Raw genomic sequence first — 458,747 nt, 5'->3', positions numbered from 1 at the left:
GCAGAGGCAGGGGCATCAGGTGCTGTTAGCGGCCAACGGTGCTGAGGCGGTCGAGCTTTTTGTCCGCGAACGTCCACATCTGGTGTTGATGGACGCCTTGATGCCGGTGATGGACGGGTTTGAGGCCACTCGCCAGATCAAGGCGCTGGCCGGGGATGCGCTGGTGCCGGTGATCTTCCTTACTTCGCTTGATCACGCGCATGCGTTGGCGCGTACGCTTGAAGCGGGGGGCGATGATGTGCTGATCAAGCCTTACAACCCGTTGGTGCTGGCGGCGAAAATCACCGTGATGGATCGCTTGCGGCGCTTGCAAGACACGGTGTTGCAACAGCGCGATCAGATCGTGCGGCACAACCTCTATCTGCTCAATGAACAGCGTGTGGCCAAAGCGGTGTTTGACCGGGTGGCGCACTCGGGCTGTTTGAGTGCGCCCAATATTCATTATTTGCAGTCACCCTATGCGCTCTTCAACGGCGACTTATTGCTGGCTGCCTACACCCCGACCGGCGATACACACCTGCTGCTTGCCGACTTTACCGGGCATGGGTTGCCCGCTGCGATTGGCGCGATGCCGCTGGCTGAAGTGTTCTACAGCATGACGGCCAAGGGCTACAGGCTGGGCGAAATACTTCGCGAAATGAATGCCAAGCTCAAGCGCATCTTGCCCACAGACATGTTTTGCTGCGCCACATTGGCCTGTGTAAGCGCGCTGCGGCGCAGTGTAGAAGTCTGGAATGGCGGTATGCCCGATGGCTATCTCCTGAGTCGGGCGGGTCATGACGCGATCCTGACTTCGCAGCATTTGCCTTTGGGGGTATTGCCTGCGCAGCGCTTCGACCATGGCACGCAGGTGTGGCCGATGCTGCCCGGTGATCAGCTGTTTTTATTGACGGATGGGGTGGTCGAGACCAGTGGTCCCGATGATCAGCTGTTTGGGGTCGAGCGCTTGCAGCGGGTGATGGCCAACAACCGCGACCCGCACCAGTTGATTGCCGAGGTTGAACAGGCGCTTCGCGATTTTCAAGGGAGCAGCCGTGATGACGTCAGCATGGTACACATCACCTCACAGTTACCGCAGAAGTTGGGTGCGCCGGCCATGCTTTATTCCGACAGTGGCCAGTGCAGTCCCCTGGACTGGTCGGCCAGCTTTGAGTTTCGTGCCCTTTCACTGCAACAGTTCAACCCGCTCCCCTATCTGCTGCAATTGTTGATGGAAGTTCATGGGTTGCGACCCCAAGGGGCGGTTATTCATGCAGTGCTGTCCGAGCTTTACAGCAATGCTCTGGAGCATGGCGTGCTGGGGCTGGACTCAAGCCTCAAACGCGACCCTCAAGGGTTTACAAAATATTACGAGCTACGCAAAGAGCGCCTGGCAGTCCTGCAAGACGGTTATGTGCGTGTGAAATTACACGTAATCCCCCTGCGCGAAGGCGGTAGGGCGGTGCTTTGCGTGGAAGACAGCGGTGCTGGCTTTGATGTCGCCAGCATACTGGCCAGACCGCTGGACAGAGACCGTTTATCGGGTCGCGGGGTCAGTTTGATCCGGCAAATGTGCCCACAGGTGCATTGGTCCGACGATGGTCGAAGCGCCACCGTAGAGTTTTCATGGGAGGCTCAGGCATAATCTGTCCATTCTTGATCAAGGAGTGAGCAAGTGTCTGACATTCATATGGACCCCAACGTGGTCAGTGCTTTACGCGACATGATGGAGGGTGGGTTTGCCGACCTGCTCGATACCTTTCTTTCCGACTCGCAAGAGCGCCTTGACCAGCTCAAGTCCGCCCATCTCGCCAGCGACCTGACATTGGTTGCGCACAGCTTCAAAGGCAGCAGCAGCAACATGGGTGCCATTCGTTTGGCGCACCTGTGTGGTCAGCTTGAAGAGCGTGCACATAAAAAGCAGTTGGCCGGAGTCGAGAAACTCGTCATCGAAATCAGCGATGAGTACCAAATGGTACGTCGACTTTACGGCGCCGAGCGACAGCGTTACGCCGCATCCGAGTCGGCCTCGAACTAATCGGGCCAAACTGGCCCGAACCTTGCTCTGAATCTCTGACCTGCACCTACGCCTGCCGTGCAGCGGAGACTCATCAATGCCATTTGCTGCCAACCCGCTTCTATCATCACCTGCCGCCTCAGCGTCCAAGGCCGCTGCCAGCAAGGCTGCGCAGCCTGTTGAAGCTGGCGACCAAAAATTTTCCAGGGTGTATGCCAAGGCGTCCGATCCAGTGTTTAACAAAGCACCGGAGCCGGTTGCCAAGGGTGTGGCGGGCGCCGACACATCATCGACCGTTGCCGATAGCGGCAAATCCTTGCCTGCCGGCAAGGCCAAGGACACTGCTGACACTGACCTGAACAACACCTCCCCGGGCGACACGGCCTCTGCGCCTGAGCCGGTTGCCGTGGTCCCGGTGGTCGACTTAACCGAGACTCAGCCCACAGTCGAGACGACTCAGGTCGATGCTCAGGCGCCACCACTGCTCAACGTGGCATTGATCGCCGCCGCCCAGGTTCAGCCTGACCCGGTAGTGGACGAAACCGCTGAGCCGCCCGCCGACCCGTTGGACAATCTGCCGGCATTGCGTCTGGCGATGGAGCAGGGCGGTCATATATCTGCCGGTAGCAAGTCACCTGCCAAATCGGGTGGCGCTGACACCCTTGCGGCGAACGCTCAAGGGCCTGTCGCGACAGCGGCCCTGTTGATCGACACGCAAGCCGATGCCTCTGAACCTGGCGAAGGTGGCGACAAAGCGTTTAAAGGTCTGGTCGATGAAGGCCTTAAAGACCTCAAAAGCGCGTCCAGTGACACGCGGGTCGATGACTTCGCCAACCGTCTTGCGGCATTGACTCAGGCGGCGGTGCCCAAAACAGCCAACGCGCTGCCGATCAACCAGCCCTTGGCCATGCATCAGAGCGGTTGGTCCGAAGAAGTGGTAAACCGGGTGATGTACCTGTCCAGTGCCAACCTCAAATCGGCGGACATCCAATTAGAGCCTGCGGAATTGGGGCGTCTGGATATTCGCGTCAACATCAGCGCCGATCAGGCGGCTCAAGTGAATTTTGTCAGCGGTCATGCGGGTGTGCGTGAGGCGCTGGACAGCCAAATGCACCGCCTGCGGGAGATGTTTGCCCAGCAGGGTATGGGGCAAGTCGATGTGAATGTTTCTGATCAATCGCGTCAATGGCAAGGTCAGGGGCAGGAGCGTCAGGCACAGAATAGCTCTGGGGGCCAAAGGCTTGAGAGCAATAGTGCTGAGGATCATGCGGGCGCTGTAGCAGAGGCTCTAGCGCCAAGTGTCGTGCTGGGTAGCAGTGCGGTGGATTACTACGCGTAAGCCCCGGCCTTATAGCCGCGGCGCAAATCTTGTAGCAGCTGTCGAGTAATGCGAGGCTGCGTTCGACGATGCAATCGTCGCAAGCGCTATGAGCACGATGTATCTGAAACAAAGTTCTTGGCCATTCTGCTAGGTCTGATTGAACTGTCTTGCGACGGCTTTGCCGCCGATCGCAGCCTCGCGGAGCTCGTCAGCTCCTACAGGGCTTTCTCACCTTCCAGATATGCTTTCACTCACACGCGCAGAGCAGTTTTGTTCAATACACGGCCCCGCTCAAGGTGATCTCCTTGACGCTCAGTCATAGAGCGGAGAGCAGGGACCATGAGTGTATTTTTATCAATGGCAGCGTTTGCATTAGCCGCGTCCATTTCCCCCGGACCGGTCAATGTCGTGGCCCTGAGTTGCGGGATGCAATATGGCCTGGGTGCCACTTTGCGTCATGTGTTGGGCGCCACGGTAGGCTTCGTCGTGCTGCTGTTGTTTACCGGTTTTGGCCTGCACGAAGTGCTGGAACGGTGGCCGGTACTGACCGAGTTGATTCGCTGGGCAGGCATGGCATTTTTGCTGTACCTGGCCTGGAAGCTGGCCGTCAGTGATGGGCGCCTCGACGTTCAGGGCTCCATCCCGCCGCCATCTTTTATGCAGGGTGCTGCCATGCAATGGCTTAACCCTAAAGCCTGGCTGGCGGCTGTAGCGGGTATGGGGGCGTTTGTCGCCAGTGGCGAAGCGACGCTGATCGGCTGGTTTGCGTTGATCTATTTTGTGGTCTGCTACCTGTCCGTCGGCTGTTGGGCCTACGCCGGTGCGTTTCTGGCTCGATTTTTACGCAGCGCGCCGCGCATTCGTCTACTCAATCGCAGCATGGCAGTCATGCTGGCCGGCTGTGCCGCGTCGTTGCTGATGATTTAAGTCTTGTATTGGCCGGGTGTAGCGGCAATGTGTTTTTTGAACACGCGCTGGAAGTGTGCCTGGTCTGAGAAACCGGCTTGCTGGGCAATGTCGGCGATCGACGCCCCGTTGCGCAGTTGCTTTTGCGCGTGTTGTATCCGCCGATTGAGCAAGTAGGCATGGGGTGTCATGTGATAGCGCAATTCAAAAGCGCGTATCAGGTAGGCCTCGGACAAGTTCGCTGCTTCACACATGTCCTGCAAGCGGAGGGTGCTCAGGTAATGCGCATCGATGTATTGCGCTACCCGTTCGACTTTGGGGCTGGTCATTTTCGAAGGCACAGAGGGGCGGCCAATTTTCTGCTGCATCAGCGTGAAAAAACCAATCGCGGCTTCATGCTTGGCCAGCACAGCGACGCTGGGGTCGACCAGTGTTGCGTAGAAGTCGACAAGGCCTTTGAAGACCTCTGCGGACAGTGTGTAAGTGGCGGCAACAGGTTCAAAAACCTGGTTTTCAATCGACTCTGAGGCGTGCTGAATGCCCGCCAGCCACTGTGCGTCTACATACAACATCACGTAAGACCAAGGCTGATCGTCGACCGGATTGCAGGCGTGCACGTCCCCCGGATTCATCACCACGACGGTTTCGGCGCAGATTTCACGGCGGGTCTTTTCGTGCAAGTACTCACAGCGCCCCGAAGTGATCGCGCCGATGGAAAAAATTGTGTGGGAGTGTCGGGCGTAGCTGACCTTGCGGCCGTCCGCAATCGAGCGTGCCTCGATGAATGGCAACTGAGGGTCGCGCCAGAACTGGGGGGTTGCGCTGGGTACGTCAAGCAGCATGGCGTTTACCTGAGCATGAGCCTGCATGAGGGTGAACCGACTTTACGATGAACCTGCCTCTGACGACAACGCAGTACCTTGTTGATTGCCTGAATCTCTCCTCGATCCTGCTTCTGGCATAACACTTGCTCTGCCTTTGCGTGCACCTGTGAAACCCTAAAAGTGACGGATTATTGGCATGGCGACGAGCGACGCAGTAAAGGATCCCGCCGATAAAGGCAAACTCAAACTGATTATCCTGATCGCGGTGGCTGTGCTGCTGGCGATGGGCGCGTCAGTGGGCGCGACCTGGTATTTCATGAAGTCCGCCGACAAGGATTCCGCAACGGTGGCCCAGGCTTCCAGCGCTAAGCTGCCTGCCATTTACGAGGCCATGTCGCCGGCGTTTGTGGTTAATTTCAATGCCAATGGCCGCCAGCGCTACATGCAAGTGAGCATGAGCCTGCAGGCCCGCGATCAGGGCGACCTCAATGCGCTTAAGGTGCATATGCCGGTCATTCGCAATAATTTGGTGATGCTCTTTTCCGGGCAGTCGTTCGATGACCTGGCCACCCCGGTCGGCCAGGAAATGCTGCGTCAGAAAGCGACGGCCAGCGTGCAGGAAGTCGCACAGAAGGAACTCGGAAAAGTAGTTATCGATCAGGTGCTCTTTACTAACTTTGTATTGCAGTAGGACCACGACATGGCCGTGCAAGACCTGCTGTCCCAGGATGAAATTGACGCGCTGTTACATGGCGTCGACGACGGTCTGGTACAGGCCGAAGTAGCTGCCGAGCCCGGCAGTGTCAAAAGTTACGACCTGACCAGTCAGGACCGGATTGTCCGGGGCCGCATGCCGACCCTGGAAATGATCAATGAACGTTTCGCCCGTTACACCCGCATCAGCATGTTCAACATGCTGCGTCGTTCGGCGGACGTGGCGGTGGGCGGGGTGCAGGTGATGAAGTTCGGCGAATATGTGCATTCGCTGTACGTACCCACCAGTCTTAACCTGGTCAAGATCAAACCGTTGCGCGGCACGGCGCTGTTCATCCTCGATGCCAAGCTGGTGTTCAAGCTGGTGGACAACTTCTTTGGCGGTGATGGCCGTCACGCCAAGATCGAAGGCCGTGAGTTTACGCCTACCGAGTTGCGCGTGGTGCGCATGGTGCTGGAGCAGGCCTTCATCGACCTGAAGGAAGCCTGGCAGGCGATCATGGAAGTCAATTTCGAGTACATCAACTCGGAAGTGAATCCTGCGATGGCCAATATCGTCGGCCCCAGCGAAGCCGTTGTGGTCTCGACCTTTCATATCGAACTCGATGGAGGCGGCGGCGATCTCCACGTCACCATGCCGTACTCGATGATTGAACCGGTGCGTGAAATGCTCGATGCCGGGTTCCAGTCCGACCTTGACGATCAGGACGAGCGCTGGAGCAAGGCCCTGCGTGAAGACGTACTGGACGTCAACGTGCCCTTGAGTGCCACCGTGGCCAGACGTCAGTTGCGTCTGCGCGATATTTTGCATATGCAACCGGGGGATGTGATCCCCGTAGAGCTGAATGACGAACTGGTGATGCGCGCCAACGGCGTGCCCTCGTTCAAGGTCAAGCTGGGCTCGCACAAAGGCAATCTTGCCTTGCAAGTGGTTGAGCCTATCGGTCGGCGCTAAGCGCCGGCTCTTTTAAAAAATGCTGTGTTAACGATTGACTGCTCGCCGAGGACACCCATGGCTAACGAACACGATACAACCGCTGCAGACCAGGCGCTGGCTGATGAATGGGCGGCAGCGCTGGAGGAAACCGGCGATGTCGGTCAGGCCGACATTGATGCGCTGCTGGCGGCCGATGCAGCCAGCAAACCGGTGTCCAATCGCCTCGCCATGGAAGAGTTCGGGAGCGTGCCGCGCAATAACGATCCGGTGACGCTGGATGGCCCCAACCTGGATGTGATTCTGGACATTCCGGTGTCTATTTCCATGGAAGTGGGCAGCACTGAGATCAACATCCGCAACCTGCTGCAACTCAATCAGGGGTCGGTGATCGAGCTGGATCGTCTGGCCGGCGAGCCGCTGGATGTGCTGGTTAACGGCACCCTGATCGCTCACGGCGAAGTGGTGGTGGTCAACGAAAAGTTTGGTATCCGTCTGACCGACGTGATCAGCCCAAGCGAACGCATCAAGAAGCTGCGCTAAGTGAAGCGACTTCTCGGCGGTTTATTGGCGCTGCCTCTCGGCGCGCTGGCAGCAGAGCCGGTGATCAGCGCAGCGGCGACGGCGGCGCCTGTGGTGAGTGCAGGCGTGGGTGGCCAGCTGATGCAGTTGGTCATGGGCTTGTTGCTGGTGCTGGGGCTGATTTTTGCCTTGGCCTGGTTGCTGCGACGGGTGCAGAACACCGGTTCACGGCAGGGGCAGGTCATAGAACTGATCAGCTCAAGGGCGCTGGGTGCGCGGGACCGCCTGGTGCTCGTACAGGTAGGCGACGAACAGATTCTGCTGGGTCTGACGCCGGGGCGCATTACGCCCTTGCATGTGCTTAAAGAGCCCGTACACGTGCCGGACGCTGCACAAAAGGCTACCCCCGAATTTGCCAAACGCTTGATGGAAGTACTGGGTCAGCAAAAGGACAAGCCGTAATGCGTTTAGTTGTCGCGCTGTTTTTAGCGTTGCTTGCACCGTTGGCGTGGGGGGCTGATCCGCTGTCCATCCCGGCCATCACGCTGGGCACCGGTGCCAACGGTCAGCAGGAATACTCGGTCAGCCTGCAAATTCTGTTGATCATGACCGCGCTGAGCTTTATTCCGGCGTTCGTCATGCTGATGACCAGCTTTACCCGGATCATCATCGTGTTCTCGATCCTGCGTCAGGCGCTGGGTTTGCAACAAACCCCCTCGAACCAGATCCTCACCGGCATGGCACTGTTCCTGACGATGTTTATCATGGCGCCCGTGTTCGACAAGGTGAATAACGACGCCCTGCAGCCCTATCTCGCTGAAAAACTGTCCGCGCAGGACGCTATTCTCAAGGCTGAAGGTCCGATCAAGGACTTTATGCTGGCGCAGACCCGTACCAGCGATCTCGACTTGTTTATGCGCCTGTCCAAGCGTACTGACATTGCCACGCCCGATGCTGCGCCCTTGACCATTCTGGTGCCGGCCTTTGTAACGTCTGAGCTGAAGACCGCGTTCCAGATCGGCTTTATGATTTTCATCCCGTTCCTGATCATCGATCTGGTGGTGGCCAGTGTGTTGATGGCCATGGGCATGATGATGCTCTCGCCGTTGATTATTTCGCTGCCGTTCAAAATCATGTTGTTTGTACTGGTCGATGGCTGGGCGCTGATTATTGGCACCCTGGCCAGCAGTTTTGGCGGGGTATAGCGCATGACGCCGGAAGTTGCGGTTGATCTGTTTCGCAGCGCGCTGTGGCTGACCACGATGATGGTCGCGGTGCTGGTTATCCCCAGTTTGCTGGTGGGGCTGCTGGTGGCAATGTTTCAGGCGGCCACCCAAATCAACGAACAAACCCTGAGCTTTCTGCCGCGCCTGTTGGTCATGCTGGTGACCTTGATCGTGGCCGGGCCGTGGCTGGTGCAAACCTTTATGGAATACATCCTGCAGTTGTACGGCAGCATCCCGCAGTTGATCGGCTAAATGTCACTGCTCGCCCTGACAGACGCGCAGATCAGTACTTGGGTCGCCAGCTTTATGCTGCCGCTGTTCCGGGTGGGTGCTTTGCTGACGACTATGCCGATCATTGGCACAACCCTGGTGCCCAAGCGCATCAAGCTGTTTCTGTCGCTGGCAATCACCCTGGCGATTATGCCCAGCTTGCCGCCGCTGCCCACCGTCAACCCGCTGGACTTGAGCGGCATGATGCTGATCGCCGAACAAATCGTGATCGGTGCCTTGCTGGGTTTCTCGCTGCAACTGTTCTTTCAGGCGTTTGTAGTGGCCGGGCAGATTGTCGCGATCCAGATGGGCATGGGCTTTGCCTCGATGGTCGACCCGGCCAACGGCGTCAACGTGGCGGTCATCGGGCAGTTTTTCACCATGCTGGTGACGTTGTTGTTTTTGTCCATGAACGGACATTTAGTGGTGTTTGAAGTGCTCACCGAAAGCTTCACTACCTTGCCGGTGGGTGGCGGGCTGCTGACCAATCACTATTGGGAAATCGCCAACAAGCTCGGTTGGGTGCTGGGCGCAGCCTTGTTGCTGGTGTTGCCGGCGATCACCGCTTTGCTGGTGGTCAATATTGCCTTTGGTGTGATGACCCGCGCAGCACCGCAACTGAACATCTTCGCCATCGGCTTTCCGCTGACGCTGGTGTTGGGCATGGTGATTCTGTGGATCAGCATGGCTGACATCCTCAACCAGTATCAGCCGCTGGCCTCCGAGGCGTTGCAGTTTCTTCGCGAACTGGCGAGGGCCAAATAGTGGCTGAAAGCGAAAGTGGTGCCGATAAAACAGAAGACCCCACGGAGAAGCGAAAAAAGGACTCCAGGGAAAAGGGTGAAATCGCGCGCTCCAAAGAGCTCAACACCTTGGCCATCATGCTGGCCGGCTCTATAGGCTTGCTGATTTTTGGCGGCGCGTTGGCCCAGGACATGATGGAGTTGATGCGTTACAACTTCAGCATCAGCCGCGAGACCCTGCTTAACACCGACTCGATGGGCGCGTTTTTGCTGCACTCCGGCAAAGTCGCCTTGCTCGCCGTGCAGCCGGTATTGATCACCTTGTTGATCGCCGCGCTGGTGGGGCCTATCGCACTGGGCGGGTGGTTGTTTGCAGCAGGCAGCATGGCGCCAAAATTCAGCCGCATGAACCCTGCCGCCGGGCTCAAGCGCATGTTCTCGGCCAAGGCGCTGGTCGAGTTGCTCAAAGCCTTGGCCAAGTTTTTTATCATCCTGATTGTCGCGTTGCTGGTCTTGAAGTCCGATATTGACGACTTGTTGCGTATTGCTCAGGAACCCCTTGAGCAGGCGGTGATTCACAGTCTGCAGGTGGTGGCCTGGAGCGCTTTGTGGATGGCTTGCGGGTTGATCCTGATCGCAGCGGTGGACGTGCCGGTGCAGTTGTGGGAAAGCCACAAGAAGCTGTTGATGACCAAGCAGGAAGTGCGCGACGAGCACAAGGATCAGGAGGGTCGTCCTGAGGTCAAGCAGCGCATTCGCCAGTTGCAAAGGGAGATGTCCCAGCGACGCATGATGTCGGCCATTCCGGACGCTGATGTGATCATCACCAACCCGACCCATTACGCGGTGGCGCTCAAATACGACCCGGAGAAGGGTGGGGCGCCGATGTTGCTGGCCAAGGGCAGTGATTTTCTGGCATTGAAAATTCGTGAGATCGGCGCCAAGCACAACATTTTGCTGCTGGAATCACCTGCATTGGCGCGGTCAATCTATTACTCCACCGAGCTCGAGCAGGAAATCCCGGCGGGGTTGTACCTGGCCGTGGCGCAGGTGCTGGCGTACGTGTACCAGATTCGCCAACACCAGGCTGGGAAGGGCAAGCGGCCTGATCCCCTTGACGATTTGCCGATTCCGCCGGATTTACGTCGCGATGAATAACCGGAGTCTCAACATGCGATTCTCGGGGTGCTGTCAGGATTGACCGATTCACTGTCATTTTTGTCAGTAGAGGCTTCGTGCAAATCTGCTTAACTTGAAACGGCAGGTGTCATATTAATTCGTGTGCAGGCAAGGAGAGGCGCGATGTCGATCGAGTTAACCCTGATTCCTGATGGTGCTGTTCGAACTTATGCGTTGAGTGATTCTTTTGCCACGGCCCATGTGGATCTGGATGGGCTATTCCCCAAGTTCCCTGCGCTGGAGGGTACTTTTGCGATTTTCTGGATAGATCAATTATCGGATCAACGCATCGTCGGGTTTAGCACCGAAGGCTCCAACTTGCTGGCAGTCATTTCTTTGCCCACAGCTCCGCAAGGGTGGGGCAGTGAGGAGTATTACTCCGCGATCATGGATCGGTGTTTCAAGGAGCGTGACAGCATCCTGCAATTTTTGCGCAAATCTCTGAGCTTTGAAGGCATCAATGGGCGTTGTGTGCGCAGTTTTATCCTGTGCAACCTGGTGCGTCAGTTGCAGTTGGACAGCGTACCGGTCTGGAAAGATCGTCCGCGAACCCGTGATGGTCGTTGTGGCGACATCTTGATTGGTGGGCATGGTAGCGAGCGTTACGAGCCTAATCGCAAGATTGACGTGGTGTTTGGTGCCAACAGCAGCGCGTGCCTGGTGATTGATTTGGGTGAATGGCGCTGGAATTGATGGCGGGTCCCATACCCTCACCCTAGCCCTCTCCCAGAGGGAGAGGGGACTAAAAGCAGATGTGCGCAATGGCAACCATCAAGCCCTTTCTCGCAGAGGCAGAGGTAGAGGGGGGCTAAAAGAGGATATCCGCAACGCCACCCATCAAGCCTTTTCTCGCAGAGGCAGAGGTAGAGGGGGGCTAAAAGCGGATATCCGCAACGCCAACAACCTAGTCCCCTCTCCCTCTGGGAGAGGGTTAGGGTGAGGGTAGCTTTTGATTCTGATGTGGCAATTGGCCAAAGTTGGAAGGCTTCTTGCAAAGGCAGGCTTTACGGCGCATTCAGCGTCAAAAGTTTGCTAAAGGTTTGTTGCAATGTCATTGGATCGCTCTCAGTTAATCAACACAGCCCGTAATGGCCTGGCCGGTTTGGGGCAAGGGCAGTTGGGCGTGCCGTTGCTGCTGTTGGTGATGCTGGCAATGATGATGTTGCCGATTCCGCCTTTTCTCCTCGATGTGTTCTTTACCTTCAACATTGCCCTCTCCATCGTTGTGCTGCTGGTCTGCGTCTACGCGCTGCGCCCGTTGGATTTCGCGGTATTCCCCACTATTTTGCTGGTCGCGACGTTGATGCGCCTGGCACTCAACGTGGCTTCCACCCGAGTGGTCATGCTCCACGGTCAGGACGGTCATGCCGCGGCCGGCAAGGTGATTCAGGCCTTTGGCGAGGTGGTGATCGGCGGCAATTATGTCGTTGGTATCGTGGTCTTCGCCATTTTGATGATCATCAACTTTGTGGTTGTGACCAAAGGTGCCGGGCGCATTTCCGAGGTGAGCGCACGCTTCACCCTCGACGCCATGCCCGGTAAGCAAATGGCCATTGATGCTGACCTCAACGCGGGCCTGATCGATCAGAATCAAGCCAAGCTGCGTCGTCAGGAAGTCGCCCAGGAGGCCGAGTTCTACGGCTCGATGGACGGCGCCAGTAAATTCGTGCGCGGTGATGCCATCGCCGGTCTGTTGATCCTGTTTATTAACCTGATCGGCGGCATCGCGGTGGGTATCTTTCAGCACGGCATGACCTTTACCGACGCCGGCAAGGTTTACGCCTTGCTGACCATCGGTGACGGTTTGGTGGCGCAGCTGCCTTCGTTGCTGCTGTCCACCGCTGCGGCGATTATGGTTACCCGTGCCTCTGGCTCCGAAGACATGGGCAAGCAGATCAACCGGCAGATGTTTGCCTCGCCCAAAGCCTTGGCGGTGTCGGCGGGCTTGATGGCGGTCATGGGTATCGTGCCGGGCATGCCGCACTTCTCCTTTCTGAGCCTGGCGGCTGTCGCCGGTGGCGTGGCGTATTTGATGTGGAAGAAGCAAAACGCAGCCAAAACTCAAGCCTTGCAGGAAGTGAAGTTGCAACAAGACCTGCTGCCGTCCCCGGCCCGTGCCCAAGAGACCAAAGAGCTGGGTTGGGATGACGTCACGCCTATCGACATGATTGGCCTTGAAGTGGGTTATCGACTTATTCCGTTGGTGGACCGCAATCAGGGTGGTCAATTGCTGGCGCGGATCAAGGGTGTGCGCAAGAAGCTTTCACAGGATCTGGGCTTTCTGATGCCTACCGTGCACATTCGCGACAACCTTGATCTGGCCCCCAGCGCCTACCGCTTGACCTTGATGGGCGTGATTCTGGCCGAGGCCGAGATTTACCCGGATCGAGAAATGGCAATCAACCCGGGGCAGGTGTTTGGCACGCTCAACGGCATCACCACCCAAGACCCGGCCTTTGGCCTCGAAGCGGTGTGGATCGAGGTCAGCCAGCGCAATCAGGCCCAGTCGCTGGGTTACACCGTGGTTGACGCCAGCACGGTCGTGGCCACCCATTTGAACCAGATTCTGTACAAGCACTCCCATGAGCTGATCGGTCATGAGGAAGTGCAGCAATTGATGCAGTTGCTGGCCAAGTCTTCGCCCAAATTGGCAGAAGAACTGGTACCGGGCGTATTGAGCCTCTCACAGCTGCTCAAAGTGTTGCAGGCGCTGCTGGCCGAGCAGGTGCCCGTGCGCGATATTCGCAGCATTGCCGAGGCCGTCGCCAACAATGCTCACAAGAGTCAAGATACTGCCGCTTTGGTGGCCGCCGTGCGTGTCGGGTTGTCCCGCGCTATCGTGCAAAGCATTGTAGGCGTTGAGTCCGAGCTGCCTGTTATCACCCTGGAACCCAGGTTGGAACAAATATTGCTCAATAGTTTGCAAAAGGCCGGACAAGGCCAGGAAGAGGGCGTTTTGCTGGAGCCGAGCATGGCTGAAAAGCTACAGCGCTCATTGATTGACGCGGCTCAGCGTCAGGAAATGCAAGGCAACCCGGTGATCTTGCTGGTGGCAGGCCCGGTACGCGCAATGCTTTCGCGGTTTGGCCGTTTGGCGGTACCTAACCTGCATGTGCTGGCGTACCAGGAAATCCCGGATAACAAGCAAGTCACGATTGTTGCGACAGTAGGCCCGAACGGCTGAGGGTTTGATTTATGCAAGTGAAGCGATTTTTCGCCGCCGATATGCGTCAGGCCATGAAGCTGATTCGTGATGAGTTGGGCGCTGATGCCGCCATTATTGGCAATCGCCGCATTGCCGGCGGCGTTGAGTTGACCGCAGCGCTGGATTACAAGCTGTCTGCCTTGGCCCCCCGCGTGCCGAACGTAGAGCTTGAAGAAGAGCTGCGCAAAACCCAGTCCAAAATAGTCTCGGCGCAGGCCGAGCTAAGCCTGCGCAGCGAAGGCGACGGTGATGTAAACCGCCAGCTGTTTGCCGGCTTGCCCTTGACGGCTGCCGAGCCGTTGATTGAGCCGACGCTCGAAGAGCCGCCGCGCCCGGCTGCGACGCCTTCGACCGGCATTGACCGTCGTGTCTTTGACAGCATGCGTTCAGAGCTCAATGGCCTGCGTGAATTACTCGAAGTGCAACTGGGCTCGCTTGCCTGGAATCAGTTGCAAGGTGCCAAGCCTGCGCAAGCAAATTTGTGGCGCCGGTTGCAACGTATTGGTTTGTCGGGGCCGTTGTCCCGTGATCTATTGGCGCAAGTTGCCGAAATTGAAGAGCCACGTCAGGCCTGGCGCATGCTGTTGGCGCATCTGGCGAGGATGATTACGACCCCGGAAATCGAGCCGCTTGAAGAAGGCGGCGTGATCGCTATGGTCGGCCCGGCTGGTATGGGTAAAACCACAACGCTGGCTAAGCTGGCGGCGCGATATGTACTCAAGTACGGCGCGCAACACATCGCATTGGTGAGCATGGATAGCTTTCGTATTGGCGCTCAGGAGCAACTCAAGACCCTGGGCCGAATTCTCAATGTTCCGGTAACTCACGTAGCGCCGGGCCAGTCGTTGGGTCAGACGCTCGAGCCCTTGGTGCGCAAGCGCGTGGTGTTGATTGACACTGCAGGCCTGCAAGCCAGTGACCCGGCGCTGCGTCTGCAACTGGAAAGCCTGGCGGGACGCGGGATCAAGGCACGTAATTACCTGGTGCTGGCCACCACCAGTCAGAAGCAGGTGTTGCAGGCCGCCTACCTCAGCTATAAACGCTGCGGGCTGGCCGGTTGCATTCTGACTAAACTCGATGAAACGGCCTGTTTGGGCGAAGTGCTGAGCCTGGCAATCAGCAACGATTTGCCGGTGGCGTATCTGACTGACGGCCCGCGTATCCCCGACGACCTGCATCTGCCGCGTCGTCATCAGTTGGTGAGTCGTGCAGTCAGTGTGCAAATGCAGGAAGATCCCAGCGAGGAGGCCATGGCCGATATGTTCGCTGATATCTATACCAGCCCCCCCGAGCGGGTCGGTTAAGCGAGTCAATATGAGTTGCAATGTACCTACACCGATGGTTTGCAAGGTGTGGTGCCTTCGGGCACACGCAGCCAGCCGTTGTAGCCGCGTCTAAGAAAGACAAGGTAAGAAAGATCATGGGCAGCATGCATCCCGTACAGGTGATCGCAGTGACCGGCGGCAAAGGTGGCGTCGGTAAAACTAACGTGTCAGTGAATTTGTCCATCGCGTTGGCCGAACTGGGTCGGCGTGTGATGTTGATGGACGCTGATCTTGGGTTGGCTAACGTTGATGTCCTGCTGGGGCTGACCCCCAAATACACCCTGGCCGATGTGGTCGAGGGCCGTTGTGAGCTGCGCGATGTCCTGCTGACAGGCCCCGGCGGTATACGTATCGTACCGGCCGCTTCTGGCACTCAGAGCATGGTCAACCTGAGTCCGGCGCAGCATGCGGGCCTGATTCAGGCGTTCAGTGACCTCAGTGACAACCTCGATGTGCTGGTGATCGATACCGCAGCCGGCATCGGTGATTCGGTCGTGAGTTTTGTTCGAGCCGCCCAAGAGGTGTTGCTGGTGGTCTGCGATGAGCCCACGTCGATCACGGATGCCTACGCGCTGATCAAGTTGCTGAACCGCGATTACGGCATGAACCGCTTCCGCGTATTGGCCAATATGGCGCAAAGCCCTCAGGAAGGCCGCAACCTGTTTGCCAAGCTGACCAAGGTCACGGACCGCTTTCTTGACGTTGCCCTGCAATACGTGGGCGCTATCCCCTATGACGAATGCGTACGCAAGGCGGTGCAAAAACAGCGCGCCGTGTATGAAGCATTTCCGCGTTCCAAATGCTCGCTGGCCTTCAAGGCCATCGCGCAAAAAGTCGACACGTGGCCGTTACCGGCCAATCCCCGAGGCCATCTCGAATTTTTTGTCGAGCGTCTTGTGCAGCAAGCAGGTGGAGGACGGCATTGATGACCGCGAGCGGCTATCGCATGTACAGCAAGGCGTCGCGCGACAATCAGTACGAACTGATCGAGCGCTACGCACCGTTGGTCAAGCGTATTGCCTATCACCTGCTGGCGCGCTTGCCCGCCAGCGTGCAGGTGGATGATTTGATCCAGGCCGGGATGATCGGTCTGCTTGAAGTGTCGACCAAGTACGACGCAACCAAAGGTGCGAGTTTTGAGACGTACGCGGGCATTCGCATTCGCGGCGCCATGCTCGATGAAGTGCGCAAGGGCGACTGGGCGCCACGCTCGGTGCACCGCAATACGCGCATGGTCAGTGACGCAATTCGCGTTATTGAAGCAAAAACCGGGTGTGACGCTAAAGATCATGAGGTTGCGGCCGAACTCCAGTTAAGCCTGGATGATTATTACGCCATTTTGAATGACACCCTGGGCAGCCGCTTGTTCAGCTTCGATGATCTGTTGCAGGACGGCGAGCACGAAGGGCTGCATGAAGATGGCGCCAGCGCGCACCTTGAACCCTCGCGGGATCTGGAAGACGAGCGCTTTCAGGTGGCGTTGGCCGAGGCCATCAGCCTGTTGCCGGAGCGCGAGCGTCTGGTGCTGGCGCTGTATTACGACGAGGAGTTGAACCTCAAGGAAATCGGCGAAGTGCTGGGGGTCAGCGAATCGCGGGTCAGCCAGTTGCACAGCCAGTGCGCCGCGCGTTTGCGCGCCCGTCTGGGCCAGTGGCGCGCACATTGAAACACTGATTCATTCGTAGCAGCTGCCGCAGGCTGCGTTCGATTGCGCAGCGATCGTCAACCCAGAGCCCGTGGTGTGGCAGATACGCCGCAGTCGCTGCATTGACGACGGCTTTGCCGCCGAACGTCGCCTGCGGCAACTGCTACGAAATTGACGGGCTTTTGATAATTACCGAATTGATTGAATGGCGCGCTCAGAGTGTGGGCGCGGCAAAGACCGCTTGGAGGCCGTATTGGACAAGAACATGAAGATCCTTATCGTTGATGACTTTTCAACGATGCGCCGGATCATTAAAAACCTGTTGCGTGACCTCGGGTTCACGAACACGGTCGAGGCGGATGACGGCAACACCGCGTTGCCGATCCTCAGGTTGGGCAGCATCGACTTTCTGGTGACCGACTGGAACATGCCGGGCATGAGCGGTATCGATTTGCTGCGTCAGGTGCGAGCCGACGAAAAGCTCAAACATTTGCCTGTCCTCATGGTGACGGCCGAGGCTAAGCGCGAGCAAATCATCGAAGCGGCCCAAGCCGGAGTTAACGGCTACGTGGTCAAGCCGTTCACGGCTCAGGCGCTCAAAGACAAGATCGAAAAAATCTTTGAACGCATCGGTTGATCGGCTGGAAGGGGGGCGCAATGGAGCATAAAGAAGCGACTCAGGGCGAGTTTGAATCGACCCTGAAAAAACATGCGCGCGAATTGGTCGAAAGCCTTGAAAAAGGGCAGTTCGGCGAGGCAGTGCAGTTGATTCATGAACTGAACCAGACCCGCGACCGCGGTCTGTACCAGGAAGTCGGCAAGCTGACCCGCGAGTTGCACAGCTCCATCGTCAACTTTCAAATAGATCCTGGCATGCCGCGTGCCGAAGAAGTGTCACAGATCACCGATGCCGCCGATCGTTTGGCTTATGTTGTAAAGCTGACGGAAGCGGCGGCCAATCGGACGATGGATTTGGTCGAAAGCAGTACACCGCTGGTCAATGCCTTGGGCACGGATGCCAAGGCGTTGAGTGCCGATTGGGGGCGCTTTATGCGTCGCGAAGTCGGTGCCGAGGAGTTTCGTGAGCTGGCGCGTCGCGTAGACAGTTTTTTGACGCGCAGTGACATTGAGAGCACCCAGGTATCAGCCAACCTCACTGATATTTTGATGGCTCAGGATTATCAGGACCTCACGGGTCAGGTGATCAAGCGGGTGACGCAATTGGTCACCGACGTTGAAAGTAATTTGCTCAAGCTGGTGTTGATGGCCAGCCAGGTTGATCGCTTTGCCGGCATCGAACACGACCGCGAGGCACTGCGTGCTGAAAATAATTCGCAAAAAAACCTGACCAAGGGTGAAGGTCCGCAGATTCATGCCGATAAACGTGAAGATGTCGTGTCCGGCCAGGATGATGTTGACGATTTATTGTCCAGTTTAGGTTTCTAGGCACCGAGTAAATGCCCCTGTACGGTTCTGTGCGGCGGCGTCCAAAGGCCCTATTTCAAGGAGCACGTACATGAGCTTCGGCGCCGATGAAGAAATCCTTCAGGATTTCCTGGTTGAAGCCGGCGAGATTCTAGAGCTGTTGTCCGAACAACTGGTTGAGCTGGAAAGCCGACCAGATGATGCGGACTTGCTCAATGCAATTTTTCGCGGTTTTCACACTGTAAAAGGGGGCGCCGGCTTTCTACAACTCAATGAGCTTGTGGAGTGCTGCCATATCGCCGAAAACGTATTCGACATCCTGCGCAAGGGTGAGCGAAGCGTAGACGCCGAGCTGATGGACGTAGTCCTTGAAGCGCTCGATGCGGTCAATGGCATGTTTGCTGAGGTTCGTGAACGCAGCCCGATCACGGCTGCCACGCCCGAACTGCTGGCGGCTTTGGCGCGTTTGGCTGAACCTGCTACAAGCCAGCCGGTGGCTGCGCTTGAACCGGCCAGGCAGGCAGAGACTGCCGGCGACATTACCGACAGCGAATTTGAGTTGCTGCTCGACTCGCTCAATGCGGTCAATGCGGTCAAGGCGGCAGCCGCCGAGCCTCAGCCGGTAAACCCGCCAGCACCCGCCAGTGATGAAATCAGCGATGCCGAGTTTGAGTCTTTGCTCGATCAGCTGCATGGCAAAGGGCAGTTCTCCCCCGATACCGTCACCAGCGTTGCGTCAGAGCCCGCAGTCGAAGCCACTGCGCCTGCCAGCAATGAAATCACTGACGACGAATTTGAAGCCTTGCTCGATCAATTGCATGGCAAAGGCTCGTTCAATACCGATGCGCTGGACGCGGTGGTAACAGCTCCCGCACAGAGTGCCGTGGAAGCACCGGCCAACCCCGATCACATCAGTGATCACGAATTTGAAGCGTTGCTGGATGAGCTGCACGGCAAGGGCCAGTTTTCAGTCCCAAGCCCTGCAGTCGATGGTGCGCAAGCGCCCGTCGCGGCCAAGCCGGTCGACGCGGCTCCGGCACGTTCAGCCCCGGCCCGCACGCCGGCTGCCCAGCCGGAAAAGGCTCATGCCAACGAGGCAGAGACCACCGTACGGGTGGACACGGCGCGGCTTGACGACATCATGAACATGGTCGGCGAGCTGGTGCTGGTGCGTAACCGTTTGGTGCGACTGGGCCTTAACAGCAGCGATGAAGAAATGGCCAAGGCCGTCTCCAACCTCGATGTGGTCACGGCAGACTTGCAGACCGCGGTCATGAAGACGCGTATGCAGCCGATCAAAAAAGTCTTCGGGCGCTTCCCGCGCCTGGTTCGCGACTTGGCTCGTCAGTTGAAAAAAGAAATCAGCCTGGAGCTGGTGGGCGAAGAAACCGATCTGGACAAAAACCTGGTCGAGGCGCTGGCCGATCCGTTGGTTCACTTGGTGCGCAACGCGGTTGACCACGGTTGCGAAACCCCCGAAGAGCGCGAAGCTGCCGGCAAAAATCGTTGTGGCCGGGTGATCCTGTCTGCCGAGCAAGAGGGTGACCATATCCTGCTGTCGATTTCTGATGACGGCAAAGGGATGGACGCCAACGTGCTCCGGGCGATTGCCGTCAAGAAGGGTTTGATGGACAAGGACGCCGCTGACCGCCTCAGCGAGTCTGATTGTTACAACCTGATTTTTGCCCCCGGGTTCTCGACCAAAACCGAGATCAGCGACGTGTCCGGGCGCGGCGTTGGCATGGACGTGGTGAAAACCAAGATCGCCCAGCTCAATGGCTCTTTGAGCATTGAATCGACCTTGGGTCGCGGCTCGAAAATCGTCATCAAGGTGCCACTGACGCTGGCCATCATGCCGACACTGATGGTGATGCTGGGCAATCAGGCATTCGCCTTCCCGCTGGTCAATGTGAACGAAATTTTCCACCTCGACCTGTCACACACCAATGTGGTCGATGGTCAGGAAGTGGTGATTGTGCGTGACAAGGCGCTGCCGCTGTTCTACCTCAAGCGCTGGCTGGTGGCGTCTGCGATTCACGAAGAGCAACGCGAAGGGCATGTGGTGATTCTCTCGGTAGGCACCCAGCGCATCGGTTTTGTGGTCGATCAACTGGTTGGCCAGGAAGAGGTGGTCATCAAGCCATTGGGCAAGATGCTTCAGGGCACGCCGGGTATGTCGGGTGCCACCATTACCGGTGATGGCCGTATTGCCTTGATCCTCGATGTGCCGAGCATGCTCAAGCACTACGCTTCGCGGCGTATTTGATTCTAGTGGTGTGGGCGGTGCGTTCGCGCCGCCTAACGGAGTGTTTATGGTAGTCAAAGTCCTGGTGGTGGATGATTCCGGTTTTTTCCGCCGCCGTGTCTCGGAAATTCTCTCGGCTGATCCCACTATTCAGGTGATCGGTACGGCCACCAATGGCAAGGAAGCCATTGATCAGGCGCTGGCCCTCAAACCCGACGTGATCACCATGGATTACGAGATGCCGTTGATGGATGGCATCACGGCCGTGCGCCACATCATGCAGCGCTGCCCGACCCCGGTGTTGATGTTCTCTTCACTGACCCACGAAGGCGCCCGCGTGACACTCGACGCGCTGGATGCCGGGGCGGTGGATTTCCTGCCGAAAAACTTTGAAGACATCTCGCGTAATCCCGAGAAGGTCAAACAAATGCTCTGCGAAAAGGTTCACAGCATTTCGCGCAGCAACCGTCGTCTGTCCAGCTACAGTGCAGCGCCCGCGCCATCTCCTGCGCCGGTAGCCAGCAAGCCGGCATTGGGCGGCTTTGTGCCGCCGCCTGCGCCAGCTGCCCCGGCCCGCATCACACCGATTGCCAGCCGTTCTACGACTGCCCCGGTCTCGGCCGCGCCCAAGCGCAAAGCCTACAAGTTGGTGGCCATCGGCACGTCGACAGGTGGGCCAGTGGCGTTGCAGCGGGTACTGACCCAATTGCCGGGTAACTTTCCGGCGCCCATTGTGCTGGTTCAACACATGCCGGCGGCGTTTACCAAAGCGTTTGCAGAGCGTCTCGACAAACTGTGCCGCATCAGCGTCAAGGAAGCCGAGGACGGCGATATGTTGCGTCCGGGGTTGGCGTTACTGGCGCCTGGAGGCAAACAAATGATGATCGATGGTCGCGGTGCGGTGCGCATCCTGCCCGGGGACGAGCGCCTTAACTACAAGCCGTGCGTGGATATTACGTTTGGCTCGGCGGCCAAGTCCTTCGGTGACAAGGTGTTGGCGGTGGTGCTGACCGGCATGGGCGCGGACGGCCGCGAAGGCGCGCGTTTGCTCAAGCAGGGCGGCAGCGCGGTATGGGCCCAGGACGAAGCCAGTTGCGTGATCTACGGCATGCCAATGGCTATCGTCAAAGCCGATCTGGCGGATGCGGTGTACAGCCTCGACGATATTGGTCGCAACCTGATCGAGGCCTGTCACTGATGGATGTACTGAGCCTGATCGGCATCATCATGGCGTTTGTTGCCATCATCGGCGGCAACTACCTGGAAGGCGGCCATCTGGGCGCTTTAGCCAATGGCCCGGCAGCCTTGATTGTATTGGGTGGCACGGTGGGCGCAGCGCTGTTGCAATCGCCCATGAGCGCGTTCAAACGGGCCATGCAAACGGTTCGCTGGATCCTCTTTCCGCCGCACATCGACATGGCCGGCGGTATTGATCGGGTCGTCAACTGGAGTCTTACGGCGCGCAAGGAAGGCCTGCTGGGCCTTGAAGGCGTGGCGGATGCCGAGCCCGACAGTTACTCGCGTAAAGGCTTGCAACTGCTGGTCGACGGGGTAGAGCCCGAAGCCATTCGCAGTGTGCTGGAAGTCGATTACATGACCCAGGAAAGTCGCGACGTCGAGGCGGCCAAAGTCTTTGAAAGCATGGGTGGATATGCACCCACCATCGGCATCATCGGTGCGGTGATGGGCTTGATCCATGTGATGGGCAACCTGGCTGACCCGGCCCAATTGGGCAGCGGCATTGCCGTGGCTTTTGTGGCGACCATTTATGGCGTGGCCAGTGCCAACCTCGTGCTGTTGCCGGTGGCCAGTAAACTTAAAGCCATTGCCCAGCGCCAGTCGCTGTACCGCGAGATGTTGCTCGAAGGCATTCTGTCGATTGCCGAAGGTGAAAACCCGCGCTCCATCGAACTTAAACTGCAAGGCTTTGTAGGTTAACCATGAGTCGCCGTCGCCGCTCCGAGGATGAGCACGTCAATCACGAACGCTGGCTGGTGTCCTACGCGGATTTCATCACCTTGTTGTTTGCTTTCTTTGTCGTCATGTACTCCATTTCGTCGATCAATGAAGGCAAATACAAGGTGATCTCGCAGGCGCTGGTGGGGGTGTTCAATGACCCGGAGCGCAGCATGAAGCCTATTCCCATTGGTGATGAGCGACCGCTGAGCACCACCCCCGCCGAGCCGCTGATCAAAGACAGTGAGCACACCGATGCAGGCATCGGCCAGATGCCGACTGATCCGCTCAAAACCATTGCCGATGACATCAGCCGTGCGTTTGGCGATTTGATCGCCTCCAATCAATTGACGGTGCGCGGTAATGAGCTGTGGGTCGAAATCGAGTTGAACTCCAGTTTGTTATTTGGCAGCGGCGATGCCATGCCCAGTGATATGGCCTTCACCATCATCGACAAAGTGGCCGCGATCCTGAAACCTTTCGATAACCCGGTTCACGTCGAAGGTTTTACTGACAACCAGCCGATTCGCACGTCGCAATACCCGACCAACTGGGAGCTGTCCTCAGCCCGTTCGGCCAGCATCGTACGCATGCTGGCGATGCAAGGTGTCAGCCCCGCACGCATGGCCTCGGTGGGCTACGGCGAATTTCAGCCAGTGGCCAATAACGCCACCCCACAAGGCCGGGCAATGAACCGTCGGGTGGTGCTGGTGGTGTCGCGCAACCTGGAAGTGCGGCGCAGCCTGACCGGCGTAGGCAGCGCCAACGCGACTGCCGATGCCGCGCTCAAGCGCGCTGGCACACAAACTGCACCGCAGCAAACAAAGCCACGGGTTGGTGGGGATACCGTCAATTCTCCGTCGTCGCCCTTATAAGATTTTCGGCCGGCATGTACGAAGCCGGGAGGAACCACTAAATGAGAGTCTGGGCAGTAGCCAATCAAAAAGGTGGCGTCGGCAAGACGACCACATCCATAGCGCTGGCCGGTTTGCTGGCCGAGGCGGGTAAACGCGTTGTGGTGGTCGATCTCGACCCGCACGGTTCCATGACCAGCTACTTCGGTTATGACCCCGATGGCCTTGAACACAGCGTCTACGATTTGTTCTTGCACAAAGGGCAAGTGCCGCAAGGGTTGGCGGCGCAGTTGCTGCTGCCCACCAGCCACGCCAATATCGCCTTGCTGCCAGCGACCACTGCACTCGCCACTCTGGAGCGTCAAGCGCCGGGTCAAAGCGGTCTGGGGCTGGTTATCGCGCGCAGCCTTGCGCAAGTGTGGCAGGACTATGATTACGCGATTATCGACAGCCCGCCGATTCTGGGTGTGCTGATGGTCAATGCATTGGCGGCGAGCCAGCAGTTGGTGATTCCGGTACAGACCGAACACCTGGCACTCAAAGGGTTGGAGCGCATGGTCCACACCCTGAGCATGATCAACCGTTCCCGCCCGCAAGAATTGCCGTTCTGCATCGTGCCAACCTTGTTTGACCGCCGCACACAAGCGTCGATCAGCACCTTGCGGGTGTTGCGCGACCTCTACCCGGACACCTTGTGGCAGGGCTTTATCCCGGTTGATACACGCTTGCGCGATGCCAGCCGGGCAGGCCAGACACCGTCACAGTTTGATGACAAAACCCGTGGCGTGATCGCTTACCGGGCGCTGCTCAAACACGTCCTGACCCGACAGCTTTCACCGCAGGCGGTGTGAGGTGGGGGTGTATTCAAGTATCCGCTGCGTGCAGCCGATAACGTCTACAAGCCTCAGATATGAGGCCGTTGAATGGGTCACCTTATGACACAACCGATAGCCGTTTCGACTCGTCCGCAATTGGCGTTGCAGTCTTATCTCGATGATTTGTTGTTTGATGCCACCGAAGCGTTGCCGCCCATCGAAGATGAGCCTCACGTCACGGTTACCGAGTCGCAAAGCGCGGAGCTGGATGAGTTCCGTGCCGCCATGCTCGAAGAAGAAGTGCGCGATGCCCGTGCCCCTGCGATGCCGGTTGAGCTGGCGAGCGTAGGTGTGGCCGCTGAAGCCTTCGTCAACCCGCTGGTAGAGGCTCACCGTCCGCGCGCGGTTGCGGCGCCTTTGCCGGTACTGGAAGACGGCCGACCTGCGTGGGCCACTGAACCCTTCGAGTGCTTGCTGTTTGACGTGGCCGGCCTGACGTTGGCGGTGCCGCTGGTATGTTTGGGGTCGATCTACTCGCTCCAAGGGCGTGAATTGACTCCCTTGTTCGGTCAGCCTGACTGGTTTTTGGGCCTGTTGCCCATTCAAAGCGGCAACCTCAAGGTGCTGGACACGGCACGCTGGGTGATGCCCGACCGCTATCGCGATGATTATCGCGAGGGTTTGCAATACGTTATTTCGGTTCAGGGCTACGAATGGGGGTTGGCCGTGCATCAAGTCAGCCGCTCGTTGCGCCTGGACCCTAACCAGATCAAATGGCGCTCTCAGCGCGGACAACGCCCCTGGCTGGCCGGCACGGTGATTGAACACATGTGCGCGCTGCTGGACGTTGAACAGTTGGCCGAATTGATTACCCAGGGCAAGGGATAAATGTATCTCCGCTGCCCGTGATCACCATCAGCGGTTTTTTAGTTAAGGGTTTGGTGCATGAACAAGTCAGCCGCACAACAGAGTAGTGAAGATCCGATCCTGCAATGGGTCACCTTCAAGCTGGACAACGAAACCTACGGCATCAACGTGATGCAAGTGCAGGAAGTGCTGCGCTACACCGAAATCGCCCCTGTACCGGGTGCGCCTTCTTACGTGTTGGGCATCATCAACCTGCGCGGCAACGTCGTCACTGTGATTGATACCCGTCAGCGGTTTGGTTTGAATAACGCTGAAATCACCGATAACACACGAATCGTGATCATCGAAGCTGACAAACAAGTGGTCGGCATTCTGGTCGACAGCGTGGCTGAAGTGGTTTACCTGCGTCAGTCTGAAATCGAAACGGCGCCGAATGTGGGCAACGATGAGTCGGCCAAATTTATCCAGGGTGTGTGCAACAAGAACGGCGAGCTGCTGATTCTGGTTGAGCTGGACAAAATGATGACCGAAGAAGAATGGTCGGACCTGGAGAACATCTGATTGATCCTTGAGGTAGCAGTAATCGTTCTGGCGCTCTTGTGGGTAGTTACCCTCTGGCAGTTCCGTTCTTACCAGCGCCGCCAGCGCGATCTGGCGACGCAGCAGGCCACGGCAGATGCCGAGCGTGACCGGCGGATCAAGGAGCTGGCGCGGCGTCTGGATACCTACCAGAACGGCAGCGTGCAGATGGGCGAAGACTTGCTGGAGCTAAGCGCGTTGGTCGCGCCGCTGCCCGAGAAGCTGGCGCAGCTGGAGCAACGCGATCCCACCAGCCTGTCGTTCAATCAGGCCGCGCGCCTGGTGAGCATGGGCGCCAGCGTCGATGAACTGACTCAGTCGTGCGGGTTGACTCAGGCTGAAGCCGAGTTGATGAGCAAGATGCACAAGGGCTGACACAAGGCTGTAGCCGCTGACGAGCACCGCGAGGCTGCGATCGACGGCGTAGCTGTCGCAGGTTGAGATTCTCACTGTGTCAGATACAACGAGGAACTCGGTTTTGCGACGATTGCATCGTCGAACGCAGCCTCGCGGTGCTCGACAGCGGCTACATGGGTTTAGACCTTGCGCAGCACTCTGTGCAAGCGTCCCCCAGCGTGCTCGTTACTGTTTAAGGTGTTTGGCCTGGGGTGATATCGCGCTCTAAGGGCTGTTCATCGGGGTCAAACCCTTCCGGGAATTTGCCTTTGAGTTGCCAGGCAAAAGCAATGATTTCTGCCAGTGTTCGATACAGCTCCTGCGGGATGCTGTCTCCAAGCTCCATCCGTGCCAGTAGTTTCACCAGTTCGGCATTTTCGTAAATCGGCACTTCGTGCTCGCGGGCCAGTTGCAAAATGGCCTCTGCCAGAGCGTCGTCGCCTTTGGCGGTCAACGTGGGTGCTTGTTTGCCGTCGTATTTAAGCGCAATGGCCTGCCGCGGTTCGGGTTGTCGAGTCATGCTGTTTCATCCACCCAGCGTTGTTCCAGTGGGCTTTGAGCACCTTGCGGTGGCGTGCCTTGATGGCAGTCGAGATCAGTCACAGTCAATCCTGCATCGTTCAAGCGTTGGCGCAAATGACCTAACTGGCTGGTAATCAGTTCGGCGGTAAATACCCGCTGTGCCCACAAGTGCCCCGACAAGTTCCCGCGAATAAGCTGCGCCTGTACGTGCAAAGGGCCCAACGGTGTCAGGTCGAAGGCCAGTTCAACGCGCCACAGCGGATCTTTGTTTTCGCGCACTTCAGGGCTGTCTTGCGCATCTTTTTCAGGAGGGTCTTCACGCTGGAATTTGACTTGCAGCGGCACGATGTCGTGGGCGTTGCGCATTGGGATTTCCAGCTGCCAGGTGGTAAGCAGATTGCCATCAGCCGTGCGTGTGCTTTGTTCAAGGCTGGACAGCTGATGACTTTGCAGGCGTGACAGGGCCGCAGCGGCCAACTTGAGAAGGGTTTGCAGGCTGTCTTCACCATCGCTGCTGTGCAGCGTGCGTTGTGGCAGCGGAAACCCCCCGTACTGCGGCTTGGCGCTGATCTGGCCAAGCATGCCCAGCGCAGTGCGCACAAATGTTGGCATGGCCTGGGCCTGGGTGCTTGCAGCGATGCCTGAGCTGAAGTTGGGGTTGGCAGGTGTGCCGGGCAGGATTTGCGCAATCAGGCGCAGGAGCGCGGCCTTCATGTCTACATTCAGCGACTGGGGCTGGCCATTGAGCAGGTTGGCTTCCAGAAATGCGCCGCTGTTAAGCAGGGCTGATCTCAGCAGGGCCGGGTTGCTCAATTGCGGCGCAGTCGGTAACCCGGCCAGCAAGGTGTCGATCGAAGCGCGCAACGGGGCGGACAGGTTATCGCCGGGGGACAGTTTTTGCAGAGCGCTGAGCAGCCCTTGCAATGAACCCTGGCGGCTTTGTTGGGCAGCAAGTTGTTGCGCCAGCGCCAGTTGGTCTTGTCGACCGCTCAGCGGGACGAAACTCAAGGTGTGTGCATCTTCAACCTGTGCACTCAACAAGCTGGCGACCCGCAACGGTTGCGGGCTGTCCAGCGTCAGGGTGCGGGTGCTCAGGGCGGTGTTGAGCACGCTTACCAGGGAGCGATAGACCGCCGGTTGCCCGGCTGTCTGGGGCAGCAGATAGCTGCCAAGCACTTTGCCTTGCAGCAGCGTACCCACCGGTAACTGTTGCAGGTCAAGGCGGGTGAGCGGGGCGCTGGTGCCGCTCACGCCTTGTTGCAGATTGATCGCCAGGCTGCCGGCGGAAGATGGGCTGACGATCAACAACGTGCCCAGCGCGAAGGGTTGGAGGCTGCTGACTTGCACGTTAGTCTGACGCCCGCCTTCGAGGGTCAGGTTAAGCAGCAGTTGAAAACTCGCATCGCCCTGTTTCAGCGACAGCACCTGGGCCTGAGCGGTTTGTCCGGGGCTTATCAGGCCGTTCAGAGGAGACAGCAGCTTGAACTCCTGCGCGCCAGCGACTCCGGGGCGTACACTGGCCGGGTTCGCAGGTAGGACGGGCGGAATAGTTATGTCGCTTTTCATCGTTACAACCTGTCGAAAATGCCCTCTTTTATGTAGGACATGGCATGTATAATGCCGCCCCGTCATTTAGAGAGTGGCAGAACGTCACAAATGTTTGATCCAGCTCTCTTAAACAGGCCGCAAATGCATTTATCCTGCATCACTTTAACGGCCGCGCCTGAGCCGACTTGAACCGTGAAGGCCTCAATTACGTGACCAGCCCTCTTCTAGACGCCGTAGCGCTCGCGTGTGAGCGTGACTGGCGGATGTTGTTCGAACACCTCGACCTGCAACTGGCCAGTGGCGACATGCTGCAAATCAGCGGCCCCAATGGCAGCGGCAAAACCAGCCTGTTGCGTTTATTGGCGGGCCTGATGCAGCCCACTGCGGGCGAAGTGCGCCTCAATGGCGAAGCGCTTGAGGGGCAGGGCCGCCACCTGCTGTGGATCGGTCACGCGGCCGGCATCAAGGATTTGCTCAGTGCTGAAGAGAATCTCGCCTGGTTGTGCGCCTTGCATCGGCCCGCCTCGCGCAAGGCTATTTGGTCAGCCTTGGCCAGTGTCGGTCTTAAGGGCTTTGAAGATGTGCCGTGTCATACGTTGTCGGCCGGGCAGCAGCGTCGCGTTGCCCTGGCCCGTTTATATCTGGACAGCCCACGGCTGTGGATTCTCGACGAACCCTTTACCGCGCTCGACAAACAGGGCGTTACCGACCTTGAAGAACACTTGGCCAGCCACTGCGAGCTCGGCGGCGCGGTGGTGCTGACCACTCACCACACCTTGAACCGCACACCGCCCGGTTATCGCGATATTGACCTTGGGCGTTGGGCACCATGAATGTGTTCGCCACGTTAGTGGCGCGTGAGGCGCGCCTGTTGTTTCGCCGCCCGGCTGAACTGCTCAATCCGCTGGTGTTTTTTGCGCTGGTGATTGCCTTGTTTCCGCTGGCGGTCGGCCCCGAAACACAGTTGTTGAAAACCCTGTCTCCGGGGCTGCTGTGGGTCGCTGCACTGTTATCGGTGCTGCTCTCGCTGGACGGCCTTTTTCGCAGTGATTTTGAAGACGGCTCACTTGAACAGTGGGTGCTTTCACCGCACCCGCTGGCGCTGCTGGTATTGGCCAAGGTGCTTGCACACTGGGCGTTTTCCGGCTTGGCACTGGTGATCCTTTCACCCCTGCTGGGGTTGATGCTGGGGTTGCCGGTGGCCTGCCTGCCGGTACTGCTGGTGTCGCTGTTGCTGGGCACCCCGGTACTCAGTCTGCTCGGTGCCGTGGGCGCCGCGCTGACCGTGGGCCTCAAACGGGGCGGACTATTGCTGGCACTGCTGATTTTGCCTCTTTATATTCCGGTGCTGATTTTGGGCAGTGGCGCCTTGCAGGCGGCATTGCAAGGCATGCCTGCGACCGGATATTTATTGTGGCTGGGGTGTTTGACTGCCTTGGCCGTCACCCTGACACCTTTTGCTATAGCGGCCGGGCTGAAAATCAGCGTCGGCGAATAATGAGGTCTGGCCTTGCACAGGCCAGTAAAGACCCTGGCTGGCACGACACTCAACAGGTCGTGACTGGCACCGTGATGGAAACAGCGTGATGAACTGGACTTGGTTTCACAAACTCGGCTCGCCCAAATGGTTTTATGCCATCAGTGGGCGGTTGTTGCCGTGGTTAAGCATTGCTGCCGTGTTGCTGATCAGTTGCGGGGTAGTCTGGGGGCTGGCGTTTGCACCGCCGGACTACCAACAAGGCAACAGCTTCCGAATTATTTACATCCATGTTCCCGCGGCCATGCTGGCGCAGTCCTGCTACGTGATGCTGGCCGTGTGCGGGGTAGTGGGGTTGGTCTGGAAGATGAAAATTGCTGACATCGCCCTGCAAAGCGCTGCGCCCATTGGCGCCTGGATGACGGCTGTGGCACTGATCACCGGGGCGATCTGGGGCAAGCCGACCTGGGGGGCGTGGTGGGTCTGGGACGCCCGTCTGACCTCGATGCTGATTTTGCTGTTTCTGTACTTCGGCCTGATTGCCCTGGGCAACGCCATCAGCAATCGTGACAGCGCCGCCAAGGCCTGTGCGGTGCTGGCTATTGTCGGCGTCATCAACATCCCGATCATCAAATACTCCGTGGAATGGTGGAACACCCTGCATCAGGGCGCCACGTTTACCCTGACCGAAAAGCCCGCGATGCCGGTGGACATGTGGCTGCCCTTGCTGCTGACCGTTGTCGGCTTTTACTGCTTCTTTGGTGTCGTGCTGCTGTTGCGCATGCGCCTTGAGGTGCTCAAGCGCGAAGCCCGCAGCAGTTGGGCAAAGGCTGAGGTGTTGAAAGCGCTGGAGGGCACGCGATGAGCTTTGATTCTTTGGGCGACTTTTTGGCCATGGGCCATCATGCGCTGTATGTCTGGTCGGCCTATGGCATTTGCCTGGCGGTACTGGGGTTGAACGTGGCGCTGCCCTTGCTGGCGCGCCGTCGGTATCTGCAACAAGAGGCGCGTCGTCTGCGCCGGGAGAACGCGAAGTGAACCCGCTGCGCAAGAAACGTCTGATCATCATTCTCGCCGTTCTGGTCGGCGTCGGGGCGGCTGTTGCGCTGGCGTTGAGTGCCTTGCAGCAGAACATCAACCTGTTCTACACCCCGACTCAAATTGCCAGTGGCGAAGCGCCACTGGATACGCGAATTCGCGCGGGCGGCATGGTTGAAGCCGGGTCGCTGAAACGCTCCGGGGATTCGCTGGATGTCGAGTTCGTGGTCACTGATTTCAACAAGTCGGTGACCATTCAGTATCGCGGCATCCTGCCAGACCTGTTCCGTGAAGGGCAGGGGATCGTCGCGTTAGGCAAGCTTAATGCTCAGGGCGTGGTGGTGGCCGACGAAGTGCTGGCCAAGCATGACGAAAAATACATGCCGCCCGAAGTCACCAAGGCACTCAATGAAAGTGGCCAGTCGGCACCTGTCCCGGCCCAAGAGGTTAAGTGATGACGTTTGGATTGATCGTTCCTGAGTTGGGCCAACTGGCCATGATTCTGGCCCTGTGCTTCGCCATCGTGCAGGCCACTGTGCCGCTATTGGGCGCCTGGCGCGGCGACAAATTATGGATGAGCCTGGCGCAACCAGCGGCCTGGGGCCAATTCGCCTTCTTGCTGTTTGCGTTCGGTTGCCTGACCTACGCGTTCATGACGGATGATTTTTCGGTCAGGTATGTCGCCAGCAACTCCAACAGCGCGCTGCCCTGGTACTACAAATTCAGCGCCGTGTGGGGCGCTCATGAAGGCTCGCTGCTGTTGTGGGCGATGATTCTGGGCGGCTGGACCTTTGCCGTGTCGATCTTTTCGCGACAATTGCCGCAGGTGATGCTGGCGCGGGTGCTGGCGATCATGGGCATGATCAGCATCGGCTTTTTGCTGTTTTTGATCGTCACTTCAAATCCTTTTGCGCGCCTGTTGCCGCAAATTCCTGCCAATGGCAATGACCTTAACCCGCTCTTGCAGGACATTGGCCTGATCGTTCACCCGCCCATGCTGTACATGGGCTATGTCGGATTCTCGGTGGCCTTTGCCTTTGCCATCGCAGCCTTGTTGGGGGGGCGACTGGATGCTGCATGGGCACGCTGGTCGCGCCCCTGGACCATCGTCGCCTGGGCCTTTCTCGGCATCGGCATCACCTTGGGTTCGTGGTGGGCTTACTACGAGTTGGGCTGGGGCGGCTGGTGGTTCTGGGACCCGGTCGAAAACGCCTCCTTCATGCCATGGCTGGTGGGCACTGCGCTGATTCACTCGCTGGCGGTGACGGAAAAACGCGGTGTGTTCAAAAGCTGGACGGTGTTACTGGCCATCGCTGCGTTTTCGCTCAGTTTGCTCGGCACGTTTCTGGTGCGGTCGGGTGTGCTGACGTCGGTGCATGCCTTCGCCTCCGATCCTGAGCGCGGCGTGTTTATTCTGATCTTCCTGCTGTTTGTGGTTGGCGGCTCACTGACCCTGTTTGCTGTGCGTGCGCCTGTGGTTAAAAGTCATGTCAGCTTCAAGCTGTGGTCGCGCGAGACCTTGCTGCTGGGCAACAACCTGATTCTGGTAGTGGCCGCGTCAATGATTTTGCTGGGCACTTTGTACCCGTTGATTCTGGATGCCATCAGTGGCGCCAAAATGTCGGTCGGCCCACCGTACTTCAATGCGCTGTTTGTCCCGTTGATGGCCCTGTTGATGGTGGTGATGGCGGTGGGTGTGCTGGTGCGCTGGAAAGACACCCCAGTCAAATGGCTGCTGGGCATGCTGACCCCGGTGTTGCTCGGCAGCGCGGCGCTGGCGGTGATTGCGGGTGTGGCGTGGGGTGATTTCAACTGGGCGGTGTTAGCCACCTTTATGCTGGCGGCCTGGGTGCTGTTGGCCGGGGTGCGCGACATTGGCGAGAAAACCCGCCACAAAGGCTTGATCAAAGGGCTGCGCAGCCTGACCCGCAGTTACTGGGGGATGCAGATTGCTCACCTGGGCATCGCGGTCTGCGCGCTGGGCGTGGTGTTGTCGAGCCAGAACAGTGCCGAGCGTGATTTGCGTCTGGCACCGGGCGAGTCGATGGAGCTGGGCGGTTATCACTTTATTTTCGAAGGCGCACGCCACTTCGAAGGGCCGAACTTTACCTCGGACAAAGGCACGGTGCGGGTGATCCGCAATGGCAAGGAAGTCAGCGTGCTGCACCCGGAGAAGCGCTTGTACACGGTACAGAACTCAATGATGACCGAAGCCGGGATCGACGCAGGTTTTACCCGTGACCTCTATGTGGCGTTGGGTGAGCCTTTGGGTGATGGCGCGTGGGCGGTGCGGGTGCATGTGAAACCCTTTGTCCGCTGGATCTGGTTCGGCGGTTTGCTGACGGGCTTTGGCGGGTTGTTGGCTGCAATGGACCGTCGTTATCGGGTCAAAGTGAAAAGCCGTGTGCGTGATGCGCTGGGCATGACGGGAGCCACTGTATGAAACGCTGGTTGATGCTGATCCCGCTGGCCGTGTTTTTAGGCATGGCGTGGTTTCTGTACAAAGGTTTGTATCTGGACCCCACTGAGTTGCCGTCGGCGATGATCGACAAGCCGTTCCCTGCGTTCAGCCTGCCGTCTGTTGAGGGCGACAACACCCTGACTGAAGCCGACCTCAAGGGCAAACCGGCACTGGTCAACGTCTGGGCCACCTGGTGCATCTCGTGCCGGGTCGAGCACCCGGTGCTGACCAAGCTGGCCGAGCAGGGCGTGGTGATTTATGGCGTGAACTACAAAGACGTCAATGCCGATGCGAAGAAGTGGCTCAAAGACTTCCATAACCCCTATCAACTCGACATCAACGATGCTGACGGCTCGTTAGGCTTGAACCTTGGGGTGTACGGCGCCCCTGAAACCTTTCTGATCGACAGCAAAGGCGTGATTCGTCACAAATTTGTCGGTGTTATCGACGAAACGGTCTGGCGCGAACAACTGGCCAGCCGTTATCAGGCACTGGTTGACGAGGCCCGGCCATGAAGCGCTGGTTAGCGGCTGTTGCGTTGGGCCTGACACTGACCGGCGCGGCCCATGCGGCCATCGACACCTATGAGTTTGCCAATGATGCCGAGCGAGCGCGTTTTCGTGAATTGACACAGGAGCTGCGCTGCCCCAAGTGCCAGAATCAGGACATTGCCGACTCCAATGCGCCGATTGCCACCGACTTGCGTCGCGAGATCTACCGCATGCTCGGTGAGGGCAAAAGTAACCAGCAGATCATCGACTTCATGGTCGATCGCTATGGTGACTTTGTACGCTACAAACCGGCCCTGACCGGCCAAACCTCCGTGCTGTGGTTTGGCCCTCTGGCTTTGCTGCTCGGCGGAGTGGTGCTGATCGGCGTGATAGTCGGGCGCCGTCGACGGGTTCTGCAGGCCGAAGGCGCGGGCTCCCTTTCTTCCGAGGAGCGTCAGCGCCTCGCCGCTTTGCTGGATAAAAACCAAGATGATTGAATTCTGGCTCGCAGCCGGTTTGCTGCTACTGATCGCCCTCAGTTTTTTATTGATCCCGGTGTTGCGCGGGCGCCGTGCCCAGCGTGAGGAAGACCGTACCGCGCTGAATGTGGCGCTGTATCAGGAACGCCTGGCTGAGTTGCAGGCCCAGTTCGAAGACGGCGTGTTGAACCCGCAGCAGTTTGAAGACGGCCGTGCAGAAGCGGCTCGCGAACTGTTGGCTGACACCGAAGGTGTGGGGCCGGCGCGGGTTTCAAGTTTGGGCAAAGCGTTACCCTTGTTGGCCGCGGTTATGGTCCCGGTGCTGGGGCTGGGCTTGTACCTGCATTTTGGCGCCAGCGACAAGGTTGAGCTGACGGCAGAATTTTCCCAGCCGCCGCAGTCCCTTGAAGACATGGTGTCGCGCCTTGAGCGTGCGGCAGCCGCGCAGCCTGAATCGGCTGAAGGCTGGTACTTTCTGGGACGCGCCTACATGGCCCAAAACCGCCCGGCCGATGCAGCCCGGGTGTTTGAGCGCAGCGCCGCGCTGGCCGGGCGTCAGCCTCAATTGTTAGGCCAATGGGCGCAGGCGCAGTATTTTGCCGACAACAAACAATGGAGCGAAAAAACACAGGCGCTGACTGATGAAGCCTTGAAAGCCGATCCCAAAGAAGTCACCAGTCTGGGGTTGCTCGGCATAGCAGCCTTTGAAGACAAGCGCTTTGCAGAGGCGATCGGTTACTGGCAGCGCTTGATGAATGAACTGCCCGAAGGCGATCAGGCACGTGCCGCCTTGCAAGGCGGCATCGAAAAGGCTCGTGAGCAACTGCTGGCCAGTGGCGCAAAAATAGAGACAGCGCCACAGGCCAAGTCGCTGGCCTCAATCAAAGTCAGTGTGGATCTTGCGGATGCGGCCAAAGCGACCGTTTTGCCGGGGGACAGCGTGTTTATTTTCGCCCGTGCAGTATCGGGCCCACCGGCGCCTTTGGCGGTGAAGCGCGTCACCGTGGCGGATTTGCCCATTACCGTGGAGCTGGGGGATGTGGACGCCATGATGCCGCAATTGAAACTGTCCAACTTTCCTGAAGTCATACTGATGGCCCGCGTCTCACGCGCCGGTCAGCCGACGGCGGGCGAGTGGGTAGGGCGCAGCCAGCCAATGGCCAGCAGCACCCGGGAGTTGCAGCAGTTGACGATTGATAGCCCGGATAAGCAATAACCATGGCTGAGCGCGTAGGACGCCCAACCTCGTAGCAGCTGTCGAGTAGTGCGAGGCTGCGTTCGACGATGCAATCGTCGCAAGCTCAACGAGCAGGGTGTTTGAGCCATCACATACCCGCTCATTGTGATACGCCTGACTCACCGGATTGAATGGTTTTACGGCGGCTATGCCGCCGATCGCAGCCTCGCGGAGCTCGTCAGCTGCTACAGGTTTTTGCATGCCTTCGGCAGCGGCTACCTAAATAATTGTCTGAATAATGTTTAAACAAGAGAAATTGTCATGAATCCACTTGCACGCATCACCTTGCTCAGCCTGGCGTTAGGCTTGAGCGCCTGTGCGGTTCATCAGCCTTACGAGCCGACTCAACCGTCCACGCCTGCGCCGCCGCCGTCGACACAGCCATCCGGCAAACCGCTGCCGGACATGCCCATCCCGAAACCGCCCAAGCCGCTGCCGCGCACTTCGGCCACCTTCGCGCCGCCGCCGGGTGGTCCGAGCCATTGGGATGCCCGGCTTGGGGTGTATGTGCTGGATGACCAAACCAACGTCTTCTATCGACAGCGCGCGTATTACCGCTGGAACAACGGCTGGAGCCGCGCCGTCAGCCCCAATGGGCCGTGGGAAGAAACCGACATCAGTGGTGTACCGCCGGGGTTGAGCCGGCAGTTCAAGTAATGCTCTGAGCCATCACTCAGCTGCGAGGAGTGCTTCCAGGGAGGGTCAGGCTTGATTGGCGCGTGACTCATGACGTTGTTGAGCTGTAATAACTGACAGTTCAGCCACAGGCTTTAGCCTGCTAGGCTCAAGCGTGACGCAGCGGTCTGCTTTCGCATGTCCCGTTGTAGCGCGCTCGGCTTCGTTCTGTCCTGCCCCTTCAAGAGGAGAGATGGCAATGCCTTACCACTCCATAGAGAAACATGAGCAGCCGGGTCGCAGGGCTGCCGCCCCCTCACAACGACCTTATTTGTGGGGGGCTGTTCCGTTAGTCAATAATCTTGGGCTGTATGCGTACCGCAGTGCCAGTGGCTTGAATTACGACAAGTCGGTCACTCTGGATTATCAAAAATTCACCATCAAGCAGTTTGAATTGCACAGCCCGTCGGCCTCCAAAGAACTGATCATCCAAGCTCACGGAGCCTTGCGTTCACCGGTTCATAAAATCTGGAATTCGAGTCATGTACTGAATTTTTACACACCTCAAGAGACTGATTTAATAGCTCAGCCCAATGATTTTTTCAGGTTTCAGGCGCGAAAAATAACCGTGCCTCCTGTGGAGGTCATCGAAGTGGGGGAAGAGTCCAGGGATTACAACCTGGGGTACTCTGAGGCGTTTGAAAGCGGTGTTTCTTCATTTTTTCATCAAAGTCAGGCGTTGAATCCAAAGCCGCCAATCGAGTCATTGGCAGACCTAGACGCGCTGAATTTTCACGATGTCTTGACGATCAAATCAGGGAAATCTGTGACGCTCTCGGAGGTGCTGAAGCAGTTACCTGGCTACAGCAAAGTGCATTGTTTTTTCTGTCGCAGCCGCCATTCGGGCAAAAGGGAATATGCGCCATTTTCAGAGATTCAAAAGCGTGAGTAATGACGACGCCATGACCATCGTTATTTTTTCTTCACGGCGCGCTTGGCGGTGGTTTTCGTAGCCGTACTCTTGCGTTTTTTCTTCCACGCAGGTGCCACGCCCGCCGGGCTTGCCGGGCCTTTGATGCTCATGGTCATGGCGCTGCACCGCTCGATATGTTTGCTCATCCACGCGGCCTGTTTAGCCACGAAGATGTCGAGGGTCATTTCGCCGCTTTGCACCATATCCAGTGCCTGCTCCCAGATAGCGGTGGTGCCGGGGTCGGCGATGGCCCGGGGCACGGCATCAATCAGGCTGAATGCGGCTGGCGTGGCAGCCAGGGCCTTGCCGTTTTTGCTTAAGTAACCCCGATCAAGCAAACCCTGAATAATCCCGGCACGGGTCGCTTCGGTACCAATGCCGGTGGTGTCTTTGAGTTTTTGCTTGAGCAGTGGGTCTTGCACCAGCTTGGCGACGTTTTTCATCGCTTTGATCAGGTCACCTTCGGTGAAAGGTTTGGGCGGCTGGGTCCACAGGTCTTTGAGCTGAACGTTGGCAACAGCGCAGTCCAACCCTTCGTGCAAGCGTGGCAACGGTTGTGGGGCCGGGGCTTCGCGGCCTTTGGCCGGGGCCAGGGCTTCGGGCAGGGCGCGCTTCCAGCCGGGCTCGACGATTTGCTTGCCAACGGCGCGCAGGGCTTGGCCCGCGCAATCAAAGTCAGCCTGGGTTCGGTCGTATTCGTGGTTGGGCAGAAATTGCGCCAGGTAGCGGGCGCGAATCAAGGTATAGACCGCACGGTGTTTGCCGCTCAGGCGCTCAAGGTTCTTTGCCGCAGCCGTTGGAATGATGCCGTGGTGAGCGCTGACTTTGGCGTCGTTCCAGGCCCGAGAACGGCGCTGGGGATCAAGGTGCCCGGCCAGCGGCGCCAGCGCCGAATCGGCGTGAGCCAAGGCGGCAAGGATTGCGGGCGCTTCACCGTGCTGGCTTTGCGGCAAGTAACCGCAATCACTGCGCGGGTAGGTGACGAGCTTGTAGGTTTCGTACAGCGCTTGAGCGATGTCGAGGGTTTCCTGGGCGCCGAGACCGAGCTTTTTCGAGCAAATCTCTTGCAAGGTGCCCAGGTCGAAGGGGAGTGGGGCCACTTCCCGCATGCGCTCGGTGCGCAGTTTAACCACCCGGGCACTGTTGGCGTCTTGCATGGCCGTCGCCGCCTGCTGCGCGTGGACCTGATTGAGGCAGCGGTCTTGATCGTCGCAGGTGTCGGGGTCTGCGCGCCATTGGGCGGTGAACAGGTGGCTGTCGTGGTTGAGCTGTACGTCGATGGCCCAGAAGGCGACGGGCACGAAGTCGCTGATACTGCGATCGCGGTCGACCACCAGCCGCAGTGTCGGCGTTTGTACTCGGCCCACCGGCAGAACGCCTTGATAACCCGCCTGACGCCCCAGCAGGGTAAACAGGCGGCTCATGTTCATGCCGATCAGCCAGTCAGCCCGGGAGCGGCCCAGGGCCGAGTGGTAGAGGTTGAAGGTTTCGGCGCCGGGCTTGAGTGCGGCCAATGCTTTGCGAATGGAGGCGTCGTCCAGTGCGGACAACCACAGGCGCTGAATGGGCCCGCGATAACGGCAATGCTCGACCAGTTCACGGGCGATCATTTCACCTTCACGGTCGGCGTCGGTGGCGATTACCAGTTCGCTGGCTTCGCCGAGCAAGCGCTTGACGGCCTTGAACTGGCTCGCGGTCTTGGGCTTGACGCGCATTTTCCATTTGGCGGGGATGATCGGCAGATCAGCCAGCACCCAGCGCTTGTAGCGCTCGTCGTAGGCGTCCGGCGGGGCTGTTTCAAGAAGATGGCCTATGCACCACGTGACTGTGGCATTAGCCCCTACCCAGCAGCCATCACCGCGTCGGCTGGCGCCGAGCACGGCTGCAATGTCTTTGGCCTGGGAGGGTTTTTCACACAAAAACAGCCGCATCGGTCCGCTCATTCATCATGCTGTACACAAGGTGCACAGCATGGGCAGAGAATAGACAAAGGGCAACCGTTTTGACTGTGTTTTTATACAGGTGTGCGGGTTTTTGGATTATTGCCCGTTGTAAATCTGATCGAACACGCCGCCATCGTTGAAGTATTTCTTCTGCACGTCGCGCCAGTCACCGAAGGTTTTCTCTACCGACAGGAAGTCGACTTTCGGGAAGCGATCGTTATATTTCGCCAGCACTGCCGGGTCTCGTGGACGCAGGTAGTTGTTCGCGGCAATTTCCTGACCTTCTGGCGACCACAGGTATTTCAGGTAGGCCTCTGCCACTTCACGTGTGCCCTTTTTGTCGACTACTTTGTCGACTACGGTCACCGGCGGCTCGGCTTCAGCCGAAACGCTTGGGTAGATCACTTCGAACTGATCACGACCGAACTCACGGGCGATCATTTCCGCTTCGTTCTCAAAGGTCACCAGTACATCGCCAATCTGGTTGGTCATAAAGGTGGTGGTGGCAGCACGGCCGCCGGTATCCAGCACTGGCGCCTGTTTGAACAGTTTGGCCACGAAGTCTTTGGCCTTGGTCTCGTCGCCACCGTTTTTGAGCACATAGCCCCACGCCGAGAGGAAGGTGTAGCGGCCATTTCCCGATGTTTTCGGGTTGGGGACGATCACTTGCACGCCATCCTTGAGCAGGTCGGGCCAGTCGTTCAATCCTTTAGGGTTGCCTTTGCGCACGATAAACACGGTGGCCGAGGTGAACGGTGCGCTGTTGTTCGGCAGGCGGGTGACCCAGTTATCTGGCACCAGTTTGCCGTTATCGGCCAGGGCATTGATGTCGGTGGCCATGTTCATGGTAATCACGTCGGCCGGCAGGCCGTCGATCACCGAACGTGCTTGTTTGCTGGAACCGCCAAAGGACATCTGGATGTTTTGTTTGTCGCCCTTGTGTTCGGCTTCCCAGTGCTTCTGGAAGGCGGGGTTGTAGTCTTTATAGAAGTCGCGCATGACGTCGTAGGACACGTTCAGCAAAGGTGGCTGGGCAGCATGGGCAACTGCACCCAGAGCCAGGCCAGCGGCCAAAATGGAGGCGGTAAAGAGTTTTTTCACTGCGTAGTCCTTGTTATAGGGAGCAATAGGGGCACTTTGCCAGCGACTATAGCGGCTGGCGCATAGTCCTTAAAAGATTAAAAAGCACTTTGGTTATACGTTTTTAGTAAATAACGCATTACCGCAGCGCGAGCAAAAGGAAGCCGAGGATTCGTGGCGGTTCTTCTTGCAGGTGGGGCAATCGTGTTCGAGTTTTTCGCCGCGCATGGCGTTGCTCAACTCGGCCGTGAAAATCCCGGTGGGTACGGCGATGATCGAATAGCCGGTGATCATCACCATGGCCGAGATAATTTGCCCGATGACGGTTTTGGGCACGATATCGCCGTAACCCACGGTGGTCAGGGTCACGATGGCCCAATAGATGCTCACCGGGATGCTGGTGAAGCCATGTTCCGGGCCTTCGACTACATACATCAACGTACCGAACACCGTGACCAGGGTGCAGACGCTGACCAGAAATACGACGATTTTCTGTTTGCTGCCGCGCAAGGCCGAGAGCAGGTAATTGGCCTGGCTCAAATAGGGCACCAACTTGAGCACCCTGAAGATGCGCAGCATACGGATGATGCGAATAATCAGCAGGTACTGCGCGTCGCTGTAATAGATCGCCAGAATCCCCGGCAAGATGGCCAGCAGGTCCACCAACCCATAGAAGCTGAAGGCATAGCGCAAGGGTTTGGGCGAGCAGTACAGGCGCAGGCCATACTCCACCGCGAAGACAAAGGTGAAGCCCCATTCGATATAGGCCAGCGCATGGGCGTAGTTGCGGTGAATGCTGTCGATACTGTCGAGTACGACGATCACCAGGCTGCACAGGATGATCAGTAACAGTGTCTTGTCGAAGCGGCGTCCGGCCGCGGTGTCGGTTTGAAACACCATCACGTAGAGGCGTTGGCGCCAATCTTGATTGTTCATGCAGGTTGCTCTAATCCCCAATCCCAGCAGAGTCAGGGATTAGCGCTCAATGCGCAACCCGGATTGCTTGTTCGAGGGGACAAACAGGCGCAGGCAGGCGAGCACCAGCCAGCATCCCAGCACAAAAGGGGCGGTCAACAGAGGCAGGCCAAGGGCGATCAGTGCCGGTGTTATCAGCAGGCTGGCGATAATGCCCAGCAGCGGCAGCCAGATGCGTCGTGACTGTTGGCTCAGGGCCAGCGCAGCCAGCGCCGGGTTGTAACCGGCCAGGCCACTCAAGGCGGTTTGTGTGTCGTGTTGCCAGAGGGCGCACAGCAACCCGGCCAATGAGCCGGTCAGTGCCCATAGGGCGGCTCGCCAGTTACTCAGCCACAGGCCGAGCACAATCAACACCCCGGCCAACGGGTGATCCAGCAGCATGACTTGAGCGATACCGCTGAACAGGGCGTGAGCCAGCGTCAGGCCGGTCATCAGCTGTTCTTGGGAAGCCCCTGAAGCTGGCGAGCTGTCGAGGTAGAGCAGCCCCCAGCCGATACCGACAAAAGGCGCGGTGTAGGCGTTGTTCGCGTGCTTGAGCCAGTGATGAATCAGGATGCTGCTGATGCCGGCACTGGCGATGATCAGCAGGGGCAGCAGGGCCGACCATTCAAAGTGATAGCTCAGTAACAGCCCCAACAATATGCCGTTGTAGCTGTAGAGGCCGGCCTGTCGTTGTGCTTTGGGGTAGTCGCGGCGCTGCGCGGTGAGTAGCCCGGCAACACCGCCCAACAGCGCGCCACCCAGCAGCGAGGGGGCGCAAGTCACAATAGCCAGCAAGCACAACACGCCGCACAACGGCTGGCGTTGCAGGAAAATTTGGGCAAACCCCGCACACAGGGCGGTGGCCCAGTCGGGGCAGTGTTGACCGAGGGAAGGGGAGTTCATGGTGGCTACTCTGGGGACGCGTGCGGGCAGGGGACGAAAACCGCGCAAAGGGCCGCTTTGCAGCCCATCGCAGTCTTCGTGCCTCGTCAGCGGCTACAGGTTGTGCGGGTGTTACTCGTCGCGAATCGAGAAGTTGGCCATGTGTTCCAGGCCTTTGATCAGCGCCGAGTGATCCCAGTTGCTGCCGCCCAGCGCCGCGCAGGTGCTGAAGACTTGTTGCGCGTTCGCCGTGTTGGGCAGGTTGATCCCCAGTTCGCGTGCGCCAGCCAGTGCCAGGTTGAGGTCCTTCTGGTGCAGGCTGATGCGGAAACCCGGATCAAAGGTGCCTTTGATCATGCGTTCGCCATGCACTTCGAGAATTTTGGAGGAAGCAAAGCCACCCATTAAGGCTTCACGAACTTTGGCCGGATCAGCCCCGTTTTTTGCCGCGAAGACCAAGGCCTCAGCCACCGCCTGAATGTTCAGGGCGACGATGATTTGATTGGCCACTTTTGCGGTTTGGCCGTCGCCATTGCCGCCGACCAGGGTGATGTTCTTGCCCATGCTATGCAGCAGAGGCAAGGCGCGTTCGAAGGTTTTTTCGTCGCCGCCGACCATGATGCTCAGGGTGCCAGCCTTGGCGCCCACTTCACCACCCGATACCGGTGCGTCGAGGTATTGAGCGTTTTTAGCGTTGATTTTTTCAGCAAAGGCTTTGGTGGCGGTAGGTGAGATCGAACTCATGTCGATCACTACTTTGTTCGGGCTCAAGCCCGCGGCGATACCGTCCTCACGGAACAATACATCGTCGACCTGCGGGGTATCGGGCACCATGACGATGATGAACTCGGCTTCCTGAGCCACTTCTTTGGGGCTGGCCAGCGCCACGGCGCCTGCGGCCAGCAGATCGGTGGGGGCGGCGCCGTGATGGGTCGACAGGAACAGGCTGTGCCCGGCCTTTTGCAGGTTGCTGGCCATAGGTGAACCCATGATCCCGGTGCCGATAAATCCGATTTTAGCCATGACAAGTCCTCTTGTTTTTATTGAGTGTTGGCGCGCCGTTAAACCGCGTTATGGGTTTTGAGCCAGCCAAGGCCCGCTTCAGTACTGGTCAGCGGTTTATATTCACAGCCCACCCAGCCCTGATAGCCAATGCGATCGAGGTGGTCGAACAGGAAGCGGTAGTTGATTTCACCCGTGCCCGGTTCGTGACGGCCAGGGTTGTCGGCCAGTTGGATATGGTTGATTTGCGCCAGGTGGGCTTGCATCGTGCGGGCCAGATCACCTTCCATGATTTGCATGTGATAGATGTCGTATTGCAGGAACAGGTTGGCGCTGCCGACCTTGTCCTGTATCGCCAGCGCCTGACGGGTGTTGTTCAGGTAGAAGCCGGGAATGTCGAGGGTATTGATGGCTTCCATGACCAACTTGATGCCCACGGCCTGCAACTTGTCGGCGGCGTATTTGAGGTTGGCGACGAAAGTGTTTTCGACGGTGGCGTCGTCCACACCTTGTGGCCGAATGCCCGCCAGGCAGTTGATTTGCTCATTGCCCAGGACTTGGGCGTAGGCGATGGCCAGATCGACCCCGGCACGGAATTCTTCAACCCGATCCGGGTGGCAGGCAATCCCGCGCTCGCCTTTGGCCCAGTCTCCGGCCGGCAGGTTGAACAGCACTTGGGTCAGTTTATTGGCTTCCAGCTGCGCCTTGATCTCGGCAGAGCTGTAGTCGTAAGGGAACAGGTATTCGACGCCGTGGAAGCCGGCGTTGGCAGCCGCTTGAAAACGGACGAGGAAATCCTGCTCGGTGAACAGCATGGACAGGTTGGCGGCAAAACGCGGCATGGTGAACTCCTGCTTTGTCCCTCTCCCGCCGGGAGAGGGTGGGTATGGGCGATTGATTAATCCAGCATCGAAATGGCGGTGGGTGCATCGTTACCCACCAGCGCCAGGTCTTCAAACTCATTAACGGCGTTAATTTCAGTGCCCATCGAAATATTGGTCACGCGTTCCAGAATGATTTCGACCACCACCGGCACGCGGAACTCTTTGATCAGCGCCTGAGCCTGGCGCAATGCAGGCTGGATCTGCCCCGGCTCGAATACGCGCAGTGCCTTACAGCCCAAGCCCTGGGCAACGGCCACGTGGTCGACACCATAGCCATTCAGTTCCGGTGCGTTGAGGTTGTCGAAAGACAATTGCACGCAGTAATCCATTTCAAAACCGCGCTGTGCTTGACGGATCAAACCCAGGTAGGAGTTGTTCACCACGACGTGGATGTAGGGCAGGTTGAATTGCGCACCTACGGCCAGTTCTTCGATCATGAACTGAAAGTCATAGTCCCCCGAAAGGGCCACGACATTGCGCTCCGGGTCGGCCTTGACCACCCCCAGCGCGGCCGGGATGGTCCAGCCCAGCGGGCCGGCCTGACCACAGTTGATCCAGTGGCGCGGTTTGTAGACGTGCAGGAATTGCGCACCGGCAATCTGTGACAAACCGATGGTGCTGACGTAGCACGTGTCTTTGCCGAACACCTGATTCATTTCTTCATACACGCGCTGTGGTTTGACCGGCACGTTGTCGAAGTGAGTCTTGCGGTGCAGGGTCGCCTTGCGTTGCTGGCAGTCTTGCAGCCAGGCGCTGCGGTTTTTCAGTTTGCCAGCGGCTTTCCATTCACGAGCAACTTGCAGGAACATATCAAGGGCAGCGCCCGCGTCGGACACAATGCCCAGATCGGGGGTGAACACCCGGCCAATTTGGGTTGGCTCAATGTCGACATGGATAAACGTGCGGCCTTCGGTGTACACCTCCACCGAACCAGTGTGACGGTTGGCCCAGCGGTTGCCGATGCCCAGCACCACGTCGGACTTGAGCAGGGTAGCGTTGCCGTAACGGTGCGAGGTTTGCAGGCCGACCATGCCGACCATCAGCGGGTGATCATCGGGGATCGTGCCCCAGCCCATCAGAGTCGGAATCACCGGGATGCCGGTGAGCTCGGCAAACTCCACCAGCCGTTCACTGGCATCGGCATTGATCACGCCACCGCCGCTGACCAGTAGCGGCCGTTCGGCCTGATCAAGCATGGCCAAGGCTTTTTCCACTTGCACACGAGTCGCAGTGGGTTTAGCCAGGGGCAGGGGCTCGTAGGCGTCGATATCGAATTCGATTTCTGCCATTTGCACATCAAAGGGCAGGTCGATGAGTACCGGGCCGGGGCGTCCGGAACGCATTTCATAAAAGGCTTTCTGGAAGGCATACGGCACCTGGCCTGGCTCCAGCACGGTGGTTGCCCACTTGGTGACCGGTTTTACGATGCTGGTGATGTCGACCGCCTGAAAATCTTCTTTGTGCATCCGTGCCCGTGGTGCCTGGCCGGTGATGCACAAAATCGGGATCGAGTCGGCCGAGGCGCTGTAAAGACCGGTCACCATGTCTGTGCCGGCCGGGCCGGAGGTGCCGATGCACACACCAATGTTACCGGCCTTGGTACGGGTGTAGCCCTCGGCCATGTGCGAGGCGCCTTCCACGTGGCGAGCAAGGACGTGATCGATACCGCCCACCTTTTGCAGGGCTGAGTACAGCGGGTTAATGGCGGCGCCGGGGATACCGAATGCGGTATTGACACCTTCGCGACGCATCACCAAAACGGCGGCTTCGATTGCTCTCATTTTGCTCATTGCTTTGTGCCTCTTACGTTTTGTAATTGTATACAAGTGGCTGTGTGGCGAGTGTATTCATCCTCGCGGCAAGAGGTCAATGAGTTTTATTGAAGACGTGAATGAACGCTTGAAGGCCCAGTATTTCGAGGTTTGGTGCGTTTAGAAGCTTTTTTGGTGTTAAAAATTGTATACAAAGCACATTATTATTGTGTTCTATTGGTTGTATTGATGCCTGTCAGCAGGCGCCTAAAGGCTTTCCAATAACACCATAAGGACGGCAACCATGAGTGCTTTAACCTTGAAAGTCGCTTTAAACCTGACCGCGCAGGCACTGAGCGCAGCACGTCAGATAAACGCTGCGCCATTGACCGTTGCGGTGCTCGACAGCAGCGGGTATTTGTTGGCGTTGCAGCGCGAGGATGGTGCCAGCCTGTTGCGACCCAGTATTGCGATTGGCAAGGCGTGGGGTGCCATTGCGTTGGGCAAGGGGTCGCGTTTGCTGGCACTGGATGCGCAGCAACGACCGGCTTTTTACGCGGCACTCAATGGCATGGGGCGCGGCGATATTGTGCCGGTGCCGGGCGGGGTGTTGATCCTTGATGAGGCCGGTAACGTGTTGGGTGCGGTGGGCATTAGCGGCGATACGTCGGACATTGACGAACAGTGCGCAATCAGCGCGGTTGAAGCCCAAGGCTTGCGCGCCGATGCGGGTGTAGTGGCTTAGCACCGCAACCCCGTAGCAGCTGCCGCAGGCTGCGTTCGGCTGCGTAGCAGTCGTAAACCAGAACCTGCGGTGTGCCTGACACGCCCTGAATGCTGATTTTACGACCGCTTCGCGGCCGAACGCAGCCTGCGGCAGCTGCTACGGAGCGTGTGTGGGAGGCTTTTAGTCTGGCGCACAGCCTTTGAGCACGAGGCGGATGATCGTTTGTGTTGCCGCTTCGTAATCGCTGTCGTCGAGTTTGGCCTTGCCAGTGATGGCGGAGATTTGCCAGTCGAAGTCAGCATAGGTCTGCGTCGCCGCCCAGATGCTGAACATCAGGTGATGGGGGTCTATCGGGGCGATCTGGCCGCGATCGATCCAGGTCTGGATGCATTCGATGTTGTGTTTGGCCTGGGCGTTGAGCAACTCCACTTGGGTTTCGCTCAGGTGCGGTGCGCCGTGCATGATTTCGCTGGCGAACACTTTTGAGGCAAACGGCAGGTCGCGGGAAATCATGATTTTTGAGCGAATGTAGTTGCTCAGCACTTCATTGGGCTCGCCGTCGGCATTGAACGGCGTCGACACGCGCAGTATCGGCTCGATAATGCTTTCAAGCACTTCGCGGTAGAGGTTTTCCTTGGACTTGAAGTAGTAATAAACATTGGGCTTGGGTACACCGGCCTTGGCGGCGATGTCGCTGGTTTTGCTCGCGGCGAAACCCTTGTCAGCGAACTCTTCGCTGGCGGCTCGCAAAATCAGGTGCTTATTACGTTCACGGATGCTGCTCATAAAACGGGACTTTCCTTGCCGGCTCGGGCGGTCGGGCATGGTAGCACCGGGCCTGTGAGCGGCTCAAGATTGCAGCTCGGCGGTGCTTACGCGCTATGCTTGGAGTAATTCAACCCTCAAGGAATACCCTTTCATGGCTGGCAGTAGTTTGCTGATGTTGCTCGACGATATCGCCGCCGTTCTCGATGACGTCGCACTGATGACCAAAATGGCCGCCAAAAAGACTGCTGGGGTGCTCGGTGATGACCTTGCACTCAATGCGCAGCAGGTTTCTGGAGTACGGGCTGATCGCGAGCTGCCGGTGGTGTGGGCAGTGGCCAAAGGCTCGTTTCGCAACAAGCTGATTCTGGTGCCTGCGGCGTTGGCGATCAGTGCCTTCATCCCGTGGGCAGTGACGCCGTTGCTGATGGTGGGCGGTGCGTATCTGTGTTTCGAAGGGTTTGAAAAGCTGGCGCACAAGTTTCTGCACAGTCAGGACGACACTCAAGCGAAGCGCAAAGCCAGACAGGAAGCTTTGGCCAATGCCGAGGTCGATGTGGTGGCGTTTGAGAAAGATAAAATCAAGGGCGCCATTCGCACTGACTTTATCCTCTCGGCTGAAATCATTGCTATCACCCTGGGCACCGTGGCGGATTCACCACTGATTCAACAAGTGGTGGTGATGTCAGGCATTGCGATTGTCATGACCATCGGTGTGTACGGTGTGGTGGCCGGTATCGTGCGGCTGGATGATGGCGGCCTCTACTTGACCCATAAAACCGGTGAGGGCGCCTGGGCGCGCTTCCAGCGCAGTTTCGGTCGCGTCGTGTTAAGCGCGGCGCCGTACATGATGAAGAGCCTGACCATCATCGGGACGGCGGCCATGTTCATGGTCGGCGGTGGCATTCTGACCCATGGTGTGCCGGTGCTGCACCACGGGGTCGAAACCATTGCCGCCAGCGTAGCCCCCTATGTCGGCCCGTTGTCGGTGATTGTGCCGACACTGGTCAACGCCGTGGCTGGCATTATTGCCGGTGCCGTGGTGCTGGCAGTGGTCACCGGCGTCAGCAAGCTCTGGCGCGCCGTCAAAGGTTAAGCCAGTGAGGCCGGGTGTGGGTTGGTGCTGTTTTGCAACAGGCGATACCCCAACACAGCAAACAGCAACATGCCCAGACCTGCGGCCAGCGATACGCTGAAACCGGCTCGGGCACCGTAGGCGTCAATCACCCAGCCGCCAGCGACGGCGCCCAGCGCCACACCGATACCCAGCCCGGTAATCATCCAGGTCAGGCCTTCGGTCAATTTGGCGGGCGGGACGATATTTTCCACCAGCCCCATCGCGGTAATCAGGGTGGGGGCGAAGAACAGACCTGCGACGAACATGGCCGCTGCCAGCGTGGCGATGCTGCTGACCCACATCAGCGGCACCACGGTGAGCGCGGTGGCCGCGGCGCCGAACAGGAACAGTTTGGGCAACGGTATCTTGAGTTTCAGTGTGCCAAACACTAGCCCGGCGATGCACGAACCCAGCGCGTACACCGACAGCACGATGCTGGCGGCAGCCGGTTGGCCTTGATGCTGGGCAAAGGCCACGCTGACCACGTCAACGGTGCCGACTATGGTGCCCAGCCCGAGCAGGGCCATCATCAAAATCACCACCGGGCCCTGGCGCAATACGGTGCCGCTATGCTCGTCACTGCGCGGGTGTACGGGGGGTTCGGTTTTCCGTTGCATGACAAACAGGGTCACACCGACGGCCAGCAAGATGGCTGCCAGTAGTGGCCCTGCTTCGGGAAACAGGCCCACGCTCAGGCCCACGGAAATCGGTGGGCCGACGATAAAACACACTTCATCGAGTACCGACTCGAACGAGAAGGCCGTGTGCAATTTGGGCGAGCCGCGATACAGCTCGCTCCAGCGTGCGCGGACCATTGCTGGCATGCTGGGGATGCATCCGGACAGTGCCGCAAAGACAAACAACGTCCAGTTGGGTGCGCCCAGATGACTGCACAACAGCAGGCCCAGCAGCGCGCATACACCAATCGCGGCCACGCCGGGCAATACGCGGCGTTGCCCGTAACGGTCTACCCATCGAGAAATCTGCGGTGCCAGCAAGGCCATGGCCAGCGCGAAGGTTGCGGCCACTGCGCCCGCCAGCCAATACGAGCCGTGCAGTTGCGCAAGCAAGGTGATGATGCCGATGCCGGTCATGGAAATCGGCATACGAGCAATCAGGCCCGCAGCACAAAAGGCCTTGGTTCCGGGGGCGCTGAAAATCTCGCGATAAGGGTTCGCCATACAGGCTCCGCAGCATTGGGAATGCGCGCGAGTGTAAAGGCTATGTGCGGGGAGTGGGAAGATTGTGTGGTAGCGCTGAGACGCAGCTTCCTTGCGCGTCCGCAGTCACCGACAAGGATCAGAAGTGATACTTGACCAGCAGGCTTGTGGTGTTCTGATTGGTTTTGAACGAGCTGCTGTCTTCAATCCCGTATTTGTTTTTCCAGTAGTCGTATTCAACGCCGACGTACAACTGCTTGGCGCCCCAGCTCAATGCCTTGCCCAAGTCATATTTGATCTGTGGGTTGAAGTGCAGGTTGGCGTGGTACGTGCCACGGGAGTTCTGGTCATTATCCACGACCCAATCCATGTAGCCGTCGATGACCACATCGGATTTGCCCGCGGGGATGGTATAGGACCACACAGGGGTGATCTGCCATACGCCACGTCCGGCGCGGCTGCCTTCCGGGAAGCGCTGGTAGAAGTTCAGCTGGAAGTAATCGAAACCTGGCACGTTCAAGTCGAAGCCCGGGCCGATCAGGTAAGCGTCGGAGTCACCCTCACCGAACTCGTAGGTCAAGGCCAACAGCACGTCTTTGATCGGGCCAAATTCAAGTTTCTGATCGAAGATTTTGCCGAACGACAGTCGAGGTGTGAACTCGCCATAGTAGGTGTTAGGGCCGACGTTGCCGTCTTCCTTGCCGTTATAGAAAATACGGTCGAGGAAGAAGAAGTTATCACCGTATTTCCAGCTGTCAGCGTGCTCGAAGGTCAGGGTTTGCTGAATCTTCGGGTTGACCTGAAAGTCCTTGCCATACAAATAAGTCAGGCTGTTGGTTTGCCACTGAAACAGGTCTTCGGCGACTGCCGTGGTCCCGCCCATCAAGCTCCCCGCAAGCATCAGGCCGGTAAGTGTGCGCTTCATTCGGTTGCTCCAAACGTTAAGGTTGCTGCCGTTGGGTGAACCTGCGCTCTGAATTGGCGCCTTGGTTCCGGCTTTTATAATCAGTATTAAAAGTTGCCTGAAAGGTCAGGTTTAATGCTTAGAGCAAAGACTGGGCCATAACGAATTCCGGCCAACATTTATCGCTCGACTGTCACGTGGCAGTTGAGTGAATAAGGTGGAGAAAAGGTGTTAAACACGTTGTTTAGACGTATTAAGTTGGCTTTGAAGTCAGCTTTAAACAGCGCTCGCCTTTGAGAGGGCGCGCAGAATACTGGCTCTGGGCTTTACACTCAAGTGCCCTGTTATTGCGCAATGAATCAAGTTGAGCGCGATCGCAGGGCAGGGCAGGTGTTTAAACTAAAAGTGGACTTTGATAAGAGCGCTGGCGGTGTTCTGGTTAGTGTCCAGACGGCTGCTGCTTTCGATGCCGTATTTATCCTTCCAGTAGCTGTATTCAATGCCGACATACAGTTGTTTTTCGCCCAGATTCAGCGCGCGACCCAGGTCATATTTGATTTGTGGGTTGATGTGCAGGTTTGAGTGGTACGTACCGCGCGAGTTTTGATCGTTGTCGACCACCCAGTCGATATAACCATCGATCAACAGGTTGGAGCGGCCCAGGGGAATGCTGTATGAGAACGATGGCGTGATTTGCCAGGTGCCCGTGCCAGGGCGTGGCCCCTCGGTATGGCGGCGATAAAAGTTCAAGGTGAAGTAATTGAACCCCGGCACGGCGAGGTCGAAGCCCGGGCCGATCAGATAGGCTTCACTGTCACCTTCGCCGTACTCATAGGTCATGGCCAGCAACACATCCTTGATGGGACCGAATTCCAGTTTCTGATCGAAAATCTTGCCGAACGACAGGCGCGGGCTGAACTCGCCGTAGTAGGTGTGCGGGCCTTTGTTGCGGTCTGGCTTGCCGTTGTAGAAGATGCGGTCGACAAACAGAAAGTTGTCGCCGTATTTCCATTTGTCGGCATGCTCGAAGGTGACAGTTTGTTGTATCGAAGGGTTGATGGCGAAGTTCTTGCCGTAGAGGTAAGTCAGGCTGTTGGTTTGCCATGAAAACAGATCACCGGCCATGGCCTGACTGGCAGCCAAAAACCCACCCGCGAGCGTGACGCCCCAGTGTTTGCAGTGCATGGGTAACTCCCTTTTTATTGTTTTTTACTGCAAAAGCGCCCTCACCCTAGCCCTCTCCCGGAGGGAGAGGGGACTAAAAGCAAGAGCAGTGTTGTGCAGCGCCGCGAATCAGCCCCCTCTCCCTCTGGGAGAGGGTTGGGGTGAGGGCCAAGGGTTAATGCTGATGCACATGCCCGCTCATGGCGGCACGGCCGGCGCCGCCCATGACGTTGAACATCAGGTTCAGACACACCGCACTAACGGCGGCCATGGCAATTCCGCTGTGGGTGATAGGCCCCATCCACATCGGCAGATGCGCGAAGAACTCCGGGCGTACCACAGGGATCAAGCCCATGCCGATACTGACCGCCACCAATAACTGATTGCGACGGTCGGCAATGTCCGCTTCCTGGAGAATTTTGATCCCCGTGGCGGCCACCATGCCGAACATCGCGATGGCCGCACCGCCCAACACTGCAGGCGGAATCGATGCCACCAGAAACGCAGCCTTGGGCAGCAGGCTCAAGGTAATCAGAAATACCCCGGCCATGATGGTCACCGAACGACAGCGCACCCCCGTCATTTGCACCAGACCGATGTTCTGCGCGAAGGAGGAGTGCGTGAAGGTATTGAAAAAGCCCGCCAGGAACGACGCGCCGGCATCACACAGCAGCCCACGACGCAACATGCGCGGGGTGACTTCCTGCCCGGTGATTTTGCCCAACGCCAGAAACATCCCGGTGGACTCGACAAAAATGATCACCACCACCAGACACATGGACAAGATCGGCGCCAAGTGAAACTCCGGCATGCCGAAGTGTAAGGGCGTCACCACTTGAAACCACGGCGCCAGGCCGATGCCGTTCAGGTCGACCATGCCCAGAGCGCCCGACAACAGGTAGCCCAGAGCCATGCCGATCAGCACCGAAATGTTGACCCAGAAGCCCCGCATAAAGCGGTTGATCAACAAGATAGTGCCCAGCACCAGCGCTGCAATAAACAAGTAGATCGGCGAACCGAACTGTGCGGCTGCGCTGCCGCCGCCTGCCCAGTTCACGGCGACCGGAAACAGCGACAAACCGATAGACGTGATGACGGTGCCCGTCACCAGTGGCGGAAAGAAGCGCACCACTTTGGACATGAACGGCGCAATGATCATGCCGAAAAAACCGGCCGCAATGGTTGCACCAAAAATGCCGGTCATGCCAATGCCCGGCATGCCAGCCATTGCCACCATACTGCCCACCGCGGCAAAGCTGGCGCCCATCATCACGGGCATGCGAATGCCCATCGGGCCAATGCCCAGCGACTGCACGATGGTTGCAATCCCCGCCACCAGCAGGTCAGCGTTGATCAGGAAGGCTATCTCCTCACGACTCAGACCGGCGGCCTGTCCGATGATTAACGGCACCGCAACGGCGCCCCCGTACATCAACAACACATGCTGCAAACCGACCAGAATCAATTGCAACAACGGCAACCGCTGAATGGGCGGCGGGGCGGTCACGGCGGGTATGCGCGGTTCGGTTAACTCGGACATGCAACACCTCGGTCTTTTTTATTGTTGTGAGCTAGTGGTGTGTAAATGCGGGCGCCATTAACGGCGCCCACAGTCTGTAGGTCAGTTGGTTTGAGCTCCTGCATTGATCCAGGCGCCGACAAGTTCACGCTCTTGCTGGGTCATCTGAGTGATGTTGCCCAGCGGCATGATCGGACTGGTGACGGCTTGGGCCTGAATACGGGCAGCCATCACTTTGATTTGTTGCGCGGTGTCGAACATCACACCTGCCGGGGCCGCACTGAACAGCGGGCTGGTGGGCGTGGCGGAATGGCAGACCGTGCAGCGCTCCTGGATCACTGCATGGACTTTTTCGAAATCAACGCTGGCGACTGGGGCTGCGGGCGCTGCGGGGGCTGCAGGTGCCGGTGGCGGCGCATCGGCCGCTCTGACCCCGCCTACTGCTGTTTCAGGCAGCGGTTGATACTTGATCACCTTGGCGGTTTCGGGGCCGGTAGCCGGTGGTTTAGGGCCGGTGACATAGGCCAGACAGACCATGCTCAGCGCGGCGACCGGCAGGGTCCAGGCATATTTATGGCTGTTGTGGCGGGTGTTGAAGTAGTGGCGTACCAGCACGGCCAGCACCGCGATCCCGGCCAGAATCAGCCAGTTGTATTGGCTGCCATAGGTGCTCGGGAAATGGTTGCTGATCATGATGAACAGCACCGGCAAGGTGAAATAGTTGTTGTGGCGCGAACGCAACAGGCCTTTGGCCGGCAATGCCGGGTCGGGTGAGCGGCCTTCTTTGATCGCGGCCACCAGTGCGCGCTGGGCGGGCATGATGATGCGGAATACGTTGCCGACCATGATGGTGCCGATGATGGCGCCGACATGCAGGTAGGCACCCCGTCCGCTGAACACTTTGCTCAGGCCGAACGCCGCTGAAACCAGCAATACAAACAGGATAAAACCGAGCAACGCCGGGCGTTTGCCCAGGGCGGAGTCGCACAGAAAGTCGTAGATGAACCAGCCGGCAATCAATGAGCCGATACCGATGGCCACCGCTTCAGGGCCGCTCAGGCTACTGCCGGGAGCGATCAGGTACAGCGCGGGGTTGAAGTAGAACACCAGGCACAGCAGGGCAATCCCTGACATCCAGGTGAAATAGGCTTCCCATTTAAACCAGTGGAGGTTTTCCGGCATGGTCGGTGGTGCAAGCTTGTATTTCTCGAGGTGATAAATACCACCGCCGTGAATCGCCCATAAATCGCCCGCCAGGCCGTCTTTGGGGTGCGCCCGATTGAGGTTGTTCTCAAGCCAGACAAAGTAAAACGACGCGCCGATCCAGGCCACACCGGTAATCATATGAATCCAGCGTACGCTCAGATTCAGCCATTCCATTAGATGTGCTTCCACAGTCTTTACCTCTTGCCCGTCGTTCTTTTTTGAACGTTGAGGCCTTCTCTTATTGGTGGGGGGCGAGGATCAATTGCTCATCCTCTTTAAAGAAATGCTCATCGCAGTTATTGCCGCTGCCACTGCGATCAACCACCAGGAAGTCATCCCGCTTTTCGATCGTCAGCACCGGGTGGTGCCAGACGCCGCGATGGTAATTAATGCCCTGCCTGCCATTACTGACAAAAGCGCGGACCAGGCCTGATACAGGTTCATCGCCAACTGGCGCGACCACGATCAGAAAGGGGTTGCCGAGCAGCGGAATAAAAGCCTGGCTGCCCAGCGGATGGCGCTCCAGCATACGCACGGTCAAAGGCATGTCCTGCGCGTCGGCGCGGAAGATGCTGATGATGGCTTTGTCTTCTGGCGTAGCCGTTTCGACCTCGGCCAGACGATGAAAGCGCATGGTCGAACCGTTATTGATCATGAAGTGATCGCTGCCATCGGTTTCAATCACATCACCGAAGGGCGCGAAGGCTTCTTTGGTCAAGGGTTCAATCGTCAATGTGCGCATGGTGGTCTTCTTTTTCTAATGACTGTCAGGTGTTCGTTTTGCTTTTGTATCCGCTGCCGCAGGTGGCGAAGCGACCCTGCTGTTGAAGGCCCTTCGGACCTTATTGCAGCCTGCGGCAGCGGCTACACTTGCGGCGTTATTTAGCGACTTTGCCCAGAATGCGCAGGCGGCTTACACCACCGTCCGGGAACAGGTTCAGACGAACGTGGGTGATCGGGCCAAGGGCTTTGATCTGTTCGCTGAAACTATGCTCGGCGTGCATGTCCATTTTTTGGCTGGGCAGCAGTTCACGCCAGAACAGGCTCTGGGTTTCGATCTGGCTGTCGGTGCCGCCTTTGACGAAAGCGCCCTGAATCGAGCAGGAGTCGGGGTAGTTGCCCTTGAAGTGCAGGGTGTCGATGACGATTTGCTCGATCACGCCAGCATGGCCCAGCGCAACGATGACCCAGTCGTTACCCGGTGTGCGGCGACGTGCGGTTTCCCAGCCGTCACCCATGTTGATGCCACGGCCCGGGTTGAGGATGTTGCTCATGCGCCCGAAGTGTTCGTCGGAACAGGCGAGTGCGCGGCCACCGTTCAGGGCTGACGCCAGGTCAACCTGTTCGTTGTCGCCCACGGCGGACCAGTCACGGAACGGCACACCATAGACACGCAGGCGGGCCACGCCGCCGTCCGGGTAGATGTTGAAACGCAAGTGGCTGAACGCCTGATCGTTGTTGATTTCGTGGTAGTGATGGCTGTTGCCTTGCAGTTCGACGGCCGACAGCACTTCAACCCACTGAGTATTGGCGTCAGGTTCGCCCGACGCCAGGAAGCAGGCTTCAAGCGAGGCAGACGGCGGGAAGTTGCCGGTGAAGAATGAAGTGTCGATGTCCACGCCTTTGATCGAGCCTGGAACGCCGAGGCGGATGACGGCACTGTCATAGCCTTCAAAGCGTTTGCGGCGCGACTCCCAGCCGTCCATCCACTTGCCGTTGTCATCGAAAACGCCCTCCTTCCACACGGCCGGGGTCGGCTGGAACAGGCGGTTGGCGTCGGCGAACCAATCATCGGTCACGGAGATGATTTTGGTGCCCAGGCGGGCATCGGCCAAGTTGACGAACTTCTCGAACGGTACGGCGTAAGCTTTCATTCTTCTGGTCTGCCTTTAAAAAAGTGGCTGGGGATCCGTTGCCGACAGGTGCCGGCCCGGCTTAGAGCTGGAGTAATCGGAACAGGGCGATCTTGTTGATTTCTGCCAACGCACACTTGAACTCGACGTCTGCCGGGTTGTGGATGCGCGTTTCGAACGCGGCGAGGATCTGGTGCCGGTCGCTGCCTTTTACCGCCATGATGAAGGGAAACTTGAACTTGGCTTTGTAGGCTTCGTTCAGCTCGGTGAAGCGTTGAAACTCTTCGGCCGTGCATTGGTGGATACCGGCGCCAGCTTGTTCGTGGGTGCTGGCTTCGGTGAGTTGGCCCTGAACGGCAGCTTTGCCGGCCAGGTCCGGGTGAGCATTGATCAGTGCCAGCTGGCTGGCGTGATCGGCGCTCAACAAAATGTCACTCATGCGTTGGTGCAGGGTCTGGATGTCATCGACGCTGGCGTCCAGGCCCAAGTCGTAGGCCTTTTCGGCCACCCACGGCGAGTGCTCGTAAATATCGGCAAAGGCTGCCACGAACGCTTCTCGGCTCAGTTGAGAAGGCTTGAGGGTGGTGAAGGCGCTCATAGGGCGGTCTCTGCGTTGAAAGGGTGAGTGGCGTGCCAGTGGCGTGCAATGTCGACGCGGCGGGTAAACCAGACCTGTTCGTGACTTTTGGCGTATTCAATAAACCGCTTAAGGGCGGCCAGACGGGCAGGGCGGCCAATCAGGCGGCAATGCAAACCGATGGAAAGCATTTTTGGCGATTCAGCGCCTTCGGCGTAAAGCACGTCGAAGGCGTCCTTTAAGTACTGGAAAAACTGCTCGCCCGTGTTGAACCCTTGCACCTGAGTGAAGCGCATGTCGTTGGTGTCCAGCGTGTACGGAATCACCAGATGCGCTTTGCCTGTGGGGTTATTCGGTTCCCAGTAGGGCAGGTCATCGTCGTAGGTGTCGGAGTCGTACAAAAAGCCGCCTTCTTCCATCACCAGTCGTCGCGTATTGGGGCCTGTGCGCCCGGTGTACCAGCCCAGAGGGCGTTCGCCGGTGATCTCGGTGAGGATGCGGATCGCTTCGAGCATGTGCTCGCGTTCCTGGGCTTCATCCATGTACTGGTAGTCGATCCAGCGATAACCGTGACTGCAAATCTCATGGCCTTCGGCGACCATCGCGCGAATGACATCCGGATGGCGCTGGGCGGCCATCGCCACGGCGAAGACGGTGAGCGGGATGTTGAATTCGCGAAACAGTTTGAGCACGCGCCACACGCCGGCGCGGCTGCCGTATTCATAGAGCGATTCCATGCTCATGTTGCGCTCGCCTTGCAGTGGCTGCGCGGACACCATTTCAGAGAGGAACGCTTCAGACTCTTTGTCGCCGTGGAGGATGTTGCGCTCACCCCCTTCTTCGTAGTTGAGTACGAAAGACAGGGCAATGCGGGCGTTGTCCGGCCAATGAGGGTGCACAGGGTTTGGACCGTAACCAATCAGGTCGCGTGGGTAGTCGGCGCTCACTGCAGTCTTCCTTATTGTGGGTGTTAACAGTTGATTGGCCAGACCTGGCGTCACTGCGCTGGCCTGATTGTATACAACTTTATAATCCATTTGTAACCCTGCATGCATGCATTTTTACCATGTATGTTTCTGGAAAGGTACTTGCAAGAAACTTGCCTGATTGGTCAGGTTATGAATCCGAAGTCGCTTTAGGCTATGGGTTTCGTGGAATACGGCTCGAAGCCACGTTAAACGCGGGCTGCGCTTTGTCGGGGTTTTAATTGTGTACAATTTTGATAATAAGTGTCTTAATCTTTGCAGCGCCGTTTTTTTGGGTGGCCCCAAAAAGGTTCGGCAATGCTTTCATTTACCGCTGGGTGGAGGTTGCGCAATCGTATGGGACGTTTGACTACGCACGTTTTGGATGCTGCACACGGCTGTCCGGGCAGCTCGATCAAGGTCGAGCTATACCGGGTGGAGGGTTCGCAATTGACGCTGGTGGCGACGGCGCTGACCAACAGTGACGGTCGTTGCGACGCGCCGCTGTTGCAGGGTGATGACTATCAGTCCGGGGTTTATCAGGTGCAATTCAGTGCGGGGGATTACTACCGTGCACGTGGCGTGCAACTGCCCGAGCCGGCGTTTCTGGATGTGGTGGTGCTGCGTTTCGGGATCAGCGCCGAGCAGGACCATTACCATGTGCCGCTGCTGATATCGCCCTATAGCTACTCGACGTACCGCGGCAGCTAACGGTTTCGTTCTGCGCATGTGGTTCTTTGCCCGCTCACACTGCGGGCTTTTTTTTGCCCGCAGATTGCCACTCTTAGCAGCTGCCGAAGGCTGCGTTCGATTGCGAAGCGATCGCAAAATCAGCGGCTCGGGTTAACTGAGAGACCACGCACTCTGTTTTTACGACGGCTGCGCCGCCGAACGCAGCCTTCGGCAGCTGCTACGAACGGCGCATCGTTTTAGCGGCTCAACAACGACGCGGTGCCCGCCACGCTGAACAGTCCGGCACTGACGCGGTTAAACCAGCTCTGGCCTTTGCCGCTGCGCAAATAGCCCGCCGCACCGTGGGCGCCAAGGCCGTAGGCCAGCTTGCACAGCAGGTCGAGCACGGTCCAGGTCGCGATCATGACCAGCAACTGTGGGAGGAACGGCTGGCCAGGGCTAAGAAATTGCGGCAGGAAGGCGGCAAAGAACAAAATATCCTTCGGGTTGCTGGCGCCCAGTACGAACGCGCGCCCAAACAGTGCACCAAAGCGCGGTTTCGGTGCGGCTACGGGTACATTCGCCGCCGTGGCAGGCTCGCGTGATTGTTTCCAGCTTTGCCAGGCCAGATAAAACAAATACAGCGCCCCCACGATTTTCAGCACGCTGAACAGTTGCTCCGAGGCCAGCAGCAGGGCGCCCAGGCCCAGTGCCGAGGCACTGAGCAGGCAAATCGAAGCCAATACCCCGCCCAGAAAGGCCGGATAAGAACGCCGCAGGCCATAGTTCAAACTGTTGCTGATCATCAATAGCGACAGGGGCCCCGGTATCAGAATCACTATCAATGCCGCGCTGCTGAACAGCAGCCAGGTTTCCAGACTCATCATGTCCTCCATGCACAATCCCCCGCGCACCATTGCCGGGTCACTTGATTTATGACTTTGTATACAAAAAAAGCAAGTTTTGTTTTTAGTTGGCGTGGTGCATCAAGACAGTCGGCTCTGGCCCAGCGCCGTGTTGATTGCCAACCAGCCATTGACTGCCTCTTCGCCAGCCTGGGCGAAGACCCGTTGCAGCAGCTTGACCTGTTCGCGGCGTAAATTGGCTTCAAAGCGCACCCCCTCTACGGTCAGCTCCAGCAGTCGCTTGCGCTTGTCAGTCTCGGGAGCCACGCTGCGCACCAGGCCCATTTCTATGAGCTGGCGCAAGGGTGTGTTCAGTGCTTGCTTGCTCACGCCGAGCAGTGAGAGCAATTCTTTGACGCTGACGCCGGGGTGATGGGCGATAAAAAAAACGATGCGCTGATGCACCCGACTCAGCCCACGACGCGCCAACATTTCGTCCGCTTTGGCGGTAAATGCTTGATAGCCAAAGAAGAACGCTTCCATGGCGTTACGCTGAATGGTTGGATTTTTAAGGTCAAGCATATTGACGTATCTAGGCTTCGCGGCGTAATTTCGGTCAATCAGTTTGACTTATTTCCAATTACTTCTGCTACCGGTGATCTGTATGGCCTTCTCCGAACGTGTTTCCCGCCTGAAAAGCTCTTTGATTCGCGAAATTCTGGCTGCGGCCCAGCGTCCGGAAGTCATGTCGTTTGCAGGCGGTCTACCGGCTGAAGCCATGTTGCCCAAAGTTGACTGGAGCGATATGCCCGCCTCAATGGGCCAGTACGGCATGAGTGAAGGCGAGCCGGCGTTGCGTGAAGTGCTGGCCGCTGAAGCCCGTGCCTTGGGCGTGGATTGTGACGCCAGCCAAGTGATAGTGCTGAGCGGCTCGCAACAGGCGCTGGACCTGGCTGCCAAGCTGTACATCGACAAAGGCACCGAGATCATGCTCGAAGCGCCCACTTACTTGGCCGCGCTGCAAATCTTCCAGCTGTTCGGTGCTGAATGCCTGAGCTTCCCGCTGCTGGCCGACGGTCCGGATCTGGCGGCGCTGCGCGTTGAGTTGACTCGGCACAAGCCTGCTTTCATCTACTTGATTCCGACTTTCCAGAACCCATCTGCCGTGCGTTACAGCGAAGCGAAACGTGATGCCGTGGCAGCTTTGCTGGATGAGTTTGGTGTCACCCTGATTGAAGACGAGCCGTACCGCGAATTGAATTTCGATGGCGGCAGCGCCACGCCCATTGTCAGCCGTCTGAAAAAAGCCAGCTGGATCTACACCGGGACTGTGTCCAAAACCTTGCTGCCGGGTTTGCGTGTCGGGTTCCTGATTGCCAGCCCGGATTTGTTCCCGCACTTGTTGCGTCTTAAGCAATCGGCGGACTTGCACACCAACCGTGTCGGTCAATGGCAAGCCTTGCAGTGGATCGGCACTGAAAAGATGAACAGTCACCTGGCTGAGCTGCGCGACTTCTACCGCGTGCGCCGCGATGGCTTCCAACTGGCGCTCGAAGAGCATTTCAGCGACCTGGCAGACTGGCATGTGCCTCAGGGCGGGCTGTTCTTCTGGCTGACTCTAAAGCAGCCCTTCGATACCCGCACTTTGCTCAAGCCTGCGCTGGAGCAGAACGTGGCGTTTATGCCGGGTGAGCCGTTCTTCGCCAATCCGGATGAAAACGTCGGCAGCCTGCGCCTGAACTTCAGCCATATCGACCCTGAGCGTCTGCACGAAGGTCTCAAGCGTCTTGCTTCGGTTATTCGTCAAGCTCAGGCCGCACAGGCGGCCTAAAGGAGTTGTGATGCTCAAGGTTTACGGCGATTACAACTCGGGCAACTGTTACAAGGTCAAGTTGATGCTGCATTTGCTGGGCCTTGAGTATCAGTGGCACTCGGTCGACATTCTCAAGGGGGAGGCGCAAGCACCCGCGTTTCTGGCTAAAAACCCGAACGGCAAAGTGCCGGTGCTGGAGCTGGAAGACGGCACATGCCTGTGGGAATCCAATGCGATTCTTAACTTTCTGGCCGATGGCAGCGACTTTTTGCCGGGCGAACCGCGTTTACGCACGCAGGTGTTGCAGTGGCAGTTTTTCGAACAGTACAGCCACGAACCCTACATTGCGGTAGCGCGGTTTATCGAGTTTTACCTCGGCTTGCCGCAGGAGCGTCTTGAGGAATATCGCAAGCTGCAAACTCGCGGTTACAAGGCTTTGGACGTGATGGAGCAGCAGTTGGGGCGCACGCCATATCTGGTGGGCGAGCATTACTCCATCGCCGACGTGACGCTGTATGCGTACACCCATGTGGCGCATCAGGGCGGTTTTGATCTGAGTGCTTATCCGGCTATTACGGCGTGGCTGGAGCGAGTGGCCAGCCACCCGCGCCATGTGACCATGTTGCAGTAGTCGCTGACGGCTCAGCGTTTAAACTGCCCCAAACCGCTGGTTCAAGTAGTCAATGATCACTTTGGAGTCGTACATCCAGGTGGTCATGCCGTCTTCTTCGATGCGCAGGCAAGGCACTTTGATCTTGCCGCCTTGCTCCAGCAGGGTCTGGCGATCCTGCTCGTTGTTCTTGGCGTCACGCAGTGCCACGGGCACATTCAAACGACGCAGGTTACGACGGGTTTTTACGCAAAACGGGCAGGCATGAAACTGGTACAGCGTCAGGTCTTTGGCGGCTTGATCGACCTGCGCCTGTTCGGCTGCGCTACGTTGTTTTTTGCTTGGGCGGGTAATGAAATCGCCCGCGATGATCAACTGACCCAGGCCTACGCGAAGCGCTTTGATAAACACAGTAAAAGCCTCATTGGCGTTTAAGAAAGCGCGAAGCTTACCTGAAATTGGTAGGCGAAAAAAAACCGGCGATGAACGCCGGTTCTTTTTGGCACGCCGAGTTACTTGATCAAGCTAAGAAATTCTGTGCGCGTGGCCGCATTGTCGCGGAATTCGCCCAGCATCACCGAGGTGATCATCGACGAGTTTTGCTTCTCGACACCGCGCATCATCATGCACATGTGCTTGGCCTCAATCACCACGGCAACGCCCAGGGCACCCGTCACCTGCATGACGGCGTCGGCGATCTGGCGGCTCAGGTTTTCCTGAATTTGCAGGCGACGGGCATACATGTCGACGATGCGCGCAACTTTCGACAAGCCCAGCACTTTGCCGCTTGGAATGTACGCGACGTGAGCCTTGCCGATAAACGGCAGCAAGTGGTGTTCGCACAGCGAGTAAAGCTCGATGTCCTTGACCAGTACCATTTCGCTGTTGTCCGAGCTGAACAAGGCACCGTTGGTGACTTCTTCAAGCGTCTGCTCGTAACCGCGGCAAAGGTACTGCATGGCCTTGGCGGCACGCTTTGGCGTGTCCAGCAAGCCTTCACGGGATACGTCTTCACCAAGCTGGCCCAGAATGGCGGTGTAGTTTTGTTCCAATGTCACAGGGCTATTTCCATGCGGGTTTCATAGTGGCACTTCGTCGGGTCGTACCAATGTTGTACCAATCAGGCGGTGTTCGAGTGTCCCGAGCTCGCTCCAGTCAGTACTGGGATCAAGCCACTGAGCGTCAGTTGATAGCAACCCTTGCACGCTGTGGCCAAGCTGATTGGTGATAAACGCAGGGTTCATGCCTGCCATGGGGCACATGGTAGCGTAGGTGTGCCTCCAGTTGCATGAGCGACGTACGATGAAATTCGAATTTGGCAGGCTTCGCGCAACGGTGCATCCGCAAAATGGCTCAGAAATACCCGTAATGCCAAGAGACATTAACTGACAGCGGTGGGGTGTTGCGCCCCCCCCTTGAATGGTTCTTTTGTTCGGCTTCGTACAATCGAATCGGAAAGGGCCGACATCAATTATCCAGTACCCCTTCATAGAATCGCCTGCTCATCAATCAGGCGGATTGCTATATGGCTCAAGAGCCCTGGAAGGATTACTGCTGCCCGGCGTGCTATGCCCGGGTATTGAAGGCGAGGGCCAGGGCCGTCGAACTCAAAAGCAGGGAAGTGCCTTACACCCCCGCGGCGCCACGACCGCCCCCCAAACCTGCGCCGCCCCCCACATTACAACCGCCGACCAAAGGCTGTGTGTTTGCCAAGTCGTGCACGCTGCCCAATGGCGTGATCGAGCATAAAAATCCCAATGGTTTTGTGCCCCTTGAGTCGCTAACCGAGTACGGCGCTTACGCGGTACTGGGAACGGTGGGTGAGATCACCTCGGCTGGCACGCCATTGGGCTGGGTGGGAGGCTCTGGCAGTGCCGCCTCTGTGGTCACACGATTGGGCGGCAATTTGGCGCTCGCGGCGACCAGCACGGGGTCGGCAGTCGGCGTGCCTTTTCTGGTGGGCAGTGCCGCGTTATTGATGCCCAACACGACCTCGCCTGACAGTGCTTTTTATAAGTCCGAACAATACGCCCAGCTGAGCCAAGGCAATACCCAGGTTCGAATGAACCTCAAGTATCTGGACGATGACGCGGTGAGTGTTTACGGGTTCTACACTGGCAACCAACCGGACTGGAGACAAGTTCCGGTCATCGCTGCGTTACCCCGCGGCGAACAACTGGTGGCCGATGTAGGCAACGGTCTGGAGGTGATCTGGACCCCGGCCGTCGACACCGGCGCGGTGCTGGGTATCCCGGCACTGGAAGGAATGACGCTCAAGCCTGGGGCCTGGGTATTCCCGGCGACCGAGCAAACCGACCGGATTCTGGAAAACCCGGAACATCCACCGCAGTACCAGGATTTCATCATCTGGTTTCCCACCCAGCCGCAGATTGCGCCGATCTATCTGTCGCTTAGTGTGCGCTATGCGCCGGGAGTGGTGTCAGGAGCAGGGGAGAATGTGTCGGGTGTATGGCTTGATCATGCCAGCAGCGGCATGGGGGCGCCCATTCCGACGGCAGTGGTCGATGTGCTTCGGGGGAGAACGTACAGCAGGTTTGATTCGTTCAGGCGTGCGTTTTGGAGAGAGGTTTCGAGGGTGCCGGAGCTGGCGGATCAGTTCAATGTTCGAGTTTTACAGAAGGCACAGAAAGGAAATGCTCCATTGGTAGATTTTTTCGACAAAGCAGGGAAAAGACAACGTTATGAGTTACATCATTTAACGCGAATAGTGGATGGTGGTAGCGTATATGACGTCGATAATATACGTGTAAACACCCCTAAAAATCACATAGCGCTTCATGAGCAGGAGTGAACATGGAACTTAGAAAAGCATTGAGCGACTACACTGAACGTCAGTTTGAACAGTTTGTTCAGGAAATGATTGACGATGTTGGTACGGAAAATTATCAAGACGAATTGATGTATCACTTTGATCTTCTTGTGGGGGAACTAGGTGGGACTAATTTGATTTTTTACCCTCAGCCCGGTGTAGATGACTCAGCAGAAGGCATCACAAAAACGGTTAAAGCATGGTGCGAAGCCAGAGGCTTGCCCGGTTTTAAATCACGGTTTTAAGGCTCTGGATATTGTAAAGCTCTGGAGAATCCGAATGACTGCTTACTCAATTGCTATTTAGGATTGGGCAGGCAATGCATGGTTTTAGTTTTGAAATGCATTGCAGGGTGCGAATAGTCGATGGTGGAGCGGTTTATGGTGTAGACAACCTCCGTATAAATACCCCTAAAAATCACATAAAGCTGCACGAAAGAGAGTAATTATGGAACTTAAGAAGTCGTTAAGTGAATACACCGAAGCTGAATTCAAAAGGCTTGTACAAGAAATAGGTGAGGATATTGGTACTGAAAAGTATCAAGATGAATTGATAGGGCATTTCAGGGATCTAGTTAACGGGGTGGGCGGGGCAGATTTGATTTTCTACCCTGAGCCCGGCGCAGATATTTCAGCAGAAGGCATAATGAACACGGTTAAGGCAAGGTGCGAGGCCAAGGGCTTGCCCGGTTTTAAATCACGGTTTTAGGATTTATGAAATTACGTGAAACTTAATGATGGAGAGTAAAATTGGAATTTAAAAAAGCATTGAGCGATTACACGGAATATGAATTCAAACAACTGATCACAGAAATAAAAGAAGATGTTGGTACGGAAAAATATCAGGACGATTTAGTATTTTATCTTAATGAGTTGATCGGGCCCGTTGGTGGTTCTGATTTGATCTTCTATCCGAAGCCTGGAGCAGACAAGTCAGCTGAAGGTATCGCTAAAACTGTTAGCGATTGGTGCGAAGCCAGCGGTTTGCCGGGTTTTAAACCTCGGTTTTAGGACTCTCGAAATCACGTAAAACTCAATGATGGAGAGCGAGTATGGAATTAAAAAATACGCTCAGTGATTACACGGAGCTCGAGTTCAAGAAATTAGTCAACGAAATAATAAAAGTTTATGGCACCGAAAAATATCAAGATGAGTTGATAATTCATTTCAGATTTTTGGTTAAGGACGTTGGTGGGGCGGATTTGATTTTCTACCCTGAGCCTGGCGCAGATGTTTCAGCAGACGGCATAATTAACACCGTAAAAGCTAGGTGCGAAGCCAAAGGCATGCCGGGTTTTAAACCAAGGTTTTAAAAGTCTTCTTGCGAATTCCACATTTGCCTGTCACCCGTTTTTAGATAGGGGCAGGCAGGTACGTGGGCGGCAGAAAACTAATGGCATGATCGCGCATTTGGTTTTTTTCACGTACCGAGGAGGCCTGATAGTCAACCTCACTGCCGTCAGACGGTAGTACGCAACTCGTTCGGCACTCCCTGTGTCGCGCCCCGACGTTATTCGTCGCGACCCTCCATCATGGTGCGTTTAAGCATGACATATACCGCTCCGGCGCCACCGTGTTTAGCCTGGCAGGAGCAAAATCCCAGTACCTGTGAGTGCTGTCGCAGCCAAGTGTTGACGTGGCTTTTGATCATGGGACGCTTGCCGTCCAGGCGCACGGCCTTGCCATGGGTCACGCGCACACAGCGCACTTCGAGGCGGGTGGCTTCGCTGAGAAATTCCCACAGGGTTTCCCTGGCCTTCTCGACGGTCATGCCGTGCAGGTCAAGGCTGCCCTCAAAGCTGATCTGGCCAAGCTTAAGTTTGCGCATCTGGCTTTCTTGCACGCCGTCACGCGCCCAGCTCAACTGATCTTCAGGGCCTACATCAATGACAAACTGGTCAGACAAGCCGTCGATAATGGTTTCATTGCTGCGCACGATAGCGTTTTGCCGCAGTTTGGCCAGTTGCGCACGGTCAGCTTTGGGTTTTCCAGTGTCAGCCCGATCATGTTTGATCGGTTTAACACCGCGAATTTCATTTTTAAAAAGAGAAAAGTCGTCGTCTTGCATGTCAGCCTCCGCGAAGGTCGGACAGTTTACCCAAGTCGACGGCTAACGTGCGCTGGATGTGCCTCAGTCGCGTTTTTTCATCAGGTGCGCTGCCATGTTAAGGCCCAGGGGTTGGCGCATCTGGCGGCGCCGACGGCGCCACAGCCATGCACCCAGCCACGTGATGAACAGGCCGATGACAAGGACGACGGCAGCACCCGCGGGGCTGGCGTTGAGGTCGCCCAGTGCCGCCGGTTGGCCAATCAAGCTGCTGGCACCCACGACAAGCACGAGTGCACCGCAGAGGGTCAGTAGAGCTGCGAACGTCAGTACCAGTCGCGAGCGCCAGTTACTGTGTGCTTTGGGACGCAAGCGCCGCGCATCAAAACCATCGGCGATTTTCATTCCGATATTTCCTTAAAGGGTATCGGCCCTTCGACAGGAACATGGGCAGGTTGTTCCGGAGGATGTTCAGAAATGAAGGGTAAACGTGTCGCAGAGGGTGTTTACCGATAGGCGGCGCAGTCGTCCGCCTATCCAGAGGCGCGATCAGATGAGGTTTTGAGTCAGTGCCAAAGTAGCGAAATTGTCATTCATGATGGCCATTTCGGTTCTCTGCACGTCGGCGGCGGGGATGATGCCATCGCGTGTAGGCAAGTCGCGGGTGGCGCATGCATCTTCGACCAGGGTGCAACGAAAACCATAGTCCTTGGCGGCGCGCACGGTGGTGCTGACGCTGGAGTGGCTCATGAAGCCGCAGACGATCAAGTCCAGCGGGCCGGCTTTTTCAAGCGCTTCTTTAAGACCTGTGTCATTGAACGCGTTGGGCATGCGCTTTTCGATGATGACTTCATCGTCGGTGGCCTCAAGGCCTTTGATAAATTCGCCGCGCTCGCCCTGCGGGTCGAACAGGCCGCCAACGGTACCCAGATGGCGTACGTGGATCACCGGACGCTTGGCCCTGCGGGCTGCTTCGAGGAGCGCAGCAATGTTGGCGGTGGCGGCCTCCATCCCCGACAGGGCCAAAGGCCCGCTGAGGTATTCTTTCTGCGCATCGATGATCAGCAAGCTGGCATTACTCAGGCTGGCAGCGGCATAACCACGCCCGGTAAGTTGAAACATCGTCTTTAAAGCGGACATTCAGGGGCTCCTTTGGGTAGGGCTTTTGCGACATTCTCCACTGACCGAGCGTTTATGTGAATGGCTAGTCGTGTAAGGCACGTAGTTGTTGGCCTACAGCGATGTCAAGTGTCAGTGCATCAGTGCAAAAATGTACAAAATGGAACGAACCGTGCCTTCAGGCAGGGTTTTTAGCTTCAGTGCCTGGGGTTAAAACCACCGCCGGGCACAACTTTGGCTGTCTAGAGGTTTGGCTGTTAGAATCGTCGGTCGATTTTTAGGAGTAAGGCCATTGATCACTTCCCGCCTGCGCACTTTGCGCGACCATATTCGCTGGGCCGTTAGCCACTTTCATGGGGAAGAGCTGTTCTTTGGTCATGGCACCGACAATGCTTGGGACGAAGCCCGTCAATTGGTGCTGGGTGCACTGAACCTGCCTTGGGAAATCGCGGACAGCTACCTTGATTGCCGTTTGGAAGACGATGAGCTGGTCAATCTGCAGCATTTGCTCAAGCGCCGAATCGAAGAGCGTGTGCCAACCGCTTATCTGCTGGGTGAAGCCTGGTTCTGCGGCATGTCGTTTATCGTTGATGAACGCGTGTTGATCCCACGTTCGCCGATTGGTGAGCTGATTGAAAAACGCTTTGAGCCTTGGCTGGCCAGCGAGCCTGCGCGCATTCTTGATTTGTGTACCGGCTCGGGCTGTATCGGCATCGCGTGCGCGTACGAATTCCAGAACGCCGAAGTAGTGCTGGCCGACCTGTCGTATGAAGCCCTTGAAGTCGCCAATCAAAACATCGAACGCCATGGCGTGGATGAGCGTGTTTACACGGTTCAGGGCGATGGCTTCGATGGCCTGCCGGGTCAGCGTTTTGACCTGATCGTGTCAAACCCGCCGTATGTCGATGCTGAAGACTTTGCCGATATGCCAGCGGAATATCAGCATGAGCCTGAATTGGGTCTGGCGTGCGGCGATGATGGACTCAATCTGGTGCGTCGTATGTTGGCCGAAGCAGCTGATCACATGACCGAAAAGGGTTTGTTGATTGTTGAAGTGGGCAACAGCCAGGTTCACGTTGAAGCGCTTTACCCGGAAGTTGATTTTGCCTGGCTGGACTTTGAACGTGGCGGTCACGGCGTGTTTATGTTGACGGCGCAGCAATGCCGGGAACATCAAGCGCTGTTTGCTTCGCGCGTTTAAGAAGGGCCAGTAGCTGCTGACGAGGAACGAAGGCTGCTCGTCAGCGGCTACAGTTTTTAGCTTGTGCGATCCGTACCTAGCGGTGCGTCGCAATCCATATCAGCAGAGCAGCCTGAAAGACCGCAAAAGCCACCAGGCAGGTGATGGTGAAGCGCAAACCGATGTCTTCTCGCTGAAACTTGCTGATCCTGTCTTCTTTAGCACGCAATTTTACTTCTTGCTCCTGCAAAGTCTGTTCGGCTTGCTGGAGCATCTGCGCGGCTTCAAGAATTTCCACTAACTGCAATTTTTCACTGTTCCAGGTGGAGTAGAGGTCACTGACTTCTACGGCCTTTATGTGGGCTTTGAGATGCAGGGCATCTTCGTACACCACGTCAAAGCCTTGGGTGCGCAAGCTATGGTCGCGCCGCTGTCGAGTGTCTTCGCTCAAGGCATCCCGGCTCGGCAAGCTCATTTTTTCAACTGTGTAGCGCGAATGTTTTTTCTGCGACCACAGGATGGCCTGCGCCATCAGGAAGCGTCCGATACCTCGGTTCAGAGGTTCAATTTGCAAGCCGCTCTCGGGGGTGATGCTCACTTGTCGGGTGGCATGGTCCAGCCAGACGTCGAGATGGTCCTGTTCTTTGCGCACTTTCTGGTTGGGCAGCAGGATGCTCAAGCGCAAGAGGCTGAAGTCTTTGTTGTGGCGTTCGGTGTACCCGAACTGGACAAAACGCAATGGCCGAGCGCCCGTGCTGCGATCCGTTGGCAGAGGTGCCAGGCGCAGCATTTTGAAATGCTCGGGTTGCACGTCCGCCCAAGGGCGTGTGGTCGCCTCGGGCGGTGCCGGCTCTTCAGTGCCCGCGTGTGGTGTTGGGGTGTCGCTCATAACGGCAGAATCCTGTGCAAGCCCGGTATGTCGGGCAAGCAAAGGCCGCCGACACCGGCTTATCGGCCGTTATGCGCAGGACTGGAGGGTTTGCCTGCATTCACTTTAGTGATGAAGCGCACAGTTCGATCGCCCAATTCCCCCGCGAGTCGCTGATTGGGATCGTTGTAGGACTGAACCTGACGTTTCATGTCCATCGGGACAATACGCATCACGTGGTTCATGCCATTGATCAACGTCAGGACGGCATCGGGTTTGGCTGCCTTGAGCAAGCGCGCATCTTTGACGTCGACCTGAATGTCGTGAGTGCCCTGAATAATCAAGGCGGGCATTTTCAATGCGGAAAAAGCGGTGGCCGGGTTGTAATGCAGCAGGCTGATCATGTACGGCTGCACGCTGGGGCGGAACACGGCTTCGAGGTCTTTGGGCACGTTATCGTCGGTATGACCGGCTTCCAGTGAGCTGATCAGTTCAAAGCTGCGTTTGAGCAAGGCGGGCGGCAAATGATTACGTTGCAGTTGCTCACGCAATAACGCGCCGACCGGGCGCCCTGTACCCGCAATCGAGATCACCCCGGCGGCCCCGATGCGCGGGGCAGCGAGGCTGGCAATCAGGGCGCCTTCGCTGTGGCCCAGTACAAATACCTTGCCGAAGCGCGGGTCAGCCTTGAGCTTCTCGCCCCAGGCCACTGCATCGTCAACGTATTTGTCCACACTCAGTTGTCGCTCGTCCGGGGTCGCGGGCTGGCTTTGGGCAATCCCGCGCTTGTCAAAACGCACGCTGGCGATGTTGCTTTGGGCCAGGCGCCATGCCAGTTTTTTCAAGGCGTCGTTACGCCCGCCAATCGGGTTGTTGCCATCACGGTCGGTTGGGCCGGAGCCAGCCAGGATCAGTACGACTGGCACTGGCTTGTCGCTTTTGGGCAGCACCAATGAGCCATAGAGCGTGCCGGAACCCGTGTCCAGTTCAATAGGGCGCAGCAGAACATTAGAAGAGGTGGCCGCCAGGGCCTGAGTGCAGAACAGGGTCAGCGCTAAAAAGAATATTCGCAGCATCGTTACGCCATCATTGTCTAATGTGCCGGTTCTACAAACCCGGATGAGTAAGGTTGGAGGATGAACTACTAGGGCAGCCTGCGTATACTGGCGCGCATAGTAAACGAGGTTGAATTTAATCAACTGTTTTTCGCGGAGCTCCCTGCATGTCCGGCAATACCTACGGCAAGCTGTTCACTGTCACCACCGCAGGCGAAAGCCATGGCCCGGCGTTGGTCGCCATTGTTGATGGCTGCCCGCCCGGGCTTGAGCTGTCCCTTGAAGACTTGCAACGCGATCTTGACCGCCGCAAGCCCGGCACCAGCCGGCACACCACACAACGTCAGGAGCCGGACGAAGTCGAGATCCTTTCCGGCGTGTTCGAAGGGCGTACGACGGGCTGTGCCATTGGCCTGCTGATTCGCAATACTGACCAGAAGTCCAAGGACTACTCGGCGATCAAAGACCTGTTTCGCCCCGCGCATGCCGATTACACCTATCACCACAAATACGGTGAGCGTGATTATCGCGGTGGTGGGCGCAGTTCTGCACGTGAAACTGCCATGCGGGTTGCCGCGGGTGCTATCGCCAAGAAGTATCTGGCGACCCAAGGCATTGTGATTCGTGGCTATATGAGTCAACTGGGCCCGATCGAAATCCCGTTCAAGACCTGGGATTCGGTCGAGCAAAACGCCTTTTTCAGCCCAGATCCGGACAAAGTGCCAGAGCTTGAAGCTTACATGGACCAACTGCGTCGCGATCAGGACTCGGTGGGTGCCAAAATCACGGTGGTGGCCGAGGGTGTCATTCCAGGTTTGGGTGAGCCGATTTTTGATCGTCTGGACGCCGAACTGGCCCACGCTTTGATGAGCATCAATGCGGTCAAGGGCATTGAAATAGGTGCAGGTTTCGCCAGCGTTGCCCAGCGCGGCACCGAGCACCGCGACGAGCTGACGCCTGAGGGGTTTGTGAGCAATAACGCGGGCGGCATTTTGGGCGGTATTTCGTCCGGTCAGCCGATTGTTGCGCATCTCGCGTTGAAGCCCACATCAAGCATCACCACCCCAGGTCGCTCGATTGATGTGCATGGCAACCCGGTCGACGTGATCACCAAAGGTCGTCATGACCCCTGTGTGGGCATCCGCGCCACGCCAATTGCCGAGGCCATGATGGCCATTGTGCTGATGGATCACTTGCTGCGTCACCGCGGGCAGAATGCCGATGTGCGTGTGAGCACGCCTGTGCTGGGCCAGTTGTAATGCAGGGGCGTATGGGTGCCGTGGTCTGACGACCGTGGCACCACTTCCTTACTGGCGGTTGTCAGGCTTCTACCTTTTCTACTTCGCCTTGCTGGGGGCTACAGCGCCGTATCTGGCGCTGTACTTCCACCATCTCGGCTTCTCCAGCGCAAGAATAGGCGAGCTGGTGGCCATCCCGATGTTGATGCGCTGTGTGGCGCCGAATTTATGGGGCTGGCTGGGCGACTATACGGGGCGACGCTTGCTGATTGTACGGCTCGGCGCACTGTGCACCTTGCTCAGTTTCAGCCTGATTTTCGTCAGCAAGAGCTATGCCTGGCTGGCACTGGTCATGGCCCTGCATGCGTTCTTTTGGCATGCGGTGCTGCCGCAGTTCGAAGTCATCACCTTTGCCCATTTGCGCCAGCAGCCCGAGCGTTATAGCCAGATCCGGCTGTGGGGCTCGATTGGTTTTATTTTGGCCGTGGTGAGTCTCGGGCGCCTGTTTGAGTGGCTGGATCTGGATATTTATCCTGCGGCCGTACTCGTCATCATGGCAGGCATTGTGGTGTGCAGCCTGTGGGTGCCCGGAGCGCAGCCGTCCAGCGAGGGGCGCAAGGTGCTGCTCGGCGGGTTTGTTCAGCAGTTGCGCAGTCCCGGAGTGCTGGCGTTTTATGCCTGTGTGGCATTGATGCAACTGAGCCACGGGCCGTATTACACCTTTCTGACCTTGCACCTAGAAGACCTTGGCTACAGCCGGGGTGTGATTGGCCTGTTGTGGGCGTTGGGTGTGGTGGCAGAGGTTCTGATGTTTCTGGCCATGCGACGCATCTTGCTGGCATTTTCGGTACGAAGAGTACTTATGGTCAGCTTTGTGCTGGCGGCCCTGCGATGGCTGATGCTGGGCTCGTTTGCCGAATACCTGTGGGTATTGTTGCTGGCTCAGCTGCTGCATGCGGCCACTTTTGGCAGTTTTCACGCCTGCGCCATGGCCTTCGTTCAACGCAGCTTCGGGCCCGGCCAACAAGGTCAGGGGCAAGCGCTATACGCCACTTTGGCGGGCATCGGGGGGGCTGTGGGTGCGCTATATGCCGGTTACAGCTGGAACACACTCGGCCCGACTATCACCTTTAGTATGGCAAGCGCCTCAGCATTGGCCGCAGCCGTTATCATCGCAACTCGACTGCAAGAGGACAGGCCATGAGCCTTACCCGTGAACACTTGAGCCTGGAAATCATAGAAGCCGGGCGCTTCCTGTACGGTCGTGGCTGGTCGCCTGCCACCAGTAGCAACTATTCGACCCGACTTTCGGCCACCGAGGCGTTGTTGACGGTTTCGGGTAAACATAAAGGCCAGTTGGGCCTGGATGATGTACTGGCTACCGATTTGTCGGGTAATAGCCTTGAACCTGGCAAAAAACCTTCTGCCGAGACCTTGCTGCATACCCAGTTGTACCGCTGGCGGCCTGAAATTGGTGCCGTGTTGCACACGCATTCTGTGAATGCGACCGTACTGTCGCGGCTCACGCCCGGTAACAGCCTTGAGTTTGAGGATTACGAACTGCAAAAAGCCTTCAGCGGTGTGTCGACCCATGCATCGAAAGTGCAGGTGCCTATTTTTGACAATGATCAGGACATCGAGCGTCTGGCAGGCAAGGTTCAGCCGTGGCTTGAGGCTCATCCTGACTGCGTGGGGTACTTGATCCGTGGGCACGGTCTGTACACATGGGGGGCGCGAATGAGCGATGCCTTGCGTCAGATCGAGGCCTTTGAGTTCTTGTTTGAATGTGAGCTCAAAACCCGTGCCGTACTTAACCGTTAACGCTGACTTCACTGTGAAGAAGCTCACCGCCTGAATTCAATGGTTTGCCTGAACGGCCTGTAAAAGCCGAAAGCGCACGCCTACGCCGAGGAACCGCATCCATGAGCAGCCTGTCCGTCTATCACATTTCCAGCCCAGAACTTCCGAACAAGGTGTTAACCCACCTTGATGACATCCAGTCCACCCTGGCCGAGCAGGGTGTGCGCTTTGATCGTTGGCAAGCCGCTGCGCCGATCCAGCCGGGTGCGACTCAGGAAGAAGTGATCAGTGCTTATCGTCAACAGATTGATCAGTTGATGACTGAGCGCGGCTACATCACTGTGGACGTCATCAGTCTGAACAGCGACCACCCGCAGAAAGCAGAGTTGCGCGCCAAGTTTCTGGATGAGCATCGCCATGCTGAGGATGAAGTGCGATTTTTCGTTGCCGGGCGAGGGCTGTTTACGCTGCACATTGGCGATTATGTCTATGCAGTCCTGTGCGAGAAAAACGACCTGATCTCAGTCCCAGCAGGCACGCCTCACTGGTTCGATATGGGCGAACATCCTCATTTTGTGGCTATCCGTTTATTCAATAACCCAGAAGGCTGGGTGGCGAATTTTACGGGTGAAGACATCGCCAGCCGCTTTCCCCGTCTCGAAGATTAAGGAGCCCCCATGCCGATCAAGGCCATCCTCACCGATATCGAAGGCACGACCAGCGCCGTGAGCTTCGTTTTTGACGTGCTGTTTCCTTATGCAGCCACGCATATGCCCGATTTTGTTCGGGCTCACGCTGAAGACCCTGAAGTGGCCATGCAGTTGGGCGAAGTGCGACTGGACAGCGGTGAACCCGAAGCGGACGTCGAGCGAGTCATCGAGATCCTCGCCCAATGGATTGCCGAGGACCGCAAGGCAACGCCGCTCAAAGCTCTGCAAGGCATGGTCTGGAAGCAAGGTTACGAGGCGGGTGAGTTGAAAGGGCATGTTTACCCGGATGCGGTCCAAGCCCTAAAGGGTTGGCATGCGCTGGGGTATGAACTGTACGTGTATTCGTCAGGTTCGGTTCAAGCACAGAAATTGATTTTCGGCTGCTCCGAAGCGGGGGATCTCTCGACGCTGTTCTCCGGCTATTTTGATACCACTTCAGGCCCCAAGCGTGAGGCGCAGTCCTACCGGCGTATCACCGAAGCCATAGGCTGCCTGGCGGGCCAAATTCTGTTTCTTTCAGATATTGTCGAGGAACTGGATGCGGCTCAAGAGGCCGGCTTGCAGACCTGTGGACTGGCGCGCGAAGGAGGTCAATTGAAAGGGCATAAGACCGTCAGCAGTTTTCTTGATATTGACGTGGAACACCTTTAACAAAAACCTCACTGCAACACAGCAAAAAGCCGGTCAATGCCGGCGTTTTGCTGTGCGCGAGTCGCGATGCCATTACGCTGAATGATAGGTAGGCAGGGCAAAGCGATGTTGGCTTTGCAGCATCGAAATGGTCGGCAATTCGCTGGCGTTACCTGCCAGGTCGCGACGGATGGCGCTAATCACCCAAGTCAATTGCTCAGCGGTGTGCAATTGAGCATACGAAATACAACGCTGAGTCTGTTTGCCATCGCTGTCACACAGCGTGAGCAACACGCCACCATCAGGGCGAGGCTTTACGGTGACCTTGTGGTTCGAGAACAGGGAAGTGAATTTTTCTTGGATCAGACTCATGTCTTCATCTCCATTAGCGCGTGGAAGGCTTGTATGAAGTGAGAGTTGCAGGGACTGTGCCAGTCGAATGATTAAATAAAATCGTTATAAATCAATAGCTTGATAAATATGCGCCGTGACTGGGTCGTGCATTTTGCATGAGTGCTAAAAGTTCACCCTGCAATTTGCCCAGTCGTGATCAATCATCGAAGTAAAATTCATGCTTAGGGGCGTGCTTATAGATTTTTTCTATAAGTGCCGTATACACAAAAGGGGTGACAGGCCGGGGTTGTGTCAGGAAACTAGGCTTTTTTGTAGCGAACACGGAGCCTCATATGTCAGATAACAAGCCAGCAGATCAAAATCGGCAAATGACCCCAGAAGAAGCCGCCGACTTTGCCGAACAGGTGTTCAACAAAGCCCGTGAAGGCGATGCGGCCATGCTGGCTGCGTTGTTGAGCAAAGGCTTGCCACCCAATCTGCGCAACCATAAAGGCGATACCTTGTTGATGCTGGCGAGCTACCACGGTCATGTTGAAGCGGTGAAAGTGTTGCTGGAGCATAAAGCCGACCCTGAAATTCGCAATGACAACGGCCAAAGCCCGATTCAGGGTGCCGCGTTCAAAGGCGACCTGGCGATGGTGCAGGCGTTGGTCGAGGGTGGCGCACAGGTCGAAGGTGCTTCTTTTGACGGTCGCACGGCATTGATGATGGCAGCCATGTTCAACCGGGCGGCAATCATTGATTTCCTGATCAGTAAAGGCGCCGACCCAAAAGCTAAAGACGCCAGCGGTACGACTGCCCTGGACGCGGCAAGGACGATGGGTGCTGTCGATACCACCGCTCAGTTGGAAAAACTGCTGGGCTGATGCGATGTCCTCGGGGGGCGCATTTGATATATCCTGCGCGCCCTCTTTTTCCCTGTTACAGGTCTGCCCATGAAAACTGCTCTCGTCGAACTTATCAGCAAAATCAGCTCTGGCTGCCTGAGCGACGACGACATAGCCAAAATCGCTGATGAAGCGTCTCAGGCCTACGCTGACCCTGCTGCATTTCTGGCTGCCAATCCAGATATCAACTACGACGAAACCTTCCCGATCACGCTGGGGGAGTGGGTTGTGATCGGCAGTTTGCCTGAAACGGTCTTGTTCCAGGCAGATACCTACATGGACCTGTTTGAACAAATCGTCGCGTCGTTTGGCCCAAATGTGGCGTTCAATATCAAACCGAAACAACTGGCTAAGACCGAAGCGCTGACTGCGCTAAACCGGATTCAGATCCAGATGGGCAGCATGTCGGCGGATAAAGGCGGTTATGTGTTGATGAATGTCAGCCAACCGCTGGATGACGCGCTTCAGGTGGTGCTGGTCTACGGCGAAGACGTTCCGCGTGTGCTGGAACTGTGCGAGGCCCTCGGGATCAGCGCAGCGCCTTCTTTGGAAGCCCTCAAAATCGCTGTCCACGTTTAATCCAGTACGGCCTGTAATAAAAAACGGAACCCTGCCCATAGCTGACTATCCTAAGTAGACAAGTTCTCACTCAGGAGCATCATCATGGGTTCTACGTTTAACGGTCTCATTGGTCTCATCATTCTGGCACTGGATATTTGGGCCATTATCAATGTGATTAAAAGCGGTGCCGGAACGGGGGCGAAAATTCTCTGGATCTTGCTGATCATCCTGCTGCCTGTACTGGGGCTGATTATTTGGGCCATCGCCGGCCCAAGGGGCAATGTTCGGATTTGAGCCATTAATGAGCGGTTTACGCCACCTTCAGTTGGCTAACCGCTGAGTCAGTCAACGTCAAGGTTCGACCTGTCAGGTTCCTCGACGTAGAATGCGCGCCTTTCTTGGGCAGTTAAGTCGGTGTATTGCGAACGCGATCTACGGCTTGACTGTCGATCATGGGCGGGTGACCGTCCGTTGCCACCAGCATTCAAGGGACTACCCATGACTGAAACACCAAAGACCGACTATCTCGAAACCCTTTATGAAGGCTATGGCCAGCGTTTTCGCATGGACAAATTGCTGCATGAAGTGCGTACCGAGCACCAGCACCTGGTGATTTTCGAAAATCCGGTCATGGGCCGGGTCATGGCGCTGGACGGTGTTATCCAGACCACTGAAGCGGATGAATTCATTTACCACGAAATGCTCACCCATGTGCCGATCCTGGCTCACGGTGCAGTCAAGCGCGTCCTGATCATTGGCGGTGGCGATGGCGGCATGCTGCGTGAAGTGACCAAGCACCGGGGCATCGAACACATCACCATGGTCGAGATCGATGGCACCGTGGTGGACATGTGCAAAGAGTTTCTGCCTAACCACTCCAACGGCGCCTACGACGACCCGCGCCTCAATCTGGTGATCGATGACGGCATGCGTTTTGTCGCCACGACCGAAGAAAAATTCGATGTCATCATTTCGGACTCCACTGACCCTATCGGGCCGGGCGAAGTGCTCTTTTCCGAAAACTTTTACCAGGCTTGCCATCGTTGTCTGAATGATGGCGGTGTACTGGTCACGCAAAACGGTACCCCGTTCATGCAGCTGAACGAAGTGAAGACCACGGCCGGGCGCATGCGCAGCCTCTTCGCCGACTGGCATTTCTATCAGGCAGCGGTGCCGACTTACATCGGTGGCGCGATGACGTTTGCTTGGGGGGCTACCGACAAGTCCTACCGCAAATTGCCACTGGAGACCCTGCGCCAGCGTTTCGCCGGAAGCGGCATCGTGACCCGTTACTACAACCCCGAGATCCATATCGGCGCATTTGCTCTACCGCAATATGTGTTGCAGGCCATTAACAAGCCAAGCAACGATTAATAGACGGTTGTGCTGATAAGCCTGCTCCCCCAAGATCTGCAAGGTGCTTGAGGGGGGTGGGCATGCCTGTGGCAAAAAGTCTTTCCCGACGCTTTCTTGTGTTTCAAGATGTTCTCTGTACGAAATTTTCACGGAAGGTTTAGGACAATTCGCGCGCAAAATTTCGGCCTCTGAGTGGCTCCGCCCCCTTATACGGTGCTTGCGATGCCTCTCATTCGATAATGTTGCGTAATAAATGGCATTGACCTCAGTGGATTACCTTGAGGTCAATGCTGCATGTGCTCAGTCCACGTGACCTACGGTTGCATCTAATCGTAGAGAAACCACGAGGGCAGGGCGCTGCATAATAAAAGCCACTTCAATCTGAACCAATGGGTCCTTAAACGACATGGCAATCCCGGACGCCCCAAAACAACAGCATGCGACTACACGTGTGTTGCAACCGACCGTCAAATCGCATCTGGCGTTTACGCTGCTCTGTGCCTTGATCATGATGGTGATGTTCACCCTCCTTCGGGTGGCCTTGCTGGTTTATAACCGAGAAATGATCCTCGATACTCCGGCCTCGACTTTTCTGGAAGCGTTCGCGAACGGTTTGCGATTTGACTTGCGAATCGTGGTCTATCTCAGCATTCCGTGTGTGTTGGCATTCCTCAGCGTCAAAGCCATGGCTTGCCGAGGCGTGCTGCGCTTCTGGCTGACAGCCGCCTCCAGTCTGGCGTTGTTTTTGGGCCTGATGGAGATGGATTTCTATCGGGAGTTCCATCAGCGTCTGAACGGTCTGGTTTTCCAATATGTAAAGGAAGACCCAAAAACCGTCATGAGCATGCTTTGGTACGGCTTCCCGGTGGTTCGCTATCTGTTGGCATGGGCAGTGGGTACGGTCATTTTGTACTTTGCTTTCCGCGGCGCTGACCGCCTGACGCGTCCACGCGCTGTAGCGGGTGTATCGAGTGAAGCGCGGAGCGTAGCGCCATGGTATGGCCGTGCTGTGGTGTTCGTGGTGGTGCTGCTGGTGTGTGTGGTCGCTGCCCGGGGCACACTGCGCCAAGGTCCTCCACTGCGCTGGGGTGATGCCTACACGACAGACTCCAACTTCGCCAACCAGTTGGGTCTCAATGGTTCTCTGTCGTTGATTACTGCGGCAAAAAGCCGTTTCTCGGATGAGCGCACCAATATCTGGAAACCCACGCTGGAAGATTCGGTGGCGCAGCAGACCGTGCGCGACATGTTGCTGACCGAGAACGATAAGCTGGTTGATCCGGATACAGCACCTGTGCGCCGCGATACCACACCGCCTGCGGAAAAAACCTTACCGATCAAAAATGTTGTCGTGATTTTGATGGAAAGTTTCGCTGGCCATTCGGTGGGTGCTTTGGGGCGTCCAGGCAATGTCACTCCTTACTTTGACCAGTTAGCCAAAGAAGGTTTGCTGTTCGAGCGCTTCTTTTCCAACGGTACGCACACCCACCAGGGCATGTTTGCGACCATGGCGTGCTTCCCGAACCTGCCGGGTTTTGAATACCTGATGCAAACCCCGGAAGGCAGCCACAAGCTGTCCGGTCTGCCTGAGTTGCTGAGCGCTCGCCAGTTTGACGACGTCTATGTCTACAACGGCGATTTTGCATGGGACAACCAGTCGGGTTTCTTTAGCAATCAGGGTATGACCACGTTTGTGGGTCGTAACGATTTTGTTAACCCGGTGTTCTCGGATCCAACGTGGGGCGTGTCCGATCAGGACATGTTCAACCGTGGTCTGGAAGAACTGAAAAAGCGTGAAGGCAAGGCGCCTTTCTATGCCTTGTTGCAAACCTTGTCCAACCACACGCCGTATGCGTTGCCTACACCGCTGCCCGTTGAGCCTGTTACTGATCGCGGTTCCCTGAACGAGCATTTGACGGCGATGCGGTATTCAGATTGGGCCTTGGGCCAGTTCTTCGAAAAAGCGCGTAAAGAACCTTATTTCAAAGAAACACTCTTTGTTGTGGTCGGCGACCACGGTTTCGGTAACGAACAGCAAATTTCCGAAATGGACTTGGGGCGCTTTAACGTTCCGTTGCTGCTGATCGGGCCAGGCATTCAGGAGAAGTTTGGCGCGCGCAATGACACGGTCGGTACTCAGGTCGATATTGTGCCGACCATCATGGGGCGTCTGGGCGGTGAGTTCCGTCAGCAGTGCTGGGGTCGTGATTTGCTCACCTTGCCGGAAGGTGACAAAGGGCGAGGCATCATCAAGCCCTCGGGCAGTGATCAGACGGTGGCTATCATCAGTGATGACCACATCCTGGTTCAGCCAAAGGATATGCCCGGTAAAGTGTGGCAGTACACGCTGGGTGCCAACCCTGAAGCTAAAGTAGTGGCTGGCTCGCCTGAAGAAGCTGATCTGAAGCAGAAGCTCGAATCTTTCTTGCAAACCGCTACCAAAAGCTTGGTGGATAACACTGCAGGCGTAGAAGATCCGAAGTAAGCAAACATGCAGTAAGCAATAAAAAAGAGGCCAATTGGCCTCTTTTTTATTGCGCGGTGGTTTAAGCCGCCAGCGCTATATTTTGCCAAGTAACAGCAATACCAGCAGCACAACCAACACAACGCCGATAACGCCTGATGGCCCGTATCCCCAGCTTTTCGAGTGCGGGAACACAGGAAGGCCACCCACTAACAGCAAAATCAAGATGATGAGAAGGATTGTTGTCATGATTCTTTCCTTGTTGATATGTTCCGCCAAGGTGTCGCTTTTTGAGCACCGCTTGAAGAACATGAATTGGACAGTGCTTACAAAGTCCGACTGTTGCTGATGCCGGATAATTCAAATTTATTTAACGGCGATCTAAAACATTTCAGTATTGATCCCTGCGTGGGGCGCGAGTAGGGTTGCGCGCTGCACATTGGGAGATGCCTCGGATGCTTAACTACGTTTGGTTTTTTTTGGCGGCCGTATTTGAAATTGCCGGTTGTTACGGGTTTTGGATGTGGCTGCGTCAGGGCAAGAGTGTCTGGTGGGTGGTTCCGGCGATTGTCAGTCTGACGGTATTTGCCGTGCTACTGACCAAGGTAGAAGCTGTTTATGCAGGTCGGGCCTATGCAGCCTATGGCGGGATTTACATTGTGACGTCCATTGCATGGCTCGCCGTGGTTGAGCGTATTCGCCCATTAGGCTCTGACTGGATAGGGCTCGGCCTGTGTGTTGCAGGCGCAACCATTATTTTGTTGGGCCCGCGTTTCACCAGTTCCTAGTGTTTTAGCAGGCGATGAGCTGTTTGATGCTTTTCAAGCAGGTTCACTCCTTAATTGCTGTAGGAATTCTTCCCCTTGGCTGTAGGTCTTGGATGAATTGCCGTGTAGGGATTGAAGCACTGTTTTGCGACGTGCAGTCTTGATGGCCTGTCAGCTCTTGAGATGAAAGCCATGCGAATATTGACTTGCGCCATCGGCGGAGTGATTTCACTGGGGCAAGACATGACCGTGCGCATTATTTCTACTAACGGTAAGCAGGTCAGGCTTGCAATCGAGGTGCCCAAGCATATCGGCGTGCACCGAACAGAAATTTACGACCGAATAAAAGACGAGCTGGCGGCCAAACAATTGATCAAGCCTTCGACCGAGTCTTAATCAAAGAACTCTTTAGGTACTGCGTGCCTGGGGGCCAGCTGGCACTGCTGACTTTCAAGGTCAAAGAAAATCACTGCCTGCCCCTTGCTGAGCGCATGGCGCACGCGTAGCACGCGGGTTTCATGGGGCGTGTCATCACCATTGTCTGTGCCGTCGCGACTCACGAAATCTTCGATCAGGCGAGTGAGGGTGTCAGGTTCAAGCTGGTCGTAAGGAATAAGCATGGGTGGGACTCTCGTAATCAGTGCGAGAGATGCTACTGGCCGCAGGCGTGTGCGGCCAGTCTTTCTGCTCTGCATAGCGCTGATTCGCTGCAAGTACGGTGTTATTCGAGATAAATACCTTGGCCGGGCAGGCGGTTGCGATCGTGCGGCTCAGCGAAGTTCTGCGCCGGTCCTTTTGGAATAATCCCCGTAGGATTGATCATGCGGTGGCTGGCGTAGTAATGACCTTTGATGTGAGCGAAATCTACCGTCGCGGCGATACCAGGCCATTGGTAAAGCTCGCGTAGCCAGTTGGACAGGTGCGGATAATCGGCAATTCGTCGTTCATTGCATTTGAAGTGGCTGTAGTACACCGCATCGAAACGAATCAGTGTGGTGAAAAGTCGTATATCAGCCTCGGTAAAATGTTGGCCTGCCAAATAACGATTGTCTTGGAGGTGCGCTTCCAGATCATCCAGTTCGCGGAACACATCGTCGAAGGCCAATTCGTAAGCCGATTGCGATGTAGCAAATCCTGCACGATAAACACCGTTGTTCAGTGCCGGGTAAATACGCTCATTCCAGCGGTCGATTTCACCCCTCAACGATGACGGGTACAGGTCCAGCGTGTTGCCAGTCAAACCGTCAAATGCGGTATTGAACATGCGAATGATGTCGGCCGACTCGTTGCTGACAATGCACTGTTGTTGAGTATCCCAAAGCACAGGTACGGTGACGCGACCCGTATAATCAGGCGTATCCCGGGTGTAGCGCTGGTGTAGAAAACTGAAGTCGTCCAGCTTGTCTCCGCTGGAACCGAAGGCCTTGTCGAACGTCCAGCCGTTTTCCAGCATCAACCAGCTTACCACCGAGACGTCTATCAACGACTCAAGCCCTTTGAGTTGGCGGGTAATCAGCGTGCGATGAGCCCAGGGGCATGCAAGGGAGACATACAGATGGTAACGGCCCTCTTGTGCCGCAAAGCCGCCAGTCCCGGTTGGGCCTGGCGAGCCATCAGGTGTTACCCAATTGCGGCGTTGCGCCTGCTCTCGCTGGAAAGCACCGTCTTTGCTGCTTTCGTACCACTGGTCGTGCCAGCGCCCATCGATTAACAAGCCCATAAGGAACTCCGTAGCATTTTTCGTTAGAACTCAGTCTAGTGCGCTGAGTTCGAACAAAAAGCGCAAAACATGGGCGTTACTCATCAGTTAAATCGATTTGTTGCGATTGTCCCAGTAGCTTTTGGCTAATTCGAAGGCCTGTTCACGCGGCGTTCCGAGCCCGCGCAAGGCAAGCGCCATGGTTGAAAGCAAGGCCAGTTGGGGGTAGCTGTCTTCAACGTCACCTCGCCATACTGCCTTTAGATGGGCGGGGTCCAGCGAGGCCGGTTTCACATGACGCTGTGCGGACAGTGCAGGCCATTCTTCGTCCCAGCTAACACCTGCCGTGGTGCCATACAGATGGCTGATGGTATCCGGGTTGATTTCAATTTCGCCGCCGTCACCTTTGACCACAATGCTGGTATCGCCCAGCAGGCCGCTGGCTTCACGGTGTACGCTTTGATAGCCCGGATGGAAGATGCTTTGCAGGCCACAGCGAGCGTTTAAAGGATTGAGAATGCGAGCCAATGAGTGAATCGGAGAGCGCAGACCCAAGGTATTGCGCAGATCAATCATGCGCTGCAACTGCGGTGCCCAGTCTTGTAACGGGATAAACGCCAAATTGTCTGTATTCAGGGTTTCTTGCACGCTTTGCCAGTTACGGCATAGCGGAATTGCCAGCTCATTGAGCAGTTGCTCGCTATACAGCCTGCCCGCGGTATGAGGGCCGCCACCGTGCATCACAATACGCACGCCATTTTGTGCCAGGCATTTAGCCGCTAACAGGTACCAGGGTAAATGGCGTTTTTTACCGGCATAAGTGGGCCAGTCAATGTCGACCTGGATGGCGGGTGCGGTTAAGCGCTCGCGAACGGCTTCGGTAAAGCCAGCTAATTCTTCCGGGCTTTCTTCCTTATGCCGCAATAGCATCAGGAACGCGCCCAGTTGTGTGTCCTCAGCTTTTTCATCCAGCAGCATGCCCATCGCTTGGCGAGCTTCTTCGCGGGTCAAATTGCGGGCGCCGCGTTTGCCTTTACCCAAAATGCGTACAAATTGTGCGAAAGGGTGTTCAGGTGGCGTTTCAAGGGCCAGTGCAGTGGGGGTATTCATAAGCAATTGGTCGGCTTCGGCAGGCCCGCCAGCTTGGCGGCGAGTTTGGCGGGAGTGCCGTTAAACAGGCGATTTAAGTGCATGCTGTTGCCTTTTTCAGCGCCCAGTTTAAGTGCGGTGTATTTGATCAGCGGGCGAGTGGCAGGAGATAGCTCAAATTGCTGATAGAACTCACGTAACACCTCAAGAATTTCCCAGTGCTCGCGGCTCAATTCAATGCCTGACTGCTCAGCCAACGCTTGGGCGACCTCGGTAGACCAGTCGTTGAGATCCACCAGATAGCCGTCTTTATCCAGCTCAATGGTTTTGCCGTTGACGGTGAGTGCATTCATAGCCATGTGTTGACCTTGTCATACTGAATCGACAGCTGGACGAAGCCGGGATAATCGACAGCGGTTGCCCACTGAGGGCATTCCAGATTGCGCGATACAAGGTCTTCTTCGAGGATAAAAAGCGACTGCGCAGCAAGATTTTCTTGAAGCAACTTGCACATGTTGCTGTTCGGCTGCAGGGCGTAGACCGCATCACCACACAGCAGCAACGCGTCGCCAGTGCCCAGTATGCGTAAGCAGCTGGCCAAACGCGTATCAGAAAAAGGAGAGTGGCTCAGAACGTGTAGGGTCGACATTAGAGGGTGATCACTTGGTCGTAGCGGTCGATAAGAGTGCGTGTTTCTTCTGGCGAAAGTAGCTGAACATCGTCGACTATGAACGAAGTGTCTGAGAGACCGCGCTCCGTCAGGCTGTAGCCGCATACAAAAAGGTCATCGACGCCAAACATCGACAGGGCTTGTAGATTAGCCGTTATATTTTTTTGCTGGAGGGCGGCGGAATTTTGTTCAGGAATTAGCTGAAATACGCCGTCATCCATAAACACCAGGCCAATGGGCAAATCAAATGCGCCGGCTGCGAGCACAATATCCAATGCCTCTCTAGCGCCAGGGCCAGACCAAGGTGCCTGACGACTGATGACCAACAGTGATTTAGGCATCTCAAGGCCCTCCAAAACAGATCAGTCGATCAGCCGTCTGAATAGCATCGTGCAACTGGCCGAGTCCGGACAACTCCCAGGGTGCATGCAGGTTGATCGCCGGGCGTTGGTAGCGGGCTGCTTCTTCTTCATTGAGCACCCCGCGGCGCAAAGCAGCTGCAATGCACACCACACCGTCTAGCTGATTGCTGCTGACGAACGCAGCCCATTGTTGCGCGAGGTCAAGTTCATCTTGCGGCGTCACACAATTGCTTGAAGCGCTATGCACGCCGTCTTGATAAAAAAATAATCGAACAATCTCGTGCCCACCCGCCAACGCTGCCTCTGCAAAGCGCAGGGCTCGGCGAGAAGAGGGCGCATGGGCTGCCGAATAAAGGGCAATGGCAAATTTCATGGAAGGCTCTGTCAGCAAATCTTTGGCAATGATAAAGCCAGAAGTCCAAAGATGCTTGCAGCAGACAACAAAAAGCCCGCCGAAGCGGGCTTTCATCTAGCGGTGTTACTCAGTCATCGCGGCTCATGATGCCGAAAATTTGCAGCAGGCTGATGAACAGGTTGTAGATAGACACATACAGGCTAATCGTTGCCATGATGTAGTTGCGCTCGCCGCCCTGAATGATGGCGCTGGTCTGGAACAGAATGCAGACCGAAGAAAACAGAACGAAACCGGCGCTGATAGCCAATTGCAAGCCGCTGATCTGGAAAAAGAAGCTTGCCAGCGTGGCGCCCAGAAGCACAAAGAAGCCCGCAGTGATGAAGCCGCCGAGAAAGCTCATGTCTTTACGAGTGATCAGCACATAGGCAGACAGGCCGCCAAAAACCAGCGCCGTCATGGCGAAAGCGGAACTGACGACTTCAGCGCCACCCTGCATGCCCAGGTAACGGTTGAGAATAGGGCCTAGCAGAAAGCCCATAAAACCGGTCAAAGCAAAGGCGCTAACAAGGCCCCAAGCCGAATTACGCAGCTTGTTGGTCAAAAAGAACAGCCCGTAAAAACCGATGAGAACCACGAAAATATTGGGATAGCCGACCCTCATCTGTTGAGAGATATAAGCCATCACACCACTGAAAGCGAGGGTCAGAGCCAATAGACCATAAGTGTTGCGCAGGACACGGCTGACCTCTAGCTGCTCGGCCTGCACGCTGTTATTAACCGCGTAATCCTGTTCGCGCATGGCGAAACTCCTGTGTTTGGAAATGTTAAGTAGCAAAGATCATAGCAGAGGCTCTGAAACAAGGGATCAAGAGAGTTTGACAACGTGTTTCATTCAGGTATTATGGCGCCCGCAACGACAGCAGTATCCGGGAAATTGGCAGAGTGGTTGAATGCACCGGTCTTGAAAACCGGCGTACGTTAATAGCGTACCCAGGGTTCGAATCCCTGGTTTCCCGCCACATTACATCGACAGAGCCCGCCATTGGCGGGCTTTGTCGTTTCTGGGGTTAGGGAAAAACCTCAGCGCAGAGGTAATCGTTTCCGCATCTTTTGGGATCGTTTCCGCAACCAGGGTGCTAATTCACCTTGCCACTCACCTCGTCCAGGCCAGCCAGCTCTAGTCGTTAGCATGTGGAGGAGGCTGGCCTCCATGCAAAATCTTCTCGCGTAATACCCGATCCATAGCAGCCTCTGACGTGATTTGTCTTCCAGCACTCAAGATCAATTAATCTGTGGCGATTGCCTTCATGCTCGCAATTATTAGACTCTAGGTGTTGAGCATGATTTTAAGTAGACTCATGAAAGTGGATATTGCCGCCTTAGTGGTAGCCCTCTTAGCGCTACTTGAGTCGATCTTCAGCCTTCCGATACGCAACATCATTCTCACGCTTGTCGACAGCTACCACGAACACAACAACCTCTTGATCAATCACCTGGTAGATAAGGCGATAACCGAGACTGCGCAACTTGATTTTGTAGCAATCGGGGAGGTCGCGGAGCCGGTTCGCCTCAACTCGTGGGTTTACCAGAATCTCTGCCAGTTTCTTCTTGAATTGCTGCCTGACCGTGTCTCCCAGCTTGTGCCACTCTTTGAGTGCGCGCTGGTCAAACTCAAGACTAAAGGTCATCCAGCGTCACCTTCACGCGCTGTGGTGCTGCAAGCCGTTCGCGCACGGTGTTGATGAGTGCTTCGTCTTCTTCGGTCATGAGCACAGGGCGGAAGGGCAGTTGACCGCGTTCTGCGACGTACTGCAGAGCTTGACGCATCAGTTCTGAGGGAGTGACGCCTAAGCGTTCAAGTTCTTGATAGGCGCGGGCTTTGAGTTCGTCGTCCACACGTATGTTGATGGAAGCCATAGGTTTTACTCCCGTAATGACATTTGTCATTACAATGGCTTTTGCCGTCTTTTAATGCAAGTGCCATTCGGCACTCAGAGTGCGGATTTTTGCTTCACAATCCTTTCCGCAATCAAAATCATAAGCCTCGCAGGGCGTGCCCTGTAGCTTTGTAAAAGTGATTGAGGTGCGAAATAGAGTAATGGCATCTGAAATTGTCGTCACGGACGGTCGCGACAACACCGCACAGATCAATGGCCACCTGCTGTTGCTTGATCATCCTTCTTAGCATTTAGCACTCCTCTCAACAGCAAACGAGAGCGCGTTAGTCAGGTCGCCCATAGGCTTTTGCCCACGTGCTGTCATCGCATCATCACGTTGTTCGAGGCCATCAAGGACTTCCAGCTGATGCACCCTGGTGATCAGTCGCAGTATGGAGGCTGTGTCGTAGACGGTGTGATCCACCATGCCCCTGCGCGCGAAAGGCGACACTATCAGAGCTGGGATTCGTGTTCCCGGCCCCCAGCGGTCACCTTTGGGCGGGGCTACGTGATCCCACCAGCCACCGTTTTCATCCACGGTGAGCACCACGACCATATTTTTCCATTGTGGGCTTTTTCGCAGCACTTTAAGTACGCGGTCCAGGTGTCGATCACCGGCGGCCACATCGGCGTAGCCCGCATGCAGATTCAAGTTGCCTTGCGGTTTGTAGAAGGTCACTGCGGGTAGTTTTCCTGCCTCGGCATCTGCAAGGAAATAGTTGGTAAGAGCTTCGTCGCCCAAGCCGCCATCCCGCAGGCGTTTGCTGCGTTCTACCGAATTCTGCGGGCCTTGTTGCTCAAAGTAGTTGAACGGTTGGTGGTGGTACTGGAAATTGGGAATTTTTGGAATGCCGCCGGAGTCTTTGAATTGCTCCAGCGTGGCCTGCCAGGCACCCGCGTACCAAGCCCAGTCGATATTTTTTTTGTTCAATTTGTCGCCGATGTGCTCGTGTCGTTGAGGCACTAGCACGCTCGGTAAGTCTGGCTTTGAGTAGTCCGGTCGCTGTGGGTCGCGAATCCACGTGGGCCAATAGGGCGGGGCCATGGTGTTCACTGCAAAGCCATCCGGCGTCAACGCGCTGGGGCCGAATTGTGGTGCGCCAACCATGGCGCTCGCAGGGGATTGCTCCAGGGGTTTTAGACGTGTGCCTGTGGGGTCATCGCTTTCTAAGGTGGCAATTTGTGATTTGGCCACTGACGTAGCCGCGTTCGGGTAAGTAGGGGCGGTGGCGCTGATGAGGTATTGATGGTTCAGAAACGAGCCGCCAAAGGTGCCCTGAAAGAAGTTGTCGCACAGTACGAACTCTCGGGCTACATCCCATAGGCGCAATGAATATTGGGTCTGTGCGTAATGGCCCATGGTCAAACCCCCGGCATCCCCCCAGGCGACAAATTGGTCGTTTTTACCCTCATTGATTTGCATCTGATTCTGGTAAAAGACGTGCCACAGGTCACGTGTTACAAGGCTTAGCGGGAGATCCTCCTGATGAGGGCCTTTTAGGGCGAACGGTGCATTAGGGAGGTTTTCCTGAAACTGCACCCCTGTGGGATAAGTAACACCATCGACTGTTTGAGGCCCCACCTGCAAAACTCCGCCCCAAGTGGGGGGCAAGTTTTGCAAAAGGCTGCCATCACGGTCACGTTGCTGATAGTCGGCGGGCTTAAGTGCACTCAGTGGCTTCTCTACACCGGGGAAGTCAGCAAACAGATTATTGAAACTGCGATTTTCGGCATAAATCACCACGATAGTTTGCACTTGCTCGTGGAGTTGCTTATCCAACTCGTCGCCTAGTAGCGGCAGGTCATTGGCCGGACGCTCCAACTCGCTGCCTGCAAAGGCATTCAATGTAGCTGCGCCAATGCCTAAGGCAGCAGCACCTGCGAGGAAGCGACGACGGCTGGTGTCAGTGGCAGGTTGTGCGTCTTGGTCTTTCTCGTCACTCATTTTTGGCTCCTGCTCAGATGTAACTAAAAATTCTGGCAGGCAGGCTATCAAGGGATTATGACGACGGTGTTGCGCAGGGTCTCAGTGCGCGACTCACAATCGGACGTAAAAGGGACGCGCGCATCATCCGCTCATTTCGCAAATCGTTTGGCCGCGATCACGCACAAGATGACGCCTCCCGTCACGCTGAACATGCCGATGCTCACGGTTTCATGCAGGAGGATCGCCGCCAGTGCCAGCCCGAAGAAAGGTTGCAGCAGTTGGAGTTGTCCGACTGCGGCGATGCCTCCTTGGGCGAGTCCTCGATACCAAAAGATAAATCCGATAAACATGCTGAAAAATGAAACATACCCAAGACCCAGCCATGCGGGCGTGTCAATTGACGCAAAGGAGGAGGGTGCTAATAGCCAGGCCAGTGGTGCCATCACGGGTAGCGATAGTGCCAAGGCCCAGGAGATTACTTGCCAGCCGCCTAAGACTCTCGCCAGTTTTGCCCCTTCGGCATATCCCAGGCCGCAGACAATGACTGCCAGTAGCATCAGAACGTCGCCTTTGGGGGACGCTGTCAGTCCCTGATTCAGAGCGAACGCTACCACCACCCCGCAGCCCAGTACCGAGAAGAACCAGAACGCCGGCTGCGGGTGTTCACCGCCGCGCAATACACCAAATCCTGCAGTGGCAAGTGGCAGCATGCCGAGGAAGACAATCGAATGTGCGGATGTAACATGCTGTAAAGCCAGCGCAGTGAGTAATGGAAAACCCACAACAACGCCAATGGCTACTATCAGCAACGGATAAAGTTGGCTGCGTTCAGGACGTTTGCTTTTCAGCAACACCAACAAGCAGAGCGCCAAGATGCCAGCAATGGTTGCCCGAGCTACGGTGAGGAAAACGGGGTCGAATTCCAGTACCGCAACCCGTGTTGCGGGCAAGGATCCGCTAAAAATCACGACGCCAATAAAGCCGTTGATCCATCCGCTCAGATTATTTGAAGGTGCTCGGCTTTGCTGTTCACAGGTACGTTCCATCGAGTTGCACACCCAAGGCCATTTGCGAGATTGCATGCAACGCATCCTAGGGTGGATGATCGATGACAATCAAAAAATTGTCATGGATACAGCCCTGATGCCGCGTTCACGTTATAAGTCGCTGGTTGATACATTTGCTGCAGATATCCGCGCCGCGCGCTTGCTCCCAGGTACTCGCTTGCCCACGCATCGGCAGTTGGCAGCCGCAGAGGGTTTGGCGCTGGTGACGGCCAGTCGTGTCTATGCAGAACTTGAGGCCATGGGGTTGGTCAGTGGTGAGGCCGGGCGCGGTACGTTTGTCAGGGAGACATCATTGCCTCCTGGTCACGGCATTGATCAGCCCGCAGTGACGGCAGGCATGCATGACCTTAATTACAACTACCCCTCAGTACCCGGTCAGGCCGAGTTGTTGCGCACGGCATTACGCCAGCTCGCGTTATCGGGTGATCTTGAGTCGCTGCTCCGGTATCAGCCTCACGGCGGACGTCTGCATGAACGTGCGTGCGTGGCGCGTCATTTGGAGTCGCGCGGCTTGCATGTGCCGGCTGAGCAAGTGTTGATCGTGAACGGCGCACAACATGGGTTAACGGTAGCGCTTATGACCCTGCTGAATCCCGGCGATGTGATTGCGGTTGATGCCTTGACCTACCCGGGTTTCAAGGCGTTGGCGCTCGCGCTGCATCTGGAGGTGCTGGCAATCCCTGTGGCCCATACAGGGCCTGATCTCGATGCGCTCGACAAGCTTTGTCGTAGCCGCTCAGTTCGTGCGGTTTACTGCATGCCCACGCTGCATAATCCGTTGGGATGGGTCATGAGCCTTGAGCAGCGAGAGCGATTGGTAGGCATCGCGCGCACTCATGATGTGCAGATCATTGAAGATGCGGCTTACGCCTTTCTGGTCGAGAACTCGCCACCACCCTTGGCTGAACTGGCTCCTGAAAGGACGGTGTATGTGTCGGGCCTCTCCAAAAGTGTTGCCGCCGGATTACGTATTGGATTTATCGCGGCACCGGCATCCATGATTGCTGGGTTGGAGCGAATGATTAGGGTCACGGCCTGGAACACGCCTGGGGTCATGACCTCTATTGCCGCTGGCTGGCTGGACGATGGCACTGTAAGCCAATTGGAGCGACAGAAACGTCAAGATGCTCAGGCCAGGCAAATCATTGCGGGCGAGGTTCTGTCAGGACTTCCCGTTGTGCGCCACCCGTTTTCCTACTTTGTCTGGTTACCTTTGCCGGAGGATGCCCGAGCCGATCAAGTCGTCACTGCCTTGATGCGCGAGCAGGTGTCCGTCTCGACCGCGCAGCCGTTTACATCCTCCGCCCATGTGCCTCATGCCATACGACTCGCCTTGGGCTCAGTGGATATGGGTACGCTGCGTATGGCTTTGGCGAAGGTTAAGTGGGTGATTGAGGCTTATTTATAGGGTAAAAGCGGGACATTTGGCTCGCCATTAGTTATGTCCTACTTTGTCGGGTAAATTCTCCTACTTGTTGGTGCGCTTATGCGCCAAAGAAGGTGGAGAGATCAATGGCTGACGGATGGAGTGATGAAGAGCTAGCCGCTTCGGTAGAGGCTTATCGCGAAATGCTGAGATTGCAAACGGAGGAAATCAAGTTTGTTAAGGCTCATGTATATCGCGATTTAGCTAATCGTTTTGGGCGCGATGAAGGTGCTTTTGAGCGCAGGATGCAGAATATCTCGGCACTTTATGAGCAGTTTGGACTTGATTGGGTCCTAGGCTTAAAACCGCAAAAGAATATTGGTTCAGCCATCAAGGCGAGATTGATCGCCGTGATGGAGCACCTCAGGGAGCAAGATTCAGTTCATTTAGAATTCGAGGTTGCTGAACAGGAAGCTGAGCAGACACATGCATTCGACCCCGTAAATGTTGAAGATGCTAGGAAGCGCGTGGTAGCCAGTATTGTTCAGCGCCGAGGGCAGTCAGCTTTTCGTAAAGGGCTGTTAACCGCTTACGGCGCGAAGTGTGCTATTTCCGGATGCAATCAGCCTGAGGTACTAGAGGCGGCGCATATTCATCCGTATAAGGGCGAATATACCCATGCACTATCGAACGGCTTATTGTTACGGGCCGATCTTCATACATTGTTTGATCTTTATTTGATCGCTATAGAACCTCAGACATTGCGTATTCGCTTGGCGCCACAATTGCGGCCTTCACAGTATGACCAATATGAAGGCATGCCACTCAACGTACCGTTATCGCCTTCTTTTAAGGCGAGTGTTCAGGCTTTGCAGTGGCATGCAGATCAATGTGCGTGGTTCAAATCCCCGATCGAGTCATCGGTCTGATCATTCGGCTGCCCAAGCTCAGCGCTTCAGTCACCAGCCCCCTCAGCTCGGCATTAGTCTCATTGTTGAGGCATTGCGACAGTCTTTCGCCAATGGTCGGGGCGGTATCTGCACCTTCGGGGAAGGCTCGCAATAGCAACAGCCCGGGATTGGTGAGCACAACCTCGAAAAACGAAATGCCTGACATCCCGTCGAAATGGATGTAGCCAACGTCTGCCAGCCATTTCAGGGTGCCCATAAACAGGTCTTCTTCTTTTTCCAAGGCCGCTCGGTTACCCGCTTCAGCACCTTTGTAATCGATAAAGTCTTCTGCTGTCAGGGTGATAGGCAGAGGAAAGTGACGGTACAGGGCGCCCAAAATTAGCCCGGTGTAGCAGTCAAACAGTTCGATATTGTTGGATGGCACGACGTTGAGCGAGTGAACGTTCTTCTCTTTGAGGTGACTCGTTAAATCTTTGAACATGCGAACCTCTGTCAGTTAAATCTATTAGCTGTGACGGAATAATCATTCCTATCGGTATAGCACAGCCTGTTTACGTGCTCTGACAGAGCGGCTATCACGGCGATAATTTTCGATTTCTCAGGCCTGATTGTTACAGAATGATGCTGTGCGTATGAGGTTTGCCACAAAAGATCACATCCTCGCTGGATATTTGAAACCACAGTGCTATTACTGATGGGCACAGTAGCAAGTGGCCGCGGTCGTTCGAGACCCTGTCGGTAAAAATAGTTAATTTCAGGAGGATAGATGTTCAAGCCTGCATGGATGCGTAACACCTTATTGGCCACTGCTTTGCTAAGCGTGCTGGTGGCACCTGCTTATTCCGCTCAGGAACGAACCCTGAAATTGGCCATTGGTGATGAGCCAACAGAAGGGTTTGACCCGATGCTGGGTTGGAGTCACGGCAGTTACTTGCTCTTGCACAGTCCTTTGCTCAAGCAAAACGAGGATTTGTCCTGGAACAGCTTTCTGCTTAGCGAGTACCAGACCAGTGAGGATGGAAAAACCTGGACGCTGAAGCTCAAACCTGACCTGAAATTCTCTGATGGCTCGCCACTCACAGCCAAGGATGTGGCTTACACCTACAACAACGCGGCGGCCAGTGGCGGCAAAGTAGACATGGGGAACTTCCTCAAGGCTGAGGTGGTTGACCCTTTGACCGTGCGCATTCAGCTGAAAGCGCCGCAAAGTACCTTCGTCAATGTTCTCGGATCGTTGGGTATCGTGTCAGCTGATAAGTACGACGCTAAAACCTATGCGCAGCACCCCATTGGTGCGGGGCCCTATCGGTTAGTCAGTTATCAGCCAGGCCAACAATTGATTGTTGAGGCCAATCCGTATTACGCGGGACAGAAAAATGATTTCGGCCAGCTGATCTTTGTGTTTCTCGATGAAGACAGCGCGTTTGCTGCCGCGCAAAGCAAGCAATTAGGTATCGTGCGTATCGCCCCTTCGTTGGCGGTAACGCCTGCGGCGGGCATGAAGCTGTGGGTTCGGCCCAGCGTCGAAAATCGGGGCATTGTATTACCCACCACACCCTCGGGTAAAAAAGATGCGCACGGTTATCCCATTGGTAATGATGTAACAGCTGATGTGGCGATCCGTAAGGCCATCAACTACGCCATTGACCGGCAATTACTGGCAGATCAAATTCTCGAAGGCCACGCTATTCCTGCTTACACCGGAGTGCAGGGGTTACCGTGGGATAACCCGCAGGCAGCTTTCAAGGATGGCGATATCGCCAAGGCCAAGCAGATTCTCGATCAAGCGGGTTGGGTTGAAACGGCCAGCGGCATACGTGAGAAAAACGGCCTGCCTGCAAAAATTACCCTGTGGTATGCCAGTGGCGATGCAACGCGCCGTGATTTGGCTCAGGCCGTGCGTTCGATGCTCAAGCCCATTGGCATTGATGTGGACTTGAAGTCGGGTAGTTGGGAAACCGTAGAGCGAAATATGCACGCCAATCCAACGTTATTTGGTTGGGGCAGCCTCGACCCGATGGAGCTTTATCATCACTACAGCAGCAAGGCGGCGGGCGTTGAGTATTACAACCCCGGCTATTACCAGAACCCGGTGGTCGACCAGCATCTGCAGCAAGCACTGGATGCACCGACCTGGCAGCAGGCAGTGCCATTTTGGCAGCAGGTGGAATGGGACGGTAAAACCGGTGCCGGGGTCAAAGGCGACGCTGCGTGGGCCTGGTTGCTCAACGTGCAGCACACCTATCTGACTGATGAATGCATAGATCTGGGTAAAGGCGCTCCGGAAATTCATGGCTCATGGTCGCTGCTCAATAGCCTTGATGGCTGGAAATGGACTTGTAAGTGATTCGCGGTATAGCGCTCTTTGTCGTGCGTTTGATGGGCCTGTTGCTGGTAACAGCGGCAGGCACATTTACGTTGCTCAGTTTTTCTCCAGTCGACCCCATTCGCGCTTATATAGGCAATGATTTATTGCATGTGCCGCCTGAACAATACCCCTTGATAGCCGCCCGCTGGGGGTTGGATCTGCCGTTGTGGGAGCGCTTCTTGCACTGGTTTAGCCAAGTGTTACAAGGCGATTTTGGCTATTCCATGCTCTACAACGCCCCAGTCTCACAGGTGATTGGAGAGCGTTTTGCCACTTCATTTGCATTGCTGGCCAGTGCGTGGATCTTTTCCGGGATCGTCGGGCTGGCTCTGGGGCTGACGGCCGGGCGCTATTTGAATCGTTGGCCGGATCGGCTGATATCGACCCTGTCGTATGTGATGGCGTCCTTGCCCACGTTCTGGATTGGTCTTTTGTTGCTGTCACTGTTTGCCGTGACGCTTAACTGGGCACCCATCTGTTGTGCCTGGACCCCAGGCAGCACCGCCGAAACAGCCACGTGGGGTGACAAACTCAAGCACTTGATTCTCCCTATGTTGGCACTCGGCGTTCTGGGTGTAGGGAATATTGCTCTGCATACCCGCTCACGGGTGGCTGAAGTGATGAACAGTGAATTTATTCGCTACGCCTATGCGCAAGGTGACAAGGGCTGGCCAATGGTCAACTTTCATATTGTTCGGCATGCCGTCACGCCTGCCGTTTGTTTGCAATTTGCCTCTGTGGGGGAGCTGATTGGCGGCTCGCTGCTGGCCGAGAAAGTGTTTGCCTATCCAGGCCTCGGGCAAGCAACCATTGATGCGGGTTTGCGCGGTGATATTCCGTTGCTAATGGGGATTGTGATGTTCTGTGCCGTACTGGTGTTTACCAGTAATAGCATCGCCAATGCGCTGTTACTGCACCTCAACCGGGGGGCGGCGCGTCAGTCATGACCTACAATCCAAATCAAGCGTTACTCAGGCTGTGTGTTTCGTTGTTGATGTTGTTGCTGTTGATTGCTTATGGCGTGTCGATCTCCGGCATGGACGTGCCGATGGATTTATTGGCGCGCCGCCAACCGCCTTCGGCACAAGAATGGTTTGGGACTGACAGCTTGGGCCGCGATCTGTGGCTTCGGTGTTTTCAGGGCATGACAACCAGCTTGCAAATAGGCCTGACAGCAGCTTTTAGCAGCGGTTTTTTGGCGATGTTCGCCGCCAGCTTATGCTCACTTAATAAAACCCTGGATTATTTGGTGCGCGGGGTGATCGACAGCATGCTGGCTTTGCCGCATCTGTTGTTGCTGGTATTGATTTGCTTCACGTTGGGTGGCGGCAAACAGGGGGTGATTTTGGCCGTGGCGCTGACCCATTGGCCACGTTTGGCGTTGATCTTGCGCGCCGAGATCCTGCGTATACGCGAGACTGACTATGTGATGCTTTCGCATCGATTGGGCAACAGCAGCTTCTATCGCTGGCGCCATCATTTACTGCCTTTACTCATGCCGCAGTGGATCATCGGCACTTTGCTGATGTTTCCGCACGCGGTTCTGCATTCTGCAGCGCTAAGTTTCCTGGGGTTCGGTCTAGCGCCTCATGATCCTTCGTTAGGGTTATTGCTGGCCGATGCCTTGAGGCATTTGAGTAGCGGTGCGTGGTGGCTGGCGTTTTTTCCGGGTTTGATTCTGGTCAGTTTGGTTCTGGTGTTTGACCAATTTGCCCGCGCATTGCAGCAACTCTGGATAAGGATTACCTGATGCTGAAATTCGCCGATTTCGCGATTGATATTGCTCACTATCATTGGCTCGGGCATAAAACCTGGCACCCTTTGTTGAGCCGTATTTCATTTGAAGTACGGCCCGGCGAACTGGTTGCGCTGGTGGGTTCCAGTGGCGAAGGCAAAAGTCTGTTGCTGCAAAGCACGTTGGGCTTGTTGCCTGACAATATGCGCTGTCGTGGCGATATTCTGCTGGATGGTCAGGTGCTTGGAGAGTCTAGTAAGGTCGACCAGCGCGGCAAAACCCTGTGCTATGTACCGCAGGGTGTCAGCGCCTTGAACCCGCTGATCAGGGTGGGGCCGCAGTTGCTGCGGGCGGCTCAATTAAGCGGCGTCAAACTGGCCTTGGGCGAGGTGGCAGAGCAACTGAAGCATTACAACCTCCAGCCTGAATTAGTCGAAGAGTTCCCACGCAAACTATCGGGCGGGATGGCCAAGCGCGTCTTGGCCAGTTGTGCAGCCCTGACCCACGCTCAATATATTCTGGCTGATGAAATCACCTCGTGGCTGGATGACGAACATGCCTGCCAATTGCTGATGCACCTCAAGGGGTTTTGCCAACAGGGACGTGGGATCTTGTGGGTGACTCATGACTTGGCGCTGGCGGCGCGGTTTGCCGACAAAATCGCGGTGCTGCACGGTGGCGAATTGCACGAAACGCTGACGCCTCAAGCGTTGCGTGAGAATGCTGGAAGCCCATGGGTGCAATCACTGTGGGCCGCTTTGCCCGAACAGCAATTCCTTGCTAACGGGAGCCTTTCCTATGCTTGAAGTCCGCCATCTGACTATTGTGCAAGGAGGCCGACGACTGTGGGATTCAGTGTCGTTTTCAGTCAATCTGGGTGAGCTTCATGGAATATCAGCGCCCAGCGGCTATGGCAAAACAACCTTGGGCAGAGTGCTGGCGCAATGGCAAACCGCAGCTTCGGGCAGCGTTACAGTTGGCGGGCAGCCCTTGTCCCCAACCGGCTATTGCCCCATTCAGTTGGTGCCGCAACATCCCGAGCAAACCTTCAATCCTTATCGCACTACGGGTGAAAGCCTTCGCGATGCCTGGTCACCGGATGCTGGTTGGTTAGCGCGTCTGGCAGTGAACCCGGCCTGGCTGGCGCGTCGACCTGACGAATTGTCGGGCGGGGAGTTGGCCCGGATTGCCTTGCTCCGGGCGCTGGACCCCCGCACGCGTTACTTGATTGCCGACGAGGTGACTGCACAACTGGATGCCCATATTCAAGCGCAGGTCTGGAAAGTGTTGCTGGAAGAGGTCAAGCGTCGGGAGCTGGGTATGATTGTGTTCAGCCATAACAAGGCATTGCTGGAGAAGGTCTGCACCAGCATCTGGCGGCCAAGTCGTCTTTGCTCTTCGTAGAGAGCCTGTTTATACGGTTGGCGTTTGATTGACGAGACCGTGCATCTCGCAATATTCATCCCACGCCATCCCTGCCATTTGCGCCACTTCGCGGTGAACCTCCAGGCGCTGTGCCTCAAATTCTTGCTCGGTGGCACTGGTCAATTGCAACGTCAGTTCCCATGCGAACAGGCCCAGACGTTCAGCTTCGGCTTCAAAGGCCTCGTTCAAGCGCTCCTGGCGATACTCTTTCATCGACTGGCCGATGGCGCGGGCGGCCAATGGGTTCAACGTTTCCAGTGATTGAGCCACATCCGCATGTTCACTGAGAAAGCGGTCGAGGGCTTTTTGATGATGGATTGCGGGTTCGGTCACGCTGATCTCCATAGTCATTGTGCGAGGCATTAACTGGGTGAAGGCAGGCAGTAATTTGGGGGCTATTGCACAAGAGCACCAATTTGCAGACTGTGGCGCCCGGTGATGATGTACAGCACATCAACCCCCAACAATGTAATAGCTGCCAGATAAGGGGCGCGGGGCAAGGTCACATCGCGCTCGTAAAACCCTTGTGCCTGACGTTTAACGCCACCTGCATGGGCCATCTGAGCCTGCGTCAGTTTAAGACGCAAACGTTCGTGTTTCAGCCGTTCACCGTAAGTGCTCATATGCGTAGCCCACGTAGGCATGAGGTTCACAAAAATCGTAATCCAAAGAGCGAAATAGGGAAAGGCGCATACTGATTTTGGTTGTGTCGTCTGTCAGACAATGCTTCAACTTAAGGCTGCTAACCAAGTGGTTCGCAGCCCCTTATGCGAGATCAGATTTTTTTGGCTTCCGGCAAAAACCAATTGAGTAGCAAGGCGCAAATACCACCCGTCGCGACGCCCGACTCTAATACGTTGCGCAGCGCGGCCGGCATGTGTGCAAGGAACTCGGGCACTTGGGAGACACCCAGACCCAATGCCAGTGACACAGCAATAATCAGCAGTGCGCGACGATCAAGCGTGGTGCTGGCCAGAATATTGATCCCCGAAGCGGCAACTGCGCCAAACATCACCATCGCTGCACCGCCCAGTACGGGCTCAGGTACGGCTTGAATCGCACCCGCCACGCTTGGGAACAACCCCAGTAACACCAGCATGCCCGCGATCCAGATGCCTACGTAACGACTGGCAATGCCGGTGAGCTGGATCACGCCGTTGTTCTGGGCAAAGACCGAGCTTGGGAAAGTATTGAAAATGCCTGCCAGCAGGGAGTTGGCACCGTTGACGAGCACGCCGCCCTTGATGCGCTGCATCCACAGCGGGCCTTCCACAGGTTGTCGCGAGACTTTGCTGGTGGCTGTTACATCCCCAATGGCTTCCAGTGACGTCACCAGGTAAATCACCAGCATCGGAATAAACAACGCCCAAGAGAAACCCAGGCCAAAATGCAGTGGAACGGGTACTTGGAACCATTCGGCCTGATGCATGCCGGTGAAGTCCAGACGGCCTAGATAGCCCGCCAGCGCGTAACCCACAGCCAGCGCGATAACGATGGCGCAACTGCGCATCCACACCAGGGGGATCCGGTTGAGAATAACGATAATCGCCAATACCACGCCTGACAGCATCAGGTTTTCGCCATTGGCGAAGGTGCCGTTACCCATCGCCGTAAAGCCGCCGCCCATACTGATCAAGCCGACTTTAATCAACGTCAGGCCAATCATCAGCACCACGATTCCTGTGACGAGGGGGGTGATCATGCGTTTTACAAATGGCAAGACCCGCGAAATGCCCATTTCGATAAACGAACCGGCAATCACTACGCCAAAAATGGCGGCCATCACGGCTTCAACCGGCGTGCCCTGTTTCACCATCAATGCGCCACCTGCAATCAGGGGGCCGACAAAGTTAAAGCTGGTGCCTTGCACAATCAGTAAGCCTGCACCAAAGGGGCCAAAGCGCTTGCACTGAACAAAAGTGGCGATGCCAGAAATCACCAGCGACATCGACACAATCATGTTGGTGTCGCGAGACGAGACACCCAGTGCCTGACAAATCAACAGGCCGGGTGTGACGATAGGCACAATGATCGCCAGTAGATGCTGCAACGCGGCCAGAAACGCGATCCACGGCTTGGGGCGGTCTTCAAGGCCTAAGACCAATTCGTTGGTCTGGGACTCGGCTTCTTTTGGAATGTTGGGAGAGGTCATGACGAGCGCCCTGGAAAAAAGAGCGCGATTCTACTGGTCTTAGGCCATCACGCCCAGTGTTGCTTGCGGCGATAGGTAGCAAACCCTGTGAGAGCCCGACATTTCAGACCCTCACAGGATAGAGGTAAGCACTTATAGATGTAGCGCATGCCCCAGAGCCCGTAACGCGGCCTCTTGTACGGCTTCACCCAAAGTCGGGTGAGCGTGAATGGTACCGGCGATGTCTTCCAGGCACGCGCCCATTTCCAATGACTGAGCAAACGCGGTCGACAGCTCGGAAACTCCGGCGCCTACAGCCTGCCAACCCACAATCAAGTGGTTGTCTCGCCGTGCCACCACCCTGACGAATCCAGACTTGGATTCCAGGGTCATGGCCCGTCCATTGGCCGCGAACGGGAAGCTGGCGCTAATAAAATCCAGTCCCGCCGCCTCGGCATCGACCGGTGTCTTGCCCACCACGACGATCTCAGGATCGGTAAAACACACGGCCGCAATGGCGGTAGGGCTGAACTCGCGGTGTTTGCCGGCAATAATTTCGGCAACCATTTCGCCTTGGGCCATGGCTCGGTGTGCCAACATTGGCTCCCCGGTCAGGTCGCCAATAGCCCATACATTGCGCATGCTGGTCTGGCAACGGCCATCGATGCGAATCGCTGGGCCGTTCATGTCCAGAGCCAAGGTTTCGAGGTTGAAGCCCTGGGTTCGAGGGCGTCGGCCAACAGCCACCAATACCTGATCGGTTTCCAGCGTTTGGCTCTCGCCCATGCGGTTGCGCATCGACAAGGTATGAGTGCTGGCCTGAAACCCCTCTACGCTGTGCTCCAGATACAGTGTTATCCCCAATGACTTAAGGGACTCTGCCACCGGCAGCGTCAGTTCTTTATCGTAGGTCGGCAAGATTCGGTCACGAGCCTCAACCACAGTGACTTCTGCCCCCAGTTTGCGGTAGGCGATGCCCAGCTCTAACCCGATATAGCCTGCGCCCACAACCGTCAGGCGCTTTGGAATCTCAGTAGGCTGCAAGGCTTCGGTAGAGGAAATGATTACACCGCCCAAGGGCAGCATCGGCAGTTCGACAGTGTGTGAGCCCGTGGCCAGCAGCAAGTGCTCGCACTCGATACGCTGACCGTCGACTTCTACCGCTTTGCCATCCAGGATCGTGGCCCAGCCTTGTATTACCCTGACCCCATTTTTTTTAAGTAGTGCGCCAACGCCTGTGGTCAGGCGATCCACAATGCTGTTCTTCCATTGCACACTCTGGCCGATATCGAGCGTCGGGGGTTGTGTCTGTATGCCCAGTGGCGCGGTGCCGGTGCTGTAGCGCTGCGTGGTGTAAAACTGTTCAGCGACATGAATCAGCGCCTTGGAAGGGATGCAGCCGACATTGAGGCAGGTGCCGCCCAGCGACTGTCCTTCGATCAAGACCGTAGGGATGCCCAGTTGACCAGCGCGAATGGCGGCCACGTAACCGCCGGGACCGCCGCCAATAATCAGCAGCGTGGTGTGTTGAGTGGGCTGCATGGTCACTCCAAAAACAAGGTGGCAGGTTGTTCGAGCAAGCCACGCATGGCCTGAATAAATTGCGCCGCGTCCATGCCGTCCACCACACGATGATCGAAAGAGCTGGAGAGGTTCATCATTTTTCGAATCACGATCTGGCCTTTAACGACCATTGGACGCTCAACGATGCGGTTGACACCCACGATGGCGACTTCAGGCAGGTTGACCACTGGCGTGCTGACAATACCGCCCAGTGCACCCAGGCTAGTCAGGGTGATGGTGGACCCCGTCAGTTCCTCTCGCGTGGCTTTACCGGTACGGACAGCGTTAGCCAGGCGAGCGATTTCATTGGCCGCCGCCCATAAATTCAGGGTTTCAGCATGGCGAACCACTGGCACCATCAAGCCGTTGCTGCTTTGCGCCGCAACGCCAATATGAGCCGCACCAAAGCGGGTGATTAATTGCGCTTCATCGTCGTAGCGCACGTTGATCTGTGGGAACTCGCGCAAAGCCACGACCATTGCACGTACTAAAAACGGCAAGAGAGTCAACTTGCCGCGGCTCTCGCCCCATTTGTGGTTGAGTTGTGCGCGCAACTCTTCAAGTGCGGTGACGTCAACTTCTTCGACATAGCTAAAGTGCGCAGCGCGCCGTTTGGCATCCTGCATGCGCTGGGCGATTTTACGCCGCAGACCGATAACCGGAATTTGCTCCTCGTCGGTGCGTTTGTCGTATCCGCTGGGTGAGGTTGACGGTGACTGGGTGTCCTGAGCCAGATACAGCTCAAGGTCGTCATGCAGCACTCGACCTGCCGGGCCGCTGCCTACAACAAAACGCAGCTCGATTCCCGCATCCCATGCGCGCTTTCGTACTGCCGGGGAAGCCAGCGGGCGTTCGTTGGCTTCGCGGGCTACAGGCGCTGGACGTTGGGCAGGGGCAGGGGCAGGTTTGATTGGCGTGGCTGTGACAGCGGCCACTTCGATACGCGTTTGTGGGGCCGCTTGAGGGGGCGTAGCCATGGGTTCTGCGTGCTGCGGAGCACTTTCGCGCAGGTTGCCAGCGCCCTCAACTTCAATCCGAATCAGCTCGCTGCCGACCGCCATGACTTCGCCGGGCTGTCCACCCAAGGCCAGCACTCTTCCCGCCACGGGGGAGGGGATGTCCACGGTCGCCTTATCGGTCATCACATCGGCAACCACCTGATCTTCGCTGACCATGTCGCCGACTTTGACAAACCATTCCACCAATTCAACCTGCGCAATGCCTTCACCGATATCCGGCATTTTAATGACGTGCGTACCCATTTAAACCTCCATGACCCGTTGCAAAGCCGCACCGACTCGCGCCGGGCCCGGGAAGTAGGCCCATTCCTGAGCATGTGGGTAGGGCGTATCCCAGCCGGTAACTCGCTCAATCGGCGCTTCCAGGTAGTGGAAACAGTGCTCTTGGACCAGTGCGATCAGCTCGGCGCCAAAACCGCAGGTGCGAGTTGCTTCGTGCACGACAACGCAACGGCGGGTTTTTTTAACGGAGGTCACAATGGCATCCAGATCTAGTGGCCACAGGCTGCGCAGATCGATGACTTCAGCGTCGATCCCGGTTTCTTCAGCCGCGACCTGAGCCACATACACGGTGGTACCGTAGGTCAGGATGGTGACTTCAGTGCCAGGGCGCACAATCGCGGCGCAATCCAGCGGGACGGTGTAGTAACCATCGGGTACGGCACTGGCAGAATGTTTCGCCCAAGGCGTCACCGGGCGTTCGTGATGACCATCAAACGGGCCGTTGTACAGGCGTTTAGGTTCAAGGAAGATCACCGGATCATCGTTTTCGATGGCTGCAATCAACAGCCCTTTGGCGTCATACGGGTTGGATGGCATCACGGTGCGCAGGCCGCAGACCTGAGTAAACATCGCTTCGGGGCTTTGGCTATGGGTTTGGCCACCGTAGATGCCGCCGCCGCATGGCATACGCAGGGTCATCGGTGCAATAAATTCGCCTGCCGAGCGATAGCGCAGGCGTGCGGCTTCAGAAACAATCTGGTCGGAAGCCGGGTAGAAGTAATCAGCAAACTGGATTTCGGCGACAGGTCGCAGACCGTATGCCCCCATGCCGACGGCGGCTCCAACGATGCCGCTTTCAGAGATAGGCGCGTCGAACACCCGTGAACTGCCGTATTTGGCCTGCAGGCCCTCGGTACAGCGGAATACGCCCCCGAAGTAGCCCACATCCTGACCAAACACCACCACGTTGTCGTCGCGCTCAAGCATCACATCCATAGCCGAGCGCAGGGCCTGGATCATCGTCATGGTGCTGGTACTCACGGCGTTCTCCATTTGAATTTTATTATTGTCGTTCATCTGGTTATAACCCCAATTCCTGACGTTGCCGGCGCAAGTGCTCGGGCATGTCTTTGTACACGTCCTCAAAAATGGTCGCCGCACTTGGCATTTGCCCGCCTGCCAACGTGCCAAAGCGCTCAGCTTCTTTTTGAGCACCTATGATTTCAGCCTCTAGCTCGGCGCTGACCGCGGCATGCTCCTCTTCGGACCAATGACCTGTAGCAATCAGATGCTGTTTCAACCGCAGAATAGGATCGCCAAGCGGGAAGTGACTCCAGTCATCGGCAGGACGGTACTTGGACGGGTCGTCAGACGTTGAGTGAGGGCCTGCGCGGTAAGTGACCCACTCAATGAGGGTGGGGCCCAAGTTGCGACGCGCGCGCTCTGCGGCCCACACCGAGGCGGCATAGACCGCGATGAAGTCATTGCCGTCGACCCTCAGAGAGGCGATGCCACAACCCACGCCGCGTCCGGCAAAGGTCGTCGATTCGCCACCGGCAATGGCCTGGAAGGTCGAAATGGCCCATTGGTTATTGACCACGTTCAGAATGACCGGCGCGCGATACACGTGGGCAAAGGTGAGGGCAGTATGGAAATCGGATTCGGCGGTTGCGCCGTCGCCTATCCAGGCAGAAGCGATTTTAGTGTCACCCTTAATGGCTGACGCCATGCCCCAGCCTACAGCTTGAACGAATTGAGTCGCCAGATTTCCGGAAATACTAAAAAAACCGTAATCGCGTACCGAGTACATGATCGGCAATTGACGCCCCTTGAGCGGATCGCGCTCGTTGGACAGCAACTGGCAGATCAGATCCACCAGTGGCACGTCACGGGCCATCAAGATGCTTTGTTGGCGATAGGTCGGGAAACACATGTCGTCGATGTTCAAGGCCAGCGCTTGCGCGGTGCCAATGGCTTCTTCACCCAGGCTTTGCATGTAGAAAGACATTTTTTTCTGGCGCTGGGCAACGACCATGCGGGTGTCGAAGATGCGTGTCTTGAGCATGGCTCGCATGCCGGCGCGCATAACTTCAGGTGAGACGCCTTCAGCCCAAGGGCCAAGGGCTTGGCCTTGATCGTCAAGCACGCGAATCAGGCCTCTGGCCAGATCGGCAGTATCAGCCGGTTCTACGTCGATGGGGGGTTTGCGCACTTGACCTGCATCGGTCAGGCGAAGGTAGCTGAAGTCAGTCTTGCAGCCTGGGCGGCCAGAGGGTTCAGGAACGTGCAGACGCAGCGGTGCATATTCATTCATGGCTTTCTCTACGCTCGATCTTGTCGTGTTTATTAGGGCGCGGGAGCTAATGTTCTATCCAGGATCTGTCTGACGCTTGCTTCTCAAAACTGTCCTACAACCATCATATTCCTGACAGTGAAGAATATTTTTCTGTAGTTCGTTGCGCTTTGAATGATTTAAAGATAAGAACTCTGCATAAACAAAAAAAACAGGTGGTTTTGTCTCATGCGCAAGCTGGATCGCACGGATATCGGGATTCTCAATAGCCTTCAACAGAATGCACGCATCACCAATGCGGACTTGGCCCGCTCGGTCAACCTGTCACCGACACCGTGCTTTAACCGCGTCAAGGCGATGGAAGAACACGGCTTGATTCGTGAGCAGGTGACATTGCTGGACGCAGATATGCTGGGCCTGCACGTGAACGTGTTTATTCATGTCAGCCTTGAGAAGCAGGTAGAAGAGGCCCTGCATAAGTTTGAGGCGGCGATTTCAGACCGTCCTGAGGTCATGGAGTGCTACTTGATGGCGGGAGACCCGGATTACCTGATCCGTGTGCTGGTGCCGAGCATTCAGGCGTTGGAGCGCTTTATGATGGATTTTTTGACCAAGGTGCCGGGCGTTGCCAATATCCGCTCCAGCTTTGCCCTCAAACAAGTCAGATATAAAACGGCTCTGCCGTTGCCGCCGGGTGGCCTGGTGCTGGAGGAGTGATTCAGACTGCAGCTGTAGAGCCTCTGTCAAAATAGGCGAGTATCATCCCTGCACACTTTTACTCAAGGGTTCTGCACCATGTCTGTTGTTTCTTTGAAAGGAGTTTTCAAAACCGCTGCCTTGCTGACCCTAATGGCCGGTGCAGGATCAGCATTCGCTCATGCGCACCTTGAGCACTCGACACCTGCCGCCGATAGCACCGTCACACAAGCAAAAGAACTGCGACTGCAATTCAGTGAGGGTGTTGAGCAAGCGTTCAGCAAAGTTGAACTTATTCACGAAAACACCCCGATAAAGGTGCGTAGTGTTGCAACCGATGTAGACGACAAAAAAGTGCTGGTTGTAACGCCGGCTGCGCCTTTAGAGCCCGGCAGTTATACCGTCAAATGGAACGCGGTCTCCGTCGATACGCACAAAAGCAAAGGCCAATTCACCTTCACGGTGAGCCAGTGAGTTGATGCTCAGCGCAATGGTTGTCTGCCGGTTTGTGCATTTTTGCGCTGTGCTCCTGCTGTTCGGGTTTTGTGTCTTTAAGCCCTTACTGCTTCGCGCCCGGAACGGGGGCGCGTATGACCGTCATAAAGGTTGGATCGAGCGCGGCCTGGCGTGGCTGGCATTGGGCAGCGCTCTGGTCTGGTTACTCTTGGCAACCCACTCCATGGCGGGCAGTTGGCCTGAAGCCCTGAATATAGAGACGCTGTGGTTAGTATTGGGCAGCACTTTTTTTGGGCATGTCTGGGCCGCTCATGTAGTGATTAATGTATTGCTACTCATCGTCCTTCAGGTTCGCTCGTCTTCCAAAGCTGGTTATCTGTTAGGTCTGTTGCTTTTGGCCACACTTGCCCCTGTGGGGCATGGCGCGATGCTGGAAGGTTGGCGCGGACAGTTGCTGATGTTCAATCAGTTTATCCACCTGGTCTGCGTCGGGGCGTGGTTGGGCGGTCTTCTGGGTTTATTGCTGGTGTTGGTGCGTGCCGACAGACAAGACGTGGACCGCGTTTTGCGGCGCTTTAGTAGCGTGGGTTTTGTTCTGGTAGCGGGAATCATACTGACAGGGCTGATCAATACCCGTGTGTTGACCGGCGCAGTCTGGCCCACGCCCTTGTTCGAAGGATTCGCCCTGATCTTGCTGATCAAAGTCTTCGTGGTCGGCGTGATGCTGTTGCTGGCACTGTTTAATCTGGTGATGAGTCGTGCGGGTCGTTTCGCTGTTTTGCGTACCAGTGTGACGCTTGAATGGTCATTGGGGTTGATAGCGGTTGCGGCTGTTTCTTTGCTGGGGACTTTGCCCCCCTTGGTGATCAACTAGCGACTGAGCCACCTCAGTCGCCATGCCGTACCACAGTCTGGGCTTAGATCAGTAAAAACAATCCAAGCAGGCCGCCAAAAATGGCCCATTTTTCCAGGTAGTAGCGCGTGCGATTGCGCTTTTTCAATTCTTTACCGCGCAAGCGGATTTTATACAGTTTGGTAAAGGCGCGGTTCAGGTTGCCGGTTTTATCATTGGCATCATTAGGGGAGCTGGCAGAGGCCATCACCGTGCGGCTAAACCATTGGTTGAAAGCGGCGGCCCAACGATAACGCATAGGTCTTTCCACATCACAGAACAGGATGATGCGGTTTTTATCGGTGGTATTTTCTGCGTAGTGGATAAAGGTTTCATCAAAGATGACCGCTTCGCCGTCACGCCATGAGTAGTTCTGGCCGTCGACATTGATATAGCAGCCCGAATCATTGGGCGTGTCCAGGCCCAGGTGATAGCGCAATGAACCCGCATAGGGATCACGATGGCGTACCAGCTTTGAGCCCGGTGGCAGCTCGGCGAACATGGCCGCTTTGATGGTGCCGATGCTATTGAGCAGTTCGATGGTGCGCGGGCACGTCTCTACCGCCGAAGGGTGATTGTCGCCGTACCACTTGAGGTAGAACCGCTTCCAGCCGCTTTTGAAAAAAGAGTTAAAACCGACATCATTCGGCTGCTCAGAGCGTTTTATTTCACCCGCTTGCATCAAGTTTCGTGCTTCTTCGCGGATTTCTTGCCAGTGATCCTGCAAAAGCTGTAATTGGGCAAAGTCAGCGGGCTTGTAGTAGGGCTGGCTGGGAACCTTGGAAAACAGGTATAGAAAACAGTTGATGGGGGCCAGGAAGGTCGAATGGTCGCTCAACTGGCGTCCCAGTTTGTGGCGGACTTTGCCTCGCAGGTGCACATAGGCAATGGAAAGAACGTAAACAGCAATGATAATGAGTTTCAAAATTAACGTCACAAGTCAGAGAAAATGCTGCCCGGATTCACGCAGTCAACCCGACTTCCTGTCATTGGAGTCGGGCGCGGGTGCTGCTCAGTGGGTAGCTAAAGAGGTAAGGTTAAAACAGCACTTCCGGCATTTTCCAGTTTTTCCTTACAGGTTTGTAGATTTTTTCCTACAGTCTTTGGTCGGGTTGCAGGTTGCAACCGGTGCGGAATCGAAGTGAGAAGGTGATGGCTGTTGTTTTTAAGCTGATGATTTTATTGAAAAAATCAGGGTTTATTAATTTTCTTCCGCGCTCCGAAAGATTGATACATCCGAAAATGCTGGGGGTCTAGCCAGCTCTCAACCTGCTCCATAAATCGGTTCTGACGATCGAAGGTCGTGCGCAACGCCTTTATAAAGACTGTCCCCGGTGTGCGTTCAAGTAACGCAGCATCTTGTTCATTTAGCGGGTGCGCGCCAATCCACTGATCGCCTCGATCAGCAACGAAGCCATAGGCTGCCAGCGTAATAGTCAATGAGTTGTCTATCAGGCCGACTCGAGGGAGTCCCTCCAGGCCTCCGGTGGCGGGTACGAGTGAGCGTTCCAGAGAAATGGCGATGCCATCCTCCTGACGTCGCCGACGTTCCAGGATGACGAAGTGACTTATACCCAACTGCAGCGCCAGTTCGGGGCGTTCTACGGTTTCAAGTCGCAAGACTTCGGTGTAAATCCGTGCACCTGTATCCGCCAGTGCTTGAGACCAGCCATTGCTTTGGTCAAGGCTAAAACCGTCATAGGTGACGATCGCACCACCTTCGGTTTGCATGGCGATGTACTTTCGCCTTTCCAGTTCGGCAAGCGCTTCTCGCAATGTGCCTGTACTGACCTGCAATTCCTGCGACAGCTGCTCTTCGCCGGGCAGCGGGTGGCCGTCTGCTAACAGCCCACTTTTAATGCGGTGGACCAGTTCATTGACTGCGCTTTGTTTTTCGTTGGAGCGGGCGGGTTTTATCATGCTCTGAGTAATAGCTGAGCATTAGTCGTTCGGCAATAAATGAGCGTTGAAACCTTCATTTGCAGGTTGAAAAACGGCCCGGAAGGAGGGGCGTCTTGAGTCTTTGATTACTTGGAGACTCAAGACTGGCGCATAACGATGAATGAAGGTGGGTTAGCTACAGGCTTTCAAGTTGACCGGACCGACGAACTCATTGCCGCGGCCCATGACGCAAGCGACAGTCTGGTTGCGTTGGCGTTCCCAGGCCTGAACCGGGTAAGTCTTGTTCCAGGCTTCGTATAGCTGGCGGTCCTGCTTGGACAAGCGCAAATTATATTGTTTGCTCATGTAAAAGTAGGTGCGCGCAATCATGCCGCGAATGGACGGTCGGGGCATGACCTTTTTGGCTTTGAAGTCGACTTGCGTCAGGCAGGAGCCATATTGACCCGACTGTGCAGGCAGCCAGCCAAAACTGAAATTATTGCGATCACCGTTCACCTCGCCGATGCTGGGCACCAGGTTATGAAGGTCGGCTTCCGCTACTTTGTAGACAGGGTCATTGCGGGTGCAGTTTTTACGACCACCGCTTTGCCAGCATTGGCGTTGATGGCCGATTTGCCAGGCGGGAACGATGTGTTCCCACTCAATGCGCGCTGCCCGGTTGGCATTTTTACGAGGGACATAGCCACAGGCTTTAAGGTCGACCCGGTTGCCTGAGTATTTGCATCCGCAGTAAAACTCGGTGGACTGCGGTGCGTAGAGTTTCCAGGCAGCTTTTTTGGCTTCACTGAATGTTTTGGGTGCCGCTGCCTGGGCACTTAACACGGTAAAGAGGCTGACTATCGCCAGCAAACAAACCCTCATTGATTCAATCTTCCTCTGGTACGGTCCAGAAAACATTGACCCCGCCATCATCGCGATGAGCGATCGTGACGTTATCGTTTTCAGATATTTCCTCTAGCAGGCGTTCCCAAAACTCGGGGTTATCACCCTCTAGCCGTTCGAGCACGGCCATTTTGTCTTTCTGGGCTTTCGGTGAGCTGATGATTTTTTGTATGCGCGATCCGAACATTTCATAGGGGCTTGGGAGGGCTGGCGCTTTCGCCGGTTTTTTAGCCATGATGCGATCCTTGGTTGCTGTATGTGCATACAGTATTTAACTGCGCTTCATTTGGCAACTGTTTGAACCCGTCAAGCTGCGGATGGGACTGCGTTTTTTGGTTTTAGTGCGCAAGTCTTTAGAAACTAATGTGAAAACTGCTCCTTCGGGTGAACGAGCAGTCGAAAAGCCGAGCGCTGGGCAGCGCTCGGCGTGGGTGAATCAATATTCCCAGAATATGCGTTGCAGTTCTTTACTGTCCTGGGTTTGAGTCAGGGCGACCATGGCCAGAATTCGAGCTTTCTGAGGATTAAGGTCATGAGCAACCACCCAGTCATTTTTGTCATCCGGTTGTTCTGCGTTACGCAGTACGAACCCGCCGTTATTTACGTGCGAAGACCGGATGATCTGCACGCCATCTTTACGCAGGGCTTGCAGGGTAGGTACTACGCGCGAAGACACGGAACCATTGCCCGTACCGACGTGGATGATGGCTTTGGCCCCGTCTTTTGCCAGGGCTTTATAAGCGCTGTCATCTACGTTGCCATACGAATAGGCGATACCTACGTTAGGCAGGGTTTTAATGTTTTTGATGTCAAACTCTGAGTTCATGGTGTGACGCTTTGAGGGCAGGCGGAACCAGTAGGACTTGCCTTCAACGACCATGCCCAAAGCCCCCCATGGGCTTTTGAATGCTTCAGTCTTGATGTTCATGGTTTTGCTGACATCGCGGCCGGACTGAATTTCGTCGTTCATGGTGACCAATACGCCTTTACCGCGAGCGTCTTTGCTACCGGCTACAGCGACAGCGTTGTACAGGTTCAACATGCCATCTGCTGACATGGCAGTGCCTGGACGCATGGAGCCAACAACGATGATGGGTTTATCGGTTTTCTCAACCAGGTCCAGGAAGTAAGCCGTTTCTTCCAGGGTGTCGGTACCGTGGGTAATAACAATGCCATCGACATCATTGCTGTCAGCCAGTTCGGCGACACGACGCGCGAGTTGCAGCAGGTTTTCATTGGTAATGCTTTCGGATGCAATTTGCATCACTTGCTCGCCACGGACATTGGCCAGTTGGCTCAACTCGGGCACGCCTGCAATTAGCTGGTCTACACCTACTTTAGCGGCGGTATAGGTTGCGCTGTTGGCAGCGCTCGCACCTGCGCCTGCAATGGTTCCGCCGGTTGCCAGAATAACCACATTGGGTTTGCTGGCGGCTTCTTGAGCGTGGGCGAAGGGCAGTGAAAGGAGAAGAGCTAAAGTGCCTGGAACAATTGTTTTCAAAACTGATGCATTCATTGTTTTTTCTCTTATTGGTGGGCACGTCGATGCAAGGCATCTCATGCGACGCGTTGCATTGTTCGGCAACACGATATGTATAAGAGAGCACTAAATGTGCCAATACGCGCCGTACTTATTTATTTCATAACCTGTTGATTTGTAATAAAAAAATTCAATACTCGAATTAGATAGCAGAATCGAAGACGGATTCCCGAACATACGCCGTGCTCTCTGTTCGGAGAGTCGACCGTTCGTCTGCTGTGCCGGTTATGGCTGTCGCAGCCAAGCGTATAGCTTCACCGCAGATGCGCGCCGCCAGCAGTACACGATGCGTTGAGCGCGGGAGTTCTTCCCGTGTAGTCGGGGTACTGTCATATTCACGAGCGTCATAGTGGACATTAACCCCGGTAAACGGGTAGAGCGATGGAATTGAGCGATGGCTACCATTAAAGATGTAGCGGCAATGGCAGGTGTTTCCTACACAACGGTTTCTCATGTCCTGAACAAGACACGCCCTGTCAGTGAGCCGGTTCGTTTAAAAGTGGAGGAGGCCATTGCACATCTTGATTATGTGCCCAGCGCAGTGGCGCGTTCACTGAAAGCAAATACTACGGCCACGATTGGGCTGTTGGTGGCCAATAGCCTCAATCCTTATTTCGCCGAGCTGGCGCGGGGCATTGAGGATTACTGCGAACGTAATAATTATTGCGTCATTTTGTGCAACTGCGACGATGATCCGGATAAACAACGCAACTATCTGCGAGTGCTGTTGGAGAAACGCGTGGACGGGTTGGTTGTCGCCTCGGCCGGTGGGGACGTGGGGTTGGCGAGTGGGCTGTTGGGTGTGCGTACCCCTATGGTGATAGTTGACCGCAATCTGGAAGGCATTCACGCAGACCTCGTGCGTATCGATCATGAGCTGGGCGCTTATCTGGCCACACGTCATTTGCTTGATCTTGGGCACCGTGCCATTGCCTGTATTACAGGCCCTGCAATCACCCGCGTGGCCCAGTTACGTATGGCTGGGTACCAGCGGGCATTGACTGAAGCAGGGATTGAAGTGCCCGAGCACTGGATGCTTGAGAGTGATTTCAGCTGTATGGGCGGTTATCAGGCGGCTGTCAGGGTGTTCGAAGGTAATCGACCTACTGCTATTTTCGCGTGCAACGACTTGATGGGAATTGGTGTCTTGCGTGCGGCGGCAGAATGCAAGATTCGAGTGCCGGATCATCTTTCAGTCATCGGATTTGATGATGTGCAGATGAGCCGCTATGTGTATCCGGCCTTAACCACAGTCGGGCAATCGATTCTGCAATTGGGCGAGATGGCTGCGCAGTTATTGCTGCGACGTATTTCTGCACCTGAGCGCGAGGTGGAGCAGCACATCGTAACGCCGAGTATTGTGCTGCGAGAATCGACGGCTGCCTATCCAGGTTCAGTGGTTTGCCAACAAGGCGAAGGTGGTCAAGTTGGTCGCTAAGGATCAAGTTCAGGTGGGAGTCGACAAGCCCGTATCTTTGTATTTTTCAAATAGTTGGTCGGTAAAGGCCCGGGCCGCGTCTGTGCCAAGCTCTTTGACTAACAGGTCAATCCCGATGATAGCCAGTTCTTCAGGGCTGCCAGGGCTGTAAGAGCACTGCCCTTGGAGCCATTTGGCTTTTATGTTTGCATCGATGGTGACTGTAGTCATGAGTATCTCAAGAGGGCGTTCAGGCGAGGATTTTAGCAAAGTCCTGGCAAGACGCTATCACGAGGCAAAACTTAATCACATGTCGTTCTTTGGCGTTTGCGCTTCCGTACCCGGCTGGAGTGCATCACACTTGAATTTTTTGAGGGAGGGCGGCCATGCAGATTGATTTAAACAACCCCGAGGCACTTACAGAGGCGGCCGTGCGTGATTTGTTGGCTTCGGCCAGTGACGATGTGCATACACAATTACGCGTCACAAAAAACGGTGTGGCCTATATCTCGGCAGGCGTAGTAGGAGGCGTGGACATCGACGGGCTGCTGTTCAGGCTGGAAACCTGGGCTGCCGGGTCAGGCTATGTAGGCAAGGTTGCGGCGAGTGATGGTGTCTGGGTCATGCAGATTTACAATGCGTTGAATGATAATTGGCCAAATCCCGCGTTTGATTACATCGATATTTACTGAGGTTGAATACACATTTGGTCATGAACTGGTGTGTGCATGCTTTTGCAGCTAAAGCAAACTCTAGCCTTCGCGTGTAATCACTTCTTTGCGAGCGGCCCTGTGCAACCTATTGGCTCATCAGCTGTCGCAAAGGTTCAGAACATTTATTTTAAGGAGGCTTCATGTCTTGGAAGCTAGTGTCATTGGGATCGTTGGTGGCGGTTTTGGCCTTGTCCGGGTGCGGTACGACTCAGTCTGTTAAAGAGCCAGTAGTTGAGGCGGGGCATACTCGCTGCGATGCCAAGGCGGCAGATTTTGTTATCGGTCAAAAGGCATCGTCCCAGCTTTTAGAGCAGGCCCGTATAAAGGCGGGCGCGCAAGAGGCCCGTATTTTGTTGCCCTCAGACATCATGACCCTCGAGTATCGATCGGATCGACTGAATCTCAACGCGGACAATAATGCAATCATCACACGTGTGAACTGCGGTTAACCGGGATGTAGCATTGTGTCAGGCACAAAAAACCCCGTCACATGGACGGGGTTTTTTTGTTCGAAGGAGATTTACTCCGCGCGAACCTGTGCAGCTTGCATACCCTTTTGGCCTTTCTCAGCCACGAAGGAAACGGTTTGGCCTTCTTTCAGGCTTTTGAAACCGTCGCTTTCGATAGCTTTGAAGTGTACGAACAGGTCGTCACCGCCACCTTGAGGAGTGATGAAGCCGAAGCCTTTTTCATCGTTGAACCATTTTACGGTGCCGGTTTGGCGATTAGACATGGTGTATCTCCAAGAAACTTATATTTTCAGTAGTACTGTGCTGCTCAGGCCAACTGGGCACACTCAGCTATCATAGTCGAAATGTGCGGTTTGGAACCCCCCCTGAGCACTAGTTTGCTGCAATGTTAGCTGTTGTCTTACGTCGAATGCGGCCAAAACCCCCGTTTTATGGGGGGTTTAAGGCGTTTGATCAGGAAAAAAAAAGAGCTGAAAGATGTACGGTTTTCACTAAAAAGACGCTTTTAAGGCTGTTTTGCTCTGGTCGGAGTCCTAAAGCGCTCCTTTTTTACGACCTATTTGGCCGCTTTTACCTTGCACGGCTCAATTGCAGTCAGCGCTTTGTTGACCAGATTCTGGTCAGGCTGTTTTTCCTTGTTCATCAACTGCTGTATTTCTGTTGTAGAGAGTTTTGCAGAGAGTTTGTCTGCTCCGCAGGCACAATGTTGCTCAGCCAGTTTTGTATTTTTGAGGGTTTTGTTCGCGGCAGGCACACATTCTTTCATGTAGTCAGCTTTCTGCCCGGCTGGCCAATTGTCGGCTTGGGCCGTCAGCGGTAGCAGAAAGGCCAGTGGGGCTGCAAAGGCGAGGAAACGAATCATGCGCATGTGAATCTTCCTTTAAGTCGTTGAGGCAGAGAGTGGTTCACGCAATATCTGAGGGAATAATGAAGCTCAAGTTCACAATTTTGCAAAGGCGACTTAATTGCTCTGGGTATGTTTGAGCGAGAAGGGCGGCGTGAATTCATCTGTGCTAGCATGCCGCCCTTGGCCATTAATGTGATTACATGCGCACGCCGCATCAAAGCAGAGCCATAAACCTTTTTGATTTGAATTCCAGTCACTCTGGTTCGGTTTTCGGTTTGCCGTAAGGCTCCTGCCACTGTGAGGCAGGCATACCTCCGAATCGCGTACTGGCTCATCCCAACCCACGTGACCTTTGGTAGGGGTCACCACTAGGAGAGGAGGCGCCATGCCAACTATTACTCTTCCCGACGGTAGTCAACGTTCATTCGATCATCCGGTATCTGTTGCGGAGGTCGCCGCTTCAATCGGTGCCGGTCTGGCCAAGGCCACCGTGGCCGGCAAGGTCAACGGCAAGCTGGTTGATGCTTGCGACTTGATCGAGCACGACGCTACCTTGCAGATCATCACGCCTAAGGATGAAGAGGGGCTGGAGATCATTCGTCACTCTTGCGCCCACTTGGTCGGTCATGCAGTCAAACAGTTGTACCCGACGGCCAAAATGGTAATCGGTCCTGTCATTGACGAAGGCTTTTACTACGATATCGCCTATGAGCGTCCGTTCACTCCGGATGACATGGCGGCTATCGAACAGCGCATGCAGCAGTTGATCGAGAAAGACTACGACGTCATCAAGAAAGTGACTCCGCGTGCTGAAGTCATCGAGCTTTTTTCTCAGCGTGGTGAAGATTACAAGCTGCGTCTGATTGAAGACATGCCAGATGAACAGGCCATGGGCTTGTACTTCCATGAAGAATACGTCGACATGTGTCGCGGCCCTCACGTGCCGAATACGCGCTTTCTGAAGTCGTTCAAACTGACCAAATTGTCAGGCGCTTACTGGCGCGGTGATGCCAAGAACGAGCAGTTGCAGCGTATCTATGGCACGGCTTGGGCAGACAAAAAGCAACTCGCTGCCTACATCATGCGTATTGAAGAAGCCGAGAAACGCGATCACCGTAAAATCGGTAAGCGCCTGGGCCTGTTCCATACTCAGGAAGAAGCGCCGGGTATGGTGTTCTGGCACCCGAATGGCTGGACGCTTTACCAAGTGCTTGAGCAATACATGCGTAAAATTCAGCGCGAAAATGGCTACCTGGAGATCAAGACTCCTCAGGTTGTCGACCGCAGCTTGTGGGAAAAGTCCGGTCATTGGGCTAACTACGCTGAAAACATGTTCACGACTGAGTCTGAAAGCCGTGATTACGCGATCAAGCCCATGAACTGCCCTTGCCACGTGCAAGTCTTCAATCAGGGTTTGAAAAGCTACCGCGAATTGCCAATGCGTCTGGCCGAATTTGGTGCGTGTCACCGAAACGAGCCATCCGGTGCGCTGCACGGCATCATGCGCGTACGTGCATTCACTCAAGACGATGCGCACATCTTCTGTACAGAAGAGCAGATGCAGGCCGAATCCGCTGCTTTCATCAAGCTGACACTGGATGTTTATTCAGATTTCGGCTTCAAGGATATAGAGCTCAAGCTGTCCACTCGTCCTGAAAAGCGTGTGGGATCTGATGAATTGTGGGATCGTGCCGAAAGCGCATTGGCTTCAGCCCTCGACAGTGCGGGCTTGAAATACGACCTGCAGCCAGGTGAAGGTGCCTTTTACGGGCCTAAAATTGAATTCTCCCTGAAAGATTGTCTGGGTCGTGTCTGGCAGTGTGGTACCTTACAGCTCGATTTCAACCTGCCGATCCGTCTGGGCGCCGAATACGTGTCCGAAGACAATAGTCGCAAACACCCCGTTATGCTGCACCGCGCGATCCTCGGGTCGTTTGAACGTTTTGTCGGTATTTTGATCGAGCATTACGAGGGTGCATTCCCTGCGTGGCTGGCGCCGACTCAGGCAGTGATCATGAATATCACTGATAAACAGGCAGATTTTGCCGCTGAAGTTGAAAAAACTCTCAATCAGAGCGGATTTCGTGCCAAGTCTGACTTGAGAAATGAAAAGATCGGCTTTAAAATCCGCGAGCATACTTTGCTCAAGGTTCCTTATCTCTTGGTTATCGGAGATCGGGAAGTCGAGATGCAGACTGTCGCTGTGCGTACACGTGAAGGTGCTGACCTGGGCTCAATGCCCGTCGCGCAATTCGCTGAATTTCTCGCACAAGCGGTTTCCCGGCGTGGTCGCCATGATTCGGAGTAATTATTATTAAGCGTGAAATGAGACAAGATAAACGAGCTGCACCGAAAGCCCCGATCAACGAGAATATCTCGGCACGCGAGGTTCGGTTAATCGGAGCTGAGGGCGAGCAACTTGGCATTGTCCCGATTGAAGAAGCGCTTCTTAAGGCTGAAGAGGCCAAACTGGATTTGGTGGAAATTTCCGCTGATGCAGTACCCCCTGTTTGCAAGCTGATGGATTACGGCAAGTCGATCTTCGAAAAGAAGAAGCAGATTGCCGCAGCGAAGAAAAACCAGAAACAAATCCAGGTTAAAGAAATCAAGTTTCGTCCAGGGACGGAGGAAGGGGATTACCAGGTAAAACTGCGCAACCTGGTACGTTTCCTGAGTGATGGGGACAGGGCCAAGGTATCGTTACGATTCCGCGGTCGTGAGATGGCCCACCAGGAGCTGGGTATGGAACTGTTGAAGCGGGTTGAAGCTGACCTTGTGGAATACGGGACTGTAGAACAGCATCCTAAGATGGAAGGACGCCAGCTGATTATGGTCATCGCCCCGAAAAAGAAGAAGTAATCAATTGGGCACGGCAGGCCTTCTGATTATGTTTATCAACTGAATGCGGAGTATCCGAACATGCCAAAGATGAAGACTAAAAGTGGTGCTGCTAAGCGGTTTCTGAAAACTGCTAACGGTATCAAGCACAAGCACGCTTTCAAGAGCCACATCCTGACCAAAATGTCGACCAAGCGTAAGCGTCAATTGCGCGGTAGCAGCTTGCTGCATCCGTCTGACGTGGCAAAAGTCGAGCGCATGCTGCGCCTTCGTTAATTTTTGGTTAAGACTAGAGGAAGTAACTCATGGCTCGTGTAAAGCGTGGCGTTGTCGCCCGTAAACGTCACAAAAAAATTCTGAAACTGGCTAAAGGCTACTACGGCGCACGCTCACGCGTATTCCGTGTTGCCAAGCAAGCGGTAATCAAGGCAGGCCAATACGCCTACCGTGACCGTCGTCAGAAAAAACGTCAGTTCCGCGCTCTGTGGATCGCTCGTATCAACGCTGGTGCACGTATCAACGGTCTGTCTTACAGCCGTTTCATCGCCGGCCTGAAAAAAGCTTCCATCGAGATCGACCGTAAGGTTCTGTCTGATCTGGCAGTGAACGAAAAAGCGGCGTTTGCTGCAATTGTCGAGAAAGCTAAAGCCACCTTGGCTTAAGTACCCCCGACAGTTACTCGAACTCACCTGTGTGGGTTCGAGTGCTAAACGTCTTAAATAGGGGAAGAGCCTTCAAGCTCTTCCCCTATTTTGTATCTGGAGTCTGTACATGGAAAACCTGGATGCGCTGGTCTCTCAAGCACTAGAGGCTGTGCAAAGCGCTGAAGATATCAATGCCCTGGAGCAAATCCGGGTTCAATACCTTGGCAAAAAGGGTGAATTGACTCAGGTGATGAAGACCCTGGGGAATTTGCCTGCAGAAGAGCGTCCGCAAGTCGGCGCCCTTATTAACGTTGCCAAGGAGCGTGTTACAGAGGTTCTCAATGCCCGCAAGGCACTGTTTGAAGAGGCTGATCTGGCCGCCAAACTGTCTGCCGAGTCCATTGATGTGACCCTGCCAGGCCGTGGTCAGACCTCGGGTGGTCTGCATCCGGTCACTCGCACTCTGGAGCGTATTGAGCAGTTCTTCACTCATATTGGCTACGGCATTGCCGAAGGCCCGGAAGTTGAAGACGATTATCACAACTTTGAGGCGCTCAACATCCCAGGCCACCACCCTGCCCGGTCGATGCATGACACCTTCTATTTCAATGCAAACATGCTGCTGCGCACCCATACCTCCCCGGTACAGGTCCGCACCATGGAATCGAAACAACCGCCTATCCGCATCGTATGCCCGGGTCGTGTCTATCGTAGCGACTCTGATATCACTCACTCCCCTATGTTCCATCAAGTCGAAGGCTTGTTGGTCGACCGTGATATCAACTTTGCTGATTTGAAAGGCACCATCGAAGAATTTTTGCGAGTTTTCTTCGAAAAAGAGCTGGCCGTTCGTTTCCGCCCATCGTACTTCCCGTTCACCGAGCCTTCCGCTGAGGTCGATATGGAATGCGTGATGTGCAGCGGTAAAGGCTGTCGCGTGTGCAAGCAGACCGGCTGGCTAGAAGTCATGGGTTGCGGCATGGTTCACCCGAACGTGCTGCGCATGTCTGGTATCGACCCGGAAGAGTTTTCTGGCTTTGCCTTCGGCATGGGCGTGGAGCGTCTGGCCATGCTGCGTTACGGCGTGAACGACTTGCGTCTGTTCTTCGACAACGACTTGCGGTTTCTCGCGCAATTTCGCTAGTCGTAACGAATTTTTAGGAGAGCAGGATGAAATTCAGTGAACAATGGCTGCGTGGTTGGGTTAACCCGCAGGTAGATCGTGACGAGCTGGTTGCTCGTCTGTCGATGGCCGGCCTTGAGGTCGACAGCGTAACGCCGGCCGCCGGTGACTTCAGTGGCGTGGTAGTGGGTGAAGTCTTGAGCACCGAGCAACATCCGGATGCCGATAAGCTTCGCGTTTGCCAGGTCAGCAACGGCGCAGAGACGTTTCAAGTTGTGTGTGGTGCACCCAACGTGCGACCAGGCTTGAAAATCCCGTTTGCGATGATCGGCGCGCAACTGCCGGGCGACTTCAAAATTAAAAAAGCCAAGCTTCGAGGTGTCGAATCTAACGGCATGCTGTGCTCGCAAGCTGAGCTGCAAGTGGGCGAAGGCAATGACGGCCTGATGGAGTTGCCGTCTGACGCTCCGGTTGGCGAAGATATCCGCGTCTACCTCGCTCTTGAAGATGCCAGCATCGAGGTTGATTTAACCCCTAACCGTGGCGACTGCCTTTCTCTGGCCGGTTTGGCTCGTGAAGTGGGTGCGCTGTACGCTGCTGAGGTTACTCGCCCTGTAGTGGCCCCAGTTACTGTGATGCACGACGAAGTGCGTCCTGTTGAAGTACTGGCGCCTGCTGCGTGTCCGCGTTATTTGGGGCGTGTCATTCGCAATGTTGACCTGTCCCGACCAACTCCGTTGTGGATGGTCGAGCGCTTGCGTCGTGCCGACGTGCGGAGTATTGATGCTGCCGTCGACATTACCAACTATGTCATGCTTGAGTTGGGGCAGCCGCTGCATGCTTTTGATCTCGCCGAGATCAATGGTGGTATTCGTGTGCGTATGGCCGAGGAAGGCGAGAAGCTCGTTCTGCTCGACGGTCAGGAAGTGACACTGCGCAGTGATACGCTGGTGATTGCCGACCACACCCGAGCGCTGGCAATTGCAGGTGTTATGGGGGGGGAGCACAGCGGTGTTTCTATCAAAACCCGCGATATATTCCTCGAAAGTGCGTTCTTTGATCAGATCGCTGTAGCGGGTAAAGCCCGATCCTATGGTCTGCATACTGACGCCTCGCACCGTTACGAGCGTGGGGTGGACTGGAAGCTGGCCCGTGAAGCGATGGAGCGTGCCACAGGTCTGCTGCTTGACATTACAGGCGGTGAAGCCGGTCCAATCGTCGAAATTGTCAACGAACAATTTCTGCCTTCTATTGCTCCCATTACATTGCGTGCAGCCCGTATCAGTCAGATGCTCGGCATGGAAATGGACGATAGCGAAATTGAGCGTCTGCTCAGTGCGCTGGGCCTGACCATTACCGCTGAGGGAGCAGGACAGTGGCGTGTTGAAGTGCCAAGCCATCGCTTTGATATCAGTCTTGAAGTAGACCTGATCGAAGAGCTGGCGCGTCTTTACGGCTATAACCGCTTGCCGGTTCGTTACCCACAAGCCCGTCTGGCACCACAAGCAAAAGCAGAAGCGCGCAGCGATTTGCCAGAGCTGCGTCGCCTATTGGTTGCGCGTGGTTATCAGGAAGCTATTACTTACAGTTTCATCGACCCTAAACAGTTCGAACTTTTCAGCCCGGGAGTAGAGCCGCTATTGCTGGCTAATCCTATCTCCAACGATATGGCTGCAATGCGTGCGACCTTGTGGCCTGGTTTAGTCAAAGCGCTTCAGCATAACCTGAACCGTCAGCAGGACCGTGTTCGTCTCTTTGAGAGCGGGTTGCGTTTTGTCGGTCAGTTAGAAGGCTTGAAACAAGAGCCAATGCTCGCAGGTGTTGTCTGCGGTACTCGGTTGCCTGAGGGTTGGGCGCAAGGCCGTGAGGTTGTAGACTTTTTTGATGTTAAAGCTGACGTCGAATCGGTCTTGGGTTTTGCTGGCGCGCTGGATGCATTTACCTTTGTGCCTGGCAAACACCCCGCACTGCATCCTGGCCAGACTGCACGCATCGAGCGTGATGGCCGCGAAGTAGGTTTTGTGGGTGCCATCCATCCAGAGCTTTCGAAAACGTTGGGCTTGGACCGGCCAGTGTTTGTATTCGAGCTGGTTTTGGCTGAAGTGGCTTTGGGCAAAATGCCTAAATTCCAAGAGCTATCGCGTTTCCCTGAGGTTCGTCGTGATCTGGCGCTGCTGGTGGATCGCGAGGTAGCAGCCAGCTCCGTACTGGATGTAATACGTGAGAATGCAGGGGAGTGGCTCACGGACCTAAGGTTATTTGACGTATACCAGGGTAAAGGTATTGATCCGCTTAGAAAAAGCCTTGCAGTTGGCTTGACCTGGCAGCATCCATCGCGCACTCTTAATGACGATGAGGTGAACACCACGACACAAAACATCCTCACCTCGCTCGAAAAAAGGTTGAACGCCACGCTAAGGAAGTGACGTATGGGGGCTCTGACGAAAGCTGAAATGGCAGAACGTCTTTATGAGGAGCTGGGTCTGAATAAACGCGAAGCCAAAGAGTTGGTGGAGTTGTTTTTCGAAGAAATCAGACACGCTCTTGAAGACAATGAACAGGTCAAACTGTCAGGTTTTGGCAATTTTGATTTGCGTGACAAGCGACAGCGGCCTGGCCGCAATCCGAAAACGGGAGAGGAAATCCCGATCACGGCTCGCCGTGTGGTCACCTTTCGTCCAGGGCAGAAGTTGAAGGCCCGAGTAGAGGCATATGCTGGAACCAAGTCATAACGACGAGCTCCCGCCAATTCCAGGCAAACGCTACTTCGCCATTGGCGAAGTTAGCGAGTTGTGTGGGGTCAAGCCGCATGTACTGCGCTACTGGGAGCAAGAGTTTCCACAACTCAACCCCGTCAAGCGTCGCGGAAACCGCCGGTATTATCAACGACAGGACGTGTTGATAATCCGGCAAATCCGCGCATTGCTCTACGACCAAGGCTTCACTATTGGAGGCGCGCGTTTGCGGCTTTCTGGTGATGAGGCCAAAGACGATACTACTCAATACAAGCAATTGATCCGTCAAACGATCTCTGAGCTCGAAGATGTTTTGCAGGTGCTTCGTAAATAATCTTGGTTTTAAATACTTCCGTATTTCAAAAGCTTAAGGTATATTCCTCGACGTTCAAGCAAGTTGTAAGACAGATGTAACGCCTAGTCGGGGCGTAGCGCAGTCCGGTAGCGCACTAGCATGGGGTGCTAGGGGTCGAGTGTTCGAATCACTCCGTCCCGACCATATTCTGTAAGGGAATCAAGGGTTTACGCTCTTGGTTCCCTTTCTCGTTTCTGCCTTGCGCAAAACTGGCGCAAAATGCGCGCAAAACTATCCGGTGATCTCGCTGATATTCAGGTCTGGAATCGCATCCGACCAGATCACATTGGCCTAGTCTTTCTGGTAGTTTTTGGTCATGGTCTCGCTGGCATGGCCCGCAATGGCCTGACCATCTTTACCGGCCCTTTTGTACAGGTGCAGCGACAATGCACGCACTTCGTGAAAGCCCGGCATCTCCTCTTCTTTCCAGTCCGCGTAACAGCCGGCCAGTTCGCGCGCCTCTTTAAAAGAGCGTGTTAAAAACCGATTCTCACCTTTATGCGGTGCTCGTAAGTCTGCGCCTGATTTTTTAGCAATCGTTCTTGCATGCGATGAATCAAGACCAGGGAGGCTACGTTGTCTCTGCATCGGGTAGCAGCGGAGTTAGTCATCTTTGCTCTGGGGGCTTCCCGTGCGGCCGCGCAAGCTCTTTGTCGGCCTTGTACGTACGAATCTCTATCAGTGCAACGACATGGTGGATATACACGAACTTGGTGCTCTTGCGGCTGCTGCCGAGCCTGGTTATAGGCGCTTGAATGCGGACGCTGATAATTTTTGCAATGAATGACTGTTCGTGAGGTAGAGAAAGTACTGAGCGCGCAGCTTCTCGAGGGGGGGGCGGTACGTTCCCGAGGTTGCGATACAGCAACTCAACGGTGGCCGCGTCCGGTGCAGGCATTAGCCCGAGCGGTTTTTGGTTGGCATTACTCATGGGTGGGCCTGCTCGTTCTGGTGGGTGGCGGGCTGGGTGAGTTCAGTTCTTAAATAAAAATGGTCTGAATTACAGAGGTAGAGGGTTATATGGGTTGAAGGGTTATTCGCAGGATATTGATAGAGTTCGGTCAGTCCAGGTCAAAGGGCTTAGCCTGAGATTGCAGGGCTGGGGGTAGTTGTGCATCACGGCATTTAAGGTGTAACTGTCGACCCTCTTCTTGTCGGTGTAATGAAAATATCGGGTGACTTTGGGTCGAATCCTATGCTGTTTGATGGTTTTAGGCTATCGGGTAGCTTTTTTTGGATCTTGCGTCGCCGGCGCCGCCAATGTCTGTAGTTGTTATATACGCAACATTTAAACACTTGGTCTAGTTGTGTGCGGCACGGTCCTTTGTCCCTTGGCGAGCGCTCGTGTGGCTTTGATCGCCGATATTGCGACCTTATTTGAGGCGGATATAATAATTGCCGGTGCAGCATTCTGGGGCGGTATCCCACGTTAACATGCAAGGATTCAAAGCAGTGGCTTGCACCTTCATAAAGCTTGTTGAGCAAATATATTATTGTATGTGACACATTGGCCACTATGTGTCAGAATCGCCAGCAAAGTTAGCTGGCGATCATGGATAATTGGTGTGGTTATGGGAAGTTTCAAAGCTGTGAATTCAACTTCTATAAAGGAGATGGGTGTTAACAGTTACAAGGATGGTGGTTTTCTTTTTTTTGTGTCTGCCTTTATTGCTCTTTTTATGCCGTCTTCAATTGGCGGTGTTATAATTCCGGGGCTGTCAATAGTTGCGGTTATTGCTGCAAGTGTTTTCTTGTTGTTTAACCTATATCGATCTCCTTTAAATATTCACAACTTTACACTGTGTGCCGTTTTTTTTGTTTTGCTTTTGCTGTTTACTATGCTTTCAAGAAAAGGAGAGTTTACGCCGGGGGCGATTTTTCCGTATCTTGGGATGTGGGTAGTATTAATTACGTGTCCACCAAATTATGTTAGCTCCATTTCTAGAAATGTATTTCATATAATGGCTTGTGTTTTAGTTGTTTTTGGCTTTGGTGTCGTATTTGGTAACGAAGCTATAAGGGAATTAATTTTCGATTTTTATCAGGCTTATAACGATGATCTTCACTATTTCATGGTGCAGGTCGGTGGCAAACCTGTAGGTACATTTGCAACTCACTCTCTTTCCGCATTTATGTATTGTCTGTTTGCAGTTGTTTATTTTAGGCTTTACTTATATAACAGAGGTTTGAAATCTCTACTGTTTTTGATGATGTGTCTATCATTCTTTTTTATGATTGTTTCCCTTAAGTCATTTTCAGCTATCGCGCTATCGGTGATACTGGTTGGTCTGTACTTGTATCACCTATTGGCTAGTTTTAAAGTGGTAAAGCTATTCTTGATTGTCTTAATAGCTCTGGCTGTATTGACGTTTGTCGATGCAACATTTTTTTATGAGTCTGTTGATGCCATCTTGTCCAGTAATGGTAATGGCATAAAAGGTAGAATGGTATCAGGCAATAGGCTGGAGGGTACGTATAAATATATTTTAGAAAATCCGTTTCTTCCTCTAGGTCTTACATCTTTACCGGATGTTATGTTTGGTGATAATTTTATAGCTGACTACGTTATTAGAGTGGGTGTATTTGGGTATCTGATTGTTTTGATGGCAGCTTATTTGTACTTTAGGAAATCATTTAGTAGTCGTATTGTGGTTTTATTTTGCATGGGGTTTGTTTTGCTGGGTGATCTTGGGTATCCGCTGCTAACAAACTATAGATCAGTATTCCTTATTCCTGTTTTCGTTGCTATGTGGAGATGCCCGGTGAGGGGATTCGGCACCCCAAATCAAATATCTACCCGTTGATCTTGGTTTCGAACTGGTTGCGCTGCGGTCATGCCGTAGCGCAGTAACACGAAGTCTTGATTGCTTGAATTCAGCGAGGTTTCAAGACGTGAGTCTGCTTTCGTAAGTCCACCGCTTCCGCGCTGAGCTGTTTTAGGGATACTGTGAACTATACGTTCTTGGCTTGGTTTTAATCAATTTTTGGCTGATGCATAGTGCATCCTCCCGTGCTTTTCGTCGCTGGAGGAACAGTTCCTAGATCTCGGATTCGTTAAGTTAATGCGGGTCGGTATAATAGCTTTTGAAAAGAAAACAGCAGGGCATGGCAGAACTGAAGTCGCTGAGGGAGTTTTGCAGAGAATTGTGAAACTTGACTACGCACTGTGGGCATCGTTTGCAGCAGGTGCCCTCATAAATGTTTTATCTGTAAGGATTTCGACAGTCTTAGCACGCTTGGGATGTTAGGGGTCGAGTGTTCGAATCACTCCGTCCCGACCATATTCTGTAAGGGAATCAAGGGTTTACGCTCTTGGTTCCCTTTCTCGTTTCTGCCTTGCGCAAAACTGGCGCAAAATGCGCGCAAAACTATCCGGTGATTTCGCTGATATTCAGGTCTGGAATCGCATCCGACCAGATCACATCGGCGTGGTCTTTCTGGTAGTTTTTGGTCATGGTCTCGCTGGCATGACCCGCAATGGCCTGACCATCTTTACCGGCTCTTTTGTACAGGTGCAGCGATAATGCGCGCACTTCGTGAAAGCCCGGCATCTCTTCTTCTTTCCAGTCCGCGTAACAGCCAGCCAGTTCGCGCGCCTCTTTAAAAGAGCGCGTTAAAAACCGATCCTCAACTTTGGTCCAGTGCTCTTTAGTCTGCGCCTGCTTTTGTAGCAGTCGTTGTGGCTTGCGATGAATCAAGAACGGGGAGGCTACGTTGTCTCTGCATCGTGTAATAACGGTTTGTAACTCCTCAGTCACCTTGAAACGAATCCACGCTGTATCGCTGGCCTTGGCAGTTTTCTTTTGCACCAGGTACAAATAGCCATCCCGCACGCCATCAAATCGCATGTCCAGAATATCTGAACGGCGTTGAGCGGTGATCAGTGCCAAGTCGATGGCGTTGCGTAACCAGGGTGGGGACACTTCCCTGATCGCCTTAAGGCCTTCCACGGTGTGGCGTTTGCGTTGCTTCTTCTCGATACGGTTGATGGTGCTCGATGCCGGGTTGTCCGGGCACAAACCCTTCGACGCGGCATGATTGAAAATGTCCACCAATAGGGCGCGACTTTGATTGGCGCTACGAGGTGTCAGGGTGTCGAGCAGCTCTGCAACCATGCGTATGGTTATTTGATCGACAGCCTTACCCTCGAAGTGTCTTCGGAATCGTCTGAAGTGAACGGCGTACAGCCCCAGTGTCCCCTTGGCCAGCTCGCGGGGAGGAAGAATTTCGGCTTCGTACTTGTCCAGAAAACCAGCAAATGAACCTGACGTGTTGCCCATCACAGCGCCGACGAGATCAGCGCCGCGCATGAATTCCAGATTGAGCTGTTTAGCGGCGTCGATTGCCCGGATTCGGTCGGTGCCAAACTGAAACCACTTACCGTCGGTGGGCCGACGGTAGCGGTAGGTCGAGCGCCGCGCATCAAAGTACAGGTTCTGCGGCAGGTGCTTGTTCGCACCAGTGCGCGGCCTAGGGGACATCAGGCTACTCCTTTCAATACCATTGCGACCAAGTCGTTACCATCCGACTTGCTCAGCGCATTCCAGTCAACGTACCAAAGCGAGCCAATCTGCTCTCCCGGCAATTTGCCGTTGCGGATGTAGTTACGAATAGCCTGGGAGCACAACGGCGTTCCGTTCTCACCCCAGCGGCGGCGCTGGTATTCGCTGATTTTGATGAGTTCTTTACGCATGATTAGCGTCCTTTCCAAGCGTTATTAAGGCTCTTATACCCCACCACAAGCTGCGCGGGCGGGCGATTCTGAGCGTTTAGCGTTGCATCAACATGGGCTGCCTCGCGCAGCTTTACGTGGGGTATAAGCACCCCCGCAGTGGCACGAATAGCGTTAGTAATGCCTGCTGCTTCGCAGCAGAGACTGTTTTTTACAGGCGCGGTGATCCCTCGGACGTTGCAGAGCAAAGCGGGCTGGGCTGGGTGGTGTATCAGTTGGTGGGTCATGCCGCTTTTCTCCGGGTGCGGGCATCCGGTTGATGCTTCTGACCATCGGCCAAGCCGCAACGGTAGCCAATTAAATAGAGCAGGCCCGCGCTGAATATGAGAACAATCAACGCGCAGATCTGAGTTGTGGTCATGTGGTGTGCTCCTGGTGTATCGCTGGTGGTGGCAGCGGGGTTAGTCGTCTTTGTTCTGGGTATCGCCTTGCGGCCTCGTAAGCTCTTCATCAGCCTTGTATGCACGGATATCGATCAGTGCGGCAACGTGGCGGATATGAGCGAACTTGGTGGCCTTGCGGCTGCTATCGAGCGTGGTAATGGGCAGTTGAATACGGCCGCTGATGATTTCCGCGATGAATGACTGTTCGTTGAGGTAGCGAAAATACTGCGCGCGCAGCTTGTCGAGGGGGATCAGCACGTCGCCGAAGTTGCGGTACAGCAGCTCAACGGTGGCCGCGTCCGGTGCTGGCATGAGCCGCAGCGGATTTTGGTTGGCATTACTCATGGGCGGACCTGTTCGTTTTAGGTAGGTGGCGGGCTGGGTGTGTCCAGGCATTCAGGCAGTGGCGCTTGGTCAGTTCGCGCAAATGCTCCGGCACTTCAAGGAGCGCAGCGTTGCGCTCCTCGCGTGTCGGCATGGCCACGATCTGCCGCGCATACTCCCTAGGCCACGTCACGGTGGTCAGCCGGGATAGGTGGAAGGGCCAGCCCCAACTGCTCGGCCAGCCAAGCCATGCCGGGCTGACGCACCCGGGTTGATTGGCTGTACTGCATGCCGAGTTCAGCGTGGAACCAGTTGCTGTCCTTTACCCGCAGATACTCACGATCCCGAACCGGGAAGGCTGGCAGGTTGCGGTCGTTGAGCAGGCCTTTTTCGCGCATCAGCTTGATCAGTTTTGGCCGAGTAGTGCCCAGGCACGCGGCGGCTTTTGCGAGAGTGCGATCCATATCACCTCCTAAGCTGCGAGCGCGGTAGAAGCTACCGACGCAGCCAAGTGGTTGAGCGATTGCAGCAGCCGGTCGACGCTGTGCTGCTCGTCGCCATACACCGTAAAGCACTGGGTGCGCGGGCATGTGTTGCCGGCGACGATAATGGCCGTGATGCCTGTGCGGCTCTGCGTGCGATGCACCGCTATTCTGACGTCCTCATCGAAGCCGACATCGAGCAACAATGAGCCTCCATTGCGCACCAACTGATGCAGTTGCTCTTGCTGATGAGTATCCAGTAGCTGGCCGCGGTCGACAGATTCGGCAGTCATGCGTGGTGTTGCTGGCTCGGCAGTGTCCAACCGGCCATTGGCGATGGACTCAATAAAGTCAGCGAGCACCAGGTGCGTGTCTCTGCTTGGGGTGTGTACCGTCAGGCTGTGTTTCTCGACGCCGGTGATGATCGTAAAGTGAGTGCTGGAGGGGCCGCGCTCGACTTGAAGATCAAAGGTCAACGGCTGGTTGGTATTTTGAAGCGGGCAAACGTGCTTAAACGTGCCGTTCAAATTGACCTGTGCAGCCAGCAGGCGAAGGGTTTTATCAGCCAAAGAAAACCGGTTCATGCTGCATGCCCTCCATTGTTCGGATCGAACGGGGTAGGGCGGTTGCAGTGCGGAATCAGCCGGGGTTTGTGGTTGTGGAGGATGACCAAGCAGCCGGTGGTGGCTTGCAGCTGCTCGATCAGTCGACGGTTACTGGCGCACGTTGGGTGGACGTGCAGGGTTGCTGTGGTGTGCATGGTAGTGCATCCCTCTGTGGTGAAGAGAAATGCTAATATCAACCGATGATTGATATATGTCAACAACCTGCTGTTGATATTTCAACGTCTGGGCTTGGCTGCAGCGAATTTATGGTGGCGAAATGGTGTCTCAGCAAGGTAGAGTTGAGCTTATGGAAAAATAAAGACGTAGCGGTAGAAGATACTGATTTAGATCATTATCGCTATTAAAAATAAGTATGTTGAGTATGTTGAATTGGATTCAGAACTTTTAGTAAGGGTTGACTATAATGTTGGCCGCAAAGATCCAGCGCAAATTTTTGAAGCTATGGCTCTTTATATAAATGCGCAGCGAGATTTTTGCCAGCTGCTGGCTAACTCTCTTGATTTGGATACTGAATTTGAGTTTAAACTGAATGCAGTGAAGGAAGGGTCGATTGTTACAAAGCTCGATTCTTTGTGTAAAGCTATAGATGGTTACATGCAAAATGCCTTTTATAATTCTGGAAAGGGTCTGTATGAAAGTCTAGTTGATGTCGATGTGACAGAAACCGAGGAGCAGGTCGATCAAATTGCCAGCACCCTTGAAGATAAATTGGCAGCAATGGTTCCTGATACTCTTGTGCATCCAGATATTGATCGGCAGGGGCTTGCATTTGTTTTGAAAAAAATGTCCGACGCTAATAAGAAAATGCAGTCCGGAGAAACTGTTTCGATATCTGCTGGTGAGACTGATGGGTACATGGCACTCAACACAGATTGGAATTTTGTTGGTGATCCAAGAAAAATGTTTTCAGGTACCACAGAATTTTTCGATGGAAAAGATAAACTTTTCGCGACAGTTCAGGTCAATGAAGGGAACTCAGTATGGACTTTTAGGAGTCCTGCTACCCAAAGACGGTTTCCGGCTAGAATACTTGATAAAGATTGGTTGGGACGCTACCAGGGCGGTTTGATAAAGGCTATAGGCCCTCTCGATATGATCGAAGCAGATTTATCATATTCGATATATACTCCACCTGATGGAAAAGGGAAAATTGAAATAAGGAATGCAAAAATTAAAAACATCCTGAATATACATAGGAATGGTGATTATCAGCATGCTTTCAGTATCTGATGAGCGTGAGCGTCGTGAGCGTAAAGCAGTCTTTGCTGATCTAAAAGCTGAATATTTGTATGTGCTTATACCATTCGTACTTTTGATCGGTATAAAGCTTTATACGTCTTGTTGGAAGGAGGCCTTGAAACAGATTTTTCTCTCTGCAGATTGGTCCTTGATTTCATGCGTTGTATTCGGGCAAGTGACATTCAAGATGTCAAAAGCAGTAGCTGCTACGAAACATAAAACTAACGACCAAATCTATGGTTTTTATACGGCTAAAAGGTTTTTCTGGGTTGTTGTGGCTGCTGCTTTCTATTTTGGCATGGTAGCGAAACCCACATTAGGTCTTGGTGTCAGCCAGATCTTTCTATTTGTGCTTGCTACATATTTTCATTTTTCTGATGGGTATGCAGTGTATATGTTGCAAAAAGCCTCTCAAAAAAAATCGCATTGAATTTACTCTGGCACAAACGATCCAACCACCTTCCCACAAATATGTGTCTCTTCCGTAATATCAATGATTGGATATTGCGGATTGATAGGGCGCAGATAAACCCGTCCGGCATCCGAATCCAACACCTTGAAGGTCACTTCATTGGTGCGTGGCACTCGTGCGACCACTCGATCACCAGTGTTAGCCTGGATTTCAGGATCAACAAAGATGATGCAGCCCGTTGGATAGCTCCTACCCGGCCCTGGATTCGTCATCGAATCCCCCAGAACCTTCAGTGCATAACCGCTTGAGCTAATAGGCACAGGGCAAGAAACCCAATCATCTGTATCGTATGGCTCAAAATTACAGATAGATTCGCACCAAGCTCCGGCCTGCACCCACGAAATGAGTGGGACTTTACCGAACCGCTGCATGATGCCGCTGACATTACTGTCCTCGCCAACTTGCAGTTGATGTCCAATCCCATCAGCTGTCTGTTCTTTTGGCAAAACCCCGTATTCAAGCCACTCACGGCGCACTTTCAGCCAGTCGCATAGGGCAACCATACTGTCAGCCTCTGCCATTGCCTCGCCATTCAGCCATTTGCTTATGGCTTGGGTGGTTTTGTGGACTCCCACGCTTTTCAAGCGTTTGTGAATGTCCACTCCGCGCCCACGGCTGCGTATGCCGGCGTCGTCGAGTGCTTCGTGTAGGCGAGAGCTGAACTCTGCGCGTAATTCGTCTTTATCAACCATAGGTTGAGACTCTCATAGACCTTGCGCAAAAGTCAGTTGATGTTTAATATCAACCGCGAGTTGATAAATAGAGGTTGCCATGCTGAACCCCTCAGATTTTCCGAATGCTATTGCGTTCGCGTTTGAAGCTGTTGGTGGCATCGGTGCCGCAGCCAAGGTCTGTCAGCGTAGCTATCAGGCGCTGAATAAATGGCGTCTGGCAGCGTGTTTGCCCCGTACGGATTACACCGGTGAAACCCGTTATGCCGAGTTGCTGGCCACAGCGGCGCAGAAAAACGGCCACTCGTTTGAAGCTGCATGGTTGCTGGAAGCATCCTCGCCACATAAGGCTGCAGCATAGTTGAGAAAGAAAAAAGGCGACCCAAGGGCCGCCCAGTTCCTCCCGGCACACACCACCACAGTGTCGCCGGGTCGCGGTAAAGGTAGGCGGGCACACCACATGCTAAACCGCCTCTCTTTATCCGCGCTTTCCAAGGCTCGGAAGCTTTGGGTTGCTGCCTACTCCACCACAGAGGTGGCAGCTGTTGCGCCAGAGGTGAGCGACGGATCGTTCGCCTCGGCACGGTGCCGGTTTCGATCTTGAGAATCTAGACCGGCTTTTTGGGCCTCTTCAAGCCACGCGGCAAATGTACCACCACTGCACGCCGCGCGGCACTGGCAACATTCAAGGATTAATGCCATGAGCCGTATTGCTCTGAGTTGCACCCAGCGAGCGCGACGCGAAATTCTGCCGCTCGATTTGGCGCTTTATCATGCTGCCCGCGATTACCCGGGCGGCGCTGCTGCCATTGCCGCCACCACCGGCCGCAACCCCACCACGCTGCAGCACAAACTCTCGCCGACCCATCCCAGCCACACGGTGAATGTTCAAGAGTTCGCCGAGATTCTGGAGCTGACCAAAGACCGCCGCATCCTGGATGCGGTGCACGCGTTGGTGGGCGACACGATTTGGCAGGAGCTGGCCGAGGCCTACACCGATGACATGCCCGAGACGCTGACCACCGGCCTTGCGGTGTATTTCCGTCAGGTGGCCGATCTGGCGGACACCTGGGCCAAAAGCATTGGCGATGGTGTGGTGACTGACCGCGAGCTGGCTGAGATTCGCCTGCAGGTGTTTCGCGGTATTCAGGGGTTGCTGGGGATGTTCAACCGCGCTTGCTACGTCAACTCGACCACGCGAGGTGCCGACCGTGGCTGATATCGCTGATTTTGCCAACGACCTGGTGCAGGAACGTATCGATCAAGCACTGGCAGCGCGCAAGGCGTTGCCGGTGTTTGAGTCTTTTGAGTTCTGCGTGGATTGCGATTCGACTATCCCTATGGCCCGTCGCTTGGCCGTTACCAGTTGCACCCGCTGTGCAGCCTGCCAACAACTGAATGAACAAGTAGGTACTCGTTATGCTCGATGACGTTCTCGGTCAATTCGCTGACCACGGCCTTGAGCCTGCGCAACCGCTGATTTACGGCAAGCTGACCCGCTGCAAGACCACGCAGGATAAGGGCAAGGAGAAAAACGGCTGGTACGTGATCCATGAGCACCGCACCGAGAAAAACGAAATACTGATTTTCGGCAGCTTCGGTGATTGGCGTACGGGCGACAGCAATAAGATTAAGGTCAAGGCTGGGCGCATGAGTCAGGAAGAGCGCGACGTCATGCGTGCTCGTCAGGAAGAGGCCAAGCGTCGTGCTGCAGAGGTTGCCGCCAATGCGGCGCGTCGGGCTGCTAACCGTGCCTCGGGCTTGTTTAAGCGCATGCCCGAAAAGGGTCGTAGTGCCTATCTGGAACGCAAGCAGATCGTCGGCATCGGTGTGCGCTACGCTCCGCGCACCGGGGCTGTGTTGATCCCGATGAGCAACGCGCGGGATCAGATTGTCGGGCTGCAAGTGATCTATCCCGAGAAGCAGGCAGATACCGGCCGCGACAAGTCTTATTGGCCGCATGGCATGTCCAAAGAGGGCGCCTTCCACCTGATCGGCCCGCACCCAGAACCGGGTGAGCCGGTGTTGGTGTGTGAGGGCTACGCCACCGGCGCAAGCCTGAATATGGCCACCTCGTTGACGGTGGCCATTGCTTTTGATGCGGGCAATTTGAGTGTGGTGGCCAAGGCCATGCGCGAGCGTTTCCCCGGCAGAGCGTTGATTGTCTGCCGCGATGATGACTGGAAAACCAAACGCCCAAATGGCGAGCCTTGGAACCCCGGTGAAGAGAAGGGCAGTAACGCAGCATTGATCGTCGGTGGCCAAGTGGTCGGGCCGATCTTTTCAGGCGAGCGCGAGATCAAGTGGACTGACTTCAACGACCTGCACTGTGCCGAAGGGCTGGACGCAGTGCGCCGTCAAGTGTTGGCGGTGGTCAAACCGCCGGCAGCGGGTGGTTGGAAAGACCAACTGGCCCGCACCGAAAATGGCTCATTGATCGCGCACATGCAAAACGTCGAGCTGATCCTGGGTAACGATGAACGCTGGTCGGGTGTGATCGCTTTCAGCGCGTTCAGCTCCAAGATCGTCAAGTTGCGCACGCCGCCGTATGGCGGTGGCACCGGAGATTGGGGCGATATTGATGACATTCGCGTGATGAAGTGGCTGGCCCAGCAATACAACCTTCGGGTTAAAGCTTCCAGCGTGATTGAGGCCGTCAGTGTGGTGGCACACGACCATGCGTTTCACCCGGTGCGCAATTACCTCAACCAACTGGAATGGGACCGCGTGCCGCGCCTCGATACGTGGCTGAACAAAGTCATGGGTGTAGCCCAAAGCGGCTACAGCGCCAAGGTCGGCAAGCGCTGGATGATCTCGGCGGTTGCACGGGTGATGCGTCCGGGCTGCAAGGCTGACTCGGTGATGATCCTTGAAGGCGGGCAGGGCGAAGGCAAGTCGACGGCCATGAGTATCCTCGGCGGTGACTGGTTTATGGACACGCCGTTTGCCTTGGGCGACAAGGACGGTTTTCAGGCGATCCGGGGCAAGTGGATCATCGAGCTGGGCGAGCTGGACAGCTTCAACAAGGCCGAAAGCACCAAGGCCAAACAGTTCTTCTCTGCATCCACCGACACCTACCGCGAGAGCTACGGCCGCAGAACAAATGACGTGCCACGCCAGTGTGTGTTCGTGGGTACGACCAACCAAGACGAATACCTCAAGGACGCCACGGGCAACCGGCGTTATTGGCCGGTGGCCTGCACCAAGGTCGATCTGGATCTGCTGCGCGACATGCGCGACCAACTCTGGGCTGAAGCTATGTTTTGCTACAAGGCTGACGAGATCTGGTGGGTCAATCGCGACGAAACCGCCATGTTCTCCGAAGCCCAGGACGAGCGCTTTGTGGTGGATGAGTGGGAAGGCCCGATTCTGAACTGGCTGGAAGAGTCTCAGATTGGCGAGACCACCAGTGGCAGCGAAGTGTTGGCCAGCGCCCTGAAGCTCGACTTCGGCCATTGGGGCAAGCCTGAGCAAATGCGCGTCGGCGCGATCATGCATCGGCTTGGATGGCGGCGTGTGCGCCTGGCAGCGTTGGCCAAAAGCGGACAGCGGCCTTGGGCTTACAAGAAGCCGGACAACTGGGGCGGTCACTCAGCCTTGCAGGTGCAAAAGATCGAGGAGCCTTGCTTTGATTAAGCGCATCGACACCTTGCTCAAGCTCTGGGCGGAAGACCTCCACAGCGAGTCACCCGAAGGCGCGGGCAGCGGCAACATGATTGCCATGCTGATGGAAACCAAGGGCGAGCTGATACGCGGCACGCGCGGCAGTCGGGTGCTACTCGATGAGTCGGCTGACATAGAGCTGATCGTCAACAAACACCTGCCCCCGCAGTTGTCTGTGTTGGTCCATGAGCACTACTGCAACCACGACAGTTTCTTGTCGCAGAAGTACACCCACTGCGGGTGCAGTCGCGATACCTACTACCAGCGGCTGCACCAGGCTCATGAGTGCATCGCTCACCTGTTGCTCGGGAAGCGTGCGGCCTGATGGTTATCTTGCACACCTCTATGGCCCGCCTTGTCCCGCTGCTTTCTATAGTGGTGGGTCAGGCGCAGGCCGCGTCTTTGTTGGGCTGTCCCACTGTCCCGCTTAAAAGTGCCTCCCGCCCATGTGAGCGCAGCGGGCATCTATACGCGCGCTTCACGCGCACGCGTGTTTTTATAAATCTCTCTTTATATGAGGAAAAGGTAAAAGAAGTAGGACAGTGGGGCATAGCCTTTGATTTAGGCGCTCTCACTTGTCCCACCTCGAATGTGAACAGTGGGGCAGGGCAGACAGCCCCCAAAAGCGTTAGCCGGGGTGATGTATTCGCCGACATTCACCGGGTGTTCCCCCGCCTGACCCACTTATTCGCCGGTGGCATTAAAACCGGCTTGCTGCCACCGGAATCCACCTGTAAAAAGTAGCCATCTTCGATAGGTGCGACCGCAGAGAGCGGCAGGCACCCACCACCTAAACCCGGCCATTGCGCCGGGTTTTTGCGTTTATGGGGCAGGCGATGACAACAGAGCAACAAGCGTTAGCTGATATGCCGATCTGGTTACTGATCGTCCTCTCCATGATCGGCGGGGTGTCCGGCGAGATGTGGCGGGCGGACAAGGACGGGGCGCGAGGCTGGTCACTGGTGCGGCGGTTGGTGTTGCGCTCCGGTGCCTGTGTGGTGTGCGGCTTGTCAACGATGCTGCTGCTGCACGTCAACGGCGTTTCGCTCTGGGCGTCCTCGGCGCTGGGCTGCCTTACGGCAATGGCCGGGGCGGATGTCGCCATCGGCCTTTACGAACGCTGGGTCGCCAAACGGCTGGGCGTCTGTGAAATTCCACCCCGTTCTGACTCCCCAGAATAATTCCCGTCTCTCAAAACATGCCGGGGACCCTGGGGAATTTCCGGGGGTACGGGGCAGGAAACCCGCGGGAAATCGTTAGCCGCTGGGCTGGCAGCTTATTGAAATTCAATCCATTGAAATTGAAAGGCTTGCATTGAAAAGCCGTTGAAAAGGAGGGCTTGTGACAGACCCCATCTTTCTGTCGAAGAGCGCCTTTGCGGCTCACATCGGCAAGGCGCCGAGTTACATCACCTGGCTTAAAGACAACAATCGCTTGGTGCTGTCGGATGACGGCAAGCGGGTGAATGTCGACGCCACCGTCGCATTGATTCGTGACACCGCCGACCCGAGCAAGGCCGCCGTCGCGGCTCGGCATCAAGCGGATAGGGTGCAGCGCGACGTAACCAGCCAGTTGTCCCCGCTGGTCGAATCCACGCCGAGCATGGCTGCGCCGCAGCCCGCCATCGGTCCGGCTGGCAAGCAACCTGACTTCCAAAAGGCCCGTGCCCACCGCGAGTACTACCTGGCGCAATTGGCCGAGGCAGAATTCCACAAGGTGCAGGGCTCGCAGGTCGAGCTTGAAGCGGTAAAAACCGGCGCCTTCAATGCCGGCCGTTTGCTGCGCGATCAGCTGTTGGGCATGCCACCGCAACTGGCCCCCGAGTTGGCCGCCATGACCGACCCGTGGGAAATCGAACGCCGCCTTACCGCTGCGATCCGCGCTTCGCTGGAAGACGCCGAGCGTATGTCGTCGGCTGATCTGGTTCACGCCCTTAACCACAAGAGCTAACCCATGCACACGGAAATTCCGAACGGTGCAGAGGTGTACCGCGAGGCGTATTTCCGTGGGCTACGGCCTGACCCGTCGCTGTGGGTCGACCAGTGGGCCGACGAGTACATGCGTATCCCGCGTGACACCGGCGCCGCCGAGCCCGGCCAGTACCGCACCTCGCGCACGCCGTATGCACGCGAGCCCATGCGCTGCCTGTCACCGGCTCACCCTTGTAAGCGCGTGGTCACGATGGTGGCCTCGCAGTTGATGAAAACCCAGATCGCACTGAACTGGATTGGCGGCCTGATCCACATGGTGCCGTCCAACATCCTGACCCTGCTGCCTAGCCTCAGCCTGGCCAAGCGGGTGTCGTCGCGGATCGGCAAGACCATCAAGGCCACGCCGGTACTGCGCGAACGCGTGGCGGCTACCCGCTCGCGTGATGCACGCAACACGATGGACACCAAAGAGTTTGAAGGCGGCTCGCTGTACGTCACCACAGCCGGTTCTGCGGCCAACTTGGCCGAGCTGTCGGCACGCTACATCTACGGCGATGAGATCGACCGCTGGGACGCGGACGTGGGCGAAGAGGGCGACCCCATCGAACTGGCCGAAACCCGGGGCAGTACCTTCGGCCGAAACGCCAAGTTCTACTTCTCCAGCTCGCCGACGATCAAGGGCGCGTCGCGCATCGCTGACCTGTTTGAGACCAGCGACCAGCGTTACTATTACGTGCCGTGTCCGCACTGCGGCCACATGCAGATCCTAGAGTGGGAAAACCTGCACTATTCGGCCGATTACAGCGTGGTGCATTACCAGTGCGCCGCGCCGGATTGCGACGTTCTGATCGAAGAACACCACAAGGGTCAGATGCTGGCCCGTGGCGAATGGCGCTCCCATGCGCAGGGCGACGGCGAAACCATCGGCTTTCACCTCAACGCCCTGTACTCACCACTGGGCTGGATGGACTGGCCGTCGCTGGCCAAGCAGTTTGAGAAGGCCAAGAAAGCGCAGAACCGGGGCGACCTGGAGCCCATGCAGGTGTTCTACAACACCCGCTTGGCCAAGGTCTGGGACAGTGCTCAGGAACAAACCAAAGCCACGGTATTGAGAGACCGCGCACGCCTTGAACCCTACGGCCTCGGCGCGATGGTTCATCGGGTGCTGATGCTCACCGCCTCGGTCGACGTACAAGCCAACCGCCTGGAACTGATGGTGATGGGCTGGGGCGTGGGCATGGAGCGCTGGGTGATCGACTTCCAGATCATCTGGGGCGATCCGGCAGACGAGCGCACATGGGCCGTGCTTGATGAAAAACTCAAGGTGCGTTACCCGCACCCGTGTGGCGTCGGCTTGGGCATTCTCGCCACCGCTGTGGACTCCGGCGGCCACCACACCGACGAGGTCTACCAGTTCTGCCGCGTGCGCCGGTGGCGCAACATCTTCGCCATCAAGGGCGCGAGCAAGCCGGGCAAACCGGTGATCGCGCAACGCCCGTCGATGGTCGACGTGACCTGGAAAGGCCAGACCGAACGCAACGGTGCCGAGCTGTGGTTCGTCGGTACCGACACCGCCAAAGACTGGATCTACAACCGCTACCCGTTTGAAGACGGGCCGGGCGCCTTGCACTTTGCCAACGACTTGCCGGACGAGTTCTTCGACCAGTGCGTGGCCGAGCGCAAGGTGGCGCGGTACGTGCGCGGTCACAAGCGCATCGAATGGGTGAAGGGCAAAGCCGAGCGCAACGAAGCCCTCGACCTGATGGTGTACAACCTGGCAATGGCCCATTACCTGGGCCTGAACCGCTACAAGGAGCACGACTGGGAACGCATCCGCCAAGCCCTGGCACAGGCCGGTTTGTTCGATGAGAAACCAGTACAGGCCGAGCGTCTTACAGCGCCGGTCGCAACACCTGTGCAACAACCCGCTGAACCTGTTGCTCCCGTAACTCCCCCGGCTGCCCAATCGCAGCCGGTCGCAAGACCCCCACAACGTCGCAGCTCCAGCAGCGGCTACCTCAAGAGACGCTGACTATGTCCTTTACCCAAAAGCACCTCGACGCCGTTGAGTCGGCCATCGCGCGCGGCGAGAAAACCGTGCGCTATGCCGACCGCACCGTGGAATACCGCACGGTCGATGAGCTGCTCCAGGCACGCGACCGAATCCGCAGCTCGATGATCGCCGCCGCCGGGCCACGCTCGCGGGTGATCCGGCTTTCACACGCAGGCAAGGGGCTTTAAATGGCGCGCCAATACCCAACCCTGACCCGCAACGGTTTCCTGTTACCGGAGCGGATCAAAGCCAGTTACGAAGGGGCCGGTGAGGGCAGGCGCTCGGCCAGCTGGGACGCGCCCGATGTGGGCATCAACAGCCTCAACACCCCGGCCCTGCGCAACCTGCGCGCCCGTTCACGCTCGGCGGTACGCAACGATCCGTACGCGTTCAACGTCATCGACAAACGCGTCAGCAACCTGATCGGCACCGGCATCACCCCTCGGCCTAAAACCGAAGACGATGCCCTGCGCAAATTGCAGCAAGACTTGTGGGACGACTGGGTTGACGAATCAGACGCCGATGGCCTGACCGACTTCTACGGCCAGCAGGCGCTGATCGCCCGCACCGTCGAAACCGTCGGTGAGTGCTTTGTACGCTTACGGCCACGCGGACTGGACGAGGATCTGGCGGTACCGCTGCAGCTCCAGGTACTCGCCCCGGAGTTTGTGCCGCACGACAAATTTGAGCCGTGCAAAAACGGCAACAGCATCCGCGCGGGGATTGAGTTCAACCCGGCGCACAAGCGCGTGGCGTATCACATGTACCGCGTCCACCCACGCGATGCCTCGTCGCTTAACGCCGGTTACAACCAACTGGTGCGCGTCCCGGCTGAACAAGTGCTGCACATCTTCGAACCGGTCGAACCTGGCCAGTTGCGCGGTGTGCCGCGTTTGGCCCCGGTGCTCAAGCGCTTGCGCAGTCTCGACAACTACGACGACGCGGTGCTGTTTCGTCAAGAAGTGGCCAACCTGTTTGCCGGTTTTATCTCGCGGCCACCGCCCGAAGCCACGCAACAACCGCGCGATCCGATCACCGGCTTGCCGCTGACCGAAGACCGTGACGGCTTCACCCCGATGGTCGCGCTGGAGCCCGGCACCATGCAGGAACTGGGTCCGGGCGAAGAGGTGGAGTTTTCCAAACCACCGGACGCGGGCAACAACTACCCGGACTTCATGCGTCAACAACTGATGGCCGCTGCGGCCGGTACCGGCACGCCTTACGAAATCCTCACCGGCGACATGCGTGAGGTTAACGACCGGGCGTTGCGGGTTGTGCTCAACGAGTTCCGGCGCCGTCTGGAGCAACTGCAATTCGGCGTGTACGTCCACCAACTATGCCGCCCGGTGCGCGCTGCGTGGCTGGACATGGCCGTGCTCGCAGGGCGCCTGACACTGGTGGACTACGCGCAACGACGCCGTGAATACCTGCGCACCCGCTGGGTGCCGCAAGGCTGGGCCTATATCCAGCCGGTGCAAGACATTCAGGCGCGAATGATGGAGGTCAACGCGGGCTTCAACTCCCGCAGCGAAATGGTCCTGCGTCAGGGCTACGACGCCGAAACCGTCGACGAAGAGAACGCCGCCGACCAAAAACGCGCCCGCGAGCTGGGCCTCAACTACAAAACGCTCGTCGAGCTGCCCACCGAGCCGGCCGACAAGGAGACGCCATGAACAGGCTACGCATTTTCAACAAGGCCGGTGATCCACCGCTGCCGCAGGACAAACACTGGTACAGCCTCAAGGCCAGCGGCGAGGCTGAAACTCGCAGCATCGAGGTCTACGTCTACGGCGAGATCGGCACATGGGGCATCACCGCCAACCAGTTTGTGCGCGATCTGGCGGCGCTCGATGACGGTGTGTCGCCGATTGTGGTGGCGTTCAACAGCATCGGTGGCGACCTGTTCGACGGGCTGGCCATTCACAACGCCCTGTCGCGGCTGGGTGAACGCTGCACCGGGCGGGTCGATGCGCTCGCAGCCAGCGCGGCCAGTGTCGCAGTGTGCGGCGCGCACAAGGTGGTGATCGCGTCTAACGCCATGCTGATGATCCACAACCCGTGGACCTATGCGGCAGGTGACGCCGAAAACTTGCGCAAGGTCGCCACGGCGCTGGATCAGGCGATGGAAGCCATCATCGCGGCGTACAAGGCCAAGGCGCCGAACATTGATGAAGTCGAACTGCGTCGACTGGTCAATGCTGAAACCTGGCTCACTGCTAGCGAAGCTGTGGCCCTAGGGCTGGCCGATGAAGTGGGCGAGGGGGTTAAGGTCAAAGCCTGTCTGGGGCAGGGCGGTGTATTGCAGCGTTATCAGCACGCGCCGCAGGCGTTGCTGGCTCAATTGGACGAGCCGCCAGAACAACCGCCAGAACCGGAGCCTGAACCCGAACCGAAGCCACCCATTGTTGACTCGGCCGCATTGGCCTTGCTGATCACCCAAAGCTGCAACACGGCCGGCATCAGCAACCTGATCGAGCCTTTGATCGACAGCACCAAACTGGCCGACGAAGCCACGGTCAACGCTGCGATCAGCAACGCCAAGGCCGTGCGCGACCTGTGCGTGGCAGCGCGTTTGCCCGAGTTCACTCAACAGTTCGTTGCGTCCGGTCTAACCGCCGAAGCGGTGCGCGGTCGCCTGTTCGACAAGCTGGTCAGCGGCGGCGGGTTTGAGATCGACAACAGCCTGCCGATCAACGACGACCCGGCGCCGAAAACCCAGGCCAAACAACCTGACACCAACGCGATCTACGCGGCCCGTCGCGCCGCCCAGACAGGGGTAAAAGCATGACCATCAAACATGAGCCGATGCACGCGGGTGAGTTCCTGCTCTCGGAAGGCGCGGGCAACATCTCCCGCGAAGCTATCAACGTGGCCGCAGGCCCGGCCCTTTACCCCGGGCAGGTACTGGGGCTGGTCACTGCTTCGGGCGAATTTGCCCCGTACGTGCCGACCGCCGAAGACGGCAGCCAAACCGCCGTCGCCATTTTGTATGGCCCGCTGGGCGAGTCCGACATTGTGCGCCGTGGTCGTGCGGTGGTGCGCCTCGCCGAGGTCAGCGAAGCGCACCTGACCGGCCTCGATCCCGAAGGCGAAAAATCCTTGGCCGAGCATTTTGTGATCGTGCGCTAAGCCAACCGCCCCCTTATTGCACCCCGCCACCGAGCGGGGTTTTTACTTTCTGGAGAGTCCCAATGGCCGACATCGCCATCTTTGAAGACGATGCGTTTTCTGTTTCGTCGCTGACCGCTGCCATCAACGAACAACCCTACCAGCCCGGCCGCTTGAGCAGCCTTGGCCTGTTTCAAGAGGAGGGCATCACCACCCTGACCGTGCAGATCGAAAAGGACGGCGACACCCTGGCCTTGGTGCCGGCCGGTGAGCGCGGTACCTCAGGCCTGATCGTCGGTGCCAGCAAACGCACGCTGATCCCGTTTAACACCGTGCACCTGCCGGAACGCTTCACCATCAAGGCAGATGAGATTCAGGGCATTCGCGCCTTCGGCACCCGCAGCGAACTGCAAGCCGTACAGGACGTGGTCAATGCCCGCTTGCTCAAAGCGCGTCGTCAGTTGGACGTCACCCACGAATTCCAGCGGGCCGGCGCCTTGAATGGTCAGATCCTCGACGCGGACGGCAAGACGGTGCTGCTCGATCTGTACAAAAGCTTCGGTGTTGAACGACAAAGTATGTCGATGGGGTTGAACATTGCAGAGACGGACTTCCGTGTTAAGTGCGGTGAAGCCCTGGACCTGCAAGAAGATGCGCTGGGCAGTGTCACCAGCACCGGTGCCCGCGCGTTCTGTGGCAAGCACTTCTGGAACAAAATGATGGGCCTCAAGGCAATCAAAGAGACCTACGTCAACTCTGCACAGGCCGCAGCGTTGCGCGGTGATGCCCGTGAGAGCTTTGAGTTCGGCGGCATTGTCTGGGAGCGCTATCGCGGCAAGATCGCGAGCGTGGCGTTCGTCCACGACGACAAAGCCCTGCTCGTACCCGAAGGCGTGCCCGACCTGTACATCTCGGCCTTTGCCCCGGCCGATTACATGGAAACGGTCAACACCCAGGGCATTCCGTACTACAGCAAGATTGAGCCGATGCCGTTCAACAAAGGCATGGCCGGTGAAGCGCAGTCCAACCCGCTGCACATCTGCACTCGACCGCGCGCGCAGATCCTGCTGGAGTTGTAGGCGTGGGCATCCGCGATCTGGTGGCCGACATCGACAGCGTGATCTTCGACGTGCTGGCCGATACCGGCCACATTGAAGGCCGCGCCGAGCCGGTGCTGGGTATGTTCTCGGCGCCGTGGAAACAGCCGCAAATCGGCCGTCTCAATACCGGCCTGCGCGAACCGCATTTTGTGGTGCGGGTCGCGGACTCGAACGGCCTGAACAAAGGCCTGAAAGTCACCATCGACCTGCCTGCGCTGGACGGTGGCGGCGATTACGACCTGTTGCAACTGGAACCCAGCGGCGACGGGCTGGTGTCACTGATCTTGAGGAAACGCCCATGAGTATTGGCAGTTTCAGTGAAGTCAAAAAGAACAGCGGCATGCTGCATATTCAAGCCTCAGCCGAAGACCTCAAAGCCTTCGCAGACTTGGCCACCCTGGTGCCCGGCGCTGCGGCCAAAGCGCAGCGCCGGGCGATCAACAAAACCCTGGGCTGGTTACGCACTCACATCGCCCGTGCTGTGGGCAAGCAGGAACGCATCGCGGTCAAGGCGGTGCGCCAACGCTTGCGCAGCTACCCGGTGGACGGCGGCGCACTGCGCGGCAAGTTGTGGTTCGGCATCAACCCGCTGGAAGCCAGCCGGGCAGGGCGTGCACGGCAGACCAGAACCGGGGTGTCCGTAGCCGGGCGGCGTTACCAAGGCGCGTTTTACAAAAAGGTCTACGGCAATCAGGCCGAAGTGTGGATTCGTACCGCGAGCAAACACTTTGACCCGGCCGATTACCCTGACAGCAACGTCTCCTCACAGACCGGGCCCAGCTCCGGGTTTGTCGGTGAAAACAGCGACCGCTTTCCGCTGGCCAAAGCCAAAATCTCACTGGAAGCGGTGCGGCCCCACTTTGAAGCCTGGAGCCGTAAAGCTGACGACCGTTTGATGCAGATCCTCAAACAAGAGATGAACTTCGAACTGCAAAAATACTTGAAGGGGACGCGCCGTGTCTGAGCAACCCTTTAGCCTCGACCAGCTGTATCAGGCCATCGAGCAGTACATTGAGCAGCATTTGCCGGGTGTACAAATGGTCGGCTTCTGGCCTGACGTTCAGCACCACATCCCGCTGCCCGCCGTGTTTCTCGACATTGCCGAGATCGAACCCGGACAGGACGCTGGCACCGGTCAAACCACCCTGACCCTCACCTTCGAAGCGCGGGTGATTGTCGACGTGATCCGCGCCGATCACTACCCGCAAGCGGTGCATCTGGCTACCCAGCTGGCCGTGTTATTGCGCGCTCAATACTGGGGCTTGCCCGTGCAGGCCGCTGAATTCCAGCGCTCGACCCAAGACTGGACGCGCCCTGAACTGGACGGCTACACCGTGTGGCTAGTCGAGTGGACACAAACCGTCTACCTCGGTGAACTGTCGTGGCCGTGGCCCGATGAGCCGCCCGGATCGCTGCTGATCAGCGTCAACCGTGAAGACTACGTCGCCCCCGAGGATCTGTAATGAGCTACGCCACCGCCGAACATGACCGCATGATCGCGGCCATGCTGATCCCGTGCTACGTGGTCGCCGTGGACTTGGCGGCATCGCCACCGGCTTGCCGGGTCTCTACCGGCAACTGGACCAGCACTTGGGTGCGTTGGCACAGCTTAGCGGCAGGCAAAGCCCGGCACTGGCGCGCGCCGAGCCTCGGCGAGCAGGGCGTGCTGTTAAACCCCAGTGGTCAGGCAGGCATGGGCACCTTTGTGCCGGGCTTGTACGGCGACGCCGGGGCACCGCCGGACAACCGCGACCACGTTGAAGTCTGGCGGTTTGATGATGGCGGCTCGCTGGTCTACGACTGGCAGGCCAAGAGCTACACCATCACCTTGCCCAGCGGCACTGTGACCATTGCGGTGGGTGGCAGTACGGCGGTGGTGACGGACAGCGCTATAACCGCAAAGGCCGAGGCCATTACGCTGACCGGGAAAATCACAATCGAGGGTGAAGTAACCATCAACGGTGCGAGCTTGACCCATAACGGGGTGAATGTCGGCTCGACGCATACCCATAAAGGCGTGACACCCGGCGCGGGATTAACGGGCACACCGTCTTAGCCAGCCTCGCTACGGCGGGGTTTTTTATTACTTGGAGAAACCCATGAGCAAAACGTCTGACGACAAAGCTATCGATCCGGTTGCACTCGCTTTGCAGAAAGCCGCCCCAAGCCGCGTCTTTCGCGACAAGGTCTACACCTCCCGAACCCTCATCCTGCCCAGCGGCTCCGCGCTGCCCGTCGCCAAAGGCCGCGTCAATGCAACCACCGACGACCAGCTTCAGTACCTCAGCACCCACCCGGACTTTGAACGCCTCACGGAGTAACCCGCCATGATCGGAATGGATCGCCACACCGGCGCGGCCCTTTCCGGCGTTGAGCATTTACGCCAATCCATCGCCGACATCCTCACCACCCCAGTGGGCAGTCGGCGCATGCGCCCGACCTATGGCTGCCAGTTGCGCCGCTTTGTCGACATGCCGATCACGGCGGGCTGGAAAAGCGCGGTACAGGCCGAAGTCGCCCACGCCCTGAACCTCTGGGAGCCGCGCTTCAAATTGCAGTCGGTGCGCGTCTCGGCAGTGCTCGAAGGCGTCATCAGTTTTGAACTCAAGGGCCAGTACCTGGGCGATGCCGTAGCAATGGAGGTGAGTGCATGAGTACCGTGGATTTGTCGGCCCTGCCGTCACCGGAAGTGCTGGAATCGCTGGACTTCGAAGACGCCTATCAGGAAGAACTTGCGGTGTTCCGCGCCTACATGGGCGACAACTGGAACGCGGAGTTGGAGAGCGACCCAGTGGTCAAGCTGCTGGAACTGGGTGCGTATCGCCGGTTACAGATCCGGGCGCGGATCAACGACGCCTCCAAGTCGCTGCTGCTGGCCTACGCCCAACGCACCGACCTCGATCACCTCGCGGCCAACGTGCGGCTTAAACGCTTGGTGATTCAGGAAGCGGATCTGCAAAGCGTGCCGCCGGTGCCGCAGGTGATGGAACTGGACGACGCTTTACGCGAACGCATTCAACTGGTCTACGAGGGGCTGACCACCGCCGGGCCGCGAAACAGCTACATCCTGCACGCGCGCAACGCCTCGGCGTTGGTAGCCGATGCGCAGGCCGAAAGCCCAAGCCCGGCTCAAGTCGTGGTCACAGTGCTGCATCTTGAGGGCAACGGCGTGGCCGACCCAGCGCTGCTGGCCCAGGTGCTGGAATACCTCAGCGATGAAGACATTCGCCCGGTCGGGGACCGGCTCACGGTGCGCAGCGCCGAAGTGAAGGAATACCGCATTGACGCAGTGCTGCACATGGCCGGTACCGGCTCTGAAAACGAAGCGATTCTGGCTGAAGCCACCCGGCGCCTCGCAGCATGGATCAACCCGCGTCGACGTCTCGGTGTGGAAATCGCTCGCTCGGCGATTGACGCGCAACTGCACATCACCGGTGTCAGCCGCGTGGACTTGCCGGGCTGGGTGGATATTCCTCGGGCCAAGCATCAAGCCGCCTACTGCACCGGTTATAGCGTGACCCAAGGCGGTGCCGGATGAGCCTGTTGCCGCTCAACAGCACCCAACTGGAGCGGGGCATCGAAGCGGCGATTGATCACAACCCGGTGATCCCCATTCGCACCCTGTACAACGCCCGAACGTGCCCGGCGCACTTGCTGCACCAGTTGGCGTGGGCATGGTCAGTGGATCGTTGGGACAACCGCTGGAGCGAGCAGACCAAGCGCGCCGCCATCGAATCGACGTTCTTTATCCACGCTTACAAAGGCACCATCGGCGCGCTGCGTCGGGTAGTCGAGCCGCTTGGCTACCTGCTGGAAGTGATCGAGTGGTGGCAGACGGTGCCGCAAGGCGAGCCGGGCACCTTCGCCCTCAAAGTCGGCGTGCTGGAAACCGGCATCACCGAGGAAATGTACCAAGAGCTGACCGCCCTGATCGACGACGCCCGTCCTGTCAGCCGCTACATGAGTGGCTTGGCCATTAGCCTGGAAACCAGCGGCACGGTCTTCATGGGCGCCTGTGTTTACGAGGGCGACGAACTCAGCGTTTACCCCCCGACTCAACGGGACATTGACGTCAGTGGCTACGTGCCAATCGGCGGCCGCGAACATCATATCGACACGATGGACATTTACCCATGACCGATCAAAACAGCCAGTTCTTCGCCATCCTCACCGCCATCGGTGAGGCAAAACAAGCCAATGCCGACGCCTTGGGCATCCCGTGGACATTCTCCAAAATGGCCGTGGGGGATGCCAACGGCACTGAGCCGATGCCTGATCGGTTGCAAACCAAGCTCATCAACGAGCGCCGCCGCGCGCCGTTGAACCAGGTGAAGGTTGATCCCAAGAATGCCAGCGTCATCATCGCCGAACAGGTCATCCCGGAAAACGAAGGTGGCTGGTGGGTGCGTGAAATCGGTTTGTACGACGCCGCCGGCGATCTGGTGGCCGTTGCCAACTGTGCCCCCACGTTCAAGCCGCTGCTGACTCAAGGTTCAGGGCGTACGCAAATCATTCGGCTCAACTTGATCGTCAGCAGCACGTCGAACATTGAATTGAAGATTGACCCCTCCATCGTTCTAGCGACCCGCGAGTACGTGGATAGCGCGATTATCAATGTGTTGCCCGGCAACAAAGTGCCCGGCACCTATCGCCAAGTCACCATTAACAAGTACGGCGTGGTCCAGTCAGGTAGCAACCCCACCACACTGGCCGGTTATGGGATCACGGATGCGCTTGCGGTCGGCCAATACGGCCTCGGTGGTTTGGCATTGAAGGCCGCCTCAATCGACAACAAGGGGTTGAACGGCGGTTTCTATTACTTCGGTGAGGGAGCGACATCGTTTGCCAACTACGTGGGGCTTTTGAATCTACCCTACGGGCAATCGGGCTTCGCCGGACAGTTGGGATTTGTCCAGGGCGGCGGTGACGTGAGAGTCGTCGTGCGTAGCGTTACCAATTCCGGCGAGTGGACAGACACCCGCACGCTATGGCACTCCGGCAACTTTGAACCCGATAACAAAGCCAGCAAAGCGACTACCTTGGCTGGCTACGGCATCGTGCTGCCGACTCAGGTGGAAGCCGAAGCCGTCCCGGCCGTTGAAAACAGTAAACCGATGACTGCACTTCGGGTCGCTCAATCAATCGCAAAGCGCGTGGTACAAGCGACCGAGTCGGTGTTAGGAGTCGCCAAATTGGGCACTCAAGTTCAGGTCGATGCCGGGGCAGACGACAGCGTGATGGTCACGCCCAAAAAACTGCGCTGGGGTTTTCAGATACTCAAAGAGGCTCACGGCTATGTGATGTTCCCAACGTGGTTGGGCGGGCTAGTGATTCAGTGGGGTTATCGAAGTCTCCCTCCCAATGCGACCACCACTTTTCCCTTCCCGATGGCTTTTCCTAATGCATGCGTGAGCATCGTGGCGACCTTTGGCACGCCGGCACAAGGCACGGTCAACGGCGATATTGACAGTCCGAGCCAATACAGGCTGCAGAACCTTTACACCGGTTCTCAAATTGCGCGATGGATAGCCATCGGCTACTAGGAGTGATGATGTATTACGCGACGTTTAATGCCGCAGGGGTTCTAACTGGCCGCTACAACACCGACACACATGCCGCTGCGGGTATTCCCACGAATGCGATCGAAATACCACAGGCGCTGTATTTTCAAACCATTCGCGAGAATGACGGGGTCTGGATGCTGGTCAAAGGTGCGGTAGTCAAGCGGCCAATCGAAACTGCGGCGCCCGACCTGCCGGCGTTGATCGCCACTGAGCGCTACCGTCGAGAAGCATCGGGCGTCGGTGTCGGAGCGTTATTAATTGAAACGACGCGCGACAGCCAGGCGCTGATCGCGAGTACCGGTCTTTCGGCAATTCTTGATTCGAATTACCGCTGCAACTTCAAAACCGCTAACGGCTTCGTAGAGATAGGCTCGGTGGAAATCATCGAAATCGCCCAGGCAGTGCGCTCGCACGTACAGGCGTGTTTCGACCGCGAGCTGATGTTGCTCAAAGCTGTCGAGGGCGGAACCTACCGTGATGAAATGTTGACCGAGGGGTGGCCGCAAACGCGACCGGAATCGGCTCAAACGCCGGCGCAATAAACGCCCCGCACTGATGGGGCGTTTTCTTTTCCGTTACGGGTAACACGAACAACCCCACACAAGCCCCGCTCTGCGGGGCTTTGTCGTTTCTGGAGCATGACACTATGAGCACAACCAGCCGTTTTCACGGCGTCACTGTCGCGCTGGTCGACACGGGCGCACGCACCATTGCGCTGCCGTCGACCTCGATCATCGGCCTTTGCGACACCTTTACCGTCAGCCCGACTGCATCGGCCAAACCCAACGACCTGGTGCTGCTGACCAGCGAGCGCGAAGCCGTCGCCGCGTTTGGTGAAGACGCCGCCATCACCCGCGCGGCCAAGGCCGTGTTCTTGAAAGCCAAGGCCGTAATCGTCGCCTGCGGCGTGGCCGTGCTGGAAGACGCCGCGCTGCAAACCTCCGCCATCATCGGCGGCGTGCTGGCCTCGGGTCAGCGTACCGGCCTGCAAGCCTTGCTCGATGGCAAAAGCCGCTTTAATGCCCAGCCCCGGCTACTGATCTCGCCCAAGCATTCCGCCACCCAAGCGGTGGCCACTGCGATGGATGCGCTCGCCGGCAAGCTGCGCGCCATTGCCATTGTCGACGGGCCCAACACCACCGACGAAGCCGTACTGGCCTACGCGCAAGAGTTCGGCAGCAAGCGCATCTACATGGTCGACCCGGGCGTGCAACAGTGGGACACCGTGACCAGTGCCACGATTGATTCGCCTGCCTCGGCCTTTGCTGCGGGCCTGTTTGCCTGGACAGACACCGAGTACGGCTTCTGGGCCTCGCCGTCGAACAAGGAGTTTGTCGGCATCACCGGCACCTCGCGGCCCATCGAGTTTTTGGACGGCGACGAAACCAGCCGCGCCAATCTGCTCAACAACGCCAACATCAGCACCATCATCCGCGACGGCGGCTACCGCCTGTGGGGCAACCGCACGCTGTCGACTGACTCCAAATGGGCCTTCGTCACCCGCGTGCGCACCGTCGACATCGTCATGGACGCGATTCTGGCCGGGCACAAATGGGCGGTCGACCGCTCGATCACCAAAACCTACGTCAAGGACGTGACGGACGGCCTCGAAGCCTTTATGCGCGACCTGAAAAATCAGGGTGCAGTGATCAACTTCGAAGTCTATGCCGACACCGCGCTCAACACGGCCAGCCAACTGGAGCAGGGCAAGGTGTACTGGAACATTCGTTTCACCGACGTGCCGCCTGCCGAGAACCCTATTTTCCGCGTGGAAGTCAGCAACCAATGGCTGACCGAAGTGCTGGAACCCGCCGCCTAAGGAGGCCGCTCAATGATTCCTCAAGTGCTGTATGACACCCACCTGTTTATGGGCGGGATCAGCTTTGCCGGCGACGTGCCGTCCGTGACCCTGCCCAAGCTCACCGTTAAAACCGAGTCCTTCCGGGGCGGCGGCATGGGCGGTGAAATCGAACTGGACGTAGGTTTGGAAAAACTCGAAGCCAGCTTCGTCACCATTGGCGTGCGTCGTGAGGCCATGAAGTTTTTCGGCTTGGCCGACCAGACCAGTGGCAACGCTGTGTTTCGCGGTGCCTTTAAAGGCCTCGGCGGCAAGGTCACTCCCGTCATTGCCACCATGCGCGGTCTGCTCAAAGAGCTGGACATGGGCGACTGGAAGCCCGGTGAAAAGGCCGAAAGCAAGTACGCGATGGCGCTCCAATATTACAAATTGGAAGTCGAAGGACGGGTGATTTACGAAATCGACATGGTCAATTGCGTGCGCGTGATTGATGGCGTCGACCAAATGGCAGATGTACGCAGCGCCCTTGGCCTCTAAGGAAAACTCGTATGACCACCACCACTGAAAAGAAAGTACCGAGCTGGCTCAAACTGAGCGACGAAGGCGTCACCGTGACCCTGCGTTATCCGACCGAGCTGAACAATGTCAAAACCGACACCCTGGTGATGCGCGCACCCACAGTGCGCGACGTACGCGCTGCCGGTGCAGTCTCGGGCGGCGATGCCGAAAAGCGTGAATTGCAGTTGTTTTCCAGCCTGACCGAAGTCGCCCCTAACGAGCTGGAAGGGCTCAAGGTGGTGGACTACAACCGCGTGCAGGAAGGCTATTTTCGTCTGGTCGACGAAAGCGAACTGTAACCCCGTCACCCTCAAGCAACTGGCCAAGCGCTTGGCGTCGGAGACGAGCTTTTCCGCCGCCGAGATCATGGCCATGCCGTTCTCGGAAATGATCTGGTGGCTCACGGATTGAGCCGCCTGCCGCGCATCACAGGGTAGGGCAAACAGATGGCAAACAAACTCGCACTCGGGTTGGTGATCGGCGGGGCGGTCAGCTCCACCGTGGGCTCGGCCTTCAAAGAGGTGGAAGGGCGGATCAAGAAACTGGAAGCCGCCGGGGCCAAGGCCCGGGTGATGCAACGCCAGATCGGCGACACCATCCGGTTGCGCAACGAATGGAAAAAAGCCCACGACACCGGCGCCGCCGGCGCGTCAACACTCCTCAACAAACTCAATGCCAACCTCGACAGCCTGCGCAAGCAAGGGATCGAGGTCGGGCGGCTCGACAAGGCCTATCAGGCGCTGGGTCGTACCGCGCAGCAAGCGGACCTGAAAGCCAAAGGGCACACACAAATCAACCAAGGCCGGGCCACGGTTAAAAGCAGCATTGGCAAGGCCGCTGTCGGCGTGGCCGCACTGGCTGTCCCGACCAAAGTCAGCGCCGATTACAACGCAATCATCCGTGACATCGCGATCAAGGCCGGCGTGGCCAATGCCCCGCAAGAACAACAGATGTCGCGCACCATCATCACCACCTCGCGCGACACCGGATTGGCTCGCAACGAAGTGGCCAACGTGGTCAACGAACTGGTGGGTGCCGGCATGGACTTGGCCAAGGCGTTGGAATACGCGCCGGTGGCGGCCAAGTTCGTGGTGGGCCAAGGCTCGGGCAGCGCCGAAACGGCGAAAATGATCAACGCCCTGGGGCAAAACGCCAAGATCACCGACGCCAAAGAGATGCAGCAGGCATTGGAAGCTATCGCCTTTCAAGGTCAGGCGGGCAGTTTTGAAGCCAGTGATATGGCGCGCTGGTTTCCTGAGCTGCTGGCCAACATGGGCAAGCTCGGCATCACTGGCATGGACGCAGTGACCCAACTGGGCGCCATGCTCCAGGTGCAAATGAAGACGGCGGGCGGCGCCGACGAAGCAGCCAACAACATCAAAAACTGGATGGACAAAATCGGTTCTTCGCAGACCGTCGATGCCTACAGCAAAGCCGGGATCGACTACGAAGGCTCAATGCGCACCGGCCTGCAAGAAGGCATGTCCACGCTTGAGTCGAGCATGGCTCTGGCCAAAAAGTACATTGAGCAGACCGATCCCAAACGCGCCGCCCAAATGGCCGAAGCCACCGCGCAAATCAGCAAGGAAGCCAATCCCGAAAAAGCCAAGGCCATGATGGCCTCGCTGGAACAAGCCCTGCGCACCGGTGACATCTTTTCGGATATGCAGGTCAAGGCCGCGCTCACGGCCTATATGCAAAACAAGGAGCTGTATGGCCAGCTCAAACGCGAGTCGCGCGATGCCAGCGGCATCCTCGACAAAAACCTCAGCGAGCGCCGCGAATCGTCGTCGCAGAAATGGGCCGAGATGGCCCAGTCGATGGACGATGCCATGCGCTCGGTGGGCGACGCGATTCGACCGATCACCGATGGCGTGGCCGAAGGGCTGACCTCGGTGGCCAAGGGCATCACCGCACTCAGCGACCGCACCCCGGGCTTGGCAATGGGGCTGACCGTGCTGGCGGGTGGTGCCCTGACCCTGCAAGGGTTGTGGGGCTCACTGAAAATCGGCAAGGGCTTGTTCAACCTGGCCCGAGGCGCGATGGGTGGCCGCGATGGGAAAGGCGTGCAAAAGGTCTTTGTCACCAACGCCGGCGACGGCGATGACAAGGAGGAGGGCAAAGGCTCCAAAGTTCTGGCCCTTGCCGAGATAGGCCTTAAAGCCTTCGCCGGCAAAAAGGACGGTGACGACAACGCCGCCGAAGGGGACGAAGCAGACAGCGAAAGCAAAGGCTTCAACCCCATCGAAACCGGCCTCAAAGTGCTGGATGTGTTTCGCGAAGCCAAAAACGACGAAGACGGCGGTGACGACTCCGGGCCGCAAAAGGTCTTTGTCGTTAACGCGGCTGCGATGGGTGGTGGAGGCGGTGCCGGTGGCCAAGGCCGCCGTCGACGCGGCAGCAACCGCAATACGCGTCGACGCGGTGGCGGTCCGCCACGCCCACCCCGGCCACCGGTACCGCCCGTTCCACCCGTCCCGCCAAGCCGTACCGCGCGGGCAATGGGACTGGTCGGCAAAGCCAGCAAAGTGATCCCGGGTGCCGCCTTGTTTGAAGGTGTCATGAAGGGCGTCGACACCTTCCAAAATGCCGAAACGCAGGACGAAAAAGCCGAAGGCTACGGCGCAGCAGCGGGCAACATGGCCGGTGCATTGGCAGGCGCTGCCGCCGGCGCGGCCATCGGTTCCGTGGTGCCCATCTTGGGCACGGCGGTGGGTGGCCTGATTGGCGGTTTGCTCGGCAGCATGGGCGGGGAGTCGCTAGGTATCAGCTTGGGAAAATCGTGGTTCGGTAGCGATGATGAAAAGCCCGCTGAACCTGAGAAGCCTCAAGCCAAGCCAGCGGGTGACATGCCGGCGCCGGTGGTTGTTAGCCCTGTGCCGTATGACCCGCGTGGCCCGCATGTACAAAACCCCTTTGTGGTTCCGGCCGTAATCGCCACGCCACGGTTCCCGGGCACTGATCGAGTGACCGCATCACCCATGCAACAGGAAAGGGCTGCCAACCAGGACGCGTCACGGGTGCTGCCCGGCGCGGTCAACATGGGCGACGTGGTGCGTTCGTTCGCAAGTGCCAAACCGCCGGCGCCGCTGGTCATGCCGCCGAAAGTTGAACCAGTGCTCAAGGTCGAGCCGCCGAAAATCAATCAAAAGATTGATGTCAACGCGGCGCTGTCCGTCACGGTGCAAGGCGACGTCAAAGACCCGGCCGCGTTGGCTCGGGAATTACAGCCGCACCTGCAACGACAGATCGAGCAAATCAACCAGCAAATGTCGAACCGCAACCTCTACGACGAACCGCACCTCTGATTAAGGAGACGACATGGCCTATATGGAACAGCTGCTGGCAGGCTTGAAATACCTGACGGCCGCCGGCGAAACCGGGCGCCGCAGCCTCGACGGCATGCTCGGCCCGGTGAATAGCGCCATCAACGAAATCACCGGCGCCGCCTCCGAACTGGACGACTTGCCCTTTATCGGCCCGGCAGTTGGGGCCAAGGTTCAACGGCTGGTGCGCGGGGTCAGTGCCGCCCAAGCCAAAGCCGGAGCCGTGGTGGCCACCTACAACAAAGCCACCCGGGCAGCCTCGCAAATTGATGAACGCCTCGGCGTCCTCAAAGAACAGACCGGCAAAGCCGCAACCGCCCTCAACAAAATTGCCGGCAATGTCAGTCCCTCGCTGGCCAACATCATCCCGACCGGCGCCTTTGGTGCGGATGCCACCCCAGCCGCCGAAGCGGTAAAACCGTTCCCGCACCTGCTGATCATGCAATCGCTCAAACCGGGATCAACCCCGTTCTACTTCAACCTGGACACCGCCGCGTTTGACGAACTCAAACGCTCCAGCGAATACCGCTGGGCCTCGCAAGAACGCCTCAGCCGTCGGCCAGCCCAACAGGCAGTCGGCATGGGCGAAGAACGCATCACCCTCAGCGGCTCGATCTTTGGAGGGTTTAAGGGCGGCATCAAACAACTCGACACCCTGCGCAGCATCGGCGCCCAGCTACAGCCGCTGGGACTGACCACCGGCTACGGCGACGTACTGGGCAACTGGTGTTTAAAGAACATCGAAGAAGAACAAAGCGCGCTGCTGCAAGGCGGCATCCCGCGTAAGCAGGGCTTTACCTTGGAGTTTGTACGCTATGGCGACGACCTGCAGAACAGCTAGTGGTGACGTGCTCGACACCCTCTGCCAGAACTACTACGGCCACCTCAACGGCACCGTCGAAGCCGTGCTCGATGCCAACCAAGGGCTGGCCGATGAGGCACAGCCCTTTCGGGTGGGGGTGATTATTCACCTGCCGGATTTGCCGGTGCCGAGTGATGAGGTGGTGATGTTGTGGGCTTAGCCTAAACGCACTTCATTCAGCAGCTCGGGATGGTGATCGAGCAGTTTCAGTAGCTTAACCAGTGCCAGTGGTGGCTTGGTTTTGCCGTTCTCATAGCGGGAAAACGCATTCACGCCACCGCCGAAAATTTCGGCCGCTTCACGTTGGTCCAGATCCAGTTTTTTACGCACGGTGGTGATAAAGCCTGGATCTACAATCGCTGCATTCACTTGTTTGTTGAAGGCCAACATCGCAGCACTCACGCGGGTGGACTCGCTGGCATCCAGCACGGTTTCACCACAGGCCGGGCAGAATTCGCCAGTGACTGAAGGGATCGCAGTGGACTCGTTCTTGTAGGTGTAAGGCAGGTCGCGGGTGTCATGCACCAGCTCTGCCGCGCCGCAAGATGGACATTTCATGTTCATAGCTCCTTGAAGGACACGATGAGCACATCATCAATGACCGTGAGTTTGAGGTAGACCTCGCCGGCGTGGGTTTTACGCCGGTACACGTCCTGCCAGACCTTATGGTCGGCATGCGTGGTCATGCTTTTGTAAAAGTCAGCGGGGGCCAGTGCCATTACCACGCTGACGATGCCGTCAAAGTCGAAGCCTAAAGCCGCGCCACCGGTCAGTGCTGACAGGGTAGAGCGCACCTTGCCCGCTTCAATCAAGGCTTTAACGGTGTGTAGTTTGCAATGCGGGGTCTTTTTCGCCATGCGCCGAAAATTAACCTACTTGGTTTAATTTGGCAAGTAGGTTAATGCGCTGAGCATAGTCCGTTTTATAACCGAGTGATGTTTCTTTGCAGCCCCGCCCTGAGCGGGGCTTTTTCCATCGGGAGAATATATGACACCCACCTTCCGCATCGTCGCAGACGGTGCCGACATCACCGCACTGATTAATGACCGCCTGCTGTTGCTGCGCACCACCGACAAACCCGGGATGGAGTCCGACGATTTTGAACTGCGCATTGATGACCGTGACAGCGCCGTGACGCTGCCCAGTCGCGGGGCCAGCATTGAAATGTTCCTCGGCTACGACGGCAGCGCGTTAACCCGCCTCGGGCGCTACACGGTGGACGAGGTTGAACTGTCCGGCCCACCCGATACGCTGGTGATCCGTGGCAAAGCCAGCGACATGCGCGGCAGTGGCAAGACCACCCGCAGTGGCAGTTGGGAGGGTGTGAGCTTGAGCAGCATCGTCAATGACGTAGCCGCACGTAATGGCTGGTCGCCGGTGTGTGTAGTGACCACCGTGGTGCCCCGGGCTGACCAGCTCAACGAGTCAGATTTTAACTTCATGACTCGCCTGTCAAAGCAGTTCGACTGCACCGCCAAGGTGGCGGATGGCAAGTTGCTGGTCATGCCCAGACAAGGCGGACAAAGCGCAAGCGGCACGGCGCTGGGCACCATCACCCTCACGCGCAGCGACGTCAGCCGCTGGCAATTTCGCCTCACTGATCGCAGCACCCACAAAGCCGTCAGCACCCAGCATCAAGACAAAAAGACCGGTCAGTTAAAGGTCGTCACCCTGGACAACGACGAGTCCCCGGACGGCCTGCCGCCCGTGCATACCGACCGACATATCTATCCGAACAAATCCGCTGCCGAACAAGCGGCCAAGGCGCGGCTCTCAGCCTTCAATCGCTCGACCGCGGCGGTACGTCTGGAAATGCCCGGCCGTACGGATCTGTATGCCGAACGAACCATCAACGCCCAAGGCTTCAAGTCCGGGCTGGATGGCGAGTACCTGGTGGACTCGGTGGAGCAGGTCTTCACCCAAAGCGGCTGGAGCACCACCGTCGAATGCAACGGCGGCAAAAAGGGCAAAGCCAAGGCCAAAGGCAAGAAGCCCAAAGCCCCACTCAAAGTCGTATCGCTAAAAGCAGAGTAAACCCACACCCAGCCGGCCATGAGCGGGCGTTATCCTTAGGGCAAGCCTATGTCGATCACCCAACAACAACTCCAGCAGATCCTCCCCAACGCCGGCCAAACAGCCGGCGTTTTTGTTCCTGTGCTAAACACCGCGATGGTCCGCTTCCAGATCGTCGGCCCGAAACGCATCGCCGCCTTTATCGCCCAGATCGGCCACGAGTCCGGCCAGTTCCGCTACGTCCGCGAACTGGGTAATGACCAATACCTGAGCAAATATGACACCGGCTCACTGGCCAAGCGCTTGGGCAACACCCCCGAGGCGGATGGTGACGGTCAAAAATATCGAGGCCGTGGCCTGATCCAGATCACCGGCCGGGCCAACTACATGATGTGCGGCGAAGCGCTGGCCCTTGACCTGATCAACCAACCCGAACTGCTGGAAAAGCCGCAGCACGCCTGCATGTCAGCGGCATGGTTTTGGGCGAGCAGGGGGCTCAACACCTTGGCCGACGCGGGCCAGTTCGACACCATCACCCGCCGCATCAACGGCGGTCAGAATGGCGTGGCAGATCGTCAGACGCTGTATGCCCGTGCCCTCAAGGTGTTGGCGTGAAGCTCGACGAGGTGAAGTGGGGCGGGGCAATGCTGCTGATGCTCGGCCTTATGGGTGGCAGTGCATGGGCGGCATGGGCGTGGCAGGCCAACGCCTACGGCCAGCAACTGGCCAAGCAAGATGCCGCCCACCAAACAACCCTGACCCATCTGGCCAATGCCAACTCAGCACTTATCCTCGCGGAGCAGGGCAAACGCTTTGCCCTGGAGCAATGGCTGGCAGCCAGCGACCAAGCCCATTACCGAGCCATGACTGATGCCAAAACCACTCAAACCCACCTGCGTGATCGCCTTGCTACTGCTGACCTGCGGCTGTCAGTCCTACTCGACACCACCGCCACAAATGGTAGTAATGGATTGCAAGCCACCACCGGCCCCGGCTGCGTGGTTCATGGAACCGCGAGAGCCCAACTTGACCGAGCGCATGCTCAACGAATTATCGGAATCACCGGCGACGGCGACCAAGGACTGATCGCGCTGCAGGCCTGTCAGGCCTACGCCAAAGAAGTCTCACACACGAAATAAAAGGAGCGGCCGAAGCTGGATGCGTCAACATCCAGCCCGGCCACCAAACCCGCAGATTAGCCCTGCAAGCCCAGTCAAGGCTCCTGCTCCGTGGACAAAACGGAGCGAGCCTAACACCTGTCTATCCATACAGTAAAGGTCTTGCAAACAATGTCCTCACCCATCATTCCTTGGATGGGCGGCAAACGCCGCCTCGCCGACCGTCTTATCCCCCTGTTCCCACCCCACGAATGCTACGTCGAAGTCTTCGCCGGCGGCGGGGCGCTCTACTTATTACAGGCTACTGCCAGATACAAGTCGCCGCTCGTGCAGATCCGTGCCAACCTAAATTTCCGAAGCGAAAAAGCCGCTCAAACGTTAACGTTTGATTATAATAACGTCCTATCGCATGCATATTTAGTCTGTCTGGAAAGCGTCATCTTCGGTTCATCAGGCTATTAGAGTTTGGATTCATCTTCGATTTTTTTTGAAAAATCAATTTGCCGTGCTTTTAAATTATCCAAATAGGTTTCCAAACCACTCAGCGTGACCAAATCAATTCTGTAATTCTGGCGCTCGTAATTTTTTGATCGATAGTCAAATCGGAAAGAAGCTGATTGAGCTTCCGTAATTTCAATCTCTCCAGTCTGCGCCAAAGTAGCCCGATAAAGCTGCCCGTTTAAAATAACTAGAGGTTGTATAAAGTGAATTTCGCATGGGTTTTCCAGAATGTCATTAGTTTGCTTTTCACCATCAGGACAGTTTTCAAAGTAGAACTCTGAAGCCTTTGCAACTGAAACAAATGAGCTATACCACCGAGAAGGTTGATCGGGTTTTTTAAATGACTCGTGAATTCCACTGGCAACCCAGCCGTTGATTTTTATCGGCGACCGCTTCTGGAGCGCCTGAGCAAATCTAGGAGGAGATGCCGGAAGATTAATTACTGAAATCAAGTTATTCCATGCGCACCCGAGTAGCGCGGGGTTGGTTTGTTGATCGAAAACCACCCAAGGTTTTTCGGTTTTTTTTACTTCTGCGCAGACATGAAATTCACTATGTATGAATGACTTATCTTGATGCTTACTGCTTATAGCTCTGGTAGCAAGAATGTCGATCTCGCGAGACTTGTTTTCATCTTTGTCTAGATACCCGTAGCCTGCATTAACTGACCAGCCGGAATCTTGAAAAATTTTTCTCGCCTGTAATTCTGTGCTAAAACCAGATTTTTCTAAGTCCTCTATGATTTTTTTTATAAGCTCTTTGTTCATGATAGCTAGTTAAACTCCTAAAGACCGAGCGTCGGTAGTTTTTTCCTGTGACTTATAGCGAATAACATCGTTAAATGCATCGCAAATAGTCGTTAGCAAAGCGGCTGCTTATGAACAGCTAACAGTTTTGGCACGAACTTAATGGACCGATTGCTGCCCCACGAAGAAGGCGGCCTTCGACCAAAGTCGGACATTGATGCTAGTAAATAAATGTGCCGATTTTTCATGTGTCTAGATTAGGGCTTTGGATTTAAGTTGTGTGATCCTTTGAAAACGTTCTCCCAGTGGTACTGTAGGTATAGCAAACGATTTTTATTTTCGGTTACATAGTGTACATGACTACCTTCGATTACAGAATACAACTGCTCAAGATCCTTCGTTGTTGTTTCGTTTCGACTCACCGCCACCACTCCATTTGATTGGATACTGATATAACCATTTTCAAAAAGTGAGTCGCAGATTACACATTGCAGCATTGCTATGTTATCGATATCGGCCCGCTCTTCATGCGTGCATTTAGCTCTTGGCTTTACGTGGGCAGCTATCAAGATGGTATCAGGCAATGACTTTTTGCATATCTCGCAAGTCCCTATAGTGCTTTCATAGCCATCAAGCATAGTTTTTTGTCGGAGTAATAAATACTCTCGAAGCATAGTCTGCTCCAAACGAGTCTTGCCTAAAACACCTGCCTGTATATCAAGCGAATCAAGTTCAGTCATGAGATCTGTAATTTTTCTTTTTATATAAGCGATGCGGTCGAAATTAAGGTTGCTTGAGCTCACCAAATCGCTATCGGTAGTATACGAATCATCGAGCGGCTTATAATGATCATTTCGCCTGCCGCCACCCTCCTTATAATATAGAGTTGGGTAGCTAAAAATAAACGGTTTGAACGCTTTTGGTACCTTTCCATTTATCTCTTTGCCAATACTCATGGAGTCTAGTGGGGCGCCGTTTGATCTAATGGAGTTAAGGGCAATTACTTGGTATTTAATTGTGTCGCTAGGCTCAAGTGAATGGAGTTCTGGAGTCAGCTTCGGTCCAGCAATCCTATAGCCGAGCGAAGACTCTTGAAGTAGTCCCGTTAACAGGCAGTAATCATCAAGAGCATCATCAGCGCTATCAAGCAACTCCAAGCATGCATATTGACGCGCATCCGCTTTTCGGCGAAAGTTATGCGTCAGTGCACGCTTAATAGCAGGTATAACTCTTTCCACCCTGAGTGGTTTTTGATAATGAAAAAAAATCGGCTTGAGAATTCGACTAATCCTCTCATCTCGAGAGGTAAACGCGTAAAATCGTCCAGTTGAGATTGCTAAATAATCAAGCTCGCTGGAAATTAAGTCTGAGATATATTCGAATCTGAACTCTTCAGAAATTTCACTAATAAAGGATGGAGTGATTTGGCTCAATGACGGGGCAAGCAAGCTTTCTATCGAAAATAGGCCGCCAAAATAAGTAGAAATCTTGCTGGCATATTGTATCAGATCTTTGGTGGCGGCAGCAGGGTCATGATTAGTCCCTAGGATGATATGGTGGCCATTGAATTCTTGAAATTTAAAATCCACTTCAAATCCGAAAGACTTTGCTAACTGAACTGCTATGGGTAGATAGATGTTCTCATCAATTAGGCCTACCGTCATGAGCTCGTCTTGAACTCGCCTAGCAAATGTCGGCTTTTTAACAGCATGTATTTTACCAGTTAAAATTTCTAGCAAACCCTTCAGCTGAACAAGGTCAGCTTTCTCTATGAGAGTAACGTTATCTCCTGCGGCCAGCCCCCGATCCAGGCGGCGTAGATCCGCTGGAAGGTCCTTGTCCACAAAATTCGATATGATTTGCCGCGCCCTTTCACGGCTGACCTCTCGGTCAAGCTCGGGCAGCTTTCCAAGCGCCTCTAAGGTTAACTTTCTTCGCGATGTTTTCTGGGTGAAGTATTTTTTTAGGATAATCTTAGTGGTGTCAGATGTTCTTTTTTTTAGGTAAACGCGATCAATCAGTTCGGTAACGATTTCTTGGTAAGCTTTACTCATAACAATCCTTGTTGATGGCTAGTCGTCGCGATTACTGATCCATATACGCCTATGTCTCCCATTGGTCAAAATTTGATGTCTGATTCATAACTCTCCAGAGACGTGAGCCTGCAACAGGTACAACCCACCTTACCGAAACATCGACACCTGCCAGCGAGCGCCGTACGTCCGCTCTTGGCCGAATGCAGATGATCCTCCGGCACTGCTAGTTCATATTATCTGCAAATTAAGAAAAGGATTGATGCATACGAAATCTGCGCAAAACCTATCCTGAAGACCACGGTTTATCGTTTGTTTATGCACGAAAAACCGTTAATTTTGGCATCTTGAATTAAGGTATTTTTTCTTTAATTACAATGACTTATGGCGATCTAGGATCGAACATGGGGTGCTAGGGGTCGAGTGTTCGAATCACTCCGTCCCGACCATATAATTCAATGACTTAGCCCAACTTTCGCGAGTTGGGCTTTTTCATGCGCGTGACTTTTGCGTGACTTCTTTAAACTTCACGCCTGCCTCCTCTCAAAACTGTCAGAACCGGGCCTCTTGAGTCGGTCGCGGATACCCTATTTGCAGCCTCAATCAGTTGCCCCAGCTCTGCGCCGGAGTACTGACTGGTGATGCTGCCATTCTTAAACCCGAGCAACGCTTTGCGGTCTTCCTCGGTCACACCTGCCGCCCTAAGGGGTCGACTAAACGTGTGCTTCAAATCGTGACCCCGGATAGACAAGTAGCCTGGATGAGCAGGGCGCAGGTATTTCTCCTGCCATATCTTCGCTGCGCGTACCCGTGCTTACTTCCAGGCTGAATCATTCATTCGATGCATCCCGGTGCCGTCATAGGGAAATACCCATTCCTTGCTCTGGCCGCGCTGCTGCTCGATGACTGTCTTGGGCACCCCATTCAGAACCACAAGACGATCCTCGCCGTTCTTCACACCAGAGGTTCCACGTCTCCCGCCAAAGCCAGCCGGTATCAGTAAAACACTCGTACCCAACTCGGACACAGCATCTCCCAATCCCACTGCAGCTTGCAGACCTATTGCTCACGACAGCCAGTGTTCACCTTGAACATGGCCATATGTTGCAAGGGCGCTGGCAACTCAGCAAACAACACTGACTGCTCTTCCCAAGAAAGCGGGTAGCGAAACCAACAGTATTGGTATCTAAGAGGCCTGAAAGTTTTGTATTTAAGTCACTGGCCATGCCATGGCACACCGACTTTTCGGGGCGAATCCGTGCTTGTACTCCTCGCTCAATATCCCCTCTAGCCTTTGATCTAGGTCTTTGGTTGCTTTCGTCTGAAACCCCAGACGGGAGTAAAAAGGTGCATTCCATGGCACGTTTGTGAAGGTGGTAAGCGTTACGAAACTAAGTCTGGTTGAACGCGCATATTCCATCGCTGCCTCTATGAGGCGCCGCCCGGTGCCTTGTCCTTGCATCGATTGCATCACTGATAATTCATGGATGTGTAGATCATTGCCGTGCTGCTCAGCGCTGAGAAATCCTTGGGGCCTAGTTTCGGCATCAAGTGCAACCCAACATGTCGATAGCGCGATGAGTTGGCTATGACGCGCGATGGACATCGGAGGCGATTCAGCCAGCCAACTCAACTCAGCAATCATGCGAAATGCTTGAGCAGCGGAGGTTTCAATGGCGGGCAGGAGTTGTGCATCTTCTGGTACAGCAAGGCGGATAATCGCAGGCATGTGTCGCCTTTAGTGATTAAAGAGAGATGGCGATGAAACTAGATAAACCAGCTTTGGAAAATTGAAGATATCACGCGCTCAGACAAGCAGGCTTGCTGACTGTGCCAGAGAGGGCTGGTGGCGACGATAGACAGATGATTCAAGCGCCGGGCGGCAAGCGACGGTCGAAAAGTAGTCGCCCATGAACGCTCACCGAGGCTAATTACCGTCTATTTCAGGCGCCAAGCAGTTTGCTCTATCAAAGGTTGCGGAAAGCCTAAGAGTCCTGATCAGTAGGTCGTGAAGACTGTCCACAGCTTTCGAGCCCCGAGAGGCCTGGCTTCGAAATACAGAGACTTCCATCGGCATCAGGGGGCCTAAGCCTTGTTCAGGTCCCAAAATCTTCAAATGCGCTGGTGCGCTGCACCGGGTGAGCACTGCCACAGCTAAGCCGCTTTCCACTGCTGCAATCTGCCCCGCGAGGCTGGAACTGTTGTACATCACCTTGAATCGACGTCCTTGTAATGCCAGCGACTGCAAGGCACTGCGTCTGGCAAGGCTGGCGTCCTCATAGACGGCGATGGGCAGCGGGTCGCGCCGCCAGACCTGGAATTGAGCATCCCCGACCCACACCATAGGCTCATGAAACAATAGCGTCCCATGCTGAGGGTTATCGCGGGAAACCAATGCGATATCGAGATCGCCACTCATTACCTTCGGAATGAGGGAGGTCGACTGCTCGCAGCTCAACTCTATCTCTACTGCACCAAAGTTTGGGGCAAAGCGTTTGAGCGCGGGCGTCAGGTAGCGCGCTGCGTAATCGTCGGGTACGCCGAGGCGAATCCGGCCCGTCACCTGACTCCCATGAAAAGCTGCCTGGGTTTCCGCATGCAGATCCAACATTCGGCGAGCATATCCCAACAGCATTTGCCCTTGGGGGGTGAGTTGGTGCTGACGCGGGCCTCGCACCAGGAGCAAGCAACCGAGGGAAGCCTCAAGCTTCTTAATCTTCATGCTGACTGCTGATTGAGAACGATGCACCTCAGGAGCTGCGCCTGATAACGAGCCTGCGTCAGCCACGGCTACGAAGCATTTCAGCCAATCAATCTGTAAATCGTGAAGGGTCACAGCCGTCACCAGTGCTATTCGATTAGCGGATAGCTTATCAGCGATTTATGCGTTTTTCTTTGAGCACTGTCTGCAAGCAAAGTAGCGGCAGACTGACTCTCGACATTAGTGGGGTCAATTGAACCGCTCATCAATTCCGAACCGGAAGTGCTCGCATAATGAAACAGCCTAACAACGATCTGCATGAATTCGACCGACAGTTGGTCTGGCTCGGCTTTACCAAGCTGGCTCCGATTTCCCTTTTCGTGACGATCTTCGGGGCAGCCTTCGGATTAGCGGCAACACAAGCAGGCCTGAACGAGACGGTGATAGTGGCTATGAGCACATTGGTTTTTGCGGGGGCTGCGCAATTCGCAGCACTAGAGCTCTGGGGGCGTGATGTCTCACTGGCTGCTATAGCCATCACAGTATTTGCGATCAACGCTCGCCACCTGCTCATGGGGGCCACGCTTTATCCGTGGCTGCAACACCTCACCAAGACGAAACGCTACGGCATCATGCTGGTCGTTTCGGATGCTAACTGGGCGCTTTCGATGCAGGCGTTCGGCAACCGCCAACCTGGAATGGGGCTTCTATTGGGCGGCGGTCTGGTGCTCTGGCTGTCTTGGGTAATCGGCACCTGGATCGGTGTACTCTCCGGTGGTGCCATTCATGACCCCAAGGCTCTGGGGCTGGATAGGGTGATGGGTTGTTTTCTGTTGGCCATGGTGGTCGGCGGGGATAAAAGTCTTCGCCTCCTGATAATCTGGATTGTCGCTGCATGCGCGTCGCTGCTGGCGTACCGATATTTACCCGAAAACAGCAATGTCATTGTAGGTGCGGTGGCGGGCGGGATAGCCGGAACGATCCGGACGGAGAACAAGCATGAGCGTTGAGACAGCAGATTCAGGCGCTTTGATTCTGGTAATGATCATGGCGCTCGTGACAGTGGCAACTCGTTGGGGAGGCGTGTACGTGATGGCGTTCGTGCAAATCGGGCCTCGGGTTGAGCAGTTCATAGCAGCGATGTCCAGCTCAGTACTGGTAGCCCTTCTGGCTCCGATGGCATATCAGGGCGACAACGCTGCGCGACTGGCACTGTTGATCACCGCAGGCGCCATGTTGATTATAAGGAAGCCACTACCAGCAATCGCAGCGGGGGTAGTAGCGGCTGCGCTTTTCAGGCAGTTCTAACTCATTTTAGGCCTGACCGTGACTGTCCACTGTTGGCCCACTGTAGACGATCACCCGGCACTGCCAGTTCTGATTCTTCGTTCCAGCCGCAATAAAAAAGACCGCATACACCCTTGGCCAATGCTGAAGTTGGTCACTGATGTAGACGGTCGTAAAGGGGGGGGCTCAGAAGCCGCTTAAAGCTGCTTCAAGGTTTCTTGAGTAATGGCTTCAAGGCCCGCCTCGGTGACTCTCTTCCAGTCATCATCAGTGACCACTTTGACCTTCTCGCTGATGAGGGTTTTGACACTATGGGCAGGCGCGTCATGGGTTTTTATCTGCAAATAGGCCCTGTTTTGAAGCACCTTGTCGAGCACCCCTTCGGTCGTAGACCATGACCAGAATTCAACGATTTGCACGTTCACTTTACTGACATCACTGGCACCGGGAGTGCTGACTACTTGGTAGCCTGCCTGCCGGTAAGCCGTGGCAACAGCATCGCCCACCAGTTCTGAAACGGTGCGCCCCTTGGGCAACAATACATCGCCGATGGCCATGTTGTAGTTGTTGCGTTTACGCGCGATCGCTCGTTCGGTAATCGACTTGTCGTCGATCTCGTCGTACTTCAATGAAGGAATATCGAAACTGGAGGGTTTGATATGAAAGACTCGATCATCCACGGTGCTGATATAGACTTTTTTTCCATTGGCGGGAGCAGGGGTCTGACTATTGCCTGGCGGCAAAATATCTACTTCTGCCCTGTTGGTAGCACAACCGGCTAACAGCACCAACGCGACAACTACCCAAATTTTTCGAACCATCTACTTACTCCTTCATAGTTTGTGCCTTGCCAGGCACGTCCAAAAAACGCGTCGCACAGGAGTGTAGAAGACAATTCACGGCTCAATTGGCCGACTGCCCCGCAAAGCCTTGCTCAAATATGGCTCAGATATATCGCAGTCAAAGCGGGGGTCGCTGGAAGCGGCAACAGCGGCTGTAATTATTTCGGTGAGTTGAGGTTCAGTGTGGGGGTCTCGTCGAAGAAGTTCCAAGGCTTGAGCAGTACGTGAACCCATTCGGTTGGCATGATCGGCCACTCCTCGGCGCGTGCCACGTGAGTAGTGCCCGTGGTCAGCCACACCACATTGTCGCTATTCTCGATCGATTGGTTGTTGGCTGAGAACAGGCCCAGACCGGTATCAGTTGCAGAGCGATTCGGGTAGTGCCCTTCGGGATAACGCTCTTGAGGGTCGTAACGGGTCACCCATATTTGCTTGTCCATAAAACTCAGTCGATGGCGCAACCATTCGTCGCCAGCAAAATTAGCGCCCTTGGCCACTGGGTGAGTCCCCCCGGCATAGGGAATCAGTTGGTAGGAGACCGGGTATCCCATCTTGTTTTCCTTGCCCGTGTTGCTGACCAGGCGAATGGTCGCGGGGTCGAACTTTTGCGCAGCTTGCTGTTCAGTGCTGACCACCTTTTGGTCAATTTGCATGGTGCTGGTGCGCGGCCCACCGCGGTCGTTTTTGGCGACCACCGGATTAAGTTCGACCAACGAGTTGTTCTCGCCATCTACGTCCATGTCCAGGCGGAAGTTGTAGATGTGTTGGTGGGTGGTGCCGACAATATTGTGGTCGATCAAAGTACCGTAGCGAGTGTCCTCTTTGGCTGTAGCGTCATGAAGGGTGCTGGACTTCACGCCTTTAACCGCCTCGATGCCCGTTGCACCGGCGTCGATACCAATCACCCCGTTTTCCTGGAAGACCCAGTCAAAAATGTAGTCGTAGTTGCCGATGGTGCTGATCCAGCGAATCACCAGTTCCCGGCGTTCGGTGCTGAGGTTGGGTTGGCCCATTTCCTGATGCTTGTATTCAGGGCCTGCATAGCGTTCGAAGATCGCCATCGCGCGCGGGATTTTGGTGGGCGAGCCCTTGTAGTCGGCGATGGTCGCGTCCAGCAGCACTGCGTTTTGAGGTGCGTCCTTACCGGGCTGGATCTGGGAGGTGAGAGTCCCCATGCCGTAGTCCCCGGAATCGAGATAGGCTTTGAAGTACCAGCCCACGTCTGGATCGCCATAGGGCACGATCATGCCGCCCAAATAACCCTGGTACATGACTTTGCGCTTCTTGCCCTGATCGTTGTAGGTGACCGTGGAAATCACTGGGCCTACCCGCGAATCGAGTGCCAAATGCAGGTCCCAGTTCTGCCAGTGAATGCTGTTACCGGTGATCGTGTAGTTCTTGCCCTCAGGCTCGATGATCTCCAGTGGCTTGACGGTTGCCGCTTTACGTCCGCGCCCGTCATAAGGCGTGGGCTTCATTGGCACCGGCACTATCCCGGCATCTTCGATCTTGATCACGCTCTTGCTTTCCAGGTCGACGATGGCGACCAGGTTTTCGATCGGATGAGCCCAGTAGTTACCATCGCCAACATCCAGATAGCTGACCACCTTAAGCAGGCGTTTGTCCTGCGTTAGGCCGTCTTTACCATCAAAGTAGCCCACCGTGAGCGGGGTAGTGACAACCTTCTTGGCGTCTTTGATGCCACGCTTGGCCAGCGCCTGAGCATATTCAGTGCTGCCTTCAATGACAGACTGCACGGTCGCGAAATCGTCCAGCAGAACCATCCCGTGAACATCCTTGATCGCTTCCCAACTCAGAACTTTTTGGGTGCTCAGGTCTACCACGGCTTCGACAACGTGCCTGCCATCGAGCACGGTCACATTAGCCTCGCGAGGTTGACTCACGGGTTTGGCGGTATAGATGAAGTCCCACACTTCGCTCTTTTTCGGCCCCCGGAGCGATATCTCCGTGAACCGGAAATTTGGTTTGTAGTGCTCTGAACGGTTGATCGCCTCGACAGCGAGCTTGATCTCGTCGGCACTCAAAGCATTCAGTGGATGTGGACGGGTTTCGACGCTAAAGGTTTTATCCAGGCCAGACTGGAATACTTCATTGATGAAGTCGTGCGACATAAGTGCAGTGTTGTTTTTGAATACCACCGGAACGCTAAGCTCGAATCTTTTGCCGTTAAGCATCGCCACGTTGCTGTTGGGTTTTACCTTAACGTAGGCCCCGTCTTTGGAAATAACGAAGAGGTTGGCATAGTCGTCCCATTTGACAGTGGCCCCAAAGTTTTCCAGGGTCGACTTTAGAGGCACCATCTCCGCTGCGCCGCCATGTGCCTGGGCGGTTGAAGTAAGGCCGGCAAAGATTAATGCCAAGGCCATCGGAGCTAATTTAAAGTGACGGCGTTTAAGTGTCTTACTCATAAATGGAGTCCTTAAAGTTCCCAGCAAAGTATTCGAAAGCGGGCAGGCACAATCACTTTAAGGTGCGGTTGTTGGCGTCCTTTAACACAAATTGGCAATTCATCATGCCGGGGGCTTTTAATGTTAGTGGCGCGAAAGAAGTGCACTAACTTAACGCAAGGATGCTTTAAGTTGGTGCTCAAAATGGATCTTTAGTGGGCGTTCAGCACGCAGCGGAGGGGGGAGGCGATTGGCACAACGCTTGCTAATAATTTGTAACATTTACCCGTTGCAGAGTCCTGCCCGTAGAGGTTCAGTGTGCGCCAGTCCCTTCGAACAACCGACATTGTCGAACATGCCAACGCACTGCCAGGCTGGCGTCAGCGCTATGACCAGCTCAGTTGCGGCAGCCTCGAAGGGCGGCTGGATGTGGTCCAGGCGGGTGAAGTTCAGCTGTTTCGTGAGCGTCTCAATCAGCAGGTTATCCAGCACATCTGCCTCCCGCAGAATGCGGTCAACATTTTGTTCCCGCTTGCTTGGCCGGGAGTGGATGATCAAGGGGTGATGGCGGAAAAATACGCCACGGTGCTGCTGCCCAACGATGAATATCGTGTTTTTACTCCGGCGGGCATGGATGTACTCTGCATGTCGATTCCCTATGCAACGCTACGCAACCTGCTGGACGAAGCGGTGCTCCATGCATTGATGCAACTAAATCGGCCCAAGCGAGTGTGCCTGCGAGCACACCGTTTAGTGCCTGGCATCGTGATGTTCAAGTCCTTAATGGAGGGCACGCCGACAAGCGCGACATTGCAGTCGCTAACACTCATGGTCGTTGAGTGGTTGGAGCGAGTGATTGATGTTCCTCAGGAAACGCCCAGGCCCAGTACCCGCGGTTACATCGTTGAACGTTGTCATCAATGGTTGATAGAAGAACCTGCAGCTTCATCAAACGTACTTGAGTTTTGTCGACGATTGAAAGTGTCGCGACGCACACTTCAATACAGCTTTCAGTCCGTGGCCGCGGTTACACCTATCCAGTATATGCGCTCGGTTCGCTTGAACGGTGCGCGCCGCGCATTGAAAGAAGATCCTCATGCAAGCATTGCCGATATTGCAGAACGTTGGGGGTTCAGCCATTCGAGTTATTTCACTTTGGAGTACCAGAAACTGTTTAACGAGTTGCCATCGGCTTTGCGCTGCGTTGAGCGAAGTTAGTACGTGGTATAGAAGCTGCGGACCAACCAGAGATATGATTTTTTATAGAGTAGGGTCTATAGGAGCGCTTAAGTTGCACGTTTTGCAACGCCAATAAGACGCCTGATCATGCTCAACCGAAAACCTTATATCGACCTTTAAAATCGACCTCTTGAACTTGGCGATTACAGCCTGTCACGACGTATGCTATCGACACATAACGGCCCTAAACCAAAAGCAGCTTTTCGATGAGTGCAGCTATCGACCCTTTCAGGCAGAGACATGCCAGCCAAGAACCACCTTGGGGCCTGAAGCAGAACGGGTATGATTAACTCAACGCTGGGCGATAGATCAGACTTCGATCTGTGCTTGGCGACTGATTAAATCGAAAGGGACCACCCATGAGCAAATACCTGGTTTTGTTGTTGATTGGCTTCACAGGCGTTGTTCAGGCGCAATCGATGTGCACTGACTCATGGTATCAATCGGTTGATAAAGTGCTGCAGACAACTGACGGGCAAGGGCACGGGCCTGATATAGGGTCCGATGAATGGAAATCGGTGATCGAATTCAAGTTAGGGGTTCGCGGTGAGGCAAATGTGCCTGAACGCAGCTCTGATCACTGGTGCCAATACATTGACCAGCATATCAAGGCGACACCGATGGCCGCTGGCAGCACGGTCAAGTCGTCGACAGTCAACGCGGCACATGGCCCTTCCTACGATTGCGCCAAGGTAGAACCTGGCGCTATCGAAGCGATGATATGTAAAGACAAGGCGTTATCCGCGCTCGATCGCAAGCTGTCACACGTTTACGCCAGCGCGAGTATCAAGGCCAGCAACGAGCATCCTCCGCGGCTAAAAGCAGAACAGCGTGGATGGATAAAGGGCCGCGACGACTGCTGGAAGAGTGATGACGTCGGCGCCTGCTTGCGCATGGAATACCAGCGTCGGATCGCCGAGTTGCAAGCACAGTACCGACTGGTCCCGCAAACCGGGCCTGTCTACTACCAATGTGAAGGCAATCCTGCCAGCGAAGTGTCTGTGATGTTTTTTAAAACGCAACCGCCGACATTAATCGCCGAGCGTGGCGACAGCGTATCGCTCATGTACCAGCAGCCAACTGGCAGTGGCGTAAAGTACCTTGGGCGCAACGAATCGCTATGGGAACATCAGGGCGAAACCCTAATCACTTGGGGATACGGTGCGCTCGAATCGCATTGCAAAAGAAGGCCTTGAACCGCTGCCATCAGTGGGGCTAACGCCAGTAACTGACCAGAAGCGCAGATTCAGCAAACACCGTTGAATCCCGAGTGGTTAATTCGACCTCACTCTCATCACTCCGCAGACGACTAGGTCGGGTTAACGGCTAGCAGTCCTCGATAAAAGCGGGCGCGCTCAACGTTCAACCCAAACCTTCGGCAAGGCTGCCTCTTCGGTCTATGCGCCGTACGTGGCGAGTGTTCAGGTAGTGGAATAACAAATGAGCAAGGAACAGCCACATTGGAACTGAGACAACTGCGCTATTTCGTCAAAATTATCGAGCTTGGCAGTTTGGGGCGCGCGGCACTGGAGCTTGAGGTTGGCGTGTCAGCCCTCAGTCAGCAAATCGCCAAGCTGGAAAGCGAACTGTGCACCCGTCTCCTGAATCGAACCTCTACCGGGGTGACGCCCACGAGCGCCGGATTTGCATTTCTACACCATGCCCAATTGACCCTGCGCCAGGCGGAAAACGCAGTCATGGCCGCCCATCGCGGGCGAATGAGCGGTTATGTCAGCGTTGGCTTGGCACCGACCACCGCGACGGTGATCGCGTTGCCATTGATCAGCGCAATGCGTGCGCGTTATCCGGACATCCAACTGCATTTGGTGGAAATGCTTTCCGGCCACTTGGCGGCGCAGCTCAACTCACGACAAATTGACTTGGCCATCCTGTTCCAGCTCGAAGGCGGTAAACGCTGGAGCGTGACTCCGCTGCTGGATGAAAAACTGTTTGTCATTGCAGCGCCCGGCCTGCCTCATGCGCCTTCGGGTGACAGCGTGCAACTGGCCGATCTCGGCAGCCTGCCGCTGGTGATGCCTAGCGTTCAACATGGCCTGCGTTCGACACTGACGAGCGCGTTCGAGCGGGTCGGCCTTACCCCCAATGTCATCATGGAGGTCGACGGTCTCGCGGTCTTGATGAACGCGGTTCGAGCCGGGCATGCCGCAACGATACAACCGGGAGCGGCCGCCGCCGTTAAAGACCGCTGCGGCCTTTCGATGGTCAGGATCGCCGACCGGCATGTGGGCCGGCGTAATCTTCTGGCGACGCTGGCTGACGACGAACTCTCACCGGCGGCACTGGCAACGCGTCTGGTGCTCGTGGATGTGGCGCGACAGTTAGTGGCCGACAAACAGTGGCCGGGTGCTACTTGGATAGAAGGAATAGACGGGTAAAACGCTTTCAACCCCTGATCCATGAGCGCCCCAAGACGAGCAAGCCTTTAGAAAAATTAAACACCCCGCGCTAAAAGCAGCCTTTCGGTCATCCCGTCTGCTCCCTATCGTTCGTCCCACTCGCAAGAAGTCCTTCGTTCATGTCTTCTTGCACATCTAGGAGTGATGATGATCGATGTATTAATCATAGGGGGTGGCAACGCTGCCTTGTGCGCCGCTCTGATGGCGCGAGAAGCGGGCGCCAGTGTGATGCTGCTGGAAGCCTCTCCGAAAATCTGGCGCGGTGGCAACTCCCAACACACCCGTAACCTGCGGTGCATGCACGACGAACCGCAGGACGTGCTGATCGATGCCTATCCGGAAGAAGAGTACTGGCAAGACCTGTTGAAGGTTACCGGTGGCCTCACGGATGAAAAGCTCGCGCGCATAGCCATTCGGGCATCGTCATCATGCCGCGACTGGATGCGTTCCCACGGCGTGCATTTTCAGCCGCCGCTGTCCGGCGCACTGCATGTGGCGCGCACCAATGCTTTTTTTATGGGCGGCGGTAAAGCGCTGGTCAATGCCTATTACCGCAGCGCAGAGCGCCTGGGTGTGAAGGTTCGCTACAACACGCAAGTGACTGACATCGAGTTGGATGGGGGCAAATTCGTCGCCGCCCATGTGGCCGAGCATGAGGTTGATGGTCAGCATTTTCCCGCAGAACGTATTGAAGCCAGGGCCTGCGTGTTGGCGGCCGGCGGCTTCGAATCCAACCGTGAATGGCTGCGTGAAGCCTGGGGTCAGAACGAACGCGGTGAATGGCCATCGGACAATTTCCTGATTCGGGGTACCCGATTCAACACCGGCATTTTACTGCGGCGCATGCTCGACCTTGGCGCCGATGTGATCGGCGATCCAACGCAAGCACACATGGTCGCGATTGATGCCCGTGCGCCACTCTATGACGGCGGTATTTGCACCCGAATCGACTGCGTATCGCTGGGTGTGGTGGTCAATCGTGATGGCGAACGCTTCTACGATGAAGGTGAGGACTTCTGGCCGAAACGTTATGCGATCTGGGGGCGGCTGGTGGCCGGTCAACCCGGTCAGCAGGCGTATTCGATCATTGATCAACAAGCCATCGGCCGCTTCATGCCGCCGGTATTTCCCGGCACCACCGCCAATACACTGCAAGACCTTGCCCGCCAGTTGAAGCTGCCTCAAGACACATTCGTCAAGACGGTCGAGGACTACAACAACGCCTGCCACGTTGGCACGTTCGATCACACGGCGTTGGACGACTGCCACACCCAAGGTCTGACGCCCGCCAAAACCCATTGGGCGCGGCCATTGGTGAAACCTCCTTTCTACGCTTACCCGCTTAGACCCGGTGTGACGTTCACCTACCTGGGCCTTGCTACCGACGAAACCGCTGCCGTGCACTTCAACGGCAAAGCGAGCCCCAACCTGTTCGTGGCAGGAGAAATGATGGCCGGCAACGTTCTGGGCAAGGGCTACACCGCCGGCATCGGCATGGCTATCGGTACCGCTTTTGGGCGCATCGCCGGTGTGCAGGCAGCGGCTTCGGTCGGCTTTGGTGCGTCATCTGTAACGACGGAGTCTCTACATGCAGCTGTTTGATCCCCAAGCATCGGGCACGTTAATCCCGGTGTTGAATCTTGACGAAAGCGAAGTGCAGCGCCAGATGACCATCTGCAACGCCTGCCGTTATTGCGAAGGCTTTTGTGCAGTATTTCCTGCGATGACGCGGCGTCTGGAATTCACCCAAGCCGATGTCCATTACCTGGCCAACTTGTGCCATAACTGCGGCGCATGCTTGCACGCCTGTCAGTACGCCGCCCCACACGAGTTCGACGTTAACATCCCCAAGGCTATGGCCAAAGTGCGCTTGGATACCTACGCCGAATACGCTTGGCCGCAAGCGTTGGGCAAGTTGTATCAGCGCAACGGCCTGACTCTGGCGTTGGCGTCTGGTGCAGGGCTTGCCCTGTTTTTATGCTTGACCCTGATGCTCATGGGCAACCTGTTCACGGCCATTCCCGGCGGTAATTTCTATGAGATTTTCCCGCATAACACCTTGGCGCTGATGTTTGGCTCAGTCTTTGGCTTTGCGGTGCTTGCCTTGACCCTGGGGGTAAGGCGCTTCTGGCGTAACGTTTCACCGGTTGCAGCGCCCCTGCCATTGAAAACGTCTGCTGCGCTGGAGGCCACGGCCAATGTCGCGAAGCTCAAATACCTGGACGGCGGTCATGGCGAAGGCTGCAACAACGCCGACGACCAATTCACCTTGTGGCGACGCCGTTTCCACCATTTCACCTTCTACGGATTCATGCTGTGCTTCGCCGCCACGGGCGTGGCCACACTGTTTCACTATCTGTTGAACTGGTCGGCGCCGTATCCGCTCTTCAGCTTGCCGGTGTTGTTGGGTATTGCCGGTGGCATCGGCTTGCTGATCGGCCCGGCGGGTCTGCTTTGGCTCAACCTTCGTCGCAACCCAGCGCATGGTGATGAGAAGCAAAAACCCATGGACCGCGGCTTCATCGCGCTGCTGTTACTGATCAGCGCAAGCGGCCTGGCGCTTCTGGCTTTTCGCGACACACCTGCCTTGGGTTTGCTGTTGGCTGTTCATCTCGGCCTGGTCATGGCGTTTTTCTTGACCATGCCCTACAGCAAATTCGCGCATGGAATATTCCGCAGCGCCGCGCTGCTGAAACACGCCATCGAGAAGCGTCAACCCAACCCGATCAACGCCGGCAGCGACTGACGGTTAACGCAATAACTCCAAAAATAATAGCGAACACAACGGTATCCATAATGAAAACAACAAAAACAACAACCCGAGGCCGTGGGTCCAAACTGGGCGCCATTTTGCGGGTCACCAGCGGTAACTTTCTCGAGCAGTTTGACTTCTTCTTGTTCGGGTTTTACGCGACCTACATCTCCCAGACGTTCTTTCCGGCCACCAGCGAGTTTGCCTCGTTGATGTTGACCTTCGCGGTGTTCGGCTCCGGGTTCTTGATGCGTCCGTTAGGTGCCATTGTGCTGGGGGCGTACATCGACAAAGTGGGCCGACGCAAGGGGCTGATCGTGACGCTGTCGATCATGGCAGCCGGTACGGTATTGATCGCATTAGTGCCTGGCTATGCGGCCATCGGCGTGGCGGCACCGATTCTGGTGTTGTTGGGCAGGCTGCTGCAAGGCTTCTCCGCTGGCGCAGAAATGGGCGGTGTTTCCGTGTATCTGGCGGAGATTTCTACGCCCGGCCACACCGGCTTCTACACCAGTTGGCAATCGGCCAGCCAGCAGGTGGCAATCGTCGTGGCGGCGGCATTGGGCTACGGGATCAATGCCACGATGCAAGCCTCTGAAATTGCCGACTGGGGCTGGCGTATTCCGTTCTTCATTGGCTGCGTGATCATCCCGTTCATTTTCATCATTCGTCGCTCATTGGAAGAAACCGCAGCCTTCACTGCGCGCAGCCATCGTCCAACGACCCGCGAGGTGTTCCGCTCAATGCGTGATAATTGGCGCACCGTGCTGGCGGGTGGCTTGCTGGCTTCCATGACCACGACCACGTTCTATTTGATCACGGTCTACACACCGACTTTTGGCAGGACAGTGCTGAACCTGAGTACCACCGACAGCCTGGTGGTCACACTGCTAGTGGGTATCAGCAACTTTATCTGGCTGCCCATCGGTGGGGCGCTTTCCGACCGCATTGGCCGTCGCCCCTTGTTGCTGGCCATATCGCTGCTGTGCATCTTCACCGCGTATCCCGCCATGCACTGGCTGGCAGAGGCGGCGAGTTTCGAACGACTGCTCGCTGTTCTGCTGTACTTCTCATTCTTCTTTGGTATTTACAACGGCGCCATGGTGGCTGCACTCACCGAGGTGATGCCACAGAATGTGCGGGTGGTCGGGTTTTCACTGGCTTTCAGTTTGGCCACCGCTGTGTTTGGCGGTTTCACCCCGGCAATTTCGACGCTGCTTGTACAGGCCACGGGCGACAAGGCATCACCTGCCTATTGGTTGATGTTCGCAGCGGTCTGCGGGTTCACGGCCACGACGATTCTGTATCGCCGACAAAAAGCGTTGGCGGTCAGAACCGCTTAGTTCTTCAAGCGCCTTTGCTTTATCACGCGCCGGTCAACGGCGGGCACTGATCAGAGTGGGAGGAGGTCGATTGCAGTCGTGGGTCAGGACAGCAATCGGCCTTAAACCCACTCTTTTTTTATGCCGGATTGACCGGCGCGGGGTAACAAGAAGGCGATAAACAAAGGTCTGCCTGTGATTTCCCGCTGTGCCGAGCTGTGTGTCTCTGCCGTTCGTCCAGTACACAGCACTTGTCATGCTTTGATGACTCACATGTTTAAGCGCGGGCATTCCGTGCTTCACAGTGGAGAGCCAGCATGGATATTGACGAAAACGCACCAGGCAATGTGTCTCAGAAAGTTCGTGCCGGGATTACAGACAACGAGACGGGTTGTGACCAACGAACCAAAGACCCTGCAGCCCCAGTGACATCCAAGGACGATGCACGTCTTGAAGAAGACATGTCAGATGTGGAAGCCGCTGACTCGGTAACCCGCGAACATCCTGACAAGTAACGCGCTTGCGGTCCCTTTGGGCGAGTCATAAAGTCACTGGCCGACACTTTACCGTGTGAAGTCGTGTGCGACCGAAGGGTGGCTATGTTGAGATTCAAACCCGGCACGTCCGAGCCTGAAATCGGGCTACAAAACGGGTGCCGGTCGCTTCAGTAGAAGCCACTGTCAACGTGCCGTTATGGGCAGTCACGATCTGTGAGGCAATATAAAGGCCTAACCCCAACCCTTCGCCGCGTTGCCCTGCCTCTGATCGGGTGAAGGGGTGAAACAGCAGGGGTATTAATGAGTCAGGTATGGGACTGCCTTGATTGGTCACTGACAAAACAACGTGGTCTTTTTCCATATAGGCGCAAACGTCGACGGGGCTCGAATGAGAGCCATGAGTGACCGCATTGCCCAGCAAGTTCGACAGCAGCTGGCTGATGCGCAAAGGGTCGCAGTGAATACCGGTCGGTAACGCCAGTGACAGGTTGATGACCGCTTTGGGGTGCGCGGCCCTGACTTCGTTAACGGTCAATTCAAGGGTGTGTGCCAGGTCATCAACCCACTGACCCTTGATGGGAATACCGCCTCCCAATCGCCCCCGAGCGAAGTCCAGAACGTTCTCAATAAGGCGGCCCATGCGAAGCGAACTGTTGTGTATGGCCGATATAAGGCTCAAGGAGCGTTTATCGGTCGTTCTGGTTTTCAGCAGTTCAGCGCTCATCTGAATGGCACTGAGGGGCGTTCGCAAGTCATGGCCCAGTACCGCAATGAACTGCTCTCGAAGGCGGCCATTTTCATTGGCATCCTCCAGCGCCGCTTGGGTCCTGACCAAGTGATTCTGAGTGTCGAGGCTCATCGCAATCAATTGCGCAAACAGGGTTAATGTCTTGATGATTGCAGGTTCATCAAGGGTGGCGGGTACCGAGTCGATGGCACACAAGGTGCCGAAGAAATCCCCGTTGGCCTTGATGATGGGAATAGAAATATAGCTTTCTAGCCCATAGGTTTTGGGGGTGTGGTGCTGAGAGTAGAGCGGGTGATGGCTGGCATTGGCAAAAATGACCGGCATGTGATGTTGGCGAATTTCATGGCAAATGGTCGATTCGAGCACCAGTTCACCGCCGGGGGTTAAACCGAAATCAATTGAGTCGTCGACCGCGCACGCTACCCAATTATGTTCAGTCACCCGTGCCACCGCTGCAAAGCGCATACCGGTCAAGTGTTTGACCATACCTAGAATGACCGGTACGGCATCGATGCTGCGAATAGCCTCAATATCGGCAGAAAATTTTGAGTCGATCATGGGCATGGTGTCGTGAAGATGGAGGGCCAAGCCTAACGTTTAATCCTGGAACTGGCTAACGCAGACCGCGTCGTTCTGATGAACGCCAAACCCCGGGCATTTTGTAAGTTTTTGGCTGTTATCGTTAATTGTGTAGCTTATTTCCTGCATGAGTTATTTCAAAGTCACGGCATGTGTAGCGTTCAATAGACACCTTCGCCAGTGATGACCTCACGGTTACAACTCACCTCAAGCCGCCCTGTGCATGGGGTTAAGCGCTGCGCAGCAGACTTGCCTGAGCGGTGCTGGCCGTGAAAAAAAGTGAGCCTGGCTGATCACAATTAGATCTTCTCATCCTGTTTTGAACATTTTTAAACAATTTTGACGAGCGGCTACTTGACCAAAGTTTTTTTGGTCTAGGGTTAATTTAACGGCGGGTCGTGGTCTTGAGTGGCCGTTCTCTAAGTGACAAGAATGATGTCCATACAGTGCCCGGGTAAGCGTCACTCCACTCGCGCGAAAATCGTTCAGCGGTTTCAGCCAGGAGGCCAAATGGCCACTACAGCACTCGAAATTTCGGAAATGTGTCCGATCCCCACGTACCGGTTTGTGGTCACCGTTGGCGACGTTGCGATGGCGTTCAGCGAAGTCTCCGGGCTGAGTCAGACAGTTCAGACCATTGATTACAGAGACGGTACGGGGCACTGGTGTTTGATGCCCGGTCAGCGCCAGCCGGTCAACATTACCTTGCGTCGGGGTATGGCCAAACGGCGAAAAGAACTGTCGGACTGGTTCAACTCCATCTCCTTTAACACGGTGGACAAGAAAGACATTTTGATCAGCCTGACGGACGAAACCGGTACTGAGCTGCTGATCACCTGGAACGTCAGCAATGCCTTTATCACTGCCTTGAACGGCCCAAGTCTGAGTGCATCGGGCAACGAAGTGGCAATGGAAGAGGTCACCTTGATGGCAGATCGTCTGAAAATAGAATTCCATTAATCTTCGACGTTTCTCCATTGAACAGTGGTGAAGGAGTAAGTCATGTCTGATACGTATAAATATCCTGGCGTTTATATAGAAGAAGACGCAACGCCGGGGCTTTCCATTTCATCCAGTGCGACCGCCGTGCCGGTGTTTGCACACGATGGTGCAGAAGTTGTATCTGAGAAGTTGGAAAGAATTGATTCTTGGCTGGATTTTCTAGGGCTGGTAATAACGGATTCTAATGGAAAGGTAAATCTTGAAGGCACACTTTACCTCTCTATGGAAGCGTATTTTCAGTGTGGAGGCGGTAGGGCTTATCTGTGCCAGACAGGTTTGTTAGAAAAACATGTGTCTACTAATGATGAGATTACGCTGCTGGTATCGGCTGGGGTACCCATTGGTGACTTAGAACTCGCACTCACTGAGCTTACCGGCCCGGGTAAAACTGTGTTTGCGATACTTGACAGTATTCCAGAGCTAACGGGTGTCCCCGCTGGAACCCCCGGGAAAAGTAGGGTAGATGAAGAGCCAGAACCTGCGCCGGGAGACATGGATGCCTACACCGAATCCAACAATGCCGCCGTCTACGGACCCTGGTTGAACAAACCAGGTAGAAACGCGAAGGTTCCGCCCAGTGCTGCCGCTGCTGGCTTGTTCGCCAAAACAGACCGTGAACGGGGTGTTTGGAAAGCGCCGGCCAATGTGGCCTTGGCCGGTGGCCTGACACCCAGCCAGCGTTTTTCCGAGCGTGTACATGGCGATTACAACGCCAATGCCAAACCCTTGAACCTGTTCCGCACCTTTGCGGGCGGCAGCTCACTGCTGTGGGGCGCACGCACGCTGTCCGACAATGCCCCGCATTGGCGCTATGTGCCGGTACGGCGATTGTTTGATACCGTCGAGCGTGATATCAGCCGGGCGATGGAGGGCATGATGTTCGAGCCTAATAATCAGCCCACCTGGGAGAAGGTAAAAGCTGCCGCCTACAATTACCTTTTCGATCTGTGGAAGCAAGGCGCGCTGTTGGGCACCAAACCCGAGCAGGCGTTTTTTATCAATATCGGCAAGGGTCTATCTATGACGCAAGCGCAAATTAATGCCGGCGAGCTTGTTGTAGAGATTGGACTTAATGCGGTGCGCCCAGTGGAATTCATTATTCTTAAATTCACTCAGAATATTGGAGCTCCGTGAGTCAAGTTGTCGTATTGAATGAGTCACGCTTTACCTCATTTGACTTGTATATATAACGCCCGCACCGAGTTGGCGTTGAGGAGCACGTATGCCTTATGCCTACCCCGGTGTATACATCGAAGAAGATTTAAGCCCTGGGCTGAACATTTTATCGAGTGAGACGGCAGTGCCTGTGTTTGTATTCTCTGATGACTACCCTATAGATTCATTGGAATTATTAAGAATTGACAGTTGGCTTGATTTTTTGGAAGTGTTGGGTGATTTTAATTCTATTGAGCAAGACGCTTTGTATAATTCGGTTAAATACTACTTTATCAATGGGGGCGGTCGCTGTTATGTGAATGCTATAAGTAGCTTGGATATTAATTTGCTAAATAATCCGGGTGTAATAACTTTGGTGGTCGAGGCTGGAGTCTCTTTGACGAGATATTATGTGGATTTTGTTAATAAATTGGATGATATTAGAGCAGCTGGTTGCAACGTTTTTGCTTTGTTTGATTCCATTGGGGTGCGTGATGAGTTAACAGGTAGTCCAGCGAATGATATGGCACACTACCCCTCTTCAGACCATGCTGCCGTTTATGGGCCAATGTTTAAAAATAATAAAGGATATTATGTACCACCCAGCGCCATAGCCGCCGCATTAATTGCCCGCACCGACAACACCCGAGGTGTATGGAAGGCGCCGGCCAATATAGCCGTGGCAGGCGATCTGACATTAACTGAGCATTTCTCCAAAGAAGTTCATGGTCGATATAACGATTATGAAAAACCCTTGAACCTGTTTCGTGAGTTTACGGGTAAGGGCACCTTGCTGTGGGGCGCGCGCACGCTTTCATTGGACACCGACCGGTGGCGATACGTGTCAGTGCGGCGGTTATTCAACATGATCGAGCAGGATATTGAGAAGGCCATTCGGGCCATGATGTTTGAGCCCAACAACCAACCGACCTGGGAAAAAGTGAGGGTGGCTATTGAAAACTACCTGTTCCCACTTTGGCAGAATGGTGCATTTCAGGGGGCCAAGCCTGAAGAGGCGTTCAAAGTTCAGGTGGGCGAGGGTCAGACCATGAGCAAAGCAGACATTTATGCAGGCAAGCTTATTGTTGAGATCGGTATTAATGCCGTGCGGCCAGCAGAATTTATTATTCTGAGATTTACTCAGAATATGGAGTCGCGCTAGTGTTTTATGCCCCATGTACTGGATGGCTTGGATGAACGTTTAACATTCGCACTCACTCAATTACTGTATGAGCAGTGGAGATTAATTTATGGCTGTTCAAATTGCTTTTCCGGGGATTTATATCATCGAAGATACTTCCCTTTCGGTGTCCATTTCTGGGCGCTCAACGGCAATTCCGGTCTTTGTAGGTGTGTTTGCACCGCGTGTAGGTGTACCGGTTATGGAGTGTGTGCGAATAGAAAACTGGATGGACTTTATAGAAAAATTTTATCCGCAGGCGTTAGTGGCTCGATTTACGGATGATGCACCCCTAGAGGTAACGGGCACTAAATCGCGGAAAAAAAAATCCACTGCCACCCAGGAACAGAGCGAACCCGTTGCAACCGTATCAGAGACTACGTTTAAAGAAGTTGGATTGGCCCTTGGCAGTTTTTCACTTCGTCATTATTTTGAAAATGGCGGCGGCACCTGCTATGTGCTCAGCCTGGCTGAAGCGAATTATGAAGTAAACGTTGCCAAGCTTGCCCCTGCGATTGCAAAAGTCCCGGATATAACGTTACTGGTCTACTGTGAGTACCTACAAGCTGAAAGAGATCTGCAGGTATACACAGCCCTCAACACCTTGCTGCGTGATAATCAGGGGTTTTTTCTGCTGGCCGACAGTCCTGGCGGCGCAACGATATCAGGTTTAGAGTCGACCCAAGCGGCAGCCTATTACCCGGCTTTTGAAACGAATTACAAACGACAGCCCATTATCAAAAATGATGATCTTGATCTATCAGCCACTGAAGTTTTATTGAAGGGTTATGACGACTATCCCACATTGAGCAGACTCAAAGCAGCCCTTGATGCAGATGTGAACGATAAACTTGAAGAGGAACAGAAACTTTACGATGACTTGGTTATCCAAGTTGAAGCATTGCTCAACAGTGCCTCTTCCATCTACCTGCGTGCCAGCCCGGCAATGGCCGGTCTTTATGCGGTGACTGACCGGACTCGCGGTGTGTGGAAGGCACCCGCCAATATTGCGGTTGCGGGTGTTAAGTCACTGGTAGAGATTGACGGCATCTCCGAAACCCCCACCCCCGCCTATATGACCCCTTCAAAACTGGCCGACGTGCATGCGGCAGGCGTCAATGCCATTCGCTCATTTTTCGGCAAAGGTGTAGTGGTCTGGGGGGCGCGTACCCTTAAAGGCACAGATCAAAATTCCGATCCCAACTGGATTTACGTACCGGTTAGGCGCTTGTTCAACAGTGTGGAACGTGATGTGAAGGCCGCCTTGGGTAGAGTCATGTTTGAGCCCAATCACTCTGCAACCTGGGAGACCGTGCGCTCGGCCATCGACAACTATTTGTTTGATCTTTGGAAAGAAGGTGCATTGCAGGGTGTGAAGCCTCAAGAGGCTTACTTTGTGCAGGTGGGTCTAGGGGTCACCATGACCAAACAGGACATTGACGAGGGCAATCTTATCGTCGAGATCGGCCTGGCCGCCGTACGCCCTGTTGAGTTTGTGATCTTGCGGTTTACCCAGAACATTGAAGAGGCAGGGTCCAAAGCTCTTGCTGCGGTTAGCAACTATGTCTGACTTCGCCAACTCTCAAAATGCCGAGCCTGGTGTGCGAATTGTGCACGGCGCTTCGCTTTCGCAGCCCAATGCGCTGCCCACAGCCTTGCCGCTGTTTGTGGGGTTCACTCAGAAAGGGGCAGGCGATGTTTATGCGTTGAGTAGTTTTAATGAGTTTGTTGATAAGTTTGGCAATGAGTATGAGTCCGACAAGACTCTATTTTCCCTTTACGATTCGATGAAACATTACTTCAAGGTGGGGGGGGAGCGTTGTTATGTATTGTCTTTAGGGCTTTTTAAAAGTTATATACTGCCTATATATTCTTTCTGGACACTCCTGCAAAGTATTTCATGGCCGCAGGTCTGGGCGCAGGCTCCTCAATGCACACTGCTGGCAGTTCCAGACCTGGGTTTGCTAGCAGACCAAAACGATTATTGGCTTGAAGCAATAGCGCTTCTGCTCAGTCCGACCGTCCGTGATGATCATGTATTCGTGGTGTTGGACGGGCCGAATGACGCTAGTCGGGTCAGTCGTATTCTAGGAGATGTTGTTCTGCGCAGCCCCGCCGAAGACCGCTCCCATGGCGCCCTCTATTGGCCATCGCTGATTACCTACTCGGCTTACCAGGCAAACCAAGCCAACCCCAAGTCAATCCCTTGTTCATCTGCCGTCATCGCCATGATGCAGAAAACTGACCGTGAGCGCGGCGTGTGGAAGGCGCCCGCCAACGAAGAACTTCCAGAAGTATTGCGGCCTATGCACTTAATGATGCCGCCGCTTGATCCTTCCAGCGCCTCCCTCAATCGCATCCGCTCCTTGCAGCGTCGGGGGGTGCGGGTATGGGGAGATCAGACGTTGTTGTCCACCGATGAACCAGCCAGCAACCCCTGGCGCTATGTTCAAGTGCGCCGCACCGCTTCTTATGTGCAGGCCTCATTACGCGAAGTGGTGCGCTTCGCCCTGTTCGAGCCCAACAACGAGCTGACCTGGCTGCGGCTTCAAGGCGTTATCCGTGTGTGGCTGCGCAAATTATGGAAAGTGGGGGGGTTGGCCGGGGCCGTTGAAGCCGATGCATTCAGTATCAAGATTGGAGTGGGCGAGAGCATGACCCGGGCTGACCTCGATGAAGGACTGCTGATCATCCAGATCAACCTGGCGTTTTATGCGCCGGCTGAATTTATTGAACTGCAACTGCAACTTCACACCGGTGAAGCACAGATCTTGTCCCGTCTGTCCACCCCTAACCGAAGCGAGGTGGTGTCATGAGCCTGTTACAGGATGTGCATGAGCGTTTGGTGTGGCCCTCATTAAGTCATCGATTTATCGCCACGTTTTTCTGGAACTACATCCCACTACCTACTGATTATGCGTTTACCCGCATTACGGGCCTCTCTAACAAGCTTGACGTCAAACCTTTTTACCAAGGCGGTGACAACACCGGAGTGGTGAACCTGCCGGACCGAGTTAGCCACGGCAATATCACCTTTCATGAAGGTGTTCGAAGGTCATCTGTGCTCAAAGAATCTCTCTACAATTCCCTCGAAGATTTCGACATGTCTTACCTCACGGTCGTCGTGATCATGCTGGATGAATACAGTTTGCCGGAGGCGTCGTGGACCTTCAGCGATGTTCTGCCGATCGGTTGGAGCACCAGTGATTTGAACGCCTCCGGCAATGAAGTGTTGCTCAACACGCTGGAGTTCTCTTACAGCGAAATGCTGCGCATTGGATTTAAAGCATGATCGAAATCAGAGAGTTGATCATAGAGGCCCGCATAGAAGGCGGTGGTACACCCGCCTCAACGGTATTGGACGAACAGCAGGTGGAGCAACTCAGGGCAGAGTGGCGGCGCGAGATGCGCGAAGCACTGCGCGAAGCCATGCGAAATCGTGAAGGGGAGGCACCATGGCGATTTTTGAACGGGCGTTAAGCAAGTTAACCATTACGGCTTACGCGCAGCACGACGATATTAAAAAGAACAGCTCGGTGGGCAGCTTCACGGCGATGTATAACCCCACTCAGCTGGATCAGACCTACTCGGCAGTCTATTCGCCTAATGAAGCGGTGAGCGACGCCAACCACGGCATGCGATTTGAGCGCATGGGCAATGGGAATCTGTCGTTACCCCTTGTTTTTGACGGCTTGCTGCCGGGCAATCTGACCTCTGTCACCGATCAGTTATCCAAGCTCTGTCAGCTGTGTGGGGGCAAAGATGCCAACTCGGGTGAAACACGTTTTCTGAAAGTGACCTGGGGCGATCAGCCGTGGGACGGAACGGGCAGTTTTATCGGACGCTTTGTCAGCCTGACGGTGACCCAGGAGATTTTCGACAGCGACGGTGAGCCGCTACGGGCCAGGGTCAAGCTGGATCTGGTGTCTGACAACCCTGTGGCCACCCCCGCATCCAAGGGGGCCAAGCCCCCGACCGGCGCCACCCCGCCAATTCGTCGCCGTATTGCCGCGCAACGGCGCTCAAGTACCCAAGCGCAATGGATGGGTGTTCGCACGCAACGCGCCTATGAAGGCGAGGGCACTTGGCTCCCCAATGTTCAACGCAATCTGGTTCGAGTGCCTCAGGGCTGTTCGCTGCCCTCGATCGCCAGCAATACCTCGGGTCGCGAATCGGTCGATTATCTGGATTTGGCCTTGACCAATGGCCTGGTGCATCTCAATGACTTTATGCCCGGTGACAGTTTGTTGTGGCCGGAGCAACCAGCATGAATCCGCTGCCTCCGCAAATCCTCTGTGCCGGTAAGGTGCTGGAGAACTTTGTGGCCGTTCGGGTCGAAATACGCCGCAGTGTGCAGTGGATTCCCGAGGCGAGCATCGTTTTACAACGCCCTAAAGGCAGCAAGACCACCTGGTGGAAAGAATGCTCGGCGCTGGCCGCAAAGTGCATGCCGGGTGAGGAATTGACGATCAAAGAGGGCTCACTGGAAGTCTTCAAGGGGTTGATCGTTGAGCAAAGTGTGGTGTTCAAAGACAAAGAGTTCCGCCTGCTGGTCAAACACCCGTTGCAACGACTGGTCAACACCCTGCGCAGTCAGGTGTTTCAGGACCAGGATGATGGCCAGATTATTTCAGGTGTGTTGAAAGAGCACGGGGTGAGCGCCACCACCTCACAAATGACCACAAAACACCCGCAGATGATCCAGTGGGACTGCTCCGACTGGCAGTTCCTGCAAAGCCGGCTGGCGGCTTACCCCGTGTGGCTCATCCCCACCCGTGACAAGGTTGAATGCCGGCCACCGGCACTGGGCGGCAAGACCCATGTGGTGAAAGCCGTCAGCGACGACCCGAAAAAAGAAGTGAAAGTTGAAGATGCACAGTGGCGGTTCAGCAATGATGTGCAATCGGCCGGTGTGACCTTGCAGTACTGGGATGTCGACCAGCAAAAACTGTCCACCGCCGTCACCGGCAAGGCCAAAGCCATCGGCGATGGCGCGCTGGCCACCTCCATCAAGCCGCTGAGTGCCAAGCATGGGCTGGCGCTTAAGCAATCGGTATGGTCGGTGAACAGTGAGGCTCAAGCGCTTGCAGACGCCCGGCAACTGGCGCAAGTGGCCGCTGGCATCCAGGTGTGGCTGCGTGTACGCGAATATGCAGGTGAAGGTGAAATCACCCTTAAATATGAATTGGGCGACACCCTGGAACTCAGCGGTTTTGGTAGCGGTTTTTCCGGTAAAGGCGTGATCAGCATGCTGGAACACACCTGGGTGCGCGGTAACTGGACCTGTGTGGTGGCCACCGGCATGCCGTTGGTGCAAGCGCAAGACAGTGCCAGCCTGCCGCGCAATACCCGACCGATTATTGGTGTTGTGCAGCCTTATCAAAAAGACAGCCGCGGTTTGAATCGTCTACCGATCAAAATTCCCATGCTGGGGGTCGAAAAACCGCTGTTTGCCCGCATGGGCAGCCCTTATGCCAGTAAAGACATGGGCTTGTGCCTGTACCCCGAAGCTTACGATGAAGTGATCGTCACATTTGTTGATGACGATCCACGTTATCCGCTGATTTTGGGTGCGCTGCACAACCCCAAAAACAAAGCACCGTTCGAGCCCAGCCAGGACAACGCGCTCAAGGGTTTCCAATATGTGAGTGATGGCAAAAAGCACAGTTGGCTATTTGACCTGAAAAAGGGCGCATTCAACCTGATCAATGACCAGAACAGCTTGGCAATGGATGCTACAGGCGTGGTTGTGCATGGTGCTAAGAAACTAGAGCTGACGGGTGACCAGAGCAACTTGGCAATGGAAACCTCAGGCATCGTGATTAAAGGGAAAAAAATAGACCTCACGCAATAACCTTCTTTATGGCCACCCCCTCACCGCAGTGGCACGGATTGAAGGACAGATAAGGGAGCAGAAAAATGGCGAATAGCTGGGATGGCATCTACGGGCGGGGCTGGAAGTTCCCACCCGAATTTACGACAGCGGGTCCGGTCATGGTGCTCGACGAAGAGGACATCGCCCAGAGCCTTGAGATCCTGTTCCGCACTGAGCCGGGTGAACGCATCATGCGCCCCGACTATGGCAGTGGCCTGCAAGCGGTGGTCTTTGAAAATATCAGCAGTGATTTGCTCGCAGCCCTGCGCACTCGCATCGCTGACAGCGTCTTGAGAGACGAGCCCAGGGTTGACCTGGACGACTTGCGCGTCGAACAGGTCTCAGGGATGCCCAACAACCTGTACATCCAGGTCAGCTACCGTCTGCATGGTATTGACCGGCTCGAAACCGTCCGTATCGAACTGGATTTAAACAGCGGTTTTAGCACCTTGCGCCGATTGGGAGCCCGTCATGATCGACTGGATACGTTTCGACGGTAAAACGCAGCGCTGGCCCCCCGTCGCTCGCCCATAGAGCGCTTAAATATACGACAGGGCTGGCGACACACTGATTAGCACGGTGCCCCATTTTGGTCACAGGGCCACTTCCACCGCGCCACGAGGAAGGTCTGATTTCTATGGATGCTAACGAAATTACCCGTGGTCCCTTCGTTCTGGATGATCGGACCCTGCAATGGCACCTGCAAAGGTGGTTGGAAGAGGCCACCAATCAAGGAGGTGACTCTGAGGTCATCTGGAAAGATTTCTGGTTTCCAGTGGCGTTTGATCTTTTAAATCCGGAGCTTTTGCAGGTTGGGCTCGAGACCTTACTCAAGGCTCCACAAGGCAACCTACCGCCACAACTGGCCTTTCTGCTGGCTTTTCTGCGCCAGCTGGAAACACCGCAAGCCCTGCTCAACACGGTTGCCGAGCGTCATCGTGATCTGTATTACCGCAAAATGCTGGGCCTGAGTGAGCGTGCCCCGGTGGCTGATCACGTGGTGGTGGGTGTTGAGCTGGTATCGGGCATCAAGGAGCGCCTGATTGCAGCAGGCACTCTTCTTGATGGGGGGCAGGATGCACAACAGAATCCCCAGCAATACGCGCTGGACAGCAATGTGGTCGCTAACGGTGGGCACTTTAGTGACTTGGGTTGGTCACTCCCCTCGGGCAGCAGCAGCGCGCCAACTGAAATTGTCTATAGCGAAGCCGACGGCATTGACTGGCCCGAAGGCGGGATGCGGTTGTTTGAAGCCCAACCTGCAGCTGCCAATTTATCGGCGAGTGCTATGGATGTGCGTAAACGGGCTGGGCGCATTATTGCCAGCCCGGCCCTTGCCCTGAACCGAGGGCAACGCACCCTGAAGCTGACCTTTGCGACGCAACCTGCTCGCCCGGATCGCTTGCTGGCCTGGTTCAGCGGAGCAGGCCAATGGCAGGCCCTGAGCGTTGACTGGGCAGATAACCGCCTTATCTTGAGTGTGGATGCCTTGGCCCCGGCCATTGAAGCAGCACCGGGACTGGATGGCTGGTCTTACAGCGTGCCCATGCTCAAACTGCAACACCCGGATGGCCTGGCAGTGCCCGCTGTCACCCACCTGACCCTTGAGGTTGTTGCCGCCCGGGATGTGCACATGGCGACAGACGCCGGGCGCGCCGCCATCAATCAACAAGTTCACCCGTTTGGCTACGAACCCTTGTGTGGCAATGCCTTTTACCTGTCGAGCAGCGATTGGCTAAAACCCACTGGCAGCGTGAGCGTCACCTTGATCCCGCAATGGCTGGGTTTGCCTGAGGAGTCTTTCGCGCAGTGGTACGCCCGGTATAAAAATCTGGGCGAGACCACGCTCGCTCCGAAATTGGGCACCAGCGACTTCCAGCTCAAAGCCTCCCTGCTCGGCACGCAGACGCCCGTGACTCCTGCCACACAGCCACTGTTCGCTGACAGCGGCAAGCGTAACAGCGCACCGGTAGCCCGGCCTCTGACCTTTGAGTTTGCTTGCCAGAGCCGTGGCCAAACAGACAGCGACGACCCGCGTGAGGGCCAGAGCCTGTGCCTGGAACTGGCCGGTCAGGACTTTCGACATGCCGAATACCGCCAGCAATTGAGCCTCGCCAGCCCTGAGGGCGAGACCTTAAAACCGCCCTGCACCGCGCTGCTGCAACGCCTGCAAGTCAACTATCAATACAACGCTGAACTCAATGGCGAGCAGGACGTGCAACAGGTACTGACGCCTTTCGGATACACCGCCGTGCCTTTGCCGAATGCAGGTTCAGAACTGTTTATTGGCTGGACCGGCGTGCTTCCCGGTCAAGAGTTGAGCCTTTACTGGAACGTGCGCAGCCCTCAATCGCAAGCGGTGAACTGGTTCTACATGACGGGTGACAACACATGGTCATCGCTGGATGCCCTTGTTAAGGACGACACCCAAGGGCTGGCTCAATCAGGTCTTTGGCGTACACGTTTGCCAGAGGATGCCTGGCTAAAAGTGGATGCTGAAGGCAGTAATGGGCGTCACTGGATAAGAGGTACGTGGGCATCGGCTAAACACGCAGAGGCAGAGGAGCCTGCCGACACCCCCTGGATATACGGCCTGTTGAGCAACGCGGTACTGGCGACCCGCGTCAGCGGCCTTGATGCCGTATTGCCCGCTGAGAACATCGCCCATGCCGTGGAAAGCCTAGAGGGTGTGCAGGGGTTTATCCAGCCCTGGCCATCAAAAGGGGGCTTGCCCGCAGAAGATGCCCCGGCATTCATGAACCGGGTGGCACGGCGCCTGGCCCACCGGGGGCGCATCGTGACCCGTGCCGATATTTCGGAACTGCTACTTGAGCGCTTCAAAGAATTGCACGAGGTGCGCATAGCCGACACGGTTCAACAGGTGCCCGCCCGGCATGAGGAACAGGCTCGCTTGAAACTGGTGGTCATTCCTGCACTGGGCGAACAAGACAACAGCGACCCTCTACAGCCAAAACTTAGCAGTGCACGTTTGAGCCAAATGAAAGATTACGTAAGAAGCCTGGCATCGCCCTGGCTGTTATTCAGCCTAGATAACCCGACTTACATATTCGTGAAGGTGTATTACAAACTCATCTTCATTGATGGTATGAGCGAAGACTATGGCTACCAGCAGGTGGTCGACACCTTGGCCAAACGTTTTATGCCTTGGGGGACGACTGGCGGTGAGGGGGCGGTGGCCGTGGGCGTCAATCTCGATTACTACGAAGTGCTGACTGCCCTCCTGCAAATGCCCTGGGTCAAGAGTGTTGAGGGGCTTGAGCTAAACGGCGCCGAGGCGTCGGTAATCGCGCAGCCTTCTCAAGTACTAATACTGGAAAGGGTGCTGGAGTCGACGCCATTTGTAGATCATGAAGATAGAGTCAGTCCAAAACGTAACTTGAGGACAACGCCATGAGCCTTTCTGATGACCTCAAAAGCGCGATCAGTACGGCGGATGTTGAGCAAAACCTGATCAATACCGTACCTGAACTACGTGAGTTCATTCACTTCGACACCTTGTGGCAGCTGGCGAGCTTGATCGTGCTGGAGCATGGTCATTTGGACTGGTCCGACACCGCCGAACATGACCCTGGCACTACCTTGTTGCAAGCGGCCACCTACGCCATTGCCGATTTAAGCTATCGGCATACCCATCCACTGATTGATCTACTCACACCTGGGCAGGGCAAGCCGGTCTTTGATCCTGCATTCGGGCCAGAAAAGGTACTGACGGTGTCTCCTGTGACAGAGGATGATTACCGCCGCGGGATTTTGGATTTGTGCAGCCTATCAGGAGATGAATTCCTATTTCGTAATGCACAACTGGTTGAAGAGGCGACAGAAGAAAGTTATCAATACTTTTATGACCGTTCTATGGGTACGTACACTTTCAAAATGAGCGAGGGTACTGTTAATAGCGAGTCACATATCTTGCTCGGCGGGTATACGCTGTATGTTGAGCCCTTCCCATCGCATGAATGGGCGATGGCGAGACCCATTCTCGAGAAGTATTTGACAGAGCATCGTAACTTGGGAGAACAGATACGTTTGATCTACCATTTTTCCGAATACCTAGATGCTGAAATATTGAGTCCCTATATTGACGTTGAATTGGACGATGACTGCCAAAACCCTACTCAAATTATGGCCGAGATTTGGAAAGTGACCACTACGGTCTTTGCGCCTTGGCCTCAACGCGAGTCAGAAGCATCCAGCGAGGGTGCAGTAGGTTCAATAGATAAATTTTATGAAGGGCCAAATCTGGTTAATGGATGGATCACTCAGCTTCCACCTGATGTGGATTACACGAAGGAAGAAACTTTTGATCTGCGCGACTTATCGCTTGAGTTGTTAAAGATTGACGGGGTTAAGCAGATACGGCGTCTAAGCTGGTCAGAAACCGAATTAGTCTGGACAAAAAATAAGGCGCCACTCAGGTTTTTAATGTTATGGGGGGAGGCAGCTCATTTCGAACTGGAGAAAGCTGATGCTACTGTAAGACTTTTCAAGCGTGGCCAGCGGCAGGCAATCAGTTCGCTAGCGAGTTTAATCAAGTGGCCTGAGAAAAAACCTCCGTCTTCGGTAACTGTCCCAGAGGGTCAATATCTTGAATCTATGGCTGAAGATATAAATATCTCCGCTCTTTTGCCTGATTGCTATGGCTTGAATGATGTCAATCAACTGAGTGATGTCGAAAAAAAGCAGCGCCAGAATTTAGAGGGCTACCTCTCACTTTTTCAACTGTGGTTCAAGAATGGTTGTGACGAACTGGCGGGGTTGCCGAAATTACTGGCTTTTGACCAGTCAGTTGACTTGATAGGTTCGGGCTATTTCCAGGATTATGAAAAGTCGCTGACGACCATCAATTACTTGCTGGGCTACTTTGGCAGCCAACGAGCGCCACGGGTGTTTAATAAAACAGGGGTAGACCTGAGAGCAGAGGACGAGTTTTTTGAAAGCCAGCGTGCTGCGTTAGCGCAATGGGGCGAATTAGGTTATGGGCGGGCCAACGTGCCGGTCAATACGGTCACAGCGTTCAATAAGCGTCTGGCTTTTCGACTGGGTATTGGCGCAGACATGTTCTCTGAAAAGCCTGACCTTGAAAAATTACCCGTTTATGTGGTCGATTACCGTACGTTGTTGCCTGAAATGCCTAATCCTGAATTTGAAAATCGCAAATTAAAGTCGGCGACACTTGTCACTACAGACGGTGTCGAGCAACTCAAGTTCGAATTTGATGAGGGGGCTCTGCCTGCTGCGGGTCAATTAATCAGTCTGGATGTGGTGGAGCCCAGCATCAAAATTCTCTGGGCATTGGTGGTGCGTGTGGAAGCAAATTATGTCTATTTGGACTTGGAAAATAATCCCCGGCTGCGAGAAAAAGCCAATCAACTTGATGGGCTAGCGGATGCCGGTGACTGCAATAACAGTGATATCTGGCTGCGGCGTATGACCTACCCCTTGGTAGATGTTGAGAATCTGCCGAAAGCCACTGTTCTAGCCTCTGACTATTTCTATCGATTGCACGTGCCTTACAGCGTTCACGTTTTCAATAATGGAGATACTGTGAAAGTTGACACATCACTGATCAAGTCCATGAGCCATTTTGACGGTTCTACCGCTATAGTTGAAGAAATTGATATTCCTTCAGGCACACTACTGGTGAAGGCAGAATCAGAATGGCCAGCAGTCAATAATGAAGTTTTTTGGTATCGTGTTGAAACTAACATTTCTGACCGTTTCTCCCTGAAAGTAGGGGTTGTACTTGATCGTGAGCGCTGGCTTAAGGAAGTTCGACCCGAAGAAGTGATGACCTGGGTGGAACAAATTGTTCGCGAAGAAATGCCCGCCCATTTACAGGCAGATGTGCATTGGCTGAGTTCAGATGAATTTGAGAGCTTTGGCTATAATTATAAAAAATGGCAGCAAGCAGCAGCCGAATCGCGGTTGGGTGAAACCAGTTATGCATTGATGAAACAGTTATCGTTGGGGCAACTTCCTGCGGCGGGTAGAGGGATTGGGGTTTATCACTTGATAACAACAGATGAAGAACGTCTTGGTGCTGAAGCGGGATGGTATTCTGAAGGTGATCCAGGCCATTGGTTAGAAGGTAGTGAAGTTGAAGTTGAAGCTGCAAGCATTGTATATGTCCCCCGAGATGTAGAATAAAGTATGCGTGGAGGGGGGGCGTAGCGTGTATAAAAAATAGTGTATCTTGATAAGGAGTCTGTGATGGCTAAGCGTTTATCAACCTTTGAATCGGAGCTGCCTGAGTTGGAAAAAGGCTTTGAAGAAATCAAGTCTCTTTTTAGAACGGGAGCGGTTCCGAAAGAGTCGGATTATGCTTCGATGATTGAGTATGTGCATTACTTGCATAAGCTGTTGGGAATTGAAGGGGCTGACTCGGATCATACACCCCAGCTAGGCAGCGGGTTAACTACTAACGCAGACGGTGTATTAAGTGTGCTCGGCTATGAGAGTCGTAGCGCTGCTGAGAAAGTGGACGCATGGATTAGTAATATCGCTTATAGGTTGAGGGCCACACATATGGCTATATCGGATGAGTGTGCGGTTTTTTTTGCATATGAAGCAGGTGATGAGGGTCCTGCTACTGTGGCAACAGGATTTGCAAGACAGGCTAATTCTTTTCCGGCTCGGTCCGGTACGCCGACTGGCTTCACACTTGACGGGGTGGACGCGCTTTGGCCCGCTGATGGAAATGAGTATGAAGGTTTTTTTAGTGGTGGCACTTTTACGCTCGCCTATAAGAGTTTGCTTGCAGTAGGTCAGGTATATAATTTGAAAATAAAGTCTGCGCCTTTGGCTCTTCCCTTAACTCGCACGCTTGATGTTGTTCGTATCGTATAGGGCTGTGGGGGCTGGATTCTGGTTTTATACCTATTAATTACTTTGTCAGTGAGGGTGTGTGATAATGCGAGCTATCAATTAAAGGCTGTAAATGATGAATTAAATATTTTATCGATTTAGGTTGTCGGAGTAGAGGGGTTTTAAGTCATGGTTGCGCGAAAAGCTAAGAATGGAACTAAATCCGATATCCCGGGGTTGGACGTGGGATATGTTGAAGTTAAGTCCCTCTTTGAGGTCGGGGCTGTTCCTCGCGAAGAGGAATTCGCTAAATTCATTAGTTACGTACATTATTTGCATAAACTATTAGGTGTTGAAGGTGATAATGAAGAGTATGTGCCTACATTGGGATCCGGGTTTGCGGTCAATAACGGTGTTTTGAGTGTAAGTGGTGGCGACCCTCCATGGTTGCTTGACATGAAAAATATGTTGGGCGCCACTTATGTTGCTTGGTCGGATAATTGCGTGGTTTTTTTTATAATACAGGACATTCCGCTAACCCCTTATGTAATTGCGACTGGCTTTGTTAGAGGTGCATTCATGTTTCCAGTTCGGACAGCGAAACCTCAGGATTTTCTTATTGACACCGTCCCACCTATATATAGCGGTTCAGATTCTGCGGGTGATAGTACATTCACCTGCTCTAGTTTTCGCTTATGGTATTTAATGAGTGAATTTTCGATTTTTCCGGGTAAGTTCTTTAGGCTTCCTATTAAAAATGGTTCTGATCAGGCTTACAAGTTATACAATCTTGAAATTAAAAAATTTGATGAGGGTTCGTAGTGGTCGTTGAAAGGGGTGAATAATATGTGGTAATGTTTTTCCAAGATATCTTAGTGTGTTGTGAAAAGCACAGTAGATAGTGTTTCTCGTCTGTGGGCGCTGTTAAATGATCACTTGTAAGTGCCGGTTGTCATAACTTTGTTCGTCATGAGTGATGAGTGCGCCAAAGTGCGGTTTTGTATAATTTGCTATCAGATTAGTCGTTTCGTGTAGAGGTTTGGCAAGTTAAAACAGAGTGCAGTCATGCGCTCATTCAGTCATTAGTACTTGTTTGTCAATGGGAGGAGCGCCAATGGCACCTGCATTGCAATGCCCGACTATTGGAAGAATTGTCTTTAGGGTTGGTATCAGTAGCCATTGTGGGAATGAGACTATTTTTATACAGCAAATTAGCCTGTTGTTTCATGATGTGCTGCGAGAGGAGTTAGACTCTGCGTTCAGGCACGCCCCAGCATTGAAAGTAGAGCGACTCACGCTACCCTTGGGCACCTTTGATGAAGCAGGTTGGGAAGCAGAGTTGCCAGTGCGGTTACGTACTCAATTAGATAAACAGATAAATGCTCTGCACCAAAACATCGAGGCTGGAATTGTATCTAAGGGGGGGCTTGTTAGAAGCGTCTTTTCTGAGTCTGAGCTAACCAGCGAACCAGGCTTTTTTCCTCGATATTATGAAGCGCGACTAGAACCGACACCCAATTATTTAGTCCGGCTTATATTGAACCCCTCAAGACTAACTTTCTGGCTCATACGGTTAAAAGTGATCACCCTAAAATCAGTAGCTACGTTACTGGTCGATGAAATACCTGTTGCACTTCTTAAACGCAAAAAAATGGCTGAAGTATTGCCCTTAAGCGCGTTGGTATATTTGCAGCGCCATCCGCAGATTGCAGTACCCAATCCTCCTGCAAGTTTAAAAACGCTACCGGTGGCAATCCACGTAACAACCCTGCGCATCTGGCTACCGCGCTTGCTGGCTTATCCATTGCGTGCCGAAGTTCGTCAATGGCTGCACCTGCTGTGCACCACCGGCGAAGCAAAAAAATGTTTGGCTGAAGCACTGGCCTCAATTAGCCCGACTCAAGTACGTACCTCTCTCTCGCCCGTACGTACAGATCCACTTGAAGTGCCCCCAGCGAGTACACAACCGTTGCCGTTTAGCGCGCCCCGGGCAAAGGCCCAACCCACCCCCCGCCCAGAACCCCCGATCCGCATCAACTCCGGCATGACCTGGCCCATCCATGAAGCCGGTCTTGTGCTGCTGTGGCCCCTGTTGCCTTCATTGTTTAAAAAAATGGGCCTGCTGGTGGATCAGCAATGGGTGCAACCGGAAGGTAACTACCGTGCTATGCGCTGTCTGCAAGCGCTGGTATGGGGTGAAGGGCCATTGATGTGGGGTGAGGACTGGCCTGATTCAGCGTTGTTGCGCTGGTTGTGTGGCATGCCACTCGGCTTGCCACTGGCAGCGCCAGACGGGTTTGAAGACAACCCTGATGACCTCGCCGAGCTGGATGCCTGGCTGGCCAGACCGCCCACGGCGCCTCTGGACAATTGGTCGGACTTTTCCCTTGCAGAACTGCGCGAACGTTTTCTGCAGCGCCCGGGAAAATTGAGCCTGCAAGGCGGGCGATGGTCGCTGGAGATTGAGCTGGAGCCGGGTACCTCGACCCCACCGCCGGTGCCGTGGCCTGTTTCGGTGTTGAGTTACCCGTGGTTAATGCAGCCGTTGTACCTCAGCTTTTATGAAGCGGCTTCTGTGGGGTGAACATCTCGGACGTCGTCAGCAACCAGGATCTAAGCGAAAAACCCGTAGCAGTTGACGAGTAATGCGAGGCGACGTTCGACTGCGCAGCAGTCGTAAAATAATTCAGCCTTGAGGTTCGCACCCCGAGAGCTTGCGACGATTGCATCGTCGAACGCAGCCTCGCATTACTCGTCAGCTGCTACGGGGATGGTCGTTTTCACGCCACCGAGCGCGTGTCTGCACGCTATTTAAGCCGACAGTGAGGGTATTCAACGCAATGACCGACTATTTGCTGGACTTGACCGCTCAGCTCGAAGACGTTGATACCCGCTTCAAACGGCGTATTCGCGATCTGCTGGAGCAGAACACGATGGCCAATCTGTCGCAGTTGTTGCTGCCTCAAGCGCACGTGTTGCTGGAAAACCTTGTGGCTCAAGTGGGCGTAACGCGCTGGGAGCAGGAGATTCCCGGCTGGGAAGAGTACCGCTGGCGAGGCACGCTGCGCCCCGGCAGCCGGTTGGCCCAGTTGTTGGGGCATTTCGACCTCAACCCGTTTGAGCGTGATGTGTTGCTGTTGTGCCTGTTACCCATGCTCGATGCCGGGTATAGCACGCTGATTGCCTGCCTGCGCGGTGAGAACCGTTCGGCCATCACCGCAGAGTTTGCGCTGTCGTTGCTGTGCAGCAATGTTATTGAGCAAGCGCATGGGCAACTGTATCTACACCCCGGCGCGAATTTGTTTTCACACGGGCTGTTCAAAACCGATCCGGTGTTCGCCGGTTCGCTGCAAACACCTTTGACCCTTGATCCTGGGGTTTTCCACTTTCTGCTGGGGCATGAGGCGTTGCCATTTGCCCTGGAATTAGGCGCATCCTGGGTGGTGCCATCTTCACAGTTCATTGAACACACATTCGCCGAGCACTTGAGTCGTTGCTGTCAGACCGCTAACCGGCAGGGGGCGGTGTGCGTGGTGTTGCGCACCTCCTCCGAAGCCAGTGTCGCCGGTCTGGTCGCTCAAATTTTGGCGCGTAATGATCGGCAAACACTGTTGCTGGACCTCAACCTGCTGCCCGAAGACCTCACACAGGCTTGCGGTTTCGTCACCCAGGCGCTGCGCGAAGTGCGCATGCGCGGGGCCGGTTTGTTGCTGAGCGGAGCAGGAGCCGTGCGAGACAGCCGGCCGCATGTACTGGCGTTTCTGGAGTCGCGTCTGGCCCGGCATACAGGGCCTGTGTTGATGGTCATTGCCCGGCATTTGCCGGTGGTGCGCTTGAGCAACCTGCCCCATGTGGTGCTGGAGGTGCCCAGCGACGTGGTGCATATCGGCACGCGCCTTTTCTATCAGCAGGTTGGGGCGCTGGGGGTTGAAGAGAGTGTCGATATTGCTCGCTTGGCGCAGCGCTATCCACTGCAACATGCGCACGTGGCGATCACCCTGCAAGAGGCCAGCCTCTATGCGAGCCAGCGCTGCGATGAAGCTTTGCTGAATGAAGGCGATTTACGTCGGGCATTGCAGGTGCGCACCCATCAGGATTTTGGCTCGCTGGTGCACCGTATCGAACCGGTGCGCACGTTTGGCGACTTGATCGTCAGCAGCGAAGTGCAGGTACAGCTCAAGGAAATACTGAGCGCCATCCGTCAACGCGAAGGGGTATTGAACAGGGGCTTTGGCCATAAGCTTGGGCGTGCAACCGGCATCAGCGCATTGTTTTATGGTGAATCGGGCACCGGTAAAACCATGACCGCCGAAGTGCTGGCGGGCGAGTTGGGGGTGGACTTGATACAGATTGACCTGTCAGCGGTGGTCAACAAGTACATCGGTGAAACGGAAAAGCATCTGGCAAAAATTTTCGACCTGGCGGAGCGCGACTGCGGGGTTTTATTTTTCGACGAAGCCGATGCCTTGTTCGGCAAACGCACTGCCACCCAGGACTCCCATGACCGCCATGCCAATATTGAAGTGTCGTACTTGTTGCAGCGCTTGGAGCAGCATCCGGGGCTGGTCATTTTGTCGACCAATAACCGCGCCAACCTGGACACCGCCTTTAATCGGCGCATCACCTTCATGACCCGTTTCAGCATGCCCGATGCCAGCATGCGCGAACGGATGTGGCAGGCCATCTGGCCCCATGGTCTTGCATTAAGTGATGCCATCGACTTCGCCGACCTTGCCCGGCGAGTAGAAATAACTGGTTCCAACATCCGCAATGTGGCGCTGTTGGCAACGTGGCTGGCTGCCGAGGATGAGGCCCGGTGTGTCGAGCTTCGCCACCTTGAACAGGCACTCAAGCGCGAGATGGGCAAGTTGGGAAAAATCTATTCATGAGCGTCGTGGAGGATGTGAGATGAAATCGACCAAAGACAATACAGAGGACGCAATAATCAAGCTCAACAGTGCTTTGGCAGCTACCTTGAAAACGCACTTAAATGGAAATATCGAAATTCGTTTTGATCTTCCGAAACTCGATACGCAGGTGGAATCACCGACCGTGAGTGTGTTTCTTTACCAACTGACCGAAGACATGGAGCTGCGTGAGGGTGAGCCTCGTCAATACTTAATAGACGAGAGAAAATACAAGGTCGCCAATGTTTATCTTCGTTGCTCTTTCCTCATCACCTATTGGGACCCCTCGGATGGGGTAGAGTCCGCTCAGGGGCCGGACAGTCAGCAAATGAAAGTGATCAGTTGGATCACCGGTGCGCTGATTAACAACCGGGAATTGCCTGATGGCGGCAGTCTTTTCTCGCGCCTGATGCCTTCGGAGCATTTGAACAGCCTCGGTAATTTTTGGCAGGCATTGGGTAATCGCCCCAGACTTTGCCTGACTTACGATGCAACCATTCGGGTGCCGTTGAACGGCCCTGAAAAAGATCTAGGGCCTGTGGGTGTAATCGGGGTAGAAGCGTCTCACTTGCCTGATCCAACCGAAGAACAAGAGGCACCAAAGAAGAAAAAACGCTGAAGCAATAACTGCAGTGTTGGCAATACCCGGTATGAAAGGTGAACGGGGCTACAGGTTTGAGCTGACAGCGCATCAGCCCGTTATACTGCGGCCCTCTTTTTCCTGACTCCAAGGCTAATGGCATGGCTAACCACGACATCACCTTCACTCCTGACCCTGATGCAGACTCCATCTCATCTGACGTAGCCGGTTTTGCCGGTGTGCTGATGTCCACCCAGATTCCGACCCGTGCCGATGGCAGTCTGGAGCTGGGCACAATCACCGAACAAAGTGAATGCACCTTGCAAGCGCTTAAAGTTGCGCTGGAGCGGGCGGGCAGCTCGATGGACCGGGTGATGCACCTGACCATTTACCTCACGGACATGGCTGACCGCGCAGCTTTCAACGAGGTTTACACCCGCTTCTTTGCAAAGCCGTGGCCCGTACGTGCCGCCGTTGGCGTGGCCGCTCTGGCGGTCGAAGGCATGCGTGTTGAAGTGACCGCCATGGCCGCCAAGGCCTAGGGTTTACTTAGTTGCAAGCTGGCACGGATGCCATTGACCTCTGCTTCGTTGGCCTTGTAACCCTCAGCAGGCCCGGCGTAGGAGAGGGCATAAGCGCTATTGCCCTGAGTGGCGGCCACGAGGGTCTGGGTGATCACGTGGTTGCCGTTCTGAGTGATCTTGCACGTGGTTTGCAGTGCTTTGAGGCCACCCAGGGTGCTGTCATGAATCTTGTTGCAAGCACTTTGATAGCCGGCGCTGGCGAAGTTTTTTTGCAGCGTCTTGCGCATTTGCAGCAGCACCGCGTCCATATTCACTTGATGCTCGGGTTCTAGCGTGGTCTGGGTCAGTTCCATGACCATTAACGGGTCGCCATTGGCGTCGTTCTTGACCGCCCGCTGACGCACGTTGTTGGTGTCGGCCGCAGGCGGCAGGGCCTGAACCTCCCAGTCTGCGGGCCAGGTGATCGTCAGTTGCTCGGCATGGGCCGCAGCGCAAAACAGCAGTGCGAACAGTGCGGTGAAACGAAGCGAGCAGGGCATCAGGGCAGGCCTTTTCAGTGAAAAGTGGATGGGTAGATTGTATCAACAGGTGTACATCTATTGCGTTGTTGTGTGACATCATTTTTCACCATTGCTCAGCTAACCCTTTGCTTCTTATGCCTAATCCCGGACAATCGCGCCCCTCTTATGGCCGGGGCGTGGTCTGTAAGGTGTTTTCCGTTCGCCCCGGCCGCGTGGTAACGACCGGCTAGCGGAGATTCGACCGGATGAATGACCAGGCTAATAGCGTTGATGAACGCTTCGACGAGACCCCGGCGACCCTCAGTCGCTGGAACCGTCATGACACCACCTGGATGCTGGGCCTGTTTGGTACGGCCATTGGCGCAGGTACGCTGTTCTTGCCCATCAACGCAGGCATAGGCGGCTTTTGGCCGTTGCTGATCCTGGCGCTGCTGGCGTTCCCCATGACCTTTTACGCACACCGTGGCTTGACCCGTTTCGTCTTGTCGGGTCGCGAAGGCTCAGACATCACGGATGTGGTTGAAGAGCATTTTGGATTGACGGCCGGTGCGCTGATCACGTTGCTGTACTTCCTGGCCATTTTTCCGATCCTGCTGATCTACAGCGTGGCACTGACCAACACCGTGGGCAGCTTTATGCTCAACCAGTTGCATGTCACGCCACCGCCCCGGGCCATTCTGTCGTTGGTGCTGATCCTCGGGTTGCTGGCCGTGGTGCGCTGCGGCGAGCAAGCGATCGTCAAGGCCATGAGCATGATGGTCTACCCGTTTATCGTGGCGTTGCTGTTTTTGGCGGTGTTTTTGATTCCGCACTGGAACGGCGGCATTCTGAGCACTGCCAACACGCTGCCAGCGCCGTCGGCCCTGTTGCACACCTTATGGCTGGCGATTCCGGTGATGGTGTTCTCTTTCAACCACTCGCCGATCATTTCCGCCTTCGCCGTCGATCAAAAGCGCCGTTATGGCCAGAACGCCGATCAGCGCAGCTCCCAGATCCTTTCTCGCGCGCACCTGCTGATGGTCGTCATGGTGCTGTTCTTCGTGTTCAGCTGCGTACTGACCTTGTCGCCTGCGCAATTGGCTGAGGCCAAGGCGCAGAACCTGTCGATCCTGTCCTATCTGGCCAACCACTTCGACAACCCGACCATTGCCTTTGCGGCACCGTTGATTGCGTTCGTGGCCATTGCCAAGTCGTTTCTGGGGCACTACATCGGTGCCAGCGAAGGCCTTAAAGGTCTGGTGCTTAAAACCGGTAAACGGCCAGGGGCCAAGACCCTCGACCGCTTGACCGCCGCCTTCATGCTGGTGGTGTGCTGGGCGGTGGCCACCCTTAACCCGAGCATTCTGCGCATGATTGAAACACTGGGTGGCCCGGTGATCGCGGCCATCCTGTTCCTGATGCCGATGTATGCGATCCGTCGTGTGCCGGCCATGCGTCAGTACTCGGGGCTGCTCTCCAACGTGTTCGTCACCCTTGTCGGGTTGATCGCGATTTCGTCGCTGGTGTACTCGCTGATCCCTTGATCGGTGGCGTGTCGCCGTCGTTCCAGGCGGCGACACGTTGAGTTGATTCGCGTCAATCCCCACGGCTGAGTGCCGCGTAGTCTAAGGTCACTTCTTTTAGGAGGTGATTAGGCATGAGCATCATCGTGACCGGCGCTGCCGGGTTTATCGGCAGCAATCTGGTGAAGGCACTGAACTTGCGCGGCGAGCACGACATCATTGCCGTCGACGATCTGACTGACGGTGACAAGTGCCGTAATCTCGCCGATTGCGACATTGCCGATTACCTTGATAAACGCGAGTTCCTGCCCCGTTTTGCTGCTCGGCAATGGGCGGGTGTGCGTGCGGTGCTGCATCAGGGCGCCTGTTCAAGTACCGTCGAGCGTGACGGGCGACTGATGATGGACAACAACTATCAATACAGCTGCGACCTGTTGCAGGCCTGTCAGGCGCAATCAGTTGCATTGCTGTATGCCTCCTCGGCGGCGGTTTATGGTGCTCGTCGCGACTTTCGTGAAGACCGTGAATGTGAGCAGCCACTCAATGTGTACGCCTATTCCAAATTCCTGTTTGACCAACGGGTACGCCAGATACTGCCTACGGCCAGCAGCCAGATAGTGGGGTTGCGATACTTCAATGTGTACGGCCCGCGTGAGCAGCACAAAGGGCGTATGGCGTCGATGGTCTGGCACTGTTTCAACCAGTACCGCGAGCGCGGGCATGTTGAATTGTTCGCAGACTATGGCGGTTACCCGGCGGGCGGGCATCTGCGCGATTTTGTGTCGGTTGAAGATGTGGTCAAGGTCAATCTGCATTGGCTGGACAATCCGCAGACCAGCGGGATTTTCAATCTGGGGACGGGATTGGCGCGCTCATTCAATGCGTTGGCGTTGGCGACCATCAACAGTGTGCGAGTGGCTGAGAACAGGCCTGAGCTGACCCTGGAAACAGCGCTGCTGGAGGGTGTGCTGCAATACATTGCGTTTCCCCAAGCGCTTAAAAGCAAATATCAGGTGTACACCTGCGCCGACCTGACCCGCTTGCGTGAGGCGGGTTACAGCGAGCCGATGTTGACGTTGGAGGAAGGGGTGGAGCGTTATTGCCGTGAATTATTGAGTCGCTAAAACCCGTAGCAGCTGACGAGCTCTGCGAGGCTGCGTTCGAGGACGCAGTCCTCGTAAACCCGGCCGCTCAGGGGGTGCCTGAATAACCGGGTTGTAGGGTTTTACGACGGCTTTGCCGCCGATCGCAGCCTCGCAGAACTCGTCAGCTGCTACGCGTACACCGAGTTATTTACCCGACAGCAACGCTTCCAGCTTTTCTTGGTCACGGGCGAACTGGCGGATGCCTTCGGCCAGTTTTTCAGTGGCCATGGCGTCTTCATTCGATTCCCAGCGGAACTGCGCTTCGCTGAGGATCAGACGCGGTTCGCCAGCATTGCCAGGGGCCAGTTTGCGTTCCAGCGTGCCTTGTTCCTGGGCCAGTTTTTCCAGCAGGTCGGGGCTGATGGTCAAGCGGTCGCAACCGGCCAATTGTTCAATCTGGTTGGTGTTGCGGAAGCTCGCGCCCATGACCACGGTGCTGTAGCCATTGGCTTTGTAGTAGTTGTAGATGCGGGTAACCGATTGCACGCCCGGATCATCGGAGCCGGTGTAGTCAATGCCGGTGGATTTTTTGTACCAGTCGTAGATGCGGCCCACAAATGGCGAGATCAAGAACACGCCCGCATCGGCACAGGCCGCTGCCTGGGCAAATGAGAACAGCAGCGTCAGGTTGGTTTGAATCCCGGCTTTTTCCAGCTTCTCAGCCGCACGGATACCTTCCCAGGTCGAGGCGAGCTTGATCAGCACGCGGTCACGGCCAACTCCAGCCTTGTCATATAACTCGATCAACTGATTGGCTTTTTGCAGCAGGGCCGCTTCGTCAAACGACAGGCGAGCGTCGACTTCCGTCGAAATTCGCCCAGGAATGACTTTCAAGATACCGCTACCCACCGACACCGCGAACAGGTCGCACGCCAGGCCGACATCGCCTTTGGCGTGTTCGATGGCGTTTTTCAGTAAATCGGCGTAACCGGGCAGCGCGGCAGCTTTGAGCAGCAGCGAAGGATTGGTGGTGGCATCAACGGGTTTGAGGCGGGTAATCGCGTCGAGGTCGCCGGTGTCTGCGACCACGGTGGTGAACTGCTTGAGTTGTTCCAGCTTGGAAGTCATGGGGCGTCTCAGTCTTAAATAAGGAAATGGCTGTATGAATGGAGTGTATCTTCGATCAAAAGTTCGTTGAAGGCAGGCTGGCAGAATGCCGCGCAATCCCTGCATTGTGCAACCCGGCAAACGATTTTTCACTGACGGATTTACGACCTGTCCACGGCCTTTTGCGGATGTTTAGCTATACCTAAGTTTCCGTATCTGTGCGGTTGCATTTTCTACAGGAGTTACAGCATGAAGCTTGGGCTAATGTTTGGGGCGGTGTGCCTTGCCTCGCTTGGGGTGGTCGGTTGTTCCAGTCAGACGGTGCAACCGAACGAATACTCCGGTTTCTTGAAGGATTACAGTCACCTCAAAGAGGAGAAATCGCCTTCGGGGGCCGAGGTCATGCGCTGGATAGACCCAAAGCTCGACTTGAATAAATACACCAGCGTGTACATCGAGCCGAGCCAGCTGTACCCGGCGCCTCAACCCACCGGAAAAATTTCCCAAAAAACGTTGAATGGCATAACCGCGTATTACGATCAGGCACTCAAACGCGAGCTGGGCAAATCGCTGCCCTTGGCCAGCGCACCGGGGCCGGGGGTGATTGTTGTGCGGCCGGCCATCACCGCCGTCAGCAGTGAAACCGAGAGCCTGGCACCCTATGAATACATTCCCGTGGCGCTGGTGGCGGCGGCGGTGAGCACTGCAACGGGTATACGTGATCAAGAAACCCAGTTGTCGACCGAGGCCGTTTTGATAGACGGGCAAAGTCAGGATGTTGTGGCTCAGGTCGTGCGCAAGGGCACGGGCAAGCCGCTGGATAACAACACCCAGGAACTGAAGGCCGATAACTTCAAAGCCGTGATCGATGGCTGGGCCACAGACATGCATCAGTCCTATTTGAAGCTCAAGAACGAATAGAAAAGGGTGTTCACGGGCGACGTGTCGAATGCGTCGTCCGTCGTTGAGCCTGTGTCAGGTTGATCGTGACATTTTGTGTGGAGGTCATAGGTGGCGTGACTGTTTCGTGTTTAACTTCGGCCTCTTCAAATACTGTTAAGAAGGACATCGTTCATGGCTCAAGTGACGCTTAAAGGCAACCCTGTTCAAGTCAACGGCGAACTGCCAGCGGTAGGCGCCAAGGCTCCAGATTTTTCGCTGGTGGCAGGTGATTTGTCCGATATGACGTTGGCTAGCTTTGCCGGCAAACGTAAAGTGCTCAACATCTTCCCAAGCGTAGACACCCCGACCTGTGCAACGTCGGTACGCACGTTCAACAAAATGGCCAGTGAGTTGGCCAATACCGTTGTGCTGTGCATTTCGGCTGACCTGCCGTTCGCACAAGCCCGTTTCTGCGGCGCTGAAGGCCTGGAAAACGTGCAAAACCTGTCGACCCTGCGTGGCGCCGAGTTCATCGAAAACTACGGCGTTGCAATCGCTGATGGCCCGCTTAAAGGCCTGACTGCCCGTGCAGTGGTGGTACTGGACGAAAACAACAACGTGCTGCACAGCGAGCTGGTCAAAGAAATCGCTGAAGAGCCAGACTACGAAGCAGCACTGGCTGTTTTGAAGTAAGCATCACGGCATGACCCAAACGGCCTGGCATTGATTGCCAGGCCGTTTTTTTGTGCGGGTTTTGTAGCGGGCGGGGGGGCACGCAGACCCCTGTAGCAGTTGACGAGTAGTGCGAGGCTACGTTCGACGATGCAATCGTCGCAAACGCTGAGCGCACGGTGTAGCTGAAACAGCCAACCCATCTGCCGTGGTGAAGTTGATTTACCGAGTTGAAGGGTTTTACGACGGCTACGCCGCCGATCGTAGCCTCGCATTACTCGTCAACTGCTACGAGTTCAAGATTGCGCCAAACCGCCACTTTTCCTGTCATCTACCCCCTATAACGTAAATACCCGGTAAAGAGCCTTTTCATAACCGCCGACACTGCTTATCGTTCAGCCTCCTGATAATAAGCGCTCGCGCCCAACTGGTTGATCATTCAATGCAATCCTCTGTTTCCCACACTTCTCGTCGCTGGCTGGTTGCTCTGCTGGTGTTGCTGGTCATTATTGGCCTGTGCTGGTGGCTATGGCCGTCGTCAGCGAAAAAAACCGAGGCAACCCAAGCCGCCGGGCAAACCAGTCGCACAGGCATGGCGCGCCCTGGTTTTGGCGGTTCGACTCAAGCCGTGCCAGTGCGGGTGGCGGACGTGACGCGCGGGGACTTCCCGATTTACTACAAGGCGCTGGGCACGGTAACGGCCCTCAATACCATCAATGTGCGCAGCAGAGTGGCGGGCGAGCTGGTCAAGGTCTATTTCAAGGAAGGGCAGATGGTCAAAGCGGGCGACTTGCTGGCTGAGATAGACCCGCGCAGCTACCAGAATGCCTTGCTGCAAGCTGAAGGCACGTTGCTGCAAAATCAGGCCCAGTTGAAAAACGCGCAGGTCGATGTGCAGCGCTATCGCGGTCTGTATGCCGAAGACAGTATCGCCAAGCAAACCCTGGACACCGCCGAAGCGCTGGTGAGTCAGTATCAGGGCACGGTCAAAACCAATCAGGCGGCGGTCAACGACGCCAAGCTCAACCTCGATTTCACCAAGATTCGCGCACCGATCAGCGGCCGAGTGGGCTTGCGCCAATTGGACGTGGGCAACCTGGTCGCCGCCAATGACACCACCGCGCTGGTGGTGATTACCCAGACCGAGCCAATCGTGGTCAGTTTCACCCTGCCGGAGAGCAACCTGTCACTGGTGCTGGAGCGTTACCGCAGTGGCGCCCAATTGCCCGTGCAGGCCTGGAACCGTGGCGACACCAAAGAGTTGGCAACCGGTGTGCTCAGCAGCATTGATAACCAGATTGATATCACCACTGGCACGTTGAAGTTCAAAGCACTGTTTGAGAACCGCGATCAGGCGCTGTTCCCCAACCAGTTCGTCAATGTGCACCTGCTGGCCGACACGCTGAAAAATGTGATTCTGGCCCCGACAGCGGCCATTCAATACGGCACCAATGGGTCGTTTGTCTATGCCATGGACGGTGACAACAAGGTCAAGATCCGCAGCATCAAAGTGGGGGCCACCGACGGTGATGTGACGGTCATTGAAGAAGGGCTGGAACCCGGTGATCGCGTTGTGCTGGAAGGCACTGACCGGTTGCGTGATGGCGGCGCGGTAGAGGTCGTCAACGACAGCGCCGAGGTGCCGGCCACCCCGGCGCAGCACCTGCAAGGCGGGGCTGAGGCCGTTGCTGTGCCTGCGGATGCCAAAGCCAACGGCAAGGGCAAGGCGCACGAATGAATCTGTCGCGGCTGTTTATCCTGCGCCCGGTCGCAACCACGCTGTGCATGCTGGCCATCGTGTTGTCCGGGATCATTGCCTACCGCCTGTTGCCGGTGTCGGCCTTGCCTCAGGTCGATTACCCGACCATCCGGGTCATGACGCTGTATCCGGGCGCCAGCCCTGACGTGATGACCAGCGCGGTCACCGCACCGCTAGAGCGCCAGTTCGGGCAAATGCCCGGTTTGACACAAATGGCCAGCACCAGCTCCGGGGGCGCTTCGGTGCTGACGTTGCGCTTTAACCTGGACATCAATATGGATGTCGCCGAGCAACAAGTGCAGGCGGCGATCAATGCTGCCAGCAACCTGTTGCCCAGCGATTTACCGGCCCCGCCGGTGTACAACAAGGTCAACCCGGCCGATACCCCGGTGCTGACCCTGGCGATTACATCGAAAACCATGCTGCTGCCCAAGCTCAATGACTTGGTCGATACGCGCATGGCCCAGAAAATTGCCCAGATCAGCGGCGTTGGCATGGTCAGTATTGCCGGTGGTCAGCGTCAGGCGGTGCGCATCAAGGTCAACCCTGAAGCACTGGCCGCCAATGGCCTCAACCTCGCGGATGTGCGCACGCTCATCAACGCCTCCAACGTCAACCAGCCCAAGGGTAATTTCGACGGCCCGACCCGGGTGTCGATGCTCGACGCCAACGATCAGTTGAAAACCCCGGAGGAATACGCCGAGCTGATCCTCGCCTATAACAACGGCGCGCCGTTGCGACTCAAGGACGTGGCCGAAATTGTCGATGGCGCCGAGAACGAGCGGCTTGCCGCCTGGGCCAATGAAAATCAGGCTGTACTGCTTAATATCCAGCGCCAGCCGGGTGCCAACGTGATTGAAGTGGTGGACCGGATCAAGGCGCTGCTGCCCAGCATCACCGACAACCTGCCCGCCGGTATTGACGTGACGGTATTGACCGACCGCACGCAAACCATCCGCGCCTCGGTGCGCGATGTGCAATTGGAATTGCTGATCGCCATCGCCCTGGTGGTGATGGTGACCTTCCTGTTTCTGCGCCGTGCCAGCGCCACCCTCATTCCTTCGATTGCGGTGCCGCTGTCACTGATCGGCACCTTCGGGGTGATGTACCTCGCGGGTTTTTCGATCAACAACCTGACGCTGATGGCCTTGACCGTTGCCACCGGCTTTGTGGTCGATGACGCTATCGTCATGCTGGAGAACATCTCGCGCTACATCGAAGAAGGCGACAGCCCAATGCAGGCGGCGCTCAAGGGCGCCAAGCAAATCGGCTTTACCCTGATTTCCTTGACCCTGTCGCTGATTGCCGTACTGATCCCGTTGCTGTTTATGGGCGATGTAGTGGGGCGTCTGTTCCGCGAATTTGCCATCACCCTGGCGGTGGCCATTCTGATTTCGCTGGTGGTCTCGCTGACCCTGACGCCGATGATGTGCGCGCGCCTGCTCAAAGCCGAACCCAAGCCTGAGGAACAGGGTCGTTTCTACCGGGCCAGCGGTGCTTTCATCGACTGGATGATCACCGAGTACGGTCGCATGTTGCAGTGGGTGCTCAAGCATCAACCGCTGACCTTGCTGGTGGCCATCGGCACACTGGCACTGACCGTCTTACTGTACATGGTCGTGCCCAAGGGTTTTTTCCCGGTGCAAGACACCGGGGTGATTCAGGGGATTACCGAAGCGCCGCAGTCGATCTCGTTCAGTGCCATGAGCCAGCGTCAGCAAGCACTGGCGCAGCTCATTCTGCAAGACCCTGCGGTGCAAAGCCTGTCGTCTTACATCGGTGTGGACGGCGATAACGCGACCCTCAACAGCGGGCGCATGCTGATCAACCTCAAGCCTCACGGTGATCGCAGTGAAACGGCGTCTGAAGTGATTGCCCGCCTGCAACCGCAGGTCGACAAGCAGTCGGGGATTCGCCTGTTCATGCAGCCGGTACAAGACTTGACCATCGAAGACCGGGTTAGCCGCACTCAGTACCAGTTCAGCCTGACGTCACCCGATGCCGAGCTGCTCAGCACCTGGACGCAAAAGCTGGTAACGGCGCTGTCCAATCAGCCGGAGCTGACCGATGTGGCCAGCGACCTTCAAGACAAAGGCTTGCAGGTGTACCTGGTGATTGACCGCGATGCGGCCTCGCGCCTTGGGGTGACAGTGGCCAATATCACCGACGCGTTGTATGACGCCTTTGGTCAACGTCAGATTTCCACCATCTATACCCAGGCCAGCCAATACCGCGTGGTGTTGCAAGCCAAAGATGGCGAGAAAATCGGCCCGCAGGCGTTGGACCAGATTCACGTCAAGACCACCGATGGCGGGCAAGTCCGACTGTCGAGCCTGGCCAAGGTAGAAGAACGACAGGCGCAACTGGCGATCTCTCACATTGGCCAGTTCCCCTCGGTGATGGTGTCGTTCAACCTCGCGCCCGGTGTTGCGCTGGGCGAAGCCGTCGAATTGATCGATCAGGTGCAAAAAGACATCGGTATGCCGGTGGGCGTGCAAACCGAGTTCCAGGGCGCGGCGAAAGCGTTTCAGGCGTCGTTGTCGAGCACCTTGCTGCTGATTCTGGCTGCCATCGTGACCATGTACATCGTGCTCGGCGTGCTGTACGAAAGTTACATCCACCCCGTCACCATTCTTTCGACCTTGCCGTCGGCGGCCGTGGGTGCCTTGCTGGCGCTGATACTGAGTGGCAATGATCTGGGCATGATCGCGATCATCGGCATCATTTTGCTGATCGGTATTGTGAAAAAGAACGCGATCATGATGATCGACTTTGCCCTTGATGCCGAGCGCAATCAGGGCATGGCCCCGGAACAGGCGATTTATCAGGCGGCGTTACTGCGTTTCAGGCCGATTTTGATGACCACACTGGCGGCGCTGTTTGGTGCCGTACCGCTGATGCTGGCCACCGGCTCCGGTGCAGAATTGCGCCAGCCGCTGGGGCTGGTGATGGTGGGCGGTTTGCTGGTCAGCCAAGTGCTGACGCTGTTTACCACCCCGGTCATTTACCTGTACTTCGACCGATTGGGCCGCCGCTGGCGGGGTGATGCAGCCAACGCTGAGCAGGCGTCGGTATGAACCTGTCCGGGCCGTTTATCCGGCGCCCCGTCGCCACCATGCTGCTCAGCCTGGCCATCATGCTGTTGGGCGGTGTGAGCTTTGGTTTGTTGCCGGTGTCTCCGTTGCCGCAAATCGATTTTCCGGTGATTGTGGTCTCCGCCAGTTTGCCGGGGGCCAGCCCCGAGGTGATGGCGTCCACGGTGGCCACCCCGCTTGAGCGCTCGTTTGGCTCGATTGCCGGGGTCAACACCATGAGCAGTCGTTCCAGTCAGGGCTCGACCCGGGTAATTTTGCAGTTCGATCAGGACCGCGACATCAACGGTGCGGCGCGAGAAGTGCAGGCGGCCATCAACGCATCGCGCAACTTGCTGCCCAGCGGCATGAAAAGCATGCCGACCTACAAAAAGGTCAACCCCTCGCAAGCACCGATCATGGTGTTGGCGCTGACCTCGGAGGTGCTGTCCAAAGGCGAGCTGTACGATCTGGCGTCGACCATCCTGTCGCAGAGCCTGTCTCAAGTGCCGGGGGTGGGTGAAGTACAAATTGGCGGCAGCTCGCTGCCGGCGGTGCGTATCGAGCTGGAGCCGCAACTGCTGAACCAGTACGGTGTGTCGCTGGATGAAGTGCGCAGCACCATTGCCAGTGCCAACGTGCGTCGGCCCAAGGGCGCGGTGTCGGATGGCGAGCGTAACTGGCAGATTCAGGCCAATGACCAGCTGGAAAAAGCCAAGGATTACGAGTCGCTGATTATCCGTTATCAGGACGGTGCCGCCTTGCGCCTCAATCATGTGGCCAAAGTGCAGGACAGCGTTGAGGACCGCTACAACAGTGGCTTCTTCAACAATGACGCGGCCGTGCTGCTGGTGGTCAACCGCCAGGCCGGGGCCAACATCATCGAGACTGTAAGCGCCATCAAGGCGCAATTGCCGGCCTTGCAAGCCGTGCTGCCCGCCAGCGTCAAGCTGGAAGTGGCCATGGACCGTTCGCCGGTGATCAAGGCCACCTTGCACGAAGCCGAAATGACCTTGCTGATCGCCGTGGTGCTGGTGATTATCGTGGTGTTCCTGTTCCTGGGTAATTTCCGTGCCTCGTTGATCCCCACGTTAGCGGTGCCGGTGTCGTTGATCGGCACCTTCGCCATCATGTACCTGTACGGCTTCTCGCTGAACAACCTGTCGCTGATGGCGCTGATTCTGGCCACCGGGCTGGTGGTGGACGATGCCATCGTGGTGCTGGAGAACATCTCGCGGCATATCGACGCCGGTATCGCGCCGATGAAAGCCGCATACATGGGTGCCAAGGAAGTCGGTTTTACCTTGCTGTCGATGAACGTGTCGCTGGTGGCCGTGTTCCTGTCGATCCTGTTTATGGGCGGGATTGTCGAGAGTCTGTTCCGCGAGTTCTCGATCACGCTGGCCGCATCGATTGTGGTGTCGCTGGTGGTGTCACTGACCCTGACCCCGATGCTCTGCGCACGCTGGCTCAAGCCCCATGTGCCGGGCACTGAAAACGCCATGCAGCGTTGGAGCATCCGCCTTAACGAACGCATGATGCGAGGCTATGCGCGCTCGCTGGACTGGGTATTGCGGCACAAGCGCCTGACCTTGTTAAGCCTGCTGGTGACCATTGGCGTCAACGTGGCGTTGTACGTGGTAGTGCCCAAGACCTTCATGCCGCAGCAGGACACCGGGCAACTGATCGGTTTCGTGCGTGGCGACGATGGCCTGTCATTCAGCGTCATGCAGCCGAAAATGGAAATCTTCCGCAAGGCGGTGCTGGCCGACCCGGCCGTTGAAAGTGTGGCCGGGTTTATTGGCGGCAACGGCGGCACCAACAACGCGATCATGATCGTGCGCCTCAAGCCGGTCTCCGAGCGCAAGATTTCTGCGCAAAAAGTCATCGAGCGACTGCGCAACACCATGCCCAAAGTACCTGGTGGGCGCTTGATGCTGATGGCTGACCAAGACTTGCAATTTGGCGGTGGCCGCGAGCAAAGCAGTTCGCAGTACTCCTACATCCTGCAAAGTGGCGACCTCAACGAACTGCGCATCTGGTACCCGAAAGTCGTGGCTGCCCTTAAAGCGCTGCCCGAACTGACGGCCATCGATGCCCGCGAAGGGCGCGGTGCCCAGCAAGTCACGCTGGTGGTGGACCGCGATCAGGCCAAGCGTCTTGGCATCGACATGAACATGGTCACGGCGGTGCTTAACAACGCCTACAGTCAGCGGCAGATTTCGACCATCTACGACAGCCTGAACCAGTATCAGGTGGTCATGGAGGTCAACCCCAAATACGCCCAGGACCCTGAAACCCTCAACCAGGTGCAGGTCATCACCGCCGAGGGTGAGCGCGTGCCGTTATCGACCATTGCCCACTACGAAAACAGCCTGCAAGACGACCGCGTCGAGCACGAAGGCCAGTTTGCTTCCGAGACCATTGCGTTCGACATGGCGCCTGGTGTGTCACTGGAACAGGGCACCGCTGCGATTGAGCGAGCGATAGCCAAACTGGGATTGCCGGAAGACGTGATCGCCAAAATGGCCGGTACGGGCGATGCCTTTGCGGCCACGCAAAAGGGTCAGCCTTTCATGATCCTCGGCGCGTTGGTGGCGGTGTATCTGGTGCTGGGGATTCTTTATGAAAGCTATATCCACCCGCTGACCATTTTGTCGACTCTACCGTCGGCGGGCGTGGGGGCGTTGTTGAGCATCTACCTGACGGGGGGCGAATTCAGCCTGATTTCACTGCTGGGCTTGTTCCTGTTGATTGGCGTGGTGAAGAAAAACGCGATCCTGATGATCGACCTTGCGTTGCAGCTGGAACGCCACGGTGGCCTCAGCCCCGAGCAATCCATCCGCAGCGCCTGCCTGCAGCGTCTGCGGCCGATTCTGATGACCACACTGGCGGCCATTCTGGGTGCCGTACCGCTGCTGCTCAGCACCGCTGAAGGTGCAGAAATGCGCCAGCCGCTGGGCCTGACCATTATTGGCGGGTTGGTCTTCAGCCAGATCCTGACCCTATACACCACCCCGGTGGTTTACCTCTATCTCGACCGCGCGCGCCACCGCTTCAACAAATGGCGTGGCGTACGCACTGATGCTGCTCTGGAAACTGCGCTATGACCTCTCGTTTGCTTACCCTCGCTCCGGCCCTGTCGCCCCAACGTTGGGCCCTTGCCCGTGGGCTGGGGCTGGCGTTTACCGGTCTGTTGCTAAGCGCCTGTGCGATTGGTCCTGACTACCAGCGTCCGCAAGCGCCAGCCCCGCTCGAATACAAAGAAGCGGCGGGCTGGACCCAGGCCAACCCCAGTGATGCCCTGGCCCGCGGGGCCTGGTGGGAACTGTATGGCGATGCGCAACTCAACGGTCTGGTTGAAACGCTCAACCGTTCCAACCAGACCGTAGCGCAATCCGAAGCCCAGTTCCGTCAGGCCCAGGCACTGGTGCGCACAGCGCGTGGTGCTTTCTTCCCGAGTGCCGACCTGAGCGTGGGTAAAACCCGTTCCAGTCAGGGCTCAGGCAGTTCCAGTTCAAGCCTGACCCAATCGAGCAGCGGCATCCGCGACACCTTGAATGCACAAGTGGGTGTGAGCTGGGAAGCCGATGTCTGGGGCAAACTGCGCCGTGGGCTGGAAGCCAACGAAGCCAGCGCCGAAGCCAGCTTGGCTGACTTGGCGGCGATGCGTTTGAGCCAACAATCGGAACTGGTGCAGAACTACCTGCAACTGCGCGTGATTGATGAGCAAAAACGCCTGCTCGAAGCCACCGTCGAGGCGTACCAGCGCTCGTTGAAAATGAGTGAAAACCAATACCGTGCGGGTATATCCGGCAAAGACGCCGTGGCCCAGGCACAAACCCAACTGCGCACCACCCAGGCCAGCCTGATCGACCTGATCTGGCAGCGTGCGCAGTTTGAAAACGCCATAGCTGTCCTTACGGGGCAAGCGCCGTCAGGGTTCCAGTTGGCGGAAGTCAAAGACGTGCCGAACCTGCCGCAGATTCCGGTGAGCCTGCCTTCACAACTGCTGGAGCGGCGTCCTGACATCGCCTCGGCGGAGCGCTCGATCATTGCTGCCAACGCCAACATCGGCGTGGCCAAAGCGGCTTACTACCCGGACTTCAGCTTGAGCCTGTCGGGTGGTTACAGCAGCAGCCAGTACCAGGACTGGATCAGCGTACCGAACCGATTCTGGTCGGTGGGTCCGAAGATTTCCTTGCCCTTGTTTGATGGCGGCCAGCGTTCGGCAGACGTCGATCGCAACGAAGCGATCTATGACCAGACTGTGGCCAAATACCGTCAGACCGTGCTCGATGGTTTGCGTGAGGTCGAGAATTACATGGTGCAACTGAAAGTCCTGGCGGATGAGTCGGTGGTGCAGGAGCAAGCGCTGGAGTCGGCGCGAGAGTCGTTGCGTTTGACCACTAACCAGTACAAGGCGGGTTTGATTGCTTATTTAGACGTGGTAACGGTACAAACGACGGCCTTGTCTAATGAGCGCACCGTGTTGAACCTGTTGCAAAGCCGGTTGATAGCCAGCGTGCAGTTGATTGCTGCTTTGGGTGGGGGATGGGATGGCAATACTGATTTGAGTGCCAATGAGCACACGGGCGAGCGCCCGTAAGGGTAAACCCGAGATAACTCGGTTTGTGATCTAGTTTTTGATCTGGCTTTTGACCTGGCTTTTGACCTGGCTTTTGACCTGGCTTTTGACTTGGTTTTTGATCTGGCTTTTGACTTGGCTTTTGATCTTGATCTTGATCTTGATCTGCCGCCCCTTCGGGAGGCCGAGAGGAGGTTTCGCGGAGTGGGTCGACCGGCATGGATGCCGGGAGAGCTGCGATCGGGCCAAGGATGGCCCGTCGCAGCGTGCCCACGGAGCGGGACCGGAGCGAGGGGCACCTGAGCGCAGCGAGGGCCGTACGCGGGGGCGGAAGCGTTTTGGTTACTTTGCCGCTTTTGCAAAGTGACACGCCGTAAGGGCGTAACCCGTAGAGCGCCGTGATACATGAAATGGATATGTACGCGGTTTAGATAACTGGAGCACTGAGTACATATCCATTGGATGTGTAAATTCTTTCTACGGGTTTCGCCCTTACGGCGAGGCACTTTTGTCAAACAGCCACAAAAGTACCCAAAAAGTCCTTGCCCTACCATACGGCCGAGCTCGCCTAGGCTCGCCCGGTGCCTTCACTCCGGCACTGTTATGGGGGCACGCCGCGACGGGCCATCCTTGGCCCGATCGCGGCTGGCTCGGCGTCCTGCCTCGCCACCCCCATAACAGCACCTACGTTCAGCCTCCTGTGATGGGCCCCAGTGTCGTTCCCACTTTTTCGGTGGCAGCAGTGAGGGACGTTGGAAGCTGCTAGCTAAAAGCTAAAAGCTAAAAGCTAAAAGCTAAAAGCTAAAAGCTAAAAGCTAAAAGCCTGTTTTCCCTCACTTGAATTCGGGATGTTTCGTACGTGTTTGCCAATTGCGGGGCAGACTTGGCGACGCCTATAGTCGGCGCTCGCTTAACGGCGACCGGGTTTGGCGACCTTGAAGACATTTAGAGAGCAGTTGTTATATTTGGCTGAGCGTGTATTTTGCACCGCGATGCTTTATGGCTGCTGTGCGTGGGAGATCCTTGGATCTGCCGGGGTTCCTAAATGTTTCCGGCTCGCCAACCCGCGCACAGTGGCCACCTGTTTTTGTTTGGCGACGAAACCGGGTGGCTCTCATCAAACATTTAGGAAATGACTCATGACGAACACTCCGCTTATCCCGATGACCGCCATCGACTGCCTTATCCCCGCCATATTGATAGACCGCAATGCCCCAGCTGATGTGCTCCATGCCAATGCAGCAGCCCGCATACTGGCTGCGACCCAAATGATGGAAACCCTGGCCCACCGTGACCTTGAACTGGCCGATGCAGTCGACCTCAAACAAATCGCCACCGTTGCAATGATTCTGCTGCGTGATGGCTGCGACTTGCTGGATGTACTGGGCTGGCGTTTACGCCCCGAGTAGGCGCTGACGAGCTCTGCGAGGCTGCGCTCAACGACCTGGCGACGATTGCATCGTCGAACGCAGCCCTCGTTCCTCGGCAGCGGCTACAAGGCCCCCCCAAAAAAACACCACCGGCCCTCAGCTAGGCCATATGGACGATGTGTCCATGACCGACCAGTCCGATTATCCAAGGCAGGTTCCCGCCACCTCACCGCCGAGATGGCTCGAGCATCCACGATAATAAAAAGAGGACTGGCCGCATGTCTTTTGCCCAGCAATTGCCTCCCGTCGCGAGGTGCCGACCATGCGCTCGATGATCGGATACCTGGTGTGCCTGATCGTCGCGGCAACCATCGTTTTCACCTTTACCCCTCACAAAACTCAAGACGTCGCGTCCGCTCAGTTGCGCCCCGATCGCTTACAAGTCAATGGCATGCTCTACCTCGATCAACGGGTCGTGGCAGTGGGGGAGCGCGGCAATATTTTACTCAGCGATGACCAGGGTTCGTCATGGCAGTCAGCGGTGGTCACGCCTCAACGCGATTTAACCCTGACCGCGCTCGTCGCCCTGGCCGACAAAAGTCTTCTGGCAGTCGGTCACGATGGCTGGATTCTGCGCTCCGAAGATGAGGGCGCTCACTGGACTGAAGTGCGTTATGACGCCGAGGTGGCCGAGCCTTTGCTCGGCATCTGGAATGCAGGCGGTAAACGCGTGATGGCGTTTGGCAGTTTTGGCAAGTTTTATCAGTCCGAGGATGACGGCCGTACCTGGCAAACCCAACCGCTGGAAGTCGACAGTGCGCACCTTAATGGCATGGACGGCGGCAGCGATGGCCGGCGCATGCTGGTGGGCGAGCAGGGGCTGGTAATGCGCAGCGCCGATGGCGGTCATAACTGGGAGAAGCTCCCGCCTTTTTATAACGGCTCGCTGTTCGGTGTGGTGCGTCTGAGCGCTGATCGCTGGGTCACTTACGGTATGCGCGGGCATGTGTTTGTCAGTCAGGATTTCGGCAAGAACTGGTCTGCGGTCGACGTGGGTAACACGCTGCCCTTGTATGGCCATGCATTACTGCCCAATGGCGCCGGTTTGTTGATTGTCGGTGCAGGCAGTTCGTTGGTGCGGCTGGACGGTAACGGCCATCTGGTCAACGTGACGCGCTTGCCAGGGTTGGGCACGTTGACGTCAGCAGTATTGGCGGGTGCTCAACGCTTGCTGGTGGGGGGCGAACGCGGTGTGTTTCAAGGCACTGACGGCAGTGTTTCCGCGCTGGGAGGCAGCCGATGAGTATTGATAAATCGGCGACCACTCGTGTGGTCGAGCGCATGGCTGACCTGCTGATTGAATGGCGCAAAGGGTTGTTGGCTCTGTTTGTCGTATTGACCGTTGCGCTGGGTTACAGCGCGACCCACACCCAACTCGATCCGGGCTTTAACAAGCAGATCCCGGTGCGCAATGCGTTTATGGTCAACTTTCTCAATTTCAGCCAGTACTTCACGGGGGCCAACCGCTTCCTGGTCAGCGTGAAGTGGAAGGGCGAGGGCGATATCTATAACCCGGAGTACCTCGATACCCTGCGCAAAGTCACGGACGATGTGTTCTTTATCAACGGCGTCAGCCGCGCCAGTGTGGCGTCGTTGTTTACCGCCAATGTGCGGTATATCGAAATCACTGAAGAGGGCTTTTTTGGTGATGTGGTGGTGCCGCCACGCTTCACCGGGTCTCAGGATGATTTAGCCCAGGTGCGCAGTAACGTGGCCCGCTCGGGGCAGGTCGGGCGCCTGGTTGCCAACGATTTAACCTCGTCGATGGTGCGTGCCGATTTGCAGGATCTTGACCCGCAAACCGGCAAGTCGGTGTCGTATGCAGACGTCGCCAAGCACCTTGAAGACATTCGCGCCAAGTACAGCAATGCTGATATCGAGATCAATATCGTCGGCTTCGCCAAGCTGGTGGGCGATGTGATTGAAGGGTTGACCACGGTCATCGGCTTTTTTGTGATTGCCTTTGTCATTACCGGGGTGATGCTGTGGTTTTACTCGCGCTCCTGGCGCCTGACGGTGGTTGCGCTGTTGGTGGCGCTGTTGCCCGTGGTGTGGTTGCTGGGCCTGCTGCCGTTGCTGGGCCTGGGCATCGACCCGATGTCGATTCTGGTGCCGTTTCTGATTTTCTCCATCGGCGTGTCACATGCGGTGCAGATGACCAATGCCTGGAAACAGGATGTACTCGCCGGTAGCCCTTCGGTGCAGGCGGCGCACACGGCCTTTTGCAAGATTTTCATTCCAGGTTCGCTGGCGTTGCTGATGAACGCATTGGGCTTTGGCGTGATCATGCTGATCGATATTCCCATCGTGCATGAGCTGGGGGTGACGGCGTGCATCGGGGTGATGCTGATGATCATCACCAACAAGCTGATGCTGCCGATCATTCTTTCGTATTTGCAGCTTGAGCCCCGGGCTTTGGCCCAAGGCCTTAAAGCGGCGCAAGGCAAGCACGCGTTGTGGTGGAGATTGTCGGCGCTGGCCGAGCCCAAGCCTGCGTTGGCGGTGTTTGCGATCAGCTTGTTGCTGCTCGGTGTAGGCGCCTATAAGGCGCGGGATCTGGCCACCGGGGACATAGGCGCCGGTGCACCGGAGCTGCGTGCAGACTCGCGTTACAACCAGGACAACCAGAAGATCATCAACAGTTACTCGATCGGCCTGGATGTGATGTCGGTGTTTGTTCAGGTCAAGGGCATTGAAGAGGGCTGTTTGGCGCCGCAGGTGATGCGCGCCATCGAGTCATTTGATTTTCAAATACGCAGCGTGGCGGGTGTGCAGTCGGTGCAGAGCGTTGCCGGCATGGGCAAAAACGTGATTGCCGGCAACAACGAAGGCAACCCGCGCTGGTCGGCCATTCCAGGCTCCGAACGCGGCCTGAGCCAAGGCGCGCGTGCTTACATGCCGGATGACGGGCTGGTGACTGAAGGCTGTCAGCGCATGCAGATTCTGGTGTTCCTGACCAATCATGAAGGGGCAACGGTCAGCCATGTGGTGAACGAGACCCAGCGCATCATCGCCGGGCTGCAGAGCAATGAAGTGCAGTTCTTGATGGCGGGCGGCAATGTCGGGGTCATGGCGGCGTCCAATGAGGCGGTCAAACAGGCCGAAGTGGTCATGCTGGCGGCGCTGTTCGGATCGGTCGCGCTGTTCTGCTGGCTGACGTTCGGCTCGTTCCGCGCAGTGCTGTGCATCCTCGTGCCCTTGGCGATTGTGGCCATTTTGTGTAATGCCTTGATGGCGACACTGGGCATCGGCCTGAAAGTGGCCACCTTGCCGGTGATGGCATTGGGGGTCGGTGTCGGGGTGGATTACGGGATTTACCTGTATGAGCGGATCGCTCACGAAATGCGCGACGGCAAGGACCTGCGCCATGCTTTTTATGAAGCAATGTGTCAGCGCGGAACCGCAGCGGTATTCACCGCGCTGACCATGTCCATCGGTGTGTGTACCTGGGCATTTGCGCCCCTCAAGTTCCAGGCCGACATGGGCGTATTACTGTCATTTATGTTCCTGGTCAATGTGTTAGGTGCGATCTTCCTGCTGCCCGCGTTAGCCGCCTGGTTCAACTTGGGACGGCCGCTGGTCAAGGTAAAAGTGCCCCTTAAAAGTGCATCGGCCGGTCACTACCCGCTCAAACAGAGCGTGGCAGCTAAAGACGCGTCAAACCGTTGAAATAGAGGGCTTGACGGAGTGGAGTGACAAGCAGCATAAAGACACGCTTGGTTTTTTTCGCACAGCTGTTAAGGAGTTTTCTTACGCTGTGAGCGCGAGTAATAAGAACAATAAAAAGGGCAGGCCATTGAGCCTTGCCCGTTGCGAGGGAAAGTCCGTGGATAAAGTGACCTTGAATCACCAAACCCTGGCCAGTCTGGGGCTCGAATTGTCTGACTACGATCAAATGGTCGGCAATTTTTATGATGGCGCACTGGACCCGAAGGTGATGGGTCGGACCCTGTGTGCCGTACGCAGCATGTTTGCGGCGAACTACGCGACGTTGATTTTGCGCGTGCCCGATCAGCCTGATTTGGGCCTGATGATCGTGGCAGGTGATATTGAGGGTGAAGGTGAGCTGACTTACCAGACGTACCCACAGACCAACACGCCTTTTATTGGTCAGGCGCTGGATCAGGTGTTCACGGTCGAAGACATCATGACCGAGACTGACTGGGTGCAATCGGCTTACTTCAAAGCCTACTGCGGCCCGCAAAACGTATTTCATGTGATGGGCGCTGACATCTCCACGCCGGACGGCGGCAAGTTGCGCTTTCGCATCACCCGGCCAAAATCGTCGCCTAAATTCTCTGATGCAGAGCGCGCCTTGTGCGCCATGTTCCTGCCGCATTTGCGTCGGGCCTTGCACTTGCACAACTTATTGGACCGCAGTGAGTCCATGAGCGAACTTTACGCCCAAGCCATCAATCGGCTCTCGGTGGCTACCATTGTGCTCGACGAGAGCGGCAAGGTGCTGCGCCTTAATCCTGTCGCCGAAGAAATGCTTAAAAGCGCCGATGGCCTCAAGGTGGTCGGTGGCCGTCTGGAAGCCACCTACCCGAGTGACAACCGCGAGTTGCAACGCCTCATCAAGCACGCTTTTTGTCCTGAAGTGCGCGATGGTGGCGTGACGGCAGACGCCATGTCTGTGACCCGGCCATCGGGTCAGGTCAGTCTGGGTCTGGTGGTGGAAGCGATTCCCTCACTGGAATGGGCCGAGGGCAAAAGCAAACCTGCGGCTGTGATCTATATCCGCGACTCGGTGGGCAAATCGCTGGCCAGTGAGGTCGTCACCAAGCAATTGTTCAACCTCACCAAAGCTGAAACCGCATTGGCCATGGAGTTGGCGAACGGTTTGTCCCTGGAAGAAGCAGCGGAAAACCTGAACATACGCCGCAACACGGCGCGGGCTCATCTACGCTCGATTTTTTCCAAGACCGGGGTGCGTCGTCAGACCGAACTGGTGAGGATTTTGCTGAACAGTGTGGTCGCCTTGGGAAAGCCCAAGTGCGCCTTGCGCGCAGTTGAGTCGGTGATTGTGCCGGCGCCGCAGTTGGCGCGCTCGGCTCGTCAAAGCGCTTAAGCGTTGTCTACTGGCCCAAGGGTGCCCAACACCCTGTCGGTCACTCGTCAGTCAGGCACGGATCGTGCCTGCATCATCAAGGAATGTCTTATGCCCGTTACAGCTGTCAGCGGTTCTGCGTCTGGAATCGGCGCTGCGGTGTGTGCCCGATTGCGCGCCGCAGGCCACCGCATCATTGGAATAGACCGCGCCAATGCCGAGGTGGTCGCGGATCTGTCGACCCGTGATGGCCGTCAGGCGGCGGTGGCTCAGGTACTTGAGCAGTCCGGCGGGGTGCTTGACGGGTTGGTCTGCTGTGCAGGTTTGGGGGTGACGGCCACGTCCAGCAGTCTGGTGCTGGCGGTGAATTATTTTGGCGTCACTGAGTTGCTTGATGGTTTGGCCGATGCCTTGGCTAAAGGTCAACATCCGGCCGCTGTAGTGATTGGTTCGGTGGCTGCCACCCACGCCGGTGCAGACCAGCAACCGATGGTCGGGGCGATGCTCGCCGGCGACGAGGCGCAAGCACTGACCCTGGCCGACACACTGGCTCAGCCGCACATTGCCTATGCCAGCTCCAAGTACGCGGTGACCTGTCAGGCGCGGACCAAGTCGGTGCAATGGGCCGCTCAAGGCATTCGCTTGAACGTCGTTGCACCGGGTGCCGTAGAAACGCCCCTGCATCAGGCGGCCAAAGATGACGCGCGGTTTGGCAAGTCGGTACGTGAGTTTGTGGCGCCCCTGGGCCGTGCCGGGCATCCCGAAGAAATTGCCAATGTGGTGGCGTTTTTGCAATCCGCACAGGCCAGTTTTGTCACCGGCAGCGTGGTGTTTGTCGACGGTGGTATGGACGCAATGGTTCGCGCACAGCGTTTCTGACTTATTAAGGACGACACATGAGAAAAGTGGCATTTATTACCGGCGCCAGCCGGGGCATTGGTCGCGAAACCGCCTTGGCTTTTGCGCGTGCGGGGTTTGATGTGGCCATTAGCGCCCGCAGCCTGGATGAGGGCCAAAGCCATGCTCACGGCCTGCGCAATCCGGACGGCACGGCGCTGCCCGGCAGCTTGAACGGCACCGCTGCGGCGGTTCGCGAACTGGGGCGCAAGGCGTTGGTGGTGCCGATGGACTTGCTGGACAGCGACTCCGTTCTGGCGGCCAGTGAGGCAGTGTTTGCCGAGTATGGCCGGGTTGATGTGCTGGTCAATAATGCGATTTATCAGGGCAGTGACCTTAATTTGCCCTTTATGGAGTTGCAGCCCGAGACGCTGGAGCGGGTGTTCCAAGGCTATGTCATGACTCCGTTTCTGCTGACCCGTGCCGTGGTTGCCAAGATGCTGGAGCAGGGCGGCGGAGTGGTCATCAATGTCACCTCGGGGGCCGGTGAAAGCGACCCGCCGGTAGCCGCGGGCAAGGGCGGATGGGGGTATGCCTATGGCGCGGGCAAGGCGGCCGTGTCGAGGTTGTCGGGTATTTTGTCGATCGAGTTGGGCGACCAGGGTATTCGCGCGTACACCCTCAATCCGGGTGTGGTGACCACTGATGCCTTGCGCGCCACTATTGGTGACAAAGGGGTGATTGCCTTGCGAGGAGGGTCGGCACCTCCTGAAGTCCCGGCGGCGGTCATGCTCTGGTTGGCTACCGATGAGGCTGCGGTTGATCATCAGCGTAAAACCATTCACTGCCAGCCTTTTGCCCGTGAGCACGGGATCGTGGCTGATTGGCGGTGAAGGGGCCTGTTGCTCGCCGCTGACGAGGAGCGAAGGCTGCGTTCGGCGATGCAATCGTCGCACGTGCCAGGCGTGCGGTGTGCCTGATGCACTGGATTGAATGTAGTTGCGACGGCTTTGCCGCCGGACGCAGCCTCGCACCACTCGACAGCTGCTACGAAGATTTTTCGGTCACGTGATTATCTAGTCCAAGTGAACGATGAGCGCGCTTGTCTCCTCGGGGAAGATCACTCAGGCAGGCGCCCTGGCCCTTTAACCTGAGGAATAATAAAAATGACTAAACTCGCTGAAATCCATGTCGAAAATGCCTTGGCTCCGCGCTTTGGCCGTGGTTGGCATTGTTTGGGGGATGCAGATGAGTACCGTGATGGCAAGCTGCATACCCTGAATGTGTTCGGCACCCGTTTACTCGCTTTCGCCACGTCCAAGGGTGAGATCAGTGTGCTTGATGCCTACTGCCCGCACATGGGCGCTGACCTGTCCCAAGGCACGATCGAAAACGACCGTGTGGTGTGCGCGTTCCACCACTGGCAGTACGACGCCAGTGGCAAATGCGTTGAAATCCCCTACTGCAAGCGCATTCCGCCCAAGGCCAAAACCCGTGCCTGGCAGACCTGTGAAGTGAATAAACTGCTGTTTGTGTGGAACAACCCAGAAGGCAAACCGCCTGCTGAGGATGTGGTTATTCCGCACCTGCCTGAGATGGACAGTGACGAGTGGCTGCACTCCTGGCACATGGACAAGCTGATCATCAACACCAACCCTCGCGAGTTGGTCGACAACCTGGTCGATGCCCAGCATTTCGGCCCGGTTCACGGCACCCCGACCAAGTACTTTCACAATATTTTTGAAGGGCATATCGCCCATCAAATTTTCCATGGTGACTCTGAGCGCCTGGGTGGTGATTTGGTCGCAGAGTCAGCGTATTTTGGCCCGGCCACGCACTTCACGCGCATGAGCGCGATGTTTGACGGGATAGAAATCAAGTCGATCCTGCTCAACTGCCATATACCCATCGGCCCCAATAGTTTTGAACTGCGTTTCGGCTGCATGGTGAAAAAAGTACCGGGCTGGACGGATGACCAAAATGAAGCGTTGGCCATCGACTACGTGCAGCGCAACCGTGACTCGTTCTATCAGGACGTCGACATCTGGACTCACAAAGTTCGCATCAATAACCCGGTGCTGGCGGAAGGTGATGGCCCGGTCTATCAGTTGCGCGAGTGGTATCAGCAGTTTTTCACCGATGAAGCCAGCGTGCCGTCGAACATGGCCGAGCGCCGTGAAATCACCACGGTGGATAATCGCTGATTGAGCCACGAGGCTCTACAGTGCTGGCTTTTTGATCCGGGCCTTTTAAGATGAGCGGCATCTGCCGGTCAAGGGCTTGGATCAAGGCCAATGTTGAATAAAGACACCATCTCCATGCATCTGGTGCGCGAAGCGCTGCTGCACAGTTGCGCGTCACCGAGTATCAGAGACGACGTGCTGGTCGAGGTCGGGATCGCCCCGGCACTCTTGAATCAGCCGGATTGCCGTGTGCCGGCAACCGTCTATGCACGGCTGTGGCGACTGCTGGCGCGGCGTCTGGACGATGAGTTCTTTGGCATGGACCCGCGCAAACTCAGGGCGGGCAGCCTTGCATTTATGTGTCGCGCGGCCATGGCCCAGCCCACTCTGGCGCAGGGGTTGGACGTGGTATTGGGCTTTTTGTCGTTGATGCTGGAGCGTCTGCCCGCCCATTTGGTTCGTCAGCAAAGCCTGGCAGAGATTGTCTTGCACGAGCCTGAGACAGACCCCAACCGTGCCTTCACTTACTTTACCTACTGGATGATTGTGCACGGTGTGGCCTGCTGGCTGGCCGGGCGGCGGATTCCGATTCTGGCTATTGAGCTGCGCTGTGCGGCCCCTGATTACTGCGATGACTACCGGGTGATGTTTTCCGAAAACCTGCGTTTTGATCGCCCGCGCACGCGCATGATTTTCGCGGCTGAGTGTCTGGATCTGCCCCTCAAACGCAGTGCCCTGGAGCTGCAATGCTTTCTGGCAGAGGCTCCGGCTAACATTCTGGTCAAGTACCGTGATCCGCTCAGTTTGGCCAGCCAGATCAAACAGGACTTGCGGTTGTTGCCAGCCGACCAGTGGCCGGAAACAGAGGGCGTGGCACAAGGGTTTCACATGTCAGCGTCCACCCTGCGTCGGCGTTTGGCCGACGAGGGGCAGACCTATCAAGGGCTCAAAGACGGCGTGCGCAAGGAGCTGGCGATCCAGTGGCTGGGCGAACCGCAATTGAGCTTTGCCGACATTGCCCAGCGTTTGGGTTTTGCCGACACCAGCTCGTTTTACAAAGCCTTTCGCAAATGGAGCGGGTCTAACCCGGGTCATTACCGCAGTTTGATTTTGGGCAGCCCGCACACCGCCCACCTGTAGCCGCTGCCGTAGGCTGCGTTCGGCTGCGCAGCAGTCGTGAACCTGACACACCGCATTCTCCGGATTTACGACGGCTGCGCCGCCGAACGCAGCCTTCGTGCCTCGTCAGCGGCTACATGCATCAAATGGAGCGGGTCTAAACCGGGGTATTACCGTGAACCTGACACACCGCATTCTCCGGATTGACGACGGCTGCGCCACCGAACGCAGCCTTCGTGCCTCGTCAGCGGCTACATGCATCAAATGGGGCGGCTCCAAACCGGGGCATTACCGCACACCTGTAGCCGCTGCCGTAGGCTGCGTTCGGCTGCGTAGCAGTCGTGAACCTGACACGCCGCATTCTCCGGATTGACGACGGCTGCGCCGCCGGACGCAGCCTTCGGCAGCTGCTACGCGAGAGTCTCTTGCGCAGGGGCCGAGCCTATGCCCGTGGTTGTTCGCAAGCGCCCCTCCAACCTGCGTTTGAGGCCACGAGGTTCGATCATCAATTTAGACCCTTTGGCCGCATTGGCCCGGCCCCACTCTTCAAACAGTTCAAGGCAGGCGTGGTCGATGTAGCTCAGGTAGTTGAGCGGCACATGCAGGGTGCTTCCAGCAGGCACCTTCGCCAGTATCTGGGTCAAGGCTGGCACTTTGAGGAAGGTCGCAGCACCGTTCAAACGTAACTCCATTTCGTCTGCCTGCGGCAAGTCAACCAGGCTGATCTTGAGCCTCGATGCCTTCCACGCCAGTTTTGCCAGCGTCAGGCCGAACCCAACCAGAACGCCGGTCAACAAGTCGGTGAAGATGATTGCCAGCGCTGTGGCAGCGTAGGTGAACATCGGCATGCGCCCATAGCGTGCCAAACCGCGAAAGGCCTTCAGGTCGACCAGCTTGAAGCCGGTATAAACCAATACCCCCGCCAGACTCGCTATCGGGATGCTTTGCAGCACACTGGACAGCAGCAATACAAAGGCCAGCAGCCACACGCCATGAAAAATAGCGGATAGCCGCGTGGTTGCCCCCGCCTGAACATTCGCTGAGCTGCGCACGATAACCCCCGTCATGGGCAGCGCACCTACAATGCCGCAGAGCATGTTGCCCACGCCTTGGGCGGTCAGTTCTTTGTCGAAATCGGAACGTTGGCCGTTGTGCATGCGGTCTACCGCTGCCGCTGATAACAGGGTCTCGGCACTGGCGATAAAGGCGACTGCGAAGGCTGCGACAAGCAAGCTAGGGTCGGCCAGGTTCAACAGGTCGGCAGGGCGCAACCAGTCAATCGCTTCTGCCAGATTTTCCGGGACTTCAACCCGCTTGACCTGCAAAGCCAGCAGCAAACTGACCCCGGTGGTCAAACCCACGCCGAGCAAGGCACCCGGCACAAAACGCAACGTTTGGGGGCGCCATTTATCCCATGTCCACATCACCAGCATGGTGCTCAGGCCCAGCAGGCCGGCTTGCCAGCCAAGGCTTGGAATGGCCTGGGCGACCGCTGCCGGGAAGCCCGAGAGGTTGTCCAGCCCTGACGGCTTGGGCACTCCGTCGAGCATCACATGCACTTGCGACAAGACGATCAACACACCAATGCCGGCGAGCATCCCGTAGACAACCGCCGGAGCGGTCACGCGAAACCAGCAGCCCAGACGAAGCCGCCCAGCCACCAGTTGTAAAAAACCGGCCAATAGCAAAATCGGCCCGAGCATGGCGATGCCATGTTGGCGCACCAACTCGAACACCAGCACGGCCAGGCCGGCTGCCGGGCCACTGACTTGCAGGGGCGAACCGGCCATCCAGCCCACTACCAGGCCGCCGATGATACCGGTGATCAAGCCTTTGGCCGGTGGCATGCCCGAGGCGATGGCAATGCCCATGCACAAGGGCAGGGCGACCAGAAACACAACCACAGAAGCCAACAACTCCCGTGGCAGTACTGCTTTTAATTGGGAAGCACGCATGATGATTCTCCCTAAGGATTGTTGAGGCGCAGCGAAACCTGGCGGCTGTTACAGCGGCCACTGCCTTAACCCGTGGGTGATGGTTTAGAAACGCGCTTTAGGTGTTGCGCAAGGGATTGCCTGTGCGTTGTCCAGCGGCAGGAAGTGCCCCAATTCTGCGTCGTAGGCTTTAATCTGGCTGGTCTCGATGTTGTAGACCCAACCATGGATAAACAATTGACCGTTGGCGATGCGTGACGCCACTGAGGGGTGAGTGCGCAGGTGCTGCAATTGAGCGATCACGTTCTCTTCAGTCAGCGCGTGCATGCTGTCCGCTTCAGTGGTGCAGTTGCAGTGGTCTTGCAGCATGCTTTTGGCGACTTCGGCATGGCGCAACCAGGCTTTGACGGTGGGCATTTTGCTCAGGCTTTGTGGGTTGAGCACGGCGCGCATGGCGCCACAGTCAGAATGCCCGCAGACAATGATGTGCTGAACACCCAGCACCAGATTGGCGTACTCAATGGCCGTGGAGACGCCGCCATTCATCTCGCCATAGGGCGGCACCACATTGCCGACGTTACGGGTGACAAATAAATCGCCGGGAGCGCTTTGGGTGATCAGTTCGGGAACGATTCGGGAATCGGCACAGGCAATGAACATGGCCCGAGGGTGTTGCGCCGTCGCCAGCTTTTTGAACAGGTCTTTCTGTTGGGGAAAGACCTCGTGATGAAAATGCAGAAATCCTTCTACGATCTGCTGCAGCGCTGCGTCGACATGCTCCGTTGCGGGATGGGCAGTTGCTGCAGCCTGCGGCTGTGTGACTTTATGATCCATCATTCATCCTTTGTGGCAGAGCCAGGTGAGTAAGTTCGAGTCAGGGGTGACTCAAGGCCACAGTAGCGGGCCAAACTTAACTAAACCTTAATTAACCGCTCTGGCACGGGCGTTTGATGGTGGCACAAAGCAATCGTACGAGCCTTTTCCGAGAGACGAAAACCGCTGGCAACGACCCCGGCCCAGGTGTTTCATCAGTCGGATTTGACGGTGGCTACATCATCGGCCTTGACCTTGATGTGCTTGCCGGCAATGTCCACAAACTCGTAAAAACCATCTTTGTTGGTTGTCGTGGGCAGGTCTTTGGTCAGGTATTGCGTGCCATTTTGCAGGGTCACCAGTGTAGGGGTGGCGCAGCCCGCCAATGCCAATGCCGCCACCATTAACCACGACAAACCTATAACGTTGAGCTTCATGCCAGTCCTTGAGTCGTTCGCAAATAAGTAGGGGTTGATCGTGCCAGGCCCAGTTCAATAACCGTCTGGAACAGTAATTGCCGGGTATGACAGCGATTTTTCCAAAGAGTGCGTCAGAGTGTGGGCGTTTTCATGTATGAATTCAAAAACTGTGAGTGCGTTGATCAGGTCGGACAGGTCTGCGTGCCATGATCAAGCCCTTGCTTATCAAGGCGGCTGACCAGCGTGGCCTTGCCGTCTTTCCAGGTCAGGGTCAGCACGTACAGAGAGTCAAAGTCCTCGCCAGACCAATCTTCGGTCAATGTGGTCTTTTTACCCAGAGCCTTGCCAGCAACGCTGTTGATCAGTTCGGGCAAATAACCGTGGGACCACGCGGTGTAGATAGTCGAGTTGTGATACTTGTCGTCAGTCAATTCGTTCGCAAGGGCGCGCGTGTCGTTGGCGGAGAATTGCAGATTGACCGGCAAGCCCAATTTTATGGCACTGGGGTTGATGGTCATCAATGGGCGCACATAACTGTACGCGTCATCTGCTGCGCCTTCTTCGACTTCCCGCGAGGGGTTGGCGGCAAATACATAGTTAGCGCTGCCGTAGCGCTGTGGCAGCAAGGTGGCAAGGTCGATGGCCCGATTCAAACCCTGGCAATTGAGTTGCCCAAGGCCATCGGCCGGTTTTTCAGCGTGACGCATAAATACCAGGGTTTGCACGCCATCGACCGGCTGAGCAAAGACTTTATCGGCATGTACGGCGAGGGTGGTTGCACCTGTGATCAGAAACAGCGAGCTAAGCGCCAAAGCATAAGGTTTGAGTCGAGGTTTGATCCAGACTGACAGGTTCATGGGGTTCTTCTGTGTACTGCTATTAGGGCCGACCGGCCTGGCACATCGAACGGGGTGCGTCGAGTGTTTGTCCCTGTCGTTAACGCAAGTCCTGTTGCTTTCCTTCCTGTTAATGAAGTGTTTATTAGACGCCTTTTCCAACATTGGTTCGATTCTACTTACGTCAAATGACGATTTGACCTACGTGAGGAGCTAATAACAGCTGTTTTTGTGTGACCAAATCATTCGGCTGCTTTAAATCATCCCGCGATGCAAAGCCGTGCCACCTAACCCGAATGGTCGATACGCAGGGCAGGGGCTCAGCGTTATGGTGTTGTGTCTGTACTCACAGGACCTATCGGGGGACGAAACAATGAAGGTGCTGGCCTGTATCAAACGCGTGGTCGATTACAACGTTAAAGTGCGCGTCAAAGCGGACAACTCCGGCGTCGACCTCGCCAACGTCAAGATGTCGATGAACCCCTTCTGCGAAATCGCCGTGGAAGAAGCCGTACGCCTGAAAGAGAAGGGTGTTGCGACTGAAATTGTCGTCGTCTGCATCGGCCCGACCACTGCTCAAGAGCAACTGCGTACCGCGCTGGCGCTGGGTGCCGATCGCGCCATTCTTGTTGAGTCTGGCGAAGACCTGACGTCGCTGGCCGTGGCCAAGCTGCTCAAGGCGGTGGTGGACAAGGAACAGCCTCAACTGGTGATTCTGGGCAAACAGGCCATCGACAGCGACAACAACCAGACTGGCCAAATGCTGGCTGCGCTGACCGGCTATGGGCAGGGCACCTTTGCTTCGAAAGTTGAAGTGGCAGGCGACAAGGTTGCTGTTACCCGCGAAGTCGACGGCGGCGCGCAGACGGTTTCTCTGAAACTGCCTGCGATCGTCACCACCGACCTGCGTTTGAACGAGCCGCGTTATGCATCCTTGCCAAACATCATGAAAGCCAAGAAAAAGCCGCTTGAAGTGCTGACGCCTGACGCGTTGGGTGTTTCGACGGCGTCGACATACAAAACCTTGAAAGTCGAGGCGCCCGCAGCACGCAGCGCAGGCATCAAGGTCAAGTCGGTGGCTGAACTGGTCGAGAAACTGAAAAACGAAGCGAAGGTAATCTAATCATGACTATCTTGGTAATCGCAGAACACGACGGTAAAACGCTGGCTCCGGCTACGCTGAACACCGTAGCCGCCGCTGCCAAAATCGGTGGCGACATCAACGTTCTGGTTGCAGGCCAGGGCATTGGCGCTGTGGCTGAAGCGGCCGCGAAAATCGCTGGCGTGGCTAAAGTGCTGGTGGCTGATGACGCCGCTTACGCACATCAACTGCCAGAAAACATTGCCCCACTGGTGGCTGCTCTTTGTTCAGAGGCGGGGGGTAAAAGCTACAGCCACATTCTGGCTGCCGCTACCTCGAACGGCAAAAACATCCTGCCGCGCGTTGCTGCCCAGCTGGACGTTGATCAAATCTCCGAAATCATTTCGGTCGTCAGCGCTGACACCTTCACCCGCCCAATCTATGCCGGTAACGCCATCGCTACCGTGCAGTCGACTGCGCCGGTCAAAGTGATCACCGTGCGTGCCACCGGTTTCGACCCGGTTGCCGCTGAAGGCGGCTCGGCTGCCGTTGAAGCGGTTGCCGCGGTTCACGATGCAGGCACTTCGTCGTTCGTTGGTGAAGCGCTGGCCAAATCGGACCGCCCTGAGCTGACTGCTGCCAAAATCGTCGTGTCTGGCGGTCGTGGGATGCAGAACGGTGACAACTTCAAGTACCTCTACACGTTGGCCGACAAAATGGGCGCTGCCGTGGGGGCTTCCCGTGCGGCCGTTGACGCAGGCTTTGTAGCCAATGACATGCAGGTTGGCCAGACCGGCAAAATCGTTGCGCCACAGTTGTATATCGCGGTCGGTATTTCTGGGGCGATTCAACACTTGGCGGGCATGAAAGACTCCAAAGTGATTGTCGCGATCAACAAGGACGAAGAAGCCCCGATCTTCCAGGTGGCTGATTACGGTCTTGTTGCGGATTTGTTTGAAGCGGTGCCTGAACTGGAACTTGCTGTATGAATAAGTCCTTAGGCGTAGACGATTTTTGAAACAATGCTTTTTGTAGACTGTGCTGTGCCTTCTTAAAGTGATGTGTACATTCCCGGGGGTGTAACCCAGTTGCACCCAATCACTTATTTAGAGGATGAGACATGTCGGGAATGATTCTAAAAACAATAATTGCCGCTTCTGTAACCACGCTGTTATCCCTGACGGGGACTGCTCATGCGGCGGTGCCTGACCCTTTGCATATAGTCGGTAACTATAAGTGCACAGGCTTTGACAGCCATGATGGCTCATTCAACGGCGACCTGACGTTTACGCTCAATGACACGGTCAGCCATTTCGACAAAAGCTTTGGTGCCTACACCTTCAAACTTGTTGTGGAACTGGGGGGCGAGAAAGCGACCTACAGCGGATATGCCGCGGCTCAAGGCCAGTTGTTGTCCATGTTCTTTGCCAACGACAGCGCAGAGGCACCCACGGATCGGGGCACGGGGATAGCCGTCATCACCCACGATCAAGACAGCGAGGGGAAGTACATCACCACCTTGCACAAATCGTATTACCTGCCCGACTACAAGGGCGGTGGACGCGGCACTGAGAGCTGCATTAAAACAAGCACACGTTAATAATAAAAAAAGCCCTGGAGAGTCTCCAGGGCCTTTGAATAACCGCTTGATCAGCTGTAGCTATTAACCTTGACCAGCGTTGATTCGCTTTGAGCTTGTTTCCAGCTCAGGGACAACGTTTGCAATACACGCTCAAGGTACTCTTTATCGGCTGCGGCCTTCTTGCCAACATAGCCATGACCACGGCGGTACATTTTCAGACGGGCACGCATTTGCGGATGTTGCTCTTCGAATCGGGTCTCTTCTTCGCCGCAAGGTAGCGGGTCCAGATGTACATCACCGGTTTCGTTGATCCACAGAATATGATTGTCCAACGAGTCTTTACGAGTGGCGAACAGTTTAGCCAGCGCATTAACAGACGGTTGATTATTCAGGTTCATAGCTAACTCCTTGACCACGCGTTGATCTGTCTAATTGATTCGCGCAACTGCACGTGCAGCGCTACGTAGTGTTTATCCAAAGCAGATCGGGTCTTGAGTTCGTCAACATGTAGCCGCTGTAAAAAGCACTACATCTACAGCGTAAAGCGAGGGAGAGCAGCGTGAACCAGGATGCCTGAGTGACATGACGCATCAGCCACAAGCTTCTTGAGGACGTTTCGCTAGCACCTCACGCCACTAAACGTGGACGATCAAGCCAGGTCAGCTTCATCAATTCTGCCTTGTGGGCAGTACCTATCCCGGAACAGCCCGACAGCTCGTCGAGCATGCTTGCAACAACCCTTTCCAGCGCTTCCGGTGGGGAAGACGTCTGCATAATGCGTCGGGAAAATCGGGTCGTCAAGACATATGTAGTGATTATTTTAAGGCACTACATATGTGACTTGGCAGTCTCTTTTCAGCCTTCCGGTCACCCGTTGCCAGACGGATCATTGGCCAAAACAGTCAGCCAGCTTGCGCGGTTTGGCCATTGTGGCAACGGCTCTGCAAGGCGAATATCAACGGGATGTTTCACGGTTCCCATCCTAAAAACAAAGACCGAGGGATTCTGTTGATGCGTGACTATCTGACCGCGATGAATGACTTCGAATACCCGCGTACGGTCATGGAGACCCTTCATGGCCAATTGACTGCGCTCAATGCCTGTGTCGAATGCTGTGATCGCCACGCTTTGCCGGGCAGGATTGCGCTGTTCTGGGAAGGGCGCGACGCCAGTAGCGCGACCTACACCTTTACGGAGTTACAGGATAAAAGCGCCCGTTTTGCCAACTTTCTGTTGGCTCAAGGGGTCACGCAGGGCGACAAAGTGGCGGGTTTATTGCCCCGCAATGTTGAGTTGTTGATTGTGGCATTGGCCGCCTGGCGCATTGGTGCGATCTATCAACCGCTGTTCACCGCATTTGGTCCTAAAGCCATTGAACATCGACTGAACAGTTCAGGCGCGGCCGTAGTGATCACCGATGGCACCAATCGCTCCAAGCTGACCGAAGTCAGCGACTGCCCGCCTGTCGTGACCGTTGCTGGCGCAAAAGGGCAGGGCCTGGTGCGCGGTGATTTCAGTTTTTGGGCCGAACTGGAGAATTACTCACCTGTCTGCGACCCCGTGATGTTGACCGGCGAAGATCCTTTCCTGCTGATGTTTACTTCAGGTACAACCGGCCCCGCGAAGCCGCTGCTGGTCCCCCTCAAAGCCATCGTTGCCTTCAACAGCTATACCCGCGATGCGGTGGATTTGCGCCCCGAAGATGCTTTCTGGAATCTGGCCGATCCGGGGTGGGCCTACGGGATCTACTTTGGCATCACCGGCCCGCTGTCGATGGGGCATCCGATCACGCTTTACGATGGCCCGTTCACGGTCGAAAGTACCTGCCGTGTAATCAAAAAGTACGCCATCACCAATCTCACCGGCTCACCCACGGCTTATCGCCTGCTGATTGCCGCCGGCGAGGCGTTTTCAAGCAAGATCAAAGGTCAACTGCGCGCGGTCAGCAGCGCTGGCGAACCGCTGAACCCGGAAGTGATTCGCTGGTTCGACGAGCAACTCAACGTCACCATTCATGATCACTACGGCCAGACCGAAGTCGGCATGGTGCTGTGCAACCACCACGGGCTTACTCACCCGGTTCACAGAGGGGCCGCAGGGTTTGCCTCGCCGGGCCACCGGATTGTCGTGCTCGATGACAACCATCAGGAATTGCCTGTGGGCCAGCCGGGTATTTTGGCCGTTGATCGCAGCCAGTCGCCGATGTGCTGGTTTGGTGGCTATCTGGGGATCAAGACCAAGGCCTTCGTCGGCGATTATTACTTGAGCGGTGACACCGTGGAGTTGAACGCAGATGGCAGCATCAGCTTTGTCGGGCGCAGTGATGATGTGATTACCACGTCCGGTTATCGCGTGGGCCCTTTCGATGTGGAAAGCGCCTTGCTTGAGCACCCGGCAGTGATTGAAGCCGCTGTGGTGGGCAAGCCCGATGCCGAGCGAACCGAGTTGGTCAAAGCGTTTGTGGTGCTCAGTTCGCACTACGCGGGCGATGCTCAATTGGCTGAAACCTTGCGCTTGCACGTGCGCCAGCGTCTGGCGGCCCATGCCTACCCACGAGAAATCGAATTTGTCAGCGAATTGCCGAAAACACCGAGCGGCAAGTTGCAGCGCTTCATTTTGCGCAATCAGGAAATCGCCAAGGCTGAAATGGCCGCAAGCGCAAAAAGCACCGCCTGATATTTTTTTAATGACGTCGTTCAGGACATTCCATGCAGATTGAGAACAAGGTTTTTATCGTCACTGGCGGTGCTTCGGGGCTGGGGGCCGCTACGGCTGAAATGCTGGTGAAGGCGGGTGCCAAGGTGATGCTGGTCGACATGAATGCCGAGGCCGTCGCGGCACAAGCGCGGGCACTGGGTGCGCAGACAAGCAGCGTGGTTGCCGATATCAGTCAGAGTGAGGCGGCGCAAGCCGCAGTGGACGCTACCGTCACGCAGTTTGGCGGGGTTAACGGGCTGATCAACTGCGCAGGGATTGTGCGCGGCGAAAAGATTCTGGGCAAAAATGGCCCGCATGCACTGGAGAGCTTCAGTCAGGTGATTAACGTCAACCTGATCGGCAGTTTCAACATGTTGCGTCTGGCAGCTGCCGCGATGGCTCAAGCTCCGGCCGATGCTGAAGGTGAGCGCGGTGTGATTATCAACACCGCGTCTGTTGCCGCGTTCGATGGCCAGATAGGGCAGGCGGCCTATGCCGCCTCCAAGGGCGCCATTGCCAGCCTGACATTACCGGCGGCGCGGGAACTGGCCCGCTACGGGGTTCGGGTCATGACCATTGCCCCGGGCATTTTTGAAACGCCGATGATGGCGGGCATGACCCCCGAAGTGCGCGAGTCGCTGGCCGCTGGCGTGCCGTTTCCGCCGCGTTTGGGCAAGCCTGCCGAGTATGCTTCGCTGGTACGCCATATCATTGAAAACAGCATGCTCAATGGCGAGGTGATCCGTCTCGACGGTGCCTTGCGCATGGCTGCCAAATAAGAGGTGAGAAATGACTGTCAGCAATGACCCGATCGTGATTGTGAGCATTGCCCGTACGCCTATGGGGGGCTTTCAGGGTGAGTTGAAAGGTCTGACCGCGCCGCAACTGGGCGCTATTGCGATTCGTGCCGCGGTTGAGCGCGCAGGTGTGGCGTTTGAAGGGGTTGAAGAAGTGCTGTTCGGCTGTGTGTTGTCAGCCGGTCTCGGTCAGGCGCCTGCCCGGCAAGCGGCCTTGGGGGCAGGGCTGGACAAGGGAACGCGTTGCTCCACGCTGAACAAGATGTGTGGCTCGGGCATGGAGGCAACCATTCTGGCCCATGACCGGCTAGTGGCAGGCAGTGTCGATGTAGTGGTCGCGGGGGGCATGGAAAGCATGTCCAATGCGCCGTATTTGCTCGACCGCGCGCGCAGTGGCTACCGCATGGGGCATGGTCGGGTGCTCGATCACATGTTTCTTGACGGTCTGGAGGACGCCTATGACCGTGGACGCTTGATGGGTACCTTTGCTGAAGATTGCGCCCAGGCGCATGGTTTTTCACGTGAAGCTCAGGATGCGTTTGCCGTGACTTCGCTGACCCGTGCCCAGCAGGCCATCAAGGACGGCCGTTTCAGCGATGAAATCGTGCCGGTGCCGGTCACTGTCGGCAAGGAGCCGCGACTGATCACGGATGACGAACAGCCGCCCAAGGCCAATCTGGCAAAAATCCCGACCCTCAAACCCGCTTTCCGTGAGGGCGGTACGGTGACCGCTGCCAATTCCAGTTCGATATCCGATGGCGCGGCAGCCTTGGTGTTGATGCGCCGCTCACACGCCCAAAAGCAGGGCTTGCAACCCTTGGCAGTGATACACGGCCATGCGGCGTTTGCCGATGAGCCGGGCCTGTTTCCGACGGCCCCAGTGGGTGCCATCAAGCGTTTGATGAGTAAGACCGGCTGGAGCCTGAGTGAGGTTGATTTGTTTGAAATCAACGAGGCGTTTGCAGTGGTCAGCCTGGTCACCATGGGCGAATTGGACATCCCGCATGACAAGGTCAATATCCACGGGGGTGCCTGTGCGTTGGGTCACCCTATTGGGGCGTCGGGTGCACGTATTTTAGTCACACTGATTTCGGCACTGCGCCAACAAAAGCTCAAACGGGGTGTTGCAGCGATCTGTATTGGTGGCGGCGAGGCCACGGCCATCGCTGTGGAGTGTCTGTAGCTCTTCACCAAGGCGCGCCAAAACGTTGCAAACCCTTGGCGGTTATGGCTATTTGACTGACTGCTCGCTGGAGCGGATCTAGCACAATATTCAGCGCAGGTTCATTTCGCGCAATTTTTGAATCGAGGACGTTTTCGATGAGCTACGAATGCATTTTGTTGGACATTCACGGGCATGTTGGCCTGATTACACTGAACCGGCCGCAGGCGTTGAATGCCCTCAATGCGCAGCTGGTCAGTGAAGTGAATCACGCGCTGGATGTGTTGGAAGCCGATAGCACCATTGGTTGTATCGTCATCACCGGTTCGAAAAAAGCCTTTGCGGCGGGTGCCGACATCAAGGAAATGGCCGACCTGACGTACCCGCAGATCTATTTGGAAGACCTGTTTTCAGACAGTGATCGTGTAGCGACACGGCGTAAACCCATCATTGCGGCTGTGGCCGGCTTTGCCTTGGGCGGCGGCTGCGAGTTGGCGATGATGTGCGATTTTATTTTGGCCGGTGACAACGCCAAATTTGGTCAGCCTGAAATCAATCTGGGCGTACTGCCGGGTATGGGCGGTACCCAGCGCCTGACCCGTGCCGTGGGTAAGGCCAAGGCGATGGAAATGTGCTTGAGCGGACGTTTGATCGGTGCTGAAGAGGCTGAGCGTTCCGGTCTGGTAGCGCGTGTAGTGCCGGTGGATGAATTGCTGGACGAGGCGCTGAAAGTGGCGGCGCTGATTGCCAAAAAATCCTTGCCGGTCTTGATGCTGACCAAGGAAAGCGTCAACCGTGCGTTTGAAGTCAGCTTGTCGGAAGGCGTGCGTTTTGAGCGCCGGGTGTTCCATTCGCTGTTTGCGACCCAGGATCAGAAAGAAGGCATGGCGGCGTTTGTCGGTAAGCGTGAGGCTGAGTTTAAAAACCAGTGATACGCGATAGGTAGGATTAACGACTGCTTTGCAGTCGGACGTAGCCCGCGGAGCTCGATAACGGCTACGGATCGTGGCCGCGATTGGGGTTTTTGATCTGGCTTTTGATCTGGTTTTTGATCTTGGGGCCCCGTTAAACCACGCTGGCCGCAGGCGGGTATTGCGCAGTGGGTAACCCGGCAGGACGCCGGGTTAGCCGCGACACGGCCATGGATGGCCGATCGCGGCGTGCCCACGGAGCAATGCCTGCCTGCGGGTATGCCGAGCCACGGCGAGGCACCGAGTGGAGGGGCAAGGATCTTTTGGTTCCTTTTGGGTCCTTCTAAAAGGGACGCGCCGTAAGGGCGCAACCTTAAGTAGCCGTTACCGAAGCAATGGATATATACCCAAATACTGCGGTTACTGGGCGCGTCATACCCGCAAAATCCGCCCACTGATGGCCACGGCAACTAGCAGTGTGGCAATCAACAAAAAGGCAGTGCTCAAACTGCTGGCATGGGCAATAAAGCCGATGGCCGCAGGGCCAGCCAGAATGCCCGCATAGCCCAATGTCGTAATGGCCGGTACGGCAATGCTTGCGGGCATCAGCGTTTGTTTGCCCACGGCGGTATACAACACCGGCACGATGTTGGAACAGCCCATGCCAACCAGCCCGTAACCGACCAGCGCAACCTGCCAGCTTGTGGCGAGTGTTGCCAATATCAACCCGGCGGCAGCTAACAATCCACCCACGATAATGACCCGGCGTGCCCCCAGATGGCTGACGATGGTATCGCCCAGCAACCGTCCTGCGGTCATGGTCAGCGCGAAAGCGGCGTAACCCAGACCTGCATAAGCCTCATCAATCTGCTTGTCGGCGGTCAGAAACACGGCGCTCCAGTCCAGCATCGCGCCTTCTGCCAGAAACACCACAAAGCACAGTAAGCCGATAAACAGCACCACCCCGTGCGGGACGGCGAAAGCCGGACCGCTGCTTTCACTGCCATAGGGCAACAGATGCGGTGCCGCTTTGATCAGGGCGGCGAGGATCAGCGCAATCACCACTGCAATCGCCCACAGGGGCGTCAACCCTAGCGCCAGCAGGGCGCTGACCCCGGCGGCCCCGGCAATCCCGCCGACACTGAACAGGCCATGAAAACCCGACATCATCGTGCGTCCGCTGGCGCGTTCGACGATGACCGCTTGCAGGTTGACGGTGGAGTCAACTGCGCCCAAACCTGCGCCAAACAAAAACAGGGTGGCGATCAACAAGGGGACTGAGCTGACCGTGGCCAGCAACGGCAGGGCCAGACAAATCAGAACCGTGCCTGCGCTGAATACGCGGCGACAGCCGTAACGCGTCGCGAGAATGCCGGAGATGGGCATGGCCAGAATGGAACCGGCACCCAGGCACAGCAGCAACAACCCCAGCGTGGCTTCATCCAGCCCGGCACGGGCCTTGGCGTATGGCACCAGCGGTGCCCAGGCCGCAATGCCAAAACCGGCAATGAAAAAGGCAATACGGGTGGACATTTGTTCGAGACGGCCTGGAGCAACAGGCGTCTGGGTGTTGATGGCGGTCATGGGCGTCCTTGTCGATATACAGTTTGGCCTGCAAGAGAGGGTGTGCAAAACCCGTGTAGCCGCTGACGAGCAGGGCGAGGCTGCGATCGGTCGCGAAGCGATCGTAAACCGGACACTGTCGTTTTATCAGCTGTACCGGATTGAATGGTTTTACGACGGCTGCGCCGCCGATCGCAGCCTTCGTTCCTCGTCAGCGGCTACGGGACGGCAGGCTGCGATAGGGCGCCCCAGGTCAGACCTGCAACAAGCGCTCCCTGAGCTTGCCGATTTCATCACGCATTTGCGCCGCCGCCTCGAATTCCAGGTCGCGGGCCAGTGCGTACATTTTTTCTTCCAGTTGGCGAATACGCTTGCTGATCTCGCTGGGCGAGCGCAGTTCGTTTTCGTACTTGGCGCTTTCTTCGGCGGCCTTGGCCATGCCTTTGCGTTTTTTGCTGCGCGATCCAGGTACAACCGCGCCTTCCATGATGTCAGCAACATCCTTGAACACGCCTTTAGGCGTGATGCCGTTGGCCAGGTTGAAGGCGATCTGTTTCTCGCGACGTCGCTCCGTCTCGCCAATGGCCCGTTCCATCGACCCGGTGATACGGTCGGCGTACAGAATCGCCCGACCGTTGAGGTTTCGCGCCGCACGGCCAATGGTCTGGATCAATGAGCGCTCCGAACGAAGGAAGCCTTCTTTGTCGGCATCCAGAATCGCCACCAGTGACACCTCGGGCATGTCCAGGCCTTCACGCAGCAGGTTGATCCCCACCAGCACGTCAAATACCCCCAGACGCAGGTCGCGGATGATTTCTACGCGCTCCACCGTGTCGATGTCCGAGTGCAAATAGCGCACGCGCACGCCATGATCGGCCAGGTAGTCGGTAAGGTCTTCGGACATGCGCTTGGTCAGCGTCGTTACCAGCACGCGTTCTTCCAGTGCCACCCGTTTGGCAATCTCGGAGAGCAAATCGTCCACCTGCGTCAACGCCGGGCGGATTTCGATTTGCGGGTCGACCAGACCCGTAGGGCGCACCACTTGCTCGACCACGCGGCCCGAGTGTTCGGCCTCATAGTTGCCAGGTGTAGCCGAGACGAAAATGGTTTGCGGGCTGATGCGCTCCCATTCATCAAAGCGCATGGGCCGGTTGTCCAATGCGGAGGGCAGGCGGAAGCCGTATTCCACTAGAGTTTCTTTGCGCGAACGGTCGCCTTTATACATGGCGCCGACTTGCGGCACGCTGACGTGAGATTCATCAATGACCAGCAGGGCATCAGCCGGCAGGTAATCAAACAGGGTGGGCGGTGGTGCGCCGGATTCGCGACCCGAGAGGTAGCGCGAGTAGTTTTCAATGCCGTTGCAATAACCCAGCTCCATGATCATTTCCAGATCGAAACGGGTGCGCTGTTCCAGGCGCTGGGCTTCCACCAGTTTGTTGTTGGCGCGCAGGTATTCAAGGCGCTCCTGAAGCTCTTGCTTGATGCCTTCTACCGCATCGAGCAAGGTCTCGCGCGGGGTCACATAGTGGCTTTTTGGGTAGAAGGTAAATCGCGGCATTTTGCGGATGACTTCGCCGGTCAGCGGGTCAAAGGCGCTGATGCTTTCGACTTCATCATCGAACAGTTCGATGCGCACGGCTTCCAGGTCGGATTCGGCCGGGTAGATGTCGATCACGTCACCGCGCACGCGGAAGGTGGCTCGGGCGAAGTCCATGTCGTTGCGGGTGTATTGCAGGTCAGCCAGACGGCGCAGCAGTTCGCGCTGGTCGAGCTTGTCGCCGCGATCCACGTGCAGGACCATTTTCAAATAGGTTTCCGGGCTGCCCAAGCCATAGATGCACGACACGGTGGTGACAATGATGGCGTCTTTGCGCTCCAGCAGTGCCTTGGTCGCGGACAGACGCATCTGCTCGATATGGTCGTTGATCGACGCATCCTTCTCGATAAAGGTATCCGAGGAGGGCACATAGGCTTCGGGCTGGTAGTAGTCGTAATACGAAACGAAGTACTCCACCGCGTTGTTCGGGAAAAACGCTTTGAATTCGCCATACAACTGCGCGGCCAGCGTCTTGTTTGGCGCCAGCACCAGCGTGGGCCGGTTCACATGGGCAATCACGTTGGCGATGCTGAAGGTCTTGCCCGAGCCCGTTACACCGAGCAGGGTCTGGTGCGACAGACCGGCTTCAATGCCCTCGATCAATTGGCGGATGGCTTCGGGCTGATCGCCTGCGGGCTCAAAGCGGGTAACGAGTTGAAAATCGGACATATCTGACCTCTGGGTTCGCCTCTCTACATGCATTGACCGCAGAGAAACGCGAAAGACTGCATACGACGCACGCCGCAGGAAAAAACAGGATACGGCTTTATATGGAGCCTATGGCTGATTGTTTCAAGGCAAGCGTCTGACACCCCACGTTGGCCGAGAAATGCAATTAGACCAGTGGCCTGTCAATAAATTGAAATACTTGGGTAAAAACCGACATTAGTCTGTTGCCCGATTCGTGATCGGCCTTATACTTGCTCCCCGTTTGTGCACCGCTCTAGTGCAATCGGCTGGAGCGTTGTCACCCCCTCCATACTCCATTCAGAGCCGCCGTAATAATGAGCCTGTTCTCCGCTGTCGAAATGGCACCACGCGATCCTATCCTGGGCCTCAACGAAGCATTTAACGCCGATACTCGTACCAGTAAAGTCAATCTGGGGGTCGGTGTTTATTGCAACGAGGAGGGACGAATTCCACTCTTGCGTGCCGTTGTCGAAGCCGAAACGATCCGGGTTGCTCAGCACGCCTCGCGCGGCTACTTGCCAATCGATGGCATCGCTGCCTACGACCAAGCTGTTCAGACGTTGCTGTTCGGTGCGCAGTCCCCTTTGTTGGCGGCTGGCCGAGTGATTACCACGCAAGCCGTTGGCGGAACGGGCGCGCTGAAAATCGGTGCGGACTTCCTCAAGCAATTGCAGCCAAACGCAGTGGTTGCCATCAGCGACCCAAGCTGGGAAAACCACCGTGCCCTGTTTGAAACGGCGGGCTTCGCAGTACAAAACTACCGTTACTACGATGCGGCCAGCCATGACGTCAACCGTGTCGGCATGCTTGAAGACCTCAATGCCTTGCCAGCCGGTTCCATCGTGGTGCTGCACGCTTGCTGCCACAACCCGACCGGCGTTGACCTGACCCCGGCCGACTGGCAGAACGTGCTGGATGTGGTCAAGGCCAAAGGGCTGGTGCCGTTCCTCGACATGGCCTATCAAGGCTTTGGCGACGGTATTGATGAAGACGCCGCGGCGGTGCGCCTGTTCGCTGAGTCGGGCCTGAGCTTTTTTGTCTCCAGTTCGTTCTCCAAATCGTTCTCGCTGTACGGCGAGCGTGTGGGCGCACTGTCGATCATCACCGAATCCAAAGAAGAGAGCGCGCGCGTTCTGTCCCAGGTCAAACGTGTGATCCGCACCAACTACTCCAACCCGCCGACCCACGGTGCAAGCATTGTGGCAGCCGTGCTTAACAGCCCTGAGCTGCGTGCCCAGTGGGAGGCCGAGCTGGCTGAAATGCGCTTGCGTATTCGCGGCATGCGCTTGCAGATGGTTGAGCTGTTGGCCAAGAAAGCCCCTGAGCATGATTTCAGCTTCGTTGCCCGCCAGCGCGGCATGTTCTCGTACTCGGGCCTGACCGTTGAACAAGTGGCGCGCCTGCGCAGCGAGTTTGGTATTTACGCGCTGGACACAGGTCGCATCTGCGTGGCTTCGTTGAATCAACGCAACATTGAAGCGGTCACCGACGCCATTGTTCAGGTGATCTGAAAACTGCAAAGAGAAGTCATTCGAAGTGTTGACTTCTCTTTTTAGATCAGTAAGATAGACGCCATTCCGCGATAGCTCAGTTGGTAGAGCAAATGACTGTTAATCATTGGGTCCCTGGTTCGAGTCCAGGTCGTGGAGCCAGACGTTAAAAAAGCCGCTAGCAATAGCGGCTTTTTTTTTGCCCGCGATTTGAGCGCTGCATCACTGATCATCATGGGCAACGCCTTGCTCTTGAAAGGGCTGGGCCGGTATTGTGCTGAATCCTTTTTTGTCATCCACGTCACCGGCTTTGGCTGAGCGACCTCAATGGATCTGTTGTGATGAATGCTGCGCGTACGGTTGTTCGCCCGATCAAGGCGGTGATTTTCGATATGGACGGGTTGCTGCTGGACACCGAGGGGATTTACACCGAGGTGACGCAGATAATCGCCGAGCGTTATGGCCGCACCTACGACTGGGGTGTCAAACAGCACATCATCGGGCGCGGTGCACTGGATCTGGCCCAGTTTCTGGTCAAGGCGCTGGAGCTGCCGATTACGGCGCAAGAGTTCCTGGCGGTACGTGAGCCTTTGCTCAAGGCGCGTTTTCCCTTGGCGCAGTCGATGCCGGGGGCTGAAGCACTGGTGCGGCATTTGAAGGCGCATCACATCCCGATTGCCGTTGGCACCAGCTCATCGGCCCATTCCTTTGAGCAGAAAACCACCTTGCATGGCGAGTGGTTCGGGTTGTTTGACGCCATCGTCACGGCTGACGACCCCGAAGTGGGGGCCGCGAAGCCCGCGCCGGATATTTTCCTGACCGCTGCCCGACGCCTTGATGTAGCGCCCGAAGATTGCCTGGTATTTGAGGATTCGCCCTTCGGTGTGACCGCCGCCAAGGCAGCCAACATGAGGGCGATTGCTGTGCCGGATGAAGCCATGGCGGACAGCAAGTACCACCACGCGGATCAGATTATCCGCAAACTGGAAGACTTTGATCTGGCGGCACACGGTTTACCGCCACTGCGTTGAGCCTCGACCTGCAGTCGCAGCCTTGGTCAGCGACTGCGGGTGTTTACCGGGGAAGCTTGGCCAGTGCTTCACGCAACTCGTCTGCGTTGGTAAATTCTTTTTGCGCTGTTACAACCCCGTTGTCGAGTTGCAACCACAGTACGTTGTCTTCGGCACCGGGGTATTGCGCGGCAATCTTGCCGTCACGGTCGAGTACAACCCGGTAGTTATAGTCACGCATGGCCGGGATGGCGATGAATTTGCCGATCAGAGAAGGCATGCGCTGAATGTCGGCCAAAAACACGACGTGACGTGACTCCAGGTAATCTTTGGGTTGATCTTGCAGGGCAGCCTTGACCAGTTTGGAACCGTCCATGTTGCGCGCCACCAGCAGAACGCGGGCTTGGGTATCCAGTGTGTAGGGCTGGTCGTGCTGGTCGCTGAGCGTCCAGGGTGCCAAGCGATCGCCGATGTTGGCCGCCTGAGCCGTCAGGGTGAGCAGGCTTAATAGCAATATAGTGGCAATTCTCATCGTCAGGGTCTTCTTCAGTGAGGGGGGGGCAGGGATGTCTGCAGGTGGGGATGTGGGACTTAACAGCCTTGCAGTCGAACGTGCGCAGGTTTTAGCAGTCGTATCGCAGGCAGTGTTTTAGCAGAGTGTTGCAGCCTGCTCTAATATTGATTCAGCCTTTTAACAAGTTGTGACAAACAAGGTGCGTGTGAAATGGCCAATTGGCTTCGGTGTGAAGGTTTGATGGCTGACAAAATCAGAAGCCATGATTGGGCGAGTACTTCGCTCGGCCCTTTGCACGCTTGGCCGGATGTGTTGAAAACCACGGTTTTATTGATGCTCGACTCGCACTTTCCCAAGTCAATTGTCTGGGGCCCTGAGCTGATCACGATTTATAACGATGGCTTCTTGCCCATTCTGGGCGACAAGCCTGAAGCGCTGGGGCGGCCATTCAGTGATGTCTGGGAAGAGGTCTGGGATGAAATCAGGCCCATCGCCGATGCGGCCTTTGCCGGGCATGCCACCTATATCGAGAACTTCCCACTGGTGATTCAGCGCACTCAAGTGCCAGAGCCTGCCTATTTCACCTTTTGCTACAGCCCGATCCGTGATCCCAACGGCAACGTAGTGGGCATGTTGGACACGGTCACTGAAACGACCACCACTGTTCTGTTAAGCCAGCGTCTGGCGGTACTCGATGCCATTGCCACCGCGGTCGTCAACCTCACCGAGCCTGAAGGCATATTGGCCGCCACCATGCGTTTGACGGCTGAGTACTTGAAGGTGACGCATTGCGCCTACGCCGATATGGAGCCCGACGAAGATGCGTTTTTCATCCGTGACAACTGGACCGTCCCAGGCACGCCCAGCATTGTGGGGGCTTACCGTTTAAGCGACTTTGGCGAGATGGCGGTCAGTCGGCTGCGTGCGGGTCAACCTTTGGTCATTAATGACCGGGCGAAGGATCTTTTGCCGCAGGCCGCTGCCACTTTCGCAGGGATGGGCATTGCGGCCACGATTTGCCTGCCTTTGATCAAAGGTGGGCGTTTGACCGCCTTGATGGCTGTTCATGATCAAACACCGCGGTTATGGACACCCTTTGAGCTGGGGTTACTGAGCGAGGTGACCGAGCTGTCATGGGCGCATATCGAAAGGGCGCGGGCCGATTCAGCAGTGCGCGACGGTCTGGCTGAGCTGGAGCTGCTCAATACCACACTGGAGCAACGGGTGGAGGAGCGCAGTGCGCGTCTGTTGCATACCGAGGCCGCGCTGCGCCAGTCGCAAAAGCTCGAAGCCATCGGCCAGCTCACCGGCGGCGTGGCTCACGACTTCAATAACCTGCTGACCATCATTCGGGCGTCTGTGGACTTTCTGCGCACGCCCAACCTGTCCGCTACGCGTCAGGCGCGCTATATGAATGCCGTCTCGGACACCGTGGATCGGGCCAGCAAGCTGACCAGCCAACTGCTGGCCTTCTCCCGGCGCCAACCGTTAAACCCGCAGGTCTTCAATGTGGGAGAGCGCATCCGCTCCATCGGCGAAATGCTCGATGCGCTGACCGGCGCACGCATACAAGTCAATGTCGAGCTGCCGGGCCAGCCCTGCCATATCAAGGCGGATTCCAGCCAGTTTGAAACGGCATTGGTCAATATTGCCCTGAACGCCCGCGATGCTATGGAGGGGCATGGCCAATTGGTCTTGCGCCTTGAGCAGGGGCTAGCACTGCCCTCTATCCGCGGGCATGCCGGTTCCAGTGGAAAGTTTATTGCGGTGTCATTGCATGACACGGGGACAGGTATTTCGGCGCGTACCCTTGAACATATCTTTGAGCCCTTTTTTACCACCAAGGAAGTGGGAAAAGGCACCGGGCTGGGCTTGTCCCAAGTGTTTGGGTTTGCCAAACAGTCGGGTGGCGATGTGGATGTGTCGAGCGTGATCGGGCAAGGCTCGGTCTTCACCTTGTACCTGCCGCAAGTGGAGGTTGAAGCGATCATTCCCACTCCGGGCGATGTGCATCAAGCCGCTTCGCTAACAGCCGCGCAGGGCCAATACCGGGTACTGGTGGTGGAAGACAACCTGGAAGTGGGCGGTTTTGCCAATCAAATCCTCCAGGACCTGGGCTACGAAACCGCCTGGGCTGCCAATGCCGAAGAGGCGTTATTGATGATTGGGCCAGAGGCGATGGCCTTCGATGCGGTATTTTCAGACGTGGTCATGCCCGGCATGACCGGAGTGGCGTTGGCCGGGGAGTTGCGTCGGCGCCGCGCGCAACTGCCGGTGATTCTGGCCTCCGGTTACAGTGAAGAGCTGGCTGAGGACGGATACTCTGCGTTTGAATTTCTGGCCAAACCCTACTCTGCGGATCAATTGGCGCGGGTCCTTGCCCGGGTGCTGGGCAAGGACTGAGGCGACAGCACGTTTCGTTTTCAGGTATACAAGGGGCACCATCTGCTGTCAGAGGATCTGCCCCGATGCCACGTCTAACTGCGAAAGACTTTGCTCCGCAATTGCTGGAGCTATACGACTACTACGCTCACGGGCGCATCAGCCGGCGCGAATTTCTGGACCGGGCAGCGGTGTTCACGGCCGGGGTCAGTGCCTTGTCGGTGTTGGGTGCGCTTAGCCCCAACTATGCCCTGGCTGAGCAAGTCGCGATCACAGATCCAGATATCGTGGCCGAGTACATCACCTATCCCTCACCCAAAGGTCATGGTCAGGTTCGCGGTTATCTGGTTCGACCGGCGAACGCCAAGGGTAAGGTGCCGGCGGTGGTGGTGGTGCATGAGAACCGCGGCCTTAATCCTTATATCGAAGACGTGGCGCGGCGTTTGGCCAAACAGGGCTATATGGCGCTGGCCCCTGATGGCCTTTCGTCCGTGGGTGGGTATCCGGGCAATGATGAGGAGGGCGTAGCCCTGCAACAAACCGTCGACCCGCAAAAGCTGATGAACGATTTTTTTGCGGCCATTGAATGGTCGATGCAGCATGAGGCTAGCACCGGAAAAGTCGGGATTACCGGTTTTTGTTATGGCGGCGGAGTGGCGAATGCGGCGGCGGTGGCTTATCCCGAACTGGGCGCGGCTGTTTCCTTTTATGGTCGCCAACCCGACGCTGGCGATGTGAGCCGCATCAAGGCGCCTGTCATGGTGCATCTGGCTGAGCTGGATACACGCATCAATGAAGGTTGGCCAGCTTATGAGCAAGCGTTGAAAGCCAATAATGTCACGTACGAGGCTTATATTTACCCCGGCGTGAATCATGGCTTTCACAACGATTCCACACCCCGTTACGACGAGGCAGCGGCCAAGCTGGCCTGGGACAGGACGCTCAGCTGGTTTGGCAAATACCTGTCTTAAGCGTTCTTTTTCTGAAGGCTTTTAAGACGAGCCGTCGCGCGTTGCACGGCGGCCATTTTTTCAGGCCGCTTCATGCGCTTCCATTTACGGATGTCTTCTTTGTTGCGACCGCAACTGATGCACAGGTCGCCGCTTAGCTGGCACACGGCGATACACGGGTTTTCGATGTCCTTGGCCATTCAGCGTTTATGCGACAGGCGTTTGGGCCAGTCGCCGCCACAGGCCCGCTGGCATTCTTCTTCGGAATCGAAGTACACGTGGGCGGCGGCCTTGCGCACGTTGACTTGCGCATTCTTCAGTGCTTTTTCAGTCAGTTCGGCCATATAACTGGCTTCCCCATCCGCCAGGGCGAAGTCTTTGCTGACCTGAGTGTCGAACACCCATACGATTTTGAGGCTGGCAGGGAAGGCGGCGTAGTCGACCACGTGGGTCAGCCAGACAAAGCCGTTGATTTGCCCTTTGGCCTTTTCGCAGGCTTCGGTCAGGGATTTAACCAGGCGTCGTTCAATTTGGGCCTGATTACGGGTACTTAAAGACATGGGTGAATCCTGTTGGCGGGCGGGGCAAAGCCGCGATTATACCCATATGCTCGACGACAAGCGTTGCCCGCGGTTAATCACGACCTTGGTGTAATTGCGTTTTCGTCAAAAGTCCCACCTGAGGTAATATGTCGCGGCCTTGCGCTGGGCGCCTTGGATTTCAAGGCTCGCGCACGTGCTCGGCAGGGAGTTGAGCGTGGCTGCAGCGCAATGGAATTGCGTGATCCACAGCATAAATGTCACCCAAGTAGCTGAAGCCAAAACCAATAAGAGATCAGCGCCCAAGGTACATAAAAGCGAGGCCCGGAGTGTGTAGGGGCCTCTTATGTCTGCCCAGGGTATCGGGCAGGCGGCGTTTTATCTTAGGTATGACAACATGTTAAAAAAAATGAATAAGGGGCTACTGGGCTTGGCGCTGAGCATGGGGCTTAGCTCCGTGCACGCTGCCGAAACCAAACACGTTGATGTCTTGCTGATCGGCGGTGGCATCATGAGTTCCACCCTTGGGGTCTGGCTTAATGAGCTGGAACCGGGTCTGTCCATGGAGATGATTGAACGTCTCGATGGCGTTGCCCTGGAAAGCTCCAATGGCTGGAATAACGCGGGTACGGGTCACTCGGCACTGGCCGAGCTGAACTACACCCCGGAAGACAAGAACGGCAATGTTGAAATTCCGAAGGCCATTGAGATCAATGAAGCCTTTCAGATTTCTCGCCAGTTCTGGTCTTGGCAGGTTAAAAACGGCGTGCTGAAAAACCCGCGTTCGTTTATTAACTCCACGCCGCACATGAGCTTTGTGTGGGGCGATGACAACATCAAGTTCCTCAAGAAGCGTTATGAGGCACTGCAGGCCAGCCCATTGTTCGCGGGCATGCAGTACTCCGAAGACCCGGTTCAGATCAAGAAGTGGGTTCCGCTGATGATGGAAGGGCGTGACCCGAGCCAGAAAGTGGCGGCCACCTGGTCGCCGATCGGCACTGACGTAAACTTCGGCGAGATTACCCGTCAGTTTGCCGCTCACCTGCAAGCCCAGCCTAACTTCTCGCTCAAGTTGTCGAGTGAAGTCCAAGACATCACGCGTAACGAAGACGGCACTTGGCATGTGGTGTACAAAAACCTGAAAGACGGCACTGAAACTGCCACTGATGCCAAGTTTGTATTTATCGGCGCAGGCGGTGGTGCTTTGCACTTGCTGCAAAAGTCCGGCATTCCTGAAGCCAAGGAATACGCAGGCTTCCCGGTAGGCGGCTCGTTCCTGGTGACCGATAACCCGACCATTGCCGAGCAGCATTTGGCCAAGGCCTACGGTAAAGCGTCGGTTGGCGCGCCGCCGATGTCGGTTCCGCACCTGGACACCCGTGTGCTCGATGGCAAGCGCGTGATCCTGTTTGGCCCGTTCGCAACGTTCTCGACCAAGTTCCTGAAACAAGGTTCGTACTTCGACCTGCTGACCAGCACCACGACTCACAACATTTGGCCAATGACCAAAGTCGGTATTGAACAATACCCGCTGGTTGAATACCTGGCCGGTCAGTTGATGCTGTCGGACGAAGACCGTTTCAATGCACTGAAAGAGTACTTCCCGAACGCCAAGACTGAAGACTGGCGCCTGTGGCAAGCCGGTCAGCGCGTGCAGATCATCAAGCGTGACGAAGAGAAGGGCGGCGTGCTGAAACTGGGCACCGAAATCGTCAGCGCCAAGGACGGCAGCATTGCCGGCCTGTTGGGCGCATCGCCAGGTGCCTCAACCGCTGCGCCAATCATGCTGACCGTGCTCGAAACCGTGTTCAAGGACAAGGTGGCGACCCCTGAGTGGCAAGCCAAGCTGCACCAGATCGTACCGAGCTACGGCACCAAGCTGAACGGTTCGCCTGAGCGTGTTGCACAGGAGTGGGCGTACACCGCCGACGTTCTGCAACTGACTCCGCCGCCGGTTATCCCGGCTGCAACGGCTACCCCAGAAGCACCTGCTGAGCAGGCCGCGCCTGCACCAAGCAATCCAGCGGCCGACATGGCGCTGTAAAAAAAACAGCCCCACCTGACGCTGTCGGGTGGGGCTGCTTTTAGCGTATGACCTCGTTTTAACGCCCTCGCACTACCTCCCCTTGATTCACTGGGTGCCGAACAAGGCCGTCCAGTAAATCCCTGCGTCACTTTTTGGGTCTAGCGCATAGGCCGCGCCCAGCTCGCGAAACTGCGGGTTCATCACATTGGCGCAATGACCGGGGCTGGCCAGCCAGCCATCAACGACCTTGCGCGCGGTGTCTTGACCGGCGGCGATGTTCTCACCGATCTGTTGGCCACTGTAACCGGCCAGCTCGGCACGATCGCCCGGCGTGTGATTCTCGCGGTCTTTGTGATCAAAGTAATTGTTATTGGCCATATCCCGTGTATGGGTCTCGGCGGCGGTTGCCAATGTAGCGTTCCAGGTCAATGGCGTCGTGGCAGCAAAAGCCTGAGTGCCGCATTGACGGGGTTGATTGCGGGCGCTGTTGATCTGTTCAAGCACTTTCTGGCCCTCAGCCTGTGCGTCGCCTAAACCGTGGGCGAGCAGAGGGCGAGCCAGTACGATGCGCCAGTCTCGTTGATCGTGGCTGATACCAATATCGACAAATTGCGGGTCGAGCACGACGCGGCAGAAGCTTTCTTGAACAGCCTTCATCGCGGCTTGCGCATCACGCGGGCCGGACAGGCTAATGGCCTGCACGCTGACCATCGGATAGGCGGCTTGCTTGAGAGCGTCCTGCAAATTACCAAAGCCCGTTACGGGCAATATCAGGCGTGTGTCCGCCGTCAGTGGCGGCAGTTCTTGAGAAGACTGGCCTGCGCACGGTTGGCTCTGGCTGCGCCAGGCGTTGATCGATGAGATGAGTTGCGATTCTTCACTGGCCATTGCTGGAGCGGCAAACGCCAGCGTCAGGGTCAAGACGCAAAGGCCAGTCAGGGGGGTATAACGCATAAAAGAGTCCTTTTGAAGCAAGGCGCCTATCATGCGTTATTTCACCCTGGCAGGGGCAAGGGCTTTTTAGCCTTGACGCTCGGCCACAAAGGCTTTGGCTTTGGCGGTCAGCTGATCAATCTGCCGATCACGTTTCTTTTCGGCATCGAGCATGGCTTTTTTGCCGTTGCGTTGCAGCAGGTACGTATGAATCTGCCGCACTTCGGTCGAACTGTAGATCGGCGCGACATCGAGGACGCCCATCAAGCCGTCGCTGCTGTGGTCGAGGGTGTTCATCAATACTTGCGGGCCGCGACTGCCGATGACTTGAAAACCCATGGCTTCGAAAGCGCCGACTTTGCTTACGCTACACGTCAGTTCAGTGTGCGGGTAACGGCGCACGACGTCGTTGACCAGTGCCTGAAGGACACCCAGGTGTCGGTGGCTGGCGCGCTCGGCCATGTAGGCAATGCCGCAGGCGTGTGGATCGTCCTTGACCGGTAAGTACAGGGCAAAGCCGGTCACGGTGTCGGAGTCGTGTTCGTCGGTGGCGACAATCAGCTCGACCGCGATGCCCTTGGCCCCGCCGAGCGCTTGCAGATACAGATGCACTTCAAAGCCGATGGCATATTGGTAGATGCTGTAGAGCAGATTGCTCGGCGCAATTTCCATCGCACTGATGTCGGTGAGGTGATCGACCACCAGTTGCAGGATCTGACTGTTGATCGCCTCGCCCGGTGGCGTATTGAAGTGGGTAAGGGTGCTCATTTAGCGCTGGCTCATCCAAAAGCTGTGCAGCGCCAGTGCAGCCGGTGCCAGGGCTGCAACCCGTTGCTGGTGAGCGGCCACATCCAAGTCATGCGGCAATTCAAAATTGTCCTGCTCGGCGCAGTCGCTGATGGCTTGCAACAGTGCCGCCTGTTCTGCGGGCAGGGGTGACCAGTTGGCCACCGCGACACCACGCAAGTAGCCGAAGCACCATTCTTCAGCGAGTGTGACGGTTTGCCCCAAATGCTCGGTTTGTTCAAAACGCGGGGTAAAGGCACTGCGGTGTTCTGCCAACTGGCGGGCCAGAGTGTTGATATGGCGCACGCTCAACTCAATCAGTTGCTTGGCATCGTCTGTGGTTTGCCAGTCTGGGTTCTGTCCACCCCAGATTCCCGGGAACCATTGGGCAATGTCCAACTGTGTCGGGCTTGAAACCAACGCGGTGAAGTAGCCGTCAAGCTCACACGCGTTGAGCACAGAATTGTCGTCGCCGTATTTGAGCAGGGTTTCGTCGATGAGGTCGAATTCAGCGGCGTTCAGGGGGAGATTTTGCATGGGCGGTTTCCTTGGCGCTGCCTGTCATAAAAGCAGAGTCGGGTGGGCGTCGATCAGTCAACCTGAACGATAGAGTCGACCACAAAGTATTTATAACCGGCTTTGGCCAGCGCCTTTTTGGCTTCCTGCTCGGCATCAAAGCGGCTTAACAATTTGGAGTCGTGCACGAACAGGGTTTCTTCGCCGTCGAACACTTTACTGACCTGCATACTGACGCGCAGCACAGGGCCGCGGCGTTTTACCGGTGCACGAGGTGCGGCTTTGGCGATGACAGGTGTCTCGACGGTGGGTGCAGGTGGGGCAGCCGGGACAGGGGCAGGTGCAGAAGGGGCCGCAGCAGGTAGATCAAGGCCCAGTGCTCTGCGCATTTCGTCCTCGGTGAATCCGGTACTCATGTGTTGACTCTATTTGGTTTGAAAACCGGGCTTATAAAGAATTATTGGGCGCAAGACAAGACATTGTTGAAAACGGGTGCTGGCTTCGTCGATAAAATTGCCGAGGGAGAGGGCATGGAGTAGCTGACTGCAGATCATCCGCCTGCCTGCGGCGTTACAAGAAAACCACCTGCACTCTGAAATCGTTGCCCGGATTTATTTGGTTGAGATCGCTATAGATATAAATTGCTGGCTCATAGCTTGGAACAACTCCGTAAACTTTTTTTCCCCCGTTGATATCATATGTCTTGAACTGACCGGCAACGATGCTCGATGGGCGTAGAGCGGTGTTGTTAAACTCTATCTTGTTCATGTCTACGTTGATTGCATTGGCGATGTAACGTGACATCATGGAGCCGCGAAAGCGGGGTGGTATTTCATAGATTTTTTCAAAAACAAGAACGTCGCCATTGTACAGGCTTACCTTGGCGCGGTTGTCACGTGTGAGTGTGGTGACACCACCGTTTGCATCTGTTGCGGCAATGATCATTCCTATCTCATCAAAATGCTTGGCTTTATTGTCGATAATTGTAGTGGCTTTGTAGCCAAGCTTCACTCGGCCAAGAATGTTGTCAATATCTGCATCCATATAGCGGATAGCTATTAACCATGCAGCCAGTTCCGGGCGTACGTTGCATGTGTTTATCAATCTGTTTTTGTCTGATTCAAAACGGCCTGCCATGGATAAGCGGTGCAAGCCATCATCGTTAACGACGAAGTTCAATGTGTTGAACACACTCTCCGTCAGGGTGCGCAAAAAGATTGAAATTTCTTTGCCGGAGAAGGGAGATGAGCCGGGAGCAATGGTGATACTGCTCTCATTGGCCGTCAGCATGTAGGCGAGTACTTCAGCGATCGGTTGACTTATGGACAGCTCATAAAATTTCGCCTCTATTTTTCTGCGGCTGACGGGGGACTTTAAACCCTGAGGGTGTTTGATGGCATGATATTTAAGCAGAAAGTGCACGATGTCCAACGCTGTGGCATTGTATCCGGTAGCAAAGTTTTTTGCAGACATGTACATGCCGAAATAATCTATCAGCGTCTCACCTTTTAAAGAACGCAGCTTATGATCATAAATCCCATTCTCAGAAGGGATGCCCAAGTTAAGAACCCCATATTGCAAATCCCCCGTCCATACCAGAGATGCCTTATCGATGATTGAGCCTGTAGCAAGGATCCGGTTCTGGTTACCTGTGGAAATCTTATAGGTGCAATTGCCCGCAGTGAGGGCGGTCAGTATTGCACCTATGTTGTCCAGCACACCCTCCATTGTGGAATGGACCTTACTGCCCTTGCGGTCCTGGGGTGGCCCGGTATTAATTGACCATTCAAGTGACCAGCGGTCCGCGGCAATAGGGTCTTTAGCAGTGAGGGTCATGAAGTTAGAGGCAGTGTCGGCCAAATGCATGCTCCCAGAATCATCCAGAGCCTCAAATTGAGAAAAAGCAAGGCCATTTAACCACATGTCTTTTTTCTGCCATATATCCTTTATCAAGGGCCCGGCAATGATTGTAGTGTCTCGCTCATTAGCCGCTTGTTGTGCGGCGCGGTTGCGGTTCGATTCATCGATGCTTAAAGACGTGTCCACCCGAGACAAGGTGACTAAAACTCGAGATACCAATTTAGGTTCCGACCCCGTTATGTCGTACGTATTTTGATGGCCTTTAAGGACGTACGAAGCACCACTGTTCTGACCCATAGGGTTGTACGAATAGGTGGTTGAGGGGCGACGAGATCTACAAAATACAGCCGTTACTGTTTGCGGTGGTACGGGTAACTGCCGCAGTTCTGTAATGACACTCGAAAACATAACGGGTTTAGAAGATGGGTCAACGGTGAGATAGTCAGTCTTTTTGATATTAGGGGTATTCAGTAACAAGAGTTCACGATTCAAGGCAATATTGGCCATAATGTCTTGAGGCTTTTCTTGAGGGAAATGGCTCAAGGAGTAATCCATAATTTCACCTGGTTTCGTTGAGCCCGTAGCGTCATACAAGAAAGTGTTATGGGTATGTGGAACGAGGGGTTTCAGGGCAGAATCGGATGCTTTATAAGGACTGAAAACAACCGTGCGCCCTCCATCGGAGACAATTGAGTGAGGGTTCATGCCACTTTGAACATTAAAAAATCCGGTGCCGCCAGTATTTTGAAGTGCCCTGTCATGTGGACTCAGAAACGCCAGGCTCATGTCTGTCGGAGCCTTCATGGTAGGGCTCTTGGGTGTGTACTCAGCGTGGCTGCTGACAGAAACTGCAACTCCCGGATCATTAACCACTGAATAATGCGTTGTATTGTTGTTCAACTGTGTCACGGCTATTTGGTATTCACGGTTATTAAACCAAAATTTTGTAATTGTGGTCCGCGCAATTGAATTCGATGAGAAGGGGGACTGTGCAGGCATTTTTGATGGTGAGGAAGGGGCAGTGCCGACGCGCAATGCCTCAGCTCTAAAATTATTCAAATTGACGGCCCCCGATTGTAAATCCAGTCCGCCCAGCTTTCCTTCTTGCATCGACCTGTAGAGTTGCTCAGCTGTTACGATAGTGTTTGCATGGGGTAAGTCAGGGCTCAGCGTGCTCAGGCCAGAGGTGGCGAATTTTTCATTTCCGAGACTTAGCATGAGGTGGCTGGCGTAGGAGTCACTCGAAGTTGCAGCCATAATATAGCCTTTTGGAACGGATTTTAATGCCTGTAAGCTCGTCAGTTTTTGCGGGTTATTCATTATTTTATCGAGGGTTATTCCACTGCCTTGAATGGATGGGCTCGCTAAATCGGCGGCTGCATTTTTGAACGCTTGCCCTTGCTCGTAAGCCAGATCGCCTGACAGTTCAAGCGTTCGGCTAACGTATTGCGCGCTTGATATATCTGTGTCGACGATTCGAGCAGCGGTAGCTGCCGCTTCTGTAAGCGATGATGCATAAGGTGATCTATAACCCATTGGAAATCCTGCCTTGATCTCCAACGTTGGTGCGCCGGGTGCACTCCCTGCGCGGGTTAAACCAGCCGAACCAATGGCCCCGAATTGTTCTGCATTTATAATGCCTTTTTGATCTCCAAGTGCCGGGTCGATTATATTGTTTTGCGCGCCGGCGAACCGCCCGTTGCCCAAGCACGTTACGATATGTACAGGTTGAAGTTCTGCGGCGGGCGCACCGGAGTTAGCCTGCATAAACACCACTAACTCACCTTTTTTGATACGCAAAAGTCCCTCTGCTGTATTCACAGTGCGGATGTCTGACAACAGATTATCTATGCGTCCGGAACTCCCTAACCCTCTGTTATTGGAGGCCTCTATTAAACCTGCAGTCAGTTTTCGCGCCTGAGTGGCAGTGAGCACATCAGCGTCGCGCAGTACATCAATCGCATAGTCCCAGCGGGCATTCGAACTGGTGCTTGCATTAAGTGCTTGAGCCGCATCGCTCACGGCATTACTGCCATAAACGAGTTGACTCAAATGTTGTGAGTTGCTGTTTGGATTCCAGTGGGTAAGGGTTTTGTACCATTGAGGCATAGTGAGCAGGACCCCATCCTCTATCACGTCACTGGGGGAAAATAAACCCGGCATGCTTCTGAATGAGTTTGTGGCACTGTCTGGCGCGTTAAAGTCTTTATATTTTATTAACTTTCGGGTGGTGGCATTTGAGTATTTTTGCACCCAGTCAGCCTCTTTGAGAATCAACGGGCCGTCGAGATCGGGCATACCTTTGTTGTGGAATTGAGCAGCCGATAGGTCGAAAACGTATCGTTCTCCATTTTTAGTTCCCAGCACGACGAAATGATTACTGGGAATTATTTCCATCGCATTGTTCCAAATAAGTAAGCCTCTGTACTGGATGTCCGTCATGCCAATGTCTGCTTGGCTGATTCGAGGGCCTACAATACTGAGCAAATTAGCGCATTTTCCGTCTGGTTGATCGATGCCATTGAGAATAGTATTGTTTTCTTTGAGCTTGGTGAGGTATTGCTCTGTGCCCGCTTCCAAATTGTTAATTTTGCCTACGGCTGAATGACGATAGGGTTCAAGGCGCAGAGGCGCAGCGGGCGTTGGCAGACCAGATTTTCCGGGTACTGGAGGTTTGATTTTTTTCGAAGTGGCTACCTTTATGATTTTTTGCACGGGAATTTTCGACAACCCGCCCGCCACCACTCCCGTCCCTAGTTCAAACACGGCGTTGATAGCGGCGTTGATGGCAGTTTCTCTAAACTCTTCTTTTGTATCAGCGATTGCCAATTCGCCGAAGGGAACTGCTGCAAGCCCTGCCGCTATGAGGAATGTCATAGGGCCGGAAATAGGGTAGGTGAATACTCCGATCAATGGCCCAGCGATTTTTTCGAAAAATTCAAATGCACGGTGGGCGTATAATTCAGAATCTGATTTTAACCACGTGTCGATATTGCTATACAGACTGGACATGAGATGATCGAATGCAAGGTCAGCCACGCGATCGGCATTTTCCGTTTCTCTGGGGTTCACGCTAGTTATATAATTCCGGCCGGTATTTTTTTCTATATAATACTCTTCCTGGTGTTCATTTAGCCATGTATAAAATTTGTGATTTTGCTGGGCGGTATCAGGCCGTGTCTGCGAGGTTGAATGAGTAGGGGTGCTATTGTCGGTGCTGTTTTCTGTGCTGTTTTCTGTGCTGTTTTCTGTACTATTGTCTAGGGTGTCCAGCGCCCTAATTAAATCTCGAGAAGTGTCAAATTTCCAGACCGTTGGGTTGAAGATCGAATGAAGTTCAATACTTCTATTTGGGTGGACAATTTTATAGACGCCCGGCACGCCTACACTATTAAGTTGGATCGTATTGACCCGACTCCCCGCAGTCGCGTTAATTTTTTTAGAGATGAGTGGGCTAAAAACCAATCGCCAATCATCCTTTAATTGCTGGTTGTTGCGAAGTTTATCGACATCGGCCTCGAGCTTACGTTGCCAGTCTATTTCTCGTAGCGCCTTGATGAATTCTTTGGGGTATTTGCCTTCCGTATCGACTTGCATTGTATTGTAATCCCACATTCCGCTGTACTTAGCTTCAGGCGCCTTGCCCATCACTTGTTTAAGTGTGTATGTCTGGTTAACGATCAGCGCGGGATCGGGCCTGAAATCAGGTGTCACCAAAGACTCGCTCATTAGCACATCAGTTAGCACTTCGACGTTGCTTATAATATATTTCGGTAGTGGATAGAATCTGACATTCACCGTGTCACTTAAATTAATGGGGCCCTGTTTTTTCAATGCAGATGACTGTTGGGCCTTGATCTTATCAAGGCCTTGCTGCAATGCGGTGTCGATCGTTGGGATATTAATACGTTTGGAAGCATTTTCGGATTCAAGTCCTCTTTCGAGGGACTTACGATACCGTGTGCACTCATTGATCAGCTTATTCAATAGTGTGTCACTGGCCATAAGGCCACTGGGCCACTCGACGGTGGAGGAATTGACTGATGCGCCCCAACGCAAGTGTTCCCCAGCGAGTATTCGTTTAAAGGGCATAGAGATGTGATTTATTTGAGAACCTTGTGTGATGGCAACACTGAGAAGCGATTGAGGTGTTAATTGACTGAGCTGTGGGTGATCTTTAAGAGGGTTTTGGTATGTTTCTTGTGTCCACAATTCAGCGGCAAAGTCTTCGACCTCTTTGTCAAACAGCGCTTCACCGTTTAAGCTTTCGGCTTCAATGCGTTCGCTGTCGCCCTGTTTTTGATGAAGTGCGCTCAGTGTCTTTATGAGTTTTTCTATTTCTGATTGATAATCTTGTTGCCATTCAGGGGTGGTGGAAAGTAGATCGTGTTGTTGTTGGTAGTGGACGATTCGTGCCTCGACGCTGGCAATGGCGCGATTAATAACGTCGCTTTCAGTGAACCCAATGGGTGTTCCATTATTTTCGAATATCAGGTCTTGCCAACTGTATTGGGTAATTAATTCACTGTTATTTAATGCGTCATCGCCGGAGTACGTTTTAATTGTCTTGTCATACGCTTCATTTTTCTGCGCTCTCAGTTGTTCCAGTCGTTCATTTAATTCCGCGATTGCCTGTAGTCCTCCGTTATAGGTTTGGGCGAAGGTGGGTGAACTGAGCAATGCTTTCATGAGAGGGGTATAGTGCTGGGGCCAAATAATTTCATCCGTTTCGTAAGGGTCAGCAAACTCAGCGTTCTCGAACGTTGGCGTAAAGTAAGCGTCGAGCGTCAATTTAGTTACCCGGACAATACCTAGAGAATGCCCCATGGGGTTTTTCCCATAAGTTCTCACTGTCACTTCATCAGTCATGCTGGGCATCCTAACGGGGACGCCCGCTTGAGATTGGAAGTGCCCTATTTGTAGTTCTTGTGTTTTTGTCCAGTTTCCAGGAATGTAGTGGGCTGTTCCCGAGCGCAGTTGTTGAGCCGCCGCAGTGTCCTCGTGCTCTTCCGAGAAAGTGTATGAGCCATTGGCCCCTAGTGTCGCCAGTTTGGTTTGGATATTTCCATTCAGAAAGTCTATCAATGGGGCTGAAGATGTTCGTGATTGCCCCTGCGTGTTCTGATAGTTAAATACGATGTTGCTATAGGGCGCAAATCTACCCCACAGTTGATAGTCATCTTCTGAATAATAGGATTTCATTTCAGCAAGCAAATAGTAGGCGTATACTTCGCGATTAGTAAGCAGCTGTCCGCTGCTGTCGGGAGTCAGTTGTGAAGTGAAGTCGCGCAGTGCGTTGAGTTGTAGCTTGACCTCACCGAACCGTCCGTACAGGTAAGCCAGATCGTGTTGGGTTTTGCCTTCGGCTGTACGCGCTATTATTGTTTGGATAAGGAGCTGGGCTTCTTTCATCAGCGGCAGGATATTATCGATGCCGAGTGCTGGGTTCAGACCTTCAGGTGTGCTCCGGCGTACTCTGGCTGATGTCTTGAGTGGGTCGTTATAAGCTGCCGGGTCGGGTAAAGCGTTCTGAGTACTCTGCTGTTGGTATGCCTTGTGCGATGGCCTTGGCATGTTAGATGCCATATCGGGTGCTGCATTAGTTGTCGGTGGAACGGTGACATCATCGAAGCTTTCAAAGGTGGACAGCGTTTCAAGGAACTGAGTCAAATCGTCCGATAACGTGTGCGTGTTACCCGCATAAAAGTCCTCGCGAGCTTTAACTTCCAGTGCTTCAAGTCGGTCAATTTTTTCGCGCACGGTGTTATCTGCAAGCGCGCTCTGAGTTTTCCATAGCGAGTAAGCACTGGCGCCAAACATCAAGCTGGCCATGGCCGTCAGTGCGCCTGTTTTCTTCCAGTGGGAACTTTTTTGTTTCAGTAAAACAGACGTCGGTTTATACGGACTCTCATTGAGACGCTTTTCTTCTGTCGCAATCGATTCTGAGTTTTCCACATTTTGAACGTTATTAGCCCCACCCATAAGGCTGTCCATTTCAACTTCCGTTTGCGGCGGCGTTTGATTGCCCTTGCGGAAATTTTTATAGGCAAAGTAAGTAAATAGAATGCCGCCTAAAAAGGTTGCCCCTGCTCCAGTTCCCCATAATTTTGGTGCGATGTTCTTCGTTGTAGTGCTGATTGGCTGTTGAGGATAACTATCGGGCAGTACGGCATAAAAAGTTGTCAGGTCTCGTAAATACGCTGGACGCTGGCGACCGGGTACTTGCACCCCTGCAGGATTCAGGGCGGCTTGTATGCCGCTCATGACATCCACGCCTTGCAGGTTGTTCGTAAGACTGTCAAAGCAAGCAGTCATATAAGTCGCCAAGCCTTGTAACTGAACGGCCCGGGTGAACATCGGGGTGAGGTCAAATCCGGGTTTCGACTGGATCTCTTCCACGATGGCGTTGCCCAGCAAGGCCGCCGGAATGTTCCCCAACCATTGCTCTGCCTTGGCCTCAATCTGTTCGCGTACCCAGATAACGTCCTTGTTGGTCTGTGCCTCGGGGAGGCTGTACAGGCGCATTAGCACGTTCGCCAGCCATTGCACGCGCTGGCCTTCTTTTATCGGCTCCAGATTGCCCAGCACTTTGTACAAAGGGGGCAGCATGGGCAGCCAGATCACCGCTTTATCAAACGCCCAGGCGGCGTTGTCCCCGGCATATTCCTCGATCGCCTTGCGTATCAGTGCCAGGGTTGCTTCACCCAGGACTTCGTCGTCTGCTTTTGCTTTCCACACGGCGTGCAGCATGAGGAGCCGAGAAATACCCTTGGCGGCCCATAAGCCTATGTCGAGCAGCGTTTGCACATAGGTCGGCAGCAACTGGCCATGTTTAACCAGTACGGCGAGCAGATTTTCAATTGACCCCGTCACCTTGGGTAAAAACTCAGCCCATGAGTCATTGCCCCATGAGCGACAGACCTTGGAAACTTCTGTGAACACCGTCTGTATGTCTTCGCCGGGTATGCCGCTGGCGGCGGCCAGCGCGATAGCCAGTTGTGAATGTTGGTTTTGCGTATCACGCAACGCGGTGTCGCTGATCAGTGCAGGTAATTCAGCCCAGGCGGCCGTTTTGTAGTGCGCCCAAAAGGTGTCGTCCAGTACGGCGTAGAGCGCCCTGATAGCTTGGGCTTGCCATGCGAAACGGCTGGCAAACGAAGCCCCGAGGTCTTGGACCTGTGGCAGGAGCAACATTTCTCGAGAGCTTTCCAGGACGAAATCCGTCCAGGTTTTTTTCGGGTCGCTCAAGCCCAACAGCAGGTTGAACGCCGCTTCTTGACTGGCTGACCCCCTAAGTGCAGCGCGTACATTGCGCAGAGGCTCGGCCATCATTTGGCCGACGGCGCCGGCCTCGCTGCCCAGTCGGTCGATAAAAGGCTGGCTGGTGATGTGCTCCATGCTGAGCAGGGTGGTGCGCAGGCCAGTGGTGTCCTGCTCACCGCCGTCTTGGATGGCATGTTTGAGCAGGGAGTAGACTTTCAGCGAATCCCCCATAGCCGCAGGGGCGTATTGCTCGATCAGCCCCAGCATCTGTTCGTCGAGCAGCAGTGTGAGCAGCGCGGCAAACTTGGCTTGGATGCCAGTGGCTTGATTGAATTGATCAAGAAGCCCGCGCAGGCGTTGAAGCTGTTCCCCCTTGTGTTTAATCGCGGTGAGCTGACGGCTCAGGGTTTCGTACAGCCTCTGCCCTTGCTCGACGATCTCTGTGACCCACGGGGGCAGGGCGCCGCTTTGCAGCAGGCTGTCGGCGAAAGCTTGAGGGGAGTCCCAGGACGCATTGCTCAAGCGTTGTAACGTCTGGGCCCAGCCCAGAGCGCCGCTTAACAGATCGCGGACAGGCGAAAGCGTGTCTTTTCCCGCCATCTGTTGGGCTGCCGGTAGATCAAGCAACGCCACCAGGTTGCTCAGGGTATCGATGCCACGTTTGATGACGCCCGAGCCTGGTTGTTGCAGCCCACTGAGAATGGTTTTGAGATGGCGGGCAACGTCGAGATAGGGCGTGATTGTGGCGCCGATGAACGAGCTGTTTTCGAGCACGTTGAGCAGGGCTGTGCATTTGGCGGTGAGAGATAACTGCGGATCCAGCAACTGGCTGGAAAGGGCGCGAGCGATCTGCAGGTTTTTGAGCTGATCTGCGTAGCGTTGTTCAAACGCTTTCCAGCACCAGTCGAGCAGGGTTTGACCGACGTGCTCCAGCATGGCCTGGATCATCGGCTGCCCTATCATCGCCACGGGTGCGGTCAGGTCAGATGAGGCTGTGTGGTTACGCGTTAGAAGATGTAAAGGTTCTGGGCCGCCCTGAATATTCTGCCTCGCTGAATCAGCCATTGGCGCAGTGACCGGCTGTGCGTGGCTGTCGACAGGTTTTTCGAGCGCAAGCTTTTCCATCGAAAACGACCTGATCAGTGGAGACTGAATGAATAGGTAATTTTAAATGTAGGGTATTTCTCTTACTGAAGTGAGCTGTCTAGTACATATTTGAACAAATATGATCAGTGGTTTTTAAAGCGGGTGCTCGGAACATCATCAACGACTGATTGTTCACGCAAGTACTGAACCTGTTGGCCGGCGCAACACGAAGTTGAGACAGGTTCATGCAGGAATGAGGGGAGCCTTCAGGTATCGCGCAGCAGGTCGTGACCGTCGAGCAGTTTCCAGGCGATCTCGGGGCGTTTCTCCAGCGCCCTGCGGATGGCTGCGGGGATGGCTTGACGGGTTTTACGGCACAGCCCCGGCTGTTCGGCCACGTTGATGGCGATGCCACGCATGGTGCGTACTTCATTGAAGCCCGGCTCGATGACCACCTCTATGCCTAACTGATCGCGCATGCGTCGCTGCATGTGCTCCAGATCGCTGAGGCTTTGAATGTTTTCCAATCGGTCAATCAGCACTTTTTCAGCCCGGCGATCGAGGCTCAAAATGCGCAGGTCGGGGTCAGACGCGTCCGTCAGGCGCTCGCGTTCGCAGATGCAGGCTCCGGGCGGGCAAGGCTGGCGAATCGCAGGGGATGGGCTCATGGCCATGAGCATAGCGATAATTGCCGGATCATACAGGCCCTATTGTTGGGGACGCAGGTACGCCAATGTCCGATGAGCGTGTTCAAGCCTGTTAAGACTTTTATGTGCGTTTGCGCGAGCAAGCAGTACAATCGCGCCCTTTTAGCGGGCATGCAGGCTAATCGCCACATGCTCAAGAGAACGCTCATGGTTTCTGCTTCTTACTCCCCCGCGCTGGTTTTCATCTCTCTTTGCGTTGCCATTCTGGCCTCTTACACTGCCTTGGATCTGACTGGCCGTATTGCCACCGCGCGTGGCCGCAGTGTGTACCTGTGGATCGGAGGCGGCGCACTGGCCATGGGTTTTGGCGTGTGGTCGATGCATTTTATCGGGATGCTTGCGCTGGAGTTACCGATCACGCTCGGCTACGACCTGGGGCTGACGCTTTGGTCATTACTGGTGGCGATTCTTTCCTCAGGCTTTGCCCTCTGGCTGGTCAGCCAGCCACGCTTGCCCGCGCTGCAGTTGTTATTGGGTGCCTTGATCATGGGCTCAGGCATCAGCGCCATGCACTACAGCGGCATGGCTGCGTTGCGCATGCAGCCGGGCATTGATTACGATCCAGCGTTATTTGGTCTGTCTCTGTTGATCGCGGTGGGCGCTTCGGCGGCTGCACTGTCGATCGCTTTTCGCCTGCGCAAACAGATGCCTTATGTCCGTCTGGCGCGAGCTGGGGCTTCGATCATTATGGGGCTGGCCATTGTTGGCATGCACTACACCGGCATGGCGGCGGCTAACTTTCCAGAGGGCAGTTTTTGTGGGGCTGCCCTCGACGGTTTAAGTGGCAAGGGGCTGGACACCCTGGTGTTGATCAGCAGTCTGGCAGTATTGGTCATTGCATTGCTGACCTCGATTTTTGATGCGCGGCTTGAGGCACGTACGGCGGTTTTGGCCACTTCCCTGAGCCAGGCTAATGAAGAATTGACCCAGTTGGCGCTGCACGACACGCTCACAGGGTTGCCCAATCGTATTCTGTTGGCCGACCGGATCAGCCAGGCGATGGCTGAAACCACTGAGCAGGGTGGTGTGTTCTCCTTGATGTTTATCGATCTTGACGGCTTTAAACCGGTCAACGATGCCTTCGGCCATCATTTGGGCGATCGCCTGTTGCGCGAAGTCGCCTTGCGTTTACGTGAGCAACTGCGCAGTCAGGACACATTGGCGCGCATTGGCGGCGATGAGTTTGTGCTGCTGGTGCGCTTGAGTGAGCCCGACGATGCCCCGCGAGTGGCGGCGCGCCAAGTCAGTCTGCTGTCAAAACCGTTCCGGGTGGATGAGCATGATTTGCAGATTTCGGCGAGCGTGGGAATTGCCTTGTTTCCCGGTAATGGCTTGACCGCTGAAGAGTTGTTGATGAACGCCGACGCGGCCATGTATCACGCCAAGGGCGCGGGTAAAAATGGCTACAGCTTTTTCGATGTGTCGATGAACACCAATGCGCGCAAGCAACTGCAACTGCTGCAAGACTTGCGTCAGGCGCTGGAGCACAAGCAGTTTCGCTTGCATTACCAACCCAAGTTTGACGCCGGCAGTGGCCAGCCCGTGGGCGCCGAAGCGTTGTTGCGCTGGGAGCATCCACAGCAGGGGTTATTGCTGCCGGAGCACTTTATAGATTTGGCGGAAAAAACCGGACTGATCATTCCGATTGGCGAATGGGTGCTCAATGAAGCTTGCCGCCAGATGCGGCTTTGGTTCGATGAGGGATATACCCACTGGCGTATCGCGGTCAACCTGTCTGCCTTGCAGTTTTGCTATGCGGGGCTGGTGGACAGTGTGGTCTCGGCGTTGGAGCGTCACCAGCTACCGGCCAACAGCTTGACCCTGGAAATCACCGAAACCACGGCCATGAGTGATGCCGATGCGAGCATGACCGTGTTGCAACGGCTTTCGCAGATGGGGGTCGACCTGTCCATCGATGACTTCGGTACGGGCTACTCCAGTTTGATGTACCTCAAGCGCTTGCCGGCCAATGAGCTCAAGATTGACCGAGGCTTTGTGCGTGACCTGGAACATGACAGCGATGACGCGGCCATCGTCTCGGCGATTGTGGCGTTGGGCCAGGCGCTGGGGTTGCGGATCGTGGCTGAAGGCGTTGAAACCGACATGCAGCAAAGCTTTTTGACCACGCTGGGGTGTGATGCCTTGCAAGGGTTTTTGCTGGGCGAACCCCGGCCTGCCGAGCAATTCATGGTGGATATTCATCGTGCGGAACATACGTCCCACAGCAAATTAACGCCTTCCTGACAAATCAAAGCGTTCGCGGTTATTCTGGTGGCCACATTTGCACCGTTGATGAGGGAGCGCGTATTTATGGACAAAGTCATCGTGATCACCGGTGGCAGCCGTGGCATTGGCGCAGCCACCGCAGTGCTGGCGGCGCGGCAGGGCTACAAGATTTGCATCAACTATCTGGCTGACGATGCAGCAGCCCATGAAGTGCTGGCGCAGGTGCGTGGCTTGGGGGCCAAAGCCATCGCCATACGCGCCGATGTGAGCGACGAAGAAGACATTATCCGCCTGTTTCTTGAGGTCGATGAGCAGTTGGGCCCGGTCACTGCGCTGGTCAACAATGCGGGCACCGTGGGCCTTAAATCGCGGGTTGATGAGCTGTCTGAACTGCGGGTCATGCACACCCTGAAAACCAACGTGCTGGGGCCGATACTGTGTGCCAAGCATGCGGTGTTACGGATGTCGCCCCGGTACGGCGGGCAAGGCGGCAATATTGTCAATGTCTCGTCGGTTGCTGCACGACTGGGATCGCCCGGCGAATACGTCGATTACGCGGCCTCCAAAGGTGCGCTGGATACCTTCACCCTGGGCTTGTCCAAAGAGTTGGCGGGAGAGGGGATTCGAGTCAATGCGGTGCGGCCGGGCTATATCTTTACCGACTTTCATGCGTTGAGTGGTGATCCGGGTCGCGTCAGCAAGCTCGAGCCGATTATCCCCATGGGCAGGGGCGGGCGCCCGGATGAAGTGGCCGAAGCGATTATCTGGCTACTGTCGGATAAAGCGTCTTACACCACGGGCACTTTTCTGGATCTGGGGGGCGGGCGCTAACACTCCAGCGAGAGGTGAACTCGTCACTGACTGCGGGGGTTTTGCTCACGTTGGAGAGTGGGTGCTGCGAAGGCTCCTTTAACGCACGCGAGATTGCATTTTCTGTTGATAGGCTGATAATGCGACTTATTGCTATTTGAGTCTGATTATTATCGTGCCTATCACTCTGGAATCCGACACTGCGCTCACACGTCACGATTGCCCTCATGATGCGGGGTGGCGCGGCGGCCTGTCTGGCGAAGACTCCCGCTTGATGCGCGATGCGATTGAAGAGATCGACCGCGCACTTGCAGGCTTGCCTTTGCGGGTCAAACGTTCGTTTTTGCTCAACCGTCTGGAAGGGCTGACGCAGCAAGCCATTGCCGACCAATTAGGTGTTTCCTTGAGCACCGTCGAACGTGAGTTGCGCAGGGCTTTTGCACAGTGTGTGTCGATGGGCAAAGCCAGACTTGATACGACGACGCAGGCCGCCATTGATTGGCTGTTGCGACTGGAGTCCGGGCATGCGTGCCCTTCGCAGCGTCAGGTGTTCAAGGCCTGGTTAGTTGAAAACCCCGAGCATTTGGCTGCCTGGCAGCGCGTTGCCGGGGTGTTGAAGGCCCCGGTAGCGACGTTGCATGCCGTCGCGCAGCACCGTTCAGGGCAGCTCGAGGCCGCGCAGCAAGCACTGCTGGGCAGCCCCTGTACTTTTTACAAAAAAATGCTGCAAGGCGGTCTGTTTTTACTCTTGCTCGGCCTGTGATTCAGCGACGCAATTTCAACGCACTGGCCAGACTGATAGCCAATGGCAGGCGCGGCAGCAACGTGGCCTGGTAAGCGTGGTACAGATCAGGCTTGCCGGGCCAGATCGTTTCAGAAGGCAGGTTGTCGTGGCTCAGCTCGTGATGCCAACTGCCATACTGGCGGTCAATCATGTGCAGGTCGATGTAGTCCCAAAAGCGTTGGTACCAGACTTCGTATAGGGATTCACCCGTACGTTGCAATAGTGCTGCCGCGGCTGCGGAGGCTTCGGCCAGCGTCCAGTGCAGGCGTTCGCGCACCACCGGGCGGTTGTCCCAGTCCAAGGTGTACACCACTCCGGGGTTGCCATCGGCATTCCAGCCAAACTGGCACGCGCTGGCGAACAACTGGCGAGCATCGCCCAACAACCATTCAGGCACGGGCAGACCGCGCTGCAGGCGTGCTGCCTCAAGGTGCAGCATCAGGCGGGCCCATTCAAACGCATGACCCGGTGTTTTGCCGAAGGGCCGAAAACCGTCCGCGGGGTTGTCCCGGTTATAGTCGGGCAAAGGGTGCCAGTGTGCATCGAAATGCTCGACGGGCAAGTAGTCGGCGTTAGCGGCGTGCTGGTGAATCACCCGTTCGGCCATGCGCAGGGCGCGATCCAGCCACAGGTCTTCGTCAAGCACATCAGCCAGAGCCAAAAACGTTTCGGTGCCATGCATATTGCTGTTGGCGCCGCGATATTCTTCGCAATCGCTCCAGTCGCGAGTAAAGCTTTCGCGCAAGGCGCCCTCGTGCTCGGCCCAGAAGCGGTTCTCAAGAATGGCCACCGCATCGCCCAGCAATTCAGCGGAGCCACCGCGTCCAGCCACCGCTGCGGAGCTGGCTGCCAGGGCAACAAAGGCATGCAGATAAGCGGCTTTGCGGGTGTTTCCGTCCTGCGCGTGAGGGCTGGCAAACCAGCCGTCGTGTTCGGGGTCACGCAGAGGACCGGCCAGTGCTGCCAGCCCATGGTCGATCAAGGGGGCGCAACCCGGCAGGCCTTGAATATGGGCCAGCGAGAAACTGTGGACCATGCGCGCGGTGGTGATGGTGTCGGCTGGGGCCGTGTCTGCGCGGCGGCCAAAGCGGTCGAGCTGGGCAAACCCGAGGGGTACGCGCGAGGCTTTGGCGAAGTCCAGCAGTGTCTGCCCCTGATCGTGCAGCCACTGTTGATGGGGCAAGGATGTCAGCCAGCTGTCGCTGGCCCGAGTAAGGTCGGTCATGGGCCACCTGTATTGTTTTTGTGCGATGTTCTGCGCACGCAGACTAAGGGATCAGCCGCAAAGCTGAAAGCTTTCATCTGTGTCAGATACGCTTAAATTTCGGCCCCCCAGCGCTGTGACCAATCGCTGTCTTGCTTGACCCTTTCGCGCAATAACACGATGGCCTGCTGCAAGGCGGGGCTGTCGCGTTCGCGTGAATACACCAGATAAGTCGGATAAGTGAATTCGGGGGCCTTTGGCACGCGCTCCAGAGCGCCGCTGGCCAGGTAGCTTTCAACCACCCGGGTACGAAAGTAACCGCTGCCGCCGTTATCCAGAATGTAGTGCAGCGCCACCGGCCCCAGATTGAAACTGATGGCGGCACGCGCTTTGTCGGGCAGGGCGGCATCGTGTTGCTGACGGAACTCGTCTCCCCAGTCCACATAGACGTAGGGTTCAGGAAGATCGGGACGACGTATCTGGATCAGTTTTTCTTCCAGCAACTGCTCCACTTGTACACCCGGCCAGTACGCTGGCTGGTACACCAGCGCCGCGTCCAGCAGGCCCATTTCCACTTGGCGCAGTAACTGTTCGCAGTCGCGAATCTGCACGCGCAGGGCATGGGTTGGCAGGTGTTGGCGCACGGTTTTAGCCCAGTCCAGTATCAACGGGTTGCACAGGCTGACTTCGCCGCCGATATGCAGCATCTGGTGCAAGCCTTCGGGGCGAGGTAAATCACGCCGGGCTGCTTCCCAGGTTTGCAGCAATTGGTTGGCGTACACCACAAACGCTTCGCCGTCGGGGGTCAGTTTGGCGCCGGCGCGGTTACGCACGAATAGCGTCACCCCGAGCAGGCTTTCGAGCTTTTGCACCCGTGCAGTAACGGCCGTCTGGGTGACGTGAAGTTTTTCGGCCGCGCTGGCGAGGCTGCCGCTACGAACGATTTCGAGGAAAGTACGGGCCAGGTCGAGGTCCATGATCGCGCCATTGTGCAAAGGAGCCAGTGTAGTGGGATTTGGTTTGACTCACTAATACTCGGCTCTGATAGCCTTCAGAGACTTTTCTCGGATGTGTGTCGCCAATGGACTACTTTGCTGCCTTGAACGCTTTTGTCGAAGCGGCCCACGCCAATAATTTCTCCCGTGCCGCTGAAAAGCTGTCGATCAAAGCTTCTACGGTGTCGCGTTACATCAAAGACTTGGAGCAGGATCTGGGCATTGCCCTTTTCAACCGTTCAACGCGCACGCTGCATTTGACGGAAGGCGGTGAAACCTTCCTGCTTCACGCCCTGCGTGTGCTGGACGAGCTGGATCAAGCGCGACAGGCGACGTCCTCGCTCAATCAGCGCCCACGGGGTGTGCTCAAACTGACTGTGCCGCCCGCGTTTGCCCGGCATCACATTGTGCCGCTGCTGGGGGCGTTCGCGGTGCGGTATCCAGAGGTGCACCTGGAACTGACCCTGGACGAACACCACGTCAACCTCATCAGCACCGGTGTGGACCTGGCATTACGCATTGGCACCTTGCCCGACTCCAGCCTCAAGGCGCGCAAACTGGCCAGTGAGCACACTCTGGTGTGTGTCAGTGCCGCCTATGCGCAACAGCATCCCGCCCCCGATACCCCGCAAGCATTGGGGCCGGTAGTGCTCAATGGCAATCTGCCCAACGAGGTTTTTTTTGTCGCGCACCAAAAACTTGCCCCAGCCATGCAGCGAGTCGCAATCAACGGCCCGCTGCGTATCAATGAGCTGGATGCGCAGTTACTGGCCGTTGAACAGGGCTTGGGCGTTGCGCTGTTGCCGGACTGGTTGGTGACCGACAAGCTGGCGCGAGGCGAGTTGGTCAACTGGCTGCCCGATTGGCGGGTGCAGGCGACGCAGGTGCCTGCGGCGCTGTGGTTGGTGTATCCGCCCAAGCGCACTGTGTCGTCCAAAGTGCGCTGTTTTATCGACTTTATGGTGGAGCAGGTGGGCAGCCCGGCGTTTTGGCAGCGTTAGCTGAAGCGGATATCCAGGGCGCGCAGATAGGTTTGCAGGCCCGCATCCTGAATCGGGATCAAGAACGCTTCACTGTCGGATTCATTGAAATGCGCATGCCAGTAACCCGGCGGGGTAACAAAGGCTAACCCCGGTGCCCAGTCCACGCGGATCGGGTTGCGAATCTGGCCATTTTCATCAATCTCGCTGCCGACCAGTGTGTAGCAGCCCGCAGGGCAGTCGATGATGAAGTCCAGGGCGATGGATTGATGGCGATGGGGTTTTTGCACCGAGCCTGCGGGCAAGATGCCGTACATGGCCCAGAGCACATGGGTCACGGTTCGCGTTTGCGGGAAGTGCCGGTTGCCCAGCAGGATGCTGACACGGCTGCGATCTTGCGCGCGGGGATCATCGGCGGCTTCGCGCAGTTTGGCGTTGGCTTTCTGTGCGGGGTACAAGGTCGCGCTAAAGGATTGCTGGGTGGGTGCCACGCCCAAGTAGCGCAACAACGGCTCGTCATGCACGTAATAGAAGCGGGCATCGGCGCTGGCCGTCAGTTGCACCGACTCCATACCCGGCAGGGCGATAAAGCAGCCTTTTTCCCATTCAAACGAACAGCTGCCTTGCACCAGCGAGCCTTGGCCTGCGATCACGTACAGCACTTGTGAGGTGGCAGTGGGGGTCAGGCCTAGGGTGTCACCGGCATTGAGGCGGATAAAACTGGCCAGTAACCCTGGCCCGGTCGCCGGGCCTTCGCAACCGAGTGCTTCGCTCAAATCCAGCGGCACCACACGGCTGGGGCCAGAGTCATACAAAGAAGACGGAAAGTTCTGGTAAGGAATACGGGAAATCAATCCCGCACTGATGGGGTTGGCTGCCTTGCTGTACTCAAAGTACTCGGCGTCCCGTTCGGCATTTATGACATCGATGTTTTGCAGCGGCGCAGTCAGGCTGTTCATCAGGATTTCTTCTTGTGGGTGAGCTGAAGGCCACTATACGAAGCGCTGTTGCTGAGGTTAAAGCCTGAACGGGAACAGCAGTTATGCGCAAAAGGGCGTTCATTGATGGCCCAGCGGTTGAACTCCTGCGCCAGTGAGCCGGTCAGCAGTCAAGGCCCTCCCACAAAACAGGCACTGGCAATCATGCACATATCTCTTGCTCAACAGGTCGCTCTAGTCACTGGCGCAAGCTCCGGACTGGGAGCCGCCAGTGCCCGCGCACTGGCTGGCGCAGGTGCTGCGGTGGTGCTCAATTACCATTCACAGGCAGCCCCCGCCCAAGCGTTGGCCGATGAGATCAATCAGTCTGGAGGCAGGGCAATCGCGTTGCCCGGTGACGTCTCCAAAGAGGCGGATGTCGAGCAACTGTTTGCCCAGACCCTGGATGCGTTCGGCTACCTCGACATCCTGGTGGCCAACTCGGGCTTGCAAAAAGATGCGGCGGTGGTCGATATGACGCTGGAGCAATGGAATGCGGTGATCGGGGTCAATCTTACCGGCCAGTTCCTGTGTGCACGTTCCGCGTTGCGGATCTTCAATCGCCAGGGCATTCGCCCCGGCGTGTCCTGTGCGGCGGGCAAGATTATTCACATGAGCTCGGTTCACCAGCTGATTCCCTGGGCCGGGCACGTTAACTACGCGGCCTCCAAGGGCGGCGTCGAGATGCTGATGCGCAGCCTCGCGCAAGAGGTCAGCCATCAGAAAATCCGCATCAATGGCATCGCGCCGGGAGCCATTCGCACCGCGATCAACCGTGAAGTCACTCAGGGCGCTGCTGAGCAAGCATTGTTGAAACTGATTCCTTATGGTCGTGTCGGCGAGGCTGACGATGTGGCCAACGCTGTGGTGTGGCTGGCCAGCGACGTTTCTGACTATGTCGTCGGCAGTACGCTGTTTATTGACGGCGGTATGAGCCTTTATCCGGAGTTCCGTGGCAATGGTTAAACTTTCTGAGCAATCGCAAAGCGCTATTGAAGCCCACGGCATCATTGGTGACATGCGCACCGCTGCGTTGGTCAATGATCGGGGCAGCGTGGATTTTTTCTGCTGGCCCGAGTTCGACAGTCCTTCCATTTTCTGCTCACTGCTGGACACCCCCCAGGCCGGTATTTTTCAGTTGGCTCCGCAGCTGCCGGATGCTCGCCGCGAACAGATGTACCTGTCTGACAGCAATGTCCTGCAAACCCGCTGGCTGGCGCAGGAAGCGGTGGTCGAAGTGACGGACCTGTTACCCGTAAGTGACCATGAGGATGAGTTGCCCCTGTTGATGCGCCGGGTGCGCGTTATCAGCGGCAGCGCGACTTTTGACCTGCGCTGTGCCGTGCGTCATGACTATGCACGGGCTGGCACCCAAGCCATTGTGGACGGTGCCGATGTGTGTTTTCAGGCACAGGGCCAGCCGACTTTGCGACTGGCCTCCACCCAGCCCTTGAACATTGACGCTCAAGCAGCCTGTAGCCGCTTTACCTTGAAAGAAGGCGAAAGCGCGGAGTTTGTACTGGGCGCGGGCGACGATCCGCGGGTCAAAGTCGGCGAGGGTGATTTGGCCTTGCAGCGCACCCTGCATTACTGGCGCCGCTGGATAGCGCAATCGACTTATCGAGGCCGCTGGCGAGAAATGATCAATCGCTCGGCGCTGGCCCTCAAGTTGCTCACCTCTCGTGATACCGGCGCGATTATCGCCGCGGCTACCTTTGGTTTGCCGGAAACCCCCGGCGGCGAGCGTAATTGGGATTATCGCTACACCTGGATTCGCGACGCGTCCTTTACCGTGTACGCCTTTATGCGTCTGGGGTTTGTCGAGGAGGCCAACGGGTTTATGCGCTGGTTGCGCGGTCGAGTAGGGGAGTGCTGCGCTGAACCGCTCAAACTCAAGATCATGTACGGCATTGATGGGCGCACCGACTTGGCCGAAACCACCCTGGGTCATTTATCTGGCCACGGCGGGGCGGTGCCGGTGCGCATCGGCAATGGTGCCGTTGAGCAAGTGCAGCTGGATATTTACGGCGAGTTGCTGGACGCGGTGTACCTGACCAATAAATACGGAGAGGCGATCAGTCACGAGGGTTGGCAGCATGTGACCCAAATCGTGAATCACGTCTGCGACACCTGGAATCAGGCCGATGTCGGTATTTGGGAGATGCGCGGTGAGAAACATCACTTTCTGCATTCCCGGTTGATGTGCTGGGTAGCACTCGACCGGGCTATTCGTCTGGCGTCAAAGCGCTCACTGCCCGCACCATTCGCGCAGTGGAACGACACCCGCCAAGCAATTCACAGCGATATATGGGCTAATTTCTTTAACGCCGAGCGCGGTCATTTTGTTCAGTACAAAGGCGGCACGGCACTGGACGGCTCAATGCTGTTGATGCCATTAGTGCGTTTTATCGGCGCCACAGACCCTGCGTGGCTGGCCACGCTGGCCGCCATAGAAAAAACCCTGGTGCGTGATGGCATGGTCTATCGCTATCGCAACGAGGATAGTGGCATGGATGGCCTGCAAGGCACAGAAGGGGCCTTTGCCGCCTGTTCATTCTGGTACGTGGAATGTCTGGCCCGGGCCGGGCAGGTTGAAAAGGCGCATCTGGAATTTGAGCAGTTACTGCGCTATGCCAACCCGCTGGGGTTGTACGCCGAGGAGTTCGACAGTCACGCTCGTCATTTGGGCAATACGCCTCAGGCCTTGACTCATTTGGCGTTGATCAGCGCGGCGAGTTTTCTGGACCGAAAGCTGGATCACCTAAAGACTCAGTGGCAACCCTAAAATACAAAAGCCCCGGATCATTGAGCCGGGGCTTTTGTGTTGAACACTTATCCGTTTAGAACGTGTACTTGGTGGTCAGCATCAGACTGCGAGGCGCGCCGTAGTACGTGGTGTTGAAGTTGCCCAGACCTGACAGGTACTTCTTGTCGAAGACGTTGTCGGCATTCAGGTTGAAGGTCAGGTGTTCATTGTATTCGTACCGGGTCATCAGGTTGACCAGCGCGTAGCTGTGTTGCTCGATGATGTCGTAATCGCCCTTGGGATCGTTGTAGATCTGGCCGTAGAACGGACTTTGCCAGTTCACACCACCGCCCACGGTGACTTTGTTCAGCACGCCCGGCAGACGGTAGGTGGTGAACAGTTTGGCGACGTTTTCCGGTTTGGTGGTTTGCAGCGGGTAGCCATACACCCGTTCGCCATCATCGGAACGGGTCTGGGCGTAGGTGTAACCGGCAATTACGTTCCAGTCGCGCATGATTTCGCCGGTCAGCTCAAACTCGATGCCCTTGGTGGTAGCTCCATCCAGGGACTCATAGATGCCCTCGTTGGTATTCGGGTTGGTGCCGACCTGAATCGGCAGTTTTTTCTGTTCAGTGCGGAACGCTGCAACGCTGGCATTCAGGCGGCCATCGAAGTACTCGGCCTTCAAGCCCAATTCGTAGCTGTTGCCTTCTGTAGGTGCCAGCGTGGTACCGGAAATGCTGCGGTCCGTGACTGGTTTGTAGATCGAGGTGTAGCTGGCGTAGGCCGAGTAGGTGTCGTTGATGTCATACACCACACCCGCATACGGTGTGACACGACCGTGCTGTTTGGAGGTGGTTTTGTTATCGCTGAACGTGCTCGATTGCACGTAGTACTTATAGGTGCTGTTGTACTGGAAGTCGCTGACGCGGGTGCCCAGGATCAGCGACAAATCGTCGGTAGGCTTGAAGCGCGCAGCCATGTAAGCGCTGTTCTGGTTCTGGTTGGTTTCGTATTTGCCGTTTTTCGGGAAGTCCGGCTCCGGGTAATGGCCGTTCCAGTCAAAGATGCTCCCGGGCACCATTTCGAACAGGCTACCGTCGAAGGTCGCGCCGGTTTGGCGGGAGTCTTGCGAGGTGACGCCCACGACCAGTTCATGCTCGCGGCCGAACAGCGTGAACGGGCCGCTGGCATTGATATCGGCAGTGGTTTGCACGCGATGGCCTTCCCACTTGCCCCAGTAGAAGAACATGCCGTCACCGGTGACTGGATTGGGCGTGCCGCCACTGGCCGAGCCCAGTTGGGTGTCATGGTCGTTGGTTTGCTGGTTCAGCGTGCCTTTGATTTTCCAGTCATTGGCAAAGCGGTGCTCAAGGGAGGCAAACGTGGTTTGCGCCTGAACATCGCGACGGCTCCAGTCGGTAGCCGGGTTGAACGAGCGGCTGAAGTCAGTTTTGCTGTAGTCCGAGAAGTAGTACGGGTTACCGGTCCAGGACGAGCCGCGGGGCTTGATGTTCTGGTAATCCATGCCAAACGTCAGGGTCGTGTCCGGGGTCAGGTCGGCCTCGATGATGCCGTAGAACACGTCATTCTTTCGGGAGTAGTGGTCGATATACGAATCAGCATCCTGATACACCCCGACCAGTCGTCCACGCACGCTGCCATCGTCATTCAACGACCCGGAAATATCGCCTTCGGTGCGGTAGTTGTCCCACGAGCCGACGCTTCCGGTAATCGACGCCTTGAATTCTCGGGTCGGTTTTTTACGGATCATGTTAACGGTCGCCGAAGGTTCGCCGGAACCGGACAGCAGGCCGGTGGCCCCTTTGACGATATCAACGCGGTCATACAAGGCCATGTCGACCTTGGTGGCGCCTTCATCAAACACGCCGTCATACATCGAGTTGACGCCGTCGTACTGGTAATTGGTAATGGCATAGCCACGGGCCGAATATTCCATGCGGTCACTGTCATAGGCCTGGGTGGAAATACCCGGCGCATTGCGCAGTACGTCGCCAATGCTTTGAGCACCCTGATCGTCCATGTTCTGACGGGTGACCACCGTAACGGTCTGGGGTGTTTCGCGAATCGACAACGGTAGCTTGGTGGAGCTGCTGGTGGCCCCCGTTGTGTATGAACCGGTGTCTTCCGTGGTCAGCGAGGTGCCCAGCCCTTGGCCGGAAACGGTGGTGGCTCCCAGCTCAAGGCCCTGGCCCTGAGGCGCGTTCAGAATCACCGTGTCGCCATTGAGCTGATACGAAATGCCGCTGCCTTGCAGCAGGGTTTCCAGTGCCTTGACCGGCTCCAGCGAGCCCGTAACGGTACGCGACTTGATTCCCTGCACCTGATCCGGGCTATACAGCACTTGCAGATTGGCTTGTTTGCCAAACTCATTCAACGCGCTGGCCAACGATTGCGCTGGAATGTTCAAGGCAACCGGAGCCGCCTGGGCCATTGAAGACCCCAATAATACCGAGGCAACCAAAGCACTGGACAGCAAGGTTTGGCGAACCGTCTGGCGTTGGGTGGCAATCGAAAGGGGGGTCCGGCTCAAGTGTGGTCGTTGCATTGCGTGCCTAGGCTCCAAAGGGGGGAATTATTTTTTGTTAATGGGAATAGTTATTAGACGCAGCGCGATTAAGAAACCGGAATGAAGTTCCTGTATTTGTGAAATTTAATTTTTGCAGCCCCGGTTGCCGCTACCACAGGCTGTGGCAGCGGTGCCGATGTCAGGCTGTTTCCAGTGCTGTAGAGACTTTGCCGCTGTCCATGCGCACCAGTTGATCGGCGACGTCGAAATAGCGGTCGTCGTGGGAGATCACGATGATGGTTTTGCCCAGTCGCTTGAGATCCGGCAGCAGCTCGGTATAGAAAATGCGCCGGAAGGTGGGGTCCTGGTCGGCCGCCCATTCGTCAAACACCAGCACAGGGCGCTCTTCAAGCCAGGCGTTGACCAGCGCCAGACGCTTGCGCTGGCCGGTGGAGAGGTCGGTGGTGCTGAACTGACCGTCGGTGATGCTGACCTTGTGCGAAATTTCCAGACGCTTGAGGTATTGCTCGGCGTCCTGAGGGATTTTCATGTCGCCCTGCACCACGTCGTCGAACAGGTAGTAGTCGGCAAAAATGGTGGTGAACAGCTGGCGATAGTCGTCACGGGTTTGGGCGTCAACGGCCTTGCCGTTGAGGCGAATCTCACCCTGTTGCGGTGCGTACAGGCCCAGCAGCAGTTTGATCAGGGTGGTTTTGCCGCAGCCGTTTTCGCCGACGATAAACACAATGTCACCCTGATTGATCTTCAGGTTTACCGGCCCCAGTCGAAACGGTGCGCTGCCATCTACGGCAGCGAAGCTGTAATTGACGTCCACCAGCTCCAGGCTGTTTACGGTCTTGTCCGGCGTGCCTTGGTCATTGAGCAACAAATGCGGTTCGGGTGAGTTGAACTGTTCAGACAGATCAGCAATACGGCGGAAGGCAATTTGTGCGCGGCTGATGATCGGCAAGGTGCTGATCAAATGCTCCAGCGGGCCTTTCATGTACAGCAGCACCAGCACAAAGCCGCTAATCACGCCGGGGTTATTGCTCGGCCACAGCGACTGCATGGCCAGCGCCAAACCGATGACGACGAAAAACAGCATTGAGCCCAGGCTTTTGGCGATCACGAAGGTGTTGATCGAGCGGACCTGAATGTCACAGATTTTTTGCGCGGTGTGGGCAATGCCCGAGTTGAACATGCGCTGGCGGCGCGGCCGGTGAATGCGTAGCTCCTTGGCGCCCTCGGCAATGGCGTTGTAGTGCTTTTGCAGCTCGTCTTCGGCTTCGCGGGCTTCAGAGAAGCCGTTGAGGCCATACCCCCGGGCGATGTACTGAATGATTGTGCCGATGACAATCGCCACCAGCATCATCAGAAACATCGGCCATGACAGCATGGCTAGATAGCCCATGCAGCCAAGGGTTACGGTCAGTGAAATGGCCAGGGGGGCGAAGGCGAAGGCGAAGTCGCTGATGGTGTCGACGTCGTGGGTCAGCACTGGGATCAGGCGGTGACTGCGGTAGCGTTCGATTTGCGAGATGGGTGCCGAGAGCACTTTTTCGCCGAGTTCCTTACGCAGTCTGGCAATGATGTGCTGGCCGACATAGTTGCTGCCGATGTCTGAGCAAATGGTGCTGAGCAGGGCCAGTACACACAGCCCGGCAAACACCGCGACCACATTTTGGGTGAGGCCACCTTCGGCATGCAGCGCGTTATTGATGGTTGCCAGCAGCACCGTCACGCTTAACCCGCCGATCATGCCCAGCAGGACCGACAGGCAGACGATAAGGCGGAACGGCTTGAGCAGGGTTAACAGCTCTCGAAGAACCCCCGGTGAGGTTCGGGGTGTTGCGCACTGGCTCATAAACAAGAGTTCCTTGGATCAAGGGAAGACGGTCTCTTGTGAACGAGTGATTGGGCGGTGGATTTAACGAACGACCCTCACCCTAACCCTCTCCCAAAGGGAGAGGGGACTGATTTGAGTTGTTCATGAAATATCATTCGCCGCGTACAAGCTCCCTCTCCCTTTGGGAGAGGGCTGGGGTGAGGGGCTTTTGATCCCTATAGATCGCGCTGAACCCGAAATCCGATCCAGTCGCCGCGAGTCTGCGGGTAGATATCATTGCGATTGCCCGAGCGCGAAAATACCGGCGCTTCACCCCAGTCATTGCCACGAATCTGGCGCAGCTCACAGGTGCTGCCCGTCACCCACGCGCTGCCATCGGTTGGCGCGCCTGCGTAGTCACTGTGTTTGCAGTCCTCAACAAACTCATACACATTGCCGTGCATGTCATACACGCCAAAGGCATTGGGCGGGTAACTGCCCACTGGCGAGGTATAGCTGTAGCCATCAGCAGGCCCATAGGTGTTGGCATGTTGGGCGATGCTGTAACCCTTGCCTTCGTCCATCGGGAAGGGGAACGGGCCGGTTGAGCCTGCGCGCGCTGCATACTCACGGGTGGCTTCGCTGACCATGCGATACGGCTTACCGGTTTTCTTCGAAATCCACGCCACATAGTCTTCAACGTCCTTGAAGTCCATGCACACCGCAGGCTGCCGGGGCCCTTGCGGGTAACGCGGTTTGCTGGCAATACAGGCGCGACCGGGACGATCATCACCATCGGCAATCTTGACCCCGGTTTCTTTGATATAGGCGTCAAACTCAGCCGCCGTCACTTGAAAACGACTGATGGCTACTGGCGTGCTGAAGGTCACCTTATGCATCGGGCCTTCATCGGGCTCGCGGCCGACTTCATCCTCTGGCGTACCCATCATAAAACTGCCGGTGGGCAGTACGACCATTTCCGGACAATGCTTGCAGTCTTTGAAGACGGTGCCAGGTGCATCGGCATGGGCTGCAGGCGCGCCGAGCAAGGCGAGCAAAGGCAGGTAGTACAAGGGTTTCAACGTAGGCATGGTTATTTCACTTAATCAGTAGACGTTGGCTTGGCGGCTTTTTGGACGCTGTCCCAGACCCGAAGAAAATTGCCGCCCCACAGCTTGGCAATATCACCCTCGGAGTAACCGCGTTGCAGCAGTTCGGCAGTAACGTTAAGGGCTTCGCTGACATCCTTCCAGCCGTCCAGACCGCCGCCATCATTGAAGTCGGAGCTGATGCCGACGTGATCAATGCCGATTTTCTTTACGGCGTAATCAATGGCATCGCCGTAATCCTTGAGGGTGGCTTTGGGTTCTTCGTCGACAATGCCGTATAGGCCGCTGGCGTATTGGCCGAAGCGCTGTTCAGGCCAGACGGTGATAATCGGGTCACCCGGCATCAGCGCCATTTCGAGGTTGTGCAAAGGCGGTAAATCGAACTGGCTGCGCAGGGCGTTGAGTTTGTCCTGACTGTCTTGGCTCAAGGGCCGCAGATACGTGCCAAAGCCAACAATTTGCACCACGCCACCGCTGGCCTTGATCAACTGCATTTCCTTGTCGCTGAGGTTGCGCGGTATATCCACCAGCGCCCGGGGCGCCGAATGCGATGCCACGAGCGGTGTGCGGCTCAACTGGCTGACTTGCTCCAGCGCCTTGCTCGACATTTGCGACACATCAATGATCACGCCCAGATCATTCAAGCGCTGCACGGCCTGTTTGCCGGTTTCTGACAGGCCATTGAGTGCGTCGGGTGTGTCATTGAAGAAGGGCAGCGGGCGCGAAGAGTCAGACCAGTCGTTGTTGCCGACATAACTGAAGCCAAACATGCGCATGCCACGTGCGGCCCATTTATCCAGTTGGTCGATATCGTTACCCAGCGGGTAGGCGTTGAGCATGCTGATAAACACCGCAAACTTGCCCTCGCCATGCAAGCGTCGGAAGTCGTCCGGGGTGTAGGCAATGGCGACTTGATTGGGAAAGTCGCGCACCATCGTGGTGATGATCCGGTAGCGGGCTTCCTGTTCGTTGCGTGCGGCTTCGACGAAACCCGCCGTGGGACGGTGCGGGGCGTTGGGGCCATTCCATATTTCCGGCCAGCCAAAAATGGTCAGCGCCGCCCCGGACAAACGACCTTTTGCCACCTTGACCAGATCAAATTGCCCAGGCCCGTCTTTGTCGGCCTCATTGCCTGCGGTGCCGAATTCAAGCGGGACTGTGATGTGGCTATCGAACGACAAAAGCCGCTCTTGAAGTTCGTCGGCCTGTTTGACGATTTTCAACGGGTAACCGGGGTTGCCTTTGTAAAACGTGTCCCAGACCAGAAAACCACCTCCCAGGGCAGCAACCAATGCCAAGGGGATACCTATCATCAGAGCTTTTTTTGTACGGGGTTTAGTCATTGCCATCTCAGTCAGAATCCGCCGTCAAGGGGCCGGCGTACGGCCTTTGCTATCAGGAGAGAACGAGGGGCAGGGCGCAGGATTTAGGCTGGCGAGGCGCTTGGGTACACGGTCGGATGTTCTATTTTTGGAACGATGAGTTTCAAAATGAGTATCTACTCTCTTTGGTGGTGCGAATCTATAGTGTCGGCATGAATTTCAGGAGGTGCTAGATGAAAAAAATCCTAGGTGTATATGCGGCTCCACGTGGCCATTGGGTCGGTGATGGTTTCCCGGTACGCACCATGTTTTCCTACGACAGCATGGGCAAATATGTCAGCCCGTTTCTGTTGCTGGATTACGCGGGGCCAGCCGAATTCACGCGCACCTCAGAGCGTCGTGGCGTAGGTCAGCATCCGCATCGCGGGTTTGAAACAGTGACCATTGTCTATAAAGGCGAAGTGGAGCACCGCGACTCCACCGGCAATGGCGGTGTAATTGGCCCGGGGGATGTGCAATGGATGACCGCAGCGTCGGGAATCCTGCACGAAGAGTTTCACTCTGAGGCCTTTGCCCGCAGCGGCGGGACCCTTGAAATGGTGCAACTGTGGGTCAACCTGCCCGCCAAGGACAAAATGGCCGAACCGGGCTATCAAGGTATTCTGGATCGTGACATTCCAGATCTGGAACTCAAGGACGATGCCGGTCGGTTACGCTTGATTGCCGGCGAGTTCGACGGCCAACGTGGCCCTGCGCGCACCTTCACACCGATCGATGTCTGGGATGTGCGCTTGAATGCAGGCAAATCGGCCGCCTTTGATCTTCATCAAGGTCGCAACACGGCATTGGTCGTGTTACGCGGCGCGGTGGAGGTCAATGGTCAGGAAGTCGTGCGTGAAGGGCAGTTGGCCCTGTTTGACCGCGAGGGTTCCAGCATTCGTCTTGAAGCCAACAACGATGCTGTGTTGTTGATCTTGAGCGGTGAGCCTATCGACGAGCCGATTGTGGGTCACGGCCCGTTTGTGATGAACACCGAGGCCGAGATTCAACAGGCCTTTATCGACTTCCAGTCCGGTAAATTTGGGCGGATGCCCGGATAACTCCGGGCTGGCGCTCAGACCCGCTCGAAAATCACCGCGATGCCCTGACCGCCCCCAATGCACATGGTGGCCAGGGCATAGCGGCCTTTTATCCGTTGCAGTTCGTGGAGCGCTTTGGTGGCGATGATCGCACCCGTAGCGCCCACCGGATGACCCAACGCTATGCCCGAGCCATTCGGGTTGAGCTTGGCCGGGTCAAGTTCCAGCTCTTCCATCACCGCACACGCCTGCGCTGCAAAGGCGATGTTGGCTTCAATCACGTCCATATCCTCAATCCGTAAACCCGCACGCTTGAGGGCCAGACGTGTGGCCGGTATGGGGCCCAGGCCCATCAGTTCAGGTTCGACCCCGGCATGGGCATACGCCACCAGACGCGCCATAGGGGTGAGGTTTGAGGCCCGAACGGCATCACCACTGGCCAGTACCAGGGCCGCCGCGCCGTCATTCAGGCCCGAAGCATTGCCCGCCGTCACGGTGCCGTCCTTTTTGAACGCCGGTTTCATCTGCGCCAGTTGCGCAAGAGTGGTCACACGCGGGTGTTCATCGACATTGAACAGGCTGATGCCTTTTCGACCGGGCACCTCGACAGCCGCAATTTGCGCGGTGAAATAGCCTTGGGTGATAGCGTGGGCGGCCCGTTGCTGGTCGCTGAACGCCAAGGCGTCTTGCGCTTCGCGACTGATGTGATTGCGTTGTGCGACATTTTCAGCCGTGATGCCCATATGCATGCCCTGGAACGGATCGTGAAGAATCCCGAGCATATAGTCCTGCATCAGTGCATCCCCCATGCGCGCCCCCCAGCGGGCGGACGGCATCAGGTAAGGGCCACGGCTCATGGATTCCGCGCCGCCGCCAATGGCGAAATCGGCATCGCCCAGTTGCAGGGTATGAGCGGCAGAAATGATCGCCTGCAAGCCGGAACCGCACAGGCGGTTCACGTTATATGCCGGTGTTTCTTTGGGAATACCCGCGTTGATTGCGGCGACCCGTGCCAGGTAGGCGTCCTTGGGTTCAGTGGCAATGACATTGCCCATGACCACGTGCCCGATGCGCTCGGCCTCGACTTGACTGTCGATGAGTGCGGCCTTGACGGCCGTGGTGGCCAGATCGCAGAGCGGCATATCCTTGAGTGCGCCGCCAAACGTGCCGATGGCCGTTCGCCGGGCGCTGAGAATGAAAATTTCAGGGGCTTGCATGGCAGGTCCTTATTCTTGTTATGGGTTGAAGTGAAGCGGATTATTTCATGCTGCCGGGTCGAAGGGATTAGTCCGTTTGAGGGCATCCTGGCCTTTAGCTACGGTGGGCTTGTCAGTCATTCGGGCCCTTGAGCATCGCCTGAAACTGCGCTAAAGGCACCGGTCGGCTGTGCAGATAGCCTTGGTAAAGATGGCAGCCCAGGCTCTGCAAGAACTCTAACTGGCTCTTCTGTTCCACACCTTCAGCGACCACGGTGATCTTCAAGCTGTGTGCCATTGCAACAATGGCACGGATAATCTCGGTATCGTTTGGGTCATTGATGGCGTCGTGGATGAACGATTTATCAATCTTCAACGTGTCCACCGGCAGACGTTTCAGATGGGTCAGCGAAGAATAGCCCGTACCAAAATCATCCATCGCAAAGCTCACACCCAAGGCCATCAGTTGGCGCATCGTGCCGATGGTGTCTTCCAGATTCTGAATGACGATGCCTTCGGTAATCTCAAGTTTGAGTATCGAAGCCGGCAGTCTGTGAGTGCTCAGACTGGATTGGACCCGCTCGACAAAGTCGTTTTGGCGAAACTGCCGTGGGCTGATGTTGACGCATAATCTGAAGCTGTTCGGGTCAATCAAGTCTTCATCAAGTAACAGGCTTAATGATCGACAGGCTTCTTCGAGCGCCCAGGTGCCGACGTCAACGATCAATCCGCTGTCTTCAAGGATGCTGATGAACTCGGCCGGGGCTTGTGCACCCAGTTGCGGGTGTTGCCAGCGCAACAGCGCTTCGGCCCCGACGATGCGGTTTTCGCGGGCGTCGACTTGTGGTTGAAAGTGCAGGCTGAACTCGTTGCGGGCCAACGCAGTGCGCAAATCGCTTTCGATGCGCATCCGCTCTGTGGCGGCGGCTTGCATAGAGAAGTCGAAGAGCTGGACGGTGTTGCGACCGCAGTCCTTGGCCCGGTACAAGGCTATGTCGGCACGCTTGAGCAGGTCGGCAGGCTGTGTGCCGTGCTCAGGCAAAATAACCATGCCAATGCTGGGCGTGACTTGCAGGCGCTGGCCGTCCAGAAACATGGGTTCGGCCAGCAACTGGCGCAACGCATCCGCCGTATTGCGTACCGAGTGTGTGACCTCCTGCAGCGTCCCTTTGAGGCCGGTCAGCACCACGACAAACTCGTCACCGCCCAAGCGGGCCACCGTGTCTTCACTGCGCACGCTGGTTTCAAGGCGGGCCGTGATGATGCGCAACACCGAATCGCCCACGGGATGGCCCAGAGAGTCATTGATGTGCTTGAAATGGTCCAGGTCAAGAAACAGCAATGCGCCACGCAGTCCATGGCGGTTGAGCAGCAAGGTTTGCTGGCTCAGCCGGTCCATCAGCAGGGCACGATTGGGCAAATTGGTGAGCGGGTCGTGGTAGGCCAGGTGCCTGACTTGCGCCTGAGCAAGCTTTAGCTGACTGATGTCGCGGGCCGTCAGCAATATGCACGGCGTTTCGTTAAGTGTGATCGGCTCGATGGAGACTTCAAGGTGGAGCACGTCACCACTTTTGGAGCGACCCACGATTTCTCGGTGGGTGATACGGCCCTTGTCGTGGAGTTCATCAATCAATGCCTGACGTTTTGAGCCGTCTCCCCAAATACCCAGCTCATAAGGGCTGTGCCCAATGGCTTCAGTGCAGCTATAACCCGTCAGTCGACTAAACCCCTCATTGACTTCCAGATAGCGACCGCTCACAAGTTCGCTGATGGTGATGGCGTCAGGGCTGGAGTGGAAGGCCTTGGCAAATTTGTCTTCGGAAACACTCAAGCGTTCACGTTGAAACGTGACTTCACGGATAACGCCCAGCATGAGAGGTCTGGCGTCTTGGGTGTCGATGAAACTCCCTCGCACCTCCAGCCAGTGCAGGCTGCCGTCTGGCCAGCGGATCCGGTGGTGGACGAATTTCTGCCGGGCAGTTCCGTTTCTCACTTCCTGGAATGCGCGCTGTGCCTTGGGCCAGTCTTCGAACGAAAGACTGCCCAAATTATCGAGATTGTCAGGCAATGGCTGTCCTGCATCCAGGCCGAACAACGCGTGGACGCCTTCTGACCAACTGATCTCGCCGCTGTCGAGATCCCAGCTCCAAGTGCCAGATTGTGCGGCATTCAGGGCTGCGAGCAGGTAGCTTGAGTCGTTCCAGCTTAGCGCCTGAGTGCGTAACGGTTGTTCTTCGTCCGTGGGGTTTGCCATGTACTGCGATCCTTGAGCACGAAACCAGGTGTCGGATTCAGGACGGCTCGTTGCAAGGGGTTGAGACCTGACCATCGAGCAATGTCATGAAAGCGTGTGCGGCATTCGACAGCGTTCTTTCAGTATGTACGATGTAGCCCAGTTGTCGGGTCAATTGAATGCCGGGCAAACTGATCGAGGCGACTTGTTCGTCCAGCATGGTGCGTGGCAGCACACTCCAGGCCAGACCAATGGACACCATCATTTTGATAGTTTCCAGATAGTTGGTACTCATGGCGATGTTCGGTGTCAGCCCCTGTGCTTCAAACAGACGCTGCACAATATGGTGGGTAAAGGTATTGCCCCCCGGAAACACCGCTGGATGATGCGCAATGTCAGCCATATTGACCACAGGTTGACGGGTGAGAGAGTGCTCGGGGGCGACCACAAAGTCCAGTGGATCATCCCACACCGATACGGCGCGAATCAGCGAGTGAGGTTCCGGGGCCAAGGTGATCACGGCCAATTCTGCGCGGCCATGAAGGATTTCTTCGTAGGCCACTTCGGAATCGAGAAACTGAATATCCAGCGCGACTTTCGGATAAAGACGCGTGAACTCGCGCAGCAATGGCGGCAGGCGGTGCAGGCCAATGTGATGACTGGTGGCCAGGGTCAGTCGGCCGCTGACTTCTCCATTGAGGTTGTTCAGGGCCCTGCGGGTGTCATCCAGCACATTGAGAATCTGATAGGCGCGCGGCAGTAACGCCCGTCCTGCTTCAGTCAAGCTGACTTCACGGCCCAAACGGTCGAACAAGCGGAGTTTGAGTTGCTGCTCAATGCTGGCAATGCGTTTGCTGATGGCGGGCTGAGTCAGAAACAGACGTTCGGCTGCCCCGGAAAAGCTTCCGGTTTCAGCAATGGCAATAAAAGCATTGAGATTGGCGAGATCCATCTGTTCGAATTCCTGTTGGTTATCCAAAGCATGAAAATTATGAATTTGAGTTATTCACTGTAACCTCATAGGATCGACCTCACAAGCCAAGTGGTTATTGGCACAGAAAAGTAGCTGATGAGGAAACCGTCTGATGGCCGGCAAAACGCTCTACGACAAGCTCTGGGATTCGCATTTGGTCAAGCAGCGCGACGATGGCTCGGCGCTGATCTACATCGACCGTCACATCATCCATGAAGTGACCTCGCCGCAAGCCTTTGAAGGCCTGCGTCTGGCCAAGCGCAAGCCATGGCGCATCGATGCCAACATCGCCACCCCGGACCATAACGTACCGACCACGCCAGAGCGTAAAGGCGGGATCGAAGCGATTGCCGACCAGGTTTCGCGTTTGCAGGTGCAGACCCTGGACGATAACTGTGATGAATATGGCATCACTGAATTCAAGATGAATGATGTGCGTCAAGGCATCGTTCACGTGATCGGCCCGGAGCAGGGCGCGACCTTGCCCGGCATGACCGTCGTCTGTGGCGACTCCCATACCTCGACCCATGGTGCCTTCGGCGCCTTGGCCCACGGTATTGGCACTTCCGAAGTCGAGCACGTGCTGGCCACGCAGTGCCTGGTCGCCCAAAAAATGAAAAACATGCTCGTTTCGGTAGAGGGCCAGTTGCCGTTTGGCGTCACTGCCAAAGACATCGTGCTGGCGGTGATTGGCAAGATCGGCACCGCTGGCGGCAATGGTCATGCGATTGAGTTCGCGGGCAGCGCGATTCGCGACCTGTCGGTTGAAGGCCGCATGACGATCTGCAACATGTCCATTGAAGCCGGTGCCCGCGTTGGCTTGGTGGCTGCGGACCAGAAGACGGTGGATTACGTCAAGGGCCGTCCTTTCTCGCCCAAAGGGGCTGAGTGGGATTTGGCAGTAGAGGCGTGGAAAGACCTGGTGTCCGACGCTGATGCGACGTTTGACACGGTGGTCGAGCTGGATGCTGCGCAGATCAAGCCACAAGTCAGCTGGGGCACGTCGCCTGAAATGGTGTTGGCCGTTGATCAAAACGTGCCGGACCCGGCGCAAGAAACAGATCTGGTCAAGCGTGGTTCTATTGAGCGTGCCTTGAAGTACATGGGTTTGAGCGCCAATCAGGCCATCACCGATATCCAGCTCGATCGCGTGTTTATTGGTTCGTGCACCAACTCGCGGATTGAAGACTTGCGTGCGGCGGCTGTGATTGCAAAAGGCCGCAAAGTAGCGTCCACCATCAAGCAAGCGATCGTGGTGCCGGGTTCCGGGCTGGTGAAAGCCCAGGCTGAGTCCGAAGGCCTTGACAAGATTTTCATCGAAGCCGGTTTTGAATGGCGTGAGCCGGGTTGCTCGATGTGTTTGGCGATGAACCCTGACCGCCTGGAGTCGGGCGAGCATTGCGCATCGACCTCCAACCGCAACTTCGAAGGCCGTCAGGGTGCCGGTGGTCGTACACATTTGGTGAGCCCGGCCATGGCCGCTGCCGCCGCTGTTAACGGTCGTTTCATCGACGTCCGTGAATTGATCTAAGGAGCGCAACATGAAAGCTTTTACCCAGCACACCGGGCTTGTCGCACCTTTGGATCGTGCCAACGTCGACACCGATCAGATCATTCCCAAGCAGTTCTTGAAGTCGATCAAGCGCACCGGTTTCGGCCCCAATTTGTTTGACGAGTGGCGTTATCTGGATGTCGGGCAACCGTATCAAGACAACTCCAAACGCCCGTTGAACAAAGACTTTGTGCTCAATGCCGAGCGTTATCAGGGCGCCAGTGTATTGCTGGCCCGTGAAAACTTCGGTTGCGGCTCCAGCCGTGAGCACGCGCCGTGGGCGTTGGAAGAGTACGGCTTTCGCAGCATCATCGCGCCGAGCTACGCCGACATCTTCTTCAACAACAGTTTCAAAAACGGGTTGTTGCCGATCATTTTGAGCGACGCCGAAGTGGATGAGTTGTTTGCTCAGGTTGAAGCCGAGCCGGGTTACCAGCTCACGATCGATCTTGAGGCGCAGACGGTAACCCGCCCTGACGGCAAGGTTCTGAGTTTCGAAATCGATGCATTCCGTAAGCATTGCCTGCTCAACGGCCTCGACGATATTGGGCTGACCTTGCAGGACGCTGATTCGATTGCTGCATTTGAACGCAAGCACCGCGCTAGCCAGCCGTGGCTGTTTCGTGACGCATAACTGCATTAGAGCTTCGTAGCAGCTGCCGCAGGCTGCGTCCGGCGACGCAGTCGTCGTGAAGTCAGAGAATACGTTTTTTCAGGCTTTGCGATTGCTTTGCAACCGGACGTAGCCTGCGGCAACTGCTACAGGTTTGGCGTTACCTCAAAGGAAGTTGTCATGACCAGCACTGCCCCGCACAGCCAGGTTGTACAAAAACAGTTCGGCGAACAGGCTTCGGCCTATTTGAGCAGCTCCGTGCACGCCCAAGGCACTGAATTCGGCCTGCTAAAGGCCGAGTTGGCCGGCAAGTCGCAGACGCGGGTGCTGGATTTGGGATGCGGGGCAGGTCATGTCAGTTTTCATGTGGCAGCACTGGTAAAAGAGGTGGTGGCTTACGACCTCTCGCAACAGATGCTCGACGTGGTCAGCGCCGCTGCATCCACTCGCAAGTTGAGCAACATCAGCACCGTCTGCGGTGCGGCTGAACGCTTGCCGTTTGCCGATGGTGAGTTTGACTACGTGTTCAGCCGTTACTCGGCACACCATTGGAGCGATTTGGGCCTGGCGCTGCGCGAAGTGCGGCGGGTGCTCAAGCCGGGCGGGGTGGCGGCCTTTATCGATGTCATGTCGCCTGGCAGTCCGTTGTTCGACACCTATTTGCAAACGGTCGAAGTGCTGCGTGATACCAGTCATGTGCGTGATTATTCAGCCGGTGAGTGGTTGCACCAGATCAATGAGGCCGGTTTGCAAGTGCGCAGCACACAGCGTCAGCGTTTGCGTTTAGAGTTCGATTCCTGGATCGAGCGTATGCGTACGCCGCTGGTCATGAGCGCGGCCATTCGCCAGTTGCAACAGTCAATGGGCACTGAGGTGCGCACGTATTTTGAAATTGAAGCCGATGGTTCGTTCAGTACTGATGTGCTGGTGCTGTGGGCCGAGAAGTAACTCCGACTATTAAAAGATGCGCCTGCGGGGGCATCCACTGACATTAAAAGAGGAACCCATGAGCAAGCAGATTCTGATTCTCCCAGGCGATGGCATCGGTCCGGAAATCATGGCCGAAGCGGTCAAGGTGCTGGCGCTGGCCAACGACAAGTTCAACCTGAACTTCGAGATGACCCATGACGTCATCGGCGGTGCAGCTATCGACAAGCACGGCGTGCCGCTCGCTGATGAGACTCTGGAACGTGCTCGTGCCGCTGACGCGGTGCTGCTGGGAGCAGTAGGTGGCCCCAAGTGGGACACAATCGAACGTGATATTCGCCCTGAACGGGGTCTGCTGAAAATCCGTGCGCAATTGGGTCTGTTCGGCAACCTGCGTCCGGCCATTCTGTATCCGCAACTGGCGGACGCATCGAGCCTCAAGCCGGAAATCGTCTCGGGTCTGGATATTCTGATTGTTCGCGAGTTGACCGGTGGCATCTATTTCGGCGCACCGCGTGGCACCCGTGAGCTGGAAAACGGCGAGCGTCAGGCCTACGACACGCTGCCTTACAGCGAAAGCGAAATTCGCCGCATTGCCCGTGTCGGCTTTGATATGGCCCGTGTACGTGGTAAAAAACTGTGCTCGGTCGACAAAGCCAACGTATTGGCCTCCAGCCAACTGTGGCGTGAAGTGGTCGAGCAAGTGGCCAAGGACTACCCGGACGTTGAATTGAGCCACATGTACGTCGACAACGCTGCCATGCAACTGGTGCGTGCACCCAAGCAGTTCGACGTGATCGTGACCGACAATCTGTTCGGCGACATCCTGTCTGATGAAGCGTCAATGCTGACCGGCTCCATCGGCATGCTGCCTTCGGCCTCGCTGGATGCCCACAACAAAGGCATGTACGAACCGTGCCACGGTTCGGCGCCGGACATCGCAGGTCAAGGCATTGCCAACCCGCTGGCAACCATTTTGTCGGTCTCGATGATGCTGCGTTACAGCTTCAATCAGCAGGCTGCAGCTGACGCCATCGAGAAGGCCGTAAGCCTGGTTCTGGACCAGGGACTGCGTACCGGCGATATCTGGTCGACGGGTTGCACCAAGGTCGGAACACAGGAAATGGGTGACGCAGTAGTCGCGGCGCTACAGAATCTGTAATCTCTCGGGCCCGTTACTTCCTGTAGGTGGAAGTAACGACCCCACTTTTTGTTAAAGGTGTAGTTGCGATGAAACGTGTAGGTCTGGTCGGTTGGCGCGGTATGGTTGGTTCCGTGCTCATGCAGCGGATGCTGGAAGAGCAGGATTTCGATCTTATTGAGCCGGTGTTTTTCACTACCTCCAATGTCGGTGGACAAGGTCCGTCCGTGGGCAAAGATATTGCCCCGCTGAAGGATGCTTACAACATTGAAGAGTTAAAAACCCTCGATGTGATCCTGACTTGCCAAGGCGGCGACTACACCAATGAGGTGTTCCCCAAGCTGCGTGAGGCAGGCTGGCAAGGTTATTGGATTGATGCAGCATCGAGCCTGCGCATGCAGGATGACGCGGTCATCATTCTGGACCCGGTCAACCGCAAGGTTATTGACCATCAACTGGATGCGGGCACCAAAAACTATATCGGCGGCAACTGCACCGTCAGCCTGATGCTAATGGGCCTTGGCGGTCTGTTTGAAGCCGGTCTGGTGGAGTGGATGAGCGCGATGACGTATCAGGCGGCCTCGGGCGCCGGCGCGCAGAACATGCGTGAACTGATCAAGCAAATGGGCGCAACTCACGCCGCGGTTGCCGATCAACTGGCTGATCCGGCCAGCGCGATCCTAGACATCGACCGTCGTGTGGCTGACGCCATGCGCAGCGACGCTTATCCGACTGAAAACTTTGGCGTGCCATTGGCCGGCAGCTTGATCCCGTGGATCGACAAAGAGCTGCCAAACGGTCAAAGCCGGGAAGAATGGAAAGCTCAAGCCGAAACCAACAAGATTCTGGGTCGCTTCAAAAACCCGGTTCCGGTGGACGGTATCTGCGTGCGTATCGGTGCGATGCGCTGCCACAGCCAGGCGCTGACCATCAAGTTGAACAAAGATGTGCCAATCGCTGACATCGAAGGCCTGATCAGCCAGCACAACCCTTGGGTCAAGCTGGTGCCAAACCATCGTGATATCAGCATGCAAGAGCTGAGCCCGACAAAAGTGACGGGTACCCTCAATGTACCGGTTGGCCGTCTGCGCAAGCTGAACATGGGTTCGCAGTTCCTCGGTGCCTTCACCGTGGGCGACCAGCTGTTGTGGGGCGCGGCTGAGCCGTTGCGTCGCATGCTGCGGATTCTGCTGGAGCGTTGATTCGCTGATGCACTACAAAAACCGTGTTTTCTGCAAAGAAACACGGTTTTTTTGTGCGTGCCGGGGCATCGCTACACGTTCTATCTCAAGCGTGCCATGACTGATATATCCATCTAACACCTTGCCTTGCAGTGTCCGAGGGTAAATGCGTGATCAACCCCACGATTGATCACCATTTTACGAGGACTTTGTATGTCAACGCCCACTCCACCAAACCCATTCGCTATAACGATCAATGCAGTCAGGGCACAGTTTGCCGATCGCCCGACCTTGGAGAGTGTCACCCGGCAGATGCTGGCTGCGGCATTATCCCAAAAATACCCCACCCTGAAGATTGACTTGGTGCGCACCCGACTGGCCATGCCCCGGGTGGGCGGGGGCTGGGAATTGCAGCCGTTCCTGGAACGGGTCATGGACTACCTGGCCAACGGCAATGTATTGAATTTAGAGCAGGTCAATGGTCAGTCCTACTATCTCTGTGATGACGCCCCCAATTGGCTGGAGCCTGATCTGCTTGATATGAAGGTCATTGACACCCTGGTAAGGGAATTGACCTGGACGGTGCCCGTCGGCTATCAAAATGCGCTGGCTGAATATTGGTCTGGCCAGGCAGATACGGGTGTCAGCCGCTGGCGCTGGTTCAGCGATGTGCTCAGGGACACCATGAGCATGGGTTTGATTCGCCAAGACGATCTGAGTGACTTGGCTCGCGAAACAGTGAACCAGGTGATTCTGTGCCCTGATCGAGAAGCGCGAATAAGCCGCTACGGTGAACAATGCGCACAGGTTTATTGCCTTGAGTCGACACTTATTGGTGCGCAACTCAGCAGTACCCGGCTGACTTCATCCCTCGTGCTGGTACGTGACAACCTGATTCTTTTGTGTCGGCCCAATGGCGCAATCAGATCTTTTCCCACTGTCGACGCGGTCATCAAATATGGCGGGCAGCGCATAGGCACAGCCTATTTGAGTGATGAAATCCGTATCAAGCGCTACGAGCTCGAGGGCAATGTTTTCGACGTGCAAGCCGCGATCATCCTGGGCAGGCAACTGGAGAGCCTCGGAGCTCTGAAATTGCCTTCACACGTGGGTGTCGAGACGCTGCAGACGGTATGCCTTACCCTCAGTGACCCGGCGCAGTACATGCTCACAGGCCCTGCGCCAGATGAGCCTGCGGTGGGTACTCTTAAAGCACAGTTACCCGACTGGTTGAAACACGCGTCTGCTGCCGATCAGGCTCAGTACCGTCAATACAGCCTGGCCCTGGCGCGTGCCAAGAAAACCAGCCAAGGCCGTACCTTCCTTAGCGGTATTGCAGATATTCGCTCATTTGCCATCGATGTCTTGACGCAGCAAATGCAGCTTGACCAGATGCGTCTGGAACCTGATTCATCCCGTCATGTTTCTGTCGAAGCGTTTAACCCTGACCATATAGAGTTGACATTTTTTTCTGCGGCGGGCTTTCCCAATGCAATCCCTGTCACCGAAGAGGTGACCATGAGTCTGACCGATCTTGCCCTGAAAAACCTGGTGGGGCGGCCGCAGGGGGTGCTGAGCCTGAAGCATTTACACGGGGTGGCATTGCCTGTTTGGCTGACGCCCAGCTACATCATCAGCCGCAACGGCCTGATTGAGCGGGCGGACATCGGCAAGGTATATCCAGAGAGGCTCCAGAGTTTACTGTTGGGCGCAACGGGCGATGCACACAAGCGTGAACAACTGTTTGCGGATCAAATCAGTGCGTATTTGCCCTTGCAGGCGCTGGAGCTCAGTCTCAAGAAAGAAAACGGCCTCACCCCGCGCGGTGCACGCTACGTCGCGGCCTTGATGCAGAGCAATGCTGTCGACCGTCAGGTCGAAGGTGCGCCGGTGGTCATTCGGCATCTGGCACTGGTGCGCAGGTCTGGCGCAGCCCCGGATGTGGTCAACAATATGTTCATCATTGAACCCGCTGACATGACAGTCGGCCCGCACGTGCTATATCGGCCGTTCTACCCTCAATCGCTGCATGAGTTCCCGACTCGCGCCGCACTGTTGGAGGCTATTGCCCGGCCGGGAGAGCTGCAAACCAGTGTGCTGGTCTGGTTGAGCAATGTCGCCCGCCCGATTTACGACAATGGCGGTTTTCAGGAGCCCCATTACGTACGCTTTGGACAGGGCAGCGATTTCGCTCCCATTGAATTGCCTCGACCTGCCACGCTGTCCACTGATGGCGTCAGTGACGAGTTGTCGCAATATTTGCATAACGGCAAGTTGATGCAATTTCTGTATATCAGCAATGCAAGTGCGCTGGTGAGTCAGGCCCAAAGAAGCTCCGTATCCAACACCGAGAGTCGCTGGGGTGTATTGCTTGAACAAACCAACCTGATATTCAACCTCGTACTGCTACCTTTTTTGAGCGTGCCCACTCTGCTCACAGTAGGGCTGTCTGTCATGTTGCTGGCTGCCATAAAGGACATTCCGGCACTCAACAGTGAAGACCCGATCACTCGCGAACTCGGATTGGTCGATCTGCTGCTCAACCTGACCATGGTGCTATTCCCGCCGAGACCGCCGATTCTTGCGCGTCCACCGTTGGCCAATGGTGTCAGGGATCAAGTCGTGAGGCCGCGAGCGCCGTTGCGTATCGCTGACCGGTGGCCCGAACAACCCGCTCCCAAACTCACCGTGGGCGCCGTTGCCTTGCATGGTGAAATGCCCGATCTGAACAGCACGCCCCTGGATTTCAGCTTTGCCAGCGCCCGTAATCGTTTGACGCCAAGTCAAAGCAATAGGTTGGCCCGTTTTGAGGTAAAAGCGCCCACTCCGCTGCCTGAACCGATACGCCTCAATCCGAGTGCGGATGTGCCGCGTAAAGGGCTGTACGTGATTAACAACAAGTGGCATGCCTTGGTTGAGGGCACGTTGTATCAGGTTAGTGTGGAGGCGGAAGGCGTCATGATTGTGGACCCCGCGGACAGCAAAAATGTTGGCCCTTATTTGAAATCTGATGGGGACGGCCAGTGGTCACTTGATCTGCGTCTGCGTTTGTCGGGTGGTATGCCCAATTCTCGAGTGGAGGCTTTGCGCAAGAAACAAGACGCGCGAAGAGAGGAGATGCTTGCTCAGTGGATAAAGCTCAACGAACAGACGCCCAAGATGAATGCACTGTTCCAGGTGTCGATATCGGTGATGGAGCGCGCCGAAAGAGATCCGCGTTTTTCCGAGCAGCAACGTAGCGTTTATCGCCGCAAAGCAGAGAGCGCCACTCAAGAGTTGATCGATTCATACCTCCTTCTGCTGAAGAACCTCGACGAGTTTAAAAGTTTGTTTCCGGATGTGAAGAAGTACGATATTGATGGCCGGATACTAGCCTTGGCGACGGAGTGCAACCATCTCTTGGCTATTTATGACTACGACTTGAAAGGGGTTCCTTTCAGAGCCGTTGATGTGGGTGCCGAGCAGGGGCATCTCCGCTTTGATCAAGTCATGAAATATTACATAGACATCTATGAAAAGATGATTGCTACGCTTGAACTCAGAACACGCTATCTGGATCGCCTGGATCAGGCGGGCATATCGAGGTATGAAAGTTCTCTCGAAAAAGCCAGCCTTGAGAAGGCTAACGTCGACTTCTTTGATGTCCCCATTAAAAACTCGTACTTAAATTGGCTGATAAAACCCAGCGTAAAGGAGTGGCACAGTAATCCGGCGCTGGTGAAGAGCCTGGAGTCTCTCGTGCAGCCTGTTAGAAAGCTGATCAGTACTCATGCAGAGCTAAGCACCTTTGATTTCAGCAGCGGTGAAAGCCTTGAAGTCTTGAGTAGTCTTGTGGAGTCCTACGCTCAATCGCTGGATGCCTTGCGAGGCTTGGGGATTATTAGCGCAGATGAATTGGATAGCATATCGTTCAATAAAATCATCACGCTGCTGGATGGTCTTTACCAAGACGTCACAAAGAAAATGGCGGCTGAAATAAAACCAGGGGCAAAGGGCTTTGAATTGCCGGTCAAACCCAGGCGGGCGCCTGTGGCGCATGCTCAAAAAAGAATTATTAAAACTCGCAACAGCGGCCAGTTGATTGGCAAGGTAATTCCGGCGGGGGGGGAGTGGCCGATTGAAGTAGTCGAAGTGCGCTCTGAGGACAACGATCAACTACTCGGTACTTATTCAAAACACGGTGAGGTTTGGGACGAGATAAAAGATGCTGCGCCTCTGGCACCTGTCGCTACACGGCCCCTCGACCTTCTCAAAGGTGAAGCGCGCAAACGTTATGCCGATCTCGACAAGCATCTGCGCAAGGCTGATGAATATAAAAAGATTTCCAGATACCCGCAGGAGGTTGAAGAGGTTCTTCAACACGAGGCTGATCGCCTGACTCAGTTGGCAGCAGATCTCAGCAAGGCCATTGACGCACAGCCCCTGGACGCGATTGTACAAACCGATCTTGTTCTTGCGGACAACCTGCGCAGTGGCGCCGCGCGGTTGACAGACAAAGGTAAAGAGCTGCGTACCCAGTTAAGTCTTGAGTTACCGCCGACTCACGGCAACCTTAGCTATCTGCTCGATCAAGACCGTGTGCAGATAGCCTGCCTGGGTGATCGTATAAAGCTGGCGGGTGAGCGCCAGGATTTCATTCAGGAATACGCGATCAATGACAAGAAAGGCTCCCCGCTCTGGTACGCCCACTTTCACTACGCTGCAGCCGATACGCCGAAAGAAAACTACGGCATGGCTCACTTGAAACTCAAATCCCAGCGCAGAGAAAGCTATTATTCGTTGCTCAAGAAAACGCAAAGCCCTCAAGCAGCCGTCAACGTTCACCATGGCGTGATTGGAAAAGAGCTGGCGCAACGCTGGTTCCTGCCGCTTGATCGTCACTGATGCGCCACGGCTTTGGGCTGAGCATCAGTTGAAAGGCTTATAGCGTCACCCTCGCACCTTGCTTTAATTGCCTGACTCACCCCAGGCAGTTAAAGTGCGCCTCCCCACGTTTCGCCTGAGGCAGATCCATGAACCAGTCCTTTGATATCGCCGTCGTCGGCGCCACCGGCACTGTCGGCGAAACCATTGTGCAAATCCTTGAAGAGCGCAATTTTCCGGTAGCCGACTTGCACCTGCTGGCCAGCATCGAGTCCGCCGGAAGCTCGGTACCTTTTCGGGGCAAAAACGTCAGAGTGCGTGAAGTCGATGTGTTCGACTTCAGCAAAGTTAAGGTGGTTTTCTTTGCCGCCGGGCCTGCGGTGACCTCCAGCTACGCGGCGAAAGCTTCGGCTGCGGGATGTACCGTGATTGATTTGTCAGGTGTTTTGCCTGCCTCGCAGGCGCCGCAAGTGGTGCCCGAGGCCAATGCACAGGTCTTGGCCGGTTTGCCCAAGCCCGTGCAAGTCAGCAGTCCAAGCCCGTCGGCGACCGCTCTGGCAGTGGCGCTGGCGCCATTGCGCGGCTTACTCGATTTTCAGCGCGTCACTGTGACGGCGTGCCTGGCCGTTTCCGCTCAAGGGCGTGAAGCTGTTTCCGAGTTGGCGCGTCAAACCACGGCGCTGCTGAACCTGCATCCGCTCGAATCAAATTTCTTTGACCGTCAGATGGCTTTCAACTTGCTCGCGCAAGTCGGTACGCCCGATGCGCAAGGCCATGTTCCGCTGGAAAAACGTCTGGTTACGCAACTGCGTGAAATATTGAATTTGCCGACACTTAAAGTTTCAGTCACGTGCATTCAAGCTCCGGTGTTTTTTGGCGATAGCTTTAGTGTGTCGGTACAAATGGCGGGGCCAGTCGATCTGGATGTTGTTAATGCAGCGCTTGAGGCCGCAGACGGTCTTGAGTTGGTTGACGCAGGCGATTATCCAACGGCAGTGGGCGATGCTGTTGGCCAGGACGTGGTTTATGTAGGGCGTGTGCGCCATGCTGTGGACGATACTTCTGAACTTAATCTCTGGATAACTTCAGATAACGTACGTAAAGGCGCCGCCTTAAATGCCGTGCAACTGGCTGAGTTGTTGATAAAAGACTTGCCGTAAAAGATACTTGGCCTCAATTTCCAGCAGGGTTCAAGAGCCGCTCTGGGGTCATGTGTCTTAAGGCGCAAGTCTTGGGCACAATCTTCGGGCAGTAGCTATTCGGATCTCGCAGGACGAGGTCTGTACCAATAAGGAAGAGGCGATGCTTCAGGTTCGCAAATTAGTGTTAGCAATAGCTGCTGCTTCGGCGCTGTCATCCGGTATGGCGCAGGCACTTGGGCTCGGAGAGCTGACTCTGAAATCGACTCAGAATCAGCCTCTGCTGGCTGAAATCGAGTTGCTGGATGTCAAGGATCTTACGGCTGCAGAAGTGGTGCCGAGCCTGGCGCCTGCGGACGAATTCACTAAGGCGGGCGTGCCACGGCCGGCTTTTTTGGATGAGTTACGTTTTACTCCGGTGATCAATGCCGACGGCAAGAGTGTGCTACGCGTTACGTCCAGTCAGCCGCTGTCCGAACCCTTTGTAAAATTTCTGGTGCAAGTGATGTGGCCAAGTGGTCGCTTACTGCGCGACTACAGCGTCATGCTCGACCCTGCGAAGTTTTCGCCTCAAACCGCTGCAGCAGCCTCAGCTGCGACTGTGCCGGCCACTGCCGGCGCGTCTGCGCAGTACACCACTACGCCACGCGACACCTTGTGGGAAATCGCGGCAAAGGCGGCCAATGGTGGCTCGGTCCAGCAGACGATGCTGGCCATTCAGGCGCTAAATCCTGATGCGTTCATCAATGGCAATATCAATCGTCTGAAAACCGGTCAAGTATTGCGTCTGCCTGATGCCTCGCAGAGTGTTCAGTTGCCGCAGGCCAAAGCGCTCAGTGAGGTGGCTTCACAGAACGCCGATTGGCGTAATGGCCGCCGTACGGTGCCATTGCCTCAGCAGCTGGATGCAACACGACGTCAGCCAGCAGAGGCCCTGCGTCCAGCCAAGGCTGCCCGTAGTGACAGCTTGAGCCTGGTCGCGGCACAGCCGGCCAATGGTAAAGGTGCGGCAGGGGACGCCAGTAATATCGCTGCACAGCTGGCGATGGCTCAGGAAGGTCTGGATTCAAGCCGTCGTGAAAATACCGAGCTGCAAAGCCGGATGAACGATTTGCAAAGCCAGCTGGACAAGCTGCAACGCTTGATCGAGTTGAAAAATGATCAACTGGCCAAGCTGGAGGCGGGCGGTGCCGCTTCCGGCGACCCTGCTACAGCGATCCCGGCTCAGTTGGCCGCACAAGCCGTAGATGCTCCAGAGTCGGATATCGAGCCTGCGCAAGAAGGTGCGCCAGCCACGGCTGTACCGCCCGCGCCCGCGCAGGGCGTGAATCCTGCCTCTGCGGGTGAGCGCAGTCTTCAGAATCTGCTTGGCAGCCCAATGCTGATGGGCCTGGCAGGCGGTGTCGCCGTTTTGCTTTTGTTGCTGTTACTGCTGCTGGCCCGTCGCCGCAAGGCCTTGCAAGCGGCGCAACGGCACGAGCGCATGGCACGGGAGCTGGAGGATGATGCGCATTTTGCGTCTGATCTGGACCTGCCAGAAAGTAACTTCGCTGGCCTTGAAGTGCCGCCGCCAAGCCCTACGCTCGATGAAGCTCCAGCTCCAGCTCCAGCTCCAGCTCCAGCTCCAGCTCCAGCTCCAGCTCCAGCTCCAGTTATCGCGCCCGTCATTGGCGCTTTGTCACTGGCCAAGCCTGGAGACGATGTGCTGGTGCAGGCAGAGCAACTGATTGCGCTGCAACAGCTGGACGAGGCCGTCACGCTGCTCAAAAGTGCAATCGAAAAAGAGCCTCAGCGCAGCGACTTGCGTCTCAAACTGATGCAGGTATACGCCGAGCAGGGCGAGCGTGAAGCTTTTATTGCTCAAGAGCGTCAGTTGGTGGCCAACGGCAAGAACCACGCTGAAGTCGAGCAACTCAAGGCGCGTTATCCGGCCATGTTGGCAGCGGCTACAGGGATCGCCACGGCTGCAGTTGCCGCGCAACTTGAAGAACAGTTCGTTGATGAAATGCTGCGTGACGAGAGTGCGGTCGAGCCTGAGTTTGATCACGACTTCGACCTGAGCCTTGATGAACTGGAAACGGCGTCACCCTCCGAACTGTCGCCTGCGCAACCACTGGATCAGCCAGCGCCAGGCAGTGAGCAAAGTTTTGAGGAAGTGCTCAAGCAGCAAGCTGAGGCTCAGGCACCCGGTGATGAACTGTCAGACCTTGATTTAAGCCTGCCGGCTGATTTTGATCTGTCGTTGGCGGCGGAGAGCGCAGACGCTGAAGCAGACGCTGAGCCCGACAGCTTTACCATTGAGCTGGACAAGGTCAACGCCGAGTTGCAGCGCTTGTCGCAAAGTCTGGAGCAACCGTCTCTTGAGTCGGCGTTTGCCGATGATCCCGAACCCGACTTCTTGTCGGGTACCGATGAAGCGGCCACCAAGCTTGATTTGGCGGAGGCTTACATTGACATGGGTGACGATGAAGGGGCGCGAGATATTCTGGCGGAGGTCATCGCTGAAGGTAACCCCGAACAGCAAGCTGAAGCCCTTGAGATGCTAGCTCGACTGGTCTGATGGTCTGAGCCCGGAAACTCCAGCGGCAGCCTTTATGGCTGCCGTTGTTGTCAGTGGCATCCGGATTTGTAGCGCGCTCATCATTTGTTTCATGGCGTCTGGCCGGTGTCGCCTTATAATGGCCGACTTTGCGTTAATCAGCAGGCTGTAACTCCTTGGCAAATATAGATAACCCAGCTGCCGAAATGGCCGCCGAAGGCTTTTACCGAATCGCGCTGGGCGTTGAATACAAAGGCTCGCGCTACAGTGGCTGGCAGCGTCAGGCCAATGGCGTATTGACCGTTCAGGAAACCCTTGAGAACGCGTTGTCAAAAGTTGCCGCATCGCCGGTGTCCTTGATGTGCGCGGGTCGCACTGACGCAGGTGTGCACGCCTGCGGGCAAGTGGTGCACTTCGATACTCAGGCCGAGCGCTCACTTAAAGCGTGGGTCATGGGCGCCAATATCAACTTGCCCCATGACATCAGTGTGACGTGGGCCAAAGTCATGCCGGCGGATTTTCATGCGCGTTTCAAAGCCATTGCCCGCCGTTATCGGTACGTGATTTACAACGATCAGATCCGCCCGGCACATTTGAATCAGGAAGTGACTTGGAATCATCGTCCGCTGGATGTTGAGCGCATGGCTGAGGCCGCCCAGTATTTGCTGGGCGTTCATGACTTTAGCGCCTTCCGGGCCGGCCAGTGCCAGGCCAAGTCGCCGATCAAGGAAATGCATCATCTGCGAGTCACCCGTCATGGGCGGATGATTGTGCTGGATATTCGCGCCAGTGCTTTCTTGCACCACATGGTGCGCAATATTGCTGGGGTATTGATGACTATCGGCTCAGGCGAACGGCCGGTTGAGTGGATTAAAGAGGTCCTTGAAAGCCGCGCTCGTCGTTCTGGGGGCGTCACGGCGCATCCTTATGGTCTGTATTTGGTTCAGGTTGAGTATCGGGATGAGTTTCAGTTGCCCGAGCGTTACATTGGCCCACATTTCTTGACGGGTTTTACCGAACTCGACGGCTGACGCCCGGATAAGCATTTGTTACCATCCGGGGCTTTCGCGCTCAAGTGTCGGGGTGTTATCGAGATGTCCGTTGTTCGCAGCAAGATCTGCGGTATTACCCGCATAGAAGATGCACTGGCTGCGGTTGCGGCCGGTGCTGACGCCATCGGCTTTGTGTTCTACGCAAAAAGCCCTCGGGCTGTTACCGCAGTGCAAGCGCGGGCCATCATTGCGGCGCTGCCGCCTTTTGTGACGACGGTCGGGTTGTTCGTTAATGCAAGTGCTTGCGAGCTCAACGAAACACTTGATGCCGTACCACTGGACCTGTTGCAGTTTCACGGCGATGAAACCCCTGAGCAATGTGAGGGTTATCACCGTCCTTACATCAAAGCCCTGCGAGTTAAGGCAGGCGACGACATCGCCGGTGCTTGCCATGCCTATGCAAGTGCCAGCGGTATATTGCTCGATGCGTATGTCGAGGGCGTGCCGGGGGGAACTGGTCAAGCGTTTGACTGGTCTTTGATACCGCAAGGTTTATCCCGCCCCATCATCCTGGCGGGCGGCTTGACAGTCGACAACGTCGTACAGGCCATTGCTCAGGTGCGTCCTTATGCCGTTGATGTCAGTGGCGGGGTCGAAAAGAGCAAAGGCATCAAGGATCACGACAAGATTCGTGACTTCATGCGCAAGGTGCGTGCAACAAACTGATACGTGATGTGACGGTTGGCAGTCTGCCACCGTCCATCAATACCGCTGTGAAAAGCAGACGGGCCCTGTGGTTTGACGGGCAAAAATTAACATGGCAGCCGCTCTGGAGCGTGTTGTCGGGAAGGCTGAGGGTTTCTTGGGGGTTATGCTGGTTTGCCCTGTGCTGACCGCTGCCTTCGAGCATCATCGCCGTACATCTATTGAAATTAGCTCAAGGGCATACACGGGGCCTGAACCCAAGTGTTCAGGTCGCCGGTACTGGAGAAAAAAAGCATGAGCAACTGGTTGGTAGACAAGCTGATTCCTTCGATCATGCGTTCCGAGGTCAAAAAGAGCTCGGTACCTGAAGGCCTGTGGCACAAATGCCCGTCTTGTGACGCTGTGCTTTATCGTCCTGAGCTGGAAAAGACCCTGGACGTTTGCCCTAAGTGTAATCACCACATGCGCATTGGTGCGCGTGCCCGCATCAATATTTTCCTGGACGCCGAAGGTCGCGAAGAGCTCGGTGCTGACCTGGAGCCTGTTGATCGCCTGAAGTTTCGCGACAGCAAAAAGTACAAAGACCGTCTGGTCGGCGCGCAGAAGCAGACCGGTGAGAAGGACGCACTGATCTCGATGAGCGGTACGTTGCTGGGCATGCCGGTGGTGGTGTCGGCGTTTGAATTCTCCTTCATGGGCGGTTCGATGGGCGCGATCGTGGGTGAGCGCTTTGTTCGCGCCGCCAACTACGCACTCGAAAACCGCTGCCCGATGATTTGCTTCGCGGCCTCGGGTGGTGCGCGTATGCAGGAAGCCCTGATCTCCCTGATGCAAATGGCCAAGACCTCTGCGGTGCTGGCGCGTCTGCGTGAAGAAGGTATTCCGTTTATTTCGGTACTGACTGATCCGGTGTACGGCGGTGTATCGGCCAGTTTGGCGATGCTCGGCGATGTGATCGTGGCTGAACCCAAAGCGCTGATCGGTTTTGCCGGGCCGCGTGTTATCGAGCAAACCGTGCGCGAAAAGTTGCCTGAAGGCTTCCAGCGCAGTGAGTTCCTGCTGGAACACGGCGCAATCGACCTGATCATCGCCCGTCAGGAGCTGCGCCCACGTCTGGGTAACTTGCTGGCACAAATGATGGGCTTGCCGACCCCGGTATTCGTCGCGCCGCCTGTTGAAACCATCGTAGTACCGCCGGCGCCAGCCAACCTATGACCCAGCGCACCCTTGGCGAGTGGCTCGCCTATCTTGAACAGTTGCATCCAGCGGCCATCGACATGGGTCTGGATCGCGCGCGCGAGGTAATGATCCGCATGGGCTTGCACAAGCCCGCGCCTCGGGTGGTGACGGTTACTGGAACTAATGGTAAAGGCTCAACCTGTGCGTTTGTAGCTTCAATGCTGCGGGCGCAAGGCCTGAAAGTTGGGGTTTACAGCTCGCCGCATTTGTTGCGCTACAACGAACGCGTGCAAATCGACGGTGCCGAAGTCTCGGATGAACAGCTCTGCGAGGCGTTTGCGGCCCTGGATGCCGGGCGTGGCGAAACCTCGCTGACGTATTTTGAGATGGGTACGCTGGCAGCCTTCTGGCTATTCGAGCGTGCACAGTTGGACGCCGTGGTACTGGAAGTCGGCCTGGGAGGGCGACTGGATGCGGTGAATCTGGTCGATGCTGACATGGCGTTGATCACCAGTATCGGTGTTGATCACGTGGAGTACCTGGGTAATACCCGTGAGTCAGTGGCGTACGAAAAAGCAGGCATCATGCGTGCTGGCAAACCAGCGCTGTGCGGCGATCTGGCACCCCCTCAGCCCTTGCTTGATAAAGCTGGTGAGTTGGGCTGCCCGCTATTCTTGCGCGGGCGTGACTTTGACCTGACTGTGGCTGGGGCGGTCTGGCACTGGAAAGGGCAGAGTGCTGCGGGAAGCGCGCTTGAGTTGCGAGACTTGCCGTTGCTGGATTTGCCAATGGAGAACGCGGCGCTGGCCTTGCAGGCTTATGCCTTGACGGACTTGCCCTGGCAGCCTGAACGGATCGTTCAGGCCTTGCTGGCTACGCACGTTACCGGGCGCCTGGATCGCCGACGCTTTACCTGGCAGGGTAAAACTCTGAATTTGCTGCTTGATGTGGGCCATAACCCCCATGCAGCGCACTATTTGCTTCAACGCTTGCAGCAGCGTCCGGTGGCAGGAAAGCGCCTTGCGGTATTTGGCTTGCTGGCGGACAAGGACCTTGATGGCGTAGTGTCAACGCTTGCGCCTGTTGTTACCCACTGGGCCGTGGCGCCGCTGGACACTGGGCGCACACGTCCGGCAGAGGAGCTTGAGGCTGCGCTGCAACGCCTCGGGGCTTCGGTTCTGGCGTATGACAGTGTTGATGCTGCACTTCAAGCGCAGTGCGAGCGTGCTACACCGCAAGACGAAATTTTGTTGTTTGGTTCATTTTATTGCGTCGCACAAGCGCTCGAATGGCTGGAGCGGCGCGCCACGGAGGAGTCGGCAAATGGCTTTGCTGGATAAGGTATACAAGCAACGGATGGTCGGTGCCCTGGTGTTGGTGGCGTTGGCTGTGATTTTTTTGCCGATGCTGTTCACCCGTGAAGATGAGCAACGGCAAATCCAGGTGGATGCACCCACGGCGCCTCAGGTGCCGGTGATGCCTCAGGTTCAGGTAGAGCCTGTTGCCGTGCCTGAGCCGCAGCCTATCGCCGAGGAGCCAGCCCCTCCAGAGGAAGTGGCTCAAGAGCAGGTTGCTCCGGCGCCTGCGGCACCGGCACCGGCACCGGCACCTGCTCCTGTGGTGAGCAAACCGGTTGCGGCAGTCAAACCACCGGCGGTCACTCCGGCTCAGACGGTTGCACAAGCGCCTGCCAAGCTCGATACCACGCAAAAGCGTGTAGACGCCAATGGCCTGCCCGTCAGCTGGTCGGTTCAATTGGTGAGCCTGTCTAACCGTGCAAGTGCTGATAACCTTCAAAAAACCCTTCGTAATCAAGGTTATAACGCATACGTACGTTCTTCAGGCGGAATGAACCGGGTTTTTGTCGGCCCTTTGCTTGAGCGCGCTGAGGCCGATCGTCTGCGTGATATGCTCGGCAAGCAGCAAAATCTCAAGGGTTTTGTCGTGCGCTTCCAGCCAGAGCGCGGTTAAGAGCCATCAAAGGTTCAATCTGATTGCGAGTGCGGTGATAAATCGGCTTACCTGAGTGGCGGCGCTCTGCTAAAATGCGCCGCCTTATCTGACCGTAGGCTGAACCGTGCCATTTACCTGGGTTGACTGGGCGATCGTTGTAATTGTCGCCATCTCCGCTTTGATCAGCTTGAAGCGCGGCTTCGTTAAAGAAGCATTGTCGCTGTGCACCTGGGTCATTGCCGGGGTCGTTGCCTGGATGTTCGGTGGGTCACTCTCGCAGTATCTGGCCGCCTACATCGAAACACCTTCCGCCCGCGTCATCGCTGGGTGCACCATCATGTTTGTCGCCACCTTGCTGGTTGGCGCAATGATCAATTTTCTTATCGGCGAACTGATTCGCGTCACCGGGCTTTCCGGGACCGATCGGTTTCTCGGCATGGCCTTTGGCGCTGCACGCGGTGCATTGCTCGTGGTTGTGGCGGTCGGGCTGCTTAGCCTGGGGCCGGTACAGCAAGACTCGTGGTGGCAGGAGTCGCGGCTCGTGCCACAATTTCTATTGGTTGCCGACTGGTCCAAAAACCTCATTTTGGGGTGGAGCAGTCAGTGGCTCGCCAGCGGAATCAGCGTTCCTGCTGATATTCCGTTCAAGGAGCACCTCTTGCCGGCTACCCAGCCCAAGTGAGCGGTGTTCAGTTCAGATCCATAAAGTAGGGGTTGCGTCGCATGTGTGGCATCGTCGGTATCGTCGGTAAGTCGAACGTCAATCAGGCGCTGTATGACGCGCTAACCGTCCTTCAGCATCGCGGCCAGGATGCTGCCGGTATTGTGACCAGTCATAACGGCCGGTTATTTCTGCGCAAGGACAACGGGCTGGTGCGTGATGTGTTTCATCAGCGTCACATGCAGCGTCTGGTCGGCAACGTGGGCATTGGTCACGTGCGCTATCCAACCGCTGGCAGCTCGACTTCAGCTGAAGCACAGCCGTTTTATGTCAACTCGCCCTATGGCATTACGTTGGCGCATAACGGCAACTTGACCAACGTTGAACAACTGGCCAAAGAGATTTACGAATCTGACTTGCGCCACGTCAACACCAACTCCGATTCGGAAGTTCTGCTTAACGTTTTCGCCCATGAGCTGGCTCAGCGCGGCAAGTTGCAGCCGACAGAAGAAGACGTGTTCGCCGCAGTGACCGATGTTCACAACCGTTGCCGTGGCGGTTACGCCGTAGTGGCGATGATCACCGGCTACGGCATCGTAGGCTTCCGCGACCCTAATGGTATTCGCCCGATTGTCTTCGGTCAGCGTCATACCGATGAAGGCGTCGAGTACATGATCGCTTCCGAAAGCGTGTCCCTCGACGTATTGGGCTTTACCCTGATCCGTGACCTTGCGCCAGGTGAGGCGGTCTACATCACTGAAGATGGCCAGATGCACACCCGTCAGTGCGCGGTAAACCCGCAATTGACGCCGTGCATCTTCGAACACGTATATCTGGCTCGCCCCGATTCGATCATCGACGGTGTGTCTGTGTACAAAGCGCGTCTGCGCATGGGCGAAAAGCTGGCTGACAAGATCTTGCGCGAGCGCCCGGATCACGATATTGATGTGGTAATTCCGATTCCGGACACCAGCCGTTGTGCAGCGCTGGAGCTGGCCAACCACTTGGGCGTCAAGTTTCGCGAAGGCTTCGTTAAAAACCGTTACATCGGCCGTACTTTCATCATGCCGGGCCAGGCTGCGCGTAAAAAATCCGTGCGCCAGAAGCTCAATGCCATTGAGCTTGAATTCCGTGGCAAGAACGTGATGCTGGTCGATGATTCGATCGTGCGTGGTACCACGTGCAAGCAGATCATTCAGATGGCCCGCGAAGCAGGCGCCAAGAATGTCTACTTCTGCTCGGCAGCCCCTGCGGTGCGTTACCCGAACGTATACGGCATCGACATGCCAAGCGCTCACGAACTGATCGCCCATAACCGCACGACCCAGGAAGTGGCTGAGTTGATCGGTGCAGACTGGCTCATCTATCAGGATCTACCTGATCTGATTGATGCGGTAGGTGGCGGCAAGATCAAGATCGACAAGTTCGATTGCGCGGTGTTTGACGGCAAGTACGTGACAGGCGATGTTGATGAAAACTATCTGGATCGAATCGAGCGTGCGCGCAACGATGCCTCCAAGGTGGTTGCTCAAGGTGTCGGTGCGACGATAGGCTTGTACAACAACTAAGTGTTTACCAAACCGGCCCTGATGGGCCGGTTTGCATTTGCATACAAAGCAATCAATACAAGCAAGGAGTGGGCAGCATGAGTCAGGATTGGGATGCCGGTCGGCTGAATAGCGACCTTGAGGGCGTAGCGTTCGACACCTTGGCTGTGCGTGCTGGCCAGCACCGTACGCCAGAAGGCGAGCACGGTGATGCGATGTTCCTGACATCCAGCTACGTATTCCGCACCGCTGCCGATGCAGCAGCGCGGTTCTCGGGCGAAGTGGCGGGCAATGTGTATTCGCGGTACACCAACCCCACTGTGCGAGCTTTTGAAGAGCGCATTGCAGCGCTTGAAGGGGCAGAGCAGGCCGTCGCGACGGCGACGGGCATGGCGGCCATTTTGTCGGTGGTCATGAGCCTGTGCAGCGCGGGCGACCATATTCTGGTGTCGCGTAGCGTATTCGGTTCAACCATCAGCCTGTTCGAGAAGTACTTCAAGCGGTTTGGCGTAGAAGTCGATTACGTGCCGCTGGCCGAGTTGTCGGGTTGGGATGCAGCCATCAAGCCCAACACCAAGTTGCTGTTTGTCGAGTCACCGTCCAACCCGTTGGCCGAGTTGGTCGACATTGCCGCATTGGCCGAAATTGCTCACGCCAAAGGCGCGCTGCTGGTGGTTGATAACTGCTTCTGCACGCCGGCCTTGCAGCAGCCGTTAACGCTGGGCGCAGACATCGTGGTGCATTCGGCGACCAAGTTTATCGACGGTCAGGGTCGCTGCATGGGCGGGGTGGTTGCCGGGCGCAGCGAACTGATGAAAGAGATCGTGGGTTTCCTGCGCACTGCCGGGCCAACCCTCAGTCCGTTCAATGCCTGGATCTTCCTCAAAGGTCTGGAAACCCTGAATCTGCGCATGCGTGCCCATTGCGCCAGTGCTCAGGCGCTGGCTGAGTGGCTGGAACAGCAGGACGGTATCGAGAAGGTTCATTACGCTGGTCTTCGCAGCCATCCTCAGTATGAGTTGGCGCAGCGCCAGCAGCGTGGCTTTGGCGCGGTGGTCAGTTTTGAGGTCAAGGGCGGTAAAGAGGGCGCCTGGCGCTTTATCGACGCGACCCGCCTGATTTCCATCACGGCTAATCTGGGCGACAGCAAAACCACTATCACTCATCCGGCCACAACCTCTCATGGCCGTCTTGCGCCTCAAGAGCGTGAAGCCGCGGGCATTCGGGACAGTCTGATCCGCATTGCAGTGGGGCTGGAAGATGTCGGTGACTTGCAAGCCGATTTGTCGCGGGGTCTGGCAGCACTGTGATCGAGATGACTCTACAGGCGCCGGTTGCCGGTAATGGCCGGGTTGCGCTGGTGACCGGTGCCGCGCGCGGGATTGGGCTGGGCATTGCAGCGTGGCTGATCAGTGAAGGTTGGCAAGTCGTGCTGACCGATATTGACCGCGCCCGCGGTTCGAAAGTGGCCAAGGCGCTGGGTGAAAACGCCTGGTTTGTGGCCATGGACGTTTCGGTCGAGGCGGATGTTATCCAGTGCGTGGCACAAGTACTGGGTCAGTTTGGGCGTCTTGATGCGTTGGTCAGCAATGCTGCGGTTGCCGACCCACACAATATGACCCTCGAAAGCCTCGATCTCGATCACTGGAATCGGGTGCTGGCGGTGAATTTGACCGGCCCCATGTTGCTGGCCAAGCACTGCGCACCCTACTTGCGCGCGCATTGCGGCTCGATCGTCAACCTGGCTTCCACCCGTGCCCGCCAGTCTGAGCCTGATACCGAGGCTTATGTGGCGAGCAAGGGCGGCTTGCTGGCCTTGACCCACGCGCTGGCGATCAGCCTTGGGCCGGAGATCAGGGTGAATGCGGTCAGCCCGGGCTGGATTGATGCGCGAGACCCCTCCACAAGGCGTGCAGAGCCGTTGACCGATGCTGATCATGCACAGCACCCGGCAGGTCGGGTCGGCACGGTGGAAGACGTGGCGGCGATGGTCGCCTGGCTGCTTTCGCGTAATGCGGGTTTTGTCACGGGGCAGGAGTTTGTGGTCGACGGCGGTATGAGCAAGAAAATGGTGTACGGGGAGTAGGCATGTTCCTCTGGTTGAGGTCGGATGTTTTTTTGCTGTTTTTGAAAAAAACTCAATCTTGTCCTTGACTTAGGTTCAATACCTGCGTAAATTTCGCGGCCTCAACGAAGCAAAGGGTGATTAGCTCAGCTGGGAGAGCATCTGCCTTACAAGCAGAGGGTCGGCGGTTCGATCCCGTCATCACCCACCACTTCTTGAGTTTCTCGAAAGAGAAGGGTGTTCTGAAAAGAGCAACCAACCGACGCGCAGCGGTAGTTCAGTCGGTTAGAATACCGGCCTGTCACGCCGGGGGTCGCGGGTTCGAGTCCCGTCCGCTGCGCCATATTTGTACAAGTCAGGCTTGCCTGGCTTGCGATTGAACAGCACCGAAGCTGCTCAGTCACAGGTTTTAAAAGTTTCAAACGGGCGCAAGTCCGAGCGATACGCAGCGGTAGTTCAGTCGGTTAGAATACCGGCCTGTCACGCCGGGGGTCGCGGGTTCGAGTCCCGTCCGCTGCGCCATATTTGCTTCAGAGCCCTTGAACTCTCTGAAGCTGCAAAGAAAGCGACCTTAGGGTCGCTTTTTTTGTGCCTGTAAAAAATTGCGCACAGGCTTCATCCTGTAGCAGCGCACGAGCCTCCCATGGCTCATCAGCTGCCAGGTAGGGCGCGTTCTCGAGATTGGCGCGCCCGATTAACACGAACTGATGCACAATGCGCCCCGTACCGTTCTTTTCAGGATCATCAATGTTTAGGTCATTTCCCTTGCGTACCGTCGTGACAGCCCTTGTGCTGGTGGGTATCGCAGGTTGTGCATCGAAGAAAGCAGCCGTTTACGAGAATGAAAACTTCGATGATTCGGGGACGTTCTCGCGTAACTACCCGGTTACCGACAAAGCCTCGTGTGAGGCTGCCCGCCGGGCGCTGCTCAGTCAGGGCTATATCATCACCAGCAACGATCCGAAAATGATCAGTGGCCACAAGAGTTTCCAGCAGACGGGTGAAAGCCATCTGGAAATCAGCTTTAACATTGTCTGTGCTGACGATGGCGGTGCGGCGCATCACTCCACCATGTTTGCCAACGCGTTGCAGGATCGCTATGCGCTGAAGAAGGTCAACAATTCTGCCAGCCTGGGTGTGGGTGTGCTGGGTTCGGTATCGATGCCCATTGGATCGTCTGATGACTCTATGGTTAAAGTCGCCAGCGAGACGGTGTCTTCAGCGCAGTTCTATGACCGCTTTTTCGCCCTGGTCGAAGTGTTTTTGCCCAAGAACGTGAAGAAAGAGGCGCACATTCCGGATAAGCCAAAGGCTGATCTGGGTGTGCCAGAGGTCGCGCCTGCCAAAATCGAGACGCCCCCTGCGGCGCAGTCCATCGCTCCCGCCGAATCAGCTCCCGTTGTTGATCCCGCACCTGCACCTGCACCTGCACAGCCTGAGCCTGAGCCTGTGATCAGTGAGCCTCTCGGCTCACAGCCGGTCGTGCCGCCCGTGGAAGCTGCGCCCATTACGCCGGTCGTGCCGCCCGTAGAAGCTCCGGTAGTGACGCCAGAGCTGCCACAGAGCCTGCCTGAGCCAGAACCGGCTGCAACCCCTGCACCCTCTGTCGTAGAGCCTTCGTCCGCTCAATAAGGCAGGGCTAACCCGACAAAGGTCTGCTAGGTTTATGGGGGCGGAGTGAAAGTGCCTGTGAGCCTGTCATGTTTTCTTCATGCGGGCACTTTAAGCTCACCTGCAAAGCCGCTCAGGCATGACGTAAACGAATAGACCTAAAGAGGATATAGCCATGGATGACTATCAAGAAGAACTGCTCGAGCTTCAGGCTTTCGAGCTGGATCCGCTGGAACCTGCTGAAGACGCTACCGAGCTGTAATCAAGGGCTCGTGTGCTTCAGACAGGTTGACGCTGGCGACGGCGGAACTCTCCCGGAGTTTCCCGGTTCCAGCGTTTGAATGCCCGCTGAAACGCCTCTGGTGAGGCAAACCCCAACAAAAATGCGATTTCGCCGAAGGCCAATTCCGTATCACGGATATAGGTCATGGCGAGGTCGCGTCGTGTGTCATTGAGAATCGCCCGGAACTGCGTACCTTCTTCAGCCAACTTGCGGCGCAGGGTCCAGGTGGGCAGCTTCAGGCGTGCTGCAACTTCTTCGAGTCCGGGCTCATGGCCACCGTTGAGCAACGGGCCCAGCAGTTGTGTAATGCGCTCGCGCAGACTGCGGGTGCGGGTCATTTGCTCCAGCTCGCGTTCGCATAATTGCAGCAAGTGCGCCCACGTGCTCGGGCAGTGCACAGGGTTGCGCAGGTCGAGGGTGGCATGGTTCAGGCGAAGTTGATTGGTCTGTGCGCCAAAGTTGATCGGTGCGTGACTCATTGCGCTGTATGCCTGGGCGTATTCAGGTTCAGCAAACTCAATGTCAATGTGCTCGCTGAGCAACGGCTCGCCTGCGACGCAAGAAAGCTGTTGCAACCAGCCGGCGATAATCGAGTCGACCACAAAGCGGTTGTAGTCGTTGTACGGGCTGATCGAATAAAAGCGCAGCCATGCACCCTGAGTGTCTTCGTGCAAGCTCGACTGGCCCCGATAATTGGAACCGTAAAGTGGTTCAAAGCGAATCAAGGTACGGGCGGCTTCACGCACGGTCGGGGCTTGCGCGGCGGTGACACCGGCCAGCCCGGCGTGCGGCAGCTGGCTGACCTGGCCCATGCGCAAGCCCAGTGCGGGTTCGCCGGTGAGCATAATTGCCGCGTGCCCCAGGCGCATGTAACGGGGAATCGACAAGCGCGCCAGTGGCTGCGCAAGGCGCGACGGGTCCAGCCCGTATTCAGTCAGTAAAGGCAGTGGGTTGTAACCATAGCTGCGCACAGCGTCTGCCAGGCAATCGACAAAGCCTGTCGACAAGTCACCCAGGCGAATGGTTAGCGGTTTCACGGGCTTACAACCAAATGTTCAACAGTCGGGCGCCTTTACCGGGGATGTCCGGGCTGGTCTGGCCATTGCGGCTGATGAACCCGTTTCCAACACTGCGTTTGTCCCAGAATTTGCCGCGATGAAAGACCGTGATCCCGGCCAGGGCCGTGCTGCTGGGAACGCTGCTGGTGAGGGTCAGGCGATGCCAAGCTTGACCTTCGCTGACCTCGCCAGGCTTGAGGCTGATTTCGCTCGGTGTCGAAACGCTTTTATAGCCCCCCCACGGCTTGTGCCAGGTGTCTTGGCCAATGATAAAGGCCGGCACTGCAATCAGCTGAGCCCCTTTATCGTTGAGGGTGCGGTAGTTTTCCGGGTACCAACTGTCACTGCCCAGCAATATACCCAGCCGGCCCGCAGGGGTGCTGACCACATTCAGCTCGTGGTCGGGGCTGGGCTGGATATAGCTTTGCTCTTCGTAGGTGGGCAACAGTTGCGGTTGCGGGGTGCCGAGGGGCGTTCCATCACGACCAAATACCACGCTGATGTTGTACAGCGGCCCTTTGCCGGGCAGCAAGGCGCCGTTTTCCACGCGGGGCTCGGGCAGGGCGATACTGCCCGCCACCAGAGTGACGCCGTATTCTTTGGCCAGCCCGCCAAACAGGGTCTGATAATCGCGGGCCATGCTGGCAGCTTTCATGCGCAGGTGCGCGTCGTTGGTCCGGCTTTCACCGTCAGCCCGCAGCCATGCGTTGGCAAAGTCCAGTGGGTTGCTAATAGCCAGCCAGAGCATGGCGTCATTTAGATTGGTGGCCTGATACAGCTCATTCTTTTCACCGCGAAATACCAACCAGGTGCCGATGTGTTCAGGTAGCACCACAATGGTTTTGTCATTGATCAGCCCGGCCTCGCGGGCACTGTTCAAGTAAGCACCCAGCTTCAAGTGAACGAGGTCCAGGCTTTGATAATCACGAGGTGACAGTTCCGGCTCAATGCCCAGCAGATTGCCGCGCTCTTGATTGACGCCGTCATTGATGGCGACCTGGATTCGCAGATCGGACAGGTAATGGCCGACGTCACGTTTTTGGGTCCACACGCCATAACCGGCGGCAGCGGCCACAAGGGCAATAAATAAGGTGAAGCCAATTAATTTGCGCATGAGAAATAGAGCGACAGCCGTAAGCAGAGACAGGGCAGTGGGTTCAGGTTTGGCTCAAGGGTAACGTAAAACCACACTTTGGCCGGTTTTTTTCCTGACAAGCCGCTCTGCGTGGGCCCGTGGCCGTTGCCTGAGACTGTGCGGGGGCGGGCGGTTGATTGTGCAAGTCGTGAAAACAAGAATCCTGCCGAGCCTCTCAGGCGGCTGGTTTTTGGCTTTTCAATGTATTTTAAATTCTAAAAAAACATTGCAATGGCGAAAGCAGGCTGCAATTATGCTCTGGCGATTATAAAAATACATATCCGCTTGGTGTTAAGCCATGTTGGAGCCGAGCGCATTCACTGCGCCGGATCGACTTTCAAGAAGAACAACAATGAATTCAGCGCTACCCCTAACGCCGGCCCTGTCCATGGCCTTTGCCACCGTCCGGATCTCCTTGTGTGGAATGGAGTACTTCTCCCGTGCATAGCATTGTTAAAACAGCGTTGAGCGTCAGCGTGCAGGCTTTGAGTCTTTACGCCCTGGCGACCACGGCACAGGCGGCTGAATCGCCGTCAGTCATCAAAGTCGGCCTCAATGCCGATATCCGCAGCACTGAGCCGGGTGTCAATCGCGACGAGAATACAGACGCAGTGGTCATGCATATGGTCGAGGGGCTAGTGGCCTATCGTGAAGATGCATCCGTAGGGCCGCTGCTGGCTAAAAGCATTGATCTCTCACCCGACGGCATGACCTATACCTTCGCGCTGCGAGATGGCGTGAGGTTTCAGAACGGCGCATCGTTGACTGCGGCTGATGTGAAATGGACCTGGCAACACTACCTGAACCCGAAAACCCAATGGCGTTGTTTGCCTGAGTTTGATGGGCGTGGCGGGGCCAAAGTTGTCGATATCACTACCCCTGACCCCCACACTGTGGTCTTTCAACTGGACCAGCCCAATGGCTTGTTTCTAGCGTCGATGGCGCGTCCTGACTGCGGCGGCAGTGGGATTTTGCACCCTGATTCAGTGGCCGCGGATGGTACGTGGAAAGCCCCAATTGGCACTGGCCCGTTTCAGTTGGGTGACTGGCAGCGTGGGCAATATGTGGAGTTGAACCGCTTTGCCGGGTACAGCGCGCGCAGCGAAGCCACCGTTGACGGCTACACCGGCAACAAACAACCGTTGGTGGATAAAGTGCGCTTTGTGGTGATCCCCGATGTGGCATCGGCCAAGGCAGCCTTGTTGGCAAAGGGCGTCGACCTGTTGCCTGATGTCACTGCGCTGGATGCCGAGGAACTCAAGGCCACGCCCGGCCTGAACATATCGGTCAGCCCGATCATGGCCATCTGCGGGCTGTTATTCCAGACCCGTGATCCCTTGCTGCAAGACGTGCGTATCCGGCGTGCCATTGCCTTGTCGATGGATTACGTGCAGATGGTGGCGGCATTGTCCAATGGCTTGTCTACGCCAAACAACTCGGCCATTCCCCAAACCAGCCCTTACTACGATGAGGTGGCTCGCAAGGGCTACACCTATGACCTGGATAAGGCGCGGGCGTTGCTTGGCGAGGCCGGTTATCACGGTCAGCCAATCAAAATGCTGGTCAACAAGCGCTATCAGCAGATGTTCGACATGGGCGTGCTGACTCAGGCGATGGCCCAGGCGGCAGGGTTGAATATCCAGATGGAGACACTGGAGTGGGGCACCCAGCTGGAGCGTTACCAGAGCGGTAATTATCAAATGATGTCGTTCTCCTATTCGCCGCGTTTTGATCCGGCACTGAGCTTTGACACCGTGATGGGTGACAAGGACAAGGAGCCCCGCAAGGTCTGGGACAACCCTCAGGCTCAAGCCATGCTGCGCGAGGCTGTGCGCGAGACCGACACGGCCAGGCGTCAGAAGCTGTTCGATGCCTTGCACGCGATGATGATCGAAGAGGTGCCGATGGTGATCATCTACAACGGCACCACCATTGGCGCCTATCAGCAGCGCCTGGAAGGTTACCGCTCGTGGCCTATTGCCAAGCCTCGGCTGTGGGGCGTGCAATTGGTCAGTCAACCGTAGGGGGGCGTTATGTTTCGTTTGATTTTGCAGCGGCTCGCCATGGCCGTGCCCACCCTGTTGCTGATTTCGGTCATGGTGTTCGCCTTGATCCGGCTGATTCCGGGCGATCCAGCGCTATTGATGCTGGGCGATATGGCCGACCCGCAGAGCCTGGCGGACATGCGCAGCTCTCTGGGGCTGGATCATTCGCTGGTGAGTCAGTACCTGATTTGGATCAAGGCCGTACTCAGTGGTGACTTGGGTTTTTCCATCACCAGCCAACAAGCGGTGCTGCCGCTTATTTTTGACCGGTTTACGGTGAGTGCGCAGATCGTACTGATCTCGGTATTGCTGGCCACGCTGATTGCCGTGCCCGTCGGCATGCTGGCCGCATGGAAGCAAAACAGCGCACTGGACCTCGGTCTGGTGGCCTCGGCAACGGTGCTGCTGTCGATTCCCAGCTTCTGGCTGGGCTTGCTCTTGCTGTATGTCTTCGGCATTCAACTGGAGTGGTTGCCGGTGGTGGGCTACGTCAGTTTTGGGGACAACCCGTGGCTGGCGCTGACCTATCTGGTGTTGCCGATTGTGACCCTCACGCTGGTGGAGTTTGGCTCCATCGCCCGTATGGCAAGGGCCAGCACGATTGAGGTGCTGCGTCTGGAATACATTGCCCACGCCAGAGCCAAGGGGTTGTCCGAGGGCGCTGTGTTGTGGCGCCACGCGCTGCGCAATGCCTTCGCGCCGACTTTGACATTAATCGGCCTGATTCTGGGTAACTTGTTGGGCGGCATTGCGGTACTGGAGACCGTGTTCACCCTGCCGGGGATTGGCCGTTTGATGGTCGACTCGATCTTTGCCCGCGATTACCCCGTGCTTCAGGGCTGCCTGCTGCTGATTACCGGCATCTATGTGTTGGTCAACTTGTTGGTGGATTTGCTCTATCCGCTGTTTGATCCGAGGGTGAAATTATGAGTGCCAAGTTACCTGTGGCGCCGCCTGTCTCTGTGCCTGCTACCGATGCCGAACCTGTCAGCCTGATGCGCCGCAGCTGGCGCTATCCGCCAGCCAACGCGCTAATAGGGGGCGGTTTGTTGCTGTTGCTGGTGGGCATCGCACTGCTGGGCCTGGTCTGGACACCCTACGATCCATTGCGTCTTGATCTGCTGACACGCCTTAAGCCACCGTCAGCGGCGCACTGGCTGGGCACCGATGAATTTGGCCGTGATGTGCTGAGTCGCCTCATGATCGGCGCGCGTACCAGTCTGTGGATCAGCTTGCTTTCCGTCAGTGTGGCGGTCGTTGCCGGAACCCTGATCGGCCTGCTTGCCGGCTACATGCGCGGCTGGACAGACCGTTTGCTGATGATGGTTAACGATGCCTTGCTGGCATTCCCCGGCATTCTGATGGCGCTGGGCATCATGGCCATTATCGGTGCAAGCCAATACGGCATTGTGCTGGCGCTGGGTATTGCTTACACCCCCTCGGTGGTGCGCGTGGTACGCGGCAGTGTGCTGTCTTTGCGCGAGCTGGAATTTATCGAAGCGTCCCGAGTGATCGGCAATTCGCAGCTGTACACCTTGTTCAGGCATATCGCGCCCAACTGTCTGGCGCCGCTGTGCGTGCTGGCTACCAGCATGTTCGGTTGGGCCTTGCTGTCTGAAAGTGCCTTGAGTTTTCTCGGGCTGGGCGTGCCACCGCCTGCGGCAACCTGGGGCAATATGCTTGCCGCCAGCCGTCCCTACATCGCCTCCGCCAGCTGGCTGGGGCTGTTCCCGGGCCTGTTCATTTGCCTGGCCTTGCTGGCGATCAACTTGTTTGGCGATGCCTTGCGCGATCGTCTCGACCCGCGCATGAGGAAGTGAGCATGACTGAGCCAACCACACTCTTGTCCGTAGAGCACCTGAGCATCCGTGTCGGCAGCGATGGCCCGCTGGCGGTCGATGATCTGAGCTTCAGTGTTGCCCCTGGCGAAATCGTCGCGCTGGTCGGCGAGTCGGGCAGTGGCAAGACCATGGCCGCTCGCGCCGTTATCGGCCTGCTGCCCGCACCCATGACCGTGTGTGCAGGGCGCATTGATCTGCAAGGCGTGGATCTGGCCACGCTGGGCATTGAGCCTCTGCGCAAGATCCGCGGGGCTACCGTAGGCATGGTCTTTCAGGAGCCTATGGTCTCGCTTAACCCGGCCCTGACGATTGGTCGGCAGATGAGTGAAGCCTTGCGACTTCACACCTCACTGAACAAGCAGCAGATTCATGAGCGCTGCGTGCAGATGTTGGAACGTATTGGCATCCACGATGCCGAGGGCTGCCTGCTGTCTTACCCGCATCAATTTTCAGGCGGGATGCGTCAACGGATCATGCTCGCTTCGGTGATGCTGCTGCGCCCGGCGCTGTTGATAGCCGATGAGCCCACCACGGCGCTGGATTGTCTGGCGCAACTGGACGTGATCGAGCTGATGCTCGAGTTGACCCGTGAGCAGGGCACCGCCATTTTATTTATCAGCCACGATCTGTCGCTGGTTGCGCGTTATGCCGACAAAGTTGTGGTGATGCGCCACGGTCGTTCGGTGGAGCAGGGCAGCATTGAAGACATCCTGCTGGCGCCCAAGGCGCAATACACCCGTCAGTTGCTCGAAGCCTTGCCTCTGCGCGGCACTCTGCCTGTGCTGCCAGACGCAGACAGGCCTTTGCTGGAAGTCGACAACGTGTGCATAGAACACCCCGGAGCAAGGAGTTTCTGGGGCACGTCACAGCCCAATCGCGTGGTGCATTCGGCCAGCCTGAGCATCGCCCGGGGCGAGACACTTGCGTTGGTGGGTGGCAGCGGTTCAGGCAAGACCACCTTGGGCCGTTCTGTGGTCGGGTTGATAAAACCGTGCGCGGGCAGTATCCGTTTTGAGGGGGTGGACATACTCAAGGCCGCCAACCGTAGCCATCGTCTTGAGTGTCAGATGATTTTTCAGGATCCGTTTTCATCTTTGAATCCGCGCATGAAAATCGGTGACATCCTTATCGAGCCGCTGCGCCATGAGCCGGGCATGAGTGCTGCCAGCTGCGCCGAGCGGGTGCGTCAAACCCTGCAGGACATTGGTTTGGCCGAGCACTTCACCACGCGTTTCCCGCATCAGTTATCCGGTGGTCAACGTCAGCGGGTAGCCATTGGCCGGGCCTTGGTCAGACGGCCGAAACTGGTGATTGCCGATGAACCCATTTCCGCCCTGGACATGACCATCCAGAAGCAGATTCTTGAACTGTTCGAGCGCTTGCAAAGCCAATACGGTTTTGCCTGCCTGTTTATCTCCCACGACCTGTCTGCGGTGGAGCGCATTGCCCATCGGGTGGCCGTCATGAGCCGTGGCAAGGTGGTCGAAATCGGCACGCGTGAAGCCGTGTTCGATTCGCCGCAACATCCCTACACCCGACAACTGCTGGCCGCGGCCAGCCCATTGGAAAAAATCGAAGGCGGTGGTTACCGAATCAGACCGGGCGTTGTGCCCGGGGCTCTTTAGCACCCTCGATGCGTTAAACCCCAGGGCATGAAGCGTGCGCGGATCGCTGATCCGCGTGATGGGCGTAGCCATGTCCGAAGAAAACAAAAACAACTTATTAATCATCTTCTGCCAGGAGCCAACAGCATGAAAATACCGATGAACCACGCCGTGACGGGGGCCGGTCTGATCGGCGCAAGTCTATTGCCAGGTCTTGCTCACGCAGACTTTATTGGCGACAGCAGCGCCGCGCTGGAATTGAAAAACTATTACTTCAACCGCGACTACCGCGAAGACGCCGGGCAGTCCAAACGTGAAGAGTGGGCGCAGGGTTTTATCCTCAAAGTGCAGTCGGGCTACACCGAAGGCACGGTAGGGTTTGGCCTGGACGCCATCGGCATGCTGGGGCTCAAACTTGACTCCAGCCCTGATCGCTCCGGCACCGGCATTCTGGCCCGTTCCGGTACATCCGAACCGGGTAAGCCCAGCTATGCTCGACGGGCTGAGGACAGTTATTCAAAGCTGGGCGTCACTGGCAAGGTGCGGTTCGCCAAGAGTGATCTGAACATCGGTTACCTGGTGCCCGACATGCCCACGCTGCAACCCAACGGCAGCCGGTTGTTTGCCCAAAGTTTCCAGGGCACGGCCTTGAGATCCAATGACATCAAAAACCTGGCTCTGGCGGCTGGTCAAATAGATCAAGTGCAACAACGCGACTCGATGGACTATGAAGACATGGGCCTGACCAGTCAGTACGGGGCGTATAAAAGCACGGCAAAAAGTGATCAGTTTCGCTACGCCGGCGGGGATTACAAGCTCACTCCCGATATGACCGTGAGTTACCAGTTTGCGCAACTGCAAGACCTCTACCGTCAGCACTACCTGGGTGTGAAGAACAGCTTTGCGATTGGTCCCGGCGCACTGAAAACCGATATCCGTTACTTCGATGCCGGTAAAGATGGTGCAGGGCTGGCCGGGAAGGTTGATAACCGTGCGTTGAGTACGCGAGTTGCCTACAGCTATAAAGGCCATACCCTGGGTGGCGGGTATCAGGGGCAGTACGGTTCAACGCCGTTTACCTACGTCGATGGCACCAATACGTTCCTGTTTACTGAGTACCAACTGGGTAACTTCTCCCAGACCGGGGAGCGCAGCTGGCATGCGCGGTACGATTACGATTTCGCGGCACTGGGGGTTCCGGGCCTGACCTTTTCGACCCGCTATGCCAAGGGCGACAAAGCAAAGGTGATCGGTTTTGCGGGGGAGGGGCGTGAATGGGAGCGTGATTCGACGCTCACCTATCTCGTGCAATCAGGCACGTTCAAGAACGTATCGCTGCGCTGGCAGAACGCTACCGCGAACAGCAACTACACCCGTGACACCGATGAGAATCGGGTGATTATTGGCTATAGCCTGGCGTTGTGGTGACAGCCACCAGCGGAAGTTGCGCAGCAACTGTCGAGTAATGCGAGGCTGCGTTCGATGGCGCAGCCTCCACCCATTATCGGGGCTTGCAATCGCTTCGCGACCGAACGCAGCCCCGCGCGGCTCGTCAGTTGCTACGAGGTTTGCATTCCGGTGCTGCGGGCTACACCCATCTGGCTGGCGACTTCCAGATGGCGCTTGAGCAGCGTGGAAGCCCATTGGTTATCACCCTGTTCGAGTGCGTCCAAAATGGCCAAATGCTCCCGGCAAGAGGCTTTTACTCGTTCTACGTTATTGACCGAGTGAAATTCGGTCAGGCGCCGCAAGCGGTTTTGTTGCTGAACCGCTTGCAGAATAAACGTGTTACCCGACGCCGCCGCCAGCAGTTCATGAAACTCGGCGTTGCTTTCAAAGAAGCTTTTGTTATCGACCCGGCCCTCGAGCAATTCGACCTGCCGCTCACGGCAACGTTGAAAATGTTCTGCATTGAGCTTGAAGGTCGGCTCCAGTAATCCCGCTGGCTCCAGCAGCATGCGAAAGCGATAGCTTTCAAAGCGCTTCTCTTTGGAGCTCAACGTGGGCAAGAAAATCCAGCCGTGGCCATGTTTGCGCTGCATCACCCCCTCATCGGACAACCGAAGCAGGCAGCGGCGCAGTACGCCTTTGCTGACGTCATAGCGGCGCAACAAGTCGCTTTCCATGATCTGGTCGGGCAGTTGCTGGTTCAGGCGATCATCAATCAGGCGTCGATACAGTTCTTCGTCTTCCCCACGCAGTTGCTGCGCTTCGAGTCCGATGTTTTTGACGGCATTGAGTGGGACGCGGAAGCCTTGCTGGGCCAGCGGCTCAATCAACTGTTGTTGCGCAAGCCAGACCAGCGCACCGCGCACGGGTGAGCGGGACACACCGAAACGTTGGGCAATCTCCACTTCCTTGAGATGGGCACCGGGCTGCAAGTCGCCTGACTGAATGGCATTAAGAATCTGCCCGGCGACTTTGGTTTGCAGTGATGTGAGCTGACTCATTGTCGTTAAGGTTCCAAAAACACAATGGACACAAGGATACCTGAATCCAGCAGTCGTGCATGTGCCGTATTTACGGGGTTTAAGCCATAAGGGTTGTGCATGTGGTGTGATTTATTTTGCATTTAAATACATTGGAAGTCTTTTGCTGGTCTTTAATTGTGTATTATTGGTCATCTAAATACATTGCCGGGACAGGCTCAGGTTCCCCGGTTCCAAGTGAGATTACGTGAATGACAGACATGCACTTGCCCAGAGCGTTGCCTTGCGAAAAAGGCGTCGATGCTCGCGGCATCAGTGACTTTATCGAGGCGGTCAATGCTGCGGGCCTGGAGTTGCACAGCTTTATGCTTTACCGCGCCGGAGCTGTAGTCGCCGAGGCTTACTGGTCGCCGTATCGCGCTGATCGCCCGCATGTTCAGCATTCCGCCACCAAGAGCTGGGCCGCAACCGCAGTAGGCTTGTTGGTCGATGACGGGTGTTTGTCGCTGGACGATAAGGTGGTGGGATTTTTTCCGGATGATTGTCCGTCCGTGATCAGCGACAACCTGGCGGCGATGACTATCAGGGACTTGCTGACCATGCGTACCGGGCATCAACGCGGCATTTCCGGTGGTGCCTGGCGAGGTCTGCAAGACAGTTGGGTCAGGGCGTTTCTCGCTGAGCCGGTAGCGGACAGACCGGGCGAGCACTTTATCTACAGCAGCGGTTCGAGTTTCATGCTCTCGGCAATTGCCACACGGGTATCGGGTAAAACCCTGCATGAACTGTGTACCGAGCGCTTGTTCAGGCCGATGGGCATGGGCCGTATCGACTGGGACATGGCCCCCGACGGTTACAACACTGGGGGCAACGGGTTGACCTGTACCACCGAAGATTCACTCAAATTCGGTGTGTTGCATTTGAACCGCGGTCAGTGGCTGGGCCAGCAACTGCTCTCTGGTCAATGGGTCGATGAGGCCACCCGCAATCATGTCGAGCATGTGTGGATGGGCGAGTTCGACGGCAAAAGGTTCCTGGGCCGTGAAGAAGGCGGGCTAGGGGCCGTGGCCAAACGTGATGGCTACGGCTATCAGTGGTGGATGACCCGTCACGGCGGTTATTACGCCTCCGGTGTATTTGGGCAGCAATGCATTGTGTTGCCAGACCAGCAGACGGTGATTGCCTTCACCTGTGGTTTACCCCTGGGTGAACGGCGCTTGCATACGCTGATGTGGGAGCATCTGTTTCCTGCGCTGGATACTCCTGTTCGGTTGCCCGGCCTTGATGAACAACAGCTGCAGGCATTGATCAAGCGACTGCAGTTGCCCGAACTCGCAGGCGCGTGCGAATCCCCGGCGCGGTCTCTGTTGCAAGGACGGTTCGCTATTGAACCCAACGAAGATCAGGTCACGCATGTCAGCTTTGACTTCAGCGCTGGCGCCTGCGAATTCACCCTGAGCGATCATCGCGGCACCCATCGAATTGCGGTCGGGCTGGCGCAGGGCATTGAAAGCCAGACCAGCATGACCGGCAACTATCTGCATCATCAATATCAGCCGGACCTCACGCCTGTCGTGGCTCAGGGACGCTGGACTGCAGAGCATGAGTTCACCATGAACTGGCGTTTTGTCGAGACGGCCTTTAGTGACCGCGTGGTGTGTCGCGTGGAGCAGGGCCAATTGTTTCTGGACCGCAGCGTCAATGCCAATGCTGGCCCTTTATGGCGTCCTACGTTGACCGGTACGTCCGTTCAATAGTGCCTTCATTTCCCCCGTTCAAGCACACAGGAGTTTTTATGACTGACCTCGCCCACCTTGAAAGTGGCCGCGATTCAATGGCCTTTTGGGCACCTTTCACGCCCATGCGTCAGTTTAAGCAGCAGGCCATGATGTTCAGCTCGGCCCAAGGCATGTACTACACCACCACGGACGGCCGTCAGGTGCTGGATGCCATGGCCGGTCTATGGTGCGTGAACGCGGGCCACGGTCAGGCAAAAATTACCGAAGCCATTCGCGAAGCCGCTGGGCGACTGGATTTTGTGTCCTCGTTCAAAATGAGTCATCCCGCCGCTCTGCAAATGGCCGAGCGCTTGATCGACGTTGCCCCGGCAGGCATGGAGCAGGTCTTTTTTACCAACTCCGGGTCGGAGGCCGTGGACACCGCCCTGAAAATCGCCCGCGCTTACCACCAGGCCCGTGGCGATTGCCGCCGAACACGCTTTATTGGCCGTGCCAAGGGGTATCACGGTATGGGCTTTGGTGGCCTGTCCGTGTCGGGTATCGGTCGGCAGAAACGTGATTTTGGCCCTTTGCTGGGTGAGGTTGCTCATCTGCCGCTCCCTTATGACGCCAGCATGCGTTTCAGTGCCGGCCAGCCGGAAGGTGGTCTGCAGTACGCCCACGCGCTCACTCAATTATTGGAGATTCAAGATCCGGGCACTGTGGCGGCAGTCATCATTGAGCCCGTGACCGGCTCCGGCGGTGTTTACCCGCCGCCTGTTGGTTATCTGCAAGTGTTGCGCGAGATCTGCGACCGGCACGGCATTCTGCTGATCTTTGATGAGGTCATCACGGGTTTCGGCCGACTGGGCAGCAGCTTTGCCGCGCAGGCATTGGGCGTTACGCCGGACATCATGACCACGGCCAAGGGCTTGACCAATGGTGCAGTGCCCATGGGTGGGGTGATCGTCAGCGCAACGGTGTATCAAGCGTTTATGCAAGGCCCCGAAAATGCCATCGAGTTGATGCACGGCTACACGTACTCGGCCCATCCACTGGCTTGCGCTGCGGGGTTGGCCACGCTTGAGGTGCATGCCGAGCAAGGCATCAACGAACAGGCCCGGGCTATCGAGCCGCTTTGGCAGGCCTGTGCATTGGCCTTGCAAGGGGTGCAATGGGTTGTCGATGTTCGGGCTATTGGCCTGCTCTGCGCGGTTGAATTGGCACCGCGTGAAGGTGCCGTTGGCGCTCGCGGTGCAGCCGTGGCGCAAAGCTGTTTCGAGCACGGCGTGCTGGTGCGTGGCTCAGGTGACACCATCGTTATATCGCCGCCGCTGGTGATCACCCGTGATCAGGTCGCACAAATTTTCGACACGCTGCGCAGTGCGATCTTGGGCGTTGCCTGAGACGACTGAAAAGAGGAGGCAAAAATGGATTTGCTCACGTTCTATATCGACGGGCAATGGTGCGCGCCTTCAGGTCAGCAGACGCTTGAGGTAGTCGACCCCGCGACTGAACAAGTGATCGGGCGTCTGGCTCTTGGTGATGCCGAAGACGTGGAGCGTGCCGTGCAAGCGGCACGCAGGGCGTTTTCAACGTGGTCAGTGTCTGCGCGGGCGGATCGGCTGGAGGTACTGGCGGCGATCATCCAGGGGTACGAGCACTGTGCCGAAGAGTTGGCTCAGGCCGTGCACCTGGAAATGGGGGCGCCCCTGTCATTGGCGCGCAGTGCTCATGTGCCTGCCGGCAAGGGGCATTTGCAGCGAGCATTCGAGGTATTGCGCGATTACCGTTTCGACCAGGTCTGCGGGTCGACCCTGATCACTCGCGAGCCGATCGGTGTGTGTGGCTTGATTACGCCCTGGAATTGGCCGCTGAACCAGATGACGTGCAAAGTCGCCCCGGCAATGGCCGCAGGCTGCACGGTGGTGCTCAAACCCAGCGAACGGGCGCCTTTGTCGGCGCTGATTTTTGCCCGGATTCTGCACGAAGCCGGTGTACCCAAAGGTGTCTTCAACCTCATCAATGGTGAGGGGCCGGTGGTTGGCGAGGCACTCTCACGTCACCCCGGCATTGACATGATGTCTTTCACCGGCTCGACTCGCGCTGGTGTGGCGGTGGCCAAGGCGTCCGCCGATACGGTCAAGCGCGTGGCGCAGGAGCTGGGAGGCAAATCGCCAAACATCATCTTGCCCGACGCCGACCTGACCGCGGCGGTTCGCCACGGCGTGCTCGGTTGTCTGCGCAACAGTGGGCAATCGTGTAACGCCCCGACGCGCATGCTGGTGCCCAGAGCATTACAGACTCGGGTGATCGAGATCGCCCGGCAAGTCGTCAGTGAAGTCTGTTTCGATGATTCAAATCCGCTCACGGCCCTGGGCCCGGTGGCCAACCACGCACAATTCGAGCGTGTTCAGGCGCTGATCGGCGAAGCGATCAGTCAAGGCTCACGCTTGGTTGTCGGCGGTATGGGGCGGCCAAAGGGCTATGAACATGGGCTGTATGTGCAACCGACGATCTTTGCCGACGTAGAGCCGGGCATGCTGATCGCTCAAGAAGAGGTATTTGGCCCGGTGTTGGCGATCATGCCGTATGACAGCGAAGCCCACGCCATCGACATGGCCAACGACACGGTTTACGGGCTGTCGGGCTATGTGACGGCGGGCAGTACCGAACGTGCATTGCAAGTGGCCCGTCAGTTGCGTACCGGCATGGTTCACCTCAATGGCAGCAAGGCAGATAATTCGGCACCGTTTGGCGGCTATAAACAATCCGGTAACGGTCGTGAGTGGGGGCGCTTTGGCTTTGAGGAGTATTTGGAGGTCAAGTCAGTATTTGCTGCTTACCCTGAACCTGAATGAGAAGAGGGCGGTGTGCAGTAAGGTTATTATTTTGTCACTTTGGGGCATTGAGCGAGCGGTGTCAGGTCTTTAATGTGCCTGATATTCAACGACGGGGGCCGCAGAGCCTCCTCGTTCCGTGAACGATTTGTTGTGGAGCGACCTGATGATTGCCCAGCCTTACCCGCATTTGATGGCCCCGTTGGATTTGGGCTTTACCACGTTGCGCAACCGTACCCTGATGGGCTCGATGCACACCGGTCTGGAAGAAAAGCCCGGCGGCTTTGAGCGCATGGCGGCTTACTTTGCCGAGCGGGCCAGAGGCGGCGTCGGCTTGATCGTCACAGGCGGCATTGCGCCTAATGACGAGGGCGGTGTGTACAGCGGCGCGGCCAAGTTGAGCACGGTTGAAGAAGCAGAAAAACACGTGGTCGTGACTCGCGCGGTACATGATGCCGGGGGCAAGATATGCCTGCAAATCCTCCACGCCGGGCGTTACGCTTACAGCCCGCGGCAAGTAGCCCCCAGCGCGCTTCAAGCGCCCATTAACCCGTTCACTCCCAAAGAGCTGGACGAAGCCGGTATCGAGAAGCAGATCAGTGACTTCGTGACCTGCGCCAAATTGGCTCAGAGTGCGGGCTACGATGGCGTTGAGATCATGGGTTCTGAGGGGTATCTGATTAACCAGTTTCTGGCGGCTCAGACCAACCATCGCACCGACCGCTGGGGCGGCAGCTACGAAAACCGCATGCGTCTGCCGGTGGAAATCGTGCGTCGTGTGAGAGAAGCCGTTGGCCCGAACTTCATTATCATTTATCGCCTGTCGATGCTCGACCTGGTCGCCGGTGGCAGCGTCTGGGAAGAAATCGTGCAGTTGGCGCAAGCGGTGGAACAGGTGGGTGCCACGCTGATCAACACCGGCATTGGCTGGCACGAAGCGCGTATTCCGACCATTGCCACCAAGGTTCCCCGGGGAGCTTTCAGCAAAGTAACGGCCAAGCTGCGTGGCGCGGTACAGGTGCCGTTGATCACTACGAACCGTATCAACACCCCGGAAATTGCCGAGCAGATATTGGCCGAGGGCGACGCGGACATGGTGTCCATGGCCCGTCCATTCCTGGCCGACCCGGAGTTCGTCAACAAGGCAGCGGCGGGGCGCAGTGATGAGATCAACACCTGTATTGGCTGCAATCAGGCCTGCCTGGATCACACCTTTGGCGGCAAGCTCACCAGTTGTCTGGTCAACCCGCGCGCGTGCCATGAGACTGAACTGAACTACCTGCCGACCGTGGCGGTGAAGCATATCGCCGTGGTCGGTGCTGGCCCTGCGGGCTTGGCGGCGGCTACCGTGGCGGCGGAACGTGGCCATCAAGTGACACTGTTTGATTCGGCCAGCGAGATTGGCGGGCAATTTAACGTGGCCAAGCGTGTGCCGGGCAAAGAAGAGTTTTTCGAAACCCTGCGTTACTTCAAGCGCAAGTTGCAAACCACCGGCGTAGAGGTATGCCTCAACACCCGCGTCAATGTTGAGCAATTGCTGGAGGCCAACTATGACGAAGTTATTCTGGCCACTGGCATTGCCCCGCGCACACCGGCGATTGCGGGCATCGACCATCCTAAAGTGTTGAGTTATCTGGATGTCATCCTTGAGCGCAAGCCGGTGGGTACCAAGGTTGCTGTGATCGGTGCGGGCGGCATTGGTTTTGATGTGTCCGAGTTCTTGGTTCATCAGGGTGTTGCCACCAGCCAGAATCGCGATGCGTTCTGGAAGGAGTGGGGCATTGATTGCAAGCTTGAAGCCCGTGGTGGTGTTGCCGGTATCCAGCCACAAGTGCCAGCACCGGCACGCGAAGTGTTTTTGCTGCAACGCAAAAAAACCAAGGTGGGTGAAGGGCTGGGCAAGACCACGGGCTGGATTCATCGCGCAGGGCTGAAAAGCAAGCATGTGCACATGCTCAACGACGTTGAATACCTGAGCATCGACGATCAAGGTTTGCATATCAGTATTGGCGGTGGTGAGCCGCAGCTGTTGGCGGTCGATAACATTGTGATCTGTGCCGGGCAAGATCCTTTGCGCGAGTTGCAGGACGGTCTGGTTGCGGCAGGGCAGAGCGTACACCTGATTGGCGGTGCGGATGTGGCGGCTGAGCTGGATGCCAAGCGCGCGATTAATCAGGGCTCGCGTTTGGCGGCGGTTCTGTAAGGAAGCATCTACAGCGTTCAAAATGCTGTCGTCGTTGAAAACCCGCATCACGCACTGCATTAAGCAGGACGTGGTGCGGGTTTTTTTGTCGCCGGCGATTCAGAGCATTCGCTTACCGCCAGCAGGAGCTTTTTAGCGGGATGGCGGTTAGCATGGCGCCAACAAGTAAACGCATCTAAATGCGTGATCGCCCACCTCAGAAAATGGATCGGATCTTGACCGAGCGACGTCAATTCAGCGGCGGCATGCAGGGCAAAAACCTGCGCTTTGTGAAAGACACACCCAGCACAACGGGTCCGCTGGTACGCACGGGTTTTGTGTTGCTTGAGCATTTTTCGCTGCCCGCATTTACCCAGGCACTGGACACGATTATTACTGCCAACCTGCTGCGCGCCGGGCTGTTCTCATCGCGTACTTATGGATTGAGTGATGGTGAGGTGGTGAGTGACTTGGGGCTGGTGATCAGACCGGATGCGCGGATTTCCCCGGCGATGGTGAACGAACTGGACTTGCTGGTTATTTGCGGTGGCTACCGCACTGAATTGAAAACCAACGACGAACTGACGTGCCTGCTCAGGGCGGCTGCACAGGCCAAGGTCAGCTTGGGCGGTTTATGGAACGGCGCCTGGTTTCTGGCCTGCGCCGGACTGCTTGACGGTTACCGATGCGCCATTCATCCCGAACACCGTCCTGCGTTGGCGGAAGTCGCCAAGACCGCACAGGTCACCAGCGAGTCTTTTGTGATTGATCGTGATCGACTGACAGCCTCAAGCCCCACGGGGGCCTTTCAGATGGCGCTGGCCTGGATCAAGGGGCTGCATGACAAGGCGTTGATCGAGGGAATTGAGGATATTCTCGCGTTCGAAGAGTCACGCTATCGGCGCATCAAACCTGCCGAAAACATTTGCGTGAGTGCGCCGTTGCGTGAAGTCGTCAAGTTGATGGATGCCAACCTGGAAGAGCCGCTGGAGCTGGAACAATTGGCTGTCTACGTGGGGCGTTCTCGACGTCAGCTCGAACGTTTGTTCAAAGAGCAGTTGGGCACTACGCCACAGCGCTATTACCTGGAACTGCGCATCACGGAAGCGCGGCGGTTGTTGCAACACACTGAGCTGTCGCAGGTCGATGTGTTGGTGGCCTGCGGGTTTGTTTCACCCAGTCATTTCAGCAAATGCTACAGCGCGTACTTTGGCTACAGGCCGTCCAAGGAAGTGCGCCTGACCAAGTAGCCTGCGCCCGGTGAGGGTGCTTGACCCGTATCAAGGCCAATGCCTCACTCTTAGCCTATGCTCCATGCGTTTTCAGGGATCAGGAGAAGGCCATGAACGCCCCCGCAACTACACCGCAGCCATCCGCGGCAAAAATGAAGCTGCCCTTGGGCCTGGTGATTGCCGTGTTGGTGATGGTGGGGGTGCTGCTCTTGCCATTGCCCGCCGACTTGCCCGTTGCCGGGCATCGCATGCTGGCAATTCTGGCTTTCGCCGTAGTGGTGTGGATCACCGAGGCGGTGTCCTACGAAGCCAGTGCGATCATGATCACGTCGCTCATGGCGTTCTTGATTGGCATGGCCCCCACATTGCAAGACCCGAGCAAGCTTTATGGCACCAATGCCGGCATCACCATGGCCTTGACCGGGTTCTCCAATGCCGCGCTGGCGCTGGTAGCCGGCGCTTTATTCATTGCCGCCGCCATGACCCATACCGGACTGGACCGGCGTATTGCGTTGGTGACGCTGTCGCGTATCGGCACCAGTACCCGGCGCATTTTGCTGGGCGCCATTGCGGTGACCATCCTGCTTAGCCTGGTGGTGCCCAGTGCCACTGCTCGCAGTGCGTGTGTGGTGCCAATCATGATGGGCGTGATCCTGGCGTTTGGCGTGGACAAACGCTCCAATATCGCCGCAGGCATCATGATTGTCGTGGCTCAAGGCACCAGCATCTGGAACGTCGGGATTCAAACCGCCGCTGCGCAGAACCTGCTGACCGTGGGCTTTATGGACAAAATGCTGGGAGAGCGGGTGAACTGGCTCGACTGGCTGATTGCAGGTGCGCCGTGGGCCATCATCATGTCGGCGGTGTTGCTGTTTGTGGTGCTTAAGATGCTGCCACCGGAAAGCGACAGCATTCCCGGTGGCAAGGAAGCGGTTGAACAATCGCTGGCCGAATTGGGCCCGATGACGGCGCCGCAGAAACGCTTGATGGCGGTCTCCATCGCTTTGCTGCTGGCATGGGCCACAGAAGGCAAACTGCACAGCTTTGACACCACCTCGACGACCTACGCGGGATTGGTGTTTTTACTGTTGCCGCGCTACGGCGTAATGACCTGGAAAGACGTTCAGTCGCGTATCCCGTGGGGCACGGTCATTGTGTTCGGGGTCGGGATCAGTTTGGGTACTGCGTTACTGACCACCCAAGCCGGACAATGGTTGGGTGCTCAGGTAGTTGAAAATACCGGGCTGGATCAGGTCGGGCCGTTGGGGATTTTCGCCATTCTGGGCGCGTTTCTGATACTGATTCACTTGGGCTTTGCCAGTGCAACGGCCTTGACCTCGGCGCTGTTGCCGATTTTGATTGCCGTGCTACAAACCCTGCCGGGGGAATTCAATCGGTTAGGCATGACCATGTTGCTCGGCTTTGTGGTCAGCTACGGATTTATTCTGCCCATCAATGCGCCGCAAAACATGGTCTGTCTCGGTACGCAAACCTTTACCGCCAAACAGTTTGCCAAGGTTGGGCTGATTGTTACGGCGGTAGGCTACTTGCTGATGTTGTTGTTTGGCGCGACGTACTGGAGTTGGTTGGGCTGGATGTAGAGATGCACGGGGGCTAAAAATTTTAGCTCCCGCCTTCATTGCCCCCGCCACTGCTGACTTCCGGCGGTACATCTTCACCAGCCATGCGCTTGCGAAACAATGACGTTCGAGCCAGCAGCAACGTCGTCACGGGTACCGTGATCGCCAGTAGAATCGGGATCAGCCACGCGTGCAGTACCAGTGTCGACTTGAGCGCCGAGAAGTACAGGATTGAAGCCAGTGCCACGCACCAGGCGCCCAGGGTCGATGCCAGTGCGGGTGGGTGCATACGCTGGAAAAAGTCTTTAAGACGCAGCAATCCGATAGCGCCGCACAGAGCAAACACACTGCTCAACACCAGCAGCCCGGCCACCGGGATTTCGATCCACAGTGATAACTCGCTGATTGAATTCATTCGATTACCTCGCCTCGCAAGAGGAATTTGGCCAGTGCAAACGAACCGACAAAGCCGAACAGAGCAATCAGCAGTGCGCCTTCAAAATAGGTGTCACTGGCGTAACGGATGCCCAGCACGAGCATCATCAGCATCGCCAGTATGTACAGGTAGTCCAGGGCCAGTACCCGATCCTGAGCAGACGGTCCCTTGAACAGCCGGATCACGGTCAGCACCATGGCCACGCTGAATATAAACAGACTGAGCAAGATGGCATTGGAGAGCAGGGCACTCATTCAAAGATCTCCATGAGGGGGCGTTCGTAGGCAGTTTTGAAATGCTCGATAAACGTCACTTCGTCATCCAGGTCGAACACATGCAACAGAAGAACGCTGCGATCCAACGCCAGCTCTGACCAGATAGTGCCCGGCACCACTGTAGTAATCATCGACAAGGCAGCCAGCCCGTTGGCATCGCGCAAATCCAGCGGAATTTTTATAAAACGCGAGCGCGGCGGATGGTGGCCCGCCCTGAGCACACCCCAGGCCACGGCAATGTTCGACATGACAACGTCACGGCCCACCATAAAGAACAGCTTGATCATCACCCCGGGGCGGCGAATACGGATGGGCAGCGGTCGCAGCGGCGCGAACATCAGTGGCGCGAGAAAGCCCAGCACTGCACCGAGCAACAGGTTACCGGCACTCAGTGAGAGATTGAGCAGTAGCCACAGCACCCATAACGACAAAGACAACCATGGCGCGGGAAAAAGACGCTTCATGGCTGTACCTCCAGCATCGCCGCCTTGGCTTCAGGGCTCGGTATGGGGCGCGTGCCTATCACCGACATGACGTAATGCTCGGGATTATTCAGGCTGTCGGCCGCGGCTTGTGTGTAATTCAAAACGGGCTCGGCCTTGAAGGTCAACACCACGGTCAAACCAAGCAGCAGCACAATGGGGATGTACTCATAGCGACGCAGCAAGGGCGAGGGCCGCTCAAGAGGAGTCCAGAAACGCTGAATGCCCATTCGCGAAAACGCAATCAAGGACGCCAGACCTGAGAGTATCAATAGGGCCACAAGGCACCACGCGGCAGTCGAGATCGGTGCGTCGGGTGCATTTCCCAACCCGGAAGGGTTGAGCAATGCGTTGAGCAGACTGAGCTTGCCTATAAAGCCGGAGAGGGGTGGCATGCCAATGATCAGCAGCGCGCAGGCGATAAAGCTCAACCCCAGAAGGGCCATGGTCCAGGGAATGATCTGCCCGACGACGGCTTTTTGCTCGTCATCCAGATTGGTGCCCCTTGGTGGGTTCAATGACTCCATCAGACTTGGCAGTTGACCGACATCGTCCTCCAGCATCATTTCGTTGGAAGAGCGTGAGCGCTCAATCAACTCAGCCAGCAAGAACAAGGCACACAAGGCCAGCGAAGAACTGATCAGATAAAACAGTGCTGCAGCGGTCAGGTTGGGCTGGGCGAAACCGATCGCCGACAGCAGGATGCCTGCGGACACCAGAATGCTCAGACTGGCCAGGCGCTCCAGACGCTGGGCCGCAAGAATGGCAATGGCGGCGCAGACAATAGTGGCCATGCCACCGTAAATCAGCCAGTCACTGCCAAAGTAGGCCGAAGCCCCAGCCTGCCCTGAAAACAGCAGTGTCCATAGCCGCAGCAGGGTATACACCCCGACTTTGGTCATGATCGCGAACAAGGCGGCGACCGGTGCGCTGGCAGCCGAATAGGCAGGGACCAGCCAGAAGTTAAGGGGCCACATGCCTGCCTTGGCCAGAAAGGCGATGGCCAGAATGGCCGCGCCAGCATGCAACAGGCCGCGATCGGCTTCCGTAACCAGCGGAATTTTAAGCGCCAGATCCGCCATGTTCAGCGTGCCAGTGACGCCGTAAATCAAGGCCGCACCGATCAGGAACAAAGAAGATGCCAGCAGGTTGATGGAGATGTAATGCAGGCCCGCGGACACGCGTGCCTTGCCTGAACCGTGAAGCATCAATCCATAGGAAGCGGCGAGCAGCACTTCGAAGAACACAAACAAATTGAAAATGTCTGCGGTCAGGAATGCGCCGTACAGGCCCATCAGCTGTATCTGGAACAGGGCATGAAAGCTGGCGCCGGCCCGGTCCCAGCGCGCCATGGCAAACAGCAGTGCGCAACTGGCCATGATTGAGGTCAATACCAGCATCAAGGCGGATAAACGATCGACTACCAGGGCAATCCCGAACGGAACATTCCAGTTGCTGGGCAGGTATACGCCGATCGCGGCTGGCGCTGATTGTTGTTGAGTCCAGAGCAGCAACAAGGCCGCAATGCCCACACCCGTCAAGGTGGAGATCAGGTTGATTCGGGCCTTGAGCGGGCGACGTTTTTCACCCAGTAACAGCATGCATGCCGCTGTGAGCAACGGCAGCAAAATGGGCGCGACGATCAGATGGGGCATCAAATTCATTCTTTAGGCTCCCGGCCATCAACGTGGTCGGTACCGGTCAGGCCTCGAGAGGCCAGCAAGACCACCAGAAACAGCGCGGTCATGGCAAAACTGATGACGATGGCGGTCAAAACCAGAGCCTGTGGCAGCGGGTCTGTGTAATTGAGCAGGTCTTGTGGCACGCCGTCCTTGATCACCGGCTCTTTGCCGATAAACAGGCTGCCCATGCTGAAGATAAACAGGTTGACCCCATAGGACAGCAGGCACAGGCCCATGACCACTTGAAAAGTACGCGGGCGCAGGACCAACCAGGTCCCGGACGCCGCGAGTACTCCAATTGCAATTGCAATGACTTCTTCCATCAGGCGGCTCCCGTCTTGGGTTGAGCGCCAGGCTGATTACCTGGGCGATGGGCGCGAACAGACTGGTGCGCCAGTGCCGTGAGGATCAGCAAGGTGGCACCGACTACGACGGCGTAAACGCCTATGTCGAAAAACAGTGCGCTGGCGACGTGGATATCGCCCAGCAGTGGCAAATTGAAGTGCGCGGTATGGGTTGTCAGGAACGGATAGCCCAGCGGGATCGAGCCAACCCCGGTCAGAGTGGCGCACAGCAGGCCTGTGCCCATCCAGCGCAAAGGTCGCAAACTCATCTGCGCTTCGACCCACTGCGTACCTGCCACCATGTATTGCAGGATAAACGCGACGCTCATCACCAACCCGGCGACAAAGCCGCCACCTGGCTGATTATGGCCTCGCATAAACAGATACATCGACACCATAAAAGCAATCGGCAGCAGCAAGCGCACCAGCACGGCAGGCACCATCATAAAGCCCAGGGCGGTATCGCTGGCGCTGCGCGGATTAACCAGGTCAGTGACGACGTCCTTGGCCAGCAGGCGCTGTTGGGCGGGCAATTGCATGCTTTCTTTTGGAGGGCGGAAGCGACGTAACAGGGCAAATACCGTCAACGCCACAGCGACCAGTACGGTGATCTCACCCAGCGTGTCGAAACCCCGGAAGTCCACCAGCATGACATTGACCACATTGCTGCCGCCGCCTTCAGGCAAGGCGCGACTGAGGTAAAACGAGGAAATATCGTTTGGGGTCTGTCGCGTCAGCATGGCGTAAGACAGCAAGGCCATTCCGCCGCCTACTGCAGCGGACAGCAGCAAGTCGCGCAGACGACGGATACGCGCTCTGCGCAACGTGCCGGGCAGTGGAGAGACCTCTTCGATACGACGAGGCAGCCAGCGCAGGCCGAGCAGAATAAGCACGGTGGTCACCACTTCGACCACCAATTGGGTCAGCGCCAGATCAGGCGCCGAGAACCATACAAAGGTCACGCAGGTCATGAGACCGCAGACGCTGACCATGGTCAGCGCTGCCAGACGGTGATACTTGGCTTGCCAGGCAGCGCCCAATGCACAGGCAATTGCCAGCAGCCACAGGGTCACGAAGACGATCGACCCCGGTATTTTCGGCCGATCACCCCAGCTCAGACCGCCGTTGTACATGGGAATCAGGCCTGCAATGACCGCGACCATGATGAGCAGGAATAGCTGGCTTTGCAGGCGATGAGTGCTGATGCGCCGCTCAATGCGCCGTGCCCCGCGCATCAGTACCACCACGCTGCGCTCAAAGAAGCGCTTGCCATTGAAGAATCTGATCAGTGGGGGCAACGCATAACGGCCCAGCTTGAGTTGTTTGCGCAGTACTACATACAGCAGGATGCCGCCGGACATGGCGATCAGGCTCATGATCATCGGTGCATTCAAACCGTGCCAGATGGCAAGGCTGTATTCAGGCAGTTCACCCCCCACCACCGGTTGCGCAGCAGCGGCCAGTAATGGGCCTACGGTATGCGCTGGAAAAATACCGACCATCAGGCAGGTAAACACCAGTAGCTCAACCGGGGCACGCATCCAGCGCGGCGGCTCGTGGGGTGTTAGCGGCAGGTCGGTGGGCGGTGGGCCGAAGAACACGTCCACGGTAAAGCGCAGGGCGTAGGCAACGCTGAAAGTACCGGCGATGGTAGCGATCACCGGCAAGGCGATTTCAACCCAGGCGGTGGAGTTGATAAACACTGTTTCGGCGAAGAACATCTCTTTGGAGAGGAAACCGTTCAGCAACGGCACGCCTGCCATCGAGGCACTGGCAACCATGGCCAGCGTCGCGGTGTAGGGCATTAGCTTGAACAGACCGCTGAGTTTGCGGATGTCCCGTGTACCCGTTTCATGGTCGATGATGCCCGCGGCCATAAACAGTGACGCTTTGAAGGTCGCGTGGTTAAGAATGTGGAACACCGCAGCGACGGCAGCCAAAGGGCTATTTAGACCAAGCAGCAACGTTATCAGGCCCAAGTGGCTGATGGTCGAATAAGCCAGCAGGCCCTTGAGGTCGTTTTGAAACATTGCACAGTAGGCGCCGAGCACTAGAGTGCAGGCGCCAGCCCCGCTGACGATCCAGAACCACTCCTCAGTACCCGACAGCGAGGGCCAGAGGCGGGCGAGCAAAAACACACCGGCCTTGACCATGGTTGCCGAGTGAAGATAAGCCGAGACGGGTGTCGGTGCCGCCATGGCATGGGGCAACCAGAAGTGAAACGGGAATTGCGCACTTTTGCTCAGGGCGCCGATGAGGATAAGAGGAAGCAGAATCGGATACAGGCTGTGGGCGCGAATTTTGTCGCCTGCTGCCAGCACGGCATCCAGATCATAGCTGCCGACGACATGGCCAAGCAGCATGACCCCCGCCAGCAAGCACAACCCGCCCGCGCCTGTGACCATCAACGCCATATAGGCGCCGCGTCGGGCATCTGAGCGATGGTGCCAGTAACCAATCAACAAGAAAGAAAAAAGGCTGGTGAGCTCCCAGAAAAACACGATCTGGATCAAATTGCCTGAAATGACCAGGCCGAGCATCGCCCCCATAAAGGCTAGAAAAAAAGCAAAGAAGCGCGGTACCGGATCATCAGGGGACATGTAGTAGCGGGCATACAACGACACCAGCGTGCCAATACCCAATACCAGAATCGAGAACAGCCATGCGAACCCGTCCATGCGCAGGACGAAATTCAACCCAAGACTGGGCAGCCACATAAACTCTTCACGAATCACGCCACCGTGTGCGATTTGTGGGTAGAGCAGGGCAACCTGGATTGTACCGATCAGAGCAATCAGACCAGCCAGCAGGGATTCACTGTTACGCGCGTTGTGCGGCAAAACAGCCGCCAGACAGCTGCCTACAAAGGGCAGAAGCAGTAGAACTATCAGGGACATAGGCTTCTAATCTGCAGGAGTTTGTGAGCGATCATACGTGGCGGCAGGTCGATCACCAATAAGCAAGCTGGAGATGAATCCTACAAAATGTGTGCAAAGAGTCAGTGACACTGCTCAATTACCTCCCTGTATATGCGCATTAGAGTGTGGGGTTGTGCCTAGAGCATCAGTCACAGGCTTTATTATTAGGCTTCGCCTCCGTATCACCGAGAGCTTTACCCTTGAGTTTTAACTCACTCACGATGACTGCCGCAACAATCAGCACCGCACCAAGCAAGGCAATGGCGGGTAAGCGCTCGCCGGCCAAACGCCCTGCGATCCCCGCCCAGACCGGTTCTCCCGCATAAATAAGCGTGGCCCGAGTAGGCGAAACGCTCTTCTGTGCCCAGTTCATGGCAACCTGAATCACGGCACTGGCAGCACCCAACCCCAGCGCGCTGGCTAACAGAAGCCATGAGAAATCAGGGATGGCCTCCTGTGTGGGAACTGTCATCAAGAACGCCAATAGAGACGCCGTACTCAGTTGTATGACCGTGACTCGGCGAACATCGACCTTGCCAGCATAGGCGCTGATGAGGATTATTTCTGCGGCGATGGCAATAGCGCTGATCAGCGTTGTGATTTCACCTGGGCTGAAGTTCAGCGATGCGCCGCCAGGCCCGGACAACAGCATCAATCCTGAAAATGCCAGAACGATCCCTATGCTCGGCATCAGACCTGGCCGGCGCCCCAGTACCAACCACTGTAAAAGTGGTACGAAAGGGACATAGAGGGCGGTAATAAAAGCTGACTGACTACTGGGAATGGTTTGTAAACCGATGGTCTGCAAACCGTAACCGAGCATGATAGCCACGCCGATAAACACCCCAGCCTTTATTTCCAGCGCCGTGAAGCCGCGCAGGTTGCGAATCGAAAACAAGGCCACGAACAGGGCAGCAGCAGCAAAACGCAGGCCGACAAAAAACATCGGACCGCTTGACGTCAACGCGTTCTGGACGAGTAGAAATGTCATGCCCCAGACCACAGTAATGAGGATCAGAACGCACTCGGCCTTGCTGAAACGGGACGTAAGAGATAACAGTTTGGAATGTTTCAACATCGTCATTGCCTTGCACGCTGCCGGTGGTGGGACGCACAATGCGCCAAAGCTGAGCAGTATACTGCGCAGCCCCACAAGGTGAGCAATATAGTGCCCAAAGAAAATTCACAGCGCGCATCGGTTTTACAACATGTCAGCCAGAACGTAAGACGTCTGAGACTGCTTGCGCACATGAGCCAGAGTTCATTGGCCGAAGTGTCGGGGGTCAGTCGTCGCATGTTGGTGGCTATAGAAGCGGGCGAGAAAAATGTCAGTTTGAGCACCCTCGATCGTGTAGCCGAAGCGTTGGATGTCGCATTCAGTGACTTGATACAAGCACCGGGGGCCGCTGATACCAGTCGTATCAATGAAGTGGCCTGGACGGGATCAACAGCACGAAGTAAAGCCGTGTTATTGGCCAAGGCTGTGGCCAAAAAAGAAGTGGAGTTGTGGGAATGGACACTGGAGCCGGGGGAGCAGTATCAGTCTCAGGCAGATGCCGAAGGCTGGAGCGAACAGCTCTACGTATTTGAAGGCTGCTTGACCTTGGTCATTGACGATCAAGTACTGCTGGTAGGTGCGAACGAGTTTTACATGTACCCCAGTAACAAGCCTCATGCTTACCGCAACGATGGTGATGTGGTCCTGCGCTTTATCCGCAATGTAGTGATATGAGGGCAGGTGGCGGGACATGAGTCCCGCCGAACCAGGCTGCTGACAATAGGCGCTCGCGGCTCTTGCAGCTCCTCAGCTGAGACTGCGCAAGCGGGGTATGTACTGACTGGGGGAATCAGCCCGAGAGCCATTTGCACAGCAGACTGGAGCATACAATCACTTAGCGAATGTTTTTGATGCTGCCTTTGTTGCCGGTCACGGTCACATTCACCTTTTTGAAGATGAAATAGTCTTCAACAGACACGGCATAGCGCGGGGCAACGATCAAATCAGAGCCTGAGCTCTTGACCGCTTTGTACGCAGCGGCGGCTTTGGTCGCCGATATTGGATCTGGCAGGCTGAAAGCTGGAGCAGGACCGCCATAGGTCACACCGTCTGCGAACTCGCTGTCGCCACTGATTTTCAGCACGCCAAACAAAATGTTTGAAGTTGACTGGCCAGTAATTTCCCCGCCTACGTCAATGTTTGCCTTCAGGTCGGCAGTTACAGTGCCTGCTATCGGAGCGTTAGGCTGGCTAACGTTGTGGCTCATGCAGCCTGTTGTAGTCAATACCACTACAGCAGCAGCTGCAGACATCCATAATTTGTTCATTGCAAAGCTCCAAAAAAGTGCGTCAGTCCGTTCGTTAACGGCGGCGAGACTTTACGTCAGCACTTAGTGGGTGGAAGTCGGCCAACGTCAGAGGCTGTGGGCAAAAGTGACGCGTTTAGTAGGACAGGCAGATCCACCTTGTAGATTGATGCGAGCCTGCAAAAACGGGAGGGTAATGACGTGAGACAGCGGGCTGGGTGATCTACTAAAAATTATTAGAATTCAGGGGGTTGCCAGCATCGTTCTTCTCGTACATAATGCGCGCCATCAGCTCAGGGCAACCACCTGAATGTCTGAAGATTCATAGGCTTGAGACGATTTGATCGTACGAGCAAGATTTTATTTTTGATCTTGAATATCTGAGTTCAAAAATATTTGGCCGAATAGCAAAATGGTTATGCAGCGGATTGCAAATCCGCCCACGCCGGTTCGATTCCGGCTTCGGCCTCCACATTCGAAAGCCCCGTAGACCTTGGTCTACGGGGTTTTTTTATGCCTGCGATTTGAGGATCAGTTCCGCAATCTGGCTTTTATTGCGAAATTTAGGCGATGGTTCGGGTGATTATGCAGTGCATGCATTCCAGCGCTAATTGCCTTGCTAATGAGCTGAATTCGACAAAACGCATTCACGCCACCGCCGAAAATCTCGGTCGCTTCACGTTGGTCAAGATCCAGTTTTTTGCGCACGGTGGTGATAAAGCCCGGATCTACAATCGCGGCATTCACTTGTTTGTTGAAGGCCAGCATTGCACCACTGACACGGGTTGATTGGCTGGCATCCAGCACAGCGTCTCCACAGGTCGGGCAGAAGGCGCCAGTAACGACTGGTATCGATGTAGATGCGTTCTTGTAGGCATACGGCAGATCCCGGGTTTGAATCACCCTCGCTGCCGCGCCGCAAACTGGGCAATTCATTAACGCTGATGCTCTTGCACATACTGCTGCAACGCCTGATCCAGTCGCGTTTGCCAGCCACTGCCGCCTGCCTTGAAGTAATCCACCACCTCGGGGGAAAGGCGCAAAGTGACCCGCTCCTTGACCGGCGCTTTCTGTGGGCCTCGCTCGCCACGACGGCGCACCGTTGCCTGTTCAAAAAAGGCGTCTACAGCCGCCGGGTCATTGGGGTCATACAGCGCCTGGGAGTCCTGTGCGATCGGCGCATCGGCAGCCGCTTCGCGCTTGACCCGTTCCCAGTCAGTCTTGCTGGAGGCTTGCATAATATTTTCTCTCCTGTTTCGACGCGCGGCGCAATGAAATTGCCCGGATGTCCTGGTCGCGTTCAACGTAGACGAGCACAAGTACGATACCCACAATTTCGACCATCGCCACGTCCATCAATCTGCTTTCACCCTCGCGAGGTGAGCAGAGCGTGATCTTGTTTGGCGCGTCGTACACCAAGCCTGCATCCGCCAGATCCAGACCATGCTTGGCAAGGTTGGCTTGGCGTTTGGCTTCGTCGTAAACGATCATTATTTTATCGTACTCACAAAAAAATAAGCAGGCAAGTCGCGTCTGGCGAGAAATAGACCGATGACGTGCAGCAAAACTAGCTTGTTTTAGAGCCTTTTAAATCTTTCTTTACTCCGATTATCGTGTGGGATTTTTCCCCGCAGGAGCCTGTATGACCCCCACCTTTCGCATCGTCGCCGACGGTGCCGACATCACCGCCCTAATCAACGACCGCCTGTTGTTACTGCGGACCACGGACAAGCCCGGCATGGAGTCCGACGACTTTGAACTGCGCATAGATGATCGCGACAGCGCCGTATCCCTGCCGAGTCGCGGGACCACTATCGAAATATTCCTCGGCTACACCGGTGCCGCGCTGAGCCGTATGGGACGTTACACCGTGGATGAAGTCGAACTGTCCGGCCCGCCGGACACATTGGTGATCAGGGGCAGGGCCAGCGACATGCGCGGCAGTGGCAAAACCACCCGCAGCGGGAGTTGGGAGGGCGTTAGTCTGGCCAGCATCGTCAGTGATGTGGCCGCCCGCAACGGCTGGCAGCCGGTGTGCCCGCTGGCCATTGCCGTCCCCCGTGCGGATCAGCTCAGCGAGTCGGATTTCAACTTCATCACCCGCCTGGCCAAACAGTACGACTGCACCGCCAAAGTGGCTGATGGCAAACTACTGGTCATGCAACGCCAGCCCGGACAAAGCGCAAGCGGCAAGCTACTGGGCGCGATCACCTTGACCCGTAGCGATGTCAGCCGCTGGCAGTTTCGCCTTGCCGATCGCAGCACCCACAAAGCCGTGCGCACACAGCATCAGGCCCCCAAGACGGGCAAATTGCAAATCATCACCCTGGCCAACGACGACGCCCCGGACGGCCTGCCGCCAGTGCATACCGACCGCCATATCTACCCCAACAAATCCGCCGCAGAACAAGCGGCCAAGGCTCGGCTATCCGCCTTCAACCGTTCGACTGATGCAGTTCGTCTGGAAATGCCCGGGCGCACCGACCTGTTTGCCGAACGCAGCATTAATGCCCAAGGCTTCAAGGTCGGACTTGATGGTGAATACCAGGTCGACTCGGTCGAGCAGGTATTCACCCAAAGCGGCTGGAGCACTACTGTTGAATGCAATGGCGGCAAGAAAGGCAAAGCCAAGGCCAAAGGCAAACCGCCGAAAGCGCCGCTGAAAATCGTTCAACTGTAACCCGCAGCAGCTCTACAAGCAGCCCGCCTTGTATGGGCTTCTTCGTAAGGACGAACCCCATGCCGATAAGACAGCAACAACTCCTGCAGATCCTCCCCAACGCCGGCCAATCAGCCGGCGTTTTTGTGTCTGCCCTAAACACTTCCATGAACCACTACCAGATCGTTGGCCTGAAGCGCGTAGCGGCATTCATTGCCCAGATCGGGCATGAGTCCGGCCAGCTCAAGTACGTGAAAGAGATCTGGGGGCCATGCGCGGCGGCATCCCGAAATGAGCCAAGTTCAACTTTGAGTCCGTCCCTGCTAATCAGCGACACGACTGAAAAAAAAGCTGTCCGAGGATCCAGATCAACAGAAAGTCGATGCTTTACATACTGCATGTATTCGTTGAACTGTCCCGAACCCTCGTCAAGCTCTTGCTGACTTATTAAAATCTTCTGCACTCGTCGCTTCCCTGTGTTGGATATGAGATGTAAAGCTTGGATTTCTCCGCTAGTGCTCCAGGTCCTAGCCTCCCAAGACTGCATTACCGTCAATTGCTGCCATAGAATCTGTTAACGCTTGGCCATATCAATCAACTCCACTTGATAACGATAACGTGCCGCAAGGTGCCTCACCATCACGGAGCCAAGCGATAGTCCGACAATCCCCGCGCATATCATCACTAACACCAAGTTGGGAAAGTTTTGTAGCGTCACTTCGGAGCTGATCGTGCCCCCTATCCATTTGAGACCACCGGCGGCACCTCCAAATTCCTTGGCAAAAAAATACCCGGAAGCGAGTAAGCCCAGTACTGCACTTTTATCGCCGAAAATGTGAGTGATACGAGCCTCAATACGTTTGATTTTCAACTCAAGCCAGCATTTTGCATCGACGAGAGCTTCATCGTTATGGTTGGACAGGACAAAAACCATAGCTTGCTCGTGCTTGATGTCATCCAGCAGGTTTTGAAGCGAAATATCCTTCCATCGAAATAATAACAAGCCGGACACCAGGATAGGCAGTAGCAATGCCAAAATTGCCAGCACGCATGAAAGAGTCACTATTATCAGTGCAACAAGCTTTACCCATTCATGTAGCGAGCCCCCGAAGTAGGCCCATGATGCCAAGCCCCATGCCGGCATCATCAGCATGAAAGCTACCCCCATACTCCAATTGGAAATTTGCTCACATCTTGATTCGAAGCCGGTTCGCCGCTCGGCTGCTGATCGGGGCTTGTATTGACTGAGTTCTTTGAGGACGTCCATCGTTTCGTTGATATGGCTGTTTTTATACGACGCGTTCATTCAATGAACCTTCCTTGAGGTGTGGTGTGGTTAAAACCGACACCACTAAAATAAACTGAAACTTATCACACAATAATGTCGTTCCAAGGAGCACTGCTATGAAGGTAGCTGTATTTATTAGGGTAGATGGGCGGTTTTTAAGAACTGCGGGATAGTTGGTTGAGTGTCCGCTATTGGCCGAAAGCGGTCACTCGCTAACGTCCGCTTTTTGCCTAGTACAGACTTAATAAATTTGCATGTATATGGATTTCATCCGACTAGCAGGCAGGTCTGCTAGCATCCGTTTTTGTTTTCTGAGCTACCAGCATGCTACGAAAATTCGCTTGTTCACTCCTGCTCACAATAGCTTCTCAATCAGTTCTGGCCGATCAGATTTTCCAGTGTGGTGAAGCTACAGTCACTATGAGCGTCGACACGACCCCGCCATTACGATCGACTGAAGGCGCTGAAGTCATGCTGCGTGTAGAACGAGGCTCACGTTCGACACTCCTACGGTACAGCAACGTCGATTTCATTGGCGGCGCGTGTGACACAGATGCAAGCAGTGCCCCACGAATCGTCTACCAAGCGGTATGCAGCGGCAGCGGTTGTTTCGACTTATCCAACTGGGGAGTTATCGATGCAGAGAGCTTGCAGGCATTACTCGTGCCTGCGAATGACAGTATGGAACCTGCAACTCACCTGCTTGGCCATCGGCCCACGCTCATGGGCGTAAAAAAAATGAATGTGAGTGAGGAGGCACGTCGACTAGGATTGCCAACACCGTAACGGCATTTAAGCATATCCGCTATGGGTCGAAATCGATCGTTCGCCAGCAGTTACGATTGACCGATAATTGCCCGGCGCGCTATCACTGTCATCATTCTTGAAGAAGGATCATAAGTGCTTATTACTATTCTAGACCTTCTTGAATTTCTCAGAATTTTCGAACTCTGGGATGTCTGGAAGGATGCCAGGGACGCTACTGAAGGGACCAGACTCTACCGTTGGAGGTATGTCGTTCAGGGCCTCGTTCTTCTGATCGTGCTCCCCGTGGTGATCCTGCTACCTGTGTGGATAGTATTTTTGCTCTTTAAAACATGACGTTTACTGTGGCTCATTTCGCTGATGGTCTGGAAAGTCTCCACCCTTGCAATAACGTCATCTAATGGCAGAGTTCATGACTATCATGAACCGCTGTCCAGGCAGGCGGATAACAAACCTTATAAAAGCCGTTAATTAGGGCAATGTGAGCCCTCATCAGGCCGGTATAGGCTTTAGATAGTGCACTAAATACTCCGCCTTCACGGTCTGTAGCGGCGCGGAATGCACGCAGAAAACGTTCGAATCCCTATCCTTTGACATCTGGCTCATAGGATCTAAATCAGTTCCGCACCTAAAAACGCGACCCTTTATTTACCTGAGATTCAGCCGAGCAAATTAGAAGTGTCTGCGGAATTGAAAATCAGCTAAATTTATGATTTATATAAAAAAACAGTGGATTGCAAATCCGCCCACGCCGGTTCGATTCCGGCTTCGGCCTCCACATTCGAAAGCCCCGTAGATCAAGGTCTACGGGGTTTTTTTATGTCTGTGATTTGAGGATCACTTCCGCAACTTTTAGGATCGCTTCCGCAAGTAGCCACTTCAATCCTTAAATTGGAGGACTTTCGTCGTTACCTAAGGGGCTGAAACAACGTTGCCCACCCTGCGGCATCATGCCGGCTGATCTACCTGCTGCCGAAAAAGTTGAAACTTTCCCAAGCCTTCTCGGTTTACCAAATTGCACTTATCCTCGCTCACTTCGAATGGAAGAAAAATTTCATGGGGACAGTTCAGTGGCGGCCGTATATGCACTTCACGGCTCAGTCAACAGCACTGCAAGCCTTCTACCTGATGATTGGCCGATTGAAGAAAAGAGAGCTGACTGAAGGAGAATACCCCTGTGTCGTTGTGTTCATGGCCTTTTCCATCGAGGCTTACGTCAATACCCCAGGCTCTCGTCAGATCTCGTTTTGGGACGAAATTGAAAGGTTACCTTGGCGCAAAAAGATAGAAATTTTGCATAGCGCGGCAGGTGCGCAGGCGAATTGGGCTCAAGGCCCCCTACAGTTCGCCGTAAATATTTTTAAAATTCAAGACAAGTTGGCACATGGAAAACCTGAAAAGATATGCGGTCCGTGGCGGCCTGGTAAGCCCGACGTCACCCACGAAGACAGCTTTCCCAAGCTCAAGCCGACACACCTGGCATCAATAACCTCACAGTGGCTCCTGGATTCAGCAGGAAACCTTCGCATTTTGATGAGTTATCTCGGTGAATTGTTCGACCATCCTGAGTCAGACCACCTAAGCGTTGCAGAAGGCGGTTTCGATTTCGATGATGGCGTTGACTGAGCTTGGTTGCGCACTTGAATCAATGACAGCAGCACTGGCAGCATAGCTTTGAGCAGGTGGCAGCGGAGGGTCGATAGTTGCCGGCCTTAAGGGGCTGCTTTCGACCCAAACCGGTCATTTAGGTAGTCCCGCTTCCCATTCCGAACGGAGCATGCTCATGATTGCGGTGTCCCATCTCTCGTCACCAACTTTGGCAGACGACCGCCTCACTCCCTCGTGAAAAAAGCCGACTTTGTTGTAGGTTCGGATAGCGGCACTGTTCCAGCTATATACGTTTAGCTCAGTTCTCTCAATTTCCGGATGAGAGAATGCCTGTTGCAATGCCGCTTTCAGCAACGATTTAGCTAGTCCTTGCCCCCCGCGTTGTTGGCGCGACCATGACGCGTCCAATCCTTGCAACGCCATTTCTCCAGTCCACAGCAAATTGGACATGGCCTACCAGAGCTTGAGTGGCGTTAACAGCCATCCAAGATAGGCGCTTTGGTGGTGCCGTTGTCCCGTCGATGATCATCTGTTCAAGCTGATCGTCGGTGATCGGATAAGTCAGCTCAGGTCCGCCCCACTGCACCACATCGCGCTCGCTGCTGAGCCAACTGCGAAGGACCGGGAAGTGCTTTGTTTCGAAATCGATTAAATTCATCATCTGCTCATTACAAATCTAAACGAGATTAAGCATATGGCTTGAGGCATCCACATCGCAATGACCGCTATTGGCCCAGAGTGTGTAAAAACACTTTCGTAGCCTGGGTTCCTCAGCCCAGTGCTCCTGGGCTAGGCGGTTTCTCGAGCATTTGCCATGATCAGCGTCGGTAACGCGCCAGAGCGTTTATGAAGCGCTTGGGCACCTCTTAGAGCAGCAAAAGCTGGGCTTTTTACGCCGCCATCGCCTTCAACAAACCTTCGGTGCCGATGATTTTCATCACGCGTTTCAAGTTGTAGGCGAGCACATTCAAGCTCATCTTCGCACTCACCCCGTTAAGTTTTCGAGTCAGCAAGTGCGTTGCCCCCATCCATTGCTTGAGCGTCCCGAAGTGATGCTCAACAGTCCTTTTTCGAACCTTCATCATCTCTGGCGCGCGGTTCAACCGGCCCTGCATTTCCTCCAGCACAGCTTCATGTTCCCAGCGCCTTACTCGACGATTTGTGCTTGGAGTACACTGGATTTTCAGCGTGCAACTCTGGCATTTTGAACTCCAATAGCAGTGCATATTCATACCTTTCTCGACGCTGGAGAAACGCCAGATCAACGCCTCTCCAGCCGGGCAGGTGTATTCGTTTTTCGTTGCGTCATAAACGAAGGCATCTTTGTTGAATCGACCTTCAGCCTTGGCGCTTGAGGTCATCGGCTTTGGCACGTAGGCGGTGATGTTTGTGTTGTGACATGCCAGGATTTCTTCACCCTTGAAGTAGCCTCGGTCCGCGACTACCGACAACGTTTCTGCGCCGATGGCTTCACGAGCCTGCTTCGCCATTGAACTGAGTGGGTCACGGTCGGAACCGCTGTTGGTGACCTCGTGGGCAACGATCAAATGGTGCTGCGTATCGACCGCCGTCTGCACGTTGTAGCCGACGATACCGCTGCCGCGCGTCATCATTGAGCGGGCATCCGGATCGGTCAGTGAAACCTGTTTGTCTGGCGATTCGTTCAGCTGAGATTCAATCCCCTGAAGCTCTTTCATCTGCGCTTTGAGCTTGGCGATTTTATCTTCCAGGCTCGCAGTGTCTGGCGCGCAGGCGCTAGGTATTTGCCGATCAGCCGCATCTAGCGCGGCCAAATAGCGGTTGATGCTCGTCTCAATCTCTTCCATGCGCCGCTTCAGTTTGGCGCTAGTGAAATTGCGGTCGCGGTTATTCACCGCCTTGAATTTGCTGCCGTCGATAGCGACCAAATTTTCGCTAAACAACCCCAACTGCTGGCAGAGCAAAACGAACTGGCGGCAGACGCCGCGAATCCACCAAAAGCAGTCATCCATAATGCCCGTTGTTGACTATGTCAGAGCGCTTTAGATGCGCTATGAAGCAAGCCACCGCTCAATATGAAGTCGCTACGTATTCTGGGGGGGCGGATACCAGCTACAGCGACTTCTGTATGACGTTTTGCTCGTCAATCTGTATCTAACACAGCCCCTTAGGCTTCACTACTATCACCCGCTCCATCCAGGTGCATACCATCAGAGATGGCGAAAGCCGTTTTATGCTGATTTAGCGAAGCATTCGATTCGTTATTTCTTCCTAGGAGTTACGCCATGCCCGAACTGTCAAACCTGTTTGCCTTCGGCCTGATCTCACTTGGCATGGTGCTGACTCCCGGCCCAAACATGATCTATCTCATCTCGCGGTCGATCTGCCAGGGACGAATGGCTGGACTGATTTCCTTAGGCGGCGTGGCATTGGGTTTCGTCGTCTATATGCTTTGTGCCGCATTTGGCATCACGGCCTTGGTACTGGCTGTTCCCTATGCGTATGACGCCCTGCGCCTGGGCGGCGCGCTCTATCTGCTCTACCTCGCCTGGCAGGCGGTCAAGCCCGGTGGCCGTTCTCCGTTTCAGGTGCGCGACCTTCCCAAGGACAGCCCGCGTAAATTGTTCATGATGGGCTTTGTAACCAACCTGCTGAATCCAAAAATCGCGGTAATGTATTTGTCGCTGTTGCCCCAGTTCATTAGCCCCGTCAGCCACGGCAGCGTCCTGGCGCAATCCATCGGGCTTGGCTTTACGCAGATCGTCATTAGCGTGAGCGTCAACGCGCTGATTGCCGTGATGGCTGGCTCTATCGCGATATTTCTTGCAAGCAGACCCTCGTGGCAGATCGTGCAGCGCGGGCTGATGGGGACGGTTCTCGCGGGCTTGGCCGTGCGCATGGCTGTCGAATGGAGGCGCTAAATCGTGAAGGTCATGGTAGACGCCTTAGATGTTGCGGCAGGGACGTGAGTTGAACAATATAGAATCTCCTCCAACTCAAGCGACCGATATGATCCGGCTAGCCGAAGCAGACGATGAGCCCGAGATCAGAGATTGTGCCGAACAGGCCTATGCTCGTTATGTTCCAATGATCGGGCGCAAGCCAGCTCCGATGGTCGCCGATTTCGTCACTCAGATAGCGGCAGGAATGGTGTACGTGGCGACGGATGACCAAGCCATCTTTCAGGGGTTCATTGTGTTCTATGCCGAAGAGGAGCATATCTTGCTGGAAAACGTGGCCGTCTTGCCCAGCGCAGCCGGACACGGTGTAGGCAGGGCGTTGATCAGCTTTTGTGAAGATGCTGCTCGGCAGCGCGGCATCAACGGCGTACATCTCTATACCAATGAGAAGATGACCGACAACCTCTCGATTTATCCTAAGCTTGGGTATGTGAAGGTGGGACAACGTACGAAAGACGGGTTCAAGCGCGTTTACTTCGAAAAAACCCTCACCTGACCAAGTGCGGCTTGACCCAAATTGGCGGTACTTTTCCAGCGTCGGCGGCGAGGCGCTGTATTTACTCCGGCCACGGCCTGCAACAGGCAAGGCGTCTGTTTGCTGCGCTACCCGTTACGGCAACTCAAGTGGAGTCAACTCGCTAAGTCAGGATGAAGAATACCGGTGTACTAAAAGTTGCTCGGGTACTTCGGTCTACTCATCCATAGTCGAGTATTCATTTAATCGTAACAACGACCTTGCCTTTGGCTCGTCCCTGTTCGACATACTTTAACGCCTCGGCCGTTGATTCAAACGGGAAGGTGCGGTCAATCACCAACAGAGTCGACCAAAAGCAGGCATTCAAAGCTTTCGAGTTTTCGGCTCTGGGTATCGACCTTGGACATCAGCTGCGCAGCCAGTGTGCTCAGTTGTTCGGCGGTCATTTGGTCGAGATCGGGCAAGGAAGTCCCCCGACTGCTACCAGCAAGATACCGACGCCGTCAGCTTTGATCATTGGATCAAGAGGGTAGGCCGGCTCGAAACAGATCCACCAGCTCACGAAGACCAGGCGGCATTTGCCGACGACCAGGGTAGTAAATATAAAACGCCGGTTCGATGGGGGCCCAGTCCGGGAGCACAATTTGGAGCTCCCCGCGAGCCAAGTGACCACTGACGCGTTCTTCGAGGCAGTACGTGATCCCTCGATCTGCAAGTGCCATCTCAATTCCGAAGGTCGTTTCGTTCACGCACAGCTGTCCAGGGACATCAATGGTTTGGTGATCACCCTCTTTTTCAAAATCCCAGCGGTAGATGACTCCGTTGCCCGTTCGAATCTGAATGCAGTTATGGTTCTTCAAGTCTTCAGGAATCAGGATGCGAGCGTTAGCATTTAGATATCTAGGGGAAGCTACTGCCACCCAACGCAACTCCTCGCTGAGTCGAACGGCAATGTAATCCTCGGGGATCGTGTCGCCGAAACGAATGCCTGCGTCGAAGCCCGCAGACACAATATCTACCATCCTGTCGTCAACTGCGACTTCGACTGAGACTTCAGGGTAGGCCTCCAGAAATTGAGGAAGAAACTTCGTAAACAGTAAACGTGCGCCATCAGCCAACACGTTGAGACGGAGTCTGCCCGAAGGCCTATCTCGGTGACGATCCAGCGCCGCCAGAGCGCCGCTTATCTCGGTGAAACCCACGGCCAATCGCTTGGCAAGAGCGGCTCCTGCATCGGTTGGATATACCGTCCTGCTTGTGCGATTCAACAGCCGAACCCCAAGCCGACTTTCCAGATTGCGGATGGCATGACTCAGCGCGGAGGTCGTGATACCGAGTTCGACTGCCGCATGGGTAAAACTTCGCATCCTCTCAACTGCGAGAAAGGAATTTAGATCGGCGAGGTCTGCACGAGATAGCCGTGTGGTGGGCAGTACAGGCATGACGCATCCATGGTTGAGCTGAATTCAATGGCTGATGCAATCTCGCTAATCAATCGCGGGATTCATCTCGGTTACTATTAATTCCACTCAACGATTACCGCGTCAACCCACAGGGTGGTGTTTTAACTGTGTTCCATATCTACCTGACAGTTGCCTACCTGTACGTCCTATGGCGCTTCGTCGCTCCGCTGCCTATCGGTCGCGGTTGGCGTGTGCTTTTGGCGGCAGTGCTGCTCATCATTTCAAAGTATCACCTCGTTCTCATCGCAGTTTACGGAACGATGTTTTCGCCTGAGGTGCCGCGAGCGATTGTCTTGATTAATGGCTGGCTTTTCTGCGCTTTTGTTCTGGTGCTGGTGCTCACGCTGTTAACTGATGGGGTCAGTGGCATTGTCGCTGCCTGTCGCAAGGTGCCTTGGAAAAATGTTGTTGGTGGACGACTGCGTACCGCTATCGCAGTTTCGGCGCTGGTCCTGTCGGCAGTGGGTGTTTATCAAGCGGTGCAGTTGCCAGGGGTCCGACGCATTGATGTGACGGTGGAGAACCTGCCTCGATCTTTTGATGGACTGCGCATAGTGCAGCTCACCGATCTGCACATCAGTCGTCTTTTCCAGGCTGACTGGGTAGAGGGTGTTGTGTCGCGTGCCAATGCACTCAACGCCGATGTGATTTTTATCACTGGAGATCTCATTGACGGCACCGTCGACGCCCGGAAGAAGGACGTGGCGCCGCTGAGCAAACTGACTGCTCCCTTGGGTGTCTTCGCTGTTCCCGGAAACCACGAATATTACTTCGATGCCCACCGATGGATCGCGGAATTCCAGCGTTTGGGTATGCGCGTTCTGGTGAATGAGCACGCCATTCTTCGTAAAGGCGCAGATCAGTTAGTGGTTGCAGGAGTGACAGATGAGGTTGCTCAAGCATACGGCCATGAGGGCCCTGAATTGGTCCAGGCGCTTGATGGCGCGCCGAAGGGTACCGCGACGATTCTGTTGAAACATCGCCCGGCGGGTGCGTCGGCGTCGGCTGCTGCTGGGGTTGGTTTGCAACTCTCGGGACACACCCATGGCGGCATGATCAGTGGCTTGGACTTGGTAGCTGGGTACGCCAATCAGGGCTTTGTTTCGGGCAGCTATGACGTCGGCAAAATGAAGCTCTACGTCAGCAACGGCACTGCATTGTGGAATGGTTTTCCGATCCGCCTCGGTGTCCCTGCCGAAATTACGGAGTTTGTACTGCGGGCCAGTCCAACTCTTAACGAACATACAGCCAGGAGAACATTCCTATGAATCATCCAGCCATTCGCAAAGGTGCCGTTGCGGTCATTACCGGGGCAGCCGTTGGTATTGGGTACGCCATTGCACGTCGCGTTGCCCGTGAGGGGATGAACATCGTTCTTTTTGATCGCGATGCCGTTGCATTGGACGTTGCGACCAAGGCACTACGCAACGAATTCCCTGACGTGAAGCTGCTGGCGATCGAGGGCGATGTCACCTGCGAAAGCGATCTTCACCAACTCTATGAGAAATCATGTGGGTTTGGTGAGGTGTCTCTGTTGGTGAACAACGCGGCCATCATCAAGGGCGCCGGCCCATGGGACGGCATATCCAAATGGCGAACGCTGATGGATATCAACTTCTGGAGTGTGTTGACGCTTCAGCAGCTTTTCGTGGAAACGATGTTTTCCCAAAGTGGGGCTGCCGCCATCGTCAACCTTGGCTCGAAGGAAGGCATCACTACTCGCCCTGGAAACGCGGCGTATTCGCTCTCTAAAGCGGCGGTCAAAGTCCTCACTGAACAACTGGCGCACGAGTTGCGCGAGAAGGTTGGTGATCGTATTTCTGCGCACCTCCTGATACCTGGGTACACGTTCACACCTATGAACTTCCCTGGCATGACTCGTGATACGCAAAAGCCGCACAGCCCGTGGACTGCTGATCAAGTCGCGGATCGTTTGGTCAAGGGAATGGCGGAGGGGGATTTCTATATTTTCTGTGAAGACAACGAAGCTGGCTGGGAGCTTGATCAACGCCGTATGCAATGGGCGGCAGACGACATGATCCAGAATCGTCCAGCACTGTCCCGCTGGCACGATGGGTATTCGGACAAGTTCGCTGATTACATTGCAGATATTGCCGACAAGTAGGCGCAGGTAGCGTGCGCATAAGCCCATTGTTGGCACCTCCATTAGGTAGGTGCCATTCATCTTCATTGTTATAGGGTGCCCTCGGTACCGCTTCATCGCAGGCATAGTTGATGACCAGTCAATGCAGTATCGATACAAACATTTCGCAATCCCAGCCGGCCATCGACGTCCCGCATGGCACAGGCATGGCCATCACGATGCTTGGCCTGGGAGGCTTATTCATCGGGACGGGTGAGTTCGCGTCCATGAGTTTGCTTCCGGATTTGGCGTCGAGCACAGACGTCTCCATACCCGTTGCGGGCGGCTACATCACTGCCTACGCACTTGGGGTCGTGGTCGGTGCACCGCTCATTGCGATTCTCGCCGCACGTTGGCCGCGAAAGGCACTGCTGATCGCGCTCCTTGCGCTATTTGCAGTTGGATACGGAGCCAGCGCATTGGCTTGGAACTACACGACATTGCTGGGAGCACGTTTCCTGGCCGGTCTGCCGCATGGAGCCTATTACGGCGTCGCCTGTCTAGTGGCCGCGACCATGGTGGCTGAAAACCGAAAAGCCCAAGCTGCCGGCTATGTCATGGCGGGGTTGGCAGCGGCCAATGTCGTCGGTGTACCTGCTGCCACGTGGGTTGGTCAGCTTTTCGGATGGCGAGGTGCGTTCGCGGCTCTCGCTGCGGGAGGAGCCATTGCCATTATCCTGTTTTGGATATTCATCCCAACCATCCCTCGCGACGAGTCTGCGAGTCCTGAATCTGAACTCAGTGGCCTCAAAAAGCCTCAGCTTTGGCTAACGCTGGCCACCGCTTCAATCGGCTTCGGCGGTATGTTTTCTGTGTATAGCTACATCACGCCGACGCTTACCGAGCTCACAGGTTTCTCATCCGGCCAAGTACCTATGGTTCTGGCACTCTGGGGAATCGGGATGATTGTGGGCAACCTGATAGGCGGGTGGTTGGCAGACCGCGCTCTAGTACCTGCAATCTTCTACATCATGATTTGGAATGCGGTGTTCCTGGCGGGCTTCTCTATCTTTGCATCCTCTGGAATTGGCACGTTGGCTGTACTGTTTCTGATCGGTTGCGGATTCGCACTGGTGCCAGCCCTTCAGGTGCGCCTGATGAATGTCGCTGGTGAAGCTCAAACCCTGGCCGCTGCCCTCAATCACAGTGCATTCAATATATCTAACGCCGTCGGTGCATCGCTAGGCGGACTCGCCATCGCTGGTGGGCTCGGGTGGGCATCAACGGGATGGGTTGGCGCCGGTCTGGCCGTTCTCGGCATCATCTTTTTCGCTATATCCATCGGTGTTGAAAAGCGTTCCATGTCGAACAGCGCTGCAATTTAGTAAGTGCGAGGGCGAGGCATGACCCGGTGAATTCAGAGCGTCTCATCGTGCACGGTTCAAATTCAGGAGATGGGTTCACGGTAAGCCTGAGCTGACCAGGAGCAGTATGTGAAGGTGACGCGCAGGAGTTGATACCGGCAGGGTTTTGAACGCTGCCGGTATCGTTTTAGGCCAGCGCAGTAACAGCATGCGGGCGCGAGGCAGGGAAGCATGGCGCGATGGTTAGATGATTCTCTGTATCGTGCCCGCTGCTGCGCTATTTTCAACGCTCCGGAAGTTTCCAGCGATCCTTGTAAAGCTCATATTGCGCCACAGGCATTTGTACCAGCAGCGGGTTTTTCTGAGGGTTCAACCACGTGAACAAGAGCTGGATATTCTGCGGGTCCATGGCGGTGCAGCCAGTAGTTGGGGTGCTGCTGGATTGCCAGATGTGCATGAAAATGCATGAGCCGCTATTGGCTGCTGCTGACGTGTTGTGTTCCACGACAATGCCTTGGTGATATAACTCGTCCTTGCGGTGCATTTGCTCTGAGCTGTTCCAGTCTTTGCTCACGGCTGAGCTGTCGACCAACGTGTTGTAGTGACTCGATTGGCTGTCATCCACACATTCTCGGGCGTCGGTGCTGACGGTGTAGGGCAGCCGGGTATTGGCCGTAGGTTCATACCCGAACGCGCTGCCGAAGGTAAATATGCCTGCAGGCGCCTTACCGTCGCCTTCACGTTTTACAGGTTGTTCGCCGAGGCCGATAGGCATGATGCCGCTGCCCCAGGCTAACCCGGTTTTACCCACCACAATGGGGAACGCGTCACCGACTTTCTGAAAGTCCTGGCCATTGCGCTCATAGCGCTGTGCCTTGCCTTGAGTGGCGTCCCAGTCGGAAGTGGTTACCACGACCAGTTGGCTACTGGTTTCGGGAATTTGTGCCAACGCCAAGTTTGAACACAGCAGTAGCAACAATGAGCAACTCTTGATGAGTGGGTTCATTAGTATGGATCCTTGACTGATAAGAGGAATAGCATTGCTGGGGGTATTGGTAGTTATCAATTTAAACGTGCGCGGATTAATACGGCGCACTAGAGCGATGTATATAAAATAGTTATTTCGTTATTTAGCGTGTTCGGATGAAATTATCAGTCACTGGGAAAGGCGGAAAATGCTTATTTGTTAGGCGATCATTCACTCTCGATATGTTGCAATTAGGGCGCATGCCGCGCACCTTAATTGACCTTGGCAACCCCCGGCGGGGCGGTGTGGTAAGGCATGAACAACCATCGCTAAGTATTTGGTTGCACTAAATGGGTGCCCCCTGTTCTTGCGAGATGTATTTAAAGTCAGGGGGCGATGTTATAGGCGGGTCGGATTTTATAAGGGGGCTATTGTTGGCAAGTTATCCATGCTTTCAAGGGTCACGCTCACGCCTAGAATGGCTAGTTGTTTGGCGAGCAGGGATATTTCTAATTGCAAGGATTCAGCGAAATGTTGCTGGAAGGGAGTTGGAGAGCGGTAAAGCGGTTTAACCAGACTGATCTGGAAGGGTAATGAAAAGGCAAGAGGACGAATATTGACACCTTGCCCCTGAAACATGATCGCGGTCAGGGGGTTGAGAATCGCAATACCCAGCCCCGCTTGCACCATCGAGCACACTGAAACGGCGCTGTGGGTTTCCACTTGGATAAATCGATCGATTCCCGCGTCCTTGAACATGACATCAAGCACTCTCCTGTAACGATCCCCCTTGCTAAAACTGACGAACGTTTGATCCCTGATATCTTCCAGCGACAGGACATGTTTCTCAAGCAAAGGGTGGCCATCAGGCAAGATGCATACTTCGTCCACGCTCATCAGCAGTTGCAACTCAGTGCCGGGCGGGGCTTCATCATGCTCTGTGAGTCCGGCATCGTGGCGCTGAAGTGTCAGTTGTTCCTCAAGCCAAGGCGACTCCAGGGGCGCTATCTCGACACTGACACCCGGATGGTTGGCTATCAGGTTTTTACAAACCTGAGGGAGCAGCGCATGAGAAAAGGCGGGAATACAGGCCACAGAAAATGCGCCCTGTGAAAAGCGACTCAGGCTCTCTGCGAACGAGACGATGCGGTCCAGGCCAATGAACGCGAGCTCTACCTCCTGGAACAAAACTACTGCCCGTGCCGTTGCGTGCAGGCGGCCACGCCCGCGCTCAAACAGTTCGAATCCTACGAGGTACTCCAGGCGCGCCAACTCCCGGCTGACGGTGGGTTGGCTGGTGTGCAGCATTTGAGCGGCGTTGGTGACACTTCCCGCCGTCATAATGGCGCGGAAAACTTCGATATGTCGCAAGTTGATCATAAAAGCGCTCTAAACCAGCGATATGCATTCGTAACCTTCAGAGGCAGGATACATTCCAACCTTTCACTACATCTCCCCAAAGTTTTGATATCTGCAAATCGCTCCGCAAATATCACTTTTCTGGGACCGAACTCGGCTATTGCTGTTGTGGTCCCGTGGTCACTGCTTTTCATAGTGGTTAATTTCTCTCTTCCAGTGCCAAGAGCTCCTCCACTCGCTGACGACGGCGGATCAGTACATCATCGGCCCCTTCGATCAGCACCTCTGCGATCAATGGGCGGGTGTTGTAGTTCGAAGACATCGAGGCACCATAAGCGCCGGTGTCGCGAATGGCGATGAGATCGCCCACTTTGCATTGGGGAAACAGTCGGGAGAGTACTGTTCCGTCCTCCGCTTGCGTGAAGACGTCACCTGCTTCACACAACGGCCCTGCAACCACGCTGGCTTGCAGGGGGCGCCCGGATGCATTTGCATCCAGCAATTCGATACCGTGATAACTGCCGTACATGGACGGGCGCATAAGCTCGTTGAAGCCTGCGTCGAGAAGTACGAAGTGATTGCTGCCGACCTGCTTGGTGGCGCGTACTTCACTCAAGAGGCAACCTGACTGAGCCACCAGATACCGGCCGGGCTCGATCTCCAGACGCAGCTTATTACCCAGAATGTGCTCGGCTTTCTGGCGCGCAGCATCCCACAGGCTGAAGTAGTGGCGAGTATCGAGTTCCGGTTCATCCGCGGTGTAAGGGACCGACAACCCGCCGCCTGCTGACAAGGCGCAGAGGGTTGCTTTTGCGTCTTTGACTTGCTGCACGAGATCGAGCATGGCTTTGCTGACGCTGGCCAGGTGCTCATAATCCACCCCGGACCCTATGTGCATGTGCAACCCGATTAATTGCAGGTTGTGCTTGCGGACAACCGATAGCGCCGCACCCAGATCGGTATGCCAGATGCCGTGCTTGCTGTGCTCGCCCCCTGTGTTGGTCTTCTTGCTGTGGCCATGGCCAAAGCCCGGGTTGATTCTCAGCCAGACTCTGTGCCCGGGTGCGATGGCGCCCAGTTGCTCGAGCATATCGATCGAACCGGCGTTAACTGGAATGGCATGCTCCACCACAGTGGCTAACGTCGCTTCATCGATAAGATCTGCGGTGAAAACGATGGCTTCTTCGTTGTCCTGACACGAATATCCTGCGGCCAGTGCTCTAAGGATTTCTCCTCGAGAAACCGCATCTACCTGGACACCTTGCTCGCGCATGAGCTTGAGGATGTTGATATTGGAGCAGGCCTTTTGTGCAAAACGAATGGTATCGAACTGGCGTAGATCATTGATGCGGTCACGAATGGTCTGGGCATCATAAACCCACAAGGGCGTGCCGAATTTTTCGGCCAGGTACTGAAGGCGCTTCACGGGTACGGTTTTCATAGGCCCAACTCAAGAAAAATAGTGTGTCTCAGATCCTGCTTCCCGATCCGGACTGAAAATAAGACTGGCGCGTATCGGGTGATTGGTTTTATCGGTGTTCGAGGGCGCCAAAGCGCTTTTCTGCCAACTTCGATAAGTAGAGAAGCGGGTAGCAGTAAGCGAAATAGAGCAGGGCGATCACGCAGTAAATGAACATCAGGTGTTGTGGCATGCGGACAATTAAAACTTCGCCCTGGCGCGTGAGTTCAGTGATGCCGATGATGGATAAAATCGCGGTGCTTTTGATGATATTGACATACACGCTTCCCAGCGGCGGCAGGGTCAGCGGGATGGCCTGCGGTAATACGACGTGAAACAGCGCCTGAAATTTGCTCATCCCGACTGATCGCGCCGCTTCAACCTGGCCATTGGGTACAGTCAGAATCGCGGAGGCCACGATTTCAGTCGCATAGCTCGACGTGTAGAGCGTCAACGATACGATGGCGGCGGTGTAGGCATCGAACTTGAATATCTCAAGCCCCGTAGCAGGCAGTACAAAATAGATGATGTAGACCTGCACCAGGTATGGGGTACCCCTGAACAGGTGCAAGTACAGGCCAATGATATTTTTGAAGAAAAACTTGCTCTGTGAGCGGATGACCCCTAACACGATCCCCAACAATACGCCGAGTGCAATGGAGATCAGGGATATCTGTACGGTCATCCACAGCCCTTTGAGCATGAATGGCAACAGCGCCTGTAGCACTGTTGCTTTGGTCATGATCCATTCCATGATTATTTGATCCCCTGCCGAGTTTGCCAGTTGGCGCCGCATTTTCGGCGCACCAGGTGAGAGAGCAGCAGCAGCAGTACATAGATGAACAGGTAGCATGCGGCAGTGGTCAGGTAACTCTCGGTCGCCACTACCGAGTCCGAAAACATGTACAGGCCAGCGCTCATTAACTCGGTTACCGCGATGATACTCAGCAGCGACGTATCCTTGATCAGGATGGCTGTCTGTCCTAATAGGGGGGGCGTAACGTTCGCCAGTGCCTGAGGCAGCACAACGTGGAACATCCGCTGAAATGGAGTCATGCCGACGGACATCGCACCTTCGAACTGGCCGCGGGGGATCGATTCGATACCGGCACGAATAATCTCTGCCATGTAGGGGGTCGTGTGGATCGTCAGTGCGATAAGGCCAGTCTGTAGTTCATTAATGTGTTTGCCGAACGCAAACAGAGCCGGAAGGCCGTAGTAAACCAGGTAGATCTGCAACAACAGCGGTGTGGCGCGGATAAACTGTATATACGCTGCCGCCGGCCGCCACAATAAACCGTTTTTGGACATGCGCATGAGTGCTACAAATATGCCAAAAAACACCGAAAGCAATAAACAGACTGATGCTATTTCAATGGTTGTCAGTACGCCGTTTAAGAATGTATCCCGGTATTTGTAGACGATGCCAAAGTTGAAACTATCCAGTGCAAAACTCATTGCGACGTAACCTCATCCAGCAAGCCGAACTCTTTTGTGCGCGGTAACAGCACGCAGCAGGCCGCCCGGTTGAAAGGACGGCCAGCTTCACCGCGCTCTAACGTTTACTTGTGGTCAGCTTCCCATGCCGTAGAGTTCCACCAGTAGTCGGTACGCTCTTTCAATCGTCCGTCGATTTCGATCAGGCGAATATAGTTATTGAGTGCCAACAGCAAGTGCACAGAGTCTGGGCGGGTGGCGAAGCTCAATGGCTCTTTCGTCATGGTTCCGTCGAGTACTTCCAGTTCAGGCGTGGCGTTAACGAAGGTTGCGATTTGCGCTCGGTCCGAGATGCCAGCATCCGCACGGCCGGAAACAACCGCCTGAACCGTCTGGGCGTTGCCACCGCCGAATTCCTTCAACTGTGCTTGAGGCAGGAATTTTTTAGCCGCATCCGCATAGCTGGAAGCCTGGGTCGCGCCCACGGTAATTTCAGGATTGTTGAGGGCTTGCCACGATTTGAAGTGCTTGTCTTTGTTGGCGAATGCCACTGTCTCCAGATAGAAGACGGGATTGGTGAAAAGCACCTGCATGTTGCGCTTTGCAGACGGTGTCATGTCAGCGGCGATAAGATCGGCCTTACCTGACGTCAGTGCTGGAATGAGGCCTTTCCAGTCGTAGTCCTGGATGACCAGTTTGACGCCCATGTCATCGGCGAACATACGGGCAATATCAATCGCCAGGCCAGCACGCTCACCGTTTTTATCAATAAAACTAACGGGAGGGCCCTGGGTTTGCACGGCGATTGTAAGTGTTCCATTTTTGTTGATGTCGTCCATGGCGTCGGCCTGTGCCAACATCGGCACGGTCGCTAATGCAGAAGCGACAAGAACATTTGCCAGAAAGCTTTTCAATAAGTACATCGCAATATGCCTTTCTTTAATTGTGATTAATCGGCAGTTTATTGGGGCGAGCTATCGTTCATCTCAGTGCGCCTTCCTCGGCGTCTTGTTTTCGTTGCGGCGGTTTACATGCACGGTGCTGCTGACACCCGGCCCAGGAAACTTGCAACCCGATCACTGGGGGCAGCGAAAAACCTGTCAGCTGGAGCCTCATCTACAATCTGTCCGGCCTCCATGAAAATCACCCGGTCGGCCACGTCGCGAGCAAAGCCCATTTCGTGAGTGACCACGACCATGGTCATCCCTTCGGCGGCGAGTTCCTTCATCAGTTGAAGTACTTCACCCACGGTTTCTGGATCCAGTGCTGATGTGGCTTCGTCGAACAACATGACCTTCGGGTTCATCGCCAACGAACGCGCAATTGCAATGCGCTGCTGCTGGCCCCCGGAAAGTTGATGCGGGTAGTTATTGGCACGATCCGGCAGTCCTACTTTTTGCAGTAACGTGCGTGCGATACCTTCGGCTTCTTCTTTCGATCGTTTCAGCACGATTGTTTGCGGGATGACAATATTTTGAAGCGCTGTTTTATGGGCGAACAAGTTGAAATTCTGGAACACCATGCCGACTTCTGCGCGCAATTTGTTAATGTCTGTTTTGCGATCGGTCAAACTGACGCCATCAATCCAGATCTGCCCAGAACTGATGGTGTTTAGCCCGTTAAGTGAACGCAGCAAGGTACTTTTCCCTGAACCACTCGGGCCGATGATGACGACCACTTCACCCCGGTTGATGTGATTGTCCACATTTCTAAGTGCAAACACTTCCTGGCGACCATTAATGCCGCTGAAGACTTTCGAAACCGATTCTATTTTTATAATGCATGACGACATGCGTTCATCAGCCATTTTAAGCCTCGTGTGTTTCCAGCAAATGTCCAGCAAACGCAACGACAGTAGGCCCCGTGAGAATGAGTTGCCCCATATCGTCTTGTTCGATTGTCAGGGCTCCCCCCGGCATATACACAGTCACAATACTGGACTGAATAAGCCCTTTCGCTCTGGCCGCGGCCACGGCGCAACATGCTCCGCTACCACAGGCCTGGGTAAGAATGCCCGGCCGCTCCCACACGGTCAGGCGCATGGCGGTTTCGCCAATGATCTGAGCAACGCCTATATTGGCGGACTCTGGCAGGAGTGGATCCTGTTGGGCCTGGGCGGCATAGCGTGGGATATCGATACTTTGTAAATCATCTACAAAGAACACCAGATGCGGGTTGCCGATATTCAAGGCAACTGCCTGTTGAAGCGGCCCGTGATTCATTCTGACATTCAGGGTGTCAGTGGCTTGTGCCAGTGGGATGGAATGCCATTCCAGATTGACTGTTCCCATCGCAACACTTATCTGACCTGAGGCTTCGTTGCGCCAGCATCGCAGGTTGCCACCGCCTGTTTCGATCAAAACCTGGTCTGCTTCACTTTCCTTTAAAAGAAGATCAGCAAGACAGCGCGTGGCATTGCCGCAAGTTTGCACTTCGCTACCATCGACGTTGTAAATTCGCATGCGAGCATACGCACCCAAGGTCGCAGCACTTAAGGTCGCAGGCTCAATAACGAGCAACTGATCCGCGCCAACACCTGCGTCAACGCTGCAGATTTGCGCAATGACGTCAGGCGGTGGGGCAAAGGATCGTTCACGGCCATCGACAATAATGAAATGGTTCTTCAGTCCGTGCATTTTTAGAAATGGACGTCCGAGCTTGAACATGTCAGACCAGACCGCCACGGGCAGATTTGCAGTCATCATGTAGAAATCTTATTTCACGGAAAGTTGATGTAGATGAAGCTATCAGCCACTGCAACATCCGGTAAATACTTATTTTGTCAGAGGTTATTCATTTCTGATATGCCATGATTCGTTGCGTTCTGCGCACCGTTAGTGACCACGAACAAGTTCAACAGGTTAACGCCGCGACGCAAAAGCATTTGATGATCACCGTGTTTACGCACTGCTATGGGGCTCAAGTTATTTTTTGCGCAGCAGATCTGATACTCGTATTCGGGCTAGTTAAATTGAGTAATTATTGATTCAGCATTTTCTGCACGGCTTTGCGTAAGGCCGATTGATTACACCGATAGGGCAAAGACGCAGTTGCGCATCCTTGATTTCATCGATGAGCATGTAGTTGGGCATAATGATCCGATAAATACGGGCAAGGCCTTAACCGGCCCATTGGGGGATAGTGACGTTATCGCACTGGTGATTTCCAGTGGTCTACGACACCCAAAGCAGTGTCTTGTGAATTCTGGTGGTGCAGTAGGGCAACGTTGAGAAGTCTAACGGTCATTGACAGCGGCCCAAAAAAAACGCCCCTCATCAAGGGGCGTTATAACTTGGCCTGCAACGAGCAGGCCTCGTTGGGACTCAGTATTAGTTGTTTGAACAACCGTTACCCATTACTCGGTATTCCATAACGTGTTGCTGACCTTGATGGTCCAAATAAGTCATATGTACTGGAACCACTTCACAGACATCTGGGACTGGGTCCATGTGAATCACTTTGGCGATGTCGAGGTGTGAGCTGTAGCTGTATTGCTCAACTGCTGGTTCATCGGCAAAAGCCATTTGACTGCCTACCATGATAAAAGAAGCGGCAATCAACGTTTTAAACAGTTTCATTTTAAATGTCCCAACGATGCAAACGATTTATGTCTTCAGTCGCAATCTGTAAGGCCGAAGGCTCTACGAAACGTGGGAGGGTGGTTTGCTTGGACCCTGCTGGTTCTGCGTTTCGTGGCTTTGTTTGGAAGCTGTGTTTAGTTTATGCCTCTGGGTTTTTTGATAAATCCCAAATACTGGAAAGCATTGTTGGAAGAACAGTAATAATCGGTGGCGGCGATACGGCTGGCTGTTGGCGTGGCTGAGTGCGAATAACGGCGTTTATAGTAAATCCGGCCATGACTTGGCCCTGGCTCGTGGCGGACCCCAGACGAGGCAAGGTCACGCTCAAGTCCGGGTGAATCGGCACGCGTCATTGGTCTGTGGTGGTTAAACAGATACAGCCGCTTGTGAGCGCTTCCAGAATTGTGCGAGGATCAGCTATGAATCAATTCATTCCAAGCAATCACCGTCATCATCACGGACCTCACTTAGGGTGCCGCGGTTGCTCACGCTCATCGAATGCTCAGAATTTTAAACATTCATTCTGACCAATCAATGAATCAAACCAAGGCGCCAATGGCGCCTTTTTTATTGCCTGTAAAATGGAGATCTATAAATGACCATGCTTCGCGGAACTCGAATAGTGACAGGGAAAGAAGCTGCAACCATGCGTGAGATAGAAGACAGATTTCGGAGCTACCTTCATCGATGCCGGGGCTGAGGAGGCCATAATTCCTGCATTGTGGGGCCAAGACACGTTTATTGAGAAAGCCGGTGGAAGTGAAGTCATTGGACAAATGTGGGCCTTTGATGACAAGGCCGGGCGTCCTTGTTGTCTCATCCCAGAAGCAACCGCGCTTTTTCAGGAGCGCAACAACGCACTTCTCGGGTCACGAGACGAAGCGATGTTTTTCTACGTGGCGCGATGTTATCGGTATGAGCGACCTCAAGCCGGTCGGTATCGCGAATTCACTCAACTGGGACTTGAAATTCTTAGTTCCACACCCGCGCAGGCATTGCAGCGTAGCCAAGCAATTTGCACCGGTTTTCTTGACTTGCTGGGACTGGAATATGAACTCAATCTCGCAGTGAAGCGTGGCCTGAGTTATTACCTTGAGGGGAATGGTTTTGAGGTGCGTTGCCCTGTGCTGGGGGCACAGCAGCAAGTTGTCGGCGGCGGAGCTTATCGCGAAGGTGCTGGTTTTGGTATCGGGCTTGAGCGACTGGTGCTTGTCTCTGAGATGGCTCGGAGCCTGTGATATTCAAGGCGCTTGCGGCAGGGAGCGCTTTCAAACAAAACAGGCTGAAATCGCCCGGGGCGAAACTGAGCAAAAAGGCGAACCAAGCAGGCCAGAAGCTGGCGGCCAATTGAGCAATGCAAGACTTCAAGTGTCGACCTGCCTGTCTTATCCGCAGGTGTGAGCTTGAATCAGGTTTGTGCAAACGCCAGCTTCAAATCTTCCATTAGGGCGAGCTGCGCCTCAGTAGGATTGCGCCCGCGATGGTTGGCTAAATGAAATTGCACATTGAACCCCAAAGTTTCCGCACCAAGCGGTTGCACAAAACCACGTGCCTGCCAGGGCTCGGCAATGTGGCGGGGCAGGTATCCGATGTGGGCGCCCGAGAGAATAAAGGTCAAGGTGCCTTCGATTTGTTCCGTACGCGCAGTGCTTTGACTCGGGAGAAAAGGTTCGGCCGGGACACTGAAGCGGTAAGGGTGATGGACTCCGTCGCATGCCTCCAATTGAGACTGGTCTGGGCTTTTCACGCCAAATAACGGGTGTCCCTTGGCGCAGTAAAGGCGTTGCTGCTCATCGAACAGGGGTTGGTAATTCAAGGCTTGTTGATGCCCCGAAAAATAGCCGATCGCCAGATGCAACTGGTCTTGAAGCAGGCGTCTCTCCAGCTCGGCCGGCATGGCGCTGATCAACTCTATCTGGACCGCTTGCCGGCGCTTGCGAAAGTTGCCGATGGCATTGGCTACCCGCTCAAGCACATGTGAATCCAGTGCTTCCGATAAACCGATGGACAATTCGCCCAGTAAGGTATCGGCCATGCCTTGGGATGGTTTGCCTCTACGCGTCCCGGCACAAGATCAAGGTGTGAAGGCAAGAAGTATCCCTTTTCATTGTTCTATTTCAGCAGGATACGTTGAACGTCTTTCTGCGGGCAGGTGAAAAGGTAGCTTCTGGCCACTCAGTTCGCGTCACAACGTACTCAAGGTCGCTAGCATTTGCTTGCGCACCCATAGGTGCGCGGCGGAGCTTGAATGCTGCTTATTGGATAACAAGCCAAGCGTGTAGCGCGGAGCTTCGAACGGTGCGGGAAGAACTACCAACGAAGCCGCACGGCTGAATGGAATGACTGCCCGGCGGGGCAGGGTGAAAAGGAAGTCCGTACTGGCGACTATGTATGGAGCAGCCAATACACTGGGCAGTTGCACCGCTAAATCGCGTCGAAAACAAGCAGAAGATTCAGATCAAGGCGGTGGAGAACGGAATGCATGAACTTCATTACAACCTGAGTAAATTGCAGTACCTGCATTCTGCGCTTTCTCTAACATAGCGTCTCTCGTCTCCCTCAAGCCACTCAACATCAGGAACTGAAATGTCCACGCTCAGCTTTCGTAATGCCGCACTGTCAGACGCTGCCCGCTGCTACCAAATCGAGTCTTGTGCATACGAAGGCGACGAAGCCGCTACTCAGGAGAAGATCACGACACGCATTGCTCAGTATCCGCATGGCTTTTTGATTATGGAAGATGCTGGTGAGGTCGTCGGTTTTATCAATAGCGGCTGCGCCCACGAGGTGGTGATGTCCGATGAGGCCTTCAAGGAACTGGTGGGGCATTCGGCCGAGGCGCCGAACGTGGTGATCATGTCAGTGGTGATTGATCCTGCGAAGCAGGGTAAGGGTTACTCAACACTGTTGATGCGCGAGTTTGTCCGAGGCATGAAAGCGCTGGATAAGAAGACCATCCACCTGATGTGTAAGGAGCACCATGTGGAGCTGTATGAGCGAATGGGCTATCGCTACGTTCAGCCCTCGCCTTCTAACCACGGTGGAATGTCCTGGCATGAGATGGTCATGGCGCTCTAGTACCAGAGTTGGGCGGCAAAGGTGTTCCATCACTTATTCATTTTGTGGGCTTTGCGAGGGCGCCGACACGTCGGGAAACCCGTTCCGTAATCCCTTCTATTTGAGTGCCTAAGAAGTGCGCTCGCCTCTTAAATATCTGCAATTTACGACACGGTAGTTGCCCTGATATCACGACGCTGAAATGGCATGATCCGCTTTGCGTTCTCTCCAATTCGGCGGCCAGCAGGCATGTGGTGTGCCAACGATTGCGCTGCCTGATTTGGTCAAGCCACAGTCCGAGGAGGCGAGCGCTAATTGAATGTCGTCGCGCGGATTTAGAGGTTGCTTGGTGGTGCGCGCTGTGGGCTCGGCTAGGCGTTGGGCGCCGTGGGGGTCAACGCGCGTCATTGCTGTGGCTTGCAGCTCTGACAAACCCAAGGTTCCGCAGAGTGGAACCATATTCGATTGCCCTCGTGCGCGACTCGCGGTTATCTGGCGGTGAGCGCGACCTGCCTTTGATGTGCCGCGAAATTACTGCGAATAAATAGAACGGGAATTCACCCGACCCAAGGAAATCGTCATGACTCGACATCAGCACATTTTTGCCTGGCTTAGCGATGTGGCCAGCGATCTGCACGCCACCCGCCAGGACATTCACGCCCATCCGGAACTCGGCTTCGAGGAAAACCGTACCTCGGCGCTGGTGGCCAGTTCACTTGCGCAGTGGGGGTACGAGGTGCACACCGGAATCGGCAAGACCGGCGTGGTCGGTGTTCTGCGCAACGGCAGCAGCACGCGCAAGCTCGGGCTGCGAGCAGACATGGACGCGCTGCCGATCATCGAGAATACCGGCGTTGCCTATAGCAGCCAGCATCAGGGTTGCATGCACGCCTGTGGGCATGACGGCCACACGGCAATGTTGTTGGGCGCGGCGCGTTATTTGGCGGCAACCCGTCAGTTCGACGGCACCCTGACTCTGATTTTCCAACCCGCCGAAGAAGGCCAGGGCGGCGCCGAAGCGATGCTCGCGGATGGTCTGCTGGAGCGTTTTCCGTGTGATGCGCTGTTCGGCATGCACAACATGCCGGGCTTGCCGGCAGGGCACTTGGGGTTTCGCGAAGGGCCAATGATGGCCTCGCAGGATCTGCTCACGGTCACCATTGAAGGCGTCGGTGGCCACGGCTCGATGCCGCATCTGGCTGTGGATCCGCTGGTCACTGCGGCCAGTGTGGTCATGGCCCTGCAAACCGTGGTCGCGCGCAACATCGATGCGCAGCAGGCAGCGGTGGTAACAGTCGGCGCGCTGCACGCCGGGGAGGCGGCCAACGTTATTCCGCAGCAGTCCATCCTGCGCCTGAGCCTGCGGGCCTTGAACGCTGAGGTGCGCCAGCTGACCCTCGAGCGTGTTCGCTCGATCATCGAAACCCAGGCCCAGAGTTTCGGTTGTACCGCACGCATCGAACATCGTCCGGCGTATCCAGTGCTGGTCAATCACGCTGCCGAAACCGAGTTCGCTCGCCAGGTCGGCGTTGACTTGCTGGGTGAGGAGGCGGTGGATGGCAATACACCCAAACTCATGGGGAGCGAAGACTTCGCCTGGATGCTGCAACGCTGCCCAGGCGCCTACCTGTTCATCGGCAACGGCGTGTCGCGGCCGATGGTGCACAACCCCGCTTACGACTTCAACGACGACATTCTGCTGACCGGTGCGGCGTACTGGGGCGCACTGACCGAGAGCTGGCTCAAGCCGGCCTGATTTTCTCGCTTTCAACTGCCGCTGAACCGGGCGCGCTATCGTGCCCGCCGTCGCCCAACAGGTTTCCGGAGAGTTCCCCATGCAGACTTCGAGCACTGGCGTTTCGCGTACCCGGCAGGTGGTTGCCGCCGTCATCGGTAACGCGTTGGAATGGTATGACTTCATCGTGTACGGCTTTCTGGCGAGCATCATCGCCCGGCAATTTTTCCCGTCCGAGGACGAATACGCATCCTTGCTGATGGCCCTGGCGACCTTCGGTGTCGGGTTTTTCATGCGCCCGGTGGGTGGCATTTTGTTGGGCATGTACTCGGATCGAAAAGGTCGCAAGGCGGCGATGCAGATGATCATCCGCCTGATGACCGTGTCCATCGCACTGATCGCGTTCGCGCCAAACTACGCCGCCATCGGCATGGGCGCGCCGCTGTTGATCGTGGTTGCGCGGATGCTCCAAGGTTTCGCCACCGGTGGCGAATACGCCAGCGCCACGGCATTCCTGGTGGAAAGTGCACCGGCGCACAGGAAGGGTTTGTATGGTTCCTGGCAACTGGTCGGGCAATGCCTGGCGGTATTCTGCGGGGCAGCGATGGTGGCGTTGATCACGCACCTGCTTTCCCCTGAGGCGCTGGACAGCTGGGGCTGGCGGATTCCGTTTGTGCTCGGTTTGTTGATCGGCCCGGTCGGGTTGTGGATTCGCAAGCACATGGAAGAACCGGAAGAGTTTCTCGAAGCGCGCAAACAGGCCAAAGGCGCGAGCCCGAGCCTGCTGCAAGTGATCCGCGAACATCGGCGCAGCATTCTGGTGTCGATGGGCCTGGCCTGTGGTGCGACCGTGTCGTTTTATGTAGTGCTGGTGAATATGCCGACCTTCGCCCACAAGAATCTCGGCCTGCCCCTGGATCAGGTGCTGCTGGTGCAGATGCTTGCTGTGGCGCTGATGACCGTGGTCATTCCGCTGTCCGGCGCGCTGTCGGATCGCCTTGGCCGACGCCCCGTGTTGATGGCCTTCACCCTGGCGTTTTTCCTGATGGTGTATCCGCTGTATGTATGGATTGCTGCGGCGCCGTCGATTGAGCGCCTGCTGGTGATGCAGCTGTTGTTATGCAGTGCCATCGGCGGTTTTTTCGGCCCGGCACCGACCGCGCTGGCCGAGCAGTTTCCAATCGAAGTGCGTTCCACCGGGGTTTCGGTGGCGTACAACGTTGCCGTCATGGTGTTCGGCGGTTTCGCCCCGCTGATCGTCACTTGGCTGAGCAATGTACTGGCAACACCGGTGGCGCCGTCGTTCTACGTGTTGTTCGCGTGCGTGCTGACGCTGCTGGGTACTTACTGCATGCAGGAAGCACCCCGGGCCAAGAGACCCGTCGAACTTAACCTGGGGGTGAAGCTTTGAGTGTCAATTCGATTGTTGAAATGGATGCCAATGCGTTGTCTTGTGCCATTCATGCGCGGCAGGTGTCGTGCCGAGAAGTGATGCAGGTCTATCTGGCGCAGATCGAGCGCTTCAATCCTCAGGTCAATGCGCTGGTGTCCCTGCGCCCGGCCGAGGAACTGCTGGCTGAAGCCGACACCTGCGACCGACAACTGCACCAGGGTCAGTCCCGTGGCTGGATGCACGGTATGCCGCAAGCGATCAAGGACCTGGCGGCCACCGCCGGTTTGCCCACCACCATGGGGTCGCCACTGTTCGCCGGGCAAGTCCCGCAACACGACGCCTTCAGCGTGGCGCGGGTTCGCGACTGCGGGGCGATCATCATCGGCAAGACCAACGTGCCGGAGTTCGGCCTCGGTTCCCAGACCTACAACCGCGTGTTCGGCACCACTACCAACGCCTACGACCCGTCGCTGATTGCTGGAGGCAGCAGCGGCGGGGCGGCGGTGGCGCTGGCATTGCGCATGTTGCCGGTGGCTGATGGCAGCGACATGATGGGTTCGCTGCGCAACCCGGCGGCTTTCAACAACGTCTTCGGGTTTCGCCCGTCCCGGGGCCGCGTGCCGTTTGGTCCGGGGCCGGAGGTATTCGTCCAGCAACTGGCCACCGAAGGGCCGATGGGCCGCACCGTCACGGATGTCGCCCGCTTGCTCGGAACCCAGGCCGGTTATGACCCGCGTGCGCCGTTGTCACTGACGCAAAATCCGGAGGTTTTCCACCAGTCGCTGCAACGGGATTTCAGCGATGTCCGACTGGGCTGGCTGGGCGACTACAACGGCTACCTGCCGATGGACCCAGGCGTAATGAACCTGTGCGAATCGGCGTTGCAGGACTTTGCGACACTGGGTTGCAAGGTCGAAGCCTGCCAGCCGGATTTTTCCATGGAGCGTCTGTGGCAGACCTGGCTGGTGCATCGCCACTGGTTGGTGCAAGGCAGCCTGGGTGGGCTGTATGCCGATCCGCAGAAACGCGAGCAGCTCAAACCCGAAGCTCAATGGGAAGTCGAAGGTGGGCTGCACCTGACGGCGGCGGATGTTTATCAGGCTTCAGTCAGTCGCAGCGAGTGGTATAGGGCCATGAACGAGTTGTTCGAACGTTACGATTTTCTGCTGTTGCCCACTGCCCAAGTGTTTCCTTTTGATGCACAAACCCCTTGGCCGCGCGTCGTTGGCGGGCAGGGCATGGACACCTACCACCGCTGGATGGAAGTGGTCATCGGGCCGACCCTGGCCGGTTTGCCGAGCATGAGCGTACCCGTAGGCTTCAACCCGGCCGGTTTGCCGATGGGCCTGCAAATCATTGGCCCGGCCCAGGCCGACCGCGCGGTGCTGCAACTGGCGTATGCCCATGAACAGCTGACGCAATGGGTCAAGCGTCGGCCGCCGGGTTGTCTGCAAGACGCGTGAGCACGGCGCACAGGCCTGAATCTTGCTGCATAAAGCGATCATCCATCCGGGTTATTCGATTCGGGTTTAGGGAGGTCGTACACATGGATAGCAAGACAGAAACCGGCAGCGTACGTTCCGTCGCGCGCGCCCTGGCGATCGTCGAGTTGCTGGGTGAGCATCAGGCTCTGGGCCTGGAAGAGTTGCACTACCTGACGAGCCTGCCCAAGGCCACGGTGTCGCGCATGTTGTTGACCTTGCAGGAGCAGGGTTGGATCTATCGCGGCTTGAGCGACCGGCGTTACCGCTTGTGCGCCAGGCGCCTGTTTGGCGACAGTCAGCAACGCTTCAAACGGCGTCTGGTCGAAAACACGGCGCCGTTGCTGCAGGCGTTGAGCGAGCGCACCGGGTTGGTGGCCGACCTGTCGTGCTTTGACGGCGAGCGGGTGGAGGTCCTGGAAAGCGCGATCCCCACGGTGTTGCGCAAGCGTTATCCGAACAACTGGCAGATCGTCGGCCAGCACGCCAGCCTGTTTCATTCGGCCATGGGTCGGGCTTGCCTCGGCGAGCTGGAGAGTCATGAAGTGGAGCGCCTGGCTGGCCGTGAACAACTGACCGACGAAACACTCTTCAACGCAACTGAACAGGTGTTGCACCAAGGCTTTGGTCAGCGTACCGAAGGCTATTGGGAATACCCGGTGCGCCTGCCGTTCCTGATTCGCGCGGTCGCTTTGCCGATCCATGCCGATGGCCGACTGGTCGGCAGTATGGCGCTGCAATGGCCGATGGATGAGGCGCCGGTAGAGCGGGTGCTGAGCCTGCACTTCAACAGCCTGGCCGCGACTATTGGCGATGTGCAGCAGGCGATGGCCTGAAAGCTGTTCAGAACACCCTGTAGAGGCGATCTCTTTCGTTCACGGGTTCCTTCTGGATTATCTGATGCAGCGCTCCCAAGGCTTGCCAGAAGGAGAAAGCAGTTTGGTTTTGCTCGCTTGGTCGCGCGTGGGATAAGGGTGAATTTATTTACCGAAGGTGACATTGATCCCGGCGAAGAGGGTGAATTGCGCAAGGCCCTCACCTTTTCGGTCCACGGTCCATTGGGGCTCCACAAAAGCGTTAAGAATATTGCTCCCGGATTTCCACGCCTTGCCAACGCCGAATCCGATGGGAATGTAATGGGTGTTGTTTTTTAGATCGAACGTCCAGGTGCCTGTGGAGCGCAGGTACCAGCCTTTGGGAAGATTGTGAATGATGAAGGGCTGGAACGTTGCGCTCTCCACATGCTGACGGTCGCTGTCACCTGCAAAGGAGCTTTGATATTGAACCAAGGCACCCAGAAGACCTCTGGGTGATGAATCTATTGCAACTGCTGCAAGGCCAGCCTGCCATTTGCCCGTACCCAATTCATCGTGAGCAGCTGTGGGCGCTGTAATTTGTGGCCCGATACCCAACTGAACGCCCTCTGTTTTCAACAGGAAGATATCGAACAGATTCAAGTCGCCTATGCCAGTGGAGTATCCGCCGTGAGGATCCGGGCGTGTACTGATAGGCAACGTGGCTCTCAGTAGTTGCGGTACTCCAATAAAATCGTTCGGGGCAACTGGCAACGTCCCACGCAGTAACGTGTCATTGGTATGGATATTAGTGTCGTATAGCTGGGGCGTGTAATAGTCCTGGATATTAAGACCGGGAGCTAGGTTCAAGGGATTATTACTTTTATTGGCGGTGTCCGCATTATCTGCAACGCTGGTTTGCATAAACGCAAGAGACAGAGCCACTGTCAGAATATTACGAAAATAAATTATTTCCATATTTAAGGATTCTCGTCCGATACTACTTTTCGAGCAAAGAGCTCCAAGGATGTACGAACGGTAGCAGCAAATGACTAAAGCACAATAAACCAGACGGGGATTGAACGTTTGTAGTCAGCTGTTGACTCTCCTGACAGATCAAAACATAGCGTTAAGCGCTTGAATTTTCAGTCTGCAGGACGCTGCCTAGGGCGTAAATCTGTATTGCTCGTCGCGGCTTGCGGCATCGGCGCAACCTTGGGTTCAGCGGGCATTAAGGGCGCAGACAGGTATCCTTACGCTGCAAAAAGAGCTGGCAGGCCGCAATCGATTAATTGCGGCATCTCAGTGAGTTATGCTCAGTGTCTGTCATGCCGTGTTCACTGAACTAACTTGATACTTGTGGCAGTAGGTTGATCGATAAGCTTGTTAGGGTTTGGGCTGACTGTATACGAAACTCGCTGTTCGGGGGAGAGTGCGTTATCGGCGACCGGGCCAGCAATCAATGTTCCGTCGCTGTCGTCGGGTAAAATAAAGCAAACGCCGTTTTTAATAACTTTTACAGTTCCTGTGGGCATTTTTTATACCTCAAGTTATCTTATGCCTGAGCGTTTATCGTGAGATGACTTGAGCTGAATCACAACTGAGAGAAATGACAGGTTGAGGTTCCGTCGATCGGGAAATACAAACAGCGAGCGGTTCTACGTTCAACACAGGGCTCAGCTGAGTTTGGGTGTTTTTTGTCTGGAAAAAACTGTGCCCATTTTGCTTGTGAAGGCAAGTTTGAAACCATCACTCGACCCATCAATGCCGACGTAAATGGGTTGGCAGAGACAGCTGTGGTAATCAAGCAATCATCGCCATCACAAGGCTCTCATCCTTGTTCCAGCGGGCGCCAATCATGTCGTCCCGCCCCTGTTGTTCAATGATTCTGCCGCCTTTGGAGAGCTCGTTCATAGGCCATTCCAAAGGGTGTTCAGCTACATCCAGGGCCGCAATAGTCTTGACAGATCTCCCTCATTTTATTTAAGGTCAATTTAATCAATAATAACCACACTAAATGAAAGTCATTTACACTTGGAGGACGTTGCAAACGTTAAGCCGTATATCACGTGCCTATCAAACATTCATGTTCACCTGGGTATGTGCTCAGGTCATAAAGTGTGGGTGTGCAGAAGCAAGGAAAACTGAACGCGTTTGTGAACGCAGTGTACTGGCAGGTTGGCGATGACTGTCGCATGAGTGGTTTTTCTGGTTGAAGTGGGTAGATAGTTAGTAAGTGGAAGGTCTGAAAAATATTAGGTCAATACTTGGAAATGGTGGCGATTATCATTTGCCTGGGTTGAACCTGTTTTTTGTCGTTGCTGATTTTAATGTCTAACGTGGTTTTGGATCGGCTTTTGCGTTAAAAATACAGTGCTTTAAGTGACTGGTTTCATTAAGGAAGGTGTATGCATTGCTGTAAGGCTAGAGCGTCAAAGTGTGAACTTTATGGGACGTGTGAGTGTGATGGATCAATTGAGTCTTCGCTGATTGAAATGCTAAAAGGGTTGAAGGCTGAAATAAGTGCTGCCAGTGACAGGCTTAAACTCGATGAACTTTATGGTAGGGCGTCAGGTTATATCGAGGCGTTGTATGATGCTGGACTGCTTGAGGGTAATGAAGCGGCTGATTATCTTGAGGGTGTTATTGCCCTGTATCGCCAGGTGGCTTTCTTTTTGGTTTAAGTTTTTAGTGGGTGCAAGGTGAATGTGTGAGCAAGGAAATTAAAAAAAATAATTTAAAGCCGGTGTGTTTTGTTGTGTGTTGTGTTTTTTTCTTTCTTGTTTTCAATTGGAATCAATCGTTGTGACTGCCTTGTCTTGGGGGCGGGCAAAGAGAGATTCATAAGTAAAAATGACGTTGTACTGGCTAAGTACTTTCGGTGCTGATTCTGGCAGAGTATCGTGAATTGCTCAGGGCAAGTTAACTGGCGATCATATCACCGCTGCGTCCTACGTCTTTTGCAAGAGCCCCGATAACGGGCCCGTACCCATTGACAATAATTGGCGCGAGAACCAAATCCGACCGTGGGCGTTGGGTCGCAAAAACTGGCTCTTTGCAGGTTCGCTGCGCAGCGGCAAACGGGCGGCGGCGATCATGAGCTTGATCCAGTCGGCGCGGCTCAACGGGCATGATCCGTATGCTTATCTCAAAGATGTGCTGACGCGGCTGCTACTGGGGTTGCCGGAGCAGCGGGTCGGCTCATCGCTAATGTGACGAGACGTACATAGATGGTGTGGACGGCGCAGGCAGTGCGTAAGTCGCCTTCATCCATTCGATCTCTGCCTGGGGCGTGCGCCCAAAGAAACGTTTGAATTCGCGGCTGAATTGCGAGGCGCTTTCGTAGCCTACATTGAACGCCGCCGTCGAAGCGGTCATAGCGTTGCGTAGCATCAGTAATCGCGCCTGGTGCAAGCGCGTCGACTTCAGGTATTGCATCGGCGACGAGTCCGTCACGCTGCGAAAGTGCAGATGAAAATTGGGCACGCTCATGCTCGCTTCTTGGGCAAGGGACACCACATCCAGGCGCTCCTGGTAGCAACTATGGATCTTGCGGATCGCACGAGTGACCTTACCAAAGTGACCCTGGCGATTGAGCGCGGCGCGCATCGAGCCCCCTTGCTCGCCGGTTAGGATGCGGTAGTAGATCTCCCGCACCAGCGACGGCCCAAGTATTTGCGCTTCGCCCGGACTGCTCATCGCCTCAAGAAAGCGTAGCGTCGAGGCGCGCAGCAAATCGTCCATTGGCGAGGCATACATGCCCTTGGGCTGGGCATCACTTGGCCCGAGAGCTTCATCCATTTGCAGTATCAAATCGCTGGCCATTTGTAAGTCGAGGCGCATGTAGACCGCCAGCATTGGCTGCGCCTCGCTGGCATCGGTCTCCATGGTGAAAGGAACTGGGACGGACACCACTAGATAGTGCTGGGCGTCATAAACGTATACGTCATCGCCCAGATAGCCACGTTTGCGCCCTTGGCACAGGATCACGATACCCGGGTCATACAGCACCGGAGTGCGAGTCAGTGGCCGATTCGAACGCAAAAAGCGGATATCCTCTAGCGCGCTGAGGTTGTAGCCCTCGACCGGCGCGAGGGTTTCCATCAAATGCACCATGCGCGAGGTGCGTGAGTCGGCCCGATTCATTGATGTCCCCTCTGCTGGCCGCTCAACCGTCGGTGGTAAGGGTCAGCGCTTCCCATTGATCAATCTCCCTGGCCGTGCGATTCAGCTTGTCACGGACCAGCCCCAGCGCGTCACTGCCCAATAATAAGTGTACCGGTGGTATCGGGCTGGCAATAACCTGCAGCATCGCTTGCGCCGCTTTTCGCGGGTCGCCAAGTTGTTTGCCGCTCTTTTCTTCCCGGGCCTTACGTACCGGGTCGAAACTGGCGTCATAGTCAGCAATGCTTCGTGGGGTGCGCTGCATCGAACGACCGGCCCAGTCAGTGCGAAACGAGCCAGGTGCCACGGCGGTCACGAAGATGTTGAAAGGTAGCAGTTCTTTGCTCAGCGTATCGGAGATACCTTCGAGAGCAAACTTGCTCCCGCAGTAGTACGCGATGCCCGGCATCGTGATGGTGCCGCCCATAGAAGTGATATTAAGAATATGACCCGTGCGACGCTTGCGAAAATAAGGCACGAAAGCTTTGGTCACCGCTACCGCGCCGAACACGTTGACGTCGAATTGGCGACGCATTTCCTCCAGCGGCGACTCTTCAAAGATGCCCTCATGACCGTAGCCGGCGTTGTTGACCAACACGTCGACTGGGCCGTGGGTTGCTTCAATAGCAGCTACTACGCTGTCGATCCGGGCGAAGTCAGTGATATCCAGAATCACCCCATGAGCATGATCCACGGAGAGCGCCTGAAAGGCGCGCAAGGCGGCTTCACTACGCACGGTACCTATGACACGGTGGCCCGCTGCAAGAGCTTCTTGCGCCAGCGCGTTGCCGAAGCCACTGCTCACCCCCGTGATGAATATAGTTTTTCTGCTGTTCATGGCGACTTCCAATAAGTAGGGACGAGGCCATGGTATCTATCGAAAACTCGGTCACCTATGCCGGTTTGTCTTAGAGCATTGCCTATTCCTATCAGAAGTTAAATGCCAAGAGACCAAATCAGAAATGGGTTACGGATGTGACGGAGTTTCGGGGCGGCGGGCAGAAACTTTACCTCTCACCGATACTTGATCTCTACAACGGCGAAATCATCGCTTTCAAGACAGCCAGGCGCCGTCGTCATGGAGGATGGAGGGATGAGTGTCCCCGCTGGCGCCTGAGAGGGCCTAATTCTGTTACTTACACCGTGTTAACCGACTAGGCCTGCGATCCTGTTCATGTGATTGGTTAGTCTGGTGGCATCAACGACAAGGGGCCTTGGCCAGACGCTTACGCAGGCCTAAGCGCTAAGCTTGCCTGAAGCCGTCATACACCATCATGCGTACCGCTTTGTAATGCGCTTGCTCAACGAGCTGTGAGCATTACAAAGCGGTGGCGATAATTAATAAGCGCTTAATTATGAGGTCTAAGCACCTTCGAACTTGAAGGCGGGTGCTGTTTTGAATTGACTCGATACTTCCCCTGAATAGATCGTGCTTTGATTGGGACCTAGATCCAGCTTCTTGACCACTCCTGTGGTTTTTGAAAAATCCAGTTTTTTGAGATCCACCCAAAAAGTGTTGGGCGTTATAGCCGATTCAAAAAAGTAGAGACCCTGCTTGTGATCAATCACCGAGCGCCAGCGCGTTGAAGATATATTTGGTTCCCCTGGTGTTGTGATGCCATAGGGTACAGACACGTTGCGAATAACACTGAACACACTGGCTAATGACAGGCGTGGATCCTGTGATTGAGGAACAGCGTTCACGTAGAAGGATGCACGAGCGAATCGATCAGCCGAACGATTGGTGCCAGGCAACATGACTGTTCCGCCAATGGATTGCCAGTAGGCGTTCATCGCCAGCTGGTCCGCGAAAGCAGGGGAGTTTGTCATCACTTGGTAAGTGCGATTGTGGTGAATGACTTGCTTGCCATCAATGTATTCAATGATAGCGCTATCACCAGAGGCATCCGACATTGATAGATGCAGTGTGGCGAGACGACTCTCGCCCGGCACCGCTGCAGTCACGACATTAAAAGGTTCAGTTTTCAGAACCTCTACGGCTTCAGTCACCGTGCTGAAATTATCAAGTACATACTGAGCCCATGCCGCAATACTCAAGCCGGGCTTGCCCTTTGTGAGGGGTGGGTATTCTGATTCAACGAGCCACAGTAAATTCGCAGAAAGCCCTGCTTCGTTTACGCCGTCTGTTGTTGAGATATCGTAACCGGTGGCAATGACACTGCCGTATTTGGACGTCCATTTAACGGAGTTTGTGCCCACTTCTCCATTGCGTTGCATACCTTGAGGGAAAACCCACAGGTTGGTCCCCACATCAGATTTCCAGTCCATGGACCGGGCGGTGATCACATTCTGATTGTCACCCAGGTAAACCAACCGTGTGCAGGCATGTGCCAGCTGTGCAGAAGTCAGTAGGCCTGTCAAAGCCAACGTCATAACTTTCAGATGCTGTTTTTTCATTCCCTTGCTCCTTTATCAGGCGTTAAAAACGTATGGACACACCCAGTACAGGCCCGCGCTGAGTGACATCGTATTTGAACGTCTTGCCTGTAAAATCCTTAGTTCGATAGTCTTGCGCCAACACACGATAACCCAGACGAATTAATGTCGGATGCTCCATCAGATATAGCCTGTACCCGAGATAAGCCTGCCCGTTATAAGTTTTTTTGGAGGACGTATCGAACCCTCCCGTGTCGACAGCGCCAGACAAGGTCCATCTATCATTTAAATCAACTTGGCTGCGCAGTCCCACAAAAGGGTCAGTCCAATGGGTTTTTTTATGGGTGCTGAAACCCAGAGAGTCCACATCGACCGTGGTGGTTAGTTTTGTCCAGCGTACCCCGAGCATGGGTTCCACGCGCCACGTTCGAGGTTCATTAAAAACGGTGGTTCCCCCCAATTCGTACTGGTAGGCACGGTAGTAAGCGCCCGCCGCGAAAGTTGTTTGCGTGATTTCGAGGCCAACTTTGCGGCCTAAGACTCTATCGGACTGGCTGGTCTTGGCGTAAACCCCATCGATGAAAAAACCGACTGTACGATTGGTGACTTCAACATTGCCCATGAAAACAGAGTCCAGATTATGAAGGATCTCGTTTGCACTGAGGTCTGCCTGGGTATGCACCCCACCGAGTTCTACGTTCCCCTTCATCGATGGCCCCCACGCAAATGGACTCACCAACACTAACCACTGGCTATTTTCAGGGTTTGAATCAAGTGACTTTTCACTGGCATTGGCCGTTTGCAAAACACTTAACAAGGTGAACGCTGACGCCATTACTTTAACTAATGACGCTATAGCGGTTGAGGGTGCTGACATTGATGAAGTCATCCTGACCAATACGCGATAAATAACAAACTCGATTTAGCCTAGACGATAGCGTCAACGGGTTCATGCTCCATTGCGATTTATTGGCGAACCCGTCACAGGATTTGCATTAGCCGGAGTAATGTTCAGAGGTTTTCCCCATTCGTGCGCCGGCTGTTGGCTCGCATTCAAGCCACGATAGGAATCAGCGGATCCGCTGCTGCCCACGCTGCTTCGCGACTGGCCGCTGGCGGGTATATCCAAACTGTGTTGATCTGCGTTTTGAGCGCCTTGGCTTCTGGGCCAGTCAATAAGACCTGACGATCCCAGCCCTCGGTATACACTGCTCCCCAGCCGCCCAGATCCAGACAAGTAACGTACTTGGGCTGACGGTACATAATCGGTTCTTCACCCAACATGTGTGCGGCGACGTTATGGCCTGCGTGGCGGCCCAAAACGATGGCATGCTGACAAGTCATCAATGCGTGGTTGCCAAGGTCATCGGTGGCGGCATAAGCAACATCGCCAGTCGCAAAAATATCCGGCTGACCCATTACTTGAAGGTTGCCGTCCACATGTAAGCGGCCAAGGGAGTCGCGCTCGCCAGGGATTTGGCCAGTTAATGAGCTGGCCCGTACTCCGGTTGTCCAGATTACGGTGTTGGCTTCAATGCGCTGGCCGTCACTGAGTGTCACGCCGTGCTCATCAACGGCCACCACGGTTGTCTGTAAGCGCCATTTTACGCCCAGCGCTTCGCAGGCCTGAGCAATCGACTGAGCGATTTCAGTGCCTAACGAGGCGCCAACTTTCGATCCACGGTCGACAATTATGACTTCGACTTCGGCGTTTTCACCCAAAACTGCACGCAGGCGAGCTGGCATTTCGGTCGCGGTTTCAATCCCGGTGAATCCACCACCCGCCACCACGACGGTATTGCGGGCTTTGCTCTCTGGCAAATCAACCAGGCGCAGGAGGTGTTGCTCCAGTCGCATGGCTTGCTCAATCTGGTCCACGTCAAAGGCGTATTGCGTAACACCCGGCGCATCGGGCAGCGCGAGCCGACTGCCAGTCGCCAGTACCAGCTTGTCGTAGGCAAGCGTCTTCATGGCCCCCAAAGCATCATGGTAAGCGACCGTTTTATGCTCAACATCAATGCGTTCAGCTGTGCCTGTGATGAAGTTGACGCCCACTGCATTCAATAGCTCGCCAATAGGCGCAAACAATTGATGTGCATTCGGCTCATAAAAACGGGGTCGTATGCGCAGCTCCGGCTGTGGCGCCAGCACACTCACTTCGACATCGTGACAGTCATGAAGGCTGAGTAACCGAGTGGCGCTTAACGCCGCCCACAATCCGCCAAAGCCCGCACCAAGAATCAAAATCTGCTTTTTCATGTGTTACTCCAGGCCGTAACCCGTGGATGTGTGAGGGCGCCTCGCATGGGGAGGACGCACGAGTTGCTGGCGCAAGGCAGTGGTGAAAAGCATTTGTCCTTCACGCCAATGAACGGCGACTATATTGGTCGTAGTTGTTCGGCGCAAGCGTTTTCCTGTGCTGCTGAGGTAGGGCGCCACGAAATTCGCACCTGATAAGGCGCAAGTGCGCGGCCAAATGGCCTTGAAGCGCTGATGGAAAATTTGATCCTTTTACGAATCGCAGCTAGTATTTGCGACTAAATTAGTCGGAGATTCCCATGTCCTTTTACAGCGCTGGGGTTGAGTACGGAATTCACTGCCTGATATTTCTGGTAGGGGATCGGGGCGAGAGTCGAGAGGCAAGCGTGCGAGACCTTGCTGAGTTGCAAGGGGTGCCGCTGGATTATCTGGCGAAGATATTCACAAAGCTGGCCAAGTCCACGCTCGTCGTTGCCACTGAAGGTGTTCGCGGGGGATTTAAATTGGCCCGGCCTGCCGACGAAATCAGCTTGTTGGACATCGTCAATGCCATCGACGGGCAGAAGATGATTTTTGACTGCAAGGAAATTCGCGGTCGCTGTGCACTGTTCGAGGGGGCTGCGCCTGATTGGGCGCTAGAGGGGCATTGCTCGGTTCACGCGGCCATGTTGACCGCGCAAAAACGCATGGAAGAAGCCTTGGCCCAACAAACGATTCTGGATCTGGCCAGAAAGGTTGGGCGCAAATCACCCTCTGATTTTCCAGCTCAAGTGGATCAGTGGATTAGCCAGCGCCGAGAGAAGAAAGTCAGCGCTCAGGCTTCCAGCGGCCGACATATCCCGCTATGCGATGTCACGGACTGAGCCTTTACGGACAGGGATTTTTTCATTTGCTTGGCGGGCAGAGCGCATCAGTGGAGTGTTTTCACCCGACGATGTTCGCCAATCCTGATTCTATCCAGTGCTCGATTCAACGCATCCAGGGCGTCGAGCAACGCTTTAGCCTCAGCTTCTCTGCCGTCCCCCCAAAGGCGCTCTGCCATCGTGTTCAAGGCCTGGATTGATCGTTCTATATCCGCAGCTGTCGCGGGACCAGACTTTTCAGGTGGTTGTTTCGGCATGGTCAAAACGTCTTGTCCGAGATGTTAGAGATGTTCATAAATCGCCACCGCGTTACATGGCACTCATTGATTATTGGCCACATGCTATCGCAGTGGGCGCAGATGCTCTTGGGGTTTTTCGTGTTGATGCCTGCAGGCATTGAATATTGAATGCCAGAGTGACTCGATGGGTCACCAGGGGGCTCGCAAAAAACGGGTGCCCCCAAGGCGACTGGTCTGGGCCGGCCCAGCAGGGACGTTCAGCGCCTGAAGGCCCAGCCTCAGAAGGCTAATCTCAAGCCTTGGCTATTTCCGGCGTCAGCAACCATTCAGCACTGTCATTCCAGACGTCCATGTGGGTGATTTTGCCTTCACGCACTTCAAAGCGATCCAGATAGCGGTTGCCAGAGAAGCTACGGCCATCCGACCACTCGCCGTACAGCGTTCCGTTGGAATACACCACAGTGTGGTCGCCGCGGTCCATCCAGTCGAAATTCCCCAAGGCTTTTTTGACCCAGGCGTAGCGTGAGCCATTGAACGCAGTGATGGCCTGAGGGTCGGGCATGGATCGTCCGCCGGTGAACGTGATTTTCACGTTGTCACTCATGAAGGTCGCTGCTCGAACGGGATCCGGGGCCATGGAAGCCTCAAGAAAGTTGCTAACAATTTCTACATCTTTATTGATTTCTGGCATGGCTATTACTCCTGATGGGGTAGGGGAGGCCTTCATGAAAATGCCTCGGTATAGTGCGGTCTGCCTTCAAATGGCGCGTAAAAAGACAGAAATTGCCGCAAACACTGTTGTTTAAAGCCTGGCGGTGACTGGCATCCTACTTGCTAGCAATAATTATGCAACTGCTAGCAATCATGAGGATTAACCATGGCAATCCGGCTTTTAAACCTGCAGCGTCTGCTGTTTCCCGTGGCTGCGGCAGTCACGCTCAACCTGGCGATGTTCAGTGGCGCGCAAGCGGCTGAGCCGCCGATCAAAGTCGGTCTGGTGGCAGCACTGTCCGGTCAGTCGGCCAAATCCGGTGAGGCCCTGACACGGGGTTTGACCATGGCCATCAATGAGGTCAACGCCAGTGGCGGCGTGCTCGGACGTCCGTTGGAACTGGTGCGCCGCGATGACGAAAGTAACCCGTCCAAAGGCATGCTCGCTGCACGCGAACTGATCCAGCGCGAAAAAGTCGCGGTTCTGTTCGGTGGCCTTGATACGCCGGTTTCGCTGGCCATCGTGCCGCTGGCTAATCAGATGAAAGTGCCGTTCATGGGCATTTGGGCTGCGGGTACGAAAATTACCGAGAACGGCGCTGCCGATAATTACGTGTTCCGGGTTTCAGCTGTAGATGAGCGGGTGGATGAGGCGCTGGTGAAATACGGCGTCGATAACGGCATGAAGAAGCCGGGGATGATTCTGATCAATAACCCTTGGGGCGAGTCCAACGAGGCGGGCTTCAAGCGCGCACTGGACAAACGTGGCCTGAGCAATGCCGGTGTCGAGCGGATCCAGGACAGCGACCTTGATGTGGTACCGCAATTGACCCGGTTGAAAAACGCCGGGGCCGATACCTTGCTGATGGTCGGTAACGTCGGGCCTTCGGCCCAAGTCGTCAAATCACTGGATCGAATGGGCTGGGATGTACCCGTGGTCTCGCACTGGGGGCCGGCCGGCGGTCGTTTTGGCGAGCTGGCGGGGCCGAACGCCTCTCGCGTGCATTTCATTCAAACCTACGTCTTCACCGAGCACAACGGTGCCAAGGGCGATGCTCTGCTGGCCGCGCTGAAAACGGCCTACCCACAGATCAAGACGCTGGCGGATGTCACGCCGGCTGTAGGCATTGCCAACGCGTATGACGCCCTGCATCTCACGGCTCAAGCCATAGAAAAAGCCGGCAGTACTGACGGTAAGGCCATACGCGACGGGTATTACGCGATCAACGAGTACGACGGTTTGATCAAGCACTACAAGCAACCGTTTAGCGCATCCGTCCATGACGCGCTGGGGCCTGATGACTATCAGTTCACTCACGTGGTCAACGACCAGATAGTGCCGCTCAAGCCTGAGGAGTAAGCCATGCTCACCGCCGCCATTGTTACAGGCCTTGGCCTGGGCAGCATGTACGCGTTGCTGGCGTTGGGGTTTCACCTGACTTACGTCGTTTCGCGCACCGTCAACTTTGCCCAGGGCAGTGCCATGATGGTCGGCGCCGTGCTGGGTTACACCTTTTGCATAACGTGGGGCTGGTCATTGTGGTTGGCCTTGCCGCTGACCCTGTTGCTCTGTGCCTTGTATGGCTTGGTGATTGAACGCTGGCTGGTTCGACCCTTTCATAGTCGCGGGTCGCAGGCGTGGCTGATGGCAACGGTGGCGGGCGGCATTTTGGTGGATAACCTGGCGCTCTTTACCTTCGGCAAGGAGCCACGCCAATTTGAAAGCAGCCTGCTGAATCTGAATGTCGATGTGTTTGGCAGCAGCGTTGGCGCACTGCAAGTACTGATCCCCTTGGTCGGTGCCGCGATTGCCCTGGCGCTGTATCTGGTCAGGCGCTACACACGGCTGGGCAAAGTGCTTGAAGCCTGCGTGCAAAACCCCCGCGCGGCGATGTTGATGGGGATCAACGTCAACCGTGTAGTCGCCATCGCCTTTGCAGTCTCCACCGTATTCGCCGGGGTGGCGGGTTTGCTGATTGCGCCGTTGTTCAGCGTGAACGCAGAAATGGGCATGCTGTTCGGCCTCAAAGCGTTTGCAGTGGCCATTCTGGGAGGCATCAGCAGCGCGGGCGGTGTGTTCGCCGCAGGGCTGTTGTTTGGTCTGACTGAAGCGCTCATTACGTTGTATTTCGGATCCGCATTCACTCAGATATTGACGTTTTCTTTGGTCATCCTTGCGCTGGCTATTCGTCCCAATGGTCTGTTCGGCAGTCAAGCAGTGGTGAAAGTATGAAAGAGCTCAACACCCTGGCGGCTCCTGTCTTTCTTGCACTGCTTACCGTTGCCTGTTGCGTGATGGCGTTCACGCTGGACAGCTACTCACTGCTGGTTTTCACCCTGTGCGCTCTGGTGACGGTGGTCGGTGTGGGTCTCAATGTCTTGATTGGCTTGAGTGGCCAGATTTCCTTCGGTCATATCGCTTTTTACGCGATTGGGGCCTATATCACGGCCTTACTGACCCTGGCGGGCTGGCCGCTGTGGTTAGCCCTGCCAATTGCGGGTGCGGTTGCAGGGCTGGTTGGTGCGCTGCTGGCGATTCCCGCCCTTCGGGTCAGCGGCCCGTACCTGGCGATGATCACCATTGCCTTTGCCTTTGTGGTTCATCACGGTTTGATTGAGTGGCGGGACGTGACAGGTGGCTCCAACGGTCTGATGGGCATCCCGCTGCCGGAAGTTGCCGGTCTTGATCCCGCCGTGTTGCTGGCACTGCTGGCTACGGCGCTGATGATCGGTGCGCTGCTGTTTTATCAGCGCCTGTACCGCAGCAGTTGGGGCAAGGCGATGCGGGCCGTTAAAGCCTCGGAAATTGCTGCCCGTTCACTGGGTTTCAATCCGGTGATCAGTAAAACCCTGGCGTTTGCCTTGTCTGCCGCATTGACCGGGTTGGCGGGCGGCTTGCTCGCGCCCTTGCTGATGTTCATCAATCCTGAGTCGTTTCCTTTCTCTCAGTCCATTTTGTTTGTGCTGGCGGTGATCGTGGGAGGCAGCGGCATGCTGTTCGGGCCGCTCATTGGCGCACTGCTGATTGTGCTGGTACCGGAACTGCTGTCGGATTTTGCCGAATACCGCCTGCTGATGTTTTCCGTGCTTTTGCTATTAGTGCTTTGGGGCGCACCCAACGGCCTGCTGGGTGCCGTCGCTCGACGCTGGATCAAACCGACCCGGTTGCTGGCGCCCACACACATCAATCAGGAGCGCATCGCCGCTCACTTGCGTAGTCGTGGCGTGTCCTCAGGCTTGCGGGTCACTGACATAGGTATTCGCTTCGGCGGTGTGCAGGCTGCGCAACACGTCAGTCTGTTTGCGCCTGCCGGTAGCATTACCAGCATCATTGGCCCGAACGGTGCGGGTAAAACCACGGTTCTCAATATGATCAGCGGTTTTTATGCCCCGGACAGCGGCCAGATTGAACTGCAACAGCCGCTGGCGGGTTTGTCGTCCTGGAAAAGTGCCCGAGCTGGCATCGCCCGTACGTATCAGACCACCTTGCTGTTCGGTGAGATGACGGTCCTGGATAACCTTCTGGTTGCGATGCAGAAGGGGCGTCTGGGCCTGCCGTTCAGTCTTGCGACGGATGAGCAGCGAAGTCTGGCGCTGGATTTGCTGGCATTGGTGGGGTATCGCGGCGAAGTCAATATTGCGGCTGAGGATCTGCCCCATGTGGATCGCCGGCTGGTGGAAATTGCCCGCGCATTGGCCACGGCCCCAGCCGTTTTGCTACTCGACGAACCGGCAGCGGGGCTGAGCCGTCGCGATACCGATGCGCTGGCCGTGCTGCTGCGCAAACTGGCGGGCTTTGGTCTGACGGTGATTTTGGTCGAGCACGACATGGCGCTGGTGATGTCGGTGTCTGAGTCTTTGTTGGTACTCGACGCCGGCAAGCCTATTGCGTCGGGTTCGCCTGCAGCAATTCGTCAAAATCCGCAGGTCATCGCGGCGTATCTGGGCGGTACCGAGTATCAGGCCACGCCTCGTGAGCAGCTGTGGGATGGCAGCCGCGATGCGCGTCTGTACGTTAAGGATCTGGTCATCGACTATGGTGCGGCGGCGGTGGTGGACAAGGTCAACCTGCTGGTCAATCCCGGCGAACTGGTGGCCATTCTCGGCGCAAACGGCGCGGGTAAATCGAGCATCCTGCAGTGTCTGGCAGGCCTGCATCGCGCCAGCAGCGGCAGCATCCTGCTGGACAACGAAAACATCGAGCAGGCCGACGCCAGCACAGTAGCGGCCAAGGGGCTGGCGCTGGTCCCGGAAGGTCGTCAGGTATTCCCGTATCTGAGCGTGCGCGATAACTTGTTGCTCGGCGGGTATTCACGGCGCGAAACCTTCGATGCCGACGCTGAAATCGAGGCCATCCTCAAGCGCTTCCCGCGGCTTCGCGACCGTATCAACAACCCGGCCGGGCTGCTTTCTGGAGGTGAACAACAGATGGTTGCGGTGGGCCGCGGCCTGATGGCCAAGCCAAAAATCCTGCTACTGGATGAACCCTCTCTGGGCTTGTCGCCTGCCATGATCGGTGAGCTGTATGACGCACTGGCCGTACTGCGTGACGAAGGTGTGACCATACTGCTGGTGGACCAAATGGCCAACCTGGCACTTCAAGTGGCGGACCGTGCGTATGTGCTGGACACCGGCACTATTGTCAAAGCCGCCAGCTGTGCCGCGCTGCGCGATGATAAAGCGCTGGCTGCTGCTTATCTGGGTGAAGGGGCCATTGCATGAACGCGTTGAAAATCATTAATGCACGGTTGGGAAGCGATAACCGCGAGGCTGAGCTGTATGTCGAGAACGGTCACTTCGTTGCCCGCTTCAGTGCCCACGTAAACCATTGGCAAACCCTGGACTTGCGTGGCCAGCTCTTGATGCCGGGCCTGGTCGAAACCCACATTCATCTGGACAAGGCCTGCATCATGCATCGCTGTCATCTGCATGAAGGCACGTTGGCCGAAGCGGTGGCTCAAACCCGAGCAGCGAAAGCCGAGTTTACCGAGGACGATGTGTACCGGCGCGGTGCTCAAGTCCTCGACAAAGCAATCGTTCAAGGCACCACGCACATGCGTACCCATGTTGAGCTGGACCCGCAGGTTGGCTTGACCGGCTTCAATGCCGTGCGCCGTTTGCAAGCCGATTATGCCTGGGCCATCAGCCTGGAAATCTGTGTATTTCCCCAAGAGGGGTTGCTGAATAATCCGGGTACTGAGGCGCTGTTGTGCCAGGCACTGGACAGTGGCGCAACCGTACTCGGTGGCTGCCCCTACATGGACAGTGACCCGAACGGGCAGATCCAGCGCTTGTTCGAGCTGGCGGTGCGCTATGACTGTGACCTGGATTTTCATCTGGATTTCGACCTCAACCCCGAAGGCATGACCGTCATGGAAGTGGCTCGCTGTACGCAGGAGTACGGCTGGGGATCGCGCGTCACCATCGGCCACGCGACCAAGTTATCAGCCTTGCCCATAGAGCCACTGACGGCGCTGGGCCTGCACCTGGCGAAAGTGGGCGTGCAGGTGACCTGCCTGCCCAGTACCGATTTGTTCTTGATGGGTCGTGAGGCGTTCCACAACAAACCCAGAGGGCTGGCGCCACTGGCACACTTGAGCGCGTGCGGTGTGACCTGTTCGGTCTCCACCAACAACATTGGCAACCCGTTTACGCCCTATGGTGATGCTTCATTGGTCCGTCAGGCCAATCTGTTCGCCAACGTCAGTCAAATGGGTACGCCGGCGCAGTTGCTGCAATGCCTGGCGTGGGTGTCAAGCGAGGCCGCCCGTATGTTGCGGTTGGCCGATTACGGCCTGCTGCCCGGCTGTCGCGCCGATTTCATCGTGTTCGACGCGCCTTCGCCCGCGGCGGTCATTGCCGAAATAAGCGCACCGTTGATGGGCTTCAAAGGCGGTAGGCAGACGTTCAGTCGCCCGGCGGGGCAACTGATGAAACCGACGCCAGCAGGTTAATCAGTCAGCGCCTGCTTGAGGTTGAACTCTTCAGGCGCACTTTCTTCCAGTGCTAACTGGCTTTCAAGTTCCTCAAGGTGTTCGAGCATGACCGCTACGGCTTTTGCGTGATCGCCGTTCTCCAGTGCGGTAATGATCTCCTGATGCTCATCTGAAGCACAGGAGGGCACATCATTACGTTGATACAGCGCCACGATCAATGAACTGCGAACCATCAGATTGGCCAGGATGTCACTGAGCACGGCATTACCACTGATCTCGCCCAGCAGCAGGTGAAACTCGCTCAGTTCGCGGACGATGGCACGTCGATCTGTGTCGCTCGTGGCTTTGCGTTCGTTGTTCATGTGACTGGCGATGCGCTGGCGATGTTTACGCATGGCTGCAGGGGTGATGGCTTCGACGATTGCCCGCTCAATCGCTCGGCGGGCGCTGAAAATATCGCGTGCTTCCTTTGCCGTCGGTTGGGCCACCATGGCGCCGCGATTGGCTTCGATGGTGACCACTTTTTGCATCGCCAGACGCTGTAACGCTACTTGCACGTGATTGCGGTTGGCGTGCAGGGTCTCGACAATCTGCGCTTCGATCAACCGTGTGCCAGGCGGCAGGCGATGCTGGGCGATCGCCTTGAATAGCGCATCAACGATACGTTGCACCTCAAGCTGTTTGGCGGTGACAGTGTTCAAGCCCATCCTTTCCTCTGTTGTCCAGACGCCTCATGCCGCACCACAAACCTGTGGAGGGTGGACGATCGGCGGCATTATCCGCCAGCAGCCAGAGCCCGGCAAATGCCTGCTTCCAGCGATCAGTGTGGCTGAGCGAGGGCTGTGCCTTCACCCCGCGGGTCATGCATGGCGCTGCGTTGGTTATTGGCATCAATGGCGATGATCCCGGCGTGGCCGGTCATCGGGCTGAGGGCAGGGATGATTTCCACCTCATGGCCCAGCGTTGCAAGGCCTTCAATGGTCGAGGCGCCCATGTCGCTTTCCAGTTTCAGATTGTCAGTGCTGTCGAAAAAGCTGCGGCCCAGCAGAAAACGCGGGGTTTGCAGGGCCCGATCAATGGGTTGCTGGTAGTCGATCAACTGGGTCGCCAGCACCATCTGGGTTTGCGGTTGACCATCGCCCCCTTGGGTGCCGAAGAACCAGCGTCGGCCATCATCTGCCAGGTAGCAGGACGGGTTGAGGGTATGGGCCGGACGCTTGCCCGGTGCCCAGGCGTTAACGTGCTCCGAGTTGGGGTTGAACCCGGCTGCGCGGTTCTGCCACAGCACGCCGGTGTCACCGAGAATGCAGCCTGATCCAAAGTCATGAAACAGACTTTGGATCAGGCAGGCCGTGCGGCCCTGGGCATCCGTCGCAGCCATCCATACCGTATCGGCGGGGCGGCCCGGCTCGTTCCACGGTGCAGCCTGCTGGTCATCGATGGCGTCGGCATAGGCTTGAGTCTGCGGGTTCTCCAGAGTGGCCGCAAAATTCCAGGGCCTGCTCAGTGGATCGCACAACTGAGCATTGCGCCGCAACAGCCCTTGCTTGATGGCTTCGACCAGCGAGTGATAGTAGCGCGCGCTGCCGTTGTCGATGTGCGCAAGCGGTTTGTGTTGCAGCGCGGCCATGGCTTGCAACGTGTATAAGCCCTGGCTGGGTGGCGCGACATTGTAGAGTCGGCCTTCGCGGTAACGTACCGAAAGGGGAGCGACTTCGAGCGCGCGGGTCGCGGCCAGATCAGCAGCGGTCAAACCGCAACCGAGGCGATCAAAAGCGGCCCCGAAAGCCTGGGCCAGTTCGCCGTGGTAAAAATCGTCGACGCCGTTTTTCGCCAGATGCTGCAGGGTATTGGCCAGCTCTGGCTGGCGCAGGGTGTCGCCTTCGCGCAGCCAGCGCCCTTCGGTCTTGCACAGACGATGCAGGTCCGGTAATTGCTCAATCAGTGGCTGGCGCAGGGTTTGCCAGAACAGCTGCGATTGCGAAACCTTGGCGCCTGCCTGCGCCACGTACGCGGCGTCGGTTAACAGATCGGCCCAGCCCAGTCTGGAGCCCCACTCATGGCGACTGATGTTCGCTGCGCTCTTCCAACTCGCCATTGCGCCCGCCGTGCTGGCAACCGAAGCTGGCCCGCGCAAGGTGATGGTTGCACCCTCAGGCAAACACTGCCCGGCCTGACCAATCCCCACGATGGTGCGCACCTTGCTGTCGTGGAGCATCCATAGGGCATCGCCGCCCAAGCCGGTCATGTGCGGGAAAACCGCTGCAAGCATGGCGCTGGCTGCCAGCATCGCGTCGATGGCTGTTCCGCCCGCGTCGAGAATTCGCATGCCTGCGGCGCTTGCATCAGCATGGGGGGTACAGATCACGGCACGACTGGAGGTAGCGATCATGGTTAAAGACTCACTCTTTGCTAGCTATCGGTATGTTGATTGTTAGCAGAGCAAGATGTGTGCCTTTCAGGTGTGGCAGTCTTAGGCAGAGGAATTGCTATACCTGAGAAACAGGTGAGGAGCCTGCACCTTGATGTCTGTGCAACCGGCCGAGCGCCTTGCCATTCGGGAGAGGGGTTTGCAGATCTTGCACCAGGCAGTAACCACAGTTGCGCACGGACCTGAATAGGCGTTCGCCAAAGGCATCTTTGAATTTAAGTTGCAGGCGGCTCAAGCACATCTCCAGGCCGCTATAACGGTGTATGTCTTTGTCGATACCCAGAATGAGCTGCTGTTTACTGCAAATTCTTGAGTGGCTGTGCATCAGCGTTTTGATCAGCAGGGATTCGGTCGAGGTCAGGTGAATGCAGATGTGCGTTGTACGCAGTTCTCGGGCGGTAAAATCGAATACCCAATGTTCAGGTCGTGTGCTTAATGCGGTGTCCATATTTCAGCGCTTCCCTGCGTGAAGAGTTATTGGGTGAAGACCTGTACCGTGAATGACGGCATCAGGCGTGCTTAGTGTCAGTACACGCTTGAGCGGCGCAGTCGATAGCCAAAACTGCGAACACTGGAGATCAGTTTGAGCTGATGCGCGTTTTTTATCTTTGTCCGGAGTCGACTGATGGCTTTCTCCAGGGCTCTAGGGTCGTAAAAGACAATGGTCGCGGCCAGCGCTTTTACGAGGTGTTCATAACTCATGACCTGATGCGGTGCGCGCAGCAAGGTGTCGAGAATCATCATCTCGGTGTGTGTGAGTTCGAGTGTGCGGGTGGCGCTGCACAAGCGTAACTTCGTGCGGTCAAGCCTTAGCTGAACAGGGGCGTAGTTCCAGCGAGACTCGTTAAGTGCGCGTACTAATAAGCGTGTTTTATCCTGTTCATTACCCGGTAACTTTATGCAGTAATCGGCGCCGGCAATATGATAGTCAACGTTTGATAACGTACCGGGATGCGTCACCAAAACAAAGATGCAGGCCCGTTGATTGACTGTGCGAACCTGTTTGATTATTTCAAGACTGTCGTCCAGGTGACTGGCTATACCCGCTTCGATAAAAACAGCTTTGACGCTGTTCAAATCATAGTCCATGTCCTTTGTTTTATTAAACGTGCCCAGCGGCATAGTGTCTGGGCTGATAACTGTTCTCAGGTGATTCAGCAGCGCTTCGTTTTGCACGAAACTGATCGCCGAGGGGGGGAATATGTCAGTTCGGTATATTGAAAAAAGCATACGTCCCACCTCACCTACCGAGGGGCGGCCTTTTTAGGCATTACCGCCTGCGCTAAATTCATGAATGACGAGAGTGTAATGTCATATTTCATGACTGAACAGGGATGTTGCTGTTTGTCGTGCGGGCCCAGTGTTTATAGTTGTTATGAGCGCCCGTATTTATCCTCTAAGCGGACGATGTCATCTTCACCCAAGTATGAACCCGATTGAACTTCAATGAGCTCCAGAGGGTTGAGGCCCGGGTTTTCCAGTGCATGCACCTGTCCAATCGGTATATAGGTCGATTGGTTCTCGCCAATAAGGTAGGTTCGCTCGCCATTGGTCACTCGGGCTGTACCGCTGACCACGATCCAGTGTTCGGCCCGGTGCCGGTGCATTTGCACAGACAGTTTGGCACCCGGTTTTACGGTAATGCGCTTGACCTGATAGTGATGCCCATTGGCCACGCATTCATAGATCCCCCAAGGGCGGTACACGGTGCGCTGGTTCAAGTGCTCGGTGCGTGAACTGCTTTTGAGTTGCTCGACGATGTGCTTCACCTCTTGCACATTATTTTTATGCGCCACCAGCACCGCATCCGTTGTTTCAACAATCACCAGGTCTTCAAGACCCACTGCCGCGACGAGTCTGCTGTCGGCATGGACATAGGTGTTGCGCGACTGCCGATTCAGTACGTCACCCTTGAACACATTGCCGTGGTCGTCCTTGTCACTGACCTCCCAGAGCGCCGTCCACGAGCCAATGTCGCTCCATCCAGCGTTGAGCGGCACGACCACCGCATTAGCGGTTTTTTCCATCACGGCATAATCAATCGAGTCTTCCGGACAGGCTGCAAAAGCGGCTTCGTCGACGCGTGTGAAATGCATATCGCGCGTGCTACCGGCCAATGCCGTTCGGCAGGCGGCCAGAATGTCCGGGCGATAACGTTCGAGCTCTTGCAGGTAGCATTTGGCGCGAAACATAAACAGGCCGCTGTTCCACAAGTAACCGCCCTGGGTCAGGTACTCGCGTGCTGTGTCGTGGTCTGGTTTTTCCACAAAGCGCTTTACGCGAAAACCTCCCGCGCCAATGGTTTCGCCTTTTTCGATATAGCCGTAGCCGGTTTCAGGATGGCTGGGAACAATCCCGAACGTCACCAGTTTGCCCGCCTGTGCCAAAGGCAGGGCTGTGTGAATGCTGGCCTCAAAGGCGGGTACATCTTTAATCAGGTGGTCAGCTGGCAGTACCAGCAAGAGGGGGTCTGCTTGTTCACTGCACGCCTGCAGGGCCGCCAGCGCAATGGCCGGCGCGGTATTGCGGCCCACCGGCTCCAGCAAAATATTGGCCTGCTCAAGACCCAGTTGGCGCAGTTGCTCGGCCGCTATAAAGCGATGTTGCTCGTTGCAGATCAGTTGCGGCACCGCGGTATTGAGCCCGCGTAATCGCTCCAGGGTGACTTGCAGCATCGACAGCTCACCCGTCAAGGGCAGAAACTGCTTGGGAGTGAGTTGGCGCGAGAGGGGCCAGAGCCTGGAACCTGAGCCTCCAGACAGAATGACAGGCAAAATTTGGGTCATCATTAGAGCGTCCTGAGCTGGAAAAATCTAAGGACTTTTCTTCCACGAATACGTTGGTCTGAGTGAAGTCAACAGCACTCATCAGGCTGGCGGATAGTCAGCGGCGCTCAGTTGAACTCAAATCCATTTTTTTTTACAGCGCCTTCTACAGAAAGGCCGCCTGTCAGAAACATCTGTCAGAAGAATTGACCGGATGCGTCCTACAAAGTTAACTGTATATTCATACAGTTAACTGGAGGGCGCGTATCATGGGCTTCACTCTTTTGGGTCCCCTTGCAAGTGGGGGGATTCGCTTGCCGCTGTGTGCGTTCAAGATTCCTGCCGGGTTTCCATCGCCCGCGACAGATCATATGGAGAAGCAGATCTCGCTGGATGAGGTGCTGAACGTTCGAGCCCCGCATGTCTATCTGGTGACCATCGATGGTGACAGCATGCAGGGGGTGGGTATTTTTGCCGGTGATCTGGCGGTGGTTGATCGCTCAATCGAGCCGGCACATGGGCATGTCGTCGTGGCGCTGCTCAATAATGATCCGCTGTGCAAGCGCCTGTGCCTGCGCGGCAAGAGCGTCATATTATGCTCGGAGAACCCCAGATACCCGGACCGCCATGTGATGGAAGGCGACGACCTGTCGATTTGGGGGGTCATTACCTACAGCGTGCGCAGCCATGGGCATTAAGGCACCGCCGGTGTTTGCCCTGATCGACTGCAACAGTTTTTATGCCAGTTGCGAGCGGGTGTTTCGTCCCGATCTGGCCAAAACCCCGATTGTGGTGTTGAGCAATAACGACGGTTGTGTGATTGCCCGCAGCTATGATGCCAAGCCCCATATCAAAATGGGCGAGCCGTACTTTCAAATCAAAGACCGGCTGGCGCAACTGGGCATTGTGGCGTTTTCCTCGAACTATGCGCTGTATGGCGATATGAGTGAGCGGGTGATGAGCGTGATCGAGTCGCTTGTGCCTGCCGTGGAGGTCTACAGCATCGATGAATGCTTTGCTGACTTGACCGGCATTGACGATGTCAATGCACTGGGCCGTCACTTGCGTCACATCCTTGTGCAACGCACGGGCATTCCGGTAGGGGTGGGAATTGCCCATACCAAAACCCTGGCCAAACTGGCCAATCATACGGCCAAGCGGTTGCAGTCGCAGACCGGCGGCGTGGTCAACCTGTGCACCGAGTTTCAGCGCCATTGGGTGTTGCGCAATACGGCGGTGAGCGAGGTGTGGGGGATAGGGCGACGCATGACCGTTCACTTGCAAGGCATGGGCATCAGTACGGCGATGGACCTGGCGAGCGCTGATCCGTGGATGTTGCGCAAGAAGTTCAGCGTCGTCATTGAGAAAACGGCCCGGGAGTTGGCCGGCACCCCTTGCCTGGAGCTGGACGAACCCGATCCGCCCAAGCAGGAGATCTGTTGCAGTCGCATGTTTGGAAAACGCTTGACCACGGTGGCGCCCATTAAAGAGGCCGTGGCGACGTACATGATGCGCGCTTCGGAAAAACTCCGTGCGCAGCAGTCTTATTGCCGCAAGGTGAGGGTCAGTATCCGCACCGGCATGTTTAACCCCGACGAAGCCAAATATGCTCAGGGTGTCGTGGTGACGTTGCCATACCCCACGGATGACGTGCGGTTGCTGACGAAAGTGGCGGTGGATGCGGTGGATAGCGTCTTTCGGCCGGGTTTCAAATACAGCAAGGCTGAGGTGATGTTGCTCGACCTGCGCCAGCCCGGCGAGTTTTCGGATGACCTGTTTGCCGTGAACCAGCCAGCGGAGGCCACGCGAGTAATGGCAGTGCTGGATGAAATTAATGGGCGCTGGGGGCGGGGCACGTTGAGAGCAGCCAGTGTGCCAGTGAACCCGGCATGGAGCATGCGCCGGGAATTGATGAGCCAAAGCTATACCACTCGGCTTGACCAGCTATGGCGGGTTTCGTGAGTGGCCCCTCAGGGACTGTAAAGTTAGGTAAACCTTTGCCTGTCGCAGTGCAGGCGTTGATATAAGGGCGACGTTTTTTCTGTTGAAAGTGAGTGCGCAGTAATGATGTTGAAGTCTTTGGTGAAAGCCCTTGTTGTAGCGATGGCGGTATCGTCGTTGTCGGGCTGCTGGATGTTTATGCCCCCCGGTGGTGGTCATGGCCATGGTGGCGGCGGTGACCATGGCGGCGGTGGTGGCGGGCACTACGGCGGTGGCGGTGGCGGCGGCGGACACTATGGCGGTGGCGGTCAACGCTAATAGCGGTTCTGCGGCGGACGCTGTAAAGCATATGGGCCGGTAACACTGGATTGCACCGTGCAGGCAAGCCCGCGTCGACAAGAGCGGTGGCTCGCTTGCATGGTGCAATCCTTATAAGAGTGCTTTACTCAAACCGCGTGTTTCAGTACCCACCGTCCTATGCCAGCAGCCTTTTAGACGAGGGCTTTACATGTCCGCTACGCCCGCCACGCTGTTGATCGTTGATGATGATGTGAATGTTCTCCAAGTGCTCGAAGCGTCCTTGCAGAGCCAGGGTTATCTGACCGTGACAGCTCGCTCGGGCGAAGAAGCGCTGGTCAAGGTCGCGCAGCAAGCGCCTGATTTGATCCTGCTCGATATCATGATGCCGGGCTTGAGCGGCTACGAAGTGGCCCGCCAGCTCAAAAGCAATTCCTCTACCGCTCCTGTTCCGATCATCATGCTTTCGGGCCTGGGTGACCCCGGTGCCCGCATTCTGGGGCTTGAAGCCGGTGCCGAAGACTTCCTCAATAAGCCGGTGGCCAGTGACGAACTGTGGCTGAGGGTGCGTAACCTGTTAAGGCTTAAAGCCTTTGGTGATTATCAGAGCGATCACACTTTGCCGCCGGGCGCCCCACGCGTTGATCAGGAACGGGCGCGTTTGGCCCTGGAGTCCGAGCAGCAGCGGCTGCAAATGGCTCGTTATGACACGCTGACCGGCTTGCCTGATCGAAACTTGTTTTACACCACCCTGCACATGGGGCTGACACAGGCGGAGCTTCGAGGTTGGCACCTGGCCGTGGTCATGATCAGCCTCAACGAATACAAACCGGTCAACGAGAATTGGGGGCCGCTCAAAGTCGATCAGATGCTGGTGGAGTTGAGTCATCGCCTGATCAACTGCCTGAATGTCAGTGACACGCTGGGACGCATGGACGGTGACGAATTCGCCATGATCCTGATCCTGCGCGAAGGCCAGCCTGACGCACAGCAGATGGTTGATCGAATCCGTGAAGCGCTGCGCGAACCCTTCGATGTGCTTGGGCATGACGTGCCCATGACGGCCAGCCTGGGTATTGCCTTGTTCCCCAATGACGGGGCCGATGCCCATCATCTGGTCAAGCAGGCCAGTACTGCCCTGAGCCGGGCGAAGGAGGTGGGCAGGGACACGTACCGTTTTTATACACTGCAAATGAACGTCGAAGCGTTGGCACGCCAAGAGCTGGAAAACATGCTGCGTGCTGCGGTATACAAACAAGCGTTCGAGTTGTTCTATCAGCCCAAGATTAGCCTGAGTGACGGCCAGATATGCGGCGTTGAGGCGTTGTTGCGTTGGAACCGGCCAGGGTTGGCGCCGATTTCCCCGGCGCTATTCGTGCCGGTTCTGGAAAGCCTGGGGCTTATTTCAAAAGTAGGCCGTTGGGTCATCGACACGGCCTGCCGCCAAATCGCTGATTGGCAACGTTCAGGCTTGGGGCTGGTGCAAGTGGCGGTCAATGTCTCGGCACTGCAACTCGCGCAAGACGATCTGAGCCAGGAGATTGAGCGCTCGCTTAAAGAGCATCAGGTGCAAGCTCAATGGCTTGAGCTGGAGCTGACGGAAAGCTCGTTGATGGTGAGTACCCCGCATACCATTGCCAGTTTGCTGGCGTTGAAAGACATCGGGGTCAAGATCTCGATTGATGACTTCGGCACGGGCTATTCGAGCCTCGCGTATCTGAGCCGTTTTCCGATCGACAAACTGAAAATAGACATCGCGTTTATCAAAATGGTGACCCACAACCCTCAGGACGCCGCCATTGCCCGAACCATCATCGAGCTGGCGCACAGTCTTGATTTGCAAGTGATTGCCGAAGGGGTGGAGACCCGCGAACAGCTGGAGTTTTTGACCGACAACGGCTGCGATCAAGTGCAAGGATTTCTGTTCTGCCGCCCGTTGCCGGCTAAGGAGCTGGAAAGGCTGCTGCGTGAACCTCGCAGTTTTATCTGACGTGGTGTGTGTAACCGCTGACGAGGAACGAGGGCTGCGATGCCGCCGATCGCAGCCTCGCGGAGCTCGTCAGCGGCTACAGGGGTTTTGCCCGCCGTAGCAGTTGACGAGTAGTGCGAGGCTACGTTCTACGATGCAATCGTCGCAGAACGCTCAAGCCCGGTAGTGGGGTGCGCTGACGCACCGAGGCGGCCCATTCTGCGAACGCTTCGCGCTCGATCGCAGCCTTCGGCAGCGGCTACAGGTCAACGTGTGGCATCGCGCTGCGGGTAGTTGAGTACAAACTGCACGTGAGCTTTCACGCCGGTTGCCAGCGTTGCGTCATCGGCAGTGAAGTAGGGGCTGTGATTGTTTGGCGCTTTGCTCATGTCTTGATCGGCGGGGGTAGCGCCGAGAAAGACGAACAGCCCCGGGACTTTTTGCGCGTAGTACGAGAAATCTTCGCTGGGCGACAGCGACGCCGGCAACTCCTCCACCTTGCCCGGTGCAGCCAGCTCCAGTGCTTTAACCATTGAGCGGGTCAGGTCAGGGTCATTGGTGGTGACGGGGGCATGGTTGACCACCAGCACATTGGCTTCGGTCTCGTAGGCCGTAGAAATACCTTGCACCAGTGGCGGCATTTTTTTCAGCAAGGTATCGCGGATGGCCGGGCTGTTGCTGCGAATAGTCCCGGTCATTTCCACCGTCTCGGGGATGATATTGCTGGCCGCGCCACCGTTGATGGTCCCGACACTGATCACGCCCATACCTTGAGTTAAATCGGCGCGACGACTGACCAGCGTTTGCAGGCCGTTGACCACAGCGGCACTGGCTACAATCGGGTCAACGCCGCTCCAGGGGGCCGAACCGTGGGTCTGCCTGCCCTTGAGGGTGATGCGAAAGCCGTCACTGCTGTTGAGCACGGTGCCGGCCTTGTAATACAGGTGCCCCGTGGGGTAACCCGCCATTACGTGCACGCCGAAAATGGCCTCGACCTTGGGTGTATCCAGCGCACCGTCACGGATCATGGCCTGTGCGCCGATCAGGGTGTCAGTCTGGAAGTCGTCAACGTCTGCCGCACCTTCTTCGGCGGGTTGAAACAGGAAGACCACGGTGCCGGCCACTTGATCGCGATGTTGGGCCAGCACCTTGGCTGCACCCAGCAGCATGGCCGTGTGAGTGTCATGCCCACAGGCGTGCATCACCGGTACGGTTTTGCCCAGGCGTACACCGGTGGCGTTGCTGGCGTAGGGCAGGCCGGTCATTTCTTTGACAGGAAGCGCATCCATATCAGCCCGCAGGGCGACTACCGGGCCGGGCAGGCCGCCTTTAAGCACGCCCACAACTCCGGTTTTGCCCACCTGAGTGCGCACCTCAATGCCCAAGGCCTTGAGTTGGTCGGCGACCAATGCCGCTGTTTTAACCTCCATATTGCCCAACTCAGGGTTTTGATGAAGGGTGTGGCGCCAATCGATGACTTCTTGATTGACTTGGGCTACAGCGGGGTCGACCCAGTTCAAGTTTGCCGCGTGGGCGAGGTTGGCAGTCAGGGCTGCGAATAGGGCAATAGACAGGGGCGTGGCACGAAAGCGCTTGGACATGAGCGGCTCTTAGAGTTGTTTGGATGTGGCAGGGTAAGTCGGTGCGCTGCGGCGACAAAGGGTGGGCAGCATAATAGTGTTCGGTTATCGGGCACTGGACGCGTGGCTAATTGATATGGCAACGGCTACATGGGTACTCTTGCTGACGTGACAACCACAATAATTAAAATATCGATTGAGTGCCTTGCCGATGGAAAGCCGCCTGCTGAGTGAACGCAGTAGCGTGTTCCGACACGCAGATCCCCATGCCGTGTCCGACTATGTGAACCAGCATGTCGGGCAACATTGTATTGGCCTGACTCGCACGACCCGTCCGCAGGCCAGTCTGAGCCACCGTAAATTTGCCGAACTGGATTTGTGCCGCATCAGCTATGGCGGCAGCGTGCGCGTGACCTCTCCTGCGCTTGAGAGCATCTTCCATTTGCAAGTCCTGCTTAACGGGAATTGCCTGTGGCGCGGGCCCACCCGTGAGCACCATTTGTTGCCAGGAGAGCTTTTAGTCATTAACCCGGATGATCCGGTCGACCTGACGTACTCGCAGGATTGTGAAAAATTCATCCTCAAACTGCCGGTCAAACTGCTCGAAGCCGTCTGTGACGAACAGCGTTGGCGGCGGCCGGCTGGGGGCGTGCGCTTTATGCGCAACCACTATCGGCTGGATGAGCTGGAAGGCTTTCTCGGTTTGCTGGGCATGGTGTGCCAAGAGTCTGAGGCCCGCGACCCGGTACTTAAAGTGCAGGAGCATTACACCCAGATTATCGGCAGTAAATTGCTGACCCTGATGCAGACCAACATCAGCCGAGAGAACCTGGCCTCGGCGAGCGTTAGCCTGGAGCGCATCCTCGATTACATAGAGCGTAATCTCAAGCACGAACTCAATGCTCAAGACCTTGCGGTGCAAGCCCGCATGAGTCAGCGTTCGTTGTACACGCTGTTCGAGCGCCAACTTGGCGTGACGCCGCTGCATTACATACGCCAACGCAAGCTGGAACGAATTCACGCCTGCCTGAGCGATCCCAGTTGTACAGTTCGCAGCCTGACTGAACTGGCGCTTGATTATGGTTTTTTACATTTGGGGCGTTTCTCTGAAAGTTATCGTGTGCAGTTTGGCGAGTTGCCCTCCAGCACGCTTAAACGACGACATTGACGGAATTATGCGGACTGGGCCGGGCAAAATACGTTGGCCAGTGCATGCGCGCTCGTTGCTGAAAGTACAGTACGCCACGGCTGATGGATCACAGGGCACCTCTTGTACACCGTGCGGTCAATGGTGTTATGGGCACATGATTGCCCTTTAAGGAGGCTCGCCATGAGCGATGTGCTGCCTGCCGATCTGCATTATGTTGATGACTCGCAGCCCGGCATTACCCGCAAGAAACTTCGCAAGGGTTTCAGCTACTTTGATCCTTCGGGAAACCGCATAACCGATTCGGATCAGGTCAAGCGCATCAACGCGTTGGCCGTACCACCGGCTTATACCGATGTGTGGATTTGCCCGGACCCCCGTGGCCATTTGCAAGCCACCGGGCGTGATGCCAAGGGCCGCAAGCAATACCGCTATCACGCGCGCTGGCGTGAGGTGCGTGACGCCACCAAATACTCGCGGTTGAGAGATTTCGGCCTGGCATTGCCTAAACTGCGCAAACACCTGGACGGGCTGATGGCAACGCCGGGCATGAGCCGCGACAAAGTGATGGCCACGGTAATCACCTTGCTGGATGCCACGTTGATCCGCGTAGGGAACAGTCAATACGCACGCGATAACCGCTCGTATGGCCTGACCACTCTGCGCAGTCGCCATGTTGCGGTCAGTGGTACGACCATCAAATTTCAGTTTCGTGGCAAAAGCGGAGTAGAGCACTGTATTTCGGTCAAGGATCGCCGGATGGCGCGAGTCATCAAACGCTGCCTGGAAATTCCCGGTCAGAGCCTGTTTCAGTATCTGGACGAAGAAGGCGTGCGCCACTCAATCAGTTCTTCTGATGTGAATGCCTACCTGCATGAGCTGACAGGTGCCGACTTTACTGCCAAGGATTACCGCACTTGGGCCGGCAGTGCGCTGGCCTTGTCAGTGCTGCGCGAGTTGCACTGGCAACCCGAATCCGATGCCAAGCGGCATGTGGTCGACATGGTTAAAAGCGTCGCTAAACAGTTAGGCAATACGCCGGCGGTTTGCCGCAAGTGCTATATCCATCCGGCCGTATTGGACGGTTTTGCAGCGGGGCACTTGGCCAAGCTGCCACGACCGCGTGTTCGCAAGGGCTTGAAGGCTGAGGAAGTGGCGCTGGCCATGTTTCTTGAGCAAATGATCGCTGCCGACCAACCTTCTGGGTCTGCTTAAAGAAATGGAACGATCCGGCTACCTGAATTGTCCATTGTGTCTGTAGTAAATCGCCGGCCTCGTGGCCGGTAACCAAGACGAGGTGATTATGCGCAATGTTATTTCTGCATCAATAATGGCGTGTTTAATGTGCGCCGCACCCTTTGCAGCTCAAGCCGCCAATGAAGCCCCCAGCGACTGCAAAGCCGATCAGATACTGGTGAAGTCGATGGACAAATTCAGTTGCTACGGGGTCGGTGACAAGGCTCCGGATCAATTTATTCGTGATAAAGCAGCGATAAAAGACTGGAAATCCAAAAATCTGACCGAACCGGTTAAAGACGAACAATGGGTGCAAATAGACAACCATTACGTATTGGTCAACGGGGTCAATAATGTGATCAAGGAAATCCGCGCCAAGAATGGGAAAGTAGTCAGCGAGTAAACTGAGGCTCGGCGGATCGCCCCCATACGATCCGCTTTGCCAGGCAAGGCGACTCTAACGCTGCAGGGATCGTTTTGTGAGACCTGTCGCGGTTTTGGCAATCGGTTACCCACAGCGACATGAGACCGGACTAGTCTGGGGCTCTACCTGTTCAATTGTACGAGCGTGGTAGACGCTACTTTCCTGTCATGGACCGAGGCCTCTTTCTTATGCAGTTGTCACACATAAGCATCGCCACAGCCACTCTGCTGGGGCTATGTGCCAGTGCAACCACTCACGCCGCTGAGAGTGCTCCCCAACAACTGCTCTCCCAAGCACAAGCCGAGCAACCGGCTTATCTGCAAACCTTGAAAACGCTGGTGTCGGTCGATACCGGTACAGGCACCCAAGAGGGGCTTGAGCAAATCAGCGCACTGCTGGTCAAGCGCCTTACCGATCTGGGGGCCAAGGTTGAAACCCGCCCGGCCACGCCTTCGGCGGGCAATAACATCATCGGCACCTTTAAAGGTACAGGCACTAAAGACTTCTTGCTGATGGTGCACTACGACACCGTTTTTGGCCCCGGCACCGTGGCTAAACGACCGTTCCGCACAGAGGGCGACCGTGCATACGGCCCTGGTGTTGCCGATGCCAAGGGCGGAGTTGCGATGATCCTGCACGCGATCAAGCTGCTTCAGGACCAACAGTTCAAAGGCTACGGTACGCTAACCGTGCTCTTCAACCCGGATGAAGAGATGGGCTCGGCCGGATCGAAAAGCATCATCGCCGAGCTGGCGCGCAAACATGATTACGTTTTTTCTTACGAGCCACCCGATACAGACGCGGTGACAGTGGCCACCAACGGGATCAATCAGGTCAAACTGGAGGTCAAGGGCCGCTCCTCACATGCCGGTTCCGCACCCGAGAACGGCCGCAATGCCCTCACTGAGTTGAGCCATCAGATTATCCAACTCAAGGACCTGGGTGACCCGGCCAAAGGCACCACTGTCAACTGGACCCTGGCCAAAGCAGGTGAGAAAGCCAACATCATTCCAGATCTGGCAACCGCTGAGGCGGATATGCGCTACTCGGACGTCAGCGAGAATGCCCGAGTGATGGCCGACGCCGAGCGTATTTCCAAAAACAGCCTGATCCCGGACACACAGATCACCCTCACCTTGAATAAAGGCAGGCCGCCGCTGGCGAAAAATGAGGGTTCCGAAAGTTTGGCCAAAACCGCCCGGCAGCTTTATGGCCAGATCGATAAAACCATTGAGCCTATCGCCATGCGTTTTGGCACGGACGCCGGCTACGCCTACGTACCGGGCAGTGCCAAACCGGCGGTGCTGGAAACCATGGGCGTCGTGGGGGCGGGTTTGCATGCGGACAACGAATACATTGAACTCGGCAGCGTAGCTCCACGGCTGTACCTGACCGTGGCCATGATCAGGGAGTTGTCGCAGTAAGCTTGCTGTGTTCTGCAGGTGTTATGACAAAAAGCCGCCATCCACATTCAATGCAACACCGGTGGTGTAAGTGGAGGCATCACTGGCCAGGTACAGCACCGCCCCAGCCATTTCGCTGGGAGCGGCCACGCGCTTAAGCGGGATATGTTGCAGTGCGGTCTGCAAGATGGCGTCATTGCTGACCAGCGCTGAGGCAAATTTAGTGTCAGTCAGGCCTGGCAACAAGGCGTTGCAGCGGATACCGAACGCCGCACACTCTTTGGCGAACACTTTGGTCATGTTGATCACGGCTGCTTTGGTCATCGAATAGACACCCTGGTATTCACCCGGGGATACGCCGTTGATTGACGCGACGTTGATAATGCTGCCGCCACCGTGGGTGCGCATCAGCTTGCCGGCTTCCACCGACATGAAGAAATAACCGCGAATGTTCACATCAACCGTTTTCTGGAATGCACTCAAGTCGGTGTCCAGTACATGGCAGAACTGCGGGTTGGTGGCGGCGTTGTTGACCAATATGTCCAGGCGACCGAACGCTTCGCGAATGTGGGCAAACGTCTGGATGATCTGCTCCATCTCGCCAATGTGACAGGCAATGGCAGTGGCTTTACCGCCTTTGGCGATGATTGCATCGGCGACTGGTTGGCAACCTTCGAGCTTGCGACTGGAAACAATCACGTGGGCGCCTTGCTGGGCCAGCAGTTTGGCGATGGCTTCACCGATGCCGCGACTGGCACCCGAAACAAATGCAATTTTGCCATCGAGGTCGAACAGTTGAGTCTTGGTCATGCTGATTCCTTGCAGATGGCGTCATTAAAGACTGGACTGGGCAATGACCTTGAGGCTCATGTGCTCCAGCAATTGATTCATTTTTACGAACCCTGCAAACCGTTTATCCCGGGTTTGGCCGTGGTAGTAGCGAAAGTAGATCTGCTGAACGATACCGGCCAGGCGGAACAGCCCATAGGTGTAGTAAAAATCGAAATTGTCGATCTGTATCCCGGAGCGTTCAGCGTAATAGTCGACCCATTCGCGGCGTGTCAGCATGCCGGGTGCATGGCTTGGCTGGCGGCGCATTAGTTGCACGGGCGCGGGATCGTCCGCCTCGATCCAATAGGCCAGGCTATTGCCCAGATCCATCAGAGGGTCGCCTAGGGTCGTCAGTTCCCAGTCCAGAACGCCGATGATCTTCATGGGATCGGCGGGATCAAGCATCACGTTATCAAAGCGGTAGTCGTTATGAACAAGGCTCGGAGCAGGGGAGTCGCCTGGCATATTGGCCTTTAGCCAGTCCTTGACGAGTTGCCAGTGCGGTGCATCCGGGGTCAAGGCTTTATCGTACCGTTCGCACCAGCCACTAATCTGTCTTTGCACATAGCCCTGCGGTTTACCCAAGTCGCCCAGACCGCAGGCGTTGTAGTCGACCTTGTGCAGTTCAACCAGCTTGTCGATAAAGCTGTGGCAAAGCGTACGCGTGCCTTCAACGGTGAAGTTCAGTTCGGGTGGCAGATCTGAGCGCAGGATGATCCCTTTAACGCGCTCCATGACATAGAACTCGCTGCCGATGACCGATTCGTCAGTGCAGTGGGAATAGGTGCCCGGGCAATAGGGAAAGGCCGACTTGAGCTGGTTGATGATGCGGTATTCGCGACCCATGTCGTGAGCCGATTTGGCTTTATGCCCAAAGGGCGGGCGGCGCAGAACCAGCTCTATACCGGGGTATTCGATCAGGTAGGTCAGATTGGAGGCTCCGCCCGGGAATTGGCTGATCACGGGCTTGCCGGTCAGACCTGGCACCTTCGTTTTGAGATAGCCATCGACTGCGCCGGCATCAAGTTCTTCTCCGGTGCGGATACGGGTGGATGAGTCGGTGAGCGCCATGATTATCTCTTCTACTTATAGTTGGGGCCGGACAACATGGGCTAATTTAATAGGCGCTTAGTGCAGCTACAAGCCAGTCTCGGCCTTTATAGACACGGTAGTTAGCAGGCAATCAGCGATCTTGATAACCCTTGAGCGAAACGCAGTGCAAAAAAAACCGAAGCGCGTGGGCTTCGGTTTTCAGTGTGGCGTATAGCTTACGACGGGAACAGTTCGCTGAGTTTCATGGCCAGCATCATGTCGCCTTCAGCGCGCAGCTTGCCGCCCATGAAGGCTTGCATGCCATCGGTCTCGCCGCTGACGATGCCTTCCAGCGTTTCGCCGTCCATGACCAGCGTCACTTGGGCATCCGGGTTTTCGCCTTCTTGCAGCTCGCAGGTTTTGTCTTTAACAATCAACGAGAAGTTTTTGGTGTCATCAATGCGAAAACCAAATACCAGATCCAGGCCCTCAGCAGCGGCTGGGTTGAATTTGGCTTTCATTGCTTGAACGGCATCAGCTACAGAAGTCATGGTTCGATCCTTTTAGGGTGAGTTACTGCGACCCGCAGGTCACGGTTGCCAGCGCTCATCGGTAAGTGATCAGCGATGGCATCTTCAACAGTTGTAAATGCACATGACTGTTAAAGGAAGCCAGAGTGACCTCGCGGCCACGAAACTTGAGTTGGCTAAGCGAGGTATTAACAATTTGCCAGGTCAGCTTGAAGGCCTCGCTGGCAGGAATTTGGGTCAGCAAGTGGAGCAGGGCAGTGATGCTGCCGCCAGAAGTGAACACGGCAATGTTTTGATGATGGCTGGCGAGGTCGAGAACACGGTTCAGGCCTCCTTGCACACGCTCGACAAACCCCAGCCAGCTTTCTAGCTGCGGGGTGTCGTAAGTGCCGCTGATCCAGCGCGCAATGATCAGATCAAAGATGCGCTGGAATTCTTCCGGATCATGCGCGGCATTTTTCAGCGTGTTCAGGGCTTCTGGTTCTTGTGGCAAGAGGCCCGGAAGCAACGCATCAAGCACCGCGAAGGCATCGAACTCATTGAACGCCGGGTCTATTTCCAGTTCCGGCGCAGTGAGTCCTGCGGCAGTTAACTGGGCCAGCGCATGCTGGGCGGTATCTTGTTGGCGTAGCAGATCACCCGACAGGCAGCGATCAAAACGCACACCAAGATCAACCAGATGTTGGCCGGTGATTTGAGCCTGGCGCACCCCCAGAGGCGACAGGACGTCATAGTCGTCTGCACCGAATGAGGCTTGGCCATGTCTGATCAGATAGATGCTGCCCACGTCCGCTTTATCCCGGTACGCTGAAAGTCTGGCGAGGTTAGGAGGTAGGCAAGAACCTGTCAATGAAAAAACATACGCTCGTTTGAATCGTCCGTATGGGCGTGCTGGGCATTGTGTTTCGTGGCTGGCAGGTCGAAGGTCGCGTCGGTATGCTGGGCAACATTACGCGGCCCGAACTCAGGGCCACTCAGAAATTTAAGGAGAGGCTGTGGAATTTCTTGCCGATTACGCCAGTTTTTTGGCTAAAACCGTAACCCTGGTAATCGCCATTGTGGTGGTGCTGGTCACTGTCGCCGCATTGCGTGGTAGAGGCCGTCGCACGACCGGGCAGTTGCAGGTCAACAAGATGAATGAGTTTTACAAAGGGCTGCGCGACAAACTCGAACAGACCTTATTGTCAAAAGCTCAACTCAAGTCTTTGCATAAGCAACAGGCCAAGACTGATAAAAAGTTGAAAAAACAACCGGAAGATAAACCCCGGGTTTTTGTGCTGGATTTCGACGGTGACATCAAAGCGTCTGCTACTGAAAGTTTGCGCCATGAAATCACAGCCTTGTTGACCCTCGCCACACCCGCTGATGAAGTGGTGCTGCGCCTGGAAAGTGGTGGCGGCATGGTTCACAGCTATGGTCTGGCCTCGTCGCAACTGGCGCGTATCCGCCAAGCGGGTATTCCGCTGACGATCTGCATCGACAAAGTGGCTGCCAGTGGCGGCTATATGATGGCCTGCATTGGGCAAAAAATTATTAGCGCACCTTTTGCGATTCTCGGTTCCATTGGCGTTGTGGCGCAGTTGCCGAATGTGCATCGTCTGCTTAAAAAGCATGACATTGATTATGAAGTGCTGACGGCGGGTGAGTACAAACGGACGTTGACAGTGTTTGGCGAAAACACCGAGAAGGGCCGGGAGAAGTTTCAGCAGGATTTGGACATTACCCATCAGTTGTTCAAGAATTTTGTCGCCAAATACCGCCCGCAACTGGCGATTGACGAAGTGGCCACTGGCGAGGTCTGGCTGGGCGTGGCCGCAGTTGAAAAACAATTGGTTGATGAGCTGAAAACCAGTGATGAATACCTGTCTGAACGCGCTAAAAACGCTCATCTCTATCACGTGCACTACGCGCAGCGTAAAAGTCTGCAAGAGCGTGTCGGGCTCGCGGCAAGCACCTCGGCTGAACACGTAATTGATTCGGTATGGCGCCGTCTGACTCAGCGGTTTTTCTGACAAGCCACTCCCTGGCGCGACAGTGATGTCTCGCCAGGGGCTGTTGGCAAGTAACTTGTTTACGTGTTTATTTTGTGCGGTACATGTTTGTTTTCTAACGTTATATGCTTGCTTGAATAGGCATGTGACTGATCAACTAATTGACTCAATCAGTCTGGGTTATGACTATAAGCTAATGCTTCTATGAATAACTCAGGTTTGTTTTATGGAAAATCCTGTAGAGGCACTAGAAGCGGATTCCACCGCATCTAAAACACTCAGTGTGCAGGAACTGGCCAATACAGAGGCCACTAATCTGCATGAACTCTTTATTGCGCCCCTGCTGCCATCGTGGTTCAAGGATGCGCCCTCGTTTGTTCGTGAAGCATTGCGTGAAAGTATCAGGCAGGGGCAAGTCACTCAGCAGGCTGTCTCGCAAGTTTTGTCGCAAATAAAGCCCATTGAAATTTTTTGCGAGCCGTTATTGAATTCGGCATTGGCTGCACACGGGTGGGGGGCTATAACACCTCGAGCGCATGGTCTTAAAGAAGTTCACCTGCTGAACAATTTGCTGGTTTTTTTGAGTCAGCAACAGTTCAAGCTGGCTGACACGCTCATCCGGTTGCTGTTACCTGACTTATTGGTACCCCAAAGTCTGGAAGTTAATATCGTATCGAGCATTACACATCAAAGTCTGCTACAGGCAGCCATGCAAAATTTTGAGGCCGTACAGACCGAGGTAAATGGTTTTGCCCAGGGATCATTGATTTATAAAGTAGAGGGCGCTTCTGCGCGCATTGCTTCATCTCTGAAACCAGAGGTATTTGCCAGGATTTGTCGCAATCTGGATTTGGGTCAACAGTATCAAACTCACCTGAGTAATATTTTTGCCCCACCCGATGATCGATGGCCCAGTGATGACCCAAGGTCGACACGTTATAAACTAAATTACCTGTTCAGCTTGAATCAACAACATATGTTTGCGTCAGCATTGCATCTTGCCTACATGAAGAAGCAAATGAGTCCGACGAACTATATGTTTATGGTTGATTTGCTGGCCCTTACGAAAATTTCTGCTGCGCAAGGCCATCCCCGGCACAGTACTTTAAAAATAATGGGCTTTGAAGTTCCCGGAATAATTGTGATGTGGCCGGAACGCAAACCCATCGCACAGGTGCAACGCTGCCTGGTGTACTTGCCGCAGGCCCCCGGCCAGTCATTTCATTTATTTCAAACGTTCACGGCCTTCAAGGAGCAATTGCGAGAGTGGCTCCAGGAACCCGGTTTCACGCGTTACTTCGCAAGGCTTGTGCCTTTGCGCCATCGTAGCGAATTCATGCGCAGAATCGACACCAAAAACCTGACACTGGATTCGCTGTTGATTCGACGGCCGCCCATCATCGATGAACCGGCATTGTTTCTAGAGACTCAACATATTCCTCAATCACAACCGCCATTTGAAGTCGCCTGGCGCTTGCAACTTGAGCAAATGAAGGATGATGCGCGCGTATTAGTCGTACCTACAGACGATGAAGACACTAAAAGCCGTGTTACCCGTTTGGCATCGTATTTAAACCTAGGCGTCAGTTTGCTCGGTATCGCTCTGGGTTTTGTACCCATACTGGGTGAGGTGTTATTGGCCGTCAGTGTGGCTCAACTGGGGACCGAAGTGTACGAAGGCATCAAGGCCTGGCGGCGGGGTGATCGTGTACAGGCACTTGAGTACCTGTTTGATATCGTCCAGAACCTGGCCTTGGCAGCGGGTACGGCTGGCGCGGCTAAAGCGTTGAAGCCTTCTGCGGTGGTGGATGGATTAATACCTGTGACGACAGTACAAGGACATAAGCGGTTGTGGGTGCCGGACTTGAAGCCCTATGAGGTGAGAAACATATCGCTTGGGGGTATCAAACCGGATGCTCAAGGCGTGTATTTTTTTGAAGGGCAGTCATATATCAATCTGGAGGGCAAGGTTTACAGGATCAAGGCAGATCCCCTCAGTACACAGAGCTATATCCAGCACCCCAATGATCCCCAAGCCTACACCCCAAAACTGCACCATAACAATCACGGCGCCTGGACTCACGAACTGGATAACCCTCAACTGTGGCGTCGCGAGCAGTTGTGCAGGCGTTTGGGGCCTGATGCACAGGTGCTCTCAAGCCATTCCATGGACGCTGTGTTGCAGGCTTCAAATACAACCGACGACATGCTGCGTGCATTGTTTACAGATAACTTGCCCCTTCCTCCTTTACTCGCAGATAGCATAAAGCGTGCAGGTCTGTGCGAAAGAGTCGAACGTTTTATCCTGCAGATGAAGCAAGGCGTTATTACCGGCTCTGATAATACTGACTTGCAACTGGAACTTCTGACCGAGCTTGCAGGGTGGCCTTCCGGTCAGGTGCTGCGTGTAGTGGATGTAAAAGGCGGGACTGTCAAAGAATACGGCAGTGAACTTGCAGCCATGCACCCACGGATGCAGATAACCGATGCACAGATCAATAACGGGGACTTGCTCAAGACAACCCTGGAGTGTCTTTCTTCAGAACAACGTGCCCAATTATTAGGCGAGGATGTGGTCGGTGTCGACGAGCAGGTTCAGTTGTTGGCACGCACATTGGGCGATCATGCTGAAACGGTAAAACAAAGGTTGGTGACCCGGTTGTACCACGCCAACGAACCTGTCACGCCCTATGTGAATGCAATCACGGATCACTTCTCCGGGTTGCCGGTTTCTGTGATGACTGAGTTGATGAGTCATCTTGCACCTGGCGAAGTGTCCGTTCTTGAACAAACCAACCGCCTGCCGTTGCATGTTCTGGAAGAGGCGCGCAGTTATGTTCAATTCTTGCGTTTGAATCGCGCGCTGGAAGGGCTTTATTTTGAAGGTTTGAGCAATGTTGATACTCAAAAGCTGGCTTGGCACACCATGCAACGTTTGCCGGGCTGGCCAGAGAATTTGAGGCTTGTGATTCGCGACAAGACCACGGGTCAGGAGTTGGACCGGTTGGGTCATGCGTCAGCCCCAAACCGAGTGGAACTTATCAAAAACGCTGACAATTATGAGTTTTTCAGCACTGTCTCTGAAGACACGTACAGCAGCCCTCAACTCTTGAAGTGCGTCGTAAGAGCGCTTTCGCCATCGGCGCGGGCGGCCATGGGCCTGCCGGAGGCTAATGCCGGGCAGGCATTTGCCCATAAAGTGGCCACACTGGCCGCTCATGAGCGCATCAATAGCGCCCAAAAGCTAGGCTTGCAGACGATAAAGCCCTGGTTAAAACCCCCCATGCGCCTGGCGGATGGTCGTATAGGCTACACCTTGGGTGGCCGCTCGGGGCATCTTGTGGATGAAAACAAATCACGGTTACTCAAGAATCTTGTGCTGGAGCTTTATCCCTTGATGACTGAGGTTCAAGCAGGGCAGTTTTTATACCACTTGCGGCTCAGTCCGGCTCTGGCAACCCGGGCCCTCGCGGCGCTCAAGACTCAATTACAGACCTTGCGCATCGACCTCGAACAGTGGGCCTCAGGCCCTGTTTGGAGTCAGCCACACACAGGCCCCAGGGTGCTCATGTCCGCTGCTGAAAAACGTGCAATTGGCCAGCGATTGATACTGGCCTGGAGACGGCAAACGCCCACGATCAATTTTGGCGATCATGTCGGGCATGTACTCGATCTCAATAGTTGGTCTGTCGATAGCTTGCCGGTGTTGTCAGCCGATTTCAGCCATATAAGTGCCCTGCGATTGGCCGACTCTCCCAGCGGCAACCTGCCATTTCATTTTCTGCAACGCTTTCCCAACTTGCGCGTGCTGTCGCTCGAAAATAATCACCTGCGCGAATTACCCTTATCACTGGCCACGCTGGCGCACCTCACAGAACTGAATCTTCAAGGTAACCAGGTAGCATTGAGTTCTGATGCCGTCACGATGTTGTCAGGGCTGAACAAACTTAAATCGCTGAACCTGACGGGCAATCCACTGGGGCGACGAATTTCAGTGGGCCAACTACCGGATCTGGAGGCCTTGCGACTGCGGCATACCCAGATCAGTGAATGGCCTGAAGGTGTGGAAAATCTCACGCGTTTACAGGTTCTGGATTTGCGAGATAACGCAATTATTCATATACCCAGCGAAGTATTGACGCCTCAAAGAGCTGTAATCAATCGTGTGACTAACCTGCATGACAACCCATTGAATGCCGATTCGATTCGCCGTCTTGATATTTATCGGCGTGAACAGGGCATCAATTTAGGTGTTGAAGTGCTTCATACGCATGCGAGGTCGGCCAGAGGCATACTGCACTGGGCTCGCCAGCCGACACTTGATCAAACGCGAATTTGGAATGATTTATCGAGCTTGAGGCAATCAAGATCGTTTTTTCGGGTGCTGGAGGATATGAGTGAATCTGAGCAGTTTTTGCGAACTCAGGATGATCTCACCGAGCGTGTCTGGACAATGCTCACAGCCATGCATGAAAACAGCGAGTTGCGGCGCCGGTCATTCGACATTGCAGCTAACCCGCGAACCTGCCGTGATGGGAGCGCAATGACGTTCGCCAGCCTGGAGTTGCAGCGTCACGTAAGTACTGCTTTGCGTCAGTCCGGTACAGAAGAAGAACTCTTGAAATTGGCACGTGGGCTCTTTCGCCTGGAGTTGCTCGATAAGCATGTCACAGAGGTGATCAATGCTCGTCATGCAGTCATCCTCGCCGAGCAACAGGAGTACGTTGAGCAACTGCAAGCACTTGTTGATGCCGCAAGCCCTGACTTTGCGCCCACTCCCTTGCGTGAAATGAGTGCTGAAGAACAACAAGGTGTTGCCTATCGATTGGGCACACCCGAGGCCCTGAGATTGGCGCCGTTACTCAGTGCAGCAGGATTGCGCAGCAGGTTGGCCCGACACGACCCGCTGGAGATACAAATGTATTACCACATCCAGTTGGCCAATCCTCTGGACTTGCCCGCGCGGCCAACCAGCATGCGTTTTGCACAAATTGCCCAAGTGACGCAGGCCGAGGTTGAAACCGCCCGTGCGTCTGTCGCGCGTCAGGAAACACCTTCGGCATTGAAAGCTTCAATTGAAACACGAGACTTTTGGTACGAATTCTTAGAGAAAAAATACCCAGAGGCCTTCAGTCTGTCTGACGAACCTTTTGCACAGCGTCTGGATGTTTTGTTTTCGCAGCGGCAGGGCCAATCTAACGGCGCCTATCTTGAGAGTTTGAATGCGATCAGAGAAGAGCGTAATCAAGCCAGGCAGGCGCTGATTACCAGGTTGACCACCTCAGAACTGCAGGCGCATCCATTGGCAGGGGCCGTAAATGAGGCTGAGGCTCAGGCAGGGAATTAAGTGAAAGGTTCTGGATCATCCGACCCAGAACCTTTCAAGGTCTCAACGACGGCGGAACAGTGGCATCGGCTCGTCGGTTGAAGACTGGTAGGTCACCGAAAAATCTTTCAGGCCAGCCAGTGCTTCATACGGGTCTTTGTCGGCACGAATGGCAAAGGCGTCAAAGCCGCAGCGGTGCAGGTAGAACAATTGGTCGCGCAGTACGTCGCCAATGGCGCGTAGTTCGCCTTTGAAGCCGTAACGGTCCCGCAGAAGACGGGCGTTGGAGTAGCTGCGTCCATCAGTGAAGGCCGGGAAGTTCAAGGCAATCACCTGGAAGTTCGCCACGTCTTCGCCAATTTCTTCGGCTTCTTCATCGCTGTCCAACCACACACCCAAGCCGCCATCGCGAGCCTTGAGGGCGTGGCCGTGTTCACGCCACATCGCCAGCGGGACGATCAGATCGTCGCAGTTGGATATTTCGTCAAAGCTGGTGTCCTTTGGCACCAAGTGCCAGGTTTCATCAATGACTTCGTTGTTCTTAATTATTCGCTGCATAGACGCGCTCCTTGAAAGGGTCAATGCCGATACGCTGATAAGTGTCGATGAAACGCTCGTCTTCAGTGCGTTGTTCAACGTACACGTCGATCAGCTTTTCGATGACATCCGGCATGGCGTCCTGAGCAAACGATGGGCCGAGGATTTTACCCAAACTGGCATCGCGGCTGGCGCTACCGCCTAATGAGACCTGATAGAACTCGGCGCCTTTTTTGTCGACACCCAGAATGCCGATATGACCGACGTGGTGGTGACCACAGGCGTTCATGCAACCGGAAATGTTCAGGTCCAGTTCACCAATGTCGAACAGGTAGTCGAGGTTTTCAAAACGACGCTGGATCGATTCGGCAATCGGGATGGATTTGGCGTTGGCCAGCGAGCAGAAATCGCCGCCCGGGCAGCAAATCATGTCGGTCAGCAGGCCAATGTTAGGCGTAGCGAAACCTAGCTCTCGCAACTCACCCCACATGGCGAACAACTGGTTCTCTTCAACATCGGCAAGGATGATGTTTTGCTCGTGGGAGGTGCGCAATTGGCCGAAGCTGTAGCGATCCGCCATGTCGGCAATACCGTCCCACTGCTTGTCAGTCACATCACCCGGGGCAACGCCTGTAGGTTTAAGCGACAAGGTTACGGCGACATAGCCCGGCTTTTTGTGAGCCAAGGTGTTGCGCACGCGCCAACGGGCAAAGCCTGGATGCTGCTGATCAAGTTCAGCCAGTTCAGCGCCGAAGTCGGGCAGGGTTTTGTATTCCGGATCGACGAAGTGCTTGGCAATGCGCTGGACTTCGGCTTCGGTCAGGGTGTTTGAACCACCACGCAGGTGAACCATTTCGGCTTCAACGCGCTCGGCGAACACTTCTGGTGTGAGCGCTTTAACCAGGATTTTGATCCGCGCCTTGTACTTGTTGTCACGACGACCATAGCGGTTGTAGACCCGCAAGATGGCTTCGAGGTAGCTCAACAGGTCAGGCCACGGCAGGAATTCGTTGATAAAGGCCCCGATCACCGGGGTGCGGCCCAGACCGCCGCCGACCAGTACTCGGAAGCCCAGTTCGCCGGCATCATTGAATACGGGCTCAAGGCCGATATCGTGAACTTCAATCGCGGCACGGTCAGACGCGGAGCCGTTGATCGCAATTTTGAACTTGCGTGGCAAGTACGCGAATTCAGGATGGAAGGTCGTCCACTGACGTACGATTTCACACCACGGACGCGAATCGATCAGTTCATCGGCGGCAACGCCTGCAAACTGGTCGGTGGTGACGTTACGCAGGCAGTTGCCGCTGGTCTGGATAGCGTGCATTTGCACGGTAGCGAGCTCTTCCAGAATGTCCGGAATGTCTTCCAGCGCTGGCCAGTTGAACTGTACGTTCTGGCGGGTACTGATGTGGGCATAGCCCTTGTCATAGTCGCGAGCAATCTTTGCCATCATCCGCGCCTGGCGCGAAGTCAATTGGCCATAGGGCACAGCGACCCGCAGCATCGGAGCGAAACGTTGAACATACAAGCCATTCTGCAAGCGCAGAGGGCGGAATTCTTCTTCGCTCAGCTCACCGGCCAGGTAGCGTCGGGTTTGATCTCGGAACTGCTTGACGCGGTCCTCGATGATCCGCTGATCGTACTCGTCATATACGTACATATAGGTCCTGTTCTCAGGCTGCTAACAGCTTATCTGCGCGCACGGCCGCGCACTCCCCACGGAGCTGGGCACGATACCAGTTTGTAGTTATGCGCAAAAGTGATGTTTAAGCATATGGACAGAACGAAAACGACTATAAGCGACTGATTCTAAATCCCTTACTTGTGAGAAGGGCATTGCTGGGCTTAACTCAGTGGAGTCTTGAAGCATTCACCCATAAAACCGAAAAAAGGCGATGCGATGAGTACTCCAGTCAAAGTGCGTAAAAGCGACAGCAAAGTCGATGCGTGGGCCATTCTTTTTTTGATAATTCTGGTCGTGGCGACAGCCGTGTACTGGGTGAGTCATCAATAGTCAGACCCCCGCGAAATACAGCACCAGCTTGACGATTGCGAACAATGTCAGAGCAAATACCCCGGTAAACAGCAAACCCAGCAGCAGGAACTGGGCGGGTTTGCCGTGGGTGAAATCGCGTGTCCTGTTTTTTGAGCTTTGCACGCCAAAAGCGGCAGCCATCACGCTGTGCAGGACTTGCCAGAAGGTAGGAGGTTTGTTGTCAGCCGGGTCGCTCATGTCACTCACTCGCGCAGATGGCAGTGGCATGAGTGTAGTTCAGGGCACTTATTGCAGTAGTCGCTGCCGCAGGCTGCGATGGGGGCGTAGCGACTCTGTTTTGACAGAGTCTGCGGCAGCGCTCATGCGTTACGTGGCGGGGGCTTAGTTGTCATACCCCAGGTTCGGGGCCAGCCAACGCTCGGTGACAGACAGGTCCTGATCTTTACGTGCTGTGTAGCTTTCGATTTGATCCTTGTCGACTTTGCCCACCGCAAAATATTGCGCTTGCGGGTGTGCGAAGTACCAGCCGCTGACCGCTGCGGCCGGGAACATGGCGTAGTGCTCAGTCAGGAACACGCCACTTTGGCCTGCACGCATTTCCTCGGCTTCAGGGTCGAGCAACTTGAACAGAGTGGCTTTCTCGGTGTGATCAGGGCAGGCCGGGTAGCCGGGAGCAGGGCGGATGCCGCTGTATTGCTCTTTGATCAGCTCTTCGTTGGCCAGTTGTTCGTCCTTGGCGTAACCCCAGTAGTGGGTGCGAACTTGCTGGTGCAACCACTCTGCACAGGCCTCAGCCAGTCGGTCTGCCAGCGCTTTGACCATAATCGAGTTGTAGTCGTCGCCCGCGTCCTGATAAGCCTTGGCCACTTCTTCGGCGCCGATCCCGGCCGTGGTAATAAAACCGCCCACGTAGTCAGTGACGCCGCTGTCTTTTGGCGCGACAAAGTCGGCCAGCGAGAAATTCGGCTTGCCATCGGTCTTGATGATTTGCTGGCGCAGGTGATGCAGTTTGGCTAACGGCTGGCCGTTGTCGTCGTACAGTTCCAGGTCGTCGTCGTTGATCTGATTGGCCGGCCAGAAGCCGAAGACCGCGCGGGCGCTGATCAGCTTCTCGTCGATCAGTTTTTTCAGCATTTCCTGTGCATCCGCATACAGCGCAGTAGCGGCTTCGCCGACCACTTCATCGGTGAGGATGCGCGGGAATTTGCCTGCCAGATCCCACGAGATAAAGAACGGAGTCCAGTCGATGTATTCGGCCAGCACCTTGAGATCGATGTTATCCAGCACCTTGGCGCCAGTGAAGGTGGGCTTGACCGGCTGGTAGTTGGCCCAGTCGAACTGCGGCTTTTTGGCGATAGATGCCGCATAGCTCAGGCGTTCGGTTCGGGCGCTGCGGTTGGCGGTACGTTCGCGTACTTCAACGTACTCTTCGCGGGTCTTCTCGACGAATGCCGGTTTCAGCTCTTTGGACAGCAATTGTGTTGCCACGCCCACGGCGCGGGAGGCGTCGGTGACGTAAATCACGGCGTCGTTCTGATACTTGGGTTCAATCTTGACTGCCGTGTGGGCCTTGGAAGTGGTCGCGCCACCGATCATCAGTGGCAGATGGAAGCCCTGACGCTGCATTTCGCGGGCTACGTGAACCATTTCATCCAGTGACGGGGTGATCAGGCCGGACAAACCAATGATGTCGCACTTCTGTTCCTTGGCCACTTGCAGGATTTTCTCGGCCGGCACCATAACGCCCAGGTCAACGATGTCGTAGCCATTACAGCCCAGCACCACGCCAACAATGTTCTTGCCGATGTCATGCACATCGCCTTTGACCGTGGCCATCAGAATCTTGCCTTTGGCCTCGGGCTTGTCGCCTTTTTCCAGTTCGATAAACGGAATCAGGTGCGCGACCGCCTGTTTCATCACGCGGGCGGATTTAACCACTTGCGGCAGGAACATTTTACCGGCGCCAAACAGGTCGCCCACAATGTTCATGCCTGACATCAGCGGGCCTTCGATCACTTCGATCGGGCGCTTGAAGGACAGGCGTGACTCTTCGGTGTCTTCCACAATATGGGTGGTGATGCCCTTGACCAGCGCATGCTCCAGACGCTGGTTGACGTCCCAGCTGCGCCACTCTTCGGTCTCGGCTTCTTTGACGCTGCCGTCGCCTTTGTACTTGTCGGCGATCGCCAGCAAGTTATCAGTGGCATCGGGGGTGCGGTTGAGCACCACATCTTCGACAGCATCGCGTAGTTCAGTCGGGATCTGGTCGTAGATTTCCAATTGTCCGGCGTTGACGATGCCCATCGTCAGACCGTTGCGGATGGCGTATAGCAGAAACACCGAGTGAATGGCTTCGCGCACCGGGTTGTTGCCACGGAACGAGAACGACACGTTGGACACGCCGCCGGAGGTCAGTGCATAGGGCAGTTCGTCGCGGATGTAGGCGCAGGCGTTGATAAAGTCCACAGCGTAGTTGTTGTGCTCTTCGATGCCGGTGGCCACGGCGAAGATGTTCGGGTCGAAGATAATGTCTTCCGGCGGGAAGCCCACTTCATTGACCAGAATGTCGTACGAACGTTTGCAGATTTCCTTTTTGCGCGCTTCGGTGTCGGCTTGTCCTGCTTCGTCGAAGGCCATCACGACCACGGCGGCGCCATAACGTTTGCACAGTTTGGCGTGATGGATGAACTGCTCGACGCCTTCTTTCATGCTGATCGAGTTGACGATGCCCTTGCCCTGAATGCACTTGAGGCCGGCTTCGATCACTTCCCATTTGGAGGAGTCGATCATGATGGGCACACGGGAGATGTCGGGCTCGCCGGCGATCAGATTGAGGAAGGTGACCATCGCCTTCTTCGAGTCCAGCATGCCTTCGTCCATGTTGATGTCGATGATTTGCGCACCGGCTTCAACTTGTTGCAGAGCCACTTCCAGGGCTTCGGTGTAGTTGTCTTCACGGATCAAGCGGGCAAATCGCGCAGAGCCGGTGATGTTGGTGCGCTCACCTACGTTGACGAACAGCGAGTTGCGATCAATGGTGAACGGCTCCAGGCCCGACAGGCGGCAGGCCTTGGGAATGTCCGGGATCTGGCGCGGTGCATAACCGGCCACGGCGTTGGCGATGGCCTGGATATGCCCTGGCGTTGTGCCGCAGCAGCCGCCGACAATGTTCAAAAAGCCGCTTTGGGCGAACTCTTCAATGACCTTGGCGGTTTCGGACGGCAGTTCGTCGTACTCGCCGAACTCGTTGGGCAAGCCTGCGTTGGGGTGCGCCGAGACGTAGGTGTTGGCCTTGTTGGACAGTTCTTCCAGGTAGGGGCGCAGCTCGCTGGCACCCAGTGCACAGTTCAGACCCACCGAAATCGGCTTGGCATGGCTGACCGAGTTCCAGAACGCCTCGGTAGTCTGGCCGGACAGGGTGCGGCCGGAGGCATCGGTAATCGTGCCCGAAATCATGATCGGCAGCTCGATACCCAACTCTTCAAATACACCTTGAACGGCGAAGATCGCGGCTTTGGCGTTGAGGGTGTCGAAAATGGTTTCGATCAGGATCAGGTCGGCACCGCCTTCGATCAGGCCTTTGGTGGCCTCGGTGTAGTTCTCCACCAGTTCATCGAAGGTGACGTTGCGGTAACCGGGGTTGTTGACATCCGGAGACAGTGAGCAGGTGCGGCTGGTTGGCCCCAGAACGCCCGCAACAAAACGAGGCTTGTTTGGCGTCTCAAGGGTTTTGGCATCGGCCACCTTGCGTGCCAGACGTGCGCCTTCTACGTTTAGCTCGTAGGCAAGGGCTTGCATGCCGTAGTCGGCTTGAGAAACCTGAGTGGCGTTAAAGGTGTTGGTTTCGAGAATGTCGGCGCCAGCATCCAGATAGGCCTTCTCGATAGAGCCAATAACGTCCGGGCGTGTAAGGACCAGCAGGTCGTTGTTGCCCTTGATATCGCTCGGCCAGTCAGCGAAGCGTGTGCCACGATAGTCGTGTTCCTCCAGACGGTAGCTTTGGATCATAGTACCCATGCCGCCATCGAGAATCAGAATGCGCTCTTTGAGGGCTTGCTGAAGTGCTTGGAGACGAGCGCTGCGGTCAGACATAGGACTACCTGTTTAGAGCCATGCAAAAGATGCCAAAGCATAACAAACCTGCGTGGTATTTGATCACTCGCCGATTTACATGAATTTTGCTCATGTTTAGGCGGGCGCTCCATGGGTAGAATTGCGACACTCTAATATCAGGACAATGGCACATGTTTTTTCGCCTACTCACCGGCGCCGTGACGCTGGTGATGTGCAGTACAACGTTTGGGCAGGTCCCGCTCGTCAGCCCGGCTATTTCGTATACCCGAGATATTCAACCGATCCTTACTGAAAAGTGCGTTGCCTGCCACGCGTGCAACGACGCTGCCTGCCAACTCAACCTCGGCAGTGCCGAAGGGGCTACACGGGGGGCCAGCAAAGTTCCGGTTTATAAAGGTGACAGGACCACCCCGGTGCCGCCGACGCGGATTTTTTATGATGCCAATGGCCCGACTGAGTGGCGTAACAAAGGCTTTTACTCAGTGCTCGATGCTCAGGGCGCACAAGCGGCTCTTATGGCTCGCATGCTGGAGTTGGGGCATAGCGCACCGTTAACGCCTAACGCCAAACTGCCTGAAGAAATCGTGCTGGGCCTCAACCGTGAGAACTCATGCCCGGCACCGGGTGAGTTCAATGCCTACGCACAAAGCCATTCCAAAGAAGGCATGCCGCTGGCAGTGACCGGGCTGACAGATCAGCAATACAGCACATTGCAGGGCTGGCTGGCTGCAGGGGCTCCTGTTGATCAAAACGCTATCAAGCCAACGGCGGGCGAAGCCGCACAGATTGCCGAGTGGGAAGAGCTATTCAATCGTCCGGGCTCAACCGAAGCGCTGGTCGCGCGCTGGTTATACGAGCACTTGTTTCTCGCGCATGTTTATTTGGACAACGGCGTACCGGGCCATTACTTCCAGTGGGTACGTTCGCGTACGCCCAGTGGCCAGCCTGTCGATCTGATCGCGACACGTCGTCCGAACGATGACCCGGGCACTACGTTTTACTATCGCCTGATGCCCGTTCAGGGCGTGATTGTGCACAAAACCCACATCACCTATCCGATGGGGGAGCGCAAACTGGAGCGTGTCAAAGAATTGTTTTACAGCGGTAATTGGCATGCCTCGCGTTTGCCTGGCTATGGCCCGCGCGGTCGCGCCAACCCGTTTGAAACCTTTGAAGCCATTCCAGCCGTGGCGCGATATCAGTTCATGCTCGATAACGCTGAATACTTCGTGCGGACCTTCATTCGCGGGCCGGTCTGCCGTGGGCAAATTGCTACGGACGTGATTCGTGACAACTTCTGGGCGGTGTTCCAGGAGCCCGCGCGTGATCGGTATGTGGTGGATGCCGCGTATCGAGGTGAAGCAACGCCTTTGTTGGCGATGCCCGGCCAGATCGACGACGTTGGCAGCATTATTACCCTGTGGCACAACTACCGCGACAAACGTAACGACTATGAAAAGTTACGTCAGGACGCGTATGCGAAAATGCCACCGCCCAGCTGGTCGACACTGTGGGCGGGTAACGATAATGCCTTGCTGACCATCTTCCGCCACTTCGACAGTGCCAGTGTCACCAAAGGTCTGGTGGGCGAGGTGCCGCAAACCCTGTGGCTGTTTGATTATCCCTTGCTGGAGCGCACCTATTATCAGTTGGCGGTCAACTTCGATGTGTTTGGCAACGTGTCCCACCAAGCGCAAACGCGTTTGTACTTTGACTTGATTCGCAACGGCGCCGAGGTCAACTTCCTGCGTTTGATGCCGGCGGACTCCCGGGCCGCGATCCTCGGCGACTGGTATCAAAACAGTGGCAAGCTGAAAATGTGGATGGACTACCAGAAAATCGACACGGACACCCCGACCGGGATGAAGCTCGATCCGGTAGACCCCAAGCGTGACTTTGCTCTTAAGCTGATTGAGCGCACCGGCACACTGAACGCTCGCCCCGATCCCATCAACCGTTGCACGGGTGCTTACTGCTCGCGGCCCAATATCGCTCGGGAGTTCCAGTACGCAGAACAGTCCTTGAGCCGATTGACTTCGCGTCCGGCTGCGGGGCTGGTGGTCATCAATCAACTGCCGGAAGCGACCATGCTGCGCATCGAAGGCAGCGATGGCAAGCGTGAGATGTACAGCATGCTGCGTAACCGCGCGCACACCAACGTGGCGTTTATGCTGGGCGAGGAGTACCGCTTGCAACCGGGGTTGGACACTCTGACCATCTATCCGGGTGTGCTGAGCAGCTACCCCAACTTTATGTTCAACATCCCCGCGGGTGAGGTTGAAGCCTTTGTTCAGGCGATGGAGAAGTCCCAGGATCAAGCGTCTTTCGATGCCATTGTCGAGCGTTGGGGCATTCGTCGCAGCAATCCCGAGTTTTGGCAGTACTTCCATGATATTGGCCAGTACATCAATGAAACCGACCCGGTAGAGGCGGGCGTGCTGGACATGAACCGCTACGAAAACCTGTAATTCATGACCCGTGGGGGCGGATTTCCTGACAAAAATACTAGGACTTTGTCAGGCGCCCCGATTGGCGTAAACTGCCCCCATGTCTGTGAGGAGATTCCATGAGCGCCATAACGATTACCGACGCCGCCCAAGATTACCTGGCTGATCTGCTGTCCAAGCAGAACTCCCACGATATTGGCATTCGCGTCTTTATCACCCAACCGGGTACTCAGTACGCTGAAACGTGTATTGCTTACTGCAAGAAAGAAGAAGTGAAGCCTGAAGATACGGTTCTGGGCCTGAAAAGCTTTACGGCCTATATCGATCAAGTCAGCGAGCCGTTTTTGAAAGATGCCGTGGTGGACTACGCCACTGATCGCATGGGCGGACAACTGACTATCAAGGCGCCGAATGCCAAAGTGACAATGGTCAATGATGACAGTCCGATCAACGACCGCATCAACTACTACCTGCAAACCGAGATCAATCCAGGGCTCGCCAGCCATGGTGGTCAAGTTAGCCTGATCGAAGTGGTTGAAGATGGCATTGCGGTGTTGAAGTTCGGTGGCGGTTGCCAGGGCTGCGGCCAGGCGGATGTGACGTTGCGCGAAGGTATCGAGCTTACGTTGCTGGAGCGTATTCCTCAGCTTAAAGGCGTGCGTGACGTGACAGACCATTCGCAGAAAGAAAACGCTTACTACTGAGTTGCCTCAGTAAAAAAGCGTTCGCTGCCAGTTGCATGGAAAAACGGTGCCCCGTGAGCACCGTTTTTTTATGGGCGCCGTTTAAGGTTGCCCTCATTCACGGGCGATACACGTGGGCATGTCCGGCACGATAGAGTGACGAATCCGAGAACGTATCATTACCCAGTACCCGGCCTACCAGAATCAGGGCTGTACGGGTAAAACCCTTGGCCTGAACTTTCAGTGTAATGTCCGACAGCGTGCCGGTTACCCAATCCTGATCCGGCCAACTGGCTCTATGGATGACAGCGATGGGGCAGTCGCTGCCATAATGCGGAGACAATTCGCGAACGATGCTTTCAAGGTTTTTGACACCCAGGTGAATGGCCATGGTCGCTCCATGTTGCGCCAGACTGCTCAGTTCTTCTCCGGGCGGCATCACGGTTTTTTCCGCATAGCGTGTCAAAATGACGCTTTGCGAAATGTCCGGTAATGTCAGTTCTGCCCCCAGCAGCGCAGCACAAGCTGCCGTAGCGGTGACTCCGGGAATGATCTCAAAGGCGATGCCCAGCGCTCGCAAGCAGCGAATTTGCTCGCCAATGGCGCCGTAGAGGCTCGGGTCCCCGGAGTGCACGCGGGCGACATCGTGACCTTCGTCATTGGCGGTTTTGATCAACGCAATGATTTGTTCTAGATGCAACTCGGCACTGTTGATGACGCGTTCGGCGTGATGCCCCTGTAGTACCGCTTCAGGAACAAGCGAGCCGGCATAAATAATCACCGGGCAGCTACGGATCAGGCGCTGGCCTTTGACGGTAATCAGCTCTGGATCGCCAGGCCCGGCACCGATGAAATAGACAGTCATGGGAGTCTCTTGAAAGGGTCGTGATAGAGCTGTTCGTGAACATTGCTCATAGTGAGGCGGGGGATTATCGCGGCTTTTGCTCTGATGAAGCTAACGCAAAGGTAGCGGCTGATGATTTTTGCAGGGTAATCAACAGGCTGGCTGGCCATGTGCCGAGCTGTTCCGAAAGGGCCAAAGACGCGCTTTCGGCTATGCCAAAACACCCCGTATGCTCAAACGCTATTGTGGAGTGGTGGCTGAGCCTTGACGTGTACGGCGCCAATTGCTCGGCGCTGAATACCTCAAGCCTGAGATTGAGGTGTGCAGCCACTTGCAGTAACCCCGGCTCATGCTGTTTGGTGTCGATGCTGGCCAAAGCGCTGATCTCGCTGAGGCTGATGCCGGCTTTGCCCAGTGAGTGTTCTATCAGCGCGCGTAAATGTTCAGCGCTGCATCCTTGTCGGCAGCCAAGGCCAATCACCAGAATTGGCCCTGGGGCTGCCTCCCTCACGCTGAATACTGGCCGTCAGGTTTGCGACGGAACAACCAGGCGCTGATCACCCCCAACGCCAGCCAGAAAACGAAGTTGGTCAGTTGTGCGGCTATTTTAAACTGGGACTCAAGTGCTTGCGGTGCCAGGCTTGAGTGAACCAAAGGCTGGGGTGCGCCAAAGATATGCGGCACCAGCAAAATGGCAACCCCAAGTACCTTGAGCGCCCAATGTTTGCCGAAGACCAGCAGGGCAATGCCCACCGCTGTGGATGCGGCCGTGGTGACCCACCAAAGCTGGCGTTGCAACAAGTCGGCGGCGGCAGTGCCCGGCAGTTCCGGCGGCAGTCCCATTGTTGGAGCCAGACAGAACACTGCATACCCCGCCAGCCCCCAGAGCAGGCCCTGAGAAGTGCGGGTGGGGGCACGCAAGGTATACAGGCCCGCCAGCATCAAGGCGAAACCGACTGCAACCACCAGATTTCCACCTGTGGTGGACAGCACGCGCTGCCAGCCATCTTCCGGCTCCCAGGCCTCGGCATCATGCTCGTGGGCGGGCATGTTCATGTCAGCGTGGTCATGGGTTTCGCTTGCTGCCGGTTTTTCAAAGGTTTCTGCTTGCAGAATCAGTGGGGCAACCCAAAAACTTTGCAGCAGTGTCAACAGCAGGGCTGCCAATAAGCCGGTGAAACCCGCGGTTTGAGCGATACGCTTAATCATGGCAGGCACTCTCAATGGCACGGAAATGCAGAGCTGTGACGGGTGTCATGGGCTGCGTTGTGAACCGCATCGATGTGTGAGAAACCAGCAAAATAAACGAGGAAGGCCCCCAGCACGGCGGCGCTGACAGCGGCAACGATGCGTTGGCTTTGCGTGGTAGGAGTAGCAATGGCATGGGTGCTGCTGGTGCGAGTGGACATGGCGCTTGCCTCGGGGCTGGCAGCGGGCATGAGAGCGCAAGAAAACCCCGCGAACGAGGCTCGCAGGGTTCAACAGCGCCCGCCCACCGCGGGTTTGTTATTCAAAAAGAACCAGGCCGGTCTCCGGGCTTGCGAGGGGCTCAAAGGGCTTGAGCCTGTAAACATCTCCTTCCCACGCACGAGGCGCAGTGGCTTTGATGTTTCTCTCGCTTACCGTTGCGGGGGCAGCGCCGGACTTGTCAGCCAATAAATGCCTGACGCACCGGTTTCCCGTTTCACCCTGTGAAGGGCACCTGATACAAGGTGCTTAGGAAAGCACAGCTCTGCGGGGCAGGTCAAATCAAGTCAGGGCAAACCTCAGGATCAAGAATACTTTTAACCTTGTCGCGTAACTGATCAATGGAAAAGGGTTTGCCGATCAAATACACACCATCGGAAAGCTCCAGTGTTTCGGCCAGGCCGCTGGCAACCAGAACAGGCAAGTTTGGACGCAAGTGCCGGGCTTTGCCTGCCAGTTCCTGACCGTTGAAACCGGGCAGGCTAAAATCGGTCATCAGCAGGTCTATGCGCTCGTCCAGATTCTCAAGAGAAACCAGAGCCACTTCAGCGCAATCAGCATCAATTACGTTGAACTCCAGCTCTTCAAGCACGTCTACGATCAGCATTCTGACAATGCTGTCGTCTTCAACCACAAGGATCGTGGAGGTTGTTGCGGGCATAGTCATGATCTCTTCAAGAATTTGAACGTTGGGCTCATTCAGTACCGCTTGAGTCTCAACAATGTGGGCAAGAATAGCCTTGTGAAGGTTTAAATTGAATTATTTTGTACGAAATTTCTCTCTTGTCTGTAAGAAGATGGAACTGCTCGCCGCTTATCCTGCAAACTCTCGTTTTTGCCTCCAGTACGGACTCGACACATGAAATCCCCCGCATCCATTGATGAGCGAAGCTTTCGCAAGCTTTTAAGTCGAAACGTAGGCTTGCCCTTGGCCGTTGGCGTGCTCAGTGCCGTGCTATTTGTGGTGATGATCAGCTATCTGTTGTCGGTGATCCGCTGGGTCGAACACAGTGATCGTGTCATTAGCAACGCCAATGAAGCCGCCAGGCTCACGGTTGACCTGGAAACAGGGATGCGTGGCTACCTCATCACCGGAGACGAGCACTTTCTTGACCCTTATGTCGTTGCCAAGCCGCAAATAGTTGCGCAATTACAAAGCTTGCAAGAACTGGTCAGTGATAATCCGCAGCAAGTCGATCGACTCAAGCGCCTTGAAGCTTTGCAGAGAGAATGGGCGCTGTACGCACAGTCAATGGTTGATTTGAGTCGTCAGAACGGTGATTACAAAGCCGCGGTGCAGTCCGGCAGAGGCAAACGTCTGACGGATGAGATACGTAAGGAATACGAAGAGTTCATTCAAACAGAGCAGCAATTGCGGGTGGCCCGCAGTGATCAAGTCAGCCAGACGACCGTCATCAGCATCAGCCTTTACCTGATATTTATCCTCGGCCTAAGCGGGTTTCTGGCCTATGTAGGACGTCGTGATTTAGTAAACCTTTCAAATAGTTACAACGAAAACTTCGAGTCGTATATCAAGACGGCGGAACGGTTGGAGCGTCAGGCATGGCTGCGTAACGGCCAGACCGAGCTGGCTGAACAGGTATTGGGGCGTCTGACCCTGAATATGCTGGGACGCAATATTCTTCAATTCTGCGCCCAGTATCTGGGCAGCGTGGTGGGCGCAGTGTATGTGCGCGAAGATCATGGCGGCCTCAAGCGCGTGGCTTCTTATGGGTTTTCCCGTGAGCAAGAGGCTAAGGATCAACTGGTTCACAATGATGAAGGGTTGGTCGGCCAAGCCGCTCAGCAGGACCAGCTGATTCGTCTGGACAATGTGCCTCAAGACTATTTCTTTAAGGTCAGCTCCGGGTTGGGCGAAGGCGCGCCGCGCAGTGTGCTGGTGGTGCCAACCAGCGATGATGATCGGGTCAATGGTGTGATTGAGTTGGGTTTTCTCAGGGCCTTGACTGAGCGTGATATTGAATTGTTTGAATTGATCGCCGACAACATTGGTACATCGATTGAGGCTGCTCGTTATCGTCAACGTCTGCAAGAGGTACTGGCTGAGACTCAGCAGCTAAATGAAGAGCTGCAAGTGCAACAGGAAGAACTCAAGACCGCCAACGAAGAGCTTGAGGAGCAATCGCAGATCCTTAAGGAGTCGCAGACTAACCTTGAGACCCAGCAGGCGGAACTGGAGCAGACCAACGAAGCTCTGTCCGGTCAGCGCGATGCGATGAACCGCAAGAATATCGAGCTTAATGAGGCTCAGGTTCAGTTGGAAGAGCGCGCTCAGGAGCTGCAACGGTCCAGCAAATACAAGTCCGAATTCCTTGCCAATATGTCCCATGAGCTGCGCACGCCCCTCAATAGCTCATTGATTTTGGCAAAACTGCTGTCTGAAAACCCTCACGGAAATCTTTCAAGTGAGCAGGTCAAGTTCGCCGAGTCGATCTATTCGGCGGGCAATGACTTGCTTAACCTGATCAATGACATTCTGGATATTTCAAAAGTCGAGGCGGGCAAGCTTGAAGTCTTGCCCGAAAACGCCAGCGTAGCGAGGGTGGTAGAAGGCTTGCGCGGGATGTTTGAGCCATTGGCCGCGGACAAGGGGCTGACACTCAAGGTTGAAGTGCAACCCGGCACGCCGCCCATGCTCTACACCGATAGCCAGCGTTTGGAGCAAATCCTGAAGAACTTGCTGTCCAACGCGATCAAGTTCACCGAAAAAGGTCAAGTCAGCCTCACCGTTGCGCGGGTGCCCGGCGAAGGGGTTGCCTTCACAGTGAAGGATTCCGGTATTGGTATAGCCCAGGATCAGCAAGAAAGTATCTTTGAGGCGTTCCGTCAGGCTGACGGCACCACCAATCGCCGCTATGGCGGTACCGGCTTGGGGTTGTCGATTTCACGTGACCTGGCGACTTTACTCGGCGGCTCCATCAGTATCAGCAGCACGCCGGGGCAGGGCAGTGAGTTTACGTTGACCATGCCCGAGCAATTTGTCGAGCCTGCCGAGGCGACGACGCCCAAGGTCGCGCCATCGCCCCGGCCCGTACCGGCCAGCACTGTGTTGGTGCCTGTCGAGGTTGCGCCTGTACACATCCCACGTTTTGCCGATGACCGTGAAAAAGCACCGTTCAGCACTCGCTGTATTTTGGTGGTTGAAGACGAGCCGAACTTTGCCCGCATCCTCTTCGATCTTGCGCATGAGCTGGGGTATAACTGCCTGGTGGCCCACGGCGCGGACGAAGGCTTCGGGCTGGCTGCTGAGTTCATTCCCGACGCTATTTTGCTGGACATGCGCTTGCCTGATCATTCCGGGTTGACAGTGCTGCAACGCCTTAAAGCGTCAGCGCCGACCCGGCACATTCCGGTACACGTGATTTCCGTTGAGGACCGTGTAGAAGCGGCGATGCACATGGGCGCAGTGGGTTATGCGGTGAAACCGACGACCCGTGAAGAACTGAAAAATGTGTTTGCACGACTTGAAGCCAAATTGACCCAGAAGGTCAAGCGAGTGTTATTGGTTGAAGACGATGATCTACAACGCGACAGCATCGCCCGCCTGATCGGCGATGATGATATTGAAATCACCGCAGTTGGCTTCGCACAGGAAGCTTTGGATCTACTGCGCAGCAATATTTACGACTGCATGATCATCGACCTCAAACTGCCGGACATGCTCGGTGGTGATTTGCTCAAGCGCATGTCGACTGAAGATATTTGTTCTTTCCCGCCGGTCATCGTCTATACCGGACGTAACCTGACCCGCGATGAAGAAGCCGAACTGCGCAAATACTCGCGCTCCATCATCATCAAAGGCGCGCGTTCACCTGAGCGTTTGCTCGATGAGGTGACATTATTTCTGCACAAAGTGGAATCCCAGTTGTCTCATGAGCGCCAAACGATGCTCCAGACTGCTCGCAGCCGCGACAAGGTGTTTGAAGGGCGCAAGATTTTGCTGGTGGATGACGATGTACGAAACATCTTTGCCCTGACCAGTGCGCTTGAGCATAAAGGTGCCATCGTGGTGATTGGCCGTAATGGCCGTGAAGCCATTGAGCGCCTGAACGAAGTGGAAGACATCGACCTGGTGCTGATGGACGTCATGATGCCGGAGATGGATGGCTATGAAGCCACTATTGAAATTCGCAAAGACCCGCGTTGGCGCAAGCTGCCGATCATTGCCGTAACAGCCAAAGCGATGAAGGACGATCAGGAGCGTTGTCTGCAGGCAGGCACCAATGATTATCTGGCTAAACCGATTGATCTGGATCGCCTGTTCTCTCTGATCCGGGTCTGGCTACCGAAAATGGAACGACTCTAAGTGCATCGAAACACCGACATTGAATTGAGGTTGCTGATCGAAGCGATCTACCTCAAATACAGCTATGACTTTCGTGACTACTCCGGTGCTTCGGTGAAGCGCCGTGTCCATCACGCAATGCGTCAGTTCGACTGCAACACCATTTCGGCCTTGCAGGAGCGCGTGCTGCATGACCCGACTGTGTTTATGCAGTTGTTGCAGTATTTGACGATTCCGGTCAGTGAGATGTTTCGCGATCCTGAGCACTTCCTGGCGATCCGCCAGGAGGTGGTGCCTATTCTCAAGACCTACCCCTCGCTGAAAATCTGGATCGCCGGTTGCAGCACCGGCGAAGAGGTCTACTCAATGGCCATCTTGCTGCGGGAAGAAGGGCTGCTGGACCGCACCATTATTTATGCCACCGATATCAATCCGCGTTCGCTGGAAAAAGCCAAGCAAGGCATTTTCTCGATGGAAAGCATCCGCGGCTACACCAGCAATTACCAAAAGGCGGGAGGTCAACGCTCGTTTGCCGATTACTACACGGCGGCTTATGACTACGCCATCTTTGACAAGAGCTTGTGTGAGAACGTCACGTTCGCCGACCACAGCCTGGCGACCGACAGTGTATTTTCAGAAACTAATTTAATTTCGTGCCGTAACGTGTTGATTTACTTCAACAAAAATCTTCAAAACCGAGCGTTTGGTTTGTTCCATGAGTCACTTTGTCATCGCGGTTTTCTGATGCTGGGTAGCAAGGAAACTCTCGATTTTTCGGATTACAGCAAAGCGTTTGCGCCGGTGCTCAAGCAAGAACGGATCTACCGAAAGCTATGACCACCGAACTCAGGGCTGTAGACGCTGTGGTCATTGGCGCCTCCTCAGGTGGCGTCGAGGCATTGCTGACGCTTTTTGCCAACGTTCAACCAGGCTTTCGGTTGCCGGTTATTGTGGTTTTGCATATTCCTGATGAGCGTCGCAGCCAGCTGGCCGCTGTGTTCAACAATCGTTTGTTATTACCGGTCAAGGAAGTCGACGACAAAGAGCCTATTGCCCCGGGGACCTTGTACTTTGCGGCCCCCGGTTATCATGTCTCGATAGAGCACGATCGCAGTTTTTCATTGAGCCGCGAGGAGCGGGTGCACTATTCCCGCCCCTCCATTGACTACCTTTTTGAGTCGGCAGCCGATGTGTATCAATCGCGTCTGGCTGCAATATTACTGACGGGGGCTAACCAGGATGGTGCCCAAGGGTTGCTAACGGTCAAACAGCAAGGCGGTTTGACCATTGTGCAAGACCCGACCGAAGCCCTTGTGGCCACCATGCCGCATGCAGCGCTTGAACGCTGCCAACCGGACTACATCCTTCCTTTGCACGGCATTGCCCGTTTGCTCGTCGAGCTGGAACGAATCTAATGCTACTAAGTGAAATTCAAGCCAAGTTGCTGATCGTTGACGATCTGCCTGAGAACTTGCTGGCGCTGGAAGCGTTGATCACACGCGAGGATCGCACGGTTTACAAAGCCCTGTCCGCGGACGAGGCGCTGTCGCTGTTATTGCAACATGAGTTTGCGATGGCCATTCTTGATGTTCAGATGCCGGGTATGAACGGCTTTGAACTGGCCGAGTTAATGCGCGGTACTGAAAAAACCAAAAATATCCCGATCGTGTTTGTCAGTGCCGCCGGGCGCGAGATGAACTATGCCTTCAAGGGCTACGAAAGTGGTGCCGTGGACTTTTTACACAAGCCACTGGATATCCATGCGGTCAAAAGTAAGGTCAATGTGTTTGTCGAGTTGTATCGACAAAGCAAGGCCATGAAACATCAGGTTGAAGCGCTGGAACAGAGCCGCCGCGAGCAAGAAACCTTGCTGGCACAACTGAAAGTCACCCAGTGTGAGCTTGAGCATGCGGTGCGTATGCGCGACGATTTCATGTCGATTGTTTCTCATGAAGTTCGTACGCCACTCAATGGACTGATTCTTGAAACCCAACTGCGCAAAATGCATCTGGCCCGCGAAAATGCCGCTGCCTTTACCATGGACAAAATGCACGCCATGGTCGATCGCGACGAACGCCAGATTCAGAGCCTTATCCGCCTGATAGAAGACATGCTGGATGTGTCGCGCATACGCACCGGCAAGTTATCGATTCGCCCCTCGACGTTTGACTTGTCGCAAACTGTGGCCAATCTGCTCGAAAGCTTCGCAGCGCAAATCAGCGCAGCACAATCGCGAGTCGACTTTACCGTTCGCCAGTCAGTGATAGGTCAGTGGGATGAATTCCGAATAGAGCAGGTAGTGTCCAACTTGCTGACCAACGCATTGCGCTACGGTGCCCGCAAACCGGTGCAGGTTTCTGTTTATGTTGAAGGGGCGAGTGCCATCATCGACGTGAGAGACCAGGGTATTGGCATCAGTGAAGAAAACCAGAAACGAATTTTCCATCAATTCGAGCGGGTTGCCGGGAGTGACGTTGTGAGCGGGCTGGGGTTGGGGCTGTTTATTTCTGAGCAGATCATCGCCGCTCACAACGGTTCTATCAGCGTACACAGTACGTTGGGCGAGGGCGCTTTGTTCAGGGTCAGCCTACCGTTGGTGCAAAAGTCATGAATTGGCCGCAACCTCTTGCTCGGCGTGAGGTCGTAATGGCAGCGATAGTACGGATTAGGGTTTCCCATGAGTGAAGATGCGCAAGATGTTGTTTTGATTGTTGAGGATGATCCCTCGATCCTGATGGTGTTAAGCGATTATCTGTCGGGTGTAGGCTATCGAGTGTTGCAAGCGGAAAACGGGCAGCGGGCCTTTGAAATTTTGGCGAGCAAGCCGCATCTGGATTTGATGGTCACTGATTTCCGACTGCCGGGTGGCATTTCAGGGGTTGATATTGCAGAGCCCGCAGTTAAATTACGGCCGGATCTGAAAGTGATCTTCATCAGTGGTTATCCGGCGGAAATTCGTGAAACGGGCAGCCCGATTACCCGCAAGGCACCGATTTTGGCCAAGCCCTTTGACCTCGATACCTTGCAAGAACAGATACAGGAACTGTTGAAGTGAGGTGTGTCCCCCTTGCTCGCTAAGCGTGCCGGGACGTGCCGGAAATGGGGCGAACTTACCGACAGCAGGCATGATGGTTTTTAATGGCAGCGCTGATGACCTTTCGCTTTTCGCCTACGCGTCTGGCTTAGTTTAATGGCTGCACTTAAAACCCATAAAAAATACATGCCATGACCCTAAACGTTAGTAACTTTCGTCAAGAAGTCTCTAAGTTCAAACTGTCAAAAAATGCCTTCAATGAATTGTTGGCGGCCCAGAATAAACTGGCCCCTGATTCTTTGACACACCGGATTGATGTCGCGCCGGCTCTCCTTGACTCCCAGTGCTCAGGCGCCCTGCTTGAGGAACTGGGCACTGTCAGAAACATGATTGATCATGAACGTCATGTACTGCTCATCGACGGTTTCAAGGTCGATACGCTCGCCCGCTTTAAATCACTGATTTGGACATTCGGATCTCTGTTGGGTGTACCGATGGTGCAAAACCATTTGGGGCATCACATGATCGAGGTCTATGACCGGGGAGGCAAAAGCATTGAGGAGGGCGCCAGATACCATCAGACCAAACAAGGTGCCTACGTACATAACGATGGCGTGAGCGACCCTGTCCCTATTGATTACCTGATACTTGCCTGCGGGCAAAAAGCGCTGCTGGGCGGTGAAAGTATTCTGATAGATGCCAGCGCGGTGTATGTCGAGTTAACGGCATTTCCAGAGATACTCGAAGTGCTTAAAGGGGATTTCCTTTTCGAGAATCGAGGGATGGCTGAGGAAGAACAGTTATTCAGGGCTCCAATCCTGAGTTTTTCCGATGAGGGTATTCCTCAAATCAGATACTTCCGGGTTTACATTGAATCGGCTCACCTCAAGGCTGGCCAACCGTTAACCGCTCTTCAAGTGCAGGCGCTGGACTTTCTTGACACCGTCCTGGATCAGTCCAGCGTGCAGCATCGAATTTTGTTGGAGCCCGGCCAAGTACTGGTTTCGGCGGATAACAAGTTCTTGCATACACGTACGCAATTTATTGAGCAACATGCTCCCCGTGCAGAAATCAGTGACAGCGACTGCCTGGCCAGCCTTAACCGCTACATGTTGCGGATGTGGTTACGCAAACCCTCGTAGTTCCATGAAAGCGGCCGTCTTTCATACTCTCTCATCAAAAAAAGCAGAGCCCATGGATAACTCCGATATCGCAATCACGCTCGTCTTGATTTCAGCGTTTATGCACGCCACCTGGAATGCGGTGGTTAGAGCGGGAAGCAGTCGCTTCATGACGTTAGCCATGGTCGATGCAACGGCTTTGGTGATCTGCCTGGCGGCATTGCCACTGGTTAATGTGCCAAGTCTGCACGTTGCAGGGTATGTGTTGGTTTCAGTCGTGCTCAACACGGTGTATCGACTGTTTTTGATCAAGGCCTATGAGACAGGGGACTTCGGTCAGGTCTACCCGATTATGCGCGGAGTACCGCCGGTGCTGGTGGCGCTCTTTTCCTATTTCCTGCTGCATGAGCATTTATCCTTTCAGGCAATGGCAGGTGTTTTATTGATTTGCGCGGGCATTATCAGCCTGACGTTTGTGCGCAAGATGACCGCTCATTTGCTAAAGCCCATCATGATGGCTATTTGTGCGGGGGTCTTTATTGCTGCCTATACGGTGGTGGACGCCAAAGGGGTCAGGGCCAGCGATACGGTGTTGCAGTACATCATCTACCTGACAGTCTTTCAGAGTATTCCGATTCCGCTGCTGGCATTTTGCAAAGAGCGCTCGGCGCTTGCTCATGCGGTTCGTCGTCACTGGCGCGTCGGCGTGTTGGGAGGGGTGTTTTACCTGACGTCTTATGGTCTGGTGCTGTTTGCACTCTCTCTGGATGCCGTGGCCAAGGTGTCAGCGCTGCGAGAAACCAGTGTTATCATCGGCGCAATCATTGCTGCCTTGTTTTTTCATGAGCGGTTTGGCTGGAGGCGACTGCTCTCGGCGTTTGTGATTGTGTGCGGGATTATCTTGATCAAGGTGAGTAACTAATGCCCCAACGTCCGCCGCCAACCCCCATGCTTCAGGCATTCGTTTGCGCGGCCCAAACCGGTAGTTTTGCTCGTGCCGCCACTGAATTGAATCTGACCGCGAGTGCGATCAGCCATCAAATATCAGGCCTTGAAGAGTGGTGGGATGTGCAATTGTTTGAGCGGCACTCGCGTGGCGTCAAGTTGACAGCCGCTGGCGAGGCGTTGCTGCCCGTTATTCATTCATTTTTTACGAACCTTGACGAAGTTTTGCATTCACTCAATGGCGGCAACTCGTCTCCATTGCATCTCTACTGTACGTCGTCATTGTGCTCCGCCTGGCTGATCCCCAGGATGCATGCCTCTCAGAGTGACGCTTGTTTGAACCTGGATCTGGTTTTAACAAATGCCGATTTAAGTGCCACCAACCTAGACGCCACTCAATACGATGTCGCCATTGTAATGGGGTACGGTCACTACCCCGGCCAACACGTAGAGCGATTGATGCGCGACGCGGTATTCCCCGTATGCTCGCCGGAGTTTCGTCGCCGTAACGGTGACATCTCCTTGATGGATATCGCTCGGTACCCTTTGATACATCGGGTCGATGACCCGTTGTGCCCCGGGTGGGAAAGCTGGTTCGCTTTTCAGGATTTACCGGCGCCAACTTATCACCAGGGCCCTCGATTTCCTGACTCCAGCCTGGCAGTCAAGGGTGGGGGAATAGCATTGGGCCGAACCGCGCTGGTCTATGACCTATTAGAGGAGGGGAGTCTGGTTGCTTTAAGCGGGGCTGCAATGATATCGCCAGCGACTTACTACATTATCTGCAAGGAAGGGCGTCAAACAGAGCCTGATATAGCCAGACTGATGGACTGGATAAAAGCGCAAGCCGCCGACTTTGTTCAAGCGGTTACTTTGCAGTACCCGGCACTCTGCGGCCCTGCTACAGGAAGTTGAGTCCAGTGGAGCAATAAGGGCCGCTGAGTATTTATTTTGGGGCCTTCACTCGCTAACAGCCTGCTTGATCTGTTTGGAAGCCGACCAGATGCGATAGCGCACTTCTATGTCCTTGGGCACATACACCACAATCGGCAACTTGCTGTTGTAACGCAGCATAAAACCTTCACCCATCACCGGAACAAACTCAGGATGGGCTTTGCCTTGCGGGCAAGCCATCATCGTACTCGCCGGGCCCGTCACCTTATTCAGGCGATACATCGGATAACCCCAGCCTTTGAGGGTTTTTTCTTCCAGCTTGCCGCCCAGTCGTTGCTGATTACAGTCCACTTGCAAGGTTTTACCGGCAATGATTTGAACTTTGTAATCGTCTTCATTCTTCTGCTTGGGCAGATAGATGACCTGGCGGCTGAACCCGGTTTCGGCTTTGGGGTAGGGGGCCACGTCTTCCAGTTTGGCCGCGTGGGCTACGCTGCACAGCGCACTCAGTAAAAGTGCTGCGCTGATGACGAATGGTTTCATGCGGTTTCCTTATTCCAAAACATAAAAAGGTGTCGACTTAAAAGATGCGCACTGAACGCGGGTGTATTCTCGTCGTCGTGGCGCAATCAGACAACGACAAGTCTATTTAAGTGCAAAATCGGCCCGTTGTCGGGATAGATTGCTTCTCGCCAATGTCGAAGTGCCAGTAAACTGTTTTTTTTCCTCCGAATCATTATTTCCCGAGGTTTTTGCATGACACTCAGTCCTCTTGCGGGCAAACCGGCTCCAGCTCAACTGCTGGTCGATATACCGCGACTGGTGACCGCTTATTACACCGGTCAACCCGACGCTGCCATTGCCACACAGCGTGTTGCTTTCGGCACGTCGGGGCACCGCGGCAGCTCGTTTGAGCTGAGCTTTAATGAGTGGCATGTGCTGGCTATCAGTCAGGCTATTTGCCTGTACCGCCAGATGAAAGGCATTAACGGTCCGCTGTTCGTCGGCATTGACACCCACGCGCTGTCGACCCCGGCGGGTGCCAGCGCACTGGAAGTTTTTGCGGCCAATGGCGTCGAAACCATGATTGCGGCGAACGATGAATACACGCCGACACCCGCCATCTCCCACGCGATCATTTGCTACAACCGTGGCCGCACTTCGGGCCTGGCCGACGGCGTTGTGATTACTCCGTCCCACAACCCGCCAGAAAGTGGTGGTTTCAAATACAACCCGCCAAACGGTGGCCCGGCTGATACCGATGTAACCAAGTGGATCGAAGCCAAAGCCAATGAATTGCTGGCTGCCCGGCTCTCGGGCGTCAAGCGCATCAGTTATGAGCACGCCTTGAAAGCGGGCACCACGCACCGTCACGACTACCTTAATACCTATGTTGGCGATCTGAAAAACGTCATCGATATGGACACCCTGCGCGGTGCCAATTTGCGTTTGGGCGTTGATCCGCTGGGTGGTGCGGGTGTGCGTTATTGGTCAGCCATCGGCGAGCACTATGGGTTGAACCTTGAAGTCGTCAACACCTCGGTAGACCCAACGTTCCGTTTTATGTGCGTTGACTGGGATGGGCGCATCCGCATGGACCCGTCTTCCAGCTATGCGATGCAAGGCTTGATCGGGCTTAAAGAGCGCTTTGACGTGGCATTCGCCTGTGACCCAGACCATGATCGTCATGGCATTGTCACGCCATCCGGTGGCTTGCTGGCACCCAACAGTTACCTGGCGGTGTCGATCGACTATCTGTTCAATAACCGCCCGCAGTGGCGTGCAGATGCAGCCGTCGGCAAAACCGTGGTCAGCAGTGGCTTGATCGATCGGGTGAGTGCGCGCCTCGGACGTCGATTGTATGAAGTGCCGGTGGGCTTTAAATGGTTCGCAGATGGTTTGTTCGAAGGTTCACTGGGGTTTGGTGGAGAAGAGAGCGCGGGAGCTTCGTTCTTGCGTCTGGACGGCAGCGTCTGGTCGACCGACAAGGATGGCTTGATCCCCTCACTTCTGGCCGCAGAAATGACCGCCCGTACGGGTCTTGACCCTTCTCAGCTGTATCAAAAAATGACTGAAGATCTGGGCCGGCCGTTCTCGACCCGTGTCGATGCCCAAGCCACCCCGCAGCAAAAAGCCCTGTTGAGCAAGTTGTCGCCTGAGCAGGTCAAGTCGACTCATCTTGCGGGCGAAACCATTACCCAAATCCTCAGCCATGCGCCCGGTAATAATCAGGCCATTGGCGGTTTGAAGGTGATGACTGAAAACGGCTGGTTCGCTGCACGACCGTCAGGCACTGAAGACATTTACAAGATCTACGCCGAAAGCTTTATCGGCGATGAGCACCTCGCCCGTCTGGTCGAGGAAGCTCAAGTGCTGGTGGATGCGGCCATCTCGTAACGCTGTGACTCAGCCTGTGCCTGGCAACAGGGCAGGCTGAGGTCGTCTGGCCGGGTCGGTGACTACCGGTAAGTGCATGCAATCAAAAACGGCCATGTTTGCATTAAGCGCACTTTCAGTGCTCGCAATCGATTTGCGCGCACTCGCTTTAGTGCAGCTGACGGATCGTCCAACAGATGCTGGCTTGATGGCCGTCAGTTCAGGCAAGTACCTGATAGTTCTACCAGCTATACATATTTGGTAAACGAGCAGATTCTTGTGTTTCGGTCGCTATTACCTTGAACAAGGCACATAAACGCCGAACGCAACTATCGCTAATCCCTATCTGTACGACCCGTCGAAAGGATCTTTCTACTTATTCAACATCAGGGACAAACTTGAGGACAACAACATGGCTTTGTTCAGTGATGTACAACTTGCCTGCTCGCGCTTGGCTCCGCACGGCTGGCACTCACTTCTGCTCCAACATGGCTTGGACATCACTGCGCCAAACTTGCAGCAGGAACTGAGCAAACCATTGTCTGTTGACCGAGCCCTCAAGGGCTTTGAAGACTATTCTCCCGCAGGGGGGCGTGGCATCGAAGCCGGCAGGCCTGCAGAAAGTTTGTTGTATCACGCGTTTGCTTCGCCGAATGTGTTGAGCGCCGCCGATGGAACCCAACTGACGGCTTTCCCTACAGCGCTTGAAATTGAGCAGTTACTGAATTTCGTTTACGGGTTCAACCCACCCAGCATGGAGATGTTGAGTGCATACGCGGGCTCAGCGCCATTGGCCATAGTCGTGTTTGCTTATGAGTATCGGCCACGCCCGGAAACCGTACATAAAGCTAAGGCAGACCTGTGTTTCTCCCGTACCGGCGTGGCCCGAATAGGTACCGCACCCGCCTTGTATGATGCCGCACGGCGTGGCTTCCTGCCCTTTGTAGAGGCCGATACGCAGCAGATGCGGGTCATTCCGGCCCGTTATGGCGCGTACATTGCCATGCAAAAAAACGGTGATAGTGAAAGCTTCGGTCCTATGAGTTTTCAATCACCCTCTGACGCAAATTTGAGTTTTTGGGTGCCGATACACAAATTATTCAATGGCAAGGAATGCCTGCAGGGCCTGGACTTGACAGTGCATCTGGAAAACTACCAGATCAATGAGAAGATCCGGCAAGTGCATATGATGTACAGCGCAACGGGATGGCAAGAACCAGACATCCTGAATTATCCATTTGTCATTACCGAAGGCCTGTGTCATTGGGCTGACCCCACTGACATGGGTACTGGGCTTTTGGTTCCGGATGCAAAGGAGCGGTTGGTTGAGTTGGCCCACTATCAGGGGCAACCCTTGTCATTTACGATGCCAGCGGGCACGGGTGGGCTCTTGCATGGTCGCCATCGGGTCCTTGACGACGGCACGATCGAAGATCTGAATAACGTCGAAGGTGTTGATGCGATCGTCAGGCAGGGCGGCTATCGCACGCTGCACTATCAGGATGCAATGGCAGACGGCTGGGTCCGGGCACGTTGTCCAGAATTAGAGTCCCACGGCCTGGACGAGGACAGCGTCGCAGCCTATTCGATCATCGGCGCTCCCGACTTCTTCCCGCTGTGTGGGCAGCGCGAGCTGAAGGCGTGGTCAAATGATCCGAATGTATTCCCTTGTCCTGCGCCGCCGTGCCCCGAGGTTTGGCACGCCCGTGTCAATCCATTGTCGGACGTTCGTTACTCGATCAACCCGGCTTTGGAGGGCAATTACTTTGCCGAGGAAGATCGCGGTGTCACGGCCATTGTCTCCTTGCCGCTTGGTGAATCAGCGTCTGCCCAAGCTTTGACAGCACCTGAAGTAGCCTTGGCGCAACGCCAGTCTTGCTTGCCCGACTTCGCCAGTGGCGTGTTCGGACCGGGCTGGGAGATTGGTCGAGGTTTGATCGATAAACCTTTCAAGGAAGAACTTAATGGTTACATGCTAGCCAGTCCGTTTACAGAAGATGCGCGGATTTGCGCCGCGTTGGGTTCCTATTGGCCTGGCGTGGCACCTGATTCAACCCGTACATATGAACCGCGTACCGTCGCCTCTTCGGTCATTCCCATGACAGACGCCGAAATCGGTTTAAGTGATGCGCCCTCATGGGACGGCCTGAAAGGTCCTGTTTTGGTTGAACTGGAAGGGCGTCAGGTCGTTCAGTACCAAGCCTACGAGTACAGTGATTACACGTCGGCAGCATTAAAAGGACAGCTTTCACTGGCTGTTACGGGGCACATTAATACTGAGCAGTATCACCAGCGAGTCCTGGCCATGCATCGCGCCTATAAAGCGGTTGGAGCAACCGAAAAGGCAGAGAAAAGGCTGTGGTCGGTACTGTCCTTCTCGATCGTGCAACAGCCTGACGAGCAACTGGACGCTGCCGAGCAAGAGGCAGGGCATAGTCTGGAGGGGGAGGTAATGTACTTGTTCCTTTACAAACACGGTGCAATCAGCACGCCAGCGGATGATTTCAAGCGTCGTCATGTGGAGATTGATACGCGAGTGCAAATGTATGTCAGCCAGAGCGCCCTGATAGCCAAAGAAGACGACACACCGTGGCACTTACGCGATGAATCAATATGATGTGATTGTGGTCGGTGCAGGGCCTGCCGGCTGTGCGACAGCGATCGCGTGCGCACAGCATGGTATGCACGTGGCACTGCTGGAGCGCGATTCATTCCCGCGCCATCGGCCCGGCGAAACCTTACACCCGGCCATTGAGCCGCTGCTCGGCCAACTGGGCATACTGCGCGAGCTGACCGAACTCTCTGGTCTACGGCATCATGGGCACTGGGTGCATTGGGAGGGAGTGCCGCGTTTTGTCGAGTTCGGTGGTGATGCGGCTGGCCCTTGGCGAGGCTTCCAGATTGAGCGAGCAGCCTTCGATGTTCGACTCATGAACAGAGCGCGTGCTTTAGGGGTGCGGATTATCCAGCCCTGTGCAAGCCCAACGATCATTCATGATGACAACAGGGTCGCAGGGGTCGCCTTAGGGCAAGACCGGCTTCTGGCAGCCTGTGTAGTCGATGCTTCGGGAGGGCACGGATGGCTCCGGCGGCAATTGCCGATCCAGTGGCAGGCATTTTCACCGCGACTGATTGCTCGCTATGGCTATTACCAAGACGAGCTCGAGCGGATTTATGACACTCCACGGCTTATCGCGGTCAGTAATGGTTGGCAATGGATCGCTCGCCTCGACACTCATCACCTACACTGGACAACCCTGAGTTTTGACTCAAACAGCATGCCGCTAGCCGGTTCGCCCGATGCGCTCAAGTCCTTGACACCGGTTGGCCCGGTACGCGGCGCAGACGTCTCCTGGCGCCTATCCGAGGCACCCATGGGGCCCGGCTACATACTGGTCGGTGATGCAGCGGCCATATTGGATCCTGCTTCGTCGCACGGCGTGCTTAAAGCGCTGATGTCCGGCATGCAAGCGGCCCAGGCCATTGCTGACTGCCGCGCCTGGCCAAGTGGCGAGCACGTAGTTCACCAGCATTTCAAAACCTGGTTGCACAATCAGTTCAACGCTGACATCAATGCTCTGCGTCAGTTTTACCGCGTGCATCCTTACCCGCCGATGTGGGTCTGATCAATTGTCGTTGTAGTTACCTGCCATCATCCTCGTCGACTTGCAGTCTATAGGGGACTGCGATTGTTCATCTGCCTCCCCGATTCAAGACGCATCAGGAAAGACTCTGGAATCAATAGAAGAGGGTGGCGCACTTTCAATGCGCCACCTGTGTCGCGGTATCAGATATCCAGCACGATTTTGCCGAAGTGCTGGTTGGTTTCCTGATATTTGAACGCTTCAACAATGTCGGTCAGCGGGAAGTGACGGTCAATGATCGGACGCATACCGTTGGCATTAATGGCTCGAATCATGTCTTGTTGCTGGGTGCGGCTACCGACCAGCACGCCTTGCAGGCGCACCTGCTTGACCAGCGCCGGAACAAAGTCCATTGATCCGGATACGCCACTCAAAATGCCGATCACCGAAATATGCCCGGCAACCCGTACGGCAATCATCGACTGTTCAAGGGTCGAGGGGCCGCCCACTTCGATGACATGATCAACACCGCGGCCACCGGTGAGTGCGCGTGCGGTCGCGCCCCACTGGGTGTCTTTGCGATAGTTGATGACGTGATCAGCGCCCAGCGCTTTCAGGCGCTCAAGTTTTGCATCGCTGGAAGAGGTCGCAATAACAGTGGCGCCCGCCATTTTGGCGAATTGCAGGGCGAATATCGAAACCCCGCCCGTGCCCTGGATCAACACGGTGTCGCCCGGCTTGAGGGAATCATCGGCCATCAACGCACGCCAGGCAGTCAAACCCGCCGTGGTCAGGGTTGACGCTTCGGCGTGGCTGTAACCCACAGGTGCCAGGGTGAAGGCGGTGGCTTTGGCGGTGACTTGCTCGCGGGCATATCCGTCGATGCCGTCGCCAGGCACGGTCACGAAGCCTTCAACCAGCGGTGTGCCGTCGATCCACTCGGGGAAGAAGGTGCTCACGACTGAATCGCCAACCTTGAATTCAGTGACGTCGCTGCCTACCGCAATGACTTCACCCGCACCATCCGCCATGGGGATCCGCTGTTCGGTTGGCCCCCACATGCCGCTGACTACAGCGAAATCATGGTAGTTCAGGGAGTTGGCGTGTAAGCGTACGGTGATTTCACTACTGGCAGGGGCGCGCACTTCGCTGCTGCCCACGACAACATTGTCATAACCGCCACCAGGTTTAACGAAGATAGTTTTAGTGCTCACAAGATGTCCTCTGGTTTTCACAACGCATAATGTTCATTTCGTTAAATAACGAAATGATAGGGTAAAAATTACAACTCGATTTTCAGCCTAGCCGCAAAGTCATCAATCGCCTGCTCATTGCGTCGGTAGTACGTCCATTTGCCAATGCGGGTGCTCAGTACAAAACCGGCCCGTTGCAAGATGGCCAAATGCGCAGAAGCGGTGGACGGCGACAGGCCGGCCTTGTGCTGCAAATGGGTGACACACACACCGATAGCAGGATCACCGTGATCCTGAGGCGGGAAATTACTGAGTGGGTCTTTGAGCCACTCCATCATTTGCATGCGAGTGTCATTGCCCAAAGCTTTGAGCTGTTCGAGTATCATGGGCAGTGATGCTACGCTTTTTTACGAAATGTTCAACGGCCCTGTCGTGCCCCGTGACAACGGGCCGCAGGCAGGGCGGATATTTTGCATTTACAGGTTCAATCCTGTATTTGTTGCGCCATCAAGCCTTCAACCTGCCCATCAGGAACCATGATGCCTAGCCAGTTCCCTTCTGTCCGTCCCCGCCGTCTGCGTCGTACACAAACACTGCGCGACCTGTTTCAGGAAACCGAATTCAGCCTGAACGATCTGGTGCTGCCGATCTTTGTCGAAGAAGAGATTGACGACTTTGTACCCATCACCAGCATGCCGGGTGTGATGCGCATCCCCGAGTCGAAACTGGCCGGTGAGATTGAGCGTTATGCCCGTGCCGGTATCAAATCGGTGATGGCTTTTGGCGTGTCACACCATCTGGATGCCACCGGCAGCGACTCATGGCGTGAAGACGGGCTGGTCTCGCGCATGGCCCGCATCTGCAAGGATACTGCGCCTGAAATGATCGTGATGAGTGACACGTGCTTCTGCGAGTACACCTCCCACGGCCATTGCGGTGTCATGCACGATCACGGCGTTGACAACGATGCCACCTTGATCAATTTGGGTAAGCAGGCGGTTGCGGCAGCAGCAGCGGGGGCCGACTTCATCTCGCCGTCGGCCGCGATGGACGGTCAAGTACAGGCCATCCGCAGCGCGCTCGATGCGGCCGGTTTTATCGATACTTCAATCATGGCGTATTCCACCAAGTTCGCATCGGCCCTCTATGGCCCGTTCCGCGAAGCGGGTGGCAGCGCATTGAAGGGCGATCGCAAGTCATACCAGATGAACCCGCTCAACCGTCGCGAAGCCATTCGCGAGTCGCTGCTGGATGAGCAGGAAGGCGCAGACGTACTGATGGTCAAGCCGGCCGGTGCTTACCTGGACATCATCCGTGACGTACGCGAAGCGTCGCGCCTGCCATTGGCGGCGTATCAAGTGAGCGGTGAGTACGCGATGATCAAATTCGGTGCGTTGGCCGGCGCTATCGATGAAGCCCGTGTGGTGCGCGAAACCCTGGGTTCGATCAAGCGTGCGGGTGCGGACATGATCCTGACCTACTTCGCTATGGATCTGGCGTTGCAGGGGATCTAAGCCCCCCACGCCCAATGTGCCGGGTCATCGACGATGGCCTGGTGCATTTCCAGCACTTTGGGTATTTCCTGCTTCAAGAACTCGACCCACGTTCGCACTTTGGCATCCAGAAAGCGGCGAGAAGGGTAGAGCGCAAAGATGCTTTTTTCGTGCAGTCGGTAGTGTGGCAGCACGCGTACCAGTGAACCTCGCTGATACGAATCCACGGCCACATAATCGGGCAACAAGCAGATTCCCAGGCCGGCTTGCGCCGCCTGTGCCATGGCCTCGGCGACGTTGACCTGAAACACATGCCCCGGACGAATTGACTGCTCGCCGTGCTCATCGCGAAAGGTCCAGCTGTCGGTGAACAGCGGGTCAACAAGGTGCAGGCATCGATGCTGGCTCAGGTCTGCGGGCGTTTGTGGCACTCCGTGACTCTTCAGATAGGAAGGGGCTGCGCAGATCACGCTGCCGATGCTGCCCAGCGGCTGGCCAATCATTTCTGAATCGGGCAGATCCCCCGACAACGTGATCACTACATCGTGGCCTTCTTCCAGCAAATCGGGTTGGCGTTGAGAGAGCGTCAAGTCAATGTTGACCTGCGGGTAGAGCTTCACATAGCGGGCCACCAAGGGCGCGAGTAGTTGAATCCCCAAGCCCGTGGTCGATTGCACACGCAAGTGCCCGCGCGGGATCAAGTGAGCGCCAGCAGCTTCGGCATTGGCATCCTCGATTTCGCCGAGAATCAAACGGCATCGCTCCAGGTACCGTGTGCCCACCTCGGTCAGTGCCAGACGTCGGGTGCTGCGTTGCAGCAAACGCGCCTGCAACAAGGATTCCAGCTCCGAGAGCAAACGTGAGGTCTGCGCTGTGGAATAGCCAAGCGCCTGTGCCGCAGCCGTGAAGCTGCCGGTCTCGACTACGCGTACAAACACGCGCATCGCCTGGTGAATGTCCATGCTGATAATGACTCCGCACATTAGCTATTGTTTTGTGGCGGCGATAATTACACAGACTGTAGAAAGATGCCGCTTTCCCGAGAATGTTCTTGCACTGTTTCAGTGCAAATTGGCGCGCGGCCGCATGATGAAGTGCACACGAATGCTTAATGGATCACAACTCGAATGTGTGCGTGTAAGAAAATTCTACTGCACGGAAAAGCCTTAGCGTGATCAAGCACTTATTTATAAAAAATACCCTAAATTAGGGTAGGAAATGTCATTGAAAAATGTGAGATTAAGACTTTAATTAACCAAGGGGTGATATCAGTATGATATTGCCCGTTTGTTCAGTCAGGTGATTGATTTATTAAGGCGGGGACTTTTTTAGCTGTTTCCCTGTCAGACATGTACTTTAATTTGCTTGCCCTTTTCTTTTCCAGAACAGCCAAGCTCTGAACGTGCCAAAACGGTTCACACACAGGGAGCTATTTTTGAAGACTACTGAACATCCGCGTGCTGACGCAGAAATTGATGTGCTTGACCTGTTTCACTCGTTTTGGCAACAAAAGGTATTGATAGCAGTCACCACGGCCGCCGTGGCGGCCATTGCTGTGGGCTATGTGCTCGTCGCGCAACCCGTCTACCAGGCCAGTACCCTGCTGCGCCCGGCAGCGATCAATGAGCTTGATGCCCTGAACCGCTCTGAGGTGTACACCCTTCCTCCCTCAGACGCGTTGCTCAAAGTGGGCGCAGCACTGGACTCATACGAGACGCGTCTCAATTACTTTCGCGCTCACCCGGAGTTGTTCGAGCCGCTGCAAAAAAAGGGCATGACGCCTGAGCAAAGCTTTGAGATTTTTAACCGAGATGCCATTAATTTGATTCGCCCTGACCCCAAGTCAGGCGACTTGAGTTCTTTTTTAAAGTTACAGCTGACTTACCCGGATTCTGTTAATGGCCCGCAAATCCTTAACGGTTTTGTTGAATACGCGATCAATAACCAGCGTGCGCAAATCAGTGCGGATCTAAAAGTCATTATTAATAACCGCTTGCGCGAACTGGATGAAAAAATCAACGCTGCACGTTCTGCCTATCGTTCGGACAAGGACGCCGAAATTGCCGGTCTGGTAGAAGGCGACACCTTGCAAACGGCAAAGCTTAAAGATGAGCTAAAGGCTCTGCGACTGCAGTTACGGACTGAACGGTCAGATCGTATCGCACAGTTGCAAGAGGCTATCGCTATTGCCAACTCGTTGGGTATCACCCAGCCGACGACGCCATCCGCGATGGCCGCGGCTACACAAGGTACTTCTTCACGGGGTATGCGCACCGAGATCACCTCACAAGCTCTGCCCCTGTACTTTATGGGCAGCAAAGCCCTGGAGGCCGAGCGTGCAGCTTTGCTCAAGCGTACCTCAGACGACTTTACCAACGAAAAAGTGTCGGATATCGCCAAAAAATTGCAGATGCTAGAGGTCAACCGCCAGGTTGAAATGCTCGGTAAGCGTACGAACGAAGATCTGTTTCTTAAAAATATCGAGCCGCTGCGTGCCGAGGTTGCCCGTCTGGGTGGCCTGAATACGGACATGAGCCGGTTGGGTCTGGCCAGCATTGATCGCAAGGCGCAAACGCCGCTGGATCCGATCAAGCCGAAAAAGGGCCTGATAGTCGGATTGGCCGTGGTACTCGGCTTGCTGTTGGGTTTCGGTATTGCAACCGTGCGCTATTTTGTCAGGCAGCGCCGCGAGACCCTGTAAGCCATAGACTCAGACCAACACTGCTGCCGACTTGACCTGTGCCCAGAGCGTTTGGCCTGGGTGCAGGCCGAGTTGGTCGCGCGAGTAACGGGTGATACGCGCCAGTAGCGCACTGCCATCGACGTCCAGGCGAACCAGCACGTGGGCCTGATTGTCTGTCCCCGTTTCGCTGATGACAGTGGCCTGCAAGCTGTTGAGAATGCTGCTGTGATCAATGCGATCAAGGCTCAGGCTGATATCGCGCGCTTGTATTTTGATGCGCATTGATTGCCCGATCGCCAACCCCTCGTGCGCAACTTTCAGCTGCTGGGCACTGTTAGGCAGTTGCAGGGTCAGCAAGTGATAGTGCGCATCAAAGGCCGCCACTGAGCCTTGAACGACGACGCCAGCGTCATCATCGAGCGCGAGAGGCAAGTCCAGTCGCGCCAATGTTTCGCCTATAGGGCCGCTGGCCAACGCCTTGCCCTGACTGAGCACGACAATATGATCTGCCAGGCGTGCGACCTCATCCTGCGAATGACTGACGTAGAGCACAGGAATTTCCAGCTCGGCGTGCAGGCGCTCGAGATACGGGATGATTTCGCGTTTGCGTTGGCTGTCCAGTGCTGCCAGCGGCTCATCCATGAGCAGCAGCCTGGGGTTGGTCAGCAGGGCACGGGCGATTCCGACCCGCTGGCGTTCGCCGCCAGATAAATGCGCCGGCGTGCGTTGCATCAGGTGTGCGATGCCGAGCAACTCGGCCGCATGATCGAGGTCAACCTTGCGATCATGTCGTGGGATACGCTTGAGCCCGAACTCCAGGTTGCCCCGCACGGACAGATGCGCGAACAGACTGGCCTCTTGAAAGATGTAGCCCAAGGCACGTTTGTGTACGGGTACAAACGTGCGCTGTTGAGTGTCTTGCCAGATTTCACCATTGATCTGCACCAATGCGTGCCTGGCCCGCTCAAGCCCGGCGATGCAGCGCAAGCAGGTGGTCTTGCCCGAGCCTGAGTGTCCGTAAAGCGCTGTGACACCCTTGCCCGGTAGTTGCACGTCGATATCCAGCTCAAAACCGGGGTAATTCATTTGCAGTCGAACGTGTATCTGCGACGTCATACTCAGCTCCAGGTGCTCTGCGATTTGCGACTTGAATAGAGCGCCAGCAGCACCAGAAAAGAGAACACCAGCATTGCTCCGGCCAGCCAGTGCGCTTGTGCGTATTCAAGCGCTTCGACGTGATCGTAGATTTGCACGGAGACTACCCGTGTTTTCTCGGGAATATTGCCGCCTATCATCAGCACAACACCAAATTCACCCACCGTATGGGCAAAGCCCAAAATGGCGGCCGTGACAAAGCCCGGTCGTGCCAGCGGCAAGACGACGGTAAAAAAGCAGTCCCACGGGTTGGCCCGTAACGTTGCCGCGACTTCAAGCGGCCTTGGGCCGATGGCCGTAAATGCGTTTTGCAAAGGTTGCACGACAAAGGGCATGGAGTAGATGACCGAGCCAATGACCAGCCCGCTGAAGCTGAAGGTCAATGTTCCTAAACCCAACATTTGCGTCAGTTGCCCGACGTAACCGTGCGGGCCCATTGCCAGCAACAGGTAGAAGCCGATGACGGTAGGCGGTAGCACCAGGGGCAGGGCGACGATTGCGCCGATCGGGCCGCGTAAGCGTGACCGGGTGTGCGCTAGCCAAAGGGCGATTGGAGTGCCGACCAGCAACAAAATGACGGTGGTCAAAGACGCCAGTTTGAAGGTCAGCCAGATCGCAGAAAAGTCGGCACTCGAGAGCGGCATTTACAGTTGATAGCCGTAGGATTTGATAATGGCAGCGGCTTTAGGGCCTTTCAGATACTCCGTCAGCGCCTTGGCAGCAGGGTTGTTCGCGCCTTTCTTGAGAATCACTGCATCTTGCTTGATAGAATCGTGCATGGCCTCAGGGATGATCCAGGCGGAGCCGCTGCTGACCTTGCCATCCTTGTAAATTTGCGACAGGGCTACAAAACCCAATTGCGCGTTGCCTGTCGAAACGAACTGATAGGCCTGCGTGATGTTCTGGCCTTCAACAATCTTGTCTTTGACCTTCTCGGTCAGGCCCATCTTGTCCAATACCTGCGTGGCAGCCAACCCATAAGGGGCTGCTTTGGGGTTGGCAATAGCCAGGTGCTGGTAGGTGCCATCTTTGAGCACATGACCCGCCGGGTCGACGAAGCCGTCCTTGGCGGACCACAAGGCGAGGGTGCCCACGGCATAGGTAAAACGTGAGCCGGGGACGGTATCGCCTTCTTTTTCAAGTTTCTCGGGGGTGCTGTCATCGGCTGCCAAAAACACCTCAAAGGGGGCGCCGTTTTTTATTTGCGTATAAAACTGGCCGGTGGCGCCATACGCAGCGATCAGCTTATGCCCGGTATCTTTTTCGAAGTCGCTGGCAATGGCTTGAATCGGTGCCGTGAAGTTGGCTGCCACAGCCACTTGCACGTCATCGGCGCAGGCGGTGCCAACTGTGAAGCTGGTGATCAGTGCCGCAAGCACAGTGGGGGCAAACAGGCGAGCGCGAACGTGCATGACAAAACTCCATGTAGAAAAGAGGGCAGCCCGGCGTTATTGCGTTGTCGGGGCGCTAGGAAGATAAACGGTATAAAAACAAATTTATAGCGTTTTGCACCCTGCAAGCTGCAGCGTGCGACTCAACCTGCCTTGCGCAGGGTGATATTGAGTCGTTGCTCACCCAGCAACGGATGATGGCCGGTTTTAACCGGCAGTACACCGTGATAGCGCAAGCGGTCGACACCGCCCCACACCACAATGTCACCGTGAAACACCGAGATGCGTTGAGCCGTATCGCTGCGTGAAAACCCGCCGAACTGAAAGACAGCGGGTAAACCCAGAGAAACTGACACGATAGGGGCGTCAAAGCACCGCTCGTTCTTGTCCTGGTGCAAAGACATTTTTGCCCCCGGACAATAGGTGTTGATCAGGCACGCGTCGGGCACAAAGGTGTTGAACCCTGCGGCACTGGCTGCAGCTTCAGCCAGTGCCAAAAAGACCTCAGGCATGGCTGGCCAAGGCTGTGCGGTCAACGGATCAACAGAGCTGTAGCGATAGCCCTGGTGGTCGGTTGTCCAGCCCAGGGCGCCACAACTGCTAAGGCGTGCCGACATCGTGTAGCCACCGGGTGTTTGCATCTGCCGAAAAGGCGATTGGCGCAGCACCGGTGTCAGTGCCGCCAGCAATGAGTCGACCCATGGCAAAGCAAACCCGCGCAAAACGACGGCTTGCTCGCCGATACGATCAAGCCGGTCAGGTTGCTGCAGGTCATGATCGGCAAAAAGGTCGAACGTCATGTTTAGAGAGGCTTGCTGACTTTTACATCAGTGATCTTGTCTTCAGGGGCGTGCATGCGCTCAAGCTTTGCACGCGCTTCTTCATCACATTTTTGGCTCAGCTGCACAAACTCGAAACGACGTTGGCCGTTAAGTGTGTATTTGATGACGTATTTTTTTGTCTCGGAAGGTGTGTTCACGCTATTTCCTGTATTTAAAGGCTATGGGCGTCAGGCTTAGCGTAGCTTTGAGCTGGAGCGACGGACGATTTTAATGGTCGGCTGGAAGCTAGGCTTGCGGGTAACGCTGATCGCACGGCTGGTGACGGTGTCGATGGTAATGTTCCAGAAACCTGTGCTCGGCGCCGTGATGCGGGCCGGGAAGTCCTTGAACGCACCACCGTGATACGAATGACGCCCGCCATTTTTGAAGCTGCGAAAGTGTGCGTCGCTCATCAGTCGAATGTTGCAAGGCTGGGAGCATTCGATGACGACGATGTCGTCCTCGTTCAAATGCTCGCGCTGGTGGATAAACTTCATGGGTGCTCCAATAAGGGCTGCTGTTGCTAAAAAATCAGCAAGATAACATGTGCTTTAGTACTAACAGGGGTCTAAAGGCGCTTATTATGCCGCGATGCGATATTTCTGACGTAAAATCCGGACAAATCGCCACAGCAGAATCTTTATTCCCTCTATCAGGGAGAAAATTCGGGAATTTACGGTCGTAAGATCTTTAACGGAGGACATGTATGAAGTGGGGCGTTTTGCTGGCGATGCTGGCTTTGGGTGGCTGTGCATCAGTTACGGATATTGAGCAGACGTTACCGACCATGAGTGTGATTTCAGGCAAGAAGCCTGATGCGTACGCTCAGTGCCTGGTGCAACAGTTGTCGAAGACACGTAAGGCACCGCAGATTGAACCGCATAAAGAAGGGTTACGAATCATCGTCCCGCAAAAGTTGACTTCCAATCCGACCGCCGTGATTGATATCGAAGAGCGTTCGGGTGGCAGCAGTATCAAGGTTTACGAAAGCATGTCGAATGTACCTGTTCGACCAGGTGACATTCGCAAAGCCGCAACGCACTGCATTTCTGGTTAACCAGACCTCCATCAAGCTCTGTCAGGGCTTTGAGCCTGACGACTGCGCCACGCAGCGTCAGGCCTGCCTGATGACCCCGTCTTTACTTGCACACGACAACAATATTTCGGCTGTTGAAATTCCCTACATCAACGCCGAGGGTCTTGTCGCTTTCCTTGACCGCAGGTGAGCCGTCTGTCCCGACAATTGAATAACCGGTGCCTGCGCAAGACGCGTCAGCTTTTTCGTAGCACTTGGCCCACGACATGGCTTCGCCAGAACAGTCTATGCTCAAACCTTGTTTGCCATCGGCCAAGTAGGTGTTAGATGCAGTGGCACAGCCGCCAAGCGCCAGAAGTGCGAGTAGTGTCAGGGCTTTTTTCATTGAGGGTCATCATCAAAAGTGAGAGGTCAGGATTTACTTTTGCCTTTGCGGGCGGGTGCTGCGGGCTGATCCTGAAACACAGAAGCCACCTCGATGGCGGACTGTTCTGAGGTAAAAGGGCCGGCCACGTTTTCATCTGAAGCATCGGCAATCCACCATTGGTCATTGCCGTCTTTCTTGATCAGGTAACCATTGATGGTATTAGTTGGGGCTGACATGGAGCGTAGGCCTTATTGACTGGGAAATTGAAGCAATAATAGCGCCAATTACTCATCGCAGGCGGCTTATATGGCAGGTTGCCCGTACCGATGAGCAGACCGGGGGGCAGCGTCATAGGTTCAATAAACCCGTCCTGAAGATGAAAAATATGTAATAAATGAACTAACTGGCACTAATTTTCTCTATGAGGGATCAGTTTGCTATCAGGGGCCATTGTAACGCTGCAGCCGCCTGATTAGACTGCGCCAAATTCGAACGTACAGCCCTTTAAAGGACTCATATGATCAAGAAATGCTTGTTCCCAGCAGCCGGTTACGGCACTCGCTTTTTGCCAGCGACCAAAGCCATGCCTAAAGAAATGCTGCCGGTGGTGAACAAGCCACTGATCCAGTACGGGGTTGAGGAAGCACTGGATGCCGGTCTGAACGAAATCTCCATCGTGACAGGGCGCGGCAAGCGGGCACTCGAAGACCACTTCGACATCAGCTATGAGCTGGAAAACCAGATCAAGGGTACTGACAAAGAAAAGTACCTGGTCGGCATCCGTCGTCTTCTGAGCGAGTGCTCGTTCTCGTACACCCGTCAAACTGAAATGAAAGGTTTGGGTCACGCCATTCTGACTGGCCGCCCGCTGATCGGCGACGAACCCTTTGCCGTCGTATTGGCCGATGACTTGTGCGTTAACCTGGAAGGCGATGGCGTGCTGACGCAAATGGTCAAGCTGTACAACCAGTACCGCTGCACCATCATCGCCATTCAGGAAGTTGATCCGGCAGAAACCAACAAGTACGGCGTTATCGCCGGCGATTTGATTGGGGATGACCTGTATCGCGTACGCAACATGGTCGAAAAACCGGCACCGGAAGATGCGCCTTCGAATCTGGCCATCATCGGTCGTTACATTTTGACCCCGGACATCTTTGAGCTGATCAAACAGACCGAACCGGGCAAAGGTGGCGAGATCCAGATCACCGACGCCCTGATGAAACAAGCGCAAAATGGTTGCGTTATTGCCTACAAATTCAAAGGCAAGCGTTTCGACTGCGGCGGCGCTGAAGGCTACATCGAAGCGACCAACTTCTGCTTCGAAAACTTCTACAAAACGGGCAAAGCTTACTAACACCGCCTGTGTTGAGTGTGTTTCAAGACTAAGCCACCTCCGGGTGGCTTTGTCGTTTGTTAGCCTTCGGCAAGCCCGGCGCTGGTGAATCGCGCCGGAGCGATTATGCTGTTGGACTTCCTGGGAGAGCGAAATGGCCTACGAATTTGATTTGTTTGTAATTGGTGCAGGTTCGGGCGGCGTGCGTGCGGCCCGTTTTGCAGCGGGCTTCGGTGCAAAAGTCGCTGTGGCAGAAAGCCGTTACTTGGGCGGTACGTGCGTCAATGTGGGCTGCGTGCCTAAAAAACTGTTGGTGTACGGTGCCCACTTCGCTGAAGACTTCGAGCAGGCGTCGGGTTTTGGCTGGAGTCTGGGTGAAGCGAACTTTGACTGGGCGACACTGATCGCCAACAAAGACCGTGAAATCCATCGCCTTAATGGCATCTATCGCAACCTGCTGGTCAACAGTGGCGTTACCTTGATGGAAGGTCATGCCAAGATCACCGGCCCGCATGAAGTGGAAGTCAACGGCCAGCGTCATACCGCCAAGCATATTTTGATTGCCACGGGCGGCTGGCCGCAGATTCCCGAAATACCCGGCCATGAGCACGCGATCAGTTCCAACGAGGCATTCTTCCTTAAAGAACTGCCCAAGCGAGTGCTGGTGGTAGGCGGTGGCTATATTGCCGTGGAGTTTGCCGGGATTTTCCACGGGCTGGGTGCCAAGACGTCCTTGCTGTACCGCGGCGAAATGTTCCTGCGTGGCTTCGATGGTGCGGTGCGCAAACACTTGCACGAAGAACTGACCAAGCGGGGCATGGATGTGCAATTCAATGCCGACATTGCACGCATCGACAAGCAGCCTGATGGCAGTTTAAAAGCCACGCTCAAAGATGGCCGTGAGTTGATGGCCGACTGTGTGTTCTATGCAACCGGACGGCGTCCGATGCTGGACAACCTTGGCCTGGAAAACACCGGCGTCAAACTCGATAAGCGCGGTTTTGTTGAGGTCGATGAGCTGTATCAAAGTGCTGAGCCGTCCATTCTCGCTATCGGCGATGTGATTGGTCGCGTACAGCTTACGCCGGTTGCTCTGGCTGAAGGCATGGCCGTGGCACGGCGCCTGTTCAAGCCTGAGCAATACCGTGCAGTGGACTACAAGATGATCCCGACAGCGGTGTTCAGCTTGCCCAACATTGGCACAGTGGGGCTGAGTGAAGAGCAGGCCATCGAAGACGGGCACAAGGTGCAGATATTCGAAAGCAGTTTCCGCCCCATGAAACTGACGCTTACAGAGTGTCAGGAGCGCACCTTGATGAAACTCGTGGTCGATGCCGACACCGACAAAGTGCTGGGCTGCCACATGGTTGGGCCAGAGGCGGGCGAGATCGTGCAAGGTTTGGCGATTGCCTTGAAAGCAGGTGCCACCAAGCAACACTTCGACGAAACCATCGGCGTTCACCCCACGGCCGCCGAAGAGTTCGTGACCATGCGTACACCGGTCAATCGTTAATCCTGAACAGGCAGTGTGTGTGTCCCCTGGTGTGTCAAGGGGACATACGCCACGCTATTCCATTCACGGCGATGCACTAATCGGTCGCCGTTGTCGGGCTGGCTGACAATCACCTGATGATCCACGCTCAGGTAACCCAGGGGCAGGGGATCACCACTGCGATATTGAGTGAATATCAATGTGCGCCGGGGGTTGAAATGCTGGCCACTGGTTTTATCCAGCCAGGCCATAAAGTGCGCACTGTCTGCTCCCTGGTCAGGTACCGTCCCGGCTTCAACAAAATAGAACGGTTCGCCCTGATTCTGCACATACAACGGCAGCTTGTTATCAACGTCGATCATCACCATGCGCCATTGATTCCAAGGCGCTAGCTTTGATGCTTGTGCCTTGACCTGCTGCCCGAACACGGCTATTCCGCCCCCTGCATTGGACCATGGGTAAAACCCCGCGAGTACAGCCAGCACGAGCGCGCAGGCTGCACCAAGACCTATCTTCCAGCCCTTGGTCAGCCCTTTGCGCTGCGTTACCCACCAGGCCGCCAGAAGCAGGGCAAAGGGCACCAGCGGCAGCACGTAGTAACTGCGCCGACTGCCGCTGGCCGTAAAAAATACAAACAGTAGCAACAACGCCCACACCAGCCAGCGAGCATTGGGCTCCAGGTGTCGCCATTGGCGCACCGCAGCCCAGAGGCCGACTAACCAGAAAGGTGCCCACGGCAAGGTGTAGACCGGCAAGTAAATCAGGTAGGTGTAAACAGGTCCCAAATTGTCGAAAGGCTGGAAAAATCGCACCACGTTTTCACGCAATACCAATGCTAGGCCGCTTTGGCCATAGGTCGCAGTGCCGTAGACGTGTGAGAGCACAAACGGCAACAGGTAGACTGCCGCGGCCATCACCACGGCCATGCCCAAACGTCCGTTGAGGTGGCGCTTCCAGCGTTGTTCACTGAGTAAATGGGGCAGCAACACAAGGCCAGGCAGGATAAAACCGATCAGGCCTTTGAGCAGAGATGTGACCGCCAGTAGCAAGAAGAACACGCAGTACCGGCTCAACCGCGTGTCATCAGGGCCGCGCCAGTACCACCAAATAGCCGCCAGCAACCCGCATACGGTCAGGATGTCGGCTGTCGCGACCCGCCCCCAAAACACAAAGTAAAACGTGCTGGCCAGCATCCAGCCTGCGATCAGGCCGGTGTCTTTTCGAAACAGACGCTCGCCTATCAAGTACACCAGCCAGATACTCAGCCACGCAGCGATGACTGAAGACAAACGCAGCGACCAGTGATTTAAGCCACCCGTCAGCCCTGCTGCGGCGGTGATCAACCAGTACGAGGGCAATGGCTTGTCGTAGTACGGCGAACCCATGAGATAAGGGTCCAGATAGTCGCCGCTCTGTATCATTTGCAACGCGATATTGGCCCAGCGTGTTTCCGGCCCCCAGAGTTCCCGTGAACCCAGCCCCAGTAACAGCATCAAGGCCGATACGCTTAACAGGAGCAGCAAAGCGTTGTGTTCATGGCGCCAATGTTTGATTGCGTTCATGCCGCGCACCGTAGGGCTTAACAACTGTTTTTCTTGCACGAGAAGGTATCCGTCCTGACCTGACAGTGAGCTGAATCGAGTTCGCCTTGCACCCTAGAGGGCTCTCTGTAGATGACGGGTGATGAGGATGTGAAAAATACGCAGGTCTTTAAGTCGCATGAGACGATTTGTCGCATGCCGCTCGCATTGCCCGGTTTTACTGGCTGTTAGTAACGCGACGCACTAAATAAGGGCATACCCGCCGTGCGGTAAGTTGTTGAGAGTGGTAAATTCGCCCCCCATGTAAAGGTCTACCCCACAGCAATCGTACGCATTAGCCCCCTTGGGTCGAGCCGCGTACACACCTGCCGCGCATTGCGCAGGTTCAAGGCTTCTGAATGCAGTCGAAGTCGCTTAGAGGAACGATGACATGAACGAATTACTGACTCGCCGCCACGTGCTTGCAGGCCTTGGCGTGCTCAGTCTTGGTTTACTTTCGGGCTGCGACATGGGCAGCGGTTTGTCTTACAAGTACGCAAAAGATCTGAGCAACGAGATTCTCGGGCGCAAGTTCAAGCTGCGTGACGTGGATGGCAACGAAGTGATGCTGGGCAGTTTCCGCGGAATGATGCCGATGATTTTCTTCGGTTTTACTCAGTGTCCGGCGGTCTGCCCGACTGCACTGGCGCGTGCGGCACAAGCCAAGAAGTTGATGGGCCCGGACGGTGACCGCTTGCAGGTGGTGTTCATCACCCTGGACCCGGAGCGGGACAAACCTGCCATGCTCGATGCTTACGTAAAAGCCTTCGATCCGACCTTTATCTCGCTGTCCGGCACGCTGGAAGAGACTGCTGCCACGGCGAAGGAATTCAAGGTGTTTTACGAGAAGATCCCTACCGGTTCGTCGTATACCCTATCGCACACGGCCACCAGTTTTGTCTTTGATTCCCGTGGTGTATTGCGCATGGGCTTGTCGCCATCGCTCTCCGCCAAGCAGTGCGCCGAAGACCTGCTGACGGTGATGTCAGTCTGCTGATTTAACGTCCTTTGAATGAGCCAATACCATGAAAACTGTTAAGTATCTGATGTTGTCGTTACTGGGCATGAGCCTGCATGTGTCTGCACAAACCGTGGTTGATGATGCGTGGGTGCGCGCTACGGTGCCCGGCCAGCCGTCCAGCGGTGCCTTCATGCACATTACTGCCAACACTGACAGCAAGCTGGTAGAGGTCAAGTCGCCAGTCGCCAAAACCGTGCAAATTCATGAGTCGAAGATGGTAAACGACGTGATGAGCATGCAGGCTGTTCCTTCAATCGCTTTGCCGGCGGGTAAAACCGTCAACATTGAACCTGAGGGTTATCACGTGATGCTGATTGACCTCGTGGGCCAGATCAAAGAGGGCGATCATGTACCGCTGACCCTGATTGTCGAAGACAGTAAAGGGGCCAAGGAATCGATAGAAGTCCAGGCGCAGGCGCGTGCTTTGAACACCATGCCGATGCATGACCATCAGCACATGCACTAAGGCGTGACGCCGGGATTGTGTTGCCGCTGACGAAGGCTGCGATCGAGCGCGCAGCGGTCGCAAAATCAGACCACTCGCAATGTCAGGATTTACGACGGCTTCGCCGCCGGACGCAGCCTGCGGCAGCTGCTACAAAGTTCTGCGCCGAGTCGCTGACGTAACCTGTAGCCGCTGACGAGGAACGA

At 55.8% G+C, this 458,747-nt stretch carries 434 protein-coding genes, 7 tRNA genes, 9 pseudogenes and 1 riboswitch (1 of these 451 only partly in view); of the genes and pseudogenes, 270 read left to right on the top strand and 180 right to left on the bottom strand.

Annotated elements, in window-relative coordinates; genetic code table 11:
• From EQV93_RS09040 to EQV93_RS09025, 4 genes are all read left to right on the top strand, one after another.
• Nucleotides 1-1,624, top strand: the 3' portion of a protein-coding gene (locus tag EQV93_RS09040; protein WP_146426372.1) for an ATP-binding SpoIIE family protein phosphatase. The gene continues 71 nt to the left of window position 1, outside the view; 1,624 of the gene's 1,695 nt are visible here — the last part of the coding sequence; its start codon lies off the left edge, out of view; it ends in the stop codon at nt 1,622-1,624.
• Between the two features lie 30 nt (nt 1,625-1,654).
• Nucleotides 1,655-2,017 carry an Hpt domain-containing protein gene (locus tag EQV93_RS09035; RefSeq protein ID WP_122783021.1) on the top strand — a complete coding sequence of 121 codons (363 nt, stop codon included), beginning with the start codon at nt 1,655-1,657 and terminating at the stop codon, nt 2,015-2,017.
• A 76-nt stretch (nt 2,018-2,093) separates the two neighbouring features.
• Entirely contained in the window at nt 2,094-3,335 is a 1,242-nt protein-coding gene (locus EQV93_RS09030) for a flagellar hook-length control protein FliK (protein WP_240891394.1), read from the top strand.
• Nucleotides 3,336-3,656: 321 nt separating this feature from the next.
• A complete protein-coding gene (locus EQV93_RS09025) occupies nt 3,657-4,244 on the top strand; it encodes a LysE family translocator (RefSeq protein WP_122783019.1) in 588 nt (195 codons plus the stop codon).
• Here the strand turns inward: EQV93_RS09025 and EQV93_RS09020 are convergent.
• Nucleotides 4,241-5,065 carry an AraC family transcriptional regulator gene (locus tag EQV93_RS09020; protein ID WP_240891393.1) on the bottom strand — a complete coding sequence of 275 codons (825 nt, stop codon included), beginning with the start codon at nt 5,063-5,065 and terminating at the stop codon, nt 4,241-4,243. The genes EQV93_RS09025 and EQV93_RS09020 overlap by 4 nt on opposite strands.
• 178 nt (nt 5,066-5,243) lie before the next feature.
• Between EQV93_RS09020 and fliL the strand changes: the two genes are divergently transcribed.
• The 23 genes from fliL to EQV93_RS08905 all read left to right on the top strand — a co-directional run bounded on the left by fliL (nt 5,244) and on the right by EQV93_RS08905 (nt 25,926).
• Entirely contained in the window at nt 5,244-5,738 is a 495-nt protein-coding gene (fliL, locus tag EQV93_RS09015; RefSeq protein ID WP_122783017.1) for a flagellar basal body-associated protein FliL, read from the top strand.
• 9 nt (nt 5,739-5,747) lie between these two features.
• On the top strand, nt 5,748-6,716 hold the full coding sequence (fliM, locus tag EQV93_RS09010; protein WP_122783016.1) for a flagellar motor switch protein FliM: 969 nt from the start codon (nt 5,748-5,750) through the stop codon (nt 6,714-6,716).
• A gap of 57 nt (nt 6,717-6,773) precedes the next feature.
• Nucleotides 6,774-7,238 (top strand): flagellar motor switch protein FliN, encoded by a 465-nt coding sequence (gene fliN, locus EQV93_RS09005; RefSeq protein WP_122783015.1) that lies wholly within the window; start codon nt 6,774-6,776, stop codon nt 7,236-7,238.
• Nucleotides 7,239-7,679: a flagellar biosynthetic protein FliO gene (fliO, locus tag EQV93_RS09000; protein WP_122783014.1), complete on the top strand. Its 441-nt coding sequence runs from the start codon at nt 7,239-7,241 to the stop codon at nt 7,677-7,679.
• Nucleotides 7,679-8,422, top strand: coding sequence for a flagellar type III secretion system pore protein FliP (gene fliP / locus EQV93_RS08995; RefSeq protein ID WP_122783013.1), 744 nt, complete (start codon nt 7,679-7,681; stop codon nt 8,420-8,422). Before fliO ends, fliP begins: the two co-directional genes overlap by 1 nt.
• A gap of 3 nt (nt 8,423-8,425) precedes the next feature.
• Nucleotides 8,426-8,695, top strand: coding sequence for a flagellar biosynthesis protein FliQ (fliQ, locus tag EQV93_RS08990; RefSeq protein ID WP_122783012.1), 270 nt, complete (start codon nt 8,426-8,428; stop codon nt 8,693-8,695).
• Nucleotides 8,696-9,478, top strand: coding sequence for a flagellar biosynthetic protein FliR (gene fliR / locus EQV93_RS08985; RefSeq protein WP_122783011.1), 783 nt, complete (start codon nt 8,696-8,698; stop codon nt 9,476-9,478).
• Nucleotides 9,478-10,614 carry a flagellar biosynthesis protein FlhB gene (flhB, locus tag EQV93_RS08980; protein WP_146383700.1) on the top strand — a complete coding sequence of 379 codons (1,137 nt, stop codon included), beginning with the start codon at nt 9,478-9,480 and terminating at the stop codon, nt 10,612-10,614. Before fliR ends, flhB begins: the two co-directional genes overlap by 1 nt.
• A 144-nt stretch (nt 10,615-10,758) precedes the next feature.
• Entirely contained in the window at nt 10,759-11,328 is a 570-nt protein-coding gene (locus EQV93_RS08975; protein WP_122783009.1) for a hypothetical protein, read from the top strand.
• A 361-nt stretch (nt 11,329-11,689) separates the two neighbouring features.
• The gene (flhA, locus tag EQV93_RS08970) at nt 11,690-13,819 is read left to right on the top strand and encodes a flagellar biosynthesis protein FlhA (RefSeq protein ID WP_122783059.1); all 2,130 of its coding nucleotides are present in this window, start codon (nt 11,690-11,692) and stop codon (nt 13,817-13,819) included.
• Nucleotides 13,820-13,830: 11 nt separating this feature from the next.
• Nucleotides 13,831-15,144, top strand: coding sequence for a flagellar biosynthesis protein FlhF (gene flhF / locus EQV93_RS08965; protein WP_122783008.1), 1,314 nt, complete (start codon nt 13,831-13,833; stop codon nt 15,142-15,144).
• Between the two features lie 116 nt (nt 15,145-15,260).
• Nucleotides 15,261-16,091, top strand: a complete 831-nt coding sequence (gene fleN, locus EQV93_RS08960) for a flagellar synthesis regulator FleN (protein ID WP_122783007.1) — start codon at nt 15,261-15,263, stop codon at nt 16,089-16,091.
• On the top strand, nt 16,088-16,831 hold the full coding sequence (fliA, locus tag EQV93_RS08955) for an RNA polymerase sigma factor FliA (protein ID WP_233609141.1): 744 nt from the start codon (nt 16,088-16,090) through the stop codon (nt 16,829-16,831). The genes fleN and fliA overlap by 4 nt, the downstream gene beginning before the upstream one ends.
• A 244-nt stretch (nt 16,832-17,075) precedes the next feature.
• The gene (locus EQV93_RS08950; protein ID WP_167654222.1) at nt 17,076-17,447 is read left to right on the top strand and encodes a chemotaxis response regulator CheY; all 372 of its coding nucleotides are present in this window, start codon (nt 17,076-17,078) and stop codon (nt 17,445-17,447) included.
• A gap of 20 nt (nt 17,448-17,467) precedes the next feature.
• The gene (locus tag EQV93_RS08945) at nt 17,468-18,256 is read left to right on the top strand and encodes a protein phosphatase CheZ (RefSeq protein WP_122783005.1); all 789 of its coding nucleotides are present in this window, start codon (nt 17,468-17,470) and stop codon (nt 18,254-18,256) included.
• 70 nt (nt 18,257-18,326) lie between these two features.
• Complete coding sequence (locus EQV93_RS08940) at nt 18,327-20,501, top strand: chemotaxis protein CheA (protein WP_240891392.1); 2,175 nt, start codon at nt 18,327-18,329, stop codon at nt 20,499-20,501.
• Between the two features lie 46 nt (nt 20,502-20,547).
• The gene (locus tag EQV93_RS08935) at nt 20,548-21,678 is read left to right on the top strand and encodes a protein-glutamate methylesterase/protein-glutamine glutaminase (protein WP_240891391.1); all 1,131 of its coding nucleotides are present in this window, start codon (nt 20,548-20,550) and stop codon (nt 21,676-21,678) included.
• A complete protein-coding gene (locus EQV93_RS08930) occupies nt 21,678-22,418 on the top strand; it encodes a flagellar motor protein (RefSeq protein WP_122783002.1) in 741 nt (246 codons plus the stop codon). The genes EQV93_RS08935 and EQV93_RS08930 overlap by 1 nt, the downstream gene beginning before the upstream one ends.
• A 2-nt stretch (nt 22,419-22,420) precedes the next feature.
• Nucleotides 22,421-23,311, top strand: coding sequence for a flagellar motor protein MotD (gene motD / locus EQV93_RS08925; protein WP_146383699.1), 891 nt, complete (start codon nt 22,421-22,423; stop codon nt 23,309-23,311).
• A gap of 41 nt (nt 23,312-23,352) precedes the next feature.
• On the top strand, nt 23,353-24,141 hold the full coding sequence (locus tag EQV93_RS08920) for a ParA family protein (protein ID WP_122783000.1): 789 nt from the start codon (nt 23,353-23,355) through the stop codon (nt 24,139-24,141).
• Nucleotides 24,142-24,225: 84 nt separating this feature from the next.
• Entirely contained in the window at nt 24,226-24,993 is a 768-nt protein-coding gene (locus tag EQV93_RS08915) for a CheW domain-containing protein (RefSeq protein ID WP_122783057.1), read from the top strand.
• A gap of 57 nt (nt 24,994-25,050) precedes the next feature.
• The gene (locus EQV93_RS08910) at nt 25,051-25,533 is read left to right on the top strand and encodes a chemotaxis protein CheW (RefSeq protein ID WP_122782999.1); all 483 of its coding nucleotides are present in this window, start codon (nt 25,051-25,053) and stop codon (nt 25,531-25,533) included.
• Nucleotides 25,534-25,926, top strand: a complete 393-nt coding sequence (locus EQV93_RS08905) for a DUF2802 domain-containing protein (protein WP_146383697.1) — start codon at nt 25,534-25,536, stop codon at nt 25,924-25,926.
• Nucleotides 25,927-26,140: 214 nt separating this feature from the next.
• Here the strand turns inward: EQV93_RS08905 and EQV93_RS08900 are convergent, their stop codons facing one another.
• Both EQV93_RS08900 and fliK read right to left on the bottom strand, forming a co-directional pair.
• The gene (locus tag EQV93_RS08900; RefSeq protein ID WP_240891390.1) at nt 26,141-26,467 is read right to left on the bottom strand and encodes an EscU/YscU/HrcU family type III secretion system export apparatus switch protein; all 327 of its coding nucleotides are present in this window, start codon (nt 26,465-26,467) and stop codon (nt 26,141-26,143) included.
• Entirely contained in the window at nt 26,464-28,035 is a 1,572-nt protein-coding gene (gene fliK, locus EQV93_RS08895) for a flagellar hook-length control protein FliK (protein ID WP_240891389.1), read from the bottom strand. The genes EQV93_RS08900 and fliK overlap by 4 nt, the downstream gene beginning before the upstream one ends.
• A gap of 245 nt (nt 28,036-28,280) precedes the next feature.
• On the opposite strand from fliK, the gene ccmA reads away from it, so the two are divergent.
• The 11 genes from ccmA (at nt 28,281) to EQV93_RS08840 (ending at nt 36,767) form a co-directional block, all read left to right on the top strand.
• Nucleotides 28,281-28,850 carry a cytochrome c biogenesis heme-transporting ATPase CcmA gene (ccmA, locus tag EQV93_RS08890; protein ID WP_240891412.1) on the top strand — a complete coding sequence of 190 codons (570 nt, stop codon included), beginning with the start codon at nt 28,281-28,283 and terminating at the stop codon, nt 28,848-28,850.
• Nucleotides 28,847-29,515 (top strand): heme exporter protein CcmB, encoded by a 669-nt coding sequence (gene ccmB, locus EQV93_RS08885; RefSeq protein WP_122782995.1) that lies wholly within the window; start codon nt 28,847-28,849, stop codon nt 29,513-29,515. Before ccmA ends, ccmB begins: the two co-directional genes overlap by 4 nt.
• An 85-nt stretch (nt 29,516-29,600) precedes the next feature.
• Complete coding sequence (locus EQV93_RS08880) at nt 29,601-30,359, top strand: heme ABC transporter permease (protein WP_199750973.1); 759 nt, start codon at nt 29,601-29,603, stop codon at nt 30,357-30,359.
• Entirely contained in the window at nt 30,356-30,532 is a 177-nt protein-coding gene (gene ccmD, locus EQV93_RS08875; protein ID WP_122782993.1) for a heme exporter protein CcmD, read from the top strand. Before EQV93_RS08880 ends, ccmD begins: the two co-directional genes overlap by 4 nt.
• Complete coding sequence (gene ccmE / locus EQV93_RS08870; protein WP_122782992.1) at nt 30,529-30,987, top strand: cytochrome c maturation protein CcmE; 459 nt, start codon at nt 30,529-30,531, stop codon at nt 30,985-30,987. The genes ccmD and ccmE overlap by 4 nt, the downstream gene beginning before the upstream one ends.
• Nucleotides 30,988-31,001: 14 nt before the next feature.
• Nucleotides 31,002-32,975: a heme lyase CcmF/NrfE family subunit gene (locus tag EQV93_RS08865; protein ID WP_167654240.1), complete on the top strand. Its 1,974-nt coding sequence runs from the start codon at nt 31,002-31,004 to the stop codon at nt 32,973-32,975.
• Nucleotides 32,972-33,508 carry a DsbE family thiol:disulfide interchange protein gene (locus EQV93_RS08860; RefSeq protein WP_122782990.1) on the top strand — a complete coding sequence of 179 codons (537 nt, stop codon included), beginning with the start codon at nt 32,972-32,974 and terminating at the stop codon, nt 33,506-33,508. The genes EQV93_RS08865 and EQV93_RS08860 overlap by 4 nt, the downstream gene beginning before the upstream one ends.
• Entirely contained in the window at nt 33,505-33,981 is a 477-nt protein-coding gene (locus tag EQV93_RS08855; protein ID WP_240891388.1) for a cytochrome c-type biogenesis protein, read from the top strand. The genes EQV93_RS08860 and EQV93_RS08855 overlap by 4 nt, the downstream gene beginning before the upstream one ends.
• Nucleotides 33,974-35,179, top strand: coding sequence for a c-type cytochrome biogenesis protein CcmI (ccmI, locus tag EQV93_RS08850; RefSeq protein WP_240891387.1), 1,206 nt, complete (start codon nt 33,974-33,976; stop codon nt 35,177-35,179). The genes EQV93_RS08855 and ccmI overlap by 8 nt, the downstream gene beginning before the upstream one ends.
• Before the next feature lie 282 nt (nt 35,180-35,461).
• A complete protein-coding gene (locus EQV93_RS08845; protein ID WP_122782987.1) occupies nt 35,462-35,857 on the top strand; it encodes a hypothetical protein in 396 nt (131 codons plus the stop codon).
• Between the two features lie 217 nt (nt 35,858-36,074).
• Nucleotides 36,075-36,767, top strand: a complete 693-nt coding sequence (locus EQV93_RS08840; protein ID WP_240891386.1) for a putative adhesin — start codon at nt 36,075-36,077, stop codon at nt 36,765-36,767.
• A 20-nt stretch (nt 36,768-36,787) separates the two neighbouring features.
• Here EQV93_RS08840 and EQV93_RS08835 read toward each other — a convergent pair whose 3' ends face one another.
• From EQV93_RS08835 to gcl, 7 genes are all read right to left on the bottom strand, one after another.
• Nucleotides 36,788-38,719: a DNA topoisomerase III gene (locus tag EQV93_RS08835; protein ID WP_240891385.1), complete on the bottom strand. Its 1,932-nt coding sequence runs from the start codon at nt 38,717-38,719 to the stop codon at nt 36,788-36,790.
• 108 nt (nt 38,720-38,827) lie between these two features.
• Nucleotides 38,828-39,832, bottom strand: coding sequence for a sulfate ABC transporter substrate-binding protein (locus EQV93_RS08830; protein WP_146383691.1), 1,005 nt, complete (start codon nt 39,830-39,832; stop codon nt 38,828-38,830).
• Nucleotides 39,833-39,925: 93 nt separating this feature from the next.
• Nucleotides 39,926-40,747: an ion transporter gene (locus tag EQV93_RS08825; protein ID WP_122782983.1), complete on the bottom strand. Its 822-nt coding sequence runs from the start codon at nt 40,745-40,747 to the stop codon at nt 39,926-39,928.
• Nucleotides 40,748-40,786: 39 nt separating this feature from the next.
• Nucleotides 40,787-41,671 carry an urea transporter gene (locus EQV93_RS08820; RefSeq protein WP_240891384.1) on the bottom strand — a complete coding sequence of 295 codons (885 nt, stop codon included), beginning with the start codon at nt 41,669-41,671 and terminating at the stop codon, nt 40,787-40,789.
• Between the two features lie 111 nt (nt 41,672-41,782).
• Complete coding sequence (locus EQV93_RS08815) at nt 41,783-42,673, bottom strand: 2-hydroxy-3-oxopropionate reductase (protein WP_240891383.1); 891 nt, start codon at nt 42,671-42,673, stop codon at nt 41,783-41,785.
• A gap of 38 nt (nt 42,674-42,711) precedes the next feature.
• Nucleotides 42,712-43,494: a hydroxypyruvate isomerase gene (gene hyi / locus EQV93_RS08810; protein WP_240891382.1), complete on the bottom strand. Its 783-nt coding sequence runs from the start codon at nt 43,492-43,494 to the stop codon at nt 42,712-42,714.
• 56 nt (nt 43,495-43,550) lie between these two features.
• A complete protein-coding gene (gcl, locus tag EQV93_RS08805; protein WP_240891381.1) occupies nt 43,551-45,326 on the bottom strand; it encodes a glyoxylate carboligase in 1,776 nt (591 codons plus the stop codon).
• Nucleotides 45,327-45,591: 265 nt separating this feature from the next.
• On the opposite strand from gcl, the gene EQV93_RS08800 reads away from it, so the two are divergent.
• On the top strand, nt 45,592-46,032 hold the full coding sequence (locus EQV93_RS08800) for a GlcG/HbpS family heme-binding protein (protein WP_122782978.1): 441 nt from the start codon (nt 45,592-45,594) through the stop codon (nt 46,030-46,032).
• Nucleotides 46,033-46,194: 162 nt separating this feature from the next.
• Here EQV93_RS08800 and EQV93_RS08795 read toward each other — a convergent pair whose 3' ends face one another.
• Entirely contained in the window at nt 46,195-46,800 is a 606-nt protein-coding gene (locus EQV93_RS08795) for a TetR/AcrR family transcriptional regulator (protein ID WP_122782977.1), read from the bottom strand.
• Between the two features lie 133 nt (nt 46,801-46,933).
• On the opposite strand from EQV93_RS08795, the gene EQV93_RS08790 reads away from it, so the two are divergent.
• Nucleotides 46,934-47,875, top strand: coding sequence for a DUF808 domain-containing protein (locus EQV93_RS08790; RefSeq protein WP_122782976.1), 942 nt, complete (start codon nt 46,934-46,936; stop codon nt 47,873-47,875).
• On the opposite strand, the gene EQV93_RS08785 is transcribed toward EQV93_RS08790, so the two are convergent.
• The 9 genes from EQV93_RS08785 to puuE form a co-directional block, all read right to left on the bottom strand.
• Nucleotides 47,872-49,077, bottom strand: a complete 1,206-nt coding sequence (locus EQV93_RS08785) for an MFS transporter (protein WP_240891380.1) — start codon at nt 49,075-49,077, stop codon at nt 47,872-47,874. The genes EQV93_RS08790 and EQV93_RS08785 overlap by 4 nt on opposite strands.
• Nucleotides 49,078-49,195: 118 nt before the next feature.
• On the bottom strand, nt 49,196-49,981 hold the full coding sequence (locus EQV93_RS08780) for an outer membrane protein OmpK (RefSeq protein WP_122782974.1): 786 nt from the start codon (nt 49,979-49,981) through the stop codon (nt 49,196-49,198).
• 378 nt (nt 49,982-50,359) lie between these two features.
• The gene (locus EQV93_RS08775) at nt 50,360-51,145 is read right to left on the bottom strand and encodes an outer membrane protein OmpK (RefSeq protein ID WP_240891379.1); all 786 of its coding nucleotides are present in this window, start codon (nt 51,143-51,145) and stop codon (nt 50,360-50,362) included.
• A gap of 154 nt (nt 51,146-51,299) precedes the next feature.
• Entirely contained in the window at nt 51,300-52,664 is a 1,365-nt protein-coding gene (locus EQV93_RS08770; RefSeq protein WP_122782972.1) for a nucleobase:cation symporter-2 family protein, read from the bottom strand.
• An 81-nt stretch (nt 52,665-52,745) separates the two neighbouring features.
• Nucleotides 52,746-54,038: a urate hydroxylase PuuD gene (locus EQV93_RS08765; protein WP_122782971.1), complete on the bottom strand. Its 1,293-nt coding sequence runs from the start codon at nt 54,036-54,038 to the stop codon at nt 52,746-52,748.
• A 49-nt stretch (nt 54,039-54,087) separates the two neighbouring features.
• Complete coding sequence (locus tag EQV93_RS08760) at nt 54,088-54,591, bottom strand: ureidoglycolate lyase (RefSeq protein WP_122782970.1); 504 nt, start codon at nt 54,589-54,591, stop codon at nt 54,088-54,090.
• Between the two features lie 136 nt (nt 54,592-54,727).
• Nucleotides 54,728-55,723 carry an allantoicase gene (gene alc / locus EQV93_RS08755; protein WP_122782969.1) on the bottom strand — a complete coding sequence of 332 codons (996 nt, stop codon included), beginning with the start codon at nt 55,721-55,723 and terminating at the stop codon, nt 54,728-54,730.
• 61 nt (nt 55,724-55,784) lie between these two features.
• Nucleotides 55,785-56,300 (bottom strand): 2-oxo-4-hydroxy-4-carboxy-5-ureidoimidazoline decarboxylase, encoded by a 516-nt coding sequence (uraD, locus tag EQV93_RS08750; protein ID WP_146426396.1) that lies wholly within the window; start codon nt 56,298-56,300, stop codon nt 55,785-55,787.
• Nucleotides 56,297-57,226, bottom strand: coding sequence for an allantoinase PuuE (puuE, locus tag EQV93_RS08745; protein ID WP_146383681.1), 930 nt, complete (start codon nt 57,224-57,226; stop codon nt 56,297-56,299). Before puuE ends, uraD begins: the two co-directional genes overlap by 4 nt.
• A 375-nt stretch (nt 57,227-57,601) precedes the next feature.
• Between puuE and uraH the strand changes: the two genes are divergently transcribed.
• Nucleotides 57,602-57,955 (top strand): hydroxyisourate hydrolase, encoded by a 354-nt coding sequence (gene uraH / locus EQV93_RS08740; protein ID WP_122782965.1) that lies wholly within the window; start codon nt 57,602-57,604, stop codon nt 57,953-57,955.
• A 218-nt stretch (nt 57,956-58,173) separates the two neighbouring features.
• Here uraH and EQV93_RS08735 read toward each other — a convergent pair whose 3' ends face one another.
• On the bottom strand, nt 58,174-58,800 hold the full coding sequence (locus tag EQV93_RS08735; RefSeq protein WP_146383679.1) for a LysE family translocator: 627 nt from the start codon (nt 58,798-58,800) through the stop codon (nt 58,174-58,176).
• A gap of 102 nt (nt 58,801-58,902) precedes the next feature.
• On the bottom strand, nt 58,903-59,343 hold the full coding sequence (locus tag EQV93_RS08730) for a MarR family winged helix-turn-helix transcriptional regulator (RefSeq protein ID WP_122782963.1): 441 nt from the start codon (nt 59,341-59,343) through the stop codon (nt 58,903-58,905).
• Nucleotides 59,344-59,425: 82 nt separating this feature from the next.
• On the opposite strand from EQV93_RS08730, the gene EQV93_RS08725 reads away from it, so the two are divergent.
• Together EQV93_RS08725 and EQV93_RS08720 are read left to right on the top strand one after the other, a co-directional pair.
• Nucleotides 59,426-60,592, top strand: a complete 1,167-nt coding sequence (locus tag EQV93_RS08725; RefSeq protein WP_240891378.1) for an aminotransferase-like domain-containing protein — start codon at nt 59,426-59,428, stop codon at nt 60,590-60,592.
• Nucleotides 60,593-60,602: 10 nt separating this feature from the next.
• Nucleotides 60,603-61,205: a glutathione S-transferase family protein gene (locus EQV93_RS08720; RefSeq protein ID WP_240891377.1), complete on the top strand. Its 603-nt coding sequence runs from the start codon at nt 60,603-60,605 to the stop codon at nt 61,203-61,205.
• An 18-nt stretch (nt 61,206-61,223) separates the two neighbouring features.
• Here EQV93_RS08720 and EQV93_RS08715 read toward each other — a convergent pair whose 3' ends face one another.
• The 3 genes and pseudogenes from EQV93_RS08715 to EQV93_RS08705 all read right to left on the bottom strand — a co-directional run.
• Entirely contained in the window at nt 61,224-61,595 is a 372-nt protein-coding gene (locus tag EQV93_RS08715; protein ID WP_240891376.1) for a glutaredoxin family protein, read from the bottom strand.
• 101 nt (nt 61,596-61,696) lie between these two features.
• On the bottom strand, nt 61,697-62,242 hold the full coding sequence (gene folE / locus EQV93_RS08710; protein WP_122782959.1) for a GTP cyclohydrolase I FolE: 546 nt from the start codon (nt 62,240-62,242) through the stop codon (nt 61,697-61,699).
• A gap of 21 nt (nt 62,243-62,263) precedes the next feature.
• Nucleotides 62,264-62,482: pseudogene (locus EQV93_RS08705) on the bottom strand (site-specific integrase); the annotation flags it as partial.
• A gap of 227 nt (nt 62,483-62,709) precedes the next feature.
• Here EQV93_RS08705 and EQV93_RS08700 point away from each other — a divergent pair.
• From EQV93_RS08700 to EQV93_RS08680, 6 genes are all read left to right on the top strand, one after another.
• Nucleotides 62,710-63,996 carry an S-type pyocin domain-containing protein gene (locus EQV93_RS08700; protein WP_240891375.1) on the top strand — a complete coding sequence of 429 codons (1,287 nt, stop codon included), beginning with the start codon at nt 62,710-62,712 and terminating at the stop codon, nt 63,994-63,996.
• A 2-nt stretch (nt 63,997-63,998) separates the two neighbouring features.
• Nucleotides 63,999-64,259 (top strand): bacteriocin immunity protein, encoded by a 261-nt coding sequence (locus tag EQV93_RS08695; RefSeq protein WP_146383674.1) that lies wholly within the window; start codon nt 63,999-64,001, stop codon nt 64,257-64,259.
• Between the two features lie 74 nt (nt 64,260-64,333).
• Nucleotides 64,334-64,459, top strand: a complete 126-nt coding sequence (locus tag EQV93_RS22510) for a hypothetical protein (protein WP_425281159.1) — start codon at nt 64,334-64,336, stop codon at nt 64,457-64,459.
• Between the two features lie 2 nt (nt 64,460-64,461).
• A complete protein-coding gene (locus tag EQV93_RS08690) occupies nt 64,462-64,722 on the top strand; it encodes a bacteriocin immunity protein (RefSeq protein WP_240891374.1) in 261 nt (86 codons plus the stop codon).
• A gap of 41 nt (nt 64,723-64,763) precedes the next feature.
• Nucleotides 64,764-65,024 (top strand): bacteriocin immunity protein, encoded by a 261-nt coding sequence (locus EQV93_RS08685; RefSeq protein WP_146383672.1) that lies wholly within the window; start codon nt 64,764-64,766, stop codon nt 65,022-65,024.
• 41 nt (nt 65,025-65,065) lie between these two features.
• Nucleotides 65,066-65,326 carry a bacteriocin immunity protein gene (locus tag EQV93_RS08680; protein WP_146383671.1) on the top strand — a complete coding sequence of 87 codons (261 nt, stop codon included), beginning with the start codon at nt 65,066-65,068 and terminating at the stop codon, nt 65,324-65,326.
• A gap of 197 nt (nt 65,327-65,523) precedes the next feature.
• On the opposite strand, the gene EQV93_RS08675 is transcribed toward EQV93_RS08680, so the two are convergent.
• The 3 genes from EQV93_RS08675 to EQV93_RS08665 all read right to left on the bottom strand — a co-directional run bounded on the left by EQV93_RS08675 (nt 65,524) and on the right by EQV93_RS08665 (nt 67,200).
• Nucleotides 65,524-66,081, bottom strand: a complete 558-nt coding sequence (locus tag EQV93_RS08675; protein ID WP_059762984.1) for a Smr/MutS family protein — start codon at nt 66,079-66,081, stop codon at nt 65,524-65,526.
• A gap of 63 nt (nt 66,082-66,144) precedes the next feature.
• A complete protein-coding gene (locus EQV93_RS08670; protein ID WP_146383670.1) occupies nt 66,145-66,465 on the bottom strand; it encodes a hypothetical protein in 321 nt (106 codons plus the stop codon).
• A 144-nt stretch (nt 66,466-66,609) separates the two neighbouring features.
• Complete coding sequence (locus tag EQV93_RS08665) at nt 66,610-67,200, bottom strand: cysteine hydrolase family protein (protein WP_122782952.1); 591 nt, start codon at nt 67,198-67,200, stop codon at nt 66,610-66,612.
• A 271-nt stretch (nt 67,201-67,471) separates the two neighbouring features.
• Here EQV93_RS08665 and prmB point away from each other — a divergent pair, with 271 nt between their 5' ends.
• On the top strand, nt 67,472-68,380 hold the full coding sequence (gene prmB, locus EQV93_RS08660) for a 50S ribosomal protein L3 N(5)-glutamine methyltransferase (protein ID WP_146383669.1): 909 nt from the start codon (nt 67,472-67,474) through the stop codon (nt 68,378-68,380).
• A gap of 76 nt (nt 68,381-68,456) precedes the next feature.
• Here the strand turns inward: prmB and EQV93_RS08655 are convergent, their stop codons facing one another.
• Both EQV93_RS08655 and EQV93_RS08650 read right to left on the bottom strand, forming a co-directional pair.
• Nucleotides 68,457-69,248 carry a hypothetical protein gene (locus EQV93_RS08655; RefSeq protein ID WP_240891373.1) on the bottom strand — a complete coding sequence of 264 codons (792 nt, stop codon included), beginning with the start codon at nt 69,246-69,248 and terminating at the stop codon, nt 68,457-68,459.
• A 59-nt stretch (nt 69,249-69,307) separates the two neighbouring features.
• Nucleotides 69,308-70,303, bottom strand: coding sequence for an alpha/beta hydrolase (locus EQV93_RS08650; protein ID WP_146427158.1), 996 nt, complete (start codon nt 70,301-70,303; stop codon nt 69,308-69,310).
• Between the two features lie 146 nt (nt 70,304-70,449).
• On the opposite strand from EQV93_RS08650, the gene aroC reads away from it, so the two are divergent.
• From aroC to mtnC, 5 genes are all read left to right on the top strand, one after another.
• Nucleotides 70,450-71,541, top strand: coding sequence for a chorismate synthase (aroC, locus tag EQV93_RS08645; RefSeq protein WP_122782948.1), 1,092 nt, complete (start codon nt 70,450-70,452; stop codon nt 71,539-71,541).
• 34 nt (nt 71,542-71,575) lie between these two features.
• Nucleotides 71,576-72,724, top strand: coding sequence for an MFS transporter (locus tag EQV93_RS08640; RefSeq protein ID WP_240891372.1), 1,149 nt, complete (start codon nt 71,576-71,578; stop codon nt 72,722-72,724).
• Entirely contained in the window at nt 72,721-73,341 is a 621-nt protein-coding gene (locus EQV93_RS08635) for a methylthioribulose 1-phosphate dehydratase (RefSeq protein WP_146383665.1), read from the top strand. The genes EQV93_RS08640 and EQV93_RS08635 overlap by 4 nt, the downstream gene beginning before the upstream one ends.
• Nucleotides 73,342-73,442: 101 nt before the next feature.
• Nucleotides 73,443-73,988: a 1,2-dihydroxy-3-keto-5-methylthiopentene dioxygenase gene (locus EQV93_RS08630; RefSeq protein ID WP_122782945.1), complete on the top strand. Its 546-nt coding sequence runs from the start codon at nt 73,443-73,445 to the stop codon at nt 73,986-73,988.
• A gap of 9 nt (nt 73,989-73,997) precedes the next feature.
• Entirely contained in the window at nt 73,998-74,681 is a 684-nt protein-coding gene (gene mtnC, locus EQV93_RS08625; protein WP_240891371.1) for an acireductone synthase, read from the top strand.
• A 72-nt stretch (nt 74,682-74,753) separates the two neighbouring features.
• Here the strand turns inward: mtnC and EQV93_RS08620 are convergent, their stop codons facing one another.
• Complete coding sequence (locus EQV93_RS08620) at nt 74,754-75,032, bottom strand: DUF3509 domain-containing protein (RefSeq protein ID WP_146383663.1); 279 nt, start codon at nt 75,030-75,032, stop codon at nt 74,754-74,756.
• A gap of 314 nt (nt 75,033-75,346) precedes the next feature.
• Here EQV93_RS08620 and EQV93_RS08615 point away from each other — a divergent pair, with 314 nt between their 5' ends.
• The 5 genes from EQV93_RS08615 to EQV93_RS08595 all read left to right on the top strand — a co-directional run bounded on the left by EQV93_RS08615 (nt 75,347) and on the right by EQV93_RS08595 (nt 80,303).
• The gene (locus tag EQV93_RS08615; RefSeq protein WP_122782942.1) at nt 75,347-75,880 is read left to right on the top strand and encodes an ankyrin repeat domain-containing protein; all 534 of its coding nucleotides are present in this window, start codon (nt 75,347-75,349) and stop codon (nt 75,878-75,880) included.
• A 69-nt stretch (nt 75,881-75,949) separates the two neighbouring features.
• Nucleotides 75,950-76,480 carry a hypothetical protein gene (locus tag EQV93_RS08610; protein ID WP_122782941.1) on the top strand — a complete coding sequence of 177 codons (531 nt, stop codon included), beginning with the start codon at nt 75,950-75,952 and terminating at the stop codon, nt 76,478-76,480.
• Nucleotides 76,481-76,564: 84 nt separating this feature from the next.
• The gene (locus EQV93_RS08605; protein WP_122782940.1) at nt 76,565-76,756 is read left to right on the top strand and encodes a PLDc N-terminal domain-containing protein; all 192 of its coding nucleotides are present in this window, start codon (nt 76,565-76,567) and stop codon (nt 76,754-76,756) included.
• Between the two features lie 204 nt (nt 76,757-76,960).
• A complete protein-coding gene (gene speE / locus EQV93_RS08600) occupies nt 76,961-77,836 on the top strand; it encodes a polyamine aminopropyltransferase (RefSeq protein ID WP_122782939.1) in 876 nt (291 codons plus the stop codon).
• 388 nt (nt 77,837-78,224) lie between these two features.
• The gene (locus EQV93_RS08595; protein WP_146427167.1) at nt 78,225-80,303 is read left to right on the top strand and encodes an LTA synthase family protein; all 2,079 of its coding nucleotides are present in this window, start codon (nt 78,225-78,227) and stop codon (nt 80,301-80,303) included.
• Between the two features lie 75 nt (nt 80,304-80,378).
• On the opposite strand, the gene EQV93_RS08590 is transcribed toward EQV93_RS08595, so the two are convergent.
• Complete coding sequence (locus EQV93_RS08590) at nt 80,379-80,531, bottom strand: DUF3309 family protein (RefSeq protein ID WP_122782937.1); 153 nt, start codon at nt 80,529-80,531, stop codon at nt 80,379-80,381.
• Nucleotides 80,532-80,737: 206 nt separating this feature from the next.
• Here EQV93_RS08590 and EQV93_RS08585 point away from each other — a divergent pair, with 206 nt between their 5' ends.
• Both EQV93_RS08585 and EQV93_RS08580 read left to right on the top strand, forming a co-directional pair.
• Nucleotides 80,738-81,070, top strand: a complete 333-nt coding sequence (locus EQV93_RS08585) for a YnfA family protein (RefSeq protein WP_122782936.1) — start codon at nt 80,738-80,740, stop codon at nt 81,068-81,070.
• A gap of 171 nt (nt 81,071-81,241) precedes the next feature.
• Nucleotides 81,242-81,445 (top strand): carbon storage regulator, encoded by a 204-nt coding sequence (locus tag EQV93_RS08580; protein WP_146383659.1) that lies wholly within the window; start codon nt 81,242-81,244, stop codon nt 81,443-81,445.
• Here the strand turns inward: EQV93_RS08580 and EQV93_RS08575 are convergent.
• The 8 genes from EQV93_RS08575 to EQV93_RS08540 all read right to left on the bottom strand — a co-directional run bounded on the left by EQV93_RS08575 (nt 81,442) and on the right by EQV93_RS08540 (nt 86,023).
• Nucleotides 81,442-81,669, bottom strand: a complete 228-nt coding sequence (locus tag EQV93_RS08575) for a YheU family protein (RefSeq protein WP_122782934.1) — start codon at nt 81,667-81,669, stop codon at nt 81,442-81,444. The genes EQV93_RS08580 and EQV93_RS08575 overlap by 4 nt on opposite strands.
• A 101-nt stretch (nt 81,670-81,770) precedes the next feature.
• Nucleotides 81,771-82,769, bottom strand: a complete 999-nt coding sequence (locus EQV93_RS08570) for a glutathione S-transferase family protein (RefSeq protein WP_122782933.1) — start codon at nt 82,767-82,769, stop codon at nt 81,771-81,773.
• Between the two features lie 87 nt (nt 82,770-82,856).
• Nucleotides 82,857-83,858 (bottom strand): glycosyl transferase family protein, encoded by a 1,002-nt coding sequence (locus EQV93_RS08565; RefSeq protein ID WP_122782932.1) that lies wholly within the window; start codon nt 83,856-83,858, stop codon nt 82,857-82,859.
• Nucleotides 83,855-84,190 (bottom strand): TusE/DsrC/DsvC family sulfur relay protein, encoded by a 336-nt coding sequence (locus EQV93_RS08560; RefSeq protein WP_122782931.1) that lies wholly within the window; start codon nt 84,188-84,190, stop codon nt 83,855-83,857. Before EQV93_RS08560 ends, EQV93_RS08565 begins: the two co-directional genes overlap by 4 nt.
• Complete coding sequence (gene tusB, locus EQV93_RS08555; RefSeq protein WP_240891370.1) at nt 84,187-84,486, bottom strand: sulfurtransferase complex subunit TusB; 300 nt, start codon at nt 84,484-84,486, stop codon at nt 84,187-84,189. Before tusB ends, EQV93_RS08560 begins: the two co-directional genes overlap by 4 nt.
• Nucleotides 84,486-84,848, bottom strand: a complete 363-nt coding sequence (gene tusC / locus EQV93_RS08550; protein WP_146427171.1) for a sulfurtransferase complex subunit TusC — start codon at nt 84,846-84,848, stop codon at nt 84,486-84,488. Before tusC ends, tusB begins: the two co-directional genes overlap by 1 nt.
• 1 nt (nt 84,849) lies before the next feature.
• Nucleotides 84,850-85,242, bottom strand: a complete 393-nt coding sequence (tusD, locus tag EQV93_RS08545; protein WP_122783055.1) for a sulfurtransferase complex subunit TusD — start codon at nt 85,240-85,242, stop codon at nt 84,850-84,852.
• A gap of 109 nt (nt 85,243-85,351) precedes the next feature.
• Nucleotides 85,352-86,023, bottom strand: coding sequence for a Bax inhibitor-1/YccA family protein (locus EQV93_RS08540; protein WP_122782928.1), 672 nt, complete (start codon nt 86,021-86,023; stop codon nt 85,352-85,354).
• A gap of 129 nt (nt 86,024-86,152) precedes the next feature.
• Between EQV93_RS08540 and EQV93_RS08535 the strand changes: the two genes are divergently transcribed.
• Nucleotides 86,153-86,243: transfer RNA gene (locus EQV93_RS08535), tRNA-Ser, on the top strand.
• Between the two features lie 381 nt (nt 86,244-86,624).
• Here EQV93_RS08535 and EQV93_RS08530 read toward each other — a convergent pair.
• From EQV93_RS08530 to EQV93_RS08515, 4 genes are all read right to left on the bottom strand, one after another.
• The gene (locus tag EQV93_RS08530; RefSeq protein ID WP_146427280.1) at nt 86,625-86,912 is read right to left on the bottom strand and encodes a type II toxin-antitoxin system RelE family toxin; all 288 of its coding nucleotides are present in this window, start codon (nt 86,910-86,912) and stop codon (nt 86,625-86,627) included.
• Nucleotides 86,902-87,141 carry a type II toxin-antitoxin system RelB/DinJ family antitoxin gene (locus EQV93_RS08525; protein ID WP_055101365.1) on the bottom strand — a complete coding sequence of 80 codons (240 nt, stop codon included), beginning with the start codon at nt 87,139-87,141 and terminating at the stop codon, nt 86,902-86,904. The genes EQV93_RS08530 and EQV93_RS08525 overlap by 11 nt, the downstream gene beginning before the upstream one ends.
• A 264-nt stretch (nt 87,142-87,405) precedes the next feature.
• Nucleotides 87,406-89,106, bottom strand: coding sequence for an acid phosphatase (locus tag EQV93_RS08520; protein ID WP_240891369.1), 1,701 nt, complete (start codon nt 89,104-89,106; stop codon nt 87,406-87,408).
• A 131-nt stretch (nt 89,107-89,237) separates the two neighbouring features.
• Nucleotides 89,238-90,134 carry a DMT family transporter gene (locus EQV93_RS08515; RefSeq protein WP_240891368.1) on the bottom strand — a complete coding sequence of 299 codons (897 nt, stop codon included), beginning with the start codon at nt 90,132-90,134 and terminating at the stop codon, nt 89,238-89,240.
• A 97-nt stretch (nt 90,135-90,231) separates the two neighbouring features.
• Between EQV93_RS08515 and EQV93_RS08510 the strand changes: the two genes are divergently transcribed.
• The gene (locus EQV93_RS08510) at nt 90,232-91,563 is read left to right on the top strand and encodes an aminotransferase-like domain-containing protein (protein WP_240891367.1); all 1,332 of its coding nucleotides are present in this window, start codon (nt 90,232-90,234) and stop codon (nt 91,561-91,563) included.
• Between the two features lie 104 nt (nt 91,564-91,667).
• Nucleotides 91,668-92,450, top strand: coding sequence for an HNH endonuclease (locus tag EQV93_RS08505; RefSeq protein WP_122782924.1), 783 nt, complete (start codon nt 91,668-91,670; stop codon nt 92,448-92,450).
• On the opposite strand, the gene EQV93_RS08500 is transcribed toward EQV93_RS08505, so the two are convergent.
• Nucleotides 92,422-92,913, bottom strand: coding sequence for a hypothetical protein (locus EQV93_RS08500; protein WP_122782923.1), 492 nt, complete (start codon nt 92,911-92,913; stop codon nt 92,422-92,424). The genes EQV93_RS08505 and EQV93_RS08500 overlap by 29 nt on opposite strands.
• A gap of 285 nt (nt 92,914-93,198) precedes the next feature.
• Here EQV93_RS08500 and EQV93_RS08495 point away from each other — a divergent pair, with 285 nt between their 5' ends.
• The 5 genes from EQV93_RS08495 to EQV93_RS08475 are packed head-to-tail and all read left to right on the top strand — an operon-like array spanning nt 93,199 to nt 97,939.
• Nucleotides 93,199-94,779: an ABC transporter substrate-binding protein gene (locus EQV93_RS08495; RefSeq protein ID WP_122782922.1), complete on the top strand. Its 1,581-nt coding sequence runs from the start codon at nt 93,199-93,201 to the stop codon at nt 94,777-94,779.
• Nucleotides 94,776-95,747 carry an ABC transporter permease gene (locus EQV93_RS08490; protein WP_240891366.1) on the top strand — a complete coding sequence of 324 codons (972 nt, stop codon included), beginning with the start codon at nt 94,776-94,778 and terminating at the stop codon, nt 95,745-95,747. The genes EQV93_RS08495 and EQV93_RS08490 overlap by 4 nt, the downstream gene beginning before the upstream one ends.
• Nucleotides 95,744-96,550, top strand: coding sequence for an ABC transporter permease (locus EQV93_RS08485; protein WP_240891365.1), 807 nt, complete (start codon nt 95,744-95,746; stop codon nt 96,548-96,550). Before EQV93_RS08490 ends, EQV93_RS08485 begins: the two co-directional genes overlap by 4 nt.
• Nucleotides 96,550-97,341, top strand: a complete 792-nt coding sequence (locus EQV93_RS08480) for an ATP-binding cassette domain-containing protein (protein WP_122782920.1) — start codon at nt 96,550-96,552, stop codon at nt 97,339-97,341. Before EQV93_RS08485 ends, EQV93_RS08480 begins: the two co-directional genes overlap by 1 nt.
• On the top strand, nt 97,334-97,939 hold the full coding sequence (locus EQV93_RS08475; RefSeq protein WP_146427271.1) for an ATP-binding cassette domain-containing protein: 606 nt from the start codon (nt 97,334-97,336) through the stop codon (nt 97,937-97,939). Before EQV93_RS08480 ends, EQV93_RS08475 begins: the two co-directional genes overlap by 8 nt.
• Before the next feature lie 9 nt (nt 97,940-97,948).
• On the opposite strand, the gene EQV93_RS08470 is transcribed toward EQV93_RS08475, so the two are convergent.
• The 7 genes from EQV93_RS08470 to EQV93_RS08440 all read right to left on the bottom strand — a co-directional run bounded on the left by EQV93_RS08470 (nt 97,949) and on the right by EQV93_RS08440 (nt 105,209).
• Nucleotides 97,949-98,293: a DUF6388 family protein gene (locus tag EQV93_RS08470; protein ID WP_122783051.1), complete on the bottom strand. Its 345-nt coding sequence runs from the start codon at nt 98,291-98,293 to the stop codon at nt 97,949-97,951.
• A 62-nt stretch (nt 98,294-98,355) separates the two neighbouring features.
• A complete protein-coding gene (locus tag EQV93_RS08465) occupies nt 98,356-98,583 on the bottom strand; it encodes a helix-turn-helix domain-containing protein (RefSeq protein WP_122782918.1) in 228 nt (75 codons plus the stop codon).
• A 152-nt stretch (nt 98,584-98,735) separates the two neighbouring features.
• Nucleotides 98,736-100,112 carry a nucleobase:cation symporter-2 family protein gene (locus tag EQV93_RS08460; RefSeq protein ID WP_122782917.1) on the bottom strand — a complete coding sequence of 459 codons (1,377 nt, stop codon included), beginning with the start codon at nt 100,110-100,112 and terminating at the stop codon, nt 98,736-98,738.
• 132 nt (nt 100,113-100,244) lie between these two features.
• Nucleotides 100,245-101,633 carry a dihydrolipoyl dehydrogenase gene (gene lpdA / locus EQV93_RS08455; RefSeq protein ID WP_240891364.1) on the bottom strand — a complete coding sequence of 463 codons (1,389 nt, stop codon included), beginning with the start codon at nt 101,631-101,633 and terminating at the stop codon, nt 100,245-100,247.
• Nucleotides 101,634-101,635: 2 nt separating this feature from the next.
• Complete coding sequence (locus tag EQV93_RS08450) at nt 101,636-102,916, bottom strand: dihydrolipoamide acetyltransferase family protein (RefSeq protein WP_240891363.1); 1,281 nt, start codon at nt 102,914-102,916, stop codon at nt 101,636-101,638.
• A complete protein-coding gene (locus EQV93_RS08445; protein ID WP_240891362.1) occupies nt 102,917-103,972 on the bottom strand; it encodes an alpha-ketoacid dehydrogenase subunit beta in 1,056 nt (351 codons plus the stop codon).
• Nucleotides 103,973-103,976: 4 nt separating this feature from the next.
• Nucleotides 103,977-105,209: a 3-methyl-2-oxobutanoate dehydrogenase (2-methylpropanoyl-transferring) subunit alpha gene (locus tag EQV93_RS08440; RefSeq protein ID WP_122782913.1), complete on the bottom strand. Its 1,233-nt coding sequence runs from the start codon at nt 105,207-105,209 to the stop codon at nt 103,977-103,979.
• 207 nt (nt 105,210-105,416) lie between these two features.
• Here EQV93_RS08440 and bkdR point away from each other — a divergent pair, with 207 nt between their 5' ends.
• The 3 genes from bkdR (at nt 105,417) to copD (ending at nt 107,214) form a co-directional block, all read left to right on the top strand.
• Nucleotides 105,417-105,905, top strand: coding sequence for a Bkd operon transcriptional regulator BkdR (bkdR, locus tag EQV93_RS08435; protein WP_122782912.1), 489 nt, complete (start codon nt 105,417-105,419; stop codon nt 105,903-105,905).
• A gap of 78 nt (nt 105,906-105,983) precedes the next feature.
• Complete coding sequence (gene copC / locus EQV93_RS08430; RefSeq protein WP_146427263.1) at nt 105,984-106,358, top strand: copper homeostasis periplasmic binding protein CopC; 375 nt, start codon at nt 105,984-105,986, stop codon at nt 106,356-106,358.
• A 4-nt stretch (nt 106,359-106,362) separates the two neighbouring features.
• The gene (gene copD / locus EQV93_RS08425; protein ID WP_240891361.1) at nt 106,363-107,214 is read left to right on the top strand and encodes a copper homeostasis membrane protein CopD; all 852 of its coding nucleotides are present in this window, start codon (nt 106,363-106,365) and stop codon (nt 107,212-107,214) included.
• Between the two features lie 43 nt (nt 107,215-107,257).
• On the opposite strand, the gene lpxO is transcribed toward copD, so the two are convergent.
• The 5 genes from lpxO to EQV93_RS08400 all read right to left on the bottom strand — a co-directional run bounded on the left by lpxO (nt 107,258) and on the right by EQV93_RS08400 (nt 111,532).
• Nucleotides 107,258-108,157 (bottom strand): lipid A hydroxylase LpxO, encoded by a 900-nt coding sequence (gene lpxO / locus EQV93_RS08420; RefSeq protein WP_122782909.1) that lies wholly within the window; start codon nt 108,155-108,157, stop codon nt 107,258-107,260.
• A gap of 266 nt (nt 108,158-108,423) precedes the next feature.
• Nucleotides 108,424-109,152 carry a GntR family transcriptional regulator gene (locus EQV93_RS08415; RefSeq protein WP_146427257.1) on the bottom strand — a complete coding sequence of 243 codons (729 nt, stop codon included), beginning with the start codon at nt 109,150-109,152 and terminating at the stop codon, nt 108,424-108,426.
• A 153-nt stretch (nt 109,153-109,305) separates the two neighbouring features.
• Nucleotides 109,306-109,995 carry an endonuclease gene (locus EQV93_RS08410; RefSeq protein WP_122782907.1) on the bottom strand — a complete coding sequence of 230 codons (690 nt, stop codon included), beginning with the start codon at nt 109,993-109,995 and terminating at the stop codon, nt 109,306-109,308.
• A 4-nt stretch (nt 109,996-109,999) separates the two neighbouring features.
• Nucleotides 110,000-110,251, bottom strand: coding sequence for a DUF1654 domain-containing protein (locus EQV93_RS08405; protein WP_146383643.1), 252 nt, complete (start codon nt 110,249-110,251; stop codon nt 110,000-110,002).
• 201 nt (nt 110,252-110,452) lie between these two features.
• Nucleotides 110,453-111,532, bottom strand: coding sequence for an asparaginase (locus EQV93_RS08400; RefSeq protein WP_146383642.1), 1,080 nt, complete (start codon nt 111,530-111,532; stop codon nt 110,453-110,455).
• A 418-nt stretch (nt 111,533-111,950) separates the two neighbouring features.
• Here EQV93_RS08400 and EQV93_RS08395 point away from each other — a divergent pair, with 418 nt between their 5' ends.
• The gene (locus tag EQV93_RS08395) at nt 111,951-112,994 is read left to right on the top strand and encodes a LacI family DNA-binding transcriptional regulator (RefSeq protein ID WP_240891360.1); all 1,044 of its coding nucleotides are present in this window, start codon (nt 111,951-111,953) and stop codon (nt 112,992-112,994) included.
• Nucleotides 112,995-113,003: 9 nt separating this feature from the next.
• On the opposite strand, the gene EQV93_RS08390 is transcribed toward EQV93_RS08395, so the two are convergent.
• Nucleotides 113,004-113,204: a hypothetical protein gene (locus tag EQV93_RS08390; protein WP_122782903.1), complete on the bottom strand. Its 201-nt coding sequence runs from the start codon at nt 113,202-113,204 to the stop codon at nt 113,004-113,006.
• 155 nt (nt 113,205-113,359) lie between these two features.
• On the opposite strand from EQV93_RS08390, the gene EQV93_RS08385 reads away from it, so the two are divergent.
• The gene (locus tag EQV93_RS08385; RefSeq protein WP_122782902.1) at nt 113,360-113,665 is read left to right on the top strand and encodes a hypothetical protein; all 306 of its coding nucleotides are present in this window, start codon (nt 113,360-113,362) and stop codon (nt 113,663-113,665) included.
• 161 nt (nt 113,666-113,826) lie between these two features.
• Entirely contained in the window at nt 113,827-114,135 is a 309-nt protein-coding gene (locus EQV93_RS08380) for an I78 family peptidase inhibitor (RefSeq protein WP_122782901.1), read from the top strand.
• Between the two features lie 71 nt (nt 114,136-114,206).
• Here EQV93_RS08380 and EQV93_RS08375 read toward each other — a convergent pair whose 3' ends face one another.
• Nucleotides 114,207-114,419 carry a cold-shock protein gene (locus tag EQV93_RS08375; RefSeq protein WP_007905882.1) on the bottom strand — a complete coding sequence of 71 codons (213 nt, stop codon included), beginning with the start codon at nt 114,417-114,419 and terminating at the stop codon, nt 114,207-114,209.
• Nucleotides 114,420-114,712: 293 nt separating this feature from the next.
• Complete coding sequence (locus tag EQV93_RS08370) at nt 114,713-115,024, bottom strand: hypothetical protein (protein WP_122782900.1); 312 nt, start codon at nt 115,022-115,024, stop codon at nt 114,713-114,715.
• Nucleotides 115,025-115,388: 364 nt separating this feature from the next.
• On the opposite strand from EQV93_RS08370, the gene thrS reads away from it, so the two are divergent.
• The 9 genes from thrS (at nt 115,389) to EQV93_RS08325 (ending at nt 122,842) form a co-directional block, all read left to right on the top strand.
• Nucleotides 115,389-117,311, top strand: a complete 1,923-nt coding sequence (gene thrS, locus EQV93_RS08365; RefSeq protein ID WP_122782899.1) for a threonine--tRNA ligase — start codon at nt 115,389-115,391, stop codon at nt 117,309-117,311.
• Nucleotides 117,311-117,862 carry a translation initiation factor IF-3 gene (infC, locus tag EQV93_RS08360; protein ID WP_169835808.1) on the top strand — a complete coding sequence of 184 codons (552 nt, stop codon included), beginning with the start codon at nt 117,311-117,313 and terminating at the stop codon, nt 117,860-117,862. Before thrS ends, infC begins: the two co-directional genes overlap by 1 nt.
• A 60-nt stretch (nt 117,863-117,922) precedes the next feature.
• Nucleotides 117,923-118,117, top strand: a complete 195-nt coding sequence (gene rpmI / locus EQV93_RS08355; protein ID WP_002553160.1) for a 50S ribosomal protein L35 — start codon at nt 117,923-117,925, stop codon at nt 118,115-118,117.
• Between the two features lie 29 nt (nt 118,118-118,146).
• Nucleotides 118,147-118,503 carry a 50S ribosomal protein L20 gene (gene rplT, locus EQV93_RS08350; protein ID WP_003442184.1) on the top strand — a complete coding sequence of 119 codons (357 nt, stop codon included), beginning with the start codon at nt 118,147-118,149 and terminating at the stop codon, nt 118,501-118,503.
• Nucleotides 118,504-118,612: 109 nt separating this feature from the next.
• Nucleotides 118,613-119,629 (top strand): phenylalanine--tRNA ligase subunit alpha, encoded by a 1,017-nt coding sequence (pheS, locus tag EQV93_RS08345; protein ID WP_048383162.1) that lies wholly within the window; start codon nt 118,613-118,615, stop codon nt 119,627-119,629.
• 26 nt (nt 119,630-119,655) lie between these two features.
• Nucleotides 119,656-122,034, top strand: a complete 2,379-nt coding sequence (pheT, locus tag EQV93_RS08340) for a phenylalanine--tRNA ligase subunit beta (RefSeq protein WP_240891359.1) — start codon at nt 119,656-119,658, stop codon at nt 122,032-122,034.
• Nucleotides 122,035-122,037: 3 nt separating this feature from the next.
• Entirely contained in the window at nt 122,038-122,340 is a 303-nt protein-coding gene (gene ihfA, locus EQV93_RS08335; protein WP_002553164.1) for an integration host factor subunit alpha, read from the top strand.
• The gene (locus EQV93_RS08330; RefSeq protein ID WP_122782897.1) at nt 122,321-122,677 is read left to right on the top strand and encodes a MerR family transcriptional regulator; all 357 of its coding nucleotides are present in this window, start codon (nt 122,321-122,323) and stop codon (nt 122,675-122,677) included. Before ihfA ends, EQV93_RS08330 begins: the two co-directional genes overlap by 20 nt.
• Nucleotides 122,678-122,765: 88 nt before the next feature.
• A tRNA-Pro gene (locus EQV93_RS08325) sits at nt 122,766-122,842 on the top strand.
• Between the two features lie 147 nt (nt 122,843-122,989).
• On the opposite strand, the pseudogene EQV93_RS08320 reads toward EQV93_RS08325, so the two are convergent.
• Both EQV93_RS08320 and EQV93_RS08315 read right to left on the bottom strand, forming a co-directional pair.
• Nucleotides 122,990-123,291, bottom strand: a pseudogene (locus tag EQV93_RS08320) (integrase); the annotation flags it as partial.
• A 14-nt stretch (nt 123,292-123,305) separates the two neighbouring features.
• Nucleotides 123,306-123,629: a pyocin activator PrtN family protein gene (locus EQV93_RS08315; RefSeq protein WP_240891358.1), complete on the bottom strand. Its 324-nt coding sequence runs from the start codon at nt 123,627-123,629 to the stop codon at nt 123,306-123,308.
• A gap of 640 nt (nt 123,630-124,269) precedes the next feature.
• Between EQV93_RS08315 and EQV93_RS08310 the strand changes: the two genes are divergently transcribed.
• Nucleotides 124,270-125,502 (top strand): hypothetical protein, encoded by a 1,233-nt coding sequence (locus EQV93_RS08310; RefSeq protein ID WP_240891357.1) that lies wholly within the window; start codon nt 124,270-124,272, stop codon nt 125,500-125,502.
• 564 nt (nt 125,503-126,066) lie between these two features.
• Here the strand turns inward: EQV93_RS08310 and EQV93_RS08305 are convergent.
• The 7 genes from EQV93_RS08305 to EQV93_RS08275 all read right to left on the bottom strand — a co-directional run bounded on the left by EQV93_RS08305 (nt 126,067) and on the right by EQV93_RS08275 (nt 129,379).
• Nucleotides 126,067-127,179: a tyrosine-type recombinase/integrase gene (locus EQV93_RS08305; RefSeq protein ID WP_240891356.1), complete on the bottom strand. Its 1,113-nt coding sequence runs from the start codon at nt 127,177-127,179 to the stop codon at nt 126,067-126,069.
• The gene (locus EQV93_RS08300; RefSeq protein ID WP_120265971.1) at nt 127,179-127,391 is read right to left on the bottom strand and encodes a hypothetical protein; all 213 of its coding nucleotides are present in this window, start codon (nt 127,389-127,391) and stop codon (nt 127,179-127,181) included. The genes EQV93_RS08305 and EQV93_RS08300 overlap by 1 nt, the downstream gene beginning before the upstream one ends.
• A 262-nt stretch (nt 127,392-127,653) precedes the next feature.
• Nucleotides 127,654-127,791: a hypothetical protein gene (locus EQV93_RS08295; RefSeq protein WP_158637842.1), complete on the bottom strand. Its 138-nt coding sequence runs from the start codon at nt 127,789-127,791 to the stop codon at nt 127,654-127,656.
• A gap of 40 nt (nt 127,792-127,831) precedes the next feature.
• Nucleotides 127,832-128,158 (bottom strand): pyocin activator PrtN family protein, encoded by a 327-nt coding sequence (locus tag EQV93_RS08290; protein WP_120265969.1) that lies wholly within the window; start codon nt 128,156-128,158, stop codon nt 127,832-127,834.
• Nucleotides 128,159-128,316: 158 nt separating this feature from the next.
• Nucleotides 128,317-128,601 (bottom strand): phage antirepressor KilAC domain-containing protein, encoded by a 285-nt coding sequence (locus EQV93_RS08285; protein ID WP_240891355.1) that lies wholly within the window; start codon nt 128,599-128,601, stop codon nt 128,317-128,319.
• Nucleotides 128,602-128,609: 8 nt separating this feature from the next.
• On the bottom strand, nt 128,610-129,203 hold the full coding sequence (locus EQV93_RS08280; RefSeq protein WP_240891354.1) for a hypothetical protein: 594 nt from the start codon (nt 129,201-129,203) through the stop codon (nt 128,610-128,612).
• Nucleotides 129,200-129,379 (bottom strand): hypothetical protein, encoded by a 180-nt coding sequence (locus tag EQV93_RS08275; protein ID WP_240891353.1) that lies wholly within the window; start codon nt 129,377-129,379, stop codon nt 129,200-129,202. The genes EQV93_RS08280 and EQV93_RS08275 overlap by 4 nt, the downstream gene beginning before the upstream one ends.
• A 235-nt stretch (nt 129,380-129,614) precedes the next feature.
• Here EQV93_RS08275 and EQV93_RS08270 point away from each other — a divergent pair, with 235 nt between their 5' ends.
• Both EQV93_RS08270 and EQV93_RS08265 read left to right on the top strand, forming a co-directional pair.
• Nucleotides 129,615-130,475, top strand: a complete 861-nt coding sequence (locus tag EQV93_RS08270; RefSeq protein WP_240891352.1) for a hypothetical protein — start codon at nt 129,615-129,617, stop codon at nt 130,473-130,475.
• Complete coding sequence (locus EQV93_RS08265; protein WP_240891351.1) at nt 130,459-130,914, top strand: hypothetical protein; 456 nt, start codon at nt 130,459-130,461, stop codon at nt 130,912-130,914. Before EQV93_RS08270 ends, EQV93_RS08265 begins: the two co-directional genes overlap by 17 nt.
• A 2-nt stretch (nt 130,915-130,916) precedes the next feature.
• Here the strand turns inward: EQV93_RS08265 and EQV93_RS08260 are convergent, their stop codons facing one another.
• Nucleotides 130,917-131,648 carry a LexA family protein gene (locus tag EQV93_RS08260; protein WP_240891350.1) on the bottom strand — a complete coding sequence of 244 codons (732 nt, stop codon included), beginning with the start codon at nt 131,646-131,648 and terminating at the stop codon, nt 130,917-130,919.
• Between the two features lie 79 nt (nt 131,649-131,727).
• Between EQV93_RS08260 and EQV93_RS08255 the strand changes: the two genes are divergently transcribed.
• The 29 genes from EQV93_RS08255 (at nt 131,728) to EQV93_RS08115 (ending at nt 155,750) form a co-directional block, all read left to right on the top strand.
• Nucleotides 131,728-131,988 carry a hypothetical protein gene (locus tag EQV93_RS08255; protein ID WP_169907848.1) on the top strand — a complete coding sequence of 87 codons (261 nt, stop codon included), beginning with the start codon at nt 131,728-131,730 and terminating at the stop codon, nt 131,986-131,988.
• 339 nt (nt 131,989-132,327) lie between these two features.
• Nucleotides 132,328-132,846 (top strand): phage regulatory CII family protein, encoded by a 519-nt coding sequence (locus EQV93_RS08250; RefSeq protein WP_170942656.1) that lies wholly within the window; start codon nt 132,328-132,330, stop codon nt 132,844-132,846.
• Nucleotides 132,839-133,057: a TraR/DksA family transcriptional regulator gene (locus tag EQV93_RS08245; RefSeq protein ID WP_120266704.1), complete on the top strand. Its 219-nt coding sequence runs from the start codon at nt 132,839-132,841 to the stop codon at nt 133,055-133,057. The genes EQV93_RS08250 and EQV93_RS08245 overlap by 8 nt, the downstream gene beginning before the upstream one ends.
• Nucleotides 133,047-135,263 (top strand): VapE domain-containing protein, encoded by a 2,217-nt coding sequence (locus EQV93_RS08240; RefSeq protein ID WP_240891349.1) that lies wholly within the window; start codon nt 133,047-133,049, stop codon nt 135,261-135,263. Before EQV93_RS08245 ends, EQV93_RS08240 begins: the two co-directional genes overlap by 11 nt.
• Nucleotides 135,256-135,615, top strand: a complete 360-nt coding sequence (locus tag EQV93_RS08235) for a PA0613 family protein (protein ID WP_240891348.1) — start codon at nt 135,256-135,258, stop codon at nt 135,613-135,615. The genes EQV93_RS08240 and EQV93_RS08235 overlap by 8 nt, the downstream gene beginning before the upstream one ends.
• 511 nt (nt 135,616-136,126) lie before the next feature.
• On the top strand, nt 136,127-136,471 hold the full coding sequence (locus EQV93_RS08230) for a phage holin family protein (protein ID WP_240891347.1): 345 nt from the start codon (nt 136,127-136,129) through the stop codon (nt 136,469-136,471).
• A 160-nt stretch (nt 136,472-136,631) separates the two neighbouring features.
• Complete coding sequence (locus EQV93_RS08225; protein WP_240891346.1) at nt 136,632-137,240, top strand: terminase small subunit; 609 nt, start codon at nt 136,632-136,634, stop codon at nt 137,238-137,240.
• 3 nt (nt 137,241-137,243) lie between these two features.
• Nucleotides 137,244-139,253, top strand: a complete 2,010-nt coding sequence (locus tag EQV93_RS08220; protein ID WP_240891345.1) for a phage terminase large subunit family protein — start codon at nt 137,244-137,246, stop codon at nt 139,251-139,253.
• Nucleotides 139,254-139,255: 2 nt separating this feature from the next.
• Nucleotides 139,256-139,462, top strand: coding sequence for a phage head-tail joining protein (locus EQV93_RS08215; protein ID WP_153382274.1), 207 nt, complete (start codon nt 139,256-139,258; stop codon nt 139,460-139,462).
• Nucleotides 139,463-140,947, top strand: a complete 1,485-nt coding sequence (locus EQV93_RS08210) for a phage portal protein (protein ID WP_240891344.1) — start codon at nt 139,463-139,465, stop codon at nt 140,945-140,947. It begins immediately after the preceding gene.
• Nucleotides 140,944-142,062 carry a head maturation protease, ClpP-related gene (locus EQV93_RS08205; protein WP_240891343.1) on the top strand — a complete coding sequence of 373 codons (1,119 nt, stop codon included), beginning with the start codon at nt 140,944-140,946 and terminating at the stop codon, nt 142,060-142,062. Before EQV93_RS08210 ends, EQV93_RS08205 begins: the two co-directional genes overlap by 4 nt.
• Entirely contained in the window at nt 142,059-142,403 is a 345-nt protein-coding gene (locus EQV93_RS08200) for a head decoration protein (RefSeq protein WP_240891342.1), read from the top strand. The genes EQV93_RS08205 and EQV93_RS08200 overlap by 4 nt, the downstream gene beginning before the upstream one ends.
• A 62-nt stretch (nt 142,404-142,465) precedes the next feature.
• Nucleotides 142,466-143,461 carry a major capsid protein gene (locus EQV93_RS08195; RefSeq protein WP_240891341.1) on the top strand — a complete coding sequence of 332 codons (996 nt, stop codon included), beginning with the start codon at nt 142,466-142,468 and terminating at the stop codon, nt 143,459-143,461.
• A 2-nt stretch (nt 143,462-143,463) separates the two neighbouring features.
• Entirely contained in the window at nt 143,464-143,784 is a 321-nt protein-coding gene (locus EQV93_RS08190; RefSeq protein WP_240891340.1) for a head-tail joining protein, read from the top strand.
• On the top strand, nt 143,781-144,446 hold the full coding sequence (locus EQV93_RS08185) for a hypothetical protein (protein ID WP_240891339.1): 666 nt from the start codon (nt 143,781-143,783) through the stop codon (nt 144,444-144,446). Before EQV93_RS08190 ends, EQV93_RS08185 begins: the two co-directional genes overlap by 4 nt.
• Nucleotides 144,439-144,945, top strand: coding sequence for a hypothetical protein (locus EQV93_RS08180; RefSeq protein ID WP_240891338.1), 507 nt, complete (start codon nt 144,439-144,441; stop codon nt 144,943-144,945). Before EQV93_RS08185 ends, EQV93_RS08180 begins: the two co-directional genes overlap by 8 nt.
• Nucleotides 144,945-145,538, top strand: a complete 594-nt coding sequence (locus EQV93_RS08175; protein WP_240891337.1) for a phage baseplate assembly protein V — start codon at nt 144,945-144,947, stop codon at nt 145,536-145,538. Before EQV93_RS08180 ends, EQV93_RS08175 begins: the two co-directional genes overlap by 1 nt.
• A 43-nt stretch (nt 145,539-145,581) precedes the next feature.
• The gene (locus EQV93_RS08170; RefSeq protein ID WP_240891336.1) at nt 145,582-145,803 is read left to right on the top strand and encodes a hypothetical protein; all 222 of its coding nucleotides are present in this window, start codon (nt 145,582-145,584) and stop codon (nt 145,801-145,803) included.
• A gap of 6 nt (nt 145,804-145,809) precedes the next feature.
• Complete coding sequence (locus EQV93_RS08165) at nt 145,810-146,136, top strand: GPW/gp25 family protein (RefSeq protein WP_240891335.1); 327 nt, start codon at nt 145,810-145,812, stop codon at nt 146,134-146,136.
• Complete coding sequence (locus tag EQV93_RS08160) at nt 146,133-147,020, top strand: baseplate assembly protein (RefSeq protein WP_240891334.1); 888 nt, start codon at nt 146,133-146,135, stop codon at nt 147,018-147,020. The genes EQV93_RS08165 and EQV93_RS08160 overlap by 4 nt, the downstream gene beginning before the upstream one ends.
• The gene (locus EQV93_RS08155) at nt 147,017-147,619 is read left to right on the top strand and encodes a phage tail protein I (protein WP_240891333.1); all 603 of its coding nucleotides are present in this window, start codon (nt 147,017-147,019) and stop codon (nt 147,617-147,619) included. The genes EQV93_RS08160 and EQV93_RS08155 overlap by 4 nt, the downstream gene beginning before the upstream one ends.
• Entirely contained in the window at nt 147,616-149,025 is a 1,410-nt protein-coding gene (locus EQV93_RS08150) for a phage tail protein (protein ID WP_240891332.1), read from the top strand. The genes EQV93_RS08155 and EQV93_RS08150 overlap by 4 nt, the downstream gene beginning before the upstream one ends.
• Before the next feature lie 8 nt (nt 149,026-149,033).
• Nucleotides 149,034-149,588: a DUF4376 domain-containing protein gene (locus EQV93_RS08145; RefSeq protein WP_240891331.1), complete on the top strand. Its 555-nt coding sequence runs from the start codon at nt 149,034-149,036 to the stop codon at nt 149,586-149,588.
• Between the two features lie 104 nt (nt 149,589-149,692).
• Nucleotides 149,693-150,865 (top strand): phage tail sheath subtilisin-like domain-containing protein, encoded by a 1,173-nt coding sequence (locus EQV93_RS08140; RefSeq protein ID WP_240891330.1) that lies wholly within the window; start codon nt 149,693-149,695, stop codon nt 150,863-150,865.
• A 12-nt stretch (nt 150,866-150,877) separates the two neighbouring features.
• A complete protein-coding gene (locus EQV93_RS08135; RefSeq protein WP_094992956.1) occupies nt 150,878-151,381 on the top strand; it encodes a phage major tail tube protein in 504 nt (167 codons plus the stop codon).
• A gap of 11 nt (nt 151,382-151,392) precedes the next feature.
• Entirely contained in the window at nt 151,393-151,701 is a 309-nt protein-coding gene (locus EQV93_RS08130; protein WP_146383607.1) for a phage tail assembly protein, read from the top strand.
• A gap of 147 nt (nt 151,702-151,848) precedes the next feature.
• The gene (locus EQV93_RS08125; protein ID WP_240891329.1) at nt 151,849-154,710 is read left to right on the top strand and encodes a phage tail tape measure protein; all 2,862 of its coding nucleotides are present in this window, start codon (nt 151,849-151,851) and stop codon (nt 154,708-154,710) included.
• 13 nt (nt 154,711-154,723) lie between these two features.
• Entirely contained in the window at nt 154,724-155,569 is an 846-nt protein-coding gene (locus EQV93_RS08120; protein ID WP_240891328.1) for a phage tail protein, read from the top strand.
• On the top strand, nt 155,544-155,750 hold the full coding sequence (locus tag EQV93_RS08115) for a tail protein X (protein ID WP_240891327.1): 207 nt from the start codon (nt 155,544-155,546) through the stop codon (nt 155,748-155,750). The genes EQV93_RS08120 and EQV93_RS08115 overlap by 26 nt, the downstream gene beginning before the upstream one ends.
• Here the strand turns inward: EQV93_RS08115 and EQV93_RS08110 are convergent.
• Entirely contained in the window at nt 155,747-156,148 is a 402-nt protein-coding gene (locus tag EQV93_RS08110; protein WP_240891326.1) for a type II toxin-antitoxin system MqsA family antitoxin, read from the bottom strand. The genes EQV93_RS08115 and EQV93_RS08110 overlap by 4 nt on opposite strands.
• A gap of 2 nt (nt 156,149-156,150) precedes the next feature.
• Nucleotides 156,151-156,447 (bottom strand): type II toxin-antitoxin system MqsR family toxin, encoded by a 297-nt coding sequence (locus tag EQV93_RS08105; RefSeq protein ID WP_240891325.1) that lies wholly within the window; start codon nt 156,445-156,447, stop codon nt 156,151-156,153.
• Nucleotides 156,448-156,577: 130 nt separating this feature from the next.
• Between EQV93_RS08105 and EQV93_RS08100 the strand changes: the two genes are divergently transcribed.
• From EQV93_RS08100 to EQV93_RS08085, 4 genes and pseudogenes are all read left to right on the top strand, one after another.
• Nucleotides 156,578-157,624 carry a phage late control D family protein gene (locus tag EQV93_RS08100; RefSeq protein ID WP_240891324.1) on the top strand — a complete coding sequence of 349 codons (1,047 nt, stop codon included), beginning with the start codon at nt 156,578-156,580 and terminating at the stop codon, nt 157,622-157,624.
• A 48-nt stretch (nt 157,625-157,672) separates the two neighbouring features.
• Nucleotides 157,673-158,218: a glycoside hydrolase family 19 protein gene (locus EQV93_RS08095; protein ID WP_240891323.1), complete on the top strand. Its 546-nt coding sequence runs from the start codon at nt 157,673-157,675 to the stop codon at nt 158,216-158,218.
• The gene (locus EQV93_RS08090) at nt 158,215-158,742 is read left to right on the top strand and encodes a lysis system i-spanin subunit Rz (RefSeq protein ID WP_240891322.1); all 528 of its coding nucleotides are present in this window, start codon (nt 158,215-158,217) and stop codon (nt 158,740-158,742) included. The genes EQV93_RS08095 and EQV93_RS08090 overlap by 4 nt, the downstream gene beginning before the upstream one ends.
• A 150-nt stretch (nt 158,743-158,892) precedes the next feature.
• Nucleotides 158,893-159,069 (top strand): annotated as a pseudogene (locus EQV93_RS08085) (DNA adenine methylase); the annotation flags it as partial.
• 110 nt (nt 159,070-159,179) lie between these two features.
• Here EQV93_RS08085 and EQV93_RS08080 read toward each other — a convergent pair.
• From EQV93_RS08080 to EQV93_RS08060, 5 genes and pseudogenes are all read right to left on the bottom strand, one after another.
• Nucleotides 159,180-159,989: a hypothetical protein gene (locus tag EQV93_RS08080; protein ID WP_240891321.1), complete on the bottom strand. Its 810-nt coding sequence runs from the start codon at nt 159,987-159,989 to the stop codon at nt 159,180-159,182.
• Between the two features lie 236 nt (nt 159,990-160,225).
• On the bottom strand, nt 160,226-162,022 hold the full coding sequence (locus EQV93_RS08075) for an HNH endonuclease (RefSeq protein WP_240891320.1): 1,797 nt from the start codon (nt 162,020-162,022) through the stop codon (nt 160,226-160,228).
• Nucleotides 162,023-162,521: 499 nt separating this feature from the next.
• Nucleotides 162,522-163,165, bottom strand: a pseudogene (locus EQV93_RS08070) (tyrosine-type recombinase/integrase); the annotation flags it as partial.
• Nucleotides 163,166-163,211: 46 nt separating this feature from the next.
• Complete coding sequence (locus EQV93_RS08065) at nt 163,212-163,730, bottom strand: GNAT family N-acetyltransferase (RefSeq protein WP_240891319.1); 519 nt, start codon at nt 163,728-163,730, stop codon at nt 163,212-163,214.
• A gap of 198 nt (nt 163,731-163,928) precedes the next feature.
• Entirely contained in the window at nt 163,929-164,837 is a 909-nt protein-coding gene (locus EQV93_RS08060) for a LysR family transcriptional regulator (RefSeq protein ID WP_240891318.1), read from the bottom strand.
• A gap of 158 nt (nt 164,838-164,995) precedes the next feature.
• Here EQV93_RS08060 and EQV93_RS08055 point away from each other — a divergent pair, with 158 nt between their 5' ends.
• Together EQV93_RS08055 and EQV93_RS08050 are read left to right on the top strand one after the other, a co-directional pair.
• Complete coding sequence (locus EQV93_RS08055) at nt 164,996-165,712, top strand: AzlC family ABC transporter permease (RefSeq protein WP_240891317.1); 717 nt, start codon at nt 164,996-164,998, stop codon at nt 165,710-165,712.
• Entirely contained in the window at nt 165,702-166,010 is a 309-nt protein-coding gene (locus EQV93_RS08050) for an AzlD family protein (RefSeq protein ID WP_146383577.1), read from the top strand. The genes EQV93_RS08055 and EQV93_RS08050 overlap by 11 nt, the downstream gene beginning before the upstream one ends.
• Nucleotides 166,011-166,186: 176 nt before the next feature.
• Here the strand turns inward: EQV93_RS08050 and EQV93_RS08045 are convergent, their stop codons facing one another.
• Together EQV93_RS08045 and tynA are read right to left on the bottom strand one after the other, a co-directional pair.
• The gene (locus tag EQV93_RS08045) at nt 166,187-166,810 is read right to left on the bottom strand and encodes a flagellar biosynthesis protein (protein WP_122782838.1); all 624 of its coding nucleotides are present in this window, start codon (nt 166,808-166,810) and stop codon (nt 166,187-166,189) included.
• A 179-nt stretch (nt 166,811-166,989) separates the two neighbouring features.
• Nucleotides 166,990-169,260, bottom strand: coding sequence for a primary-amine oxidase (gene tynA / locus EQV93_RS08040; RefSeq protein WP_442968880.1), 2,271 nt, complete (start codon nt 169,258-169,260; stop codon nt 166,990-166,992).
• A gap of 297 nt (nt 169,261-169,557) precedes the next feature.
• Here tynA and EQV93_RS22455 point away from each other — a divergent pair, with 297 nt between their 5' ends.
• The 7 genes from EQV93_RS22455 (at nt 169,558) to EQV93_RS08005 (ending at nt 177,484) form a co-directional block, all read left to right on the top strand.
• Entirely contained in the window at nt 169,558-170,457 is a 900-nt protein-coding gene (locus EQV93_RS22455) for a helix-turn-helix domain-containing protein (RefSeq protein ID WP_146426158.1), read from the top strand.
• A 380-nt stretch (nt 170,458-170,837) separates the two neighbouring features.
• Entirely contained in the window at nt 170,838-171,674 is an 837-nt protein-coding gene (locus EQV93_RS08030) for an MliC family protein (protein WP_240891316.1), read from the top strand.
• Between the two features lie 264 nt (nt 171,675-171,938).
• Nucleotides 171,939-172,874 (top strand): LysR family transcriptional regulator, encoded by a 936-nt coding sequence (locus tag EQV93_RS08025; protein ID WP_146383573.1) that lies wholly within the window; start codon nt 171,939-171,941, stop codon nt 172,872-172,874.
• A gap of 168 nt (nt 172,875-173,042) precedes the next feature.
• Nucleotides 173,043-174,497, top strand: coding sequence for an FAD-dependent tricarballylate dehydrogenase TcuA (tcuA, locus tag EQV93_RS08020; protein ID WP_122782834.1), 1,455 nt, complete (start codon nt 173,043-173,045; stop codon nt 174,495-174,497).
• Complete coding sequence (gene tcuB / locus EQV93_RS08015; protein ID WP_240891315.1) at nt 174,484-175,641, top strand: tricarballylate utilization 4Fe-4S protein TcuB; 1,158 nt, start codon at nt 174,484-174,486, stop codon at nt 175,639-175,641. The genes tcuA and tcuB overlap by 14 nt, the downstream gene beginning before the upstream one ends.
• Before the next feature lie 50 nt (nt 175,642-175,691).
• On the top strand, nt 175,692-176,990 hold the full coding sequence (locus EQV93_RS08010; protein WP_122782832.1) for an MFS transporter: 1,299 nt from the start codon (nt 175,692-175,694) through the stop codon (nt 176,988-176,990).
• A gap of 296 nt (nt 176,991-177,286) precedes the next feature.
• On the top strand, nt 177,287-177,484 hold the full coding sequence (locus tag EQV93_RS08005; RefSeq protein WP_146426156.1) for a hypothetical protein: 198 nt from the start codon (nt 177,287-177,289) through the stop codon (nt 177,482-177,484).
• A gap of 94 nt (nt 177,485-177,578) precedes the next feature.
• Here EQV93_RS08005 and EQV93_RS08000 read toward each other — a convergent pair whose 3' ends face one another.
• On the bottom strand, nt 177,579-178,772 hold the full coding sequence (locus EQV93_RS08000; RefSeq protein WP_240891314.1) for a GAF domain-containing sensor histidine kinase: 1,194 nt from the start codon (nt 178,770-178,772) through the stop codon (nt 177,579-177,581).
• Between the two features lie 531 nt (nt 178,773-179,303).
• Between EQV93_RS08000 and EQV93_RS07995 the strand changes: the two genes are divergently transcribed.
• The 18 genes from EQV93_RS07995 to EQV93_RS07910 all read left to right on the top strand — a co-directional run bounded on the left by EQV93_RS07995 (nt 179,304) and on the right by EQV93_RS07910 (nt 200,859).
• Entirely contained in the window at nt 179,304-179,753 is a 450-nt protein-coding gene (locus EQV93_RS07995) for a phage tail protein (RefSeq protein ID WP_122782829.1), read from the top strand.
• 42 nt (nt 179,754-179,795) lie between these two features.
• Complete coding sequence (locus tag EQV93_RS07990) at nt 179,796-180,929, top strand: phage tail sheath family protein (protein ID WP_240891313.1); 1,134 nt, start codon at nt 179,796-179,798, stop codon at nt 180,927-180,929.
• 88 nt (nt 180,930-181,017) lie between these two features.
• Nucleotides 181,018-182,112, top strand: a complete 1,095-nt coding sequence (locus EQV93_RS07985; protein WP_240891312.1) for a phage tail sheath family protein — start codon at nt 181,018-181,020, stop codon at nt 182,110-182,112.
• Nucleotides 182,113-182,200: 88 nt separating this feature from the next.
• Nucleotides 182,201-183,700, top strand: coding sequence for a phage tail sheath family protein (locus EQV93_RS07980; RefSeq protein ID WP_240891311.1), 1,500 nt, complete (start codon nt 182,201-182,203; stop codon nt 183,698-183,700).
• Nucleotides 183,693-184,946: a phage tail sheath C-terminal domain-containing protein gene (locus EQV93_RS07975; RefSeq protein ID WP_240891310.1), complete on the top strand. Its 1,254-nt coding sequence runs from the start codon at nt 183,693-183,695 to the stop codon at nt 184,944-184,946. Before EQV93_RS07980 ends, EQV93_RS07975 begins: the two co-directional genes overlap by 8 nt.
• Nucleotides 184,943-185,422, top strand: coding sequence for a phage tail protein (locus EQV93_RS07970; RefSeq protein WP_240891309.1), 480 nt, complete (start codon nt 184,943-184,945; stop codon nt 185,420-185,422). Before EQV93_RS07975 ends, EQV93_RS07970 begins: the two co-directional genes overlap by 4 nt.
• Nucleotides 185,419-185,610: a DUF5908 family protein gene (locus tag EQV93_RS07965; RefSeq protein ID WP_122782823.1), complete on the top strand. Its 192-nt coding sequence runs from the start codon at nt 185,419-185,421 to the stop codon at nt 185,608-185,610. The genes EQV93_RS07970 and EQV93_RS07965 overlap by 4 nt, the downstream gene beginning before the upstream one ends.
• Entirely contained in the window at nt 185,586-186,401 is an 816-nt protein-coding gene (locus tag EQV93_RS07960) for a CIS tube protein (RefSeq protein WP_122782822.1), read from the top strand. The genes EQV93_RS07965 and EQV93_RS07960 overlap by 25 nt, the downstream gene beginning before the upstream one ends.
• A complete protein-coding gene (locus EQV93_RS07955) occupies nt 186,398-187,984 on the top strand; it encodes a phage baseplate assembly protein V (RefSeq protein WP_240891308.1) in 1,587 nt (528 codons plus the stop codon). Before EQV93_RS07960 ends, EQV93_RS07955 begins: the two co-directional genes overlap by 4 nt.
• A gap of 65 nt (nt 187,985-188,049) precedes the next feature.
• Nucleotides 188,050-188,505, top strand: coding sequence for a GPW/gp25 family protein (locus EQV93_RS07950; RefSeq protein WP_146383562.1), 456 nt, complete (start codon nt 188,050-188,052; stop codon nt 188,503-188,505).
• 137 nt (nt 188,506-188,642) lie between these two features.
• A complete protein-coding gene (locus tag EQV93_RS07945; protein ID WP_240891307.1) occupies nt 188,643-191,420 on the top strand; it encodes a hypothetical protein in 2,778 nt (925 codons plus the stop codon).
• A complete protein-coding gene (locus tag EQV93_RS07940; protein ID WP_240891306.1) occupies nt 191,417-194,173 on the top strand; it encodes a hypothetical protein in 2,757 nt (918 codons plus the stop codon). The genes EQV93_RS07945 and EQV93_RS07940 overlap by 4 nt, the downstream gene beginning before the upstream one ends.
• A 63-nt stretch (nt 194,174-194,236) precedes the next feature.
• Entirely contained in the window at nt 194,237-194,872 is a 636-nt protein-coding gene (locus EQV93_RS07935; protein WP_240891305.1) for a hypothetical protein, read from the top strand.
• Between the two features lie 147 nt (nt 194,873-195,019).
• Nucleotides 195,020-195,652 (top strand): hypothetical protein, encoded by a 633-nt coding sequence (locus tag EQV93_RS07930; protein ID WP_240891304.1) that lies wholly within the window; start codon nt 195,020-195,022, stop codon nt 195,650-195,652.
• A gap of 277 nt (nt 195,653-195,929) precedes the next feature.
• Nucleotides 195,930-197,414, top strand: a complete 1,485-nt coding sequence (locus tag EQV93_RS07925) for a contractile injection system tape measure protein (RefSeq protein ID WP_336247123.1) — start codon at nt 195,930-195,932, stop codon at nt 197,412-197,414.
• Nucleotides 197,415-197,670: 256 nt separating this feature from the next.
• The gene (locus EQV93_RS07920) at nt 197,671-199,719 is read left to right on the top strand and encodes an ATP-binding protein (protein WP_240891302.1); all 2,049 of its coding nucleotides are present in this window, start codon (nt 197,671-197,673) and stop codon (nt 199,717-199,719) included.
• Nucleotides 199,720-199,738: 19 nt separating this feature from the next.
• On the top strand, nt 199,739-200,356 hold the full coding sequence (locus EQV93_RS07915; RefSeq protein WP_240891301.1) for a DUF4255 domain-containing protein: 618 nt from the start codon (nt 199,739-199,741) through the stop codon (nt 200,354-200,356).
• A gap of 122 nt (nt 200,357-200,478) precedes the next feature.
• Entirely contained in the window at nt 200,479-200,859 is a 381-nt protein-coding gene (locus EQV93_RS07910) for a RidA family protein (protein ID WP_122782813.1), read from the top strand.
• On the opposite strand, the gene EQV93_RS07905 is transcribed toward EQV93_RS07910, so the two are convergent.
• Nucleotides 200,856-201,380 carry a DUF4946 domain-containing protein gene (locus EQV93_RS07905; protein ID WP_146383555.1) on the bottom strand — a complete coding sequence of 175 codons (525 nt, stop codon included), beginning with the start codon at nt 201,378-201,380 and terminating at the stop codon, nt 200,856-200,858. The two genes, EQV93_RS07910 and EQV93_RS07905, sit on opposite strands and share 4 nt — an antisense overlap.
• Nucleotides 201,381-201,607: 227 nt before the next feature.
• Here EQV93_RS07905 and EQV93_RS07900 point away from each other — a divergent pair, with 227 nt between their 5' ends.
• Both EQV93_RS07900 and rfaD read left to right on the top strand, forming a co-directional pair.
• The gene (locus tag EQV93_RS07900; RefSeq protein ID WP_122782811.1) at nt 201,608-202,885 is read left to right on the top strand and encodes a serine/threonine transporter; all 1,278 of its coding nucleotides are present in this window, start codon (nt 201,608-201,610) and stop codon (nt 202,883-202,885) included.
• Nucleotides 202,886-202,998: 113 nt separating this feature from the next.
• Nucleotides 202,999-203,988 (top strand): ADP-glyceromanno-heptose 6-epimerase, encoded by a 990-nt coding sequence (gene rfaD / locus EQV93_RS07895; RefSeq protein WP_240891300.1) that lies wholly within the window; start codon nt 202,999-203,001, stop codon nt 203,986-203,988.
• A gap of 165 nt (nt 203,989-204,153) precedes the next feature.
• Here the strand turns inward: rfaD and tal are convergent, their stop codons facing one another.
• On the bottom strand, nt 204,154-205,077 hold the full coding sequence (tal, locus tag EQV93_RS07890) for a transaldolase (RefSeq protein WP_122782809.1): 924 nt from the start codon (nt 205,075-205,077) through the stop codon (nt 204,154-204,156).
• Between the two features lie 228 nt (nt 205,078-205,305).
• Between tal and EQV93_RS07885 the strand changes: the two genes are divergently transcribed.
• The 14 genes from EQV93_RS07885 to EQV93_RS07820 all read left to right on the top strand — a co-directional run bounded on the left by EQV93_RS07885 (nt 205,306) and on the right by EQV93_RS07820 (nt 226,668).
• Entirely contained in the window at nt 205,306-205,977 is a 672-nt protein-coding gene (locus tag EQV93_RS07885; protein WP_122782808.1) for a DUF3313 domain-containing protein, read from the top strand.
• A gap of 153 nt (nt 205,978-206,130) precedes the next feature.
• Nucleotides 206,131-206,631 (top strand): thiol peroxidase, encoded by a 501-nt coding sequence (gene tpx / locus EQV93_RS07880; RefSeq protein ID WP_240891299.1) that lies wholly within the window; start codon nt 206,131-206,133, stop codon nt 206,629-206,631.
• A 406-nt stretch (nt 206,632-207,037) separates the two neighbouring features.
• On the top strand, nt 207,038-208,348 hold the full coding sequence (locus tag EQV93_RS07875; RefSeq protein WP_167654237.1) for an MdtA/MuxA family multidrug efflux RND transporter periplasmic adaptor subunit: 1,311 nt from the start codon (nt 207,038-207,040) through the stop codon (nt 208,346-208,348).
• Nucleotides 208,345-211,446 carry an MdtB/MuxB family multidrug efflux RND transporter permease subunit gene (locus EQV93_RS07870; protein WP_240891298.1) on the top strand — a complete coding sequence of 1,034 codons (3,102 nt, stop codon included), beginning with the start codon at nt 208,345-208,347 and terminating at the stop codon, nt 211,444-211,446. The genes EQV93_RS07875 and EQV93_RS07870 overlap by 4 nt, the downstream gene beginning before the upstream one ends.
• Entirely contained in the window at nt 211,443-214,550 is a 3,108-nt protein-coding gene (locus tag EQV93_RS07865) for an efflux RND transporter permease subunit (RefSeq protein WP_122782804.1), read from the top strand. Before EQV93_RS07870 ends, EQV93_RS07865 begins: the two co-directional genes overlap by 4 nt.
• Nucleotides 214,547-216,049 carry an efflux transporter outer membrane subunit gene (locus EQV93_RS07860; protein ID WP_208727484.1) on the top strand — a complete coding sequence of 501 codons (1,503 nt, stop codon included), beginning with the start codon at nt 214,547-214,549 and terminating at the stop codon, nt 216,047-216,049. The genes EQV93_RS07865 and EQV93_RS07860 overlap by 4 nt, the downstream gene beginning before the upstream one ends.
• A 1,118-nt stretch (nt 216,050-217,167) precedes the next feature.
• Complete coding sequence (locus EQV93_RS07855; protein ID WP_240891297.1) at nt 217,168-217,437, top strand: short-chain dehydrogenase; 270 nt, start codon at nt 217,168-217,170, stop codon at nt 217,435-217,437.
• A 283-nt stretch (nt 217,438-217,720) separates the two neighbouring features.
• The gene (locus EQV93_RS07850; RefSeq protein WP_122782279.1) at nt 217,721-218,701 is read left to right on the top strand and encodes a WD40/YVTN/BNR-like repeat-containing protein; all 981 of its coding nucleotides are present in this window, start codon (nt 217,721-217,723) and stop codon (nt 218,699-218,701) included.
• Entirely contained in the window at nt 218,698-221,127 is a 2,430-nt protein-coding gene (locus EQV93_RS07845) for an efflux RND transporter permease subunit (protein WP_240891296.1), read from the top strand. The genes EQV93_RS07850 and EQV93_RS07845 overlap by 4 nt, the downstream gene beginning before the upstream one ends.
• Nucleotides 221,128-221,284: 157 nt before the next feature.
• On the top strand, nt 221,285-222,529 hold the full coding sequence (locus tag EQV93_RS07840; protein ID WP_122782281.1) for a helix-turn-helix transcriptional regulator: 1,245 nt from the start codon (nt 221,285-221,287) through the stop codon (nt 222,527-222,529).
• 90 nt (nt 222,530-222,619) lie between these two features.
• Nucleotides 222,620-223,387: an SDR family oxidoreductase gene (locus tag EQV93_RS07835; RefSeq protein ID WP_146426146.1), complete on the top strand. Its 768-nt coding sequence runs from the start codon at nt 222,620-222,622 to the stop codon at nt 223,385-223,387.
• A gap of 17 nt (nt 223,388-223,404) precedes the next feature.
• Nucleotides 223,405-224,238 (top strand): SDR family NAD(P)-dependent oxidoreductase, encoded by an 834-nt coding sequence (locus tag EQV93_RS07830; RefSeq protein ID WP_122782283.1) that lies wholly within the window; start codon nt 223,405-223,407, stop codon nt 224,236-224,238.
• 273 nt (nt 224,239-224,511) lie between these two features.
• Nucleotides 224,512-225,549 carry a Rieske 2Fe-2S domain-containing protein gene (locus EQV93_RS07825; protein ID WP_240891295.1) on the top strand — a complete coding sequence of 346 codons (1,038 nt, stop codon included), beginning with the start codon at nt 224,512-224,514 and terminating at the stop codon, nt 225,547-225,549.
• Nucleotides 225,550-225,639: 90 nt separating this feature from the next.
• Complete coding sequence (locus EQV93_RS07820) at nt 225,640-226,668, top strand: AraC family transcriptional regulator (protein WP_240891294.1); 1,029 nt, start codon at nt 225,640-225,642, stop codon at nt 226,666-226,668.
• A 389-nt stretch (nt 226,669-227,057) separates the two neighbouring features.
• Here the strand turns inward: EQV93_RS07820 and EQV93_RS07815 are convergent, their stop codons facing one another.
• The 4 genes from EQV93_RS07815 to EQV93_RS07800 form a co-directional block, all read right to left on the bottom strand.
• A complete protein-coding gene (locus EQV93_RS07815) occupies nt 227,058-228,602 on the bottom strand; it encodes a SulP family inorganic anion transporter (RefSeq protein WP_146386359.1) in 1,545 nt (514 codons plus the stop codon).
• A gap of 84 nt (nt 228,603-228,686) precedes the next feature.
• Nucleotides 228,687-229,415 carry a carbonic anhydrase gene (locus EQV93_RS07810; protein WP_240891293.1) on the bottom strand — a complete coding sequence of 243 codons (729 nt, stop codon included), beginning with the start codon at nt 229,413-229,415 and terminating at the stop codon, nt 228,687-228,689.
• A 194-nt stretch (nt 229,416-229,609) separates the two neighbouring features.
• Nucleotides 229,610-229,831: a YgdI/YgdR family lipoprotein gene (locus EQV93_RS07805; protein ID WP_122782288.1), complete on the bottom strand. Its 222-nt coding sequence runs from the start codon at nt 229,829-229,831 to the stop codon at nt 229,610-229,612.
• A gap of 164 nt (nt 229,832-229,995) precedes the next feature.
• Nucleotides 229,996-230,670, bottom strand: a complete 675-nt coding sequence (locus EQV93_RS07800) for a histidine phosphatase family protein (RefSeq protein WP_146386357.1) — start codon at nt 230,668-230,670, stop codon at nt 229,996-229,998.
• Nucleotides 230,671-231,022: 352 nt separating this feature from the next.
• On the opposite strand from EQV93_RS07800, the gene EQV93_RS07795 reads away from it, so the two are divergent.
• From EQV93_RS07795 to EQV93_RS07785, 3 genes are all read left to right on the top strand, one after another.
• Nucleotides 231,023-231,772, top strand: coding sequence for an electron transfer flavoprotein subunit beta/FixA family protein (locus tag EQV93_RS07795; protein WP_146386355.1), 750 nt, complete (start codon nt 231,023-231,025; stop codon nt 231,770-231,772).
• Nucleotides 231,773-231,774: 2 nt separating this feature from the next.
• Nucleotides 231,775-232,719 carry an electron transfer flavoprotein subunit alpha/FixB family protein gene (locus EQV93_RS07790; RefSeq protein WP_240891292.1) on the top strand — a complete coding sequence of 315 codons (945 nt, stop codon included), beginning with the start codon at nt 231,775-231,777 and terminating at the stop codon, nt 232,717-232,719.
• 131 nt (nt 232,720-232,850) lie between these two features.
• A complete protein-coding gene (locus EQV93_RS07785) occupies nt 232,851-233,330 on the top strand; it encodes a hypothetical protein (RefSeq protein WP_146386351.1) in 480 nt (159 codons plus the stop codon).
• 50 nt (nt 233,331-233,380) lie between these two features.
• Here the strand turns inward: EQV93_RS07785 and EQV93_RS07780 are convergent, their stop codons facing one another.
• Both EQV93_RS07780 and EQV93_RS07775 read right to left on the bottom strand, forming a co-directional pair.
• Nucleotides 233,381-233,710: a hypothetical protein gene (locus tag EQV93_RS07780; RefSeq protein WP_122782293.1), complete on the bottom strand. Its 330-nt coding sequence runs from the start codon at nt 233,708-233,710 to the stop codon at nt 233,381-233,383.
• Between the two features lie 229 nt (nt 233,711-233,939).
• Complete coding sequence (locus EQV93_RS07775; RefSeq protein ID WP_153380443.1) at nt 233,940-234,086, bottom strand: hypothetical protein; 147 nt, start codon at nt 234,084-234,086, stop codon at nt 233,940-233,942.
• Nucleotides 234,087-234,323: 237 nt separating this feature from the next.
• Here EQV93_RS07775 and EQV93_RS07770 point away from each other — a divergent pair, with 237 nt between their 5' ends.
• The 4 genes from EQV93_RS07770 to EQV93_RS07755 all read left to right on the top strand — a co-directional run bounded on the left by EQV93_RS07770 (nt 234,324) and on the right by EQV93_RS07755 (nt 238,900).
• A complete protein-coding gene (locus EQV93_RS07770) occupies nt 234,324-235,988 on the top strand; it encodes an AMP-binding protein (RefSeq protein WP_240891291.1) in 1,665 nt (554 codons plus the stop codon).
• 32 nt (nt 235,989-236,020) lie between these two features.
• Entirely contained in the window at nt 236,021-236,788 is a 768-nt protein-coding gene (locus EQV93_RS07765; protein ID WP_240891290.1) for an SDR family NAD(P)-dependent oxidoreductase, read from the top strand.
• A 10-nt stretch (nt 236,789-236,798) separates the two neighbouring features.
• Complete coding sequence (locus tag EQV93_RS07760) at nt 236,799-237,989, top strand: acetyl-CoA C-acyltransferase (RefSeq protein ID WP_240891289.1); 1,191 nt, start codon at nt 236,799-236,801, stop codon at nt 237,987-237,989.
• 137 nt (nt 237,990-238,126) lie between these two features.
• Entirely contained in the window at nt 238,127-238,900 is a 774-nt protein-coding gene (locus EQV93_RS07755) for an enoyl-CoA hydratase (RefSeq protein ID WP_240891288.1), read from the top strand.
• Nucleotides 238,901-239,311: 411 nt separating this feature from the next.
• On the opposite strand, the gene EQV93_RS07750 is transcribed toward EQV93_RS07755, so the two are convergent.
• Nucleotides 239,312-240,463 carry an MFS transporter gene (locus tag EQV93_RS07750; protein WP_240891287.1) on the bottom strand — a complete coding sequence of 384 codons (1,152 nt, stop codon included), beginning with the start codon at nt 240,461-240,463 and terminating at the stop codon, nt 239,312-239,314.
• 232 nt (nt 240,464-240,695) lie between these two features.
• The gene (gene uvrB, locus EQV93_RS07745) at nt 240,696-242,711 is read right to left on the bottom strand and encodes an excinuclease ABC subunit UvrB (RefSeq protein ID WP_122782298.1); all 2,016 of its coding nucleotides are present in this window, start codon (nt 242,709-242,711) and stop codon (nt 240,696-240,698) included.
• A gap of 335 nt (nt 242,712-243,046) precedes the next feature.
• Here uvrB and EQV93_RS07740 point away from each other — a divergent pair, with 335 nt between their 5' ends.
• From EQV93_RS07740 to EQV93_RS07730, 3 genes are all read left to right on the top strand, one after another.
• Nucleotides 243,047-244,243 carry an amino acid aminotransferase gene (locus EQV93_RS07740; protein ID WP_122782299.1) on the top strand — a complete coding sequence of 399 codons (1,197 nt, stop codon included), beginning with the start codon at nt 243,047-243,049 and terminating at the stop codon, nt 244,241-244,243.
• A gap of 65 nt (nt 244,244-244,308) precedes the next feature.
• Nucleotides 244,309-244,384, top strand: a tRNA-Asn gene (locus tag EQV93_RS07735).
• A gap of 179 nt (nt 244,385-244,563) precedes the next feature.
• Nucleotides 244,564-245,253: an HAD-IA family hydrolase gene (locus tag EQV93_RS07730; protein WP_240891286.1), complete on the top strand. Its 690-nt coding sequence runs from the start codon at nt 244,564-244,566 to the stop codon at nt 245,251-245,253.
• 43 nt (nt 245,254-245,296) lie between these two features.
• Here the strand turns inward: EQV93_RS07730 and EQV93_RS07725 are convergent, their stop codons facing one another.
• Entirely contained in the window at nt 245,297-245,764 is a 468-nt protein-coding gene (locus EQV93_RS07725) for an FAD/FMN-containing dehydrogenase (RefSeq protein WP_240891285.1), read from the bottom strand.
• A 192-nt stretch (nt 245,765-245,956) separates the two neighbouring features.
• Between EQV93_RS07725 and EQV93_RS07720 the strand changes: the two genes are divergently transcribed.
• Together EQV93_RS07720 and yghX are read left to right on the top strand one after the other, a co-directional pair.
• On the top strand, nt 245,957-248,149 hold the full coding sequence (locus EQV93_RS07720) for a response regulator (RefSeq protein WP_240891284.1): 2,193 nt from the start codon (nt 245,957-245,959) through the stop codon (nt 248,147-248,149).
• 65 nt (nt 248,150-248,214) lie between these two features.
• Entirely contained in the window at nt 248,215-249,099 is an 885-nt protein-coding gene (gene yghX / locus EQV93_RS07715; RefSeq protein ID WP_240891283.1) for a YghX family hydrolase, read from the top strand.
• Here yghX and EQV93_RS07710 read toward each other — a convergent pair.
• Both EQV93_RS07710 and EQV93_RS07705 read right to left on the bottom strand, forming a co-directional pair.
• Complete coding sequence (locus EQV93_RS07710; RefSeq protein WP_122782303.1) at nt 249,096-249,278, bottom strand: DUF1289 domain-containing protein; 183 nt, start codon at nt 249,276-249,278, stop codon at nt 249,096-249,098. The genes yghX and EQV93_RS07710 overlap by 4 nt on opposite strands.
• On the bottom strand, nt 249,279-249,638 hold the full coding sequence (locus EQV93_RS07705) for a hypothetical protein (RefSeq protein WP_122782304.1): 360 nt from the start codon (nt 249,636-249,638) through the stop codon (nt 249,279-249,281).
• A gap of 376 nt (nt 249,639-250,014) precedes the next feature.
• On the opposite strand from EQV93_RS07705, the gene mqo reads away from it, so the two are divergent.
• Nucleotides 250,015-251,661: a malate dehydrogenase (quinone) gene (mqo, locus tag EQV93_RS07700; RefSeq protein ID WP_240891282.1), complete on the top strand. Its 1,647-nt coding sequence runs from the start codon at nt 250,015-250,017 to the stop codon at nt 251,659-251,661.
• 87 nt (nt 251,662-251,748) lie between these two features.
• Here mqo and EQV93_RS07695 read toward each other — a convergent pair whose 3' ends face one another.
• From EQV93_RS07695 to EQV93_RS07670, 6 genes are all read right to left on the bottom strand, one after another.
• Nucleotides 251,749-252,597: a CAP domain-containing protein gene (locus EQV93_RS07695; protein ID WP_122782305.1), complete on the bottom strand. Its 849-nt coding sequence runs from the start codon at nt 252,595-252,597 to the stop codon at nt 251,749-251,751.
• Nucleotides 252,598-252,663: 66 nt separating this feature from the next.
• Nucleotides 252,664-253,344, bottom strand: a complete 681-nt coding sequence (locus tag EQV93_RS07690; RefSeq protein WP_240891281.1) for a GNAT family N-acetyltransferase — start codon at nt 253,342-253,344, stop codon at nt 252,664-252,666.
• Complete coding sequence (locus EQV93_RS07685; protein ID WP_146386331.1) at nt 253,345-253,899, bottom strand: UPF0149 family protein; 555 nt, start codon at nt 253,897-253,899, stop codon at nt 253,345-253,347.
• Nucleotides 253,900-253,952: 53 nt separating this feature from the next.
• Nucleotides 253,953-254,294 carry a hypothetical protein gene (locus EQV93_RS07680; protein WP_122782308.1) on the bottom strand — a complete coding sequence of 114 codons (342 nt, stop codon included), beginning with the start codon at nt 254,292-254,294 and terminating at the stop codon, nt 253,953-253,955.
• 154 nt (nt 254,295-254,448) lie between these two features.
• Entirely contained in the window at nt 254,449-264,126 is a 9,678-nt protein-coding gene (locus tag EQV93_RS07675; protein ID WP_240891280.1) for a putative adhesin, read from the bottom strand.
• A gap of 227 nt (nt 264,127-264,353) precedes the next feature.
• On the bottom strand, nt 264,354-264,755 hold the full coding sequence (locus tag EQV93_RS07670; protein WP_122782367.1) for a hypothetical protein: 402 nt from the start codon (nt 264,753-264,755) through the stop codon (nt 264,354-264,356).
• A gap of 186 nt (nt 264,756-264,941) precedes the next feature.
• On the opposite strand from EQV93_RS07670, the gene EQV93_RS07665 reads away from it, so the two are divergent.
• The 3 genes from EQV93_RS07665 to EQV93_RS22450 all read left to right on the top strand — a co-directional run bounded on the left by EQV93_RS07665 (nt 264,942) and on the right by EQV93_RS22450 (nt 268,593).
• Nucleotides 264,942-267,038 carry a putative bifunctional diguanylate cyclase/phosphodiesterase gene (locus EQV93_RS07665; RefSeq protein ID WP_122782310.1) on the top strand — a complete coding sequence of 699 codons (2,097 nt, stop codon included), beginning with the start codon at nt 264,942-264,944 and terminating at the stop codon, nt 267,036-267,038.
• Between the two features lie 66 nt (nt 267,039-267,104).
• Complete coding sequence (locus tag EQV93_RS07660; RefSeq protein ID WP_122782311.1) at nt 267,105-267,851, top strand: SDR family oxidoreductase; 747 nt, start codon at nt 267,105-267,107, stop codon at nt 267,849-267,851.
• Between the two features lie 154 nt (nt 267,852-268,005).
• A complete protein-coding gene (locus tag EQV93_RS22450; protein WP_336247122.1) occupies nt 268,006-268,593 on the top strand; it encodes a sigma factor-like helix-turn-helix DNA-binding protein in 588 nt (195 codons plus the stop codon).
• A gap of 1 nt (nt 268,594) precedes the next feature.
• Here EQV93_RS22450 and EQV93_RS07650 read toward each other — a convergent pair whose 3' ends face one another.
• Together EQV93_RS07650 and EQV93_RS07645 are read right to left on the bottom strand one after the other, a co-directional pair.
• Nucleotides 268,595-269,839, bottom strand: coding sequence for a D-mannose isomerase (locus EQV93_RS07650; RefSeq protein WP_240891279.1), 1,245 nt, complete (start codon nt 269,837-269,839; stop codon nt 268,595-268,597).
• A 92-nt stretch (nt 269,840-269,931) separates the two neighbouring features.
• Nucleotides 269,932-270,795: a LysR family transcriptional regulator gene (locus EQV93_RS07645; protein ID WP_240891278.1), complete on the bottom strand. Its 864-nt coding sequence runs from the start codon at nt 270,793-270,795 to the stop codon at nt 269,932-269,934.
• 104 nt (nt 270,796-270,899) lie between these two features.
• Between EQV93_RS07645 and EQV93_RS07640 the strand changes: the two genes are divergently transcribed.
• Nucleotides 270,900-271,814 carry a LysR family transcriptional regulator gene (locus EQV93_RS07640; protein WP_240891277.1) on the top strand — a complete coding sequence of 305 codons (915 nt, stop codon included), beginning with the start codon at nt 270,900-270,902 and terminating at the stop codon, nt 271,812-271,814.
• Here EQV93_RS07640 and EQV93_RS07635 read toward each other — a convergent pair.
• Nucleotides 271,811-272,752: a cupin gene (locus EQV93_RS07635; protein ID WP_240891276.1), complete on the bottom strand. Its 942-nt coding sequence runs from the start codon at nt 272,750-272,752 to the stop codon at nt 271,811-271,813. The two genes, EQV93_RS07640 and EQV93_RS07635, sit on opposite strands and share 4 nt — an antisense overlap.
• A gap of 183 nt (nt 272,753-272,935) precedes the next feature.
• Here EQV93_RS07635 and EQV93_RS07630 point away from each other — a divergent pair, with 183 nt between their 5' ends.
• Together EQV93_RS07630 and EQV93_RS07625 are read left to right on the top strand one after the other, a co-directional pair.
• The gene (locus tag EQV93_RS07630) at nt 272,936-273,736 is read left to right on the top strand and encodes an SDR family oxidoreductase (RefSeq protein ID WP_240891275.1); all 801 of its coding nucleotides are present in this window, start codon (nt 272,936-272,938) and stop codon (nt 273,734-273,736) included.
• Complete coding sequence (locus EQV93_RS07625; protein ID WP_240891274.1) at nt 273,729-275,555, top strand: glycoside hydrolase family 15 protein; 1,827 nt, start codon at nt 273,729-273,731, stop codon at nt 275,553-275,555. The genes EQV93_RS07630 and EQV93_RS07625 overlap by 8 nt, the downstream gene beginning before the upstream one ends.
• Before the next feature lie 55 nt (nt 275,556-275,610).
• Here EQV93_RS07625 and EQV93_RS07620 read toward each other — a convergent pair whose 3' ends face one another.
• From EQV93_RS07620 to pvdM, 4 genes are all read right to left on the bottom strand, one after another.
• Nucleotides 275,611-278,085, bottom strand: coding sequence for a TonB-dependent siderophore receptor (locus EQV93_RS07620; RefSeq protein ID WP_240891273.1), 2,475 nt, complete (start codon nt 278,083-278,085; stop codon nt 275,611-275,613).
• Nucleotides 278,086-278,245: 160 nt separating this feature from the next.
• Nucleotides 278,246-279,910, bottom strand: coding sequence for a cyclic peptide export ABC transporter (locus tag EQV93_RS07615; RefSeq protein ID WP_240891272.1), 1,665 nt, complete (start codon nt 279,908-279,910; stop codon nt 278,246-278,248).
• Between the two features lie 197 nt (nt 279,911-280,107).
• Nucleotides 280,108-280,962: a dihydropyoverdine dehydrogenase gene (pvdO, locus tag EQV93_RS07610; protein WP_146426003.1), complete on the bottom strand. Its 855-nt coding sequence runs from the start codon at nt 280,960-280,962 to the stop codon at nt 280,108-280,110.
• A gap of 11 nt (nt 280,963-280,973) precedes the next feature.
• Nucleotides 280,974-282,323, bottom strand: a complete 1,350-nt coding sequence (pvdM, locus tag EQV93_RS07605) for a pyoverdine-tailoring dipeptidase-like protein PvdM (protein ID WP_240891271.1) — start codon at nt 282,321-282,323, stop codon at nt 280,974-280,976.
• A 212-nt stretch (nt 282,324-282,535) separates the two neighbouring features.
• Here pvdM and EQV93_RS07600 point away from each other — a divergent pair, with 212 nt between their 5' ends.
• On the top strand, nt 282,536-283,402 hold the full coding sequence (locus EQV93_RS07600; protein WP_240891270.1) for a pirin family protein: 867 nt from the start codon (nt 282,536-282,538) through the stop codon (nt 283,400-283,402).
• A 14-nt stretch (nt 283,403-283,416) separates the two neighbouring features.
• Here EQV93_RS07600 and EQV93_RS07595 read toward each other — a convergent pair whose 3' ends face one another.
• The 3 genes from EQV93_RS07595 to EQV93_RS07585 form a co-directional block, all read right to left on the bottom strand.
• On the bottom strand, nt 283,417-284,598 hold the full coding sequence (locus EQV93_RS07595) for an acetyl-CoA C-acyltransferase family protein (RefSeq protein WP_240891269.1): 1,182 nt from the start codon (nt 284,596-284,598) through the stop codon (nt 283,417-283,419).
• A 112-nt stretch (nt 284,599-284,710) separates the two neighbouring features.
• A complete protein-coding gene (locus EQV93_RS07590; RefSeq protein ID WP_240891268.1) occupies nt 284,711-286,831 on the bottom strand; it encodes a putative bifunctional diguanylate cyclase/phosphodiesterase in 2,121 nt (706 codons plus the stop codon).
• A 37-nt stretch (nt 286,832-286,868) separates the two neighbouring features.
• Complete coding sequence (locus EQV93_RS07585; protein ID WP_122782324.1) at nt 286,869-287,762, bottom strand: LysR family transcriptional regulator; 894 nt, start codon at nt 287,760-287,762, stop codon at nt 286,869-286,871.
• A gap of 133 nt (nt 287,763-287,895) precedes the next feature.
• Between EQV93_RS07585 and leuC the strand changes: the two genes are divergently transcribed.
• The 21 genes from leuC (at nt 287,896) to EQV93_RS07480 (ending at nt 312,472) form a co-directional block, all read left to right on the top strand.
• A complete protein-coding gene (gene leuC, locus EQV93_RS07580) occupies nt 287,896-289,314 on the top strand; it encodes a 3-isopropylmalate dehydratase large subunit (RefSeq protein ID WP_240891267.1) in 1,419 nt (472 codons plus the stop codon).
• A 10-nt stretch (nt 289,315-289,324) separates the two neighbouring features.
• Nucleotides 289,325-289,969, top strand: coding sequence for a 3-isopropylmalate dehydratase small subunit (leuD, locus tag EQV93_RS07575; RefSeq protein ID WP_240891266.1), 645 nt, complete (start codon nt 289,325-289,327; stop codon nt 289,967-289,969).
• Nucleotides 289,970-290,128: 159 nt separating this feature from the next.
• The gene (locus tag EQV93_RS07570; protein ID WP_240891265.1) at nt 290,129-290,896 is read left to right on the top strand and encodes a class I SAM-dependent methyltransferase; all 768 of its coding nucleotides are present in this window, start codon (nt 290,129-290,131) and stop codon (nt 290,894-290,896) included.
• Nucleotides 290,897-290,954: 58 nt separating this feature from the next.
• Nucleotides 290,955-292,037, top strand: a complete 1,083-nt coding sequence (gene leuB, locus EQV93_RS07565) for a 3-isopropylmalate dehydrogenase (RefSeq protein WP_122782328.1) — start codon at nt 290,955-290,957, stop codon at nt 292,035-292,037.
• Nucleotides 292,038-292,105: 68 nt separating this feature from the next.
• Nucleotides 292,106-293,218, top strand: a complete 1,113-nt coding sequence (gene asd, locus EQV93_RS07560; RefSeq protein WP_122782329.1) for an aspartate-semialdehyde dehydrogenase — start codon at nt 292,106-292,108, stop codon at nt 293,216-293,218.
• Between the two features lie 192 nt (nt 293,219-293,410).
• Nucleotides 293,411-298,081: a dermonecrotic toxin domain-containing protein gene (locus EQV93_RS07555; protein WP_240891264.1), complete on the top strand. Its 4,671-nt coding sequence runs from the start codon at nt 293,411-293,413 to the stop codon at nt 298,079-298,081.
• Between the two features lie 128 nt (nt 298,082-298,209).
• Entirely contained in the window at nt 298,210-299,220 is a 1,011-nt protein-coding gene (locus EQV93_RS07550) for an aspartate-semialdehyde dehydrogenase (RefSeq protein ID WP_122782331.1), read from the top strand.
• 142 nt (nt 299,221-299,362) lie between these two features.
• The gene (locus tag EQV93_RS07545; RefSeq protein WP_240891263.1) at nt 299,363-301,759 is read left to right on the top strand and encodes a FimV/HubP family polar landmark protein; all 2,397 of its coding nucleotides are present in this window, start codon (nt 299,363-299,365) and stop codon (nt 301,757-301,759) included.
• A gap of 185 nt (nt 301,760-301,944) precedes the next feature.
• A complete protein-coding gene (truA, locus tag EQV93_RS07540; RefSeq protein ID WP_122782333.1) occupies nt 301,945-302,769 on the top strand; it encodes a tRNA pseudouridine(38-40) synthase TruA in 825 nt (274 codons plus the stop codon).
• A gap of 63 nt (nt 302,770-302,832) precedes the next feature.
• The gene (locus tag EQV93_RS07535) at nt 302,833-303,456 is read left to right on the top strand and encodes a phosphoribosylanthranilate isomerase (RefSeq protein ID WP_122782334.1); all 624 of its coding nucleotides are present in this window, start codon (nt 302,833-302,835) and stop codon (nt 303,454-303,456) included.
• Nucleotides 303,457-303,729: 273 nt separating this feature from the next.
• On the top strand, nt 303,730-304,650 hold the full coding sequence (gene accD / locus EQV93_RS07530; RefSeq protein WP_122782335.1) for an acetyl-CoA carboxylase, carboxyltransferase subunit beta: 921 nt from the start codon (nt 303,730-303,732) through the stop codon (nt 304,648-304,650).
• Nucleotides 304,647-305,954, top strand: a complete 1,308-nt coding sequence (gene folC, locus EQV93_RS07525; RefSeq protein ID WP_146426011.1) for a bifunctional tetrahydrofolate synthase/dihydrofolate synthase — start codon at nt 304,647-304,649, stop codon at nt 305,952-305,954. The genes accD and folC overlap by 4 nt, the downstream gene beginning before the upstream one ends.
• Nucleotides 305,938-306,585, top strand: coding sequence for an SPOR domain-containing protein (locus tag EQV93_RS07520; RefSeq protein WP_240891262.1), 648 nt, complete (start codon nt 305,938-305,940; stop codon nt 306,583-306,585). Before folC ends, EQV93_RS07520 begins: the two co-directional genes overlap by 17 nt.
• A 106-nt stretch (nt 306,586-306,691) precedes the next feature.
• Complete coding sequence (locus EQV93_RS07515; RefSeq protein ID WP_122782338.1) at nt 306,692-307,249, top strand: CvpA family protein; 558 nt, start codon at nt 306,692-306,694, stop codon at nt 307,247-307,249.
• 41 nt (nt 307,250-307,290) lie between these two features.
• The gene (gene purF / locus EQV93_RS07510; RefSeq protein ID WP_122782339.1) at nt 307,291-308,796 is read left to right on the top strand and encodes an amidophosphoribosyltransferase; all 1,506 of its coding nucleotides are present in this window, start codon (nt 307,291-307,293) and stop codon (nt 308,794-308,796) included.
• Between the two features lie 77 nt (nt 308,797-308,873).
• On the top strand, nt 308,874-310,085 hold the full coding sequence (locus EQV93_RS07505) for an O-succinylhomoserine sulfhydrylase (RefSeq protein WP_122782340.1): 1,212 nt from the start codon (nt 308,874-308,876) through the stop codon (nt 310,083-310,085).
• 5 nt (nt 310,086-310,090) lie between these two features.
• Nucleotides 310,091-310,861 carry an SDR family oxidoreductase gene (locus tag EQV93_RS07500; RefSeq protein ID WP_272492570.1) on the top strand — a complete coding sequence of 257 codons (771 nt, stop codon included), beginning with the start codon at nt 310,091-310,093 and terminating at the stop codon, nt 310,859-310,861.
• Nucleotides 310,862-310,975: 114 nt separating this feature from the next.
• A tRNA-Val gene (locus EQV93_RS07495) sits at nt 310,976-311,051 on the top strand.
• 55 nt (nt 311,052-311,106) lie between these two features.
• Nucleotides 311,107-311,183: transfer RNA gene (locus EQV93_RS07490), tRNA-Asp, on the top strand.
• A 102-nt stretch (nt 311,184-311,285) separates the two neighbouring features.
• Nucleotides 311,286-311,362 (top strand) — tRNA-Asp (locus tag EQV93_RS07485).
• A 225-nt stretch (nt 311,363-311,587) separates the two neighbouring features.
• A complete protein-coding gene (locus EQV93_RS07480; RefSeq protein WP_240891261.1) occupies nt 311,588-312,472 on the top strand; it encodes a DUF2242 domain-containing protein in 885 nt (294 codons plus the stop codon).
• Nucleotides 312,473-312,730: 258 nt separating this feature from the next.
• Here the strand turns inward: EQV93_RS07480 and EQV93_RS07475 are convergent, their stop codons facing one another.
• Both EQV93_RS07475 and EQV93_RS07470 read right to left on the bottom strand, forming a co-directional pair.
• The gene (locus tag EQV93_RS07475; protein ID WP_240891260.1) at nt 312,731-313,771 is read right to left on the bottom strand and encodes an AraC family transcriptional regulator; all 1,041 of its coding nucleotides are present in this window, start codon (nt 313,769-313,771) and stop codon (nt 312,731-312,733) included.
• Nucleotides 313,772-313,775: 4 nt separating this feature from the next.
• Nucleotides 313,776-314,906, bottom strand: a complete 1,131-nt coding sequence (locus EQV93_RS07470) for a carbon-nitrogen hydrolase family protein (protein WP_122782344.1) — start codon at nt 314,904-314,906, stop codon at nt 313,776-313,778.
• Between the two features lie 461 nt (nt 314,907-315,367).
• Between EQV93_RS07470 and EQV93_RS07465 the strand changes: the two genes are divergently transcribed.
• From EQV93_RS07465 to EQV93_RS07445, 5 genes are all read left to right on the top strand, one after another.
• Nucleotides 315,368-316,951: an ABC transporter substrate-binding protein gene (locus EQV93_RS07465; protein WP_240891259.1), complete on the top strand. Its 1,584-nt coding sequence runs from the start codon at nt 315,368-315,370 to the stop codon at nt 316,949-316,951.
• 9 nt (nt 316,952-316,960) lie between these two features.
• Complete coding sequence (locus tag EQV93_RS07460; protein ID WP_240891258.1) at nt 316,961-317,902, top strand: ABC transporter permease; 942 nt, start codon at nt 316,961-316,963, stop codon at nt 317,900-317,902.
• A 65-nt stretch (nt 317,903-317,967) separates the two neighbouring features.
• Nucleotides 317,968-318,792, top strand: coding sequence for an ABC transporter permease (locus EQV93_RS07455; RefSeq protein ID WP_240891410.1), 825 nt, complete (start codon nt 317,968-317,970; stop codon nt 318,790-318,792).
• A 2-nt stretch (nt 318,793-318,794) separates the two neighbouring features.
• Nucleotides 318,795-320,438 carry a dipeptide ABC transporter ATP-binding protein gene (locus EQV93_RS07450; RefSeq protein ID WP_240891257.1) on the top strand — a complete coding sequence of 548 codons (1,644 nt, stop codon included), beginning with the start codon at nt 318,795-318,797 and terminating at the stop codon, nt 320,436-320,438.
• Between the two features lie 126 nt (nt 320,439-320,564).
• Nucleotides 320,565-321,845, top strand: coding sequence for an OprD family porin (locus tag EQV93_RS07445; RefSeq protein ID WP_240891256.1), 1,281 nt, complete (start codon nt 320,565-320,567; stop codon nt 321,843-321,845).
• Nucleotides 321,846-321,976: 131 nt separating this feature from the next.
• Here the strand turns inward: EQV93_RS07445 and EQV93_RS07440 are convergent, their stop codons facing one another.
• Nucleotides 321,977-322,867, bottom strand: a complete 891-nt coding sequence (locus EQV93_RS07440; RefSeq protein WP_122782350.1) for a GntR family transcriptional regulator — start codon at nt 322,865-322,867, stop codon at nt 321,977-321,979.
• A gap of 230 nt (nt 322,868-323,097) precedes the next feature.
• Between EQV93_RS07440 and EQV93_RS07435 the strand changes: the two genes are divergently transcribed.
• The 6 genes from EQV93_RS07435 to EQV93_RS07410 all read left to right on the top strand — a co-directional run bounded on the left by EQV93_RS07435 (nt 323,098) and on the right by EQV93_RS07410 (nt 332,419).
• Nucleotides 323,098-324,603: a serine hydrolase domain-containing protein gene (locus tag EQV93_RS07435; protein WP_240891255.1), complete on the top strand. Its 1,506-nt coding sequence runs from the start codon at nt 323,098-323,100 to the stop codon at nt 324,601-324,603.
• A 38-nt stretch (nt 324,604-324,641) separates the two neighbouring features.
• Nucleotides 324,642-325,970, top strand: a complete 1,329-nt coding sequence (locus EQV93_RS07430) for an aminotransferase class III-fold pyridoxal phosphate-dependent enzyme (protein WP_122782352.1) — start codon at nt 324,642-324,644, stop codon at nt 325,968-325,970.
• Between the two features lie 24 nt (nt 325,971-325,994).
• Nucleotides 325,995-327,425, top strand: coding sequence for an aldehyde dehydrogenase family protein (locus EQV93_RS07425; protein WP_240891254.1), 1,431 nt, complete (start codon nt 325,995-325,997; stop codon nt 327,423-327,425).
• Between the two features lie 142 nt (nt 327,426-327,567).
• A complete protein-coding gene (locus EQV93_RS07420) occupies nt 327,568-329,607 on the top strand; it encodes an NADPH-dependent 2,4-dienoyl-CoA reductase (protein WP_208727524.1) in 2,040 nt (679 codons plus the stop codon).
• Nucleotides 329,608-329,810: 203 nt separating this feature from the next.
• On the top strand, nt 329,811-330,836 hold the full coding sequence (locus tag EQV93_RS07415; RefSeq protein WP_146386389.1) for a GlxA family transcriptional regulator: 1,026 nt from the start codon (nt 329,811-329,813) through the stop codon (nt 330,834-330,836).
• 92 nt (nt 330,837-330,928) lie between these two features.
• Complete coding sequence (locus EQV93_RS07410; protein ID WP_122782355.1) at nt 330,929-332,419, top strand: DASS family sodium-coupled anion symporter; 1,491 nt, start codon at nt 330,929-330,931, stop codon at nt 332,417-332,419.
• Nucleotides 332,420-332,441: 22 nt separating this feature from the next.
• On the opposite strand, the gene EQV93_RS07405 is transcribed toward EQV93_RS07410, so the two are convergent.
• The 7 genes from EQV93_RS07405 to EQV93_RS07375 form a co-directional block, all read right to left on the bottom strand.
• Entirely contained in the window at nt 332,442-332,813 is a 372-nt protein-coding gene (locus EQV93_RS07405) for a Na+/H+ antiporter subunit G (RefSeq protein WP_122782356.1), read from the bottom strand.
• On the bottom strand, nt 332,810-333,088 hold the full coding sequence (locus EQV93_RS07400; protein ID WP_122782357.1) for a K+/H+ antiporter subunit F: 279 nt from the start codon (nt 333,086-333,088) through the stop codon (nt 332,810-332,812). The genes EQV93_RS07405 and EQV93_RS07400 overlap by 4 nt, the downstream gene beginning before the upstream one ends.
• The gene (locus EQV93_RS07395) at nt 333,085-333,573 is read right to left on the bottom strand and encodes a Na+/H+ antiporter subunit E (protein WP_122782358.1); all 489 of its coding nucleotides are present in this window, start codon (nt 333,571-333,573) and stop codon (nt 333,085-333,087) included. The genes EQV93_RS07400 and EQV93_RS07395 overlap by 4 nt, the downstream gene beginning before the upstream one ends.
• Nucleotides 333,570-335,255 carry a monovalent cation/H+ antiporter subunit D gene (locus EQV93_RS07390; protein WP_122782359.1) on the bottom strand — a complete coding sequence of 562 codons (1,686 nt, stop codon included), beginning with the start codon at nt 335,253-335,255 and terminating at the stop codon, nt 333,570-333,572. Before EQV93_RS07390 ends, EQV93_RS07395 begins: the two co-directional genes overlap by 4 nt.
• Nucleotides 335,252-335,596 (bottom strand): Na+/H+ antiporter subunit C, encoded by a 345-nt coding sequence (locus tag EQV93_RS07385; RefSeq protein WP_003446102.1) that lies wholly within the window; start codon nt 335,594-335,596, stop codon nt 335,252-335,254. The genes EQV93_RS07390 and EQV93_RS07385 overlap by 4 nt, the downstream gene beginning before the upstream one ends.
• The gene (locus EQV93_RS07380; RefSeq protein WP_122782360.1) at nt 335,596-338,514 is read right to left on the bottom strand and encodes a monovalent cation/H+ antiporter subunit A; all 2,919 of its coding nucleotides are present in this window, start codon (nt 338,512-338,514) and stop codon (nt 335,596-335,598) included. The genes EQV93_RS07385 and EQV93_RS07380 overlap by 1 nt, the downstream gene beginning before the upstream one ends.
• Nucleotides 338,515-338,680: 166 nt before the next feature.
• Nucleotides 338,681-339,610 (bottom strand): DMT family transporter, encoded by a 930-nt coding sequence (locus EQV93_RS07375; protein WP_425281169.1) that lies wholly within the window; start codon nt 339,608-339,610, stop codon nt 338,681-338,683.
• 93 nt (nt 339,611-339,703) lie between these two features.
• Between EQV93_RS07375 and EQV93_RS07370 the strand changes: the two genes are divergently transcribed.
• Nucleotides 339,704-340,267, top strand: coding sequence for a helix-turn-helix domain-containing protein (locus EQV93_RS07370; protein ID WP_122782362.1), 564 nt, complete (start codon nt 339,704-339,706; stop codon nt 340,265-340,267).
• A 160-nt stretch (nt 340,268-340,427) separates the two neighbouring features.
• Here the strand turns inward: EQV93_RS07370 and EQV93_RS07365 are convergent, their stop codons facing one another.
• Nucleotides 340,428-340,859 (bottom strand): hypothetical protein, encoded by a 432-nt coding sequence (locus EQV93_RS07365; protein WP_122782363.1) that lies wholly within the window; start codon nt 340,857-340,859, stop codon nt 340,428-340,430.
• Between the two features lie 377 nt (nt 340,860-341,236).
• Between EQV93_RS07365 and EQV93_RS07360 the strand changes: the two genes are divergently transcribed.
• Nucleotides 341,237-341,310, top strand: a tRNA-Cys gene (locus EQV93_RS07360).
• A 59-nt stretch (nt 341,311-341,369) separates the two neighbouring features.
• On the opposite strand, the gene EQV93_RS07355 is transcribed toward EQV93_RS07360, so the two are convergent.
• The 3 genes from EQV93_RS07355 to EQV93_RS07345 are packed head-to-tail and all read right to left on the bottom strand — an operon-like array spanning nt 341,370 to nt 342,329.
• The gene (locus tag EQV93_RS07355) at nt 341,370-341,774 is read right to left on the bottom strand and encodes a type II TA system antitoxin MqsA family protein (RefSeq protein ID WP_240891253.1); all 405 of its coding nucleotides are present in this window, start codon (nt 341,772-341,774) and stop codon (nt 341,370-341,372) included.
• On the bottom strand, nt 341,774-342,076 hold the full coding sequence (locus EQV93_RS07350; protein WP_095002901.1) for a BrnA antitoxin family protein: 303 nt from the start codon (nt 342,074-342,076) through the stop codon (nt 341,774-341,776). The genes EQV93_RS07355 and EQV93_RS07350 overlap by 1 nt, the downstream gene beginning before the upstream one ends.
• A complete protein-coding gene (locus tag EQV93_RS07345; RefSeq protein WP_240891252.1) occupies nt 342,054-342,329 on the bottom strand; it encodes a BrnT family toxin in 276 nt (91 codons plus the stop codon). Before EQV93_RS07345 ends, EQV93_RS07350 begins: the two co-directional genes overlap by 23 nt.
• Before the next feature lie 151 nt (nt 342,330-342,480).
• Here EQV93_RS07345 and EQV93_RS07340 point away from each other — a divergent pair, with 151 nt between their 5' ends.
• Both EQV93_RS07340 and EQV93_RS07335 read left to right on the top strand, forming a co-directional pair.
• Nucleotides 342,481-343,518 carry a phage late control D family protein gene (locus tag EQV93_RS07340; RefSeq protein WP_240891251.1) on the top strand — a complete coding sequence of 346 codons (1,038 nt, stop codon included), beginning with the start codon at nt 342,481-342,483 and terminating at the stop codon, nt 343,516-343,518.
• Nucleotides 343,519-343,577: 59 nt separating this feature from the next.
• Nucleotides 343,578-343,808, top strand: a pseudogene (locus tag EQV93_RS07335) (glycoside hydrolase family 19 protein); the annotation flags it as partial.
• A 263-nt stretch (nt 343,809-344,071) separates the two neighbouring features.
• Here the strand turns inward: EQV93_RS07335 and EQV93_RS07330 are convergent.
• Nucleotides 344,072-344,803, bottom strand: coding sequence for a hypothetical protein (locus EQV93_RS07330; protein WP_240891250.1), 732 nt, complete (start codon nt 344,801-344,803; stop codon nt 344,072-344,074).
• A 1,728-nt stretch (nt 344,804-346,531) separates the two neighbouring features.
• On the opposite strand from EQV93_RS07330, the gene EQV93_RS07325 reads away from it, so the two are divergent.
• Entirely contained in the window at nt 346,532-347,176 is a 645-nt protein-coding gene (locus EQV93_RS07325; protein ID WP_240891249.1) for a hypothetical protein, read from the top strand.
• A gap of 114 nt (nt 347,177-347,290) precedes the next feature.
• On the opposite strand, the gene EQV93_RS22505 is transcribed toward EQV93_RS07325, so the two are convergent.
• From EQV93_RS22505 to EQV93_RS07315, 3 genes and pseudogenes are all read right to left on the bottom strand, one after another.
• Nucleotides 347,291-347,581: a GNAT family N-acetyltransferase gene (locus tag EQV93_RS22505; RefSeq protein ID WP_442968881.1), complete on the bottom strand. Its 291-nt coding sequence runs from the start codon at nt 347,579-347,581 to the stop codon at nt 347,291-347,293.
• On the bottom strand, nt 347,517-347,816 hold the full coding sequence (locus tag EQV93_RS07320) for a hypothetical protein (RefSeq protein ID WP_240891248.1): 300 nt from the start codon (nt 347,814-347,816) through the stop codon (nt 347,517-347,519). Before EQV93_RS07320 ends, EQV93_RS22505 begins: the two co-directional genes overlap by 65 nt.
• A 232-nt stretch (nt 347,817-348,048) precedes the next feature.
• Nucleotides 348,049-349,128: pseudogene (locus EQV93_RS07315) on the bottom strand (IS1182 family transposase); the annotation flags it as partial.
• A 294-nt stretch (nt 349,129-349,422) separates the two neighbouring features.
• Here EQV93_RS07315 and EQV93_RS07310 point away from each other — a divergent pair.
• On the top strand, nt 349,423-350,058 hold the full coding sequence (locus EQV93_RS07310) for a LysE family translocator (protein ID WP_146386266.1): 636 nt from the start codon (nt 349,423-349,425) through the stop codon (nt 350,056-350,058).
• An 88-nt stretch (nt 350,059-350,146) separates the two neighbouring features.
• Nucleotides 350,147-350,593 (top strand): GNAT family N-acetyltransferase, encoded by a 447-nt coding sequence (locus EQV93_RS07305; protein WP_240891409.1) that lies wholly within the window; start codon nt 350,147-350,149, stop codon nt 350,591-350,593.
• A gap of 217 nt (nt 350,594-350,810) precedes the next feature.
• Here EQV93_RS07305 and EQV93_RS07300 read toward each other — a convergent pair.
• From EQV93_RS07300 to EQV93_RS07295, 3 genes and pseudogenes are all read right to left on the bottom strand, one after another.
• Nucleotides 350,811-350,909, bottom strand: a pseudogene (locus EQV93_RS07300) (zinc-binding dehydrogenase); the annotation flags it as partial.
• A complete protein-coding gene (locus EQV93_RS22390) occupies nt 350,902-351,036 on the bottom strand; it encodes a hypothetical protein (RefSeq protein ID WP_272492559.1) in 135 nt (44 codons plus the stop codon). The gene EQV93_RS22390 and the pseudogene EQV93_RS07300, both read right to left, overlap by 8 nt.
• Before the next feature lie 57 nt (nt 351,037-351,093).
• A complete protein-coding gene (locus tag EQV93_RS07295) occupies nt 351,094-352,014 on the bottom strand; it encodes a LysR family transcriptional regulator (protein WP_146426027.1) in 921 nt (306 codons plus the stop codon).
• A gap of 128 nt (nt 352,015-352,142) precedes the next feature.
• On the opposite strand from EQV93_RS07295, the gene EQV93_RS07290 reads away from it, so the two are divergent.
• From EQV93_RS07290 to EQV93_RS07280, 3 genes are all read left to right on the top strand, one after another.
• Nucleotides 352,143-353,303 carry a metallophosphoesterase gene (locus EQV93_RS07290; protein WP_240891247.1) on the top strand — a complete coding sequence of 387 codons (1,161 nt, stop codon included), beginning with the start codon at nt 352,143-352,145 and terminating at the stop codon, nt 353,301-353,303.
• On the top strand, nt 353,300-354,160 hold the full coding sequence (locus EQV93_RS07285) for an SDR family NAD(P)-dependent oxidoreductase (RefSeq protein ID WP_240891246.1): 861 nt from the start codon (nt 353,300-353,302) through the stop codon (nt 354,158-354,160). The genes EQV93_RS07290 and EQV93_RS07285 overlap by 4 nt, the downstream gene beginning before the upstream one ends.
• A gap of 185 nt (nt 354,161-354,345) precedes the next feature.
• Nucleotides 354,346-355,503 (top strand): MFS transporter, encoded by a 1,158-nt coding sequence (locus EQV93_RS07280; protein WP_240891408.1) that lies wholly within the window; start codon nt 354,346-354,348, stop codon nt 355,501-355,503.
• Nucleotides 355,504-355,765: 262 nt separating this feature from the next.
• Here the strand turns inward: EQV93_RS07280 and EQV93_RS07275 are convergent, their stop codons facing one another.
• From EQV93_RS07275 to EQV93_RS07235, 9 genes are all read right to left on the bottom strand, one after another.
• Entirely contained in the window at nt 355,766-356,488 is a 723-nt protein-coding gene (locus EQV93_RS07275; RefSeq protein ID WP_122782645.1) for a L,D-transpeptidase family protein, read from the bottom strand.
• A 378-nt stretch (nt 356,489-356,866) separates the two neighbouring features.
• Complete coding sequence (locus EQV93_RS07270; protein ID WP_240891245.1) at nt 356,867-357,829, bottom strand: LysR family transcriptional regulator; 963 nt, start codon at nt 357,827-357,829, stop codon at nt 356,867-356,869.
• Between the two features lie 178 nt (nt 357,830-358,007).
• Nucleotides 358,008-359,249, bottom strand: a complete 1,242-nt coding sequence (gene lysA / locus EQV93_RS07265; protein ID WP_146386260.1) for a diaminopimelate decarboxylase — start codon at nt 359,247-359,249, stop codon at nt 358,008-358,010.
• Between the two features lie 88 nt (nt 359,250-359,337).
• Complete coding sequence (locus EQV93_RS07260; RefSeq protein ID WP_199750942.1) at nt 359,338-360,009, bottom strand: amino acid ABC transporter permease; 672 nt, start codon at nt 360,007-360,009, stop codon at nt 359,338-359,340.
• A 14-nt stretch (nt 360,010-360,023) separates the two neighbouring features.
• Nucleotides 360,024-360,725, bottom strand: a complete 702-nt coding sequence (locus EQV93_RS07255; RefSeq protein WP_240891244.1) for an amino acid ABC transporter permease — start codon at nt 360,723-360,725, stop codon at nt 360,024-360,026.
• A gap of 104 nt (nt 360,726-360,829) precedes the next feature.
• Entirely contained in the window at nt 360,830-361,627 is a 798-nt protein-coding gene (locus EQV93_RS07250) for a transporter substrate-binding domain-containing protein (protein ID WP_146386257.1), read from the bottom strand.
• Between the two features lie 104 nt (nt 361,628-361,731).
• Nucleotides 361,732-362,484 carry an amino acid ABC transporter ATP-binding protein gene (locus EQV93_RS07245; protein WP_158636752.1) on the bottom strand — a complete coding sequence of 251 codons (753 nt, stop codon included), beginning with the start codon at nt 362,482-362,484 and terminating at the stop codon, nt 361,732-361,734.
• Nucleotides 362,485-362,512: 28 nt separating this feature from the next.
• Complete coding sequence (gene dapF / locus EQV93_RS07240) at nt 362,513-363,409, bottom strand: diaminopimelate epimerase (protein WP_199750938.1); 897 nt, start codon at nt 363,407-363,409, stop codon at nt 362,513-362,515.
• Nucleotides 363,410-364,033: 624 nt separating this feature from the next.
• Nucleotides 364,034-364,243, bottom strand: a complete 210-nt coding sequence (locus EQV93_RS07235; protein ID WP_233609122.1) for a DUF2790 domain-containing protein — start codon at nt 364,241-364,243, stop codon at nt 364,034-364,036.
• Nucleotides 364,244-364,968: 725 nt separating this feature from the next.
• Here EQV93_RS07235 and EQV93_RS07230 point away from each other — a divergent pair.
• Entirely contained in the window at nt 364,969-365,523 is a 555-nt protein-coding gene (locus tag EQV93_RS07230; protein WP_240891407.1) for an ATP phosphoribosyltransferase regulatory subunit, read from the top strand.
• A gap of 170 nt (nt 365,524-365,693) precedes the next feature.
• On the opposite strand, the gene EQV93_RS07225 is transcribed toward EQV93_RS07230, so the two are convergent.
• The gene (locus EQV93_RS07225) at nt 365,694-366,320 is read right to left on the bottom strand and encodes a substrate-binding domain-containing protein (RefSeq protein ID WP_240891243.1); all 627 of its coding nucleotides are present in this window, start codon (nt 366,318-366,320) and stop codon (nt 365,694-365,696) included.
• A gap of 551 nt (nt 366,321-366,871) precedes the next feature.
• Here EQV93_RS07225 and EQV93_RS07220 point away from each other — a divergent pair.
• The 5 genes from EQV93_RS07220 to EQV93_RS07200 all read left to right on the top strand — a co-directional run bounded on the left by EQV93_RS07220 (nt 366,872) and on the right by EQV93_RS07200 (nt 372,787).
• Nucleotides 366,872-367,363, top strand: coding sequence for a GNAT family N-acetyltransferase (locus EQV93_RS07220; protein ID WP_240891242.1), 492 nt, complete (start codon nt 366,872-366,874; stop codon nt 367,361-367,363).
• 559 nt (nt 367,364-367,922) lie between these two features.
• The gene (locus EQV93_RS07215) at nt 367,923-369,098 is read left to right on the top strand and encodes a M20 aminoacylase family protein (RefSeq protein ID WP_122782654.1); all 1,176 of its coding nucleotides are present in this window, start codon (nt 367,923-367,925) and stop codon (nt 369,096-369,098) included.
• Between the two features lie 79 nt (nt 369,099-369,177).
• Complete coding sequence (locus EQV93_RS07210; protein ID WP_122782655.1) at nt 369,178-370,488, top strand: citrate-proton symporter; 1,311 nt, start codon at nt 369,178-369,180, stop codon at nt 370,486-370,488.
• Nucleotides 370,485-371,933, top strand: a complete 1,449-nt coding sequence (locus tag EQV93_RS07205) for an amidase (protein WP_272492557.1) — start codon at nt 370,485-370,487, stop codon at nt 371,931-371,933. The genes EQV93_RS07210 and EQV93_RS07205 overlap by 4 nt, the downstream gene beginning before the upstream one ends.
• Nucleotides 371,934-372,016: 83 nt before the next feature.
• Nucleotides 372,017-372,787 (top strand): IclR family transcriptional regulator, encoded by a 771-nt coding sequence (locus EQV93_RS07200; RefSeq protein WP_122782656.1) that lies wholly within the window; start codon nt 372,017-372,019, stop codon nt 372,785-372,787.
• Between the two features lie 144 nt (nt 372,788-372,931).
• Here the strand turns inward: EQV93_RS07200 and EQV93_RS07195 are convergent, their stop codons facing one another.
• The gene (locus EQV93_RS07195) at nt 372,932-373,669 is read right to left on the bottom strand and encodes a hypothetical protein (protein WP_208727523.1); all 738 of its coding nucleotides are present in this window, start codon (nt 373,667-373,669) and stop codon (nt 372,932-372,934) included.
• Between the two features lie 1,484 nt (nt 373,670-375,153).
• Here EQV93_RS07195 and EQV93_RS07190 point away from each other — a divergent pair.
• Together EQV93_RS07190 and EQV93_RS07185 are read left to right on the top strand one after the other, a co-directional pair.
• Nucleotides 375,154-375,429, top strand: coding sequence for a hypothetical protein (locus tag EQV93_RS07190; protein WP_146386249.1), 276 nt, complete (start codon nt 375,154-375,156; stop codon nt 375,427-375,429).
• A 289-nt stretch (nt 375,430-375,718) separates the two neighbouring features.
• A pseudogene (locus EQV93_RS07185) lies at nt 375,719-375,961 on the top strand (transposase domain-containing protein); the annotation flags it as partial.
• Here the strand turns inward: EQV93_RS07185 and EQV93_RS07180 are convergent.
• Nucleotides 375,953-376,891, bottom strand: coding sequence for an AraC family transcriptional regulator (locus EQV93_RS07180; RefSeq protein ID WP_003403454.1), 939 nt, complete (start codon nt 376,889-376,891; stop codon nt 375,953-375,955). The pseudogene EQV93_RS07185 and the gene EQV93_RS07180 sit on opposite strands and share 9 nt — an antisense overlap.
• 22 nt (nt 376,892-376,913) lie before the next feature.
• The gene (locus tag EQV93_RS07175; protein WP_240891241.1) at nt 376,914-377,747 is read right to left on the bottom strand and encodes an oxidoreductase; all 834 of its coding nucleotides are present in this window, start codon (nt 377,745-377,747) and stop codon (nt 376,914-376,916) included.
• A 104-nt stretch (nt 377,748-377,851) separates the two neighbouring features.
• Between EQV93_RS07175 and EQV93_RS07170 the strand changes: the two are divergent.
• Nucleotides 377,852-377,980: pseudogene (locus EQV93_RS07170) on the top strand (DDE-type integrase/transposase/recombinase); the annotation flags it as partial.
• 291 nt (nt 377,981-378,271) lie between these two features.
• Here the strand turns inward: EQV93_RS07170 and EQV93_RS07165 are convergent.
• From EQV93_RS07165 to EQV93_RS07155, 3 genes are all read right to left on the bottom strand, one after another.
• Complete coding sequence (locus EQV93_RS07165) at nt 378,272-379,327, bottom strand: linear amide C-N hydrolase (RefSeq protein WP_240891240.1); 1,056 nt, start codon at nt 379,325-379,327, stop codon at nt 378,272-378,274.
• Nucleotides 379,328-379,349: 22 nt separating this feature from the next.
• The gene (locus EQV93_RS07160; protein WP_233609185.1) at nt 379,350-380,183 is read right to left on the bottom strand and encodes a hypothetical protein; all 834 of its coding nucleotides are present in this window, start codon (nt 380,181-380,183) and stop codon (nt 379,350-379,352) included.
• A gap of 176 nt (nt 380,184-380,359) precedes the next feature.
• Nucleotides 380,360-381,565 (bottom strand): NAD(P)/FAD-dependent oxidoreductase, encoded by a 1,206-nt coding sequence (locus EQV93_RS07155; protein WP_240891239.1) that lies wholly within the window; start codon nt 381,563-381,565, stop codon nt 380,360-380,362.
• A gap of 299 nt (nt 381,566-381,864) precedes the next feature.
• Between EQV93_RS07155 and EQV93_RS07150 the strand changes: the two genes are divergently transcribed.
• Nucleotides 381,865-382,428, top strand: coding sequence for an RrF2 family transcriptional regulator (locus EQV93_RS07150; RefSeq protein ID WP_122782663.1), 564 nt, complete (start codon nt 381,865-381,867; stop codon nt 382,426-382,428).
• A 47-nt stretch (nt 382,429-382,475) separates the two neighbouring features.
• On the opposite strand, the gene EQV93_RS07145 is transcribed toward EQV93_RS07150, so the two are convergent.
• Both EQV93_RS07145 and EQV93_RS07140 read right to left on the bottom strand, forming a co-directional pair.
• Nucleotides 382,476-382,685, bottom strand: a complete 210-nt coding sequence (locus EQV93_RS07145) for a hypothetical protein (protein WP_122782758.1) — start codon at nt 382,683-382,685, stop codon at nt 382,476-382,478.
• Nucleotides 382,686-382,959: 274 nt separating this feature from the next.
• On the bottom strand, nt 382,960-383,358 hold the full coding sequence (locus EQV93_RS07140) for a nuclear transport factor 2 family protein (RefSeq protein ID WP_122782664.1): 399 nt from the start codon (nt 383,356-383,358) through the stop codon (nt 382,960-382,962).
• 186 nt (nt 383,359-383,544) lie between these two features.
• Between EQV93_RS07140 and EQV93_RS07135 the strand changes: the two genes are divergently transcribed.
• From EQV93_RS07135 to EQV93_RS07120, 4 genes are read left to right on the top strand one after another with little or no spacing between them, the layout of a single operon-like run.
• On the top strand, nt 383,545-384,738 hold the full coding sequence (locus EQV93_RS07135; RefSeq protein ID WP_122782665.1) for an ABC transporter substrate-binding protein: 1,194 nt from the start codon (nt 383,545-383,547) through the stop codon (nt 384,736-384,738).
• A gap of 3 nt (nt 384,739-384,741) precedes the next feature.
• Nucleotides 384,742-385,611 (top strand): branched-chain amino acid ABC transporter permease, encoded by an 870-nt coding sequence (locus tag EQV93_RS07130; RefSeq protein WP_146427322.1) that lies wholly within the window; start codon nt 384,742-384,744, stop codon nt 385,609-385,611.
• The gene (locus tag EQV93_RS07125) at nt 385,608-388,100 is read left to right on the top strand and encodes a branched-chain amino acid ABC transporter ATP-binding protein/permease (protein ID WP_240891238.1); all 2,493 of its coding nucleotides are present in this window, start codon (nt 385,608-385,610) and stop codon (nt 388,098-388,100) included. Before EQV93_RS07130 ends, EQV93_RS07125 begins: the two co-directional genes overlap by 4 nt.
• Nucleotides 388,097-389,332 (top strand): amidohydrolase family protein, encoded by a 1,236-nt coding sequence (locus EQV93_RS07120; RefSeq protein ID WP_240891237.1) that lies wholly within the window; start codon nt 388,097-388,099, stop codon nt 389,330-389,332. Before EQV93_RS07125 ends, EQV93_RS07120 begins: the two co-directional genes overlap by 4 nt.
• Here EQV93_RS07120 and EQV93_RS07115 read toward each other — a convergent pair.
• The 5 genes from EQV93_RS07115 to EQV93_RS07095 form a co-directional block, all read right to left on the bottom strand.
• Nucleotides 389,329-390,021 (bottom strand): GntR family transcriptional regulator, encoded by a 693-nt coding sequence (locus EQV93_RS07115; protein WP_122782669.1) that lies wholly within the window; start codon nt 390,019-390,021, stop codon nt 389,329-389,331. The two genes, EQV93_RS07120 and EQV93_RS07115, sit on opposite strands and share 4 nt — an antisense overlap.
• A 113-nt stretch (nt 390,022-390,134) precedes the next feature.
• Nucleotides 390,135-391,706, bottom strand: a complete 1,572-nt coding sequence (locus EQV93_RS07110; protein WP_240891236.1) for a gamma-glutamyltransferase family protein — start codon at nt 391,704-391,706, stop codon at nt 390,135-390,137.
• Nucleotides 391,707-391,803: 97 nt separating this feature from the next.
• Complete coding sequence (locus tag EQV93_RS07105; protein WP_146427316.1) at nt 391,804-392,193, bottom strand: winged helix-turn-helix domain-containing protein; 390 nt, start codon at nt 392,191-392,193, stop codon at nt 391,804-391,806.
• 77 nt (nt 392,194-392,270) lie between these two features.
• A complete protein-coding gene (locus EQV93_RS07100; protein ID WP_240891235.1) occupies nt 392,271-392,921 on the bottom strand; it encodes a winged helix-turn-helix domain-containing protein in 651 nt (216 codons plus the stop codon).
• A 197-nt stretch (nt 392,922-393,118) separates the two neighbouring features.
• Nucleotides 393,119-394,534 carry a mannose-1-phosphate guanylyltransferase/mannose-6-phosphate isomerase gene (locus EQV93_RS07095; protein WP_167654277.1) on the bottom strand — a complete coding sequence of 472 codons (1,416 nt, stop codon included), beginning with the start codon at nt 394,532-394,534 and terminating at the stop codon, nt 393,119-393,121.
• Nucleotides 394,535-394,779: 245 nt separating this feature from the next.
• Between EQV93_RS07095 and EQV93_RS07090 the strand changes: the two genes are divergently transcribed.
• The 4 genes from EQV93_RS07090 to EQV93_RS07075 all read left to right on the top strand — a co-directional run bounded on the left by EQV93_RS07090 (nt 394,780) and on the right by EQV93_RS07075 (nt 398,738).
• The gene (locus EQV93_RS07090) at nt 394,780-395,208 is read left to right on the top strand and encodes a LexA family protein (RefSeq protein WP_122782673.1); all 429 of its coding nucleotides are present in this window, start codon (nt 394,780-394,782) and stop codon (nt 395,206-395,208) included.
• Nucleotides 395,198-396,472 carry a translesion error-prone DNA polymerase V subunit UmuC gene (gene umuC / locus EQV93_RS07085; protein WP_240891234.1) on the top strand — a complete coding sequence of 425 codons (1,275 nt, stop codon included), beginning with the start codon at nt 395,198-395,200 and terminating at the stop codon, nt 396,470-396,472. Before EQV93_RS07090 ends, umuC begins: the two co-directional genes overlap by 11 nt.
• Nucleotides 396,473-396,574: 102 nt before the next feature.
• Nucleotides 396,575-396,769, top strand: coding sequence for a hypothetical protein (locus EQV93_RS07080; RefSeq protein WP_146426087.1), 195 nt, complete (start codon nt 396,575-396,577; stop codon nt 396,767-396,769).
• A gap of 190 nt (nt 396,770-396,959) precedes the next feature.
• The gene (locus tag EQV93_RS07075) at nt 396,960-398,738 is read left to right on the top strand and encodes a putative bifunctional diguanylate cyclase/phosphodiesterase (RefSeq protein WP_240891233.1); all 1,779 of its coding nucleotides are present in this window, start codon (nt 396,960-396,962) and stop codon (nt 398,736-398,738) included.
• Nucleotides 398,739-398,983: 245 nt separating this feature from the next.
• On the opposite strand, the gene EQV93_RS07070 is transcribed toward EQV93_RS07075, so the two are convergent.
• A complete protein-coding gene (locus EQV93_RS07070; protein WP_122782677.1) occupies nt 398,984-400,318 on the bottom strand; it encodes an amidohydrolase in 1,335 nt (444 codons plus the stop codon).
• A gap of 190 nt (nt 400,319-400,508) precedes the next feature.
• On the opposite strand from EQV93_RS07070, the gene EQV93_RS07065 reads away from it, so the two are divergent.
• The 4 genes from EQV93_RS07065 (at nt 400,509) to EQV93_RS07050 (ending at nt 404,528) form a co-directional block, all read left to right on the top strand.
• Nucleotides 400,509-401,465 carry an AraC family transcriptional regulator gene (locus EQV93_RS07065; RefSeq protein ID WP_240891232.1) on the top strand — a complete coding sequence of 319 codons (957 nt, stop codon included), beginning with the start codon at nt 400,509-400,511 and terminating at the stop codon, nt 401,463-401,465.
• Between the two features lie 162 nt (nt 401,466-401,627).
• The gene (locus tag EQV93_RS07060; RefSeq protein ID WP_240891231.1) at nt 401,628-402,659 is read left to right on the top strand and encodes a DNA topoisomerase IB; all 1,032 of its coding nucleotides are present in this window, start codon (nt 401,628-401,630) and stop codon (nt 402,657-402,659) included.
• Nucleotides 402,660-402,786: 127 nt separating this feature from the next.
• Nucleotides 402,787-403,083 (top strand): RcnB family protein, encoded by a 297-nt coding sequence (locus EQV93_RS07055; RefSeq protein ID WP_233609123.1) that lies wholly within the window; start codon nt 402,787-402,789, stop codon nt 403,081-403,083.
• A gap of 209 nt (nt 403,084-403,292) precedes the next feature.
• Nucleotides 403,293-404,528, top strand: a complete 1,236-nt coding sequence (locus tag EQV93_RS07050; protein ID WP_240891230.1) for a M20/M25/M40 family metallo-hydrolase — start codon at nt 403,293-403,295, stop codon at nt 404,526-404,528.
• Between the two features lie 21 nt (nt 404,529-404,549).
• Here EQV93_RS07050 and EQV93_RS07045 read toward each other — a convergent pair whose 3' ends face one another.
• The 4 genes from EQV93_RS07045 to EQV93_RS07030 form a co-directional block, all read right to left on the bottom strand.
• Nucleotides 404,550-405,317 carry an SDR family oxidoreductase gene (locus tag EQV93_RS07045; protein WP_240891229.1) on the bottom strand — a complete coding sequence of 256 codons (768 nt, stop codon included), beginning with the start codon at nt 405,315-405,317 and terminating at the stop codon, nt 404,550-404,552.
• A gap of 24 nt (nt 405,318-405,341) precedes the next feature.
• Entirely contained in the window at nt 405,342-406,409 is a 1,068-nt protein-coding gene (locus EQV93_RS07040; RefSeq protein ID WP_240891228.1) for a phosphotransferase family protein, read from the bottom strand.
• 197 nt (nt 406,410-406,606) lie between these two features.
• Nucleotides 406,607-406,921 carry an SCP2 sterol-binding domain-containing protein gene (locus EQV93_RS07035; protein WP_146426094.1) on the bottom strand — a complete coding sequence of 105 codons (315 nt, stop codon included), beginning with the start codon at nt 406,919-406,921 and terminating at the stop codon, nt 406,607-406,609.
• A 55-nt stretch (nt 406,922-406,976) separates the two neighbouring features.
• On the bottom strand, nt 406,977-407,687 hold the full coding sequence (locus EQV93_RS07030; protein WP_240891227.1) for a histidine phosphatase family protein: 711 nt from the start codon (nt 407,685-407,687) through the stop codon (nt 406,977-406,979).
• Nucleotides 407,688-407,895: 208 nt separating this feature from the next.
• On the opposite strand from EQV93_RS07030, the gene sohB reads away from it, so the two are divergent.
• Nucleotides 407,896-408,912: a protease SohB gene (gene sohB, locus EQV93_RS07025; protein ID WP_146386204.1), complete on the top strand. Its 1,017-nt coding sequence runs from the start codon at nt 407,896-407,898 to the stop codon at nt 408,910-408,912.
• Between the two features lie 205 nt (nt 408,913-409,117).
• Nucleotides 409,118-414,238 carry an NEL-type E3 ubiquitin ligase domain-containing protein gene (locus EQV93_RS07020; protein WP_240891226.1) on the top strand — a complete coding sequence of 1,707 codons (5,121 nt, stop codon included), beginning with the start codon at nt 409,118-409,120 and terminating at the stop codon, nt 414,236-414,238.
• 42 nt (nt 414,239-414,280) lie between these two features.
• Here EQV93_RS07020 and EQV93_RS07015 read toward each other — a convergent pair whose 3' ends face one another.
• The 4 genes from EQV93_RS07015 to metH form a co-directional block, all read right to left on the bottom strand.
• Entirely contained in the window at nt 414,281-414,775 is a 495-nt protein-coding gene (locus EQV93_RS07015; RefSeq protein ID WP_122782688.1) for a DUF934 domain-containing protein, read from the bottom strand.
• The gene (locus EQV93_RS07010) at nt 414,759-416,417 is read right to left on the bottom strand and encodes a nitrite/sulfite reductase (RefSeq protein WP_122782689.1); all 1,659 of its coding nucleotides are present in this window, start codon (nt 416,415-416,417) and stop codon (nt 414,759-414,761) included. Before EQV93_RS07010 ends, EQV93_RS07015 begins: the two co-directional genes overlap by 17 nt.
• 354 nt (nt 416,418-416,771) lie before the next feature.
• On the bottom strand, nt 416,772-416,990 hold the full coding sequence (locus EQV93_RS07005; protein WP_122782690.1) for a DUF2970 domain-containing protein: 219 nt from the start codon (nt 416,988-416,990) through the stop codon (nt 416,772-416,774).
• A 144-nt stretch (nt 416,991-417,134) separates the two neighbouring features.
• Nucleotides 417,135-420,845: a methionine synthase gene (gene metH / locus EQV93_RS07000; protein WP_240891225.1), complete on the bottom strand. Its 3,711-nt coding sequence runs from the start codon at nt 420,843-420,845 to the stop codon at nt 417,135-417,137.
• Between the two features lie 152 nt (nt 420,846-420,997).
• Between metH and EQV93_RS06995 the strand changes: the two genes are divergently transcribed.
• Nucleotides 420,998-423,295 (top strand): fatty acid cis/trans isomerase, encoded by a 2,298-nt coding sequence (locus EQV93_RS06995; RefSeq protein WP_122782692.1) that lies wholly within the window; start codon nt 420,998-421,000, stop codon nt 423,293-423,295.
• Between the two features lie 98 nt (nt 423,296-423,393).
• Nucleotides 423,394-423,978 (top strand): Fe-S biogenesis protein NfuA, encoded by a 585-nt coding sequence (gene nfuA / locus EQV93_RS06990; RefSeq protein WP_240891224.1) that lies wholly within the window; start codon nt 423,394-423,396, stop codon nt 423,976-423,978.
• A gap of 97 nt (nt 423,979-424,075) precedes the next feature.
• Here the strand turns inward: nfuA and cobM are convergent, their stop codons facing one another.
• The 5 genes from cobM to EQV93_RS06965 all read right to left on the bottom strand — a co-directional run bounded on the left by cobM (nt 424,076) and on the right by EQV93_RS06965 (nt 426,929).
• A complete protein-coding gene (cobM, locus tag EQV93_RS06985; protein ID WP_240891223.1) occupies nt 424,076-424,822 on the bottom strand; it encodes a precorrin-4 C(11)-methyltransferase in 747 nt (248 codons plus the stop codon).
• 64 nt (nt 424,823-424,886) lie between these two features.
• On the bottom strand, nt 424,887-425,312 hold the full coding sequence (locus tag EQV93_RS06980) for a cobalamin biosynthesis protein (RefSeq protein ID WP_240891222.1): 426 nt from the start codon (nt 425,310-425,312) through the stop codon (nt 424,887-424,889).
• On the bottom strand, nt 425,309-426,010 hold the full coding sequence (locus tag EQV93_RS06975) for a CbtA family protein (RefSeq protein ID WP_240891221.1): 702 nt from the start codon (nt 426,008-426,010) through the stop codon (nt 425,309-425,311). The genes EQV93_RS06980 and EQV93_RS06975 overlap by 4 nt, the downstream gene beginning before the upstream one ends.
• An 11-nt stretch (nt 426,011-426,021) precedes the next feature.
• On the bottom strand, nt 426,022-426,210 hold the full coding sequence (locus EQV93_RS06970; protein ID WP_122782760.1) for a CbtB domain-containing protein: 189 nt from the start codon (nt 426,208-426,210) through the stop codon (nt 426,022-426,024).
• A gap of 97 nt (nt 426,211-426,307) precedes the next feature.
• Nucleotides 426,308-426,522: riboswitch (cobalamin riboswitch) on the bottom strand.
• 23 nt (nt 426,523-426,545) lie between these two features.
• Complete coding sequence (locus tag EQV93_RS06965; RefSeq protein WP_240891405.1) at nt 426,546-426,929, bottom strand: response regulator; 384 nt, start codon at nt 426,927-426,929, stop codon at nt 426,546-426,548.
• A 198-nt stretch (nt 426,930-427,127) separates the two neighbouring features.
• Here EQV93_RS06965 and EQV93_RS06960 point away from each other — a divergent pair, with 198 nt between their 5' ends.
• The 8 genes from EQV93_RS06960 to EQV93_RS06925 all read left to right on the top strand — a co-directional run bounded on the left by EQV93_RS06960 (nt 427,128) and on the right by EQV93_RS06925 (nt 436,589).
• The gene (locus EQV93_RS06960; RefSeq protein WP_240891220.1) at nt 427,128-430,595 is read left to right on the top strand and encodes a response regulator; all 3,468 of its coding nucleotides are present in this window, start codon (nt 427,128-427,130) and stop codon (nt 430,593-430,595) included.
• Nucleotides 430,596-431,411: a CheR family methyltransferase gene (locus EQV93_RS06955; protein WP_122782699.1), complete on the top strand. Its 816-nt coding sequence runs from the start codon at nt 430,596-430,598 to the stop codon at nt 431,409-431,411.
• Nucleotides 431,408-431,989: a chemotaxis protein CheB gene (locus EQV93_RS06950; protein WP_240891219.1), complete on the top strand. Its 582-nt coding sequence runs from the start codon at nt 431,408-431,410 to the stop codon at nt 431,987-431,989. The genes EQV93_RS06955 and EQV93_RS06950 overlap by 4 nt, the downstream gene beginning before the upstream one ends.
• Nucleotides 431,989-433,185, top strand: a complete 1,197-nt coding sequence (locus EQV93_RS06945; RefSeq protein WP_146386189.1) for a hybrid sensor histidine kinase/response regulator — start codon at nt 431,989-431,991, stop codon at nt 433,183-433,185. The genes EQV93_RS06950 and EQV93_RS06945 overlap by 1 nt, the downstream gene beginning before the upstream one ends.
• 66 nt (nt 433,186-433,251) lie before the next feature.
• Nucleotides 433,252-433,629 (top strand): response regulator, encoded by a 378-nt coding sequence (locus EQV93_RS06940; RefSeq protein WP_240891218.1) that lies wholly within the window; start codon nt 433,252-433,254, stop codon nt 433,627-433,629.
• Nucleotides 433,630-433,799: 170 nt separating this feature from the next.
• Nucleotides 433,800-434,750, top strand: coding sequence for a TauD/TfdA family dioxygenase (locus tag EQV93_RS06935; protein WP_272492556.1), 951 nt, complete (start codon nt 433,800-433,802; stop codon nt 434,748-434,750).
• A 52-nt stretch (nt 434,751-434,802) separates the two neighbouring features.
• A complete protein-coding gene (locus EQV93_RS06930; protein ID WP_146386185.1) occupies nt 434,803-435,651 on the top strand; it encodes an EamA family transporter in 849 nt (282 codons plus the stop codon).
• Nucleotides 435,651-436,589, top strand: coding sequence for a LysR family transcriptional regulator (locus EQV93_RS06925; RefSeq protein WP_240891215.1), 939 nt, complete (start codon nt 435,651-435,653; stop codon nt 436,587-436,589). Before EQV93_RS06930 ends, EQV93_RS06925 begins: the two co-directional genes overlap by 1 nt.
• A 45-nt stretch (nt 436,590-436,634) precedes the next feature.
• On the opposite strand, the gene eco is transcribed toward EQV93_RS06925, so the two are convergent.
• Nucleotides 436,635-437,111, bottom strand: coding sequence for a serine protease inhibitor ecotin (gene eco, locus EQV93_RS06920; RefSeq protein WP_240891214.1), 477 nt, complete (start codon nt 437,109-437,111; stop codon nt 436,635-436,637).
• A 213-nt stretch (nt 437,112-437,324) separates the two neighbouring features.
• Between eco and pgm the strand changes: the two genes are divergently transcribed.
• From pgm to EQV93_RS06905, 3 genes are all read left to right on the top strand, one after another.
• Nucleotides 437,325-438,965, top strand: a complete 1,641-nt coding sequence (gene pgm / locus EQV93_RS06915) for a phosphoglucomutase (alpha-D-glucose-1,6-bisphosphate-dependent) (RefSeq protein ID WP_240891213.1) — start codon at nt 437,325-437,327, stop codon at nt 438,963-438,965.
• Between the two features lie 391 nt (nt 438,966-439,356).
• The gene (locus EQV93_RS06910) at nt 439,357-441,561 is read left to right on the top strand and encodes a hypothetical protein (protein WP_240891212.1); all 2,205 of its coding nucleotides are present in this window, start codon (nt 439,357-439,359) and stop codon (nt 441,559-441,561) included.
• Nucleotides 441,548-442,570 (top strand): NAD(P)/FAD-dependent oxidoreductase, encoded by a 1,023-nt coding sequence (locus EQV93_RS06905; protein WP_240891210.1) that lies wholly within the window; start codon nt 441,548-441,550, stop codon nt 442,568-442,570. Before EQV93_RS06910 ends, EQV93_RS06905 begins: the two co-directional genes overlap by 14 nt.
• Nucleotides 442,571-442,731: 161 nt before the next feature.
• Here the strand turns inward: EQV93_RS06905 and EQV93_RS06900 are convergent, their stop codons facing one another.
• Together EQV93_RS06900 and EQV93_RS06895 are read right to left on the bottom strand one after the other, a co-directional pair.
• Nucleotides 442,732-443,742: a zinc-dependent alcohol dehydrogenase family protein gene (locus EQV93_RS06900; protein ID WP_240891208.1), complete on the bottom strand. Its 1,011-nt coding sequence runs from the start codon at nt 443,740-443,742 to the stop codon at nt 442,732-442,734.
• A gap of 68 nt (nt 443,743-443,810) precedes the next feature.
• A complete protein-coding gene (locus EQV93_RS06895) occupies nt 443,811-444,107 on the bottom strand; it encodes an ArsR/SmtB family transcription factor (protein ID WP_122782711.1) in 297 nt (98 codons plus the stop codon).
• A 153-nt stretch (nt 444,108-444,260) separates the two neighbouring features.
• Here EQV93_RS06895 and hemB point away from each other — a divergent pair, with 153 nt between their 5' ends.
• Nucleotides 444,261-445,235, top strand: a complete 975-nt coding sequence (gene hemB / locus EQV93_RS06890) for a porphobilinogen synthase (RefSeq protein WP_122782712.1) — start codon at nt 444,261-444,263, stop codon at nt 445,233-445,235.
• Here hemB and EQV93_RS06885 read toward each other — a convergent pair.
• Nucleotides 445,232-446,176 carry a LysR family transcriptional regulator gene (locus EQV93_RS06885; protein ID WP_122782713.1) on the bottom strand — a complete coding sequence of 315 codons (945 nt, stop codon included), beginning with the start codon at nt 446,174-446,176 and terminating at the stop codon, nt 445,232-445,234. The genes hemB and EQV93_RS06885 overlap by 4 nt on opposite strands.
• 473 nt (nt 446,177-446,649) lie before the next feature.
• Here EQV93_RS06885 and EQV93_RS06880 point away from each other — a divergent pair, with 473 nt between their 5' ends.
• The gene (locus EQV93_RS06880; RefSeq protein ID WP_233609124.1) at nt 446,650-447,915 is read left to right on the top strand and encodes a Wzz/FepE/Etk N-terminal domain-containing protein; all 1,266 of its coding nucleotides are present in this window, start codon (nt 446,650-446,652) and stop codon (nt 447,913-447,915) included.
• Between the two features lie 9 nt (nt 447,916-447,924).
• Here the strand turns inward: EQV93_RS06880 and modC are convergent, their stop codons facing one another.
• The 6 genes from modC to EQV93_RS06850 form a co-directional block, all read right to left on the bottom strand.
• The gene (gene modC / locus EQV93_RS06875) at nt 447,925-449,013 is read right to left on the bottom strand and encodes a molybdenum ABC transporter ATP-binding protein (RefSeq protein ID WP_240891206.1); all 1,089 of its coding nucleotides are present in this window, start codon (nt 449,011-449,013) and stop codon (nt 447,925-447,927) included.
• A gap of 2 nt (nt 449,014-449,015) precedes the next feature.
• The gene (modB, locus tag EQV93_RS06870; protein ID WP_122782715.1) at nt 449,016-449,696 is read right to left on the bottom strand and encodes a molybdate ABC transporter permease subunit; all 681 of its coding nucleotides are present in this window, start codon (nt 449,694-449,696) and stop codon (nt 449,016-449,018) included.
• Nucleotides 449,697-450,464 carry a molybdate ABC transporter substrate-binding protein gene (gene modA / locus EQV93_RS06865; protein ID WP_240891199.1) on the bottom strand — a complete coding sequence of 256 codons (768 nt, stop codon included), beginning with the start codon at nt 450,462-450,464 and terminating at the stop codon, nt 449,697-449,699. It abuts the gene before it with no gap.
• Between the two features lie 122 nt (nt 450,465-450,586).
• A complete protein-coding gene (gene alkB, locus EQV93_RS06860) occupies nt 450,587-451,243 on the bottom strand; it encodes a DNA oxidative demethylase AlkB (protein ID WP_146386168.1) in 657 nt (218 codons plus the stop codon).
• A 2-nt stretch (nt 451,244-451,245) separates the two neighbouring features.
• Nucleotides 451,246-451,422 (bottom strand): hypothetical protein, encoded by a 177-nt coding sequence (locus EQV93_RS06855; RefSeq protein WP_167654276.1) that lies wholly within the window; start codon nt 451,420-451,422, stop codon nt 451,246-451,248.
• 36 nt (nt 451,423-451,458) lie between these two features.
• The gene (locus EQV93_RS06850; RefSeq protein ID WP_003445729.1) at nt 451,459-451,761 is read right to left on the bottom strand and encodes a DUF1883 domain-containing protein; all 303 of its coding nucleotides are present in this window, start codon (nt 451,759-451,761) and stop codon (nt 451,459-451,461) included.
• A 209-nt stretch (nt 451,762-451,970) separates the two neighbouring features.
• Between EQV93_RS06850 and EQV93_RS06845 the strand changes: the two genes are divergently transcribed.
• Complete coding sequence (locus tag EQV93_RS06845) at nt 451,971-452,321, top strand: hypothetical protein (RefSeq protein WP_122782718.1); 351 nt, start codon at nt 451,971-451,973, stop codon at nt 452,319-452,321.
• An 82-nt stretch (nt 452,322-452,403) separates the two neighbouring features.
• On the opposite strand, the gene EQV93_RS06840 is transcribed toward EQV93_RS06845, so the two are convergent.
• Nucleotides 452,404-452,685 (bottom strand): hypothetical protein, encoded by a 282-nt coding sequence (locus EQV93_RS06840; protein ID WP_122782719.1) that lies wholly within the window; start codon nt 452,683-452,685, stop codon nt 452,404-452,406.
• A 26-nt stretch (nt 452,686-452,711) separates the two neighbouring features.
• A complete protein-coding gene (locus tag EQV93_RS06835) occupies nt 452,712-452,903 on the bottom strand; it encodes a hypothetical protein (protein ID WP_146386166.1) in 192 nt (63 codons plus the stop codon).
• A 281-nt stretch (nt 452,904-453,184) separates the two neighbouring features.
• On the opposite strand from EQV93_RS06835, the gene galU reads away from it, so the two are divergent.
• Nucleotides 453,185-454,024, top strand: a complete 840-nt coding sequence (galU, locus tag EQV93_RS06830) for a UTP--glucose-1-phosphate uridylyltransferase GalU (protein ID WP_122782721.1) — start codon at nt 453,185-453,187, stop codon at nt 454,022-454,024.
• 133 nt (nt 454,025-454,157) lie between these two features.
• Nucleotides 454,158-455,516 (top strand): glutathione-disulfide reductase, encoded by a 1,359-nt coding sequence (gene gorA, locus EQV93_RS06825; RefSeq protein ID WP_240891198.1) that lies wholly within the window; start codon nt 454,158-454,160, stop codon nt 455,514-455,516.
• On the opposite strand, the gene EQV93_RS06820 is transcribed toward gorA, so the two are convergent.
• Complete coding sequence (locus tag EQV93_RS06820) at nt 455,513-457,057, bottom strand: ArnT family glycosyltransferase (RefSeq protein ID WP_240891197.1); 1,545 nt, start codon at nt 457,055-457,057, stop codon at nt 455,513-455,515. The two genes, gorA and EQV93_RS06820, sit on opposite strands and share 4 nt — an antisense overlap.
• Nucleotides 457,058-457,466: 409 nt before the next feature.
• On the opposite strand from EQV93_RS06820, the gene EQV93_RS06815 reads away from it, so the two are divergent.
• Together EQV93_RS06815 and EQV93_RS06810 are read left to right on the top strand one after the other, a co-directional pair.
• Entirely contained in the window at nt 457,467-458,072 is a 606-nt protein-coding gene (locus tag EQV93_RS06815) for an SCO family protein (RefSeq protein WP_122782723.1), read from the top strand.
• 28 nt (nt 458,073-458,100) lie between these two features.
• On the top strand, nt 458,101-458,562 hold the full coding sequence (locus EQV93_RS06810; RefSeq protein WP_122782724.1) for a copper chaperone PCu(A)C: 462 nt from the start codon (nt 458,101-458,103) through the stop codon (nt 458,560-458,562).
• Nucleotides 458,563-458,747: the final 185 nt, after the last annotated feature.

Source organism: Pseudomonas sp. TMW22091 (assembly GCF_022496705.1).
Lineage (GTDB): Bacteria > Pseudomonadota > Gammaproteobacteria > Pseudomonadales > Pseudomonadaceae > Aquipseudomonas > Aquipseudomonas saxonica.
The sequence above is the reverse complement of the archived record's forward strand: the minus strand, read 5'-3'. Positions and strand labels throughout refer to the sequence as shown.

Coding starts and splice junctions, on each gene's coding strand:
- EQV93_RS09030 (WP_240891394.1), top strand. CDS start 2,094: ATGCCATTTGCTGCCAACCCGCTTCTATCATCACCTGCCGCCTCAGCG.
- EQV93_RS09025 (WP_122783019.1), top strand. CDS start 3,657: ATGAGTGTATTTTTATCAATGGCAGCGTTTGCATTAGCCGCGTCCATT.
- EQV93_RS09020 (WP_240891393.1), bottom strand. CDS start 5,065: ATGCTGCTTGACGTACCCAGCGCAACCCCCCAGTTCTGGCGCGACCCT.
- fliL (WP_122783017.1), top strand. CDS start 5,244: ATGGCGACGAGCGACGCAGTAAAGGATCCCGCCGATAAAGGCAAACTC.
- fliM (WP_122783016.1), top strand. CDS start 5,748: ATGGCCGTGCAAGACCTGCTGTCCCAGGATGAAATTGACGCGCTGTTA.
- fliN (WP_122783015.1), top strand. CDS start 6,774: ATGGCTAACGAACACGATACAACCGCTGCAGACCAGGCGCTGGCTGAT.
- fliP (WP_122783013.1), top strand. CDS start 7,679: ATGCGTTTAGTTGTCGCGCTGTTTTTAGCGTTGCTTGCACCGTTGGCG.
- fliQ (WP_122783012.1), top strand. CDS start 8,426: ATGACGCCGGAAGTTGCGGTTGATCTGTTTCGCAGCGCGCTGTGGCTG.
- fliR (WP_122783011.1), top strand. CDS start 8,696: ATGTCACTGCTCGCCCTGACAGACGCGCAGATCAGTACTTGGGTCGCC.
- EQV93_RS08975 (WP_122783009.1), top strand. CDS start 10,759: ATGTCGATCGAGTTAACCCTGATTCCTGATGGTGCTGTTCGAACTTAT.
- flhF (WP_122783008.1), top strand. CDS start 13,831: ATGCAAGTGAAGCGATTTTTCGCCGCCGATATGCGTCAGGCCATGAAG.
- fleN (WP_122783007.1), top strand. CDS start 15,261: ATGGGCAGCATGCATCCCGTACAGGTGATCGCAGTGACCGGCGGCAAA.
- EQV93_RS08950 (WP_167654222.1), top strand. CDS start 17,076: ATGAAGATCCTTATCGTTGATGACTTTTCAACGATGCGCCGGATCATT.
- EQV93_RS08945 (WP_122783005.1), top strand. CDS start 17,468: ATGGAGCATAAAGAAGCGACTCAGGGCGAGTTTGAATCGACCCTGAAA.
- EQV93_RS08940 (WP_240891392.1), top strand. CDS start 18,327: ATGAGCTTCGGCGCCGATGAAGAAATCCTTCAGGATTTCCTGGTTGAA.
- EQV93_RS08935 (WP_240891391.1), top strand. CDS start 20,548: ATGGTAGTCAAAGTCCTGGTGGTGGATGATTCCGGTTTTTTCCGCCGC.
- EQV93_RS08930 (WP_122783002.1), top strand. CDS start 21,678: ATGGATGTACTGAGCCTGATCGGCATCATCATGGCGTTTGTTGCCATC.
- motD (WP_146383699.1), top strand. CDS start 22,421: ATGAGTCGCCGTCGCCGCTCCGAGGATGAGCACGTCAATCACGAACGC.
- EQV93_RS08920 (WP_122783000.1), top strand. CDS start 23,353: ATGAGAGTCTGGGCAGTAGCCAATCAAAAAGGTGGCGTCGGCAAGACG.
- EQV93_RS08915 (WP_122783057.1), top strand. CDS start 24,226: ATGACACAACCGATAGCCGTTTCGACTCGTCCGCAATTGGCGTTGCAG.
- EQV93_RS08910 (WP_122782999.1), top strand. CDS start 25,051: ATGAACAAGTCAGCCGCACAACAGAGTAGTGAAGATCCGATCCTGCAA.
- EQV93_RS08900 (WP_240891390.1), bottom strand. CDS start 26,467: ATGACTCGACAACCCGAACCGCGGCAGGCCATTGCGCTTAAATACGAC.
- fliK (WP_240891389.1), bottom strand. CDS start 28,035: ATGAAAAGCGACATAACTATTCCGCCCGTCCTACCTGCGAACCCGGCC.
- ccmA (WP_240891412.1), top strand. CDS start 28,281: ATGTTGTTCGAACACCTCGACCTGCAACTGGCCAGTGGCGACATGCTG.
- ccmB (WP_122782995.1), top strand. CDS start 28,847: ATGAATGTGTTCGCCACGTTAGTGGCGCGTGAGGCGCGCCTGTTGTTT.
- ccmD (WP_122782993.1), top strand. CDS start 30,356: ATGAGCTTTGATTCTTTGGGCGACTTTTTGGCCATGGGCCATCATGCG.
- EQV93_RS08860 (WP_122782990.1), top strand. CDS start 32,972: ATGAAACGCTGGTTGATGCTGATCCCGCTGGCCGTGTTTTTAGGCATG.
- EQV93_RS08855 (WP_240891388.1), top strand. CDS start 33,505: ATGAAGCGCTGGTTAGCGGCTGTTGCGTTGGGCCTGACACTGACCGGC.
- ccmI (WP_240891387.1), top strand. CDS start 33,974: ATGATTGAATTCTGGCTCGCAGCCGGTTTGCTGCTACTGATCGCCCTC.
- EQV93_RS08845 (WP_122782987.1), top strand. CDS start 35,462: ATGAATCCACTTGCACGCATCACCTTGCTCAGCCTGGCGTTAGGCTTG.
- EQV93_RS08840 (WP_240891386.1), top strand. CDS start 36,075: ATGCCTTACCACTCCATAGAGAAACATGAGCAGCCGGGTCGCAGGGCT.
- EQV93_RS08835 (WP_240891385.1), bottom strand. CDS start 38,719: ATGCGGCTGTTTTTGTGTGAAAAACCCTCCCAGGCCAAAGACATTGCA.
- EQV93_RS08825 (WP_122782983.1), bottom strand. CDS start 40,747: ATGAACAATCAAGATTGGCGCCAACGCCTCTACGTGATGGTGTTTCAA.
- EQV93_RS08820 (WP_240891384.1), bottom strand. CDS start 41,671: ATGAACTCCCCTTCCCTCGGTCAACACTGCCCCGACTGGGCCACCGCC.
- EQV93_RS08815 (WP_240891383.1), bottom strand. CDS start 42,673: ATGGCTAAAATCGGATTTATCGGCACCGGGATCATGGGTTCACCTATG.
- hyi (WP_240891382.1), bottom strand. CDS start 43,494: ATGCCGCGTTTTGCCGCCAACCTGTCCATGCTGTTCACCGAGCAGGAT.
- gcl (WP_240891381.1), bottom strand. CDS start 45,326: ATGAGCAAAATGAGAGCAATCGAAGCCGCCGTTTTGGTGATGCGTCGC.
- EQV93_RS08800 (WP_122782978.1), top strand. CDS start 45,592: ATGAGTGCTTTAACCTTGAAAGTCGCTTTAAACCTGACCGCGCAGGCA.
- EQV93_RS08795 (WP_122782977.1), bottom strand. CDS start 46,800: ATGAGCAGCATCCGTGAACGTAATAAGCACCTGATTTTGCGAGCCGCC.
- EQV93_RS08790 (WP_122782976.1), top strand. CDS start 46,934: ATGGCTGGCAGTAGTTTGCTGATGTTGCTCGACGATATCGCCGCCGTT.
- EQV93_RS08785 (WP_240891380.1), bottom strand. CDS start 49,077: ATGGCGAACCCTTATCGCGAGATTTTCAGCGCCCCCGGAACCAAGGCC.
- EQV93_RS08780 (WP_122782974.1), bottom strand. CDS start 49,981: ATGAAGCGCACACTTACCGGCCTGATGCTTGCGGGGAGCTTGATGGGC.
- EQV93_RS08775 (WP_240891379.1), bottom strand. CDS start 51,145: ATGCACTGCAAACACTGGGGCGTCACGCTCGCGGGTGGGTTTTTGGCT.
- EQV93_RS08770 (WP_122782972.1), bottom strand. CDS start 52,664: ATGTCCGAGTTAACCGAACCGCGCATACCCGCCGTGACCGCCCCGCCG.
- EQV93_RS08760 (WP_122782970.1), bottom strand. CDS start 54,591: ATGCGCACATTGACGATTGAACCCTTGACCAAAGAAGCCTTCGCGCCC.
- alc (WP_122782969.1), bottom strand. CDS start 55,723: ATGAAAGCTTACGCCGTACCGTTCGAGAAGTTCGTCAACTTGGCCGAT.
- uraD (WP_146426396.1), bottom strand. CDS start 56,300: ATGAGCGCCTTCACCACCCTCAAGCCTTCTCAACTGAGCCGAGAAGCG.
- uraH (WP_122782965.1), top strand. CDS start 57,602: ATGGGACGTTTGACTACGCACGTTTTGGATGCTGCACACGGCTGTCCG.
- EQV93_RS08735 (WP_146383679.1), bottom strand. CDS start 58,800: ATGAGTCTGGAAACCTGGCTGCTGTTCAGCAGCGCGGCATTGATAGTG.
- EQV93_RS08730 (WP_122782963.1), bottom strand. CDS start 59,343: ATGCTTGACCTTAAAAATCCAACCATTCAGCGTAACGCCATGGAAGCG.
- EQV93_RS08725 (WP_240891378.1), top strand. CDS start 59,426: ATGGCCTTCTCCGAACGTGTTTCCCGCCTGAAAAGCTCTTTGATTCGC.
- EQV93_RS08720 (WP_240891377.1), top strand. CDS start 60,603: ATGCTCAAGGTTTACGGCGATTACAACTCGGGCAACTGTTACAAGGTC.
- EQV93_RS08700 (WP_240891375.1), top strand. CDS start 62,710: ATGGCTCAAGAGCCCTGGAAGGATTACTGCTGCCCGGCGTGCTATGCC.
- EQV93_RS08695 (WP_146383674.1), top strand. CDS start 63,999: ATGGAACTTAGAAAAGCATTGAGCGACTACACTGAACGTCAGTTTGAA.
- EQV93_RS22510 (WP_425281159.1), top strand. CDS start 64,334: ATGCATGGTTTTAGTTTTGAAATGCATTGCAGGGTGCGAATAGTCGAT.
- EQV93_RS08690 (WP_240891374.1), top strand. CDS start 64,462: ATGGAACTTAAGAAGTCGTTAAGTGAATACACCGAAGCTGAATTCAAA.
- EQV93_RS08680 (WP_146383671.1), top strand. CDS start 65,066: ATGGAATTAAAAAATACGCTCAGTGATTACACGGAGCTCGAGTTCAAG.
- EQV93_RS08675 (WP_059762984.1), bottom strand. CDS start 66,081: ATGCAAGACGACGACTTTTCTCTTTTTAAAAATGAAATTCGCGGTGTT.
- EQV93_RS08670 (WP_146383670.1), bottom strand. CDS start 66,465: ATGAAAATCGCCGATGGTTTTGATGCGCGGCGCTTGCGTCCCAAAGCA.
- EQV93_RS08665 (WP_122782952.1), bottom strand. CDS start 67,200: ATGTCCGCTTTAAAGACGATGTTTCAACTTACCGGGCGTGGTTATGCC.
- EQV93_RS08655 (WP_240891373.1), bottom strand. CDS start 69,248: ATGAGCGACACCCCAACACCACACGCGGGCACTGAAGAGCCGGCACCG.
- EQV93_RS08650 (WP_146427158.1), bottom strand. CDS start 70,303: ATGCTGCGAATATTCTTTTTAGCGCTGACCCTGTTCTGCACTCAGGCC.
- aroC (WP_122782948.1), top strand. CDS start 70,450: ATGTCCGGCAATACCTACGGCAAGCTGTTCACTGTCACCACCGCAGGC.
- EQV93_RS08635 (WP_146383665.1), top strand. CDS start 72,721: ATGAGCCTTACCCGTGAACACTTGAGCCTGGAAATCATAGAAGCCGGG.
- EQV93_RS08630 (WP_122782945.1), top strand. CDS start 73,443: ATGAGCAGCCTGTCCGTCTATCACATTTCCAGCCCAGAACTTCCGAAC.
- mtnC (WP_240891371.1), top strand. CDS start 73,998: ATGCCGATCAAGGCCATCCTCACCGATATCGAAGGCACGACCAGCGCC.
- EQV93_RS08620 (WP_146383663.1), bottom strand. CDS start 75,032: ATGAGTCTGATCCAAGAAAAATTCACTTCCCTGTTCTCGAACCACAAG.
- EQV93_RS08615 (WP_122782942.1), top strand. CDS start 75,347: ATGTCAGATAACAAGCCAGCAGATCAAAATCGGCAAATGACCCCAGAA.
- EQV93_RS08610 (WP_122782941.1), top strand. CDS start 75,950: ATGAAAACTGCTCTCGTCGAACTTATCAGCAAAATCAGCTCTGGCTGC.
- EQV93_RS08605 (WP_122782940.1), top strand. CDS start 76,565: ATGGGTTCTACGTTTAACGGTCTCATTGGTCTCATCATTCTGGCACTG.
- speE (WP_122782939.1), top strand. CDS start 76,961: ATGACTGAAACACCAAAGACCGACTATCTCGAAACCCTTTATGAAGGC.
- EQV93_RS08595 (WP_146427167.1), top strand. CDS start 78,225: ATGGCAATCCCGGACGCCCCAAAACAACAGCATGCGACTACACGTGTG.
- EQV93_RS08590 (WP_122782937.1), bottom strand. CDS start 80,531: ATGACAACAATCCTTCTCATCATCTTGATTTTGCTGTTAGTGGGTGGC.
- EQV93_RS08585 (WP_122782936.1), top strand. CDS start 80,738: ATGCTTAACTACGTTTGGTTTTTTTTGGCGGCCGTATTTGAAATTGCC.
- EQV93_RS08580 (WP_146383659.1), top strand. CDS start 81,242: ATGCGAATATTGACTTGCGCCATCGGCGGAGTGATTTCACTGGGGCAA.
- EQV93_RS08575 (WP_122782934.1), bottom strand. CDS start 81,669: ATGCTTATTCCTTACGACCAGCTTGAACCTGACACCCTCACTCGCCTG.
- EQV93_RS08570 (WP_122782933.1), bottom strand. CDS start 82,769: ATGGGCTTGTTAATCGATGGGCGCTGGCACGACCAGTGGTACGAAAGC.
- EQV93_RS08565 (WP_122782932.1), bottom strand. CDS start 83,858: ATGAATACCCCCACTGCACTGGCCCTTGAAACGCCACCTGAACACCCT.
- EQV93_RS08560 (WP_122782931.1), bottom strand. CDS start 84,190: ATGAATGCACTCACCGTCAACGGCAAAACCATTGAGCTGGATAAAGAC.
- tusB (WP_240891370.1), bottom strand. CDS start 84,486: ATGTCGACCCTACACGTTCTGAGCCACTCTCCTTTTTCTGATACGCGT.
- tusC (WP_146427171.1), bottom strand. CDS start 84,848: ATGCCTAAATCACTGTTGGTCATCAGTCGTCAGGCACCTTGGTCTGGC.
- tusD (WP_122783055.1), bottom strand. CDS start 85,242: ATGAAATTTGCCATTGCCCTTTATTCGGCAGCCCATGCGCCCTCTTCT.
- EQV93_RS08540 (WP_122782928.1), bottom strand. CDS start 86,023: ATGCGCGAACAGGATTACGCGGTTAATAACAGCGTGCAGGCCGAGCAG.
- EQV93_RS08530 (WP_146427280.1), bottom strand. CDS start 86,912: ATGACCTTTAGTCTTGAGTTTGACCAGCGCGCACTCAAAGAGTGGCAC.
- EQV93_RS08525 (WP_055101365.1), bottom strand. CDS start 87,141: ATGGCTTCCATCAACATACGTGTGGACGACGAACTCAAAGCCCGCGCC.
- EQV93_RS08520 (WP_240891369.1), bottom strand. CDS start 89,106: ATGAGTGACGAGAAAGACCAAGACGCACAACCTGCCACTGACACCAGC.
- EQV93_RS08515 (WP_240891368.1), bottom strand. CDS start 90,134: ATGGAACGTACCTGTGAACAGCAAAGCCGAGCACCTTCAAATAATCTG.
- EQV93_RS08510 (WP_240891367.1), top strand. CDS start 90,232: ATGCCGCGTTCACGTTATAAGTCGCTGGTTGATACATTTGCTGCAGAT.
- EQV93_RS08505 (WP_122782924.1), top strand. CDS start 91,668: ATGGCTGACGGATGGAGTGATGAAGAGCTAGCCGCTTCGGTAGAGGCT.
- EQV93_RS08500 (WP_122782923.1), bottom strand. CDS start 92,913: ATGTTCAAAGATTTAACGAGTCACCTCAAAGAGAAGAACGTTCACTCG.
- EQV93_RS08495 (WP_122782922.1), top strand. CDS start 93,199: ATGTTCAAGCCTGCATGGATGCGTAACACCTTATTGGCCACTGCTTTG.
- EQV93_RS08485 (WP_240891365.1), top strand. CDS start 95,744: ATGACCTACAATCCAAATCAAGCGTTACTCAGGCTGTGTGTTTCGTTG.
- EQV93_RS08480 (WP_122782920.1), top strand. CDS start 96,550: ATGCTGAAATTCGCCGATTTCGCGATTGATATTGCTCACTATCATTGG.
- EQV93_RS08475 (WP_146427271.1), top strand. CDS start 97,334: ATGCTTGAAGTCCGCCATCTGACTATTGTGCAAGGAGGCCGACGACTG.
- EQV93_RS08465 (WP_122782918.1), bottom strand. CDS start 98,583: ATGAGCACTTACGGTGAACGGCTGAAACACGAACGTTTGCGTCTTAAA.
- EQV93_RS08460 (WP_122782917.1), bottom strand. CDS start 100,112: ATGACCTCTCCCAACATTCCAAAAGAAGCCGAGTCCCAGACCAACGAA.
- lpdA (WP_240891364.1), bottom strand. CDS start 101,633: ATGCAGCCCACTCAACACACCACGCTGCTGATTATTGGCGGCGGTCCC.
- EQV93_RS08450 (WP_240891363.1), bottom strand. CDS start 102,916: ATGGGTACGCACGTCATTAAAATGCCGGATATCGGTGAAGGCATTGCG.
- EQV93_RS08445 (WP_240891362.1), bottom strand. CDS start 103,972: ATGAACGACAATAATAAAATTCAAATGGAGAACGCCGTGAGTACCAGC.
- EQV93_RS08440 (WP_122782913.1), bottom strand. CDS start 105,209: ATGAATGAATATGCACCGCTGCGTCTGCACGTTCCTGAACCCTCTGGC.
- bkdR (WP_122782912.1), top strand. CDS start 105,417: ATGCGCAAGCTGGATCGCACGGATATCGGGATTCTCAATAGCCTTCAA.
- copC (WP_146427263.1), top strand. CDS start 105,984: ATGTCTGTTGTTTCTTTGAAAGGAGTTTTCAAAACCGCTGCCTTGCTG.
- copD (WP_240891361.1), top strand. CDS start 106,363: ATGCTCAGCGCAATGGTTGTCTGCCGGTTTGTGCATTTTTGCGCTGTG.
- EQV93_RS08415 (WP_146427257.1), bottom strand. CDS start 109,152: ATGATAAAACCCGCCCGCTCCAACGAAAAACAAAGCGCAGTCAATGAA.
- EQV93_RS08410 (WP_122782907.1), bottom strand. CDS start 109,995: ATGAGGGTTTGTTTGCTGGCGATAGTCAGCCTCTTTACCGTGTTAAGT.
- EQV93_RS08405 (WP_146383643.1), bottom strand. CDS start 110,251: ATGGCTAAAAAACCGGCGAAAGCGCCAGCCCTCCCAAGCCCCTATGAA.
- EQV93_RS08400 (WP_146383642.1), bottom strand. CDS start 111,532: ATGAATGCATCAGTTTTGAAAACAATTGTTCCAGGCACTTTAGCTCTT.
- EQV93_RS08395 (WP_240891360.1), top strand. CDS start 111,951: ATGGCTACCATTAAAGATGTAGCGGCAATGGCAGGTGTTTCCTACACA.
- EQV93_RS08390 (WP_122782903.1), bottom strand. CDS start 113,204: ATGACTACAGTCACCATCGATGCAAACATAAAAGCCAAATGGCTCCAA.
- EQV93_RS08385 (WP_122782902.1), top strand. CDS start 113,360: ATGCAGATTGATTTAAACAACCCCGAGGCACTTACAGAGGCGGCCGTG.
- EQV93_RS08380 (WP_122782901.1), top strand. CDS start 113,827: ATGTCTTGGAAGCTAGTGTCATTGGGATCGTTGGTGGCGGTTTTGGCC.
- EQV93_RS08375 (WP_007905882.1), bottom strand. CDS start 114,419: ATGTCTAATCGCCAAACCGGCACCGTAAAATGGTTCAACGATGAAAAA.
- EQV93_RS08370 (WP_122782900.1), bottom strand. CDS start 115,024: ATGCGCATGATTCGTTTCCTCGCCTTTGCAGCCCCACTGGCCTTTCTG.
- thrS (WP_122782899.1), top strand. CDS start 115,389: ATGCCAACTATTACTCTTCCCGACGGTAGTCAACGTTCATTCGATCAT.
- rpmI (WP_002553160.1), top strand. CDS start 117,923: ATGCCAAAGATGAAGACTAAAAGTGGTGCTGCTAAGCGGTTTCTGAAA.
- rplT (WP_003442184.1), top strand. CDS start 118,147: ATGGCTCGTGTAAAGCGTGGCGTTGTCGCCCGTAAACGTCACAAAAAA.
- pheS (WP_048383162.1), top strand. CDS start 118,613: ATGGAAAACCTGGATGCGCTGGTCTCTCAAGCACTAGAGGCTGTGCAA.
- pheT (WP_240891359.1), top strand. CDS start 119,656: ATGAAATTCAGTGAACAATGGCTGCGTGGTTGGGTTAACCCGCAGGTA.
- ihfA (WP_002553164.1), top strand. CDS start 122,038: ATGGGGGCTCTGACGAAAGCTGAAATGGCAGAACGTCTTTATGAGGAG.
- EQV93_RS08330 (WP_122782897.1), top strand. CDS start 122,321: ATGCTGGAACCAAGTCATAACGACGAGCTCCCGCCAATTCCAGGCAAA.
- EQV93_RS08315 (WP_240891358.1), bottom strand. CDS start 123,629: ATGAGTAATGCCAACCAAAAACCGCTCGGGCTAATGCCTGCACCGGAC.
- EQV93_RS08310 (WP_240891357.1), top strand. CDS start 124,270: ATGGGAAGTTTCAAAGCTGTGAATTCAACTTCTATAAAGGAGATGGGT.
- EQV93_RS08305 (WP_240891356.1), bottom strand. CDS start 127,179: ATGTCCCCTAGGCCGCGCACTGGTGCGAACAAGCACCTGCCGCAGAAC.
- EQV93_RS08300 (WP_120265971.1), bottom strand. CDS start 127,391: ATGCGTAAAGAACTCATCAAAATCAGCGAATACCAGCGCCGCCGCTGG.
- EQV93_RS08295 (WP_158637842.1), bottom strand. CDS start 127,791: ATGACCACAACTCAGATCTGCGCGTTGATTGTTCTCATATTCAGCGCG.
- EQV93_RS08290 (WP_120265969.1), bottom strand. CDS start 128,158: ATGAGTAATGCCAACCAAAATCCGCTGCGGCTCATGCCAGCACCGGAC.
- EQV93_RS08285 (WP_240891355.1), bottom strand. CDS start 128,601: ATGGATCGCACTCTCGCAAAAGCCGCCGCGTGCCTGGGCACTACTCGG.
- EQV93_RS08280 (WP_240891354.1), bottom strand. CDS start 129,203: ATGAACCGGTTTTCTTTGGCTGATAAAACCCTTCGCCTGCTGGCTGCA.
- EQV93_RS08275 (WP_240891353.1), bottom strand. CDS start 129,379: ATGCACACCACAGCAACCCTGCACGTCCACCCAACGTGCGCCAGTAAC.
- EQV93_RS08265 (WP_240891351.1), top strand. CDS start 130,459: ATGCTTTCAGTATCTGATGAGCGTGAGCGTCGTGAGCGTAAAGCAGTC.
- EQV93_RS08260 (WP_240891350.1), bottom strand. CDS start 131,648: ATGGTTGATAAAGACGAATTACGCGCAGAGTTCAGCTCTCGCCTACAC.
- EQV93_RS08255 (WP_169907848.1), top strand. CDS start 131,728: ATGCTGAACCCCTCAGATTTTCCGAATGCTATTGCGTTCGCGTTTGAA.
- EQV93_RS08250 (WP_170942656.1), top strand. CDS start 132,328: ATGAGCCGTATTGCTCTGAGTTGCACCCAGCGAGCGCGACGCGAAATT.
- EQV93_RS08240 (WP_240891349.1), top strand. CDS start 133,047: ATGCTCGATGACGTTCTCGGTCAATTCGCTGACCACGGCCTTGAGCCT.
- EQV93_RS08230 (WP_240891347.1), top strand. CDS start 136,127: ATGACAACAGAGCAACAAGCGTTAGCTGATATGCCGATCTGGTTACTG.
- EQV93_RS08220 (WP_240891345.1), top strand. CDS start 137,244: ATGCACACGGAAATTCCGAACGGTGCAGAGGTGTACCGCGAGGCGTAT.
- EQV93_RS08215 (WP_153382274.1), top strand. CDS start 139,256: ATGTCCTTTACCCAAAAGCACCTCGACGCCGTTGAGTCGGCCATCGCG.
- EQV93_RS08210 (WP_240891344.1), top strand. CDS start 139,463: ATGGCGCGCCAATACCCAACCCTGACCCGCAACGGTTTCCTGTTACCG.
- EQV93_RS08205 (WP_240891343.1), top strand. CDS start 140,944: ATGAACAGGCTACGCATTTTCAACAAGGCCGGTGATCCACCGCTGCCG.
- EQV93_RS08200 (WP_240891342.1), top strand. CDS start 142,059: ATGACCATCAAACATGAGCCGATGCACGCGGGTGAGTTCCTGCTCTCG.
- EQV93_RS08195 (WP_240891341.1), top strand. CDS start 142,466: ATGGCCGACATCGCCATCTTTGAAGACGATGCGTTTTCTGTTTCGTCG.
- EQV93_RS08185 (WP_240891339.1), top strand. CDS start 143,781: ATGAGTATTGGCAGTTTCAGTGAAGTCAAAAAGAACAGCGGCATGCTG.
- EQV93_RS08175 (WP_240891337.1), top strand. CDS start 144,945: ATGAGCTACGCCACCGCCGAACATGACCGCATGATCGCGGCCATGCTG.
- EQV93_RS08170 (WP_240891336.1), top strand. CDS start 145,582: ATGAGCAAAACGTCTGACGACAAAGCTATCGATCCGGTTGCACTCGCT.
- EQV93_RS08165 (WP_240891335.1), top strand. CDS start 145,810: ATGATCGGAATGGATCGCCACACCGGCGCGGCCCTTTCCGGCGTTGAG.
- EQV93_RS08160 (WP_240891334.1), top strand. CDS start 146,133: ATGAGTACCGTGGATTTGTCGGCCCTGCCGTCACCGGAAGTGCTGGAA.
- EQV93_RS08155 (WP_240891333.1), top strand. CDS start 147,017: ATGAGCCTGTTGCCGCTCAACAGCACCCAACTGGAGCGGGGCATCGAA.
- EQV93_RS08150 (WP_240891332.1), top strand. CDS start 147,616: ATGACCGATCAAAACAGCCAGTTCTTCGCCATCCTCACCGCCATCGGT.
- EQV93_RS08145 (WP_240891331.1), top strand. CDS start 149,034: ATGTATTACGCGACGTTTAATGCCGCAGGGGTTCTAACTGGCCGCTAC.
- EQV93_RS08140 (WP_240891330.1), top strand. CDS start 149,693: ATGAGCACAACCAGCCGTTTTCACGGCGTCACTGTCGCGCTGGTCGAC.
- EQV93_RS08135 (WP_094992956.1), top strand. CDS start 150,878: ATGATTCCTCAAGTGCTGTATGACACCCACCTGTTTATGGGCGGGATC.
- EQV93_RS08130 (WP_146383607.1), top strand. CDS start 151,393: ATGACCACCACCACTGAAAAGAAAGTACCGAGCTGGCTCAAACTGAGC.
- EQV93_RS08125 (WP_240891329.1), top strand. CDS start 151,849: ATGGCAAACAAACTCGCACTCGGGTTGGTGATCGGCGGGGCGGTCAGC.
- EQV93_RS08120 (WP_240891328.1), top strand. CDS start 154,724: ATGGCCTATATGGAACAGCTGCTGGCAGGCTTGAAATACCTGACGGCC.
- EQV93_RS08115 (WP_240891327.1), top strand. CDS start 155,544: ATGGCGACGACCTGCAGAACAGCTAGTGGTGACGTGCTCGACACCCTC.
- EQV93_RS08110 (WP_240891326.1), bottom strand. CDS start 156,148: ATGAAATGTCCATCTTGCGGCGCGGCAGAGCTGGTGCATGACACCCGC.
- EQV93_RS08105 (WP_240891325.1), bottom strand. CDS start 156,447: ATGGCGAAAAAGACCCCGCATTGCAAACTACACACCGTTAAAGCCTTG.
- EQV93_RS08100 (WP_240891324.1), top strand. CDS start 156,578: ATGACACCCACCTTCCGCATCGTCGCAGACGGTGCCGACATCACCGCA.
- EQV93_RS08095 (WP_240891323.1), top strand. CDS start 157,673: ATGTCGATCACCCAACAACAACTCCAGCAGATCCTCCCCAACGCCGGC.
- EQV93_RS08080 (WP_240891321.1), bottom strand. CDS start 159,989: ATGAACAAAGAGCTTATAAAAAAAATCATAGAGGACTTAGAAAAATCT.
- EQV93_RS08075 (WP_240891320.1), bottom strand. CDS start 162,022: ATGAGTAAAGCTTACCAAGAAATCGTTACCGAACTGATTGATCGCGTT.
- EQV93_RS08065 (WP_240891319.1), bottom strand. CDS start 163,730: ATGCCTGCGATTATCCGCCTTGCTGTACCAGAAGATGCACAACTCCTG.
- EQV93_RS08055 (WP_240891317.1), top strand. CDS start 164,996: ATGAAACAGCCTAACAACGATCTGCATGAATTCGACCGACAGTTGGTC.
- EQV93_RS08050 (WP_146383577.1), top strand. CDS start 165,702: ATGAGCGTTGAGACAGCAGATTCAGGCGCTTTGATTCTGGTAATGATC.
- EQV93_RS08045 (WP_122782838.1), bottom strand. CDS start 166,810: ATGGTTCGAAAAATTTGGGTAGTTGTCGCGTTGGTGCTGTTAGCCGGT.
- tynA (WP_442968880.1), bottom strand. CDS start 169,260: ATGAGTAAGACACTTAAACGCCGTCACTTTAAATTAGCTCCGATGGCC.
- EQV93_RS08030 (WP_240891316.1), top strand. CDS start 170,838: ATGAGCAAATACCTGGTTTTGTTGTTGATTGGCTTCACAGGCGTTGTT.
- tcuA (WP_122782834.1), top strand. CDS start 173,043: ATGATCGATGTATTAATCATAGGGGGTGGCAACGCTGCCTTGTGCGCC.
- tcuB (WP_240891315.1), top strand. CDS start 174,484: ATGCAGCTGTTTGATCCCCAAGCATCGGGCACGTTAATCCCGGTGTTG.
- EQV93_RS08010 (WP_122782832.1), top strand. CDS start 175,692: ATGAAAACAACAAAAACAACAACCCGAGGCCGTGGGTCCAAACTGGGC.
- EQV93_RS08005 (WP_146426156.1), top strand. CDS start 177,287: ATGGATATTGACGAAAACGCACCAGGCAATGTGTCTCAGAAAGTTCGT.
- EQV93_RS08000 (WP_240891314.1), bottom strand. CDS start 178,772: ATGATCGACTCAAAATTTTCTGCCGATATTGAGGCTATTCGCAGCATC.
- EQV93_RS07995 (WP_122782829.1), top strand. CDS start 179,304: ATGGCCACTACAGCACTCGAAATTTCGGAAATGTGTCCGATCCCCACG.
- EQV93_RS07990 (WP_240891313.1), top strand. CDS start 179,796: ATGTCTGATACGTATAAATATCCTGGCGTTTATATAGAAGAAGACGCA.
- EQV93_RS07985 (WP_240891312.1), top strand. CDS start 181,018: ATGCCTTATGCCTACCCCGGTGTATACATCGAAGAAGATTTAAGCCCT.
- EQV93_RS07980 (WP_240891311.1), top strand. CDS start 182,201: ATGGCTGTTCAAATTGCTTTTCCGGGGATTTATATCATCGAAGATACT.
- EQV93_RS07975 (WP_240891310.1), top strand. CDS start 183,693: ATGTCTGACTTCGCCAACTCTCAAAATGCCGAGCCTGGTGTGCGAATT.
- EQV93_RS07970 (WP_240891309.1), top strand. CDS start 184,943: ATGAGCCTGTTACAGGATGTGCATGAGCGTTTGGTGTGGCCCTCATTA.
- EQV93_RS07965 (WP_122782823.1), top strand. CDS start 185,419: ATGATCGAAATCAGAGAGTTGATCATAGAGGCCCGCATAGAAGGCGGT.
- EQV93_RS07960 (WP_122782822.1), top strand. CDS start 185,586: ATGGCGATTTTTGAACGGGCGTTAAGCAAGTTAACCATTACGGCTTAC.
- EQV93_RS07955 (WP_240891308.1), top strand. CDS start 186,398: ATGAATCCGCTGCCTCCGCAAATCCTCTGTGCCGGTAAGGTGCTGGAG.
- EQV93_RS07950 (WP_146383562.1), top strand. CDS start 188,050: ATGGCGAATAGCTGGGATGGCATCTACGGGCGGGGCTGGAAGTTCCCA.
- EQV93_RS07945 (WP_240891307.1), top strand. CDS start 188,643: ATGGATGCTAACGAAATTACCCGTGGTCCCTTCGTTCTGGATGATCGG.
- EQV93_RS07940 (WP_240891306.1), top strand. CDS start 191,417: ATGAGCCTTTCTGATGACCTCAAAAGCGCGATCAGTACGGCGGATGTT.
- EQV93_RS07935 (WP_240891305.1), top strand. CDS start 194,237: ATGGCTAAGCGTTTATCAACCTTTGAATCGGAGCTGCCTGAGTTGGAA.
- EQV93_RS07930 (WP_240891304.1), top strand. CDS start 195,020: ATGGTTGCGCGAAAAGCTAAGAATGGAACTAAATCCGATATCCCGGGG.
- EQV93_RS07925 (WP_336247123.1), top strand. CDS start 195,930: ATGGGAGGAGCGCCAATGGCACCTGCATTGCAATGCCCGACTATTGGA.
- EQV93_RS07920 (WP_240891302.1), top strand. CDS start 197,671: ATGACCGACTATTTGCTGGACTTGACCGCTCAGCTCGAAGACGTTGAT.
- EQV93_RS07915 (WP_240891301.1), top strand. CDS start 199,739: ATGAAATCGACCAAAGACAATACAGAGGACGCAATAATCAAGCTCAAC.
- EQV93_RS07910 (WP_122782813.1), top strand. CDS start 200,479: ATGGCTAACCACGACATCACCTTCACTCCTGACCCTGATGCAGACTCC.
- EQV93_RS07905 (WP_146383555.1), bottom strand. CDS start 201,380: ATGCCCTGCTCGCTTCGTTTCACCGCACTGTTCGCACTGCTGTTTTGC.
- EQV93_RS07900 (WP_122782811.1), top strand. CDS start 201,608: ATGAATGACCAGGCTAATAGCGTTGATGAACGCTTCGACGAGACCCCG.
- rfaD (WP_240891300.1), top strand. CDS start 202,999: ATGAGCATCATCGTGACCGGCGCTGCCGGGTTTATCGGCAGCAATCTG.
- tal (WP_122782809.1), bottom strand. CDS start 205,077: ATGACTTCCAAGCTGGAACAACTCAAGCAGTTCACCACCGTGGTCGCA.
- EQV93_RS07885 (WP_122782808.1), top strand. CDS start 205,306: ATGAAGCTTGGGCTAATGTTTGGGGCGGTGTGCCTTGCCTCGCTTGGG.
- tpx (WP_240891299.1), top strand. CDS start 206,131: ATGGCTCAAGTGACGCTTAAAGGCAACCCTGTTCAAGTCAACGGCGAA.
- EQV93_RS07870 (WP_240891298.1), top strand. CDS start 208,345: ATGAATCTGTCGCGGCTGTTTATCCTGCGCCCGGTCGCAACCACGCTG.
- EQV93_RS07865 (WP_122782804.1), top strand. CDS start 211,443: ATGAACCTGTCCGGGCCGTTTATCCGGCGCCCCGTCGCCACCATGCTG.
- EQV93_RS07860 (WP_208727484.1), top strand. CDS start 214,547: ATGACCTCTCGTTTGCTTACCCTCGCTCCGGCCCTGTCGCCCCAACGT.
- EQV93_RS07855 (WP_240891297.1), top strand. CDS start 217,168: ATGACGAACACTCCGCTTATCCCGATGACCGCCATCGACTGCCTTATC.
- EQV93_RS07850 (WP_122782279.1), top strand. CDS start 217,721: ATGCGCTCGATGATCGGATACCTGGTGTGCCTGATCGTCGCGGCAACC.
- EQV93_RS07845 (WP_240891296.1), top strand. CDS start 218,698: ATGAGTATTGATAAATCGGCGACCACTCGTGTGGTCGAGCGCATGGCT.
- EQV93_RS07835 (WP_146426146.1), top strand. CDS start 222,620: ATGCCCGTTACAGCTGTCAGCGGTTCTGCGTCTGGAATCGGCGCTGCG.
- EQV93_RS07830 (WP_122782283.1), top strand. CDS start 223,405: ATGAGAAAAGTGGCATTTATTACCGGCGCCAGCCGGGGCATTGGTCGC.
- EQV93_RS07825 (WP_240891295.1), top strand. CDS start 224,512: ATGACTAAACTCGCTGAAATCCATGTCGAAAATGCCTTGGCTCCGCGC.
- EQV93_RS07820 (WP_240891294.1), top strand. CDS start 225,640: ATGTTGAATAAAGACACCATCTCCATGCATCTGGTGCGCGAAGCGCTG.
- EQV93_RS07815 (WP_146386359.1), bottom strand. CDS start 228,602: ATGCGTGCTTCCCAATTAAAAGCAGTACTGCCACGGGAGTTGTTGGCT.
- EQV93_RS07810 (WP_240891293.1), bottom strand. CDS start 229,415: ATGGATCATAAAGTCACACAGCCGCAGGCTGCAGCAACTGCCCATCCC.
- EQV93_RS07805 (WP_122782288.1), bottom strand. CDS start 229,831: ATGAAGCTCAACGTTATAGGTTTGTCGTGGTTAATGGTGGCGGCATTG.
- EQV93_RS07800 (WP_146386357.1), bottom strand. CDS start 230,670: ATGAACCTGTCAGTCTGGATCAAACCTCGACTCAAACCTTATGCTTTG.
- EQV93_RS07795 (WP_146386355.1), top strand. CDS start 231,023: ATGAAGGTGCTGGCCTGTATCAAACGCGTGGTCGATTACAACGTTAAA.
- EQV93_RS07790 (WP_240891292.1), top strand. CDS start 231,775: ATGACTATCTTGGTAATCGCAGAACACGACGGTAAAACGCTGGCTCCG.
- EQV93_RS07785 (WP_146386351.1), top strand. CDS start 232,851: ATGTCGGGAATGATTCTAAAAACAATAATTGCCGCTTCTGTAACCACG.
- EQV93_RS07780 (WP_122782293.1), bottom strand. CDS start 233,710: ATGAACCTGAATAATCAACCGTCTGTTAATGCGCTGGCTAAACTGTTC.
- EQV93_RS07775 (WP_153380443.1), bottom strand. CDS start 234,086: ATGCAGACGTCTTCCCCACCGGAAGCGCTGGAAAGGGTTGTTGCAAGC.
- EQV93_RS07770 (WP_240891291.1), top strand. CDS start 234,324: ATGCGTGACTATCTGACCGCGATGAATGACTTCGAATACCCGCGTACG.
- EQV93_RS07765 (WP_240891290.1), top strand. CDS start 236,021: ATGCAGATTGAGAACAAGGTTTTTATCGTCACTGGCGGTGCTTCGGGG.
- EQV93_RS07760 (WP_240891289.1), top strand. CDS start 236,799: ATGACTGTCAGCAATGACCCGATCGTGATTGTGAGCATTGCCCGTACG.
- EQV93_RS07755 (WP_240891288.1), top strand. CDS start 238,127: ATGAGCTACGAATGCATTTTGTTGGACATTCACGGGCATGTTGGCCTG.
- EQV93_RS07750 (WP_240891287.1), bottom strand. CDS start 240,463: ATGACCGCCATCAACACCCAGACGCCTGTTGCTCCAGGCCGTCTCGAA.
- uvrB (WP_122782298.1), bottom strand. CDS start 242,711: ATGTCCGATTTTCAACTCGTTACCCGCTTTGAGCCCGCAGGCGATCAG.
- EQV93_RS07740 (WP_122782299.1), top strand. CDS start 243,047: ATGAGCCTGTTCTCCGCTGTCGAAATGGCACCACGCGATCCTATCCTG.
- EQV93_RS07730 (WP_240891286.1), top strand. CDS start 244,564: ATGAATGCTGCGCGTACGGTTGTTCGCCCGATCAAGGCGGTGATTTTC.
- EQV93_RS07725 (WP_240891285.1), bottom strand. CDS start 245,764: ATGAGAATTGCCACTATATTGCTATTAAGCCTGCTCACCCTGACGGCT.
- EQV93_RS07720 (WP_240891284.1), top strand. CDS start 245,957: ATGGCCAATTGGCTTCGGTGTGAAGGTTTGATGGCTGACAAAATCAGA.
- yghX (WP_240891283.1), top strand. CDS start 248,215: ATGCCACGTCTAACTGCGAAAGACTTTGCTCCGCAATTGCTGGAGCTA.
- EQV93_RS07710 (WP_122782303.1), bottom strand. CDS start 249,278: ATGGCCAAGGACATCGAAAACCCGTGTATCGCCGTGTGCCAGCTAAGC.
- EQV93_RS07705 (WP_122782304.1), bottom strand. CDS start 249,638: ATGTCTTTAAGTACCCGTAATCAGGCCCAAATTGAACGACGCCTGGTT.
- mqo (WP_240891282.1), top strand. CDS start 250,015: ATGTTAAAAAAAATGAATAAGGGGCTACTGGGCTTGGCGCTGAGCATG.
- EQV93_RS07695 (WP_122782305.1), bottom strand. CDS start 252,597: ATGCGTTATACCCCCCTGACTGGCCTTTGCGTCTTGACCCTGACGCTG.
- EQV93_RS07690 (WP_240891281.1), bottom strand. CDS start 253,344: ATGAGCACCCTTACCCACTTCAATACGCCACCGGGCGAGGCGATCAAC.
- EQV93_RS07685 (WP_146386331.1), bottom strand. CDS start 253,899: ATGCAAAATCTCCCCCTGAACGCCGCTGAATTCGACCTCATCGACGAA.
- EQV93_RS07680 (WP_122782308.1), bottom strand. CDS start 254,294: ATGAGTACCGGATTCACCGAGGACGAAATGCGCAGAGCACTGGGCCTT.
- EQV93_RS07675 (WP_240891280.1), bottom strand. CDS start 264,126: ATGGAAAAGCTTGCGCTCGAAAAACCTGTCGACAGCCACGCACAGCCG.
- EQV93_RS07670 (WP_122782367.1), bottom strand. CDS start 264,755: ATGAGCCCATCCCCTGCGATTCGCCAGCCTTGCCCGCCCGGAGCCTGC.
- EQV93_RS07665 (WP_122782310.1), top strand. CDS start 264,942: ATGGTTTCTGCTTCTTACTCCCCCGCGCTGGTTTTCATCTCTCTTTGC.
- EQV93_RS07660 (WP_122782311.1), top strand. CDS start 267,105: ATGGACAAAGTCATCGTGATCACCGGTGGCAGCCGTGGCATTGGCGCA.
- EQV93_RS07650 (WP_240891279.1), bottom strand. CDS start 269,839: ATGACCGACCTTACTCGGGCCAGCGACAGCTGGCTGACATCCTTGCCC.
- EQV93_RS07645 (WP_240891278.1), bottom strand. CDS start 270,795: ATGGACCTCGACCTGGCCCGTACTTTCCTCGAAATCGTTCGTAGCGGC.
- EQV93_RS07640 (WP_240891277.1), top strand. CDS start 270,900: ATGGACTACTTTGCTGCCTTGAACGCTTTTGTCGAAGCGGCCCACGCC.
- EQV93_RS07635 (WP_240891276.1), bottom strand. CDS start 272,752: ATGAACAGCCTGACTGCGCCGCTGCAAAACATCGATGTCATAAATGCC.
- EQV93_RS07630 (WP_240891275.1), top strand. CDS start 272,936: ATGCACATATCTCTTGCTCAACAGGTCGCTCTAGTCACTGGCGCAAGC.
- EQV93_RS07625 (WP_240891274.1), top strand. CDS start 273,729: ATGGTTAAACTTTCTGAGCAATCGCAAAGCGCTATTGAAGCCCACGGC.
- EQV93_RS07620 (WP_240891273.1), bottom strand. CDS start 278,085: ATGCAACGACCACACTTGAGCCGGACCCCCCTTTCGATTGCCACCCAA.
- EQV93_RS07615 (WP_240891272.1), bottom strand. CDS start 279,910: ATGAGCCAGTGCGCAACACCCCGAACCTCACCGGGGGTTCTTCGAGAG.
- pvdO (WP_146426003.1), bottom strand. CDS start 280,962: ATGCCTACGTTGAAACCCTTGTACTACCTGCCTTTGCTCGCCTTGCTC.
- pvdM (WP_240891271.1), bottom strand. CDS start 282,323: ATGACTAAACCCCGTACAAAAAAAGCTCTGATGATAGGTATCCCCTTG.
- EQV93_RS07600 (WP_240891270.1), top strand. CDS start 282,536: ATGAAAAAAATCCTAGGTGTATATGCGGCTCCACGTGGCCATTGGGTC.
- EQV93_RS07595 (WP_240891269.1), bottom strand. CDS start 284,598: ATGCAAGCCCCTGAAATTTTCATTCTCAGCGCCCGGCGAACGGCCATC.
- EQV93_RS07590 (WP_240891268.1), bottom strand. CDS start 286,831: ATGGCAAACCCCACGGACGAAGAACAACCGTTACGCACTCAGGCGCTA.
- EQV93_RS07585 (WP_122782324.1), bottom strand. CDS start 287,762: ATGGATCTCGCCAATCTCAATGCTTTTATTGCCATTGCTGAAACCGGA.
- leuC (WP_240891267.1), top strand. CDS start 287,896: ATGGCCGGCAAAACGCTCTACGACAAGCTCTGGGATTCGCATTTGGTC.
- leuD (WP_240891266.1), top strand. CDS start 289,325: ATGAAAGCTTTTACCCAGCACACCGGGCTTGTCGCACCTTTGGATCGT.
- EQV93_RS07570 (WP_240891265.1), top strand. CDS start 290,129: ATGACCAGCACTGCCCCGCACAGCCAGGTTGTACAAAAACAGTTCGGC.
- leuB (WP_122782328.1), top strand. CDS start 290,955: ATGAGCAAGCAGATTCTGATTCTCCCAGGCGATGGCATCGGTCCGGAA.
- asd (WP_122782329.1), top strand. CDS start 292,106: ATGAAACGTGTAGGTCTGGTCGGTTGGCGCGGTATGGTTGGTTCCGTG.
- EQV93_RS07555 (WP_240891264.1), top strand. CDS start 293,411: ATGTCAACGCCCACTCCACCAAACCCATTCGCTATAACGATCAATGCA.
- EQV93_RS07550 (WP_122782331.1), top strand. CDS start 298,210: ATGAACCAGTCCTTTGATATCGCCGTCGTCGGCGCCACCGGCACTGTC.
- EQV93_RS07545 (WP_240891263.1), top strand. CDS start 299,363: ATGCTTCAGGTTCGCAAATTAGTGTTAGCAATAGCTGCTGCTTCGGCG.
- truA (WP_122782333.1), top strand. CDS start 301,945: ATGGCCGCCGAAGGCTTTTACCGAATCGCGCTGGGCGTTGAATACAAA.
- EQV93_RS07535 (WP_122782334.1), top strand. CDS start 302,833: ATGTCCGTTGTTCGCAGCAAGATCTGCGGTATTACCCGCATAGAAGAT.
- accD (WP_122782335.1), top strand. CDS start 303,730: ATGAGCAACTGGTTGGTAGACAAGCTGATTCCTTCGATCATGCGTTCC.
- folC (WP_146426011.1), top strand. CDS start 304,647: ATGACCCAGCGCACCCTTGGCGAGTGGCTCGCCTATCTTGAACAGTTG.
- EQV93_RS07520 (WP_240891262.1), top strand. CDS start 305,938: ATGGCTTTGCTGGATAAGGTATACAAGCAACGGATGGTCGGTGCCCTG.
- purF (WP_122782339.1), top strand. CDS start 307,291: ATGTGTGGCATCGTCGGTATCGTCGGTAAGTCGAACGTCAATCAGGCG.
- EQV93_RS07505 (WP_122782340.1), top strand. CDS start 308,874: ATGAGTCAGGATTGGGATGCCGGTCGGCTGAATAGCGACCTTGAGGGC.
- EQV93_RS07500 (WP_272492570.1), top strand. CDS start 310,091: ATGACTCTACAGGCGCCGGTTGCCGGTAATGGCCGGGTTGCGCTGGTG.
- EQV93_RS07480 (WP_240891261.1), top strand. CDS start 311,588: ATGTTTAGGTCATTTCCCTTGCGTACCGTCGTGACAGCCCTTGTGCTG.
- EQV93_RS07470 (WP_122782344.1), bottom strand. CDS start 314,906: ATGCGCAAATTAATTGGCTTCACCTTATTTATTGCCCTTGTGGCCGCT.
- EQV93_RS07460 (WP_240891258.1), top strand. CDS start 316,961: ATGTTTCGTTTGATTTTGCAGCGGCTCGCCATGGCCGTGCCCACCCTG.
- EQV93_RS07455 (WP_240891410.1), top strand. CDS start 317,968: ATGCGCCGCAGCTGGCGCTATCCGCCAGCCAACGCGCTAATAGGGGGC.
- EQV93_RS07450 (WP_240891257.1), top strand. CDS start 318,795: ATGACTGAGCCAACCACACTCTTGTCCGTAGAGCACCTGAGCATCCGT.
- EQV93_RS07445 (WP_240891256.1), top strand. CDS start 320,565: ATGAAAATACCGATGAACCACGCCGTGACGGGGGCCGGTCTGATCGGC.
- EQV93_RS07440 (WP_122782350.1), bottom strand. CDS start 322,867: ATGAGTCAGCTCACATCACTGCAAACCAAAGTCGCCGGGCAGATTCTT.
- EQV93_RS07435 (WP_240891255.1), top strand. CDS start 323,098: ATGACAGACATGCACTTGCCCAGAGCGTTGCCTTGCGAAAAAGGCGTC.
- EQV93_RS07430 (WP_122782352.1), top strand. CDS start 324,642: ATGACTGACCTCGCCCACCTTGAAAGTGGCCGCGATTCAATGGCCTTT.
- EQV93_RS07425 (WP_240891254.1), top strand. CDS start 325,995: ATGGATTTGCTCACGTTCTATATCGACGGGCAATGGTGCGCGCCTTCA.
- EQV93_RS07415 (WP_146386389.1), top strand. CDS start 329,811: ATGGATCGGATCTTGACCGAGCGACGTCAATTCAGCGGCGGCATGCAG.
- EQV93_RS07410 (WP_122782355.1), top strand. CDS start 330,929: ATGAACGCCCCCGCAACTACACCGCAGCCATCCGCGGCAAAAATGAAG.
- EQV93_RS07405 (WP_122782356.1), bottom strand. CDS start 332,813: ATGAATTCAATCAGCGAGTTATCACTGTGGATCGAAATCCCGGTGGCC.
- EQV93_RS07400 (WP_122782357.1), bottom strand. CDS start 333,088: ATGAGTGCCCTGCTCTCCAATGCCATCTTGCTCAGTCTGTTTATATTC.
- EQV93_RS07395 (WP_122782358.1), bottom strand. CDS start 333,573: ATGAAGCGTCTTTTTCCCGCGCCATGGTTGTCTTTGTCGTTATGGGTG.
- EQV93_RS07390 (WP_122782359.1), bottom strand. CDS start 335,255: ATGAATTTGATGCCCCATCTGATCGTCGCGCCCATTTTGCTGCCGTTG.
- EQV93_RS07385 (WP_003446102.1), bottom strand. CDS start 335,596: ATGGAAGAAGTCATTGCAATTGCAATTGGAGTACTCGCGGCGTCCGGG.
- EQV93_RS07380 (WP_122782360.1), bottom strand. CDS start 338,514: ATGTCCCTGATAGTTCTACTGCTTCTGCCCTTTGTAGGCAGCTGTCTG.
- EQV93_RS07365 (WP_122782363.1), bottom strand. CDS start 340,859: ATGAACAAATTATGGATGTCTGCAGCTGCTGCTGTAGTGGTATTGACT.
- EQV93_RS07355 (WP_240891253.1), bottom strand. CDS start 341,774: ATGAATTGCCCAGTTTGCGGCGCGGCAGCGAGGGTGATTCAAACCCGG.
- EQV93_RS07350 (WP_095002901.1), bottom strand. CDS start 342,076: ATGCAAGCCTCCAGCAAGACTGACTGGGAACGGGTCAAGCGCGAAGCG.
- EQV93_RS07345 (WP_240891252.1), bottom strand. CDS start 342,329: ATGATCGTTTACGACGAAGCCAAACGCCAAGCCAACCTTGCCAAGCAT.
- EQV93_RS07340 (WP_240891251.1), top strand. CDS start 342,481: ATGACCCCCACCTTTCGCATCGTCGCCGACGGTGCCGACATCACCGCC.
- EQV93_RS07330 (WP_240891250.1), bottom strand. CDS start 344,803: ATGAACGCGTCGTATAAAAACAGCCATATCAACGAAACGATGGACGTC.
- EQV93_RS22505 (WP_442968881.1), bottom strand. CDS start 347,581: ATGGCGTTGCAAGGATTGGACGCGTCATGGTCGCGCCAACAACGCGGG.
- EQV93_RS07320 (WP_240891248.1), bottom strand. CDS start 347,816: ATGAATTTAATCGATTTCGAAACAAAGCACTTCCCGGTCCTTCGCAGT.
- EQV93_RS07310 (WP_146386266.1), top strand. CDS start 349,423: ATGCCCGAACTGTCAAACCTGTTTGCCTTCGGCCTGATCTCACTTGGC.
- EQV93_RS07305 (WP_240891409.1), top strand. CDS start 350,147: ATGATCCGGCTAGCCGAAGCAGACGATGAGCCCGAGATCAGAGATTGT.
- EQV93_RS07295 (WP_146426027.1), bottom strand. CDS start 352,014: ATGCCTGTACTGCCCACCACACGGCTATCTCGTGCAGACCTCGCCGAT.
- EQV93_RS07285 (WP_240891246.1), top strand. CDS start 353,300: ATGAATCATCCAGCCATTCGCAAAGGTGCCGTTGCGGTCATTACCGGG.
- EQV93_RS07280 (WP_240891408.1), top strand. CDS start 354,346: ATGGCCATCACGATGCTTGGCCTGGGAGGCTTATTCATCGGGACGGGT.
- EQV93_RS07275 (WP_122782645.1), bottom strand. CDS start 356,488: ATGAACCCACTCATCAAGAGTTGCTCATTGTTGCTACTGCTGTGTTCA.
- EQV93_RS07270 (WP_240891245.1), bottom strand. CDS start 357,829: ATGATCAACTTGCGACATATCGAAGTTTTCCGCGCCATTATGACGGCG.
- lysA (WP_146386260.1), bottom strand. CDS start 359,249: ATGAAAACCGTACCCGTGAAGCGCCTTCAGTACCTGGCCGAAAAATTC.
- EQV93_RS07260 (WP_199750942.1), bottom strand. CDS start 360,009: ATGACCAAAGCAACAGTGCTACAGGCGCTGTTGCCATTCATGCTCAAA.
- EQV93_RS07255 (WP_240891244.1), bottom strand. CDS start 360,725: ATGAGTTTTGCACTGGATAGTTTCAACTTTGGCATCGTCTACAAATAC.
- EQV93_RS07250 (WP_146386257.1), bottom strand. CDS start 361,627: ATGTACTTATTGAAAAGCTTTCTGGCAAATGTTCTTGTCGCTTCTGCA.
- dapF (WP_199750938.1), bottom strand. CDS start 363,409: ATGATGACTGCAAATCTGCCCGTGGCGGTCTGGTCTGACATGTTCAAG.
- EQV93_RS07235 (WP_233609122.1), bottom strand. CDS start 364,243: ATGGTAGGCAGTCAAATGGCTTTTGCCGATGAACCAGCAGTTGAGCAA.
- EQV93_RS07225 (WP_240891243.1), bottom strand. CDS start 366,320: ATGGCCGATACCTTACTGGGCGAATTGTCCATCGGTTTATCGGAAGCA.
- EQV93_RS07220 (WP_240891242.1), top strand. CDS start 366,872: ATGTCCACGCTCAGCTTTCGTAATGCCGCACTGTCAGACGCTGCCCGC.
- EQV93_RS07215 (WP_122782654.1), top strand. CDS start 367,923: ATGACTCGACATCAGCACATTTTTGCCTGGCTTAGCGATGTGGCCAGC.
- EQV93_RS07210 (WP_122782655.1), top strand. CDS start 369,178: ATGCAGACTTCGAGCACTGGCGTTTCGCGTACCCGGCAGGTGGTTGCC.
- EQV93_RS07200 (WP_122782656.1), top strand. CDS start 372,017: ATGGATAGCAAGACAGAAACCGGCAGCGTACGTTCCGTCGCGCGCGCC.
- EQV93_RS07195 (WP_208727523.1), bottom strand. CDS start 373,669: ATGCAAACCAGCGTTGCAGATAATGCGGACACCGCCAATAAAAGTAAT.
- EQV93_RS07190 (WP_146386249.1), top strand. CDS start 375,154: ATGCATTGCTGTAAGGCTAGAGCGTCAAAGTGTGAACTTTATGGGACG.
- EQV93_RS07180 (WP_003403454.1), bottom strand. CDS start 376,891: ATGAATCGGGCCGACTCACGCACCTCGCGCATGGTGCATTTGATGGAA.
- EQV93_RS07175 (WP_240891241.1), bottom strand. CDS start 377,747: ATGAACAGCAGAAAAACTATATTCATCACGGGGGTGAGCAGTGGCTTC.
- EQV93_RS07165 (WP_240891240.1), bottom strand. CDS start 379,327: ATGAAAAAACAGCATCTGAAAGTTATGACGTTGGCTTTGACAGGCCTA.
- EQV93_RS07160 (WP_233609185.1), bottom strand. CDS start 380,183: ATGTCAGCACCCTCAACCGCTATAGCGTCATTAGTTAAAGTAATGGCG.
- EQV93_RS07155 (WP_240891239.1), bottom strand. CDS start 381,565: ATGAAAAAGCAGATTTTGATTCTTGGTGCGGGCTTTGGCGGATTGTGG.
- EQV93_RS07150 (WP_122782663.1), top strand. CDS start 381,865: ATGTCCTTTTACAGCGCTGGGGTTGAGTACGGAATTCACTGCCTGATA.
- EQV93_RS07145 (WP_122782758.1), bottom strand. CDS start 382,685: ATGCCGAAACAACCACCTGAAAAGTCTGGTCCCGCGACAGCTGCGGAT.
- EQV93_RS07140 (WP_122782664.1), bottom strand. CDS start 383,358: ATGCCAGAAATCAATAAAGATGTAGAAATTGTTAGCAACTTTCTTGAG.
- EQV93_RS07135 (WP_122782665.1), top strand. CDS start 383,545: ATGGCAATCCGGCTTTTAAACCTGCAGCGTCTGCTGTTTCCCGTGGCT.
- EQV93_RS07130 (WP_146427322.1), top strand. CDS start 384,742: ATGCTCACCGCCGCCATTGTTACAGGCCTTGGCCTGGGCAGCATGTAC.
- EQV93_RS07125 (WP_240891238.1), top strand. CDS start 385,608: ATGAAAGAGCTCAACACCCTGGCGGCTCCTGTCTTTCTTGCACTGCTT.
- EQV93_RS07120 (WP_240891237.1), top strand. CDS start 388,097: ATGAACGCGTTGAAAATCATTAATGCACGGTTGGGAAGCGATAACCGC.
- EQV93_RS07115 (WP_122782669.1), bottom strand. CDS start 390,021: ATGGGCTTGAACACTGTCACCGCCAAACAGCTTGAGGTGCAACGTATC.
- EQV93_RS07110 (WP_240891236.1), bottom strand. CDS start 391,706: ATGATCGCTACCTCCAGTCGTGCCGTGATCTGTACCCCCCATGCTGAT.
- EQV93_RS07105 (WP_146427316.1), bottom strand. CDS start 392,193: ATGGACACCGCATTAAGCACACGACCTGAACATTGGGTATTCGATTTT.
- EQV93_RS07095 (WP_167654277.1), bottom strand. CDS start 394,534: ATGATGACCCAAATTTTGCCTGTCATTCTGTCTGGAGGCTCAGGTTCC.
- EQV93_RS07090 (WP_122782673.1), top strand. CDS start 394,780: ATGGGCTTCACTCTTTTGGGTCCCCTTGCAAGTGGGGGGATTCGCTTG.
- umuC (WP_240891234.1), top strand. CDS start 395,198: ATGGGCATTAAGGCACCGCCGGTGTTTGCCCTGATCGACTGCAACAGT.
- EQV93_RS07080 (WP_146426087.1), top strand. CDS start 396,575: ATGATGTTGAAGTCTTTGGTGAAAGCCCTTGTTGTAGCGATGGCGGTA.
- EQV93_RS07075 (WP_240891233.1), top strand. CDS start 396,960: ATGTCCGCTACGCCCGCCACGCTGTTGATCGTTGATGATGATGTGAAT.
- EQV93_RS07070 (WP_122782677.1), bottom strand. CDS start 400,318: ATGTCCAAGCGCTTTCGTGCCACGCCCCTGTCTATTGCCCTATTCGCA.
- EQV93_RS07065 (WP_240891232.1), top strand. CDS start 400,509: ATGGAAAGCCGCCTGCTGAGTGAACGCAGTAGCGTGTTCCGACACGCA.
- EQV93_RS07060 (WP_240891231.1), top strand. CDS start 401,628: ATGAGCGATGTGCTGCCTGCCGATCTGCATTATGTTGATGACTCGCAG.
- EQV93_RS07055 (WP_233609123.1), top strand. CDS start 402,787: ATGTGCGCCGCACCCTTTGCAGCTCAAGCCGCCAATGAAGCCCCCAGC.
- EQV93_RS07050 (WP_240891230.1), top strand. CDS start 403,293: ATGCAGTTGTCACACATAAGCATCGCCACAGCCACTCTGCTGGGGCTA.
- EQV93_RS07045 (WP_240891229.1), bottom strand. CDS start 405,317: ATGACCAAGACTCAACTGTTCGACCTCGATGGCAAAATTGCATTTGTT.
- EQV93_RS07040 (WP_240891228.1), bottom strand. CDS start 406,409: ATGGCGCTCACCGACTCATCCACCCGTATCCGCACCGGAGAAGAACTT.
- EQV93_RS07035 (WP_146426094.1), bottom strand. CDS start 406,921: ATGACTTCTGTAGCTGATGCCGTTCAAGCAATGAAAGCCAAATTCAAC.
- EQV93_RS07020 (WP_240891226.1), top strand. CDS start 409,118: ATGGAAAATCCTGTAGAGGCACTAGAAGCGGATTCCACCGCATCTAAA.
- EQV93_RS07015 (WP_122782688.1), bottom strand. CDS start 414,775: ATGCAGCGAATAATTAAGAACAACGAAGTCATTGATGAAACCTGGCAC.
- EQV93_RS07010 (WP_122782689.1), bottom strand. CDS start 416,417: ATGTACGTATATGACGAGTACGATCAGCGGATCATCGAGGACCGCGTC.
- EQV93_RS07005 (WP_122782690.1), bottom strand. CDS start 416,990: ATGAGCGACCCGGCTGACAACAAACCTCCTACCTTCTGGCAAGTCCTG.
- metH (WP_240891225.1), bottom strand. CDS start 420,845: ATGTCTGACCGCAGCGCTCGTCTCCAAGCACTTCAGCAAGCCCTCAAA.
- EQV93_RS06995 (WP_122782692.1), top strand. CDS start 420,998: ATGTTTTTTCGCCTACTCACCGGCGCCGTGACGCTGGTGATGTGCAGT.
- nfuA (WP_240891224.1), top strand. CDS start 423,394: ATGAGCGCCATAACGATTACCGACGCCGCCCAAGATTACCTGGCTGAT.
- cobM (WP_240891223.1), bottom strand. CDS start 424,822: ATGACTGTCTATTTCATCGGTGCCGGGCCTGGCGATCCAGAGCTGATT.
- EQV93_RS06975 (WP_240891221.1), bottom strand. CDS start 426,010: ATGATTAAGCGTATCGCTCAAACCGCGGGTTTCACCGGCTTATTGGCA.
- EQV93_RS06970 (WP_122782760.1), bottom strand. CDS start 426,210: ATGTCCACTCGCACCAGCAGCACCCATGCCATTGCTACTCCTACCACG.
- EQV93_RS06965 (WP_240891405.1), bottom strand. CDS start 426,929: ATGCCCGCAACAACCTCCACGATCCTTGTGGTTGAAGACGACAGCATT.
- EQV93_RS06960 (WP_240891220.1), top strand. CDS start 427,128: ATGAAATCCCCCGCATCCATTGATGAGCGAAGCTTTCGCAAGCTTTTA.
- EQV93_RS06950 (WP_240891219.1), top strand. CDS start 431,408: ATGACCACCGAACTCAGGGCTGTAGACGCTGTGGTCATTGGCGCCTCC.
- EQV93_RS06945 (WP_146386189.1), top strand. CDS start 431,989: ATGCTACTAAGTGAAATTCAAGCCAAGTTGCTGATCGTTGACGATCTG.
- EQV93_RS06940 (WP_240891218.1), top strand. CDS start 433,252: ATGAGTGAAGATGCGCAAGATGTTGTTTTGATTGTTGAGGATGATCCC.
- EQV93_RS06935 (WP_272492556.1), top strand. CDS start 433,800: ATGACCCTAAACGTTAGTAACTTTCGTCAAGAAGTCTCTAAGTTCAAA.
- EQV93_RS06930 (WP_146386185.1), top strand. CDS start 434,803: ATGGATAACTCCGATATCGCAATCACGCTCGTCTTGATTTCAGCGTTT.
- EQV93_RS06925 (WP_240891215.1), top strand. CDS start 435,651: ATGCCCCAACGTCCGCCGCCAACCCCCATGCTTCAGGCATTCGTTTGC.
- eco (WP_240891214.1), bottom strand. CDS start 437,111: ATGAAACCATTCGTCATCAGCGCAGCACTTTTACTGAGTGCGCTGTGC.
- pgm (WP_240891213.1), top strand. CDS start 437,325: ATGACACTCAGTCCTCTTGCGGGCAAACCGGCTCCAGCTCAACTGCTG.
- EQV93_RS06910 (WP_240891212.1), top strand. CDS start 439,357: ATGGCTTTGTTCAGTGATGTACAACTTGCCTGCTCGCGCTTGGCTCCG.
- EQV93_RS06905 (WP_240891210.1), top strand. CDS start 441,548: ATGAATCAATATGATGTGATTGTGGTCGGTGCAGGGCCTGCCGGCTGT.
- EQV93_RS06895 (WP_122782711.1), bottom strand. CDS start 444,107: ATGATACTCGAACAGCTCAAAGCTTTGGGCAATGACACTCGCATGCAA.
- hemB (WP_122782712.1), top strand. CDS start 444,261: ATGCCTAGCCAGTTCCCTTCTGTCCGTCCCCGCCGTCTGCGTCGTACA.
- EQV93_RS06885 (WP_122782713.1), bottom strand. CDS start 446,176: ATGGACATTCACCAGGCGATGCGCGTGTTTGTACGCGTAGTCGAGACC.
- modC (WP_240891206.1), bottom strand. CDS start 449,013: ATGACGTCGCAGATACACGTTCGACTGCAAATGAATTACCCCGGTTTT.
- modB (WP_122782715.1), bottom strand. CDS start 449,696: ATGCCGCTCTCGAGTGCCGACTTTTCTGCGATCTGGCTGACCTTCAAA.
- modA (WP_240891199.1), bottom strand. CDS start 450,464: ATGCACGTTCGCGCTCGCCTGTTTGCCCCCACTGTGCTTGCGGCACTG.
- alkB (WP_146386168.1), bottom strand. CDS start 451,243: ATGACGTTCGACCTTTTTGCCGATCATGACCTGCAGCAACCTGACCGG.
- EQV93_RS06850 (WP_003445729.1), bottom strand. CDS start 451,761: ATGAAGTTTATCCACCAGCGCGAGCATTTGAACGAGGACGACATCGTC.
- EQV93_RS06845 (WP_122782718.1), top strand. CDS start 451,971: ATGAAGTGGGGCGTTTTGCTGGCGATGCTGGCTTTGGGTGGCTGTGCA.
- EQV93_RS06840 (WP_122782719.1), bottom strand. CDS start 452,685: ATGAAAAAAGCCCTGACACTACTCGCACTTCTGGCGCTTGGCGGCTGT.
- EQV93_RS06835 (WP_146386166.1), bottom strand. CDS start 452,903: ATGTCAGCCCCAACTAATACCATCAATGGTTACCTGATCAAGAAAGAC.
- galU (WP_122782721.1), top strand. CDS start 453,185: ATGATCAAGAAATGCTTGTTCCCAGCAGCCGGTTACGGCACTCGCTTT.
- gorA (WP_240891198.1), top strand. CDS start 454,158: ATGGCCTACGAATTTGATTTGTTTGTAATTGGTGCAGGTTCGGGCGGC.
- EQV93_RS06820 (WP_240891197.1), bottom strand. CDS start 457,057: ATGAACGCAATCAAACATTGGCGCCATGAACACAACGCTTTGCTGCTC.
- EQV93_RS06815 (WP_122782723.1), top strand. CDS start 457,467: ATGAACGAATTACTGACTCGCCGCCACGTGCTTGCAGGCCTTGGCGTG.
- EQV93_RS06810 (WP_122782724.1), top strand. CDS start 458,101: ATGAAAACTGTTAAGTATCTGATGTTGTCGTTACTGGGCATGAGCCTG.